The 456,902-nt window shown below is 67.2% G+C and carries 405 protein-coding genes, 2 tRNA genes, 9 pseudogenes and 2 riboswitches (1 of these 418 running past the window's edge); of the genes and pseudogenes, 231 read left to right on the plus strand and 185 right to left on the minus strand.

Annotation, left to right across the window (positions count from 1 at the left end; genetic code table 11):
• Window positions 1-104 precede the first annotated feature (104 nt).
• Genes AC3A6P_RS00005 through iolC form a run of 8 tightly spaced genes read right to left on the minus strand, consistent with a single transcriptional unit; the run spans window position 105 to window position 9,097 of the window.
• Window positions 105-1,607 (minus strand): CoA-acylating methylmalonate-semialdehyde dehydrogenase, encoded by a 1,503-nt coding sequence (locus tag AC3A6P_RS00005; protein WP_487686781.1) that lies wholly within the window; start codon window positions 1,605-1,607, stop codon window positions 105-107.
• Between the two features lie 8 nt (window positions 1,608-1,615).
• Window positions 1,616-2,491, minus strand: coding sequence for a sugar phosphate isomerase/epimerase family protein (locus AC3A6P_RS00010; protein WP_487686784.1), 876 nt, complete (start codon window positions 2,489-2,491; stop codon window positions 1,616-1,618).
• Between the two features lie 2 nt (window positions 2,492-2,493).
• The gene (locus AC3A6P_RS00015; RefSeq protein ID WP_487686786.1) at window positions 2,494-3,498 is read right to left on the minus strand and encodes a Gfo/Idh/MocA family protein; all 1,005 of its coding nucleotides are present in this window, start codon (window positions 3,496-3,498) and stop codon (window positions 2,494-2,496) included.
• Window positions 3,499-3,511: 13 nt separating this feature from the next.
• Window positions 3,512-4,414, minus strand: coding sequence for a sugar phosphate isomerase/epimerase family protein (locus AC3A6P_RS00020; protein ID WP_487686789.1), 903 nt, complete (start codon window positions 4,412-4,414; stop codon window positions 3,512-3,514).
• A 13-nt stretch (window positions 4,415-4,427) separates the two neighbouring features.
• Window positions 4,428-6,377: a 3D-(3,5/4)-trihydroxycyclohexane-1,2-dione acylhydrolase (decyclizing) gene (iolD, locus tag AC3A6P_RS00025; RefSeq protein WP_487686791.1), complete on the minus strand. Its 1,950-nt coding sequence runs from the start codon at window positions 6,375-6,377 to the stop codon at window positions 4,428-4,430.
• Window positions 6,378-6,380: 3 nt separating this feature from the next.
• Window positions 6,381-7,244, minus strand: a complete 864-nt coding sequence (iolB, locus tag AC3A6P_RS00030) for a 5-deoxy-glucuronate isomerase (RefSeq protein ID WP_487686794.1) — start codon at window positions 7,242-7,244, stop codon at window positions 6,381-6,383.
• Between the two features lie 4 nt (window positions 7,245-7,248).
• Window positions 7,249-8,133 (minus strand): Cgl0159 family (beta/alpha)8-fold protein, encoded by an 885-nt coding sequence (locus AC3A6P_RS00035; protein ID WP_487686797.1) that lies wholly within the window; start codon window positions 8,131-8,133, stop codon window positions 7,249-7,251.
• On the minus strand, window positions 8,126-9,097 hold the full coding sequence (gene iolC / locus AC3A6P_RS00040; RefSeq protein ID WP_487686799.1) for a 5-dehydro-2-deoxygluconokinase: 972 nt from the start codon (window positions 9,095-9,097) through the stop codon (window positions 8,126-8,128). Before iolC ends, AC3A6P_RS00035 begins: the two co-directional genes overlap by 8 nt.
• A gap of 262 nt (window positions 9,098-9,359) precedes the next feature.
• Here iolC and AC3A6P_RS00045 point away from each other — a divergent pair, with 262 nt between their 5' ends.
• Window positions 9,360-10,097, plus strand: a complete 738-nt coding sequence (locus AC3A6P_RS00045; RefSeq protein ID WP_487686802.1) for a GntR family transcriptional regulator — start codon at window positions 9,360-9,362, stop codon at window positions 10,095-10,097.
• Here AC3A6P_RS00045 and AC3A6P_RS00050 read toward each other — a convergent pair.
• Window positions 10,067-11,101: a LacI family DNA-binding transcriptional regulator gene (locus AC3A6P_RS00050; RefSeq protein WP_487688067.1), complete on the minus strand. Its 1,035-nt coding sequence runs from the start codon at window positions 11,099-11,101 to the stop codon at window positions 10,067-10,069. The two genes, AC3A6P_RS00045 and AC3A6P_RS00050, sit on opposite strands and share 31 nt — an antisense overlap.
• 532 nt (window positions 11,102-11,633) lie before the next feature.
• Between AC3A6P_RS00050 and AC3A6P_RS00055 the strand changes: the two genes are divergently transcribed.
• The 4 genes from AC3A6P_RS00055 (at window position 11,634) to AC3A6P_RS00070 (ending at window position 15,260) form a co-directional block, all read left to right on the plus strand.
• A complete protein-coding gene (locus tag AC3A6P_RS00055; protein ID WP_487686804.1) occupies window positions 11,634-12,638 on the plus strand; it encodes a substrate-binding domain-containing protein in 1,005 nt (334 codons plus the stop codon).
• Entirely contained in the window at window positions 12,638-13,696 is a 1,059-nt protein-coding gene (locus tag AC3A6P_RS00060; RefSeq protein ID WP_487686807.1) for an ABC transporter permease, read from the plus strand. The genes AC3A6P_RS00055 and AC3A6P_RS00060 overlap by 1 nt, the downstream gene beginning before the upstream one ends.
• A 10-nt stretch (window positions 13,697-13,706) precedes the next feature.
• Window positions 13,707-14,525: an ATP-binding cassette domain-containing protein gene (locus AC3A6P_RS00065; protein ID WP_487686810.1), complete on the plus strand. Its 819-nt coding sequence runs from the start codon at window positions 13,707-13,709 to the stop codon at window positions 14,523-14,525.
• Window positions 14,526-14,720: 195 nt separating this feature from the next.
• Window positions 14,721-15,260, plus strand: coding sequence for an SRPBCC family protein (locus AC3A6P_RS00070; protein ID WP_487686812.1), 540 nt, complete (start codon window positions 14,721-14,723; stop codon window positions 15,258-15,260).
• 60 nt (window positions 15,261-15,320) lie between these two features.
• On the opposite strand, the gene AC3A6P_RS00075 is transcribed toward AC3A6P_RS00070, so the two are convergent.
• Together AC3A6P_RS00075 and AC3A6P_RS00080 are read right to left on the minus strand one after the other, a co-directional pair.
• The gene (locus tag AC3A6P_RS00075; protein WP_487686815.1) at window positions 15,321-16,097 is read right to left on the minus strand and encodes a TIM barrel protein; all 777 of its coding nucleotides are present in this window, start codon (window positions 16,095-16,097) and stop codon (window positions 15,321-15,323) included.
• Window positions 16,094-17,062 (minus strand): Gfo/Idh/MocA family oxidoreductase, encoded by a 969-nt coding sequence (locus AC3A6P_RS00080; protein WP_487686817.1) that lies wholly within the window; start codon window positions 17,060-17,062, stop codon window positions 16,094-16,096. Before AC3A6P_RS00080 ends, AC3A6P_RS00075 begins: the two co-directional genes overlap by 4 nt.
• A 98-nt stretch (window positions 17,063-17,160) precedes the next feature.
• On the opposite strand from AC3A6P_RS00080, the gene AC3A6P_RS00085 reads away from it, so the two are divergent.
• On the plus strand, window positions 17,161-18,144 hold the full coding sequence (locus AC3A6P_RS00085; protein WP_487686820.1) for a LacI family DNA-binding transcriptional regulator: 984 nt from the start codon (window positions 17,161-17,163) through the stop codon (window positions 18,142-18,144).
• 18 nt (window positions 18,145-18,162) lie between these two features.
• On the opposite strand, the gene AC3A6P_RS00090 is transcribed toward AC3A6P_RS00085, so the two are convergent.
• The 4 genes from AC3A6P_RS00090 to AC3A6P_RS00105 are packed head-to-tail and all read right to left on the minus strand — an operon-like array spanning window position 18,163 to window position 22,143.
• A complete protein-coding gene (locus AC3A6P_RS00090; protein WP_487686822.1) occupies window positions 18,163-19,140 on the minus strand; it encodes a Gfo/Idh/MocA family protein in 978 nt (325 codons plus the stop codon).
• Window positions 19,137-19,997, minus strand: coding sequence for a sugar phosphate isomerase/epimerase family protein (locus AC3A6P_RS00095; protein WP_487686825.1), 861 nt, complete (start codon window positions 19,995-19,997; stop codon window positions 19,137-19,139). The genes AC3A6P_RS00090 and AC3A6P_RS00095 overlap by 4 nt, the downstream gene beginning before the upstream one ends.
• Window positions 19,994-20,998, minus strand: a complete 1,005-nt coding sequence (locus tag AC3A6P_RS00100; protein ID WP_487686827.1) for a Gfo/Idh/MocA family protein — start codon at window positions 20,996-20,998, stop codon at window positions 19,994-19,996. The genes AC3A6P_RS00095 and AC3A6P_RS00100 overlap by 4 nt, the downstream gene beginning before the upstream one ends.
• Window positions 20,995-22,143 carry a phytanoyl-CoA dioxygenase family protein gene (locus AC3A6P_RS00105; protein WP_487686830.1) on the minus strand — a complete coding sequence of 383 codons (1,149 nt, stop codon included), beginning with the start codon at window positions 22,141-22,143 and terminating at the stop codon, window positions 20,995-20,997. Before AC3A6P_RS00105 ends, AC3A6P_RS00100 begins: the two co-directional genes overlap by 4 nt.
• A 140-nt stretch (window positions 22,144-22,283) precedes the next feature.
• On the opposite strand from AC3A6P_RS00105, the gene AC3A6P_RS00110 reads away from it, so the two are divergent.
• From AC3A6P_RS00110 to AC3A6P_RS00130, 5 genes and pseudogenes are all read left to right on the plus strand, one after another.
• The gene (locus AC3A6P_RS00110) at window positions 22,284-23,288 is read left to right on the plus strand and encodes a LacI family DNA-binding transcriptional regulator (RefSeq protein ID WP_487686832.1); all 1,005 of its coding nucleotides are present in this window, start codon (window positions 22,284-22,286) and stop codon (window positions 23,286-23,288) included.
• Window positions 23,289-23,637: 349 nt separating this feature from the next.
• A complete protein-coding gene (locus tag AC3A6P_RS00115) occupies window positions 23,638-25,584 on the plus strand; it encodes a 2-oxoacid:acceptor oxidoreductase subunit alpha (protein WP_487686834.1) in 1,947 nt (648 codons plus the stop codon).
• Window positions 25,581-26,672 carry a 2-oxoacid:ferredoxin oxidoreductase subunit beta gene (locus tag AC3A6P_RS00120; protein ID WP_487686837.1) on the plus strand — a complete coding sequence of 364 codons (1,092 nt, stop codon included), beginning with the start codon at window positions 25,581-25,583 and terminating at the stop codon, window positions 26,670-26,672. The genes AC3A6P_RS00115 and AC3A6P_RS00120 overlap by 4 nt, the downstream gene beginning before the upstream one ends.
• A gap of 10 nt (window positions 26,673-26,682) precedes the next feature.
• On the plus strand, window positions 26,683-27,246 hold the full coding sequence (gene mobA / locus AC3A6P_RS00125; protein WP_487686840.1) for a molybdenum cofactor guanylyltransferase: 564 nt from the start codon (window positions 26,683-26,685) through the stop codon (window positions 27,244-27,246).
• Window positions 27,247-28,378: 1,132 nt separating this feature from the next.
• A pseudogene (locus AC3A6P_RS00130) lies at window positions 28,379-28,612 on the plus strand (transglycosylase family protein); the annotation flags it as partial.
• Between the two features lie 83 nt (window positions 28,613-28,695).
• Here AC3A6P_RS00130 and AC3A6P_RS00135 read toward each other — a convergent pair.
• The gene (locus AC3A6P_RS00135) at window positions 28,696-29,844 is read right to left on the minus strand and encodes an FAD-dependent oxidoreductase (RefSeq protein WP_487686842.1); all 1,149 of its coding nucleotides are present in this window, start codon (window positions 29,842-29,844) and stop codon (window positions 28,696-28,698) included.
• A 139-nt stretch (window positions 29,845-29,983) separates the two neighbouring features.
• Between AC3A6P_RS00135 and AC3A6P_RS00140 the strand changes: the two genes are divergently transcribed.
• The 3 genes from AC3A6P_RS00140 to AC3A6P_RS00150 are packed head-to-tail and all read left to right on the plus strand — an operon-like array spanning window position 29,984 to window position 32,473.
• Entirely contained in the window at window positions 29,984-30,523 is a 540-nt protein-coding gene (locus tag AC3A6P_RS00140) for a dimethylamine monooxygenase subunit DmmA family protein (RefSeq protein WP_487686845.1), read from the plus strand.
• Window positions 30,520-31,455 (plus strand): PDR/VanB family oxidoreductase, encoded by a 936-nt coding sequence (locus AC3A6P_RS00145; RefSeq protein ID WP_487686847.1) that lies wholly within the window; start codon window positions 30,520-30,522, stop codon window positions 31,453-31,455. Before AC3A6P_RS00140 ends, AC3A6P_RS00145 begins: the two co-directional genes overlap by 4 nt.
• Window positions 31,456-31,489: 34 nt before the next feature.
• The gene (locus AC3A6P_RS00150; protein ID WP_487688069.1) at window positions 31,490-32,473 is read left to right on the plus strand and encodes a heme-dependent oxidative N-demethylase family protein; all 984 of its coding nucleotides are present in this window, start codon (window positions 31,490-31,492) and stop codon (window positions 32,471-32,473) included.
• Between the two features lie 71 nt (window positions 32,474-32,544).
• Here AC3A6P_RS00150 and AC3A6P_RS00155 read toward each other — a convergent pair whose 3' ends face one another.
• Both AC3A6P_RS00155 and AC3A6P_RS00160 read right to left on the minus strand, forming a co-directional pair.
• Entirely contained in the window at window positions 32,545-32,763 is a 219-nt protein-coding gene (locus AC3A6P_RS00155; RefSeq protein ID WP_487686850.1) for a hypothetical protein, read from the minus strand.
• Window positions 32,764-34,101 (minus strand): ammonium transporter, encoded by a 1,338-nt coding sequence (locus tag AC3A6P_RS00160; RefSeq protein ID WP_487686853.1) that lies wholly within the window; start codon window positions 34,099-34,101, stop codon window positions 32,764-32,766. It abuts the gene before it with no gap.
• Between the two features lie 370 nt (window positions 34,102-34,471).
• On the opposite strand from AC3A6P_RS00160, the gene glnT reads away from it, so the two are divergent.
• Genes glnT through AC3A6P_RS00185 form a run of 5 tightly spaced genes read left to right on the plus strand, consistent with a single transcriptional unit; the run spans window position 34,472 to window position 39,943 of the window.
• On the plus strand, window positions 34,472-35,800 hold the full coding sequence (glnT, locus tag AC3A6P_RS00165) for a type III glutamate--ammonia ligase (RefSeq protein ID WP_487686857.1): 1,329 nt from the start codon (window positions 34,472-34,474) through the stop codon (window positions 35,798-35,800).
• 28 nt (window positions 35,801-35,828) lie between these two features.
• Window positions 35,829-36,728 (plus strand): class II glutamine amidotransferase domain-containing protein, encoded by a 900-nt coding sequence (locus AC3A6P_RS00170; protein ID WP_487686860.1) that lies wholly within the window; start codon window positions 35,829-35,831, stop codon window positions 36,726-36,728.
• Window positions 36,716-37,402 carry a protein glxC gene (locus AC3A6P_RS00175; protein WP_487686863.1) on the plus strand — a complete coding sequence of 229 codons (687 nt, stop codon included), beginning with the start codon at window positions 36,716-36,718 and terminating at the stop codon, window positions 37,400-37,402. Before AC3A6P_RS00170 ends, AC3A6P_RS00175 begins: the two co-directional genes overlap by 13 nt.
• 35 nt (window positions 37,403-37,437) lie before the next feature.
• Entirely contained in the window at window positions 37,438-38,763 is a 1,326-nt protein-coding gene (locus AC3A6P_RS00180; protein ID WP_487686866.1) for an FMN-binding glutamate synthase family protein, read from the plus strand.
• The gene (locus AC3A6P_RS00185; RefSeq protein WP_487686869.1) at window positions 38,756-39,943 is read left to right on the plus strand and encodes an NAD(P)/FAD-dependent oxidoreductase; all 1,188 of its coding nucleotides are present in this window, start codon (window positions 38,756-38,758) and stop codon (window positions 39,941-39,943) included. The genes AC3A6P_RS00180 and AC3A6P_RS00185 overlap by 8 nt, the downstream gene beginning before the upstream one ends.
• 6 nt (window positions 39,944-39,949) lie before the next feature.
• Here the strand turns inward: AC3A6P_RS00185 and AC3A6P_RS00190 are convergent, their stop codons facing one another.
• The gene (locus tag AC3A6P_RS00190; protein ID WP_487686871.1) at window positions 39,950-40,420 is read right to left on the minus strand and encodes a MarR family winged helix-turn-helix transcriptional regulator; all 471 of its coding nucleotides are present in this window, start codon (window positions 40,418-40,420) and stop codon (window positions 39,950-39,952) included.
• A gap of 96 nt (window positions 40,421-40,516) precedes the next feature.
• Here AC3A6P_RS00190 and AC3A6P_RS00195 point away from each other — a divergent pair, with 96 nt between their 5' ends.
• The 17 genes from AC3A6P_RS00195 (at window position 40,517) to proB (ending at window position 62,020) form a co-directional block, all read left to right on the plus strand.
• Window positions 40,517-41,590, plus strand: a complete 1,074-nt coding sequence (locus AC3A6P_RS00195) for an LLM class flavin-dependent oxidoreductase (RefSeq protein ID WP_487686874.1) — start codon at window positions 40,517-40,519, stop codon at window positions 41,588-41,590.
• Complete coding sequence (locus tag AC3A6P_RS00200) at window positions 41,587-42,966, plus strand: DUF2252 domain-containing protein (RefSeq protein WP_487686876.1); 1,380 nt, start codon at window positions 41,587-41,589, stop codon at window positions 42,964-42,966. The genes AC3A6P_RS00195 and AC3A6P_RS00200 overlap by 4 nt, the downstream gene beginning before the upstream one ends.
• A 26-nt stretch (window positions 42,967-42,992) precedes the next feature.
• Entirely contained in the window at window positions 42,993-43,640 is a 648-nt protein-coding gene (locus AC3A6P_RS00205; protein WP_487686879.1) for a helix-turn-helix domain-containing protein, read from the plus strand.
• Window positions 43,641-43,758: 118 nt separating this feature from the next.
• Window positions 43,759-45,171 carry an ethanolamine ammonia-lyase subunit EutB gene (locus AC3A6P_RS00210; protein ID WP_487686882.1) on the plus strand — a complete coding sequence of 471 codons (1,413 nt, stop codon included), beginning with the start codon at window positions 43,759-43,761 and terminating at the stop codon, window positions 45,169-45,171.
• Window positions 45,168-45,983, plus strand: a complete 816-nt coding sequence (gene eutC, locus AC3A6P_RS00215) for an ethanolamine ammonia-lyase subunit EutC (protein ID WP_487686885.1) — start codon at window positions 45,168-45,170, stop codon at window positions 45,981-45,983. The genes AC3A6P_RS00210 and eutC overlap by 4 nt, the downstream gene beginning before the upstream one ends.
• A gap of 28 nt (window positions 45,984-46,011) precedes the next feature.
• On the plus strand, window positions 46,012-47,979 hold the full coding sequence (locus AC3A6P_RS00220) for a S9 family peptidase (RefSeq protein ID WP_487686889.1): 1,968 nt from the start codon (window positions 46,012-46,014) through the stop codon (window positions 47,977-47,979).
• Between the two features lie 100 nt (window positions 47,980-48,079).
• Window positions 48,080-49,339 (plus strand): saccharopine dehydrogenase family protein, encoded by a 1,260-nt coding sequence (locus AC3A6P_RS00225; RefSeq protein WP_487686892.1) that lies wholly within the window; start codon window positions 48,080-48,082, stop codon window positions 49,337-49,339.
• A 90-nt stretch (window positions 49,340-49,429) separates the two neighbouring features.
• Window positions 49,430-50,020, plus strand: a complete 591-nt coding sequence (locus AC3A6P_RS00230; RefSeq protein ID WP_487686894.1) for a DUF937 domain-containing protein — start codon at window positions 49,430-49,432, stop codon at window positions 50,018-50,020.
• Between the two features lie 113 nt (window positions 50,021-50,133).
• Window positions 50,134-52,785 carry a valine--tRNA ligase gene (locus AC3A6P_RS00235; protein ID WP_487686896.1) on the plus strand — a complete coding sequence of 884 codons (2,652 nt, stop codon included), beginning with the start codon at window positions 50,134-50,136 and terminating at the stop codon, window positions 52,783-52,785.
• 68 nt (window positions 52,786-52,853) lie between these two features.
• A complete protein-coding gene (gene folC, locus AC3A6P_RS00240) occupies window positions 52,854-54,269 on the plus strand; it encodes a bifunctional tetrahydrofolate synthase/dihydrofolate synthase (RefSeq protein ID WP_487688071.1) in 1,416 nt (471 codons plus the stop codon).
• Between the two features lie 53 nt (window positions 54,270-54,322).
• Entirely contained in the window at window positions 54,323-54,661 is a 339-nt protein-coding gene (locus AC3A6P_RS00245) for a DUF4233 domain-containing protein (protein WP_487688074.1), read from the plus strand.
• A 58-nt stretch (window positions 54,662-54,719) separates the two neighbouring features.
• A complete protein-coding gene (gene ndk, locus AC3A6P_RS00250; RefSeq protein ID WP_487686899.1) occupies window positions 54,720-55,130 on the plus strand; it encodes a nucleoside-diphosphate kinase in 411 nt (136 codons plus the stop codon).
• 339 nt (window positions 55,131-55,469) lie between these two features.
• Entirely contained in the window at window positions 55,470-58,604 is a 3,135-nt protein-coding gene (gene rne, locus AC3A6P_RS00255) for a ribonuclease E (RefSeq protein ID WP_487688076.1), read from the plus strand.
• Between the two features lie 185 nt (window positions 58,605-58,789).
• The gene (gene rplU / locus AC3A6P_RS00260; RefSeq protein ID WP_487686902.1) at window positions 58,790-59,101 is read left to right on the plus strand and encodes a 50S ribosomal protein L21; all 312 of its coding nucleotides are present in this window, start codon (window positions 58,790-58,792) and stop codon (window positions 59,099-59,101) included.
• 14 nt (window positions 59,102-59,115) lie between these two features.
• Window positions 59,116-59,373 carry a 50S ribosomal protein L27 gene (gene rpmA / locus AC3A6P_RS00265; protein ID WP_487686905.1) on the plus strand — a complete coding sequence of 86 codons (258 nt, stop codon included), beginning with the start codon at window positions 59,116-59,118 and terminating at the stop codon, window positions 59,371-59,373.
• Window positions 59,374-59,471: 98 nt separating this feature from the next.
• Complete coding sequence (obgE, locus tag AC3A6P_RS00270; RefSeq protein WP_487686907.1) at window positions 59,472-60,923, plus strand: GTPase ObgE; 1,452 nt, start codon at window positions 59,472-59,474, stop codon at window positions 60,921-60,923.
• Window positions 60,920-62,020 carry a glutamate 5-kinase gene (proB, locus tag AC3A6P_RS00275; RefSeq protein ID WP_487686909.1) on the plus strand — a complete coding sequence of 367 codons (1,101 nt, stop codon included), beginning with the start codon at window positions 60,920-60,922 and terminating at the stop codon, window positions 62,018-62,020. Before obgE ends, proB begins: the two co-directional genes overlap by 4 nt.
• Before the next feature lie 89 nt (window positions 62,021-62,109).
• Here proB and AC3A6P_RS00280 read toward each other — a convergent pair whose 3' ends face one another.
• A complete protein-coding gene (locus tag AC3A6P_RS00280; protein WP_487686911.1) occupies window positions 62,110-62,739 on the minus strand; it encodes a TetR/AcrR family transcriptional regulator in 630 nt (209 codons plus the stop codon).
• Between the two features lie 66 nt (window positions 62,740-62,805).
• Between AC3A6P_RS00280 and AC3A6P_RS00285 the strand changes: the two genes are divergently transcribed.
• The gene (locus AC3A6P_RS00285; protein ID WP_487686913.1) at window positions 62,806-64,083 is read left to right on the plus strand and encodes a cytochrome P450; all 1,278 of its coding nucleotides are present in this window, start codon (window positions 62,806-62,808) and stop codon (window positions 64,081-64,083) included.
• 28 nt (window positions 64,084-64,111) lie between these two features.
• Here AC3A6P_RS00285 and AC3A6P_RS00290 read toward each other — a convergent pair whose 3' ends face one another.
• From AC3A6P_RS00290 to AC3A6P_RS00305, 4 genes are read right to left on the minus strand one after another with little or no spacing between them, the layout of a single operon-like run.
• Window positions 64,112-64,945, minus strand: coding sequence for an NAD-dependent protein deacetylase (locus AC3A6P_RS00290; RefSeq protein ID WP_487686915.1), 834 nt, complete (start codon window positions 64,943-64,945; stop codon window positions 64,112-64,114).
• A gap of 17 nt (window positions 64,946-64,962) precedes the next feature.
• The gene (locus AC3A6P_RS00295) at window positions 64,963-65,502 is read right to left on the minus strand and encodes a cysteine hydrolase family protein (RefSeq protein ID WP_487686917.1); all 540 of its coding nucleotides are present in this window, start codon (window positions 65,500-65,502) and stop codon (window positions 64,963-64,965) included.
• A 17-nt stretch (window positions 65,503-65,519) separates the two neighbouring features.
• Window positions 65,520-66,989: a serine/threonine-protein kinase gene (locus AC3A6P_RS00300; protein ID WP_487686919.1), complete on the minus strand. Its 1,470-nt coding sequence runs from the start codon at window positions 66,987-66,989 to the stop codon at window positions 65,520-65,522.
• Window positions 66,982-68,109, minus strand: coding sequence for a BTAD domain-containing putative transcriptional regulator (locus AC3A6P_RS00305; RefSeq protein WP_487686922.1), 1,128 nt, complete (start codon window positions 68,107-68,109; stop codon window positions 66,982-66,984). The genes AC3A6P_RS00300 and AC3A6P_RS00305 overlap by 8 nt, the downstream gene beginning before the upstream one ends.
• A gap of 174 nt (window positions 68,110-68,283) precedes the next feature.
• Between AC3A6P_RS00305 and AC3A6P_RS00310 the strand changes: the two genes are divergently transcribed.
• Window positions 68,284-70,326 carry an NAD(+) synthase gene (locus AC3A6P_RS00310; protein WP_487686924.1) on the plus strand — a complete coding sequence of 681 codons (2,043 nt, stop codon included), beginning with the start codon at window positions 68,284-68,286 and terminating at the stop codon, window positions 70,324-70,326.
• Window positions 70,327-70,448: 122 nt separating this feature from the next.
• On the plus strand, window positions 70,449-71,789 hold the full coding sequence (locus AC3A6P_RS00315) for a TrpB-like pyridoxal phosphate-dependent enzyme (protein WP_487686927.1): 1,341 nt from the start codon (window positions 70,449-70,451) through the stop codon (window positions 71,787-71,789).
• Window positions 71,790-71,868: 79 nt separating this feature from the next.
• Here the strand turns inward: AC3A6P_RS00315 and AC3A6P_RS00320 are convergent, their stop codons facing one another.
• The 3 genes from AC3A6P_RS00320 to AC3A6P_RS00330 are packed head-to-tail and all read right to left on the minus strand — an operon-like array spanning window position 71,869 to window position 74,191.
• Window positions 71,869-72,684 carry an enoyl-CoA hydratase/isomerase family protein gene (locus tag AC3A6P_RS00320; RefSeq protein WP_487686929.1) on the minus strand — a complete coding sequence of 272 codons (816 nt, stop codon included), beginning with the start codon at window positions 72,682-72,684 and terminating at the stop codon, window positions 71,869-71,871.
• A gap of 32 nt (window positions 72,685-72,716) precedes the next feature.
• Window positions 72,717-73,574 carry a ribokinase gene (locus AC3A6P_RS00325; RefSeq protein WP_487686932.1) on the minus strand — a complete coding sequence of 286 codons (858 nt, stop codon included), beginning with the start codon at window positions 73,572-73,574 and terminating at the stop codon, window positions 72,717-72,719.
• Complete coding sequence (locus AC3A6P_RS00330; protein ID WP_487686934.1) at window positions 73,571-74,191, minus strand: maleylpyruvate isomerase N-terminal domain-containing protein; 621 nt, start codon at window positions 74,189-74,191, stop codon at window positions 73,571-73,573. The genes AC3A6P_RS00325 and AC3A6P_RS00330 overlap by 4 nt, the downstream gene beginning before the upstream one ends.
• A 79-nt stretch (window positions 74,192-74,270) precedes the next feature.
• Between AC3A6P_RS00330 and AC3A6P_RS00335 the strand changes: the two genes are divergently transcribed.
• The 8 genes from AC3A6P_RS00335 (at window position 74,271) to AC3A6P_RS00370 (ending at window position 81,247) form a co-directional block, all read left to right on the plus strand.
• On the plus strand, window positions 74,271-75,518 hold the full coding sequence (locus AC3A6P_RS00335) for a glutamate-5-semialdehyde dehydrogenase (protein WP_487686937.1): 1,248 nt from the start codon (window positions 74,271-74,273) through the stop codon (window positions 75,516-75,518).
• Window positions 75,519-75,526: 8 nt separating this feature from the next.
• Window positions 75,527-76,402, plus strand: coding sequence for an AAA family ATPase (locus AC3A6P_RS00340; RefSeq protein ID WP_487686939.1), 876 nt, complete (start codon window positions 75,527-75,529; stop codon window positions 76,400-76,402).
• The gene (locus AC3A6P_RS00345; RefSeq protein WP_487686941.1) at window positions 76,402-77,847 is read left to right on the plus strand and encodes a vWA domain-containing protein; all 1,446 of its coding nucleotides are present in this window, start codon (window positions 76,402-76,404) and stop codon (window positions 77,845-77,847) included. The genes AC3A6P_RS00340 and AC3A6P_RS00345 overlap by 1 nt, the downstream gene beginning before the upstream one ends.
• Before the next feature lie 121 nt (window positions 77,848-77,968).
• Window positions 77,969-78,616: a nicotinate-nucleotide adenylyltransferase gene (gene nadD, locus AC3A6P_RS00350; protein WP_487688078.1), complete on the plus strand. Its 648-nt coding sequence runs from the start codon at window positions 77,969-77,971 to the stop codon at window positions 78,614-78,616.
• Window positions 78,613-79,002, plus strand: a complete 390-nt coding sequence (gene rsfS, locus AC3A6P_RS00355; protein ID WP_487686943.1) for a ribosome silencing factor — start codon at window positions 78,613-78,615, stop codon at window positions 79,000-79,002. The genes nadD and rsfS overlap by 4 nt, the downstream gene beginning before the upstream one ends.
• On the plus strand, window positions 78,999-79,694 hold the full coding sequence (gene gpgP / locus AC3A6P_RS00360; RefSeq protein WP_487686945.1) for a glucosyl-3-phosphoglycerate phosphatase: 696 nt from the start codon (window positions 78,999-79,001) through the stop codon (window positions 79,692-79,694). The genes rsfS and gpgP overlap by 4 nt, the downstream gene beginning before the upstream one ends.
• The gene (octT, locus tag AC3A6P_RS00365) at window positions 79,684-80,421 is read left to right on the plus strand and encodes a diglucosylglycerate octanoyltransferase (protein ID WP_487686947.1); all 738 of its coding nucleotides are present in this window, start codon (window positions 79,684-79,686) and stop codon (window positions 80,419-80,421) included. Before gpgP ends, octT begins: the two co-directional genes overlap by 11 nt.
• Before the next feature lies 1 nt (window position 80,422).
• Complete coding sequence (locus AC3A6P_RS00370; RefSeq protein ID WP_487686950.1) at window positions 80,423-81,247, plus strand: DegV family protein; 825 nt, start codon at window positions 80,423-80,425, stop codon at window positions 81,245-81,247.
• A 34-nt stretch (window positions 81,248-81,281) separates the two neighbouring features.
• On the opposite strand, the gene AC3A6P_RS00375 is transcribed toward AC3A6P_RS00370, so the two are convergent.
• Entirely contained in the window at window positions 81,282-82,340 is a 1,059-nt protein-coding gene (locus tag AC3A6P_RS00375) for an NAD(P)H-dependent amine dehydrogenase family protein (protein WP_487686952.1), read from the minus strand.
• A gap of 168 nt (window positions 82,341-82,508) precedes the next feature.
• Between AC3A6P_RS00375 and AC3A6P_RS00380 the strand changes: the two genes are divergently transcribed.
• The 5 genes from AC3A6P_RS00380 to AC3A6P_RS00400 all read left to right on the plus strand — a co-directional run bounded on the left by AC3A6P_RS00380 (window position 82,509) and on the right by AC3A6P_RS00400 (window position 88,855).
• A complete protein-coding gene (locus AC3A6P_RS00380) occupies window positions 82,509-83,333 on the plus strand; it encodes a ComEA family DNA-binding protein (protein WP_487686954.1) in 825 nt (274 codons plus the stop codon).
• On the plus strand, window positions 83,330-84,880 hold the full coding sequence (locus AC3A6P_RS00385; protein ID WP_487686957.1) for a ComEC/Rec2 family competence protein: 1,551 nt from the start codon (window positions 83,330-83,332) through the stop codon (window positions 84,878-84,880). Before AC3A6P_RS00380 ends, AC3A6P_RS00385 begins: the two co-directional genes overlap by 4 nt.
• Window positions 84,881-84,897: 17 nt before the next feature.
• Entirely contained in the window at window positions 84,898-85,848 is a 951-nt protein-coding gene (gene holA / locus AC3A6P_RS00390; RefSeq protein ID WP_487688080.1) for a DNA polymerase III subunit delta, read from the plus strand.
• Between the two features lie 104 nt (window positions 85,849-85,952).
• Window positions 85,953-88,583, plus strand: coding sequence for a LuxR C-terminal-related transcriptional regulator (locus tag AC3A6P_RS00395; protein WP_487686960.1), 2,631 nt, complete (start codon window positions 85,953-85,955; stop codon window positions 88,581-88,583).
• Window positions 88,584-88,660: 77 nt separating this feature from the next.
• A complete protein-coding gene (locus AC3A6P_RS00400) occupies window positions 88,661-88,855 on the plus strand; it encodes a hypothetical protein (RefSeq protein WP_487686963.1) in 195 nt (64 codons plus the stop codon).
• A gap of 11 nt (window positions 88,856-88,866) precedes the next feature.
• Here the strand turns inward: AC3A6P_RS00400 and rpsT are convergent, their stop codons facing one another.
• On the minus strand, window positions 88,867-89,127 hold the full coding sequence (gene rpsT, locus AC3A6P_RS00405) for a 30S ribosomal protein S20 (RefSeq protein ID WP_487686966.1): 261 nt from the start codon (window positions 89,125-89,127) through the stop codon (window positions 88,867-88,869).
• 297 nt (window positions 89,128-89,424) lie between these two features.
• Between rpsT and AC3A6P_RS00410 the strand changes: the two genes are divergently transcribed.
• The 4 genes from AC3A6P_RS00410 (at window position 89,425) to AC3A6P_RS00425 (ending at window position 93,199) form a co-directional block, all read left to right on the plus strand.
• Window positions 89,425-91,014, plus strand: a complete 1,590-nt coding sequence (locus AC3A6P_RS00410; RefSeq protein WP_487688083.1) for a circularly permuted type 2 ATP-grasp protein — start codon at window positions 89,425-89,427, stop codon at window positions 91,012-91,014.
• Window positions 91,014-91,994: an alpha-E domain-containing protein gene (locus AC3A6P_RS00415; RefSeq protein ID WP_487686968.1), complete on the plus strand. Its 981-nt coding sequence runs from the start codon at window positions 91,014-91,016 to the stop codon at window positions 91,992-91,994. Before AC3A6P_RS00410 ends, AC3A6P_RS00415 begins: the two co-directional genes overlap by 1 nt.
• Window positions 91,995-92,023: 29 nt before the next feature.
• Entirely contained in the window at window positions 92,024-92,863 is an 840-nt protein-coding gene (locus AC3A6P_RS00420) for a transglutaminase family protein (RefSeq protein WP_487686970.1), read from the plus strand.
• 132 nt (window positions 92,864-92,995) lie between these two features.
• Entirely contained in the window at window positions 92,996-93,199 is a 204-nt protein-coding gene (locus AC3A6P_RS00425; RefSeq protein WP_487686973.1) for a cold-shock protein, read from the plus strand.
• Window positions 93,200-93,265: 66 nt separating this feature from the next.
• Here the strand turns inward: AC3A6P_RS00425 and AC3A6P_RS00430 are convergent, their stop codons facing one another.
• From AC3A6P_RS00430 to AC3A6P_RS00440, 3 genes and pseudogenes are all read right to left on the minus strand, one after another.
• Entirely contained in the window at window positions 93,266-93,781 is a 516-nt protein-coding gene (locus AC3A6P_RS00430; protein WP_487686976.1) for a DUF5994 family protein, read from the minus strand.
• A 279-nt stretch (window positions 93,782-94,060) separates the two neighbouring features.
• A pseudogene (locus AC3A6P_RS00435) lies at window positions 94,061-94,904 on the minus strand (ribonuclease Z).
• Window positions 94,905-94,949: 45 nt separating this feature from the next.
• On the minus strand, window positions 94,950-95,942 hold the full coding sequence (locus AC3A6P_RS00440) for an aldo/keto reductase (RefSeq protein ID WP_487686978.1): 993 nt from the start codon (window positions 95,940-95,942) through the stop codon (window positions 94,950-94,952).
• A 144-nt stretch (window positions 95,943-96,086) separates the two neighbouring features.
• Between AC3A6P_RS00440 and AC3A6P_RS00445 the strand changes: the two genes are divergently transcribed.
• Window positions 96,087-96,515, plus strand: a complete 429-nt coding sequence (locus AC3A6P_RS00445) for a CBS domain-containing protein (RefSeq protein ID WP_487686981.1) — start codon at window positions 96,087-96,089, stop codon at window positions 96,513-96,515.
• 61 nt (window positions 96,516-96,576) lie between these two features.
• On the opposite strand, the gene AC3A6P_RS00450 is transcribed toward AC3A6P_RS00445, so the two are convergent.
• Complete coding sequence (locus AC3A6P_RS00450; protein ID WP_487686983.1) at window positions 96,577-97,215, minus strand: type II toxin-antitoxin system PemK/MazF family toxin; 639 nt, start codon at window positions 97,213-97,215, stop codon at window positions 96,577-96,579.
• A 116-nt stretch (window positions 97,216-97,331) separates the two neighbouring features.
• On the opposite strand from AC3A6P_RS00450, the gene lepA reads away from it, so the two are divergent.
• Together lepA and AC3A6P_RS00460 are read left to right on the plus strand one after the other, a co-directional pair.
• A complete protein-coding gene (lepA, locus tag AC3A6P_RS00455; protein WP_487688086.1) occupies window positions 97,332-99,191 on the plus strand; it encodes a translation elongation factor 4 in 1,860 nt (619 codons plus the stop codon).
• Window positions 99,192-99,193: 2 nt separating this feature from the next.
• Window positions 99,194-99,874: a sensor domain-containing protein gene (locus AC3A6P_RS00460; RefSeq protein WP_487686985.1), complete on the plus strand. Its 681-nt coding sequence runs from the start codon at window positions 99,194-99,196 to the stop codon at window positions 99,872-99,874.
• A gap of 29 nt (window positions 99,875-99,903) precedes the next feature.
• On the opposite strand, the gene AC3A6P_RS00465 is transcribed toward AC3A6P_RS00460, so the two are convergent.
• The gene (locus AC3A6P_RS00465) at window positions 99,904-100,299 is read right to left on the minus strand and encodes an antibiotic biosynthesis monooxygenase family protein (RefSeq protein WP_487686987.1); all 396 of its coding nucleotides are present in this window, start codon (window positions 100,297-100,299) and stop codon (window positions 99,904-99,906) included.
• Between the two features lie 222 nt (window positions 100,300-100,521).
• On the opposite strand from AC3A6P_RS00465, the gene AC3A6P_RS00470 reads away from it, so the two are divergent.
• The 5 genes from AC3A6P_RS00470 (at window position 100,522) to AC3A6P_RS00490 (ending at window position 106,111) form a co-directional block, all read left to right on the plus strand.
• Complete coding sequence (locus AC3A6P_RS00470) at window positions 100,522-100,773, plus strand: hypothetical protein (protein WP_487686989.1); 252 nt, start codon at window positions 100,522-100,524, stop codon at window positions 100,771-100,773.
• A 63-nt stretch (window positions 100,774-100,836) separates the two neighbouring features.
• Complete coding sequence (locus AC3A6P_RS00475; RefSeq protein ID WP_487686991.1) at window positions 100,837-102,069, plus strand: acyl-CoA dehydrogenase family protein; 1,233 nt, start codon at window positions 100,837-100,839, stop codon at window positions 102,067-102,069.
• Window positions 102,066-103,457: an NtaA/DmoA family FMN-dependent monooxygenase gene (locus tag AC3A6P_RS00480; RefSeq protein WP_487686993.1), complete on the plus strand. Its 1,392-nt coding sequence runs from the start codon at window positions 102,066-102,068 to the stop codon at window positions 103,455-103,457. The genes AC3A6P_RS00475 and AC3A6P_RS00480 overlap by 4 nt, the downstream gene beginning before the upstream one ends.
• Before the next feature lie 123 nt (window positions 103,458-103,580).
• Window positions 103,581-105,143, plus strand: coding sequence for an APC family permease (locus AC3A6P_RS00485; RefSeq protein WP_487686995.1), 1,563 nt, complete (start codon window positions 103,581-103,583; stop codon window positions 105,141-105,143).
• Entirely contained in the window at window positions 105,140-106,111 is a 972-nt protein-coding gene (locus AC3A6P_RS00490; protein ID WP_487686998.1) for a GNAT family N-acetyltransferase, read from the plus strand. The genes AC3A6P_RS00485 and AC3A6P_RS00490 overlap by 4 nt, the downstream gene beginning before the upstream one ends.
• Before the next feature lie 118 nt (window positions 106,112-106,229).
• Here the strand turns inward: AC3A6P_RS00490 and AC3A6P_RS00495 are convergent, their stop codons facing one another.
• The 3 genes from AC3A6P_RS00495 to AC3A6P_RS00505 are packed head-to-tail and all read right to left on the minus strand — an operon-like array spanning window position 106,230 to window position 109,898.
• The gene (locus tag AC3A6P_RS00495) at window positions 106,230-108,245 is read right to left on the minus strand and encodes a glycoside hydrolase family 15 protein (RefSeq protein WP_487687000.1); all 2,016 of its coding nucleotides are present in this window, start codon (window positions 108,243-108,245) and stop codon (window positions 106,230-106,232) included.
• Between the two features lie 34 nt (window positions 108,246-108,279).
• Entirely contained in the window at window positions 108,280-109,734 is a 1,455-nt protein-coding gene (locus AC3A6P_RS00500; RefSeq protein WP_487687002.1) for a cytosine permease, read from the minus strand.
• Window positions 109,734-109,898 (minus strand): hypothetical protein, encoded by a 165-nt coding sequence (locus AC3A6P_RS00505; protein ID WP_487687005.1) that lies wholly within the window; start codon window positions 109,896-109,898, stop codon window positions 109,734-109,736. Before AC3A6P_RS00505 ends, AC3A6P_RS00500 begins: the two co-directional genes overlap by 1 nt.
• A 126-nt stretch (window positions 109,899-110,024) precedes the next feature.
• Here AC3A6P_RS00505 and AC3A6P_RS00510 point away from each other — a divergent pair, with 126 nt between their 5' ends.
• From AC3A6P_RS00510 to AC3A6P_RS00530, 5 genes are all read left to right on the plus strand, one after another.
• Window positions 110,025-111,422, plus strand: a complete 1,398-nt coding sequence (locus tag AC3A6P_RS00510) for a flavin monoamine oxidase family protein (protein ID WP_487687008.1) — start codon at window positions 110,025-110,027, stop codon at window positions 111,420-111,422.
• Between the two features lie 8 nt (window positions 111,423-111,430).
• Entirely contained in the window at window positions 111,431-113,479 is a 2,049-nt protein-coding gene (locus AC3A6P_RS00515) for an acetate--CoA ligase family protein (protein WP_487687011.1), read from the plus strand.
• Window positions 113,476-114,285, plus strand: a complete 810-nt coding sequence (locus AC3A6P_RS00520) for an SDR family oxidoreductase (protein WP_487687014.1) — start codon at window positions 113,476-113,478, stop codon at window positions 114,283-114,285. Before AC3A6P_RS00515 ends, AC3A6P_RS00520 begins: the two co-directional genes overlap by 4 nt.
• 37 nt (window positions 114,286-114,322) lie before the next feature.
• On the plus strand, window positions 114,323-115,486 hold the full coding sequence (locus AC3A6P_RS00525; RefSeq protein WP_487687017.1) for an acyl-CoA dehydrogenase family protein: 1,164 nt from the start codon (window positions 114,323-114,325) through the stop codon (window positions 115,484-115,486).
• 75 nt (window positions 115,487-115,561) lie between these two features.
• Window positions 115,562-116,155: a TetR/AcrR family transcriptional regulator gene (locus AC3A6P_RS00530; RefSeq protein ID WP_487687019.1), complete on the plus strand. Its 594-nt coding sequence runs from the start codon at window positions 115,562-115,564 to the stop codon at window positions 116,153-116,155.
• Here AC3A6P_RS00530 and AC3A6P_RS00535 read toward each other — a convergent pair whose 3' ends face one another.
• On the minus strand, window positions 116,156-117,403 hold the full coding sequence (locus tag AC3A6P_RS00535) for an FAD-dependent oxidoreductase (protein ID WP_487687021.1): 1,248 nt from the start codon (window positions 117,401-117,403) through the stop codon (window positions 116,156-116,158).
• 35 nt (window positions 117,404-117,438) lie between these two features.
• Here AC3A6P_RS00535 and AC3A6P_RS00540 point away from each other — a divergent pair, with 35 nt between their 5' ends.
• From AC3A6P_RS00540 to AC3A6P_RS00560, 5 genes are all read left to right on the plus strand, one after another.
• Entirely contained in the window at window positions 117,439-117,642 is a 204-nt protein-coding gene (locus AC3A6P_RS00540) for a hypothetical protein (protein WP_487687024.1), read from the plus strand.
• A gap of 417 nt (window positions 117,643-118,059) precedes the next feature.
• Window positions 118,060-119,037 carry a sulfate ABC transporter substrate-binding protein gene (locus tag AC3A6P_RS00545; protein WP_487688089.1) on the plus strand — a complete coding sequence of 326 codons (978 nt, stop codon included), beginning with the start codon at window positions 118,060-118,062 and terminating at the stop codon, window positions 119,035-119,037.
• A complete protein-coding gene (cysT, locus tag AC3A6P_RS00550) occupies window positions 119,034-119,909 on the plus strand; it encodes a sulfate ABC transporter permease subunit CysT (RefSeq protein ID WP_487687027.1) in 876 nt (291 codons plus the stop codon). Before AC3A6P_RS00545 ends, cysT begins: the two co-directional genes overlap by 4 nt.
• The gene (gene cysW, locus AC3A6P_RS00555) at window positions 119,906-120,718 is read left to right on the plus strand and encodes a sulfate ABC transporter permease subunit CysW (protein ID WP_487687030.1); all 813 of its coding nucleotides are present in this window, start codon (window positions 119,906-119,908) and stop codon (window positions 120,716-120,718) included. The genes cysT and cysW overlap by 4 nt, the downstream gene beginning before the upstream one ends.
• Window positions 120,719-120,726: 8 nt before the next feature.
• Window positions 120,727-121,779, plus strand: coding sequence for a sulfate/molybdate ABC transporter ATP-binding protein (locus tag AC3A6P_RS00560; protein WP_487687033.1), 1,053 nt, complete (start codon window positions 120,727-120,729; stop codon window positions 121,777-121,779).
• A 4-nt stretch (window positions 121,780-121,783) separates the two neighbouring features.
• Here AC3A6P_RS00560 and AC3A6P_RS00565 read toward each other — a convergent pair whose 3' ends face one another.
• Window positions 121,784-122,719: a sterol desaturase family protein gene (locus AC3A6P_RS00565; RefSeq protein WP_487687035.1), complete on the minus strand. Its 936-nt coding sequence runs from the start codon at window positions 122,717-122,719 to the stop codon at window positions 121,784-121,786.
• 2 nt (window positions 122,720-122,721) lie between these two features.
• Entirely contained in the window at window positions 122,722-123,357 is a 636-nt protein-coding gene (locus AC3A6P_RS00570; RefSeq protein ID WP_487687036.1) for a TetR/AcrR family transcriptional regulator, read from the minus strand.
• Window positions 123,358-123,586: 229 nt separating this feature from the next.
• On the opposite strand from AC3A6P_RS00570, the gene AC3A6P_RS00575 reads away from it, so the two are divergent.
• Window positions 123,587-124,663, plus strand: coding sequence for a class I SAM-dependent methyltransferase (locus AC3A6P_RS00575; RefSeq protein WP_487687039.1), 1,077 nt, complete (start codon window positions 123,587-123,589; stop codon window positions 124,661-124,663).
• A gap of 6 nt (window positions 124,664-124,669) precedes the next feature.
• Here AC3A6P_RS00575 and AC3A6P_RS00580 read toward each other — a convergent pair whose 3' ends face one another.
• The 4 genes from AC3A6P_RS00580 to AC3A6P_RS00595 all read right to left on the minus strand — a co-directional run bounded on the left by AC3A6P_RS00580 (window position 124,670) and on the right by AC3A6P_RS00595 (window position 128,063).
• Window positions 124,670-125,425, minus strand: coding sequence for a sirohydrochlorin chelatase (locus tag AC3A6P_RS00580; RefSeq protein ID WP_487687042.1), 756 nt, complete (start codon window positions 125,423-125,425; stop codon window positions 124,670-124,672).
• Complete coding sequence (locus tag AC3A6P_RS00585; RefSeq protein WP_487687045.1) at window positions 125,422-126,135, minus strand: phosphoadenylyl-sulfate reductase; 714 nt, start codon at window positions 126,133-126,135, stop codon at window positions 125,422-125,424. The genes AC3A6P_RS00580 and AC3A6P_RS00585 overlap by 4 nt, the downstream gene beginning before the upstream one ends.
• Window positions 126,136-126,162: 27 nt before the next feature.
• Complete coding sequence (locus AC3A6P_RS00590; protein ID WP_487687047.1) at window positions 126,163-127,848, minus strand: nitrite/sulfite reductase; 1,686 nt, start codon at window positions 127,846-127,848, stop codon at window positions 126,163-126,165.
• Window positions 127,849-127,967: 119 nt separating this feature from the next.
• Complete coding sequence (locus AC3A6P_RS00595) at window positions 127,968-128,063, minus strand: Ms4527A family Cys-rich leader peptide (RefSeq protein ID WP_487687050.1); 96 nt, start codon at window positions 128,061-128,063, stop codon at window positions 127,968-127,970.
• Between the two features lie 102 nt (window positions 128,064-128,165).
• Between AC3A6P_RS00595 and hemW the strand changes: the two genes are divergently transcribed.
• Window positions 128,166-129,338, plus strand: coding sequence for a radical SAM family heme chaperone HemW (hemW, locus tag AC3A6P_RS00600; RefSeq protein ID WP_487687053.1), 1,173 nt, complete (start codon window positions 128,166-128,168; stop codon window positions 129,336-129,338).
• A 51-nt stretch (window positions 129,339-129,389) separates the two neighbouring features.
• Here the strand turns inward: hemW and AC3A6P_RS00605 are convergent, their stop codons facing one another.
• A complete protein-coding gene (locus AC3A6P_RS00605; protein WP_487687056.1) occupies window positions 129,390-130,106 on the minus strand; it encodes an SDR family oxidoreductase in 717 nt (238 codons plus the stop codon).
• Window positions 130,107-130,232: 126 nt separating this feature from the next.
• Between AC3A6P_RS00605 and AC3A6P_RS00610 the strand changes: the two genes are divergently transcribed.
• Together AC3A6P_RS00610 and AC3A6P_RS00615 are read left to right on the plus strand one after the other, a co-directional pair.
• Window positions 130,233-131,054 carry a helix-turn-helix transcriptional regulator gene (locus tag AC3A6P_RS00610; RefSeq protein WP_487687058.1) on the plus strand — a complete coding sequence of 274 codons (822 nt, stop codon included), beginning with the start codon at window positions 130,233-130,235 and terminating at the stop codon, window positions 131,052-131,054.
• A gap of 128 nt (window positions 131,055-131,182) precedes the next feature.
• Window positions 131,183-136,276, plus strand: a complete 5,094-nt coding sequence (locus AC3A6P_RS00615) for a type I polyketide synthase (RefSeq protein WP_487687060.1) — start codon at window positions 131,183-131,185, stop codon at window positions 136,274-136,276.
• A 34-nt stretch (window positions 136,277-136,310) separates the two neighbouring features.
• On the opposite strand, the gene AC3A6P_RS00620 is transcribed toward AC3A6P_RS00615, so the two are convergent.
• The gene (locus AC3A6P_RS00620; RefSeq protein WP_487687062.1) at window positions 136,311-138,041 is read right to left on the minus strand and encodes a (2,3-dihydroxybenzoyl)adenylate synthase; all 1,731 of its coding nucleotides are present in this window, start codon (window positions 138,039-138,041) and stop codon (window positions 136,311-136,313) included.
• A gap of 101 nt (window positions 138,042-138,142) precedes the next feature.
• Between AC3A6P_RS00620 and AC3A6P_RS00625 the strand changes: the two genes are divergently transcribed.
• Genes AC3A6P_RS00625 through AC3A6P_RS00660 form a run of 8 tightly spaced genes read left to right on the plus strand, consistent with a single transcriptional unit; the run spans window position 138,143 to window position 157,880 of the window.
• A complete protein-coding gene (locus AC3A6P_RS00625) occupies window positions 138,143-141,646 on the plus strand; it encodes a non-ribosomal peptide synthetase (protein WP_487687064.1) in 3,504 nt (1,167 codons plus the stop codon).
• Complete coding sequence (locus tag AC3A6P_RS00630; RefSeq protein WP_487687066.1) at window positions 141,643-142,374, plus strand: thioesterase II family protein; 732 nt, start codon at window positions 141,643-141,645, stop codon at window positions 142,372-142,374. Before AC3A6P_RS00625 ends, AC3A6P_RS00630 begins: the two co-directional genes overlap by 4 nt.
• Complete coding sequence (locus tag AC3A6P_RS00635) at window positions 142,374-143,708, plus strand: beta-ketoacyl [acyl carrier protein] synthase domain-containing protein (RefSeq protein ID WP_487687068.1); 1,335 nt, start codon at window positions 142,374-142,376, stop codon at window positions 143,706-143,708. The genes AC3A6P_RS00630 and AC3A6P_RS00635 overlap by 1 nt, the downstream gene beginning before the upstream one ends.
• Window positions 143,708-146,698: a mycobactin polyketide synthase MbtD gene (gene mbtD, locus AC3A6P_RS00640; RefSeq protein WP_487687071.1), complete on the plus strand. Its 2,991-nt coding sequence runs from the start codon at window positions 143,708-143,710 to the stop codon at window positions 146,696-146,698. Before AC3A6P_RS00635 ends, mbtD begins: the two co-directional genes overlap by 1 nt.
• Window positions 146,695-151,920 (plus strand): amino acid adenylation domain-containing protein, encoded by a 5,226-nt coding sequence (locus tag AC3A6P_RS00645; RefSeq protein ID WP_487687074.1) that lies wholly within the window; start codon window positions 146,695-146,697, stop codon window positions 151,918-151,920. The genes mbtD and AC3A6P_RS00645 overlap by 4 nt, the downstream gene beginning before the upstream one ends.
• Window positions 151,921-151,949: 29 nt before the next feature.
• Window positions 151,950-156,389 (plus strand): amino acid adenylation domain-containing protein, encoded by a 4,440-nt coding sequence (locus tag AC3A6P_RS00650; protein WP_487688091.1) that lies wholly within the window; start codon window positions 151,950-151,952, stop codon window positions 156,387-156,389.
• Window positions 156,386-157,690 (plus strand): NADPH-dependent L-lysine N(6)-monooxygenase MbtG, encoded by a 1,305-nt coding sequence (gene mbtG, locus AC3A6P_RS00655; protein WP_487687076.1) that lies wholly within the window; start codon window positions 156,386-156,388, stop codon window positions 157,688-157,690. The genes AC3A6P_RS00650 and mbtG overlap by 4 nt, the downstream gene beginning before the upstream one ends.
• Window positions 157,668-157,880 carry an MbtH family protein gene (locus AC3A6P_RS00660; protein WP_487687079.1) on the plus strand — a complete coding sequence of 71 codons (213 nt, stop codon included), beginning with the start codon at window positions 157,668-157,670 and terminating at the stop codon, window positions 157,878-157,880. The genes mbtG and AC3A6P_RS00660 overlap by 23 nt, the downstream gene beginning before the upstream one ends.
• A gap of 15 nt (window positions 157,881-157,895) precedes the next feature.
• Here the strand turns inward: AC3A6P_RS00660 and AC3A6P_RS00665 are convergent, their stop codons facing one another.
• Window positions 157,896-159,005: a DUF1214 domain-containing protein gene (locus AC3A6P_RS00665; protein ID WP_487687082.1), complete on the minus strand. Its 1,110-nt coding sequence runs from the start codon at window positions 159,003-159,005 to the stop codon at window positions 157,896-157,898.
• Window positions 159,006-159,066: 61 nt separating this feature from the next.
• Here AC3A6P_RS00665 and AC3A6P_RS00670 point away from each other — a divergent pair, with 61 nt between their 5' ends.
• Window positions 159,067-160,314: a sulfotransferase family protein gene (locus tag AC3A6P_RS00670; RefSeq protein WP_487687085.1), complete on the plus strand. Its 1,248-nt coding sequence runs from the start codon at window positions 159,067-159,069 to the stop codon at window positions 160,312-160,314.
• Between the two features lie 3 nt (window positions 160,315-160,317).
• Here AC3A6P_RS00670 and AC3A6P_RS00675 read toward each other — a convergent pair whose 3' ends face one another.
• Together AC3A6P_RS00675 and AC3A6P_RS00680 are read right to left on the minus strand one after the other, a co-directional pair.
• Window positions 160,318-160,764: an STAS domain-containing protein gene (locus AC3A6P_RS00675; RefSeq protein WP_487687087.1), complete on the minus strand. Its 447-nt coding sequence runs from the start codon at window positions 160,762-160,764 to the stop codon at window positions 160,318-160,320.
• A 558-nt stretch (window positions 160,765-161,322) separates the two neighbouring features.
• Window positions 161,323-161,949 (minus strand): TIGR03086 family metal-binding protein, encoded by a 627-nt coding sequence (locus AC3A6P_RS00680; protein WP_487687090.1) that lies wholly within the window; start codon window positions 161,947-161,949, stop codon window positions 161,323-161,325.
• A 51-nt stretch (window positions 161,950-162,000) separates the two neighbouring features.
• Between AC3A6P_RS00680 and AC3A6P_RS00685 the strand changes: the two genes are divergently transcribed.
• Both AC3A6P_RS00685 and AC3A6P_RS00690 read left to right on the plus strand, forming a co-directional pair.
• Window positions 162,001-162,432 (plus strand): MarR family winged helix-turn-helix transcriptional regulator, encoded by a 432-nt coding sequence (locus AC3A6P_RS00685; RefSeq protein ID WP_487687092.1) that lies wholly within the window; start codon window positions 162,001-162,003, stop codon window positions 162,430-162,432.
• Between the two features lie 29 nt (window positions 162,433-162,461).
• On the plus strand, window positions 162,462-163,277 hold the full coding sequence (locus AC3A6P_RS00690; protein ID WP_487687094.1) for a GntR family transcriptional regulator: 816 nt from the start codon (window positions 162,462-162,464) through the stop codon (window positions 163,275-163,277).
• Window positions 163,278-163,282: 5 nt separating this feature from the next.
• Here AC3A6P_RS00690 and AC3A6P_RS00695 read toward each other — a convergent pair whose 3' ends face one another.
• Together AC3A6P_RS00695 and AC3A6P_RS00700 are read right to left on the minus strand one after the other, a co-directional pair.
• A complete protein-coding gene (locus AC3A6P_RS00695; protein WP_487687096.1) occupies window positions 163,283-164,041 on the minus strand; it encodes a maleylpyruvate isomerase family mycothiol-dependent enzyme in 759 nt (252 codons plus the stop codon).
• 32 nt (window positions 164,042-164,073) lie between these two features.
• Complete coding sequence (locus tag AC3A6P_RS00700) at window positions 164,074-164,772, minus strand: HAD family hydrolase (protein ID WP_487687098.1); 699 nt, start codon at window positions 164,770-164,772, stop codon at window positions 164,074-164,076.
• A 91-nt stretch (window positions 164,773-164,863) separates the two neighbouring features.
• On the opposite strand from AC3A6P_RS00700, the gene AC3A6P_RS00705 reads away from it, so the two are divergent.
• The 3 genes from AC3A6P_RS00705 to AC3A6P_RS00715 all read left to right on the plus strand — a co-directional run bounded on the left by AC3A6P_RS00705 (window position 164,864) and on the right by AC3A6P_RS00715 (window position 170,745).
• Entirely contained in the window at window positions 164,864-167,275 is a 2,412-nt protein-coding gene (locus AC3A6P_RS00705; protein ID WP_487687101.1) for a GcvT family protein, read from the plus strand.
• Window positions 167,276-167,361: 86 nt separating this feature from the next.
• Window positions 167,362-168,282: a phosphotransferase gene (locus AC3A6P_RS00710; RefSeq protein WP_487687104.1), complete on the plus strand. Its 921-nt coding sequence runs from the start codon at window positions 167,362-167,364 to the stop codon at window positions 168,280-168,282.
• Between the two features lie 9 nt (window positions 168,283-168,291).
• Window positions 168,292-170,745 carry a GcvT family protein gene (locus tag AC3A6P_RS00715; RefSeq protein WP_487687106.1) on the plus strand — a complete coding sequence of 818 codons (2,454 nt, stop codon included), beginning with the start codon at window positions 168,292-168,294 and terminating at the stop codon, window positions 170,743-170,745.
• Window positions 170,746-170,930: 185 nt separating this feature from the next.
• Here AC3A6P_RS00715 and AC3A6P_RS00720 read toward each other — a convergent pair whose 3' ends face one another.
• On the minus strand, window positions 170,931-171,245 hold the full coding sequence (locus tag AC3A6P_RS00720) for a type II toxin-antitoxin system VapB family antitoxin (RefSeq protein WP_487687109.1): 315 nt from the start codon (window positions 171,243-171,245) through the stop codon (window positions 170,931-170,933).
• A gap of 195 nt (window positions 171,246-171,440) precedes the next feature.
• Here AC3A6P_RS00720 and hrcA point away from each other — a divergent pair, with 195 nt between their 5' ends.
• The 8 genes from hrcA to era all read left to right on the plus strand — a co-directional run bounded on the left by hrcA (window position 171,441) and on the right by era (window position 178,708).
• Window positions 171,441-172,484 (plus strand): heat-inducible transcriptional repressor HrcA, encoded by a 1,044-nt coding sequence (gene hrcA / locus AC3A6P_RS00725; RefSeq protein WP_487687112.1) that lies wholly within the window; start codon window positions 171,441-171,443, stop codon window positions 172,482-172,484.
• Between the two features lie 75 nt (window positions 172,485-172,559).
• A complete protein-coding gene (dnaJ, locus tag AC3A6P_RS00730) occupies window positions 172,560-173,708 on the plus strand; it encodes a molecular chaperone DnaJ (protein WP_487687114.1) in 1,149 nt (382 codons plus the stop codon).
• A gap of 15 nt (window positions 173,709-173,723) precedes the next feature.
• Window positions 173,724-174,455, plus strand: coding sequence for a 16S rRNA (uracil(1498)-N(3))-methyltransferase (locus AC3A6P_RS00735; protein ID WP_487687118.1), 732 nt, complete (start codon window positions 173,724-173,726; stop codon window positions 174,453-174,455).
• A 92-nt stretch (window positions 174,456-174,547) separates the two neighbouring features.
• Window positions 174,548-175,573 (plus strand): PhoH family protein, encoded by a 1,026-nt coding sequence (locus AC3A6P_RS00740; RefSeq protein WP_487687121.1) that lies wholly within the window; start codon window positions 174,548-174,550, stop codon window positions 175,571-175,573.
• A 63-nt stretch (window positions 175,574-175,636) separates the two neighbouring features.
• Complete coding sequence (gene ybeY / locus AC3A6P_RS00745; RefSeq protein WP_487687123.1) at window positions 175,637-176,173, plus strand: rRNA maturation RNase YbeY; 537 nt, start codon at window positions 175,637-175,639, stop codon at window positions 176,171-176,173.
• A complete protein-coding gene (locus AC3A6P_RS00750; RefSeq protein WP_487687126.1) occupies window positions 176,170-177,474 on the plus strand; it encodes a hemolysin family protein in 1,305 nt (434 codons plus the stop codon). The genes ybeY and AC3A6P_RS00750 overlap by 4 nt, the downstream gene beginning before the upstream one ends.
• Window positions 177,467-177,784 carry a cytidine deaminase gene (locus tag AC3A6P_RS00755; RefSeq protein ID WP_487687129.1) on the plus strand — a complete coding sequence of 106 codons (318 nt, stop codon included), beginning with the start codon at window positions 177,467-177,469 and terminating at the stop codon, window positions 177,782-177,784. Before AC3A6P_RS00750 ends, AC3A6P_RS00755 begins: the two co-directional genes overlap by 8 nt.
• A 21-nt stretch (window positions 177,785-177,805) precedes the next feature.
• On the plus strand, window positions 177,806-178,708 hold the full coding sequence (era, locus tag AC3A6P_RS00760) for a GTPase Era (protein ID WP_487687131.1): 903 nt from the start codon (window positions 177,806-177,808) through the stop codon (window positions 178,706-178,708).
• On the opposite strand, the gene AC3A6P_RS00765 is transcribed toward era, so the two are convergent.
• From AC3A6P_RS00765 to AC3A6P_RS00775, 3 genes are all read right to left on the minus strand, one after another.
• Window positions 178,705-179,337 carry an MmpS family transport accessory protein gene (locus AC3A6P_RS00765; protein ID WP_487687133.1) on the minus strand — a complete coding sequence of 211 codons (633 nt, stop codon included), beginning with the start codon at window positions 179,335-179,337 and terminating at the stop codon, window positions 178,705-178,707. The two genes, era and AC3A6P_RS00765, sit on opposite strands and share 4 nt — an antisense overlap.
• 125 nt (window positions 179,338-179,462) lie before the next feature.
• Window positions 179,463-180,008, minus strand: a complete 546-nt coding sequence (locus tag AC3A6P_RS00770; protein WP_487687136.1) for a CAP domain-containing protein — start codon at window positions 180,006-180,008, stop codon at window positions 179,463-179,465.
• A 21-nt stretch (window positions 180,009-180,029) separates the two neighbouring features.
• Window positions 180,030-181,487, minus strand: coding sequence for an amidase (locus AC3A6P_RS00775; RefSeq protein WP_487687139.1), 1,458 nt, complete (start codon window positions 181,485-181,487; stop codon window positions 180,030-180,032).
• 61 nt (window positions 181,488-181,548) lie between these two features.
• Here AC3A6P_RS00775 and recO point away from each other — a divergent pair, with 61 nt between their 5' ends.
• The 3 genes from recO to AC3A6P_RS00790 are packed head-to-tail and all read left to right on the plus strand — an operon-like array spanning window position 181,549 to window position 183,675.
• Window positions 181,549-182,394 carry a DNA repair protein RecO gene (gene recO / locus AC3A6P_RS00780; RefSeq protein WP_487687141.1) on the plus strand — a complete coding sequence of 282 codons (846 nt, stop codon included), beginning with the start codon at window positions 181,549-181,551 and terminating at the stop codon, window positions 182,392-182,394.
• The gene (locus AC3A6P_RS00785; RefSeq protein WP_487687143.1) at window positions 182,339-183,223 is read left to right on the plus strand and encodes a decaprenyl diphosphate synthase; all 885 of its coding nucleotides are present in this window, start codon (window positions 182,339-182,341) and stop codon (window positions 183,221-183,223) included. The genes recO and AC3A6P_RS00785 overlap by 56 nt, the downstream gene beginning before the upstream one ends.
• Window positions 183,223-183,675, plus strand: a complete 453-nt coding sequence (locus tag AC3A6P_RS00790; RefSeq protein WP_487687146.1) for a hypothetical protein — start codon at window positions 183,223-183,225, stop codon at window positions 183,673-183,675. The genes AC3A6P_RS00785 and AC3A6P_RS00790 overlap by 1 nt, the downstream gene beginning before the upstream one ends.
• On the opposite strand, the gene AC3A6P_RS00795 is transcribed toward AC3A6P_RS00790, so the two are convergent.
• The gene (locus tag AC3A6P_RS00795; protein ID WP_487687148.1) at window positions 183,668-184,069 is read right to left on the minus strand and encodes a Fur family transcriptional regulator; all 402 of its coding nucleotides are present in this window, start codon (window positions 184,067-184,069) and stop codon (window positions 183,668-183,670) included. The genes AC3A6P_RS00790 and AC3A6P_RS00795 overlap by 8 nt on opposite strands.
• Window positions 184,066-184,419: an ArsR/SmtB family transcription factor gene (locus AC3A6P_RS00800; protein ID WP_487688094.1), complete on the minus strand. Its 354-nt coding sequence runs from the start codon at window positions 184,417-184,419 to the stop codon at window positions 184,066-184,068. Before AC3A6P_RS00800 ends, AC3A6P_RS00795 begins: the two co-directional genes overlap by 4 nt.
• A gap of 174 nt (window positions 184,420-184,593) precedes the next feature.
• Here AC3A6P_RS00800 and AC3A6P_RS00805 point away from each other — a divergent pair, with 174 nt between their 5' ends.
• Window positions 184,594-185,976 carry a glycine--tRNA ligase gene (locus AC3A6P_RS00805; protein ID WP_487687150.1) on the plus strand — a complete coding sequence of 461 codons (1,383 nt, stop codon included), beginning with the start codon at window positions 184,594-184,596 and terminating at the stop codon, window positions 185,974-185,976.
• 32 nt (window positions 185,977-186,008) lie between these two features.
• Here the strand turns inward: AC3A6P_RS00805 and AC3A6P_RS00810 are convergent, their stop codons facing one another.
• The gene (locus AC3A6P_RS00810) at window positions 186,009-188,036 is read right to left on the minus strand and encodes a TPM domain-containing protein (RefSeq protein ID WP_487687153.1); all 2,028 of its coding nucleotides are present in this window, start codon (window positions 188,034-188,036) and stop codon (window positions 186,009-186,011) included.
• A gap of 70 nt (window positions 188,037-188,106) precedes the next feature.
• On the opposite strand from AC3A6P_RS00810, the gene AC3A6P_RS00815 reads away from it, so the two are divergent.
• From AC3A6P_RS00815 to AC3A6P_RS00825, 3 genes are all read left to right on the plus strand, one after another.
• On the plus strand, window positions 188,107-189,381 hold the full coding sequence (locus tag AC3A6P_RS00815) for a deoxyguanosinetriphosphate triphosphohydrolase (protein ID WP_487687155.1): 1,275 nt from the start codon (window positions 188,107-188,109) through the stop codon (window positions 189,379-189,381).
• A 4-nt stretch (window positions 189,382-189,385) separates the two neighbouring features.
• Window positions 189,386-191,278, plus strand: coding sequence for a DNA primase (dnaG, locus tag AC3A6P_RS00820; RefSeq protein ID WP_487687157.1), 1,893 nt, complete (start codon window positions 189,386-189,388; stop codon window positions 191,276-191,278).
• A 66-nt stretch (window positions 191,279-191,344) separates the two neighbouring features.
• Complete coding sequence (locus AC3A6P_RS00825; RefSeq protein ID WP_487687160.1) at window positions 191,345-191,674, plus strand: DUF7155 family protein; 330 nt, start codon at window positions 191,345-191,347, stop codon at window positions 191,672-191,674.
• Here AC3A6P_RS00825 and AC3A6P_RS00830 read toward each other — a convergent pair whose 3' ends face one another.
• On the minus strand, window positions 191,675-191,914 hold the full coding sequence (locus tag AC3A6P_RS00830) for a hypothetical protein (protein ID WP_487688096.1): 240 nt from the start codon (window positions 191,912-191,914) through the stop codon (window positions 191,675-191,677). It lies immediately after the preceding gene.
• A 217-nt stretch (window positions 191,915-192,131) separates the two neighbouring features.
• Here AC3A6P_RS00830 and AC3A6P_RS00835 point away from each other — a divergent pair, with 217 nt between their 5' ends.
• Window positions 192,132-192,458 carry a hypothetical protein gene (locus AC3A6P_RS00835; protein ID WP_487687163.1) on the plus strand — a complete coding sequence of 109 codons (327 nt, stop codon included), beginning with the start codon at window positions 192,132-192,134 and terminating at the stop codon, window positions 192,456-192,458.
• An 11-nt stretch (window positions 192,459-192,469) separates the two neighbouring features.
• Here the strand turns inward: AC3A6P_RS00835 and AC3A6P_RS00840 are convergent.
• Window positions 192,470-192,542 (minus strand) — tRNA-Asn (locus AC3A6P_RS00840).
• 319 nt (window positions 192,543-192,861) lie between these two features.
• Here AC3A6P_RS00840 and AC3A6P_RS00845 point away from each other — a divergent pair.
• Window positions 192,862-193,080, plus strand: a complete 219-nt coding sequence (locus tag AC3A6P_RS00845; RefSeq protein ID WP_487687165.1) for an LppP/LprE family lipoprotein — start codon at window positions 192,862-192,864, stop codon at window positions 193,078-193,080.
• Between the two features lie 129 nt (window positions 193,081-193,209).
• Here AC3A6P_RS00845 and AC3A6P_RS00850 read toward each other — a convergent pair whose 3' ends face one another.
• The 4 genes from AC3A6P_RS00850 to AC3A6P_RS00865 all read right to left on the minus strand — a co-directional run bounded on the left by AC3A6P_RS00850 (window position 193,210) and on the right by AC3A6P_RS00865 (window position 196,756).
• A complete protein-coding gene (locus AC3A6P_RS00850) occupies window positions 193,210-193,479 on the minus strand; it encodes a cytochrome C oxidase subunit IV family protein (RefSeq protein WP_487687168.1) in 270 nt (89 codons plus the stop codon).
• Window positions 193,479-194,051, minus strand: a complete 573-nt coding sequence (locus tag AC3A6P_RS00855; RefSeq protein WP_487687170.1) for a cytochrome c oxidase subunit 3 — start codon at window positions 194,049-194,051, stop codon at window positions 193,479-193,481. The genes AC3A6P_RS00850 and AC3A6P_RS00855 overlap by 1 nt, the downstream gene beginning before the upstream one ends.
• Window positions 194,048-194,725: a hypothetical protein gene (locus AC3A6P_RS00860; RefSeq protein ID WP_487688099.1), complete on the minus strand. Its 678-nt coding sequence runs from the start codon at window positions 194,723-194,725 to the stop codon at window positions 194,048-194,050. Before AC3A6P_RS00860 ends, AC3A6P_RS00855 begins: the two co-directional genes overlap by 4 nt.
• A gap of 96 nt (window positions 194,726-194,821) precedes the next feature.
• Window positions 194,822-196,756 (minus strand): acyl-CoA dehydrogenase family protein, encoded by a 1,935-nt coding sequence (locus tag AC3A6P_RS00865; protein ID WP_487687173.1) that lies wholly within the window; start codon window positions 196,754-196,756, stop codon window positions 194,822-194,824.
• A 102-nt stretch (window positions 196,757-196,858) separates the two neighbouring features.
• On the opposite strand from AC3A6P_RS00865, the gene AC3A6P_RS00870 reads away from it, so the two are divergent.
• The 3 genes from AC3A6P_RS00870 to AC3A6P_RS00880 all read left to right on the plus strand — a co-directional run bounded on the left by AC3A6P_RS00870 (window position 196,859) and on the right by AC3A6P_RS00880 (window position 199,172).
• A complete protein-coding gene (locus tag AC3A6P_RS00870) occupies window positions 196,859-197,572 on the plus strand; it encodes a VIT1/CCC1 transporter family protein (protein ID WP_487687176.1) in 714 nt (237 codons plus the stop codon).
• Between the two features lie 30 nt (window positions 197,573-197,602).
• A complete protein-coding gene (locus AC3A6P_RS00875; protein ID WP_487687177.1) occupies window positions 197,603-198,664 on the plus strand; it encodes an esterase-like activity of phytase family protein in 1,062 nt (353 codons plus the stop codon).
• 187 nt (window positions 198,665-198,851) lie between these two features.
• Window positions 198,852-199,172, plus strand: a complete 321-nt coding sequence (locus tag AC3A6P_RS00880; protein ID WP_487687179.1) for a hypothetical protein — start codon at window positions 198,852-198,854, stop codon at window positions 199,170-199,172.
• Between the two features lie 137 nt (window positions 199,173-199,309).
• Here the strand turns inward: AC3A6P_RS00880 and AC3A6P_RS00885 are convergent.
• Together AC3A6P_RS00885 and AC3A6P_RS00890 are read right to left on the minus strand one after the other, a co-directional pair.
• Window positions 199,310-200,508: pseudogene (locus tag AC3A6P_RS00885) on the minus strand (MFS transporter).
• Window positions 200,509-200,569: 61 nt separating this feature from the next.
• Window positions 200,570-201,019, minus strand: coding sequence for a MarR family winged helix-turn-helix transcriptional regulator (locus tag AC3A6P_RS00890; protein WP_487687181.1), 450 nt, complete (start codon window positions 201,017-201,019; stop codon window positions 200,570-200,572).
• 64 nt (window positions 201,020-201,083) lie between these two features.
• Between AC3A6P_RS00890 and AC3A6P_RS00895 the strand changes: the two genes are divergently transcribed.
• The 5 genes from AC3A6P_RS00895 to AC3A6P_RS00915 all read left to right on the plus strand — a co-directional run bounded on the left by AC3A6P_RS00895 (window position 201,084) and on the right by AC3A6P_RS00915 (window position 207,162).
• A complete protein-coding gene (locus AC3A6P_RS00895) occupies window positions 201,084-203,126 on the plus strand; it encodes a DUF2232 domain-containing protein (RefSeq protein WP_487687184.1) in 2,043 nt (680 codons plus the stop codon).
• Window positions 203,123-203,965 carry an energy-coupling factor transporter transmembrane component T family protein gene (locus AC3A6P_RS00900; RefSeq protein WP_487687186.1) on the plus strand — a complete coding sequence of 281 codons (843 nt, stop codon included), beginning with the start codon at window positions 203,123-203,125 and terminating at the stop codon, window positions 203,963-203,965. The genes AC3A6P_RS00895 and AC3A6P_RS00900 overlap by 4 nt, the downstream gene beginning before the upstream one ends.
• 148 nt (window positions 203,966-204,113) lie before the next feature.
• Window positions 204,114-205,325 (plus strand): phosphotransferase, encoded by a 1,212-nt coding sequence (locus AC3A6P_RS00905; protein ID WP_487687189.1) that lies wholly within the window; start codon window positions 204,114-204,116, stop codon window positions 205,323-205,325.
• Between the two features lie 41 nt (window positions 205,326-205,366).
• Window positions 205,367-205,627, plus strand: a complete 261-nt coding sequence (locus tag AC3A6P_RS00910; protein ID WP_487687191.1) for a hypothetical protein — start codon at window positions 205,367-205,369, stop codon at window positions 205,625-205,627.
• A gap of 80 nt (window positions 205,628-205,707) precedes the next feature.
• Window positions 205,708-207,162, plus strand: coding sequence for a peptide MFS transporter (locus tag AC3A6P_RS00915; protein ID WP_487687194.1), 1,455 nt, complete (start codon window positions 205,708-205,710; stop codon window positions 207,160-207,162).
• Window positions 207,163-207,166: 4 nt separating this feature from the next.
• On the opposite strand, the gene AC3A6P_RS00920 is transcribed toward AC3A6P_RS00915, so the two are convergent.
• Genes AC3A6P_RS00920 through AC3A6P_RS00930 form a run of 3 tightly spaced genes read right to left on the minus strand, consistent with a single transcriptional unit; the run spans window position 207,167 to window position 210,444 of the window.
• A complete protein-coding gene (locus tag AC3A6P_RS00920) occupies window positions 207,167-207,853 on the minus strand; it encodes an LpqN/LpqT family lipoprotein (protein WP_487687196.1) in 687 nt (228 codons plus the stop codon).
• Window positions 207,854-207,883: 30 nt separating this feature from the next.
• The gene (locus tag AC3A6P_RS00925; protein ID WP_487687198.1) at window positions 207,884-209,317 is read right to left on the minus strand and encodes an APC family permease; all 1,434 of its coding nucleotides are present in this window, start codon (window positions 209,315-209,317) and stop codon (window positions 207,884-207,886) included.
• A 29-nt stretch (window positions 209,318-209,346) separates the two neighbouring features.
• Window positions 209,347-210,444, minus strand: a complete 1,098-nt coding sequence (locus tag AC3A6P_RS00930; protein WP_487687200.1) for an alcohol dehydrogenase catalytic domain-containing protein — start codon at window positions 210,442-210,444, stop codon at window positions 209,347-209,349.
• A 118-nt stretch (window positions 210,445-210,562) separates the two neighbouring features.
• On the opposite strand from AC3A6P_RS00930, the gene AC3A6P_RS00935 reads away from it, so the two are divergent.
• The gene (locus tag AC3A6P_RS00935; RefSeq protein WP_487687203.1) at window positions 210,563-211,993 is read left to right on the plus strand and encodes a PucR family transcriptional regulator; all 1,431 of its coding nucleotides are present in this window, start codon (window positions 210,563-210,565) and stop codon (window positions 211,991-211,993) included.
• On the opposite strand, the gene AC3A6P_RS00940 is transcribed toward AC3A6P_RS00935, so the two are convergent.
• From AC3A6P_RS00940 to AC3A6P_RS00950, 3 genes are all read right to left on the minus strand, one after another.
• The gene (locus AC3A6P_RS00940) at window positions 211,986-213,665 is read right to left on the minus strand and encodes an alpha-amylase family protein (RefSeq protein WP_487687205.1); all 1,680 of its coding nucleotides are present in this window, start codon (window positions 213,663-213,665) and stop codon (window positions 211,986-211,988) included. The genes AC3A6P_RS00935 and AC3A6P_RS00940 overlap by 8 nt on opposite strands.
• On the minus strand, window positions 213,662-214,642 hold the full coding sequence (locus AC3A6P_RS00945) for a TIGR03885 family FMN-dependent LLM class oxidoreductase (RefSeq protein ID WP_487687208.1): 981 nt from the start codon (window positions 214,640-214,642) through the stop codon (window positions 213,662-213,664). The genes AC3A6P_RS00940 and AC3A6P_RS00945 overlap by 4 nt, the downstream gene beginning before the upstream one ends.
• Before the next feature lie 66 nt (window positions 214,643-214,708).
• Window positions 214,709-215,185 (minus strand): hypothetical protein, encoded by a 477-nt coding sequence (locus AC3A6P_RS00950; protein ID WP_487687211.1) that lies wholly within the window; start codon window positions 215,183-215,185, stop codon window positions 214,709-214,711.
• 87 nt (window positions 215,186-215,272) lie between these two features.
• Here AC3A6P_RS00950 and AC3A6P_RS00955 point away from each other — a divergent pair, with 87 nt between their 5' ends.
• From AC3A6P_RS00955 to AC3A6P_RS00970, 4 genes are all read left to right on the plus strand, one after another.
• Window positions 215,273-216,787, plus strand: coding sequence for a TldD/PmbA family protein (locus AC3A6P_RS00955; protein ID WP_487687213.1), 1,515 nt, complete (start codon window positions 215,273-215,275; stop codon window positions 216,785-216,787).
• Entirely contained in the window at window positions 216,787-218,160 is a 1,374-nt protein-coding gene (locus AC3A6P_RS00960) for a metallopeptidase TldD-related protein (protein WP_487687216.1), read from the plus strand. The genes AC3A6P_RS00955 and AC3A6P_RS00960 overlap by 1 nt, the downstream gene beginning before the upstream one ends.
• Before the next feature lie 122 nt (window positions 218,161-218,282).
• Window positions 218,283-218,756 (plus strand): hypothetical protein, encoded by a 474-nt coding sequence (locus tag AC3A6P_RS00965; RefSeq protein ID WP_487687218.1) that lies wholly within the window; start codon window positions 218,283-218,285, stop codon window positions 218,754-218,756.
• 51 nt (window positions 218,757-218,807) lie between these two features.
• Complete coding sequence (locus AC3A6P_RS00970; RefSeq protein ID WP_487687221.1) at window positions 218,808-219,626, plus strand: carboxymuconolactone decarboxylase family protein; 819 nt, start codon at window positions 218,808-218,810, stop codon at window positions 219,624-219,626.
• Here the strand turns inward: AC3A6P_RS00970 and AC3A6P_RS00975 are convergent.
• Window positions 219,605-220,801, minus strand: a complete 1,197-nt coding sequence (locus tag AC3A6P_RS00975) for a serine hydrolase domain-containing protein (RefSeq protein ID WP_487688101.1) — start codon at window positions 220,799-220,801, stop codon at window positions 219,605-219,607. The genes AC3A6P_RS00970 and AC3A6P_RS00975 overlap by 22 nt on opposite strands.
• 235 nt (window positions 220,802-221,036) lie before the next feature.
• Between AC3A6P_RS00975 and AC3A6P_RS00980 the strand changes: the two genes are divergently transcribed.
• Both AC3A6P_RS00980 and AC3A6P_RS00985 read left to right on the plus strand, forming a co-directional pair.
• On the plus strand, window positions 221,037-223,061 hold the full coding sequence (locus AC3A6P_RS00980; RefSeq protein WP_487687223.1) for a glycoside hydrolase family 183 protein: 2,025 nt from the start codon (window positions 221,037-221,039) through the stop codon (window positions 223,059-223,061).
• A gap of 31 nt (window positions 223,062-223,092) precedes the next feature.
• Complete coding sequence (locus AC3A6P_RS00985; protein ID WP_487687226.1) at window positions 223,093-223,542, plus strand: hypothetical protein; 450 nt, start codon at window positions 223,093-223,095, stop codon at window positions 223,540-223,542.
• Here AC3A6P_RS00985 and AC3A6P_RS00990 read toward each other — a convergent pair.
• The gene (locus AC3A6P_RS00990; protein WP_487687229.1) at window positions 223,511-224,041 is read right to left on the minus strand and encodes a YceI family protein; all 531 of its coding nucleotides are present in this window, start codon (window positions 224,039-224,041) and stop codon (window positions 223,511-223,513) included. The two genes, AC3A6P_RS00985 and AC3A6P_RS00990, sit on opposite strands and share 32 nt — an antisense overlap.
• Before the next feature lie 5 nt (window positions 224,042-224,046).
• Entirely contained in the window at window positions 224,047-224,682 is a 636-nt protein-coding gene (locus AC3A6P_RS00995) for a TetR/AcrR family transcriptional regulator (RefSeq protein ID WP_487687232.1), read from the minus strand.
• Between the two features lie 75 nt (window positions 224,683-224,757).
• On the opposite strand from AC3A6P_RS00995, the gene AC3A6P_RS01000 reads away from it, so the two are divergent.
• The 6 genes from AC3A6P_RS01000 (at window position 224,758) to AC3A6P_RS01025 (ending at window position 233,776) form a co-directional block, all read left to right on the plus strand.
• A complete protein-coding gene (locus AC3A6P_RS01000; RefSeq protein WP_487687234.1) occupies window positions 224,758-226,053 on the plus strand; it encodes an FAD-dependent oxidoreductase in 1,296 nt (431 codons plus the stop codon).
• A complete protein-coding gene (locus AC3A6P_RS01005) occupies window positions 226,050-226,808 on the plus strand; it encodes an SDR family oxidoreductase (RefSeq protein ID WP_487687237.1) in 759 nt (252 codons plus the stop codon). The genes AC3A6P_RS01000 and AC3A6P_RS01005 overlap by 4 nt, the downstream gene beginning before the upstream one ends.
• Window positions 226,809-226,946: 138 nt before the next feature.
• The gene (locus AC3A6P_RS01010; protein WP_487687239.1) at window positions 226,947-229,754 is read left to right on the plus strand and encodes a helix-turn-helix transcriptional regulator; all 2,808 of its coding nucleotides are present in this window, start codon (window positions 226,947-226,949) and stop codon (window positions 229,752-229,754) included.
• A gap of 75 nt (window positions 229,755-229,829) precedes the next feature.
• On the plus strand, window positions 229,830-232,610 hold the full coding sequence (locus AC3A6P_RS01015; protein ID WP_487687242.1) for a helix-turn-helix transcriptional regulator: 2,781 nt from the start codon (window positions 229,830-229,832) through the stop codon (window positions 232,608-232,610).
• A gap of 150 nt (window positions 232,611-232,760) precedes the next feature.
• Window positions 232,761-233,357: a sigma-70 family RNA polymerase sigma factor gene (locus AC3A6P_RS01020; protein WP_487687245.1), complete on the plus strand. Its 597-nt coding sequence runs from the start codon at window positions 232,761-232,763 to the stop codon at window positions 233,355-233,357.
• A gap of 14 nt (window positions 233,358-233,371) precedes the next feature.
• Window positions 233,372-233,776 carry a cupin domain-containing protein gene (locus tag AC3A6P_RS01025; RefSeq protein WP_487687248.1) on the plus strand — a complete coding sequence of 135 codons (405 nt, stop codon included), beginning with the start codon at window positions 233,372-233,374 and terminating at the stop codon, window positions 233,774-233,776.
• Here AC3A6P_RS01025 and AC3A6P_RS01030 read toward each other — a convergent pair.
• From AC3A6P_RS01030 to AC3A6P_RS01050, 5 genes are all read right to left on the minus strand, one after another.
• Window positions 233,773-234,498 (minus strand): hydroxypyruvate isomerase family protein, encoded by a 726-nt coding sequence (locus tag AC3A6P_RS01030; RefSeq protein ID WP_487687251.1) that lies wholly within the window; start codon window positions 234,496-234,498, stop codon window positions 233,773-233,775. The genes AC3A6P_RS01025 and AC3A6P_RS01030 overlap by 4 nt on opposite strands.
• Before the next feature lie 66 nt (window positions 234,499-234,564).
• The gene (locus AC3A6P_RS01035; protein WP_487687254.1) at window positions 234,565-235,335 is read right to left on the minus strand and encodes an N-acyl homoserine lactonase family protein; all 771 of its coding nucleotides are present in this window, start codon (window positions 235,333-235,335) and stop codon (window positions 234,565-234,567) included.
• A complete protein-coding gene (locus tag AC3A6P_RS01040; protein ID WP_487687257.1) occupies window positions 235,332-236,654 on the minus strand; it encodes a bile acid:sodium symporter family protein in 1,323 nt (440 codons plus the stop codon). The genes AC3A6P_RS01035 and AC3A6P_RS01040 overlap by 4 nt, the downstream gene beginning before the upstream one ends.
• Before the next feature lie 32 nt (window positions 236,655-236,686).
• A complete protein-coding gene (locus tag AC3A6P_RS01045; RefSeq protein WP_487687259.1) occupies window positions 236,687-238,132 on the minus strand; it encodes a GntT/GntP/DsdX family permease in 1,446 nt (481 codons plus the stop codon).
• Window positions 238,129-239,208, minus strand: coding sequence for an isocitrate/isopropylmalate dehydrogenase family protein (locus tag AC3A6P_RS01050; RefSeq protein ID WP_487687261.1), 1,080 nt, complete (start codon window positions 239,206-239,208; stop codon window positions 238,129-238,131). The genes AC3A6P_RS01045 and AC3A6P_RS01050 overlap by 4 nt, the downstream gene beginning before the upstream one ends.
• A gap of 277 nt (window positions 239,209-239,485) precedes the next feature.
• Between AC3A6P_RS01050 and AC3A6P_RS01055 the strand changes: the two genes are divergently transcribed.
• From AC3A6P_RS01055 to AC3A6P_RS01080, 6 genes are all read left to right on the plus strand, one after another.
• A complete protein-coding gene (locus tag AC3A6P_RS01055) occupies window positions 239,486-240,289 on the plus strand; it encodes an IclR family transcriptional regulator (RefSeq protein ID WP_487687263.1) in 804 nt (267 codons plus the stop codon).
• Window positions 240,286-241,998, plus strand: coding sequence for an IlvD/Edd family dehydratase (locus AC3A6P_RS01060; RefSeq protein ID WP_487687266.1), 1,713 nt, complete (start codon window positions 240,286-240,288; stop codon window positions 241,996-241,998). Before AC3A6P_RS01055 ends, AC3A6P_RS01060 begins: the two co-directional genes overlap by 4 nt.
• Window positions 241,985-242,710 carry an SDR family oxidoreductase gene (locus tag AC3A6P_RS01065; RefSeq protein WP_487687269.1) on the plus strand — a complete coding sequence of 242 codons (726 nt, stop codon included), beginning with the start codon at window positions 241,985-241,987 and terminating at the stop codon, window positions 242,708-242,710. The genes AC3A6P_RS01060 and AC3A6P_RS01065 overlap by 14 nt, the downstream gene beginning before the upstream one ends.
• Window positions 242,711-242,734: 24 nt before the next feature.
• On the plus strand, window positions 242,735-243,670 hold the full coding sequence (locus AC3A6P_RS01070; protein ID WP_487687271.1) for an acetaldehyde dehydrogenase (acetylating): 936 nt from the start codon (window positions 242,735-242,737) through the stop codon (window positions 243,668-243,670).
• On the plus strand, window positions 243,670-244,680 hold the full coding sequence (dmpG, locus tag AC3A6P_RS01075) for a 4-hydroxy-2-oxovalerate aldolase (protein ID WP_487687273.1): 1,011 nt from the start codon (window positions 243,670-243,672) through the stop codon (window positions 244,678-244,680). Before AC3A6P_RS01070 ends, dmpG begins: the two co-directional genes overlap by 1 nt.
• A gap of 78 nt (window positions 244,681-244,758) precedes the next feature.
• Window positions 244,759-245,484: an SDR family oxidoreductase gene (locus AC3A6P_RS01080; RefSeq protein WP_487687275.1), complete on the plus strand. Its 726-nt coding sequence runs from the start codon at window positions 244,759-244,761 to the stop codon at window positions 245,482-245,484.
• Between the two features lies 1 nt (window position 245,485).
• On the opposite strand, the gene AC3A6P_RS01085 is transcribed toward AC3A6P_RS01080, so the two are convergent.
• From AC3A6P_RS01085 to AC3A6P_RS01095, 3 genes are all read right to left on the minus strand, one after another.
• Window positions 245,486-246,370 carry an extracellular catalytic domain type 1 short-chain-length polyhydroxyalkanoate depolymerase gene (locus tag AC3A6P_RS01085; protein WP_487688104.1) on the minus strand — a complete coding sequence of 295 codons (885 nt, stop codon included), beginning with the start codon at window positions 246,368-246,370 and terminating at the stop codon, window positions 245,486-245,488.
• A 135-nt stretch (window positions 246,371-246,505) separates the two neighbouring features.
• A complete protein-coding gene (locus tag AC3A6P_RS01090) occupies window positions 246,506-247,534 on the minus strand; it encodes a threonine aldolase family protein (RefSeq protein WP_487687277.1) in 1,029 nt (342 codons plus the stop codon).
• Between the two features lie 30 nt (window positions 247,535-247,564).
• The gene (locus AC3A6P_RS01095; protein WP_487687280.1) at window positions 247,565-248,791 is read right to left on the minus strand and encodes a serine/threonine-protein kinase; all 1,227 of its coding nucleotides are present in this window, start codon (window positions 248,789-248,791) and stop codon (window positions 247,565-247,567) included.
• Between the two features lie 137 nt (window positions 248,792-248,928).
• On the opposite strand from AC3A6P_RS01095, the gene AC3A6P_RS01100 reads away from it, so the two are divergent.
• Entirely contained in the window at window positions 248,929-249,156 is a 228-nt protein-coding gene (locus AC3A6P_RS01100) for a hypothetical protein (RefSeq protein WP_487687283.1), read from the plus strand.
• Between the two features lie 21 nt (window positions 249,157-249,177).
• Here the strand turns inward: AC3A6P_RS01100 and AC3A6P_RS01105 are convergent, their stop codons facing one another.
• The 3 genes from AC3A6P_RS01105 to AC3A6P_RS01115 form a co-directional block, all read right to left on the minus strand.
• Window positions 249,178-250,014, minus strand: coding sequence for a universal stress protein (locus tag AC3A6P_RS01105; RefSeq protein WP_487687286.1), 837 nt, complete (start codon window positions 250,012-250,014; stop codon window positions 249,178-249,180).
• 122 nt (window positions 250,015-250,136) lie between these two features.
• Window positions 250,137-251,213 carry a GGDEF domain-containing protein gene (locus tag AC3A6P_RS01110; RefSeq protein WP_487687288.1) on the minus strand — a complete coding sequence of 359 codons (1,077 nt, stop codon included), beginning with the start codon at window positions 251,211-251,213 and terminating at the stop codon, window positions 250,137-250,139.
• Window positions 251,214-251,497: 284 nt separating this feature from the next.
• Window positions 251,498-252,850: a bifunctional folylpolyglutamate synthase/dihydrofolate synthase gene (locus AC3A6P_RS01115; RefSeq protein WP_487687291.1), complete on the minus strand. Its 1,353-nt coding sequence runs from the start codon at window positions 252,848-252,850 to the stop codon at window positions 251,498-251,500.
• Window positions 252,851-252,925: 75 nt separating this feature from the next.
• On the opposite strand from AC3A6P_RS01115, the pseudogene pabB reads away from it, so the two are divergent.
• From pabB to AC3A6P_RS01130, 3 genes and pseudogenes are all read left to right on the plus strand, one after another.
• A pseudogene (pabB, locus tag AC3A6P_RS01120) lies at window positions 252,926-255,006 on the plus strand (aminodeoxychorismate synthase component I).
• 87 nt (window positions 255,007-255,093) lie between these two features.
• Entirely contained in the window at window positions 255,094-256,179 is a 1,086-nt protein-coding gene (locus AC3A6P_RS01125) for an S-(hydroxymethyl)mycothiol dehydrogenase (RefSeq protein WP_487687294.1), read from the plus strand.
• Entirely contained in the window at window positions 256,176-256,802 is a 627-nt protein-coding gene (locus AC3A6P_RS01130; RefSeq protein ID WP_487687296.1) for an MBL fold metallo-hydrolase, read from the plus strand. Before AC3A6P_RS01125 ends, AC3A6P_RS01130 begins: the two co-directional genes overlap by 4 nt.
• 82 nt (window positions 256,803-256,884) lie before the next feature.
• Here AC3A6P_RS01130 and AC3A6P_RS01135 read toward each other — a convergent pair whose 3' ends face one another.
• Window positions 256,885-257,826, minus strand: coding sequence for a LysR family transcriptional regulator (locus tag AC3A6P_RS01135; protein ID WP_487687298.1), 942 nt, complete (start codon window positions 257,824-257,826; stop codon window positions 256,885-256,887).
• A 132-nt stretch (window positions 257,827-257,958) separates the two neighbouring features.
• On the opposite strand from AC3A6P_RS01135, the gene AC3A6P_RS01140 reads away from it, so the two are divergent.
• Window positions 257,959-260,262, plus strand: a complete 2,304-nt coding sequence (locus AC3A6P_RS01140) for an FdhF/YdeP family oxidoreductase (RefSeq protein ID WP_487688106.1) — start codon at window positions 257,959-257,961, stop codon at window positions 260,260-260,262.
• Window positions 260,263-260,275: 13 nt separating this feature from the next.
• Window positions 260,276-261,106 (plus strand): formate dehydrogenase accessory sulfurtransferase FdhD, encoded by an 831-nt coding sequence (gene fdhD / locus AC3A6P_RS01145; protein ID WP_487687300.1) that lies wholly within the window; start codon window positions 260,276-260,278, stop codon window positions 261,104-261,106.
• On the opposite strand, the gene folP is transcribed toward fdhD, so the two are convergent.
• Genes folP through glyA form a run of 6 tightly spaced genes read right to left on the minus strand, consistent with a single transcriptional unit; the run spans window position 261,090 to window position 268,209 of the window.
• Complete coding sequence (folP, locus tag AC3A6P_RS01150) at window positions 261,090-261,947, minus strand: dihydropteroate synthase (protein ID WP_487688108.1); 858 nt, start codon at window positions 261,945-261,947, stop codon at window positions 261,090-261,092. The genes fdhD and folP overlap by 17 nt on opposite strands.
• On the minus strand, window positions 261,935-262,552 hold the full coding sequence (locus AC3A6P_RS01155) for a sarcosine oxidase subunit gamma (RefSeq protein ID WP_487687304.1): 618 nt from the start codon (window positions 262,550-262,552) through the stop codon (window positions 261,935-261,937). The genes folP and AC3A6P_RS01155 overlap by 13 nt, the downstream gene beginning before the upstream one ends.
• Window positions 262,545-265,361: a glycine cleavage T C-terminal barrel domain-containing protein gene (locus AC3A6P_RS01160; RefSeq protein WP_487687307.1), complete on the minus strand. Its 2,817-nt coding sequence runs from the start codon at window positions 265,359-265,361 to the stop codon at window positions 262,545-262,547. The genes AC3A6P_RS01155 and AC3A6P_RS01160 overlap by 8 nt, the downstream gene beginning before the upstream one ends.
• Window positions 265,361-265,636, minus strand: a complete 276-nt coding sequence (locus AC3A6P_RS01165) for a sarcosine oxidase subunit delta (RefSeq protein ID WP_487687310.1) — start codon at window positions 265,634-265,636, stop codon at window positions 265,361-265,363. The genes AC3A6P_RS01160 and AC3A6P_RS01165 overlap by 1 nt, the downstream gene beginning before the upstream one ends.
• Window positions 265,637-265,645: 9 nt before the next feature.
• On the minus strand, window positions 265,646-266,875 hold the full coding sequence (locus tag AC3A6P_RS01170) for a sarcosine oxidase subunit beta family protein (RefSeq protein WP_487687314.1): 1,230 nt from the start codon (window positions 266,873-266,875) through the stop codon (window positions 265,646-265,648).
• On the minus strand, window positions 266,872-268,209 hold the full coding sequence (gene glyA, locus AC3A6P_RS01175; RefSeq protein WP_487687317.1) for a serine hydroxymethyltransferase: 1,338 nt from the start codon (window positions 268,207-268,209) through the stop codon (window positions 266,872-266,874). Before glyA ends, AC3A6P_RS01170 begins: the two co-directional genes overlap by 4 nt.
• A 110-nt stretch (window positions 268,210-268,319) precedes the next feature.
• Here glyA and AC3A6P_RS01180 point away from each other — a divergent pair, with 110 nt between their 5' ends.
• The gene (locus tag AC3A6P_RS01180) at window positions 268,320-268,988 is read left to right on the plus strand and encodes a GntR family transcriptional regulator (RefSeq protein ID WP_487687320.1); all 669 of its coding nucleotides are present in this window, start codon (window positions 268,320-268,322) and stop codon (window positions 268,986-268,988) included.
• Between the two features lie 98 nt (window positions 268,989-269,086).
• Entirely contained in the window at window positions 269,087-269,761 is a 675-nt protein-coding gene (locus AC3A6P_RS01185) for a GntR family transcriptional regulator (protein ID WP_487687322.1), read from the plus strand.
• Between the two features lie 235 nt (window positions 269,762-269,996).
• Here AC3A6P_RS01185 and purU read toward each other — a convergent pair whose 3' ends face one another.
• The 4 genes from purU to AC3A6P_RS01205 are packed head-to-tail and all read right to left on the minus strand — an operon-like array spanning window position 269,997 to window position 274,787.
• A complete protein-coding gene (gene purU, locus AC3A6P_RS01190; protein WP_487687325.1) occupies window positions 269,997-270,845 on the minus strand; it encodes a formyltetrahydrofolate deformylase in 849 nt (282 codons plus the stop codon).
• Window positions 270,842-271,717, minus strand: coding sequence for a bifunctional 5,10-methylenetetrahydrofolate dehydrogenase/5,10-methenyltetrahydrofolate cyclohydrolase (locus AC3A6P_RS01195; protein ID WP_487687328.1), 876 nt, complete (start codon window positions 271,715-271,717; stop codon window positions 270,842-270,844). The genes purU and AC3A6P_RS01195 overlap by 4 nt, the downstream gene beginning before the upstream one ends.
• Window positions 271,714-272,331 carry a cyclodeaminase/cyclohydrolase family protein gene (locus tag AC3A6P_RS01200; RefSeq protein WP_487687331.1) on the minus strand — a complete coding sequence of 206 codons (618 nt, stop codon included), beginning with the start codon at window positions 272,329-272,331 and terminating at the stop codon, window positions 271,714-271,716. Before AC3A6P_RS01200 ends, AC3A6P_RS01195 begins: the two co-directional genes overlap by 4 nt.
• Window positions 272,328-274,787 (minus strand): GcvT family protein, encoded by a 2,460-nt coding sequence (locus AC3A6P_RS01205; RefSeq protein WP_487687333.1) that lies wholly within the window; start codon window positions 274,785-274,787, stop codon window positions 272,328-272,330. The genes AC3A6P_RS01200 and AC3A6P_RS01205 overlap by 4 nt, the downstream gene beginning before the upstream one ends.
• A 561-nt stretch (window positions 274,788-275,348) precedes the next feature.
• Here AC3A6P_RS01205 and AC3A6P_RS01210 point away from each other — a divergent pair.
• From AC3A6P_RS01210 to AC3A6P_RS01230, 5 genes are all read left to right on the plus strand, one after another.
• Window positions 275,349-276,911, plus strand: a complete 1,563-nt coding sequence (locus AC3A6P_RS01210; RefSeq protein ID WP_487688111.1) for a BCCT family transporter — start codon at window positions 275,349-275,351, stop codon at window positions 276,909-276,911.
• A 317-nt stretch (window positions 276,912-277,228) separates the two neighbouring features.
• Window positions 277,229-277,588: a bifunctional 3-phenylpropionate/cinnamic acid dioxygenase ferredoxin subunit gene (locus AC3A6P_RS01215; protein ID WP_487688113.1), complete on the plus strand. Its 360-nt coding sequence runs from the start codon at window positions 277,229-277,231 to the stop codon at window positions 277,586-277,588.
• Window positions 277,588-278,757: an NAD(P)/FAD-dependent oxidoreductase gene (locus AC3A6P_RS01220; protein WP_487687335.1), complete on the plus strand. Its 1,170-nt coding sequence runs from the start codon at window positions 277,588-277,590 to the stop codon at window positions 278,755-278,757. The genes AC3A6P_RS01215 and AC3A6P_RS01220 overlap by 1 nt, the downstream gene beginning before the upstream one ends.
• 48 nt (window positions 278,758-278,805) lie before the next feature.
• Window positions 278,806-279,936, plus strand: a complete 1,131-nt coding sequence (locus AC3A6P_RS01225; protein ID WP_487687338.1) for an aromatic ring-hydroxylating oxygenase subunit alpha — start codon at window positions 278,806-278,808, stop codon at window positions 279,934-279,936.
• Window positions 279,937-280,333: 397 nt separating this feature from the next.
• Window positions 280,334-280,954 carry a hypothetical protein gene (locus AC3A6P_RS01230; protein ID WP_487687339.1) on the plus strand — a complete coding sequence of 207 codons (621 nt, stop codon included), beginning with the start codon at window positions 280,334-280,336 and terminating at the stop codon, window positions 280,952-280,954.
• 123 nt (window positions 280,955-281,077) lie between these two features.
• Here AC3A6P_RS01230 and AC3A6P_RS01235 read toward each other — a convergent pair whose 3' ends face one another.
• The 4 genes from AC3A6P_RS01235 to AC3A6P_RS01250 form a co-directional block, all read right to left on the minus strand.
• Window positions 281,078-282,463, minus strand: a complete 1,386-nt coding sequence (locus AC3A6P_RS01235; protein WP_487687342.1) for an L-serine ammonia-lyase — start codon at window positions 282,461-282,463, stop codon at window positions 281,078-281,080.
• Between the two features lie 85 nt (window positions 282,464-282,548).
• The gene (locus AC3A6P_RS01240; protein WP_487687345.1) at window positions 282,549-282,899 is read right to left on the minus strand and encodes a hypothetical protein; all 351 of its coding nucleotides are present in this window, start codon (window positions 282,897-282,899) and stop codon (window positions 282,549-282,551) included.
• Window positions 282,861-282,952, minus strand: a riboswitch (glycine riboswitch). It overlaps the preceding gene by 39 nt.
• Window position 282,953: 1 nt before the next feature.
• Window positions 282,954-283,045: riboswitch (glycine riboswitch) on the minus strand.
• Between the two features lie 50 nt (window positions 283,046-283,095).
• Window positions 283,096-283,608, minus strand: a complete 513-nt coding sequence (locus AC3A6P_RS01245; protein WP_487687348.1) for a hypothetical protein — start codon at window positions 283,606-283,608, stop codon at window positions 283,096-283,098.
• 118 nt (window positions 283,609-283,726) lie between these two features.
• The gene (locus tag AC3A6P_RS01250; RefSeq protein ID WP_487687350.1) at window positions 283,727-284,296 is read right to left on the minus strand and encodes a TetR family transcriptional regulator; all 570 of its coding nucleotides are present in this window, start codon (window positions 284,294-284,296) and stop codon (window positions 283,727-283,729) included.
• A gap of 158 nt (window positions 284,297-284,454) precedes the next feature.
• On the opposite strand from AC3A6P_RS01250, the gene AC3A6P_RS01255 reads away from it, so the two are divergent.
• The 3 genes from AC3A6P_RS01255 (at window position 284,455) to AC3A6P_RS01265 (ending at window position 287,184) form a co-directional block, all read left to right on the plus strand.
• Complete coding sequence (locus AC3A6P_RS01255; RefSeq protein ID WP_487687353.1) at window positions 284,455-285,525, plus strand: DmpA family aminopeptidase; 1,071 nt, start codon at window positions 284,455-284,457, stop codon at window positions 285,523-285,525.
• Complete coding sequence (locus AC3A6P_RS01260; protein ID WP_487687356.1) at window positions 285,525-286,946, plus strand: APC family permease; 1,422 nt, start codon at window positions 285,525-285,527, stop codon at window positions 286,944-286,946. The genes AC3A6P_RS01255 and AC3A6P_RS01260 overlap by 1 nt, the downstream gene beginning before the upstream one ends.
• Window positions 286,947-287,110: 164 nt before the next feature.
• Window positions 287,111-287,184, plus strand: a tRNA-Ile gene (locus tag AC3A6P_RS01265).
• Between the two features lie 205 nt (window positions 287,185-287,389).
• Here AC3A6P_RS01265 and AC3A6P_RS01270 read toward each other — a convergent pair.
• From AC3A6P_RS01270 to AC3A6P_RS01300, 7 genes are all read right to left on the minus strand, one after another.
• Window positions 287,390-287,761 (minus strand): DUF6319 family protein, encoded by a 372-nt coding sequence (locus AC3A6P_RS01270; protein WP_487687358.1) that lies wholly within the window; start codon window positions 287,759-287,761, stop codon window positions 287,390-287,392.
• A gap of 85 nt (window positions 287,762-287,846) precedes the next feature.
• On the minus strand, window positions 287,847-288,611 hold the full coding sequence (locus tag AC3A6P_RS01275) for an HpcH/HpaI aldolase family protein (RefSeq protein WP_487687361.1): 765 nt from the start codon (window positions 288,609-288,611) through the stop codon (window positions 287,847-287,849).
• A gap of 7 nt (window positions 288,612-288,618) precedes the next feature.
• On the minus strand, window positions 288,619-289,575 hold the full coding sequence (locus AC3A6P_RS01280) for an aldo/keto reductase (protein ID WP_487687363.1): 957 nt from the start codon (window positions 289,573-289,575) through the stop codon (window positions 288,619-288,621).
• Complete coding sequence (locus AC3A6P_RS01285) at window positions 289,575-290,420, minus strand: ATP-binding cassette domain-containing protein (protein ID WP_487687366.1); 846 nt, start codon at window positions 290,418-290,420, stop codon at window positions 289,575-289,577. Before AC3A6P_RS01285 ends, AC3A6P_RS01280 begins: the two co-directional genes overlap by 1 nt.
• Window positions 290,417-291,229 carry an ABC transporter ATP-binding protein gene (locus AC3A6P_RS01290; protein WP_487687368.1) on the minus strand — a complete coding sequence of 271 codons (813 nt, stop codon included), beginning with the start codon at window positions 291,227-291,229 and terminating at the stop codon, window positions 290,417-290,419. Before AC3A6P_RS01290 ends, AC3A6P_RS01285 begins: the two co-directional genes overlap by 4 nt.
• Window position 291,230: 1 nt before the next feature.
• Window positions 291,231-292,181 carry an ABC transporter permease gene (locus AC3A6P_RS01295; RefSeq protein WP_487687371.1) on the minus strand — a complete coding sequence of 317 codons (951 nt, stop codon included), beginning with the start codon at window positions 292,179-292,181 and terminating at the stop codon, window positions 291,231-291,233.
• Window positions 292,178-293,197, minus strand: a complete 1,020-nt coding sequence (locus tag AC3A6P_RS01300; RefSeq protein WP_487687373.1) for an ABC transporter permease — start codon at window positions 293,195-293,197, stop codon at window positions 292,178-292,180. The genes AC3A6P_RS01295 and AC3A6P_RS01300 overlap by 4 nt, the downstream gene beginning before the upstream one ends.
• Window positions 293,198-293,462: 265 nt before the next feature.
• Here AC3A6P_RS01300 and AC3A6P_RS01305 point away from each other — a divergent pair, with 265 nt between their 5' ends.
• From AC3A6P_RS01305 to AC3A6P_RS01335, 7 genes are all read left to right on the plus strand, one after another.
• Window positions 293,463-295,046, plus strand: coding sequence for an ABC transporter substrate-binding protein (locus tag AC3A6P_RS01305; protein WP_487687375.1), 1,584 nt, complete (start codon window positions 293,463-293,465; stop codon window positions 295,044-295,046).
• Window positions 295,043-296,251, plus strand: coding sequence for a sialidase family protein (locus tag AC3A6P_RS01310; RefSeq protein ID WP_487687378.1), 1,209 nt, complete (start codon window positions 295,043-295,045; stop codon window positions 296,249-296,251). The genes AC3A6P_RS01305 and AC3A6P_RS01310 overlap by 4 nt, the downstream gene beginning before the upstream one ends.
• The gene (locus AC3A6P_RS01315; protein WP_487687380.1) at window positions 296,248-296,928 is read left to right on the plus strand and encodes an SDR family NAD(P)-dependent oxidoreductase; all 681 of its coding nucleotides are present in this window, start codon (window positions 296,248-296,250) and stop codon (window positions 296,926-296,928) included. The genes AC3A6P_RS01310 and AC3A6P_RS01315 overlap by 4 nt, the downstream gene beginning before the upstream one ends.
• A gap of 10 nt (window positions 296,929-296,938) precedes the next feature.
• Window positions 296,939-299,140, plus strand: coding sequence for a 4-hydroxythreonine-4-phosphate dehydrogenase PdxA (pdxA, locus tag AC3A6P_RS01320; RefSeq protein WP_487687383.1), 2,202 nt, complete (start codon window positions 296,939-296,941; stop codon window positions 299,138-299,140).
• Between the two features lie 9 nt (window positions 299,141-299,149).
• On the plus strand, window positions 299,150-299,953 hold the full coding sequence (locus AC3A6P_RS01325) for a DeoR/GlpR family DNA-binding transcription regulator (RefSeq protein ID WP_487687386.1): 804 nt from the start codon (window positions 299,150-299,152) through the stop codon (window positions 299,951-299,953).
• Window positions 299,954-300,141: 188 nt separating this feature from the next.
• Window positions 300,142-300,702, plus strand: a complete 561-nt coding sequence (locus AC3A6P_RS01330; protein ID WP_487687388.1) for an Rv1733c family protein — start codon at window positions 300,142-300,144, stop codon at window positions 300,700-300,702.
• 84 nt (window positions 300,703-300,786) lie between these two features.
• A complete protein-coding gene (locus AC3A6P_RS01335) occupies window positions 300,787-301,221 on the plus strand; it encodes a carboxymuconolactone decarboxylase family protein (protein WP_487687390.1) in 435 nt (144 codons plus the stop codon).
• A gap of 13 nt (window positions 301,222-301,234) precedes the next feature.
• On the opposite strand, the gene AC3A6P_RS01340 is transcribed toward AC3A6P_RS01335, so the two are convergent.
• Complete coding sequence (locus AC3A6P_RS01340) at window positions 301,235-301,825, minus strand: SDR family NAD(P)-dependent oxidoreductase (RefSeq protein WP_487687392.1); 591 nt, start codon at window positions 301,823-301,825, stop codon at window positions 301,235-301,237.
• Between the two features lie 183 nt (window positions 301,826-302,008).
• Here AC3A6P_RS01340 and AC3A6P_RS01345 point away from each other — a divergent pair, with 183 nt between their 5' ends.
• Window positions 302,009-304,750, plus strand: a complete 2,742-nt coding sequence (locus tag AC3A6P_RS01345; RefSeq protein WP_487687395.1) for a helix-turn-helix transcriptional regulator — start codon at window positions 302,009-302,011, stop codon at window positions 304,748-304,750.
• Here the strand turns inward: AC3A6P_RS01345 and AC3A6P_RS01350 are convergent.
• The 7 genes from AC3A6P_RS01350 to AC3A6P_RS01380 all read right to left on the minus strand — a co-directional run bounded on the left by AC3A6P_RS01350 (window position 304,747) and on the right by AC3A6P_RS01380 (window position 310,530).
• Window positions 304,747-306,162 (minus strand): ATP-binding protein, encoded by a 1,416-nt coding sequence (locus tag AC3A6P_RS01350; RefSeq protein WP_487688116.1) that lies wholly within the window; start codon window positions 306,160-306,162, stop codon window positions 304,747-304,749. The two genes, AC3A6P_RS01345 and AC3A6P_RS01350, sit on opposite strands and share 4 nt — an antisense overlap.
• Window positions 306,163-306,238: 76 nt before the next feature.
• Window positions 306,239-306,892, minus strand: coding sequence for a nitroreductase (locus AC3A6P_RS01355; RefSeq protein ID WP_487687398.1), 654 nt, complete (start codon window positions 306,890-306,892; stop codon window positions 306,239-306,241).
• Window positions 306,893-306,899: 7 nt separating this feature from the next.
• Window positions 306,900-307,622: an SDR family NAD(P)-dependent oxidoreductase gene (locus AC3A6P_RS01360; protein WP_487687401.1), complete on the minus strand. Its 723-nt coding sequence runs from the start codon at window positions 307,620-307,622 to the stop codon at window positions 306,900-306,902.
• Complete coding sequence (locus tag AC3A6P_RS01365; RefSeq protein ID WP_487687404.1) at window positions 307,619-308,359, minus strand: SDR family oxidoreductase; 741 nt, start codon at window positions 308,357-308,359, stop codon at window positions 307,619-307,621. Before AC3A6P_RS01365 ends, AC3A6P_RS01360 begins: the two co-directional genes overlap by 4 nt.
• Window positions 308,356-308,760, minus strand: coding sequence for a cupin domain-containing protein (locus tag AC3A6P_RS01370; protein ID WP_487688119.1), 405 nt, complete (start codon window positions 308,758-308,760; stop codon window positions 308,356-308,358). The genes AC3A6P_RS01365 and AC3A6P_RS01370 overlap by 4 nt, the downstream gene beginning before the upstream one ends.
• Window positions 308,761-308,764: 4 nt before the next feature.
• A complete protein-coding gene (locus tag AC3A6P_RS01375) occupies window positions 308,765-309,928 on the minus strand; it encodes an NAD(P)/FAD-dependent oxidoreductase (RefSeq protein WP_487687407.1) in 1,164 nt (387 codons plus the stop codon).
• A gap of 8 nt (window positions 309,929-309,936) precedes the next feature.
• Window positions 309,937-310,530: an FAD-dependent oxidoreductase gene (locus AC3A6P_RS01380; RefSeq protein WP_487687410.1), complete on the minus strand. Its 594-nt coding sequence runs from the start codon at window positions 310,528-310,530 to the stop codon at window positions 309,937-309,939.
• Window positions 310,531-310,992: 462 nt separating this feature from the next.
• Between AC3A6P_RS01380 and AC3A6P_RS01385 the strand changes: the two genes are divergently transcribed.
• Both AC3A6P_RS01385 and AC3A6P_RS01390 read left to right on the plus strand, forming a co-directional pair.
• Entirely contained in the window at window positions 310,993-313,281 is a 2,289-nt protein-coding gene (locus tag AC3A6P_RS01385) for a TPR repeat domain-containing protein (protein ID WP_487687412.1), read from the plus strand.
• Between the two features lie 814 nt (window positions 313,282-314,095).
• Complete coding sequence (locus AC3A6P_RS01390) at window positions 314,096-314,416, plus strand: WXG100 family type VII secretion target (protein WP_487687414.1); 321 nt, start codon at window positions 314,096-314,098, stop codon at window positions 314,414-314,416.
• Window positions 314,417-314,545: 129 nt separating this feature from the next.
• On the opposite strand, the gene AC3A6P_RS01395 is transcribed toward AC3A6P_RS01390, so the two are convergent.
• The 6 genes from AC3A6P_RS01395 to AC3A6P_RS01420 are packed head-to-tail and all read right to left on the minus strand — an operon-like array spanning window position 314,546 to window position 319,719.
• Window positions 314,546-315,433, minus strand: coding sequence for an alpha/beta fold hydrolase (locus tag AC3A6P_RS01395; RefSeq protein WP_487687416.1), 888 nt, complete (start codon window positions 315,431-315,433; stop codon window positions 314,546-314,548).
• An 18-nt stretch (window positions 315,434-315,451) separates the two neighbouring features.
• Window positions 315,452-316,939: an amidohydrolase family protein gene (locus tag AC3A6P_RS01400; protein WP_487687419.1), complete on the minus strand. Its 1,488-nt coding sequence runs from the start codon at window positions 316,937-316,939 to the stop codon at window positions 315,452-315,454.
• Window positions 316,936-317,508, minus strand: a complete 573-nt coding sequence (locus AC3A6P_RS01405; protein WP_487687421.1) for an NADPH-dependent FMN reductase — start codon at window positions 317,506-317,508, stop codon at window positions 316,936-316,938. The genes AC3A6P_RS01400 and AC3A6P_RS01405 overlap by 4 nt, the downstream gene beginning before the upstream one ends.
• A gap of 3 nt (window positions 317,509-317,511) precedes the next feature.
• Window positions 317,512-317,916: a cupin domain-containing protein gene (locus AC3A6P_RS01410; protein ID WP_487687424.1), complete on the minus strand. Its 405-nt coding sequence runs from the start codon at window positions 317,914-317,916 to the stop codon at window positions 317,512-317,514.
• Window positions 317,917-317,935: 19 nt separating this feature from the next.
• Window positions 317,936-318,853 (minus strand): VOC family protein, encoded by a 918-nt coding sequence (locus AC3A6P_RS01415; protein WP_487687426.1) that lies wholly within the window; start codon window positions 318,851-318,853, stop codon window positions 317,936-317,938.
• A complete protein-coding gene (locus tag AC3A6P_RS01420; RefSeq protein ID WP_487687429.1) occupies window positions 318,850-319,719 on the minus strand; it encodes a fumarylacetoacetate hydrolase family protein in 870 nt (289 codons plus the stop codon). Before AC3A6P_RS01420 ends, AC3A6P_RS01415 begins: the two co-directional genes overlap by 4 nt.
• Window positions 319,720-319,897: 178 nt before the next feature.
• Between AC3A6P_RS01420 and AC3A6P_RS01425 the strand changes: the two genes are divergently transcribed.
• Window positions 319,898-320,599 carry a GntR family transcriptional regulator gene (locus AC3A6P_RS01425; RefSeq protein WP_487687431.1) on the plus strand — a complete coding sequence of 234 codons (702 nt, stop codon included), beginning with the start codon at window positions 319,898-319,900 and terminating at the stop codon, window positions 320,597-320,599.
• Between the two features lie 19 nt (window positions 320,600-320,618).
• Here AC3A6P_RS01425 and AC3A6P_RS01430 read toward each other — a convergent pair whose 3' ends face one another.
• Genes AC3A6P_RS01430 through AC3A6P_RS01445 form a run of 4 tightly spaced genes read right to left on the minus strand, consistent with a single transcriptional unit; the run spans window position 320,619 to window position 325,084 of the window.
• Complete coding sequence (locus AC3A6P_RS01430) at window positions 320,619-322,013, minus strand: amidohydrolase family protein (protein WP_487687433.1); 1,395 nt, start codon at window positions 322,011-322,013, stop codon at window positions 320,619-320,621.
• A gap of 16 nt (window positions 322,014-322,029) precedes the next feature.
• Window positions 322,030-323,064 carry an ABC transporter permease gene (locus tag AC3A6P_RS01435; protein WP_487687435.1) on the minus strand — a complete coding sequence of 345 codons (1,035 nt, stop codon included), beginning with the start codon at window positions 323,062-323,064 and terminating at the stop codon, window positions 322,030-322,032.
• Entirely contained in the window at window positions 323,061-324,623 is a 1,563-nt protein-coding gene (locus tag AC3A6P_RS01440) for a sugar ABC transporter ATP-binding protein (protein WP_487687438.1), read from the minus strand. Before AC3A6P_RS01440 ends, AC3A6P_RS01435 begins: the two co-directional genes overlap by 4 nt.
• Window positions 324,620-325,084, minus strand: a complete 465-nt coding sequence (locus AC3A6P_RS01445; protein WP_487687441.1) for a cupin domain-containing protein — start codon at window positions 325,082-325,084, stop codon at window positions 324,620-324,622. Before AC3A6P_RS01445 ends, AC3A6P_RS01440 begins: the two co-directional genes overlap by 4 nt.
• 194 nt (window positions 325,085-325,278) lie before the next feature.
• On the opposite strand from AC3A6P_RS01445, the gene AC3A6P_RS01450 reads away from it, so the two are divergent.
• Window positions 325,279-326,442 carry a sugar ABC transporter substrate-binding protein gene (locus AC3A6P_RS01450; RefSeq protein WP_487687444.1) on the plus strand — a complete coding sequence of 388 codons (1,164 nt, stop codon included), beginning with the start codon at window positions 325,279-325,281 and terminating at the stop codon, window positions 326,440-326,442.
• Between the two features lie 43 nt (window positions 326,443-326,485).
• On the opposite strand, the gene AC3A6P_RS01455 is transcribed toward AC3A6P_RS01450, so the two are convergent.
• On the minus strand, window positions 326,486-327,511 hold the full coding sequence (locus AC3A6P_RS01455; RefSeq protein ID WP_487687447.1) for a ketopantoate reductase family protein: 1,026 nt from the start codon (window positions 327,509-327,511) through the stop codon (window positions 326,486-326,488).
• 217 nt (window positions 327,512-327,728) lie between these two features.
• On the opposite strand from AC3A6P_RS01455, the gene AC3A6P_RS01460 reads away from it, so the two are divergent.
• Window positions 327,729-328,394, plus strand: a complete 666-nt coding sequence (locus AC3A6P_RS01460) for a GntR family transcriptional regulator (RefSeq protein ID WP_487687449.1) — start codon at window positions 327,729-327,731, stop codon at window positions 328,392-328,394.
• 15 nt (window positions 328,395-328,409) lie between these two features.
• Here the strand turns inward: AC3A6P_RS01460 and AC3A6P_RS01465 are convergent, their stop codons facing one another.
• Window positions 328,410-328,583, minus strand: coding sequence for a helix-turn-helix domain-containing protein (locus AC3A6P_RS01465; protein ID WP_487687452.1), 174 nt, complete (start codon window positions 328,581-328,583; stop codon window positions 328,410-328,412).
• A gap of 168 nt (window positions 328,584-328,751) precedes the next feature.
• Between AC3A6P_RS01465 and AC3A6P_RS01470 the strand changes: the two genes are divergently transcribed.
• Both AC3A6P_RS01470 and AC3A6P_RS01475 read left to right on the plus strand, forming a co-directional pair.
• Window positions 328,752-329,411, plus strand: coding sequence for a DUF3159 domain-containing protein (locus AC3A6P_RS01470; RefSeq protein WP_487687454.1), 660 nt, complete (start codon window positions 328,752-328,754; stop codon window positions 329,409-329,411).
• The gene (locus AC3A6P_RS01475) at window positions 329,408-330,040 is read left to right on the plus strand and encodes a class I SAM-dependent methyltransferase (RefSeq protein WP_487687455.1); all 633 of its coding nucleotides are present in this window, start codon (window positions 329,408-329,410) and stop codon (window positions 330,038-330,040) included. Before AC3A6P_RS01470 ends, AC3A6P_RS01475 begins: the two co-directional genes overlap by 4 nt.
• A gap of 171 nt (window positions 330,041-330,211) precedes the next feature.
• On the opposite strand, the gene AC3A6P_RS01480 is transcribed toward AC3A6P_RS01475, so the two are convergent.
• A complete protein-coding gene (locus AC3A6P_RS01480; RefSeq protein WP_487687457.1) occupies window positions 330,212-331,378 on the minus strand; it encodes a cupin domain-containing protein in 1,167 nt (388 codons plus the stop codon).
• A 5-nt stretch (window positions 331,379-331,383) separates the two neighbouring features.
• The gene (locus tag AC3A6P_RS01485) at window positions 331,384-333,039 is read right to left on the minus strand and encodes an alpha-keto acid decarboxylase family protein (RefSeq protein ID WP_487687459.1); all 1,656 of its coding nucleotides are present in this window, start codon (window positions 333,037-333,039) and stop codon (window positions 331,384-331,386) included.
• 87 nt (window positions 333,040-333,126) lie between these two features.
• On the opposite strand from AC3A6P_RS01485, the gene AC3A6P_RS01490 reads away from it, so the two are divergent.
• The 4 genes from AC3A6P_RS01490 to AC3A6P_RS01505 all read left to right on the plus strand — a co-directional run bounded on the left by AC3A6P_RS01490 (window position 333,127) and on the right by AC3A6P_RS01505 (window position 337,084).
• Complete coding sequence (locus AC3A6P_RS01490) at window positions 333,127-333,549, plus strand: hypothetical protein (protein WP_487687461.1); 423 nt, start codon at window positions 333,127-333,129, stop codon at window positions 333,547-333,549.
• 457 nt (window positions 333,550-334,006) lie between these two features.
• Entirely contained in the window at window positions 334,007-334,186 is a 180-nt protein-coding gene (locus tag AC3A6P_RS01495) for a hypothetical protein (RefSeq protein WP_487687463.1), read from the plus strand.
• A gap of 848 nt (window positions 334,187-335,034) precedes the next feature.
• On the plus strand, window positions 335,035-336,693 hold the full coding sequence (locus tag AC3A6P_RS01500) for a TNT domain-containing protein (protein WP_487687466.1): 1,659 nt from the start codon (window positions 335,035-335,037) through the stop codon (window positions 336,691-336,693).
• Between the two features lie 58 nt (window positions 336,694-336,751).
• Window positions 336,752-337,084: an Imm63 family immunity protein gene (locus AC3A6P_RS01505; RefSeq protein WP_487688122.1), complete on the plus strand. Its 333-nt coding sequence runs from the start codon at window positions 336,752-336,754 to the stop codon at window positions 337,082-337,084.
• A gap of 378 nt (window positions 337,085-337,462) precedes the next feature.
• On the opposite strand, the gene AC3A6P_RS01510 is transcribed toward AC3A6P_RS01505, so the two are convergent.
• The 3 genes from AC3A6P_RS01510 to AC3A6P_RS01520 form a co-directional block, all read right to left on the minus strand.
• On the minus strand, window positions 337,463-337,675 hold the full coding sequence (locus tag AC3A6P_RS01510; RefSeq protein ID WP_487687468.1) for a hypothetical protein: 213 nt from the start codon (window positions 337,673-337,675) through the stop codon (window positions 337,463-337,465).
• A gap of 189 nt (window positions 337,676-337,864) precedes the next feature.
• The gene (locus tag AC3A6P_RS01515) at window positions 337,865-338,008 is read right to left on the minus strand and encodes a hypothetical protein (RefSeq protein ID WP_487687471.1); all 144 of its coding nucleotides are present in this window, start codon (window positions 338,006-338,008) and stop codon (window positions 337,865-337,867) included.
• Between the two features lie 92 nt (window positions 338,009-338,100).
• Window positions 338,101-338,844 (minus strand): GAF domain-containing protein, encoded by a 744-nt coding sequence (locus AC3A6P_RS01520; protein ID WP_487687474.1) that lies wholly within the window; start codon window positions 338,842-338,844, stop codon window positions 338,101-338,103.
• A 116-nt stretch (window positions 338,845-338,960) separates the two neighbouring features.
• Between AC3A6P_RS01520 and AC3A6P_RS01525 the strand changes: the two are divergent.
• A pseudogene (locus AC3A6P_RS01525) lies at window positions 338,961-339,311 on the plus strand (GntR family transcriptional regulator); the annotation flags it as partial.
• A 345-nt stretch (window positions 339,312-339,656) separates the two neighbouring features.
• Window positions 339,657-339,871 (plus strand): annotated as a pseudogene (locus tag AC3A6P_RS01530) (nuclease); the annotation flags it as partial.
• Between the two features lie 110 nt (window positions 339,872-339,981).
• Here the strand turns inward: AC3A6P_RS01530 and AC3A6P_RS01535 are convergent.
• From AC3A6P_RS01535 to AC3A6P_RS01555, 5 genes are read right to left on the minus strand one after another with little or no spacing between them, the layout of a single operon-like run.
• The gene (locus AC3A6P_RS01535) at window positions 339,982-340,860 is read right to left on the minus strand and encodes a DUF2306 domain-containing protein (protein WP_487687477.1); all 879 of its coding nucleotides are present in this window, start codon (window positions 340,858-340,860) and stop codon (window positions 339,982-339,984) included.
• 11 nt (window positions 340,861-340,871) lie between these two features.
• Window positions 340,872-342,713 carry a xanthine dehydrogenase family protein molybdopterin-binding subunit gene (locus tag AC3A6P_RS01540; protein WP_487687480.1) on the minus strand — a complete coding sequence of 614 codons (1,842 nt, stop codon included), beginning with the start codon at window positions 342,711-342,713 and terminating at the stop codon, window positions 340,872-340,874.
• Entirely contained in the window at window positions 342,710-343,063 is a 354-nt protein-coding gene (locus AC3A6P_RS01545) for a hypothetical protein (protein WP_487687481.1), read from the minus strand. Before AC3A6P_RS01545 ends, AC3A6P_RS01540 begins: the two co-directional genes overlap by 4 nt.
• Complete coding sequence (locus AC3A6P_RS01550; RefSeq protein WP_487687484.1) at window positions 343,060-344,031, minus strand: FAD binding domain-containing protein; 972 nt, start codon at window positions 344,029-344,031, stop codon at window positions 343,060-343,062. Before AC3A6P_RS01550 ends, AC3A6P_RS01545 begins: the two co-directional genes overlap by 4 nt.
• Before the next feature lies 1 nt (window position 344,032).
• On the minus strand, window positions 344,033-344,686 hold the full coding sequence (locus AC3A6P_RS01555) for a (2Fe-2S)-binding protein (RefSeq protein WP_487687486.1): 654 nt from the start codon (window positions 344,684-344,686) through the stop codon (window positions 344,033-344,035).
• Window positions 344,687-344,906: 220 nt separating this feature from the next.
• On the opposite strand from AC3A6P_RS01555, the gene AC3A6P_RS01560 reads away from it, so the two are divergent.
• From AC3A6P_RS01560 to AC3A6P_RS01580, 5 genes and pseudogenes are all read left to right on the plus strand, one after another.
• Window positions 344,907-345,200 carry a DUF1330 domain-containing protein gene (locus AC3A6P_RS01560; RefSeq protein ID WP_487687488.1) on the plus strand — a complete coding sequence of 98 codons (294 nt, stop codon included), beginning with the start codon at window positions 344,907-344,909 and terminating at the stop codon, window positions 345,198-345,200.
• 194 nt (window positions 345,201-345,394) lie between these two features.
• Window positions 345,395-345,775 carry a hypothetical protein gene (locus AC3A6P_RS01565; protein WP_487687490.1) on the plus strand — a complete coding sequence of 127 codons (381 nt, stop codon included), beginning with the start codon at window positions 345,395-345,397 and terminating at the stop codon, window positions 345,773-345,775.
• Window positions 345,772-345,969 (plus strand): annotated as a pseudogene (locus tag AC3A6P_RS01570) (hypothetical protein); the annotation flags it as partial. The gene AC3A6P_RS01565 and the pseudogene AC3A6P_RS01570, both read left to right, overlap by 4 nt.
• Before the next feature lie 16 nt (window positions 345,970-345,985).
• Entirely contained in the window at window positions 345,986-346,426 is a 441-nt protein-coding gene (locus tag AC3A6P_RS01575) for a hypothetical protein (RefSeq protein WP_487688165.1), read from the plus strand.
• Window positions 346,423-346,905 carry a hypothetical protein gene (locus tag AC3A6P_RS01580; RefSeq protein ID WP_487687493.1) on the plus strand — a complete coding sequence of 161 codons (483 nt, stop codon included), beginning with the start codon at window positions 346,423-346,425 and terminating at the stop codon, window positions 346,903-346,905. The genes AC3A6P_RS01575 and AC3A6P_RS01580 overlap by 4 nt, the downstream gene beginning before the upstream one ends.
• 402 nt (window positions 346,906-347,307) lie before the next feature.
• On the opposite strand, the gene AC3A6P_RS01585 is transcribed toward AC3A6P_RS01580, so the two are convergent.
• Window positions 347,308-347,766 (minus strand): winged helix-turn-helix transcriptional regulator, encoded by a 459-nt coding sequence (locus AC3A6P_RS01585; protein ID WP_487687495.1) that lies wholly within the window; start codon window positions 347,764-347,766, stop codon window positions 347,308-347,310.
• 105 nt (window positions 347,767-347,871) lie between these two features.
• Here AC3A6P_RS01585 and AC3A6P_RS01590 point away from each other — a divergent pair, with 105 nt between their 5' ends.
• From AC3A6P_RS01590 to AC3A6P_RS01605, 4 genes are read left to right on the plus strand one after another with little or no spacing between them, the layout of a single operon-like run.
• Window positions 347,872-348,780: a nitrilase family protein gene (locus AC3A6P_RS01590; RefSeq protein WP_487687496.1), complete on the plus strand. Its 909-nt coding sequence runs from the start codon at window positions 347,872-347,874 to the stop codon at window positions 348,778-348,780.
• 5 nt (window positions 348,781-348,785) lie between these two features.
• A complete protein-coding gene (locus AC3A6P_RS01595; protein WP_487687498.1) occupies window positions 348,786-349,964 on the plus strand; it encodes a hypothetical protein in 1,179 nt (392 codons plus the stop codon).
• Window positions 349,961-351,307 (plus strand): amidase, encoded by a 1,347-nt coding sequence (locus AC3A6P_RS01600; protein ID WP_487687500.1) that lies wholly within the window; start codon window positions 349,961-349,963, stop codon window positions 351,305-351,307. Before AC3A6P_RS01595 ends, AC3A6P_RS01600 begins: the two co-directional genes overlap by 4 nt.
• 2 nt (window positions 351,308-351,309) lie before the next feature.
• Window positions 351,310-351,708: a tautomerase gene (locus tag AC3A6P_RS01605; RefSeq protein ID WP_487687502.1), complete on the plus strand. Its 399-nt coding sequence runs from the start codon at window positions 351,310-351,312 to the stop codon at window positions 351,706-351,708.
• A 111-nt stretch (window positions 351,709-351,819) separates the two neighbouring features.
• Here the strand turns inward: AC3A6P_RS01605 and AC3A6P_RS01610 are convergent, their stop codons facing one another.
• On the minus strand, window positions 351,820-352,842 hold the full coding sequence (locus AC3A6P_RS01610; protein ID WP_487687505.1) for a LacI family DNA-binding transcriptional regulator: 1,023 nt from the start codon (window positions 352,840-352,842) through the stop codon (window positions 351,820-351,822).
• 108 nt (window positions 352,843-352,950) lie between these two features.
• On the opposite strand from AC3A6P_RS01610, the gene AC3A6P_RS01615 reads away from it, so the two are divergent.
• The 3 genes from AC3A6P_RS01615 to AC3A6P_RS01625 are packed head-to-tail and all read left to right on the plus strand — an operon-like array spanning window position 352,951 to window position 355,755.
• Window positions 352,951-353,160 (plus strand): hypothetical protein, encoded by a 210-nt coding sequence (locus tag AC3A6P_RS01615; protein WP_487687508.1) that lies wholly within the window; start codon window positions 352,951-352,953, stop codon window positions 353,158-353,160.
• Window position 353,161: 1 nt separating this feature from the next.
• Window positions 353,162-354,652 carry a sodium:solute symporter family protein gene (locus AC3A6P_RS01620; RefSeq protein WP_487687511.1) on the plus strand — a complete coding sequence of 497 codons (1,491 nt, stop codon included), beginning with the start codon at window positions 353,162-353,164 and terminating at the stop codon, window positions 354,650-354,652.
• A complete protein-coding gene (locus AC3A6P_RS01625) occupies window positions 354,649-355,755 on the plus strand; it encodes a class II histone deacetylase (protein WP_487687513.1) in 1,107 nt (368 codons plus the stop codon). The genes AC3A6P_RS01620 and AC3A6P_RS01625 overlap by 4 nt, the downstream gene beginning before the upstream one ends.
• 7 nt (window positions 355,756-355,762) lie before the next feature.
• Here AC3A6P_RS01625 and AC3A6P_RS01630 read toward each other — a convergent pair whose 3' ends face one another.
• A complete protein-coding gene (locus tag AC3A6P_RS01630; RefSeq protein ID WP_487687515.1) occupies window positions 355,763-356,083 on the minus strand; it encodes a hypothetical protein in 321 nt (106 codons plus the stop codon).
• A gap of 141 nt (window positions 356,084-356,224) precedes the next feature.
• Window positions 356,225-357,784, minus strand: coding sequence for an AMP-binding protein (locus AC3A6P_RS01635; RefSeq protein WP_487687517.1), 1,560 nt, complete (start codon window positions 357,782-357,784; stop codon window positions 356,225-356,227).
• Between the two features lie 731 nt (window positions 357,785-358,515).
• On the opposite strand from AC3A6P_RS01635, the gene AC3A6P_RS01640 reads away from it, so the two are divergent.
• Entirely contained in the window at window positions 358,516-360,855 is a 2,340-nt protein-coding gene (locus tag AC3A6P_RS01640) for a transketolase-like TK C-terminal-containing protein (protein ID WP_487687520.1), read from the plus strand.
• A gap of 1 nt (window position 360,856) precedes the next feature.
• On the plus strand, window positions 360,857-361,948 hold the full coding sequence (locus AC3A6P_RS01645; RefSeq protein ID WP_487687522.1) for a 2-oxo acid dehydrogenase subunit E2: 1,092 nt from the start codon (window positions 360,857-360,859) through the stop codon (window positions 361,946-361,948).
• A 38-nt stretch (window positions 361,949-361,986) separates the two neighbouring features.
• Here AC3A6P_RS01645 and AC3A6P_RS01650 read toward each other — a convergent pair whose 3' ends face one another.
• Window positions 361,987-362,613, minus strand: a complete 627-nt coding sequence (locus tag AC3A6P_RS01650; RefSeq protein ID WP_487687525.1) for a TetR/AcrR family transcriptional regulator — start codon at window positions 362,611-362,613, stop codon at window positions 361,987-361,989.
• A gap of 482 nt (window positions 362,614-363,095) precedes the next feature.
• Here AC3A6P_RS01650 and AC3A6P_RS01655 point away from each other — a divergent pair, with 482 nt between their 5' ends.
• On the plus strand, window positions 363,096-365,009 hold the full coding sequence (locus AC3A6P_RS01655; RefSeq protein WP_487687527.1) for an AMP-dependent synthetase/ligase: 1,914 nt from the start codon (window positions 363,096-363,098) through the stop codon (window positions 365,007-365,009).
• A 58-nt stretch (window positions 365,010-365,067) separates the two neighbouring features.
• Here AC3A6P_RS01655 and AC3A6P_RS01660 read toward each other — a convergent pair whose 3' ends face one another.
• The 7 genes from AC3A6P_RS01660 to AC3A6P_RS01690 form a co-directional block, all read right to left on the minus strand.
• Window positions 365,068-366,564, minus strand: a complete 1,497-nt coding sequence (locus tag AC3A6P_RS01660; protein WP_487687529.1) for an MmgE/PrpD family protein — start codon at window positions 366,562-366,564, stop codon at window positions 365,068-365,070.
• Window positions 366,548-367,072, minus strand: coding sequence for a flavin reductase family protein (locus tag AC3A6P_RS01665; RefSeq protein WP_487687532.1), 525 nt, complete (start codon window positions 367,070-367,072; stop codon window positions 366,548-366,550). The genes AC3A6P_RS01660 and AC3A6P_RS01665 overlap by 17 nt, the downstream gene beginning before the upstream one ends.
• Before the next feature lie 68 nt (window positions 367,073-367,140).
• Window positions 367,141-367,911, minus strand: a complete 771-nt coding sequence (locus tag AC3A6P_RS01670) for a creatininase family protein (RefSeq protein ID WP_487687535.1) — start codon at window positions 367,909-367,911, stop codon at window positions 367,141-367,143.
• On the minus strand, window positions 367,904-369,805 hold the full coding sequence (locus AC3A6P_RS01675; RefSeq protein WP_487687538.1) for an AMP-dependent synthetase/ligase: 1,902 nt from the start codon (window positions 369,803-369,805) through the stop codon (window positions 367,904-367,906). Before AC3A6P_RS01675 ends, AC3A6P_RS01670 begins: the two co-directional genes overlap by 8 nt.
• Window positions 369,806-369,847: 42 nt before the next feature.
• Entirely contained in the window at window positions 369,848-370,654 is an 807-nt protein-coding gene (locus AC3A6P_RS01680; protein ID WP_487687541.1) for an enoyl-CoA hydratase/isomerase family protein, read from the minus strand.
• Window positions 370,651-371,508: an enoyl-CoA hydratase-related protein gene (locus tag AC3A6P_RS01685; protein WP_487687542.1), complete on the minus strand. Its 858-nt coding sequence runs from the start codon at window positions 371,506-371,508 to the stop codon at window positions 370,651-370,653. The genes AC3A6P_RS01680 and AC3A6P_RS01685 overlap by 4 nt, the downstream gene beginning before the upstream one ends.
• Window positions 371,508-372,722 (minus strand): LLM class flavin-dependent oxidoreductase, encoded by a 1,215-nt coding sequence (locus tag AC3A6P_RS01690; RefSeq protein WP_487688125.1) that lies wholly within the window; start codon window positions 372,720-372,722, stop codon window positions 371,508-371,510. Before AC3A6P_RS01690 ends, AC3A6P_RS01685 begins: the two co-directional genes overlap by 1 nt.
• Window positions 372,723-373,024: 302 nt before the next feature.
• Between AC3A6P_RS01690 and AC3A6P_RS01695 the strand changes: the two genes are divergently transcribed.
• Entirely contained in the window at window positions 373,025-373,663 is a 639-nt protein-coding gene (locus tag AC3A6P_RS01695) for a TetR/AcrR family transcriptional regulator (RefSeq protein ID WP_487687545.1), read from the plus strand.
• Window positions 373,664-373,835: 172 nt separating this feature from the next.
• Window positions 373,836-374,597, plus strand: coding sequence for an SDR family NAD(P)-dependent oxidoreductase (locus tag AC3A6P_RS01700; RefSeq protein ID WP_487687548.1), 762 nt, complete (start codon window positions 373,836-373,838; stop codon window positions 374,595-374,597).
• A 48-nt stretch (window positions 374,598-374,645) separates the two neighbouring features.
• Here AC3A6P_RS01700 and AC3A6P_RS01705 read toward each other — a convergent pair whose 3' ends face one another.
• The 3 genes from AC3A6P_RS01705 to AC3A6P_RS01715 form a co-directional block, all read right to left on the minus strand.
• Window positions 374,646-376,082 (minus strand): MFS transporter, encoded by a 1,437-nt coding sequence (locus AC3A6P_RS01705; protein ID WP_487687551.1) that lies wholly within the window; start codon window positions 376,080-376,082, stop codon window positions 374,646-374,648.
• A 624-nt stretch (window positions 376,083-376,706) separates the two neighbouring features.
• Window positions 376,707-377,525 (minus strand): SDR family oxidoreductase, encoded by an 819-nt coding sequence (locus AC3A6P_RS01710; protein WP_487687554.1) that lies wholly within the window; start codon window positions 377,523-377,525, stop codon window positions 376,707-376,709.
• Window positions 377,526-377,594: 69 nt separating this feature from the next.
• A complete protein-coding gene (locus tag AC3A6P_RS01715) occupies window positions 377,595-378,464 on the minus strand; it encodes a TetR-type transcription factor C-terminal domain-containing protein (protein WP_487687556.1) in 870 nt (289 codons plus the stop codon).
• 114 nt (window positions 378,465-378,578) lie between these two features.
• Between AC3A6P_RS01715 and AC3A6P_RS01720 the strand changes: the two genes are divergently transcribed.
• The 3 genes from AC3A6P_RS01720 (at window position 378,579) to AC3A6P_RS01730 (ending at window position 381,233) form a co-directional block, all read left to right on the plus strand.
• Complete coding sequence (locus AC3A6P_RS01720) at window positions 378,579-379,754, plus strand: acyl-CoA dehydrogenase family protein (protein WP_487687558.1); 1,176 nt, start codon at window positions 378,579-378,581, stop codon at window positions 379,752-379,754.
• The gene (locus AC3A6P_RS01725) at window positions 379,751-380,791 is read left to right on the plus strand and encodes a phosphotransferase family protein (protein ID WP_487687561.1); all 1,041 of its coding nucleotides are present in this window, start codon (window positions 379,751-379,753) and stop codon (window positions 380,789-380,791) included. The genes AC3A6P_RS01720 and AC3A6P_RS01725 overlap by 4 nt, the downstream gene beginning before the upstream one ends.
• A gap of 148 nt (window positions 380,792-380,939) precedes the next feature.
• Window positions 380,940-381,233 carry a DUF1330 domain-containing protein gene (locus tag AC3A6P_RS01730; protein WP_487687563.1) on the plus strand — a complete coding sequence of 98 codons (294 nt, stop codon included), beginning with the start codon at window positions 380,940-380,942 and terminating at the stop codon, window positions 381,231-381,233.
• On the opposite strand, the gene AC3A6P_RS01735 is transcribed toward AC3A6P_RS01730, so the two are convergent.
• Together AC3A6P_RS01735 and AC3A6P_RS01740 are read right to left on the minus strand one after the other, a co-directional pair.
• Window positions 381,230-381,922 (minus strand): helix-turn-helix domain-containing protein, encoded by a 693-nt coding sequence (locus AC3A6P_RS01735; RefSeq protein ID WP_487687566.1) that lies wholly within the window; start codon window positions 381,920-381,922, stop codon window positions 381,230-381,232. The genes AC3A6P_RS01730 and AC3A6P_RS01735 overlap by 4 nt on opposite strands.
• Window positions 381,913-383,019: a substrate-binding domain-containing protein gene (locus AC3A6P_RS01740; protein WP_487687568.1), complete on the minus strand. Its 1,107-nt coding sequence runs from the start codon at window positions 383,017-383,019 to the stop codon at window positions 381,913-381,915. Before AC3A6P_RS01740 ends, AC3A6P_RS01735 begins: the two co-directional genes overlap by 10 nt.
• Before the next feature lie 247 nt (window positions 383,020-383,266).
• On the opposite strand from AC3A6P_RS01740, the gene AC3A6P_RS01745 reads away from it, so the two are divergent.
• The 5 genes from AC3A6P_RS01745 (at window position 383,267) to AC3A6P_RS01765 (ending at window position 388,801) form a co-directional block, all read left to right on the plus strand.
• Window positions 383,267-384,328 carry an autoinducer 2 ABC transporter substrate-binding protein gene (locus AC3A6P_RS01745; RefSeq protein WP_487687570.1) on the plus strand — a complete coding sequence of 354 codons (1,062 nt, stop codon included), beginning with the start codon at window positions 383,267-383,269 and terminating at the stop codon, window positions 384,326-384,328.
• Between the two features lie 66 nt (window positions 384,329-384,394).
• Entirely contained in the window at window positions 384,395-385,906 is a 1,512-nt protein-coding gene (locus tag AC3A6P_RS01750; protein ID WP_487687571.1) for a sugar ABC transporter ATP-binding protein, read from the plus strand.
• Window positions 385,903-386,925, plus strand: coding sequence for an ABC transporter permease (locus AC3A6P_RS01755; RefSeq protein WP_487687573.1), 1,023 nt, complete (start codon window positions 385,903-385,905; stop codon window positions 386,923-386,925). Before AC3A6P_RS01750 ends, AC3A6P_RS01755 begins: the two co-directional genes overlap by 4 nt.
• Window positions 386,922-388,007 carry an ABC transporter permease gene (locus AC3A6P_RS01760; RefSeq protein WP_487687575.1) on the plus strand — a complete coding sequence of 362 codons (1,086 nt, stop codon included), beginning with the start codon at window positions 386,922-386,924 and terminating at the stop codon, window positions 388,005-388,007. The genes AC3A6P_RS01755 and AC3A6P_RS01760 overlap by 4 nt, the downstream gene beginning before the upstream one ends.
• A gap of 26 nt (window positions 388,008-388,033) precedes the next feature.
• Window positions 388,034-388,801, plus strand: a complete 768-nt coding sequence (locus AC3A6P_RS01765; protein ID WP_487687577.1) for an SDR family oxidoreductase — start codon at window positions 388,034-388,036, stop codon at window positions 388,799-388,801.
• Window positions 388,802-388,804: 3 nt separating this feature from the next.
• Here the strand turns inward: AC3A6P_RS01765 and AC3A6P_RS01770 are convergent, their stop codons facing one another.
• The 4 genes from AC3A6P_RS01770 to AC3A6P_RS01785 all read right to left on the minus strand — a co-directional run bounded on the left by AC3A6P_RS01770 (window position 388,805) and on the right by AC3A6P_RS01785 (window position 392,489).
• Entirely contained in the window at window positions 388,805-389,428 is a 624-nt protein-coding gene (locus AC3A6P_RS01770) for a hypothetical protein (RefSeq protein WP_487687580.1), read from the minus strand.
• 223 nt (window positions 389,429-389,651) lie between these two features.
• The gene (locus AC3A6P_RS01775) at window positions 389,652-390,509 is read right to left on the minus strand and encodes a universal stress protein (RefSeq protein ID WP_487687582.1); all 858 of its coding nucleotides are present in this window, start codon (window positions 390,507-390,509) and stop codon (window positions 389,652-389,654) included.
• Between the two features lie 18 nt (window positions 390,510-390,527).
• A complete protein-coding gene (locus tag AC3A6P_RS01780; RefSeq protein ID WP_487687584.1) occupies window positions 390,528-391,406 on the minus strand; it encodes a universal stress protein in 879 nt (292 codons plus the stop codon).
• Between the two features lie 84 nt (window positions 391,407-391,490).
• Window positions 391,491-392,489: a zinc-binding alcohol dehydrogenase family protein gene (locus tag AC3A6P_RS01785; RefSeq protein ID WP_487687586.1), complete on the minus strand. Its 999-nt coding sequence runs from the start codon at window positions 392,487-392,489 to the stop codon at window positions 391,491-391,493.
• Window positions 392,490-392,610: 121 nt separating this feature from the next.
• Here AC3A6P_RS01785 and AC3A6P_RS01790 point away from each other — a divergent pair.
• Both AC3A6P_RS01790 and AC3A6P_RS01795 read left to right on the plus strand, forming a co-directional pair.
• A pseudogene (locus AC3A6P_RS01790) lies at window positions 392,611-392,835 on the plus strand (HD domain-containing protein); the annotation flags it as partial.
• Window positions 392,836-392,865: 30 nt separating this feature from the next.
• Window positions 392,866-394,629, plus strand: a complete 1,764-nt coding sequence (locus AC3A6P_RS01795; protein ID WP_487687589.1) for a metallophosphoesterase family protein — start codon at window positions 392,866-392,868, stop codon at window positions 394,627-394,629.
• 160 nt (window positions 394,630-394,789) lie between these two features.
• On the opposite strand, the gene AC3A6P_RS01800 is transcribed toward AC3A6P_RS01795, so the two are convergent.
• Entirely contained in the window at window positions 394,790-395,896 is a 1,107-nt protein-coding gene (locus AC3A6P_RS01800; RefSeq protein ID WP_487687591.1) for an acyl-CoA dehydrogenase family protein, read from the minus strand.
• Window positions 395,897-395,913: 17 nt separating this feature from the next.
• Window positions 395,914-397,071, minus strand: coding sequence for an acyl-CoA dehydrogenase family protein (locus AC3A6P_RS01805; protein ID WP_487687594.1), 1,158 nt, complete (start codon window positions 397,069-397,071; stop codon window positions 395,914-395,916).
• 203 nt (window positions 397,072-397,274) lie between these two features.
• On the opposite strand from AC3A6P_RS01805, the gene AC3A6P_RS01810 reads away from it, so the two are divergent.
• Window positions 397,275-398,222 carry a methylenetetrahydrofolate reductase gene (locus tag AC3A6P_RS01810; RefSeq protein ID WP_487688127.1) on the plus strand — a complete coding sequence of 316 codons (948 nt, stop codon included), beginning with the start codon at window positions 397,275-397,277 and terminating at the stop codon, window positions 398,220-398,222.
• The gene (locus AC3A6P_RS01815; protein ID WP_487687596.1) at window positions 398,219-398,974 is read left to right on the plus strand and encodes a class I SAM-dependent methyltransferase; all 756 of its coding nucleotides are present in this window, start codon (window positions 398,219-398,221) and stop codon (window positions 398,972-398,974) included. The genes AC3A6P_RS01810 and AC3A6P_RS01815 overlap by 4 nt, the downstream gene beginning before the upstream one ends.
• Before the next feature lie 46 nt (window positions 398,975-399,020).
• Here the strand turns inward: AC3A6P_RS01815 and AC3A6P_RS01820 are convergent, their stop codons facing one another.
• The gene (locus tag AC3A6P_RS01820; RefSeq protein ID WP_487687598.1) at window positions 399,021-403,817 is read right to left on the minus strand and encodes an Ig-like domain-containing protein; all 4,797 of its coding nucleotides are present in this window, start codon (window positions 403,815-403,817) and stop codon (window positions 399,021-399,023) included.
• A 64-nt stretch (window positions 403,818-403,881) separates the two neighbouring features.
• On the opposite strand from AC3A6P_RS01820, the gene AC3A6P_RS01825 reads away from it, so the two are divergent.
• The gene (locus AC3A6P_RS01825) at window positions 403,882-404,190 is read left to right on the plus strand and encodes a hypothetical protein (RefSeq protein ID WP_487687600.1); all 309 of its coding nucleotides are present in this window, start codon (window positions 403,882-403,884) and stop codon (window positions 404,188-404,190) included.
• 482 nt (window positions 404,191-404,672) lie between these two features.
• Here AC3A6P_RS01825 and AC3A6P_RS01830 read toward each other — a convergent pair whose 3' ends face one another.
• On the minus strand, window positions 404,673-405,347 hold the full coding sequence (locus AC3A6P_RS01830) for a LuxR C-terminal-related transcriptional regulator (protein WP_487687602.1): 675 nt from the start codon (window positions 405,345-405,347) through the stop codon (window positions 404,673-404,675).
• A gap of 439 nt (window positions 405,348-405,786) precedes the next feature.
• On the opposite strand from AC3A6P_RS01830, the gene AC3A6P_RS01835 reads away from it, so the two are divergent.
• Window positions 405,787-408,051: a sensor histidine kinase gene (locus AC3A6P_RS01835; RefSeq protein WP_487687605.1), complete on the plus strand. Its 2,265-nt coding sequence runs from the start codon at window positions 405,787-405,789 to the stop codon at window positions 408,049-408,051.
• A gap of 47 nt (window positions 408,052-408,098) precedes the next feature.
• Here the strand turns inward: AC3A6P_RS01835 and AC3A6P_RS01840 are convergent, their stop codons facing one another.
• The 3 genes from AC3A6P_RS01840 to AC3A6P_RS01850 are packed head-to-tail and all read right to left on the minus strand — an operon-like array spanning window position 408,099 to window position 410,515.
• Window positions 408,099-409,757: an SLC13 family permease gene (locus AC3A6P_RS01840; protein WP_487687607.1), complete on the minus strand. Its 1,659-nt coding sequence runs from the start codon at window positions 409,755-409,757 to the stop codon at window positions 408,099-408,101.
• Between the two features lie 9 nt (window positions 409,758-409,766).
• Entirely contained in the window at window positions 409,767-410,099 is a 333-nt protein-coding gene (locus AC3A6P_RS01845) for a hypothetical protein (protein ID WP_487687609.1), read from the minus strand.
• The gene (locus AC3A6P_RS01850; protein WP_487687611.1) at window positions 410,096-410,515 is read right to left on the minus strand and encodes a helix-turn-helix domain-containing protein; all 420 of its coding nucleotides are present in this window, start codon (window positions 410,513-410,515) and stop codon (window positions 410,096-410,098) included. The genes AC3A6P_RS01845 and AC3A6P_RS01850 overlap by 4 nt, the downstream gene beginning before the upstream one ends.
• A gap of 184 nt (window positions 410,516-410,699) precedes the next feature.
• On the opposite strand from AC3A6P_RS01850, the gene AC3A6P_RS01855 reads away from it, so the two are divergent.
• The 5 genes from AC3A6P_RS01855 to AC3A6P_RS01875 all read left to right on the plus strand — a co-directional run bounded on the left by AC3A6P_RS01855 (window position 410,700) and on the right by AC3A6P_RS01875 (window position 414,595).
• On the plus strand, window positions 410,700-411,350 hold the full coding sequence (locus AC3A6P_RS01855; protein WP_487687614.1) for a sigma-70 family RNA polymerase sigma factor: 651 nt from the start codon (window positions 410,700-410,702) through the stop codon (window positions 411,348-411,350).
• A 17-nt stretch (window positions 411,351-411,367) separates the two neighbouring features.
• Window positions 411,368-412,453 (plus strand): aldo/keto reductase, encoded by a 1,086-nt coding sequence (locus AC3A6P_RS01860; RefSeq protein ID WP_487687617.1) that lies wholly within the window; start codon window positions 411,368-411,370, stop codon window positions 412,451-412,453.
• 25 nt (window positions 412,454-412,478) lie between these two features.
• Window positions 412,479-413,147, plus strand: a complete 669-nt coding sequence (locus AC3A6P_RS01865; RefSeq protein WP_487687619.1) for an SIMPL domain-containing protein — start codon at window positions 412,479-412,481, stop codon at window positions 413,145-413,147.
• A gap of 146 nt (window positions 413,148-413,293) precedes the next feature.
• Window positions 413,294-414,118, plus strand: a complete 825-nt coding sequence (locus AC3A6P_RS01870; protein ID WP_487688130.1) for a DUF4344 domain-containing metallopeptidase — start codon at window positions 413,294-413,296, stop codon at window positions 414,116-414,118.
• Window positions 414,119-414,250: 132 nt separating this feature from the next.
• Window positions 414,251-414,595: a hypothetical protein gene (locus AC3A6P_RS01875; RefSeq protein ID WP_487687621.1), complete on the plus strand. Its 345-nt coding sequence runs from the start codon at window positions 414,251-414,253 to the stop codon at window positions 414,593-414,595.
• Between the two features lie 3 nt (window positions 414,596-414,598).
• Here AC3A6P_RS01875 and AC3A6P_RS01880 read toward each other — a convergent pair whose 3' ends face one another.
• From AC3A6P_RS01880 to AC3A6P_RS01890, 3 genes are read right to left on the minus strand one after another with little or no spacing between them, the layout of a single operon-like run.
• Window positions 414,599-417,970 (minus strand): ATP-binding protein, encoded by a 3,372-nt coding sequence (locus AC3A6P_RS01880; protein ID WP_487687624.1) that lies wholly within the window; start codon window positions 417,968-417,970, stop codon window positions 414,599-414,601.
• Window positions 417,963-418,670: a DUF4194 domain-containing protein gene (locus tag AC3A6P_RS01885; protein ID WP_487687626.1), complete on the minus strand. Its 708-nt coding sequence runs from the start codon at window positions 418,668-418,670 to the stop codon at window positions 417,963-417,965. Before AC3A6P_RS01885 ends, AC3A6P_RS01880 begins: the two co-directional genes overlap by 8 nt.
• Window positions 418,667-420,175, minus strand: coding sequence for a DUF3375 domain-containing protein (locus tag AC3A6P_RS01890; protein ID WP_487687629.1), 1,509 nt, complete (start codon window positions 420,173-420,175; stop codon window positions 418,667-418,669). The genes AC3A6P_RS01885 and AC3A6P_RS01890 overlap by 4 nt, the downstream gene beginning before the upstream one ends.
• Here AC3A6P_RS01890 and AC3A6P_RS01895 point away from each other — a divergent pair.
• Both AC3A6P_RS01895 and AC3A6P_RS01900 read left to right on the plus strand, forming a co-directional pair.
• Window positions 420,174-420,314 carry a hypothetical protein gene (locus tag AC3A6P_RS01895; RefSeq protein WP_487687631.1) on the plus strand — a complete coding sequence of 47 codons (141 nt, stop codon included), beginning with the start codon at window positions 420,174-420,176 and terminating at the stop codon, window positions 420,312-420,314. The genes AC3A6P_RS01890 and AC3A6P_RS01895 overlap by 2 nt on opposite strands.
• A gap of 334 nt (window positions 420,315-420,648) precedes the next feature.
• On the plus strand, window positions 420,649-420,954 hold the full coding sequence (locus AC3A6P_RS01900) for a hypothetical protein (RefSeq protein WP_487687634.1): 306 nt from the start codon (window positions 420,649-420,651) through the stop codon (window positions 420,952-420,954).
• 56 nt (window positions 420,955-421,010) lie between these two features.
• Here AC3A6P_RS01900 and AC3A6P_RS01905 read toward each other — a convergent pair whose 3' ends face one another.
• Together AC3A6P_RS01905 and AC3A6P_RS01910 are read right to left on the minus strand one after the other, a co-directional pair.
• Window positions 421,011-421,145, minus strand: coding sequence for a hypothetical protein (locus tag AC3A6P_RS01905; protein WP_487687637.1), 135 nt, complete (start codon window positions 421,143-421,145; stop codon window positions 421,011-421,013).
• Between the two features lie 164 nt (window positions 421,146-421,309).
• Window positions 421,310-422,128: a mycofactocin-coupled SDR family oxidoreductase gene (locus AC3A6P_RS01910; RefSeq protein WP_487687639.1), complete on the minus strand. Its 819-nt coding sequence runs from the start codon at window positions 422,126-422,128 to the stop codon at window positions 421,310-421,312.
• 258 nt (window positions 422,129-422,386) lie between these two features.
• On the opposite strand from AC3A6P_RS01910, the gene AC3A6P_RS01915 reads away from it, so the two are divergent.
• The 4 genes from AC3A6P_RS01915 (at window position 422,387) to AC3A6P_RS01930 (ending at window position 425,544) form a co-directional block, all read left to right on the plus strand.
• Window positions 422,387-422,710, plus strand: coding sequence for a hypothetical protein (locus tag AC3A6P_RS01915; protein ID WP_487687642.1), 324 nt, complete (start codon window positions 422,387-422,389; stop codon window positions 422,708-422,710).
• A 194-nt stretch (window positions 422,711-422,904) separates the two neighbouring features.
• The gene (locus AC3A6P_RS01920; protein ID WP_487687644.1) at window positions 422,905-424,125 is read left to right on the plus strand and encodes a TetR/AcrR family transcriptional regulator; all 1,221 of its coding nucleotides are present in this window, start codon (window positions 422,905-422,907) and stop codon (window positions 424,123-424,125) included.
• Window positions 424,126-424,160: 35 nt separating this feature from the next.
• Complete coding sequence (locus AC3A6P_RS01925) at window positions 424,161-425,105, plus strand: antibiotic biosynthesis monooxygenase (RefSeq protein ID WP_487687647.1); 945 nt, start codon at window positions 424,161-424,163, stop codon at window positions 425,103-425,105.
• A 133-nt stretch (window positions 425,106-425,238) separates the two neighbouring features.
• Window positions 425,239-425,544: a hypothetical protein gene (locus AC3A6P_RS01930; RefSeq protein WP_487687649.1), complete on the plus strand. Its 306-nt coding sequence runs from the start codon at window positions 425,239-425,241 to the stop codon at window positions 425,542-425,544.
• 54 nt (window positions 425,545-425,598) lie between these two features.
• On the opposite strand, the gene AC3A6P_RS01935 is transcribed toward AC3A6P_RS01930, so the two are convergent.
• Window positions 425,599-426,336 carry an SDR family NAD(P)-dependent oxidoreductase gene (locus AC3A6P_RS01935; RefSeq protein WP_487687652.1) on the minus strand — a complete coding sequence of 246 codons (738 nt, stop codon included), beginning with the start codon at window positions 426,334-426,336 and terminating at the stop codon, window positions 425,599-425,601.
• Between the two features lie 11 nt (window positions 426,337-426,347).
• Window positions 426,348-427,361, minus strand: a complete 1,014-nt coding sequence (locus AC3A6P_RS01940) for an acetamidase/formamidase family protein (RefSeq protein ID WP_487687654.1) — start codon at window positions 427,359-427,361, stop codon at window positions 426,348-426,350.
• Between the two features lie 108 nt (window positions 427,362-427,469).
• Here AC3A6P_RS01940 and AC3A6P_RS01945 point away from each other — a divergent pair.
• The 4 genes and pseudogenes from AC3A6P_RS01945 to AC3A6P_RS01960 form a co-directional block, all read left to right on the plus strand.
• Window positions 427,470-428,579, plus strand: a pseudogene (locus AC3A6P_RS01945) (LLM class flavin-dependent oxidoreductase); the annotation flags it as partial.
• 33 nt (window positions 428,580-428,612) lie between these two features.
• Window positions 428,613-429,767, plus strand: a complete 1,155-nt coding sequence (locus AC3A6P_RS01950) for a sulfotransferase family protein (RefSeq protein WP_487688133.1) — start codon at window positions 428,613-428,615, stop codon at window positions 429,765-429,767.
• Between the two features lies 1 nt (window position 429,768).
• Window positions 429,769-430,539 (plus strand): sugar phosphate isomerase/epimerase family protein, encoded by a 771-nt coding sequence (locus AC3A6P_RS01955; protein WP_487687657.1) that lies wholly within the window; start codon window positions 429,769-429,771, stop codon window positions 430,537-430,539.
• On the plus strand, window positions 430,539-431,765 hold the full coding sequence (locus AC3A6P_RS01960) for a DUF1214 domain-containing protein (RefSeq protein ID WP_487687659.1): 1,227 nt from the start codon (window positions 430,539-430,541) through the stop codon (window positions 431,763-431,765). The genes AC3A6P_RS01955 and AC3A6P_RS01960 overlap by 1 nt, the downstream gene beginning before the upstream one ends.
• On the opposite strand, the gene AC3A6P_RS01965 is transcribed toward AC3A6P_RS01960, so the two are convergent.
• The 3 genes from AC3A6P_RS01965 to AC3A6P_RS01975 all read right to left on the minus strand — a co-directional run bounded on the left by AC3A6P_RS01965 (window position 431,762) and on the right by AC3A6P_RS01975 (window position 434,821).
• On the minus strand, window positions 431,762-432,973 hold the full coding sequence (locus AC3A6P_RS01965; protein WP_487687662.1) for an acyl-CoA dehydrogenase family protein: 1,212 nt from the start codon (window positions 432,971-432,973) through the stop codon (window positions 431,762-431,764). The genes AC3A6P_RS01960 and AC3A6P_RS01965 overlap by 4 nt on opposite strands.
• Before the next feature lie 21 nt (window positions 432,974-432,994).
• Window positions 432,995-434,338, minus strand: coding sequence for an FAD-dependent oxidoreductase (locus AC3A6P_RS01970; RefSeq protein ID WP_487687664.1), 1,344 nt, complete (start codon window positions 434,336-434,338; stop codon window positions 432,995-432,997).
• 150 nt (window positions 434,339-434,488) lie between these two features.
• Entirely contained in the window at window positions 434,489-434,821 is a 333-nt protein-coding gene (locus tag AC3A6P_RS01975; protein ID WP_487687666.1) for a hypothetical protein, read from the minus strand.
• Window positions 434,822-435,029: 208 nt separating this feature from the next.
• Here AC3A6P_RS01975 and AC3A6P_RS01980 point away from each other — a divergent pair, with 208 nt between their 5' ends.
• Both AC3A6P_RS01980 and AC3A6P_RS01985 read left to right on the plus strand, forming a co-directional pair.
• Complete coding sequence (locus AC3A6P_RS01980; RefSeq protein ID WP_487687668.1) at window positions 435,030-436,583, plus strand: FAD-dependent oxidoreductase; 1,554 nt, start codon at window positions 435,030-435,032, stop codon at window positions 436,581-436,583.
• Window positions 436,580-436,909 carry a 4Fe-4S binding protein gene (locus tag AC3A6P_RS01985; RefSeq protein ID WP_487688135.1) on the plus strand — a complete coding sequence of 110 codons (330 nt, stop codon included), beginning with the start codon at window positions 436,580-436,582 and terminating at the stop codon, window positions 436,907-436,909. The genes AC3A6P_RS01980 and AC3A6P_RS01985 overlap by 4 nt, the downstream gene beginning before the upstream one ends.
• Before the next feature lie 11 nt (window positions 436,910-436,920).
• Here AC3A6P_RS01985 and AC3A6P_RS01990 read toward each other — a convergent pair whose 3' ends face one another.
• From AC3A6P_RS01990 to AC3A6P_RS02000, 3 genes are all read right to left on the minus strand, one after another.
• Window positions 436,921-437,133: a hypothetical protein gene (locus tag AC3A6P_RS01990; RefSeq protein ID WP_487687671.1), complete on the minus strand. Its 213-nt coding sequence runs from the start codon at window positions 437,131-437,133 to the stop codon at window positions 436,921-436,923.
• 77 nt (window positions 437,134-437,210) lie between these two features.
• A complete protein-coding gene (locus AC3A6P_RS01995; protein WP_487687673.1) occupies window positions 437,211-438,500 on the minus strand; it encodes an MFS transporter in 1,290 nt (429 codons plus the stop codon).
• Window positions 438,497-439,330 (minus strand): sulfurtransferase, encoded by an 834-nt coding sequence (locus AC3A6P_RS02000; RefSeq protein WP_487687675.1) that lies wholly within the window; start codon window positions 439,328-439,330, stop codon window positions 438,497-438,499. The genes AC3A6P_RS01995 and AC3A6P_RS02000 overlap by 4 nt, the downstream gene beginning before the upstream one ends.
• Window positions 439,331-439,619: 289 nt before the next feature.
• On the opposite strand from AC3A6P_RS02000, the gene AC3A6P_RS02005 reads away from it, so the two are divergent.
• From AC3A6P_RS02005 to AC3A6P_RS02050, 10 genes are all read left to right on the plus strand, one after another.
• Window positions 439,620-440,468: a sulfurtransferase gene (locus tag AC3A6P_RS02005; protein ID WP_487687677.1), complete on the plus strand. Its 849-nt coding sequence runs from the start codon at window positions 439,620-439,622 to the stop codon at window positions 440,466-440,468.
• Window positions 440,469-440,487: 19 nt separating this feature from the next.
• A complete protein-coding gene (locus tag AC3A6P_RS02010) occupies window positions 440,488-441,864 on the plus strand; it encodes an NtaA/DmoA family FMN-dependent monooxygenase (RefSeq protein ID WP_487687679.1) in 1,377 nt (458 codons plus the stop codon).
• 19 nt (window positions 441,865-441,883) lie between these two features.
• Window positions 441,884-442,927, plus strand: coding sequence for an ABC transporter permease (locus tag AC3A6P_RS02015; RefSeq protein ID WP_487687681.1), 1,044 nt, complete (start codon window positions 441,884-441,886; stop codon window positions 442,925-442,927).
• Window position 442,928: 1 nt separating this feature from the next.
• The gene (locus AC3A6P_RS02020; RefSeq protein WP_487687684.1) at window positions 442,929-443,789 is read left to right on the plus strand and encodes an ABC transporter permease; all 861 of its coding nucleotides are present in this window, start codon (window positions 442,929-442,931) and stop codon (window positions 443,787-443,789) included.
• Window positions 443,786-445,435: a dipeptide ABC transporter ATP-binding protein gene (locus tag AC3A6P_RS02025; RefSeq protein ID WP_487687686.1), complete on the plus strand. Its 1,650-nt coding sequence runs from the start codon at window positions 443,786-443,788 to the stop codon at window positions 445,433-445,435. The genes AC3A6P_RS02020 and AC3A6P_RS02025 overlap by 4 nt, the downstream gene beginning before the upstream one ends.
• Before the next feature lie 79 nt (window positions 445,436-445,514).
• On the plus strand, window positions 445,515-447,167 hold the full coding sequence (locus AC3A6P_RS02030) for an ABC transporter substrate-binding protein (RefSeq protein WP_487687688.1): 1,653 nt from the start codon (window positions 445,515-445,517) through the stop codon (window positions 447,165-447,167).
• A 3-nt stretch (window positions 447,168-447,170) separates the two neighbouring features.
• Entirely contained in the window at window positions 447,171-448,121 is a 951-nt protein-coding gene (locus AC3A6P_RS02035) for an LLM class flavin-dependent oxidoreductase (protein ID WP_487687690.1), read from the plus strand.
• Entirely contained in the window at window positions 448,105-449,445 is a 1,341-nt protein-coding gene (locus AC3A6P_RS02040; protein ID WP_487687692.1) for an NtaA/DmoA family FMN-dependent monooxygenase, read from the plus strand. Before AC3A6P_RS02035 ends, AC3A6P_RS02040 begins: the two co-directional genes overlap by 17 nt.
• Complete coding sequence (locus AC3A6P_RS02045; RefSeq protein WP_487687696.1) at window positions 449,442-450,740, plus strand: NtaA/DmoA family FMN-dependent monooxygenase; 1,299 nt, start codon at window positions 449,442-449,444, stop codon at window positions 450,738-450,740. Before AC3A6P_RS02040 ends, AC3A6P_RS02045 begins: the two co-directional genes overlap by 4 nt.
• The gene (locus tag AC3A6P_RS02050; RefSeq protein WP_487687699.1) at window positions 450,737-452,116 is read left to right on the plus strand and encodes an aminotransferase class I/II-fold pyridoxal phosphate-dependent enzyme; all 1,380 of its coding nucleotides are present in this window, start codon (window positions 450,737-450,739) and stop codon (window positions 452,114-452,116) included. Before AC3A6P_RS02045 ends, AC3A6P_RS02050 begins: the two co-directional genes overlap by 4 nt.
• A gap of 7 nt (window positions 452,117-452,123) precedes the next feature.
• Here the strand turns inward: AC3A6P_RS02050 and AC3A6P_RS02055 are convergent, their stop codons facing one another.
• The 6 genes in view from AC3A6P_RS02055 to AC3A6P_RS02080 are tightly spaced (at most 47 nt apart) and all read right to left on the minus strand, a layout consistent with a single transcriptional unit that may run on beyond the window.
• Window positions 452,124-453,341: an acetyl-CoA C-acetyltransferase gene (locus AC3A6P_RS02055; RefSeq protein ID WP_487687702.1), complete on the minus strand. Its 1,218-nt coding sequence runs from the start codon at window positions 453,339-453,341 to the stop codon at window positions 452,124-452,126.
• 17 nt (window positions 453,342-453,358) lie between these two features.
• Complete coding sequence (locus AC3A6P_RS02060) at window positions 453,359-453,802, minus strand: MaoC family dehydratase (RefSeq protein ID WP_487687704.1); 444 nt, start codon at window positions 453,800-453,802, stop codon at window positions 453,359-453,361.
• Entirely contained in the window at window positions 453,799-454,527 is a 729-nt protein-coding gene (locus AC3A6P_RS02065; RefSeq protein WP_487687707.1) for an SDR family NAD(P)-dependent oxidoreductase, read from the minus strand. Before AC3A6P_RS02065 ends, AC3A6P_RS02060 begins: the two co-directional genes overlap by 4 nt.
• Window positions 454,524-454,916 carry an acyl-CoA thioesterase gene (locus AC3A6P_RS02070; RefSeq protein ID WP_487687710.1) on the minus strand — a complete coding sequence of 131 codons (393 nt, stop codon included), beginning with the start codon at window positions 454,914-454,916 and terminating at the stop codon, window positions 454,524-454,526. The genes AC3A6P_RS02065 and AC3A6P_RS02070 overlap by 4 nt, the downstream gene beginning before the upstream one ends.
• An 8-nt stretch (window positions 454,917-454,924) precedes the next feature.
• Window positions 454,925-456,250 (minus strand): SLC13 family permease, encoded by a 1,326-nt coding sequence (locus AC3A6P_RS02075; protein WP_487687713.1) that lies wholly within the window; start codon window positions 456,248-456,250, stop codon window positions 454,925-454,927.
• Window positions 456,251-456,297: 47 nt separating this feature from the next.
• A protein-coding gene (locus AC3A6P_RS02080; RefSeq protein ID WP_487687716.1) for an enoyl-CoA hydratase-related protein crosses the window boundary here: on the minus strand, window positions 456,298-456,902 show its 3' portion. It continues 175 nt past the right edge of the window; the window shows 605 of its 780 coding nt (coding positions 176-780); its start codon lies beyond the right edge, outside the window — the gene reads right to left on this strand; its stop codon occupies window positions 456,298-456,300.

Here is a 456,902-nt window from a genome sequence, read left to right on the forward strand (position 1 = left end):
CACGCCGACAAACACCTCAACCACACCCACGACAAACCCCTCCAGGCAGTCGCCGCTTGACATAGGAGCAATGCTCGCTCGGCCTAGACAGCGTGGGTGGTGCGTCAGTTGGTGGGGAAGCCCAGGTTGATGCCGCCGTGTGACGGGTCGAGCCAGCGCTGGGTGATGGCCTTCTGGCGGGTGAAGAAGTGCACGCCGTCCATACCGTGGGCGTGGCTGTCGCCGAACAGCGAGGCCTTCCAGCCGCCGAAGCTGTAATAGGCCATCGGCACCGGGATCGGGACGTTGATGCCGACCATGCCCACCTGCACCTCGTTCTGGAAGCGCCGGGCCGCGCCGCCGTCGTTGGTGAAGATGGCGGTGCCGTTGCCGTAGGGGTTGGAATTCACCAACTCCAGCGCCTCGTCATAGGTTTCGACGCGCACCACCGACAGGACGGGCCCGAAGATCTCGTCGGTGTAGACACTCATCTGCGGGGTCACGTTGTCCAGCAGGGTGGGGCCGAGCCAGAAGCCATCCGAGAGACCGGAGCCGCCGCCGTCGATCTCGACGTTGCGTCCGTCGACGACCACCTTGGCGCCGTCGGCTTCACCGGCGTCGATGTAGGAGGCCACCTTGTCGCGGTGGGCCTTGGTGACCAGCGGACCCATGTCCGAGTTCTTGGTGCCATCACCGATTTTCAGCGGTGTGGTGCGCTCGGCGATCTTGGCCACCAGGTCGTCGGCGATGGGGCCGACGGCCACGGCCGCGGAGATGGCCATGCAGCGCTCACCTGCGGAGCCGAAGCCGGCGTTGATCATGGCGTCGGCCGCCAGGTCCAGGTCGGCATCCGGCAGGATGATGGCGTGGTTCTTCGCCCCGCCCAGCGCCTGGACCCGCTTGTCGTGGGCGGTGCCGGTGGCGTAGACGTACTTGGCGATGGGGGTGGACCCGACAAACGACACCGACTTCACCGTGGGGTTGGTCAGCAGTTCGTCGACGGCGGTCTTGTCGCCCTGCAGGACGTTGAACACCCCGGCGGGCAGGCCGGCCTCGGTCCACAACTGAGCGATCCACAGCGCGGCCGACGGGTCCTTCTCCGACGGCTTGAGCACGACGGTGTTACCTGTCGCGATGGCGATGGGGAAGAACCACATGGGCACCATGGCCGGGAAGTTGAAGGGCGAGATGATGCCGACGACGCCCAGGGGCTGGCGCACCGAGTAGACGTCGACCTTGGTGGAGGCGTTCTCGGTGAACCCACCCTTGAGCAGATGCGGTATCCCGCAGGCGAATTCGACGACTTCCTGGCCACGCGACACTTCGCCGAGGGCGTCGGAGAGCACTTTGCCGTGCTCGCTGGTGATGATGGCTGCCAGTTCGTCCTTGCGTTCGTTGAGCAGTTCCCGGAAACGGAACAGCACCTGGGTGCGTTTGGCCAGCGAGGTGTCCCGCCAAGCGGGGAAGGCCGCAGCGGCGGCGTCGATGACCGCGCGGGCATCGTCGACCGAGGCCAGCGCAACCTCCCCGGTGACGGCACCGGTGGCGGGGTTGGTCACCGGCGCGGTGGCACCGGAGGACCCGGTGAAGATCTTGTTGTCGGACCAGTGGGAGATGGTGGTAGGCATAGCAGTTCTCACTTCGTGTGCTTGTTCACGTAATCGGTCATCGTCGCCAGTTGATAGCGCGAGACCTCCTGGGCGTTCTCGTCTTCGGCAAAGACCGACGAGACCATCACGGTGTCGGGGCGGTTGTAGAAATCGATTTCGGCCAGGGCGCTGAAGAACTCGTCCCAGTCGACGTCACCGTCACCTATCTTGAGGTGCTGGTGCACCCGAACGGGATTGCCCGGCGGGTTGGTGATGTACCGCAGGCCGTGGGAGCGGTGGTGGTCCATGCTGTCGGCGACGTGCACCAACCGCAACTTGTTGCCCGCCTTGCGGATGATCTCTGCCATGTTCCCACCCATGTGGAAGCTGTGGCACGCCACGTACACCATGCCGATGTTGGGGGAATTGACCCCGCGGATGATGCGCAGCGCTTCGAGTCCGTCCTCGACGAAATCGTCGGGGTGCGGGTCGATCCGAACGTCGATGCCTTCCCGCTCGAAGATCGGCACCAGGTCCTCCATGGACCGGAAGAACGCGCGTTCGGATTCCTCGGCCCGCTCGGGGCGGCCGGAGAACTCGGTGTTGATGACGTTGACGCCGAGGTCGACGGTGATCTGGATGACGCGTTTCCAGTTGCGCACCGCCGCTTCCCGGGCGTCCTCATCCGGGCCGGACCACCGCAGCACCGGCAGTACCGAGGCGATACCGACTCCGGCGTCGTCACACGCCTTGCGGAACTTGGCCACCAGTTCGTCATCGGCACGCGGGTGGTTGAAGAACGGGATGAAATCCCGGTGCGGTGTCAGCTGCAGGTACTCGTAGCCCAATTCGGCCACCAGCCGCGGGAATTCGAGCAGATCATGGTCATGGTGGAACGGGGTGGGGTCCAGGGCGATCTTCATGGTCACACCCGCTCGGCCAGCTCGACCTGCTCTGCCTTGCCGGACTGCAGCGATTTCACGCCGGCCTCACAGACGGCGGTGGAGGCGTAACCGTCCCACGCCGAAGGTCCGTCGACGTTCACTCCGCTGCGCACGGCGTCCACCCACCGCTGAACCTCGGTGTCGTAGGCCTGACCGAAACGTTCCCGGAAGCCGGGGGTGATGGTGCCACCCCAGTGCCCCGGAGCGCTCTTGCGCACCAGGCCGACATCCAGGCCGATCATCGCGCTGCCCTGCTCGCCCACCACCTCGGTGCGCACCTCGTAGGCGACACCGGTGGTGACGAACACCTCGACATCGACGTGCTTGCCACTCTCGGTGGTGAACACGGCGATCTGCGGGTCCTGCAGGCCCTGCGGGGCTTTCGAATTCGCGGACGGCTTGATGATCTGGACCGACGTGATCTCCTCACCCAACAGGAAGCGGGTGACGTCGACCTCGTGCACCAGCGAGTCCCGCACGATCATCGAGCTGTCGAAGTTCGGCGGCACGGCCGGGTTGCGGTGCACGCAGTGCATCACCAGCGGTGTACCGAGTTCGCCACCCTCGATGAGCGTCTTCAGTTGCGCGTACTCGTGATCGAACCGGCGCATGAATCCGACCTGGATCAACTGCACCCCCAGTTCGGCCTCCCGGCGGACGATCTCGAGGGAGCTGGCGACGTCGGTGGTCAGCGGCTTCTCGCACAGCACCGGCTTGCGGTGCTCCAGGCAGGCCAGCAGTTGTTTCTCGTGCGTGGGGCCCGGTGTGGCCAGCAGCACGGCGTCGACGTCCGGGTCGGCGATGGCGTCCAAGGGGTCGGCCACGGCGCGGCAGCCGGGGATCTCGGCGGCGATCTGCTCGGCCTTCTCGGTGAAGTAGTCGTTGACGACCGCGACCCGGGCGCCGCTGATCTTCGAGGTGATCCGGGCCACGTGGTCAGCACCCATCATGCCGACGCCCAGAACGGCGATTCGCAAGTCAGACATGGCTTTTCTCTTCCTAGAATGTGACCGACGGGATGCCGCAGGAACCCAGGTACTTCTGGGTGCGCTGGGCGATGGGCAGGGGAGCGTCGACGTCGCAGGGGTACATGTCCTGCTCGACGATGGCGAACACATCGATGCCGAGCTTCTCGATCTCGGCGAGCAACGGCGGCATCTCGGGGATACCGCGCGGCGGCTCGGTCATGGCGCCCAGCTTGACGGCCTCACCGAACGGTAGGTCCTCGGCTTCGACCTTGGCGCGCACCTCGGGGTCGACCTGCTTGAGGTGCAGGTAGCCGATGCGCTCCGGGGCCCGGCGGATGATCGCGATGTTGTCGCCGCCGCAGTAGGAGATGTGACCGGTGTCCAGGCACAGGTTGACGAACTCGCCGTCGGTCCCGTCGAGGAAGCGGTAGACGTTCTCCTCGGTATCGACGTGGCTGTCGGCGTGCGGGTGGTATTGCGCACGCACACCGTACTGTTCGAACATCGCCTTGCCCAGGTCGTTCATCCCCTGGGTCTTCTTGCGCCACTGCTCGGGCGTCAGGTTGCGGTCTTCGAGCACCGCACCGGTGGACGGATCCCGCCACATCTCGGGGATGACGACAACATGCTTGCCGCCGACGGCCGCGGTCAGCTTCGCGACATCCTCGATCTGCTTCCACACCGCCGACCAGGAATCATTCTGGTGTAGGTGCTCGAAAACCGTTCCGGCCGAGAGCTTCAGGTTGCGCGCGCCCAGCTCGTCGAGCAACTGCTGGGGGTCGGTGGGCAGGTAGCCGTACGGGCCGAGTTCGATCCACTGGTATCCGGAGGCCGCCACCTCGTCCAGGAAGCGGGTGTAGGGGGTCTGCTGCGGGTCATCGGGGAACCAGACGCCCCAGGAGTCGGGCGCGGACCCTACGAGAATTGTGCTCACTTTGTTTCCCTAGTTAGCGGTCGGACGGGTTGATCAGGGGACGCTGTACTTTCTTCCAGTCCGCGTACCGCTGGTAGGCGGACTGGGTGGACTCCAGCGAGGACACCTCGCTGACCGGCACGTCCCACCACGAGTGGCTGTCCGGGGCGAAGATCATCGGATCGGTTTCCACATAGATCACAGTGACCGTGTCGGCGGCTTTGGCGACTTTCATCGCGTCGGCGAACTCCGCGGCGGTGGCGACCTTGATGACATCGGCGCCCAGGCTGGCGGCGTTGGCGGCCAGGTCCACGGGAAGGTGCCCGCCGTCGAGCCGGCCGCCTTCACCGCGGTACTGGTAGGACGTACCGAAACGCTGCGAGCCGACGGACTCGGAAAGCCCACCGATGGAGGCGAATCCATGGTTCTGCACCAGCACCGGGATCACCTTGACGCCCTCTTGTACGGCGGTGACGATCTCGGTGGCCATCATCAGGTACGACCCGTCGCCGACCATGATGAACACGTCGCGGTCGGGGGCGCCCATCCGCACACCGATGCCGCCGGCGATCTCGTAACCCATGCAGGAGAAGCCGTATTCGACGTGGTAGCCCTTGCGGTCGCGGGTGCGCCACAACTTGTGCAGGTCACCGGGCATCGACCCGGCCGCGCACACCACGACGTCACGAGGATCGGACAGCGTGTTCACCAGACCGATGACCTGGTTCTGGTTCAGCTGCACCCCGTCGGTGGTGGCATACACACTCGAAACGGTGTCCTCCCATTCCGCGGCCAGTTCTGCGACCCGCGAACGGTAGTCAGCCGGCACCGCGTAGTCACCCAACGCAGTACCGAGGGCTTCCAGCGCCTCACGGGCATCAGAGACGACGCTGAGACCGCCCTGTTTCACCGAATCCAGCGATGCCACGTTGATGTTGACGAAGCGGACATCCGGGTTGTTGAAGGCGGTGCGCGACGCGGAGGTGAAATCGCTGTAGCGGGTGCCGATCCCGATCACCACGTCGGCGTCCGAGGCCAGTGCGTTGGCGGCGGTGGTGCCGGTGGAACCGATGGCACCCACCGACTGCGGATGGTCGTAGCGCAGCGAACCCTTGCCGGCCTGGCTCTCACCGACCGGGATGCCGGTCTGCTCGCAGAACGCCGCCAGGGCGTCGGTGGCGTCGGAGTAGATGACGCCGCCTCCGGCGACGATCAGCGGCTTGGCGGCAGTGCGGATGATCTCCGCGGCGCGGGCGATCACCGACCGCTCCGGGAGCGGGCGCGCGACATGCCAGGTGCGCTCGGCGAACAGCGACACGGGCCAGTCGTGGGCCTCGGCCTGCACGTCCTGCGGGATCGCGACCGTGGCGGTACCGGTCTCTACGGGATCGGTGAGCACCCGCATGGCGCCCAGCAGCGCGGCGGGCAACTGTTCGGGCCGCCACACCCGGTCGAAATAGCGTGACAACGGCTTGAACGCATCGTTGACCGTCACATCACCCGACGACGGCAGCTCCAGCTCCTGCAGCACCGGAGCGCTGACCCGGGTGGCGAAAGTGTCTGCCGGCAGGAGCAATACGGGCAACCGGTTGATGGTGGCCAGTGCGGCGCCGGTGAGCATGTTGGTGGAGCCCGGGCCGACGCTGGCGGTGACCGCCCAGGCCTGCAGCCGGTCCTTCTGCCGGGCGTAGGCCACCGCGGTGTGGACCATGGCCTGCTCGTTGCGGCCCAGCACGTACTTCAGGCCGGGCTCGCGCCCGGCATTCACGGCTTCGACTTCGTCCTGCAGCAGCGCCTGACCCAACCCCGCGACATTGCCGTGGCCGAAGATGCCGAAGCAGCCGGCGAAGAACTTGCTGCGCTGCCCGTCGCGTTCGACGTACTGGTTGGCCAGGAACCTGACCGTCGCCTGCGCGACGGTCAGGCGGACCGTCTCTTCGTCGTCGACGAGCTTGTCGATCGACTTGGGTGCGGTGGAAACCATGTGTCAGGCTCCTCGGGGGTTGTGAAGGGGCAGCCGCGGGTCGATGTCCTGGCCGTCCCAGGTGCCGCGCAGCCAGGTGTGCTCGGGGTCGTCGACGATCTTCCAGGCGCGCTCGTCGCCCGGTCCGGCCATGACGTTGAGGTAGTACATGTGGTACCCCGGGGCGGCCACCGACGGGCCGTGGTACCCGTGCGGCACCAGGACGACGTCGCCGGTACGCACCTCTTCGAGCACCTCGATGGGGCGGTCGGGGGTGCCGTACACCCGGTGATAGCCGAACCCGCGTGAATTGTCCGGTCCCGCAGCGATTTCGAAGTAGTAGATCTCTTCCAGAGCCGTTTGGGTCGGGGTGTTCTCGTCGTGCTTGTGGGCGGGGTAACTGGACCAGTTGCCACCCGGGGTGATCACCTCGCACGCGATCAACGAGTCGGCTTCGAAGGTGTCCGCGGTGCCGAAGTTGTGCACCTGACGGCTGCAGTTGCCCGCGCCGCGCAGTTCCAGGGACACGTCGGCGGCCGCCACCCGGCGGTTCGGGAACGAGCGTTTGGCCCGGGCCCCGCAGATGGCGAACCGGCCGTCACCGGAGAGCGTGTACTCCTGCTCGATACCCAGGTACACCATGTCGGACGGGCCGTCGAACACCGATGCGCGCGGTGACAATTCGAAGGTCGTCCCGTCGCAGGTGACCGAGCCGCCGCCGGCCAGCGGCAGGATCATCACCTCGGTGTCACCGGTGCGCAACTGCAGGTCCGCGCCGAGTTCGACGACCTGTAGCGAGGATTCGGTCCAGCCGGCCGATTCCGGCGTGACGTCGACGGTGTACGGCGACTGGGCACTACCGGAAGGGATGTAGAGCTTGCTGTGCATCGGGTCACCGCACCATCGCAACGGCGGTCGCCACCGCGGAGCTGACATCGTCGTCGGGGGGATACAGCAGCGTCCGGCCGACGATCAGCCCGCGCACCGACGGCAGCGCCAAGGCCTTCTCCCAGCTGGCGAACGCTTCGTCGGGGTCGGTCGGGTCGCCGCCGAGCAGCAGGGTCGGCAGCGTCGTGGCCTCCATCACCCGGTCCATCTCGTCGACCACGGGCAGCTTCATCCAGGTGTACGCCGAGGACGACCCGAGGCCCTGGCCGATGTGGATGGACTTGATGACGGCATCGGGGGACAGGTCGTTGCGGACCTTGCCCTCGATGCGGCTGGACATGAACGGCTCGACCATGGCGATGAGTCCGTGTGCGGTGAGTTCGTCGATCGCCTGGGCGCAGGCCGCCATGGTGGCCACCGTGCCAGGGTCGTCGAGATCGATGCGGCACAGCATCTTTCCGCCGTTCATGTGGGCGGCGGCCGTGGAAGCGGCGGTGGCGCCGGTCATCCGGTCGTCGAGCTCGAAGGACGAGCCGGCCAGCCCGCCGCGGTTGAAGGACGAGAACACCACCTTGTCGTCGAGCGCCCCGAGCAGCACCAGGTCGTCGAGAATGTCCGAGGTGGCCAGCACGCCGTCGACACCGGGATCGGCCAGCGCCGCGCGCAGCCGGTCCAGCAGATCGGTGCGGCTGTTCATCGCGGTGGGCCGCGAGCCGACGGCCAGCGCGCCGCGGGCGGGGTGATCGGCGGCCACGATCATCAGCCGGCCGTTGCCCCGGGTGGCCGGGCGGGTGGTGCGGTTGTCCCAGGCGCGGGCGACGGCGCCCGGGTCGGAGGCGCGCAGATCGGTGATCTGCGCGTAGTCACGACATAGGGCTTGGCTAGACATTGACGGCCTCCACTGCGGTCTGTTCGGCGAGGGCCGCCACCTCGGCGGCTGTGGGCATAGCGGTCGAGCATTCGAGCCGCGAGGCGACAATGGCGCCGGCGGCGTTGGCGTACCGAAGGGTCTTCTCCAACGACCAGTTGTTCAACAGGCCGTGAACGAGGCTGCCGCCGAAGGCGTCTCCGGCGCCCAGCCCGTTCACCACGTCGACCTCGTTGGGTGCGACGGTGACCGAGCTGTGCCGGGTCTTGCCCAGCACGCCGCGCGGTCCCTGCTTGACGATGGCCAGTTCCACCCCGAGGTCCAGCAGCGCCTCGGCGGCCTTGTGCGGGTTGGATTCGCCCACGGCGATCTCGCATTCTTCCCGGTTGCCGACGGCGACGGTGACCTGGGTCAGTGCACGCTGCACCTGCTCGGTGGCGGCGGCCGGCGAGTCCCAGAACATGGGCCGGTAGTCGAGGTCCAGCACGGTCAGGGGAGCCCGCTCCCTCGCCGACCATGCTGCGAAATGCGCGGCGCGACTGGGCTCTTCGGACAACCCGGTGACGGTCGACCAGTACAGCCGGGCGTTGCGGATGGCGTCCAGATCGAGTTCGTCGGCGGTGATCTGCAGATCCGGTGCCGACGGCTTGCGGTAGAAGTACAGCGGAAAATGGTCCGGGGGGAAGATCTCACAGAACGTCACCGGCGTCGGGTACTCGCCATGGGTGGTGACGAAGCGGTTGTCCACTCCGAGGCGGGCCAGCTCGGCGCGGACGAAGCGGCCGAAGGGGTCATCGCCGGCGCCCGAGATCAGGGCAGCGCGGTTGCCCAGGCGAGCCGCCGCCACGGCGACGTTCGCTGCGCTGCCACCAAGGAACTTGCCGAAGGATTCCACGTCTTCGAGGCCGACGCCGATCTGCAGGGGGTACACGTCGACGCCGCTGCGCCCGATGGCAAGGACATCAAAGGGTTCGGCAAGGCTCACAATCGACTCCGAATCGGTAGTGCGTGTTGTTTGTTCACATGTGCGGGGTGAAGCGGGGGCCACTCAGGGCCCGGCCCGGGCCGAGCATCTCCTCGGTCGAGTCGAGGAGAGCAGCCAGCCCGGTGTTGATGTCGACTGTGCTCCCGATCACCCGGCTGTGTCAAGACTTTGTTCGGACATTCTTACTTTCGGTCATATCGCGGTAGTCTGTCTCACACTGCCAGCGAACTGCTGATGCCGGCGACCAAGGATCGGAGCAAGGGTGACCACGACGTTGTCCGTCGAACTCGACCGTTCGAGCCCTGTGCCGCTGTACTTCCAGGTAGCTCAGGTCTTCGAGAAGGCCATCCTGGATGGACAACTCAAACCCGGGGACCGGTTCGAGAACGAGCTGGCGCTGGCCTCGCGTCTCAATCTTTCTCGCCCCACGACGCGGCGGGCAATTCAGGAGCTCGTGGACAAAGGTCTGCTGGTGCGCAAACGAGGTGTCGGGACCCAGGTGGTCCAGACTCCGGTGCACCGGCCGGTGGAGCTGACGAGCTTGTTCGACGACCTGGCCAGGGCGGGCCAGGAGCCCGCCACACGGGTGCTCGAGTACCGGGTGGGCCCGGTGTCGGAAGAGATTGCCGCACACCTGAACCTGGCGCCCGACGCCGAGGTCGTGACGATGCGCCGACTGCGAAGCTCGGGTGGACAACCGCTGGCCCTGATGACCAATCACCTGCCCGCGGCGTTGGCTCCGGATCAGGACGAACTCGAAAAGGCGGGCCTGTACCAGGCCCTTCGTTCGCGGGGCGTGCACATCCGGCTGGCCCGCCAGCGGATCGGGGCCAAGGCCGCCGATCGTGACGAGGCGAGGCTGCTCGACGAGAAGCCCAAGGCGCCGCTGCTGGTGATGACCCGTACGGCGTTCGACGACTCCGGTCGGATAGTCGAGTACGGCAGCCACGTGTACCGGGCGTCGCGTTACTACTTCGACACCACCCTCGTCGACCGCTGAGCCCGGGGTCTCGTGGTCCGTGGTGCCCCGGTGGTACCGCGCACCACCAGGGTGGGCTCTGACACGTCGTCGGTGCTCGTGGTGGCGGTCTGTTCCAGCATCGCGACCGCTGAGCGCACCGCATGCCGGGCCAGGGTCGGGGCGTCCTGGTGCACCGTGGTCAAGTCGATACGGGGATTGTCCGACAGCCGCGAGTCATCGAAGCCGATGAGCGAGAGCTGTTCGGGGACGGCCACTCCCGAGCGGGTGAAGACGTCGAGCAGGCCGAGTGCGCACCGGTCGTTGCCGGCGAGCACCGCGGTGGGCAGCTCGCCGGCGGCCAGCAACTTCCGTGCTGCGGCGGCACCGGCCTCCTCGTTGTGGGCGCCGGGGATGACGCGGGTGTGGTCGGCCAATCCGTGAGCTCGCATCGCCGCCCGGTAGGCGCGGCGCCGGTCCGCCGAGCCCGGGTCGGTACCGCCGTCGACATGCCAGATGGCCCGGTGTCCGAGTTCGACCAGGTAGTCGACCGCCTGCCGGATTCCGGTGGCGTCGTCGGTACGCACGGTGGCCAAACCGGGGTGCCCGCCGTCGTGGGGGAGGCGCCGGCCGACCACCACCACCGGTACCCGCTGTGACAACGTCCGCAGGTAGTCGACACCGGAGTTCGGGCCGAGCAGGATCAGTGCACCGCAGCGGTGGCTGATCAGCGCGTTGATCGGGACCGATTCCTCGCGGTCGGCGAGGTTGGCCGACAGCAGCACCTCGTAACCGAGGGCTTCGGCGGCCGGGTAGATGCCGGTGACCAGTTCGGCTTCGAACAGTTGCCGGACGTCGACCAGCACACCGAGGGTGCGGCTGCGGCCTCTGGCCAGGAGCCGGGCGGCCGAATCCGGCCGGTAGCCAAGCTCTTCGGCGGCGGCCAGCACCCTCAGCCGGGTGTCGTCACTGGCGCCGGGCTTACCGTCGAGCACAAACGACACCAATGTCCTGGACACTCCGGCCCGCGCGGCGACATCCGCCATGGTCGGAGGTCGCCCGGTACGCCGGTTGGCGGCTGCCTGGGCCACTGCGCCCCTTCCCTGACGGTTGACACCACACATTGCTGCACTCATCGTAGACCTAACGCGCGTTAGATCCACCGAGATCTCACATTTCCGCGAACGGGATATCGCCTGCCCGCCGGAGTGTTCGAGGCTGCGCTGACGCCCGGATCCGGCCCGGAAATCGGCCGTGGGCGCAGACTCGATTGCCGATACGCCGCGCTGGGCGCCGTGGTGATCAGGCGCCTGTCGGGGTGCGTGAGAACCTTTGCTTATGGACGCAGTGGTGTTGGGTTCGCCTGTGTAGCAATCGAAGTGAGGAGTGGGCACGCGGCGCCCCCTTTGCCCGCCCGGGGTGGTTCGCCAGGTCCTGAGGCCCCCGTATTTGACTTGCAGTCCTAATGTCAGAACAAAGTCTTGACTTCTGCTTGTGATGCGTATTACATCTTCAGTTAGTGCGTGATCTACGACCGGCCGGCCCGGCCGCGTCGAGCGTCATCAACGAGGAGAATCCATGAAGTTGCAGGAAGGCCCGCAGCGCCGCTGGGTCAAGTTCGCAGGTGTCGCGGCCACTGTGACCCTGTTGGCCGCTTGCTCGAGCACCGGCGGCAAGCCGGAGGAGGCCGGCGGCGACGGTGCCGGTGGCGGCTCGGTGGACACCCCGCGCGTCACCATCGCGATGATCACGCACGAGGTTCCCGGCGACTCGTTCTGGGACCTGGTGCGCAAGGGCGCCGAGACGGCTGCCCAGAAGGACAACGTCGAACTGCGCTACTCCAACGATCCCGAGGCACCCAACCAGGCGAACCTGGTGCAGACGGCGATCGACAGCGGTGTCGCCGGTATCGCCGTCACCTTGGCCAAGCCGGAGGCCATGCAGCCCGCCATCAAGGCCGCGGTGGCGAAGAACATCCCGGTGGTGGCCTTCAATTCCGGCCTGGACTCGTGGTCGGCGATGGGCGTCAAGGAGTACTTCGGTCAGGATGAGTTCATCGCCGGTCAGGAAGCGGGCAAACGACTGGCCTCCGAAGGCGCCACCAAGGCCATCTGCGTCATCCAGGAACAGGGCCACGTCGGCCTCGAGGGCCGTTGCGCCGGTGTGAAGAACACCTTCCCGGCCACCGAGGTCCTCAACGTCAATGGCAAGGACATGCCGTCGGTGGAATCGACCATCACCGCCAAGCTGCAACAGGATCCGGCCATCAACGCGGTGTTGACCCTCGGCGCTCCCTTCGCGCTGACCGCCGTGCAGTCGGTGAAGAACGCCGGTAGCTCGGCCAAGGTCTCCACGTTCGACACCAACTCGGCCCTGGTCGACGCGATCAACGCCGGTGACGTGCAGTGGGCCGTGGACCAGCAGCCGTACCTGCAGGGCTACCTGGCCGTCGACTCGCTGTGGCTCTACCTCAACAACGGCAACGTGATCGGTGGAAACCAGGCGACGCTGACCGGCCCGTCGTTCATCGACAAGTCGAACATCGAAGCCGTCGCCGAGTATGCAAAGAACGGAACCCGATAATGACCACCCAGGCTGACCTCGACCTCGGCTCCCACAAGGTCGTCCACGACGAACGCGTCAAAGAACAGAACCGGTTGCAGCGGTTGCTGATTCGTCCGGAAATGGGTGCCCTCGTCGGCGCGGTGGGCATCTTCATCTTCTTCGCGATCGTCGCGGCGCCGTTCCGGACGCCGGAGGCGCTGGCCACGGTGCTCTACGCCAGCTCCACCATCGGCATCATGGCGGTGGGTGTCGGCCTACTGATGATCGGCGGGGAATTCGACCTGTCCGCCGGCGTCGCGGTGACCACGAGTTCCCTTGCGGCATCGATGCTTGCGTTCAACCTGCACCTCAACCTGTGGGTGGGTGCACTGCTGGCCCTGGTGGTGTCGCTGGCAATCGGTTTCTTCAACGGCTACATGGTGATGAAGACCAAGATCCCGTCGTTCCTGATCACCCTGAGCTCGTTCCTGATGCTCACCGGTATCAATCTGGCCGTCACCAAACTGATCGCCGGACAGGTCGCCACCCCCAGTGTGTCCGACATGGCCGGTTTCGAATCCGGGCGAACGGTGTTCGCGTCCTCGATCACCATCGGCAGTGTGTCGATCCGGGTCACGGTGCTGTGGTGGATCCTGTTCGCCGTCATCGCCACCTATGTACTGTTCAAGACCCGCGTCGGTAACTGGATCTTCGCCGTCGGTGGCAACCAGGACAGTGCGCGCGCCGTCGGTGTGCCGGTGAACAAGGTCAAGATCGGCCTGTTCATGCTCGTCGGGTTCTGCGCGTGGTTCGTCGGCATGCATCTGCTGTTCGCGTTCAACACGATCCAGTCGGGCCAGGGCATCGGCAACGAGTTCCTCTACATCATCGCCGCGGTGATCGGTGGCTGCCTCTTGACCGGTGGCTACGGCACGGCGATCGGAACTCTGATCGGCGCGTTCATCTTCGGCATGACCAACCAGGGCATCGTCTACGCGGGCTGGAACCCGGACTGGTTCAAGTTCTTCCTCGGCGGCATGCTGCTGTTTGCGGTGATCGCCAACAATGCCTTCCGCAACTACGCGGCGAAGCGATAGGGGATCGACCATGAGTACTGCTGCAGAAGCTCCGATCGACTCGTCGCCGTCGGACGGGTTCACCCCGCTGGTCGAGTTGAGGAACGTCGGCAAGAGCTACGGCAACATCATCGCCCTCAAGGACATCAACCTGCGGGTGGGTGCCGGACAGGTGACCGGCGTGCTGGGGGACAACGGCGCCGGCAAGTCCACGCTGATCAAGATCATCGCCGGATTGCACAAGCCGACCGAGGGCGAGCTGCTGGTCGACGGGGAGCCCACCACGTTCGACTCGCCCAAGGACGCGCTCAACAAGGGCATTGCCACGGTGTACCAGGATCTCGCGGTGGTGTCCCTGATGCCGGTGTGGCGGAATTTCTTCCTCGGACAGGAGTTGCGGAAGAAGGGGTTCCCGCGGTCGCTCGACACCAACGGAATGCGGGCCACCACGATCTCCGAATTACAGAAGATGGGTATCGACCTGCCCGACGTCGATGCTCCGATCGGTTCGCTGTCAGGTGGTCAACGTCAGTGTGTCGCGATCGCCCGGGCAATCTTCTTCGGTGCGCGGGTGCTGATCCTCGACGAGCCCACCGCTGCGCTGGGGGTCAAGCAGTCCGGGATGGTGCTGCGCTACATCACCGCAGCCAAGGAGCAGGGTTTCGGCGTGATCTTCATCACCCACAACCCGCATCACGCGCACATGGTCGGTGATCATTTTGTGCTCCTCAACCGCGGCCGGCAAAAGCTTGATTGCACCTATGACGAGATCACGCTCGAACACCTCACCCAAGAGATGGCTGGTGGCAACGAATTGGAGGCCCTGACACACGAACTCGGCCGCCGCTGACGCGCGGTCGGTCAGGTCACTTTCACGGCGGCGCCGGAAGTGCGTTCGGCTCATACAGATTGCGGGCCAGCACTCCCGGCGCCGCCGCATGTGTCCCACTCTTGGGAAGCGCTTGCTCTTTTCTCAGGAAATTCATGTCCTAGCTGGCCTATTCCGCACGGTTTGTTTGCCCCGTTTGCGGGTAATCTCCGATGCATGGTCACAGTCGTCAATGTGGACGCGGGGCCGACCACCGTCGCCAGGCGAGTAGAGGTCGCCGCTTCCGCAGCCGAGATCTTCGCGTTCATCGCGAATCCGCGCCAACTGCACAAGTTGGATGTCAGCGGAACGATGCGCGAAGTTCCCGTGCTCGGGCCGGATCGGCTCTCGGTGGGCGACAGTTTCACCGTCGGCGTGCAGAAGGCGGGTATCCCGTATCAGGCGACGTCCACCGTCACGTCCCTGGAAGATGACAGGTTCATCGAGTGGGAAGATGCCTACGGCCGCAAGTGGCGGTGGGAACTCGCGGAGACGTCGGCAGGTACCACCGAGGTCACCGAGTCCATGGATTTCGGTGCGGCCGTCACCCCTTTGTTCGATCAGATGACCGGCGACAACGACAACCACGCCACGGCCATCACCCAGAGCTTGCACCAACTCGCGTCGCGGTTCGCGCATCATCGCGGGCCGAATGCCATCCGCCCCGAGGTCTGCTACGCGCGCTGGAGTAGCCCCAACCTGAAGGCGGCAAGTTAGCCAACACACCAGAGAAGCGGGCGCTGCGGCGCCCGCTTCTCGGTTTTTTCAGTGTTGGCGTTACAGCGTGAAGGCCGCCCGGAATGCCTCCAGGGCGACGACGCTGTCGCCGGCGGCGAACGCCTCCAGGCCTACCGGTCCGCGATATCCGCTGCTGTCGAGTGCCTGTGCCACCGCACGGTAGTTGATCTCGCCGGTGCCCGGTTCGCACCGCCCGGGCACGTCCGCCACCTGGATCTCGCCGATCGCCGCACCCGCACGGCGCACGAGCTCGATCAGATTCCCCTCGCCGATCTGAGCGTGGTACAGGTCCAGCATCATCTTGACGTTCGGGTGCCCGACGGACTCCACCAGGGCGAGGGTGTCCTTGGCTCGGGCCAGGGGCACGCCGGGATGATCGACGATGGTGTTCAGGTTCTCGATGCAGAAGGTGACACCGGCGTCGGCGCCCAACTCGCCCAGCTCGGCCAGGCCGCGCTGCGCCGAGAACCACATCTGCCCGTCGGCGCGGTACTTCGGCCGGGCGGCCTGCCCGTCGACCAGCTCGCCGGGATGAACCACCAATCGTGGAACGCCAAGGACCGCAGCCGCTTTGACGGCCTCCTGCGCGGTGCGCACCACCTCGTCGGCGCCGTCTGGATCGTGGAGGTCGCCGTGAAGGTAGCCCGTCATCGAGGAAAACCGGGCCCCTGTCGCGGCCAACGCGTCGAGGTCCTTATCGTGGAAGCTCCAGAGTTCGACGCTGAAACCCAGATCATGGATGCGACGCACCCGCTCGAGAAGGGGCAGGTCGGTGAAGACCATCTCGGCGCAGACGGCCAATTCGAACGGGCTCATGCCTGCACCGCCGCGGCCAGAGTGACGGGGGCGCCGGTGCGCACGGATTCCGCTGCGGCCAAAGCGATTTCCAGCGCCACACGGGCATCGTGTCCGGTAACCGAGGCGGCCGCGCCGGTGCGGATGCTCTGCACCAGGTGTGCGAACTGGGCGACGTAGGCGTCGGCGAACAACTCGGTGTTCTGCCTGCCGGCCTGCTCGGGAGCCCGGCCGGCCAGCACCACGCCACCGGAGCCGAACACCTCGCCGCGCACGTCGTAGCCGTAGACAGCCTGGAAGCTGGCCTCGGCGACACCGAAAGCCCCGTTGTCGAAGCGCAATTGGACCACCGAGGTATCCAGGAACCCGGCCTCGGCGAGCTGCGGGTGGATCAGCGCGGCTGCCTGGGCGTAGACCTCGGTGACGCGGGACACGGGATTGAGCCAGCACAACGTGTCGAAATCGTGGATCAGTGTTTCGTTGAAGATGGTCCACGGTTTGACGCGCGCGGCCACCTCCGCGGAGATGCCCGGGTCGCGGGTCAGTGACCGCAGCAGCTGCGGGGTGCCGATCGATCCGGTGACGACGGCCTGGTGTGCGGCCGCGAAGTCGGCGGCGAAGCGGCGGTTGAAACCGACCTGCAGAATCACTCCGGCGGCCTCGGCCGCCGCGATGGCGCGGTCGGCATCGTCGAGGGTCAGCGCCATCGGTTTCTCGCAGAACACATGCTTGCCGGCCTGTGCGGCCGCCACCACGAGATCGGTGTGGGTGGTCGCGGGGGAGCTGATGGCCACCACCTCGACGTCCGCGTCGTCGATCAGCTCAAGCGGGTCGGCGTAGGCGCGTGGGGCGCCGATCGCTTGCGCTGCTTCGAGATTCGGGTCGGCGACCGCCACCAGAGTGGCCTCGGGAACCCGGTGGGCCAGTGATTCGGCGTGGAAGCGGCCGATCCAGCCGGTGCCGATGAGGCCGAAACGAAGGGACATGTTCTCTCCGAGTAACTAGAACGTTCTAGGGCATAGTAAGTAAAGCCGCGGCGCAGGGGTTCGTCAAGAAGTGAGCTAGAACGTTCTAGAATGCCGGTATGCAAGCCCGCCCCACCCTGGCCGACGTGGCCGAACGCGCCGGGGTTTCGCGTGCCCTGGTCTCGATCGTCATGCGTGATGCCCCTGGGGCCAGTGACGCCACCCGCGCCCGGGTGAGGCAGGCCGCCGAGGAGATCGGTTACCGGCCGGATCCGCGGGCCCGGTTGCTGCGCGCCCAGCGCACCCGACTGCTCGGCGTGGTGTTCACCGCCGGCCAGGAGTTTCACGCGGGCCTGGTCGACGGGGTGTACCGGGCCGCCGAACAGCACGGCTATGACGTCGTACTGAGCTGTGTGACACCGCATCACAGTGAACGACAGGCGGTCCACACCCTGTTGGACTACCGCTGCGAGGCGCTGATCCTGATCGGTAGTGCGCTGCCGGTACGTGAACTCGGGCAACTCGATACGGGCCTACCCGTGGTGGTGATCGCGCGCAAGCTCCGAGGCGTCGATGCGGTCCGCAGCGACGACGCCTACGGAGCGGCGCTGGCCGTCACCCATCTCCGAGAGCTCGGGCATCGCGCGATCACACATCTCAGTGGCGGGCGGGCGCCCGGCGCCGCCGAACGCCGCAACGGGTTCCGCAAGACCGGTGCCGCCGCGCAGGTCCACACCAGCATCGTCGAGGGCGGGCTCACCGAACGAGACGGTGCCGCGGCCGCGGTCGAGTTGTTGAAGTCGGCGCTGCCCACCGCGCTGTTCGCCTTCAACGACCGCTGTGCCCTCGGTGCCGTCGACGTGTTGATCCGGGCCGGCGTGCGGGTACCGGAGGAGGTGTCCGTCGTGGGGTTCGACGACAGTCCGCTGGCCGGCTTGGCGCATGTCGACCTGACCACCGTCGGTCAGGACGCGGCCGGTCTGGCCGCACAGGCGGTGTCGAGGGCCGTCGCGCGCATCGATGCACCGGAGACTGCCGTCGCCGATACGGTGTGCCAGCCGCGGCTGGTGGTCAGGGGATCCACGGCCGCACCACGACGGTGAAACTCCGCAGGTCAAAACTCAGCGCGGCTCCAGGCCGGCGGCCCGGTACGCGTCGTCGATCAGCGCCATGTTGGCCACGGCATCGGCCGAATCGATCGGCAGCTCGGCACCCTGCTGCACGTGTGCGGCGAACGCCTCCAGCTGATAGGTGTACGACGGGCGAGTGCCCAGCCGTTCGACGCGCATGCCCTCAGAGGTGGTCAGCGTCAACCGGTCATCGCTGTAGGACTGGATGAAGTTGTGCACCAACGCACTTCCCGCAGTGCCGTCGATCCGCAGCGTGAAGCGGTAGGCATCCGACACCATCGTGTGGCTGGCGCTGCCGGTCACCCCGTCCGGGAATCGCAGCTCGACATCGCAGCTGGCGTCCACGCCCGGGGTGCGCTGCACCGCGGATGCGCGCGTCACCTCCGGAGCGCCACCGGCCAGCGCGCCGACCCGGCGCATGATGTGCAGGCCGTAGCAGCCCAGGTCCATCAGCGCACCACCGGCCAGTTCCAGCGACCACCGCGGATCACCCGCCGACGGTTCCGGCATGGTCATCAGCACCTCGACATGGCGCAGCTGTCCCAGCGTGCCGTCACCGGCCAACTCGAAGGCCCGCCGCACCACGGGATGGAACAGGTAGTGGAAACCCTCCATCACCGTCACGCCGGCCGCATCGGCGGCGGCAGCCACCTCGGCCGCTTCGATCCTGTTGCGCGCGTAGGGCTTTTCTGTGAGCACCGGCTTCCCCGCGGTGACGGCCGCGAGGTTCCACGGCGCGTGCAGCGCGTTGGCCAGCGGGTTGTAGATCACGTCGACTTCAGGGTCGGAGATCACCTCGGCGTAGGAGCCGAGCACCCGCTCGACGCCGTACTTGTCGGCGAAGACCTCCGCGCGGTCGCGGTCGCGCGCCGCCACCGCGACGAGCCGGTGCCCGAGATCAGCAGCGGGGCCGACGATGGCGTTCTCGGCGATGCGGGATGCACCGAGGACTCCGATCCGCAAGGTCATCCCGAGATGCCCTGCAGGAAACGCACACTCGTCACGACGTCGGCCAGTGCGCCGGCACCGTCAGACGCTTCCCGCAGGATGTTGTCCTGTTCCATGACATACCAGCCGGTGTAACCGCCGTCTTCGAGCGTCTTGACGATGCCGGCGATGTCGACGTCACCAGCGCCCAGGGGAACGTACATGCCGGCGGCGACGGCCTGGGTGTAGGTGAGCTCACCTTGTTGCACCTTGCGGGCCAGTGCGGCGTCGACGTCTTTGAGGTGAGCATGTTCGATGCGGTCGGGCACCTGCTGCGTCAGCGCCAGCGGATCGGTGCCGCCGATCAGAAGATGCCCGGTGTCCAGACACAGCGGGATCGACGACCCGGCCAGCACCCGGTCGACGTCGGCGCGGGTTTCCACCATGGTCCCGACATGGGGGTGCAGCACCGCCTTCACGCCGCGGGCGGCGGCGAGCCCGGCCAGCCGGTCGAGGTTGGCCAACAACGTGGCCCATTGCGAGTCGTCCAGAACCGGACGGTCGTCGTAACCGTCGGCCCCCGTCGAGGCGGCCAGCACCACCACATCGGCGTGCGCGGCCACCAGCGACTCCAGCGGCCCGGCCAGATCGCCGGCCGGGTCGTGGCCGGCGTCGTGCAGCAGCACCGGGACGAACCCACCCACGCAGGACAGGCCGAAGCCGTCGAGGAACGCCGTCAGTTCACCGGTGTCCGACGGCAGGAACCCGTCTGGCCCCAGTTCCGTGGCGGTCAGCCCGGCCTGGCGCATCTCCGTCATCACCCGGTCACGGTCCAGCTGGTACCCCCAGCCGGGAACTTCGCACACGCCCCAGGAGATCGGCGCACCTGCGATCTTCACTTGCGAACCTCCTCGATACGCACCGGCGCACCCCGGCGCAGCGACTCGGTGGCGGCTTCGGCGATCCACGCCACCTCGACGGCATCAGCAACCGTCGCACCCCGGATCGGGCCGCCGTTGACCACCTGGACGAACCCGCTCAGCTCGGTGCGGAATGCCTCGGTGAAGCGGTCCATGAAGAAGTGGTGTGGCTGGCCGGTGGGGAAATCGATTGCCGGGTCGGTGTTCTGAACGGGCACACCCTGATCCCAGCCGGCGACCACGGTGTCGTCGAACCCGTGTACCTCGAGGCGGCAGTCATACCCACGGCCGTTGTACCGGGCGGCCGACACCACACCGAGCGCACCCCCATCGAAGCGGACGACGATCGCGGCGGTGTCGACGTCGCCGTATTCGGTGAACAGAGGGTCGCCCTGGACGCTTCCGGTGGCGTACACCTCGACGGCCTCCTGACCGGTGATCCAGCGCAGCACGTCGAAATCGTGCACCGCACAGTCCCGGAAGATGCCACCGGATCCCTTGATGTAGTCCATCGCCGGGGGAGCGGGATCCATGGTGGTGCTGCGGACGGTGTGCAGTGTGCCGAGTGCGCCGCTGTCCACCTTGACCTTGGCCGCCGCGAACGCGGCATCGAAGCGGCGCTGGTAGCCGATCTGCACCGGTACGCCGGAGCGGGCGATCACCTCCGCCACGCGGGCGCTGTCGGCGGCGGTGGAGGCGACCGGCTTCTCGCAGAACGTCGGCAGGCCGCGTTCCACGGCGGCCAGCGTCAACTCGGCGTGCGCGGGGGTGGCCGCGGCCACCACCACGCCGTCGATGCCCGAGGACAACAGCGCCTCCACCGACTCCACCGGCCGGGCGCCGTACTTGTCGGCCACCTGCTTGACGATCTCGGTGCGCTCGTCGGTGATGACGAGCTCGTCTACCTCAGGCAGTCCGGTCAGGGTCTCGGTGTGGAAGGCCCCGATGCGGCCGAGGCCGATGAGTCCGAGGGTGGTCATGGGATTCTCCGTTCATTGTGCGCACGAAGGGCGGCGTCGAGTTGGTCGAGGGTGGATTGGTGTGCCAGCGCGTCGAGTACGACGTCGACTTGGCTGGGCGGGGCAAGGCTGCCGAGGGGTTGGTCGCGGTCGAGGTTGGTGGGAAAGGCGTAGCCCTCGGCGGTGGCGACCACGGTGTTGAGGACGTCGCGGCCCGCGGCGTGCATGGTCAGCAGCGCCGGATACACCGCTCGCACCATGGCGGTGCGGTCCAGCGATTCCATGGCGCGGCCGAATGGCGAGGACACCTGCAGCAGATTTGCCATCCGCTTGATGTCACTCGACTTGTTCTGTCCCGCACCGTGGTACAGCGCGGGGTTGAAGAACACCGCGTCGCCCTTGGACAGCGGCGTCTGCACGTGGTGCGCCGCGAAGAAGTCGATGAATTCCGGGCGGTAGAACGCGATGTACCCGGCCGCGAACTGGTGAGAGTACGGAAGCAGCATGGTGGGTCCGCTCTCCACCGGCATATCGTTGTGCGCCACCGCGCCCTGCAGCGTCAGCGCCGGTGACAACCGGTGCAGGTGAGCGGGATAGGCCGCGAGCTGGTCGGCGTTGACGAAGCCGAGGTGGTAGTCGCGGTGCGGAACCTGCGCAGCGCCACCGGGATTGACGACATTCACCTGCGAGGTCACCTGGTAGCGCGGCCCCAGCCAGGCCTGGCAGATCAGGGCGAGCGCGTCGTTGGCGTAGTAGTCGGCGAACACCTCCGGCGATTGCAGCGCGAGCTTCTGCGCGGCATTCCACACCCGATCGTTGGCGCCGGGCTTGCCGAAGTGGTCACCGGCGGCGGTCCCCTCGGCGCGCTGGCGGGCGATCAACTGCTCGAAGGCGGCGCTGGCGCGGTCGATGACGCCGGTGTCGAAGGCGTTCTCGAAGATCACCACGCCGGGCCCGTCGGTGAGCGCGCGGACCAGCTCGGACTGCAATACCCGACGATCGGCGTCAGCGAACGACCCGGCGCGGTAGACGAGCACGTTGCCGCGGACGTCGTACGCGTGCGGGTAGTCGCCGAGATCGGTGGTGCGAAGCACTTGGGCACGGAAGTCGTCGAGGCTGCAGTCGGCGTCCTCGATCCACGCACCGGTGCGGACGGGGGTGTGCATGACGAGAAGTCTTGCTGTGCGATGGGACACAATCAACACCAAGAACCCATCAAAAAACCCTCAGCGCTTAGAGTGATTTCGGCGCGCTGGTAACCGCTGAGCGGTTACCAGCGCGCCCAAATCCCACAGAGGAGCAAGTGATGGCGCACCGGTACAAGGTTCGCGAGATCGCGCAGCAGTGCGGGCTCAGCGAGGCCACCGTCGACCGGGTGCTCAACGACCGGCCCGGGGTCCGGGAGAACACCCGCGCCGAGGTGCAGCAGGCGATCGCCGATCTGGACAAACAGCGGGCACAGCTGCGGCTGAACGGCCGGCGCTTCCTGATCGACGTGGTGATGCAGACGCCCACCCGGTTCTCCGATGCGTTCCGCGCCGCGGTGGAGGCCGAACTGCCGTCTTTCGCGCCGGCGATGCTGCGGGCCCGCTTCCATCTGTGGGAGAGCGGCGCGACGGCAGCCACCGTGGATCAGCTGGCCCGGCTCCGGGGCAGCCATGGCGTCATCCTCAAGGCGCCCGACGAACCGGAGGTCGCCGAGGCGGTCGATCAACTGGTCGCCGCCGGCACCCCGGTGGTGACCTATACAACCGATGTGCCGGGCAGCTCGCGATGCGGTTACGTCGGTATCGACAACCACGCCGCGGGCGTCACGGCGGCGTACCTGATCAGGCAGTGGTTGGGTACCGCGGGTGGCTCGGTCCTCATCACCCTGTCCCGGAACGTCTTCCGCGGGGAAGGGGAGCGCGAGGTCGGGTTCCGTTCCGGCCTGCGGGGTGCCGGCCTGGAAGTCGTGGACGTCACCGACAGTGACGGTATCGACGCCACCAACGAACGCTTGGTGCTCGAGGCGCTGCACCGGCATCCGGGTATCGAGGCGGTGTACTCGGTGGGCGGCGGCAACACCGCGACCGTCGCGGCGTTCGAGAAGATGGGCCGCGCCTGCAAGGTGTTCGTGGCCCACGATCTGGACGCCGACAACCGACGCTTGTTGCGGGAAGGGCGCATTTCGGTGGTCCTGCACAACGACCTGCGCGCCGACGCGCGCTTGGCGTTACGGGCCATCCTCTCGGAGCGGGGCGCGCTGCCCACCGAACCGGTGCGGGCGGTACCGGTTCAAATCGTGACTCCCTATAACGTTCCGGGCTGATACTGTAACGCTGAGCAGTCGCTCAGCATCGAATTGGAACAAGTTACTGACGCGTACGCTGCCGTTCTTAGATTTTCGGCGCCAGCAACAGTGACGAAAACCACAATTTTGTCTCAGTTCGTTCGGCCACAGTGTCGTGAACTGGGCAGACGGTGGCGCTGCAGCGGCGTGTCGAGTGGCCCCGCCGTGAAGCGTTGCCTAAGGAAAGTGCAATAATCGGTACTACGAGTGACATCAAACTCTGATGGGTGAAAACCCGACGGTGCGTTCCTTCGGACAGCGCCGGGGTACGCCCTATCAGGAGTCGCAGCAGTACTCACATTTTGTTCACCGGCGAAAGGCGAAAGACGTGGGTCCGACCGACAACGGAACCAAGTCGCACCCTCGGGAAAAACTGGAGAAGGTGGTCATCCGCTTCGCGGGTGACTCCGGCGACGGTATGCAGCTCACGGGCGACCGTTTCACTTCCGAGGCCGCGCTCTTCGGCAACGACCTGGCTACTCAGCCCAACTATCCGGCTGAGATCCGGGCGCCACAGGGCACGCTGCCGGGTGTCTCGTCGTTCCAGATCCAGATCGCCGATTACGACATCCTGACCGCCGGCGACCGGCCCGATGTTCTTGTCGCCATGAACCCGGCGGCGCTGAAGGCCAACATCGGCGACCTGCCGCGCGGCGGCCTGGTGATCGCCAACTCCGACGAGTTCACCAAGCGCAACCTCGCCAAGGTCGGCTACGACGCCAACCCGCTGGAGAACGACGAACTCTCCGACTACAACGTCCAGGCCGTCGCGATGACGTCGTTGACCTTGGGCGCTGTCGAGGCCATCGGCGCCTCCAAGAAGGACGGCCAGCGCGCCAAGAACATGTTCGCGCTCGGGTTGCTGTCCTGGATGTACGGCAGGCCCATCGAGACCAGCGAGACCTTCATCCGGGAGAAGTTCGCCCGCAAGCCCGATGTCGCCGAAGCCAACGTGCTGGCGCTCAAGGCCGGCTGGAACTACGGCGAGACCACCGAGGCCTTCGCCACCACCTATGAGGTGTCCCCGGCCAAGCTCAAGTCGGGTGAGTACCGCCAGATCTCCGGCAACACCGCGCTGGCCTACGGTCTGGTGGCCGCCGGGCACCTGGCCGACCTGCAGGTGATGCTGGGCAGCTATCCGATCACCCCGGCGTCGGACATCCTGCACGAGCTGTCCAAGCACAAGAACTTCAACGTCCTGACCTTCCAGGCCGAGGACGAGATCGCCGGCATCGGATCGGCCATCGGCGCGTCCTACGGCGGCGCACTGGGTGTCACCACCACCTCCGGCCCCGGCATCTCGCTGAAGTCCGAGGCCATCGGCCTGGCGGTGATGACCGAGCTGCCGCTGGTGATCATCGACGTCCAGCGCGGCGGCCCGTCCACCGGTCTGCCCACCAAGACCGAACAGGCCGACCTGCTGCAGGCCATGTTCGGCCGTAACGGCGAATCGCCGGTCGCGGTCTTGGCGCCGCGCTCCCCGTCGGACTGCTTCGACATCGCCGTGGAAGCGGTGCGGATCGCCATCAAGTACCACACCCCGGTGATCGTGCTGTCCGATGGCGCCATCGCCAACGGCAGTGAGCCGTGGCGCATCCCCGACATCGCGAGCTACCCGAAGATCGCGCACGCTTTCGTCGCGGAGGGTGAGCCGTTCCAGCCGTACGCCCGTGATCCGCAGACGCTGGCCCGCCAGTTCGCCATCCCGGGCACCCCGGGTCTGGAGCACCGTATCGGTGGTCTGGAGTCGGCCAACGGTTCGGGCAACATCTCCTACGACCCCGCCAACCACGATCTGATGGTGCGCCTGCGGCAGGAGAAGATCGCCGGCATCGAGGTACCCGATCTGCAGGTCGACGACCCCACCGGCGACGCCGAACTGCTGCTGCTGGGCTGGGGCAGCTCCTACGGTCCCATCGGCGAGGCGTGCCGTCGCGCCCGGCGCAAGGGCATCAAGGTGGCGCACGCTCACCTGCAGTACCTCAACCCGTTCCCGGCCAACCTCGAAGAGGTGCTGCGGCGGTACCCCAAGGTCGTGGCGCCCGAGATGAACCTCGGTCAGCTGGCGTTGCTGCTGCGCGGCCGATTCCTGGTCGACGTGCAGTCGGTGACGAAGGTGCAGGGCATGGCGTTCCTGGCCGACGAACTCGAAGGGGTCATCGATTCCGCACTCGACGGAACGCTGGCCGAGAAGGAAAGTGACAAGGCCAAACTCGCTCGACTGGCCGCTGTCATCCAAGAGCCGGCCGCGACTGGTGTAGGAGCAGACTCATGACTGACCTGATGGGAAGCCTCAACGGCCTCGATCTGGGCCTGACGCCCGGGCTGTCCAAGACCAGCGGCGTCCCCACCACCGACACGCCGATGAAGGGCAAGGACTTCACCAGCGACCAGGAGGTGCGCTGGTGCCCCGGGTGCGGTGACTACGTCATCCTCAACACCATTCGCAACTTCCTGCCGGAGCTCGGGCTGCGGCGCGAGAACATGGTGTTCGTCAGTGGCATCGGCTGCTCCAGCCGGTTCCCGTACTACCTGGAGACCTACGGTCTGCACTCCATCCACGGCCGCGCGCCGTCGATCGCGACCGGCCTGTCGCTGGCTCGCGACGATCTGTCGGTCTGGGTGGTCACCGGTGACGGTGACGCGCTGTCCATCGGTGGTAACCACCTGATCCACGCGCTGCGCCGCAACATGAACATCACGATCCTGCTGTTCAACAACCGGATCTACGGCCTGACCAAGGGGCAGTACTCGCCGACGTCGGAGGTCGGCAAGGTCACCAAGTCGACGCCCATGGGCTCGCTGGACCACCCGTTCAACCCGGTGTCGCTGGCCCTGGGTGCCGAGGCCACCTTCGTCGGACGCGCCTTGGACTCCGACCGCGCCGGGCTCACCGAGGTGTTGCGGGCAGCCGCCGAACACCGTGGCGCCGCCCTGGTGGAGATCCTGCAGGACTGCCCGATCTTCAACGACGGTTCCTTCGACCTGCTGCGCAAGGAAGGCGCCGAGGAGCGCGTCATCCGCGTGAAGCCGGGTGAACCCGTGACCTTCGGTGCCAACGACGAATACTGCGTGGTGCGCAGCGGGTTCGGGCTCGAAGTGGCCAAGACCGCAGACGTCGCGGGCGAGGAGATCGTGGTCCACGACCCGTCGCTCAACGACCCGTCGTACTCCTTTGCGTTGTCACGCCTGAGCGATCAGAACCTCGAGCACACCGTGATGGGGATTTTCCGTCAGGTGCAGCGGCCGACGTACAACGACGCCGCGCGTCACCAGGTGGCCACCGCACGGGAGACCATCCCGCACGACACCGCCGCACTTCAGTCGCTGCTTCGGGGCCGCGACACCTGGACCGTCGACTAATCTGAGGCGCATGTCCCCTCCGCTGGCCGGTGTCGTGCTGGCGGGTGGGGCGTCGCGGCGGATGGGGCGCGACAAGGCCACCGTCATCTTCGACGGACCCGGCGGACCGAAGCCGATGGTCGAATACGTGGTGGCGACGCTGTCCGCGCGCTGCGACCCGGTGTTCGTCATCGCCGCGCCCGGTCAGGCGCTGCCGGAGCTGCCTGCGACGGTGTTGCGAGACGAGGTGCGCGGTGTCGGTCCGCTGCTGGCCACGGGTCGCGGTCTGCGCGCGGCCGCGGACGCAGGTGCCGAGCGGGCTTTTGTGTGTGCGGTGGACATGCCGCTGATGACCGTCGAGTTGATCGACGAGCTGGCAAGCCACACCGGTGCCGACGTGATCCTGCCCTGGGACGGGCGGGACCACTACCTGGCCGGTATCTACCAGACCGGCTTGTCTGACCGCATCGAAGGGTTGATCGCCGCGGGGGAGCGCAGCATGCGCGCGCTGGTCGACACTGTGAACACCCAGCGCATCGTGCTGCCGGAACAGCCGGCACTCGCAAATATCAATACTGCGGCTGACCTGCACTGAATGTGCACAGCAAATCCTCACCTGTCGGCACAATTTAGTTAAACCCCCTGATCATGTTTCGCCCCGTAACAACGGGGGCCTGGGGTGTCGCGGCGCCGGTCGCGTGAGAAAGCATGTGCAGCAACCGATTTGGCCGAATCGGACCCTATCTGTGGTTCATTCACCCGCGTTCCGGCAAAGTTAGCTGGAATCGCGGAGTTTCTGGCTTCGAAAATGGCATCTCCATGATTTCCGGTGCGCGTTCGACCGTATCGGCGCAAGCCTGTCGTTGCCGTCTGCGTCGAGGCTGGGCATCACATCAATAATGTTCTGTCACAGCAGTTTCAGACCTCGGTACGCATCGGCACGGTTCAAAGCCGCTTCATCGGTGCAGACCCATCCGGGATTCCAGGGTGAGTCTCGCTAACCGTCAGTGATATACGTAAAGTCCTGTACAGCAGTGTCTTTCGGGTAAATCGGCGTCACTATCCGAACAGCGGCGAGGTGACTGTCCTAGCAAAACCGTTGCTCGCGATGGCTTTCCGGTTGGGAGGGACCCAACGTCCACTTGCGTCACAGCGGTAACAACAACCAATTTGTCGCTGGCGCAAGAGCTTTGAAACCAGGCACAATCTGTGGCGTGGTTCACAAAAAGGACGTGAGATAGGTCACTTTCGAAATGAATCCATTCCGATCGGGTACAGCGGGCAATTGCTGCGATGACCTGCACAGACTCTTCTAAGGTTTTGCCGTGATCTGTCCGTTATCAAACTGAGATAAGCGCGTCGGCGATGTGACTACCGGTCGATCTCCCCGTACGGTCCATTTTGTCCCGAAAGGGAGCTGACAATTTCACATAACCACGAAACCTGCGTGTGAGTGGGAGTGGCGGGGTCGAAACCAGGCCCAGCCTCCGTCGAGCAGAAGCCGGCGGGCCGATGATGCCTCCCCTGTCATGTCTGACCGAGACGGCATGACCCGATGAGCCGCGGTCCTCACGAGACCAGCACACCCACCTGATGGTGGGTGTGGCAATGGCGCGCGCGTGGCGAAAGGAACGATGTTGTACAACCTCCGCAAGAAGCTCACCATGGCTGTGATCGGTGGGGCGCTGGTTGCGGCCCCGATGGCACTCAGCGCGGGCACCGCCAACGCGGACAGCGTGAACTGGGATGCCGTGGCAGCCTGCGAGTCTGGCGGTAACTGGTCGATCAACACCGGAAACGGCTACTACGGTGGCCTGCAGTTCACCATGGGTACCTGGCAGTCCAACGGCGGCAACGGCTCGCCGCACACTGCCACCCGCGAGGAGCAGATCCGCGTCGCGGAGAACGTGCTGCAGAGCCAGGGCATCGGCGCATGGCCGGTGTGCGGCGGCCGCGGCTAGTACGCGATCGGAACAACCTGACGAGTCGACGGTGCCGGGCGTTCTGCCCGGCACCGTCGGCGTCTTTTTTTCACGGTGTGATTTCAATGAGGCAGCCGAAACGCCGACCGTGCGGCGACGGCGCTCAGATGCCGGGTCAGGACCGGTTCGGGCACCAGTGCCGAGGCCCGGCTGGCCAGCGCACTCAAGACCGCCGGTCGCAGGTTGACGATCCTGCCGATGGTGGCGGATTCCCGCACCAGCGGCGCGGTGCGACGCTTGCGCACTGCGGCGAAGGCCGCGAAGGCCGTCGGGACATCAGCTGACCCGCTCACCAGGTGCGCCAGGACGGCAGCGTCTTCCAGCGCCTGGCAGCCACCCTGGCCCAGATGCGGGCGCATCGGGTGGGCCGCGTCACCCACGATCACGATCGGCCCGCGCGCCCATTGCCGTGCCGGTGCGCGGTCATACAGGTCGTTGCGCAACACAGCGCCGGCCTCGGTGGCAGCGAGGATCGAGGGAACCGGATCCGCCCACCCGCGGAATTTCTCCCGCAGATAGGCCAGCTCGCCGCCGGGGGAGCGCTGTCCCTCCGGGGCGCGTTCCGTGGCGAACCAATACGTCAGCTCGTCTCCCAGCGGCACATGTCCCACCTCCGCACCCGGCGCCAACGTCTCGCCTGCCAGGGCGGGGTCCAAAGAGTAGGTGGCGATACCGCGCCACGCGGTGTAACCGGCGTAACGATTCGCCAGGCCGCCGTTGAGGTGCCGCGCCACCACCGAATGAGTGCCATCGGCGCCGATCACCGCCTCGGCGTGGACGTCGGTGTTGTCCGCCAGCGTCAGCCGCACCCCGTCGGCGGTGGCGAGCACTCCGGTGACGGCCATGCCGTAACGAACGGTGCCCGCCGTCAGTGCTCCGGCGAGAATGTCGCGCAACGCTGCTCGTTGCACCACGACGAGCGGCTCGCCCAGCGCCTTCACCAGGCGCTCGGGCGACGGGCGGCGTAACCACGAGCCGTCGTGCCACCTCATCGCTCCGGCGGTGATCCGGCCCCCTGCCGCTCGCACGGCGTCGCCGAGCCCGATCTCGTCGAGTGCCGCCAACGCGTTGGGCCAGATGCTGATGCCCGCCCCGAGCGAGGTGTCCTGTCGTTCTTCGATCACCGTCACGCGGTATCCGCGGCGCTGAAGTGCTGCTGCGGTGGCCAATCCGGCGATCCCCGCACCCACGACGACGAACTGTTCGCTCACGGGTAGAACGTACCGACGCCGCAATTCGTCAAGCGGTGGAGACGTCGGATTCACACCGACGAAACGCAGCGATGATTTCCTGACAGGGAACAAGGTCTACCGCTGTTATATCCACCCCGTATCCGTGACGGAAGGGCCGATGAAACCCGATCTGGAACTGACCAGCGTGCCGGCCTGGGCCGCCACCGTTCAAAAACCCGAAGCCGACCTGACCGGACGATACTGGTCGCTGGTCAGCTTCGGTCCCGACGCCGAAGTGGTGGTGGCCGACTGGACCACGCAGATCACCGCACACCGTCCCGACGCCGGCCTCACCGTGCACACCTTGGCGGTCGACGCCGACGCCGCCGCCGCGGACGCGGTCTCCGCGGACCTCGCCGAGGCGTTGGTCGGGTGGCGGCTGATGGTGGCCGGCCCCGCCGATGTCTGCCTGCGACTACGCGCGCATGCCTTGAGGTGCGGCGTCGCCGATGACGAGATGGTGGTGGCCAGCACCACGGTGCAGGCCCGCGACGTGATCTGTGTGCACTGCAGCACGCGCACCCGGACCGATGTGGCCATGGAAGGGGTTGTGCCGTGCGTCGGCTGCGGACGTAATCTGCTTGTTTACTACCATGTTTCACGCTTGAAGGGCGCTCACCTGGGTTTCATGGTGGACGCCGAATCGGTGGCCTCATGAGCACTCTCGAACTCGTGGTCCGCGCCATCGACGATGGTGTTCCCGGGGTCCGCACCGTGACCCTGGCGCGTCCCGACGGCGCGGTGCTGCCGTCGTTCACCCCGGGTAGCCACATTGTCATCGAGTGCGGGAACACCGCCAACGCGTACTCCCTCACCTCGGACAGCGTGGCGCCGCGTGAGTATGTCGTGTCTGTCTTGGAATGTCCCACCGGTGCAGGCGGTTCCCGCTGGATCCACCACGAACTGGCGGTCGGGGACAGCGTCGTCACCCGCCCGCCCCGTAGTGCCTTTGCGCCGGTGCTGCGCGCTCGCCGGCATCTGCTGATCGCCGCCGGCATCGGGATCACGCCGATGATCTCGCACCTGCGCAGTGCTCAACGGTGGGGCCGGGAGGTGCAGGTGCTGTACCTGCACCGCGAGGGCCGGGGCGCCTACGTCGAGGAGGTGAAATCCTTGACCGACGACGCGCAGATGTACACCGAGCGCGCCTCGTTCCTGACCGATCTGAGGCCGGCGCTCGCCTCGCAGCCGTTCGGTGCGCATCTGTACGTGTGCGGCCCCGCGTCGTTCATGGACGATGTGGTGTCCGCGGCGGCGGCGCTGGGGTGGCCGCCCAGCCGGATTCACCTGGAACGCTTCGGCATCGACGCTCTTGACCCCGGAGAACCGTTCGAAGTGGTGGTCTCCGGTACCGGCGAGGCGTTTGTCGTCGACTCGGGTGTTTCACTGCTGGAAGCGCTCGAAGCGCGCGGCCATGACATCCCCAACCTGTGCCGGCAGGGAGTGTGCGGTGAGTGCCGCGTGCCGGTGTCCAGCGGCGAGATCCTGCATCGCGACCTGTATCTCAGCGACGCTGACAAAGCGGCCTGCGACTCGATGATGAGTTGTGTGTCGCGAGCCGCCGGTGGCCGCATTGAACTGTCCCTGTGATCGGAGGAACCTGCACGTGACCGTCCTGCCCGAGCTGATCTCCGCGCCGGATCTGGTGCGCACCTTCCCTTTTCCGTTCCCTGCCGAAACCTACCGGTACAGCACCAACGTCGAGCCCGCAGGTAGTGCCGTCGTGACCCCAGCCGGTCAGTGGGGCGCGCGGGTGATCGACATCGACAGCGAATACGAACACGAGCTCGCCGAACGGTCGCGCATTCTCGCGAGCGACCCCAGTCGCTACGCGGTGCTGCCACACATGCGGACCGCGTGCTGGGACGTCATGCTGGCCATGATGACGGAGATGGCCACGGCGTATCCGGAGTCGATGTCGCTGACACACGACGGCACCACCTGGCACTGGCAGAACCGCAGGCTGGGCATCGACGTCCGGTTCGTGGTGGGTGATGAGTCGACATTGCCCGCTGAACCGTTGGCGTACATCGCTTCTCAGGTTCAAGAGGACATCGTGCTGCTCGATCAGCGTGACGGTGACCTGTTCGGCGACGCCGGCGTGGTGACCTTCGCCGCGGACTGGTCGTTCGGGTTCGACGTGGGGATGACGTTCCTGGAGATTCACGGCCCGGTACCGCGGTTGCGCGAAACCGGTGTGATCACCCGGGCGCGGGAGTTCCTGATGCGCTTGCAACCCAACGAGACCTACCGTCGCACCAATTGGTCGATGACGATCGGGCGACGGCTCGACGTCTCGACCGAGCTGTATCACGAATGGGGCCCGGATCGTCCGATGGTGGGCACCGTCGACGACGAGACCTTCGGGCGGCTGGTGCATCTGCGGGTCGAAGTGCAGCACCTCATTCGGCTGCCGGAGTCGGGAGCCATCTGTTTCCTGATCCGCACGTACATGCTGCCGTTGGCGGATCTGGCGACGTTCGAGCCCTGGCGCGAGCGCGCCGCGATGGTGCTGGCCGAGCTGCCGGACGACATGGCCGACTACAAGGGGATCATCTCCTACCGCGATCGTGCGGTGCAGTGGCTGCGCTCCCGCGGGCCCAGCTAGATTCTGTGGGCCAGTGAGAAGGGCCGGTCACCTTGCGGTGACCGGCCCTTTCCTGTTGAGCGGCAGCAGAATCAGTAGACGGGCGGTTCGCCTTCGGCGGCGGGACCCGCCTCGATCGGCTTGTGCTCGATGATCGCTTTGTAGGCGTGGTTCTCGTGCTGGATCATGCGGACGAAGAACCCGATGAAGAGCACAACGGCGAGGATGAAGAAGATCCACACACCGAGAGAGTTACCGCCGAACGTGAAGACCGGGCCGAGTTCGTCGTAGCTGTCGATGGGACTGAACATTTATTTCACCCCCTCACCGGCTCCGAGCACCGCGGTGCCACTGCTGGGCTTCATGGTGGTGACGGGGATGCCCTCGGGGTACGGGGTGGCCGGAACCTCGGTGAGGTCCAGACCCTGCAGTTCGACCTCCGGTGGGATGCGTAGCAGGCCCGCCTTTTTCAGCACCAGTGAGACGAGATACGTCGGAAGGAAGCCCAGTATCGCGAACACCGCTGCGCCGACGGCCTGGCCCCAGAACGAGATCGACGGATTTCCGTCGGTGTTGGGGTAGCCGGCCAAGAAGACGCCTGCCATCAACACCGAGTACAGGCCGATACCGCCGTGGACGGTGACCGCACCCACCACATCGTCGATCTTGAAGCGCTCGATCAACTTGCCGATGAACGGGATCAGCGCGCCTGCCACCAGGGCGATGACGAACGCCAGGGCGGGGTGGTAGAGGTCCATGCCGGAGGCGATACCGATGATTCCGGCGAGGCCGCCGGAGATGGTCCAGAACGGCTCACCGCGGGAGGTGATGTACGTGCCGATGATGCCGCCGGCAAGGCCCATCAGGGCGTTGAAGGCGAAGGCGGACAACGTGGTCGGGCTGCCGTAGATGGTGGCGTAGCCCGTACCGCTGTAGATCACGCAGCCCATCAGGAAACCGAAGAAGCCGGCGAAGATCAGCATCAGGCCGAGCATGGTGAGCGGCAGGTTGTGCGGGCGGATGGTGACAGCGGTGCCGTCGGGCGCGAACCGGCCGATGCGCGGGCCGAGGTTGATCAGGATGCCCAGGGTGGCGAAGCCCGCGATCATGTGGACGCAGCCGGCGGCGCCGACGTCGTGGAAGCCGAGCTGGGTGAGCATCCAGCCTGCGCCGTGCCAGCCCCAGGCCGCGCCGATGATCCAGACAACCGACCCGACGAGGACGGTCAGGATCAGGAAGGCGCTGGTGCGGATACGTTCCAGGACGGCGCCGGACATGATCGATCCGGTGGTCGCGGCGAACAGGGCAAAGGCACCCCAGAAGATACCGCTGGCGGAGTCGGCCGTATTGGGGCCCATGTTGTCGCTCCACGGCAGCGCTGCCTTGGCGGCATCGGTCATCTCGATGAAGCCGCTCGGCATGGCGTTGTAGAGGAACCAGCCGACAAAAAAGAAGGAAGCGATGATGGTCGCCAATGCCAACAGGTTCTTCATGGCCGTCGCGAGCACGTTCTTGGAGCGCGACGCACCGACCTCGTAAGCGAGGAAGCCGGCGTGGATGAGCATCATGACCGCGATGGACATCCAGTAAAAGAACTCATTGTTGACCGCAGCCATGGTCGTCAATGCGTCCTCGACTTCTGGTGTCAAGGGAAACCTCCACGTCTAGGCGAACGGCTGTGGTTTCTCCACAGTGTTCGGGGGGTACTGCGGGTTTACGAGGCTTGACGCTAGCTGTGGGTGTGTGTCCCGGCGGTCACTGCGCGTTAATTTGCGGTGAAGTCCTCGGTCGGCGTTGAGTCCGGCCCCCGCTGCTCTCGGATCATGTTCGGCCCGAACGACTTCGCGCCGCGGGCGTTCCCGTCGAGCCGAGACCGCCGTGGCCATGACCTCCGACCTGTGCCGCGAGACCGAATGCTCACGGGGACGACACGTGCCTGCAACAAACCCGTGTTTACCTTTGGTGTACATTATCCACTGTGAAGAAACTCCCCTAGACATCAGAGAAGAGGCGTGCGAGATGGCAGCTCCCACGGACCTGGCGCAGGCAGCGAAAGACAGCAACACCCGTTTTCTCCTCGCGCTGTTCGTCGATCTGCGCGGCAAGCCCTGCGCCAAGCTCGTACCGGTCGAGGCCGTCGATCAACTGGTCAACGAGGGCGTCGGGTTCGCCGGCTACGCCGTGGGCGCCATGGGGCAGGAACCCAAAGACCCTGACCTGATGGCCATTCCGGACCCCGCCTCGTTCACCCCGATCCCGTTCATCAAAGAGGGTCTGGCGATCGTGCACTGCGATCCGCATGTCGAAGGCAAGCCGTGGCCGTTCGCGCCGCGCGTCATCTTGAAGTCGATGCTGCAGCGCGCCGGCGACAGCGATCTCGAGGCCTTCGTGGGCGCCGAGGTGGAGTACTTCCTTCTCCGCCGCGACGCCGACGGAACACTGAAGACCGCCGACCCCGGGGACAACGCGGATCAACCGTGTTACGACGCTCGCGGCGTCACCCGGATGTTCGACCACCTTGCCGGCATCTCCTCGGCGATGAACTCGTTGGGCTGGGGCAACTACGCCAACGACCACGAGGACGGCAACGGGCAGTTCGAGCAGAACTTCACTTACTCCGACGCCCTGACCACCGCAGACCGCGTGATCACCCTGCGTTATCTGCTGACCATGCTCGCCGAGCAGCGCGGCATGATCGCCACCTTCATGGGCAAGCCGTTCAGTGACCGCACCGGCAGCGGGATGCACATGCACCTGTCGTTGCGCAGCAAGGGCGAAGCGGTCTTTCCCGCGTCTGCTGACGCGCCAGACACCCGGGGGCTGGGCCTTTCACCGGTGGCCTACAACTTCCTGGGCGGCATCCTCGAACATGCCTGCGCGCTGCAGGCGGTCGTCGCACCCACCGTGAACGCCTACAAACGCACCGGCGCGATCTCGACCACCTCCGGAGCCAGTTGGGCGCCGCGCACGCCGACCTACGGCGGTAACGACCGCACCCACTATGTCCGCGTGCCCGACGATCAGCGCATCGAACTGCGCGGCCCGGACGGCTCGGCCAACCCGTACCTGGCCATCGCTGCTGCCCTGGGTGCCGGTCTGGACGGCATCAAGCGCAACCTGGATCCGGGTGAGCCGGGTGCCTCGACCACCGAACGGCTGCAACCACTTCCGTTGACCCTGCTGCACGCGGTCGAAGCGCTGGAGGCCGACGATGTGGTGATGAGTGCGCTCGACGGGGCCGGTGAGGGTGTCGGCGCGTACTTCGCGAACCTCAAACGAGACGAGTTCTTCACCTGGCACCGCGAAGTGACCCCATGGGAGATCGAGCGGTACCTGCAAGCGTTCTGAACAGTTTGTTCCAGAAGGAGAAAATCTGATGTGCGGAATCGTGGGGTTGCATCTGCGCAACCCCGAGCTCTACCCCCGGCTCGGTGAGCTGCTCACCGGGATGCTGTGTGAGATGGGGGAGCGCGGCTCGGACTCAGCCGGGGTGGCGGTCTACGGCGACCCCACGTGGTCGCCGGCCGGACACAGTACGGTGTCGCTGCTCGAAGTCGATGCGGCCGAGGCGGATTCGCTGGCCGAGACCCTCACCCACGCATTGGCGGTCCCGGTGACGGTGCTGCCGCTGGCGGACACCCTGGTGGTGCACGCGTCGGTGAGCACCGACGCGCTGCTCGCGGCGTGCAAGGCCGCTGTCCCGACCGCGCTGGTCGCCGGCTTCGGCCAGGATGTCGCCGTGCTCAAGGGCGTCGGGCATCCGCGCGAACTCGCACAGCGCTACGGCCTGGCGCAGGCACAGGGCTGGCAGGGCGTCGGGCACACCCGGATGGCCACCGAGTCGGCCGTCAACGCCGCGGGATGTCATCCGTACGCCGTGGGCCCGGATCAATGCCTGGTGCACAACGGTTCCTTCGCCAACCACGCCACCATCCGGCGCGAACTGCGCGCCGACGGTGTGCAGTTCGACAGCGAGAACGACACCGAGGTGGGTGCCCGCTACGTCGCACACCAGCTGGCCTCCGGCGCCGACGTCGAATTGGCGCTGAAGAAGTTGTGCGCTGAGTTCGACGGCTTCTACACACTTCTGGTGTCCAATTCCGACTCCTTTGCGGTGGTGCGCGACGCGATCGCCTGCAAGCCCGCCGTCGTCGCCGAAACCGACGACTGGGTGGCCATGGCGTCGGAGTACCGCGCCCTGGTGGGGTTACCCGGCATCGATCAGGCGCATCTGTTCGAACCCGAACCCGAGGTGGTGTACGCATGGAGTCGCTGACTTCCGAAACGATCTTCGACATCGCGCAGACCAGCGTGCGAGATGTCAACGCCGCCTTGCACGACGACGGTGTGGAGGGCTCGTTCGCGATACTGAACCCCGCCGGCGCGCACAACCTGGCCGTGGGAATCGACGCTCCCATCCAGGTACGGGTGGCCGGCCACGTCGGCTACTACGCGGCGGGCATGAACAAACATGCCGACGTCACCATCGAGGGCAATGCCGGAGTGGGCGTCGCCGAGAACATGATGAGCGGCACCGTCGTCGTCAAAGGCAACGCCTCACAGTCGGCGGGCGCCACGGCCCACGGTGGCCTGCTGGTCATCGAGGGTGACGCCGCGGCTCGCTGCGGTATCTCGATGAAGGGTGTCAACATCGTCGTCGGTGGCAACGCCGGGCACATGAGCGCCTTCATGGCCCAGAGCGGCACCCTGGTGATCCGCGGCGATGTCGGTGACGCGCTGGGTGATTCGCTCTACGAGGCGCGCATCTACGTCCGCGGCGACGTCGCCTCGCTGGGCGCGGACTGCGTGGCCAAGACCATGAACGAGGACCATCACGCCGAGTTGGCCGCCCTGCTGAAAGAAGCCGGGTTCGACGACGACACCAGCACGTACACCCGGTACGGGTCGGCCCGTTCGCTGTATCACTTCCACTCCGACAACACGTACTGACAACCCGTACCGACCTCTCGAGGAGAACCACCGGCATGAGTCATGACGCCCGCGTGCAACGCGGTCTGCGCGAATCCGCCACGTTCGATCGCGCCACCATCGCCGACATCCAGCGGGCCGCCGCCACCGGTGTCTACGACATCCGTGGGTGGGGCGCCAAGCGGCGGTTGCCGCATCTCGACGACCTGGCCTTCCTGGGCGCCAGCATGTCCCGCTACCCGCTGGAAGGGTACCGGGAACGCTGCGACACCGATGTGGTGCTCGGCAGCCGGCATGCCAAACACCCTCTGCACCTGAGCATTCCGGTCACCATCGCGGGAATGAGCTTCGGCTCGTTGTCCGCGAACGCCAAGGAGGCCCTGGGCCGTGGCGCCAGCGAGGCGGGCACCTCCACCACCACCGGTGACGGCGGCATGACGCCGGAGGAGCGCGGGCAGAGCAAGAACCTGGTGTACCAGTACCTGCCCAGCCGGTACGGGATGAACCCGGACGACCTGCGCAAGGCCGACGCCATCGAGATCGTGCTCGGACAGGGCGCCAAGCCCGGTGGCGGCGGAATGCTGTTGGGGCAGAAGATCACCGAGCGCGTGGCGAAGATGCGCGATCTGCCGGAAGGCATCGATCAGCGCAGCGCCTGCCGGCATCCCGACTGGACCGGACCCGACGACCTGACCATCAAGATCGCCGAACTCCGGGAGCTCACCGACTGGGAGAAGCCCATCTACGTCAAGATGGGCGCCTCCCGGACGTACTACGACGTCAAGCTGGCCGTACACGCCGGCGCCGATGTCGTCGTCGTCGACGGGATGCAGGGCGGTACCGCCGCCACGCAGGACGTGTTCATCGAGCACGTCGGCATCCCGACACTGGCGGCCATTCCGCAGGCCGTACAAGCTCTACAGGAACTGGGCGTCCACCGTGAGGTGCAGTTGATCGTCTCCGGTGGCATCCGCAGCGGCGCCGACGTGGCCAAGGCGCTGGCGCTGGGTGCCGATGCGGTGGCCATCGGCACCGCAGCACTGATCGCGTTGGGCGACAACGACCCCCGCTACAACGATGAGTACGAGGCGCTGGGAAGTGCGGCCGGCTACTACGACGACTTCCAGGACGGCCGGGACCCCGCGGGCATCACCACCCAGGACCCGGAACTGTCCGCACGGCTCGATCCCGTCGAGGCCGGCCGCCGGTTGGCCAACTACCTGCGGGTGATCACCATGGAGGCGCAGACCATCGCCCGCGCCTGCGGGAAATCGCATGTGCAACATCTCGAACCGGAGGATCTGGTGGCGCTGACCATCGAAGCCGCCGCCATGGCGCGTATCCCGCTGGCCGGCACGAACTGGATTCCCGGTCATGCCTGAGGTCATCATCATCGGCGGTGGGCTCGAAGGCGCCGCCACCGCGTGGGCGCTGGCGCGCCGCGGGGTCACCGATGTCCTGGTTCTGGAGCGCTCGACCGTCGGTTCCGGTATGACGGGTAAGTCCAGCGGCATCGTGCGCTGCCACTACGGCGTCAGCTCGCTGGCTGCGATGAGCCAGTACGGGCTGGAGGTCTTCGAGGCCGCCGACGAATATTTCGGCCAGCCCATCGGATTCCACAGCACGGGCTACGTCGTGGGCGTGGGCGAGGGTGACGTCGACGCCCTCGACGCCAACCTGGCCGCGCAGCGTGCGGTCGGAGTGCAGACCGAGCGGATCGATCATGCGCAGGTCGCCGAACTTTGGCCCACGGCGTATCTCGATGACTTCGCCGGCTTCGCCTATGAACCGCGTGGCGGCTACGGCGACGCCTATATGACCGCGCAGGCGTTCGCCGTCACCGCGCGCGCGGCGGGGGTCAAGATCCGCCAGAGCGCGCCCGTCGCCGAGGTGGTGGTGGACGGCGACCGCGTGCGCGGCGTCCGGTTGCGCGACGGCGAGTTCATCGCCTGCGGCACCGTGGTGCTGGCCACCGGTGCGTGGTCGTCGTCGTTTCTGGCCGCACTGGACATCGACCTGCCGATCACGGTGGTGCGTGAGCAGATCGTGATGCTCAAGCCGCCGGCCGATGCGGGTGATGTCACCACGCTGCCGGTGTTCTCGGATCTGGTGTCGCTGCAGTACGTCCGCCCCGATGTGGGCGGTGAGATCCTGTTCGGCAACAGCGATCTGGCGACCGTCGAAACCGCTGACCCCGATGCCTACAGCAACCGGGCCGACAGTGACTTCCTGGAGAGCATCGTCGAGAAGCTGTCGCACCGGTTTCCGGGCCTGGCCGACGGCGCCGTCGCGTCGACCTACGCCGGATGCTACGACGTCACACCGGACTTCAACCCGGTGATGTCTCGTACTCCGATCGACGGGCTGGTGCTGGCCGTCGGTTTCAGCGGCCACGGGTTCAAGATCGCACCCGCGGTGGGGCGTCTGGTGGCCGACCTGGTGGTCGACGGAGTGAGCAGCGACCCGCGGATCCCGGAATCGGATTTCCGCCTGTCGCGGTTCGCCGAGGGGCAGAAGCTGACCAGCCCGCACCCGTATTCGGGAGCCGGACAGCTGCGCTAGTCGGGGTCACGGGTGGAGGCCCAGGTGGTGGCGCATGGCCGTCGCGGCCTCGCCGAGCTGGGCGAGTTGCTCGGGTGTGAAGGCATCGACGAACACTTCTTTGATCGCCTTGAGGTGAGGCACGGTGCTGGCGCGGAATGCGCGCGCGCCCTCGTCGGTGAGGACGACGCGTGCGCCGCGGGCGTCCTCCGCACAGGGTTCGCGGCGTACCAGTCCTCGCTTTTCCATGCGGCCGAGTTGGCCGGACAGGCGGCTACGTTCCCACTCGATGTGTGCGGCGAGTTCCGATGACCGCAATGTCTGCCCGGTCGCCTCGGTGAGCGCGAGAAGTACCCGGTAATCCCCGCTCGACAGGTGGGAGTCCTGGTGCAGCCGGGCCTCGATGCGCGCGCGGACGATCTCGAAAGTCTCGATGTGTGCCCGCCAGACGGCGAGTTCTTCCTTCGTGGGCAGTCGTCGACCCGTCGCAGCGTCCATCAGGCCTCCCGAGTAGTTGACATATGAATCATGCCGGGCATGATTCATATGTCAACTATTTACACGTCAACTACATGTGGCGGAGGACGGCACGAGATGGACGTTTCGCAGATCGAGTTCGGTATCGACAGCTTCGGCGACCGGCCCCGCGACGACACGGGGCAGGTCATGTCGCAGGCGCAGGCGATCCGCGCGGCGGTCAGCGAGGCGATCCTGGCCGACCAGATCGGCATCGATGTGGTGGCGCTGGGCGAGCACCACCGGCCGGAATACGCGATCTCGAGCCCGGAAACGGTGTTGGCGGGAATCGCCACCGCCACAAAGCGCATTCGGCTCGCCTCGGGGGTGACGGTGCTGTCCTCCGACGACCCGGTGCGCGTGTTCCAACGTTTCGCCACCGTCGATGCGTTGTCCAACGGCCGGGCCGACGTGATCCTCGGGCGAGGCTCCTTCACCGAGTCGTTCCCACTGTTCGGGTACGACCTCGCCGACTACGACGTGCTCTTCGAGGAGAAGATCGACCTGTTCCACCGCCTCCTGGACGAGAAACCGGTGACGTGGGAGGGCACCACCCGGGCCGCGCTGCGCGACGCGGACGTGTACCCGAAGACAGAATCCGGGCGTCTCAAGACCTATGTGGGAGTTGGTGGTTCACCGCAGTCGGTGGTTCGCACCGCCCAGTACGGGTTCCGGCTCATGCTCGCCATCATCGGCGGTGCGCCTGATCGCTTCGTCCCCTACATCGACCTGTACCGGCGGGCGTGTCAGGAACTCGGCACCACCGCATACCCGGTGGGGATGCACTCGCCCGGCTTCGTGGCCGCCACGGACGACGAAGCCGAGGAGCTGTTCTACCCCGGGTACCGGGAGATCCGCGACCGGATCGGCGCGCTGCGCGGCTGGCCGCCGATCACCCGGCAGGAGTTCGACTCCGAGGTGAAACACGGCTCGCTGTACGTCGGTTCGGTCGAGACGGTCGCCACCAAGATCGCCCGCGCCATCCGGGTGCTGGATGTGGGCCGGTTCGACATGATCTATTCGTCCGCGGGGACCGTCTCGGCCAGTGCGCGGCTGCGTTCGGTCGAGCTCTACGGCAGCCAGGTCATTCCCCGGGTCCGCGAGCTCCTGGCCGAGCAGTCCGAGCGGCTCCGAGAGGGGCGAAGCGCATGAGCCACCACCCGACCCCACGTGTGCGCGCCTCCGCTGTCGCCGCCGCTGACGCCCGCGACGGTCGTCGTGCGCGCAAGCAGGCACCGCGCCGGGCCGCGGCGCTCTGGGATGCGGGCGCCCGTCAGATGAGTGCCCTCGACCGGCTGCGCGCCCAAGAGGCCGTGCGCGACCCCGCGCTCCTGCCGTTGCGGTACGCACGGATGGCGTCCTCACCATGGACCTACCTGCGCGGCGCCGCCGCGGTGATGGCGGCCGATCTTGCTGCGGCGCCGCACTCGGGGTTGACGGTGCAGATGTGCGGTGACGCGCACATTCTGAATTTCGGGCTCTGGGCCTCTCCGGAGCGCCAACTCCTCTTTGACGCCCGTGATTTCGACGAGACCCTTCCCGGGCCTTTCGAGTGGGATCTGAAGCGGCTCGTCACCAGCATCTACGTGCTGGCGGACGCCGAACGGCTGCCGGCCGGATGCGGCGAGGATTCCGCGTCCTCGGCGATCGAGGGTTACTGCACCTCGATGCGTCGCTACGCCCAGATGGGAGAGCTGGACATCTGGTACGACCGGATCACTGCCGACGTACCGCTGAAGGGGCTGGCCTCGGAGTTCGCCGCAGCTGCGTGCCGAGACATCGAAAAGCAGTCACGCAAGCGCACCCACCATGGGGTGGCTCGGCAGCTCGTCTCCGAGGAGAACGGTCAACGCCGCATCAGTCTGGATCCGATGAAGCGTATCGACGAGGGGATGAGCCACGAGGAGCGGGTGCGTGCCTACGAGCAGGTCTACGACACCTACCTCGCCTCGATCCCAGCGCACTTGCGTCGACTCGTCGAGCGGTTCCGACGTGTCGATTCCGTGCGGCAGATCGTGGGCGTGGGCAGCGTCGGGATGCGGGTCTGGCTGCACCTGCTGGAAGGCGACAGCGGCAGGCAACCGGTGTTCTCACAAGCGAAGCAGGCCACCGCATCGGTCTACGAAGAGTTCCTCGGGCCCAGTGAATTCGAGAATCACGGTGAAAGGGTGGTCGTCGGGCAACGCCTCATGCAGACGGCCAGCGACATCTTCCTCGGCCATATGCGCGTCGACGGGAACGACTACTACGTGCGCCAGTTCCGGGACATGAAGGTCATCCCCGATGGGAAGCAGATCTCCGGCTATCTGCCCCAGTTCGCCGCCGCGTGCGGGCACGCCCTGGCGAAGTCGCACGCCCGCAGCGGGCACCCCGATGCGATTGCCGGGTACATCGGCAAGGGGGAGGCGTTCGCCGACGGTATCCGCCGGTATGCCCGCGCCTACGCCGAGCAGACGCGCGCTGATCACGCCGATCTGCGCACCGCGATCGCAAACAGGGAACTCGAGGCCGCCGAACAAGGGTGGTAGCGCTGCGCACGGTAGCGTCTCCTGACATGACCGATGATCCACTGCTGCGAAACCGGGCGGGTAGCGCGGGGGAGCGCGTCCCGTCGGAGCCGCTCCTGGGCGCCGGGCTCGAAGGCGCGATCGCCCGCAACGTCCGGGCGCTGCGAACCCAGAGTGGTCTGTCGGTGTCGGAGATGGCCGACCGCGTGGGCATCTCCAAGGCCATGATGTCGAAGATCGAGAACGCCCAGACCTCCTGCAGCCTGGCCACTTTGGCGCGGCTGGCGGCGGGTCTGGACGTTCCGGTCACGTCGTTGTTCCGTGGGGTGGACGCCGAGCGCGCGGCGGTGTTCACCGCGGCCGGCACCGGACCGCAGATCGCCCGCAACGGCACGCAGGTGGGCCATCACTACGAGCTGCTCGGCGCGTTGCGCGGCCAGCACAAGCGGCTGGAGTCGCTGCTGGTGACGCTGACCACCGAAAGCGAGACCTATCCGCTGTTCCAGCATCCCGGGACCGAGTTCATCTACCAACTCGAAGGGGTGATGGAGTACGGCCACGGCGCCTCGGTGTACCGGCTCGAGCCCGGCGATTCGCTGCAGTTCGACGGCGAGGGCGCGCACGGCCCCACCGCCCTGATCACCCTGCCGATCCGCTTCCTGTCCGTCATCGCCTTCCCGGACACCACCCCCTGACCCGCCGGCGCTGTACGTCCCAGCGCGCCGCCGAGATCCACAAAGGGGTCAGGGGGTTGAAACGCCCGCGAAACGGTGGAGTAACCGGGCGAGCGACGACGCCGGGCAGGCTGGGTCGGTGACCATCCGCCGCCACACACTCGCCGGCCATACCTACACCTTCGACAGCCTGGTGGAGGTGATGGCCAAGGCCTCGCCGCCGCGGTCCGGGGATCAGCTGGCCGGTTGCGCGGCCGCCACCGACGCCGAACGCGCCGCTGCCCGCTACGTCCTGGCCGACATTGCGCTCACCGACTTCCTCACCGAGGTCGTGGTGCCGTATGAGACCGACGAGGTGACCCGGCTGATCATCGACACCCACGACCGCGAGGCGTTCGCGCCGGTGGCGTCGCTGACCGTCGGAGAGCTCCGAGACTGGTTGCTGCGCATGGTGATCGACCCTGACGGGCCTGCGACGGTCACCGCGCTGGCACCGGGGCTGACGCCGGAGATGGTGGCTGCGGTCAGCAAGCTGATGCGCAACCAGGACCTGATCGCGGTGGCTCGGTTGCCGTTGGTGACAGCGGCTTTTCGGTCCACCATCGGGCTGCCGGGCCGCCTCGCGAGCCGGCTGCAACCCAACCATCCCACCGACAATCCGCAGGGTGTGGCCGCCGCGACGCTCGACGGGCTGCTGATGGGCAGCGGTGATGCCGTGATCGGGATCAATCCGGCCACCGATTCCCCGCGGGCGGTCTCCGAGCTGCTGCGTCTGCTCGATGACATCAGATCGCGTTACGACATACCCACCCAGTCGTGTGTGCTCACCCACGTCACCACCACCATCGAGCTCATCGAGCGCGGCGCACCGGTGGACCTGGTGTTCCAGTCCGTCGCCGGAACCGAAGCCACCAACAAGGGGTTCGGTATCACCATCGACCTTCTGCGCGAAGGCATGGAAGCCGGGCGCTCGCTGCAACGCGGGTCCGTGGGCGACAACGTGATGTACCTCGAAACCGGTCAGGGCTCGGCCCTGTCCGCCGGCGGGCATCTCGGTGTCGAGGGCGCTGCGGTGGACCAGCAGACCCTCGAAGCCCGCGCCTACGCCGTGGCCCGGGCCGTCGAGCCCCTGCTGGTGAACACCGTGGTGGGCTTCATCGGGCCCGAATACCTCTACGACGGAAAGCAGATCATCCGCGCCGGGCTGGAGGACAACTTCTGCGGCCGGCTGCTCGGGCTGCCGATGGGCGTCGACGTCTGCTACACCAACCACGCCGAAGCCGACGGTGACGATATGGACATCCTGCTGACCTCGCTGGCGGCGGCGGGTACCGCTTTCGTCATCGCCGTGCCCGGGGCCGACGACATCATGCTCGGTTACCAGAGTCTGTCGTTCCACGACGTGCTGTACGCACGGCGAACCCTCGGGCTGCGTCCGGCGCCGGAGTTCGAGGAATGGCTTGCCGCACAGGACATGATCGGCGCCGACGGGCTGATCCGGCCGCTGGAGGCCAGCGCGTCGTCGCTGCGGGCATTGGCGGCCAGCGCATGAGCGCCACCGCCGAGCGAGGAGCGAGGGCGCGAGGGACGAGCGGCGGAGCGGATCGCGTATCCAGCACGGAACGTGCCCTGTGGGATCGGCTGCGGGCGCACACCCGCTCCCGGATCGGGCTGGGACGCGCCGGTGACGCGCTGGACACCACCGCCGTCCTCGATCTGACCGCCGCACACGCCGCGGCGCGCGACGCCGTGCACTCGGCCATCGACGCCGAGGCTTTGGCCGGCGAGCTCGCCGGACTCGGCGTGGGCGAGGTTCCGGTGGTGCGCAGCCTGGCCCCGGACCGGTCGACCTATCTGCGCCGTCCCGACCTGGGCCGCCGGCCCGAAGACCTGACCGGGTTGAGCCGCTCCGCCCCCGATGTGGCGATCGTGGTGTGCGACGGGCTGTCCGCACGCGCCGTCACCGACCACGCCGTGCCCATGGTGGCCGCCCTGGTGGCGGCGCTGCCGGCGGCCACGGTGGCTGCCGTCGTGGCGACACAAGCGCGGGTGGCGCTCGGCGACCACGTGGCTTCGGCGCTGAATGCCGACGCGGTGGTGGTGCTCATCGGGGAGCGGCCCGGGCTCTCGGTGGCCGACAGCCTGGGCGCGTACCTGACCTACCGCCCGCGCCCCGGGATGGCCGACTCCGACCGCAACTGCGTGTCCAACATCCATTCACACGGACTGGGCTACCGCCGGGCGGCGGAGATCATCGTCGCGCTGCTGGGGGGTGCGAAGGCGTTGGGCCGCTCCGGGGTGGATCTCAAAGACACCTCCGAAGACGTGCTGACCGCGGCCCAGCAGGTGGCCGAACTGCGCTGAGACCGCCGGGTTGTGTTACTGGTTGTCCATGGGAGTGACCCCGTTCGACGACCTCGATGACTACCTCACCCTGCCGCGCGTGACGGGCCTGGCGGCCAGTGCCGACGGCACCCGGGTGGCGATCACCGTGGCAGAGCTCAACCCCAAGAAGACGGAATTCCGTACGGCGCTGTGGGAACTGGACCCCGCCGGCACGGCGCCGGCGCGGCGGCTGACCCGCGGGGTCAAAGGTGAATCGGCGCCGGCCTTCACCTGTGACAACGACCTGCTGTTCGTCGCGGTGCGGGCCGAGGAAGACGACGACACGCCGCCGGCCGCGCTGTGGCGACTCCCCGTCGGCGGCGGTGAGGCCGAACGACTGCTGCAGCTGCCCGGCGGCGTCGATGCGGTGCGCACGGCCCGCGCGGCGCACCGCACCGTCGTCACGGCGGCGTTGTTACCGTCGGCCGCCGACCTGGACGACGAACGACGTCTGCGTGCACTGCGCAAGGATTCGAAGGTGAGTGCGATCCTGCACACCGGCTACCCCGTCCGGCACTGGGACGCCGACCTCGGGCCGCAGGAACCCCATCTTCTCGATGCCGACGACTCCCGCGACCTCACACCGCTACCGGGAAATGCCCTGCGGGACAGCAGCTTCGACATCAGTCCCGACGGCACCTTCATCGTGGCGACGTGGCGGGTACCCGGCCCGGGCGCCTCGCTGCGCAGTGTCCTGGTGCGCATCGACGTTGCCACCGGTGACCGCAGCATCATCGCCGACGACGCCGGAGCCGATCTCGAGTCGCCGGTCATCTCACCGGACGGCACGCAGGTGGCCTTCACCAGGGAGACCGTCTCCACGCCCCACGAGGCTCCCCGAATCACGCTGTGCCGCATGCTTTTCGACGGCGACATCGAGGCCGTCGCGCCGGACTGGGATCGCTGGCCCGTCACGGTCGCCTGGGCGGCGGACAGTTCGGCGCTCATCGTGGTCGCCGACGACCACGGCCGCAGTCCCGTCTTCCGGGTAGGCCTCGACGGCCACGTGCACCGGCTGACCTCCGACGACTTCGCCTACACCAATGTGGTGGCCACCGCGGCCGGTGTGTTCGCGCTGCGCAGTGGGTACGCCGCCCCGCCCCACCCGGTCCGCATCGACGGCGACGGCACCGTCACCGTGCTTGCCGGCGTGGACCTGCCTGCCCTACCAGGCGAGCTGACCGAGATCGACGCCACCACCGAGGACGGCCGCACCGTGCGCTCCTGGCTGGTGCTCCCGGACTCGTCGGGCCCGGCCCCGCTGCTGCTGTGGATTCACGGTGGTCCGCTGGGCAGTTGGAACGCGTGGTCGTGGCGGTGGAACCCGTGGCTGCTCGCGGCCCGGGGATACGCGGTGTTGCTCCCGGACCCGGCGCTGTCCACCGGCTACGGCCAGGACTTCATCCAACTGGGATGGGGTGCCTGGGGCGGCCCGCCGTTCACGGATCTGATGGCCGCCACCGATGCGGCCTGCGCAGACCCCCGGATCGATGCCTCGCGGACCGCGGCCATGGGTGGCTCGTTCGGGGGTTACATGGCCAACTGGGTGGCCGGCCACACCGACCGGTTCGCCGCGATCGTCACGCACGCCAGCCTGTGGGCCCTGGATCAGTTCGGCGCCACCACCGACTCGTCGTACTACTGGTTGCGGGAGATGACGCCGGCGATGGCCGCCGCGAACTCCCCGCACCGATTCGTCGACCGGATCACCACCCCGATGTTGGTGATCCACGGCGACAAGGACTACCGCGTGCCGATCGGGGAGGCGCTGCGGCTGTGGTTCGAACTGCTCACCGCTTCCGGCCTGCCCGCCGACGAGCACGGCCAATCGCCGCACCGGTTCCTGTACTTCCCGTCGGAGAACCACTGGGTGCTCTCTCCGCAGCACGCCAAGCTCTGGTACCAGGTGGTGATCGCGTTCCTGGCCGAACACGTACTGGGGGAGCGGGTGGAGTTGCCGGACACCTTGGGTTGACAGCCCCGGCGAGCGCACGCCGTTGTACGCGACACGCCGCAGATTTTTGTACGGACACGCGCGCTCGCCGAGGTAAGCAACCGACCGGTAGGTTGGGATCATGACCGCAGCGGAGCGCGAATTCGACATCGTGGTGTACGGGGCGACCGGGTTCGTCGGAAAACTCACCGCTCTCTACCTGGCCAAGGCGGGCGGCGACGCGCGGATCGCGCTCGCCGGGCGCTCCCCGGACAAACTCCTGGCAGTGCGCGAATCGCTGGGTCCCGATGCGCAGACCTGGCCACTGATCACCGCCGATGCGTCACAGCCGTCGACCCTCAACGCGATGGCCGCCCGCACCCGGGTGGTCATCACCACGGTGGGGCCCTACACCAAGTACGGGCTCCCGCTCGTCGCGGCCTGCGCGGCGGCCGGTACCGACTACGCCGACCTGACCGGCGAGACGATGTTCATCCGCGACAGCATCGACCACTATCACAAGGAAGCCGCCGACACCGGTGCCCGGATCGTGCACTCCTGCGGATTCGATTCGGTCCCCTCGGATCTCAACGTCTACGCGCTGTACAAGCAGGCGCAGGCCGACGGCGCCGGGGAGCTGCTCGACACCACCTTGGTGGTGCGGCGCTTCGCCGGCGGACTGTCCGGTGGCACCATCGCCTCCATGCTCGAGGTGATGCGCACCTCCAGCGCCGACCCGGCCAAGCGCACGGCGATGGCCGACCCGTACACACTGACCACCGACCGTGCCGCCGAACCGGAGCTCGGTCCCCAAGCCGACATCGGGTGGCGCAAAGGGGCGCAGATCGCTCCGGAGCTGTCCGCCATCTGGACCGGCGCCTTCGTGATGGGTCCGCCCAACGCCCGAATCGTGCGACGCAGCAATGCCCTGCTGGAATGGGCGTACGGCAAAAGATTCCAGTACAGCGAGAGCATGAGCATGGGGTCCTCGCCGCTGGCGCCCGTCGCCGCCGCCGTCGGTACGGCCACCAATGCGGCAGTGCTGGCCCTGGGCAGCCGCTACTTCGACAAACTGCCCGGCCGGCTGATCGAACGCATTGTCCCGGCGCCGGGCACCGGTCCCAGCGAGAGCACCCGCGAACGCGGGCACTACACCGTCGAGACCTACACCACCACCACGTCGGGGGCGCGCTACCGCACCACCATGTCCCAGCTCGGCGACCCCGGGTACAAAGCCACCGCCGTGCTGCTCGGGGAGTGCGGGCTTGCGTTGGCACTGCATCGCGACACCTTGTCGGATCTGCGTGGCGTGCTGACCCCGGCCGCCGCCATGGGCGACGCGTTGCTGGACCTGTTGCCCGCCGCCGAGGGCGTGACGCTGGAGACGACCCGGCTGAACTGAGAGCAGCTCTGCCGAACCGGTCCGATGACCGCGCGCGCCGACTAACGTCCGCACCAGTGGCCCACCCCCCAGCGCAGAAGGCGGAACGTCATGGCCGGACTCGATGATCTCTACAACCAGATCCCCGTCGCCGAGATCGCCGACAGGCTCGGCGCCGACCAGGGGGAGGTCACCACGGCGGTCAGAGCGCTGGTTCCGACGCTCGTGGGCAGTCTGCAACACAACGCCAACGACGACGCCACCGCCAGCCAGATCCAGTCCGCGGCGCAGAAGCACGCCGCGGCAGGGCTGCTCGACGGCGGCGTGCGTGTCGACGACGTCGACCAGGCCGACGGCGACAAGATCGTCGCGAAGATCTTCGGCGGCAACAACAGCTCGAACGTCAGCGGGCAGCTGGCCTCTGCGTTGGCGCCCGCCGGGGCGGGCAGCAGCGATCTGATCCAGAAACTGCTGCCCATCCTGGCGCCCATCGTGCTGGCCTATATCGGCAAACAATTCTCCGGCGGCGGTTCCTCCGGTGGCATCGGCGACATCCTGGGCAGCGTCCTGGGCGGCGGTCGTGCTCCCGGTGGTCAGGCCGACAACCCGCTGGGCGGGATTCTCGGCGAGGTGCTCGGCGGCGGCAAGGGCGGCGGCGGACTCGGCGATCTTCTGGGCGGGCTCCTGGGTGGGAAGAGGTAGATAGAGACCGGACCGGCCACTGTGAGCGGGGGGGTCCGCCTGTTGTCCGGCCCGACGCACCACGCTCTGCACCCGCGGCGCTGCAGGCATGCCCGGCTCCCTAGAATTGACCGGTGACTGCCAGCTCCCATGCCGATGCCGCTGCCTCCCGGGCCCAAGACCTACCCAAGTCCTGGGATCCCTCAGCGGTAGAAAGCGAGTTGTACGAGGGCTGGGTCAAGGCCGGTTACTTCACCGCCGACCCGTCCAGCGACAAGCCGCCCTACTCCATCGTGCTGCCACCGCCCAACGTCACCGGCAGCCTGCACATGGGCCATGCCCTGGACCACACCATCATGGACGCGCTGACCCGCCGTCGCCGGATGCAGGGCTATGAGGTGCTGTGGCTGCCCGGCATGGACCACGCGGGTATCGCCACCCAGAGCGTGGTGGAAAAGCAGCTCGCCGTCGACGGCAAGACCAAAGAGGACTTCGGTCGCGAACTGTTCATCGACAAGGTGTGGGACTGGAAGCACGACTCCGGCGGCACCATCGGCGGCCAGATGCGCAGCCTCGGCGACGGGGTGGACTGGAGCCGCGACCGGTTCACCATGGACGAGGGCCTGTCCCGCGCCGTGCGCACCATCTTCAAACGGCTCTACGACGCCGGCCTGATCTACCAGGCCGAGCGGCTGGTGAACTGGTCGCCGGTGCTGCAGACCGCCATCAGCGATCTCGAGGTCAAATACGAAGACGTCGACGGTGAACTGGTGTCGTTCCGCTACGGCTCCATGAACGACGACGAACCGCACATCGTGGTGGCCACCACCCGGATGGAGACCATGCTCGGTGACACCGCGGTAGCGGTGCACCCCGACGACGACCGCTACCGCGCGCTGGTGGGCCAGACCCTGCCGCACCCGTTCCTGGACCGGCAGATCCTGATTGTCGCCGACGCGCATGTGGACCCCGAATTCGGTACCGGCGCAGTCAAAGTCACTCCTGCCCACGATCCGAACGACTTCGAGATCGGTATGCGCCACAGCCTGCCGATGCCGACGATGATGGACAAGACCGGCCGCATCGCCGACACCGGCACGCAGTTCGACGGAATGGACCGCTTCGAAGCGCGGGTGGCCGTGCGCGAGGCGCTGGCCGAGCAGGGTCGCATCGTCGCCGAGAAGCGCCCCTACCAACACAGCGTCGGGCATTCCGAGCGCAGCGGCGAGCCCATCGAACCGCGGCTGAGCCTGCAGTGGTGGGTCAAGGTCGAGTCGCTGGCCAAAGCCTCCGGTGATGCGGTCCGCAACGGCGACACCGTGATTCACCCGGCCAGCTTGGAACCGCGATGGTTCGCCTGGGTGGACAACATGCACGACTGGTGCATCTCGCGGCAGCTGTGGTGGGGGCACCGCATCCCGATCTGGCACGGACCCGACGGCCAGAAGGTGTGCCTCGGTCCCGACGAGACCCCGCCCGAGGGCTGGGAGCAGGACCCCGACGTGCTGGACACCTGGTTCTCCTCGGCGTTGTGGCCGTTCTCCACCATGGGCTGGCCGGACCGCACCCCGGAGCTCGAGAAGTTCTACCCCACCTCGGTTTTGGTCACCGGCTACGACATCCTGTTCTTCTGGGTGGCGCGCATGATGATGTTCGGCACGTTCGTCGCCGGCGATGAGGCCATCCCCGCGAACTCGGTGCCGTTCGAGAATGTCTTCTTGCACGGCCTGATCCGCGACGAGTTCGGCCGCAAGATGAGCAAGTCCAAGGGCAACGGCATCGACCCGCTGGACTGGGTGCAGATGTTCGGCGCGGACGCGCTGCGCTTCACGCTGGCCCGCGGCGCCAGCCCCGGTGGCGACCTGTCCATCGGTGAGGACCACGCGCGCGCGTCGCGCAACTTCGCCACCAAGGTGTTCAACGCGACCCGCTTCGCCTTGATGAACGGTGCCGAACCGGCACCCCTGCCGGACGCCTCGGCACTCACCGACGCCGACAAGTGGATCCTGGGACGCCTCGAAGAGGTTCGTGCCGAAGCGGATTCGGCCTTCGAGAGCTACGAGTTCAGCCGGGCGTGTGAAGCGCTGTACCACTTCGCCTGGGACGAATTCTGTGACTGGTATGTCGAGCTGGCCAAAGTGCAACTGGGGCAGGGACTTTCCCACACGACGGCCGTGCTGGCCGCAGTGCTCGACACCCTGCTCAAGTTGCTGCACCCGGTGATGCCGTTCGTCACCGAGACGCTGTGGAAGGCGCTCACCGGAGGTGAGTCGCTGGTGATCGCCGAGTGGCCGCAGCCGTCGGGGGTGGTGCTGGATCAGGCTGCCGCCGGGCGGGTTGCCGACCTGCAGAAACTGGTCACCGAGGTGCGCCGGTTCCGCAGCGACCAGGGTCTGGCGGACCGGCAGCGGGTGCCCGCGCGGCTGTCCGGAATCGACGGGGCCGGCCTCGGTGAGCACATCGGTGCCACCACGTCGCTGGCCTGGCTGACCGAGCCGGCCGAGGGCTTCACCCCGTCGGCCTCGATCGAGGTTCGCCTCGCCGGGGGCACCGTCCAGGTCGAGCTCGACACGTCCGGCACCGTGGACGTCGCGGCCGAGCGCCGGCGTCTGGAGAAGGATCTGGCCGCCGCGCAGAAGGAATTGGCGGGCACCACCGCAAAACTGGGCAACGAGGCGTTCCTGGCCAAAGCGCCCGAAGCCGTCGTCGCCAAGATCCGGGACCGGCAGCAACTCGCGGGCGAAGAGGTGGACCGGATCACCGCACGCCTGGCCGGATTGGTATGAGCGAGAACGACTTTCCCACTGAGGACCCTGGTTTCCCGGATGATGTGGACGCCATCACCCCGGAGGCCATCATCGAGCCGAGCCCCGATGAGGTGGCCGCGCTGCTGCAGGTCGAGCATCTGCTCGGCCAGCGGTGGCCGGAGACCAAGATCGAGCCCAGCACGGCGCGCATCGCGGCGCTGATGGAACTGCTCGGCTCGCCGCAGCGGAACTACCCGAGCATCCACATCGCCGGCACCAACGGCAAGACGTCGGTGGCGCGGATGATCGACGCGCTCATCACCGCCCTGCATCAACGCACCGGCCGCACCACCAGCCCGCACCTGCAGTCGGCCGTCGAACGGATCTCCCTCGACGGCAAGCCGATCAGCCCGGCCAAGTATGTCGAGACCTACCGGGAGATCGAGCCTTTCGTCGAACTCGTCGACCAGCAGTCGCATGCGGCGGGTGGGCCGTCGATGAGCAAGTTCGAGGTCGTAACCGCCATGGCGTTCGCGGCGTTCGCCGACGCGCCGGTGGACGTGGCGATCATCGAGGTCGGGCTCGGCGGCCGGTGGGACGCCACCAACATCGTCGATGCACCCGTCGCGGTGATCACCCCCATCGGGATGGACCACATGGACTATCTCGGCAACGACATCGCCACCATCGCGGGGGAGAAGGCCGGCATCATCCGCAAGGTCGAGGCCGACGAGGTACTGCCCGAGGGTGTGGACCCGAGCATGGTGGCCATCGTCGCCCAGCAGGTACCCGAAGCCATGGAGGTGATTCTGGCGCAAGCAGTTCAAGCCGATGCTGCGGTGGCGCGCGAGGGTTCGGAGTTCGCGCTGCTGTCCCGTCAGGTGGCCATCGGGGGACAACTGCTGGAACTGCAGGGTCTCGGCGGTGTCTACCCCGAGGTGTTCCTGCCGCTGCACGGTGAACACCAGGCCCACAACGCCGTCGTCGCACTGGCCGCGGTCGAGGCGTTCTTCGGTGCGGGGGCATCGCGCCAGCTCGACATCGACGCGGTGCGAGCCGGTTTTGCGGCCGTCTCGAGCCCGGGCCGGCTCGAGCGGTTGCGCAATGCGCCGACGGTGTTCATCGACGCCGCGCACAACCCGGCCGGCGCGGCGGCGCTGGCCCGCACCCTGGCCGAGGAGTTCGACTTCCGCTTCCTTGTCGGTGTCATCTCGGTGATGGCCGACAAGGACGTGCCCGGGATCCTGGAAGCGCTCGAGCCGGTGTTCGATCAGCTGGTGGTCACCCACAACGGGTCTTCGCGGGCACTGGAGATCGACGCGTTGGCCCTGCTGGCCGAGGAACGTTTCGGTGCCGACCGGGTGATCACCGCGGCCACGCTCGTCGATGCCGTGGAGACGGCCACCGCCCTGGTCGAGGAAGCCGGCGAGGAGGGCGGGGTGTCCGGTAATGGAATCGTCATCACCGGCTCGGTGGTCACCGCGGGCGCGGCGCGCACGCTGTTCGGTAAGGACCCGCAGTGACTGACAAACCCCAGCCGACGCCGCCGGATCCCTGGAAGAGCTTCCGCGGCGTGATGGCGGGCACGCTGATCCTGGAAGCCATCGTGGTGCTGTTGGCTTTGCCGGTGGTGAGCGCTGTGGGCGGTGGACTCAACGCGTTCTCGATGACCTATCTGGTGGGCTTCGCGCTGTTCCTGGTGCTGTTGTCGGGCATGCAGGGCAGGCCCTGGGCCATCTGGGTGAACACGGGTGTGCAACTGCTGCTGATCGCCGGTTGGGTGGTCTATCCCGGCGTGGGATTCGTCGGCCTGGTCTTCGCGATCGTGTGGGGCCTGATCGTCTATCTGCGGGCCGAGGTGCTGCGCCGTCAGCGCCGCGGATTGCTACCCGGCCAGCAGCGCACATCGGACTGAAACTGGCCTCTGACCAGGCGATACTGCGATTTGGCTTCCGTTCGGTACGCTGTGCGCCGTGACTGAGCGGACTTTGGCCCTGATCAAGCCCGATGGCGTCGAGCGGCAACTGATCGGAGAGATCATCAGCCGGATCGAGCGGAAGGGCCTGTCGATCGCAGCGTTGGAGTTGAAGAACGTCAGCGACGAGCTGGCCCGCGCTCACTATGCCGAGCACGAAGACAAGCCGTTCTTCGGCTCGCTGCTGGAATTCATCACCTCCGGACCTGTGGTCGCCGCGGTTCTCGAAGGCCCGCGGGCCATTGCTGCGTTCCGTCAGCTGGCCGGTGGCACCGATCCGGTGGAGAAGGCCACCCCGGGCACCATCCGCGGTGACCTGGGTCTGGAAACCCAGTTCAACCTGGTGCACGGGTCGGATTCCCCGGAGTCCGCGGAGCGCGAGATCGCGCTCTGGTTCCCCTCGAACTGACCCGGGTCGAAGGCCGACCGACCCCAGTCTGGTCGGATCCACTACTCGGGTATGGGATACTGGGTGCGGGTGTGCGTCGTCAGACCGGCGGCAATCACCCGGATGAAGACTTAGACGTGCGCGACCACCGCTATCCGCGATGCGGCGCCGACCGTCCCAGCCATCATTCAACCCAGGCACCGGGTGGGTTCGCTGAGCTTGTACACAACGAGCCGCCCGGGGCGAGACCACAACAAGTTCGGTGAAGCCAGCCGAGCCCATAGCCGAAGTCCTCGCGCGGCCGCGTCGCATCGACGCGCCCGGGGGCTTGAAGGAGAGTACGTGGACGACGATGCCAAAATCCAAGACCACACTGACAGCAGCACCGCTGCCAACAGCGACGGCGAGAACAGCACGCCGGCGGCACCGCCGGATCTCCCCGAACGCCTGAGAGTCCACTCGCTGGCCCGAGTTCTCGGCACCACCAGCAGGCGCGTTCTGGAGGCGCTGGCCGACCTCGACGGGCGCTCCCGCAGCGCGCACTCGAGCGTCGACCGCACCGACGCGGTGAAGGTGCGCGATGTGCTGGCTGCGGCGGCTGCAGAGAGCGCACCCGCGCCAGAGCCGGTTGCCGCGCCGCCGGCACCGGTGGTCGCCGAACCCGAGACAGCTGAGCCGGTGGCCGCCGAACCCGAAGAGGCGCCGGTCGCCGAAGAGCCCGCTGACGTCCCGGTGGTCGAGGTCCAGGTCGCAGAGGCCGAGGTCCACGTGGCCGAAGCCGACGACCCCGGTATCGATCCCGCAGCCGCACCTGACGGTGAACCCGAGTCGCGACTGCTCATCGAGTTGCCGCCCCCGGCGCCGGAGCCCAGCGATGACACCCCGGTGGCGGACTATCTGCCTCTGTTCGTCGCCCCCCAGCCGGTGCAGGAACGCCCCGCCGGCCGGCGCGAGGAGCGCGACACTTCCGACGACATCGATGACGTCGAGGACAGTGACGACGGCGACGACACCGACGACGAGCAGGCCGAGAAACCGGCCAACCGCCGGCGCCGGCGGGGACGGCGCGGCCGTGGCCGCGGCCGGGGCGGCGAATCCGGCGCCGACGGCGAGGACGACGGCCCCGACGACACCGTCACCGACGACAAGACCGACAAAGACAAGGCCGAGCCCTCCGACGAGGACGAGTCCTCCGAGGACGAAGGCGACGACGACGAAGGCGGCGCCGGCGAGGCGTCCAGCCGCCGGCGGCGCAGGCGGCGCAGGCGCAAGTCGGGCACCGGCGACGACGGCGAGCCCGTCTCACCCGATGACCCCCCGAACACCGTCGTCCACGAGCGCGCCCCGCGCAGCAAGGCCGAGAAGGCTGACAAGTCCAACGAGATCCAGGGCATCAGCGGGTCCACCCGGCTCGAGGCCAAACGGCAGCGCCGCCGCGACGGGCGTGACGCCGGCCGTCGCCGGCCCCCGATCCTTTCCGAAGCCGAGTTCCTCGCGCGGCGCGAAGCCGTCGAGCGCGTCATGGTGGTTCGCGACAAAGTGCGTGTCGAACCGCCGCACGCCGGAGCCCGCTACACCCAGATCGCGGTTCTCGAAGACGGAGTGGTCGTCGAGCACTTCGTCACTTCGGCGGCATCTGCCTCCCTGGTCGGCAACATCTACCTCGGCATCGTGCAGAACGTGCTGCCCTCGATGGAAGCCGCGTTCGTCGACATCGGTCGCGGCCGCAACGGGGTGCTGTACGCCGGTGAAGTCAACTGGGAGGCCGCCGGACTCGGCGGTGCCCAACGCAAGATCGAGCAGGCCCTCAAACCGGGTGACTACGTGGTGGTCCAGGTCAGCAAGGACCCCGTGGGACACAAGGGTGCCCGGCTGACCACGCAGGTCTCGCTGGCCGGCCGCTATCTGGTCTACGTGCCCGGGGCGTCGTCGACCGGGATCAGCCGCAAGCTGCCCGACACCGAACGCCAGCGGCTCAAGGAGATCCTGCGCGAGGTGGTGCCCGCCGACGCCGGCGTCATCATCCGGACCGCCTCCGAGGGCGTCAAAGAAGAGGACATCCGCGGCGACGTCACCCGCCTGCAGGAACGCTGGAACCAGATCGACGCCAAGGCCGCCGAGACCAAGAAGAAGGCCGCCGGTGCCGCAGTGGCGCTCTACGAGGAACCCGACGTCCTGGTCAAGGTGATCCGCGACCTGTTCAACGAGGACTTCTCCGGGCTGATCGTCTCCGGTGACAACGCGTGGAAGACCATCAACGACTACGTCGAATCGGTGGCCCCTGAACTCGTCGCCAAGCTGACCAAATACGACGCGGCCGACAACGGCGGCCCCGATGTCTTCGCCGTGCACCGCATCGACGAGCAGCTCACCAAGGCGATGGACCGCAAGGTATGGCTGCCGTCGGGCGGAACCCTGGTGATCGACCGCACCGAGGCCATGACCGTCGTCGACGTCAACACCGGCAAGTTCACCGGCGCCGGGGGCAACCTCGAGCAGACCGTCACGAAGAACAACCTCGAGGCCGCCGAGGAGATCGTGCGGCAGCTGCGGTTGCGCGATATCGGCGGCATCGTGGTGATCGACTTCATCGACATGGTGCTCGAGTCCAACCGTGATCTGGTGTTGCGCCGCCTCACCGAAGCCCTGGCCCGTGACCGTACCCGGCACCAGGTTTCCGAGGTCACCTCGCTGGGTCTGGTGCAATTGACCCGGAAGAAGCTCGGTACCGGCCTGATCGAAGCGTTCTCCACCTCCTGCCCGCATTGCGGGGGCCGCGGCATCGTGCTGCACGCCGACCCGGTCGACTCGGCAGCGCCTGCGCCCGCCCGCAAGGCCGAGGCCGGTGGCGGGAACAGGCGCAGCAAGCGTTCCGGCAAGAAGGGCAAAGCGGACGAGCCGATCGTCGAGGCGCCGGTGGCGCGGGTTCCCGCGCACGCTCACGGCGATCATCCGATGTTCAAGGCGATGGCTGCCGCCAACGGCAAGCACGAAGACGATGACGCCGATGACACCGAGTCGAGCGAGGACACCTTCGACGAGGAGAAGGTGCACGACGCGGTCGGCGAGGAACAGACCGAGGAGCGGGTGTCCGAGGATGACCTCGACGACGACTTCGACGAATCCGATTCCGAGGACTCTGACGACGAGGACTCCGACGACGAGGACTCTGACGACGAGGACATCGAGCTCGACGAGGACGACGAGGCGGATGTCGACGACGAGGACATCGATCTCGAGGACGACGAGGAAGACGAAGACTCGGACGAGGACGACTCGGATGACGACGACTCGGATGACGACGACGACTCGGACGAGGACGACTCGGACGACGACTCCGATGACGACGAAGACTCGGATGACGACGACGAGGACGAGTCCGACGAGGATGACTCGGAGGAGGACGAACCCGAACCCGTTGTCGAGGTGATCGAGCCCACCAGGCCGCGTCGTCGCCGCGCTGCGGCACGTCCGGCCGGGCCCCCGACCGCCTGAGGTTTGCGGGAGCGGCGCAGGCGGTTTGACCCGTAACGCGCTGCTCACGTAACCTTGAGCAGTTGTCACGAGACTGACGTCCGTGATTGTGAGTGAGTCGCGAGAGCTGACTCGGCTCACGAACCCAAGACCTGCGCACGCACCTTCGGGTAGTGCGCGCCCGTAAGCGATGAGTTAGGACCACGATGGCGACGTACGCAATCGTCAAGACCGGCGGCAAGCAGTACAAGGTCGCCGTCGGTGACATAGTCAAGGTCGAGAAGTTGGAGATCGAGGCCGGCGGTTCCGTCACGCTGCCCGTGGCGCTCGTCGTCGACGGAGCCAATGTCACCACCGACGCCAAGGCGCTGGAGAAGGTCGCCGTCACCGGTGAGGTGCTCGAGCACACCAAGGGGCCCAAGATCCGCATCCACAAGTTCAAGAACAAGACCGGCTACCACAAGCGGCAGGGGCACCGTCAGCAGCTGACGGTCCTCAAGGTCACCGGCATCAAGTAAGACGGGAGCAGCACATGGCACACAAGAAGGGCGCTTCCAGCTCACGCAACGGTCGTGACTCAGCCGCACAGCGGCTCGGCGTCAAGCGTTTCGGTGGTCAGGTCGTCAACGCGGGCGAAATCATCGTCCGTCAGCGCGGCACCCACTTCCATCCCGGCACCAACGTCGGCCGTGGTGGCGATGACACGCTGTTCGCGCTGGCGGCCGGCGCCGTCCAGTTCGGCGTGAAGCGCGGTCGCAAGACCGTCAACATCGTTCCGGCTGACGCCTGATTTTCCGAGGACCACGCCTGCGATAGTGAAGCTGCTGCGAGTTCTCGGTAGGGATTGAACACTCGCACCAGCTTCACACTTCACAGGAAGGTCGTCCGATGCCCCGGTTCGTCGACCGCGTTGTCATTCACACCCGCGCGGGATCCGGCGGTAACGGTTGCGCTTCGGTGCACCGGGAGAAGTTCAAGCCTCTCGGTGGACCCGACGGCGGCAACGGCGGACGCGGCGGCAGCATCGTGCTGGTCGTCGATCCTCAGGTCCACACACTGCTGGACTTCCACTTTCATCCTCACGTTGTCGCGCCCTCCGGAAAGCAGGGTGCGGGCAGCAATCGTGACGGCGCCGCGGGCAACGACCTGGAAGTCAAAGTGCCCGATGGCACGGTCGTCCTCGACGAGCAAGGCCGGTTGCTGGCCGATCTCGTCGGCCCCGGCACCCGCTTCGAAGCCGCCGCCGGCGGACGCGGCGGTCTCGGTAACGCGGCCTTGGCTTCTCGCGCACGCAAGGCACCTGGCTTCGCCCTCCTCGGTGAGAAAGGCGAAGAGCGTGATCTGACGCTCGAGCTCAAGACCGTCGCCGACGTCGGGCTGGTCGGTTTCCCGTCGGCGGGTAAATCGTCGCTGGTGTCGGCCATCTCGGCGGCCAAGCCGAAGATCGCCGACTACCCGTTCACCACGCTGGCGCCGAACCTCGGCGTGGTCTCCGCGGGTGAGCACACCTTCACCGTCGCCGATGTCCCCGGTCTGATCCCCGGCGCCTCCGAAGGCCGTGGTCTCGGCCTGGACTTCCTGCGGCACATCGAGCGCTGCGCGGTGCTGGTGCACGTGGTCGACTGCGCCACGCTGGAACCCGGGCGCGACCCGATCTCCGATATCGACGCACTCGAGGCCGAGCTTGCGGCGTATCAGCCGACGCTGCAGGGTGATTCGACCCTCGGCGACCTCGCCGAACGGCCCCGCGCCGTGGTGCTCAACAAGATCGATGTACCGGAAGCCAAAGAGCTCGCCGATTTCGTTCGCGACGAGATCGCCGAACGCGGCTGGCCGGTGTTCGAAGTGTCGACGGTGGCGCGGATCGGCTTGCGCCAGTTGACCTTTGCGCTGTGGGACATGGTGGCGGCCTATCGGGCTGCGCAACCGGTGCTGGCCCCTCGACGGCCGGTCATCCGGCCGATCCCGGTGGACGAGAAATCGTTCTCGGTGCAGCCGGACGGCCAGGGTGGATTCGTCGTACGCGGTGTGCGTCCCGAGCGGTGGATCTCGCAGACCAACTTCGACAACGACGAAGCCGTCGGCTATCTGGGCGACCGGCTGGCGCGCCTCGGTGTCGAAGACGAGTTGCTCAAGCTCGGCGCTCGCGCCGGCTGCGCGGTGACCATCGGCGACATGACCTTCGATTGGGAACCGCAGACACCGGCGGGTGTGGACGTGGTGCCCACCGGCCGCGGCACCGACATTCGTCTCGAGCGCAGTGACCGCGTGGGGGCCGACGAGCGCAAGGCGGCACGGAAGGCGCGCAGGGAACACAGCGACCCCGGCGACGACCAGTGAGTGTGCACCGCGACGCCGTCCGGACCGCACGCAGCATCGTCGTCAAGATCGGCACCACCGCTCTGACCACCCCCACCGGGGTTTTCGACGCGAGCCGGCTGCAGTACCTGGTCGACGCCATCGAGCGGCGGATGAAGGCCGGGTCAGATGTGGTGATCGTGTCTTCGGGCGCCATCGCGGCCGGCATCGAACCACTCGGATTGCCGCGCAGGCCAACGGATCTGGCCACCAAGCAGGCCGCCGCCAGCGTCGGTCAGGTGGCCCTGGTCAATTCGTGGAGTGCGGCGTTTCACCGCTATGACCGCACCGTCGGGCAGGTCCTGCTCACCGCGCACGACATCTCGATGAGGGTGCAGCACACCAACGCCCAGCGGACGCTGGATCGACTGCGCTCGCTGCACGCCGTGGCGATCGTCAACGAGAACGACACCGTGGCCACCAACGAAATCCGATTCGGTGACAACGACAGGCTCTCGGCCCTGGTGGCGCACCTGGTGGGCGCCGACGCGCTGGTGCTGCTGTCCGATATCGACGGTCTCTACGATTCCGACCCCCGCAAATCCGATGCGCGGTTCATCCCCGAGGTGTCGGGTCCCGATGATCTGGACGGTGTGACCGCCGGGCGCGGCAGCCATCTGGGCACCGGGGGAATGGCCTCGAAACTGTCGTCGGCTCTGCTGGCGGCCGACGCCGGGGTGCCGGTGTTGTTGGCCGCGGCCGCCAACGCCGCGGAGGCCCTGTCGGATGCGTCGGTGGGGACGGTGTTCGCGCCGCGGCCCACCCGGATGTCGGCGCGCCGGTTCTGGGTGCGTTATGCCGCCGAGGCTGCGGGCAGTCTCTCGCTGGATGCCGGCGCGGTGCGGGCTGTGCTGCAGCATCGCCGCTCCCTGCTGCCCGCCGGGATCACCGCGTTGTCGGGCCGCTTCTTCGGCGGCGACGTGGTCGAATTGAAAGGCCCCGGCGGTGAGGTGGTGGCGCGTGGTGTGGTCGCCTACGACGCCACGGAGTTGTCGACGATGATGGGTCGCTCCACCTCGGAGTTGCCCGTCGAGATGCGCCGCCCCGCAGTCCACGCCGACGACCTAGTGGCCGTCTGATCTGCCCTGCCCTGCTCCGCTCTGCTCCTGGGCGCGAGCGCGCGTGTCTGTACGCGACACTCCGAGCCGCTGCGTACAAAGACGCGCGCTCACGCCGAGGTGAGATACAGCGAGGCCCAGATGATCTGGGTGATGGCCTCGACGAGCCGGCCGTCGTAGTCCTCGGACCGACCGGGCAGGTTCTGCTGACAGGTGCGCTCGACCATCCAGGTCAGTGAGCTCGCCGTCGCCTCCGCCGGCAGGTCCTGCCGGATGGTCCCGGCGGTTTGGCCGTCCTCGATCACCTGGGTCACCTGCCCGGCGATCGCGGTAAGCAGCTCTCGATAGGTATTCGACACCTGCGCGTCGTAGCCGGCCATCTCGCTGAGCGCGACCAACAACGGCTGGTGGCGACGGTAACCGGCGACGATCCCGGTGATGGCGGCACGGACGTCGGCCGGGTCGCGCCGCGCGGCCACACCCCACCATCGTTGGGCGCTGTCGGCGAGCTCGCCCAACACCTGGCCGGCCAGCCGGCGCAGCAGGTGGCCCTTGTCCTCGAAGTAGATGTAGAAGCTGGCCCGGGAGATGCCGGCCTCGGTGGCCAGCCGGTCGACGCTGAGCTCGGTGAAGCTGGCGCCTTCGTTCATCAGGCGGTCCGTGGCCGCCAGCAGGTCGCGTTCGATCTGCTCGCGCCGCTCCTGCCGCTTGGCCTGCGGCTTACGGGTCACCGACGGCATGCCCGGAAGCGTACCCAAGCCGCGCACGTATTGACTAGGCACACTGTCTAGACCTATCGTCACGGCATGACTGTGCCCTCGATCACACCCGAGTCGGTTCGCTCCTACGACCCGATCGATCTGTCTTCCCGTACGTTCTGGTCCACCACCGCCGCCGACCGGGAGCTCTCCTTCGCCGAGCTGCGGGCGCAGCGGCCCGTGAGCTGGCATCCGCCGGTGCAGGACGCGCTCATGCACGACCCGTCCGACCGCGGCTACTGGGCGGTGACCAGGCATGCCGACATCGTGGCCGTCAGCCGCAACAGTGAGGTGTTCCTGTCCGGCAAAGGCGTGCTGTTCGAGAACATCCCGGAAGAACTGCTGGAGGCGTCGCAGTCCTTTCTGGCGATGGATGCACCGCGCCACACCATGATCCGCAAGGTGGTGCACGCGGCGTTCACACCGCGGCAGGTGCGCCGCATCGAGGACTCGATCAAGGCCAACGCGGCGGCGATCGTCGGCGAACTCGCCAGTGCCGGAAGCGGTGTCGACTTCGTAGAACACTGCGCCAAAGAACTGCCGATACGCACCCTGTCCGACATGGTGGGCATCCCCGAATCCGAACGTCAGCGCGTCGCCCGGGCCGCCGACGCACTGGTGTCGTGGGCCGACCCGGTGTACCTGGCCGGCCGCAACCCGCTGGAGGTACTGCTGGAGAACCAGATGTACCTGCATCAGGTGGCCGGAGAACTGGCGGCGCAGCGGCGCGCCGACCCCGGCGATGACCTGATCAGCAGCCTGGTGCACGCCGAGGTGGACGGCGATTCCCTCACCGATGCCGAGGTGTCGGCGTTCTTCGTGCTACTGGCCGTTGCCGGCAACGACACCACCCGCCAGACCACCAGCCACGCGCTCAAAGCACTCACTGACTTCGAGGATCAGCGGGCCTGGCTGTTGGAGGATCTCGACGCCCGCATCGGCGGTGCCGTCGAGGAGTTCATCCGCTGGGCCAGCCCGGTCATGACGTTCCGCCGCACGGCTGCAACGGATTTCGAGCTCGGCGGCCAGACGGTGCGGGCGGGGGAGAAGGTGGTGATGTTCTATCCGGCGGGAAACTGGGACACCGAGGTGTTCGACGATCCGGGCCGGCTGCAGCTCGGCCGCCACCCGAACCCGCATCTGGGTTTCGGCGGAGGCGGCAGGCACTTCTGCCTCGGCGCACACGTCGCCCGGGCGCAGCTGCGGGCCTTGTTCACCGAACTGCTGGGCACGCTGCCCACCATCACCGCCGGTGAACCCGCATTTGTGCCCGGCAACTTCGTCCACGCCATCCGCACGATGCCGGCGATTTGGGCGCGCGCGTAACCGCTCAGCGGTTACGCGCGCGCCCAAATCACACGGAGACGGCCGGGGACAGCTCGTCGAGCAGCAGCACCAACATCTCCGAGCAGCCGTTGTCGACCTTGACGTCGGCCAGGTCGTCGCCGCGGGTGGGCCCGCGATTGATGACGGCCACCGGCATGCCGTGAGCAGCGGCGTGCCGGACGAATCGGTACCCGGAAAAGACGGTCAGCGACGACCCCGCGACCAGTAGCACGTCGGCGTCGTCGACCAACGAATACGCCTGCGCCACACGGTCCTTGGGCACACTCTCGCCGAAGTAGACGATGTCGGGTTTGAGCATCCCCGAACACCGCGGACAGTCCAGGTACCGGAATTCGTCGGTGTCGGTCACCGTCGCGTCGGCGTCCGGGGCCACCGCGATGCCACCGAGCCGCTCGGCACGCTCGACGAATCCGGGGTTGAGTGCTTCCAGCTCATCGGCCAGCTCGGCGCGCGTCATGGTGTAGCCGCAGGCCAGGCACACCACCTGGGCGTAGGTGCCGTGCAGATTCACCACAGTGCGGCTGCCGGCCTTGGTGTGCAGCAGGTCGACGTTCTGGGTGATCAGGCCGGTGACCACCCCGGCGCGTTCCAGTGCCGCCAGCGCCCGGTGACCCGCATTGGGCATGGTGTCGTCCATGTGGCGCCAGCCCACGTGATTGCGGGCCCAATACCGTTGCCGAAACGCCGGATCGGAGGTGAACTGGCGGATGGTCATCGGATTGCTCGGCGGGGAGTCCGGCCCGCGGTAGTCCGGGATGCCCGAATCGGTGGACATACCGGCGCCGGTGAGCACGGCCACCCGCCGGCGGGTCAGCAGGGCGACGAGCTCAGGTGCTTCCACTCCATCGAGAATAAGCGTCACTTCAGGCAGTGCGCCGCATCGACCAACTCTGCGCGCATATTGCTCTCCATCATCTTCAGCGCGGCCCGCCCCAGCTCGGCGTCGATGTGCGCGACACAATCCTGTGCCACCACCAACTCGAAGTGCCGGACATACGCGTCCAGGGCGCTGTAGAGGATGCACTGCTCGGTGACCTGACCAGTGAGGATCACCCGGTGGACGCCCAGCTGGGTCAGCAGGTACCCCAGCGAGGTGGCGTAGAACGCGCTGTGGCGCACCTTCATCAGGAAGCGGCAGTCATCGCTGGGGACGATGGGCCGCACCAGGTCGGGACGGGCGCCTTCGAGTGCTGCAGACACGAGGCCGGCGTGATCCGCGGTGAAGTCGCCGTAGTTGTCGTTGACGTAGATCAGATCGGCGTCGTCACTGCGCCGGGTCTCGGCGATCAGCGCGGCGATCGGGTCGACGATGGGTTCGACGTTCGGGATCAGCTTCTCGGCGTCGGGGTGCTCATAGGCGTTGAGCATGTCGATGACGAGGACAGCAGTTTCGGCCATGCCGGGTCTTTACCCGGTTATACGTAGTCCACCCACCACTGATGCAACTCGGCGAGATCACTGCCTTGGGCGATGCCCAGCATCAGGTCGGAGCTCTTGGTCCACATGATGTCGGGCGTGCCCTCGTAGGTTCCGCAGGCCACCCAGCCCTCCACCTGATCGGGGGTGGAGTCGTAATCCCAGGTGCCCGGGGAGTCGGCGCCGCCGGGGCACTGCTGCAGGGTGTCCTCGTCATTGCTCTGCCGGAACGCCTCGTCGAGCGCCTCCACCGTGGGAAACAGTGAGTAGGTCGCGGTGGCGGGCCCACCCGGGTTGGTGTTCTGCCCGCACTCGACGGTCGCCAGCGCACCGGAGACCGGCGGTCGCAGGGGTTCGCAGGATGCGTACCCGGACGGCACCACCCCCAGCAGACGGCGCAGGGCGGGGGAGACCGTCGCGTGGGGTGGCACGCGCACTTCGGTCCTGGGGACCGAGGTGACCGTCCGGGTGATCGTCTGGGTGGCCATCATCGCGCTCGCGGGCTCCCGCAAGGTCCAGGTGGTCACCACCGCGGCCACCAGCACCGCGACCCCGGCCAGGGCGCCGGCCACCGCCCAGCCGCGCCTCTTGGGGCGCACCACGGGCTGCTGGGGCGCGGTCATCGTGAACATCCCGTCGGTGACCCCGGCCGCGTGTGCCGCCGCGCGCGCCAACTCGCCGGCGGTGGCGAACCGGTCGCCGGGTTGTTTGGCCATGCCGCGCGCCACCACCGCATCGAGTGCCGGCGGCAGGCCGGGCAGCAGTGCGCTGGGCCGCGGTGGGGGTTCCATCAGATGGGAGGTGATGAGCACGCTCACGCTGTCGGCGCGGAACGGCTTGGTGCCGGTCAGACATTCGAACAGCACGCAGGCCAGCGCATAGACGTCGGCTTGGTAGGTCACCTCCGCGCTGGTGAAGCGTTCCGGTGCCATGTAGGCGAATGTGCCGATGGCCGTGCCCTGTTCGGTGAGCGTGTCATCGGTGGCCCCGTGAGCGATGCCGAAATCCACCAGATAGGCGAAATCATCGGCGGTGACGAGGATGTTCTCGGGTTTCACGTCGCGGTGGGTCACGCCTGCGGCATGCGCGGCGTCCAGGGCCGAGGCGATCTGCCGCACGATCGCCACCGCACGCGCCGGTGGCATCGGCCCGTCCCGGTTCAGCACCGAACGCAGGTCGACGCCGTCGATGAGGCGCATGTCGACGTACAACTGGCCGTCGACTTCACCGAAGTCGTGTATCGGAACCACATGCGGCTCTTGGAGTTTGCCCGCAGAACGCGCCTCCCGCTCGAGTCGCTTGCGGAACGTGTCGTTGTGCGAGAGTTCGGCGGGCAGCAGCTTCAAGGCCACCGTGCGGTCCTTCACGGTGTCATGAGCCTGGTAAACCTCACCCATTCCGCCACGACCGATCAGGCGGGTCAGCTGATAGGGACCCACCCGCGAGCCCACCCGCGTCGCGTCACTCATAGCCGACGCCCAGGCGGAAGGTGAACGTGTAGTCGCAGATCCGGATCAGGTCACCGTCGGCCAGGGTGGCACTGCCGCGCACCCGTGTGTGCTGGACCTCGATCCCGTTGGCCGAGCGCAGATCACTGAGCACATAACTGGTCCCGGTGTCGATCACCGCGGCGTGGTGGCGGCTCACCAGAGCGCTGGACAACACGATGTCGTTGTCGTCGAGCCGGCCGATCCGGGTCGCGACGGCGCGTAACGGGTACTGCCGTCCCGACGGGTCCTCCAGATACGCTGCCACGGATTCCGCCGACACGGCAGTGCGCTGCTCGAGTCGGGTCACGCTACCCACTGCGGCGGTCGTGGCCGCGCCCTTGGCGTCCAGGGGTTCCTGACGCAGGATCTTCTGGTGCAGCGCCCGCAGGGACGGGCCGGGATCGATGCCCAGCTCATCGGCCAGGGCGCTCTTGAGCCGCCCGTAGGTCTCGAGCGCGTCGCTTTGCCGCTCGGTGAGGTAGTAGGCGCTGATCAGCTGGGCCCACAGCGGTTCCCGGTACGGATGCTCGGCGGTCAGGGTCTCCAGGTCGGCGATCACGTCGCGGGCCCGCCCGCACACGATCTCGGCCTCGGCGAAAGCGGTGGCGGCCACCAGGCGGTCCTCGGTCAGTGCGGTGGCCAGCCCGTCGACGAAGCCAAAATCCTGCAGGTCTTCGAGCACGGGCCCACGCCACTCAGCCAGCGCCGCGGCCAGGTGCCGGCTGGCCAGGCTGAACTCCCCGGCCGCCGCCGCGCGTACGCCGGCGGCTTTCTCAGCGGCGAATCTGCCCAGGTCGAGTGCGGTCTCGGCGATGGTGAGCCGGTAGCCGGGCGGCGCGCTGGCCAGCGCGGCGTCCTCGGTCGGCAGCAGCTTGCGCAGATTGGACACATAGGAGTGCAGGCTCGCCCGCGCACCGGACGGGGGGTCATCCGGCCAGGCCGCGGCCAGCAGCGACTCGACCGCCACGGGCCGATTGCGGTTCATCAGCAACATCGCGAGCACCGCTCGCTGCTTGGGGGTGCCCAGCGCGACCGGGGTGCCGTCGAGGGTGATCTGCAGCGGGCCGAGCACACCGAACTGCGCAGATCTGCCCGTCATCACGCGTGTCCGTGTCCTTTGCCGTCGCCGCCGCTGTGCCCCCTGATTGTGCCGTGTGGCCGCGGCCGATGAGCGAACCGGGCGTGGATTTCGTCGCTGCGTGGGCGCGAGATCGCCGGAATCGCCGGATCGGTGGCCATACTTCGGGGCACGGCGGGGAACAATGACACGGTGATGGACTTCTACAGCGCCTACCACCACGGATTCGTTCGGGTCGCCGCCTGCACCCTGCACACCACGATCGCCGACCCAGGCACCAACGCCGAGGCGGTGCTGCAGACCGCACGCGAATGCCACGACGATGGCGTCGGGCTCGCCGTGTTCCCCGAACTCACCCTGACGGGATACTCCATCGAGGACATCCTCTTGCAGGACACGCTGCTCGACGTGGTGGAAGACGCGCTGCGCGACGTCATCGCCGCGTCCGCCGACCTGCTGCCGGTACTGGTGGTGGGTGCACCCCTGCGCTACCGACACCGGATCTACAACTGCGCGGTGGTGATTCACCGTGGCGCCGTGCTCGGTGTGGCGCCGAAGTCCTATCTGCCGACCTACCGCGAGTTCTACGAACGACGACAGATCGCCCCGGGCGACGACATCCGCGGCGAGATCACCTTCAGCGGAGTGACGGCGCCGTTCGGTCCGGACCTGCTGTTCGACGCCTCCGATGTGCCCGGCTTCGTCCTGCACGTCGAAGTGTGTGAGGACATGTGGGTCCCGGTTCCGCCCAGCGCGCAGGCAGCGTTGGCGGGCGCCACCGTGCTGGCCAACCTGTCCGGCAGCCCGATCACCATCGGCCGCGCCGATGACCGCAAGCTACTGGCCCGCTCGGCATCCTCACGCTGTCTGTCCGCCTACGTCTACGCGGCGGCCGGTGAGGGCGAGTCCACCACCGACCTGGCGTGGGACGGCCAGACCATGATCTACGAGAACGGGGTGCTGCTCGCGGAATCGGAGCGTTTCCCGAAAGGGGCGCAGCGCAGCGTCGCCGACGTCGACGTCGATCTGCTGGTCGCGGAGCGGTTGCGGATGGGCACCTTCGACGACAACCGGCGCCACCATGCGGCGTCGGTGGACGGGTTCCGGCGCATCGAGTTCACCCTCGACCCGCCGGCCGGCGACATCGGCCTCAAACGCAGTATCGAGCGTTTCCCGTTCGTACCGTCGGATGCCGCACGCCTGCAACAGGATTGCTACGAGGCCTACAACATCCAGGTGTCCGGACTGGAACAGCGACTGCGGGCGCTGAACTACCCGAAGGTGGTCATCGGCGTCTCCGGCGGGCTGGACTCCACCCACGCGTTGATCGTCGCCGCCAGGGCGATGGACCGCGAGGGGCGGCCGCGCAGCGACATCCTGGCCTTCACCCTGCCCGGATTCGCCACCGGCGACCGCACCAAAGGCAACGCGATCGCGTTGAGCAACGCGCTGGGGGTGACGTTCGAGGAGATCGACATCCGCGACACCGCCAAGCTGATGCTCACCGAGATGGGGCATCCGTTCGGCCGCGGTGAGAAGGTCTACGACGTCACCTTCGAGAACGTGCAGGCCGGGTTGCGCACCGACTACCTGTTCCGGATGGCCAACCAGCGTGGCGGCATCGTGCTGGGCACCGGTGACCTGTCCGAGCTGGCGCTGGGCTGGTCCACCTACGGGGTGGGCGATCAGATGTCGCATTACAACGTCAACGGCGGCGTCCCGAAGACGTTGATCCAGCATCTCATTCGCTGGGTCATCTCATCGGGTCAGTTCGACGACGACGTCGACCGGGTCCTGCAGTCGGTGCTCGACACCGAGATCAGCCCCGAGCTGGTGCCCGTCGGCGAGGACGAGGAGATCCAGAGCAGCGAAAGCAAAGTCGGACCGTATGTGCTGCAGGACTTTTCGCTGTTCCAGGTGCTGCGGTACGGGTTCCGGCCGTCGAAGGTGGCGTTCCTGGCCTGGCATGCCTGGCATGACGCCGAACTCGGCCACTGGCCGCTGGGGTATCCGCTGGACAAGCGGCCGCAATTCTCGCTGTCCGAGATCCGGCACTGGATGCAGGTGTTCGTGCAGCGGTTCTATTCCTTCAGCCAGTTCAAGCGGTCGGCGCTGCCCAACGGGCCGAAAGTCTCTGCCGGGGGCGCGCTCTCACCGCGCGGCGACTGGCGGGCCCCGTCGGACATGTCGGCCCGCATCTGGCTCGACGAGATCGAACGCGAGGTACCCGCCGAGTAAGCGGGCCGGCCCGATGTTTTGGGCCGGTCGACGAGCCCGAGGGACGAGGGGGAGAGAGGGCCGGCCCCGTGTTCGGGACCCGCTAGGCTGGCGCGGTCCCCGGGAACGAAAGGTCATTCGGTATGAGTGAGCAGGTCCGCTATGTGTTGGATGAGTCGGAACTGCCGACCCATTGGTACAACATCGTCGCCGACCTCCCCACGCCGCCGCCTCCGCCTCTGCACCCCGGCACCCACGAACCGGTCGGACCCGATGATCTCGCGGCGCTGTTCCCGCCGGAGCTGATCGCCCAGGAGGTCAGCGCCGAGCGCTACATCGAGATCCCGGAACCGGTGCGCCAGGTCTACCGGCAGTACCGGCCGTCCCCGCTGGTGCGCGCCCGCCAGTGGGAGAAGGCGCTGGGCACCCAGGCCCGCATCTACTACAAGTACGAGGGTGTCTCGCCGGCCGGCTCGCACAAGACCAATACCTCTGTGCCGCAGGTGTATTACAACGCCCTGCACGGCACCACCCGGCTCACCACCGAAACCGGGGCCGGGCAGTGGGGCACCGCACTGGCGTATGCCTGCGCGCTGTTCGGGCTCGAGTGTGAGGTGTGGCAGGTCGGTGCGTCCTTCGACGGCAAGCCGCAGCGGCGCACCCTGATCGAGGTGTTCGGCGGCACGGTGCACCGGTCACCGAGCCGGCTCACCGAGTTCGGCCGCACCCTGGCCCAGGACCATCCCGGCTCGCTCGGCATCGCCATCTCCGAGGCCGTCGAGGTCGCCGCCCAGGATGAGGCCACCAAGTACGCGCTGGGGTCGGTGCTCAACCATGTCCTGCTGCACCAGACCGTCATCGGCGAGGAGGCCCTCAAGCAGCTGGCCCTGGCCGGCGAGTCCGGCGCCGATCTGGTGATCGGCTGCGCCGGGGGCGGTTCCAACCTGGCCGGGCTGACGTTCCCGTTCCTGCGCGAGAAGCTGGCAGGCACGCAGTCGCCCCGGCTGCTGGCGGTCGAGCCCGCGTCGTGCCCGTCGTTGACGCGCGGTGAATACCGTTACGACTTCGGCGACACCGGCGGCATGACCCCGCTGATGAAGATGTACACCCTGGGCCACGACTTCGTGCCCTCGCCGATTCATGCCGGCGGGCTGCGCTATCACGCGATGGCGCCGCTGGTGTCGCATGTGGTGGCCGAGGGCCTGCTCGAGGCCGTCGCGTTGCCGCAGAGTGAATGCTTCGACACGGCAATGCAATTCGCCCGGACCGAGGGCATCGTGCCGGCTCCGGAGTCGGCGCATGCGCTGGCGCAGGCGCGGCGGGCGGCCGCAGAGGGCGGCGAGCAGGTGATCGTGATAGGCCTGTCCGGGCACGGCCTGCTGGAACTCGGCGCCTACGACGCCTACCTCTCCGGTGGGCTCTCCGATGATCCGCTGTCCGAGGATGCGCTGCAGACGGCGCTGGCCGGCGTTGTGCAGCTGTGATGGGTGAGAACGCCGAGCTTGCGCCCAGGGCTGTTGCGGCGCGCGTTCAGCAGCCCGCAGTGCAATCTCGAGAACTCATTTAGAGCCGGCCGTCCACCCGCAGCTGAGGATGCACCCACTCCGGGGAACGCCGGGCCTTGAACGCCCGGAATCCCTCGACGGCTTCGTCGCCGCTGTAGCTGGCCTTCATCCCGATGCGGTCGAACAGGCCCATGTAGTTGTCCAGGCTCGACTTCACCACCGACCGGGCCTTCGGGGCGGTGCGACAGCACTGCGCCAGGACTTCGCGGGCGGCCGATGGCAGGTCGTCGTGCGCCACCACGCGCGCCACCATGCCCCAGTCGACGGCTTCGTGCGCGTCGAGGGTGCGGCCGGTGAACATCAGGTCGCGGGTGCGCACGGGCCCGATCATCCGCGCCAGCATCTGGCTGTAGTAGGTATCGGCGATTCCTCGGTACAGCTCCGGCACCCGGAACGTGGCGCGGTCGCTGACCACCGCCATATCGCTGCACATCGCGATCTGCAGACCGCCGCCCTGACACAGCCCGTTGACCGCCGACACCACCGGTTTCACCGACTGCCGCAGCGTTTCGAACGGAGTGACGTCCATGGACAACGCCGAACCGAAAGTCAGCCAGTTGTCCGAGCCGTCTCCGCCGCCGAGGTCGCCGCCGGGGGCGAACACGTCGCCGGTGCCGGTGATCAGCAGCCCCGCCAGGCTGTCGTCGGCTTCCACCAGCCCCACGGCGTAACGGATCCCGAAGTACATCGCCGGGGTCATCGCGTTGCGGGCCTGCGGCCGGTCGAGGGTGACGACGGCGAACGGTCCCTCGCGTTCGAAGCGCAGGTATTCGGTGCCCAGCCAATCGCCTTCAGGAGGTCGCGGGGTGCTCATGAGTGCTGACTATAACCACAACGGTATGGGTTTCAGTCGCGCGCCAGCGCATCCTCGATGGTCTCGTCATTCGGCGCGCAATCACCGGCGCCGGGTACCAACGTCGCCAACGCGCCCGCCGCGCAGGCCCGCCGCAGAGCGTGATAGCGGTCCGCCAGCCAGCCCGCCGCCAGCACCCCGGCGAATACATCACCCGCGCCGGTGGTGTCGACCGCTTCGACCGCCGGCGCCGGCACTTCGAACTCCTGGTCCTCGCCGATGTAGGTGGCACCACGCCCGCCACGGGTGATCACCAGATGGGCAACGGGCCACTGCCAGTGCTGGTACTCGGATTCGTTGACGATCACCACATCGGTGGCCGCGGCCAGTTCGGCCAGTCCATGCGGGTCGGCTCCGGCAGGTGAGGCATTGACGACCACCGTTGCGCCCGCGGCCTTGGCCACCCGTGCCGCCACCAGCGCCGTGGGCAACGGGATCTCGAGCTGCAGCAGCACGATATCGGCGTCGGCGACCAGGTCGCGCAGGTGGGGCGAGTCCAGTGTCAGATGACCGTTGGTACCCGGGGCCACGACGATCATGTTCTCGCCGTCGGCGTCGACGACGATGGCGGCCGTTCCGCTGGGGCCCGGCAATGTGACCACACCCTCGAGCCCAACGTCGTTGGCGGCCAGGTGCTCTCGTAGGTGCTCGCCGTTGGCGTCCGGGCCGATCGCGGCGATCAACTGCACCTCGGCCCCGGCGCGCGACGCTGCGATGGCCTGATTACCGCCCTTGCCGCCGGGCACCAACCGCACTCCCGAGCCCAACACCGTCTCCCCGGGCCGGGGCAAGGCGGCCACGTCGAACACCACGTCCATGTTGACGCTGCCGACCACGGTCAAGCGGCTCATGCCGTCACCGAGAAGGGTTGCGGCAACGGGGCCCGGCCGGTCAGCGCGCGCAACACGACCTCCCCGTGACCCATCGCCACCGCGATCCGCGCGCCCAGCGACGCGGAAACCCGCAAGGCCTCACCCGGTGGGGCGAAGTCCAGCCCGGTGGCATCAGCGATGTCGAAACCATGCACGGTCAGCTCGAAGATGCGCGTCGGTAGGTAGGCGAACAACCGCATACCCGCGCCCCCCAGGACCGCGATGAGCTCGTCCCCACGTCCGTCGAGTTTCCGCAGAGCCTCGGCCACCATCGCGTCGACCGCGTCGGCCGGCTGCTGTCCCAAGCCGGCGCCGGCCTGGCGACCCCGCTCCAGGACCGCCGCCCCCTCGGCCGCCGCGACGTCGGCCGCCATCCGGTAGTACTCCTCGGGCCCATCGATGTCGACCTGCTCAGCGGGTGAATCGAGGTAGGTGATGACGGTGGCCAGTGACCGCGAGGTGTGGCCGACCAGGGCGCGCAGATCCCATTCGCCCAACCCCGGGCCGTCGAACCGGTCAACAGGAATCCGGCGCACCTGATCGGCGAAGCTCCGGGCTGCGGAAGCGTAGGCGGCAACCACATCCTCTTGGTTCATGCCGACAGAATCTACCGCCGCATCGCCCCCTGCCGGGGTGCGGTCGGCCAATCCGTGTCCGGCCCGATAAGCTGGGCTAATGAGTCTGGAGGCACCGACGCTCACAGGACTGCGCGACACCGTGCACGACGCCGCCAAACACGCCCGCGTAGCGGCCCGCGTGCTGGGCACGCTGTCCACCGTGGCCAAGGATCGGGCACTGCACGCCGCCGCCGATGCGGTGCTGGCCAACAGCGCGGCGATCATCGCCGCCAACGCCCAGGATCTCGATGCCGCCCGAGCTGCCGGAACCGCCGCCGCGATGCTGGACCGGCTGGCCCTCAACCCGCAGCGCATCGACGGTATCGCCGCGGGTCTGCGCCAGGTGGCGGGGCTACCCGATCCGGTCGGTGAGGTGCTGCGCGGACGTACCCTGCCCAACGGGCTGCGGTTACGCCAGCAGCGGGTGCCGCTCGGTGTGGTGGGCATCGTCTACGAAGGCCGCCCGAATGTCACCGTCGACGCCTTCGGCCTGACCCTCAAGAGCGGCAATGCTGTTCTGCTGCGCGGTAGTTCGTCGGCAGCGCACTCCAACGCCGCGCTGGTGTCGGTGCTACGGGAGGCGCTGGTCGGAGAAGGGTTACCCGCCGATGCGGTGCAGCTGCTGCCCAGCGAGGACCGCGCCTCGGTCACCCATCTGATCCAGGCCAGGGGCCTGGTCGACGTGGTGATCCCGCGCGGCGGGGCGGGCCTGATCAACGCCGTGGTGCGCGACGCGCTGGTACCCACCATCGAAACCGGGGTCGGCAACTGCCACGTCTTCGTGCACGGGGCAGCGGATCTCGATGTGGCAGAACGCATTCTGCTCAACGCCAAGACCCGCCGGCCGAGTGTGTGCAATGCCGCCGAAACCCTGTTGGTGGACTCCGCGGTCGCCGGACACGCCCTGCCCCGGCTGGTGAGTGCGTTGCAGAACGCTGGTGTGACCATCCACGCCGACCCCTCCGAGGAAGAGCTGCGCGCGGAGTTCCTGTCGATGGACATCGCCGTCGCCGTCGTCGACGGGGTGGACGGGGCGATCGCGCACATCAATGAATACGGCACCGGGCACACCGAAGCCATCGTCACCACTGATCTTGCTGCGGCGCAACGGTTCACCGATCAGGTGGACGCCGCCGCGGTGATGGTCAACGCGTCGACGTCGTTCACCGACGGTGAGCAGTTCGGGTTCGGCGCCGAGATCGGTATCTCCACCCAGAAGTTGCACGCCCGTGGCCCGATGGGCCTGCCCGAACTGACCTCGACCAAGTGGATCGTCTGGGGAGACGGACAGATCCGACCCGCCTAGGAGCCTCATTGAGTACACCCGCTCGTTCCGTCCCGCTGTTCGCCGATATCGACGACGTGGCCCGGAAGCTGGCCGAAACCGGCTACCTGCCCGACACCGCCACCGCCACGGCGGTGTTCCTCGCCGACCGGCTGGGCAAACCGCTGCTGGTGGAGGGGCCCGCGGGTGTCGGCAAGACCGAATTGGCCCGCGCGGTAGCACAATCCACGGGCGCGGAGCTGGTGCGGTTGCAATGTTACGAGGGGGTCGACGAGGCCCGGGCGCTCTACGAGTGGAACCACGCCAAGCAGATCCTGCGCATCCAATCCGGATCGGGCGACTGGGATCAGACTCGTGACGACGTGTTCAGCGAGGAGTTCCTGCTGTCGCGGCCGCTGCTGACGGCCATCCGGCGCACCGACCCGACGGTGCTGCTGATCGACGAAACCGACAAGGCCGACATCGAGATCGAAGGCCTGCTGCTCGAGGTGCTCTCCGACTTCGCCGTCACCGTCCCCGAACTGGGCACCATCACGGCCGAGCGCAAACCCTTCGTCGTGCTGACCTCGAACGCCACCCGCGAACTGTCCGAAGCGCTCAAGCGTCGCTGCCTGTTCCTGCACATCGATTTCCCCGACCCCGACCTGGAACGGCGCATCCTGCTGTCCCGGGTGCCCGAACTGCCCGAGAAGATGGCCGAGGAACTGGTGCGCATCATCGGGGTGCTGCGTGGGATGCAGCTCAAAAAGGTGCCCTCGGTCGCCGAGACCATTGACTGGGGCCGCACGGTGCTGGCGCTGGGCATGGACACCATCGACGACGCCACCATTGCCGCCACCCTCGGTGTGGTCCTGAAACACCAGTCCGATCAGCAGAAGGCCTCCGGGGAACTGAGACTGAACTGATGGCCGCCCGACGAATCAGCCCACCACAGCCCCTGGCGCCCCACGGGCTGCCGGGCCACCTCGTCGATTTCGTCGAGGCGCTGCGCAGATCGGGTATCGCCGTCGGGCCGTCGGAGACCGTCGACGCCGGCCAGGTGCTGGCCACCCTCGGCCTGGGCGACCGGGAGGTGCTGCGCGAAGGTCTGGCGTGCGCGGTGCTGCGGCGGGCGGATCACCGCGAGACCTATGACGCCATGTTCGACCTGTGGTGGCCGGCGGCGCTGGGGGACCGGACGGTGGTGGAGCCCGAGGACGGGTCAGCGGACACCCCTCCGCAACTGCCGCCCGAGGACGTCGAGGCCATGCGCGGCATGCTGCTGGAGTTGCTCAACAACAACGAGGACCTGGCCAACCTGGATCAACGACTGGCGGCGATGATCGCCCAGATCGTCGAGGCCTACGGCAAGTACAACTCCAGCCGCGGACCGTCGTACTCGTCGTATCAGACCCTGCGGGCGATGGCCCTGGACGAGCTGGAGGGCAAGCTGCTGGCCGGTCTGCTGGCCGGCTACGGCGAACAGCCCACGCCGTCGCAGGAGGAGATCGCCAAATCTCTTGCTGCACAGCGCATCAACCAGATCCGCAAGATGGTGGAGTCCGAGACCAAACGGCGTACGGCCGAGCAGCTCGGTCGTGACCACGTGCAGATGTACGGTATCCCGCAGCTCAGCGAGAACGTCGAGTTCCTGCGCGCCTCGGGCGACCAGTTGCGCTCGATGCGCCGGGTCGTGGCACCCCTGGCCCGCACCCTGGCCACCCGGCTGGCCGCCAAGCGCCGCCGTCACCGCGCCGGACAGATCGATCTGCGCAAGACGCTGCGCAAGTCGATGTCCACCGGCGGCGTGCCCATCGATGTGGTGTTGCGCAAGCCCCGCCCCGCCCGCCCGGAACTGGTGGTGCTGTGCGACGTCTCCGGGTCGGTGGCCGGGTTCAGCCACTTCACCCTGCTGCTGGTGCATGCTCTTCGTCAGCAGTTCTCCCGCGTGCGCGTCTTCGCCTTCATCGACACCACCGACGAAGTGACCCACATGTTCGGTCCCGAAGCCGACCTGGCCATCGCCGTGCAGCGCATCACCCGCGAAGCGGGGGTGTACACCCGGGACGGACACAGCGACTACGGCCACGCCTTCAGCTCCTTCACCGAGCAGTTCCCGAATGTGCTCTCCCCGCGCAGCTCGCTGCTCGTCCTGGGCGACGGCCGCACCAACTACCGCAATCCCGCCACCGACATCCTGGCGCACATGGTGTCGGCGTCGCGGCACGCGCACTGGCTCAATCCCGAGCCCAGGCACCTGTGGGGCAGTGGCGACTCGGCGGTCCCGCGCTACGAAGAGGTCATCACCATGCACGAGTGCCGCTCGGCCAAACAGCTCGCCTCGGTGATCGACCAGCTCCTGCCGGTGTGACCTTGCGCCGAAACTCACGTGTGGGCCCTTTTGTCCGAGTAGCCGCCGGCAAAACGTCGGTCTCGGCACCGTCGACGCTGCCGTAAGCTGCCTATTCGTGACTCGACGCAGGCTGGGTGTGATGGGTGGGACGTTCGATCCCATCCACAACGGTCACCTGGTGGCCGCCAGCGAGGTGGCCGACCTGTTCGGCCTCGACGAGGTGGTGTTCGTCCCCACCGGTCAGCCCTGGCAGAAGGCCGGCCGCCACGTCACCCCCGCTGAGGACCGCTACCTGATGACCGTGATCGCGACGGCGTCCAACCCCCGGTTCTCGGTCAGCCGCGTCGACATCGACCGCGGCGGCAAGACCTATACCAAGGACACCCTGCGTGACCTCCAGGCCCTCAACCCCGACACCGACCTGTACTTCATCACCGGCGCCGATGCGCTGGCATCGATCCTGTCCTGGCAGAACTGGGAAGATCTGTTCTCGATGGCCCGCTTCGTCGGAGTGAGCCGCCCCGGTTTCGAACTGGACGGCAAACACATCGAGGCGGCCCGTTCGGAGCTGCCCTCCGATGCCCTGTCACTGGTCGAGATTCCCGCGCTGGCGATCTCGTCGACCGACTGCCGGGACCGCGCCGAGCGGTCCCGCCCGATCTGGTACCTGGTGCCCGACGGGGTGGTGCAGTACGTGTCCAAGCGTGACCTGTACCGGGATCCCACGCAACAGCCCACCGCACACGGCCGCAGCCTGGCCAAGACGACGAATCAGGAGATTTCGTGACCGCCTCCGACGAAGCCCTCGCGATGGCAGAGGTCGCCGCCCGAGCCGCGGCGGCCAAGATCGCCGAAGACGTCATCGTGATCGACGTGTCCGGGCAGCTGGTGATCACCGACTGCTTCGTCATCGCCTCCGGCTCCAACGACCGTCAGGTCAACGCCATCGTCGACGAGGTGGAAGAAAAGATGCGCCTGGCCGGGTACAAGCCTGCCCGTCGCGAGGGTACCCGGGAAGGACGCTGGGTGCTGCTGGACTACGTCGACATCGTGGTGCACGTGCAGCACCGCGACGAGCGGGACTTCTACGCCCTGGACCGGCTCTGGAAGGACTGCCCGGTGATCCCGGTGAACCTCGACGACGTGGCCGTCGATGCCGAGGGCGGCCAATGAGCACCCCCGCACGGCGCATCCGCCGGCTGGTGATGCTGCGCCACGGTCAGACCGAATGGAACGCAGGCAGCCGCATGCAAGGCCAGATCGACACCGATCTGACCGACCTGGGTCGCACACAGGCGGTAGCCGCGGCGGAGGTGCTGGCCAAACGGCAGCCGCTGCTGATCGTGTCGTCGGATCTGCGTCGCGCCTTCGACACCGCCGCGGCACTGGGGGAGCGCACCGGACTGGCCGTCGGTGTGGACACCAGGCTGCGGGAGACTCATCTCGGTGACTGGCAAGGGCTCAACCACCTCGAAGTGGACGCCATGGCGCCGGGTGCCCGGCTGGCGTGGCGCGATGACGCGCGCTGGGCTCCCCACGGCGGAGAAAGCCGGGTCGACGTCGCCGCCCGCAGCCTGCCGGTGGTCACCGAACTCGTTGCCACTCAGCCGGACTGGGGCTCCGAAGCCGACGGTACCGATGCCGACCGGCCGGTGGTGCTGGTGGCCCACGGTGGTCTGATCGCCGCGTTGACGGCCGCGGTGCTCGACATCCCGGTGGACAACTGGCCGATCCTCGGTGGCATGGGCAACGCGAGTTGGGTTCAGCTGTCCGGGCATTCGGCCTTCGAGGCGGCACCCGAGGACGTCAGGTGGCGACTCGACGTGTGGAACGCCTCGGCGCAGGTCGCCAATGATGTCCTCTGACCGGCAGCCCACGCTGCTGGTCTTCGCCGACTCGCTGGCCTATTACGGCCCGACCGGCGGTCTGCCCTCCGATGATCCCAGGATCTGGCCCAATCTTGTTGCCGATGCCCTGGGTTGGCGGCTGGAGCTGATCGGCCGGATCGGCTGGACGTGCCGCGATGTCTGGTGGGCGGCCACCCAGGACCCGCGCTCCTGGGCGGCGCTGCCGCAGGCGGGTGCGGTGATCTTCGCCACCGGCGGCATGGATTCGCTGCCCTCACCGTTGCCGACCGCGTTGCGGGAACTGATCCGCTACGTGCGCCCGCCGTGGTTGCGGCGCTGGGTGCGCGACGGCTACGGCTGGGTGCAGCCCCGACTGTCGCCGTACGCGCGGGCCGCGCTGCCGCCCGCGCTGTCGGTCGAGTATCTCGAGATGACCCGCGGCGCCATCGATTTCAATCGGCCCGGTATACCGATGGTGGCCTCGTTGCCGAGTGTGCACATCGCCGAGACCTACGGTAGGGCCCATCACGGCCGTTCCGGCACCGTCGCCGCGCTCACCGCATGGGCCGGCGAGCACGACATTCCGCTGGTCGATCTCAAAGACGCTGTGGCCGAGCACATCTTCGCGGGACGAGGCAACCCGGACGGGATCCACTGGAACTTCGAAGGGCACCGTGCCGTCGCCGACCTGATGCTCGAGGCGCTGGCCGCGGCAGGTGTCGCCGCCCCGCAGTCCGGCAGGTGAGATGACCGTCATCATCGTCACCGACTCCTCGGCGCGGATTCCCCGGGAGCTGGTCGAAGCCAACGACATTCGAGTGGTGCCCCTGCACATCCTGGTCGACGAACAGGACCTGCGTGACGGGGTGGACGAGGTACCGGACGACGTCCACGACCACGCGGCTTCCACGGCGGGGGCGACGCCGGCCGAGCTGCGTGCCGCCTACTCGCGCGCGTGGGAGGACAGCGGCGGGGACGGGGTGCTGGCGGTGCACATCTCGGCAGCATTGTCGAGCACCGTCACCGCCGCTGCACAGGCTGCCGCGGAGTTCGGCGGACGCGTTCGGGTGATCGATTCACGTTCTGCGGCAATGGGTATCGGCTTTGTCGCGCTGGCGGCGGCGCGCACCGCGGCCACCGGTGCAGACCTCGATGCGGTGGGGGTGGCCGCCGAGTCGGCGGTACGCCAGAGCCACGGGTTCATCGTGGTGCACCGGCTGGACAATCTGCGCCGCAGCGGACGTATCGGTGGTGCCGCGGCGTGGCTGGGCACCGCGTTGTCGCTCAAACCGCTGCTGCGCATCGACGACGGCAAACTCGTTCTGGCGCAACGGGTCCGCACTGCGTCCAAGGCCGTGATGGCGATGCAGGACCGGGTGTGCGAGCTGGTGGGCGAGCACACGGCCTCGATCGCCGTCCATCACGTGGCCGACCCCGCGGCCGCCGACGAGCTGGCCGCCGCCCTGCAGTCGCGGCTGCCGGCCTGCGAGGCGCCGATCGTCACCGACCTCGGCCCGGTGCTGGCATTGCATGTCGGCGCAGGCGCGCTGGCCGTCGTCGTGTCTTTGTGAATTGCGGAGTTCGGAAGCCGCTGAACTCCCCGAATCACGAAAAGAAGCGGCCTGTGACCGGGGGTAGGTCCTTGAGCGTGACGATGCCCGGCTTGGCGGCGACGACGGCGGGCACCGCGTTGGTCACCGGCATCGCGGTGTAGATCATCCCCAGGCCCATGAAACCTGGTTCGCTCCAGCCCTTGGGTGGCAGGCAGTGCAGGACCGTACGCATGTTCGGCACCCCGAAGACCTGGATGACGTGACCGTGCTCCAGCGGTTTGGGCGGGGTGACGTGCTCGCCCATGGTCCAGTTGAACCCGACGCTGACCACATTGCGCTCGCCGACCCACCCACGGTGATAGCCGTACACCGACCCGACCGTGCCGGCCGGGATCTTCATGAACCCCAGATCCGTATCACCGGTGGCGGCGGTGAACTGCACGTCGAAGGTCATCCGGTCCAGCTCGGCTCCGATCGCGTCGGCCATCATGGCTGCCGACTCGGCGAACACCTCACTTTCCCGGCGCACACTCTCGGCCAGGTCCGGGGTGTCGGGGTCCTGGCCGAAACCCATGGCCGACTGGGTGCCCGCCGACTCGTAGGTGGAGCAGTCCACCGATTCCGTGATGCGGATCTCGTCGACGCGCTCGCAGGAACCCGACAGCACCATCCCCACCATGTTCGTCATACCCGGGTGGGCGCCGTTACCGAAAATGGTCGATTTGCCTGTCTCGCACGCAGTCAGAATGCGGTCGAGGTCGGCGGGCGTCTGTTTTCCGCCGGTGATCCACGCCGCGCTGGTGCACACGTTGACCCCGTTCTCCAGCAGGGCCACCAACTCGTCGATGCTGGGCCACAGCGGGTTGTAGCAGCACGCGTCGGCGCCCAGAGCCAGCAGCGCGTCGATGTCGTTGGTGGCCAGCACACCCGTGGGCTCGGGCCAGCCGGCCAGGTCGGCGGCGTCGCGGCCCACTTTCTCCTCGCCATGGGCGTACACGCCGGCCAACTCCATGTCGGGGCGGCCGATGATCGCATGCAGCGACCGTCGGCCGATGTTCCCGGTGGTCCACTGGATCACTCGCAGCGGGCGTCGGCTTGGCGTGGCGTTCATCGGCACTCCCGGTAGTAGACAGTTCTGAGAGTATGTACTCACCTGCCACCGGGCCGGGCCGTAACCGCGGACGAGACTCATCCACAGTCCGCCGCCCATCCACAGGAGGCCCGGGTGCACCGCCGCGACCACGCCGATCGGTCCGCCACCGGTCCTAGCGTCGGGCACATGCCGACTGAACTCGCCACCGACAGACTGCACCGCCGCCTCGGTGAGGGCCCCGACGCACCCGGTGCGGAGGCCCCTGCCGCCGACGACCCCCATGACCTGGTGCCGCGCTGGCTGCCCGACGCCAACGGCAACCGCCCAGGGTGGTGGGAAACGGTGCGCGCGGACCCCGGTCGCGCCGGCGCGCTCGCGCTCGGTGCGGTGGCCGCGGTGGCGGTGCTGATCACCGTGTTCACGCTCATCCGCGACGAGCCGGCACCGGTGTCGTCGGCGAATCTGCCTGCGGTGGAGATGGTGTCGTCGGCCAGTCCGCGGCCGGAGCAGGCGCCGCAGTCGCAGCAACCGGTGGTGGTCAGTGTGGTGGGTCTGGTGCACAAACCCGGTCTGGTCACCCTGGCGGCGGGCGCGCGCGTCGCCGATGCGCTCGACGCTGCCGGAGGTGTCACCGACGGAGCCGACACCATCGGTCTCAACATGGCCAGGCGTGTCGCCGACGGTGAACAGGTGATCGTCGGCATCGCACCGGTGCCCGGGCAGCGTGCCGCGCTGGCCAGTTCGGTGGCCCCCGGTGCGGCTGGGGCCGCCGCGCCGGGCGAGACACCGGCGGCCGCGGAGGCTGCGACGGCGGCGACGGCACCGGTCGACCTCAACACGGCCACCGCCGAGCAGTTGGACACGCTGCCCGGCATCGGACCGGTCACCGCCGCGGCCATCGTCGCCTGGCGCGACGAGCACGGATCCTTCGGCAGCGTCGAGCAACTCAGCGAAGTCGACGGTATCGGGCCGGCCCGGCTGGACAAGCTGCGAGACCTCGTGCAGGTGTGAGCGCCGCGGAACCGGCCCGCTACGACCTGCGGTTGGTGCCCGCCGCGGTGACCGCCTGGGCCGTCACCGCGGCAGCCATCCTCTGGCAGGCCGGTGTGCTGCTCACCGTGGGCTGCGCGGCGGTGGCCGCAGGGTGCATGCTCACGCGCCGGCGCACCGGGTTGCGCGCCGTGACAACGGTGGTGCTGGCTGCCGCCGCGGTGGGCATCGGATTCGGTACTGCTGTCACGTTGCGCGACAACGCGATCCGCGACAGTCCCGTGGTGCAGAGTATCGGCCGCGAGGCCGACGTCACGGTGCTGGTCACCGAGAGTCCGCGGTCGCTCGGCAGCGGGCGGCTGCTGATCCGGGCCGACCTGCGGTTGCTCGCGGACCGCGAAACACGGGGCAGGGTGCTCGTTTTCGCCTCGGCGCACCGATTCGGCGCGGTCACCGCCGGACAGTCGATCCGGTTCCGGACACGCATCGGACCGCCGACCCGACGCGACCTGACCATTGCGGTCCTGACCGCCTCGGGTCGCCCGACCATCGGTGAGGCCACCGCGGTACAGCGTGGCGCCCAGTACCTGCGGACCCGCCTCGCCGAGCTGGCCCGCACCGTCCTACCCGCAGATCAGGCGGCTTTGCTGCCGGCGCTGGTGCTCGGCGACACCTCCACGTTGCCGCCGTCGACCGTCAATGACTTCCGGGCCGCCGGCCTGACACACCTGACGGCGGTCTCGGGCGCCAACGTCACCATCGTCTGCGGCGCGGTCCTGCTGTGTGCGGCGATCGTGGGCCCACGCATCGCGGTGGCACTGGCGGCGGTGGTGTTGGTCGCCTTCGTGGTGGTGGTGCAGCCGACGCCCAGCGTGCTGCGGGCCGCCGTGATGGGCGCCATCACGCTGCTGGCCATCGTGTCGGCGCGGCGCAGGCAAGCCATCCCGGCGTTGTCGGCCACCGTCATCGGCTTGCTCGCGGTGGCTCCGCACCTGGCCGTCGACGTCGGCTTCGCGCTGTCGGTGGCGGCGACGGCGGCTCTGGTGGTCCTGGCGCCGGCCTGGTCGCGCCGCCTGGTGGCCCGCGGCTGGCCGAAACCCCTGGCCGACGCGGTGTGTGTGGCGCTGGCGGCGCACCTGGTCACCGCGCCGCTGATCGCCGGGGTGTCCGGCAATCTCAGCGTGATCGGTGTCGTGGCCAACGTGCTCGTGGCTCCCGTGATCGCGCCGATCACCGTTCTGGGTACCGCCGCCGCGGCCATGTGTGCGGTGCTACCTGCCGGTGCGGCACTGCTGATCCGGTTCACCGGGCCGGAGTTGTGGTGGTTGCTGCTGGTGGCGCAGACGGCGGCCGACGTGCCGAACGCGGCGGTTCCGGTGCCCTCCGGGGTCGGTGGGGCCGTGGGTTTGGCGGCGGCCTCCCTCGCGGCAGCGCTGCTGTGGCGCCGGCGGGTGTTCCGGCTCGTGGCGGCCGGGGCGCTGGTGTGCCTGCTCGCATGGATGGCGTCGGGCTGCCTCACCGGCCACGTTGCCGCGGTGTCGGCAGGTCGTGACACCATCATCGGGTGAGCCAACAGGTCCAAGGACTGCATCTGATCCTGGGCGAGGAAGAGCTGCTCGTCGAGCGTGCTGTCATGTCGGTCTTCAGCCAGGCACGTGACCTCGCCGGCACCCGCGACGTGCCGGTGGACCGGCTGCGCGCCGGTGAGGTGAGCACCAGTGAGCTCGCCGAGTTGCTCAGTCCGTCGCTGTTCGCCGAAGAGCGAGTAGTAGTCCTGGAGTCGGCGGCCGAAGCCGGCAAAGATGCCGCGGCCATGATCGCCGACGCGGCGGCCGAGCTGCCCGAGGGCACCATGCTGGTGGTGGTGCACACCGGCGGTGGGCGGGCCAAGGCGCTGGCGGGCCAGCTGAAGGACCTCGGGGCACAGGTGCACCCCTGCCCGAAGATCACCAAGGCCAGTGAGCGCGCCGATTTCGTCCGCGCCGAGTTCCGTTCGCTGCGGATCAAGGTCAACGACGACACGGTCACCGCTCTCATCGATGCCGTCGGATTCGATGTGCGGGAACTGGCATCTGCCTGTTCACAACTGGTCGCAGACACCGACGGGCGTGTCGACGCTGCTGCCGTACGGCGGTACCACAGTGGCAAAGCCGAGGTGAAAGGCTTTGACATCGCCGACAAGGCGGTGGTCGGCGACGTGGAGGGCGCGGCCGAAGCGTTGCGGTGGGCGATGATGAGCGGCGAACCGCGGGTGGTGCTGGCCGATGCCCTGGCCGAAGCGGTGCACACCATCGCCAGGATCGCGCCGCTGTCGGGCGACCCGTACCGCCTTGCGTCGGAGGTGGGATTGCCCCCGTGGCGGGTGCAGAAGGCGCAGAAGCAGTCCCGCCGGTGGTCCCGCGACGGTGTCGCGACAGCTATCCGGGTGGTCGCCGCGCTCAACGCTGATGTCAAGGGCGCGGCGGCCGACGCCGATTATGCGCTGGAGACAGCGGTGCGGCAGGTCGCCGAGATCGCGGCGGCCGGGCGCCATTGATGTCGTGACCCGCTAACCGCGCAACGGCTTGAAGTCATACTGCCAGCAAGTATTTGGTGGTCTAACAGTTCCAGTTGCTCGTTTGAGCGAATAAACTCCGCTGAGTGGGGAGCGGCTCGCCGCTGGTCGGGCGAACTGAAGAAATTGCCGAGATCTCGAGGGCGATAGCCGGATCGGGTGGACTCGTGCTGGCCGGCGCGGCGGGCGTGGGTAAGACCCGGTTGGCCCGCGAGGCGCTGGCGGTCGCCCGCCGAAGCGGACGACCCACCCGATGGGTAGTGGCCACCGGCTCGTCGAACACCGTGCCGCTGGGGGCTTTTGCCGAATTCGCCAGTAGCTTCGGTCGGGACCCGGTGCGGTGGGTCCAGGACGTGATCGATGCCTTGACCGCGGGATCCGCCCCGATGGCCACCGTGGTCGGCGTGGACGATGCGCATCTGCTCGACGATCTGTCCGCGCTGGTGGTCTACCAATTGGTGCGGCGCCGACTGGCCGCCGTGGTGCTCACGGTGCGCACCGGGCTCGGCGCCACCACCGCCGAAGCCATCACGTCGCTGTGGAAAGACGAATCGCTGGTCCGTATCGACCTGCAGCCGTTGTCGGCAGACGAGACCGCGGTGCTGGTGGCCGCCGCCCTCGGCGGTGACGTCGAACCGGCCAGCGCACAACGGTTTTGGCGCTACACCCGCGGCAACGTCCTCTACCTGCGGCAGCTCATCGCCGATGAGTTCGCCTCGGGCCGTGTCACGCAGCGGTCAGGTTTGTGGGTGTGGGACGGGCATCCCAGTTTCTCGCCGTCACTGCTGGAACTCATCGAAGCCAATATCGGCAGGCAGGAGCAGGCGGTCGTCGACGTGCTCGATCTGCTGGCGGTCGCCGAGTCGCTGGAGCTCGGCGTCCTGGAGCGGTTGGTGCCCACCGGGGTAATCGAAGCCGCCGAAGCCAGGGGAGTGATCTGCGTGGACACCGGCGGCGGCTCGGCGACGGTCCGGCCGTCGCACCCGATTTTCGGTGAGGCCCGTCGGTCCCGGCTCGGCACCGTCAGGTTGCGGTCGCTGCGAGGCCGGGTGGCGGTGGCGCTCGGTGAGCGCGGCGAAGCCTCACCGCAGCACAGCGTTCGGCGCGCTGTGCTGATGCTGGGGTCGGATCAGGCGCCCGATCCCGCGGTGTTGGTCGAGGCCGCCCAGGCGGCGATGTCGCTGCTGAATCCTGGTCTGGCAGTGAGTCTCACCGAAAGCGCGGTCCGTCACGGCGGTGGCCGGGCGGCGCAGCTGGCCTACGGGACGGCGTTGGCGTCGCTGCTGAGAATCGACAGTGCTGAGCAGGTGTTACGCCACCTTGCAGACACCTCGACCGACGCCGAAGAACTGACCCGGGTGGCGGTGGTGCGGGCCGCAGGACTGGCCTGGAGTGCCGGTCAAGCCGGCGCTGCGGCCCGGGTGCTCGCCGACGCCGAAACTCACGCCACCGACGCCGGCTTGATGGATTCAATTCTGGCTCTGCGGGTTTCGGTGCACGCAGGTAGCGGTCAGCCGCACCGGGCCGTCGCGGTGGCCGATCGGCTGAACCTCGATGCACTCGACGCGGCGGGCCGGATGCTGTTGGCCTGGGGATTGTCGGCTGCCCTGGGCGAGGCCGGCCGGCTGGACCGGCTGGCTTCGGCGGCTGCCGACGGATACGCCGTGGCCCGCACCGCAGCCGAAGCGTCACATCTGCGGTTCGGTTTGGGCATCCTGCACGTCCACAGCCTCAATCTGGCGGGCTGCATCCCCGAGGCCATGGAGATCGCCGAAGGTCTGCGGCGGGAGTCGCATGACGCCGATTCGGTTCGGCCCATGACGGCGACGGTGATGGGGCAGGCGGCACTGCACGCCGGGGAGCTCGGACAAGCGCAGCGGTATCTGCGGGAGGCTGCGTCGTCGGGAGTCGACGCGGGTGGCGGCCTGGGCGCATTGCTGGGGGTGTGCCTGGCCCGCGCGCTGGCGATGACCGGCGCCCGCGACGACGCGCAGGCTGCACTGGCGAAAGTGCCTGCCTTCCAGGACTTTGCGTTGTGGGAGGCGGAACGCCTGCTGACCGCCGCGTGGGTGCACGCGGTCAGCGGTGTGGTGAGCAAGGCCGCAGCGGTGGCACGGGAGTCGGCGCGTGGACTGTCCGGTCAAGGCCGGTACGGCGCGGAGGTGCTGGCCCTGCAGTACGCGACCCAGTTCGGCGACCGGACCGCCGCCGCGCGTCTGGCCGAATTGACCGGACTGGTTCAGGGTCCCCGGGTGATCACTGCCGCATTGCATGCCCGCGGTCTGCGCGACCGCGACGCCGACGCCCTGCTGGAGGCGGCGCGCCGTTACGAAGAATTCGGGGATCGGGTCGCCGCCGCCGACGCGGCCGCACAAGCCGCGGTGGCGCTGCGGGAAAAGGGACTGGCGGGATCTGCGATGACGGCGGCCGCGGTGGCGCGGCGTCTCGCCGACGCGTGTGGTTCGGTGACGCCGGCCGTGCGGGCGGCCGCGATGCCGAACCCGTTCACCCAGCGACAGCGGGAAATCATCGCCTTGGCGGCCGCCGGCCTGACCAACCGGCAGATCGCCGCCCGGTTGGTGATGTCGGTTCGCACGGTCGAGGGGCATCTGTTCCGGGCGTCGCAACGCGCCGGCGTGAGTACCCGCGACGAACTGATCGCGCTGTTGGAAGGGCGACTGGACCCCAGGCCGGCAGCGCAGCGCGCGACGGGGTGACGCGACCGTCGTAGGTATGGGTAGTGGGGTAGTGGGCTACCCCTGGCGCTCGATGCGTGGACGCGCATCGTGAAAGAGTGACTGACGATCGTCGACGCCGAGACGACGCACTGGATCGGCTTCCGTTGCCGTATTCGACGGCGCTGCGGTTACGCGACGCCGGAATCGATCCGGAGTTGATCGCCGAGTGTGTGGGCGTCGAACAAGAATCGCTGCCGGCGCTGATCAGGATCGCTGAGGCGAAACTGGCCGCAGCCGGCTACCCGGGCTGAGGCCCGCGGGCTCAGAGCTTGTTGAGCGCGAGCGCCAGAGCCGACTTCTTGTTGGCGGCCTGGTTCTTGTGGATGACGCCCTTGCTGGCAGCCTTGTCGAGCTGACGGCTGGTCTTGACCAGCAGTTCGCCGGCCTTTTCCTTGTCGCCTGCGTCGACGGCTTCCCGGAACCCGCGGACAGCCGTGCGAAGCGAGGACTTCACCGACTGGTTGCGCAGTCGGGCGCGCTCGTTGGTACGGATGCGCTTTTCCTGCGACTTGATGTTGGCCACGCGTGAGTTCCTTCGTACTTTCTGAGCTGATGGTTCTGGCTACCCGGTACGGGCGCCAGCGCGCCCGGCGGCGGGCAGCGACTGTTCAGGCTACCAGCGGGCAGCCGATCTCCCAAAGTCGAGTGTACTAACCTGCCGAAACGCCGATCCTGGTGCAGCATGTGACAGGTGAGTCTTCGAACCTTGCCCAGCGAGACCGGTCGCCAGTCGCGCGCGAGCGCGCAGGCGGCGAAAAAGCACCAGCAGATCTTCGATGGCTACAACAAACGCGGGTCCTACGACCAGGCCTTCGACGAGATGTTCGACGCGCAGGGCAACGTTCGCGGACCGTACAAAGGCATCTACGCCGAGCTGGCGCCCTCCGACGCCTCCGAGCTCGCCGCCCGCTCCGAGGCCCTCGGCCGTGCCTTCATCGACCAGGGCATCACCTTCTCGCTGTCCGGGCAGGAGCGGCCCTTCCCTCTGGACCTGGTGCCGAGAGTGATCTCCGCCGCCGAGTGGTCGCGGCTGGAGAAGGGGATCACCCAGCGGGTCAAGGCGCTGGAGATGTACCTCGACGACATCTACGGCGACCAGGAGATCTTGCGTGACGGGGTGATCCCGCGTCGGCTCATCACCTCGTGTGAGCACTTCCACCGGGAAGCGGCGGGCATCGTCCCGCCCAACGGGGTGCGCATCCACGTCGCCGGTATCGACCTGGTGCGCGACGCCCAGGGCACCTTCCGGGTGCTGGAGGACAACCTGCGCTCACCGTCGGGTGTCTCCTACGTGATGGAGAACCGCCGCACCATGGCGCGGGTGTTCCCCAACCTGTTCGCCAGCCACCGGGTGCGGGCGGTGGGTGACTACTCCTCGCATCTGCTGCGCGCGCTGCGCAATGCCGCGGCCACCAACGAGGCCGACCCGACCGTGGTGGTGCTGACCCCGGGGGTCTACAACTCGGCGTACTTCGAGCATTCGCTGCTGGCGCGGCAGATGGGCGTCGAACTCGTCGAGGGCCGCGACCTGTTCTGCCGCGACAACACCGTCTACATGCGCACCACCGAGGGCGAGCGCCAGGTCGACGTCATCTACCGGCGTATCGACGACGATTTCCTGGACCCGATGCACTTCCGGCCCGACTCGGTGCTGGGTGTCGCCGGCGTGCTCAACGCCGCCCGCGCCGGCAACGTCGTGATCTCCAGCGCCGTCGGCAACGGGGTCGGTGACGACAAGCTGGTGTACACCTACGTGCCGACCATCGTGGAGTACTACCTGGGTGAGAAGCCGCTCCTGGCCAACGTCGACACGTTCCGCTGCTGGCTCGACGACGAACGTGAAGAGGTCCTCGACCGGATCGACGAGCTGGTCATCAAGCCGGTGGAGGGCTCCGGCGGCTACGGCATCGTCTTCGGTCCGGACGCCTCCGAGAAGGAGTTGGCGGCGATCTCGAAGAAGGTTCGCGCCGACCCGCGCGGCTGGATCGCCCAGCCGGTGGTCCAGCTCTCGACGGTGCCGACGCAGATCGACGACAAGCTGGCACCCCGGCATGTCGACCTTCGTCCGTTCGCCGTCAACGACGGAAACAACGTCTGGGTGCTGCCCGGGGGACTGACCAGGGTCGCGCTGCCCGACGGCTCACTGGTGGTGAACTCCAGTCAGGGCGGCGGCTCGAAGGACACCTGGGTGCTGGCGTCGCGGACCTCGGTGGCCGACCGGGAACTCGGCGCCGCCGAGGTGGTGCGAGCGCTGCCCAAGGCGCCGAAATCTGCTCCCGAGCGCAACGGTGACAGCAGCAGTTCCACCCAGCAGCAGCAACAGCAGCAGGCCCGGGTGACCCGCCAGTCCCCAGGCCAGCAGGGGCAGCAACAGCAACAACAACAGCAGCAGCAGGCGGTGATGTACTGATGTTGGCACGCAACGCCGAATCGCTGTACTGGATCGGCCGTTACGTCGAGCGGGCCGATGACACCGCCCGGATCCTCGACGTCACGGTGCACCAGTTGCTCGAAGATTCCAGTGTCGACCCTGACCACGCCTCGCGGGTGTTGCTGCGGGTGCTGGGCATGAAACCTCCGGAGGAAGCACTCGACGTCTGGTCGCTGACCGACCTGGTGGCGTTCAGCCGGGACACCGACGGCGGCTGCTCCATTGTCGAATCGATCTCGGCGGCGCGCGAAAACGCCCGTGGCGCGCGGGAAGTCACCTCCACGGAGATGTGGGAGTGCCTCAACACCACCTACAACGCGCTCGGGGAGCGCGAACGTGCCGCCAAGAGACTCGGCCCGCATGAATTCCTCGGTTATGTCGAGAACCGCGCCGCGATGTTCGCCGGGCTGGCCGACTCGACCCTGTCGCGTGACGACGGCTACCGGTTCATGGTGCTGGGCCGCGCGATCGAGCGGGTCGACATGACCGTGCGTATGCTGCTGGCCCGGGTCGGTGACAGTGCGTCCTCGCCGGCGTGGGTGACGGTGCTGCGCTCGGCCGGCGCGCACGACACCTACCTGCGTACCTACCGAGGGGTGCTCGACGCGGGACGCGTCGTCGAATTCATGCTTCTGGACCGGCTTTTCCCGCGCTCGGTGTTCTACTCGCTGCGGGTGGCCGAGCACAGCCTCGACGAGTTGCTCAACCGCCCGCACAACCGGCTGGGAGCCACCGCCGAGGCCCAGCGGCTGCTCGGCCGGGCGCGCAGCGAGTTGGAGTTCCTGCGGCCGGGCCTGCTGCTGGAATCCTTGGAGCAGCGGTTGGCCAATCTGCAGAAGACCTGCTTCGACGTCGGAGAAGCGTTGGCGCTGCAGTACTTCCATTCCGCGCCGTGGGTCGCATGGACCGACGCGGGACGCAACGGTTCGTTGGCAATAGAGGTAGGCGAGATCGACTGATGAGCGCCTGGTCGAAGAGGGGAGTTTAAATGTGGCGGATGCGGGTGGTGCACGCGACGGGGTACGCCTACAAGTCGCCGGTCACCGCGTCGTTCAATGAGGCCCGGCTGACTCCGCGATCGGATTCGCGACAGAACGTCATCCTCAACCGGGTGGAGACGGTTCCGGCCACCAGGTCCTACCGGTATGTCGACTACTTCGGCACCGCTGTGACGGCGTTCGATCTGCATGCGCCGCACACCGAGTTGGAGGTCACCGCATCGTCGGTGGTCGAGACCGACAAGTCCGAACCGCCCGAAACCGAGGTGAGTTGGGACGACCTGGCCTCCGAAGCCGTCATCGACCGGTTCGACGAATACCTGACTCCCACGCACTACACCCCGGCGAGCAAGCGTATCGAGCGTGTCGGCAGGCGGATCGCGAAGTACCACGAGCCCACCGAAGCGGTCATCGAGGCCGCGCGGTGGGTGCAGGGGGAGCTGAAGTATGTACCGGGAACCACCGGCGTGCATTCATCGGGGCTCGATGCGCTGCGTGAGGGCAAGGGGGTGTGCCAGGACTTTGCCCACCTGACTCTGATTCTGTTGCGTGGCATGGGAATTCCGGCCCGATACGTATCCGGGTATCTGCACCCCAAACCGAAGGCCAAGGTGGGTGACACCATCGACGGCCAGAGCCACGCGTGGCTGCAGGCCTGGACCGGCGGCTGGTGGAACTACGACCCCACCAACGATGCCCACATCAACGAGCAGTACATCAGTGTCGGTGTCGGCCGCGACTATGCAGACGTGACGCCATTGAAGGGCATCTACTCCGGCGAAGGGTCCACCGATCTCGATGTCATCGTGGAAATCACCCGGCTCGCGTAGCCTTACTGCACCCTCATTGCCCGGGCGCCGAATTCTGAAATAAACTAGAAGATTTCGCGTCGGCGCCTCAACAGTGTTACCGTTGGGAGCCGCTGTGATTGGTGCAGCGACTTTGATGAGAGAAGTAAGTAAATGGCACAGGGAACTGTGAAATGGTTCAACGGCGAAAAGGGCTTCGGCTTCATCGCTCCCGACGGCGGCGCGCCTGACGTCTTCGTCCACTACTCCGAGATCCGCGGTAATGGGTTCCGGACGCTGGAGGAGAATGCGCGCGTCGAATTCGAGGTCGAGCAGGGAGCCAAGGGTCCTCAGGCAGTGGGAGTCACCGCAGTCTGATCGACCGGACATTCAGGAGGCTGGTGCGGCACTGCCGCACCAGCCTTTTGTGTTTGGTGCCCACGGTCAGGGTGTCTGATTGCCCTGAGGCGCAACGATATCCGCGCTCTGTGCGGGGGGACTCCAGGAGTATTTCGCGCCTTCGATCCGGGCGTGTTCGAGCACGTGGTTCGCGATCTCGAGCAGCTTGGTGTCGGCTGGAACGACGCTGACCGGTTTCTCGGCGGCCCGGCGCAGCACTAGCAGCCCGAGCGGCGGAGACGTCATGTGCGGAACGACAAGCAGTCTCACACAGGCGGTGCGTCCTGCTATCAGCATCACGCGCGGGGGCCGGGCTACCTTGTCCGCCGTCGCCGGCGTGGGTCTGACGAGAGTTTCGAAATCTCGCGGTCCTTCGGTGACCGACCAGTTGATCTCGATTTCGACGATCTCGCCGATCAAGTGCTGAAGCTTCTCGATGAGCTGCGGCAGCTCCGTGGCCACCGACGCGGTATGAGGCCACCACGCGCCGTCGATGCCATTGCCCGGGCGACCCGCGAGAGAGAGTCTGACCGGCCTCGCCAAGCGACGGGAGCCGGTCAATCCAGTCAGGGTGCCCGCGTATCGGACGATGCGTCGTGCCGAGTGTGATCCGAGAAGACGGGCGCCTGCACTCGTTCTTGCGAAGTGGGGCTGTGCTGCGTCTCGGCCTGCTCGGGGTGCGAGAACAGGTCAGATGAATCCATGGGATGTGTCCTTCGAAGCGTTGGGGAAGTGACTGTGGCCGATCCGGAACCGGCGAGCGCGCGGACTCGATACGCCGCGTCTACACAGTGCCACCGCCTGATCCCAGCGTACGCCGTCGCCTCGGCGCCCCGGCGGTCACCCGCGGGTGTGTCCTTCGATCTGCACGGTGTGTAGATCATCACCCAGCTCGATCCGCCCGTCGAACTCCGTCGCCGCCAGGTCCCGCCACTGCTGCTCCTGCCCGGGAACCAGGGCGGGCACGTAGTGGGTCAGAATCAAGGTGCCCACCCCGGCGCGCGCCGCCGTGGCGGCGGCCTGCTCCACCGATGAGTGGTAGTCCACGATGTCCCTGACCGCTGCAGTGGCACCCGGGCCAGATCTCGGCGAATCACCGTGTGTACCAGCGCATCCGCGCCCGCAGTCAGTTCATCGAGTCCCGGGCAGGGCACGGTGTCCCCGGCCAGCACCACCGCGGCGCCGCCGGCGTCCACCCGGAATCCGATGGTCGGCTCGACCGGACGGTGATCGGTGGGACCTGCGGTGATGCGCACACCATCGGCGTCCCACACCACGCCGCCGGTGTACTCCTGGACCTTCAGTGGTGGCGGCGCGGTCAGGTCGGCGTGGTGGGCGATGCGGTAGCCGATGTCGAATCCGAACGCCTTGAGCGTGGCCTCGACCACCTCGGCGGTGCCGGGGGGTCCGATGATCGGCAGCGGCGCGGGATCCGGTGTGAACGTGGTGACCCACCGCGTGATGATGACGTCGCCCAACTCCGCGATGTGATCGGAGTGCAGGTGAGTCAGCAGCAGGGCGGTGATCGTATTGGCGCCCAGGCCCGCTGCGGTGAGCCGCTGCAGGACGCCGCGGCCGCAGTCCACCAAGAGGCCTGCCCGCCGGTGCGGACCAGCGTCGACGGCCCGGCCCGGTGGGCGTCCGGAATAGGCGAACCCGTCCCCAGCAGCGTCACCTCGATCATGGCCCATACCTAACCGCACGGGGCGGGTCGGTGCCGCCGGATTCGCTACTCGCGTCCCGCCGAGATCCAGGACAGATCCCCGAAGCGCTCGCCCGCGACGTGTTGCCCTGCGGCGTCGAGTGCGCGGAGCTGCCCGGCGGAAAGCTGCACCGACAGGGACGCGGCGTTCTCGTCGACGCGGGCCGCCCGGCGGGTACCGGGAATCGGCACCGACGCGATTCCGAGGGCGTCGGCTCGGTAGCGCAACCACGCCAGCGCCACCTGGGCGGCGGTGGCGCCGACCTCCTGTGCCACCGCCGATATCGCGTCGACGACACTGAGGTTGGCTTCGAGCGCGTCACCGGAGAACCGGGGAAGTGCGCCCCGGAAGGCGCCCAAATCGCTTGCAGAGCGCACGGTTCCGGTGAGGAAACCGCGGCCCAGAGGGGAGTACGGAACGAACCCGACGCCGAGTTCGACCGCCGCCGGCACCACATTGGCCTCGACGTCGCGGCTCCACAGTGACCACTCGCTCTGCACCGCGGCGATCGGATGCACGGCCACGGCGGCGCGCAACTCATCGGCGGTCACCTCCGAAAGGCCGAGGTGGCGAACTTTGCCTGCGGTCACCAATTCGCCCATCGCGCCGACGGTTTCCTCGATGGGCACTGAAAGGTCCCGCCGATGCATGTAGTAGAGATCCACGACATCGGTGCCCAGCCGGCTGAGGCTCTCGTCGATGGCCTGCCGGACGTAGGCGGCGTCGCCGCGGGAACCGCGATCGCCGGTGGCCGGGTTCCCGGTGATGCCGAACTTGGTGGCCAACACCACCTCGTCGCGGCGTGTCGCGAGCAGCGTCGCGATGAGCCTCTCGTTGTCGCCGCCGCCGTAGACATTCGCGGTGTCGATGAACGTGACGCCGATGTCGAGGCAGTGATTCAAGGTCGCCAGCGAGTCGGCGTCGTCGACCTGTCCGTACACCGGTGTCAGCGCCATCGCGCCGAAGCCCAGCGCACTCACGGTCAGCTGGTCACCGAGCGTCACGGTGTCGATCGTCATGGGTGAGATCCCTTCGTATCGGCGGCAGAGGTACACAAGGCGCAAGTTCGTGCTGCAGTCAACTATTCCGGCGTACAGCGTCTTCACAGTCGCACGTCGGAGGCTTAGCCTGGTGTGACGTAGATCACCGACGGGGAGGTGTCCATGCGCATTGCCGACGTGCTGCGGGCCAAAGGGGACACGGTGGCCACCATCACCCCACAAACCTCGGTGGGGGGATTGCTGAACGAGCTCGCGCTGCACAACATCGGGGCCATGGTGGTGGTCTCACCGGAGGGCGTCCTCGGAATCGTTTCCGAGCGCGACATCGTGCGCAAGTTGCACGAAGTGGGTGCGGACCTGCTCCGGCGCCCGGTCTCGGACATCATGACCACCACGGTGGCCACCTGCGCGCCGGGTGATTCCGTCGACAGCCTGAGCGCGTTGATGACCCGCAACCGGGTTCGTCACGTACCGGTCATGGACGGCGGCCGGCTGGCCGGCATCGTCAGCATCGGGGATGTGGTGAAAACGAGGATGGAAGAACTGGAAGCCGAGCAGGAGCAACTGCAGGCCTACATCACCCAGGGCTGAAACCCGTCGGGATTTCGGCGCGCTGGTAACCGCTGAGCGGTTACCAGCGCGCCCAAATCGCTCAAGACCAGGAGTACTCGGCGCGCAGCCGCGCGGCCACCAGGTCGAAGGTGGCGCGTTCGACGATGGCGCCTTCGCGCCGGATGCCCTCCTCGGGCACGTCGAGCACCCGGTCGAGGCGCACCCAGCTGGGCCGGCCCTCGTGATCCCACGGCCCGGTGCCGATACCGATCCAGTCCGGATCGTCGGAGTGGTAGTGCTGGCTGGACAGCATCAGGCCGAGCAGGGTCTGCCGGTCCCGTCCGACCACGAGCACCGGCCGGTCTTTGCCGCGGGATGGGTCGTCCTCGAACACCACCCAGGTCCACACGATCTCGCCCGGGTCGGCGCGACCGTCGAGATCCGGGGAGTAGACGATCTTGCGGGCCCGGGCAGCGGTGGGCACCACGTTGTTGGTGACGGGGCGGCCTGCGGGGATGGCTGCCCGCTTCTCCGCGGCCCGCTGTTCTGCGGCGTTGGCTGCGAGCACCTCGATGCCGACCTTGAGGCCGTGCGCCAGGCCTCGCTGCAGCCCCTGCTGGATGTTGCGTTGAACCGACTGCGGGTTCTGCAGCTGCTTGATGATTTTCGGTGCCTCGTTGAACACCACATTCTCGGCGGCTCTGAGAACCTGCTGGAACGACCTCCACTGTGTCGCCATGACAAGCAGCATAGGTGAGGTTCCTTGCCACGATTGGGTCGTGACGGCCGCCTCTCGATACTCTGGACACGCCTAACCGGGCGTTTTGAGGGCAAGCACGACCCAGTATGTAGGAGATTCCCATCAGCAGTTTCGCCGACAAGACCTTCACCGCCCCGGCGCAGATCCGCAACTTCAGCATCATCGCCCACATCGACCACGGGAAATCGACGCTGGCGGACCGGATGCTGCAGCTCACGGGTGTCGTCGACGAGCGCTCGATGCGTGCCCAGTACCTGGACCGGATGGACATCGAGCGTGAGCGCGGTATCACCATCAAGGCGCAGAACGTGCGGCTGCCGTGGACGGTCTCAGACGACGAGGGGGCGACGCCCTACGTCCTGCACCTGATCGACACCCCCGGCCACGTCGACTTCACCTATGAGGTGTCGCGCGCACTGGAAGCCTGCGAGGGCGCGGTGCTGCTGGTCGACGCCGCCCAGGGGATCGAGGCGCAGACCCTGGCCAACCTGTACCTGGCCCTGGATCGTGACCTCACGATCATCCCGGTGCTCAACAAGATCGACCTGCCGGCCGCCGACCCGGACCGCTACGCCGGGGAGATCGCGCACATCATCGGCTGCGAACCCAGCGACGTCCTGCGGGTGTCCGGCAAGACCGGCGAAGGTGTCGCCGAGTTGCTCGACGCGGTGGTGCGGCAGGTGCCCGCCCCGCAGGGTGATCCCGACGCCCCGGCGCGGGCCATGATCTTCGACTCCGTGTACGACATCTACCGCGGCGTGGTCACCTACGTGCGTGTGGTCGACGGCAAGATCGTCCCGCGCGAGCGCATCAAGATGATGTCCACCGGCGCTCACCACGAGCTGCTCGAGGTCGGCATCGTCTCACCCGAACCCAAAGCCACCGCGGGGCTCGGCGTCGGCGAGGTGGGTTACCTCATCACCGGTGTGAAGGACGTCCGGCAGTCGAAGGTCGGCGACACCGTGACCACGGCCCGCCACGGCGCCACCGAAGCGCTCACGGGTTACCGCGAGCCGAAGCCGATGGTCTACTCGGGTCTGTATCCCGTCGACGGCTCCGACTACCCGAACCTGCGTGAGGCGCTGGACAAGCTGCAGCTCAACGACGCGGCCCTGACCTATGAGCCGGAGACCTCCGTCGCGCTCGGGTTCGGGTTCCGCTGCGGCTTCCTGGGTCTGCTGCACATGGAGATCACCCGCGAGCGCCTCGAGCGGGAGTTCGACCTGGACCTGATCTCCACCTCACCCAACGTCGTCTACCGGGTCGTCGCCGAAGACAACACCGAGCGCATCGTCACCAACCCGTCGGACTGGCCGGAAGGCAAGATCCGCGAGGTGCACGAGCCGGTGGTCAAGACGACGATCATCGCGCCCAGCGAGTTCATCGGCACCATCATGGAGCTGTGCCAGTCGCGCCGCGGTGAGCTCGGCGGTATGGACTACCTGTCTCCGGAGCGGGTGGAGCTGCGCTACACCATGCCGCTGGGCGAGATCATCTTCGACTTCTTCGACTCACTGAAGTCGCGCACCCGCGGCTACGCCAGCCTGGACTACGAGGAGGCCGGCGAGCAGGAAGCCGAGCTGGTCAAGGTCGACATCCTGTTGCAGGGTGAAGCCGTCGACGCGTTCAGTGCCATCGTGCACAAGGACGGTGCGTCCGAGTACGGCAACAAGATGACCACCAAGCTCAAAGAGCTGATCCCGCGGCAGCAGTTCGAGGTGCCGGTGCAGGCGGCCATCGGGTCGAAGATCATTGCCCGTGAGAACATTCGCGCCATCCGCAAGGACGTGCTGTCCAAGTGCTACGGCGGTGACATCACCCGTAAGCGCAAGCTGCTGGAGAAGCAGAAGGAAGGCAAGAAGCGCATGAAGACCATCGGCAGGGTCGACGTGCCGCAAGAGGCCTTCGTCGCCGCGTTGTCCACCGACTCGTCTGCCGACAAGGGCAAGAAGTAGCGATGCGCCGTTCACGGCTGTTGCTGTCACTGATCGCGGCCGCCGTCACTGCCTCCGGTTGCACCAATGTCGTTGCAGGGCAACCGCAGCCAGCCGACGCTGCGGGTCCGGACGGGCCCCGTTCGGGAGACTTGGCATCGACGTTGCTCAGCGCCGAAGAGGTCAACTCGATCATGGGCGCAGAGGACATGGAGGTGGTGGAGTCGGGCGAGACCATGCTCGACCACAGTGCCGAGGTGTCCGACCCCGCCTGTCTGGGCGCGTTGTACAACGCCGAAGAGCTGGTCTACGAGGACAGCGGGTGGACCGACGTCGTCGATGAGGTGCTCACGCAGCGCCAGGACAACGCCGATCAGTGGGTGGAGCAGACCGCGGTTCGGTTTCCCGGCGGCGAGCAGGCCTCGTCGTTCTACGAGACGTCGAAGAGCCAGTGGCAGGAGTGCGTCGACCGGGAAGTCTCGGTGTTCGACGGCGAGTACGTCGTCACCTGGGCCTTCGAGGCGATGACCGTGTCCGACACCATGATCAGCCAATCGGCACGACAGCTCGACAGCGGCGGATGGACCTGTCAGCACGCCATGTCGGCGGTCTCGGATGTCGTGGTGGAAGCCTCCGCGTGCACCATGACCCCCAACGACGAGGCTGTCACCATCGTCGAGGCGCTGGTCAAGAACACCGGCTGAGGCCGGTTTTACAGGTCGATAGCCCGGCGCTACTGCACCACGATGGCATCCAGCTGACGCGCCCAGTCCGGGTACTTGGCCAGCTTCGCCTGATGAAGGGCGAAGACCCGGGCACCGGTCTCGGGATCACCGTCGTCGGAGAACCTGACCGCCGACAGTGACGCCACGTTCGGCAGGATCACGTCGTCACCCGAAATGTGCACGGGGTCATGCATGTATCTCTCCAACGACTCCAGGTCCGGAATCGCGACCACGTAGCCGATGGTGCGGCCGGTGGGGTCGGTGAAGTCGGGTCCGACACTCGAGAACGCCGCCCACGGCAAAGCAGCGGTACGGCGAAGGGCGGCCAGGGTCTGTTCGCGTTGTCCGGCGGTGAGTCCGTCGACGAGCGTCAGCTTCAACACGTTGATGATCACAACAGGCACAACCGGTGTGTGCGACGTCCGTGTTCCGGCGACCGTCATTGTGCCCAGCGTGATTCTTACTCACCCGGCTCCCTGAGGCTCGCGGGCCACGCCGCTGAACAGCGCGATCGCCTGCGCGGTGGTTCCCGGCGGGACTCCTTGGGCAGTTCGGCGGAGTTGGTGCCGCCGTGCCCGGCTTAGCCTTCGTTCCAGACAGCCGGTCAGTGAGCGGAGGTGGTGCCGATGTCCCCGTTGATCGACGTGCATTCCCTGGGGCAGGTCACGTTCGCCGACGACTTCGGCGGCGCGATGACCGTCGACAGTGACCTCGGCACCGACGGGCGCTGGCCGTGGGTTCTCGCGATCCTGGGTGCCGCGCTGGTGGCGCTGGGAGCGGTGGCGTTCAGCCCCCACAGTGACGAGGGTGTGGACCGGGCGCCGTGTGCGCAGACGGTGTGTGCGCCCGCACCGGGCGGCCAACCGCCGACCCGGTGAGTGCCCGAATCCCCTTTGCATCGCGCCACATTCGGCGAGAAGACCGGTTCGAGAGGCCAATCCATGAACGCCACAGCCGCGGCGGTGTACGCCGGCGCAGACGCCGCTTGGGCGCATGACGCCCGCCTGGTGCGGGACAAGCTGAGAGTGTCCGCCGCGCAGCGGGACAGGTCGCGCAAGGATCCCGTCGAGGAGATCGGCTGGCTGCGGGACGCGGGTCTGCTCGGCATCTTCATCCCCGTCGAGCACGGGGGCGGCGGAGCATCCTGGACCCAGGTCGCCGAGGTGGTCCGCACCATCGCCGAAGCCGACTCGTCGATAGCGCACGTGCTGCTCTACCACTACTTCGGCAGCCTCGCCGGCACCCGGGGTGAAAACGGTTCCCTCGGAGCGGGCCGAGCGCGGCGCATCGCCGCCGGCAATCTTTTCCACGGCACCATCGCTCAGGCTGCCTATCCGCCGTTGATCCTGGCCACCCAGACATCAGATGGTTTCCGCCTCAACGGCTCCAAACCGTTCACCAGCGGTGCGGGCCTCGGTGATGTCCTCGTGGTGTGGTCGGTCTTCGACACCGGCACCACGCTGGACGGTCAGGACGTCTCGGGGCAGCTCGCGACATTCCATGTCGAGGGAACCGCGGCCGGACTGTCTTTCGGCGGCGACTGGGACAACCTCGGTCAACGACTGACCGTGAGTGGAACCGCCACGTTGACCGACGTCGCAGTGGCAGCCGACGACCTGATCGGATACGGCTACGGAGCGGTCGAGACCACCGCCTCGGATCACCTCGACGTACTGCTGATGTACGCCGGATTCGCCAACATCTTCACCGGTCTGGCGGTCGGCGCCCTGACCGAAGCCGCCGAGTACACGCGGGAGCGCTCGCGACCGTGGGTGGAATCCGGGTACCGAAGTGCCACCGAGGACCCGTTGACCCAGGAGAGGTACGGCCACTTCTGGACGCAGGTGCAGTCTGCCGATGCACTCACGTCTCGGGCGAATGCCGCCGTCGATGCCGTGCGTGACCAAGGCGGCCAGCTGTCGTGGTCGCAACGGGCCGAGGCCGTCACGCTGATCAATGCGGCCCGGGTGCATGCCAGCGAGGTCGCCTTGACCGTATCGAGTCGGCTGTTCGAGGTCACCGGCGCCAGGTCCTCCGCGACGGCGGTGGGTCTGGACCGGTTCTGGCGCAATGCCAGAACCCTGAGCCTTCACGACCCCTTGCCCCACAAGCAGGTGCAGATCGGGGCCTACCTGCTCAACGGCACCGAACCGGCCCCCGGCTTCTACTCGTGACCACCGCAGCCGAGAAGCCGCTGGTACTCGCGGCGTTCACGATGTCGACCGTCTCGCACGGCAACTACGGCCTGTGGCGGCATCCGCAGGACCAGACGCATCGCTACACCGACGTGCGCTACTGGGTGGAGCTGGCGCAGCTGCTCGAGGCCGGCGGGTTCGACCTGCTATTCATCGCCGATGCCGTGGGGCAGCTCGACGTCTTCGGCGGGGATGCGAATGCCGCGCTGACCCGCGCGGTGCAGACACCCGTCACCGATCCGCTGCTGGCGGTGTCGGCCATGGCCGCGGCCACCCAGCGGCTGGGCTTCGGGATCACCGTCTCGACGACCTATGAAGCGCCGTATCTGCTGGCCCGGAAGTTCAGCACCCTGGACCACCTGACGGACGGCCGGATCGGCTGGAACATCGTGACGTCCCTCCTGGACAGCGCGGCCCGCAACATCCTGGGCCGTGAACGCCAGATCCCGCATGACGAGCGGTATGCGATGGCACAGGAGTTCCTGGAGGTCACCTACAAACTGTGGGAGGGTTCCTGGGAGGCGGACGCCGTGGTCAGGGACCGGCGCACCGGGGTGTACACCCACGCCGACAAGGTTCATCCGATCGGTCACGAGGGGCGCTATTTCAGCGTGCCCGGCGCCCATCTGGTGGAACCGTCACCCCAACGCACACCCGTGCTGTTCCAGGCCGGGACGTCCCCCGCGGGGCGCGCCTTCGCCGCGCGTAACGCCGAACTCGTCTTCGCCAGCGATCACCGCCCGGATGTACTGCGTGACAACATCATCGACATTCGCCGCCAAGCCGTCGGTCACGGCCGCGATCCCGGGTCAATCAAGTTCCTCACGTCGGTCGAGGTGGTGGTGGACGAGACCGATGCGGCTGCACACGCCAAGGCCGCCGAACTCGCGGCGCACCACGATCTCGAAGCGGGGCTGGTCTTGTTGTCGGCGCTCAGTGGAGTCGACTGGTCCGGTCACGGGGTGGACCAGCCCATCGACGAGTTCGACACCGACGCCAGCCGGTCGATTCTGGCCGCGGTATCCGACCCCACCGCACGAAAACGAATCACCCTGCGCGACTATGTCGGGGGACTGGGCGGATTCGGGGGCGGCCTGTTCGTGGGCAGTGCGCGGACGGTGGCCGACGAGCTGGAACGCTACGCCGAGCGCACCGGGGTGGACGGATTCAACTTCACCTATCACGTGACCCCGGGAAGTTTCGCCGACATCGCCGAGCACCTGATCCCCGAGTTGCGCCGGCGGGGCAGGGTGCTGCCCCGCCACGGGCGGACCACCCTGCGCGAGCACCTGTTCCCCGGCGGCGGCGCGGTGTTGCCGGCGGACCATCCCGGTTCCGGGTTCCGGAAAAGAATCTTGTCGATTTGATCGCTCGCGCCGGTGTCAATTTCTGCGGCACTGTTATCGCGAGATCAACACCGCGTTAATCGTCTGTGGCTCAACCTGTTCGGGCACACAGCGCGGTTTCGCACGGCCCGAGAGGCGCATCCCATGCCCGAATCCACCAACACCACCGGCGCATCGCCACTGTCATTGTCCGGGCGGACACTCACCTCCGCCGACACGATCGGGTTGCAGCGTGAAGCGCTGGGGCACTGGGGTGTGTTCGCCCAGGGATTGGCTGCGGCAGCCCCCAGCGTCGCCGTGGCCGTGGTGCCGTTCTCACTGTTCGTCGCGGCGGGCAAAGGCGCCGCATGGGCGGTGCTGGTGGGTCTGGCGATCGCCGTACTGATCGCCGTCACCATCAGCTTCCAGGCCAAACGCACGGTTTCGCCTGGCTCGCTGGGCACCTACACCGGTAACGGACTCGGGCCGGGGTTCGCTTACGCGGCCGGCTTCAGCCTGCTGCTGGGCTATATCGGCTTCGCCACCACCGGCACGCTGGGCGGCGTGCTCTACCTGGACTCGTTCCTCTCGTCGATCGGACTGGGATCACACGCGGTCTGGTACCGCCTGCTGCTGGTCCTCGTCGTTGTCGCGTTGGCGATCTACCTGCCCTACCGGGGAGTGGCACTGGCCGCCAAGTACGAGTTGGCGTTCGAGTTGGTGGCCATCGGTTCGATCCTGGTGATCATCGTCGGCTCCTACGTCAGCTACGGGTTCCGAATCGACTGGGAACAATGGAATCCGGCACACCTCGGCACCAGCGCCACCTTCATCGCGGCGGTGTCGGCCGTCGGCTCCTACGCCGGGTTCGAAAGCGTGGCCTCACTGGGTGCCGAAGCAAAAGACGCGCACCGCAGTATCTCTCGTTCACTGATCCGGGTGGTTCTGCTCCTGGGTGTGCTCTACGTCTTCGCCACCTATCCGCAGATCCTGCACTTCGGAGAGATCGACGGCGATAAGGCAGTACTGCCGCAACTCGCCGACACCGTGGGAGTCTCCTGGGTCAATCAAGTGGTCAGCGGAGCCGTCGCCATCGCTTTCATCGTCTTCGTCACCGCCGTCACCACCGCCGCCGCGCGGTCGTTGTTCACCTTCGCCCACGAGGGAGCGCTACCCGCGGTGTTCACGAAAGTTCATGCCCGGCACCGCACTCCGTGGGTGGGGATCGTGTTCGTCGGCGCGCTGGCGTTGGTGTTCTCGGTGGTCGCGACCTTCAGTTCGGCCGGCCGCCTGGTCTTCGACGTCTACGGCGGCTACGTCGCGACATGGGGCTTCCTGATCGCATATTTCCTGGTGGTGATCGCCACCCCGATCTGGCTCCGTAAGATCAACGCGCTCAACCCGGTTCGCCTGGCGGTGTCGGTGGCCGCCGCTCTGGCGCTGGGCTACGTGATCGTCAGCAACGTCTATCCGGTCCCTGACTTCCCCTTCAACATCCTGCCCTTCATCTACGCCGGGCTGCTGGTGGCCGGGCTCGCCTGGTACTGGTACCTCAAGGCGGCGCGACCGGACGTGGCCGCGCGGGTCGGCACCATCCAGACCCTCTCCGACGCTGAGCAGCAGCGTCTGGCCGACGAGGGCATCGTGGAGGTCCTCGAACAGCAGGCCGCAGCCGCAGAGGGCGACGACGATCCGGAGACCCGGCGCGACAAGGAGCCCGTCGCATGACGCTCGCCCAGCGAAAAGACCTGGCGTGGACGCACGACGTGGGCACACCTCGCGATCACCCGGCGGTCGCCGACTTCCTGGCCACCACGAACGGACTGGGCGGACGGAAGTTCAGCGCCGATTCCCGGGACATCGCCGAACAATTCGAGTCGGCGCTTCCCGGTGCGGTGACCGTTGTGCGCGACGACTCCGACCGGGTCCGGGGTTATGCGGCGGTACACCGGCCGCACGGGGCGGAGGTCATCGCAGACTTCGTGTTCGATCCGGCCACCCCGCCCAGGCTGGTCGACGAGGTGGTGCATGCGGCTGTGCACCGCTTCCGCCGAGAGGCCGCGCCCGCAGCGGGAACGTTCCTGCGGGTGTTCATCGGTGACACCCAGCGCCAGGCCATCGACGCGCTGCTGCGGCAGGGTGCCTACCGGGAGGCGCAGTTCATCCGCACCCGCAAACCGCTCGACGAGGAGAGCCCGGCGTTACTCGAGGCGGCCGCCATCGAAGGGCTCGAGGTGCTGGGGTGGCCGGAGGTCATCGAACGCGGCCTGTCCGAACAGGTGCGGCGCCTGCAGTTCGACACGTTCGCAGAGCATTTCGGCAACATGTCCAAGACTCCGGAAGCGTGGCAGCACCACCTGCACAGCAGGTCGTTCGCACCCGATTTCAGTGTCGCGACGGTTGACCAGTCGGGTGAGGTGGTGGGTTACGTGCTGGGGTCGGTGTACACCGCCGGCGCCGCACCGGGGGAGGAGCGGAGCGCCCACACCGATTACATCGGCGTGCGCCGTGACCACCGGCGCCGCGGTATCGCGGAGTTGTTGCTGCGCAAGATCTGGCTGGCGGCGCTACGCCGTGGGCTGACGGTCGCCTCGCTGGGCACCGACATCAACAACAGCAGTAAGGCGCACGAGCTTTATGCACGCCTGGGCTACGTTGCCGTCGAACATGATTCGGCTTACCGGATCGACGGCTAGGAGACGTGCGCGGCTGTCAGCGAGCTGAACACCCGCGCAGCACCCCCGCGGCGCGAGCGCGCGTGTCTGTACGCCACGCCTCGGCGTGCCGCGTACAGACACGCGCGCTCGGCGGGGATCACATGGGGGCGTTGGCCGGCTGGAAGGCGCCGGAGGCGTCGGCCTCCTCTTCGGCGCGGATGACGTGCACGACGGCGTTGATCAACGCCAGATGGGTGAACGCCTGCGGGAAGTTGCCCAGATGCCTGCCGGTACGCGGCTCGATCTCCTCGGCGTACAGATGCAGCGGACTGGCGAACCCCAGCAGCCGCTCACACAGATGCCTGGCACGGTGGATCTCGCCGATCTCCACCAACGCCGACACCAGCCAGAACGAGCAGATGGTGAAGGCGCCCTCTTCGCCGGTCAACCCGTCGTCGGTCTCTTCGACGCGGTACCGCAACACCAGGCCGTCCTCGGTGAGCTCGTCGGCGATCGCCATCACCGTCGCCCGGATCCGCGGATCGTCGGACGGCAGGAACCGGGTCAGCACCGCCAGCAGCAGGGACGCATCGAGGGCGGGGTCGCCGTAGCGCTGGGTCAGCACCCCGCGCTCGTCCACCCCCTTCTCGAGGATGTCGGCCTTGATCTCCTCGGCGATGGCGCGCCACTGCTGGGCGTAACTCTTCTCGCCTTCGAGGTCGGCCAGCTTGGAGCCGCGATCCAGGGCCACCCAGCACATGATCTTGCTGGAGGTGAAGTGCTGCGGCTCGCCGCGCACCTCCCAGATGCCGCGGTCGGGTTCCTTCCAGTGCTTGATGGCCTCTTCGACCTGCTCCTTGAGCACCGGCCACAGGGTTTCGGGGATCTGCTCTCGCGATTTGGTGTGCAGATACACCGAGTCCAGCATGGTGCCCCAGATGTCGTGCTGCATCTGGCTGTAGGCGCCGTTGCCGATGCGCACCGGCCGCGCGTTGTCGTAGCCGGACAGGTGCAGCAGCTCGTCTTCTTCGAGACTGCGTTCCCCGCCGACGCCGTACATCACCTGCAGCGGGTGGCGTTCGCCGTTGTTGGCGCCCGACACGTCGGCGATGAACGCGAAGAAGTCATCGGCCTCGCGGTCCAGCCCCAGGGTGTAGAGGCCCCACAGCGCGAATGTCGAGTCGCGCACCCAGGCGTAGCGGTAGTCCCAGTTGCGTTCACCCTGCGGAGTCTCCGGCAGCGACGTGGTGCTGGCCGCCAGCAGCGCACCCGTCGGTGAGTACGTCAGCCCCTTCAGGGTCAGGGCGCTGCGCTGCAGGTAGGACCGCCACGGGTGGTCGGGGAAATCGCCGATGTTGATCCACTGCCGCCACATCTCGCTGGTCTGCCACATCTTGTTGGCGGCTTCCTCGTATGTCTGCGGCGCGGGATGTCCCGACCAGGACAGCGCGACGAAGACGTTGTCCCCCTCGGTCAGCCGGGTCCGCGCGCGGGCTTCGTGGCCTTCCAGGCCCAGGCGCAGGTTGGTGGTCAGCCGCAGCGTCGGGTGCGCGTCGGGATCGCGGCTGGCCCGGGCGATCGCCTCGCCGTAGGCCGGGCCGGAGTACTCCCACTTGGCGGGAATGCGGTGATAGTCGAAGGACGGCTCGCAGCTCATCACCAGCTCGACGGTGCCGCTGACGCAGCGGACGGTGCGCAGCAGGATGTGCTCGGCGTCCCAGTCCATCGGCGTGCGGCGGTGGGTGCGCGAGCGCCGCTCGAGGTCATGCCAGGGCCCCTGGACCAGCGCTTCGCGCACGATCACCCAGCCGGTGTGCGTCTGCCAGGTGGTCTCCAGGATGAGGCTGCCGGGCAGGTACCGCCGGGCCGACGGCACCGAGACCCCGTAGGGCGCGAGCCGAAAGTGCCCGGCGCCGCGGTCCAGGATCGCGCCGAACACGCTGGGCGAGTCGGGCCGCGGCACGCACAGCCACTCGATCGATCCGGCAGAGGAGACCAGGCAGGTGGTTTCGCAGTCGGACAAGAACCCGTAGTCGGCGATCGGCGGGAACGGATTGCGCAGCGCCCCGACCGGTGCATAGGGCACCGGGGCGGTGACGGTGAACGGGGCGGGGTCGGCGTGTGGGCGCACGCCGTCCGCTGCGTTGTCTCCGGTCTCGATGTCGAGGGTCATGCCGCCCATCATCGTTTGCAGACGCGGTCGGCGTCTACTTGTGCCGCAGGTGCGTCACATTCGGGTAGCCGCCCAGCCCGAGCCTCTGCACCACCACCTTGGTCAGGACATAGTGTGTGACCCCCGCTACCAGGAAGGCCGGTAGCGACGCCGTGGTGTACCGGAAGAGTTCGGACGGTTCGTACGAAACCGGGTCCAGCAGAAGCGAATACGTGACCGCACCCGCCGCCACCGCTGCGAAGGCGACCAGGTTCACTCCCTTCCAATAGCCGTAGGCCGATTGGTTCGGGGCAAGGAACAGGTCGCGGACGCTGAGTTGCCGGCGACGCAGGATGCAGTAGTCGACGATCTGCACCGCGCAGAGCGGGGCCAGCACAATCGCTCCCCAGGACAGGAAGCGACCGTAGTTGTCGTAGACGGCGGCAGGGAAGAACACCAGGATCGCCGCGGGGACCAGGATGGCGGCGATGAGCCACGGCCAGGCAGCCAGCCGGAACAGCCGGCCGCCGCCACCTTTGAGGGCGACCATCGACGCGTAGCCCTGCGACAGGATGGCGGTGATGTTGGCCAGGCAGACGATGACCAGGGCCACGACGCCGAGACCGACGCCGGCCAGCGGGATGAACCACTCCGTCGGTTCCTCGACCTGGAGCGACAGTGCGGCGACGGCGCCGACCGCGGCCGCCACCACGGACGCACCGAACACGCCGACCCAGTTCGGCCAGAAGGCGGCGCGCGAACTCCTGGTCAGGCGGGCCAGGTTCCCGAGGTTGGGCCACCACGCGAAGCCCCCGGCGATGCTCAGCTCCACCGCCAGGACGAAGCTCAGGTGCGGGTCGTCGCTGACGCCGCCCAAGGGTGCCAGCGACGCGAGCTCCGACCAGGTGTGATGGGTGAAGACGACCACGATGATGCCGACGAGAATCACCAGAAGCATCGGTGCCAGCACCCGGCAGACCGCTTCCACCGACACCGGTCCACGGGCCAGGATCAACGCCGACACCGTGATGGCGGTCAGCGCGAGCAGGCTCGCCGCGGCGCCGGTCTGCGACAGCTCGATACCGAAGACCTGGTTGGCCACCACCACGAGGCCGTGGCCGAACATGATCGCCAGCACCGCGGACCACGCCGCCGCGAGAACCGTCGACACGGCGATCATCACCACCCGCGCGCCCGTCTCCCCGAAGGTGCACCGCAGGCCGACGAACTGTTCGATGCCGTACTTGACCGACGGCATGCACGGCGCCAGCGCCACCGCCAGCACGCTGAGGCCGTACCCGATGGTGATGGTGGCGATGGCCGCCACGATGCCGACGTAGTACGCGACGGCCGCGCCCTGCAGGAACGCCCAGGTGGCGATTGCGAGGCCGATGTTCACCGACGAGTGCTGCCAGAAACCCCAGATGCGTTCGTGGGGGAGAAGCGGCAGATCGGTGAGGGTCGCGTCGGGGCTGCCGTCCCGGGCGGTGGTCTGTGTGGTGTCGGTCATCAGTACGCCCACCACAGCAGTGCAGCGATCGTGACAGCCAGCACGCTCACCGTGAGGACGAGATCCCGAAGGGGCAGGTCGGGGACGGTGACGGCGCCTGCGCTGCCGCTCTCCATCAGAGTCAGCCGGTCCTCGAGCTGCTGCTCGAATGAAGGGTTTTCCACGTCGCCTCATTTCTGATTGGCGGGCCAGTTTAGAAAGTGTGTGTCTGGCGCCACAGCCTGTCAAGCCCCGACTCGAGTTCACAATTCATTCTTGACTGGCGGGCCAATTAACTACAGACTGAGCCCATGAGCATCGACGATTCCGGGCGGCGGCCGTTGCCCGAGGCGGCGGCAACAGTGGTGGTCGGCGCCGGTTACGCCGGTCTGTCCGCGGCGCTTGCCTTGCACGACAACGGTATTGACGTGGTGGTGTTGGAGGGTTCCGACCGGGTGGGTGGCCGGGTCCTCTCCGAGCGCCTCGACCAGATGTCGGGAATCGTCATCGACCACGGCGGCCAGTGGGTCGGACCCACACAGACCCGCCTGCTCGCCGCCGCACAGCGGTTCGGGTGCACCACCTTTCCGACCCACAACACCGGCGACCACCTCGAGCTGTGGACCGACGGGGTGTGCCGGCCCTTCCGCGGCGCCGGCCCCGTGGACGGTCACGGTGTCGCCGAATACGAGGCCGCGACCGCAGACATCGATGCGATGGCGGCGACGATCGACCCGGAGAATCCGATCGCCACTGCGGCGATCGCCGCCTGGGACGGCCAGACGGTGCAGTCCTACCTGGACGCCGCCGTGCCCAACGGCCACGCCCGGACACGTTTGGCGCTGGCGGTCCAGGGCGTGTGGACTGTCGAACCGCGCGACATCTCGCTGTTCCACTTCCTGTTCTACGTGGCCTCCGCCGGCGGGTTCGACCAATTGATGGAGACCGAGGGCTGCGCGCAGGAGCGGCGGTTCACCGCCGGCGCACAAGCGGTACCGCTGGCCATCGCCGCCCACCTCGGCGACCGGGTTCACACCTGCGCGCCGGTGCGCCACATCAGCGTCCTCGACGACGGGGGCGTACTCGTCGACACCGCGCGAGGACAGGTGCGGGCGCAACGTGTCGTCGTGGCCGCATCACCGGGAGCGGCGGTGCGGATCCAGTTCAGTCCGCAGCTGCCGCAGGCCCGCAACCGCTGGATGGAACGCAGCCCGATGGGCGACGTCGCCAAGATCCACACCGTCTACGACACCCCGTTCTGGCGCGCATCCGGCTTCTCCGGCGAGGCGACCGTGTACGGAGAGCACTCGGTGGGCGTGGTGTTCGACAACTCTCCCGAAGACGGCCGCCTCGGGGTGCTGGTGTCCTTCATCTACGCCGACCGCCAACAACGCTGGTCCCGACTCTCGCAGGAGCAGCGCCGGGCCGACGTCCTGGCAACACTGGGCGCCCTGTTCGGCGAGCAGGCGACCACACCGCGGTACTACACCGAGAAGAACTGGCCCGAGGATCCGTGGGCGCACGGGGGATACGCTGCCAACCCCGCGCCCGGACTGTGGTTGGAGCACAGTACAACTGGCTGGCGAACGGCCTGCGGACCCATTCACTGGGCCGGCACCGAGACCTCAGCGGTGTGGAACGGCTACATCGACGGTGCCATCGCCTCCGGACACCGCGCCGCCGCCGAGATCGCGGCGGCCCTGCAGTGACCGCCGTCGTGAGTTCGCCGACGGCACGGCAGGACCTGCGTGTGTTCAGTGACCCGTCGTCGGTCGCCGTCGTCGGGGCCTCCGAAGACCCCGCCAAGTGGGGTTACTGGCTGGCCTCCGGCGCGCTCGCCGGGGCCCACCGCCGCACCGTCCACCTGGTCAACCGCCGCGCGACCTCGGTCCTCGGCCAACCCTGTGCGGCCAGCATTTCCGAGCTCCCGGACGCTCCCGAGCTGGTGGCGCTGTGTGTGCCCGCAGGCCATGTCGACGACGCGGTGGACGCCGCTCTCGAACGCGGCACCCGCGGTTTCCTCGGCATCACCTCCGGCATCGCCGACGACGCCGCGCTGGCCGCCCGCATCACCGCCGCCGGTGCACGCTTGATCGGTACCAACAGCCTCGGCATCTACGACGCCACCAATGAACTCAGGTTGATGTGGGGCGCGCCGACGCCCGGGCCGCTGGCGGTCGTCTCGCAGAGCGGACAGCTGGGTTCGGAGCTGGTGGCGATCGGCCGCAGGTACGGCCTCGGGGTGTCGCGCTTCGTCTCCATCGGTAATCAATCCGACGTCACCGCAACCGAAGTGCTCGCGGACCTGGCCGCCCACGACGGCACCGAGGTGATCGCCCTGTATCTGGAGAGTTTCGCCGGTGGGGTGGCGCTGTTCGACACGCTGGCCCAGTTGCGTGCATCGGGTAAACCCACCGTGCTGCTGACGGTGGGCGCCAGCAGCGCCAGCGCGCGGCTGGCCCAGACCCACACCGGATCACTCACCGCGCCACTCGATGTCGTCGACGCCGCCTGCCGCGCCGCCGGTGTCGTGCGGGTCGCCACCCCCACCGAACTCGTCGACGTGGCACGCGGCTTCCTCGGCGTGACACCGTCTCGCGGTCGCCGGATCGCCATCGTGGGGGACAGCGGCGGACAGAGCGGGATCGCGGCCGATGTGGCGGCGGCCGCCGGACTCACGGTGCCGCGATTCTCGAACGCGCTGTCCGAACGGCTTGCCGCGCAACTGCCCTCAGGAGCCGCGTGCACCAACCCGGTGGACCTCGCCGGAGCCGGAGAACAGGACCTGCGCAACTATGCCCGTGTCGTCGAGCAGGTCGGAGGCGCAGGCGAGGTGGATGCAGTGGTGTTGACGGGGTACTTCGGCTGCTACGGGCAGGACACCCCCGCCCTGGCCGAGGCCGAGGTGGCCGTGGCCGAGAGTCTGGGCGCGGCAGACGTGCCCGTCGTCGTCCACACCATGGCCCCGGATTCGGCTGCCGCACAGGCACTCTGGCGCAGCAGTGTGCCGGCCTACGGCAGCATAGAAGCGGTCATGCAGGTGCTCTCGGCACTGGCTGCCGCCGTGCCGACCCCCAGGGCCGCAACCGAACCCGGCGCTGCAACCACTGCGCCCCAGCCCGGATACTGGTCCGCCCGCGCCTGGCTCGGCGCCGCCGGGATCGGTTTCCCGAGGGGAGCCGCAGTGCGCGACGCGGCCGAGTTGGCCGCCGCAGCCGCGGACCTGCGGGGGCCGCTGGTGCTCAAGGCCGGCTGGCTGGAACACAAGAGCGAGGCCGGCGGGGTGCGCACCCACCTGGCGGACTGGACGCAGATCTCGGCGGCCTTCGATGCCATGCACGCCCGCCTCGGCGACGGCGAGTACGTCCTCGAGGAACAGGACCGGCGGCCGGACGCCGTCGAAGTGCTGGTGGCCGCCCGCCGCGATCCCGACCTGGGCGCGGTGGTGGTGGTCGGCGCCGGTGGCACCGAAACCGAGGTGCACCGCGACATCAGGATGGAGTGCGCACCGGTGTCCCGCGACACCGCCACCGCCATGCTCGAAGCGTTGCGTATCGCGCCGCTGCTGCACGGCTGGCGGGGCCGTGCGCCGGTGGACATACCCGCGCTCGCCGGGGTGATCGTCACGGTGTCACGCCTCATCGCGGCGAATCCCGACATCGCCGAGATCGAACTCAACCCCGTCCGCGCCACCGCCACCGGCGCGCTGGCCGTCGACGCGCTGATCCTGACCCGTTGCACCACAACCGAAGAGGCGAAACGATGACAACCCCCACCCTTCCCGACCTCTCGACCGAGTTCTCCGGCCGCGTCGCGCTGGTCACCGGCGGCGGTTCCGGCATCGGCCGTGCCATCGCGCAACGCTGGGCGCTGGCCGGCGGTCTGGTCGCCGTGCTCGGCAGACGCAAGGACGCTCTCGAGAAGACCGCCGCCCTGATCGACAGCGCCGGTGGGCACGCCGAGACGCTGGTCTGCGATGTGCGCGATCACGAGGGGGTGGCCGCCGCCGTGGACGGGCTGGTCGACCGGCATGGGCGGCTGGACGCACTGGTCAACAACGCCGCAGGCAACTTCGTGGTGCCCTCGGAGCAGCTGTCGCCGGGCGGCTGGAAAGCGGTGACCGACATCGTGCTCAACGGTTCGTATTACTGCACCCATGCCGCGGCGCAGCACATGCTGGCCCGCGGCAGCGGTTCCATCCTCAACATCATCGCCAGCTATGCCTGGCACGGGCATCCCGGCACGGTGCACAGCGCCGCGGCCAAGGGCGGTGTGGTCGCGATGACGCGCACCCTGGCCGTGGAGTGGGGCGGCCGTGGGGTGCGGGTGAACTGTCTGGCACCCGGACCGACCGAGACCGCCGGTGCCGGCGCGGCGCTGTGGGGCAGTGCCGATGCTCGTCGCGACGTGCTCGCCAGCGTCCCGGCCAACCGGTTCGCCGCGCCGGCCGAGATCGCCGAATCCGCGGCCTACCTGCTCAGCGATCGTGCCGGCTACGTCACCGGCGAAGTGCTGGTCGCCGACGGCGGCCAATGGCTGGGCAAGTCCGTCTACACCGACTCGCGCCGCTGAAAACCCAGTCTTCCAACCTCATTCGAAGGAGAACCCCATGACCGTCACCACCAACATCGCGGCCTGGCCGCTGTCCGATGAGCAGAAGCAGATCATCGAACTGTGCCGCGAATTCGCCGCCAAGGAGATCCGCCCCCGCGGGCGTGAAGTGGACGAGGCCGACACGGTGACCCCGGTGGACATCTTCGCCAAGGCCGCGGCCGTCGGTATCACCGACTTCATGATTCCCGAGGAATACGGCGGTGGCGGTTTCACCGATGTCTTCACCCAGTGCCTGGTGCAGGAAGAACTGTGCTGGGGCGACCCGGGTATCGGAAACCTGGTGTGCTCCAACGGCTTCTTCGCCGACCCGATTTTGGTGCTGGGTACCGAGGAGCAGAAGAAGCGCTGGCTGACACCGCTGACCGGGCCCCACGCGACGATGACCGCGCTGGCCACCACCGAACCGGAATCGGGTTCGGATGCCGCGTCGATCTCCACCACGGCCACCCGCGTCGACGGCGGCTACCGCATCACCGGACAGAAGGCCTGGATCTCCAATGCCGGGGCCGCCGACTCCTACGTGATCTTCGCCAAGACCGACACCACCAAACGCTCGGGTGGTATCTCGGCGTTCCTGGTGGCCAAGGACACCGAAGGGCTGAGCTTCGGCGAACCGATGAAGAAGATGGGGCAGCGGGCCATCGTGTGTCGCGAGATCTTCCTCGACGGGGTGTTCGTCCCCGAAGAAGACCGCCTCGGCGACGAGGGACGGGGCTTCTACGGACTGATGGGAACCTTCGACATCTCGCGGGTGGTGCTCGGTGCGGCGGCGGTGGGCGCGGCCCGCGCGGCGTATGAGTACGCACTCGACTACGCCAAGACCCGCAAGCAGTTCGGCGTGCCGATCATCGACCACCAGGCGGTCGCGTTCCGGCTGGCCGACATGGCCACCCGGATCGAGGCGGCGCGCCTGTTGGTGCTGCACGCCGCGCGCCTCATCGACAGCGGGGTGCCGGCGCGCGGAATCGCCGCGATGGCGAAGCTGACCGCCTCCGAGACGGCGATGTTCGTCACGCACGGCGCGGTCCAGACCCTCGGCGGGTGGGGGTACTCCCGCGAGTACCCGGTCGAGCAGTGGATGCGCGACGCCAAACTCGAGGAGATCGAGGAAGGCACCTCGGACATCATGCGGTTGGTGATCTCGCGCAATCTGGGCTGACATCTGATCGGGCCGCCAGTTATCTGACTTGTACGATCGGGAGGTCTGAGCTGTCCGGACTACTCGGAGGAACCGATGCCGCGCCCCAGTGTGGAAGCCGAGCGTCGGCCGCAGATCCTCGCCGCGGCATGCGAAGTCATCGCCACGGCGGGGATCCCCGCCTTGCGCCTCGCCGACGTCGCGCGCGAGGCCGGGGTCAGTTCGGGCACGGTGCACTACTACTTCGAGACCAAAAAAGAAGTCATCACCGCGGCGTTCGAGTTCAACCTGACCGACTCGTTGGCGCGCCGTCAGGAACTGCTCACCTCGGGCAAGGACAGCCTGGCGATCCTGCACGACCTGGTGGAGTCGTACCTACCCAACGACGAACTCTCGGTACGGGCGTGGAAGGTGTGGCTGGCGCTGTGGGCCGAAGGCAGCCGCGATCCGGTGCTGCAGGAGATCAACGACCGGCTCTACGGTCAGTGGCGTGATGTCGTCGCCGGGGTGATCCGCGACGTTCAGGCCGCCGGTCTGGCCCGGGCCGCCGACCCCGGGCTACAGGCCAACATGCTGATCGGGATGCTCGACGGGCTGGCCGTCCAGGTGGTGCTGGGCTCACCGAACATGTCGCTGGAGGCGATGCGGCAGACCTGCAAGACCTTCATCAGCGAGGTCATCGCCCCGTGATCAGCGCCTCGCGAAGTCCGGTGCGTGCTCCGGGAGCGGACCGATGGCCACCCCGTAGGCGGCGACGCGGGTCAGGACCGGGTACCGGTTCGCCAGGCGGAGGGCTCGCGGCGCCTCACCTGCGGCAGGCGCGCCGGTGACAGGTCCGGTGAAGGCCCGCGCGATCACGTTGTCGTGCACGAACCGCTGCACGCGCTGGATCACCGCCGCAGGCAGCCAGCGCCGCGCCTGCACCGCGGCCAGGTGACGGGTGGACACCGCGCCGGTGCGCAGCGGCGCCGCCAGCAGACGGGCGGCGGCCACCGCGTCGGCGACGGCCAGGTTGATGCCGACGCCACCGACCGGCGACATGGCGTGGGCGGCGTCGCCGAGGAACAGGATCCCCTCGCCGTACCACTTGCGTAGCCGATTCAATTGCACGTCAAGTAGTTTCACGTCGTCGAACGACTGGAGCTGATCCACCCGGTCGGCCAGCCAGGGCACCAGGGCCGCGACGCGCCGGCGAAGCGAATCGATGCCCTCGGCCCGCATCGCGGCATCGGAACCCTTCTTGATCAGGTAGGCGATCTGGAAGTAGTCGCCCCGGTCGATCAGCGCGACGGCCTGGCCGCTCTCGAACCTGCCGTTGAGCCCGCTGGGATCATCGTGGTGGCGCGGTAACCGGAACCACCAGACGTCCATGGGTGCGCCGAAACTGCGCGGGGTGAAACCGGTGGCGGCCCTCAGGGTGGAGGCGCGCCCGTCGCACCCGACCGTCAGCGCGGCCCGCATCTGGCGCTCGTGGCCGTCGGCGTCGCGGTAACGCACCCCGGTGACCCTGGCGCCCTCGTACCGGGGTCCGAGCACTTCGGTGTTGCGAAGAAGCCGGAACGACGGTTCCCGGGCGGCCGCCGTGGCAAGCATCTCCAGGAAATCCCACTGCGGCACCAGGGCGATGTGCTGGTGCGGACCGGGCAGGTGCGCCAGGCTCAGGGACAGCGTGGTGCCCTGCACCGCCAGGTTCACCCCGGAGATCAGCCGGTGCGGCACCGCCGCGAACGCCGACGCCAAGCCGAGTTCGTCGAGCAGGCGCAGCGTGCTGGCATGCACCGTGTCCCCGCGGAAGTCGCGCAGGAAGTCGGGGTGCTTCTCCATGACGGTGACGTCGACCCCGGCCCGGGCCAGCAGCAGACCGAGCATCACACCGGCCGGGCCGCCGCCGGCGACCAGACAGGTGGTGGATTCGTCACCGGTTTCGGCCGTTCCCACGCGTTGATCGTAGGGTGGGATGCGATGCAGGGACGGTGTCTTTGATGGATGGGTTACTCAGTTGGTGGGACGGCGTCGAGCTGTGGCTCTCCGGCCTCGACTTCGTTCTGCAGACGGTCGTGGTGATGCCGGTGGTGCTGTTGCTCGCCTACGCCATCGCGGTGTTGCTGGACGCCCTGCTGGGCAACGGGGTTCGATTGCTGCATCGGCTGCGCGGGGGAGAGGACGGACAGCGGTGAACGGCATGCCTCGCTCGCGCGTGACATTGATCCTGGTCATTCTCGTGGTGCTTGTTGTCGTCATGTGGTTCGTCACCCGGTAACCAGCACATTGCCGACGGTGGTGGTCGGCGGAAACTCTGCTACTCTTCCGGCCATGCGCGCGGCGTCCGGGGGCAACAGAGGTGGCCAGATGCTGGCTTCCTCCGTCCAGGGACACTGCGCCGTTGTTGATGTTTGTTGTTGTCGCTGACCCTTGCCCGCCTGCGGTTTGGAGTCGGTGACGGACTGCGCATAGCGCCATCATCTGAGCCCTCATCCTTTCCGCCGTGGCGGGTACCGATCCCGTACTCCGCCCTGGAAAGGTCCTCCATGCCGAACATTCTGACGTCTCCGAAGCGCTGGCGGGCGGCCGCTGCGCTCGCCGTGACCGCATCGATGCTCGCTGCCTGCGGTGGCGGCGGATCCAGTGACGTCGCGGGTGAAGAGGGCGGCGCCACCGACGCCGAGACCACCCTCACCCTGGTGGCCTACGCGGTGCCGGAGCCGGGCTGGAGCAAGATCATCCCGGCGTTCGCCGCCACCGAAGAAGGCAAGGGCATCGCCGTCACCACCTCCTACGGCGCCTCCGGTGATCAGTCCCGCGCTGTGGTCGACGGCAAGCCCGCCGATATCGTCAACTTCTCCGTCGAACCCGACGTCACCCGCCTGGTGAAGGCCGACAAGGTGGCCGCGGACTGGAATGCCGACGCCACCAAGGGACTCCCGTTCGGCTCGGTGGTTTCGCTCGTGGTCCGTGAGGGCAACCCGAAGAACATCCGCGACTGGGACGATCTGCTGCAGCCTGGCGTCGAGGTGGTGACCCCGAGCCCGCTCAGTTCTGGCTCCGCGAAGTGGAATCTGCTGGCGCCGTATGCCGCCAAGAGCAACGGCGGCCAAGACCCGCAGGCCGGAATCGACTTCGTGAACAAGCTGGTGTCCGAGCACGTGAAGACGCGCCCCGGCTCCGGTCGTGAGGCCACCGACGTCTTCCTGCAGGGCACCGGCGACGTGCTGCTCAGCTACGAGAACGAGGCCATCTACGTGGAGCGGCAGGGCAAGCCCGTCGAACACGTCAACCCGCCGCAGACGTTCAAGATCGAGAATCCGGTGGCCGTGGTGTCCACCAGCGCCCACCTGGAGCAGGCCAACGCGCTGAAGAACTTCCTGTACACCCCCGAGGGGCAGAAGATCTGGGCCGAGGCCGGTTTCCGTCCGGTCGATCCCGCGGTGGCCGAGGAGTTCGCCGCCGACTTCCCGACCCCGGAGAAGCTGTGGACCATCGCCGACCTGGGGGGCTGGGGTGAAGTCGACCCGGCGCTGTTCGACAAGGACAACGGCACCATCACCAAGATCTACAAGCAGGCCACTGGATGACGCAGAGCGTCTCGGCGGCGGTGCGGCCCGAGCCAGGCGGTGACGCCGGCCCGGGCCGGGCCGCCGCCCGGCTGGGGCGCCGGCACGGCAGTACGTCGCTGCGGGTCGGGGCGGCGACGCTGTGGCTGTCGGTGATCGTGCTGCTGCCGCTGGCCGCGATCCTGTGGCAGTCCGCCAAAGGTGGGTGGACGGCGTTCTGGGAGGCGGTCACCTCGCCCGCGGCGCTGCGGTCGTTCGAGGTCACCCTGACGGTGTCGATCGGCGTCACCGTCATCAACGGCGTGTTCGGGCTCTTGGTCGCGTGGGTGCTGACCCGCGACGACTTCCCCGGCAAGCGCCTGGTCGATGCCGTGATCGACCTGCCGTTCGCGCTGCCGACGATCGTCGCCAGTCTGGTGATGCTGGCGTTGTACGGCCCGGCCAGCCCCGTGGGGCTGCATCTGCAACACACCAAGTGGGGTATCGGGGTGGCGCTGCTGTTCGTGACGCTGCCGTTTGTGGTGCGGTCGGTGCAGCCGGTGCTGCTCGAACTCGACCGGGAGGTCGAAGAGGCGGCGGCGTCGTTGGGTGCCAACAACCTGACCATCTTGACCAGGGTGATCCTGCCCGCGCTGCTGCCGTCGCTGCTCTCGGGCGCCGGACTGGCGTTCTCCCGCGCTATCGGGGAGTTCGGTTCCGTCGTGCTCATCGGCGGCGCGGTGCCGGGCGAGACCGAGGTGTCGTCGCAGTGGATCCGCACCCTGATCGAGAACGACGACCGCAGCGGCGCCGCGGCCATCTCGATCGTGCTGCTGGCGATCTCGTTCATCGTGCTGTTCATCCTGCGGGCCCTCGGCTCGCGCGCGGCCCGGCGCGAGGAGCAGGCGCGATGACGCTCTCGCCCAGAATTCGTTATCTGCTGCGCTTCATCGCGCTGGCCTACATCGGCATCCTGGTGATCATCCCGGTGGGGTTGATCCTGTGGCGCACGCTGGCCCCGGGTGTCGGCGAATTCGTCGCGTCCATCAGCACACCGGCGGCCATCTCTGCGCTGCAGCTGTCGCTGCTGGTCGTGGCCATCGTGGTGCCGCTGAACGTGCTGTTCGGCGTACCCACGGCGCTGGTGCTGGCGCGCAACAAGTTTCGTGGCAAGAGCGCGCTGCAGGCGGTCATCGACCTGCCGTTCGCGGTGTCTCCCGTGGTGGTCGGTGTCGCGTTGATCCTGTTGTGGGGATCGGCCGGGTTGTTCGGATTCGTCGAGAACGACTTCGGGTGGAAGATCATCTTCAGCTTCCCCGGGATCGTGCTGGCCAGCATCTTCGTCACCGTGCCATTCGTGATCCGCGAAGTCGAACCGGTGCTGCACGAACTGGGCACCGATCAGGAAGAAGCCTCGGCCACGCTCGGCGCGCAGTGGTGGCAGACCTTCTGGCGGATCACGCTGCCGTCGATCCGGTGGGGTCTCACCTACGGCATCGTCTTGACCATCGCCCGCACCCTCGGCGAGTTCGGTGCCGTGATCATGGTGTCGTCCAACCTGCCGGGACAGTCGCAGACGATGACCCTGCTGGTGGCCGACCGTTACAACCGCGCCAACGAGTACGGCGCCTATGCCATTTCGACCCTGCTGATGGCTGTTGCGGTGCTGGTGTTGGTGGTGCAGGTCGTCCTCGACGCCCGCCGCGCCAAGATCGAGAAGTAGGAGATCTCATGACGAACGCGATCACCGTCGCCGGTGCCAACAAGCATTACGGCGACTTCGCGGCCCTGGACAACGTGGACTTCGTGGTGCCGGCCGGCTCACTGACCGCCTTGCTGGGTCCCAGCGGTTCCGGTAAGTCCACCCTGTTGCGCGCCATCGCGGGGCTGGACGAACCCGATACCGGATCCATCACGATCAACGGCCGTGATGTGACCCGCGTGCCACCGCAGAGACGCGGCATCGGATTCGTGTTCCAGCACTATGCCGCGTTCAAGCATCTGAGTGTCCGCGACAACGTGGCGTTCGGGTTGAAGATCCGCAAGCGGCCCAAGGCCGAGATCAAGGACAAGGTCGACAACCTGCTCGAGGTGGTGGGACTCGCCGGGTTCCAGAACCGTTACCCCAACCAGCTTTCCGGCGGCCAGCGCCAGCGCATGGCCCTGGCTCGCGCACTCGCCGTCGACCCCGAAGTACTGCTTCTCGACGAACCCTTCGGCGCGTTGGACGCCAAGGTGCGCGAGGATCTGCGCACCTGGCTGCGCCGGTTGCACGACGAGGTGCACGTGACGACGGTGCTGGTGACCCACGACCAGGCCGAGGCGCTCGATGTGGCCGACCGCATCGCGGTGCTCAACAAAGGGCGCATCGAGCAGGTCGGTTCACCCACCGAGGTCTACGACCAGCCGGCCAACGCTTTCGTCATGTCCTTCCTGGGCACGGTGTCCTCGCTCAACGGAATCCTGGTGCGCCCGCACGACATCCGGGTGGGGCGCAATCCCGAGATGTCGATCGCGGCCGGTGACGGCACCGCGGAGTCCACGGGTGTCACCAAAGCCACCATCAACCGGGTGGTCGTGCTGGGCTTCGAGGTCCGGGTGGAGCTCACCAGCGCCACCACGGGGACCCCGTTCACCGCACAGATCACCCGCGGTGACGCCGAGGCGCTCGGTCTGCGCGAGGGTGACACCGTCTACGTGCGGGCCACCCGGGTGCCCCCCATCGCGGGCAGCCTTCAGGTGCCGAAGGCCGATAAGGCCGACGAGGAACTCAGCAACGCCTGACGGCTCAGCGACTCTCGTTGCCCACCAGGGTGGGTGCCGGTTCGGCGTGTGGTGCTGTCTCCGCCCAGCCGGGCGGTTGCAGCAGGTAGCCGATCCGGCCCCGCCACGTCTTGGCGCGTCCGACGTCGCGCACCATGGCGACGAATTCCGCGAAGTTGATCTTGACCGGATTGTAGGTGTCGATGTTGTGCGTCAATCCGTAACGGATGGTCTCCACCTCGTCGGCGTAGCTGCGGAAGATCCGATCCCAGAGGATGAGGATGCCGCCGTAGTTCTTGTCCAGGTAGGGATTGTTGGCGCCGTGGTGCACGCGGTGATGTGACGGCGTGTTGAAGATGTACTCGATTGCGCGCGGCAGTGTTCCGATGCGTTCGGTGTGCAGCGGGAACTGGTACAGCAGCACGACGGCCTGGCTCAGGAAGATCATCCACACCGGGATACCGGCCAGTGCCATGGGGATGTAGACCACCGAGGTGAGGAACCGCCCGGGAATCAGCCACGGCAGCCGCACCGCGGTCGACATGTTGAAGTGCCGGCTCGAGTGATGCACGCTGTGCGCCGCCCAGAACAGCCGGACCCGATGCTGCATCCGGTGTTCGGCGTAGTACGCCAGATCGGCCCCCACGATCGCGAGCACCCACACCCACCAGTCCGACGCGGACAACGCCCACGGCGCGAAGGCGGCCGCCAGCAACACGATGGGCAGCTCGATGAAGTCCTCCACCAGATTCGCCACCCGGCCCAGCCCGTAGACCGACAAGCTGGCGAAGGTGTCACGGGTGGAGAAGCCGATCTTGTTCCGCGGCTGGGCATCTCGGCCCTCGCGACGGTCCCGGCGCCGTTCCAGGCGATCGCCCAGCAATTCGATGCCCAGCAGCAGGAGAAACGCGGGGATCGCGTACAGCCCGATGTTCCCGATCCACGCGGTGTTGGCCTCCACGGTCAGTTGTTCCCTTTCTTCGGCATCCCGGCGATCTGGCGGCGCAGCGCGCGGCCGAACATCTCCTGATTGACGCGCTCGGGGTCGATACGCCGTTGGCGGATCAGACCGCTGAACATCGCCAGCGTGGTGGTGGCGAATTCGTCGACGTCGACGCTGTCGTCAACGTCGTTGCGCGCCAGCATGTCTGCCAGGATGCCGCGGATCGCCGCCAGTGTGGTGGCCGTCGAGTTGGCCTCGATCTGCATGAGTTCGGGGTTGCGCACCGCGTGCAGCCAGAACTCCGTGCGCAGGACGGCGACGTCGATGTCCTTGTCGGCGATGGCGATCAGCATCTCGCCCAGCGCCTGCAACGGATCGGCGGACTGGGCGCGTGACGACTCGATGATGTGCGCGACTTCGCCCATCTGGTTGACGGCACGGTCGGTCATCAACGCCGAGAACAACTCCTCCTTGTTGGCGAAGTTCGAGTACACCGCGCCGACGGAGAACCCGGCTGCCTCGGCGACCTCGTCCACCGACGCGGCGGCGTAGCCCTTGCGGGCGAACACCGACGCGGCGGCGTCCAACAGCCTGCGTCGCGTCAGTTCCTTGCTCTCCGCGCGGGTCAAGCGACGCGGCTTCTGATTGCGATCCATATTCAGATAGTAGCTGTTATTTGAATTCGTAGCACTATCGGTTCACGAAAGGGGTGTCACGAGTGGTGATCGCGAGGTTGTATCCAAGGCGCACAGACTTTTTCGGGAACTGCGAACTCGAACTCGCGACCCGCTCCAGCGGCGTAACTTCGAGTCGATCGGTGCGGCCGACGACGGTTCCGTCCTGTGACCGACCGGCCCCGGTCGCGACTGGGAAAGGACACTCGAGATGGACACCACAAGCACCGCCGCCGTCAACGAGGATCAGCTGATGGCGTTTGTCATGCGCGCCGTGGAAGAAGCCGGCGCTGCCCTGAACTGCGCGTTGGTCGTGATGGGGGACCGGCTCGGCTACTACACGTCGCTGGCCGGCCATGGTCCCAGCACACCGTCGGAACTGGCCGAACGCACGGCCACCGACGAGCACTACACCCGGGAGTGGCTCAACGCACAGGCGGCAGGTGGTTTCGTCGAATACGACCCGGCGTCGGAACGCTATTTTCTGCGGCCGGAGCAGGCAGTGGCGCTGGCCGATGAGAGCAGCCCGGCATTCGTGGTGGGACTGTTCCAGACCGCGCACGGAACCGCCCGCGACGCCACCAAGGTCTTCGACGCCGCCGCAACCGGAGGTGGCGTGCACTGGGGTGATCACAACTCCGACGTCCACGTGGGGTGTGAGCGCTTCTTCCGGCCCACCTACGCCGCACACCTGGTCGCCGACTGGCTCCCGGCGCTCGAGGGTGTGACGGCCAAGCTCGACCGCGGTGCCCGGGTGGCGGACGTCGGCTGTGGGCACGGCGCGTCCACCATCCTGATGGCGCAGTCATTCCCGCGCTCGGAGTTCACCGGTACCGACGTTCACGAGGGCTCGATCGTCACCGCCAGGGAACGGGCCCGGCAGGCGAACGCCGGGGCGCGCATGCACTTCGAATGCGCGCCGGCGGACGCGTTTTCCGGCGGCCCCTTCGATCTGGTCACGATGTTCGACTGCCTGCACGACATGGGGGATCCGGTGGGAGTCGCCCGGCACGTGCGTTCGGTCATCGACGACGACGGCACCTGGATGATCGTCGAACCGGCCGCCGGCGACCGGGTCGAGGACAACTTCACCCCGGTTGGACGCGCCTACTACGGATTCTCGACGTTGTTGTGCACACCGTCGTCGCTGGCTCAGCCGGTTGGGTTGGCGCTCGGCACGCAGGCCGGTCCGTCCCGCATTCGTGACGTCGTGACCAGTGCCGGCTTCACCCGGTTCCGGGAGGCGGCCCGGACCCCGTTCAACATCGTGTTCGAGGTGCGGCCCTAGCTCGCCTCAGGCGGCGACGAGCTTCGCGGCCACGGCGTCGTCGTAGCGATCCAGTACGGTGGCCGCCACCAGATTGTGCGAGCCCAGCGGCTCGCACATCGAAATCTGTTGCCGGGCAGCGAAAGCCGCCACCCGATCGGTGATCTTGCCGTGCGCCAGGAACCACGGTGCGATGACGACGCGGGAGGCGCCACGCTCGCGCAGCTCGGCGACGGAGTCCGGGAGGTTCGCATAGGGCCCGGTGGCGAAGGCGGTTTGTGTTCCGGCCCAACGGGTTCCGCGAGCCAGCGCCGCAGCCACCGTCGCGGTGCGGGCGTTGGCGGCCGGCTTCGAGGAACCGACCGCCACCAGCACCACACCGAGGCCCTCGTCGTCGGCCGACACCCCGGACTCGGCCAGCCGGTGCCGCAGCACCGTCAACAGCGCGGGGTCTTCGCCCAGCGTGTCGGCCTGCTGGACGTAGCGGCCCGACTCGGCGACCACCGCCGGGATGTCGACACGCGCGTGATAGGCCGACGCCAACAGAAACGGTGTCACCACCGCATCGCCGGTCTCGGCCAACACCTCACCCAAGCTCGGTGCGGTCCGTTCCAGGAATGCCGCGCGCACGTCGAGCCACGGGCGCAGCCGCCGGATCCGGCCCGCCACGGCATACGTCACCGCCGCCGACCGCGGGTCGACGCTGCCGTGCGCGGTCAGGATGAGGCCGGGCGGGGTGGCGGGAGAGGGCCCGGGCGGGGTGGTGGGGAAATACGCCGTCACGAAGCGTGCAGCCCGCACTCCGTCTTGGCCAGCCCCTGCCAGCGCCCGCTGCGCGGGTCGGCGCCGGGCTCGGGCTTGGCCGTGCACGGGAAGCAACCAATCGACGGGTAACCCTCGTCGACGAGGGGGTTGACCAGCACGCCGTTGGTGGTGATGTAGTCCTGCATGTCATCGTCCGACCATGCCGCAATCGGGTTGATCTTCACCAGCTTGAACGCTTCATCGAAGCTGATCAGCGGCGCGTTCGCCCGGGTGGGGGCCTCGACCCGGCGGATACCGGTCACCCAGGCCGTGTAGCCGCGCAGCGCTTTCGACAGCGGCTCGACCTTGCGCATCCGGCAGCACGCGCCCGGGTCGCGGGCGAACAGGTCCTTGCCCAGCAGCGCATCCTGTTGCGCGACGGTGTTCTCCGGCGCGACGTTGACGATGTGCACGTCATACACCGATTCGACCGCGTCGCGGGTGCCGATGGTCTCGGCGAAGTGGTAGCCGGTGTCCAGGAACAGGATGTCCACCCCCGGGCGCACCTTGGCGGCCATCTCGACCAGCACGGCGTCCTGCATGTTGGAGGCGACGACGTAGTTGCCGCCGAAGTGCTCGTCGGTCCAGCGGAGCAACTCCTCGGCACTGGCGCCGTCCAGTTCGGCAGCGCCACGGGCGGCCAGCTCCCGCAGGTCCGTCTCCGTCAAACGACTCACCTCAACAGTCATCGTTCATCACCTTCGTCCCAACACGCATCAGCGCAGATCGGCTTCGTCGGCTCGCAGAGCCCACTTCGCGAAACGCTCTCCGGTCTCGCGTTGTTTCACGAAATTGCGCACAACCCGGTCGATGTAGTCACCGAGTTCGTCACTGGTGACCTTGTGCTGGCGCAGTTTGCGACCGAATCCGCTGTCCAGGCCCAGGCTGCCACCCAGGTGCACCTGAAAACCCTCGACCTGGCCACCGTTGCCGTCGTCGACCATCTGGCCCTTGAAGCCGATATCGGCGATCTGGATGCGTGCGCACGAGTTGGGGCAGCCGTTGATGTTGACCGTCACCGGCACGTCGAGCTGCGCGTTGATGTCCTCGAGCCGCTTCTCCAGCTCGGGCACCAGGCTCTGGGACCGCTTCCGGGTCTCGGCGAAGCTGAGCTTGCAGAACTCGATGCCGGTGCAGGCCATCAGGTTGCGCCGCCAGTTCGACGGATCCGACGGCAGGCCCAGCTCGTCGAGGCCGGCCCGCAGCTCAGCGAGCTTGTCATCGGGCACATCCAGCACGATGAGCTTCTGGTAGGGGGTGAACCGGACCCGGTTGGAGCCGGCTGCCTCGGCCAGGTCGGCGACCTTGGTCAGGATCGTGCCGGACACCCGGCCGGCGATCGGCGCGACGCCGACGGCGTTGAGGCCGTTCTTGAGTTTCTGTACACCCACGTGGTCGATCGGGCGCAGCACCGGTTCGGGTGCCGGGCCGTCGATCAGCGGGCGCTTGAGGTACTCCGTCTCGAGAACCTCACGGAACTTCTCGATACCCCAGTCCTTGATGAGGAACTTCAGCCGCGCCTTGGCCCGCAGCCGCCGGTAGCCGTAGTCACGGAAGACGCTGACCACGCCCTCCCACACATCGGGCACCTCGTCCAGGGGCACCCACGCGCCGACGCGCTGGCCCAGCATGGGGTTGGTGGACAGGCCGCCGCCGACCCAGAGGTCGAAGCCGGGGCCGTGCTCGGGGTGGTTGACGCCGATGAACGCGACGTCATTGACCTCGTGCACCACGTCCTGCAGACCCGAGATCGCGGTCTTGAACTTGCGCGGCAGGTTGGAGTACTCCTTCTTGCCGATGTAGCGCTTGACGATCTCGTGCACCGCGGGGGTGCCGTCGATGATCTCGTCGAGCGACTCACCGGCCAGGGGCGAGCCCAGCACGACGCGGGGGCAGTCGCCGCACGCCTCGGTGGTCTGCAACCCCACCTCGTCGAGCCGGCGCCAGATCTCCGGCATGTTCTCGACCTGGATCCAGTGGTACTGCACGTTCTCGCGGTCCGACAGATCGGCGGTGTCGCGGGCGAACTCGGTGGAGATGCCGCCGAGGGTGCGCAACGCGGCCGTCGTCAGGGCGCCGCCATCGGAACGCACCCGCAGCATGAAGTACTCGTCCTCGAGCATGTCGGTGTTGTCGTCACCGGTCCAGGTGCCGTCGTACCCGGGCTTACGCTGGGTGTAGAGCCCCCACCAGCGGAACCGGCCGCGCAGGTCGCCCTTGTCGATGCTGTGGAAGCCGCCCTTGGCGTAGATGTTCTCGATCCGGGCGCGGACGTTGAGCGGATTGTCGTCCTTCTTGGACTGCTCATTGGGATTGAGCGGCTCGCGGTACCCGAGGGCCCACTGCCCCTCGCCGCGGGGGCGCTTGACCTTCGCCGGGCGCTTCGTGGGTGTTTCTGTCATTGTGTGCTCCTTGTCGGGAGCCGGCGACCGCTGCACATACCACCGGTGGGCTGAACCGGCGGCGCAGATCCGGCGGCCAGCTGTTTTGTCTCGGGGGCAGGCTGGGGCAGATCAGGCCGTCAAGGCAGACAGCAACAGCTACACACACGCTTGAAATCGACATGCCGCCGAGCGACGAGGGCGACTCGAAGCTGGGGCAGGCGTGCGGCGATCACCGGGCCATTCTGCCACGCCGTTCCCGCAGGTCCCAATCAGGCCAGATTTCGGCTCACCCTGAGTGAAATCGGTGTCGCGCGGACTCTGGGAGACTGGACGCCATGACAGCCGGCATCGCTTCGCGCGAGATCCCCGATCTCGGAATGACGCAGGGCGGGGCGTTCGGCATCTACATTCATGTGCCGTTCTGCGCCACCCGCTGCGGATACTGCGATTTCAACACCTACACCCCAGGTGAACTGGGGGGAGCCAATCCCGACGGCTGGTTGGCGGCGGTGCGGCGGGAGCTGCGGCTGGCCGCCGAACGGCTCCCGGGGCCCGCGGTCGACACCGTCTTCGTCGGCGGCGGCACCCCGTCGCTGCTCGGAGGGTCCGGGCTTTCCGCGGTGCTCGACGCGGTCCGCGAGTCGTTCGTCCTGGCTCCCGACGCCGAGGTCACCACCGAAGCCAACCCGGAGTCCACCTCGCCGGACTTCTTCGCCGCCATCCGGGCCGCCGGCTACACCCGGGTGTCGCTGGGCATGCAGTCCGCCGTGGCGCACGTCCTGCGGTTCCTGGACCGCACACATTCCCCGGGCCGGGCGGTGGCCGCGGCGTCCGAGGCGTTGGCCGCGGGTTTCGAGCATGTCAACCTCGACCTCATCTACGGCACGCCGGGGGAGTCCGACGACGACCTGAGGCGTTCCGTCGAAGCGGTGCTCGGTGCCGGCGTCGACCACATATCGGCCTACGCCTTGGTGGTCGAGGACGGCACCGCGCTGGCGCGACGCGTGCGTCGCGGCGAGATGGCGGGCGTCGACGACGATGTGCTGGCCGCCCGCTACGAACTGCTCGACGGCATGGTCCGCGACGCCGGCTTCGACTGGTACGAGGTGTCCAATTGGAGCCGCCCCGGAGGCGAGTGCCGGCACAATCTGGGCTACTGGGGCGGCGGCCAGTGGTGGGGCGCCGGCCCGGGTGCGCACGGCTTCATCGGCGCCACCCGGTTCTGGAATGCCAAGCACCCCAACACTTATGCCGCCGAGCTCGAGCAGGGTCAGCTGCCCATCGCCGGCTTCGAAGTGCTGGCCGCCGAGGACCGGCATGTCGAGGACGTGCTGCTGGGCATCCGGCTGCGCGACGGGCTGGCCCTCGATCAGCTGCGGCCTGCCGAGCGCGAGCGGGTGGACGCGGTGCAGGCCCAAGGTCTGGTGACCGTGGTTGCCGGCCGGCTGGTGCTCACCGACCGCGGCCGTCTGCTCGCCGACGGCGTGGTGCGCTCGCTTCTCGAGTGATTTGGGCGCGCTCGTAACCGCTCAGCGGTTACGAGCGCGCCCAAATCACCCTCACCGTTGGGCGGCCGGCCGGATGATGATCTCGTTGACGTCGACGTCCGCGGGCGTGCCGACGGCGTAGGCCACGGCATCGGCAATGGCCTCGGGTGCGATGGCGTTGCGGCGGTACTCCGCCATGGCCGCCTGGGCCACCGGATCGCTGATGGTGTCGGCCAGCTCACTGGTCACCACGCCGGGTGACACGGTGGTCACCCGCAGCCACGGCGGGGACTCCAGCCGCAGACCTTCGGTGATCGCCCACGCCGCGAACTTGGTGCCGCTGTAGACGGCGTACGTCGGGCCCACCTCGTGGGCGCCCACCGAGGCGATGGTCACCACATGGCCGCGCTCCTGGCGCGTGAACTGCGGCAAGGCCGCCGCGATACCGTGCAGCAACCCGCGGATGTTCACGTCGATCATCTGGTCCCACTCGTCGACCAGACCCGCATCCAGCCGCGACAGCGGCATCACCCCGGCGTTGGCCACCAGCACATCGAGACGCCCGTGCCGGGACACGATCTCGTCGACCGCGCGCTGCACGGCGCCACGGTCGGTGACGTCCAGCTCGTATGGCTCGATGGTGCCGGACTGCCCGGCGGCCAGGTCACGCAGCCGGTCGATCCTGCGGGCCGCCGCGATCACCGTGGCGCCGTCGGCGGCCATCCTGCCCGCGATGGCCCGGCCGATGCCGCTGCTGGCCCCGGTCACCAGGACCACTGAGTTCTCCATGTCGTTCTCCTCTCCAGGTGTGTCGTCCTCCACTGTCGGGCCCGGACCGGTGCGGCACGAGGACGCAGTGTTCCTGGGTGCGCCAGACCCAGGTTCGCGGCCACACCGCTCACTACCATCGCGAATGTGGCAACAGGAGAACTCGGCGATTACCTGCGGGCCCGCCGTGCGCAGGTGACGCCCCATGACGTCGAGCTGCCCAGCTACGGGCAACGGCGCGTCGCCGGCCTGCGCCGCGAAGAGGTGGCGCTGCTGGCCGGGTTGAGCGTCGACTACTACACCCGCCTCGAACAAGGCCGGGAACGGCGTCCGTCACCGGCGGTGGTGGACGCGCTGGCCGGGGCGCTGCGCCTGCCCGAAGACGGCCGCCAGCACCTGTTCCGCCTCGCCGGGCTGAGCCCGCGGCAGCTCAGCGGGTCCACCACCCGCGTCGACCCGGCGCTGCTGCAGCTGATGAGCATGTGGCCGCACAACCCGGCGCTGGTGTACAGCCGCGCCTACGACGTGCTGGCCGCCAACGCGATCGCCGACGCGATGTTCGGGCAGTGGGCGCACTCGAAGAACCTGATGCACGTGGTGTTCACCGAACCGACTGCGCGCAGCTTCTACGCCGAATGGCAGACGGTGGCCCGGGATGCGGTCGCCGGGTTCCGGCACGGTTACGGCCAGGCGCCGGGCGACCCGCGGATCCGCGCGGTGCTCACCGAGCTGCTGGAGGCCAGTCCCGACTTCGCCGAGATCTGGACCCGCCACGACGCGCGGGGAAAAACCGCACAGGCCAAGCGTTTTCGTCACCCCGAGGTAGGGGAGATGACGTTGACCATGCAGACCTTCGATGTGCGGTCGAGTCCGGGCCAGGAACTGGTGGTCTATCACGCCGAACCCGGATCGCCCAGCAGCGATGCGTTGACGTTGCTGGGCGCGCTGGCCGCCGACGTGTCCAGCTGAGCGGCTGACGCGGATCACAGTCGGGTAGCCGGCCTGTGAACCGGCTGTGTATGTCACGATTACCCGCATGCACGTGTACTTAGGCAAGCCTACCCAGACTCCCGTGAGAGGCCACGGGACCGCCTGACGTGACACCACACCGCACCCCGGGCGACGCCCCCGAACCGATCGCCATTGTCGGCATCGGCTGCAGGCTGGCGGGCGACGTCACCACCCCTGCCGAGTTCTGGTCGTTTCTCCTGGCCGGCGGAAGCGCGGTCCGGGAGATCCCCGCCGAGCGCTGGGCGCCCTATCTGCGCCGGGACCCACGCAACGCCGCGGTGCTCAAGGAGACCACGCCCTGGGGAACCTTCCTCGACGATCTGCCCGCCTTCGACGCCGAGTTCTTCGGGGTGTCACCGCGGGAAGCCGAGCTGATGGATCCCCAACAGCGCCTCGCCGTCGAAGTTTGCTGGGAAGCGCTCGAACACGCCGGCGTGCCGCCACGCTCGGTCGCGGGCAGCGACACCGCCGTGCTGATGGGCGTCAACTCCGACGACTACGGCAAGCTCATCATGGAAGACCTGCCGGGGATCGAGGCCTGGAGCGGTATCGGGACGTCACTGTGCGGGGTCGCCAACCGGGTGTCCCATCTCCTCGACCTGCGCGGACCCAGCGTGGCTCTCGACGCGGCGTGCGCGGCCTCCCTGGTCGCGGTGCACCAGGCCTGTCAGTTGCTGCGCGACGGCGAGACCTCGCTGGCGCTGGCCGGGGGTGTCAGCGCGCTGATCGGGCCCGGCCTCACCCGGGTGCTCGACGTGGCCGGGGCCACCGCCCCCGACGGCCGTTGCAAGACCTTCGACGCCTCGGCCGACGGCTACGGCCGTGGCGAGGGCGCCGCCGTGGTGGTGCTCAAACGCCTGGCCGACGCCCAGCGCGACGGCGACCGGGTGCTGGCAGTGGTCCGCGGGGGAGCGGTGGCCCAGGACGGGCGCACCGTCGGCATCATGTCTCCCAACGGCGACGCCCAAGCCGATCTGTTCCGCCGCGCCTGCGAGGTGGCGCACGTACCGCCGGGCAGTGTCGATTTCATCGAGGCGCACGGCACCGGCACTCCCACCGGCGACCCGGTGGAACTCAACGCGCTCGCCGCGGTCTACGGGGCTGCCCGCCCGCCGGAAGACCCGTGCGCGGTCGGTTCGGTCAAACCGAACACCGGCCACCTCGAAGGTGGTGCGGGTGTGGTCGGCCTGATCAAGGCCGCACTGGCCCTGCACCACGAAGCCATCCCGCCCACGGCGGGGATCCGCACGCTCACCCCGGCCGTCGACTGGGCCACCAGCGGGCTGCGGGTGCCCACCACGGCGCAGCCCTGGGCCCGCCGCGCCGGCGCACCGCGGCGGGCGGCGGTGTGCAGCTACGGCTACGGCGGCACCATCGCCCATGTACTGCTGGAAGAGGCGCCGCCGTCGGCGCCCCTGGAAACCGTCAAAGCCCTTGCACCTGCGGTGGTTCCGCTGTCCGCCCGGTCGCAGAGCCGGCTGGTGCGGCAAGCCGAGGTGCTGGCGTCGCACCTGACGGATCAGCCGGTCGCGCAGATCGCCACCACGCAGTGGAACCGGCGCTCCCACGAACCGGTCCGGGCCGCGGTCGTCGCCGACGACACCGCCGATCTGGTAGCCGGGCTCAGCGCGCTGGCCGCCGGCGACCGTGACCCCCGCGTGCTGACCGGGACGGTGGTCGACAACGCCGAGAACGGTGCGGTGTGGGTGTTCTCCGGGCACGGATCGCATTGGGCGGGAATGGGTTCCGAGCTCCTGGACACCGAGCCCCGCTTCGCCGAGGTCATCGATGCCGTCGCCCCGGTGTTCCGTGCCGAACTGGGCTTCTCGCCGCGCGAGGCGCTGCGCACCGGTGACCTCGGCGGCACCGACCGGGTGCAGGCCCTCACCTTCGCCATGCAGGTCGGGCTCGCCGCGGTACTGCGTGAGCGGGGCGCACGGCCGGCCGCCGTGATCGGGCATTCGGTCGGCGAGGTCGCCGCCTGCGTGGTGTCCGGCGTGCTGAGCCTCGAGGAAGGCGCCCACGTGGCCTGCTACCGGGCCCGCGGATTCCGTGCCGTGATGGGCCAGGGCGCCATGGCGCTGGTGCGGCTGCCGTTCGCCGAGGCCGAGCAGCGGCTGGCTGCCCACCCCGACGTGGTGGCCGCCATCAGCTCCTCCCCGGAGTCCACGGTGATCTCCGGTGCCGCCGCCGCCGTCGACCAGGTGTGCACGCAGCTGACCGATCAGGGGATCATGGTGCGCCGGGTGGCCACCGATGTGGCGTTCCACAGCCCGGCAATGGATGCGCTGACCGGCGAATTGGCCCGTCTCACAGCGTCATTGCCGCGATCGCGGGACGCGGTGGTCCCGCTCTACACCACGGCTTTGTCCGATCCGCGGTCGACGGCCCCGCGCGGCCCCGACTACTGGGTGGTGAATCTGCGGGGCCGGGTCCGGTTCGCCGAAGCCGTCACCGCGGCGGCCGACGACGGGCACCGCCTGTTCCTCGAGGTGTCCGCCCACCCTGTGGTGTCACACTCCGTGGTCGAAACGCTGACCCAGCTGGGTATCGCCGAACCGGCCGTCATTCCGGTGCTCCGCCGCGACCAGCCGCAGACACGGGCGCTGTCGGCCGCGGTGGCGGCGCTGTACTGCCACGGCGCGCCGGTGAACGCCCCCGGGCACGCCTGGGCACCCGACCTCCCGGGCACCCAGTGGCAGCACCGGAACTTCTGGCGCACCCCGACACCACCGCCCGGTGGCCGCGGCGTCCACGACATCGGCAGCCACACGCTGCTCGGCGGCCCGCTGGACGTGACGGGCGCCGTCCCGGCCCGGGTCTGGCAGACACGGGTGGACATGGACACCCGGCCGTATCCGGGTGATCACCCCGTGCAGGGCACCGAGATCGTTCCTGCCGCAGTGCTTCTGAACACCTTTCTGGCTGCCGCCGGTACCGATCTGGTGGACGTACGGCTGCGCACCCCGGTGGCCCCGGGTCGCGCCCGCGACGTCCAGGTGGTGCTGCAGGACCGGGCGTTGAGCCTGTCGACCCGACTCCTCGACGACGACGGGGGTTGGCTGACGCATTGCACCGCGGCCACCGCGGCCCCCGACCTTGCGGCGATACCCGGCGTGGCACCCCGGTGCCCGGAGTCGTTGCCGCCCAACCATGTGGTGTACACCCTGGCCGGGCTGGGCGTCGCGGCCATGGGATTCGGTTGGGAGATACTGGATCTGCGCCGCGGTGACGGTGAACTGTTGGCCCGGGTGTCCGCCGAGGACGACGGCTCGGTGCCGTCCAGTTGGGCGGGTCTGCTCGATGCCGCGACATCGGCGGCGTCGACGGTGTTCTCCGGTCCGTCCGAGGGCCTTCCCCGGCTGCGGATGCCCGCGCGCATCGACCGCGTGCACGTGCGGGGGAATGCGCCATCGGTCGCGATGATCCACGTGCGGCGCCGCCCCGGCACCACCACCACCGATGTCACGATCAGTGATGCAACGGGTGCGGCGCTGGTGTGGCTGGACGGCATGACGTTCGAGGAACTGGAGAATCCAGCCGGTCCCGACACCGGCCGTCTTCTGCATGAGTTGGTGTGGAACGCAGTCGATTTCGACGATGACCGCCGGCCCGACGAAGTGGTCCTGGTCGGCGGCGACGCCGGCACGCTGGCGGTGGTGGTACCCGACCTGGCAGCGGATGCCGTGCCGTACCGGGTGGTGACCGAACCGGAGCAGGTGCCCACCGGCCTCGCCCGTGGTGCAGTGGTGCTGGTGCTGCCGCGGGCCGATGACACCCCCGAGGCCTCGGTGGAGTTGGTGCGCCGGACCTTGACGGGTCTGCATGTGGCCGGCAGCCAGGCGCGGTTGTGGGTGTTGACCCAGCGGGTGCACGAAGGCCACAACGTGACCCATGCCCCGCTGTTCGGGCTGGCGCGGGTGGCCGCCGCCGAACATCCTCGGCTGTTCGGTGGTGTGCTGGATCTGGCGGATGCCCGAATCCCGTTCAGCGCCTTGGCGTCACTGTCGGGTAATGGCGTGGTGGTGATGCGCGACGGGGTTGCCCGGGCAGCGAAACTGGAGTTCGCGACCCCCGGCGACGGGGAGCCGCTGAGCTGCTCACCGGGCGGCACCTATGTGATCACCGGCGGCACCGGGGCACTGGGCCTGCGGTTGGCGCAGCGACTTGCCGACCTCGGCGCGCGGCGGCTGCTGCTGTTGTCGCGGTCGGGCATACCCGAGCGCGGCGCCTGGCCCGACCTTGCCGACAACGACGCCGTCCGGACGGTGACGGCCCTCGAGGACCGCGGGGTGTCGGTGCACGTCGCCGCCGTCGACATCGGCGCACCCGGGGCCGCCGACGCGGTGCGGGCAGCACTGCGTGATCTGCCCCCGGTGCGCGGTGTCGTCCACGCCGCAGGCGTCGAGGCCGGCGCGCTGCTGGTCGACACCACCGCAGGTGATTTCGCCGCGACCATGCGCCCCAAGGTCGACGGCGCGCTGGCCCTGCACCAGGTGTTCGCCCCCGGACAGTTGGACTGGATGGTGCTGTTCTCCTCGTGCGGCTACCTGCCCGGCTTCCCCGGTCAGGGCGCCTACGCCAGCGCCAACGCGTTCCTGGACACCTTCGCCCAGCACCGCCGCAACCTCGGGGACCGCACCACCAGCGTCGCGTGGACGGCGTGGCGCGGACTGGGCATGGGCTCGACCTCCGGCTTCATCGCCGCCCAGCTCGAGGCGTTCGGTATGGACACCGTCGGAGCCGACGACGCTCTGCGGGCGCTGGATGCCGCGATCCGGGCCGACCGCGCGCATCTGGTGGTGTTACCGGTGTTGCCCGCAGCGGCGTCGGTGCCGATGCTCGCCGCTGTCGCCCCAACCGCCGAACCCGACACCGCGGCGCCCGCCGGCGCGGTGGGCCCCGGTGAGGTCGACACCGCGGTGTGGGCGGCCCAGCAGGTGCTGGCGGCGGTGGCCGGCGAGCTCGGCCTGCCCGAGGACGGTGTCGATCCGAGGATGCCGCTGGTGGAGATCGGGGTGGACTCGATCATGACCGTGGCGGTCCGGCGTCAGCTGGAGAAGCAGACCGGCCTCGCGCTGCCGCCCACCCTGCTGTGGGAGCACCCGACCGCGGCGGCCGTCACCGCACGTATCGTCGAGCTGTTGGACGGGGCCGACCAGCCTGCGGCCGTTTCCTGAAACCACGAGTCCCATGGGTTGGGAGGGCCGCCGCTCAGCCCAGCAGCTGCGTGATCAGCCTCGGTTTGTCCACCTTGCCCACGGCGGTCTTGGGCAGCGACGGCAGCGGCACCAGCACATCCGGCCGCGCGTGTGCCGACACCCCCCGCTCGTCCAGGTAGGCGTTCAGCTCGGCCAGTGTGATCGGCGCTCCACTGAAAACCACTGCCGCGCAGATCTTCTCGCTCAAGTACTCATCCGGTAGCGGTACGGCGGCGGCAAATACGATCTTCGGGTGGGTATGCAGATGGTCTTCGAGGTCGGTCGCCGAGACCGTCTCGCCGCCTCGGTGGATGACGTCCTTGAGGCGCCCCACGACTTCGACGTAACCCGCCTTCGGTCCGTCGGCGAAGACGCGCACCCGGTCGCCGGATCGGTAGAAGCCGTCCGGGGTGAACGACCGGGCGTTGGCATCGTCGGCCCGGTAGTAGCCATTGATGGTGTACGGCCCGCGCACCAGCAACTCGCCGTCCTGTCCGGCAGGCACCGGGGCACCGGTCTCGTCGACCACCCGCATCTCGTCCATCGGGCTCATGGGCCGGCCCTGGGTGTGCAGCACCACCTCACGCGGGTCGCCCACGTAGGTGAAGTTCAGCATGCCCTCGGCCATCCCGAAGATCTGCGACAAGCCGGGGGTCAGCCCGTCGAGGATGTACTCGGCCTCCTGCGGCGACATCCGGGAGCCACCCACCTGCACCCACCGCAGCGAGGTCGGCAGCACCGGTTCCCACTCGCAGGCCTGCGTCCACACCTTGGCCAGCGCGTTCACCAGCCCGGTCACGGTCACCTGGTGTTCGTCGATCAGGGCGAACGCGGCCTCCGGGCTGGGGTCGGCGGTGAACACCGTCTTGGCGCCGACGGACATGGAGCCGAGCAGGCCCGGGCAGGCCAAAGGGAAATTGTGCCCGGCCGGCAGCACCACCAGGTAGGTGTCCGCCTCCGTCATCTCGCAGGCCCGTGCGCAGGCGCGCGTGTTGTAGAGGTAGTCGTCATGGGTGCGCGCGATCAGCTTCGGCAGGCCGGTGGTCCCTCCGGAAACCAGCAACAGCGCGGGCAGTGACGGGTCGACGGGTGCACGCGGCGGGGCCGGCGGCCCGCTGAACTCGGTCAGGGACGACCACGAGATGAACCCGCCCGCCCCTTGCCCCGATTGCGGGTTGCTCTCAGCCCCCTGGTTCCTCGGGCGTTTCGTCACCCCGGAGTCGATGATGACGTGCCGCAGGCCGGCGTGGTCGGCAACCAGCTGGGCGGCCATCCCGCGGTAGTCGAATGCCTTCGTACTGTCGGCGATCACCACGCCGACTGCGCCGCTGAGTTCGGCGAAATGTCCCATCTCGGCGAGGCGATGCCCGGGCAGGCACATCACCGGCACCACGCCGGCCCGCAGCAAGCCGAACAGCGCCACCGCGAACTGGCAGGTATTGGGCAGCTGCAGCAGCATCCGGTCGCCGGGGACGACGCCCAGCGCGGCGATACCGGCGGCGATCCGGTCGGCCACGGCATCCAACTCAGCGAATGTGTAGCTGCTGTCGACGTCGACGATCGCAGTTCGCTGGGGCCACCTGGCGGCCCCGTCGCGCAGGATCGAGTCCAGCGGTTCGCCGGTCCACAAACCCGCCTGCCGGTACTGCTCGGCCCGGTCGGCGGGGAAGGGCACAAACCCGCGGATCAGGTCCGCGAAGTGGTCCGGCTCTCCGGTCTGCTGACGCTCGAATGCCGTGCTCATCGCTCGGTTTGGCCCCTCTGGGTAGGAGTGTTCGGTCACCCGAATATAAGGTAGCGTCTTCGAAGTTAGGGCAGCCTGTACTAATTGTCGGAGGTAGTGAAGTGGGTGTTGCTGCGACGGGTGCAGACACCGTTCGTGACGAGGTGGCAGAACTCCTCGGCATCAGCTCCGACGCCCTCGACCCGCACGCCGACCTGATCGCCTCCGGCCTGGATTCCATCCGCATGATGGCGCTGTCCGGGCGCTGGCGTAAGCAGGGAATCGACGTCGGATTCGCGGCGCTCGCCGAGAATCCCACTGTTGCGGCATGGATCGATCTGGTCACCGAACGCACCGCGCCGGCAACGTCGAAGGTGGTTGCGGGCGACGTCGGGCGGGAACCGGACGACCCCGCCGAGCCGTTCCCGCTCGCCCCGATCCAGCACGCGCTGTGGGTGGGCCGCAACACCGATCAGGAACTCGGTGGGGTGGCCGCCCACCTGTACGTCGAATTCGACGGCGCCGGTGTCGATCCCGACCGGCTGCGCGTCGCCGCCAAGGCGCTGTCCGATCGGCACCCGATGCTGCGGGTGCAGATCCTGCCCGACGGCACCCAGCGCATCACCGACCGCACCCTGGTGCCGAAGATCACCGACCTGCGCCACCTGGACGCCGCGGCGGCCGACGACCAACTCGAGCTCATCCGCGATCAGAAGAGTCACCAGATCCTCGACGGCGAGGTCCTCGAACTCGCGCTCACCCTGCTGCCCGGCGACCGCACCCGCGTGCACGTCGACCTGGACATGCAAGCCGCCGATGCGGTGAGCTACCGCAATTTCATGGCCGACCTCGCAGTGCTCTACAAGGGTGACGAGCTGCCGGCGCTGGGATACACCTACCGCCAGTATCGGTCGGCGTTCACCGCCCAACACCCGGCGCCCACCGAAGAAGACAAGCGGTGGTGGGCCGAGCGCATCCCGGAGTTGCCCGAGCCGCCCGCCCCGCCGCTGGTGCCGCCGTCGGAGCAGGTCAATCCGCGCCGCAACACCCGGCGTCACCACTTCTTCGACGCCGCGGCCAAGGCGGCGCTGTTCGCCGCCGCACAGCGCCGCGGCATCACCCCGGCCATGGCGGTGGCCGCGTCCTATGCCGGTGTCCTGCGGCGCTGGTCCACCAACTCCCACTTCATGCTGAACCTGCCGATGTTCGGGCGCGAGCCGTACCACCCGGACGTCGACAAGCTGGTCGGTGACTTCACCTCGTCGCTGATGCTCGACATCGACCTGACCGGCACCAGCACCGCGGCCGAACGCGCACAGGTGGTCCAGGACAGCCTGCACACCACCGCCCGGCACTCCAGCTATTCCGGTTTGTCGGTGCTGCGTGACCTCACCCGACACCGCGGTACCCAGGTGTTGGCGCCGTTCGTGTTCACCAGCGCGCTCGGCCTCGGCGACCTGTTCGCCGGGGACGTCACCGAACAGTTCGGCACCCCGGTGTGGCACATCTCGCAGGGTCCGCAGGTGCTGCTCGACGCGCAGATCACGCCGTTCGACGGTGGTCTGCTGCTCAACTGGGACGTGCGCGAGGAAGCCTTCCGGCCCGGCGTCATCGACGCGATGTTCGCCTATCACCTGGCCGAGATCAACCGTCTCGCCGCCGACGACGCCGCCTGGGACCTTCCCGACCCGCCCTCGGTACCCGCCGGCCAGCAGCAGATCCGCGACCAGCTCAACGGTGTCACCACCGCCCCGAGCGGAGATGCGTTGCCCGACGGTTTCTTCCGCTGCGCGGCCACCCATCCCGACGCGCCCGCGGTCTTCAGCAGCCTCGGTGACTTCACCTACGCGCAGCTGCGTGAGCAGGCGCTGGCGGTGACGGCCACACTGCGAGCGCGCGGTGTGGGGGCCGGTGACGTGGTGGCCGTGATGGGACCCAAGAACGCCGAGCAGATTCCGGCGTTGCTGGGCATCACCGCCGCCGGCGCGGCGTACCTCCCGATCGGGGTGGACCAGCCCGCCGACCGCGCCCACCGGATCCTGCAGACCGCCGGTGTGCACTCGGTCCTGGTGTGCGGCAATCGGGTTGACCCCATTCCGGTTCCCGCGCTGACGGTGGCCGACGCCATCCAGGAGGGCCTGGCGACGGCCGCCGGAACCGAGGCGCCTCGCGTCGACCCGAAGACACTGGCCTACATACTCTTCACCTCCGGCTCCACCGGAGAACCCAAGGGCGTCGAGGTCACTCACGACGCGGCGATGAACACCGTCGAGTTCATCAACCGCCACTTCGGCATCGGGCCCGGGGACCGCAATCTGGCGTTGTCCACGCTCGAAGGCGACCTGTCGGTGCTCGACATCTTCGGGATGCTTCGCGCGGGCGCCTCGATCGTGGTGGTGGACGAGGACGACCGCCGCAATCCCGACGCCTGGGCGCAGTTGATCGCCGATCACCGGGTGACCGTCCTGCATTTCATGCCGGGGTGGCTGGAGATGCTGACCAAGGTCGGCCACGGCAAGCTGGGTTCGGTTCGTGTGGTACCCACCGGCGGTGACTGGGTGCGCCCCGAGCTGATCCGGGTGTTGCGCGCCGAGGCACCCGGTGTGCGTGCCGCCGGCCTGGGCGGTGCCACCGAGACCGCGACGCACAACACCATCTGCGAACCCGCCGAGCTGCCGGGGGACTGGTCGTCGATCCCGCTGGGCCTGCCGTTGCCGAACAATGCCTGCCGCGTGGTGGCCGCGGACGGAACAGACTGCCCCGATTGGGTTCCCGGTGAGTTCTGGGTGTCGGGACGCGGCATCGCGCTCGGCTACCGCGGGCGCCCGGACCTGACCGCGGAACGTTTTGTCGAACACCGCGGCCGCATCTGGTACCGCACCGGCGACCTGGTGCGGTATCGGCCCGACGGCGCACTGGAATTCGTCGGCCGCGCGGACCACCGGGTCAAGGTCAGCGGTTACCGGGTCGAACTCGGTGAGGTCGAGGGCGCGTTCAACCGCATCGATGGTGTCGACGGCGCCGTGGCCGCTGTGCTGCCCGTCCCGGGTGACCGCGACGGTCAACAGCAACTCGCCGCCATCGTGCGCGTCACCGATACCGCGCTCACCGTCGAACGGCTCCGCGCCGAAGTGGCGGGATTCGTTCCCCCGCACATGGTTCCGACCTACATATCACTGGTGGAGGCCATCCCCTTCACCGCGGGCGGCAAGATCGACCGCACCGCGGTCGCTGCGATTCTCGAGCGGAGCTCGGCTGAACTGGGCTCCGCCGAGGCAGCCGCGTTCACCGCTCCGTCGACGACGCTGGAACGCGCGCTGGCTCGTATCGTGTCCGAGGTTCTCGGCGCAGACGGCATCGGCGTCGACGACGACTTCTTCGGCCGCGGTGGGGATTCGGTGCTGGCAACACAGACCGTGGCGCGCGTGCGGGAGTGGCTCGACGCGCCGCACGTCGCGGTGTCGGACATCTTCGCCGCCCGCACCGTCGCCGCTCTGGCGCGGCTCCTGATCGACCACGAGAAGGACAGCACGCGCCTGGAGGGCGTGGCCGAGCTCTACCTCGAAGTCACCCAGATGGACAGCGCGGAGGTCTTGACGGCACTCGACTCCACGCCGGCGTCATGACGAATCAGCTCGGGTTCACACCGTGGATCAAGCGTTTCCCGGGAAGCGCGGACCGTTCGGTGATCGTCTTCCCGCACGCCGGTGGCGCGGCCGCGGCCTACCGGACGTTCGCGTCGGCGGTGGCCGCCGGTGGGGCGGACACCTACATCGTGCAGTACCCGCAGCGCGCCGACCGGCTGGCCCACCCCGCGCCGGACACCATCGAGGAACTGGCCGCCGAGTTGGTCGACGCCGGTGACTGGTCCACCGTCGGTGAGCTCCGGTTGTTCGGTCACTGTATGGGTGCGCTGGTGGCCTTCGAATTCGCCCGCATCGCCGGGGAACGGGGGATCCCCGTGACCCACCTGTGGGCGTCGGCAAGCCAGGCACCGTCCGCGGTCGCCGCTTCGGCGCGCGTTCCCACCACCGATCGCGAGCTGCTGGCCGACATGGTGGCTCTCGGCGGCACCGACCCCCGGCTGTTGGCCGACGAGGATTTCATCGACCTGTTGCTGCCGTCGGTGCGCGCCGACTACGCGGCGTGGAATCGCTACACCCGCGACACCACGGTGACCGTCAGCGCCGACATCCACGCGCTGGGCGGCGCCGCCGACCGCCGCGTCGACGCAGACTCCTTGCGGCAGTGGGAAATCCACACCACCGGCGCCTTCAGCTTCGAACTGTTCGACGGGGGCCATTTCTACCTCAACGACCACAGCGACACCCTGGTTCGGCAGGTGAATGCCTGATGCCGGCCGGCGCCGCCCACGATGCCCGCGTTCCGGGGTCCGATGAGGACCCCATCGTGATCGTGGGCATGGCGCTGGAAGCTCCCGGTGGCGTGGACTCCGCCGACACCTACTGGGAACTGCTGTCCGATCAACGCGAGGCGCTGGGCCCGTTTCCCACCGACCGCGGCTGGTCACTGCGTGACCTGTTCGACGGCTCCCGGCGCGACGGCTTCAAACGTATCCATGACATGGGCGGATTCCTCTGCGACGCCGCGGTATTCGATCCCGAGTTCTTCGGCATCTCACCGCGCGAAGCGATTGCCATGGACCCGCAGCAACGGGTGGCGTTGCGACTGGCCTGGCGAGCGCTGGAGAACAGTGGCATCAACCCCGACGACCTCGCCGGCCATGACGTCGGTTGTTTTGTGGGCGCCTCGACGCTGGAATACGGCCCGCCACTGTCGGAGTTCTCCCATCACAGCGGACACCTGATCACCGGAACCTCTCTCGGTGTCATCTCGGGCCGCATCGCCTACACCCTGGATCTGGCCGGCCCCGCGATGACCGTCGACACCTCGTGCTCGTCGGCGCTGGCGGCGTTTCACACCGCGGTGCAGGCGGTACGAAGCGGGGACTGCGATCTCGCGATCACCGGTGGCGTCGCGGTGATGGGCAGCCCCGGCTACTTCGTCGAATTCTCGAAGCAGCACGCGCTGTCCGATGACGGCCACTGCCGGCCCTACAGCGCACACGCCAGTGGCACGGTGTGGGCCGAAGGAGCCGGGATGTTCGTTGTGCAGCGCAGGTCCCGCGCGCTCGCCGACGGCCGAGTGGTGCTGGCCGAAGTCCGCGCCAGCGGCGTCAACCAGGACGGCCGCACGACGGGGCTGACCGCACCGAGTGAGTCGGCGCAAGCCAGATTGTTCCGCCGCACTCTGCAACGCGCGGGCCTGCAGCCCGAGGACGTCGGCATGCTGGAAGGGCACGGCACCGGCACCCGGCTCGGTGACCGAACCGAGCTGCATTCGCTGGTCCAGACCTACGGGACCACCGCGCCGGGCCGTGGTGCACTGCTCGGATCGGTGAAATCCAACCTCGGGCACGCCCAGGCCGCTGCCGGGGCGCTGGGGCTGGCCAAAGTGCTGGTGGCCGCCGAGCACGCCACGGTGCCACCCACGTTGCACGCCGACGAGCCGAGCCGTGAGATCGACTGGGAAGCGCAGGGTTTGCGGCTGGCGGAGAAGTTGACGCCGTGGCCGGCGATCGACGGCCGCCGCACCGCGGCGGTGTCCGCCTTCGGGATGAGCGGTACCAACACCCACGTGATCGTGTCGATGCCGGAAGCGGTCTGATGACGTACGACCAGTGGCCGGACGGGCGCGTACCCGTGCTGCTCAGCGCGCATGCCGAGGACCTCCTGCGGGACGACGCGCGGGCCATCGCGCGGTACCTGGACCAGACGCCCGCGGTGGCCTCGGTGGCCGCCGTGGCGGCGCATCTGGCGCGCACCCGCCGGATTCGACGGTACCGCACGGTGATTCGTGCCGCGGATATCGACGAGCTGGCGCTGGGGTTGCACGCCGTGGTCCAGGGACACCACCACCTTCTGGCCGCCGCGTCGGCTCGGGGTGCGGCCACCCGCACCGCGTTCGTGTTCCCCGGCCAGGGCGGCCAGTACCCGGGGATGGGCGCCGACGCCTACCGGGAGCTGCCGGTCTACCGGGCGGAGGTCGACGCCTGCGCGGCGGCGTTCCCCTCGGCCGGCTTCGCCTCCCCGGTGCCCTACCTCCTCACGCGCGCCGACCCGGACGTGTTCTCCGAGATCGAAGTCCAGGGCGCTCAGTTCCTGCACGCCGTCGCTCTGGCGGCGGTGTGGCGATCCTGCGGTGTGGTACCGGATCTCACCGTCGGGCACAGTCTCGGCGAGGTGGCCGCGGCCTACCTGGCCGAGACGATGACCCTCGAAGACGCCGTCGCGGTTCTCGGCGCCCGCGCCGGCGTGGTCGAGCTGCTGCCCGGCGACTACGCGGTCGCCGCACTGGGGCTGCCCGAAGCCGCCGCGCATGACCTGATCGCCGAGACCCCCGGCTGGCTGGAACTCTCGGTGATCAACGCCTCGGCGTCGGTGGCCGTATCGGGTGACCGCGCCGCTGTCACGGCTGCCGTCGACACCGTTCACGCGCGGGGCCAGCTGGCGCGCGAGATCACCGTGAACTTCCCGGTGCACACCAGCGTGCTGGAACCGTTGCGGGCAGGAGTGCAGCAGGCGTTGCCCGACGGGAGCTTCGCCGACAGCGCCGTGCAGTTCGTCGGATCGGTGACAGGCGACGTGGTGGCCGGAGGCACCGAATTCAGCGAATACTGGTACCGCAACCTGCGCAACACCGTCCGCTTCGACCTTGCGGTCGACACGGCGATCCGTTGTGGGGCAACACAGTTTATCGAGATTTCGAACCACCCTGCGCTACTGCACGCCATCGAGGACCGGATCGAACACGCCGGACTGGCACCGGGTTCGGCACTGCTGGTCGGGACGGGGGAGCGCACATCGGCACTGGCCGGGCGGCTTGCCGAGAACATCGCCACCGTGGCGGTCTCCGATCCCGGCTACCGCTGGCGGGACCGGCACGCAGAACCCGGACTACCCGTACTGCGGAACTTCCCGAACGCACCGATGCGCCCGACGCCCATGTGGGCGCAGCCGGACCCGCTGCCCGCGCGGCCCCGGGTCACCATCGCCGCCGAGGAGTGGCTCCCCACACGAGTCTTCACACCGAAGGCGGTGCGCAGGGTCGCGGTGGTCCAGCTCGGTGAGACGGGCCGGCTCGGTGAGCGTGTCGTCGCCGCGGTCGGCACCCACGGGCTCGCGGTCACAGTGCCCCTCGCCGAGGCCGATCTGGTGATCGCTGTCGCCCCGCTGCTGGACGACCCGGACGCGGTGCCGTCGGCCGCCGGGCTGGCGGCGGCGGTCGGCACCGGGCTGTTCGATTACCTCGGCGACCTCGGAGCCGAATGCCGCGATGTCTGGTTGCTGAGCGCGGGCGGTGAACAGTGCGCCCCGGGTGACCCGCTGCCGTTGCCGGCGCAGGCCGCGCTGGCCGCCATGCACCGCAGCCTGGCCTTCGAACATCCCGACCAGAACTTCCACCACTTGGACCTGCCGGCAGGCGATTTCGACGGCTGGCTGGTGGCCGTCGACGCGCTGCTCGCCGGTGGTGGCGACCTGGCGGTGCGCGCCTGCGAGACCGGCACCGTGCTGTACCGGCGGGAGCTCCACGACGCCGCCGATTCGCAGGCGTACACGCCGCCCGCATGGACGCTGCCCTCGGTGCTGGAGAATGTGGTGATCACCGGAGGTGCCGGCGCCATCGGGATGCACTACGCGCGATACCTGGCCGCGCACGGCGCGAAGCGGATCGTGCTGCTGAGCCGGCGCAACGCCGATCCGGCCACGCTGGCCGAGTTGGCGCACCGGCACGGCGTCGACATCGTCTCACCGCGTTGCGACATCACCGACCGTGACCGGCTGGCCGCCGTCGCCGCCGACTTCGCCGGAGACGGCGCCTCGCTGCTCATCCACGCCGCGGGCACGGCCGGCTGGGACACCCGCGATCAGTTCACCGCGGCCGCGGTGGGGGACACGCTGTCCGCCAAGGTCACCGGGCTGGCCACCGTCACAGATGTGTGGCCGCTACGCGACGATGCCCGAATCGTGTTGTGTTCCTCGGTGATCGGCGCCTGGGGTGGCAAAGGCACCGCCGCGTACGCGGCCGCGAACCGGATGCTCGACGTGCAAGCGGCCCAGCTGCGCGGACAGGGCCGGCGCTGCGTCGCCGTCCGGTGGGGGCTGTGGCAGCACAGCGGCATCGTCGACGCGGCCGAGACGGTTCGCGTGCAGCGCGCCGGACTGCTTGCCATGGCTCCGGAGCTGGCCATCGAAGCCAGCCTTTACGATCACCCGGTCGATCCGCTGATCTTCGACGCCGATCCGGACCGGTTGTCACGGTTCCTCGGTACCCCGGACGCCGAGGAACCGGTTGTCGCTGCGTCGCAGCGTCGCGCGACCACCGCTACCGATCCCGGCGACGTGGTGCGGGCCGAACTCGCGGCCGTTCTCGACGTCGCCGACCCGGCGACGCTCGACCTGGACGCCTCGCTGTTCGATCTGGGCGTGGACTCGCTGCTCGCCCTCGATCTGCGCAAACGCATGAAACGACGTACCGGCCAGACGGTTTCACTGGCCATCCTGCTGGGCGGTGTCACCGGCAGCGAGCTGATCACCACGCTTGCCGCGGCCGCACCGCCCGCAGACCCAGAAAGCGCACAGAAGGTGGATACGTGACTGACACCCACACCGCAGGCCGGATCGATGAACAGCGGCTGGAACTGCTGCGGCGCAAGCTCGCCGAGCGCGGGCTGCGGGCCGAGCCGGGGGCGCCGGCCGCGGCACCGCCTGCCGGCACGCTGTCGGAGGGCCAGCTGCGGATGTGGTTCACCCACGCCGCCGACCCCAGCGGCGCGCTGCTCAACGTGTGCCTGTCGTACCGGATCACCGGCGATGTCGACGTGTCCCGGCTGCACCAGGCAGTCGACGCGGTGGCACGCCGCCACAGCGTGTTACGCACCACCTACACCCCGGATGAGAACGGCGAACCGCACGCCCGGGTGCATGCCGGCCTGCGGCCGGGGTGGGCCGAACACGATCTCTCGGATCTGGCCGAACATGCCCGCAAACTGCGACTGGAGGTACTGGCGCAGCGGGAGTTCGCCGCGCCGTTCGATCTGACCGCCGACTCGCCGCTGCGGATCACGGTGGCCCGCGTCAGCGACGACGAACTGGTGATGCTGCTGGTGGCACATCACATCGCCTGGGATGACGGTTCCTGGGAGGTGTTCTTCGCCGACCTCACCGCTGCCTACACCGGCGCAGATCTCGGCGAGGAGCCGCCGCACGTCGTGCGTGACGACAGCGCCGCCGCGGAAGCGGACGCCGAGTACTGGCGGCGGGTGATGGTGAACATGCCCGAGCCGCTGGAGCTTCCGGGCCCGTCGGGGTCCGCGGTACCGAGTAGCTGGCGGTCGGCGCGCAGTACCGTACGACTCACCGGGGACACCGCTGCGCGGGTCGCCGAACTCGCCCGCACAAACGACACCACACCCTATGCGGTGCTGCTGGCGGTGTTCGGCGCCCTGGTGCACCGCTACACCCACGCCGACGACTTCCTGGTGGTCACCCCGGTGCTCAACCGCGACGCCACCACCGAACATGTCATCGGCTACCACGGCAACACCGTCGCGATGCGGCTGCGCCCCCGGGCCACCATGACGTTCCGGGATCTGCTGACGCAGACCAGCGAGACCGCGCTCGGGGCGTTCGCGCACCAGCGGGTGGGCCTGGACCGGATGGTGCGCGAACTCAATCCCGACCGACGCCACGGGGCTGAGCGGATGACGCGCGTGAGTTTCGGTTTCCGCGGTCCTGACCGGTTCGGCTTCACCCCACCCGGCGTGCACTGTGAACGTGCCGAGCTGCGAGCACATCTCACTCAACTGCCGCTGGGCTTCATGGTCGAATTCGATGACAGTGCGATCATGATCGAGGTCGAGCACCTGGTCGAGATCATCGATTCCGGTCTGGCGGCACAGATGCTCGACCACTTCGCTGTGCTGCTGGAGGCGGTGCTGGCGGAGCCGGACACCGCCTTGTCGCGGCTGCAGTACATGACACCGGCGGAGGCCGACTGGCTGCGCACGGTGTCCTACGGCGAGGTGTTCGAAACGCCGGCCAAGACGCTCGCCGAACTGGTGGAGGAGCAGGTGGCGCGCACGCCGGAAGCGGTGGCGATGGCCTACGAGGGCCGCTACCACACCTACCGCGAGGTCAACGAGGCCGCCAACAAGGTGGCGCACTGGCTGATCGCCCAGGGCATCGGCGCCGAGGACAGGGTGGCGGTGCTGCTGGACAAATCACCCGAGCTCGTCATCACCGCGCTGGGGGTGGCCAAGGCGGGTGCGGTGTACCTGCCCGTCGACCCCACCTATCCCGAGGATCGGCTGACATTCATCCTCGGCGACTGTGACGCCAAACTGGTACTGCGGGAAGCGGTTCGCGAGGCAGCCTCTTACCCGGGCACCAACCCGACCGACGCCGACCGGGTGCGGCCGGTGACACCGGAGAACACCGCGTACCTCATCTACACCTCCGGCTCCACCGGTCTGCCCAAGGGTGTTCCGGTGCCGCACCGCCCCATCGCCGAGTACTTCGTGTGGTTCAAGGGCGAGTACCATGCCGGCGAGAACGACCGCCTGCTCCAGGTGGCCTCACCGAGCTTCGACGTGTCGATCGCCGAGGTGTTCGGCACCCTGGCGATGGGTTCGCGGTTGGTCATCCACAAACCGGACGGTCTGCGCGATATCGGGTATCTGACCGATCTGCTGCGTAACGAGGGCATCACCGCCATGCACTTCGTGCCGTCACTGCTGGGACTGTTCCTGTCGCTGCCAGGGGTGAACGAATGGCGCACCCTGCAGCGGGTGCCCATCGGCGGCGAACCCCTGCCCGGCGAGGTGGCCGACAAGTTCCACGCCACATTCGACGCCCTGTTGCACAACTTCTACGGGCCCACCGAAACCGTGGTCAACGCAAGCCGTTTCAAGGTCGAAGGCAAGCAGGGCACCCGCATCGTGCCCATCGGCACCCCCAAGATCAACACCCAGTTGCACATCCTCGACGATGCGCTGCAGCCAGTTCCCGTCGGCGTGATCGGCGAGATCTACATCGGCGGAACCCATGTCGCCCACGGTTATCACCGGCGGCCGGGGCTCACCGCCGAACGCTTCATCGCCGACCCCTTCACGCCGGGGGCGCGGATGTACCGGTCGGGTGACCTGGCGCGGCGCAACGCCGACGGCGACATCGAGTTCGTCGGCCGCGCCGACGAACAGGTCAAGATCCGGGGCTTCCGCATCGAGTTGGGGGACGTCGCGGCCGCCATCTCCGTCGAACCCACCGTCGGACAGGCCGTCGTCGTGGTCAGTGATCTGCCGCAGCTGGGCAAGAGTCTGGTCGGATATCTGACGCCGGTCAGCGGCGAGGGGCCGGGTTCGGTGGACGTCGACCGCATCCGGGCCCGGGTCGCCGCGGCGTTGCCGGAGTACATGGTGCCCGCCGGCTACGTGGTGCTCGACGAGATCCCGATCACCGCGCACGGCAAGATCGACCGCAAGGCGCTGCCCGAGCCCGAGATCATCGCGGCCACCGAGTTCCGCGAGCCCGGCACCGATACCGAACGTGGCCTCGCGCAACTGTTCTCCGAACTCCTCGGCCGCGACCGGGTAGGTGCCGACGACTCGTTCTTCGACCTGGGCGGGCATTCACTGTTGGCCACCAAGCTCGTCGCCGCCGTGCGCGCACAGTTCGGCGTGGAGGTCGGGGTCCGCGAGATCTTCGAGCTCGCCACGGTGTCCGCTTTGGCGGAGCACATCGACGCTGCCGCCGCCGGCGAATCTGCCCCCGCCAGGCCCAGGCTCGTTTCCACCCCTCATGACGGCCCCGCCCCGCTGTCGGCGTCGCAGCTGCGGAGCTGGTTCGCCTACCAGATCGACGGCCCCACCCCGGTGAACAACATCCCGTTCGCCGCGGAGCTGCACGGGCCCGTCGACACCGAAGCGCTGGCCGCGGCCGTCGGCGACGTGGTCGACCGCCACGAGATCCTGCGCACCAGCTACCGCGAAATCGGCGGTGTCCCATACCAGATCATCGCCCCACACGCCGATGTCGAGGTGCGTCGACTGCAGGGGGACGGCGACGACTGGCTGCGCGCCGAATTGGACCGTGAACGCAAGCAGATCTTCGATCTCGAGCACGGGTTACCCATCCGGGCGGCGGTACTGGCCACCCCGGACAAGCATGTGCTCTCGCTGGTGCTGCACCACATCGCCGGTGATCACTGGTCGGCGACCGTCCTGTTCACCGACCTGCTGACCGCCTACCGCGCACGGCGGACCGGGGAGCACCCCTCCTGGGCGCCGCTGCCGGTGCAGTACGCCGATTACGGCGCCTGGCAGGCCGAGTTGTTCACCGACGACGCCGGCGTGATGGGCCCGCAGCGCGAGTACTGGAAGCAGACCCTGGCCGGTCTTCCCGAGGAGACCGGGCTGCGCCACGACTTCCCGCGTCCGCCGGTGCCCAGCGGCGCCGGTGATTCCGTCGAGATCAACATCGACGCGGCCACCCGCGACAAGCTGGCCGCGATCGGCCGTGAACTAGGCGTCACCGAGTTCATGGTGCTGCAAGCTGCGGTGGCGGTGGTGTTGCACAAAGCCGGTGGCGGCCCGGACGTGGCGATCGGTACCCCGGTGGCCGGCCGCAGCGAGGCCGAACTGGACCAGCTGATCGGGTTCTTCGTCAACTTCGTCGTGCTGCGCAATGATCTGAGTGGAAACCCCACGGTGCGTGAGGTTCTCACCCGGGCCCGCGAGATGGCTCTGGCGGCCTACGCCAACCAGGACCTGCCGTTCGATCAGGTGGTGGACGCGGTGAGCCCGTCGCGGTCGCTGTCGCGTAACCCGGTGTTCCAGGTGGTGGTGCACGTCCGTGAGCAGTTGCCGGCCGGACGGGTGGTGGACACCTCGCCGGAGGGCGAGACCACCTTCACCGCGCTGGAGCCGCCGTTCGACCTGGCACAGGCCGATCTGTCGCTGAACTTCTACGCCACCCCCGGGGCAAGCGAGGACGGCTACCGCGGTCACATCATCTACCGTCCCGAGTTGTACCGCCGCGACACCGTGCAGCGGCTCTCGGAATGGCTCGGCCGGGTGCTGACGGCGTTCGGTGACCATCCCGACCGCACGCTGGCCCAGATCGAGCTCACCGACGCCGACGAGAAGCGGCGCATCGCGGATTTCGGTGAAGGTCTGGTGCTCGTCCTGGACGACGATCTGAACCTCGCGCCGATCGGCGTCGTCGGTGACGTCTATGTCGGGGGTGGTCCACTGGCCGATGCCCAGTGGACCTCGCCGGCCCGGACGGCAACACGTCTGGTTCCCAATGCGGTTGGCGGGCAACCCGGCTCGCGGGTCCACCGCAGCGGTGACCGGGCCCGGTGGACGGCGGACGGCCGGCTGGAGTTCGTCGACCACATCGGGCACCGGGCCGACCCACCCACCTCGGCACCTGTTGCCGTGCCGGCCGAACCACCCGGCACCGACACCGAACGGGCGCTGGCCGGGCTGCTGACCGAAGCGCTGGCAGTCAGCGGCGACATCAGCCGTCACGACGACTTCTTCACACTCGGCGGCGACAGCATCCTCGCGGTGCAGATCGCTTCGCGCGCCAAGGAAACCGGGCTGCCGCTGACCGCGCGCATGGTGTTCGAACACCCGGTGCTGGCGGATCTGGCCGCCGCGGTGGAAGCCAGAGCCGCCGAAGCCCACGACACCGCCGAACCCGACGATGTGCACCATGCGCCGATGAGCGCATCCGGTCTGTCCGCCGACGAACTCGCCGAATTGGCGGCGTCCTGGTCGACCGCGCCGTTGTCGAACACGGATTCGGGCACGTGAGCGCGGCCGAACCGGCCATTGAAGATGTGATGGCGTTGAGCCCGCTGCAACAGGGGCTCTACTCGCTGGCGGCGCTGACTGCCGGTGAGTCGCAGGAGGACCCGTACATCATCGCGATGGCGGCTGATGTCACCGGGGCACTGGATGTGGTGTTGTTGCGCGACTGCACCGCCGCCATGCTGGCGCGGCACCCCAATCTGCGGGCGAGCTTCTTCCGCGGGAACCTGAGCCGGCCCGTCCAGGTGGTGCCGACGCGGGTCGACGTGCCGTGGCGACACCTGACCGCCGATGCGGACGAGGTGGCGGCGCTGGAAGCCGAAGAGCGTCGGCGGCCATTCGCCCTCGAGAACGGCCCGCTGATCCGGTTCCTTCTCATCGAGGTGCCCGGCTCGCACTGGCGGATGGTGGTCACCGCGCACCACATCGTCATCGACGGCTGGTCGCTGCCGCTGTTCGTCGGCGAGTTGATCACGCTGTACCGCTCCGGCGGCGACGTCACCGCGTTGCCGCCCTCGCCGCGGCCCTACCGTGACTACATCGGCTGGCTGGCCGGCCGTGACCCGGAAGCCAGCAGGGCGCTGTGGCGTCAACACCTCAAAGGTGTGGACGGTCCCACCTTGCTGACACCGGCTCTGACCGCCACGCAGCCTCCCGCCGGGCGGCCCGCGCGCACCGAGGTACGGTTGGACCGCGACGCCACCACCGTCCTGGCCGCGGCGGCCCGCGGGTTCGGCGTCACCGTCAACACCGTGGTCCAGATGGCCTGGGCGACAATTCTTTCCGGGATGACCGACCGCGATGACGTCATCTTCGGTGTGACGGTCTCGGGGCGGCCGGGCGAGCTCACCGGCGTGGAAGCCATGGTCGGGTTGTTCATCAACACCGTCCCGCTGCGGGTGCGGCTGGACCCGCGCGCGCCCGCCGGCCGGCAGGCCCTGGCGTTACAGCGGGACGCGGCGGTGCTGCGTGACCACAGCTACCTCGGGCACTCGGAGCTGCGTGCGCTGGCCGGGGTGGGGGAGCTGTTCGACACCCTGCTGGTCTACGAGAACTTCCCGCCCGGAGGGATCGTCGGGACCGCCGAGTTCACCGCGGGCGCAGCCACTTTCCGGCCGGCTGCGTTGGAGAGCCTCTCGCATTTCCCGGTCACCATCGCCGCACACCTCACCGACGGGGAGCTGACGGTGTTCGTCGAAATCCTCGACGGCGCCCTGGGTCCGATGCCGGCCCATGACATGGGCAGGCGCCTGCTCGCGACGGCGCAGAACCTGATCGACGGGTGGGAGCGCCCGCTGCGCGAGGTCAGCATCCTGCTGCCGGATGAGGCTGCCCGCGCCACCCGCGGCCGACCCGTCACCCACCAGCCGGCCGGCATACCCCGGAGGTTCACCGAAATCGCGCTGGCGCAACCGGATTCGACCGCCATGACGTGGTGCGACGGTGCCATGACCTACCGCGAGCTCGACGAGGCCGCCGACCGGGTGGCGGCGGGGCTCGCCGCACGTGGTGTGGGGGCCGAGACACCGGTGGCCGTCAACCTGCCCCGCGGCCCGGAATACGTGGTCACGATGTTCGGTGTACTCAAGGCCGGCGGGGTGGTGGTGCCGCTCGAACCCGGCATGCCGGGCGAGCGTATCGCCGACATCCTGGACCAAACCGGCCCCGTGGTACTGGTGGACCCGAACGTCTACCGCGAGCTGATCTCGTCGACAGCACCGCATCACCCCGTCCCGGCGGTCCACCCCGATCAAGCGGCCTACGTGGTCTTCACCTCGGGGACCACCGGCCGGCCCAAAGGTGTCATCGGCACCCACCGGGCCGTGCTGGCCTATGCGGCAGACCATGCCGACCACGTGTTACGGCCGGCGGCAGCACGATTGGGCCGGGCCCTGCGGATCGCGCACGCGTGGTCGTTCACGTTCGACGCGGCCTGGCAGCCGTTGGCCGCACTCCTCGACGGGCACGCCGTGCACATCGTCGGCGACGACGCCCAACGCGACGCCGAGGCGCTGGTGGCGATCATCGACCGCTTCGGACTCGACATGATCGACACCACTCCGTCGATGTTCGCGCAGCTGAAGAGTTTCGGGTTGCTCACCGATGTTCGGCTGGCGGTGCTGGCTCTGGGCGGCGAGGCCGTCGGCATCCCGGCGTGGCGGCAGATCACCGCCGAATGTGCCCGCACCGGGATGGCCGCGTTCAACTGCTACGGCCCCACCGAGACCACGGTGGAGGCGGTGGTCGCCGCGATCGATCACCACGGCTCACCATCGATCGGCTATCCCACCGCTCCCACCTCGGCGCACATCCTGGACTCCTGGCTGCGGCCGGTGCCCGACGGCGTGGCCGGCGAACTGTATCTCTCCGGGGCTCAGCTGACGCGGGGTTACCTCAACCGCCCCGGCGACACCGCGGCGCGTTTCGTCGCTGACCCTTCCCGCCCGGGGGGACGCATGTACCGCACCGGGGATGTGGTGCGCCGGGGGCCGGACGGCGGGCTGCAATTCCTCGGCCGTTCCGACGATCAGGTCAAGATCCGCGGATTCCGCGTCGAGCCCGGTGAGATCGCCGCGGTGCTGTTGCAGCATCCCGGGGTGCACAGCGCCCACGTCGCGGTCCGCCGGCACGGCGGCGGACACCGGTTGACGGCGTACGTCGCCGCCGACGACATCTCCGCCTCCGACCTGCGGGCCCGGCTGCTGGCCCGGCTACCGCGGTACATGGTTCCCCACCACATCGTGCTCATCGACGAACTACCGCTGACGGGCAACGGCAAGGTCGACGAAGCCGCCCTGCCCGCAGCCGGTCTCGACGACCAGGCGTTCAGTGCGCCGCAGACCCCGACCGAGTCGGCGTTGGCGGAGCTGCTGTGCGAGGTGCTGGAGTCCGCGCACCTGGACGTCACCTCCGAGTTCCTGGAGATGGGCCTGGACAGCATCGCCGCACTGTCGCTGGTGCAGGCCGCGCGCAAACGCGGAATCGAGCTGCGCGCCCGACTGATGCTGGAGTGCAGCACCATTCGCGAGCTCGCCGCCGCGATCGACAGCGGTGTCGGCAGCGCGCAGCCGGCGGCGGTCGAGGCGGAGCGGTTCGGTGAGGTGCACCCGGCACCCATCGTGGCGTGGATGTACGAGGCGGGTGGGTTCCGGCGGTTCACCCAGAACCTGCTGATCGCGCTGCCGCCGACGATGAGTGCGCAGCGTCTCGAGGAAGTGCTGCAGGCCCTGCTCGACCGCCACGACATGCTGCGGTCCGTGCTGGTCACCGACGACGACGGGCACCACCTGCTGACCCGCGCTCCCGGAGCCGTCCGGGCCCGCGACATCCTGTCCGCGGCCGAAGGCCCGGCCGCAACGCAGCTGACCGCCGAAACCGTGGAGGCGCTCGAGCGCATCGACCCGGCCGCGGGCACCATGGTGCAGGCGGTACGGTTCGGCGGTTCGGCGCCGACGCTGCTGATGTGTGTGCATCATCTGGCCACCGATGTGGTGTCGTGGTACGTGATCCTGGCTGACCTGGCGCAGATCGCCGCCGAGCTGGACGCCGGGACGGTGCCTGCGCTGGAGGCCGAGTACACCACCTATCGCGAATACGGCCGGATCCTGCAGCAACGCAGCGACTCCGACGAGGTCACCGGTCAGCGCCGGTACTGGCTCGATGTGCTGGCCGGTCCGGACCCGCTGCTGGGCAGCAGGGCGCCGGACCCGGCCGTCGACACCTGGGCGTCGCTTCGCCAGCACAACCTCATCACCGGTGTCGAGGAAACCCGCGCGCTCCTGGGCAAACTCGATGCCGCAGGAGTGGAGCTGCGTGACTTCCTGCTCTCCGCCCTCACTGTCACGATCACCTCGTGGCGGGTGGCCCGGGGTGAGCCGGCTTGCGCGGGTGCGCTGGTCGCGCTGGAAGGCCACGGCCGCGAAGACACATTGCTGGGCGAGGCGGTGGACACCTCGGCGACGGTCGGCTGGTTCACCTCGGTGTTCCCCGTACGGCTGGGCGCCGACGAACGGCCCGTCGACACCGAGCTCGCACGCCGGGACCCGCCGCGGGCCCGCGCCCTGATCCGATCGGTGGCCGAAAGCGTTGCCGCCGTGCCCAATCGTGGTCTCGACTACGGTGTGCTGCGATATCACCGCCGCGATCCCGACCTGCTGGCCGCTCCGCAGCCGCAGGTGGAGTTCAACTACATGGGCCGGTTCGACCTGAGCTCCGACGGGGCGGGGGAGCAGGGCACGCCCTGGTCCCTGGTCACCGATCCAGAACTCAATCAACAGCTCCCCACATCGTCGGAGCCGGATCTGCCCCTGCGCTACACCTTCGACGTCATCGCGGTCGTGACGCCGACCGCGTCGGGGCCACACCTGCTGACCAGCTGGCGCTGGAGTGATCGGCTGTCCACCGCAGAGGAGATCGATCAGTTGTCCACCCTGTGGCATACGGCCATCACCGTTCTCGGAGAAGCACTGTGACCGGCACACTTGCCATCATCGGCGCCGGTGCGAAAGCAGTGGCGGTAGCGGCCAAGGCGGCGGAGATGCGGGCCATGGGCGTCGATGCGCCCGATGTGGTGGCCGTCGAGCGGACAGCGGTGGCGGCCAACTGGCAGGCCAGCGGAGGGTGGACCGACGGCGAGCACCGCCTGGGGACCAGCCCGGAGAAGGACGTCGGCTTCCCGTACCGGTCAGCGGTGGTGCCGCGACGCAATGCCGAACTCGACGAGCGGATGACCCGGCACAGCTGGCAGTCCTATCTGATCGGCACCGGACAGTTCGCCGAATGGATCGACCGCGGCCGGCCCGCACCCACCCACCGGCGCTGGAGCCAGTACCTGCGCTGGGTGGCCGACGCGGTGGGCATGGCGGTGGTACGCGGTGAGGTGGAAAGCCTTGCGGTGCGCGAGGGTCCGGCCGGCCGGCGGTGGGCGCTGCACACGCGCGAGACGACGGTGCACGCGGACGCTGTGATGGTCACCGGTCCCGGGCAGGCCGAACGTTCCATCCTGCCGGGCAATCCCCGGGTGCTGTCCATTGCGCAGTTCTGGCATCGCGCCTCCGAACACGACCGGATCACCGCCGAGCGGGTGGCCGTGATCGGGGGCGGCGAGACCGCCGCGTCGATGCTGAACGAGCTTTTCCGGCACCGGGTTTCGTCGGTCACCGTCATCTCACCGCAGGTCACCTTGTTCACCCGCGGGGAGAGTTACTTCGAGAACGCGCTGTTCTCCAACCCCACCGGCTGGACCCAGCTGACGGCGGCCGAGCGCCGTGACGCGATGGCGCGCACCGACCGCGGCGTGTTCTCCTCGCGGGTGCAGGACGCGCTGCTCGCCGACGACCGGATCCGGCACCTGCGTGGCCGCGTCGCACACGCGGTGGGCCGCGACAACCAGATCCGGCTCACACTGTCCACCAACCGCGGCGGTGAGCACGTCGAGACCGTGCACGGATTCGATCTCGTGATCGACGGGTCCGGTGCCGACGCACTGTGGTTCACCCAGTTGTTCAGCCAGGACACCCTGGACCTGTTGGAGCTCGGTCTGGGGGGTCCGCTGACCGGTGAACGCCTGCAGGAGTCCATCGGCTATGACCTGGCCGTCGCCGAGGTGACACCGAAACTCTTCCTGCCCAATCTGTCCGGGCTGAACCAGGGCCCCGGGTTCCCCAACCTCAGCTGCCTGGGTCTGCTGTCCGACCGAGTGCTCGGTGCCGATCTCGGCGTCGAGCCCCACCACACCCCGAGGAGCATCAATGAGCAGCAATCCGTTCGATGACGAGTTCGGCACCTTCTACGTCCTGATCAACGACGAAGAGCAGCACAGCCTGTGGCCGACGTTCGCCGATGTGCCGGCGGGCTGGAAGATCGTGTTCGGCGAGGCAGGCCGGGCCGAATGCCTGGCCTACGTCGAGCAGAACTGGACCGACATGCGTCCCAAGAGCCTGCGCGACTCGCTGAGCTCATAGGCCCCCTCGCGTCGCTCAGGTCACCCTGGTCGGCGCGTCCTCGACAGCCACCAACTGCACCTGCGGGCGGTCGGGCAGCGCGTCGACGAGGAACCACCGGAAGGCCAGATTGCCTCGCGGATAATCCAGGGTGGTCACCGAATTCGGGTGTGCGGTCAGCCCACGGGAGACGACGATGGTCACGGTCCCGTCTGAGTTCGGCACTGCGCTGTGATTGTTCACCGAGCTGCGGGCGTCGTCGGCGCTGTGCGCGGCCATGAACTGGTTCCACACCACCAGGTTCCAGAACCGGCACTGCGGCGGGCGGTGGGTGATCACCAGAGCCTCGGCGTCGTCGAGCACAAAACTGCCGTAGGAGTAGCAGGCGTCGCGTGCCGACCAGCCGAAGTTCGCGTCGAGTACCTGGTAGGGCGCCGCGAATTCGTTGGCGGCGTTGTTGATCTGGTGTCCCAGGCGGTGCTCGTCGTCCACCCGGGCTCCGACGGTCAACGGCAGTATCGCGAACATGGTCCGCATCCAGGCCGCCGTCGCGCGCAGCTTGGCGGCGGTCTCGGCGTCGCCGTGGCGGATCGGGTCGGGTTCGTCGAGGGCGTCGATGCGCCAGCTCACCGGGCGTCCCGTCCGCGGGTCAGCCTGGTAGTCACGAGTCATCAACACCGCGGCATCCGGCAGGGGCCCGATGTCGAAGGAGAAGTCGCCGTCGGCGCGCAGGTCGAGCTCGCTGTCGCGCCACAGGCCCACCACCCGGTCCGACCAGGCGCCGGGGGTGGGCTCGTTGTAGGCGGTCAGCGAGAAGTACACGCTGTCACCGGAATTGCCGCTGATCCGGTAACGCCGTTTCTCGTCGATGGGGCACAGCAGGTAATAGGCGTCGGTGTTGTCGCCGCCCCAGCGGCGGTCGCGTCGATACGGTGTGTTGACCTCGACGAACGTCGGTCTGCTGGGTTCGGCGAACAGGTAGGTGTCGAAGGCCACGCCCAACGTGGTGGCCAGCATGCGGTATCCGTCGGCGATGTGCCGATCGTCGGTGACTGCTCGGTCACCCGCGATGAACGCGCGGTCCAGCTCACCCAGTGTGCTCAGGAGGTCCCGCCACGCCGCGGTGGACTGGTGCTCGGTTGTCATGCCCGCTTCCTCTCGCCGATTCTGCCCGGCCATTACGTGTCACACTGTAACGTATCGGAGTATGACCGACGTCACACCGGCCGTTGTCGAGCTCGATGACCTGTCCTGGCCACGTTTCGGGGCTGAGGCACAGGCACTGCGCGCGGTGATGGCGGCCATGGCGCCAGACTGCCCACTGGACTCAGAAGCGCTGCACGCCAGAGCCATTGCCGAAACCGGTCTGGCCGACTTCGGCGCCGGTGACTATCGCGAGCGCCTCGAGGTGCTTCTGGCCGCGATCCGGGAGATCGCCGGACTCGACGACGCGGGCATCGTGAACTTCCACGCGCAACTGCTGCAGATGCTGAAGAACCGGCTGCTGCTGACCGACCTGTTGACCCGGCACCCCGAGATCCACGACATCGAACTGCTACCGCCCGTCGTGATCGCCGGGCTCCCGCGATCCGGCACCACCCACCTGCACAACCTGCTGGCCGCCAGCGGAACCTTTCGGACCCTGCCGTACTGGGAGAGTTGTGAACCGGTGCCGTTGCCGTGCGAAGTGGGTGTGGAACCGGACCCGCGGCTGGCCCGAATGCACAGCGCCACCGCGGTGGTGGACCTGATGATGCCGCACTTCGCGCTCATGCACGAGATGACCTTCGATCATGTGCACGAGGAGATCCAGCTGCTGGCAAACGACTTCTCCACCATGCTCTTCGAGACGCTCGGCGACGTACCGCGTTGGCGTGACCACTATCTGGCCCACGATCAGACATCGTCGTACGGGTTCCTCGCGACGCAGCTCAAGGTGTTGCAGTTCCTGCGCGGTGGGCGTCGGTGGCTGCTCAAATCGCCGCAACACCTCGAGCAGCTGCCCACTCTGGAGCGGGTGTTCCCCGGCGTGGTCGTGGTCTGCACCCATCGGGATCCCGTGCCGGTGGCATTGTCGATGATCGCCATGCTGACGTACTCCGCGCGCATGCACCGCGCGCCGGTGCCCGTCGCCGACATCGCCGCATCGTGGGTGGACCGACTTGAGTTGATGCTCGACACGTTGGTGCGCGACCGCGACGTCATCGCAGCCGATCAGTCGATCGACATCCGCTTCGACGAATTCATGAGCGACGAAATGGCGGTGGCTCACCGCGTTTTCGCGTTGACGGGGGAGAGTCTCGGCGACGACGGCCGCGCTGCCCTCAGCGATTATCTACAGACGCATCAGCGGGGGCGGTTGGGGCGCGTGCACACCTCATGCGAGATGTTGGGTCTCGACGAAGGGCAGCTGCGTCGACGCTTCGCCCGCTACACGCAGCGATTCCTGACGTAGCCGCTAGCCGACCGAGACGGTGCGCATGCGGCGGCGTGCCAACTGATTGAGTCGTGCGATCGCTGCCTCGTAGTCGACGGCCAGCGGCAGTTCGCCGGCCGGATCGCAGATCGACAGGAGGCGGCGCACCGGCGGACTGCCCAGCAGCATCCAGTCCACGTCGCTGCGGGTGCAGTGCACGCTGATGTAGAACAGCGCGGTGAAACCCTGGCTGCCGAAGAAGTCGACAGCGCGCAGGTCGAGAAGCATCTGGCTGGAGGTGGCGGTGTGGCGCTCGACGTAGCTGCCCAGTGAGCGCCCGTTGAAGGCGTCGACTTCCCCCGTGACCGTGATTTCCGAGCGGACCGGACTGCGCCGGTGAACCGCGAAGGTCGCTCCTCCGCACTGGGTGGTTTGTTCGGCTGATGTTGGATCCGGTCGGTACAGCCGAGTGGTGCCGGAACCGGGCATGACGCCCCCTGCCTGTATTGGTGCCTGTATCGAATCGGACGCGTGCGTTCGATTCGCTGGATCGGCGACAACTTTCGTCGCCCCGGGAATTCATTCAGTCAGCGGCTGTGACCTCAACCTGCGGACAAGGCTACTGCGGAATCCGTACTGGGTACAACGACTTCAAGAAACCCTCATAAACCGCATGTGAACTGTGGATTTCATCCCATCGCGGGGCTGATGACCGCCGGTATCAGTTGTCAGATGCGGGTTTGTCAACTGATTACTCTGTATTCCAGGCAACGACGGATGATATCGACTGCCCTAGCTGACGGTCGCTGTGGAGTTCGTCGTCCGCCGCGGTGTCCCGGTGGCTTTCGCTGGAGACATCGACAGCAAACGGAGGCATCGCCGTCGCCTGCGCTCACACCTGCGGCGCAACCGAAGTGTCGACACGTCAGCACAGTGGCGGCGCGTATTGACGCGGGTGTAGACGCCGATCGGCGGAAAACCGTGTTGTCCAATCGTTTTCAGTTCCTGGCCGCGCGCGTACGGTGCGCCGCACGCCTCGTCCTGCAGTCACGGCGCCGAAGAGCACCGCTGCTGAGCCCACTCGGGGTTGCGGCCCAGGTGGCGCAGCACCCGGTCGAGTTTGGTTGCACTGGCTCCGGTGACGGCGCGTGCGAAGGGCGACTCATCACGGTCGCGGCCGTCGCCGTCCGGGACGGCCAGGGCAAGGGGTTCCACGGCGTCGATGACCTCGTCGGGAAGGGCGTAGGCCACGCCGAGCGACTGCGCGACGTCCCATCCGTGGACCACGTAGTCGACGAAGTGGAAACCGATGGCGACGGCGCCGGGGAAGACGGCGTGCGGTCCGAACTCGGCGAGGGCGAACGGCGCGTCCAGCACCGCGTTGTCGGCGAATGCGGTCAGTACGTCACGCGCCGCGTCGGCATAGGTGGTGCCGGGGTTGGTGGCAATCGCATCCCTGACGGCTTCGGCGCGCCATACTGCGGGGTCGTCCCCCAATCCCCGTGCGGCCGCCGCGAATCCGCGGTGCTGGGCGGTCATGTGGGTGAGCAGGTCGGCCAGAGTCCAATGGGCGCACGGCGTCGCAGCGCCGAGATCGGCGACCGAAACGGAGTTGACGAGGGTGACGGTGTTGGACACCGCACGGTGATGAAGGGCTCGAATATCGGTATGCATATGCCTATCGTATGCGTCTGCGTATTATCTGGCAACGCTTAACATATGCCGATGCCATCGAAGCCCCGGCGCGACGACCTCGCCGCGATGCTGCATCCGTTGCTCAGAGACCTCGTGGCGGCCGAGCTCCCGATCCTCGCCGCCCACGACCTGAGCATGTGGGGGTACGCGGTGCTCAGCGCACTGGACAGGTCGCCGGTGCGCACCCAGGCCGCTTTGGCCGACGCCATCGGCGCCGACAAGACGAGGATCATCGCCACGCTCGACGAGCTGCAACGGCGAGGTCATATCGAACGACGTCCCGACCCCGACGACCGGCGGGTCCGCCTGCTCGAGATCACGCCGGCCGGTCGCGCCGCCAAAGATGCGGTGCAGTCCGACATCCAGCGCGCCGAAGAGGTACGGCTCGCGGCGTTGACCGCCGAGGAACGCCGGGTTTTTCTTCGTGCACTTGCCCGGTTGAGCCGAGCAGAAACCCAGTGACTGCGGTGCCGGGCCGTAGCATCGACGCTGTGCGCGCGCTGACCATGGAGGACCCGGTGCTGGCGGACCGCCCGGACCTGGCCGGCGCCGGTGACCTGCCCGCGCACATGCGCATCGGGTACTGGCTGGAGCGGTTGATCGTCTCCCGCGCGCTGGCGCCGGGCGACAAGCTGCCCTCCGAGATCGAGATCGCCCACGCGCTCGGTGTCAGCCGCATGACGCTGCGCCAGGCGCTCAGCTCGATCGAGGCCAAGGGGCTCATCGATCGCCGGCGCGGGCGATTCGGTGGAAACTTCGTCGCGGCGCCGCGGTTCGAGTTCGACCATGCCGGACTGCCCGGCTTCACCGAACAGATGCGCCGGATCCAGGTGGAAGCGGGTGCGCACGTGCTGCGCGCCACCACCCGGCGCGCGGCCGCCGACGTGCGCCGGCAGCTGGGCCTCAAGCGTGGCGACCAGGTGCACGAGGTGCTCCGCGCCCGCTCGGCCAACGGCGAGCCAATTGTGCTGGAGGAAACCTACTTTCCGGCGACGGTGTTTCCCGGCCTGCTGTCTGCGACACTCACCGGCTCCCTGTATGCGGTGATGCGCGAGTATGGCGCGGCGCCGTGCACCGCCGACGAGCACATCGAGGCCACTCCGGCCGGGGAACAGCACGCGGAGATCCTGCATGTGGATCCCGGCTTCCCGCTGTTGCTGATCACCCGCACCTCCTACACGGAAAGTGGTGTGCCCGTCGAGTTCTCGCGCGACTACCACCGGTCCGACCGGAGCCGGATCCGGATCAAGTCGCGGGTCGACAGTGACACCGAAAGCCGGGTCGACACCTTCCCGGCGTCATCGTGACCCGGCTACTGCATACCCTCGGTCAGCAGCGCGTCCAGCGTCACCGATTCACCTGACACGGTCACCGACCCGCCGCGCCGCCACGCCCACAACGCCAGGTCCGCCGCGGGCGCGCTGACGGAAACGGCGGGCTCGCCCGACTGGGCGCGAACCGCGCGCGGCACCTCCGAGCCGTCCCGGGCCCGCCACGAGCCCACCTCGACGAGCCAGCGCCGACCGGTGTCGGAGGCGACGAATTCGACCACCTCATCGGGCCGGTAGCTCGCACCGTCGGGCAGCCATCCCCACATGACGTCCACCGCGTGGTCCACCGCACCGGCGGCGACGTCGGCGTCCAACGGCGTGACGGGTAGGGCCGCCGTCAGTTCGGCGTCGATGCGGTGCATGGTCGCCTCATAGGTCTGCATGCGTCGGGTGAACCCCACGCTCTGATCGGGCGGCCACCACGACCAGCACGCTTCGGCGTCCTCGCGCGACGCGAGTTGGGCCAGCAGTGCCGAGGTGGCCTGTTCGCGGAGGGCGAGGATGTCGGGGACGGTTTCCGGGCGTGCCGGTTTGGCCGCCTCGACGTCGGCCACGCCGTCCGTGGACAGCACTCGGCGGGACAGGATCTGCGACCAGAAGAAGTGCACCTCGGTCAGATGCCACAACAGATCAAGGGCTGACCAGTCCGGACAGGTGGGGCACGGTCGGGCCGGGTCGGCCGCTGCGAGAGCCTCGGCGAAGCGGGCGGACTCGGTGTCGATGATCCGGAGGCGGTCCATGCCTCCAGCATGCAGGCCGGCCCGCGCGTTTTCTAGGCCGATGCACGACCCGACAAGGCGCCGGCGACCAGGTCGGGGGACAGTCGTTCCACGATCACCGGGGCGACATCGTGCAGCGCCGGGGTGGGATCGGCGCTGACTGCGACACAGTGCATTCCGGCGGCCAGCGCTGCCTGCACCCCGGGGACAGAGTCCTCGAACACCAGGATGTCGCCGGGGTCGCGCTGCAACAGCCCCGCCGCCGTCAGGTAGCCCTCGGGGTGTGGCTTGCCGTTCTCGACGTCTTCCTCGGCGATCAGGACCGGGATCAGCGCCCCGGCCGGGCTGTGCGCCAGCACCGCCAGCACGTCGTCACGCTGCGCACCCGTCACGATGGCGACCGGAATGCCTTGTGCGTCAAGGAGTTCCACCAGTGCCACGGCGGCACCGGTGATGGGGTTGTTTCCGGCAACCCGCTGCTTGTAGCGGTCGTGTCGCAGTCGCAGGAGATCATCGACGTCCGGTGCGGCCGAGCCGCCGTGCCTGCGCACCGCGAACTCGATGATCTCGCGGTCGGACTTGCCCAGCAGCTCGCTGCGATAGTCGTCGGTTGTCATCGCCCACCCGAGATGGGTACGGAACAGCTCGCCGAAGATGTCGAACAGGATCGGCTCGTCATCGGACAGGGTGCCGTTGAAGTCGAAGATCACTGCCGGTGAGGCGGCGCGAGCCCACTGTTGGATGACATCCACGCGACCGAGCCAACCATCCGCCCGAGCTGCGGTCAATGGTCTAGTCTTTTAACATCAGGTCACGGGTTGTTCTCGGCGAAAGTTGACCACCATGGCCCTTCCCGGGCGCAGTGAAATCGTCGTCGTCGGTGGCGGAGTCGTCGGCGTCAGCGTCGCCTACCACCTGGCCCGGCGCGGCAAGACCGATGTCACCGTCCTGGAACGCCGCGCCCTGACCGAGGGAAGCACCTGGCACGCCGCGGGTCTCGTCGGCCAGCTTCGGAGCAGCTCCAGCCTCACCCAGCTGATGCAGAAGAGCGTGCAGACCTACCAGGGGTTGGAGGCCGTCACCGGATACCCCACCGGTTGGCACGGTGTCGGCGGGCTGCGGGTGGCGTCCAGCCCCCAGCGCTGGGAGGAGCTCCAGCGGGTCTACACCCAGGGCAAGAGCTACGGCTTCGACATCCACCTCGTCGACGCCGCCGAAGCCCGGCGAATTTTCCCGCTGCTCAACACCGCCGGCGTCTACGGCGCCACCTGGACACCCACCGACGGCTACGTCGATCCCAGTCAGCTGACCCACTCGTTCGCCGCCGGTGCGCGGGCGGCGGGGGTACGGATCGTCCAGCAGTGCCGAGTCGACGGGGTGGAACGACACGGGCGCAGGGTCACCGCGCTGCTGACCGATCAGGGGCGCATCGAATGCGACGTGATGGTCAACGCCACCGGCATGTGGGGCGCCGAAACCGCGAAGCTCGCCGGCGTGAACGTCGCGGTCAACGCCGTGGAGCACCAGTACGTCGTCACCGAGAAGGCTGCCGGCCTGCCCGCCGATCTGCCGACGTTCCGCGATCCCGACGCCCGCTTCTACCTCAAGCCCGAAGCGGGCGCACTGGTGATCGGCGGCTGGGAACAAGGCACCAGGGCATGCTGGCGCACGATCCCACGTGACCTAGGCCCCGAGTTGTTCCCGCCGAATCTCGATCGCTTCGAGGGCATCGCCGAAGGTGCGGCCAACCGGCTGCCCGCTTTCGCCGATATGGGCATCCACACCTGGGTCAACGGACCCATCCCGTTCTCGCCGGACGCCGAGCCGCTCATGGGCCTCACCGAGGACATCGACAACCTCTTTCACTGCTGCGGCTTCTCCGCCGGTATCGCCGCGGCCGGCGGTGCCGGCGACGCCATGGCGAACTGGATCGTCGACGGTGATCCGGGCCTGGATCTGTGGCCCTTCGACGTGCGCCGCTTCGGCGTGCCGCACAACGTGCCGGCCGTGCTCGACCTGGCCTCCGTGCAGGCGTACGGGCACTACTACGAGATCGCCTTCCCCAATCGTGCCGGCCACCCGCCGCGCGGGCAACGCCGCAGCGCGGTTCATGACCGTCTGCGCGATCGCGGGGCCGTGTTCGGCGCCAAGTTCGGTTTCGAGCGCGCCCTGTGGTTTGCGCCGGGAACCGTTGACGCGGAGGAGATTCCGACGTTCGGGCGGAGCAACGCCTGGGGCTTCGTGGCCGCCGAACACCACGCAGTGCGCACCGCGGTCGGCATCGTCGACCAGAGTTCGTTCTCCAAGTTCGACATCAGCGGAGCGGGTGCGCTGGCGTTGCTTCAACGAGTCGCCGGCGCGGACATGGACACCGCCGTCGGCAAAGTCACCTACACCCAGTTGCTCAACGTGCGCGGCGGTATCGAGGCCGACGTGACGATCACCCGGCTGGCTCCCGAACGGTTCTACCTGGTCACCGGTAGCGGTTTCGGGCGCCACGACGTCACGTTCCTGCTGCAGCACGCCCCCACGGACGGCTCGGTGGTGATCGCCGATGTCACCTCCGCCTTGGGGGTGCTCAACGTCTGCGGGCCTCTGTCCCGCGAGGTGGTGTCGGCCCTGAGCGCTGACGATTTCTCCGCCGCCGGCTTCGGCTACATGACGGCCCGGCAGACCGATCTCGGCTGGGCTCCGGTGCTGGCCCTGCGTACCACCTATGTCGGCGAGCTCGGCTGGGAGTTCCACATCCCGGCCGAGTACGTGCCCGACCTCTACGACAAGATTCTGGAAGCCGGTGCGGCCCTGGGTATTCGCGATGTCGGCTACCGTGCGGTGGAGACCCTGCGGCTGGAGAAGCAGTATCTGGCGTGGGCCACCGACATGCGGTCGGACAACAATCCGTTCGAGGTGGGGCTCGGCGCACGGGTGCACCTCGACAAGCCCGAGTTGCTGGCCGGCCCGGCGTTGCGGGTGATCGCCGATTGCGGCCCGGCCCGACGGCTGCACTGGTTCCGCACCGGGGCCGACGTGACGATGCACGGCGGCGAGATGCTGGTGCACCCGCAGACCGACACCCGGGTGACCGTGCGCAGCGCCGGATATGGCCACACCGTTGGTGCCACGGTGTTTTCGGCCTATCTGCCTGCCGGTGTCACCGGTACGGAGTTCGAGGTGGAAATCATGAATGTGCGCCACCCCGCGGCCAGGCTGTCGGCGCCCCTGTACGACCCGGCGGGGGAGCGTGTACGGACGTGACGCAGTGGTTACATGAATGTCTAGACCTTTGGCACGCAGCCGGTCTACTCTGAGGTGGACCATTCGCCGGCTGCGAGGAAGTCCGCATGTCGTTCCTGTCCACCGAGGGTGAGATCAACGCCCTGTTCGACCAGATTCCCGCGTTGACCGGTCCACGCCAGATCGAAGAACTCTCCGGGGGTCTGACCAATCTGAACTTCAAGGTCACCACCGCCAATGGCCGCTTCGTGGCGCGTTGCGCCGACACCGAGCGCAACCTGCTCGAGATCGACCGCGACGCCGAGTACTTCAACACCTGCGCCGCCGAAAAGGCCGGGGTGGGGGCACCGGTCATCGACTACCTGCCCGAACTCGGCGTGTTGTTGCTCGGCTTCGTCGACGGCACGACGCTGACCAATGACGACTTCCAGCGGCCGGGGGTGGTGGCCAAGGCCGCGCGCAGCTGTCGCGCCCTGCATGCCGGCCCCCGTTTCAAGGGCGACTTCGACATGTTCGAGCGGCAGCCCGCCTACCTGAAAACGGTGCAGGAGAACGGCTTCAAGTTACCGGCCGACTACCTGCGCTACGCCGACAAGTTCGCCGACATCGGCGCCGCTCTGCGGGCCACGGATCAGACCACGGTCCCCTGTAACAACGACCTGTTGGCCGCCAACTTCATCGAGGACGGCGACACCGTGTGGTTGATCGACTACGAGTACTCCGGCAACAATGACCCCTGCTTCGAGCTCGGCAACATCTGGAGCGAATGCGCGCTGACGCTGGATCAGCTCGATGAACTCGTCACCGTCTATTACGGTCGCCGGCTGCGGCACAAGATCGCCAGGGCCCGGCTGCAGGGGATCGTCGCCAAATACGGCTGGACACTGTGGGGTTGCATCCAGAATGCTTCGTGCCCCATCGATTACGACTTCTGGGGCTGGGCGATGGAACGCTACGAACCCGCCGTCGAGGAGTTCAACGGGCCCGATTTCACCCGCTTGCTCAGCGACGTCACCGAATCCGACTGAAAGGTTGCCATGGCCCGCAACACCCTGCCCGACCGTGCCCACGTCGTCATCATCGGCGGCGGTGTGATCGGCACCAGCGTGGCCTACCACCTCACCAAACTCGGCTACACCGACGTGGTGCTGCTCGAACAGGGGCAGCTGTCGTCGGGCACCACCTGGCATGCCGCCGGCCTGGTCGGTCAGTTGCGCGCCTCCGAAAGCGCGACGCGCATCGTGCAGTACTCCACGCAGCTGTACGCGGAACTGGAGGCCGAAACCGGGCTGTCGGCGGGCTACAAGCAGTGCGGGGGTGTCACGGTCGCACGCACCGAAGACCGGATGATCCAGTTGCGCCGCACCGTCGCCAACGCCGCTGCCTACGGCATGGAATGTGAACTGCTCACCCCGGAGCAGGCGCTGGAGCACTACCCGGTGATCCGGATCGACGACCTGGTGGGCGCCATCTGGCTGCCCGGCGACGGCAAGGCCAACCCCACCGATCTGACGATGGCGCTGGCCAAGGGGGCGCGTAACCGCGGTACACGGGTATTCGAAAAGACCCGTGTCACAGCCATACTCACCGAATCGGGGCGCGTCACCGGGGTGTGCACCGACGCCGGCGATATCGAGGCCGAGATCGTCGTCAACTGCGCCGGGCAGTGGGCCAAACAGGTGGGCGCGATGGCCGGGGTCAACGTGCCGCTGCATTCCGCCGAGCACTTCTACGTCGTCAGCGAGCAGATCGACGGGGTGCACCCCGACCTGCCGATCCTGCGCGACCCCGACGGCTACACCTACTTCAAAGAAGAGGTGGGCGGATTGGTCATCGGCGGGTTCGAACCCGAGGCCAAACCCTGGGTGTCGCCCGACAAGATCCCGTACCCGTTCGAATTCCAACTGCTGGAAGAGGACTGGGAACACTTCGAGATCCTGATGAACAACGCGCTGCTGCGCATCCCGGCGCTGGAACAGACCGGTATCAAGAAGTTCTACAACGGACCCGAGAGCTTCACCCCGGACAACCAGTTCATCCTCGGTGAGGCGCCCGAGTGTGCCAACTTCTTTGTCGGCGCCGGATTCAACTCCGTGGGCATCGCCACCGCGGGCGGTGCCGGGCGCGCCCTGGCGGAGTGGATCGCGGACGGCGCCCCCAGCGGCGATATGACGGGTGTGGACATCCGGCGCTTCGCCCCGTTCAATGGCAACAACCGGTGGCTGCACGACAGAGTGGCCGAGATTCTCGGCCTGCACTACGAAGTGCCCTGGCCCAACCGGGAAATGACCACCGCGCGACCTTTCCGTCGTTCACCGGTGCATCATCTGCTGCAGGACGCCGGCGCCAACTTCGGCAGCAAGATGGGCTGGGAGCGCGCCAACTTCTTCGCCCCCGCCGGCGAGCAGCCGATCATCGACTACACCTGGGGCAAACCCAACTGGTTGCCGTGGTCGGCCGCCGAACAGACCGCCACCCGGGAAGCCGTCACGGTGTTCGATCAGACGTCGTTCTCGAAGTACCTGATGGTCGGCCCGGACGCCGAGGCGGCGCTGCAGTGGCTGTGCACCGCCGACATCGGCGGCGAGATCGGGCGCGCCGTGTACACGGGCATGCTCAACGCAGGCGGCACCTACGAATCCGATGTGACCGTGACCCGCACCGGCACACAGGAATTCCTGATCGTCTCCAGCGCGGCCACCACCGAGCGCGACAAGGACCACATACGGAAGAACCTGCCCGCAGGGTCGAACGCCACGCTCGTCGACGTCACCTCCGCGTACGCGGTGTTCGGGGTGATGGGCCCCCGCTCACGCGATCTGCTGTCGGTGTTGACCGACGCCGATCTCTCCGATGCGGCGTTCCCGTTCGGGGCAAGTCGACAGATCGCACTCGGATATGCCACGGTGCGGGCCACCCGCATCACCTACGTCGGCGAATTGGGTTGGGAGCTCTACATTCCCGCCGAGTTCGCCGTCGGTGTGTACGAGGATCTGCTGGCCGCCGGTGCGCAGTTCGGCGTCGGTCGCGGGGGCTACTACGCCATCGACTCCCTGCGCCTGGAGAAGGGTTACCGGGCCTTCGGCCGGGAGCTGACTCCCAGTGAAAATCCCGTCGAGGCCGGCCTGCTGTTCGCCTGCAAGCTCGAGACCGACATCGACTTCCTGGGCCGCGCGGCGCTGGAGAAAGCCAAAACCGAGGGGCCTCGCAAGAAACTGGTGAGCTTCGCGGTCGACGATCCGGCGGCGATGTTGTGGGGTGGTGAGCTGATCCTGCGCGACGGTGCCGCGGCCGGCCAGGTGACGTCGGCGGCGTGGGGGGAGACCGTCGGCGGCAGTGTCGGCCTGGCGTATGTCCGCAACGGCGGTGCGGTGATCGACGCGGCCTGGGTGAACTCGGGCAGCTACCACGTCAACGTCGGCGGCACGCTCTACCCGGTCTCGGTGTCACTCAAGCCGCTCTACGACCCGGCCAACGCCCGCACCCGCTGACCCCCCAACCGCGAGCGAGCGTGTCTGTCCGGCCTCGCTCGGCGTGTCGCGTACAAATGCGTGCGCTGGTGGCACGGTCCAGGGCCGGCGCCACCACGTGTCGAGGTGCGTGAGCGCACGCGTTTGTACGGCCACGCCCGCGTGTTGTGTACAGACACGCGCGCTCGCCGGAAAGGGAAAGGGGGTCAGGCGGTGGACGGCGCCAGCAGGTCCATGTCGAACACCCGCGCGTGCAGCACCGTGCGGTTTCGCAATGCGGCGCGCACCGCGCGATGCAGACCGTCTTCGAGGTAGACGATGCCCTTCCACTTGACCGCGTGGGGGAACAGGTCGCCGTAGAAGGTCGAATCTTCCGACAGCAGCCGATCGAGAGCGAGCACGGTGGTGGTGGTGACCAACTCGTCGAGGCGGATCTGGCGCGGCGGGATCTGCGACCAGTCGCGATAGGACAACCCATGCTCGGGATAAGGCTTGCCCTCCCGGACGCCCTTGAAGATCATCGGCGGAACATTCCTAGCGTGTCGGCCCCCCGACGTGACCCCCCGATCATTTCGGCCATTGGAAAAGGCTAGTCGTTACAGCGCGGAATGCCACCGATACGTCGACTTGTGCCGCCACAACACCGCCACGGCAGCATCAGTGCTGTATAACGCCGTAAAATGGGCTGGCTCGGACGATCCAGGAGGTGCAACAGTATGAGCAGTGCCGATGACCGCCGCTTTGCGGTGTTGCAGGCCATCGTCGCCGACTTCGTGTCCACCAAGGAGCCGATCGGTTCCAAGACCCTGGTAGAACGTCACAATCTCGGCGTATCCAGCGCCACTGTGCGCAATGACATGGCGGTGCTCGAGGCTGAGGGATACATCACGCAGCCGCATACCAGCTCCGGCCGGGTGCCCACCGAGAAGGGCTACCGCGAATTCGTCGACCGCATCGACAACGTCAAGCCCATGTCGGCGTCCGAACGTCGGGCCATCCTGACGTTCCTGGAATCGGGAGTTGACCTCGACGACGTGCTGCGCCGCGCGGTGCGGTTGTTGGCGCAGCTCACCCGTCAGGTCGCTGTCGTGCAGTACCCCACCTTGTCCACGTCGACGGTGCGCCATCTCGAAGTGGTGGCGCTGTCCCCGGCGCGGCTTCTGCTGGTGGTCATCACCGATTCGGGCCGCGTGGACCAGCGCATCGTCGAGCTGGGCAACGCCATCGACGACCACCAGCTGTCCCAGCTGCGTGAGATGCTCGGCGGAGCGCTCGACGGCAAGAAGCTGGCCGCCGCCTCGGTGGCGGTCGCCGACCTGGCCAGCCAGCTCGACGGCTCGGGAGGCCTCGGGGACGCCGTCGGCCGGTCGGCCACGGTGCTGCTCGAAACGCTCGTCGAGCACACCGAGGAGCGGCTGCTGATGGGTGGCACCGCCAACCTGACCCGTAACACCGCGGATTTCGGTGGCTCGCTGCGATCGGTGCTCGAGGCGCTCGAGGAGCAGGTGGTGGTACTCAAGCTGCTCGCCGCCCAACAGCAGGCCGGCAAGGTGACGGTCCGCATCGGTCACGAGGCCCAGGTCGCTTCGGGAGCCGAGCAGATGGCGGGCACGTCGGTGGTGTCCACGACATACGGCACAATGGACAAGGTCTATGGCGGTATGGGCGTCCTCGGGCCCACCCGGATGGACTATCCGGGCACCATCTCCAGTGTTGCGGCGGTCGCCTTGTACATCGGTGAGGTCTTGGGCGCCCGCTAGTGGGAGCACGACGCGCCCGACCGCAAGGCTGGATTCTCGACAAGGCTGGATTTTCGACAAGGAAGTGTGAACAGCGTGGCACGTGATTACTACGGTCTGCTCGGCGTGAGCAAAGGCGCGAGCGATTCGGAGATCAAGCGTGCGTACCGCAAGCTCGCCCGTGAGCTGCATCCGGACGTCAATCCTGATGAAGCCGCTCAAGTCCGGTTCCAGGAGATCTCCGTCGCCTACGAGGTGCTGTCCGATCCGGAAAAGCGCCGCATCGTCGATCTCGGCGGTGACCCGATGGAGAACGCCGCGGCCGGTGCCGGGAACGGTTTCGGCGGTTTCGGCGGGCTGGGCGACGTCTTCGAGGCGTTCTTCGGGGCCGGCACCACCTCGCGCGGCCCGGTGGGCCGGGTGCGGCCGGGCTCGGATTCGCTGCTGCGGATGCGACTCGATCTCACCGAGTGCGCCACCGGCGTGACCAAACAGGTCACCGTCGACACCGCCGTGTTGTGCGACCTGTGCAAGGGCAAGGGCACCAACGGCGACTCCACCCCGGTGTCCTGCGATACCTGCGGTGGCCGCGGCGAAGTGCAGAGTGTGCAGCGCTCGCTGCTCGGCCAGGTCATGACCTCACGGCCGTGTCCCACCTGCCGCGGGGTCGGGGAGGTCATCCCCGATCCGTGCCATCGCTGCGGTGGTGACGGCCGGGTGCGCGCCCGCCGCGAGATCAGCGTCAAGATCCCCGCCGGTGTCGGTGACGGCATGCGGGTGCGGCTGGCCGCGCAAGGCGAGGTGGGCCCGGGTGGCGGACCCGCCGGTGATCTGTACGTGGAGGTCCACGAGGAGCAGCACGACATCTTCGTCCGGGACGGTGATGACCTGCACTTCACCATCGACGTGCCGATGGTCGACGCCGCGTTGGGCACCACCGTGACCGTCGACGCCATCCTCGACGGCCTCACCGAGATCACCATCCCGCCGGGCACCCAACCCGGTTCGATCACCACCCTGCGCGGGCACGGCATGCCGCACCTGCGCTCGGGCGTGCGCGGCGACCTGCACGGTCACATCAACGTCGTGGTGCCGGCCAAGCTGGATCACCGTGACGCCGAGCTACTGCGCGACCTGAAGAAGAACCGCTCCCGCGACGTGGCCGAGGTCAAGTCCACCCATGCCTCCGCGGCGCACAACGGCGGCATCTTCAGCCGGCTGCGTGAGACGTTCTCGGGTCGTTGAGCAAGTCGCTGACTGTTGTCTGACCCGCTGTTTTTCATCGACCGCGTTCCCGAGGTCGGGCAGCTGGCCACCGTCGACGGCGACGAAGGCTTTCATGCCGCCAGCGTGCGCCGGCTCCGGGTCGGAGAACGTGTTGTCCTGGGCGACGGCGCCGGCACGGTGGCGGACTGCGTCGTCGACCACGTGGAGAAGCGGGGCCTGCAGGCCCGCGTGATCGATCGGCGTGACGTGGTGGCGCCCGTCCCTCCCGTCACCGTCGTGCAAGCCATCCCCAAGGCCGAACGTTCCGAACTGGCCGTCGAATTGGCCACCGAGGCCGGCGCCGACCGCTTCCTGGCCTGGCAGGCGTCGCGCTGCGTCGCCCGCTGGGACGGCCCGAAAGCCGACAAGGGTTTGCGGCGCTGGCGCGCGGTGGCGCGGTCGGCGGCCCGGCAGTCCCGGCGGGCGTTCATCCCCGACGTGTCAGGGGTGGCCTCGACCGCCGACGTGCTGGCCTGTGTTTCCACCGGGTTGACCCTCGTTCTGCATGAATCCGCCACCGTTGCGTTGACGGACGTCGGTGTGGGACAGGCAGAGTCGATCACCCTCGTGGTGGGTCCGGAGGGCGGTATCGCCGACGACGAGGTGGCCGCGCTGATCGGTGCCGGCGCGCACGCGGTGCGGCTGGGCCCGACGGTGCTCCGGACCTCGACTGCGGCCGCCGTTGCGCTGGGCGCGCTGGGGGTACTCACCCCGCGGTGGGCCTGAGTTATCCATTGGGCCGTAACAGTTGACAAAGGTAGACTGAAGTGTCCGAACCGACAGCAGTACGTGTGTAGAAAGCAGGCTCGAAACTCCACGTGACGCCCCGCGAGACGAACGCTGGCACCACGGATGACACCGTGAGAAGCAGCATCAATGTTCCGCCTGACCTCGTGGTGGGCCTGCTCGGCTCCGCTGACGAGAATCTGCGCGCACTCGAACGCTCTCTGGCCGCCGACCTCCATGTCCGCGGCAACGCCATCACCCTGTCCGGTGATCCGGCTGACGTCGCCCTGGCTGAACGCGTCGTCACCGAGTTGCTGGCGGTGGTGGCCAGCGGCCAGCCGCTGACGCAGGACTCGATCCGTCACAGCATCTCCATGGTGACCGGGTCTGACGACGCGTCACCGGCTGAGGTGCTGACGCTGGACATCCTGTCGCGGCGCGGCAAGACCATCCGGCCCAAGACGCTCAACCAGAAGCGTTACGTCGACGCCATCGACAACCACACCATCGTCTTCGGCATCGGGCCCGCCGGCACCGGCAAGACCTACCTCGCGATGGCCAAGGCCGTCAACGCGCTCAAGACCAAGCAGGTCAACCGGATCATCTTGACCCGGCCCGCGGTGGAAGCCGGTGAACGCCTTGGCTTTCTACCCGGCACGCTCAGCGAGAAGATCGACCCGTATCTGCGTCCGCTGTACGACGCGCTGCACGACATGATGGATCCGGAGGCCATTCCGAAGCTGATGGCCGCCGGGGTCATCGAGGTGGCGCCGCTGGCATACATGCGTGGCCGCTCGCTCAATGATGCATTCATCATCCTGGACGAGGCGCAGAACACCACCGCCGAACAGATGAAGATGTTCCTGACCCGGCTCGGTTTCGGGTCGAAGATGGTTGTCACCGGCGACACCTCACAGATCGATCTGCCCGGTGGAGCACGCTCCGGTCTGCGCGCCGCGGTGGACATCCTCGACGGCATCGATGACATCAACGTCTCCGAGCTCACCAGCGCCGACGTGGTACGGCACCGGCTGGTGTCCGAGATCGTCGACGCCTACGCCCGCTCCGAGGAGCCGAGCAGTATGAACCGGGCGCAGCGCCGGTCGGGGCGACGGTGACGCGATGAGTCTCCAGCAGCAGGTAGCGAGTGCGCCGGGGACGAGCGCGGGAGCGGATTGCGCATGAGTATCGAGGTTTCCAACGAATCGGGGATGGACGTCTCCGAAGAAGAGTTGATCAGCGTCGCGCGGTTCGCGATCGGCAAGATGAACGTCAGTCCGGGTGCGGAACTGTCGATGGTGCTGCTCGACACCGCCGCCATGGCCGACCTGCACATGCGGTGGATGGACCTGCCCGGCCCCACCGACGTCATGAGCTTCCCCATGGATGAGCTCGAACCCGGTGGCCGCCCCGACGCCGCCGAGCCGGGCCCGTCGATGCTCGGCGACATCGTGCTGTGCCCGCAGTTCGCCGCCGATCAGGCCAAGGCTGCCGGGCATCCGCTCGAACACGAACTGGCGCTGCTCACCGTTCACGGTGTGTTGCATCTGCTCGGATACGACCATGCGGAGCCCGACGAGGAGAAAGAGATGTTCGCCTTGCAGCGTCAGCTGCTCGATGATTGGTATGCCGATCAGGAGCAGCTCTACCGGCGCAGCGTCCAGGCGGAGCGAGACCGCAGACTGCTCGACAAGTCGAGGGCTTACGACGAATCGTGACAGGTATAGCACCGCTGCTCCTGGCTATTGCCCTCATCCTGCTCGGTGGTCTACTCGCGGCGATCGATGCGGCCATCAGCACCGTCTCCCTGGCCCGGGTCGAGGAGCTGGTTCGCGACGAACGTCCCGGCGCGGTCCGGCTGAACAAGGTCATCGCCGAACGCCCCAAGTACATCAACCTGGTGGTGTTGCTCCGGATCGCCTGCGAAGTCACCGCCACCGCACTGCTGGTCGCCTTCCTGGAGGACTTCTGGGGACTGAACTGGGGTCTTCTGGCCGCGGCCGCCATCATGGTGGTGGTCAGCTTCGTCGCGATCGGCGTCGGTCCCCGCACCTTGGGCAGGCAGAACGCCTACTCGATCGCCTTGGGTGCTGCCGTTCCGCTGCAAGCGATTTCGATTCTGCTGGCACCCATCAGCCGGCTGCTGATCCTGCTCGGTAATGCGCTGACACCGGGACGCGGTTTCCGAAATGGACCTTTCGCGTCGGAAATAGAGTTGCGCGAGGTCGTCGACCTGGCGCAGCAGAGCGGCGTGGTGGCCGACGACGAGCGGCGGATGATCCAGTCGGTGTTCGAACTCGGCGACACCCCGGCCCGCGAAGTCATGGTGCCGCGCACCGAGATGGTCTGGATCGAATCGGACAAGACCGCCGGCCAAGCGACCTCGTTGGCGGTGCGCAGCGGGCATTCCCGCATCCCGGTGATCGGCGAGAACGTCGATGACGTGGTGGGTGTCGTCTACCTCAAGGATCTGATTGAGCGCACCTACTATTCGAGCAACGGCGGCCGCGACACCAAGGTGTCCGACGTGATGCGCGCGCCGGTGTTCGTGCCGGACTCCAAACCACTGGACGCCCTGTTGCGGGAGATGCAGCGCGACCGCAAACACATGGCCCTGCTGGTCGACGAATACGGCGCGATCGCCGGTCTGGTCACCATCGAGGACGTGCTCGAGGAGATCGTCGGCGAGATCGCCGACGAGTACGACACCGACGAAGTCGCGCCCATCGAGGACCTCGGCGAGAAGAATTTCCGGCTGTCCTCGCGGCTGCCGATCGAGGATCTCGGTGAGCTCTACGATGTCGAGTTCGACGACGACCTCGACGTCGACACCGTGGGCGGGTTGCTGGCGCTGGAGCTGGGCCGGGTGCCGCTGCCGGGTGCCGAGGTGGTGTCGCACGGCCTGCGGCTTCGCGCCGAAGGCGGCCATGACCATCGCGGCCGGGTCCGGGTCGGTACGGTGCTCGTCAGCCCCACCGAGCCCGACCCCGAAGAGGAAGAGTCGCACCACGATGACTGAGCTGGACCCCGAGGACGCCAAACTGGTGACGCTGGCGCGCGGCGCCATGGGCCGGGCCGAGGCCGGTTCTGGGGCGGCGGTGCGTGACCTCGACGGGCGCACCTATGCCGGGGCCCCGGTACGGCTGGCGGCTCTGGAGTTGAGCGCGCTGCAGGCGGCGGTGGCCGCGGCGGTGTCCAGCGGTGCCACGGGTTTGGAGGCCGCCGTGCTGGTGGCCGGCGACACGCAGGACCCAGGAGTGGCGGCGGTCCGGGAGTTGTCGGGCGACGCTTCGATCATCGTGACCGACCGCGCGGGAACACCCCAATGAACCGCGAAAGGGTTGGACCTGATGAGTGAGTTCCGTTCCGGCTTCGTCTGTTTCGTCGGCCGGCCCAACACCGGCAAGTCGACGCTGACGAATGCGCTCGTCGGCGCCAAGGTGGCCATCACCTCCAACCGGCCTCAGACCACCCGGCACACCATCCGCGGCATTGTGCACCGGGAGAACTTCCAGATCGTGCTCGTCGACACTCCTGGGTTGCACCGGCCGCGCACGCTGCTGGGACAGCGGCTCAACGACCTGGTGAAGGACACCTACTCCGAGGTCGACGTCATCGGCTTCTGCATCCCGGCCGACGAAGGCATCGGCCCGGGCGACCGCTGGATCTTCGACCAGATCTGCGCTGTCGCACCCAAGACCACACTCATCGTCGTCGTCACCAAGATCGACAAGGTACCCAAGGAGAAGGTCGCCGCTCAGCTCCTGGCCGTGCAGGAAGCGTTCGGCGACAAGGCCGCCGAGATCGTGCCCGTGTCGGCCACCAAGGGTGACCAGGTGGACGTCCTCACCGACGTACTCGTCTCGCATCTCGAGCCGGGGCCGGCGTTCTACCCCGACGGCGAACTCACCGACGAGCCCGAGGAAGTGCTGATGGCCGAGCTCATCCGCGAAGCCGCCCTGGAAGGCGTGCGCGACGAACTGCCGCACTCACTGGCCGTCGTCATCGATGAGGTCGAACAGCGGGAAGGCCGCGACGACCTGATCGACGTGCATGCCATCCTCTACGTCGAACGCGACAGCCAGAAGGGCATCGTCATCGGCAAGGGCGGTGCCCGGCTCCGGGAAGTCGGCACGGCCGCCCGCACCCAGATCGAAAAGCTCTTGGGCACCAAGGTCTTCCTCGACCTGCGGGTCAAAGTCGCCAAGAACTGGCAACGCGACCCGAAACAGCTTGGCAGACTGGGCTTCTAACGCGTCCAGATGCAGTGCGCACTGCCGCCCGGCGGTTGTGACGCCACCACCACATCGTCGATCCGGATTTCACACCCGGCCGTGCCGTTGCCGACGGCCACCACCTGAAGCATGTCCTCACCCGGGTCGAGAGGCTGGGTTCGCGAGAACGGCAACTGCACGTCGTAGAACCGATCCGGCGACGGATCGATGTCCACGGTCATCGCCTTCCCGCTGCCGGTGACCAGGAATGTCACGGTGCTGCCCTGCGGCGCGGCAGGTACATTGCGCTGGAAGTTCGACTGCGCCGCGGCGTTGGCGTCCCACATCTGCTGGCGGAAAGCCGTTGGCACACAGATGGCGTCGCCGTCGAAGGCCTCGCGCCAGACGAACCCCTGTGAGCAGGACAGCGGCCCCGACCCGGCCAACGGATCCTTGTTGGATCCCGGGTTGGCGTTCTGCGTGGCCACCTGATCGCGCACGGCGGGTGTCACGCACACGGTGTCACCGGGGCGCGCCTCGCGCCACACGAGTCCCTGGATGCAGGTGTCCGGGCCGTACGGCAGCGGTTCGGCCGCTGCCGGCGTCACGCTCGATCCGACGATGAGCGCGGCCATGGTCAACACAGGCGCGGCGTACTTGATGGTCATGGGGCCTCCCCGGAACGCGCGCGTCGAGTCGGCGCACTGTGAGCAGGACGCTAATGACCCTGCGGGGGAGGAGGAATCGGGTGTTTCCCTACCGTTTCCGCGATTCGCCGTTGAGTGTGACCTGGCTACGGAGTCCAGCCCGGCACATTGCCGAACTCGCGGCCGGGGGCCGGTACCGGCGCTCCGCCGTCACCCTTGCCGTAGACGGCGACCACAACCGTGCGGTCGATCAGGTTCTCCGACCAGACGCCGATGTCCACGTTGGCGCAGTCGTGCATGATCGCGTGGTAGTCGGGGCGGTACCACCACTGGTTGAGGATCTCGACCCCGCTGATCGCCAGTGCGGGGTTGATCGCCACTGTTTCGGCCACCTCGCCGTTGTAGCCGGCGTTGCGGGCGCGATCGGCCACCGTGGTGCCGTCGGAGCCGATGTCTCCGTTGAGGGCCCGGTTGTGCAGGACGTCATTGGTGTGCCATTGGGCAGCCAGGCGCAGCTTGGGGTTGATCTTGATGTTGGTGCTGCAGCCGGCCTGGTGCTGGGCGGTGTAGACGTTGGCCACCACGCTGTCGTTGAGGCGCCGATTGTCGGCCTGGGCGGCGGGTGAGCTGATCAGCGAGGCGCCGGCAACCGCGAGGACAGGCAGGACGACGGCAGCACGCATCGCAGTCATGGCAGGTGACCTTACGGGGTCTCAGCCGGCATCGGCAGGGGAATACCCGGCGTCCCTGGTGTGCGGGGTGTTCCACCACACCTCGGGGTGGTGTGTCGACCAGCCGGTCACCGCTTCGAGCTGAGCTGCCAGGGACACCAGCAACGGCTCACTGTCGGCGGGGCCCATCAGTTGTACGCCGATCGGCAAGCCGGTCGAGGTGAACCCCGCGGGAACGCTGATTGCGGGCCAGCCCAGGACATTCCACGGCCAGCATCCCGGGCAGGCGGCGATCATGGCCTTGTCGGTGGCCAGCCCCGACAACTTGTCGAACAGGTGCACCGGCAGCGGCGGCAGCGCGGTGGTGGGCGCCACCACCACGTCGACGGTCTCGAAGATCGCACCCACCCGTTGCTGCGTGCGGGTCTCGTTGGCGCGCGCCTTGCGCAGCACCTGTTCCGACAGCAGCCGTCCCATCCGCAGGTTCGCCGAGGTGCGCCGGTCGAGTTCCACGCCGTCGCCCATCCGGTCGGCCCAGTCCAGCAGGCCTGAGGTGGATCGCGCCAGGAAGTTCCACGACAGCCGCAACCCGTAGTCCGGGCTGCCGTCCAGCACGGTGTGGCCGAGATCGGTCATGTGGTCGGCGACGGACCGCAGGGCGCGGTGGATCTCCGGATGCAGACGGGCGCGGAAGCCGGTGAACGGAAACCGCGTCGAGATCGCGATGCGCAGTTGGCCCGGGCCGCGGGCAACCGCCTCGGACAACGAGACCGGCGCGGGTTTGTGCAGATCGCCGGGCACATTGCCCGACACCGCGTCCAGCACCAGCGCGGCGTCGGCGATGGTGTGGGCCAGCACGCCGTTGACGGTGATCCCGTTGAAGGCTTCGGCCAGCGGCCAGGTGGAGATGCGGCCGCGCTGCGGTTTGATGCCGACGAGGTTGGTCCAGGCCGCCGGGATGCGGACGCTGCCCGCGCCGTCGGAGCCGATGGCCGCTGCCACCAGACCGGCCGCCACCGCCGCGGCGCTGCCCCCCGAGGAGCCGCCGGGGGTGTGCTTGCGGTCCCACGGGTTGCGGGTGTGCCCGAACCCGGGTCCGCTGGTGAACGGCCACTGGCCGAACTCGCAGGTGTTGGTCTTGCCCACGATCACCGCACCGGCTGCGCGCAGCCGTCGCACCACTTCCGCGTCGGCGGTGGCCGGCAGCACCCGCCCGGAGGTGCCGAAGAAGGTCGGTACCCCGGCGACGTCGACGTCGTCCTTGACGGCGATCGGGATGCCCAGCAGGGGTGCGGTGTCACCGGCGCGGCGCCGTTCGTCGGCGGCGGCGGCCTCGGCGAGCGCCGAAGTGGTCAATACCGTCCGGAACGCGTTGAGGGTCGACTGGCTGGCGGTGATCGCGTGCAGCGAACGCCGCACCAGGTCATCAGCGTTCACCGAGCCGCTGGCCAGCTGGTACAGCTGGTCACCGACGGTGGGGAATCGGTCCGACGAACGCATCACGAGGAGACTATCGGCGCGCGTCCCCTTTGATGTCTCATGGCAATGAGAAACTGATTCGATGCGGTTGTATCGGGATCGAGCGGTGGTGCTGCGCCAGCACAAGCTCGGCGAAGCCGACCGCATCGTCACCTTGCTGACCCGCGATCACGGGCTGATCCGTGCCGTCGCCAAGGGGGTGCGTCGCACCCGCAGCAAGTTCGGTGCCCGGCTGGAACCGTTCACCCACGTCGACGTGCAGTTGCACCCGGGCCGCAACCTCGACATCGTCACCCAGGTGGTGGCCCTGGATGCGTTCGCCTCCGACATCGTGGGCGACTACGGCCGCTACACCACCGCTTGCGCCATCCTCGAGACCGCCGAACGCCTCGCCGGTGAAGAGCGCGCCCCGATGCCTCCGCTGCAGAAGCTGACCGTCGGTGCGCTGCGGGCGCTGGCCGACGGCACCCGGTCGCGGGAGCTGGTGCTCGACGCCTATCTGCTGAGGGCCATGGGCATTGCCGGGTGGGCACCCGCGCTCACCGAATGCGCCCGCTGCGCCACACCCGGGCCGCACCGGGCGTTCCATGTGGCCGCCGGGGGAAGTGTGTGTCTGCACTGCCGCCCGGCCGGGGCCAGCACACCGCCGCAGGGTGTCATCGATCTGATGTCGGCGCTGCACGACGGCGATTGGGAACACGCCGAAGCGTCACCGTCGTCGTACCGCAGTCAGGCCAGCGGCTTGGTGGCTGCGCATCTGCAGTGGCACCTGGAGCGTCAGCTACGGACTCTGCCCCTGGTGGAGCGGGCCTACCGGCCTGATCGCACAGTCGCTGATAGCCGGGTCATGCTGGTCGGGCAGGATATCCCTCATGGCTTTGAAACGGGAAGGGAAGATCAGCTACCCCCAGCTGCCTCCAGCGCCTGACGACTATCCGGTGTTCCCGGACACTTCGACGTGGCCGGTCGTCTTCCCGCAACTGCCGCCCAAGACCAACGGCCGGTTCTCCCGGCCGCCTCAGCACACCTCGAAAGCCTCGGCTCCCCAGATCCCCGCGGGCCAGGTGCCCAACCACGTCGCCGTCGTGATGGACGGCAACGGGCGTTGGGCCACCCAGCGCGGGCTGGGCCGCACCGAGGGGCACAAGATGGGCGAGGCGGTGCTGATCGACATCACCTGCGGGGCCATCGAGATCGGGATCAAACACCTGACGGTGTATGCGTTTTCCACCGAGAACTGGAAGCGCAGCACCGAGGAGGTGCGCTTCCTGATGGGGTTCAACCGCGAGGTGGTGCGCCGTCGCCGGGAGAACCTCGACGCCATGGGGGTGAACATGCGCTGGGTCGGCTCGCGGCCGCGGATGTGGAGCAGCGTCATCAAGGAGTTCGACATCGCCGAGCAGATGACGGTCGGCAACGACGTCATCACCGTGAACTACTGCGTGAACTACGGCGGTCGCACCGAGATCGTGGAAGCCACCCGCCAGCTCGCGCAGGAGGCCGTTGACGGCCGGATCAACCCGTCACGCATCAGCGAAGCCGCGTTCGCCAAACATCTGCACCGCGCCGACATCCCCGATGTCGACCTGTTCATCCGGACGTCGGGGGAGCAGCGCGCGTCGAACTTCCTGCTCTGGCAGGCCGCGTACGCCGAGTTCGTGTTCCAGGACAAGTTGTGGCCGGATTACGACCGTCGCGATCTGTGGGCGGCCTGCGAGGAGTTCGTGTCGCGCAACCGGCGCTTCGGCAGGGCCTGATGCCCGACCTCGTGCAGCGTTTGTCGAGCGCCCTGGCCGAGGTGCTGACCGTCGTCGAGGAATCCGACGGCGCATTGACCGTCAGCCAACCGGGGCTGGTGGCCTCGCTGCGGGTGGTGACGATCGCCGAAGGCCTGGAGATGGTGTCGCTGACGCAGCCGCTGGCCTGGGATCTGCCGCTGAACGCCAAGGTTCGCGAGAAGGTGGCCCAGCAGGCCAGCAAGACGCTGTTGGGCACGGTGGCGCTGGTCGAGAAGGTTGAACAAGGGCCGGACGTCGCGGCCAATGGTTCGACGGCGAAGTCGTCGACCCGGAGGTCGACGGCGAAAAAATCCGCAGATGTGTTGCTGCGCTACAACTTTCCGGGTGCCGGTCTGTCCGATGAGGCGTTGCGGACCTTGATCCTGATGGTGCTGGCCGCCGGGGCCGACGTGCGTGAGGCGCTCAGCTAGACCCGCATGCGGTGCAGGTGCCGAAGATCTCGACGGTGTGGCTGACGTCGGTGAAGCCGTGGTCGGCGGCCACCGCCGCGGCCCACGATTCGACCTCGGGTCCCTCGACCTCGACGGTGGCCCCGCAGTCGCGGCACACCAGGTGGTGATGGTGGTGGGTCGAGCAGCGGCGGTACACGGCCTCGCCGTTGTCCGTGCGCAGCGTGTCCACCTGATTGGCCGTCGACATGGCTTGCAGCGTGCGATACACCGTGGTCAACCCGATGTTCTCGCCGCGGCGGCGCAGTTCGTCGTGGAGTTCCTGCGCGGATTTGAACTCCTCGAGGCTGTCCAGCAGTTCGGTGATGGCCGCGCGTTGTTTGGTGGCCCGGGTGCGGACTTCGGTGTTGGTCATTGGTGAGCCTCTCCGGCGTGGGCCACCGCGTCCAGCACGATATGGGCGAGGTGGTGGTCGACGAGGCGGTACATCACCTCACGGCCGGCGCGTTCTCCGGCGACGACGCCGGCGGCCTTCAGGATCCGCAGGTGCTGGCTGACCAGAGGTTGGGGCACGCCGAGGGCGTCGACGAGTTCGTGCACGCAACGCGCGGACTCATTGAGCTGCAACACGATTGCGATCCGGACCGGCGCGGCCAGGGCCCTCAGAATCTCGCCGGCGCCGTCGAGGATCTCGCGCGGCGGCAAGGTCGGATGAGTGGCGGTGCCGTGTTGGTGTTCGAACTCGCCAAGGGTTTGGTCGTACATCCCGGTGGACACTTCCGCGGCACCTCCCATAATGGAAATCGTTTCCACTACCACTCTTACATGCGTGATCGTGCATGTCAAAGGTTGGCCGTGTTCAGCGGGTCGCAGACACGGTGAGCGCCTGAACTACTCTGGTCGGGTTGCGTCCCACCAACACAGGAGTACTCGAGCATCGTGGCGTCCGTCATCGACACCATCGCCAACCTGGCCAAGCGTCGCGGTCTGGTCTACCAGTCCGGCGAGATCTACGGCGGCACGAAGTCGGCCTGGGATTACGGTCCGCTGGGCGTCGAGCTCAAGGAGAACATCAAGAAGCAGTGGTGGCGCTCCGTGGTCACAAGCCGCGACGACGTCGTGGGCCTGGACAGCGCGATCATCCTGCCGCGCCAGGTCTGGGTGGCCTCCGGTCACGTCGACGTCTTCAACGATCCGCTGGTGGAGTGCCAGAACTGCCACAAGCGGCACCGGCAGGACCACCTTCAGGAGGCCTACGCCCTCAAAAAGGGTGGGGAGCCCGACGACGTCCCCATGAGCGAGATCGTCTGCCCCGACTGCGGCACCAAGGGCCGGTGGACCGAGCCGCGTGACTTCAACATGATGCTCAAGACCTACCTCGGCCCCATCGAGTCCGAGGAAGGCCTGCACTATCTGCGCCCGGAGACCGCCCAGGGCATCTTCGTCAACTTCGCCAACGTGGTCACCACGTCGCGCAAGAAGCCGCCGTTCGGTATCGGCCAGATCGGCAAGAGCTTCCGCAACGAGATCACCCCGGGCAACTTCATCTTCCGCACCCGCGAGTTCGAGCAGATGGAGATGGAGTTCTTCGTCGAGCCGTCCACCGCGGCCGAATGGCACAAGTACTGGATCGACACCCGCCTGCAGTGGTACGTCGACCTGGGCATCAACCGCGACAATCTGCGCCTGTACGACCATCCCAAGGAAAAGCTCTCGCACTACTCCGACGGCACCGTCGACATCGAGTACAAGTTCGGTTTCGCCGGCAACCCGTGGGGTGAACTCGAAGGCATCGCCAACCGCACCAACTTCGACTTGTCCACGCACTCAAAGCATTCCGGCGTCGACCTGTCGTTCTACGACCAGGCCAACGACACCCGCTACGTGCCTTATGTCATCGAACCCGCGGCAGGTCTCACCCGGTCGCTGATGGCGTTCCTGGTGGACTCCTACCACGAGGACGAGGCGCCCAATGCCAAGGGCGGCGTCGACAAACGCACCGTGCTGAAGCTCGACCCGCGGCTGGCTCCGGTCAAGGCCGCGGTGCTGCCACTGTCGCGGCATGCCGACCTGTCACCCAAGGCCCGCGATCTGGCGGCCGAGCTGCGCAAGTCCTGGAACATCGAGTTCGACGACGCCGGGGCGATCGGTCGCCGCTACCGCCGCCAGGACGAGATCGGCACCCCGTTCTGCGTGACGCTGGACTTCGATTCGCTCGAGGACCAGGCCGTCACCATCCGGGAACGTGATGCCATGACCCAGGAGCGGGTGGCGATCGACAAGGTGAGCGACTACCTGGCGGTGCGACTCAAAGGCTGCTGACCTTCTGCCCAGTCACCCGCTCGGCGAAGAAATCAGAACCGCCCGCCGCCACCGGAGTAGCTGCGACTCGACGATCGTGACGAGCCGCCGAACGACGACGGCCGGCCGATGCTGCGGCCGCCGCTGAACCCGCCACCCCAGCTGCCCCCGCGTCGGGAACCGCCGGAGAAGCCGCCGTTGAGCACGCTGCCGATGAGGATTCCGCCGATCACCGCACCCAGATCGCCGCTGTTGTTGCCGTACTGACCGCTGTAGTGCACCTGGGCGCTCTGCACATCGTTGTTGGCCAGCGATTGCGCTTGTGCGGCAAGGGCTGCCGCGCCGTTGGCGTGTGCGATGGCCTCCGCGGGCGCGTTCTTCTGCTTGGCCTCGGCGGCCTCGAGTTGTCGACTGGCTTCCGAGAGCCGGGTGCGGGCCTCCGGGCCGATGCTGCCACGGCGGGTGTCGATGAAATCCGAGACCGCTTTGACCCGCGACCGCGCGGTGAACAGCGACTGCTCCAGGATCCGGGCCTGCTTCTCGGCTTCCTGACGCTGTTCGGCCACGGCGGCCAGCAGAGCATCGAGGTCGGCATCAGCCTTGGTCAAGGCGGTGAAAGAGCCCAACGGGTCGCTCGAGCCCGAGGTGTGGGCCTCGGCCACCGCGGCGACGGCGGCGTCGCGCGCCGCGGCCAACTCGTCGGCGCGCGGCGTGCCGTCCTGGCGCAATTGCGCCGCGGCCTGGTCGATACCCGACTGGATGTCGGCGATCGCGGCGGGCAATCCGTTGATCGCCCGATTGATGTCGGTGCCCGCGCTGTCGATGGCATCGAGCAGCGTTTGCGCCTGCCCGAGTGCCGACTCGGCGGCATGGATGTCGTCGATCAACCCGATCTGATCGCCCGCCGGTCGCGCGACCAAGGCGCGAGCGCTGGTGATGTGCTGATCGGCGAAGCCCAACCGCTGCCGGGCCTCTTGGATGTTGCCCGCCACCGCGGCCAGCGCCGTCGTCGAAAACTGCCCGTTCAACCGCGTCAGCGTGACGCCTGCCGGTTCCAGCCGCGCGGTCAGCGCCACCATCTGCTGAGTCAGGGCGTCGAGGCGCGACGGTGCGTTGATCAGGAGGTTGCGCAGTTGTTCGAAGGCGTCGCTCTGGGTCTCCAGCTGACGGTCGGCCCGGGCCGCGGCCACCACCACCCGGGTCAGCAGATCGCGGCGCTGCAGTGGTGATTCGGGGATCGCGTCATCGAGGGTCTGGCGGACGTTGAAGGCCTGCGCCAAGGTGGTTTTCGCGTTCTCCAGGGCTTTGCGGAACGGTTCGGTCTCAGCCGTGCCGAATTCCTCGACGGCCAAGGCAAGCTCGCCTTCGCTGGTCCGCACGGCGTTGTCCACGTCGACCACGATCGCCTTGGACAGCTCGTCGAGCGCTTCGATGGGCACCGACGCCAGGGCGTTGGGGTCGGTGGCATCCACCCGCTGGGCCGCCTCGAACTCGGCCGCTCGGCGCTTGGACCTGCGGCGTCGTCCCCACACCCAGAGGGCCAGCGCCAGCAGCACGATCACACCGAACACCGTCACGAAACCCACCCAGGACACCCCGGAGTTCGACGCGGGCGGGTCGGCGTTGAGCCCGTCGGCCGCGCCGATCGCGGCTTGTGCCCAGTCGTCGTCACGCAGCGCGGGTTCGATGACGTTGCGGCGCACGTCGTCGGAGCGCCCGGCCACGCCGGCCGGCGCGGTCGACGGCACCTGGAACGCGAATTCCCGGTCTTCGATCGCCACCGCCAGCAGTGCGTCGTCGTCACCGAAGCCGCTGAGCCGCATGGTGTTCTGTGCCCAGTCGACGCCGTTCTGACCGTCGAACGACTCGACGAACACGACGAACAGCTGCACTCTTTTCTCGTCGTAGAGCCGGTCGAGTGCCGACTGCACCTCATCGCGGTCCGAACCCGACAGCGCCCCGGCGTTGTCGGTCACCTGGGTGGGCAGCCGGAACGGCGGTTCGGCGGCAACCACGGGGGCGGCGAGCAGTCCGGCGGTCAAGGCCACCAGGAGCAGGCTGAGCAGGCGGGGGATGCGCATGCCCGTCAATCTAGTGCCGCTGTGAGTGGCTGTCCGTGACCTCGGCGCCCTCCTGGCAGACTGTGCCCCGGTGAGTACGACAGTGAAAGACCATTACAGCGCGTTCGACCGTGAACGTCAGGTGCCAGAAGCACCGAAGAGCGCAGCGGTGCCGGGAACCAACACCGAGCACCGCAGTGACTTCGCGCGCGACCGCGCCCGGGTGCTGCACTGTGTCGCGTTCCGTCGGCTCGCCGACAAGACCCAGGTGGTGGGTCCGCGGGAGAGTGAAACCCCGCGTACCCGGCTGACGCACTCGCTGGAGGTCGCCCAGATCGGCCGCGGTATGGCGATCGGGCTGGGCTGCGACCCGGACCTGGTGGACCTCGCCGGCCTGGCGCACGACATCGGCCATCCGCCGTACGGGCACAACGGTGAGCGGGCCCTCGACGACATCGCCAAGATCTTCGGGGGTTTCGAGGGCAACGCGCAGAACTTCCGGATCTTGACCCGTCTGGAACCCAAAGTCCTTGACGGCCAGGGCCGTTCGGCTGGATTGAATCTGACCAGGGCGGCGCTGGACGCGGTGACCAAGTACCCGTGGCGGCGCTCGGCCGAGCGCAAGAAGTTCGGTTTCTATGACGACGACGGCGCCGGCGCCGATTGGGTCCGCACCGGAGCGCCGGTGGACCGTCCGTGCCTGGAAGCCCAGGTGATGGACTGGGCCGATGACGTCGCCTATTCCGTGCACGATGTCGAAGACGGTGTGATCTCCGGACGCATCGATCTGCGGGTGCTCGCCGACCCCGATGCCGCCGCCTCCCTGGCCCGCCTCGGTGCGCAGGCGTTTCCAGGAGTCGTGCACGACGATCTGTTTGAGGCCGCGCAGCGCCTGTCCCAACTCCCGGTGGTGGCCGCGGTCGGAAAGTACGACGGCACCCTGGCGGCGTCGGTGGCGCTCAAACGCCTGACCAGCGAACTCGTCGGCCGGTTCGCCAACGCGGCGATCACCGAGACCCGCGCTGTTGCCGGTGGGGGCCCGGTGCTCCGTTTCAACGCCGACCTGGCGGTGCCGGCCCCGGTGCGGGCCGAAGTGGCGGTGCTGAAGATCCTCGCGCTGCAGTTCATCATGTCCGACCACGTGCACCTGGGCATCCAGGCCGACCAGCGCACCCGGATTCACGAGGTGGCGCTGCTGCTGTGGGCGCAGGCGCCGGGCAGCCTGGACCCCCAGTTCGCTCCCGAGTTCGTTGCCGCCGAGGACGACGGAGCCCGGCTGCGGGTGGTGATCGACCAGATCGCCTCCTATACCGAGTCCCGGCTGGAACGCGTGCATGAAGCGCGTTCGCCTCGACCTCTAGACTGAACCGATGGCCGGGCGGATTTCTGATCGCGATATCGCGGCCATTCGTGAACAAACCCGCATCGAGGACCTCGTCGGTGATTACGTGCAGCTGCGCCGCGCCGGAGCGGACTCGCTGAAAGGGCTGTGCCCGTTCCACGACGAGAAATCGCCGTCGTTCCACGTGCGCCCCAACCACGGCCATTTTCACTGCTTCGGCTGTGGCGAGGGCGGCGACGTCTACGCCTTCCTGCAGAAGATCGAGCACATCAGCTTCGTCGAGGCCGTCGAGCTGCTGGCCGACCGCATCAACTACACCGTCACCTACACCGGGGCCTCGACCACCAACGTCCAGCGCGACAGGGGCAGCCGCAGCCGGTTGATCGCCGCCAACGCCGCGGCCGCCGAGTTCTACGCCGAGCAGTTGGAGACCCCCGAGGCCGCGACGGCCCGGCAGTATCTGACCGAACGCAATTTTGATGCCGCCGCCGCGCGGCTCTTCGGCTGCGGGTACGCGCCGTCCGGCTGGGACACCCTGACAAAGCACCTGTTGCGCAAAGGGTTCGAGTATAAGGAGCTCGAGGCCGCGGGCTTGTCGCGCGAGGGAAAGCGCGGCCCCATGGACCGGTTCCACCGCCGGCTGTTGTGGCCGATCCGCGGCTCGTCAGGCGAGGTCATCGGCTTCGGTGCGCGCCGGTTGTTCGACGACGACCAGAACCAGGCCAAGTACGTCAACACCCCCGAGACCACCCTGTACAAGAAGTCGAACGTGCTGTTCGGCATCGACCAGGCCAAACGCGATATCGCCCGTGGCCATCAGGCCGTCGTGGTGGAGGGTTACACCGATGTCATGGCCATGCACCTGGCCGGCGTGACGACTGCGGTGGCCTCGTGCGGCACCGCGTTCGGCGACGAGCACCTTTCCATGCTGCGTCGACTCATGATGGACGACAAGTTCTTTCGCGGCGAACTCATCTACGTTTTCGACGGCGATGCCGCGGGTCGGGCCGCGGCGCTGAAAGCCTTTGAGGGCGAGCAGAATCTGGCCGGGCAGTCCTTCGTGGCTGTCGCCGCCGACGGGATGGATCCGTGCGATCTGCGGCTCAAGCAGGGCGACACCGCGTTGCGGGACCTGGTGGCGCGACGAACTCCGTTGTTCGAGTTCGCCATTCGCACCGCGCTGGCCGAATCCGATCTCGACACCGCCGAGGGCCGGGTGGCGGCGTTGCGCCGTTGTGTTCCGATGGTGGCCAAGATCAAGGACCCCACGTTGCGCGACGAGTACGCCAGGCAGCTGGCCGGCTGGGTCGGCTGGGACGACGTGCCCCAGGTGATCCGGCGGGTGCGCGAGCAGGCGAAGGATCCGCGGGCCCGGGCCGATACCAGGCGGGCCGCGCCGGTGCGCAAAGCTCCGGTGGCCAGCCGGCCGGACCCTCGCGACCCGACGTTGTGGCCGCAGCGCGAAGCCCTCAAATCGGCGTTGCAGTATCCGGCGCTGGCCGGGCCGGTGTTCGACTCGCTGACCGTCGAGAGCTTCACCCATCCCGGCTACGCGGCGGTGCGCACCTCCATCGAGGCTGCGGGCGGGACCGCGACCAGTGCCGGTGGCGCGCAATGGATCGACCAGGTGCGCCAGCAGTCCGCCTCGCCGGCGGTCGCCGCGTTGATCAACGAGCTGAGTGTGGAAGCGGTGCAGGTCACCGACGAGGAGAAACTGCCGCGCTACATCTCCAGCGTTCTCGCCCGCCTGCAGGAAGTGTGGATCGGCAGGCAGATCGCCGAGGTGAAGTCCAAACTGCAACGCATGTCGCCGGTGGACCAGGGCGATGAATACCACGCCCTGTTCGGCGACTTGGTGGCCATGGAGGCCTACCGGCGCAGCCTCTTGCAGCAGGCAAGTGGGGAAGACCTGACTGCGTGAGTGGTGTTCTCGGGTTAGGCTTCGCAGGAGGCCGGGGAAGCTGATCGTCGAGCGAAAGGCACATTGATGGGATCCACGCGACGCATGGTGGTTGTCGGCGCATTTGCTGCGGCCGCGGTCGCAGCACCCCTCTACGCGGCGTTGAGCACCCCGGAGCCCACGAGCACCGAGGCCAAATGCCTGGCGTGGCTCGGCTCCAAGGGTGACGGCCAGTGCATCGGCAATTCGCTCGGCAGCCAGTCGCCCACCCTCAACGGCGCAGGCTTGAGCCCCACCAGCCCCGGACCGGCCATGGGCGGTATCGGTGTGGGAACCCCGGGTGTCGGCATCGGTAACGGTGGCTTCTACACCTCGCCGCTGTTGCCGGGCACCTCGGTCAACATCCCGCTGGGCTGATCAGAGCTTCCGTTCGGGTTCGATCACCGAGGTCTTGTCATCGATCTCGGTGAGTTTCACCAACGCCGGGTCAGGGGAGACCTGCTCGGCGATCTTGCGCCGTCCGGCGTCCAATGCCGCCTTGGCCGCGGGGTGCCCGGTCACCGCCCGGTAGGTTCCGGCGATCTGTTCGTAGCGGCGACGGCCGGCCTTGGCGCCCAGCACATAGCCGACTCCCAGTACGGCGATCATGCGGATCACTGCGCTGCCTCCCGAGTTCTCGAATGTTGTTGACCATCCTGCCTCATCGGCGGGCGGGGCATCCGGCAGCGGTAGGCCGGGACTGGCGGCCGCATCCGTCACTGGTTGCTCATCTGACGCATTGCTCGATGGCCGCACTTCACGTCGGTGAGCGAGACGTAGGAGAATTTGCTGGTTCTGCCACCGGGCGGTGGCACCGCGCCCTATGCTCGGGCGCATGTGGGGAACATCGTTCAAGAGCGCCAAGTTCGGTGGCGCCGCTGTGGCGGCGGTGATGCTGTGGGGGCTGTCGGGAGCGCCGGCGGCAGCCGAACCGGACCCGCTGGTGCCGCAGCCGCCGCTGTGGTGCCCGGGCAATCCGCCGGGGGCCATCTCGGCGTCGGGGTATGGCGGCTACTGCGAAGGTAAGAGTTTCCCGGACGGCACCCGCCTCAACGCGTACGCCATCGGCATGTTCTGGCAGCCGATGCGCTGCATCGTTCCGAACGGGTCGATGACGCCGCCGCTGGCGCCGCCCGGAGGGTGCGGGGGTTTGTTCGGCTAGGCAAAGAAAAGCTCCCCCGGATGGACTCGAACCATCAACCGCCCGATTAACAGTCGGGAGCTCTGCCAATTGAGCTACAGGGGATTGGCGAAGACAGACTCTAGCGTACGAAGCCTGTCGACCGATAATCGCCAGGTCGCGGTGGTTTTTCCTCTGGACGTTCGCGCGGTTCACCCCGGTGTGACGCGGCTGCACAGGCTCGCAGCCGTCGGCGATCCGTGGCCTCTGGCGGGGTGCGGGTTCAGTCCGCCCGAGGCGCCACGTGCCGCCACAGCGGCAGCATGCGGCGCCGCCGACGGCCCCGGCGCGGAGGCGGTCCAGCGAGCGGTCGCCGGCCTACCGGCGGCGCAGTGGGTGGAATCGGGCCGCGGTCACGCCGCTGACTGTCGTCTGCAGTGTTCGGGTGGCCCAGAAGGGCGCCACCGCGGCGACGCCCGGGAAGGTGTTGTTCCTCGACCACAACACGCCGCTGGGCACGCCGACGCCGGACCCCACGCCCTACGTCACCGCCGTGCCGTCGGGATCGCACACCGTGACGGTGCAATACCAGTGGCTGGCCGGCAGTGGACCCGAGCCCGAACCCCTAATCGTCGGTGGGATCCGGCGTTGCGTCGTCGGGTAGCGGCAGTCCGTCGGCGCCGGGGGTGGCGGGGGCGGACACGATTTCGTCCTTTTCGTCAGCCGTTACATTTTCGTCTGGAGTTGTCATGCACACGAGATACCCCGCTTGGTCCGGGACCTAACAACCCGCCTAGGTCCACAGATACAGTCCCGACAGCACGGCCCACAGCGCCACGCAGTACAGCTCGAACGCCATGCGCAGGGGCACTGGTGCACGGCGCAGTTCCATGAAGTCCAGGCCCACCAGCCGGATCTTCGCGGCCGCGATGGCCAGCACCACCACCGCGATCCTCGACCCGGTGCCGTGGTCGGCGCCCACCAGCCAGGACGCCAGCGTCGCTGCGATCAGCAGCAGCCAGCTCAGCCCCGCGCGGTTGGCCACCAATCCGAGGACCTTCATCAGCTCACCAGGTACAGCAGCGGGAACAGCACGATCCACAAGAGGTCCACCAGATGCCAGAAGCAGGCCCCGCCTTCGATCAGCGCCATCCGGGTGCTGCTCACCTCCGACACGCGCGCCTGGCCCAACAGCGCCACCAAGACCCCGATGCCGACGCAGACGTGCAACAGGTGCAGCCCGGTCAAGATAAAGTAGTACAGGTAGAAATCGCTGGCACCCGGGCCGTGGCCCGCCGCGCCCAGCGACACGTATTCGTACACCTTCAGCGCCACGAACAGCACACCGGAACCGATCGCGGCGCTCACCGCTCGGGTTGCAAGACCGCCTGAGCCGGACCGTAATGCGCCGAGGTACACCACCACGCACAGCGAACTGGTCAGCAGCACCAACGTGTTGATCAGCCCCACGCCCAGCTGCAGGGTCCGCCGCCCTTGGTCGAAAAGTTCAGGGGCCGAGGCTCTTTCGACCAGAAAGGTGCCGAAGAACACCGCGAACACCAGCATGTCCCCGAACAGGAAGACCCACGTGCCCTGCTCGCCCGGTATGCGGCGGCGCGGCGCAGCGACGGTCACGAGACGGCGGCCAGTGCCGATTCCTGTTCGGAGCGCTGCTGGGCGGTGATTCCGTGTAGCAGCACATAAGTGGTGGTGAACATCCACAGCGTCAACGCCAGACCGGGGAGGTAGAAGGCGAATACGCCGTGCCAGGCCAGGGGTCCGTCGTTGAATACCACCACCACGCACCCGGGAAGTGACAGCATCGCCACCCACAGATTGAAGTAGCCGTACCAGCGCGGGAACGTCGGTGGGTCCCCGGTGTCGCAGAACGAGGCCGCGGCCAACGTGAGGTTCTGCACCACGATGGTGCCGACGATGCCGATGAACATCAACCAGAACACGTCGTTGAGCGCGAGGGTGATCTCGGCGGGGCGGGTCTCGGGCCGGAACGCGGCGGCGGCCATGATGAGGAACGGAAACAGTAGCGCCGGAACGAAAATGGTGGCCGCGAACAGCTGGGTCAGCGACAGCATGCCCCACTGGCCTTCGGCGCGGCGGATGCGCAGCACGATCGTCGCGAGGAAGGGCAGCGCGATCACCGCGGTCAGAATGCAGCCGGCGACCCCGAGCCGCACCAGGATCTTGTTGTCGACGTAGAAGCCGGCGATCTCGTCGGCCGAGGCGGTGGGCGACAGCGGTGGGAACATCCCGGCCAGCCCGGAGAAACAGGTGCCGTAGAGCACCAGCATGACGGTCCCGCACCACGCGCCGACGCGCTGCAACCTCAGCTCCACGGCGCCGACGCTACTGCGCCGGGTCTTCGCTTATGGCAATTTTGTCAAAACTCAGGCGGGGATGACACCGGGTTCCGACGGGTGCACGTCGGAGCCCAACATCTCGGCGTAGCGCAACTGTGCGGGGATGCCGAAACCGTCCACCAGCAGCTCGGCAAACGGACGCAGCTTGCGGCAGCGGTCGTTGATGCCGCGGGTGACGGCTTTGGCGCGCTCGATGGACAGGAAGCGGTGCTCGACGAACCACGCCTTGTCGTCTTCGATGACGCTCAGGGCGTACAGATCACACACCAGGCCGAGGACCTCGCGGGCCTTTTCGTCCTCGCACGCCTCGATACCGGCGACGAAGGCCTCCAGGATGATCCGGTCGATGTGAGCGGTGGCGGCATGCAGCACATGGTCCTGCACCGAGTTGAACGCATCGAAAGCCGACATCTCCTTGGACTTGCCCTGCAGCCGGCGCGCCACCGAAGCGATCATGTACTCCTCGCGGTCCTCGAACATCTTGACCTGGGTACCGCGGTTGAAGAGGCTGCCTTCTTCCTCGTTGTCCTGCCGGGTATCGAGGATGGTCTGCATGATCGTCTCGGCGGCGGTGCGTTTGAGGACCCGCTCACCGGCGAAGTTGGCCGCAAAGCGCACCCATTCCACCGGGCTCATGCCCTTGATGTCGTCGGCGTAGGCGGTCAGCAGCTCCTTGGCCACCAGCTGGGTCAGCACGTGGTTGTCACCCTCGAATGTGGTGAACACGTCGGTGTCGGCTTTGAGTGCGATCAGGCGGTTGTCGGCGAGATACCCTGCGCCGCCGCAGGCTTCGCGGGCTTCTTGGATCGCCTTGGTGGCGTGCCAGGTGTTGGCGGCTTTGAGACCGGCCGCGCGCGACTCCAGTTCGCGCTGTTCCTCGGCGTCGGGATTGTCGGCGGTCTGCAGTTCGTGGCACTTGGCCACGAGCTCGTTCTGGGCGAATTGCAGCGCGTAGGACTTCGCGATCAACGGGAACAACCGGCGCTGGTGCACCAGGTAGTCCATGATTAGCACCTCGTCTCCGTCGGGTGCCTGGAATTGCTTGCGCTGCAGGGCATATCGGGTAGCGATGTCCAGAGCCACGCGGGCGGCGGCGCCGGCACTGCCGCCCACTGTCACCCGGCCACGGATCAACGTGCCCAGCATCGTGAAGAACCGTCGGTTCGGGTTCTTGATCGAGGACGTGTACGTGCCGTCCGCGGCGACGTCGGCGTACTTGTTCAGCAGGTTCTCCCGGGGAATCCGCACATGGTCGAACATGATGCGGCCGTTGTCGACGCCGGGCAGCCCGCCCTTGTAGTGGCAGTCCGAGGTGGTGATGCCCGGCAGGTCGTTGCCGTCGTCGTCGCGCAGCGGCACCACGAAACAGTGCACGCCATGGTTGGTGCCGCCGGTGATCAGCTGTGCGAAAACGGCTGCCACCCGCGCGGTCTCGGCGGCGCCGCCGATGTAGTCCTTGCGCGAAGACGGGGTGGGGGAGTTGATGATGAACTCCTCGGTCCCCGGGTCGTAGCTGGCAGTGGTCTCGATGGACTGCACGTCGCTGCCGTGACCGGTCTCGGTCATGGCGAAGCACCCGAGCAACTCGAGATCGATGAGCTTCTTGACATACGCCTCGTGGTGGCGTTCGGTGCCCAGATTCTCGATGGCCCCGCCGAACAGCCCCCACTGCACCCCGGCTTTGACCATCAGCGACAAGTCACTCATCGCGAGCATCTCGATGCGGGTGACGGCGGCGCCGACGTCACCGTTGCCGCCGTGCTCCTTCTTGAAGCCGTCCTCGGCTGCGCCGTGGGCCGCCATGATCCGCATCTGCTCGGCCACCTTGGTCCGCGCGATCACCGTGTTCGGGGTGTAGTGCGGTTTGAAGACTTCACCCGACAGTTCGGTGCGCATGTCGTTCTTCACGTCGCGCCAGCGGCCGTCGAGGGCGTTCCGGAGATGCTCGGCAATCGTCGTCATTACTGAACGGTAACCCGCCGTCGGCCTGCGCAAACTGTGATGTGGTAAACCCAGGGCAGCCTGAATGGATCCAGCCACGAGCCGATGGCGTTAGATGACGGCATGTCCGAACGGATCCGCCTGCCTCACGAGTACGACCACCGGCATTCCGATGTCAGCGGCGGCTGGTTGCGGGCCGCCACCTTCGGGGCGATGGACGGCCTGGTGTCCAACACGGCGCTGATCGCCGGGGTGGCTGCCGGCGCCAGCGCCGACGCGGTGGTGTTGTCGGGTGTGGCGGGGTTGTTGGCGGGATCCTTCTCGATGGCGCTGGGGGAGTACACCTCGGTGACGACGGCCAACGAGCAGATCGATTCCGAGGTCAAGGTCGAAAAGCGTGCGTTCCGGGCCAACCCGCGCGGCGAGAAAGCCGAACTGGTGCACATGCTGATGCAGATGGGCATGACCGAACCCACCGCCACGCAGGCCACCGAGGAACTGCACCGCGACGAGACGCGGGCGGTGAACTTCCACCTGGTGCAAGAACTCGGAGTCGATCCGTCCGAGAAGCCGTCGCCCTGGGTGGCGGCCGGCTCGTCGTTCGTCATGTTCGCCCTCGGCGCGCTCATCCCGCTCATCCCGTTTCTGCTCGGCTTCCAGTCGCTGTGGTGGGGATTGGCGTGTGGCGGCGTCGGCCTGTTGGTGGTCGGCGGGCTGGCAGCCCGGTTCACGCGCCGGCCGTGGTACTGGTCGAGCCTGCGGCAGTTGTGCTTCGGCGGCCTTGCCATCGCGGCCACCTATGTGGTCGGGCACCTCATTGGCGTCGCTGTTGCCTGATGTTCACCGGGCTGGCCTAGCTTCACCGGAGTGCACAACCGCATCCTGCCGCTCGCCGCTGCCGCCCTACTGGTCGCGTCACCCATAGCCGTCGCTCGTGCCGAAGGTCCGGCGCTGACCTATCTGGGCAAGGTGGAGCTGCCGGCAGCGACCGTGTACGACGGCACACTGGTGGGCGGGTTGTCCGGAATCAGCTACAACCCCGACGATCAGCTGTACTACATCGTCAGCGACGACAAGTCCGAGCACAATCCGGCCCGGTTCTACACCGCGCGAATTGCCCTGTCCGACAGTGGTATCGCCCACCCGCAGATCGTGGGGACCACGGCTTTTCAGGGGCTGGCTGCTGACGCGCCCCCGGACCCGGAGGGCATCGCCGTGGACCCGGCCCGCCACCGGCTGTATTGGTCGAGTGAGGGGGCCCGCGATGTCGATGGTGGGCTGCTGCTGAGTCCGCGAGTGCGGATCTCGGGGTTCGGCGGCAACCCGCTGGGCGAGTTCGAGCTGCTGCCGGGGATGCGGGTGTCACCTGATGAACAGGGGCCCCGCGAGAACCGCGCCCTCGAAGGGCTGACGCTGACACCGGACGGGGGCTCGGTCTTCGCGGCGATGGAGGGTCCCGTCTTCGCCGACGGCGCCCTGCCTGACGAGAGCGCAGGCGCGTTGACCCGGGTCACGCGCTTCGACGCTCAAACAAACGCGGCAACAGGGCAATTCGCGTACCCGCTCGACGCGGTGAGTGCGGGCCCGGGTGGCGACAACGGACTGTCGGATCTGCTGGCGCTCGACGACGGCACCTTCCTGGTGCTCGAACGGGGCTTCGGTACCCACAGTGAGGTGCGGATCTATCACGCGGCCATCGGTGAGGCCGAGGATGTACTGCATCGGCCCAGCCTGCTGGGTGCGCCGGTGCGGCCCATGACCAAGACGTTGCTGGCGGACCTGGCCACCATCGACGGCCTCGATCCAGACAACGTGGAGGGACTCACGCTCGGGCCGCTACTTCCGAGCGGGCGCCGGTCGCTGGTGTTGGTCAGCGATGACAACTTCAGCGACACCCAGGTGACGCAGTTCCTGTTGTTCGCGCTCTGATCTGTCTTCTCGATGTGTCGCCGCAAGGCGGGGCCGGCGGGTAGTTGCTGCCACCGGCCGCACAATTGCTGCCAACGGAAATCAAAGCGCTGAGCTGCGGGTTCTACCTGTCAGAGCACCACGAACCGCGACCCACAGACCTCTCTGCGAGCCACGATTCGCACATCTTTCACAGAGAGAGAAGACCATGAAGAAGTTCGGATTCGCGACCATCGCCGCCACCGCTCTGACCGCCGGGTTCCTGGGCCTGGCCGCTCCCGCGGTCGCCGCCCCCACCGGTGCGGGCAATGCCCAAGACACCATCTCCTCGCTGGAGGCGCAGGGGTACAAGGTGATCGTCAACCGCTTGGGCAACGCCCCGCTCAACGAGGCCAACGTCGTCTCCGTCGGTGAGGGGCCCAGCTTCGTCCACCCGACATCGGGCCTGCGGCTGCGTGACAACTACACCGACCACGACCACAACTTCGGGTCGGAGAAGGTGCAGTCGGTGTACGTCACCGTGCGCTAGGTCCAATGCCAAGAGCCGCACCCCGTTCGGGTGCGGCTCTTGGCATTCGAGGCTGAACTCAGACTGGCCGATACCCGCAGAACCGTTGACCGGACTCTGGGTGGAATCGATCATCCGAGATGGCCGAAGTGCAGGACTCAGCTTGCGTCGGCCAGCGCCTCGTCCTGAGCCAGCTCCTCAGTGGTCTCCGGCTCGTCGATCCCCGGCAACCACCGCCTGGCCACGAACAACACCACCGCGCCCAGCAGTACCGCACCTGCACCCACCCAGTACGGCAGGTGGACGCTGACCTGTTCGCCCAGCACGCCGGCCAGCCACGGGGCCAGGGCGGCGCCGGCGAACCGCACGAAACTGTAAGCGGCCGAAGCAACTCCGCGTTCGACGGGCGCGGCCTTCATCACGGTCTCGGTGATCAGAGTGTTGTTCACACCGATCCACAGACCGGCGACGATGACGCAGACCGCCAGCACCACTTTGTCGGAGGTGAACACCGCCATGACCGCCAGCGTCGCCGTCATCAGCAGCAGGTTGACGATCAACACCGGCACGGTGCCGAAGCGGTGTTGCAGCCGCGGCGCGGCCACCACCGAGGTGAAGGCCAGCGCCAGGCCCCAGCCGAAGAAGATCAGCCCGATGCCGTGCGCGTCCATGTCGAGCGGAAACGGTGTGAAGGCCAGCAGTGTGAAAAAGCCGAAGTTGTACAGCAGCGCGGTGATCGCGACACCGAGCAGACCGCGATGGCGCAGCGCGCGGAACGGGTCCAGCAGTGACGTCGCGCGCGCCGCCCGCGGGGTGGCGGGCAACAGGAAGGCGGTCACCAGCACCGCGACCGCCATCAGCGCCGAGACGCCGAAGAACGGCCCGCGCCAGGAGAGGGAACCGAGCACACCGCCGACCAGGGGCCCGATCGCGATGCCCAGACCGAGCGCCGCCTCATAGAGGATGATGGCCTGCGCCACCGACCCGCGTGCCGAACTGACGATGGTGGCGAGCGCGGTCGCGACGAACAACGCGTTGCCCAGTCCCCACAGTGCGCGCCAGCCGACGATCTCCGTGACGGTCTCGGACATCCCCGCCAGCCCGGCACCGGCGATGATGATCACCAGCCGAGCAGCAGGGTGCGTTTGGGTCCGATCCGCGAGGAGACCACCCCGGTGATGAGCATGGCGACACCCATCACCGCCATGTAGCTGGTGAACAGCAGCGACACCTGTGACGGCGTGGCATCCAGATTGTCGGCGATCGGTTTGAGGATGGGGTCGACGAGGCCGATCCCCATGAAGGCCACCACGGACGCGAATGCCACGGCCCAAACCGCTTTGGGCTGACGCCACATATAGATTTCCTATCTATTAGGGCGCACGAAGGTACCCGAGCTCCGTGCGCCGGCTTACTGACTAACTGTTCTGTGCGTTCTGCAACATCCGCCGCATGACGCCGACGGCGGTCCCGAGCGCGCTTCGCTCCTCGGGGGTCAGCTGCCCCAGTAGGGGATCGATGACGGCCGCGCGGTCGATGCGGGCCTGCGCCAGTACGTCGACGCCCTTGTCGGTGATGCGGATCAGCACCGCGCGCGCGTCACCGGGATCGGCGGTGCGTGTCACCAGTCCGGCATCTTCGAGGCGGCGGACCTGGGTGGTCATCGTCGGCTGTGAGCAGTGGTCGAGCTCGGCGAGATCGGAGATGCGGGCCTCGCCGCGATCCTCGATGGTCGACAGCAGGCGCGCCTGCGCCCAGGGCAGGGGGAGTTGGGTGCGCTGGGTCGCCAGCCGATTGAGCCGCGCGACAACACTGAGTAAGTCGGCGCCCAGGCCGGTAGTGTCGGAAGCGGCGCTGGCAGACGTCATGAAACACAGGTTACATAGGAATGCTATGTATTTCAATCTGTGGACTGACTGGCAGAATCGAAGAATGACCTCGAGCCCAGCGGCCACTGTGCCGAAAACGGCCCGGTCATTGCGCCCCGCGGAAACCGCTCAAGCCGCTGTCATGGCCGCGCTGTGCGCCGCCACGGCGATCATCGCCGTCGTCGTCCCGTTCGCCGCCGCGCTCTCGCTGCTGGGGACCGTGCCCATGGCCCTGTTGGCCTACCGCTACCGCATCCGAGTCCTGATCGCGGCCACCGTCGCCGCCGGCCTGATCGCGTTCCTGATCGCCGGCCTCGGTGGCTTCATGACCGTCGCCAACTGCGCCTACATCGGCGGGCTCACCGGTATCGTCCGGCGTCGCGGCCGGGGGACACCCACGGTGGTGTTCACCTCGTTCCTGGCCGGCCTGGTGTTCGGCTTCGTCATCGTCGGCGCGCTGCTGGTCCTGTCTCGCCTGCGGCACCTCATCTTCGCGTCCATGACCGCCAACGTGGACGGCACCGCCACGATCCTGGCCCGCATCCCCGCACTGGAACAGACCTCGCAGGACCTCAAGGACTTCTTCCAGCTGGCACTGAGTTACTGGCCGTTCCTGATGATCGGCTACGCGGTCTTCGCGATCATGAGCGTCTCGCTGCTCGGCTGGTGGGCGGTGTCGAAGGTGTTGCACCGGCTGCGCGGAATTCCTGATGTCCACAAGCTGGATCTCGCCGAGGAGACCGAACCGGCCGGGCCGGTCCCGGTGCAGCTGCGAGACGTCTCTTTTCGCTACCCGAACGCCGCACATGACGCGCTGTCGCCGGTGTCGTTGGACATCGCCGTCGGCGAGCACGTCGCCATCACCGGCGCCAACGGCTCCGGGAAAACCACGTTGATGCTGCTGCTCGCCGGTCGCGAACCCACCTCGGGAACCGTCGACCGGGCCGGCGGAGTCGGACTGGGCAAGCTCGGCGGCACCGCGGTGATCATGCAGCACCCAGAGAGCCAGGTACTCGGCACCCGCGTCGCCGACGACGTGGTGTGGGGGCTGCCGCCTGGCACCAAGACCGACGTCGACGGCCTGCTCGACGAGGTGGGCCTGGCCGGATTCAACGAGCGCGACACCGGCGGACTGTCCGGCGGCGAGCTGCAACGCCTGGCCGTCGCGGGGGCGCTGGCGCGTCGGCCGTCGCTGTTGATCGCCGACGAGGTCACCAGCATGGTGGACCAGGCCGGCCGTGAGGCGCTGCTGGATGTGCTGTCCGGACTGACCGAACGCCACGAGATGTCGCTGGTGCACATCACGCATTACAACAACGAGGCCGACAGCGCCGACCGCGCCGTCAACCTCAGCGCCTCGCTGGACAACACCGCGATGGTCGAGACCGCCGCCGCGCCGGCCGCGACCGTCGAGAACGGGCATCAGCCCTCCGGCACCCCGGTGCTCGAACTCGACCGGGTGAGCCACGAATACGGCACCGGCACCCCCTGGGCCAAACCCGCACTGCAGGACATCAGCTTCGCCGTCCACGAGGGTGACGGGGTGCTGATCCACGGCGGCAACGGCTCCGGTAAGTCGACGCTGGCCTGGATCATGGCCGGGCTGGCCGTCCCCACCGTGGGCACCGCACTGGTCGGCGGCAAACCCGCCCACGAACAGGTGGGCGCGGTGGCCTTGGCCTTCCAGGCGGCGCGGCTGCAGCTCATGCGCGCCCGCGTGGACCTCGAGGTGGCTTCGGCCGCCGGCTTCGAGCACACCGATCAACGCCGGGTGCATCAAGCGCTCAAGGCTGTCGGCCTGGACGCGTCTCTGGCGCGGCGGCGCACCGACCAGCTCTCCGGTGGTCAGATGCGGCGAGTGGTGCTCGCCGGTCTGCTGGCCCGCAAGCCCAAGGCGTTGATCCTCGACGAGCCGCTGGCCGGTCTGGATGCCGAGAGTCAGGCCGGGCTGCTGCGTCTGCTGACCGATCTGCGACGGAATTCTGGGCTGACGGTGATGGTGATCTCGCACGACTTCGTGGGTCTGGAAGAGCTGTGCCCGCGGATCCTGCATCTGCGCGACGGCGTGATGGAGCCGGCGGCGACGACGGCCGGGGGGATGACGTGACGGCACCACCGCGTAACCAGACTCCACGGCCGGTCGTGCTGCTGCGACCGGTTCCCGGCGACTCCGTGATCCATCGGCTGTGGGCCGGCACCAAGCTGCTCGTGGTGTTCGTGTTCGGCGTGCTGATGACGTTCTATCCGGGCTGGGTGCCCATCGCGCTGGTGGCTGTACTGGTGTGGGTGGCCGCCCGGCTGGCGCACATCCCGCGCGGCGTGCTGCCGTCGATCCCGGTGTGGCTGTGGATTTTCCTGTTCTTCGGTGCGCTCACCGCATCCTTTGCCGGTGGGACGCCCGAATTCGTCGTCGGGTCGGTGACCATCGGCCTGGGCGGGTTGCTGAACTTCCTGCGCATCACCGCGCTGTCGATCGTGTTGCTCGGTCTCGGCGCCATGGTGTCGTGGACGACGAACGTCTCCGATATTGCGCCCGCGGTGGCCACGTTGGGCAAGCCGTTGCGCAAGCTGCGGATCCCGGTCGACGAATGGGCGGTGACGCTGGCGCTGGCGCTGCGGTCCTTCCCGATGCTGATCGACGAGTTCCGGGTGCTGTTCGCGGCGCGCAAGTTGCGGCCCCGGCCGCTGCTGAAGACCCGCAAGGAGCGGCGTCGCCGCTGGGCGATCGAGCTGATCGATCTGCTGGCCGCGGCCATCACCGTGACATTGCGTCGCGGCGACGAGATGGGTGATGCCATCGCCGCCCGTGGTGGCACCGGGCAGATCTCGGCCGCCGAATCCAAACCCGCCAAACGGGACTGGATCGCCATGGCCATCGTCGCCGTGGTGTGTGCCCTGGCCCTGGTCGCCGAACTCACCGTCCTGGGCACCAGCTCCGCGCGCTGAAAAGCCGACAGCCTCGCCCAGTGTGGACTTGTGGCACGCGCAAGCTCGCCGAACGTGGATCAACTCCACACTCGTCAAACGCCCGGCATGAGAGTGCTCTCACCCACATCTCATTGCCACCACCCGCAGCGTCGCCACGCTCGTCGGCATGCCACTGCCCGCGCTCGACCTGCTGCTCGGACCTCAGGCCGCCGCCATCCTCGAGGCCGCCGTCGGTGAATACGACGCCGGCCTGACCGCCCTGCGGATCGCCGACGCTCACGTCGCGCCCAGCGGTGGTGTGCGGGTGCGCTACGTCGGCGACGTCCGCCGCGCCGACGGCAACATGCGCCGGGAGACCCTGGTCGCCGCCACCGGTGACCGCATCCCACCCGGGGCGGCCGTCCTGGCCGGCAACGTCGACGGCACCCCCGTCGAAGTCGGGGTCTGGCGCTGGCCGCAGGACCCCGCCCTGCCCGGGCTCGCCATGGCCGGCGACCCTGCGCGACTGGCCGAACTGCTCGGGGTCCAAGGCCCCGTGGGGATCACCGTCCGCGGCTACCGCCCGGGCCAACGCGCCGTCCTCGAAGCCACCGACGGCAGTTCGCGCTGGTTCGTCAAGGTCGTCGCGCCGTCGGCCGTCGCCGACCTGCACCACCGGCACACCGTCCTCGGCGCGGTGCTGCCGGTGCCGCCGATCGTGGCCTCCCACTGCGACGGCCTGATCGTCCTGCCCGAAGCACCCGGCACGCTGCTGCGCGCCCTACTGACCCGCGACGGCCTCGACGGCACCAGATTGCCCGCGCCGTCGACGTTGCAACACGCCCTCGACACCTTGCCCACCGCATTGCTGAAGCTGCCGCCGCGACCGACCCACCTGCACCGCGTCACCCACTCGGCGCGTGTCCTGAAGCTCACCGCCGATGTCGACGTCCGCGAGATGGTGGACGAAATGCATTCGGCCGCAACTGCATCAGCCACCCAACCGGTGCACGGGGATTTCCACGACGGTCAACTCCTCGTCGCCGACGGCGGGCTCAGCGCGCTGATCGACGTCGACACCGCCGGACCCGGTGAACGCGCCGACGAGTGGGCCACACTGCTCGGCCACCTGTCGGTGTCGGGTCTGCAGAACCCCCGCGCGCGCTACTACGGCACCGCGGTGCTGGCCCACGCGGAACGTCAGACGGATCCCGCTGACCTGCACCTTCGTACGGCCGCAGTGGTCCTGGGCCTGGCCACCGGGCCGTTTCGCGCCCAGCGGCCGAGCTGGCGGGAACGCACTGCGGCGCGCATCGAGCTCGCCCAGCAGTGGATCAGCCGCATGAGAGATCACTCATCGTCGCCTCCCGCCAGACTCATCTGCACCGGCGATTCTTGATGTGTACGAAGCCAAAACCCCTACCGCACAAGGAGAGACACATGAATCGCCCCGCCACCTGGAAGGTCGTCACCGTCGGCGCCGCCCTGACCGGCCTGGGCATCGTCGGCGCCGGTGCCGCCGGCGCGGCCACCGCGCCGGCCCCGGTACCCGCGAGCATCGAAGCGTCGCTGAACTGGGCACCCGAACTCGGCAACGTCGCCGCCCTCGGCGATGACTGGACCGAGACCTACTGGGACGAGGACTGGAACGCCGGCCACCGCTGGGCCGACGACTGGACCGAGACCTACTGGGACGACTGATCAGCCTCGGTCGCCCCGGGACGGCATCCCGGGGCGACCCACTGTTGGCCGAACGCCCCCGATGGTGGGAATGTGGACCAATGGCAGTCCACGAACAAGACACCCAGCGCACACTGTTCGGCCATCCGATCGGATTGACCAACCTGTTCGGCGTCGAGCTCTGGGAGCGCTTCTCGTTCTATGGGATGCTGACCATCCTCGGCTACTACCTCTACTACTCGGTCACCGACGGTGGCCTCGGGCTCGAGCAGAGCACCGCCACGGGGATCGTCGGCGCCTACGGCGGCCTGGTGTACCTGTCGACGGTGCTGGGCGGCTGGATCGCCGACCGGGTGCTCGGCATGGAACGCACGGTGTTCTACGGGGGTGTGGTGGTCATGGCCGGCCACATCGCGCTGGCACTGATCCCCGGCCTGACCGGCGTCGGCGTCGGATTGGTGCTCGTGGCACTGGGCTCCGGCGCGCTCAAGGCCAACGCCTCCTCCTTGCTGGGCACCCTGTACGCCAAACGCGACCCCCGCGCCGACGGTGGTTTCACCCTGTTCTACCTCGGTATCAACCTGGGTGCCTTCGTCGGCCCGCTCATCACCGGGCTGCTGCAGACCCGGGTCGGCTTCCACTGGGGCTTCGGCGCGGCCGCGGTCGGCATGGCCCTGGGCTTGGCCCAGTACGTGGCGTTCCGGCGCAACCTCGGCGAGCACGGCCGCCACGTGCCGAACCCATTGCCGCGCAACGCTATCGGCAAGACCGCGGGTGTGATGGTCGCCGGTCTGGTGGTCATCGGCGTCGTCATCGCGCTGGGCTGGGTCACACTGGCCAACCTGTCCCAGGTGACCACCGGCGTCATCATCGTCGCCTCCATCGCGTATTTCGCCATCCTGCTGACGAATTCGCGCGTCACCACGGAGGAGCGGGTGCGGGTGCGGGCATTCATCCCGTTGTTCATCGCCAACGCCGTCTTCTGGTCACTGTTCCAGCAGATCTTCACCGTGCTGGCGGTGTACTCCGACGAGCGGATGAACTGGTCGATCTTCGGATGGACGGCGCCGTCGAACTGGATCGGCTCCATCGAGCCCATCTGGATCATCGCGCTCTCACCGCTGTTCGCGGTCATGTGGACCAAGCTCGGCAACCGGGCTCCCACCACGCCGCGCAAGTTCGCCTACGGCGTCATCGGAATGGGCTTGGCTTTCCTGTGTTTCGTGCCGCTGGCCGGAACCGAGGGACGTTCGGTGCCCGCGCTGGTCGTCTTCGTCATCCTGGGCGTGTTCGCGGTCTCCGAACTGCTGCTCTCACCCATCGGGTTGTCGGTCACCACCAAGCTGGCTCCGGAAGTCTTCCGCGCGCAGATGATGGCGCTGTACTTCTTCTCCGTCGGCATCGGCACGTCGATGTCCGGTGTGCTGGCGGGGTACTACGACCCGACCAACGAATTCGCCTACTTCGGCATCCTCGGACTCGTCGCCGTCGCGGTGGGCATCGTGGTGTTCGCGATCGCGCCCTGGATCAGCCGCCACATGGAGGGCGTGCACTGACCCTCTAAGGCCTGATCACGGTGTTGTTGTCGAGTTCCGCGGTCGCCGACACCAACGCCTGTGCATCGTCCTGCGGTCCCTCCGCACGGACCTGGAGCACGTAGGACCCGGCGGGCGAGGTAATGAGCGACGTCTTCTGTGCGATGAGGGTCTGGACGCCGTTCTTCACATACATCCCGCCGACCTGGTGGGCCTCCAGGCCGCCCAGGGCGCCCCGTCCACCGTCGCCCAGCGGCTGATAGCCCGGCAGGTTGCGCAGTTCGCCGTCGGCGTGGTCGAAGATGTCCTGGATCGGCACCTCTTTGCTGAGCTTGACCAGCGTGGCCTGGATGATCGGCGGGTTGGCGGGGTCGGCGGCCTGGGTGAGCATCACGGCCCAGAAGGAATCGCCGGGAACGTCGATGGCGGTCTCCCAGCCGGCCGGGGTGGGCAGCTCGATCGTCGGTGCGCCTCCCTCGGCCGGTCGCGCCGGTGTCTCGGTGACGCCGATGGACGCCAGGTAGTCGGTGAGCGTCAGCGACGGTGCCGGGGTGGGGGGCGCGGTGGTCAGCGGCGGGACCGATGAGGTGCTGGCCGGGGCGGCGGACGAGGTGCTCGCGGCCGATTCGTCAGCGGAGCCATCGGAGCTGCACCCGGCGAGCCCCACCGCGACCACGGCGACAGCAGCGCAGGCGATCATCTGAACGTTCACGGCGACCAGCTTAGGTGCCCGGAACAGGGCTCAGCCGACCCCTTCCATCGCGTCGGTCTCGGTGCTACCGATTCGCGCGATGACCTCCGGGCGGGTTCTCGCCTGGTAGGAAAACCAGGCGAGTGCGGCGATCATCGTGATCAGGAACAGGTACGGGATGACGTTGAGCGGGAACGCGGGCACCGGCCACACATTGGCGAAGAACACGTAGGCCATTGCCACGACGGCGACCACCGCGCACACCCACACGAGGGTGTTGGGCATCTTCTCGCGCCGGGTGTAGACGACGCAGGCGATCGCGACCAACGCATACGCCACCATGTAGCCGTAGGTCCCGTAGGTGTCCACCCACACCACGATGTTCATCGGGTCGACCCCGAGCAGCAGCAGGATGATGTCGAGCACGATCGCGGCCGGGCCGGCGATGAGCAGGACGCGGTGCGGGGTCAGGTGCGCGTCGTGGGTGCGGCCGAAGCGCTCGGCGACCATGCCTTCCTTGCCCATCACGTAGACGATCCGGCCCACCACGTTCAGTGGCGCGACGACGACGGCGAAGAACGATGCGCCCACACCGAAGGTGAGGATGGGTGCGAACCAGGTGGGCATGCCGATCTGGGTGGCGATGTCCTCCAGCGGGCTGGCGCTGTCGGCCAGACCTTCACCGAGGACGGCGATCTGGGTGTAGGCCGCGAACACGTACAGCACGCCCACCGTGACCGCGCTCCACATGATGGCGCGGGGGATCGCGGTGTACGGATTCTTGGCCTCGCGGCCCAGCGCATCCGCCGAGGAGAAGCCGACGAATCCCAGGATGCCCAGCACCATTCCGGCCGCGACACCTTGCAGCGGCAGACCGTCGAAGCTGAACTGAGCGGGATCCCAGGCGGCCGGGCCGGCCCACACCAGCGCGAGCACCAGCAGGATGATGATGATCGTCACCGACACGAGCTCGAGCACCAGCGACACCCGCGCCGAGAGCCGGATCCCGCGGATGGTGAAAAGTGTTGCCAGCCCGCCCAACACGATGGCCAGCAGGATGCGCCAGCCCACGCCGTCGGCCGGCACGCCCAGCAGGATCAGGAACTGGTTGACGTAGGCGACGGCGCCGCCCAGCGAACCGGCGGCGATACCCCAGCAGCCCACCAGCAGCGCGATACCGGCCAGGTAGGCCCCCAGTGGCCCCAGGCCTTTGGCGACGTAGGTGTAGAGCGACCCGGCCGAGGCGTGCCGGCGGGCGAACACCGTCACGCAGTACCCCACCGACAGGATCACCAGCGTGGCGAGAATGAAGGAGTACACGGTGCCGTTACCGGCGCCGAGATAGATCGCGGCGGCGGTGAAGGCGATGACCGCGCTCGGGGCGATGTTGGCGATTGCCTGGGCGGCCAGTTCGGGGCCGCTCATGACGCCGCGGCGCAGGCCCGCGTCTACGGCGACGCCGGTGTCGGTGCTGGGGGAGGACATGCTCGGTCTTTCGTCGGTGAGAGGGTGGTTCAGGGGATGAGCAGGGTGCGCAGCGCTTCGCCGGACTCGAGATCTGCGAATGCTTCGGCGGCTTCGGCGAGCGGGCGGCGCGCCGAGATCAGCGGGTCGAGCTTGAGTTGGCCGTCCATGTAACGGTCCACCAGGGCGGGGATGTCGATCGACGGTCGCACGGAACCGTAGTTGGAGCCGAGAATGCGTTGGTCGGCCTCGGCCAGCACCAGCGGTTCGAAAGAGGCTTTCGCGCCGGTGGGGGGCAGGCCCACGATCACTGCGGCACCGCCGAGTCCGAGCATGCGGATGGCCTGTTCGGTGGTGGAGGTGCGGCCGATGGCGTCGAAGGCGTAATCGACGCCGTCCGGGATCAGCTCGAACAGCTGATCCACGACGTCGCCCTTGGGCGCGTCGATGCGGTCGGTGGCACCGAACTGCAGCGCCAGTTGCGTCTTGTCAGGCAGCACGTCGATGGCGACGATGCGTTCGGCGCCGGCCAGCTTGGCACCCTGGATGACGTTGAGTCCCACACCGCCGCAACCGATCACGGCGACGGTGGAACCCGGCACGACGGCTGCTGTGTTGGTGACGGCCCCTACGCCGGTGGCCACCGCGCACCCGACGACGGCGACGATGTCCAGTGGCGCGTCGTCGCGAACCTTCACCGCGCCGGAGGCGGGCACCACCACTTCCTCGGCGAACGACGAGACACCGAGGTAGTGGTGCAGTGGCTCACCGTCTTTGGACAGCCGGGACGTGCCGTCGAACAACACGCCTTTCGGGGCGACCAGCGTGGCAACCTTCTGGCAGCGGGCCTCGTGACCCGACCGGCAGTAGCGGCATTCGCCGCACGGCGGCACCCAGCTCAGCACCACGTGATCGCCGACCGCCAGCGAGGTGACGCCCTCGCCGAGTTCGACCACGACACCGCTGCCTTCGTGGCCCATGATCAGCGGTGCCGGGGCATCCCATTCACCGCGCTTGACGTGCAGATCGGAGTGGCAGACACCAGCGGCGGCGATCTTGACCCGCACTTCCCCGGCCTTCGGCGGGGCGAGCTGGATGTCGGCGATCTCGATGGGCGTCTCCGGATCGCGGTAGACGACGCCTTTCATGGGGCTCCTCTGGTCTGACGTCTGGGGCCGGCTGATCGTAGGTCCGTGAGGGCGGCCACGTCACTGTGAAAATGTGTGGATCGGGCAGGTGTTTTTCGACATCTCGTACACTCGTGCGGTGGCGCGGGATCTCGGTTCGATTGCTCAGGTTCTCGGCGGAGACCTCCAGCTGAGCGACAGTTTCACCGTCTCCACACCGGTGGATGCGGTGGTGCGGCTCGCCGATTTCGCGGTCGTCGGGCACCGGTCATACGCCACGTTGGTGGTCGGTCCGCCCGACGAGCTGGAGGCGGCACTGGACGCCGGCGATCAGCGGTCGGTGGCGTTGGGCGCTGCGGTACTGGTTACCGGCGCGGGTCACGAGGGCCTGGCCACCCGTGATCTCTGCGCCATCCTCACCACGGAGTCCAGCCACCTACTGCTCCACGCCCGACTGGTGGCGCTGCTGGCCTCCGACCAGGCCGCCGAGGACCGCCTGGTCACCACCGGCACCAAGGTGCTCACCCAGGTTGCCCGCCGCGGGGGTGCGGAAGCGGTGGTCGCCGAACTGGCGCACCGAATCGACGGGTGGGCGGTGCTGCTCGACGCGCACGGCCAGGTGATCACCACCGCGGCGGCGGGTGGTCTGCATGTGAAAGACGCTGTGGCAGTGGCATTCAACCGTCCGGTCCGGGTGCGTCATCCCGGGCTGCAGGTGCACCCCGTCGGCTCAGGGGAAGACCTCAGTGCGTACCTGGTCGTCTCGTCGCGTGACCACTCCACCAGCTACAGCCGTGATCTGGCGTCCCAGGCCGCCGCGCTGCTGGACCTCAAACTGCGCAGCCACGATCACTCGGTCACCGAACGGTTGGGGCGGGAGGTCATGGTGAACACGCTGCTCGCCGGTGGGCCGTCGGCGTCGGCACTGCTGCGCCGGTGGGGGGTGCACGAGTCGTCGCTGACGGCGTTCGTGCTGACCGCGCGCTCGAAATCGGTTGACCTGGAACGACTCGTGGTGCGGTGGTTCGATGAACTGGGGGCCGTCCACGTGATGACCGAAGACCACGGCCGGATCATCGGCTTCATCCGCAACGACAGCGTGGACGACTTGGTGTTCCGCGCAGACAGTTTCACCGATGAGGCGCGGATGGCACTGCGCCTGGGGCTGGGATCACCGGCGCCCACTGACGCTCTGGCCCGCAGTGCCGCCGAGGCCCGGCAGGCGCATGAGGTCGCCGTCGCCGACGCCCGCACCGCCGTGTTCTACCGGGCCATGCCCACGGTCGCCTATGTCCTCGACCGACTCGATGGGGTGGACGGCAATCGGCTTGCGGGCGTGCTCGATCCGCTGCGGGACGACGACGGCGCGCACGGTGAGCTGGCCCGCACGTTGAAGACCTATCTCTCCGAGCACGGCGTCTGGGGGATCACCGCCCAGAAGCTGGGTGTGCATCGCCAGACGTTGACCAATCGCATCCGCCGCATCGAGGAGCTCACCGACCTGTCCATGTCGAACCCCGATGACCGCGCGGCCGCATGGCTGGCACTGCGTGCGCTGGAGATCAGATGATGGGCGGTTCACCCGGGCGCAGCAGCCGCAGCCACCGGTAACCGTAGGGGTCCAGTTGCATCTCGGCGCGGCCCTGCGCGTCGAGTTCGTATTCGGTGCGGCCGTCGAGCAGGTCGACGAGTTTGGAGCCCGACGGGGCGTCGTCGAGCTGCAACGGCACCAGGGAGCCCTCGGCGCCGAAGTTGTGCAGCCCGACCATGGCCCACCCCGACGGCTCACGGCACACATGGGCCAGCACCGCGCGGTTGGGTTGCTTGAGCACCTCGACGACCGACCAGCCGATCTCGGGTTGTTGGCGGTAGGTGTAGATCAGATCGCGGATGAACCACCAGAACGAGCTGTGGTCGTGGCGCTGTGCGGCGGCATTCACCCGGTCGGGGCCGTACAGACCGTCGGGCAACGGGCGCGGCAGCCGGCGCTTGGCGGCGGTGGAGAAGCCGCCGTTGGTGTCACCGGTCCACTGCATCGGGGTGCGGACTGCGAAACGTCCTTCCACATCCAGGTTTTCGGCCATGCCGATCTCCTCGCCGTAGAACAGCACCGGGGTGCCCGGTAACGAGAAGGCCAGCGAGTACACCATCCGCATGCGGCGCTCGTCACCGCCGAGCATGGACGGCAGCCGGCGGCGCAGACCCCGATTGTAGAGTTGCATGTCCGGCTCGGGACCGAACGCGTCGAACACCTCCTGGCGCTCGGAATCGCTGAGCTTGTCCAACGTCAGCTCGTCGTGGTTGCGCACGAAGTTGGCCCACTGGCTGGTGATGTCGAGTGCGGGCCGCTGCCGCAACGCCTTGGCCAGCGGCCGGGCATCGCCCCGGGCCAGTGAGAGATAGATGTGCTGCATCCCGATGAAGTCGAACTGCATGTTCAGACCGTCGCCGTCCGGCCCGCCGAAGAAGGCCTTCTGGTCCTTGTAGGGCACGTTGACTTCACCGAGCAGGACAGCATCCCCGATGCGCCGGGTCACGAAATTGCGGACGTCGCCCAGGTATTCGAAGGGGTCGAACGCACCCGGGTCGCCGGGCGCGCCGTCGCGGGCGAACAGGAACGGCACGGCGTCCACCCGGAACCCGGATACTCCGAGTTGCAGCCAGAATCCGAGGGTCCGCGAAATCTCCTCCTGCACGCGGGGATTGGCGATGTTCAGGTCGGGCTGGTGTTTGTAGAAGTGGTGCAGGTAGTACTCGTTGGTCTTGGGGTCGAGTTCCCAGAGGCTGTTCTCCTGATCGGGGAAGACGACGTCCTTGGACGTGTCGGGCGGTTCGGTGTCGGTCCACACGTAGTAGTCGCGATACGGGTCGTCCTTGCTGCGGCGGGCCGATTTGAACCAGGGATGGGCATCGGAGGTGTGGTTCATCACGAAGTCGACGATCACCCGGATGCCGTTGGCGCGGGCGGTGCGCACCAGTTCGACGAAATCGCCGAGGTTGCCCATTTTCGGGTCGACGCCGAAGAAGTCGGTGATGTCGTAGCCGTCGTCCTTGCGGGCGGTCGGATAGAACGGCATCAGCCACAGACAGGTGATGCCCAGATCGGCCAGGTATTCGATACGTTCGGTCATTCCGCGGATATCGCCGCAGCCGTCGCCGTCCCAGTCGTAGAACGTTTCGATGTCGGCGCAGTACAGCACCGCGTTCTTCCACCACAGGTCACCGGTGTCGATTTTCCTCATGCGGGCACCGCCGGCGCGGTCGGCGACAGCTGCGGCAGCACGTGTGCACCGAAGGCGTCGATGTAGGCGGCCTGCTGTTGGCCGACGAAGTGCAAATACAGTTCGTCCCAACCCTGTTCGAGGTATTCGTGCAGCCAGGCCGCGTGCTGACCGAGGTCGCTGGAGACCCGCACCGACTTGTGCATCTGTTCGGGCGCGACGGTCTCGCCGATGACGTCGAATGCCTCGACGGTCTCGATGTCCCAGGACACCGGCGGGCCGACGACGTTGTTGCGCCACTGATCGTGGGCGATCGCCAGCGCCTCGTCGTCGGTGGGCGCCCAGCTCAGGTGGATCTGCAGCCGCGCGGGTCCGCGGCCGCCGGCCCCACGGTAGGCGTCGAGCACCTTCTGCAGGTTCTCGGCGGGCTGGTTCACGGTGATCAGCGCGTCCGCCCAGGCCGCATGCCGGGCCGCCGTGGCCGGCGATACGGCCGGACCCACCAGGTCGGGCACGGTGTCGGGCAGTGTCCACAGCTTGGCCCGGTTGACGTGGATCAGGCCGTCATGGCTGACTTCCTCACCTTTGAGGAGCCGGCGGATGACGTCGACGCACTCGATCAGGCGCTGATCGCGAACCTCTTTCCGGGGCCACACTTCGCCGTTGATCCGCTCGTTGGACGCTTCGCCTGATCCCAGCGCCGCCCAGAACCGGCCCGGGAACATCTGTGCCAGCGTCGCGATCGCCTGCGCGATGATCGCGGGGTGGTAGCGCTGGCCCGGCGCGTTGACCACGCCGAAGGGCAGGTTCGTCGTCGCCAGCGCAGCGCCCAGGAACGACCACGCGAACCCCGACTCGTTCTGCCGTTCGCTCCACGGACTGAAGTGATCGCTCGACATGCCCGCGGTGAAGCCGGCCTGCTCGGCGTGCTGGACGTCGCGAAGCAGCTGCGCGGGGGCGATCTGCTCGTGCGAGCAGTGGAATCCGATGACCGTCATGGGATCCACATACCCACTCCACCGGCCGGACTTACGTGCCCGTCAGCTCACGCCGGAAACCGCGGCCTAGTAACACTCCCCGGCGTGCACCTGGAAGCACTCTGGGCACATCTTGTCCCGGGTCGGCTCGGGAACCGGGGTGCGCGTCGGTTTGGTGGACTGTTTCGGCTTGGCGGCCCGCGGCCGGCTGGGCGCCGGCGCCGCTCGGGTGGCGTCGGGGTTGATCGCCAGGAGCCGCTGCAGGCGCTCCTCTGCGTAGCTACGCAGCGCCGGCGACACCTCCCGGCTCAGCAGCTCCCGGTAGGCCGCGGCGTTGGTGGCGGCCGCGGCGCGGCTGGCCGGGATGGTGCCGACCAGCAGGTGCTGCAGGCTCTTCATGTACGCCTCGACGTCGGCGGCGTTCTTGCGATGCTTCGCCGCGATCTGCTCCAACGTCGAACCCTGCTCGATGCTGCGCAGCACCTCGCCGTGGTTGAAGCTGGGATCGCTGGCGTGCAGTAGTCGCTCGATCTCGTCGCGCAGCCCGGGGGTCAGCGCGCTCATGACGGGTGCCCGTTCCTTTTCCATCGATGTCCAGTATCCGCGCCCGTGGGGGTGTCGGAGAAACCCGGGCCGCTACCGTGGGAACCCGTGAGTGCTCGCTCCGTAGACCCCGATTTCCTGGCCCTGCCCCGCCAGGCGCTTGCCGACGCCGCCCTCAGTGCGGCCGTCGAAGCCGGTGCCAGCTACGCTGACCTGCGGATTCACCGCATCACCAACGAACACATCCAACTGCGCGACGGTGAGCTGGAAAGCTCGGTGGAGACCCGGGAGATCGGTCTGGCGGTCCGGGTGATCGTCAACGGCACCTGGGGTTTCGCCTCCCACGCCGAACTGTCCACGGATATCGCCGCCGACACCGCCCGCCGGGCCGTGTCGGTGGCCACCGCGCTGGAACCGTTGAACGCCGAGCGCATCGAATTGGCGGCCGAACCCGTCTACGTCGACGCCACCTGGGTGTCGAGCTATCGCGTGGATCCGTTCGACGTGCCCACCCCGGACAAGATCGCGCTTCTGAGCGACTATTCGGGCCGGCTGTTCGCCGCCGATGGAGTGGATCACGTGTCGGCCGGGGTCAGTGCGGCCAAGGAGCAGACCTTCTACGCCGACACGTTCGGCTCGTCGATCACCCAGCAGCGGGTGCGGGTGATGCCGATGTTCGAGGCCACCGCGGTGGACGCATCGGTGGGCTCGTTCGAGTCGATGGGCACCCTGGCTCCGCCGTACGGGCGCGGTTGGGAGGTGCTCTCCGGCGACGACGTGTGGAACTGGACCGACGAACTCGCGCAGCTGCCGACGCTGCTGGCCGAGAAGGTCAAGGCGCCGTCGGTGACGCCCGGCCCGACCGACCTGGTGATCGACCCGTCGAACCTGTGGCTGACGATTCACGAATCCATCGGCCACGCAACCGAATACGACCGGGCCATCGGCTACGAGGCCGCCTACGCCGGTACCTCGTTCGCCACCCCGGACAAGCTCGGAACCATGCGGTACGGCTCGCCGGTGATGAACGTGACGGCCGACCGCACCGTCGAGCACGGCCTGGCCAGCATCGGCTATGACGACGAGGGGGTGCAGGCGCAGAGCTGGGACCTGGTGCGCGACGGCATCTTCGTGGGCTACCAGCTGGACCGGGTGTTCGCGCCGCGGCTCGGGCAGTTGCGTTCCAACGGCTGCTCGTATGCCGATTCCCCGCACCACGTGCCGATCCAGCGGATGGCCAACGTGTCGCTGCAGCCGGCCGCCGACGACATCTCGACGGCCGACCTGATCTCCCGGGTGTCCGACGGCATCTACATCGTCGGGGACAAGTCCTGGTCAATCGACATGCAGCGCTACAACTTCCAGTTCACCGGCCAGCGCTTCTACCGGATCCGCGACGGCAGACTCGATGGTCAACTGCGCGATGTCGCCTACCAGGCCACCACCACCGATTTCTGGAACTCGATGGAAGCCGTGGGCGGTCCCTCGACCTGGGTGCTCGGCGGTGCGTTCAACTGCGGCAAGGCGCAGCCCGGTCAGGTCGCCGCCGTCAGCCATGGTTGCCCGTCGGCATTGTTCCGTGGCGTGAACGTGCTCAACACCCGAGTAGAGGGAGGGCGCTGATGATTCCCGCACCCATGGTGGTCGAGATCGCCCTGGCCGCCGCCAGCCAGGGCAGCGGCTCCGACGAGACGATCGTGCTCGTCACCGACACCACCGATGCCTCACTGCGCTGGGCCGGCAACTCGATGACCACCAACGGTGTGTCCATCAGTCGCGACACCACCGTCATTTCCATTGTCCGCCAAGGCGATACCGCACACGTCGGTTCGGTGCAGTCCAGCGACGTGGACCCCGAGACCATTCCGGTGCTGGTCACCGCGGCGCAGCTGGCGGCGCGCTCGGCCCCCGAGGCGCGCGACGGCTTCCCGCTGCTGACCGACACATCGACGCCCGAGGACTGGGACCACCCGTCGCCGGGAACCGGTGCCGAGGTGTTCGGTTCGGTGGCCCGCTCGTTGGCGGCCGGGTTTGCCGGTGCTGATCAGCTCTACGGGTTCGCCCATCACATCGTGTCGACGACGTGGCTGGCCACCTCCACCGGTGTGCGGCGCCGCTTCACCCAGCCCACCGGCACGGTCGAGATCAACGCCAAACGAGGCGGCGCCAGCGCCTGGGCGGGAGTCAGCACGCCATGGTTCGTCGACGTGCCCACCGATCAGCTACTCGAAGACCTGTCGATGCGGCTCGGATGGGCTTCCCGCACAGTCGAACTGCCCGCCGGGCGGTACGAGACCATCATGCCGCCGTCGACGGTGGCCGACATGATGATCTACCTGGGCTGGTCGATGGATGGCCGCGGCGCCCAGGAGGGCCGCACCGCGCTGTCGGCGCCCGGCGGTGGCACCCGGGTGGGGGAGCGGCTCACCGACCTGCCGTTGACGCTGTACTCCGATCCCGTCGAGCCGGGCCAGGAATGCGCGCCGTTCGTGCACACCGGCAGCTCGTCGGAACGGATGTCGGTGTTCGACAACGGTCTGGTGATCCCGCGGGTGGACTGGATCCGGGACGGTGTGATCAACGCACTGGCTTATCCACGGGCCGCTGCCGCCGAATTCGACGCCCCGGTGGCCGTTCCCGCGACGAACATGATGATGACCGGCGGGTCGGCCGAGCTGGCCGACCTGGTGGCCTCCACCGAACGCGGGTTGCTCCTGACCACCTTCTGGTACATGCGCGAGGTCGACCCCACCACCCTGTTGCTGACCGGACTCACCCGTGACGGTGTGTATCTGGTCGAGGACGGCGAGATCACGGCCGCGGTGAACAACTTCCGCTTCAACGAGAGTCCGCTTGATCTGCTGCGCCGTGCCACCGAGGCCGGGGTGGCCGAGCCGACGCTGCCGCGTGAATGGGGCGATTGGGCCACCCGCGCCACCATGCCGAGCCTGCGCATCCCCGATTTCCACATGTCCTCGGTCAGCCAAGCCCAGTAACGCCGAGCGCGCGTGTCTGTACGCCAACACGCCGCAGAATCTGTACAAAGGCGAGCGCTCGGCGCGTTTCCTGCCTGGCGCATCGGGTATCCCCGACTTCACCAGAGTCCAGGGAGGGACCGATGAATACACGTGTGAGGACGGGCTTTGCCCTGTTCACCGGCGCAGCGGCCATGACGCTGCTGGTCGGCTGCGGAGGCAGCGACTCCGGCGAGGAGACCACCACCAGCGAAACCACCGAGACCACCAGCGAAACCACCACCACCACCACCACGACGCCCACCACGACTGCACCCGCCACCACAGGCACCGAGGCACCTGCGGGCACCGGCGAACCCACCGGCGGCGCCGGCAGCGTCCCGGGTGGCCCGACCGGCGGCGGTGGTCCTGAGGGTGGCGGCGGCAGCGTGCCGGGTGGCCCGACCGGCGGCGGTGGTCCTGAGGGCGGCGGCGGCAGCATCCCCGGTGGCCCCACGGGCGGCGGTGGTCCTGAGGGCGGCGGCGGCACCATTCCCGGTGTCGGCGGCGGCAGCGGCGGTCCCGAAGGCGGCGGCGGCTGCGTCGGCGACGTCTGTGTGACCGTCCCGGCCCCGTAACCCGACCCAAAACACTGACACAGCAGCCCGGTCGGAGGCAGTGTGTGAGGCGTGCTCACTCGTCTCACGGCACTGTCGCCCGCCGGGCTTGCTCATGTCAACGCCGCGGTGCGCCAGACCTGCGCGTCCACGCTGGGCCTGACGCCGCTACCCGCGGATGCCGAGCCGGAAGCGCATCCCGATGTGCTGGCATTCGCCGAGCAGTTCAGTACCGACGTCGCCGCACTCACCCCCGAACAGCGGTCAGCGTTCCTGGCGGCCACCGGTGACGCGGCATTCGCCGTGGTGGCGCTGATCTTCATCGCCGACTACGTGCCCCGGGTGCTCCGTGCCAAGGCGGCGCTGAGGCTGGACTCCACCGTGGGCAGCACGGAATGGGATCGCGATACCGATCCCGGTGACCTGCTGCTGAACCACTTCGCGCCGACGGTGGCGCGGATGCGCGCGCTTGATCCCGTGACGACGGAGATCGTGCGGTTGCGAGGCGCTGCCCAACACAATTGCCGGCTGTGCCGGTCCCTGCGCGACGGCGACGCACTCGAGGGCGGCGGATCCGAACCCCTGTACGACGACATCGCGCACTACGAAACGTCGAACCTGTTGACCGACAGGCACAAAGCAGCCCTTCGTTACGTCGATGCCCTGATCTGGACGCCGGCACACATTCCCGAGCAGACGGCCGACGCAGTGCGCGCTCATTTCCGCGACGACGAAGCCGACGAATTGACCCCGGACGTGATGCGCAATGCGTGCAACAAGATTGCGGTGGCGTTCGGCGCCGACGCGCCTCGCGTACAACAGGGAACCGAGCGCTACACCATCGGCGCGGACGGCCATCCCGTCTACGGTCAGAAATCCAGTTCGGTGTAGATCTGCCGCAAGACCTCGGGCAGCAACGCGTTGGCGGTGGTCCGGCCGTCGGGGGACAGGGTCAGGTTGGTCCAGATCACCAGCGTCACATCGTTGTTCGGGTCGTGGCCCATGAACGAGTTGAAGCCGGGTAGCTCGCCGCCGTGGTAGTACATTCCCGCCTGCGGTCCGAATTGCTGGTAGGTGATGCCGTACCCGTACTGTTGCCCGCCCACGGCGTCAGGGTCCTCGGGTAGCAGGCTGTCGAGCCACTGCTGTTGTGACTGCGGTCCGAACACCCCGCCGGACACCAGCTCCCGGATCCACACAGCCAGATCCTCCGCGGTCGCGATGGCCCCACCCGCGGCGGTGGCATACGACGGGTTCTGGTGGGTGTAGTCGACCGGTCGCAGCGTCCCGGCGTGCGCGGCAGCCTGCACATCAGCGGGATAGTCGGCGTCCACCAACGCATAGGAGGAACCGCCGTACATATAGCCGTGCGAGTAGGGCGCCGGCATTCCGGTGTCGGTGGGGGCCGGCAGCAGTGTCTGCCGAAGACCGAGCGGGTCGAACAGTCGCTGCTGGAACTGCGCCGACAGGGGCTGCCCGCCGGCCTTTTCGGCCACCAGCCCCAGCAACGCGTAGTTGGTGTTGCTGTAGTCGTACCGCGCACCCGGGGGGAACAACGGTGGGTGGGCGTAGCCGAGAACCAAAATCTCCTGCGGGGTCCACACTTTCGCCGGGTCGGCATCGAGCGCTGCCGCCAGGTCAGGGGCGTTGGTGTAGCCGTACAGACCGCTGCGCATGGTCAGCAGCTGCTGCAACGTGATGTTCTCACCGTTGGGAACCCCCGGCACATACGCCGACACCGGGTCGCCGAGCGCCAGCTTGCCGTCCTGGGCCAGCAACAGGATCACGGCCGCCGTCATGGTCTTGGTGTTCGAGGCGATCCGGAAGTGTGTGGTGGTCTGCGGTGGCGCCGCGACGCCCAACTCGGTGGTGCCCGCGGCCGCGGTGTAGGAGCCCTGCGGTGTCTGCACCAACACCAGCGCACCCGGAATCAGCATCTCGCGGGCGGCGGTCTCGACGACAGCCTGCAGACGCGCGGGGTCGATGGGCTGCAGTGCCGATGACGGCTCCGCGGCAGCGGTCGGGTTGGCCACCAGCACCGCCGCACACGCTGCGGTGGTCAGCATCCGTACGCGCAACCGCGTCCACGTCATCAGCGTCGCCTCCCGGAGTCGAGCTGTGGGCCGAAGTGTATCGCCGGGCTGCGTGCGGTAACGCCGATTGGCGCAGACGCGATAGTTGGCTGAAACGCCAGCACGATCTTGTCCTTGGTGTCATCCTGATGCCGCTCTCTTCGTAAGCCCGGGGTGTTCGATCCGAGAGTCATTGGTCACTGACGGGGCGTTCCTTCGAGGGGGAGTCATGCGCGCAGCGGTACACATCGGTCGGGTGGGCGGGCTGGCCGTCGCACTGGGAGTCGGGCTGGCGGTGGTCACGGGCGCGGGGGTAGCAGCCGCCGACACCACGGACACCGATTCGGACACCACCACCACACGAACGTCGGATTACTCGACGAAGAACAAACGCGCGGAGGCGCGAGGGTCCTCGGAATCCACGGCGAAGCCGACCCCGAGTGACGACGACAAGACCACCGGGGACGAGACCACCGACGACAAGACCACCGACGACGAGCCCCCCGAGGACGAGGCGCCCGAGGACGACGCCCCTGAGAACGAGGCCCCTGAGAACGAGGCCCCTGAGAACGAGGCCCCTGAGAACGAGGCCCCTGAGAACGAGGCCCCTGACGACGTGGCCCCCCGGGACGACGCCCCCGCGGACGACGCCGGCGCGGCAAGCGGGGCGACGCGCTACTCCTCTGATACCAGGTCGCGTCCTGCGGTCACAAAGACGACGCCCGCTCCCGAGCCGGAAACAGTTGTCCAACAGGACGAGCCGGTTCGCGAGCTCACACCAGAGCTCGCCCCGGTGATCGCGCCGCCCATCGAGGCCACCTACACCAAGGTCCTCACACCATGGCTCGGGCAGGTGCGCACCGCCACCCTTCAAACAGTCGCTGCACCAACACTTTCCGAGCCCCAGGTGCTCACCGGTGTGGCCCTCGACACCCCGGTGCGGACGCCGGCTCCGCAGCAGTCGTCGCTGCTGTTGACGTTGCTCACCCTCGGTGCCCGCCGGGAAACCCAAGCGCGCACGTTGGCCACCGCCACCCCTGTTGCCGCGGCAGCCGTCACAGTCCCGGTCACCACCCGGGTCGGCTGGCTCACCGGCGCGGGCAGCATCAACGACACCGTGAGGCGGTTCGGCATCGCCGGCACCGACGTCGGCGTCATGTGGGACAACGGCATCACCAGGGACAACCCGGCCACCACCATCGTCGAGCAGCGCCAGGTTCTCATCGCCTTCGGCGACACGTTCAGCGGGGCCGGGATGTCCGGCGTGTGGCGCAACAATGTCCTGCTGCGCAGCGCCGACAACGTGCTGGCCAACGGCCTGTACGTGCCCAATGGGATCATCCACGATCCGGGCGCCTACAGCGGCTCGCCGATGACCAACCCGAACTTCTCGAGGGAGATCATCGGCAAGTACGGCTATGCCGTCGGTTCGGAGGTGACGATCATTCCGACCGCTGCCATCGCGGTGCCCGGCGCCGGCGCCAACGGGGCGACGCGGCAGTACGTCAACTTCATGTCGGTGCGGTCGTGGGATACGCCGGGCCGCTGGACCACCAACTACTCGGGCATCATCTGGTCCGACGACAACGGCCAGAACTGGACCGTGGTGCCGGCCTCGAGCATCAGGCCCGCAGCAAGTGGGCGTTCAACGCGGCCCTTCATCAACGGCAACCAGAACTTTCAGCAGGGCGCCTACGTCAAACCTCCCGCCGGCTCGGCCGATGCCGCGGCGGGTTGGGTGTACTCGTACGGCACGCCCGCCGGCCGTGGCGGCACGATCTACGTGTCGCGGGTCAACGACAAGCAGATCCTGGATCAGACCAAGTACGAGTACTGGAACGGCACCAGCTGGGTGAAGAACAACCCGGCGGCGGCCAAGCCCATCCTGCCCGGCACCACGACCACCAGCTTCTTCGGCCTGATCAAGAACACGACGTACCCGACGGCCGGGGAGATGTCGGTGCAATACAACCCCTACCTGAAGAAGTACGTGATGCTCTACACCGACAGCGGTGACAACGTGGTGATGCGCACCTCGTCGACACCGCAAGGCAGCTGGTCGACGCCGAAGACGATGGTCACGTCGTCGCAATACCCGGGGCTCTACGCGCCGATGATCCACCCGTGGTCGGGTTCGACGTTGCTCAAGAAAGAGGACGGCACGGCCGAGGATCCGCAGATGCTGTACTGGAATCTGTCGCAGTGGAACGAGTACAACGTGGCGTTGATGCGGACCGACCTGAGCCGCGTGTAACGCCGCGCCGCGACGCGACGATAGGAACGACATGAAGCGTGTGGCAGCAGTGGCAGTCACGGTGGCGGCGTTGACGGTGGCGCCGGTGGCCTCGGCGGCGCCGCAGCCCGGCAGCGCGTGCCCGGCCCCGGAGGCGTTGACCAAGCTGCCCGATCGGACGGTGCTGACCTGTTCCGGTGGTACCTGGACGCCGTATTCCGGGCCCTATCCGAACAGCGGCACCTGGGTCAGCGACCAGGCCGGTATCACTCTGCACGGCCAGGGGCTGCGCAATCCCGAGATCATGTCCGGCGCATGGACCGCGACGCCGCTGGATGCCGCCGCGGCGTGCGGCGTGCGCCAGGCTTCGGTGGTGGCCGCCGGCGAGGTCGGCCCCGAGCAGATCACCACGGGCGAGCCCGGGCAGAGACTCGACTTCGAGGTGCTGCCAGTGGTTTTCAACATCACCCTCAGTGGGGATTGTCTGTGGCAGAAGCGTTGAACACCACCGTCACCAGGTCGGCCACCCGCAGTGAGCCCATCATCATCGAATACGGCTTGACCCCGAAGTCGGACTGACGCACCTGCGAGCGGCTCGACACCTCACAGCCGTCCACTTCGACGTCCACGACGTGCTCGCGGCGCCGGCCGCGGATCTCCAATTCGCCGGTGATCCGGTATCCGGGGTCGGTCGGTTCGATCGCGGTGGAGGTGAACCGAACGGTCGGAAAGCGGTTCGCGGACAACGTTTTGAGCGCATTCGACCGCGCGACGACGCGTTCCGGGGGAGTCAGCGGTGTGACCCCACCTTCGCCGCTTTCCACCGTCAGGGAACCCACGTCGGCGGTCAGGCCGAGTGTCGACGGCATTTCGCCGTCCCAGTCCACCGAGGCGCGCCAGGACTCGATCGCGAGGGTCAGGCGGTGGCCCATTCGGGCGGCCACGCCGTCGACGCCGGTCAGCACGTGCAGGGTTCCCGTGCTGCTGTCGAAGTTCGTCATCCGCGTCACCGTACCTGCGCGATCCCGTCGAGAATGAGCTCTATGCCGGCCAGGAACTGCTCGCGGTCGTCGTGCTCCCGCAGCTGCGCTGAGACCCGGTGCACGAATGGATACTCGTCGGGGTCGCGTTCGGCCCATTGTGCGGCAAGGGTGGCCAGGAACGTCGACCGATCGGTGACACCGATGAGAAGCCTTGCGCCTGCGGCGTATTGTGCCGCCAGGCCCATGATGTAACTCAGCAGCGCCGACGCTGAATCGAATTGTGCGCGTTGCGGAACGCCGAGCGACTCGAGCTGGGAACCGATACCTTCGAAAATCCATACGATCGCGGGCTGCCAGGGTTCGCGTGAAAGCTGAGTGCCCACCCACGGGTGCGCGTCGATCGCATCGAACACCCCAGAGGCGATTGCCCGGATTCTCGCCCGCGGCTCCGGATCGCCGGGGACGTCGCCGGCGATGACGGCCTCCGTGGCCGCTGCCAGGAGTTCGTCCTTGTTGGCCACGTGCCAATAGAGCGCCCCGCTGCCGGTCGCCAGGCGAGCGGCGAGCGCGCGGAACGTCAGGGCGGATTCTCCCTCGGTGTCGAGGATGTCGATCGCCGCGGCGATGATGCGGTCCTTGGTGAGCGGCGCCTTGGCCATGGGTTCATCTTGACACGACTGGAACATTGTTCCAAGATCGGTGTCTGGAACGCCGTTCCAGAGAAAGGGTGCGCCATGGCAACGAAAGTGACGATCGTGGGTGCCGGCCTGGCCGGCCTCACTCTGGCACGCGTTCTCCACCTTGGCGGCATCTCGTGCACCGTCTACGACGCGGACGCTTCGCCACAGGCGCGCACCCAAGGTGGGCAACTCGATATCCACCAGCACAACGGCCAGGTCGCGCTGGCGGCGGCCGGTCTCACACAACAGTTTCGAGCCATCATCCACCAGGGCGCCGAGGCAACCCGGGTCCTGGACCCACGCGGTAATACGCTGCTCGAGGAACCGGATGACGGAACCGGGCGGCGTCCGGAAGTGCTCCGCGGCGATCTGCGGGACATCCTGCTCGACTCGCTACCGGCAGGCACGGTGCAGTGGGGCAAGAAGCTCACCCGGGTGACGACCCTCGGCGGCGGGCAGTACGAGCTGACCTTCGCAGACGGTTCGTCAGAGCGCAGCGCCAGTCTGGTGGGCGCCGACGGCGCCTGGTCGCGGGTGCGCCCGCTGCTGACCCGCGCGACTCCGCAGTACGTCGGCACCACGTTCGTCGAGACCTACCTGTACGACGTCGACGTGCGCCACCCCGCGGCGGCGCGTGCGGTCGGCGCCGGGGCCATGTACGCACTCACGCCGGGACGAGGCATCGTCGCCCACCGCGAGGCGGGCAACGTGGTGCACACCTACGTGCAGTTGAACTGTCCGGAGGACTTCGACATCGCATCCGTCGCAGACGAATTCCAGGGCTGGGCCCCGGAGCTCACCGCGCTCATCACTGACAGTGACACTGCGCCGGTGACGCGCAGGATCTACGCCTGCCCAGACGGCTACCCGTGGGTCGGGACGCCGGGGGTGACGCTGGTGGGCGACGCGGCGCACCTGATGCCACCGGCCGGCGAGGGGCCAACCTGGCGATGCTCGACGGCGCCGAACTGGGACAGGCGATCGCCGCGAACCCCGACGACATCGATACCGCCTTCGCCGCGTACGAATCGGCGATGTTCGAGCGCAGCGAGGCCGAGGCCGCCGACGCCCAGCAGACAATCGATGCCTGCTTCGGGGACCGCGCACCGCTCGGACTCATCGAGATGCTCACCGGTCAGATCGCGAACCGCCGGTGACGAGCGCAGCGCGACCGTACAGTTTCCCTGTGTGGTCATCTCCTGGCATCGGCCAGAAGCCGCGCCCGGCACGAGGGTCATCCCCGGACGCGATTTCCGCCACCGGGATGAATCGCCGACCAGTCATCCGTTTCGGCGTTCAGAGGCAGTGAGCACACGGCCTCCGGTATGCGAACAGGAGAGCCCATCATGAAAATCGTCGTCATCGGCGGAACCGGCCGGATCGGATCCAAGGTGGTGCAGGGCTTGACCGAACACGGTCACGTCGCCGTCGCCGCCGCGCCGTCCACCGGCGTCAACGCCCTCACCGGCGAAGGGCTGGCCGATGTGCTGGCCGGCGCCGATGTGGTGGTCGACGTCACCAACTCACCGTCCTTCGAAGAAGCCGACGCACAGGAGTTCTTCCACACCTCGACAACCAACCTCCTGGCCGGGGAAGTCAACGCCGGGGTCAAGCATCACGTCGCGTTGTCAGTGGTCGGCACCGAGCTGCTTGCTCGCGAAAGTGGTTATTTCCGAGCCAAACTGGCGCAGGAGGCGCTGATCGCCGACGGTCCGGTGCCCTACACGATCGTGCGGGCCACCCAGTTCTTCGAATTCTTGACCGTGATCGCGGATTCGGCCACCGTCGACGGGACGGTGCGGCTGCCTGCCGCGCTCATCCAGCCGATGGCCACCACCGATGTCGCCGAGGCCGTCGCCATCGCCGCTGTCGGCAATCCCGTCAACGGCATCGCCGAAGTCGGTGGGCCAGAACAGTTCCGGTTGCCGGACTTGATCCGCACGGCACTCACCGCGCGCGGCGACAATCGTGACGTGGTAGCCGATCCGCAGGCGCGCTACTGGGGGGTTGCCATCGACGAGCGCACCCTGGTTCCCGGTGAGGGGGCGACGCTGTTCGACATCCGGTTCGAGGACTGGATCCTCGAGGCCGCCGCCACAAGTTGAAGCGCCCGCAACGGTCCGGCCGGCTCGTTTCTCACGGCCGGACCGCCGTGGGACGGCAGAGCAGACGACTGCGACCGCGCTACCATCCATGCGGGCCGGACCGGCTACCCGGAAACGATCGGACACGGTGGAGCGGTGATGTCGAGCGTGAGGCGGAAACGGTCTCTGCACGGCCGCGCCGCCGAAATCGACACCTTACGGCGGCTGGTCTCCTCGGTGCGCGGCGGCCGGTCTCAGGTGTTGGTGCTCCGCGGCGAAGCCGGTGTCGGAAAATCCGCACTGCTGGCCCACGTCACCGAGACGGCCTCGGCCTTCCGCATCATTGCGGTATCCGGCGTGGAATCCGATATGGAACTCGCCTACGCCGGCCTGCAACAGCTGTGCGCGCCACTGCTGGCTCACCTGGACGAGCTGCCGCCACCGCAACACGAAGCCCTGCGGGTGGCATTCGGCCAAGGCGTCGGGCCCACACCCGACCGGTTCCTGGTCGGGCTGGCGGTGCTGAGCCTGCTGGCCGCCGCCGCAGCCGAGCAGCCGCTGTTGTGTGTCATCGACGACGCGCAGTGGCTCGACCAAGTGTCGGTGCAGACGTTGGGTTTCGTGGCCCGCCGACTGATGGCCGAGCAGGTGGCGCTGGTCTTCGGAGTGCGCGACACCGGGACCGATGTGCTGGCCGGCCTTCCCGAACTGCGGGTGACGGGGCTACCCGACGCCGAGGCCCGCGAGCTGTTGGAAACGGTGATGGTCGGCGGTATCGACCCGGGTGTCCGCGACCGTGTGGTCGCCGAGACCCGCGGCAACCCTCTGGCCCTGCTCGAAGCGCCGCGCACGGTCTCGGCTTCGGAACTGGCAGGCGGATTCTGGAATGCCGGCGCTCAGAACTCGCCGGGGCGCATCGAAGAGAGCTTCGTGCGCCGGATCCAGGCTCTGCCCGACGCCACCCGGATGCTGCTGCTCGTCGCGGCGGCCGAACCCGTGGGCGACGCTGCGCTGTTCCTGCGTGCGGCGGCCCGGCTCGGTATCGCGGTGGACGCCCTGGCCCCCGCCGAGGCCGCGGGCGTCATCGAGTTCGGCACCCGCATGCGCTTCTATCACCCGCTCATGCGCTCGGCGGCCTACCGCGCCGCCGATCTCACCGACCGGCGCACCGTCCACCGGGCGCTCGCCGAGGCCACCGACGCTGAGGCGGACCCTGACCGCCGAGCCTGGCATGCGGCCAATGCCGCGGCCGGCGCCGACGAATCGGTGGCCGAGGAGCTCGAGGCCTCCGCCGGGCGGGCACAGAGTCGCGGTGGGATCGCGGCTGCCGCAGCGTTTTTGGAGCGCGCGACGGTCCTCACGGCAGATCCGGCCCTGCGGGGCAGCCGGGCGCTGGCGGCAGCACTGGCCAAACGAGACGCGGCAGCGCCGGCCGCCGCCTACGAACTTCTCGGAGTCGCCGAAAAGGCACCCCTGTCCGACCTCGAACGTGCGCGGGCAGCAAGACTGCGCGCGCAGATGGAGTTCGTCCGCAGCCGGGCCGGCGAAACCGGGGCCCGGCCGGTCGGAGGCACCGCGTCCGCGCTTCTGGCCGCAGCCGGTCTTCTCGAGCACCTCGACGACTTCGCCGCCCACGAGACGTATATGGAGGCATTTGCGGCACTCATGTACGCCGGCCGCCTCGGCGCCGCGGGTGCGCTGGAACAGGCCGCCGCAGCGGCGCGATCGGCGGTCCGGCGGGCACCGGAGCGGCCGCGTTCGGTGGACTTGCTGCTCGAGGGGATGCTCGAACGCATCACCGGCGGCGTACCGGCCGGCTCCGGTCCGCTTCGCGTCGCACTGGCGGCCATGGTGGAGCTGGCGCGGGTGGACGAGATGCAGGTGCGGCGGTGGATGGTGCCGGCATTCCCGGTTGTGCAGGAGTCCGCGGCACACGAACTGTGGGACGACACCATCGTGGCTGCGCTGTCTGCTGCCGTAGTGCGTCAGGCGCGCAGCGCAGGGGTGCTGGCCGGCCTGCCGCAGGCATTGATGTACCGCGCCGGCGATCACCTGTTGGCGGGTGAATTCAGCTCTGCGGCAACGCTCATCGAGGAAGCGTCGTCGATCACCGAAGCCACGGGCAGCCACGGCCCGGTGCGCTACTACGCGCTGCTACTGGCGGCCTGGCGCGGCGACCCGGCCGAGGCCACCACCAGAATCGAGGCGGCCGCTGCGGACGGGGCGGCCCGCGGGGAGGGCCGCCTGCTGAGTTTCACCGGTTACGCCGGCGCTGTCCTCTACAACGGGCTCGGTCGCTTCGAAGAAGCCGCGGCATGTGCGCGGGACGCCTGCGGGTACGAGGATCTCGGCTTCTACGGGTGGGCGCTGCTCGAACTGGTGGAAGCGGCCGTGCAGACCGGGGACAAGGTGTCGGCCACCGACGCCGTGCGCCGGCTCGAAGATCGCGCCGGTGCCAGCGGAACCGACTGGGGCCTGGGTGGACTCGCCGGGGCGCGGGCGCAGCTGGCCGCCCTCCTGGGTGAGCGCGACCGCGCGGAGGTGCTGTTCGTCGAGGCCCACGAACGGCTGGCGCGCACCCGCGTCGTCAGTCATCTGGCCCGAACCCGGCTGAACTACGGCGAGTGGCTGCTGCGAGTCGACAGGCGTGGTGAGGCGCGTCGGGAGTTGACCGGAGCCCATGAGACATTCAGCCGGATGGGCGCGCAGGCGTTCGCCGACCGCGCGCGGCGTGCGCTGCTCGCCGCGGGGGAGAAGGTCCGCAAACAGCCCATCGGTACCGGCGACGAACTGACCGCGCAAGAGGCGCAGATCGCCCGGCTGGCGGCAGACGGCCTGACCAATCCCGAGATCGGGGCGCAGCTGTTCATCAGCGCGCACACCGTGGACTGGCACCTGCGCAAGGTGTTCGTCAAACTCGGGATCAGCTCGCGTCGGCAACTGCGCACCGTATCCTGGGCCAGCTAAAATTCGGTGCGATCGGACCGCCCGCGGGGCCGGCGAAAGCCGTTGAGGTTCACTGGACACAGACGCGGTGGTGCAATGTCGGGCGAGGACCCTGGGCGATCATTACGTGGTCGCACCGCCGAATGTGCGGCACTGCAGGAGCTGATCTCCACCACCCGGTCGGGCACCTCTGGTGTGCTGGTGCTGCGCGGCGAGGCCGGCGCCGGGAAAACCGCGCTGCTCGATTACACCGGTGAGCTGGCGACCGGTCTGCGCTGCCTGCAGGTGGCCGGAGTGGAATCCGATATGGAGCTGGCCTTCGCCGGATTGCAGCAACTGTGCGCGCCGCTGATGAGACACCTTGACGCGCTGCCGGTTCCACAACGGCAGGCGCTCGCCGTGGCGTTCGGTCTCGACGTCGGGCCGGCCCCCGACCGGTTCCTGGTGGGGCTGGCCGTGCTGAGTCTGCTGTCCGCCGGCGCAGAGGAACGGCCCCTGCTGTGCGTGATCGACGACGCCCAGTGGCTCGATCAGGTGTCGCTGCAGACGCTGGGTTTTGTTGCGCGGCGTCTGCTGGCCGAGCCGGTCGCGTTGCTGTTCGCGGCTCGCGATCACGGGGCGCAAGTGTTGTCGGGTCTGCCGGAGATCACCCTGGGCGGACTGCCCGACGGCGACGCCCGTGAGCTGCTGGACTCGGTGATCGTCGGCGGTATCGACCCAGGGGTGCGTGATCGCATCATCGCCGAGACCCGAGGCAACCCGCTCGCACTGCTCGAGGTACCCCGCAACGTCTCGGCAGCCGAACTCGCCGGTGGCTTCTGGCCCACCGGAGCGCGCCCGTCGACGGGGCAGGTCGAGGAGAGTTTCGTGCGGCGCATCGAGGCGTTGCCGGCCGCCACCCGCACGTTGCTGGTGGCTGCGGCGGCCGAACCGCTCGGTGATGGCGCGCTGTTCCTGCGTGTTGCCGCCCGACTCGGCATTCCGGTTGCCGCCCTCGCCCCCGCGGAGGAGGGCGGCGTCCTCGACTTCGGGACCCGGGTGCGGTTCCGGCATCCGCTGATGCGCTCGGCGGCCTACCGGGCCGCCGCGCTGAGCGAACGTCGGGAGATCCACCGGGTTCTGGCCGACGTGACGGATCCGGAGACCGATCCGGATCGCCGGGCCTGGCACGCCGCCAGCGCCGCGGCCGGCCCGGACGACGCGGTGGCCGCCGAGCTGGAGGATTCGGCTGCCCGGGCGTTCCGCAGGGGCGGGGTGGCGGCCGCGGCCGCCTTTCTGGAACGCGCCACCGTCTTGACCGCGGATCCGGGCTTGCGTGGGTCCCGGGCCATCGCCGCGGCGCACGCGAAACGAGAGGCGGCGTCACCCGAGGCCGCCTACGAACTGCTCGCGATCGCCGAACTGGCGCCCCTGTCGAAAGTGCAGCAGGCGCAGGTCTTCCGGATGCGCGCACAGATGGAGTTCGTCAGCAGCCGCAGCGGGGTCGCCGGCGCGCCCCGCACCATCGATGCTGCCGCGCAACTGTTTCGGGCTGCCCAGGGCCTGGAGACCCTCGATGACGAGCTGGCCCGCGATACCTACGTCGAGGCGCTCACCGCCGCCATGTATGCGGGTCGCCTGGGGGATCCGGCCCGGTTGGGTGAGATCGCCGAAGCGGGCCGCGCCGCGGTCAGGGGGGTTGCGGAGTTGCGCCGTCCGATCGACTTCCTGCTGAGCGGTCTGACCAGCCGTCTCCTCGACGGCCCGGGTGCGGGTTCGGAGCATCTGCGGGTGGCGTTGGAACTGTGGAACACCCAGGTGCACAGCGATGGTCCGGTGGTGCACTGGCCGTTCCCGATTGCGCAGGAGTCCGCCGCGCACGAGATGTGGGACGACGCGGTCCTTCAGCAGATCGCTACCGAGATGGTGCGCCGGGCCCGTGACACCGGGGCGCTGGCGGTCCTTCCGCCGGCGCTGGCGTACCGCGCGGGGGTGCACGTCTACACCGGTGAATTGGCCACGGCCGCAACGCTGATCGACGAGGCCAACACCATCACCGCGTCGACGGGCAACAGTCCGGTGAAGTATCACTCGTTGACGTTGGCGGCCTGGCGTGGAGACCCCGTCGACGCGGCCGCGGTCATCGAGGCGGCGGCAGCGGACGCCAAGGCCCGAGGGGAGGGCCGGTTGTTCGGCCTCACCCGCTACACCGCGGCGGTGTTGTTCAACGGTCTGGGTCGTTATGACGAGGCCCTGGCCGCAGCGCGCGAGTGCTGCGAATACGAGGATCTCGGTTTCTTCAGCTGGTGCCTCTACGAACTCATCGAGGCGGCGGCCCACCTCGGTGACCTCGATGCCGCCGGGCCGGCCCTGCAGCATCTTCAGCAGCGCGCCGGCGCCAGCGGTACCGACTGGGGGCTGGGTGCCGTGGCGAGTGCGCAGGCCTTGCTGGCGTCCAATGAGGACGCCGACGCCTTGTTCGTCGAAGCCCTCGAGCGTCTCCAGCGCGCCGACATCCCGCCGCAGATCGCGCGCACCCACCTGACCTACGGCGAGTGGTTACGCCGGGTCAACCGCCGCAACGACGCCCGCACGCATCTGAGCGAGGCGCACGAGATGTGGAGCACCATGGGCGCGCAGGCGTTCGCCGACCGGGCGCGCCGCGAGCTGATCGCCACGGGTGAAAAGGTGCGGAAGAAGACCGTGAGCTCCGGGAATCAGCTGACGGCGCAGGAGTCACAGATCGCCCGGCTGGCCGCCGACGGGCTGACCAATCAGGAGATCGGCGCGCAGCTGTTCATCAGCACGCACACCGTCGAGTGGCATCTGCGGAAGGTCTTCGTCAAGCTCGGCATCACCTCGCGCCGTCAGCTCCGCACTGCCACGTGGTCCGGCTGATCCAGGGCTGACTACGGGGCCCGCCCGCGGACTACGCACTACGGACTCGTGACCACGTACGGGCAAGGGTCCCCTCACCGGCCTCTCCGACCAGTCTGATATCAGCAGCCCACGACGGGCTCCCTGAAACATCACCTGGGAGGACTGATCATGACCATCGCCGCCGTCCCCGGCGACACCGAACACGACAGCGAAGCCAAGGCGCGCTTCGTCGCCGATATGTGGCAGCACGTTGACCAGCTGTCCCGAAAGGCACGGGCGCTGACCCGCAACGACGCCGACGCCGAGGATCTGCTGCAGGAAACGATGCTGCACGCCTACACCGGCTTCCACACCTTCACCGACGGCACCAACCTGAAGGCCTGGCTGTACCGGATCATGCACAACCAGTGGGTCAACGCCTACCGCTGGAGGGAACGCCGCCCCGCGGAACTGCTGTCGGGCGAGATCACCGACCAGGCCATCGCCGAGTCCGGGTCGCACGCCTGCGCCGGTCTGCTGTCGGCGGAGGCCGAGGTTCTCGGTGCCTTACCGGACAACGAAATTCGGGCGGCCATGGAGGCGCTGTCCGAGGGTTTCCGGATGGTCATCTACTACGCCGACATCGAGGGATACACCTATGCCGAAACCGCCGCGCTGATGAGCATCCCGATCGGCACCGTGATGTCGCGGGTCTCGCGCGCCAGGATTCAACTGCGCCGGCTCCTGGCTCAGTACGACCGCACCATGGCCGATCTCGCGGCCTGAGAGAGGAGACCCCGATGAACAGCGACTACGGCGACGACTGGAAGACGGCGGTGACCGTCGTGCAGCAGGCGCATCCGCCCGCCATCGCTGCGGATGCCGAAGCGATGACCGTGGTGATCGAGTATCCGCCGGGCAGCCGCGGTACGCCGCCGCACCGGCACCCCAGCGGCCCCGCGTTCGGCATCGTGCTGGAAGGCGAGATGCTCTTCGAGCTGGAAGGACAACCACCCCGCGTCGTCCGTGCGGGCGAAGCGTTCTGGGAACCCGGGGGTGATGTCATCCACTACCAGGACGGCAACAACCGCGACGACATCCGCACCCGGTTCGCGGTGACGATGTTCTGCGTACCCGGGCAACCCATGCTGGTGCTCGTCGAGGACGACGAGCTGGCGGCCCGCGCCCATCTGCGTGTGAGCTAGCGGCTCGGAATGTACTCCAGCGCCACCTCGCCGCCATATCCCAACTCCCGCAGCAGCGTCAGGTGCCGGTCGATGTCCAGCGTGCCGGTGCCCGGCTCGTGCCGGCCGGGGAAGTCGGCGACCTGGACGTGGACGATGCGGTCGGCGTGTGTGCGCAACACCGCGTTGATGTCCTCGCCGTTGGCGGCGAAGTGGTACAGGTCGGCGAGCAGCCCGACCCTGCCGTCCACCTTCTCGATGATGGCGACGGCCTGAGCCGCCGTGGTGACCGGGTAGCCGGCGATTCCGCTCATCGGCTCCAGCATCGGCAGGGCGCCCGCCGGCCGCAGCCGGGCGCAGGCCAGTGCCAGGTTCTCCAGCGCCAGGTCCGGATCGCTGCCGTCAGGTAACCCGTACGGCGCATTGCAGAGCCGGATCCCCAGCTGGTCGACGATGCCGGCCACCACGTCGCAGTGATCGCGGAACTCCGCGGCGCGGTGTGGATGCGACAGGATGCCGCGCTCGCCGGCACCCGCGTCGCCCAGGGTGAAGTTCATCGCGACCAACTGCGCACCACAGTCGCGCACGGAGTCGACGAATCGTCGTACCTCGGTGTCCGAGGGCACCGAAGAGTCGAAGGGCCACCAGGATTCGATCCGCTGGAAGCCGTCGGCGACGGCCGCCGCGGGCCGGTCCAGCACCGGGCGGTCGCCGTACAGCATGGTGACGTTGGCAACGAACACATCCGTCCTTCCTGCGATTTCGGCGCGCTGGTAACCGCTCAGCGGTTACCAGCGCGCCGAAATCGCTCATGCTATCCGGGCGATGATCCCATCCTCGACGGGGAAGCGGCGCATCACCTCGGGGTCATGGCCGGGAATCACCTCGGCGCCGGCGCTGCGCTGACGCAGCCACTTCAGCCCGGTGTACATGTCGGGCAGGCTGGAGGCGATGTGGAAGGGGCGTTCCTTCTCGAACTCCTCGTACATGTGCGACGCATCCGAGGCCAGCAGCACCGGACGCCCGGAGTTGTGCACCTCCACCACGATCTGGCCCGGGGTGTGCCCGGTGACCTCACGGAACGAGATGCCGGGAAGCGCCGGATCCTCCTCGGGCACCAGGGTCAGCCGTTGGTCGGCCTGCGCCTTGCGCACCAGGTCCACCTCGTCGGCCTCCACCGCGGTGCAGAAGATCGGCTGTTCGGCGATCTCGCCGGTCCAGAAATCGAACTCCAGTCCACCGGTGATGATCTGGCTCTGCGGGAACAGGTCCAGGTTGCCGATGTGGTCGTAATGGAAGTGCGTCAGGACCACATGCGAGACGTCGGCGGGGTCGACGCCGGCGTGGCGCAGCGCCTCGGGCACCGGGGTCACCAGCTCGCGGCGTCGCCGCTGCGCCACCTCGGGCCGGAAACCGGTGTCCACCACGATGGTTCGCGCAGCGTTGCGCACCACCCAGAAGAAGTAGTCGATCTGCACCGGTTCGTCGTCTTCGCGGTAGACGTCGAACGAGTGGTAGATCTTGTGCTTGCTGGTGTGCCACACGCCGTAACGGACGGCCAGCACTTCGTAGTCACTCAAACTGTCTTCTCCGTCTCCACGGCGGTTTCCTCGACGTCGTTCTCCGAACCGGCCGGTGGGCGCCGGGACCAGTAGTTGGCCAGCAGCGAGCCGGTGATGTTGCCCAGCGGGCTGAACACCGCGGCGGCCAGGCCGGCGGTGCCCACCATGCCCATTCCGGCGGCCAAACCTGTTGCCATACCGCCGTTCTGCATCCCGACCTCGAAGGTGACCGACCGGGAGTCGCGCTGGTTGAGACCGGACAGCCGGCTGCCCCAGTAGCCGAACACGTAGCCGGTGACGTTGTGGATGATGCCGACCACCAGCAGCACCAGGCCGACGTCGAGCAACGCGTCGCGACCCGCCGCGGTGGTGATGGTGTTGTAGTACATGATCCCGAACATCGACGCGTACGGCATCCAGGTCTCGATCACCGGCAGCGGCCCGGTGACCGCCAGATGGTAGAGGCGAGCCAGGGCGATGGCCGCGGCGACGTAGCACAGCGACTGGAACACCCCCAGCCACATCGGAGACAGATGGGTGGCAGCCAGATTCCACACCCCGAGCAGCAGGGCGATCAGCCACATCCCGGACAGGGCGGCGGCGACGTCGACCTTGCGGATGGCGGCGGGTGCGGCGGTGCGCAGATAGTCCACCAGCAGGGCGGCGGCCACCGGCACCAGCGTGATGCGGATGACGTCGAACATCATGGCGATGAAGCTGACGTCGACGATGCGGCCGCCGAACACCTTCATCAGGAACGGGGTCATCAGCGGCGACAGGATGGTCGACATGGCCGTGATGGTCACGGCAAGAGCGATGTTCGCCTTGGCCAGCAGGCTCATCACGTTGGAGGCCAGCCCTGAGGACACGCAGCCGTAGAGGATCACGCCCAGGCCGATCTCCGGGGGCAGGTTCGCGAACATCACCAGCACCACCGCGGCGATCGGCATCACCGTGTAGTGGCCGATCAACCCGACCAGGACACCGCGAGGATGACGGGCCACCCCGCGGAAGTCCGACAGCCGCATTTGAGTGGCCATCCCGAACATCACCAGCTGGATGACGGTGGTCATCAGGAACTTGCCGCTGAGATTCACCCCGCCCCAACTGCGGAAGGCCTGCGGGAACACCAGCGCGGCCACCACGCAGGCGATGATCCACCCGGTGTACTGGTAGCTCTTCAGCGCGTTGACCGCGCCGATGCCGATGGCTGCGCCGAACACAGCAACCAGCACGGCGGGCTGCCAGATACCCGCCGTGCCGACCGCGAGGCCGACGATGAACACCACGACTGCCAGTCCCGACAGGACCAGGCATCCTTTCCGTACCGCTACCACAAGCGTCTCCGTTTCTTGAAAGGTGTTGCGCGTCAGACGATCGCGCCGAGGATGAACACGCCGATCCCGGCCACCACCGACACCACACAGTCCATGACGGTCCAGGTCCGAAAGGTGTCCTTGACGCTGAGGTTGAGGAACTCCTTGACCATCCAGAATCCGGCGTCGTTGACGTGCGACATGAACCGGGACCCGGCACCGATGGCCAGCGCCATCAACGCGGCCTGATTGGGGGACATCCCCGCGGCCAGCGGCGCCAGCAGGCCCGCGGTGGTGACGATCGCGACGGTGCCGGAACCGACGGCGATGCGGATCATCGCGGCCAGCAGCCAGCCCAAAACCAGCATCGGCAGCCCGAGCCCGTGGGCCAGGTCGGCGATCACATCGCCGACGCCGGTGCTCACCAGGGTCTGCTTGAAACCGCCACCGGCGCCGACGATCAGGATGATGCCGGCCACCAGCGGCAGCCCGGAACCCATCACGCTGCCGACCTTGTTCTTGCCCATGCCGGTGGCCAGCCCGAAGGTGAACATCGCCAGGACACAGCCGGCGAACAGCGCCACCGTGGGCTCGCCGATCAGCTCGGCCGCATGCCGTAACGAATCACCCTCCGGCAGAACCATTTCCGCAATGGCGCGTACCAGCATGAGGAACACCGGAAGCAGCATCGTGACCAGCGTGGCAGTGGTGCCGGGAGTCTTGAGTGTGGGTTTGGGCGGTGCGAGGGTCGACGTGCCACCGCCCCCCGACGGCTCGGGGTCGTTCTTCGCGGGAGGCGTGTCGGTGCCGAACATCAGGGTTTTGACGTCGGGGGAGGTCACCCACTTGCTCAGGATGTTACCCAGCAGCGGGCCGCCGAGAATCACGGTCGGGATGGCGACGATGATCCCGAACAGCAGCGTCTTGCCCAGGTCGGCGTCGAACGCCGAGACCGCCAGCAGCGGCCCGGGGTGTGGTGGCAGGAAGCCGTTGAGCAGTGACAAAGAGGCCAGGGCGGGCATCGCCACCTTCAGCAGCGGCAGACCGGTGCGCCGCACCACCAGCACGATGATCGGGAACAGCAGCACCAGAGCCACTTCGAAGAACAGCGGCAGCCCGATCAGAAACGCGATCCCGGCCATCGCCCAGGGGATCCACCGCGGTGGGACCGCGTGGACGAAACGATCCACCAGTGCCGTCGCCGCACCCGAGACGTTGAGCAGCTGTCCGAGCATCGCGCCCAACGCGATCAACAGCCCGGCGTCGCTGATGGTGCCCCCGAGGCCGTCGGCGAAGGCCTCGATCGTGGTGCCGGCGCCGAGTCCGGAGGTGATGCCCAGGAACGCGGCGCCGACGATCAGCGCGATCAGCGGGTGCAGCTTCGCCCAGGCGATCAGCACGATGATCAGGACGACGCTGCCGATGGTCAGGCCCAGCAGCAGGTCGTCACCGACGGTTGCGGTGGGATCCTCCTCGGCCGCCAGCAGCATCAGGTTCATGCGGGCACTACCTGGGCGATCTCAGCGGCGACGGCGTCACCGAAGGCCGAACAACTCAGCGTGCCACCGAGATCGGTGGTCAGCTTGCCTGCGGACATGGTGGACACGACGGCGTTCTCGATGACTCCGGCGGCGGTGCGGAGTGCATCGTCGTCGTGGCGTTCGGCCAGCCAGTCGAGCATCATCCGGGCCGAGACGATGGTGGCCACCGGGTTGGCCTTGTCCTGGCCGGCGATGTCGGGGGCCGAGCCGTGCGCAGGCTGGAACATGGCGTGGTCGTCACCGATGTCGCCCGACGGGGCCAGCCCCAGCCCGCCCACCAGGGCAGCGGCCAAATCGGAGATGATGTCACCGAACATGTTCTCGGTGACCAGCACGTCGTAGTCTTGCGGGCGCAGCACCAGGTTCATGGTGAACGAATCCACCAGTGCGTGATTGGTTTTCACGTCCGGGTAGTCCGCGGCCACACCGTCGAAGACACGGCGGAAGAACTCCAGCGAGCGAAAGATGTTCGCCTTGTCCACGCACGTCACCAGTTGTCTGCCACCCCGACTGCGCGCCAGGCTCAGGGCGTAACGGCTGATCCGCTCGGTGCCCTTGCGGGTGACCACCATGGTGTCGGCATAGACGTCGTCGCCCACCTGGGCGCCGCCGCCGAACGAGGCGAACAGCCCTTCGGTGCTCTCGCGGACAGTGACGACATCGACGTGCAGACCGTCGTGCAGGCCGCGCGAACCGGGATAGGTCTTGATGGGGCGGACTCCGGCGTACAGGTCAAATGTCTTGCGCGCGTTGACGATGAAGTGGCCTTGTACCTCGGTACCGTCGGGCATCCGGATATCCGGGTGCCCCATCGATCCCATCAGGATCGCGTCGGCCCGGCGCATCGCGTCCCAGGTGCTGGCCGGGGCCACCTCGAGAGTGCGTGCGTAGTAGTCGGCGCCGCCGTCGAGGTAGTCGAGACTGAAATCGACGCCGGGCACGGCGCCGGACACCGCGTCGAGGACTTTGATTGCCTGATCGACGATCTCGGGCCCGATGCCGTCGCCGCGAAGAACTGCAATGTTGTAGGTCACCGATGTTTCCCGTTCTGGGCGCAAGTGCCCGCTTGGTGATGGGTCGGGGTTCATTGCGCGAAAGCTGGCACAGATGCCTGTTTCGCATACCAACGTCATATGTCGCATGCCGAACTCTTGATTCGACTCGGCATACGATAAAGTGATCCGCATCTCAACGTCAAGCGTCTCGGTAAACCGGGCTCACCGCCGAGTTCTTGAGCATTGACAGCGTTTGATCGCGTGGTTTAACTTGAAAATGCGAAGCAATGGTTCGCAATCCGAATCTAGGAGAACGATGACGGATCTTGATGCGGCCGACGGAGCCCAATCCGCACGGCGCGACCGTGAGGTGGCTTCGGTGTCCAACGCGATGCGCCTGATCGAGGCGCTCGGGCGGGTGGACGCCTCCGGGATCACCGAACTCGCCCGCGAACTGGAGTTGTCCAAACCTGCGGTCGACCGGCTGCTGAGCACCCTGATGAGCGGCGGCTATGTCGAGCACGTCGCCGAAGGTCGCAAGTACCGGCTCACCATGAAGCTTGTCGCCGTGGCCAATTCGATCAAGGACCGCACCGGTCTGCTCGATCTGGCCCGGCCCAAGCTGCTCGAACTGGCCGACATGTTCCATGAGACGGTCAACCTCGGCACGCTGCATCGCGGATCGATCGTCTATGCCGACAGCATCGCTTCGCGGCAGATGTTCCGGATCGAGCCCATGCCGGGTTCGGAGATTCCCGCCTACTGCACCGCGATGGGCAAGGTGGTGCTGGCCAACTCGCCGGCCGACGAACTCGAGCAGTATCTGCGGGACTACCGGCCGGTGCCTTACACCCGGTTCACCGCGACCACGGCGGGCGAGCTGCGCGAACGTATCGAGAAGGCGCGCGTCGACGGATTCGCGGTTGATGACGGCGAACTCGTCGAAGAGGTGTGCTGTGTCGCCGCGCCGGTGCTGGACCCGCGGGGCCAGGCGGTCGCTGCCATCTCGATCACCACCATCCGCAGCACTTTCGCCCGCTCCGGTGACCAGATGGCCAAGGCTGTGGTGGAAGCCGCACGGCAGGTCAGCGAAGCGCTCGCCCTGGCGGATTCCCGGTGAGCCGCTCCCAGAGCTGGTTCGGCGGTCTCGACAAGACCGGGTTCTTCCATCGCTCCGGCATCAAGGCCATGGGTGTGCCGAACCGGATGTTCGACGGCAGGCCCGTCATCGGCATCTGCAACACCTGGTCACAGCTGACGCCGTGCAACGCGCATTTCCGGGAACTGGCCGAACACGTGGCCCGCGGGGTGTACGAGGCGGGTGGCTTCCCGCTGGAGTTCCCGGTGACCTCCATGGGCGAGACTTTGATGCGGCCGTCGACCATGCTGTACCGCAACCTCGTCAGCATGGATGTCGAAGAAACGTTGCGCGCCAACCCACTTGACGGGGTGGTGCTGCTCTGCGGCTGCGACAAGACCACTCCGGCGCTGCTGATGGGCGCGGCCAGCGTCGACCTGCCGACCATCGTGCTCTCCGGCGGGCCCACCCTGCCCGGCCGGCGCCGCGGCGTGCCGCTGCCCTCGGGCACCGGCACCTACGCCATGTACGACCAGGTGCGCGCCGGGACCATGAGCACCGACGAGTTCGTCGAGGCCGAAGCCTGCATGTGGCGCTCCAATGGACACTGCAACACCATGGGTACCGCCTCCACCATGGCCTCGCTGGTCGAAGCGATGGGATTGGCGCTGCCCGACAACGCCGCCATCCCCGCGGTCGACGCCCGCCGCAAGGTGCTGGCCCAAGACACCGGCGTGCGCGCGGTCGAACTGGTCCGCGAGAACGTCGCCATGTCGCAGATCCTCACCCGTGAGGCGTTCGAGAACGCCATTCGTGTCAACGCCGCCATCGGCGGTTCCACCAATGCCGTGGTGCACCTGCTGGCGTTGGCCGGGCGCATCGAAGTGCCCTTGAGTCTGGACGATTTCGACACCGTGGCCGCAGGCACCCCGTTGATCGTGGACCTGTTGCCGTCGGGTAAGTACCTGATGGACGAGTTCTTCGACGCCGGCGGCCTGCCCATCGTGATCAACGAACTCGGTGACCTGCTGCACCGCGACGCACTGACCGTCACCGGAAAGACGTTGGGCGCCAACGTCGAGAACCGGACGGCGTGGGGATCGCCCGCCATCCGCACGGTGGACGATCCGCTGCAGCATGATGCCGGCATCGCGGTGCTGCACGGCAATCTCGCACCCAGCGGCGCCATCATCAAACCGTCTGCGGCCACCGCCGAGCTGCTGACCCACCGCGGCACCGCCAAGGTGTTCGAGGACATCGACGACTTGAAGGCCCGCATCGACCATCCCGACCTGGCGGTCGACAAGGATTCGGTGCTGGTACTCAAAGGCGCTGGGCCGAAAGGTTATCCGGGGATGCCCGAGATGGGGAACCTGCCCATCCCGGCGAAACTGTTGCGCGAGGGCGTCACCGACATGGTGCGCATCTCCGATGCCCGGATGAGCGGCACCGCCTTCGGCGCCGTCGTCTTGCACGTGGCTCCCGAAGCGGCGGCCGGTGGACCGTTGGCCTACGTCCAAGACGGAGACGTCATCGAGTTGGACGTCCCGTCGCGACGGCTGCATCTCGACGTGACCGACGAGGAACTGGCCCGCCGTCGCGAGATCGCGCAACTGGCCGGTGGCACCAAACAGGTCGAAGGTGGCTACCTGCAGATGTATCTGGAGCACGTCACCCAGGCCGACACCGGCGCCGACTTCGACTTCCTGCGCGGCAAGCGCGGGGCGGGGGTGCCGCGTGCCAGCCATTGACCGGGTCGCGGTGGTCACCGGCGGCGGCAGCGGTATCGGCCGCGCCGCGGGTCTGGCGCTGGCGGGCAGCGGACACCGGGTGGTGTTCTGCGGCCGCACCGTCGAAACCCTCAAGGCGAGTGCGGAACTCGCCGGATCCGGAGAGGTGCTCGAACTCGACGTCACCGACGAGGAAGCCGTCGACCACACATTCACCCGGCTGGACCGCATCGACGTGCTGGTGAACTCCGCCGGGGTATTCGGAGCGCAGAAGCCCATCGCGGACACCACCCTGGCCGACTGGTCGCAGACCATGACCGTCAACGTCACCGGCTCGTTCCTGTGCGCCAGAGCGGCGATGAACCGGATGGAAACACACGGTGGCGGGCGGATCATCAACATCGGGTCGTTGTCGGCGCAGGTGCCCCGCCCGGGAGCCACGCCCTATACCGCCAGCAAGTTCGCCATCACCGGCCTCACCCGGGCGCTGGCACTGGAAGGCCGCTCCCGGAACATCGCGGTGGGTCAGATCGACATCGGCAACGCCGCCACCGACATGATCTCCGGTTTCGATGAGGCCTTGCAGCCGGACGGCTCGCGTAAGCGCGAACCGAAGATCGATGTGCGCCACGTCGGTTCCACCATCGCCCATATCGCCTCGCTGCCAACTGATGTCAGCGTTCCGTTCCTCACCATCATGGCCACCGGCATGCCCTTCCTCGGGCGTGGCTGAGACAACCATTAGGAGTTGCGTTCTATGACAACAAAAATCGCGATCATCGGTTCCGGCAACATCGGCACGGACCTGCTGATCAAGTGCCTGCGCGGATATTCGCGGCTCAAACCGGTGGCGATGGTGGGCATCGACCCGGACTCCGACGGCCTGGCCCGGGCGCGCCGGCTGGGTGTGCCCACCACCGACAAAGGGGTGGCCGGGCTGATCGCCATGCCCGAGTTCGACAGCGTCGACATCGTTCTGGACGCCACGTCGGCCCGGGCGCACATCGCCAACGCCGAAGCGCTGGCCCCCTACGGTAAGCAGCTGCTGGACCTGACACCGGCCGCGATCGGCCCGTATGTGGTGCCCGTGGTGAATCTCGAAGCGCACCTGGGGGAGAAGAACCTCAATATGGTGACCTGCGGGGGACAGGCCACCATCCCCATCGTGCATGCCATCTCGCGCATCACCCCCGTCCCGTACGCCGAGATCGTGGCGTCCATCGCGTCTCGTTCGGCGGGGCCCGGTACCCGGGCCAACGTCGACGAGTTCACCGAGACCACGTCGAAGGCCATCGAAGAGGTGGGTGGTGCCCGTCGCGGCAAGGCGGTCATCATCCTCAACCCCGCCGAACCGCCGATGCTGATGCGCGACACCGTGATGGCCATCGTCGAAGAGCCGAAATTCGATCTGATCACCGCCTCGGTGATCGAGATGGTGGAGCAGGTGGCCAAATATGTGCCGGGTTACCGGCTCAAGCAGGACGTGCTGATCACCCCGGTGCCGGCGGATGAACCACTGCGCACACTGTTCGAAGCGCAACCGCGCGACCGGTGGAAGGTGTCGGTGTTCCTGGAAGTCGAGGGCGCCGCGCACTATCTGCCCGCCTACGCCGGCAACCTCGACATCATGACCTCGGCAGCCTTGGAAGTGGCCAGCCGGATCTCGCAGGACAAGCTGAGCGGAGTCGCGTGATGGCAACCAAGATTTTTGTCCAAGATGTGACGCTGCGCGACGGCATGCACGCCATCCGGCACCGCATCGGCATCGACCCGCTGGTGAAAATCGCTGCCGCGCTTGATGCCGCCGGGGTCGACGGTATCGAGATCGCCCACGGGGACGGGCTCGCGGCGTCCACCCTGACCTACGGGCCGGCCAGCCACACCGACGACGAGTGGATCGCCGAAGTGGCCGCCGTGGTCAAGAACGCCCGGCTGACGACACTGCTGCTACCCGGTATCGGCACCATCGGCGACCTGGAGCGGGCCTACGATCTCGGCGCCCGGTCGGTGCGGGTGGCCACCCACTGCACCGAAGCCGACGTGGCACCGCAGCACATCGCCCGCGCCCGCGAGCTGGGCATGGACGTCTCCGGCTTCCTGATGATGTCGCACTACCTGGAGCCCGATCAGCTGGCCACCCAGGCCAAGATCATGGAAGACGCCGGCGCGCACTGCGTCTACGTCACCGACTCGGCAGGCCGGCTGACGATGGACGGCGTGCGCGCGCGGGTGCGCGCCTACCGCAAGGTGCTCAAACCGGAGACCGAGATCGGTATCCACGCCCACGAGAACCTGTCGCTGTCGGTGGCGAACTCGGTGGTCGCCGTCGAGGAGGGTGTCTACCGTGTGGACGCGTCCCTGGCCGGGCACGGTGCCGGGGCGGGGAACTGTCCCATCGAACCGTTCATCGCGGTGGCCAATCTGCTTGGCTGGGAGCACAACTGCGATCTGTTCGCGTTGGAGGACGCGGCCGACGACTTGGTGCGACCCCTCCAGGACCGGCCCATACGGGTCGATCGCGACACCTTGACCCTCGGGTACGCCGGGGTGTACTCCAGCTTCCTGCGCCACGCCGAGAAGGCCTCGAAAGACTACAACGTCGACATGCGCGATCTGCTGGTCGAGGTGGGCAAGCGCGGCCTGATCGGCGGCCAGGAGGACATGATCGTCGACGTGGCGCTCACCATGGCCGCCGCCTCCTGACCTCTGGGGATTTCGGCGCGCTGGTAACCGCTCAGCGGTTACCAGCGCGCCGAAATCGCAAGACGGTACCGTGAACCGGTGGCACAGCAGATATCGGTGATCACCGGCGGCGGTAGCGGTATCGGCCGTGCCGCCGGTCTGGCCCTGGCCGCCGCCGGCCATCACGTGGTGTTCTGCGGTCGCACCCTCGAAAGTCTGCAGGGCAGTGTGCAACTCGCGGGCTGCGGTGAAGCGCTGGTGCTCGACGTCACCGACGAGGGTGCCGTCGATACGGCTCTGGGAAGGTTGGAGCGTATCGATGTGCTGGTGAACTCCGCCGGGGTGTTCGGGTCACAGCAACCGATCACGCAGACCTCGCTGCAGGCCTGGTCGGAGGTCATGACGGTGAACGTCACCGGATCGTTTCTCTGCGCCAGGGCGGCGATGCGGGTCATGCAGAACCAGGATCCGCGTGGGGGCCGGATCATCAACATCGGTTCGGTGTCGGGTCAGGTACCGCGACCGGAGGCCACGCCCTATACCGCCAGCAAGTTCGCCATCAACGGCCTGACCCGTGCGCTGGCGCTGGAGGGCCGCAGCACCGGCATCGCCGTCGGTCAGATCGACATCGGCAACGCCGCGACGGCCATGACAACCGGTTTCGACGGGGCGTTGCAACCCGACGGATCCCGGAGGCCGGAGCCGAAATTCGATGTGCGCCACGTCGGTTCAACCATCGCGCACATCGCGGGCCTACCGCTGGATGTCAGTGTGCCGTTCCTGACCATCATGGCGACGGAGATGCCGCTGCTGGGGCGGGGCTGACTCAGCGCCAGTGCGAGGCGAAGAAGTTCCCCGAGTCCACCGACGCGTCGAATGCCCGGGTGGTGGGCCCGACCTGCTGCACCGAGAGCACGGTCGGCGCACCGGGCCAGGTGTGGCCGCCACCGTCGACGCGGGTGAACACCACCTCGGTGCCGTCGGCGCAGCCCGAACTCGAGCGGAACGCGCGCATGCCGTCGCCGGCGTCGGGTAGCGGCACCTCGGTGGGGGCGCCGCACCCGTTTAGGCTGCGCCACAGATCCGTCATCGCCTGCGCGGGCACCACGGTGCTGCCGCCGCCGCGGCCCAGCATGGGCCCGCCGTTGAACGGCACGATCGGGTCGGCGGTGCCGTGGGTGGCCATGACGGCGACGGGTTCCGACGGCGCGCACGCCATGTTGGTGCCCAGAGTGCCGTCGACCGGCGCCACGGCGGCAAACAGGTCGGCCCGCTCGCAGGCCAGCCGGTTGGCCATGAACGCACCGGCCGACAAGCCTGTGGCGTACACCCGGTTGGGGTCGACGCCGAACTCAGCCACCAGCTTGGTCACCAGGGCGGAGATGAAGCCCACGTCGTCGACGCGCTGCCGGTCGGGCACCGAGGCGCCGCGCCCGTCGGCCCAGCTGAAGTCGATCCCGTCCGGGTAGGCCACCACGAATCCGTGCGCGTCGGCGATCGCGTCGTAATGCGTCAGCGCCTGGTGCGACGCTCCGGTGTTACCCGCGGAATGCAGGTTGATCACCAGGCCGTTGGCCGGGCCCGGCGGTACATGCAGGGTGTAGGTGCGGGGAATCCCGCCGAAGTCGAAGTGCGCCGTGGGCACTGAGCCGAAGACCGGCTCCGCGTGGGCGGGTGACACCGTGGTCAGAGCCGCGACAATACCGAGCATGGCCGCCAGTGCTCGCGCACTGCCGGCGACCGAGATGTGTTCCAAAGCATTCCCCCGCTGTGGTTGCCGTGCGTGGTGAGACGCTAACGTCCGTGACCGGCGTCCCGTGGAGTTTCGGCGGAACACCGCCCGGTGTTACGCCTCGTCGATCAGCCGCAGTACGGCGTCCACGTCGGCCTCGGTGGTGGCCCAGGAGCACACAAAACGGTAGACCGGGCGCAGGACGTCGGGGGCGTGGATGGCATACCGCGCCGCGACCCGGGCATGGGTGTCGGCGTCGAGGACGACGAACACTTCATTGGCCTCGACGGGCGCGCCGAGTTGCCGGCCACGCTGGGTGAAGCCGGTGCTCAGGCGGGCGGCCATGGTGTTGGCGTGGGCGGCGAGGTCGAGCCACAGGTTGTCGGTGAACAGCGCCGTGAACTGCGCGGAGACGAAGCGGTGCTTGCTGGGCAGGTGACCGATCTGCTTCTGCACGAAGTGGATTCCGTCGAACAGCTCCGGCCGGCGCACCAGGATGGCATCACCGAACAGCAGGCCGTTCTTGGTGCCGCCGACAGTCACGATGTCGGCGTCGCCGATGGCGTCCAGCGGTGAGACTCCCAGTGCGGCAACAGCATTGGCGATCCGTGCGCCGTCGACGTGCACCAGCAGACCCTGCGTGTGGGCTTCGTCGACGAATTCCTTGATGGCCGCCGCGGTCCACAGGCGACCGTTCTCGGTGGACTGCGTGATGGTCACCACCGCGGGCTGCGAATGATGCACCGGCCCGCGGCGCACGGCGGCCCTGCCCAGCTCTGACGGATCGATGAGGCCGTCCGCGCTGGGCAGCACCGTCAGCATGGCGCCGGACAGCCGTACCGGCCCGCCCGCCTCGTCCACCAGCGAATGCGCGATATCGCTGCACAGGATGCTGTGCCACGGCCGTGTCGCGGCAGCCAGCGCGATGACGTTGGCGCCGGTTCCGGTGAGCGCGAACACGACCTCGGCGTCGGGGGAGTCGAACGCGTCCTTGATCAGGTCGGAGGCCTGCTGGGTCAGCGCGTCGTCGCCGTAGGACATGGCGCTGCCGTGGTTGGCGGCGACGACGGCATCGAGGACGGTGGGGTGCGCCGGTGCGGCGTTGTCCGAGGCGAAAGCGGTGGAGACGGTCACTGTCGCCATGATGTCACGCCGCACGGTGACCCTCGATGGTCAGTTGTTGCCGTTGCCGTTGCCGCGGCCGTTGCTCTTCTTCTCGCCCTTGCCGTTGCCCGGGTTCTTCTTCTGGTCGCTCTTGCCGTTGCCGGGGTCGACCTGCGGTTGCACCGCTACCGGTACGGCTTCAGGGATAAGGGTCTCGGCGGTGACGGGCGCGGGCGGCACCGTGGCCACGGGTGCGGGGGCAGGCGCCACCGGGGTGCTCAGGCCGGCCGTTTCTGAGGCCGGCGCCGCGGGCAGCGGCTCGGTGGCGTACGCCAGGGATGCCACGACGAACGCGGCCAGGATCCCGGCGGCGGCCAACCCCCGCCGCGCGTTCCTGGTGACGCTGCGGCGCGCGGGGACCGCCGTGGGGTGCTCGAGCATCTGAGTCGCGGGGCGACGGGGAAGGGCCACCGCCTGCAGGGCCCGCCCGTCACCGGCCAACGCGGCCCGCATCTGGGTGGCGCTCGTGAAACGGTTTCCGGGCGCGCGTGCCAGCGCGCCGTCGATGGTGGCGGCCAGGTGCGAATCGATGTCGGGTCGCAACGAGGCGATCGGTGGGGGCGGCGCGTCCAGGATGGCCCGGGCCAGTGCCAGCGGGTTCTCCTCGGGGTAGGCGTGCCGGCCCGCGAGCGCCTCGTAGCCCACCAGACCCACCGCGTACAGATCGTCGGCCACCGAAGCCGGTGCGCCAGAGACCCGTTCGGGACTCATGTAGGCCATGGTCCCGATGATCTGCCCGGTGCGGGTATGCGCGGCCCCGCCCGTCTTGGCGATACCGAAATCGGCCACCTGCACCCTGTCGCCGGAGGAGGAGATCAGCAGGTTGCCGGGTTTGATGTCGCGGTGCAGGATTCCCGCCCCGTGCGCGGCTTCCAGGGCCGACAGCACGTCGTCGAGCATCGACCTGACTGCCTCGGGCCGCATCGGGCCCTGGTCGAACACCTCCGCCAGCGTCGTGCCGGGGAGGCGCTCCATCACGATGAACGGGGTGCCGCGGTGTTCGCCGTAGTCGTACACCGCCACGATGTTCGGATGGCACAGCGCGGCCGCGGCCCGCGCCTCGTCTTCGAAACGGCGCCGCACCGACTCCTGGGATTGCAGCGAGGTGTGCAGGACTTTGACCGCCACCGGGCGACCGAGCCGGGCGTCCCAGCCGTCGAAGACTTCCGCCATGCCCCCGCAGCCCAGTAGGTCGTGCAGTTCATAGCGGTCGGCGAGCAGGTCATGGCCGTACACGCCGAGTTGATAACCAGGATCCGGGCCGGCTAAACGAAGCTCGACTAGCCACCCGCTGGTAACGCCATGGGAACCGGACGCGACAATGTCGGTGACCGATCAACAATCGCGGGGTGCGAAGGAAGAGGAGTCGGAGAGTGTTCGTCAGGAAAATTGCCGCCGCAGCAGCGGTTGCTGTCGGGCTGGGCGCCGCTTCCGCGGTGCTCGGGGCGGGGCAGGCCGCTGCCGACAAAGACGGGTACTGGGTTCCCGTGCCGCCGCCGGGCCATATCGGGCAGATCGTGCACATTCCACCCGGCCACCTCGGCCAGATCGTGGGGGTACCGCCGGGGCAGTGGAACAAGGTGCCCAACGTCTGGCGCTGAGTTGGCGACGACGCCGGCGGATCACAACCGCCGGCGGCTGTCGGCGATCAACACCGAGCAATCGCTGTTGTTCAGCGCGGCACATCCTTTCGGGCCCAGCAGCTGGCCTACACCGGCGCGGTTGTGACCACCGATCACCATGAGCTGTATCTGCGCAACATTTCCGGCGAGGTAGTCGATCGGGTTCCCCCGCACGGTCACCGTACTGACATCGAGGCCGGGATGCTGCCAACGCCACCGCGCCACCAGGCGCTCCAAAGTGGCGTTTGCCCACCGGTTGCCCTCGGCCGCGGTGTGGTCGCCGGGGTGCCACGCCGACAGCACGCGTAGCGGGACCTGCCGCAGAACCGCCTCCTCGACACCGAGTCGCAGTGCGTCGACGCTTTCGGCTGACTCGTCCATCGCGACGACAACACACCCGGTGTCGGAGGTCTTGCGCACCACGGTCACCGGGCACAGCGCCTGCGCTGCCACGGACGCGGCAGTGGAGCCCACGTGCCCGTCGTCGAAGTGATGCAGTCCGACGGCGCCGACGCAGATCATCCGCGCCCAGTGCGACGCCTTGACCAGCGCAGCGACCGGGGTCTGTGGTACGACGTGCGCCTGGACTTCGGGCGGTGGATCATGGGTGGCCTGCACCACGCTGCGCGCGTGGCGCAGAGCTGTTTCGGCAATCGAGCGCCGACCGGCATCCTCGTCGTCCCGCGGCAGGGCGTAGATCAGGTGCAGTGGAACGTGAAGCTCGGCCGCTTCGTCGGCGGCCCACAGCGCTGCGCTCAATGCCGCACGAGATCCATCGATTCCGACCACAACGGGTGCCGTCATCATCACCACCGCCAATTCGTCTCCGTGCTTCATTCTCGAACGTGCACGGGGGTGGATGACAGTGCCATAGGTCCTCGGTTGAGGGTCCATGGCCTGTGACGGGGCAATCGGCCTTCGACGAGTTCAGGGGGCAGACGGCAGTACAGAGGTGCGGCTCACGAGATGATGCGCGCCTTCTTCTCCTCGTACATCAATTCGTCTGCGCGCGTCAACAATTCGTCCACGGTGCTGGCGTCCGCCGGCGTCACCAGCATCACCCCGATGCTGGCCGACAGACGGTAGGGGCGTACCTCGGCCTCGTTGAACAGCCGAATTGCGTCGACCAACTGCTCCTTGAGTGACGCCGGGGTGGCCGTGGGGTCGGTGACCAGTACACAGAACTCGTCGCCACCCATCCGGGCCAGCACATCTGACCGGCCGAGCGTGCTGGCCAGCACCCGCGCGACGTCGGCGATCAGTGCGTCACCGACCATGTGACCTTTGCCGTCGTTGACGAGTTTGAGGCCGTCGACGTCGATGAAGGCCAGGATGCAGTTGCGGCCGTCGCGACGCGCTGCGGCCAGGCCCGGCTCGGCCAGATGGTAGAAGCCGCGGCGGTTGTTGATGCCGGTGAGGACATCGGTGACCGAGACCTGGCGGATCTCCTCGTTGGCGCGTTCCAATTCGGCGGTGCGATCACGGACCCGCTGTTCCAGCTCGGCATAGACCTGCACGTTCTCCATGGCGATGGACGTCGCATCTGCCAGCGCCTGCAGCAGGGTGACCTCCTGCTCCGACGGCTGATGTTCGTGGGCCCAGTAGTTGCCGATCGCGCCCACGGGGTCGAGTTTGCGAATCGGGACCATCACCAGGCTCTTGACGAAGGTGGGACGGTACGCGGCGTGCGGAATCCGGTTGTCCAGATAGATGTCCGGAATGACGGCGGCTTCCCGGTTGAGCATGGCCCATCCGCTGATGCAGACCTCCATGGGGAAGCGGTTGCCCTTCCACAGCGGGGCGATCGCGTCCTCGTCGGCGTAATAGCACTTGCCGTTGTCGCGCAGGACGAAGGTGGCGCCGTCGCAACCGGTGAGTTCACGGGCGGCGGTGCGGACGATGCGCTGAACGGTGTCGAGGTTGCGGGCCATCGAGAGTTCCTGGACCGCCCGCAGCAGGCGCTCCATACCGCGGATGTAGTCGATATCGCGGAACGGTTCTGACCACGGATCAACCGGCAAGCTCTCGGCGGTCAATGTCCCATACCTCCGTGCAACACCACATCACATGACAGCGGCTGCCGAGGCAGTTACCGAATGCTAGCCGATCGCAGGAAAACCTGACGGATTGCATGCATCTTTGCCGGGAACAACAGGATCAGCGCCCAGGAAGGGACGCGGCTCGCAGCCCGAAGGCGGTGACGTTGGGGTGTCAGGAGGGCGGATCGACGGCGCGTCGCGCAGCTTGTGGTGTGCTCTGATTCCGGCGCACCCGTCGACGGCCACCGGCAGCAGGCAGCCGAGCCGCCCGACGCCGACGGTCACGGGCACGGGGTCCGCGCATCCCGCAGCGCCGCGTCGGCCGCGGCAAGGTGGAGAAACGACCCCGTGACCACGATCGGTCCGGAGTCTGCGGTGGTCAGCGCATACTGCACGGCCGCCGCGGGGTCGTCGACGGCCACCGCAGAGATGCCGCGGGCGCGGGCAGCTTCGAAGACGTGTTGGGCCGGCACGGACGGCGCCGCCGGCCCGGCGCCGTCATCGGGAAGCCGGGTGGCGATCACCCGGCCCGCGAGCGGGGCGATGGTGGCCAGCATGGACTGCAGGTCTTTGTCGGCTCTGGCGGCGAGCACCCAGGTGGCGCGGGCGCGGGGGTACATGGCGCGCACCGTGTCGGTGAGCGCGACGAGTTTGACATTGTTGTGTGCCCCGTCGAGTATCACGTCGCGTCCAGCAACGCGGTGACGCTCGAATCTGCCGGGCAGCCGCGCGTACGCCAGACCGGTCCGCACCGCCGCGCCGTCGAGGGCCCATCCATCGCGTAGCGCGAGGTGCCGTGCCGCCCGGATGGCCAGGACGGCGTTGACTCCTTGATGGCGGCCCTGCAGCCCGAGCCGGAAATCCTGATCGCCGGTGTGCAGCACCGTGCCGGAAAGGTCTGCTGTGCAACAGATTTCGCGCGGGTCGACGGTGTCTACGATGCACCGACGGGTCCGTGCCGTCGCGGACATGGTGTTCCGGACGCTGGCCTGGTGGTGACGCAACACGATGCCGTGCCCGTCCGTGGTCAGAATTCCTGCCTTGTGGCCGGCGATTTCGGCGACGGTTTCTCCCAGCAGGTGCGTGTGGTCCAAGCCGATCCGGCCTATCACAGCCAGCTTGTCCGGCCTGGTGATGGCGTTCGTGGCGTCCCACCGGCCTCCGATTCCGGTCTCGATCACGGCGTAGTCCAGCCCACTCGTGGCGAACGTCGTGAAGGCCACCGCATTGAGCGCTTCGAAGAAGGTCGGTGTGCCGAGCGGACTTGCCTGCAGCCGCTCGACAACGGGGCGCAATCTGTTGACGGCATCGACGAAGAACTCCACCGGAACCGGTCGCCCACCGATCTGGACCCGTTCGAGGATCGATCGCACGTGCGGGGAGAGATGGGTGCCCACCCGGAAACCGTGAGCATCGAGGATCGCGGCGACGAATGCGCTGACCGATCCCTTTCCCGCGGTACCCGCGATGTGAACGGTGCGGACGGCATTCTGCGGTGACCCGAGGAGGCCGAACAGTTCGACGGCGCGCGCGAGGCCCACCTGCTTGGAACCGCGGGGCAGGCCGTAGAGATAGTGCGTCGCGGCATCGAGGTCGATCGTGGCCGGGAAGATGCCCGCGAGAACTGCAGTCATGAACCCATCGTAATATATCAGTCAACAAAAGATTGGTATATTAAGCCCGACCCGAGTGAGAGGGCGGTCGTCGACATGGTGCAGACGCTGCTGATCGACAATTACGACTCCTTCACCTACAACCTGGCCGCGCTGCTGACCGAGGTGAACGGCAGGCCGCCGGTCGTGGTGACCAACGACGCGGCTTGGGGCAGCCTGGATCTCGGCGCCGTCGACAACATCGTCATCTCACCGGGGCCCGGCGATCCCACCGTGCCCGCCGATTTCGGTATCTCCGCGCGGGCGATCGCCGCCTCCGGTCTGCCGGTTCTCGGTGTCTGCCTCGGGCATCAGGGTCTGTGTGCGGAGTTCGGGGCGCGGGTGGTGCGCGCCCCGCAACCGGTGCATGGGCGGGTGTCGCGGATTCGGCACACCGGCCGCGATCTGTTCGAAGGGCTGCCGTCGCCGATGTCGGTGGTGCGCTACCACTCACTGATCGCCGTCGATCTGCCGGAGGAACTGGAGGTCCTGGCGCGCACCGACGAGGGGCTGGTGATGGCGGTGCGTCATCGGCGCCGCCCGCTGTGGGGAGTGCAGTTCCACCCCGAATCGATAGCCTCCGACCACGGCGCGGCGATCATGCGCAACTTCCGTGCTCTCGGTGACCCTGTCCGTCGGCCCAAAGGTGTTGCCGTACCGAGGCAGACCAATCCTGTGTCGGGCCGACGGCAGGCCGGCTACGCCGTGGATCATCGCCGCATACCGCACCTTCCTGATGCGCCCTCGCTCTACCGGCGCCTGTTCGCCGGGCGTCCCGGCGCGTTCTGGCTCGACGGCCGTGCGGCCGAGCCGGGCGAGCGGTTCACCATCATGGGAGACGCGACGGGACCCCTGGCGGAATACCTGACCTATGACGTCGACGCGCGGCAGGTGCACGTCGACTCGGCGCGTGGACACCAAACACAGTCCGTCACATCGCTTTTCGACTATCTCGAAGTGCAGCTGACGAGTCGGGCGATACCGCCGGATGCGGCGCTGCCGTGCCCCTTCCGGCTCGGTTATGTCGGTTACCTGGGCTACGAACTCAAAGCGGAGTCGGGCGGTGGCCGCAGGCACCGCTCGCCGCATCCCGACGGTGCGCTTGTTTTCGCCGACCGGGCTGTGGTGATCGATCATGACCGAGGCTGCAGTTATCTCCTCGCGTTGCGCCTCGCCGGCGACACGCCACCTCACTGGTGGCTGGACCAGACGGCCGCGGTCCTGCGTTCCGTCGCCGCCGACGACGTGTCCACCGCCGCTCCGGCTGTCAGCAGCGCACCGCTGGACATCTCGGTCGACGCCGGCGTGCATCGGGCCCGGGTCGAAGAGTGCCTCGACCTCATCGGGCAGGGGCAGACCTACGAGGTGTGTCTGACCACCACAGCGCGGATCGACCGTGACATCGACGCCGTCGCGACGTTCGAGCGAGCGTGCGTGACCAATCCGGCGCCGTACGCCGCGCTGTTGCAGTTCGCGGGACTGTCGGTGGTCAGCGCCTCTCCGGAGCGGTTCCTGCGGGTAGGGGACAACCGGGTGGCGGAGTCCAAGCCGATCAAGGGCACCAGGCCCCGAGGGTCAACGCCGGAGGCCGACTTGCTGTTGCGGAACACATTGCACGGCAGCGAGAAAGACCGTGCGGAGAACCTGATGATCGTGGACCTGGTGCGCAATGACCTGACTCGGGTGTGTGTGCCGGAGTCGGTACATGTGCCCTCGCTTTTCGGTGTGGAGTCCTACCCGTTCGTTCATCAGCTGGTCTCCACCGTGCGTGGCACGCTGCGCGAGGATGTCCATCCGTGGACGCCGTCCGGGCGCTGTTTCCCGCCGGGTCGATGACGGGTGCACCCAAGGTCCGCACCATGGACATCCTGGATCGCCTGGAAGGCCGGGCCCGCGGAGTGTATTCCGGTGCGCTGGGCTATCTTTCGCTCTCGGGCGCCATCGATCTGTCCGTGGTGATCCGCACGGTCGTCGCCGCAGGCGGCAGCATCGAGATCGGCATCGGAGGCGCCATCACCGCGTTGTCGGACCCGGCTGAGGAGTATGCGGAGATCCTGCTCAAGGCCGCGTCCTGGCGAAACACGCTCGCCGCGCCTGCGCCGGTGGGTGTGCGAGCCGGGGTTTCAGTCGACAATTGATATACTAGACACGCTCAAACTGATATAGCACAATTGTGTCCTGTTGCCGACCGCACGCTGAATCGTCCACAAGCCAAGGAGATTTCCATGCCACAACAGGTTCGCGGTGTCATCGCCCGCTCGAAGGGTGCCCCCGTCGAGGTCACGACGATCACGATTCCAGATCCCGGGCCGGGTGACGTGGTGGTGCGCATCCAGGCTTGCGGGGTGTGCCACACCGACCTGACCTACCGGGACGGCGGCATCAACGACGAGTACCCCTTCCTGCTCGGACACGAGGCCGCGGGCATCGTCGAGGAAGTCGGCGCCGGCGTCGGCTCGGTCGCCGTGGGCGATTTCGTGATCCTCAACTGGCGGGCGGTGTGCGGGCGGTGCCGGGCATGCAAACGCGGACGTCCGCAATACTGCTTCGACACCCACAATGCCGGGCAGAAGATGACGCTGGAGGACGGCACCGAGCTGACCCCGGCGCTGGGTATCGGCGCGTTCGCCGAGAAAACCCTTGTCCACGAGGGGCAGTGCACCAAGGTCGACCCAGACGCCGATCCGGCCGTGGTCGGGCTGCTCGGGTGTGGTGTGATGGCCGGTCTCGGTGCCGCCGTCAACACCGGCAACGTGTCGCGCGGAGACTCGGTGGCGGTGATCGGCTGCGGTGGTGTGGGTGACGCGGCCATCATGGGAGCGCGGCTGGCGGGGGCGGGCACCATCATCGCGATCGACCGTGACCCGCGAAAGTTGCAGTGGGCCACCGAACTCGGTGCCACCCACACCGTGAACGCGGCCGAAGCCGACACGGTGGCCGCCGTCCAGGAACTCACCGGCGGGTTCGGCGCCGACGTCGTGATCGACGCGGTGGGCCGGCCGGAAACCTGGCGTCAGGCTTTTTATGCGCGTGATCTGGCCGGCACCGTGGTGCTGGTGGGCGTGCCGACCCCCGATATGAAACTCGAGATGCCGCTGGTCGACTTCTTCGCCCGCGGCGGGTCGTTGAAGTCGTCGTGGTACGGGGATTGCCTGCCCGAACGCGACTTCCCGACGCTGGTGGACCTGTACCGGCAGGGGCGGTTGCCGCTCGAGCGGTTCGTGTCGGAGCGGATCAAACTCGACGAGATCGAAGACGCCTTCCACACCATGCACGAGGGCAAGGTGTTGCGCTCGGTGGTCGTCCTGTGACATCACAGATCCAGCGCGTGGTGACCTCTGGGACGTTCGAACTCGACGGCGGGTCCTGGGACGTCGACAACAACATCTGGATCGTCGGCGACGACTCCGATGTCGTCGTCTTCGATGCCGCCCACACCGCGCAACCGATCATCGACGCCGTGGGTGGTCGCAATGTGGTCGCGGTGGTGTGCACCCACGGCCACAACGACCACATCACCGTCGCGCCGGAACTCGGTGCCGCGCTCGACGCCCCGGTGCTCCTGCACCCGGCCGACGCGGTGTTGTGGCAGATGACCCACGCAGGCAACGATTTTCGTGCCATCGAAGACGGTGCCTCGCTGAAGGCGGGCAACCTGGAGCTGGTTGGTCTGCACACCCCGGGACATTCACCGGGCTCGGTGTGCTGGTTCGCTCCCGAGTTGAAAGCGGTGTTCTCCGGGGACACCCTGTTCCAGGGTGGTCCGGGGGCCACCGGGCGATCGTTCTCCGATTTCCCCACCATCCTGGAGTCCATCAAGAACCGGCTGGGCACCTTGCCGGCCGATACGGTGGTGTACACCGGCCACGGTGACTCCACCACGATCGGGGACGAGATCGTGAACTACGACGACTGGGTCGCCCGCGGCCACTGACGAGGCGCTGCGAGGAACGAGCGGCGCCGAGGAAGGGGCCCAGAGGCAGAAGCCACTGACAAGGCGCTGCGAGCACAACCCATTAGCCGGTTCCCAACAGGCGGTGCAGCACCGCATCGAGGGCCGCCGACATACCGGAGTCTGCGGCCGCGGCGTGCACCGCGTCCGCCACTGGCGACTCGGGTTCTCGCGCCAGCGTGATGACCCCGACGGTGGGCCCGGTGCGGTGCTCGCTGATGGGACGCACCGCCATGCCCGCCGGCACGCCGAATGCGTAGAGCCACGCGTGCGATGCGATGGTCGCCAGCTGCGCGCTGCTCAGGTGTGCGTAGATGGCGCCCACTGTGTCGGCTTCCACCACCGGGGTGAACCGCACCGCCGCAGCGGCCATGTGTGCGTCGATGATCCTGCGGTTACGCATCTCGGAGGTCAACGCACACAGGGGGAGCGTGGCCGCCTGCGCCCAGGTGAGGCTCGGCTGCGCCATGACGGGGTTGTCCTCGGGGGCCAGGACGACGTAGCTCTCCTGATACAGCACGGTCTGCCGGCAGCCCGGTGGTGTCTCGGTGTCGAGGTAGGTCAGCCCGGCATCGATCTCGAAGTCCGCCAGCCGCCGCGCGATCTCCCGCGAGGACAACGCCTCCACGCGCACCGTCGCCGTCGGGTGCACCTGCAGCAGACGCGTGGACAGCAGCGGAATCGCGGGAACCGAGGTCGGAATCGCGGCGATCCGCGCTGTCATGGTCAGCCGTCCGCGCATGCGTTCGACGTCGGCCAGCAGTTCGTCGCGCTCGGCGATGATCCGATGAGCCCAGGTGAGAACCCGCGCACCTTCGGCGGTGAAACCCTCGAACCGGTGTCCGCGCAGCACAATCGGAACACCGAGCTCACGTTCGAGACGGCGGATGGCCACCGACAGGGTGGGCTGGCTGATGTGGCAGGCGGCAGCGGCGCGGCCGAAGTGCCGTTCGCGGGCCAGCGCCACGAGGTACTCCAACTGCACGATCTGAACGTCGGCGGCCATGGCGTCGCTCCTTGATAGATATCAACTATCGAAGCATCTGGAAACGTCATGACCAAACCGTTGCCGGCTATTCGGCGGGCCCGTACGGTCAGGGTTTCCGATCCATCTGCAGAGGATGCACGCGTGCCCAGCATCGACAATGACAGCAGGTACCTCTTCGACGAAGGTGACGCCCAGATCACCCATGAGAAGAGTTACGCCGCAGGCGTTCCCGCCGTCATGGTGTCGCTGCGGCGCGGTGTCGAGCAGATGGGAGTGGTGCGCACCGCCCGCACCTTGGCCAAACTCAACCAGCGGAACGGCTTCGACTGCCCGGGATGTGCCTGGCCGGAGACACCGGGCCACCGCAAGCACGCCGAGTTCTGCGAGAACGGCGCCAAGGCGGTGGCCGAGGAAGCCACCACCCGGCGCGTGACACCGGAGTTCTTCGCACGTCACTCGGTGGCCGACCTGCTGGAACACACCGAGTATTGGCTGGGCCAACAGGGCAGGCTCACCCATCCCATGGTGCTGCGCCCGGGTGCCACCCACTATCAACCCATCGAGTGGGATCAGGCCTTCGCGCTGATCGCCGAGGAGTTGCGCGCACTCGGCACCCCGGATGCCGCGGCCTTCTACACATCGGGGCGCACCTCCAACGAAGCCGCATTCCTCTACCAGCTGCTGATTCGGAGCTTCGGCACCAACAACATGCCGGATTGCTCGAACATGTGCCACGAGTCCTCCGGCACCGCGCTGGTGGAGAGCATCGGCATCGGCAAGGGCTCGGTGTCGGTGACCGATCTCGAGGACGCCGACCTGATCCTCATCGCCGGGCAGAACCCGGGCACCAATCATCCGCGGATGCTGTCGGTTCTGGAGAAGGCGAAAGCCAACGGGGCCAGGGTGATCGCCATCAACCCGCTGCCGGAGGCGGGCCTGCTGCGATTCAAGGACCCGCAGAAGGTCCACGGCGTGATCGGCGATGGGGTGGGCATCGCCGACGACTTCCTGCAGATCCGTTCCGGCGGCGATCAGGCGTTGTTCCAGGGTCTGGCGAAACTGCTGTTCGACGCCGAGGACCGCCGCCCGGGCAGTGTGCTCGACCACGACTTCATCGACCGGCACTGCGCGGGATTCGACGCTTACGCCGCGCACATCCGTGCCGTCGATCTGGACACCGTGCTGGCGGCCACCGGCCTGACCCGAGCCGAACTCGACACCACCGCCCAGGCGCTGGTGGACTCGAAGAAGACCATCATCTGCTGGGCCATGGGTCTGACCCAGCAGACCCATGGGGTGGCGACCATTCAGGACGCCACGAATCTTCTTCTGCTGCAGGGCATGATCGGCAAGCCCGGCGCGGGGGTGTGCCCGGTGCGTGGGCACTCCAACGTCCAGGGTGACCGGACGATGGGTATCTGGGAGAAGATGCCGGAGCCGTTCCTGGCGGCTCTGGACACCGAGTTCGGCATCACCAGCCCGCGCCGGCACGGCTATGACGCCGTTGACGCCATCCGGGCCATGCGTGACGGGCGGGTCTCGGTGTTCATGGCGATGGGCGGCAACTTCGTCTCGGCCACCCCTGACACGGAGGTCACCGAGGCCGCGCTGCGCAACTGCTCCTTGACCGTGCAGGTGTCGACGAAGCTGAACCGCTCGCATCTGGTGACTGGGCGCACCGCGCTGATCCTGCCGTCCCTGGGCCGCACCGACAAAGACGTGATCGACGGCCGCAAACAGGTTGTCACCGTCGAGGATTCGATGTCGGTGGTGCACCTGTCCCGCGGTGGGCTCACGCCGCCGAGTCCGCAGGTGCGCAGTGAGGTCGCCATCGTGTGCGGGCTCGCCGGGAAGTTGTTCGGTGCGGCTCATTCGGTGCCGTGGTCGGAGTTCGCATCCGATTACGACCGGATCAGGGACTCCATCGCACGGGTGGTGCCGGGATTCACCGACTTCAATCGGCGCGTGCGCGAACCCGACGGCTTTGTGCTGCCGCACCCACCGCGCGATGAGCGGGCGTTCACGACGTCGACGGGTAGGGCGAATTTTGTGGTCAACCAACTGCACTGGTTGCCGATACCCGAAGGCAGACTGATCCTGCAGACCATGCGCAGCCACGATCAGTACAACACCACCATCTATGGGCTCGACGACCGCTACCGCGGGGTCAACGGCGCGCGCCGAGTGGTGTTGTGCCATCCCGACGACATCGCCGCCGGTGGCTTCGTCGACGGCGAGCGGGTGGACCTGGTGTCGGAATGGCCGCTCGACGGTGGCGCCGTCGAGGAGCGGCGCGCCGAGGACTTCCGGTTGGTGGCCTACCCGACCCCGCGTGGCAACGCCGCAGCCTACTACCCGGAAACCAATCCGCTGATTCCCCTGGACCATACCGCGCGCAGGTCGAACACGCCGGTGTCCAAAGCCATCACGATCCGTCTCGAGCGCCGCCGATGAAGCGAGGGCGCTGATGGGACGGGTCACCGCCCGCACCCGCGTCACCCGGATCACCGCCGAGCGCAGCGTCCATCGCCCCGACACGCTGGCCGTCGAGGAACCGCTGGAGATCAGGGTGGCCGGCCGGCCCCTGGCGGTGACCATGCGCACGCCAGGATCGGATATCGAACTGGCACAGGGGTTTCTGCTCACCGAGGGGTTCATCGCCGACCGTTCGGACATCGCCGCCGTGCGTTACTGCAACAGCCGCGGCGCGGACGGCGCCAACACCTACAACGTCCTCGACATCGATCTCGCCGCAGGGGTGGCACTGCCCGAGACCGGTGTCGAACGCAACTTCTACACCACTTCCTCGTGCGGCGTGTGCGGCAAGGCCTCACTCGATGCCATTGCCCAGCGCACGCGGCACAGCCCCGCCGACGACACCGTCGGCGTCCGCACGCAGGTGCTGACGAGTTTGCCCGACACCTTGCGCGCGGCGCAGAAAGTCTTCGACAGCACCGGAGGCCTGCACGCCGCCGGGTTGTTCACCGCGGACGGTGCACTGCTGACCGTGCGTGAGGACGTCGGCCGGCACAACGCGGTGGACAAGGTGGTCGGCTGGGCTGTCGAACAGCAGCGAATCCCGTTGTCCGGCACGGTCCTGATGGTCAGCGGGCGCGCCTCGTTCGAGCTGGTGCAGAAGGCCGTGATGGCGGGCGTCCCGGTGCTGGCGGCCGTGTCGGCGCCGTCCTCGCTGGCCGTCGACCTCGCCCAGGACAGTGGTCTGACGCTCGTCGGCTTTCTCCGGGGCGCCAGCATGAACGTCTACAGCAGGCCGGACCGGATCACCGGGCTGGGCTGACCGCCCGGAGTACCGCCACCGCATCCACGGTGGCCGCCACATCGTGCACCCGCAGGATCGTCGCGCCGCGCTGGGCGGCCAGCAGTGCCGCCGCCACCGAGGCCGCACACCGGTCGGCCACGCCACGGCCGGTGAGGGCACCCAACATGCCTTTGCGGGACAGCCCGGCCATGATCGGCAATCCCATGGGCGCCGTGTCAGCCAGGCCATCCAGCAGCGCCAGGTTGTGCTTCAACGTCTTGCCGAAACCGAAACCGGGATCGACCACCAGGTGGTCCCGGGGGATGCCGGCCACGCAACAGGCCGCGACGCGGTCGAGCAGGAATCCGCGTACCTCGGCCACCACATCGCCGTAGGCCGGTGCGTCCTGCATGGTGGCCGGCTCACCCTGCATGTGCATCAGGCACACCGGAACCTGCAGCGCTGCCGCGGTTTCCAGCGCACCAGGGATCTGCAATGCCCGAACGTCGTTGATCATCACCGCACCGGCGGCGACGGCCGCACGCATCACCTCGGGCCGCGAGGTGTCCACCGAGACGGGTACCGAAGCCACCCGTGCCAGGGCCGCCACCACCGGGATCACCCGCCGCAGCTCCTCGGCCACCGATGGCGGCGACGCGCCGGGCCGGGTGGACTCCCCGCCCACATCCAGCAGATCGGCGCCCTCGGCGACGAGCTGCATACCGTGCGCGACAGCGGCCACCGCGTCGCGGCCGCCGTCGGAGAACGAATCCGGTGTCACGTTGACGATGCCGCACACCAACGGTGCGCGACCGGCCAGTCGGGCGACCAGCCGGTCGCGCACACCGGGGGAGTAGGCGAGCGCCGTCATCGGGGCCAGGACACGCCGAACTCTTCAGCCGCGTCGGTCAGCCATTCGGCGACGTACCGGGCGAACGACGATCTGGCGAGGATCTGGTAGTCGGTCCCGTTGTCGTTCAACGGGATCAAGACCACCGCGGCCAGTCCGAGCATCGTCTGCGCGGCCATACCGGTCCGGAACACCGAGGAATGCAGGTCCAGTGAGCACCCCTTGGCGAGGACGTTGCGGGCATCGGCGCCCTGCAGCCGCAGGGTGGTGCGCTGGGCGGAGACATCCACCGCGGCGCCGCCGTGCTCGGAAATCGACTGCTGCAGTGCGGCTTCGAGCACCTCGCCGGAACACTCGGTGGAGCACACCAGCCATTCCTCGGGCCCGAACCAGATGGCGCTGGTGTCACCCGCGGTCGTCACCGTGGACGGCGCCTGTGGCAGGGCGGGCAACCCGAGGACGTCGGCCGCCGCCGTGGCGGCGTCGCCGGCCGGGTCGAGCCACAGATCGACCATGGCCACGTAGGGTTCTTCGGTGACGCGCGCCGAGGCCGGCAGCGTCGCGAATCGGGATTCGTAGCCCTGCAACGGGCTTCGGCGTACCAACGGACGGGGCGGGTTCAGGGTTTCAGCCATCTCGGCGTGCTCCTTCGGGATCGACGAGGACGGTGCCGGTGACTTCCACCGGCACCAAGGTGCCGTCCACGGGGACGTGCAGGGTGTCGCCGATACGGGCGTGACCCCCCTTGACCAGTGCCAACGCGAACGGTCGGCCCAATTCGGCACTGCGGTAGCTCGACGTCACGTGCCCCAGCATCGGCACCGGTGGCGGCGGGAGCACGCCGTCGGCGACGAACTCCACGATCTGCGCGCCCTCGGGCAGCACGGTGTCGGCGTCGGTGGGCAGAAGTCCGACGAACTGCTTGCGCAGCGGATTCAGGTTCTCGCTGCGGGTGAACGAGCGCTTGCCCACGAAGTCGGGTTTCTTCTTCGACACCGCCCAGCTCATGCCCAGGTCCTGGGGTGTGACGGTGCCGTCGGTGTCCTGCCCGATGATCGGATAGCCCTTCTCGGCGCGCAACACGTGCATGGTCTCGGTGCCGTACGGGGTGATGCCGTGCCGCTGGCCGGCCTCGATGAGCCGTTCCCACACCGCGGTGGCGTACCACCCCATGACGTTGACTTCGTACGCCAGCTCGCCGGAGAAGCTGACCCGGCCGATGCGCACGTGCACCCCGTCCAGTGCGGTGTCCCGCCAGGCCATGAACGGGAACGCGTCATTGCTGACATCGAGATCACCGAACACCGCACCGATCACGTCACGGGACTTGGGGCCCACCACCGGGAAGGTGTGCCACTGTTCGGTCACCGAGGTCAACCTCACCCGAAGATGGGGCCACTCGGTCTGCAGCCATTCCTCCATCCAGTCCAGGATGTGGGCGGCGCCACCGGTGGTGGTGAAGACCTGGTAGCGGTTGTCGGCCAGGCGCATCACCGTGCCGTCGTCGATCACCATGCCGTCCACTCCGCACATGACGCCGTAGCGCACCATGCCGACCTTCAGGGTGCTCATCATGTTCGTGTAGAGCAGATCCAGGAAGGTCCCGGCGTCGGGACCCTGCACGTCGATCTTGCCCAGGGTCGAGCCGTCGAGAATGCCGACACCGGTTCGTACTGCGGCACATTCGCGCAGTACCGCGTCATCCATGCTCTCGCCGGGCAGCGGATAGTAACGGGGCCGCTTCCACTGGCCCACGTCCTCGAACACCGCGCCGCGGGTCACGTGCCAGTCATGCACGGCGGTCACCCGCTCGGGGTCGAACATCCGGCCGCGATCGCGGCCTGCCAGCGCGGCGAACGCCACCGGCGTGTAGGGCGGTCGGAAGGTGGTCACGCCGAGGCTGTCCATCGGCACACCGAGCAACTCGGAGGTGATACCCGAAGCCACCACGCCCGAGGTCTTGCCCTGGTCGTGTGCGGTGCCGATGGTGGTGTAGCGCTTGATGTGCTCCATCGAACGCATCCCCGCGCCCACTGCACGCGCCAGGTCGGCCACGGTGGCGTCGCGCTGCAGGTCGACGAACTGGCGTTCGGTGCCGCCCGCATCGGGCACCTGCCACAGCACGACGCCCGGCGCCGGGATACGCACCGGATCAGATTCCGCGACAAGCTGATTGGGAACGATACCGAGCACGGCCGCGACGGCCTCCCGTCCGTTGCGCACACATCCCGGAAGGTCGAACACCCCGGCCGCGGACCCGGCCACGCTCACACCCTCGAGCGGTTCGCCGGGCACGAACGCACCCAGCGCGTCGTCGTAGCGCAGCTTTCCGCGGGCCTGGCTGAACAGGTGAACCGCGGGATTCCAGCCGCCGCTGACCAGCAGCACATCGCAGGCCACGCTCTTGCCTGCAACCACGGCATGGGTGATGCGGTGCTCGCCGAGCGTGCCGCTGACGGTGGCGCCGGCGTAGATGGCGATGTCGCGGATCGCCGCATCGGCCAGCAGGTCCGTCGAAACCTCTTCTCGGGCATCGACAATCGCGTTGACCGTGATGCCGGCGTCGTGCAGCTCGAACGCTGCTGTGTACGCCGAGTCGTTGGTGGTGAACACCACGGCCTGCTCGCCGACCTTGACGCCGTAGCGGTGCAGGAAGGTGCGGGCAGCGCCCGCGAGCATGATGCCGGGCCGGTCGTTGTCGGTGAACACCACCGGCCGTTCGTGGGCGCCGGTGGCGACCACGACGTGTCCGGCGCGGATCCGCCAGACCCGCTGCCTGCTGACCGCCGCGGGTGCGTCGACGCCCAGATGGTCGGTGCGGCGCTCCAAAGCCAGCACGAAGCCGTCGTCGTAATGTCCGAACGCGGTGGTGCGCTGCAGGTGCAGCACATCACGGTGGCCCTGCAGTTCGGCCACCACGTCGGCTACCCAGTCGAGCGCGGGCCGGCCGCCGATGGTGTCGGTGCTGCCGAGCAGGGAACCGCCCGGTTCACTCTGCTCGTCGATCAGCACCACCCGGGCCCCGGAGCGGGCGGCGGTCAGCGCCGCCGCGAGTCCGGCCGGCCCCGACCCCACCACCAGGACGTCGGTGTGCACGTGGGTGGCGTCGTAGCGGGCGGTGTCGGCGATGGCGGCCAGGCGGCCCTGCCCCGGAATGCCCCGCGCGGCCAGCCCGTCGAACAGCTCGACGGTGGTGGCGAGCAGCATCGGCTCCGGGAACGGGTGCTCCATCTGGACCAGGCCGCCGGTGTCCTCGGCCCAGGCGGCGGTGAAACCGCGGGGCCGTCCCAGCTTGATGCTCGTGGTGACCTGGTGGATTCCGTTGGCCAACAACGCCGATGCCAGCGTGTCGCCGGCGTGGCCGGTCAGTTCGCGGTCGTTGAAGGTGAAGGTGTAGGTGGTGTCGCGGTCGATGCGGCCACCCTCAGCGGTGCGGAAGTTCATCAGATCGTCGGCTTCTGCTCGTCGAGGCGGTAGACGCGCTCGAATCGGTAGGTGGCGGTGTCACGGACGGCGTTGAACCAGCGGCGGCAACCCGCGCTGTGACTCCACCGCTCGGCGAAGCGCCCCTTGGGGTTCTTGCGGAAGAACACGTAGTGCGCCCATTCCTCGTCGTTCAGCGCATACGGGTCCTCGGGGTAAGCGACGTGTGCCTCGCCGCCATAATGGAATTCGGTTTCCTCGCGCGGCCCGCACCACGGGCATTCGATGAGTTGCATCTGATTCTCCTAGTGTGCGACGCCGGCGGCACCGTGTTCGTCGACCAGCGCGCCGGTGACAAAGCGGTCGAGGCTGAACGGGGCGATGAACTCGTGTGGCCGGTCGTGGGCGATGGTGTCGGCCAGACACCAGCCGATCCCGGGGGTGGCCTTGAAACCGCCGGTGCCCCAACCCGCATTGAGGTACAGGTTCTCGTACGGGGTGCGCCCGACGATCGGTGAGGCGTCGGGGCAGACGTCGACGATCCCGGCCCAGGTGCGCAGCAGGTGCGCGCGGGCGAAGATCGGGAACAGCTCCACTGCTGCGGCCATCTGGCGTTCGATGATGTGGAACGCCCCGCGCTGGCCGTACCCGTTGTAGGAGTCGACGCCGGCGCCCATCACCAGCTCGCCCTTGTGGGCCTGAGAGACGTAGACGTGCACGGCATTCGACATCACGACCGTCGGGTGCACCGGCTCGAGCAGTTCGGAGACCAGTGCTTGCAGCGGGTGGCTCTGCAGGGGTGTGCGGATACCCAGCATGTCGGTGAGGGTGGAGGTGTGCCCGGCCGCGCAGAGGGCGACCTGCCCGGCGGCGATGTCGCCGCGGGTGGTGCGCACACCGGTCACCCGGTCACCGTCGGTGGTGAAGCCGGTGACTTCGCAGTTCTGGATGATGTCGATACCCGCTTCGTCGGCGCGCCGGGCGAAACCCCACGCCACGTAGTCGTGTTTGGCGATACCGGCCCGCGGCTGATACGTCGCACCCAGCACCGGGTAACGAATGTCGCTGGAGACGTTGACGATCGGGCACAGCTTCTTGACCTCGTCGGGGTCCACCCACCGCGCGTCGATACCGTTGAGCTTGTTGGCCTCGACCCGCCGCACGCTGTCGCGGACGTCCTGCAGGCTGTGGGCGAGGTTCAACACACCGCGCTGGCTGAAGAGGATCGGATACTCGAGGTCCTCTTCGAGGCCTTCCCACAATTTCAGGGCATGCTCGTAGATCAGGGCGCTCTCGTCCCACAGGTAGTTCGAGCGGATCAAGGTGGTGTTGCGCGCCATGTTGCCGCCGGCCAGCCAACCACGTTCCAGTACAGCGACATTGGTGATCCCGTGGTTCTTGGCCAGGTAGTGGGCCGTGGCCAGGCCGTGCCCGCCGCCGCCGACGATCACCACGTCATAGGACTTCTTCGGCTCGGGGGTGCGCCACAAGAAGTCGGGGTGGTCGGGAAGGTGTGCTCCGGGTGGTGTCTTCACAGTGCCATCTCCTTCGAAGAGGCCGACTTCAGGCTCGGGTACAGCGGGAAGCGGCGGGCCAGCTCGGTCACCCGGTCGCGCAGTGCGCTCAGCGCGGCGTCGTCGGCCTCGGGTCGCAGCGCATGGCTGATGACGTCGGCCACTTCACCGAACGCCTCGAGGTCCAGGCCGCGGGTGGCCAGCGCCGCGGTGCCGATCCGCACACCGGAGCTGATCATCGGCGGGCGTGGATCGAACGGAACGGCGTTGCGGTTGACCGTGATTCCCACCTGGTGCAGCCGGTCCTCGGCCTGTTTGCCGTCGAGTTCGGAGTTGCGCAGATCAACCAGGACCAGGTGCACGTCGGTGCCCCCGGAAACCACGCTGATGCCGGCGGCGCGAGAGTCGGCCTGCAGCAGCCGCTCGGCCAGGATCCGGGCGCCGTCGAGGGTGCGCTGCTGGCGTTCCTTGAAGGCGGGCTCGGCGGCGAGTTTGAACGACACCGCCTTGGCGGCGATGACGTGCTCCAGCGGGCCGCCCTGCTGGCCGGGGAACACCGAGGAGTTGAACTTCTTGGCCAGGGCTTCGTCGTTGGTCAAGATGATGCCGCCGCGCGGGCCGCCGAGGGTCTTGTGGGTGGTCGAGGTGACGACGTGAGCGTGGGGGACCGGTGACGGGTGCAGCCCGGCGGCCACCAGGCCGGCGAAGTGGGCCATGTCCACCATCAGGTAGGCGCCCACCGCGTCGGCGATGCGGCGGAATTCGGCGAAGTCGAGCTGGCGCGGGTAGGCCGACCAGCCGGCCATGATCAGTTTGGGCTTGCGTTCGTGGGCCAGGCGTTCGACCTCGGCCATGTCGACCAGGTGGGTGTCCTCGGTGACGTGGTAGGCGGCGACGTCATAGAGCTTGCCGGAGAAGTTGAGTTTCATCCCGTGGGTCAGGTGTCCGCCGTGCGGCAACGCCAGGCCCAGGATGGTGTCGCCGGGTGACAACAGCGCAGCCATCGCCGACGCATTGGCTTGAGCCCCCGAATGTGGTTGCACATTGGCATATTTGGCGCCGAAAAGGCTGGTGAGCCGATCGATGGCGAGTTGCTCGATGACGTCGACGTGCTCGCAGCCGCCGTAGTAGCGGCGTCCCGGATACCCCTCGGCGTACTTGTTGGTCAGGACCGATCCCTGGGCCTGCATCACCGCCAGCGGGGCGAAATTCTCGCTGGCGATCATCTCCAGCGTGTTCTCCTGGCGGGCCAGTTCGGCGGCGATGGCACTGTGCACCGCGGGATCGAGGTCGGCCAGTGACTCCCCGAGTATCGGGTTGGCCCCGCGGTCGAGAGCGGCGGTGTGGAGGGTCATGTATGCCTTCCTGAAATTCCAGATCGACGGAACTAATATATCAATGTGCGATTAGGATAAGATCACACGGCGACCACGTCAATGGGTGGTTCGGGAAGGGGCAGGCGACGATGACCGTGACGGATCTGATCAACGGTGCCGAGGCCGGCGCGGAGAGCAACGCCGACCGGGCGTACGAGGTCACCCGAGAACGCTTGGTGCTGCTCGACATTCGCCCGGGTGAACCCATCAACGACGAGCAGATCGCCGACGAACTCGGTCTCGGCCGGACGCCGGTGCGCGAGGCGCTCAAACGGCTCGAGCGGGAACGCCTGGTCATCGCCTATCCGCGCCGCGGCACGTTCGCCGCGGCCGTCGACATGACCGATCTGGCGGACATCTCCGAAATCCGCAAACAACTCGAACCCACCGCCGCGGCGCGCGCCGCCCGGTCGGCGACCCCCGCCGCGCGGGCGCGGCTGGCGCACCTCATCGACATCATCGCCGCGATCGACGACGCCGACAGCCCGCGCGACGTCCTGCGGCGCGACGTGCATGTGCACCGCGCGATCTACGAGGCCTCGGGGAACCCGCATCTGGAGCGGATCCTGATCAGTCTCGACGGCCACGCCACCCGCATCTGGTGTCTGTTCCTGGACCGGTTGCCTGATGTGGCCGGCCACGTCCGGGAGCACACCGCGCTGCTGGAGGCCATCATCGCCGGTGACGCCGAGCGTGCCGCGGAGTTGACGCTGCGCCACGTGACCGGATTCGAGAGGGCCATCCGGGCGTTGCTCTGAGCGCCTCGCCGGCAAACCTGCGAGGTGTTGTGCGCTCCGGGGCGCATACTGATATATCATCGTCGTGACACGTGTCCACGGTGGAAGGAATCTGGGTCGTGAGCGTTCCGGGCATAGAGATCTTCGACACCGATTCCGACGGTATGTCCTTCGCCGATCGCGCCTACATCGCGATCCGAGACAAGCTCATCATGCTCGACATCCGGCCCAATGAGGCGATCGTCGAAAGCGAGTTGGCCACCCAACTGCAATTCGGACGCACTCCGGTGCGCGAAGCCCTCAAGCGGCTCGAAGCCGATCGCCTGGTTGTCTCCTACCCCCGCCGCGGCACCTTTGCCACCGGCGTGGATGTTGCTGACCTGCGCCACATTTCGCAGATCCGGGTGAACCTCGAGCCTGTCGCCGCCCGTACCGCCGCCGAATCCGCGTCCCCGGAGATCCGCAAGCACCTGCTGGAGCTGGCTGATCAGACCGGTGCGCTCGATGTCGCCCACATCGACCGTCACGAACTGATGCGGTGGGACCTCAGCGTGCACCGCGCCATTTACCGGGCCGCCGGCAATCCGCATCTCGAGGACGTCCTGGTGCGCTACGACAACCTGGCCACCCGGATCTTCTGCCTGTTCCTGGATCGCCTGCCCACCGTGGCCAGCCACGTGGGTGAGCACACCAATCTCTTGCGGACCATCGCCAGTGGTGACGGGGACGCCGCGGCCGACATCGCCCGCGATCACGTCATCGGCTTCGAGGAGTCGGTGCGCGCGGTCGTCTGATGTGATCGAGTGTCACTGTGTGGCGGGTTTTGACGCGATTTCCCGCCATACAGTGACACTCGCTTGCTGATGGGGTTCAGCCGCACACCCGAAACCGGGCGGCCCTCATGGAGTGAGGGCCGCCCGATTCGGACCTTCCCACGGCTGCCGCTCAGCCAGGGCTGCTCCTGAGCTGTCGCCGCTCTCCCTCGGCGGTGCATCCGTGTGCGGGGGAAGGTCGCGCGGGGGTGATGTCCTAGCTGAAGACGACGGTGCGGTGCCCGTGCAACAGCACGCGGTTCTCACAGTGCCAGCGCACCGCCCGCGACAGTGCCAGCGCTTCGGCGTCCTGCCCCACGGTGGCCAGCCGGTGCGGGTCATAGGAGTGGTCGATGCGGATGACTTCCTGCTCGATGATCGGACCTTCATCCAGATCGGGTGTCACGTAATGGGCGGTGGCACCCACCTGCTTGACGCCGCGATCGTAGGCCTGGTGATACGGCTTGGCGCCCTTGAAGCCGGGCAGGAATGAGTGATGGATGTTGATGGCACGGCCCTTGAGTGCCTGGCAGGCGTCGTCGGACAGCACCTGCATGTAGCGCGCCAGCACCACCAGGTCGGCCCGGTATTCATCGACGAGGGCCAACAGTTCGGCTTCGGCCTCGGGCTTGGTGGCCGGCGTCACCGGAATGTGTACGAAGGGCAGGCCCGCCGCCTCGGCCATCGGCCGAAGCACCTCGTGGTTGGACACCACGGCCACCAGGTCCCCACCGAGTGTGCCTGCGCGCCAACGGAAGATGAGGTCGTTGAGGCAGTGACCCATCTTCGAGACCATCACCACCACCCGGGGCAGGCTGTCATCGTCGATGCGGAACGCCATGTCGAATCCTGATGCGACGGTGTCGAATTGCTCGGTCAACTGGGCCGCGTCGGTGTCGTCGGCGCAGAGGAAGCGGGTGCGCAGGAAAAAGGCCTTGCTGCCGGTGTCGTCGAATTGCTGGTGTTCGGCGATGTCGCAGCGCCGGGAGAACAGGAAGGAGCTCACGGCGTGGACGATGCCGGGCCGCTGCGGGCAGCTCAGGGTCAGGGTGAAGTGCTGGGTCATGAGGTCTCCTGGAGTACTGACAAGCGAGTGGTGAGAGTGGTTGCGGCCGTGACGGTGTTGGCGAGCAGCAAGGCGGTGGTCACCGGCCCCACGCCGCCCGGGACCGGCGTCAACCCGCCGGCACGTCCGTCGACGGAATCGGCGTCGACGTCACCGAGCAGTCGGCCGTCGTCGGTGGCGGTGGTTCCGACGTCGATCACCATGGCGCCCTCGGCGATGTGGTGATCGGTGACCAGCCCTGGGATCCCGACGGCGACCACCACGATGTCGGCGGCCCGGGTGCTGACGGCCAGGTCCGCGGTGTGCCGGTGGCACAGTGTGACGGTGGCGTCGCGTTGCACCAGCATGTTGGCCACGGGGGTACCGACCACGATGGAGCGGCCCACCACGGTGACGTTGCGAGCGCGCAGTTCGATGCCGTGATGATCGAGCAGTGTCATCACCGCCTGCGCGGTGGCCGGCGCGAAGCACGGTTGCTGTGCCAGCAGGCGGCCGAGGCTGACCGGGTTGGCGCCGTCGATGTCCTTCTCCGGTGCGATGGCGTCACGTAGCGCCGCCAGGTGGGTGCCGACGGGCAACGGCGTCTGCAGGATGATGCCGTGGAGGTCCGGGTCGTGGCTTAGCGCGGTCAGCGAGGCGAAGAGATCGGCATCGGTGGCGGCCGGGCCCAGATCCACGATCTCGCAGGCGATTCGGGCCTTCTGGGCGGCCCCCGCGATGGACCGCACGTACCACGCGGTCGATTCGTCGCCGGTGGCCATGACGACGGCAAGCTTGGGCTGGATGCCGAGACGGGCCAGGTCGGCGGCGCGGTCGCTGACCTCCGCGCGGATACTCGCCGAGAGCTGTTTGCCGTCGAGAACTCTGGTCATGCGGTGAGGGCCTTTCGGACGCGGGCGGTGATGTCGTCGGCGCGTGAGGTCAGACTGTCGACCACGGAGATCCGGTCCAGCAGTGACTCGCGAGTGCCGGGCTCGGCGATGCTGGGCAGGTTGATCTCGACGTTGACCCGGGCGGTGGTCGCGGCGGCGCGGGCGGCATCGGCGGCCGCGGCGACATCGCTGATCACATTGCGGTTGGCCACGGGAAGCAGTTCCTCGGCCTGGCTGAGCACGGCGGCGGCTGCCTCGGCGACCTCGACCGGCACGGCCGCGGCGTAGGTCGCTGCCGAGCTGATGGCCGCCGCCCTGGCTTCGGCTTCCTCTGCCGTGGATTTGGGCAGCTTGTAGGACGCGATGACGCCGTTGAATGCCGTCATGTCGTCGTCCATCAACCGAAGTGCCTGCGTGCGTAGGGCATCGGCGTTCGCGCAGATCGTGGTCACCAGCTCCTGGTGCTCGGCGTACTTCGGTCCGCTGGTGTACCTGGCCACCATGCTCACCAGTGCCGCTGCCTGCGCGAGGTGCAGTGCCGCCGCCGCGCCGCCGCCGGGGGCGGGCACCTTGGCGGCCAGGGACTCGAGATAGTCGACAACGGTGTCGGTCATGACCGGATCTTCTTCATCTCGGGATCCACCAATGGTTCTGCGGCCACGGTCGCGGTGACGCGGCGGTCGAAGTACTGGATCTCCACTTGTGCACCCACGCCGGCGCCCGCGGGCAGCCAGGCGTAGGCGATCGGAGTGCCCACGGTGTGCCCGAAAGCCGCGCTCGTGACGTAGCCGACCGGTTCGCCGTCGAGGAACACCGGCTCGGAGCCCTGGACCACGGTCCGTCCGTCGTCGATGGTGAGGCAGGCCAGCTTCTTGCTGACCGTCTCAGCGGAGATGCCGTCCAGCGCGTCGCGTCCGATGAAGCCGTCCTTCTGCAACCGCACCGCGAAGCCGAGACCCGCTTCATAGGGGTTGTGCTCGGTCGTCATGTCGGTGCCCCACGCGCGGTAGCCCTTCTCCAGGCGCAGGCTGTTGAACGCGGCGCGGCCGGCGGCGATGACACCGTGGCGCTGCCCTTCGGCCCACAGTGCATCCCACAGGCGCAGGCCGTGTTCGGCGGTGGTGTAGAGCTCCCAGCCGAGCTCGCCGACGTAGGACAGCCGCATGGCGGTGACGGGGACGCCGGCGATGCGGACCTGCGTGGACCGGAAGTACTTGAAGGACTCATTGCTGAAGTCGTCGCGGCTCAGCGCCGTGACCAGATCGCGTGCTCGCGGACCCCACAGCCCGATGCAGCAGGTGCCGCCGGTGATGTCGCGGATGGTGACGCTGCCGTCGGCGGGCGCCTTCCGGCGGAAGTGGTCCAGATCGAGGTTGCCGTTGGCGCCCACCTGGAAGAGGTCGTCGGCCAGCCGGGCAACGGTGAGATCGCTTCGGATGCCGCCGGTTCCGTCAAGTGCCAGGGTGTAGGTCACCGAGCCGACGGACTTGTCCATCTTGCCGGTGGTGAGGCGTTCCAGCAGCGCCAGCGCGCCGGGCCCGGAGATTTCGAGCCGCTTGAGCGGGGTCATGTCGTACATCGCGACCGCGGTGCGGGTCTTCCAGGCCTCGGCGGCGGCGATGGGGGAGTGGAACTTGGCCGCCCAGTCGTCGCGGGCAGGGGGCTGCCACTCTTCTGGAAGTTGTTCCAGCAGTGCGGCGTTGGCCTCGAACCAGTGCGGCCGCTCCCAGCCGTGGCTCTCCAGGAACATCGCCCCGAGTTCCTTCTGCCTGGTGTGGAACGGGCTGACCCGCAGATCCCGCGGTGTCTCGCGCGGCTGCAGCGGATGCAGGATGTCGTAGATCTCGACGAAGTTCTGCTGGGAGGTGGTGCTGACGAAATCGGGATCCAGCTCCACCTCCTCGAAGCGGTGGACGTCGCAGCCGTGCAGCTCGATCTCGGAGCGGCCGTCGGTCAGCAGCTGAGCGACGGCACGGGCCACGCCGGCGGAGTGGGTCACCCACACCGCTTCGGCGATCCAGAAGTTCGCCACGTCGGGGGACTCGCCGATCAGCGGTCCACCGTCGGGAGTGAAGGAGAAGATGCCGTTGAAACCCTCAGCGACAGTGGCGGTTTCCAGGCAGGGCAGCATCTTCTTGCACTGCTCCCACGCCGGGGCGAAGTCCTCTTCGGTGAACGCCAGCATCGAGGGCATGTTGTCAGCGGTGATCTTGCCGGCGGGCAGCGCACGGACATCGACGGGCATGGGCCGGTGGGCGTAGGAGCCGATGCCGAGGCGGTCGACATGCTCACGGAAGTACAGATCCTGATCCTGATGGCGCAGGATCGGGAAGCCGGCCTCGGTCGACTCGCTGTTGCGGCCGGCGAGTTCGGGGATCAGGTTGGTCTTGGCGTACTGATGTGCCAACGGCAGCAGGGGCACGTCCATGCCGATCAGCTCGCCGAGGGCGGCACCCCAGAAGCCGCCGCAGGAGATCACGTAGTCGGCGGGGATCACCCCACCCGAGGTGGCCACCCCGGTGACCTTGCCGCCGCTGTGCTCGATGCCCAGGACCGTTGTCGAGCCTTGGAACACCGCGCCACGGCTCTGCGCGCGGCGGGCCAGCGCGACGACAGCACGCGACGCTTTGGCCAATCCGTCTGTCTCCACATACAAGCCGCCCAGGATGCGCTTGGGGTCAAGGAGCTGATGCACCTTGGCGCACTCTTCCGGATCGATCACCCGAGCCTCGACGCCCCATGAGGTGGCCCAGCCCTGCCGGCGGTGCAGCTCGGCCAACCGGGCTTCGGTGGTCGCGACCTCCAGGCCGCCGACCTGGTTGAAACACCACTGGCCGTCGACGTCCAGCGACAGGAACTTCTCGACGGTGTAGCTGGCGAACGCGGTCATCGTCTTCGAGGGGGTGGTCTGGAACACCAGTCCGGGAGCGTGCGAGGTCGAACCGCCGGTCAGGGGCAGCGGCCCTTGATCAACGACGGTGACGTCGTCCCATCCACGGGCGGTGAGCTCGTCGGCCAGGTTGGTGCCGACGATGCCGGCACCGATGATCACTACACGCGGTGATGCCATGCCTTGGTTCTCCTAGCTGGGGTGGTCGAGCGACTCGTAGAGCCCGGGGGCCGGGGCGGCCGAGAGTGGAACTCCATGATTCGGATATTGATCGACAGCTGATATATCAAAGCTACGATGCGGACGGTGGTGCGGTCAACCCTTTGGTTCTCTTTGTGCAACTGATGCGCTATCTGAGACAAAAACGCCGCCGTCATGGCGTTACGCCAGGATTTCGTTCCTGTGAAAGTTCTGTCTAGCAGTCGCGTATCAGATTGACGCGGTCTAATATATCAGCGAGATTGTGATCTGCGTCTCGTGGCGCACCCGCAATCCAGGTGTCGCGCAGGCCGGCGAGAGGAAGTACTGCCCGCGTTGCACCCTGCCACCGCCGATCCGGACACGAACCCCTCACACCGTGCCCGCGCCGGCCTCCACTCAGCCCGCAGTCGGACCACCGGTCCACCCGATTCAACGCAGGCGTTCACGCCTCAGGAGTCTGAAGTGACAGCACAACACGAGAAGACAACAAAAACCGACGTCCTCACGCCCTTCGAAGCCACGCCCAATGCCAGTTGCAGCGTGGAACCGGAGTCGGCGGACGTTCCCCTTCACTCACAACGCCCGAGGACCGACTGGCTGGTCTTCGGTGTCACCGCCGCGATCGTCATCGCCATCCTGGCCTGGGGTCTGATCGCCTCCGACGGTTTCAACGCCACCATGTCCTCGATCCTGAACTGGGTGGTGGGCAACCTCGGTTGGCTCTTCATCCTGTCGGCCACCGGCTTCGTCCTGTTCGCAATATGGCTGGCGGTGAGCCGATACGGCCGGATCCCTTTGGGCAAGGACGGCGAGAAACCGGAGTTCCACACCGTCAGCTGGATCGCGATGATGTTCAGCGCCGGTATGGGGATCGGCCTCATCTTCTGGGGCGTCACCGAGCCCCTGACCCATTTCGTCAATCCACCACCGGGACTTGCTGATTCGGCAGCCGGGACGGCGCTGGCCACCGCGCTGTTCCACTGGGGTTTCCACCCCTGGTCGATGTACGCCGTGGTCGGTCTGTCCATCGCCTACGGCACGTACCGGATGGGGCGGCGCCAGCTCATCAGCTCGGCATTCACCCCGCTGTTCGGGCGTAAGCGCGTCGAGGGTCCGATAGGCAAGGTCATCGACATTCTCGCGATCTTCGCCACCATGTTCGGTACTGCCGCCTCGCTCGGTCTGGGCGCACTGCAGATCGGTTCCGGCATCGAGGTTCTGGGCTGGGTCGGTCACGCGGGCACGCTGCTGCTCGTCGGGGTCGTCGCTCTGCTGACGCTGGCATTCGTGGCCTCCGCGGTGTCCGGCATCTCCCGCGGAATCCAGTGGCTGTCCAACATCAACATGGTGCTGGCGCTGACGCTGGCCGTGTTCGTGTTCGTTGCCGGCCCGACGGTGTTGATCCTCGATCTGCTGCCGACCGCACTCGGTGACTACGCCGCCAACCTGGCGTCGATGTCGGCACGGTCCGCGGCTGCCGGCGCCGAAACCAAGACCTGGCTGTCGTCGTGGACCATCTTCTACTGGGCGTGGTGGATCTCCTGGACCCCCTTCGTCGGGATGTTCCTGGCCCGGATCAGCCGGGGCCGCACCATCCGGCAGTTCGTCATCGGTGTCATCCTCATCCCCACCACGGTGAGCCTGCTGTGGTTCGTGGTGTTCGGCGGCTCGGGGATCGGCCAGCAGCGTGACGGCATCGATCTCTACGGCACCGGTGAGCCGGAGTCGACACTGTTCGGCATGCTCGGCAACCTGCCTCTGGCAGCCCTGTCGTCGCTGCTGGTGATGGCGCTGGTGGCCATCTTCTTCGTGTCGGGCGCCGACGCGGCGTCGATGGTCATGGGAACGCTGTCACAACGGGGCTGTCTGCATCCCACCCGGTGGGCCGTGGCGTTCTGGGGCTTGAGCACCGGCGCGGTGGCCGTGCTGATGCTGTGGGCCGGCGGGAATGACGCCCTCAACGGTCTGCAGACCATGACGATCATCGTGGCCGCACCGTTCGTGGTGGTGATGATCGGGATGTGTGTGTCGTTTTATCTCGACATCAAACGCGACCCGCTTGTCACCGACCTGCCGCGCAAGCACTTGATCAAGAAGCAGTAGTGATTCGAAAGGGGCGGCGCGAGCCCGGGCCGCCCCTTTCGCCGCGTTTTCCGGCAAAGTCAACACATGTCAATAGCTCGACTGTTACGCCGCGGTTTCCGAGTTGCTGACTGCCCATTTATCGCGTTCAATCCCAGGTGATCGTTTGCCCCACGAAGCGTGAAATTTGTATTCAACGACATCGCCACGCAAATTGATTTCCCCGGCAAAGTGACCTTTTTCACCACTTGACAGGGTTTATGACTGCCACCACACTGTTGCGTAATACGAGTCTGTTGCGCAGCACGCACCACAACCTTCAATTGAAAGGTCCGCAGATGCTCGAGATCTGTCCTCTGGCCGACCTGCCGCCCGGAGAAGCCCGTCGCGTGCCCACCGAGCCGCCGATTGCCGTGTTCCACACCGAGGACGGCGAGGTGTTCGCCATCGACGACACCTGCTCGCACCAGGACGCGTCGCTGGCCGATGGCTGGGTGGAGGGGTGCGAGGTCGAATGCCCCTTGCACGCCTCGCGTTTTGACCTCCGTACCGGTGCCGTGGATGCGCCGCCGGCCAAGCTGCCCGTGCGCACCCACACTGTCGAGATCCAGGACGGCGTCATCCATGTCGAACTCAGCACCGACAAGCCGAACCTGCCGCCGGATATCCGCGCCCGGCTCGGTGAGGGAGTCAAGTGATGAAGCACGTCGCCATCGTCGGTGCCTCACTTGCCGGTCTCTCGGCTGCGCGCGCCTTGCGCACGCAAGGTTTCGAAGGTCGCCTCTCGGTGATCGGTGAGGAGGCGCGCCGCCCGTACGACCGGCCGCCGCTGTCCAAGGAGTTCCTGGCTGGGTCCCTGAGCGAGGCCGACCTCGCGCTGGAGGCCGACGACGACGATCTGCAGGCCGACTGGATACTCGGTTCCGCTGCCGTCGGACTCGACTGCCGTTCCGGGGCAATCGAACTGGCTGATGGTTCGCGCATCACCGCCGACGGCGTGGTGCTGGCGACCGGGTCCCGCGCGCGGCGCTGGCCGGGTACCGAGGCGCTCGCCGGTGTGCACGTGGTGCGCACCATCGACGACGCCATCGCCCTGCGCGCCGATCTCCAGGCCGGCGCGCGCCTGGTGGTCATCGGTGCCGGTTTCATCGGCGCCGAAGTCGCCTCGACCGCCCGCAAGCTCGGTATGGAGGTCACCGTCGTCGAGGCCGCGCCGGCTCCGTTGGCGGTGCAGCTCGGCGAGCAACTGGGCGGTGTGATCGCCGGCGCCCACGCACATCACGGCACCACACTGGTGTGCGGTGTCGGGGTGTCCCGCCTCGTCGGCGTCGACCGGGTGACCGGTGTCGAACTCGCCGACGGACGCACCCTGCCGGCCGACGTGGTGGTGGTGGGCATCGGTGGTATCCCCAACATCGAGTGGCTGCAAGGTAGTGGACTGGAGCTCGGCAACGGTGTCGTCTGCGGCGCCGGCGGCGAGACCGCCATCCCCAACGTGGTGGCCGTCGGCGACTGCGCCGCGTGGTATGACCCGTCGGTCGGTGCCGTGCACCGTGTCGAACACTGGACCGGTGCGCTCGAGCGGCCCGCGATCGCGGTGTCCGCGTTGCTCGCCGGGGGAGCGCACCAGGGGGCGGCGGCCAAGGCCCCGTACTTCTGGTCCGACCAGTACGGCGCCCGCATCCAGTTCGCCGGTATAGCCCGGCCCGGTGATGTCGTCACCATCGAAGAAGGCGACTGCGAAACACGTTGCTTTGTTGCCACTTACCGCCGCGACGGCCGGCTGGTCGCCGTTCTCGCGGTGGATCAGCCTCGCCTGTTCAACCGGTTGCGTCGCCAGATCGCGGCCACACCGGCACCCGTCTGACCTATTGCATCAGCCCCCCACCAGCAAACCCCTAGGAGCCATACGCAAATGACCACCGCTGCAGCCCCGAGCCTGCCGGAGAGCCTCATCTCCACCCTGCCCGGGCACTACTACACCGATGCGGGAGTCTTCTCCCTGGAGCAGGAGAAGATCTTCGAGGCGATGTGGTTCTGCGTGGTCCGGTCGGCGGACCTCGACAAGCCCGGCGCGTTCAAGACCGTGCAGGTGGGTCGCGAGAGCGTACTGGTGACCCGGTCACGCAAGGGCGACATCCGCGCCTTCTACAACGTGTGCCGCCACCGCGGTGCCCGGTTGTGCACCGAAGAATCCGGTGAGGTCAAGCGCGCGTTCCAATGCCCTTACCATGCTTGGACTTACGATCTGGACGGCAAGCTGATCGCGGCGCCGAACCTGACCAAGATGCCCGATATCGACCGCACCGATTTCGGCCTGGCCAAGATCCAGGTGCGCGAGTGGCTGGGCTATGTGTGGGTGTGCCTGGCCGACGAACCGCCGTCGTTCGAGGACACCGTGATGCAGGAGATCGTCGAACGGCTCGGCGATGTGGAATCCATCGACCACTACAACATCGCGGATTTAAGCCTGGGTCGGCGCATCGTCTATGACGTGAAGGCCAACTGGAAGCTCATCATCGAGAACTTCATGGAGTGCTACCACTGCGCCACCATCCACCCCGAGCTCACCGAGGTGTTGCCGGAGTTCGCCGACGGCTACGCCGCGCAGTACTACGTTGGTCACGGCGCTGAATTCGGCGAGGACGTCAAGGGATTCACCGTCGACGGGTCCGAAGGACTGGACCCGATCCCCGGCGTCACCGAAGATCAGGATCGTCGCTACTACGCCATCACCGTGCGTCCGCAGGTGTTCGTCAACCTGGTACCCGACCATGTGATCGTGCACCGGATGTTCCCACTGGCCGCTGACCACACTGTCGTCGAGTGCGACTGGCTGTACCTGCCGCATGTGGTCGAACAGGGCCGCGACGTGAGCCGGTCGGTGGAACTGTTCCACCGGGTCAACCAGCAGGACTTCGACGCCTGCGAGCGTTGCCAGCCGGCGATGGATTCGCGCACCTACCGTAATGGCGGTGTGCTGGTGCCCAGCGAGCACCACATCGGCGCCTTCCACGACTGGCTGAAGGCCAAGATCGCCCACTGAGTCACCTGACACGGCAACGGCTCCGGTTGAAAACCGGAGCCGTTGCTTTTGGGTTGTGTCAGTTCAGAACTGGCGGGCTCTGACTTGAACTCCACCTCGACCGGAGGACTCGTGCGTTCAACCGACGGGCGTTCTCGATTTCTGCCGGCGCGGCATTGGGTTCGGACCAGATGTTCGTGTTCTCCGTCGCTCTACGAATCTCTTCTCGATCTGCGTCTGGATCCTGCACGAATCGTTGGCTGTCAATCATTCGTAACCCGTTCTCTCGTGGACGGACCCCCGCAGCGCTACGAACAGCCGAGTCGGAGGTCGCGAGAAGCGGACTATCCCAGCTTCGAATTCCCCGACGAGCCCACGTCCGCATAGGAGGCGGTGGAAAGGAGGTAGTGCCCTACTCATGAGATCGGCCGACACGCAGAGCAGTGTCGATTTGTCAGTCACAGCAGCATGCAAACTGGAGGAGGAAGCAATGGCCGACGAAAAGCTCGAGATCGGCGATGAGGCTGCATCAGCGCTTGCGGTGGGACCGCGGCTACGGGTGGGGCCCGGCACCAATGTCCCGTTGCGACTCCGAACATCGGCGGTCGAAGAGTACGAAACCACTCATGGTGATGCCCTGGGTAGTCCGCGCGAACTCACCCCGGCAGCCGCCGTGGCGACGCCCCGCGCCGTCACCGCAGTTCGATTCACGAACTCGACCGGCAGGTCTATCTCTGTTGCCTACGGCCGCGCTCGACACGAATGCCAGGCAGAGTGTGGTGATCCGTGGGAAGTTCTGGGTTGGATCAACCTCGCGAGCGGGCAAAGTGCAGACCGCGCCAACCCTACGGGCACCCGTTGGTACTACTACTTCGCCCAAGACGGTTCAGGAACCAAATGGGACGGGAATTTCCCAGCGCAGGTTGTCCAGCGTGCGTTTGCTCGTTGCTGGTGTATAGGTTCGACGGACTCATTCACCGTTGGGATGGACGAAGTGGATCTCGTCGCCTTTCCTGGTGGTGTTGAGTTTACGCCCTGACCGGCGGTCGCCAGGGTGTCAATTCTGGTCCTCGTTCGGCACGCTGGTGCTTGGTACGAGGCCAATGCCCTCTTACCGAAGCGCGGTTGCTTTTGGGTTGTGGGGTTCAGAATTGGCGGCGCGTCAGCACTCGATGAAGTTCACCGGCACATTGACGGCCAGGCCGCCGGTGCTGGTCTCCTTGTACTTGGAGCTCATGTCCGCGCCGGTGGTGCGCATGGTCTCGATCACCTGGTCGAGGCTCACCCGGTGGGTGCCGTCGCCGCGCAGCGCCATGCGTGCGGCGTTGATGGCTTTGCCCGCTGAGATGGCGTTGCGCTCGATGCAGGGAATCTGGACCAGGCCCTCGATCGGATCACAGGTCAGGCCGAGGCTGTGCTCCATGGCGATTTCCGCGGCGTTCTCCACCTGTTCGGGTGTGCCGCCCAGGATTTCGGCCAGGCCCGCCGCCGCCATCGATGCCGCCGAGCCCACCTCGCCCTGGCAGCCGACCTCGGCCCCGGAGATGGACGCACGTTCCTTGTAGAGCGAGCCGATGGCGCCGGCGGCGAGCAGGAAGCGCACCGTGGTCTCGTCGCTGTCCTTCCTGCCCGCGGGGGTGTAGTGCATGGCGTAGTGCAGCACCGCCGGGACGATACCGGCCGCGCCGTTGGTGGGCGCGGTGACGATGCGCCCGCCGGAGGCGTTCTCCTCGTTGACGGCCAGTGCTACCAGGTTCACCCAGTCCTCGGCGAACTCCGGAAGCCGTTGCGGGTCTTCCTCGCTGAGGCGTTCATACCAGTCCTTGGCGCGGCGGCGGACCCGCAGTGCGCCCGGCAGCAAGCCGTCGCGGGCGATACCGCGTTGTTCGCATTCCACCATCACGTCGCGGATGTGCAGCAGCCGCCGGCGGATCTCGGCCTCACTTCTGCTGGCGCTTTCGATCTCGAGCATCAGCTCGCTGACGCTGCAACGCTTTTGGTGGCACAGTTCCAGCAGCTCCTTGGCCGAGCCGAAACCGTGTGCCGACGTGGCTGCGACGGTGGCGGGTTCGCGGCTCTCGGCCTCGGTGACGACGAACCCGCCGCCCACCGAGAAGTACGTCTCCCGGTGCAGTTCGGTGCCACCGGGCCCCAGCGCGGTGATGGTCATCCCGTTGGGGTGGAACGGCAACATGGTCAGCGGCCGGAGAATGAAATCACCCTCGGTGAGCGCGATTTCGCGGGCCCCGCCGAAGTTGATCCGGCCGGTGGCGCGCATGGCGTCGACCCGGCGCTCCATCTGCTCGGTACTGATCTCTTCCGGCAGAAGTCCTTCCAGCCCCAGCAGGACAGCGGTCATGGTGCCGTGACCCGCTCCGGTGGCGGCCAGCGAGCCGTACAGGTCGACACGGATGTCCCGGACGTCGTCGAAGGCGCCGAGGGTGTGCAGATCGGAGAGGAACCGCGCGGCGGCGCGCATGGGTCCCACGGTGTGCGAACTCGATGGGCCGATGCCAATCGAGAACAGCTCGAACACACTGATCGTCATGCGGTCACCGTCCTCGGCTTGTTGATCGACAGTTGATATATCAATGCTGAGTCCACGGTAGGCCAGCTGGGCGTGATGGTCAAGGTCACTGCCTCCGGGCGAGCGCGGCGACGGCCGAGACGACGAGCGCACGGTCAGCCCGGGTCAGCTGCGTGATCCGGTCGCCGTGCGCAGCGACGAGGGCGCGGAACTGCGCGTCGACGCCGGCCGGCGTCGTGCCGAATTCGAGGAAGGTGACGTCGTCGGGAGGACCTCCGTACGGCGTCCATGCCATTGCGAACTCCAGCAGTTGACGGTCATAGCTGTCCAGCGACGTGCATCTGGGTGTGGACAAGGTCGGTGTCGACAAGGCGGCCCCCGGTTCGGTCGCCTCGGCAGGTGCCGTGGCGATGTGGAACTCCCCGCTCTGTCCTGATACCTGAGAGATCTGGCGCACTCAGCGCCGTACACCTTCGGTCAGGCAATTCGGATTGCCTGTCTCCAGAGTTGCCTTCGCGCAACGGTACTGGGGCCTGAGAGATTCCCGGGGAGGATGTTGCTCCTTCGGCGCCTCGGTGTTCGAGGTTCTCCCGCCACGCGTCAACGGCTTTTCAATTGTGACGGGGGTAACGTACCGGGCTGCGCCGGCTTTGTCACGGGACGGGACCCACATCCGAGTGGCGACCCGGTAGGCGGGCCGCGTGTCGCTGCCCCGGGCCAGGGCCGCGGCGGGCGGCGAGCATGTCGGTGACGGCGCCGGTGACGAACGCATAGATCGCCTTGTGCAACACATCGATGAGAAGTTCTTTGCGCGGCCAGGTCTGTGGTGGCGCGCCGACACCTGTGGCGTTCTCCAGGATTTGGTCATTGGTAAGCCGCACCACGGCGAATTTCGCCGACGCCAGTGGGCCGCGTAACCCGACCTCCGACATGACCGCCCGCAGCACCCCGAGCAGGATGCCCTGCCCGTAATGCATGGCCCAGTTCCGCACCAGCGGCTGCTGCCCGGGTTGTTCGGACATCCCGGTGAGGCGCTCGAGCGTGCGGGCAGGCACATGCGAGTTCGGCCGGCCCGTGATCCGCTGCTCGAGCTTTTCCCCGACCGTCATCACCGCCACCCCGGCCGCACCGGCGACGAGGCCTTCCCCCACAGCGTTTCTCAGCATGGCGCGCGGGTACCCGGGCGCGATCCCACCAAACGATCGGCACTCATGACTGCGGAACCCCGGTAGAGCAGTCGGTGCTCAGCGGGGCGCTACTGGGCGTGGCGGGGCGACGCCGGCCTCACACTGTGTCGGGCAGCTTGGTCCCGGTCGCCAACTCCGCGTACTGGCGCATCAGCCGCAGGGCGGTGCTGCGGCTGATCTCGGGGTCGCGCGCCACGATGCGGTAGCCGAAGTAGTCCTCCATCGACATCAGCGTCATCCCGATGTCGCGGGCAGGGGAGCGGAGCGTGAATGCCCCGGCCTCGGCGCCGTCGTTGAGGAGGTCGGTGTAGAGGTCCACCTGCCGGTGGTAGATGCCCTGGACGTCCCGGCGCTGGTCGAGTTCGAACCCGGCCGCCAGCACGGCGCGCCAGATCGCTCGCCACTCGGCGTCCTCGGGTCCGCTCGGCAGTCCCGCGGCGATGGTCAGCGCCAGTTGGTGGTGGATGTCGCGGGCGCGGCGACCGAGTTCGAGCCGCTCGTCGAAGAACCGGACGTCGGAGCGCAGCGCCAGCTCACTGAGCAGCTGGGGCATGTCCTTGAAGTAGTAGCGCACCGCGTTGGTGGTCAGCCCCAGTTCGGCGGCGACGTCGGCGAGCTTGAGCGTGGCCAGGTCGTAGCGCTCGATCAGGGCGATCGCTGCGTCCATGATTTCGGCACGTCGCTCTACCTGCCGGTTCGGCCTCGCCACTGCTGGGCTCCTCTCGCGGATTCGGACCAATTTTGCCGTTCCTGTTGCGTGACTGCTCACCCGGGCGCATAGTTCTTTTCCAATTAGGAAAATAACTCTTGAACGAAGAGAAAACCATGCGTGCCAGAGATCTCGGCGTGGTCATCGGTGAACATCCAACCGGACCGTACAACGCCATCACCGACGTGGGGGGTGTCCGGGTCGGACACACCACCGTGCAGGGCGACGGAATCAACACCGGCGTCACCGTCGTCATCCCGCATTACGACATCTGGACCGAACCGGTATTTGCCGGTTCGCACCGTCTCAACGGCAGCGGCGAGCTGACCGGCCTGGAGTGGATCCGGGAGTCCGGCGAGCTCACCACCGCCATCGGCCTGACCAACACCCACAGCGTCGGCGTGGTGCGCGACGAGTTGGTGGCCGAGCAGGTGCGGGTTCGCGGTGACGGCGTGTACTGGTCGCTGCCGGTGGTGGGGGAGACCTACGACGGACTCCTCAACGACATCAACGGCTTCCATGTCCGGCCGGAGCATGTGCGCGCCGCGCTGGCGTCGGCATCGGGCGGCGCGGTGGCCGAAGGCAATGTCGGCGGCGGCACCGGCATGATCTGCCACGGCTTCAAAGGTGGCATCGGCACCGCCTCGCGCACCTTCGGCGACTACACCGTGGGCGTCCTCGTGCAGGCCAACCACGGCCGGCGCGAACGCCTGCAGATCAACGGTGTACCCGTCGGCGCCCGGATCGGCGCCGAACAGGTGCCGCTGCCCGATTACCCGGCCCGGTTCGAGCCGGGATCGGGGTCGATCATCGTCATCGTCGCCACCGACGCCCCGCTGTTGCCCCATCAGTGCCAGCGGCTGGCGCAGCGCGCATCGCTGGCCGTCGGTCGCGTCGGCGGCACAGGCGAGCAGTACAGCGGCGATCTGATGCTGGCGTTCTCCACCGGTAACCGCGGCATCCCGCCCTACGCCTGGGACGAAGACGTCGCGGTCGCCCAGCGCGAGGTCCCCGTGCGAATGGTGGTTCCGCAGTTGATGACCCGACTGTTCGACCTGACCATCGAGGCCACCGAAGAAGCGATCGTCAACACCCTCGTCGCTGCTGAAACCCTGACCGGCCACCGCGGATACACCGCGCACGCCATCGACCACACCCTGCTCACCGCACTATTTCAGGAGAACTGATGAACGCACCCACCCAGACCGAAGGGCGGCGCCTCACCGGGCATCTCGGCCCCATCGGCATCGTCTTCATGGTCGTGGCCGCGGCCGCCCCGCTGACGGTGATCGGCGGCAACATGCCGCTGGCCATGGGGCTGGGCAATGGCGCCGGCGCCCCCGTCGGCTTCGCCATCGCCGCGCTGGTGCTGCTGGTGTTCTCCGTCGGGTTCGTGACGATGACGCCCTACGTGCCCGAAGCCGGGGCCTTCTTCTCCTACGTCACCGTCGGGCTCGGCGAACGGATGGGTAAGGGCGTCGCGGTGGTGGCGCTGATCGCGTACACCGCCATCCAGATCGGCATCTACGGCTACATCGGCTGGGCCATCAGCGATACGGTCGCCTTCTACAACGGACCCGTAATCCCTTGGCCGGTCTACTCTTTCGTGATCCTCGCGATCGTCGCCGTACTCGGTTACCGGCACATCGAACTGAGCGCCAAGGTGCTCGGCGTGGCACTGGCGCTCGAGATCGGCATCGTCGTGGTGCTCGACCTGGTGATGGTGGCCAACCCGGGCCCGTCCGGCATCACCTTCGCCTCCTTCGATCCGGCCGTGTTCACCCAGGGCACCATCGGCATCGCCATCCTGTTCGCCCTCACCGGGTTCATCGGCTTCGAAGCCACCGCGGTGTTCCGAGACGAGGCGCGTGACCCCGAGCGCACCATCCCGATTGCCACCTACGCCGCCGTCATCATCATCGGCCTGTTCTACGCCATCACCGTGTGGGCGTTCGTGGTCGCGATCGGGCCCGACAACGTGACGGCCGTGGCGAATCAGACCCTCGACGGCGAGGGCAACATGCTGCTGGACACCACTGCCTCGATGCTGGGGACCATCGGCCGCGACATCGTGAACGTGCTGCTGCTGACCAGCCTGTTCGCCTGCGTGCTGTCGTTCCACAACGTGATCGCGCGGTATCAGTTCGTGCTGGCGCGCAAGGGCCTGTTCCCGCAGCGGCTGGCCGCGGTGCACGAGTCACATGACTCGCCGGCGTTCTCGTCGCTGGTGCAGACCGTGACGGCGGCCATCATCGTCGGGATCCTCGCGGTGCTGGGTATCGACCCGCTGGTCGGCGTATTCGGCTCGATGGCCGGCGTGGCCACCGTCGGCATGGTGATCCTGATGCTCACCACCTCGATCGCGGTGCTGGCGTTCTTCCTGCGTAACCGGGACCGGGTGTCCGGCGTGTTCCAGACGCGCATCGCGCCCGCCGTGGCCGTGCTCGGCTTGCTGGGCAGCCTGTGGCTGGTGCTGTCGAACTTCACGCTCGTCACCGGTGGCAGCGTCACTCTGAGCACCATCCTGGCGGCCATTCCGTTCGTCGGGCTGGTGGTCGGTGCGCTGGCGTGGAAGCCTTCGACGTCGATATCTACCCGCGTGAACTGACTCTGGTTTGAGACTGCGGTGACGCCGGTGTTTGGCGGGGTCACGTCCGGACGTGGCCGCAGTATCAATCAGACGCATCGAGGTCAACGGCGGCGCGCCTCGCGGATCCGTTTGGCAGGGCTGCGTGGCCGCGTGCGAAGATAGCGGCCGCGCAGACGCGCCACGGGGCGGTAGCTCAGTTGGTTAGAGCCGGGGACTCATAATCCCTTGGTCGCGGGTTCGAGCCCCGCCCGCCCTACAAAGGCCGTGTATTGCTTCGGTTGATGCTGGTCGTTTCTGTTTCGGGTGATGCCTGACAGTTGTGTCGGTTGATCCTTGACACTCCCTTGATGAGGGAGCTGAGCGTGGCCAGGCAGCGGGTTCGAGCCCCGCCCGCCCTACAACCTGGTGGCGCGAGGTCCGAGTCATGCTCGACGCCGACGGGCGTGCAGTTTCCACAAGCCTCAGTCCAAATCCGCCAGTACCCTGCGCGCCGCTTCGAGCTCGGCCTCCAATGCCGCGACCTTCGCGGCCTGTTGCGAGCGTGCCTCTTCGATCACGGCATCGATCGGGGTGGAGAGGTCTTCGTGCAGTTCCCTGGCCGCGCGGGACACGGCGGACGCAGCGACGGCGACGTTGCGGGCCAGGTAGGTGGAACCCTGCTTCAGTTCGGCATGCCATTCACCGTCGGCGGAGCCGGTGACGGTCAGGGTCAGCTCGATGGTCTTGGCTTTCCTGCCGGCGCCCCGTTTGGCAGGGGTCTTCGTCGGAGTCTCCTCAGCGACTGGTGCGGTGGGCGCTGCCTCTGCTGCCGGGGTGTCTACAGTGATCGTCACGGCGTACCTCTCGTCGAAGATGGCCCGCGATGAGCGGGACCGGCGGACGACAGCCATTAGAACACACGTTCGACACCGGGTGGGCTCAACCCCCCGTCGCTGCTTTGAGGTGCGCGGCGGCCGCGAGTTTCAGATGGGTGAGGTCTGAGGCCACCGACGCGAACGTGAAACCGTCGGCCAGTCGGCGAGCGGCCGTCGCACCGTCAGGGGTGTGGATACCGGCCGCGATCCCTGCCGCTGCCGCCGCCTCGCTGACGCGCCGCAGTGCGGATTCGAACTCGTCATCGACAGCGGGATCCTGCGGATGTGTCCCGCCGACAGCGAGGCGCAGATCTGACGGGCCGACGTACACGCCGGCCAGACCCGTTGTCCGACAGATGCTCTCGACGTTCTCCAGACCCTGGGGAGTTTCGATCATGGCCAACACCACGGTGTCGGCGTCGGCGACAGCGGGCGTGGGGCCGATGCGCAACTGTGAGCGCATCGGCCCGTAGGAACGAATCCCGTTGGGCGGGTAGGTCGCTGCATTGACTGCCGCGGCGGCTTCGGCGGCAGTGTTGACCAAGGGCACGATGACACCGGCCGCACCGGCGTCGAGCGCACGCCCAATGGGGGTGGGGTGGTTGGCCTCGATACGGATCAGGCCCACAGGGCCGTGGGCGGCGTCGATAGCCGTCAGACCCGCGACCATGCCCGAGTAGCCGATGAGGCCGTGCTGCATGTCGAGGGCGATGTAGTCATATCCGACGTGGGCCAGCCACTCGGTCGAGACGGGGGAGTCGAGCACCGACCAGTAACCGATCAGGCGTTCGCGGCGACGCAGCCGTTCGGCGAATTCGCTTGCAGTCATGGGCTTCCTAGCGGTTGTAGTTGGGCATGGCGCCGCGCAGGCCGACGCCGATGTCGTCACACTGGGCAACGAGTTCGTCGTCGAGTGGTCCGGCGTTGATGGCGGCGATGTTGTTCTCCAGATGGCTGACCTTGGAGCCGCCGAGCAGAATCGGCCCGGCGACCGGCTTGCTGACCAGCCACCGCAGTGCCAACTCGGTCATCGGGAGGCCGGCCTTGTCGGCCAGGGTGCTCAGCTGCGCGATCGCGTCGAACACCGCTGCGTTCCAGTACCTCTGCTTGTACATCGACGCCAGCCGGGAGTCGCCGAACCGACCTTCGGCGGGGTCGGCGTCAAGAGAGTGCCTGCCGGTGAGGAGCCCGCCTCCCAGCGGGTTGTACACCATGGTGATCAGGCCGGTGACGGCGGCGAACTCGGCGTATTCGTCTTCGATGCGGCGGGCCAGGAGGTTGTAGACCTGCTGGGCCACCAGAGGCCGGGGCGCCCCGACTTCGTCAGCAAGGTGGTTGATCTCGGCGATCTGCCAGGCCGCGTAGTTGGACACTCCGAGGGCACCGATCTTGCCTTCCTCCACCAACTGGGCCACGGTGCTCAACGTGTCGCGCAAGGGTGTGGCGCGGTCAGGCTGGTGCAGATAGAACAGGTCGACGCGCTCGATACCGAGGCGGCGCAGGCTGCCTTCCACGCTGGCACGCAGGCCGAAAGGCGACAGTGGTGCATTGCCGTCGGCATCGGGATGCGGAATCCCGGCTTTGGTGGCGATGGTGACATCGTCGCGGCGACCACGCAGCACCTGAGCGAGGATTTTCTCTGATTCACCCCCGGCGTAGCCGTTGGCGGTGTCGATATGGGTGATGCCGGCGGCCAACGCGGCATCGACCATCTTCCCGGCATCGGCGGCCGCCACGGTGTCACCAAACGTCATGGTGCCCAGCGCGGGGCGGGTGAAGTCGAGATCGGGCATCAGGCTGCTCCTTGCACGGCGGTGTGGGTGGTGGTCATGCGTGCGACGACGTTGCGCGGTTTGATTCCGACCATGGTCGTGGGATCCAGCGCCGCTGCTCGCAGCGCGATGGTGTAGGGCTCGCGTGGATGGGCGAGAACCTCTGCGGTGGAGCCGGATTCGACGATACCGCCCGATCGCATGACGACGATGGTGTCGCTGATCTCGCGTACCACCCCTAGGTTGTGGGAGATGAACACATACGTCAGCCCGGTCTCGCGTTTGATGTCGCGCAGCAGGTCGAGCACCTGCGCCTGCACGGACACATCGAGCGCGCTGGTGGCTTCGTCGCACACCAGCAGGTCGGGTTCGCTGGCCAGTGCACGCGCGATCCCGATCCGTTGGCGCTGGCCACCGGAGAACTCGGCCGGCTTACGCCGCAGTGCGCTGGTGGGCAGCCCCACCTGATCGATGAGTTGGGCGGCGCGGGCCTCGCGGTCACGCCGGCTCCGGACACCGCGCAGACGAAGCGGTTCGCCGACGATGTCCACCGCGTTCAGGTGCGGGTCCAACGATCCGTACGGGTCTTGGAACACCATCTGGATGCGCGAGCGGAAAGGCCGCAGCTTTCGTTCCGAGAGCCCGGCGATGTCCACGCCGTCAAAGCAGATCCGGCCCGACGAGGGCCGCACCAGCCGCACGATCGCTTTGGCCAGTGTGGACTTCCCGCAACCGGATTCGCCGACGACGGCCAGGCATGAGCCTTGCTCGACGCTCAGGCTCACCGTGTCGAGTGCCCGGAACACCCCGCCGGGAACGGGGTATTCGACCACCAGGTCTTCGATACTCAACAAGGGTTCGGTCATGCCGGTACCTCCATGCCGGGCCGGGCGTCCAGCCGGGGAACTGCGTCGAGGAGTCGTTTCGAGTAAGCGGTCTGCGGGTTGCCCAGCAGTGCCTCAGCGTTGCCGCCTTCGACGAAGCGGCCGTCTTTCATGACGTAGATCTGATCGGACATCAAACGCGCCACTCCGAGGTCGTGGGTGATCAGCAGCATGGCCACACCGGTGCGTTCCTGGAGTTCGAGCAGCAAGTCCAGGATGCTGGCCTGCACGGTGACATCCAGTGCACTGGTGGGTTCGTCGGCCACGATCAGCTCGGGTCCGGCTGCCAGCGCGGCGGCGATCAGGACACGTTGCAGCATGCCACCGGACAGTTGGTGTGGGTACTTCGAGAGCTGTTCGGCGGGGCGCGGAATGTGTACCTGGTCAAGCAGTTCCACCGCGCGAGTGCGCTGCGCCGCGCGGCCGGTGACGCCGCTGTGGCGGATCGCGTCGCGCAGCTGGGAACCGATGGTGTGCACGGGGCTCAACGCCGTCATGGGGTCCTGGGGGATCAGGGCGATGTGCCGGCCGCGGACCTTTTTCAGCGCCGCGTCCTTGCCCAGGATGTCGATGTCCTTGAACTGGGCGCGGCCTGACATCACGGCGAGATCCGGGGGGAGCAGCCCCAGCACGCCCATGGCGGTGGTCGATTTGCCCGAGCCGGATTCCCCGATGATCGTCACGGTCTCACCGGAGCCGATGCAGAACGTCACCCCGTCGACGGCGCGGATGACACCGGCCGCGGTGATCAGTTCGATCTGCAACTCGTCGATGCGCAGCAGATTACCCATCTCATTTGTCCTTCCGGCGCAACGTGAACAACTTCAGCAGGCCGATCCTGGGGCCTCCGGCGCGGTCGCGGAGTCCGTCGCCGAGCAGATTGACACCGACCACCAGTAGGGCGATCACCAGGCCCGGCAGCGTGACCAGCCACCATGAGGTGGTGACGTAGTCCTGGCCGTCGGAGATGATGCGGCCCCACGTGGCAAACGGGCGCTGCGGGCCGGCACCCAGGTAGCTCAGGGCGCTTTCCAGCAGCACGGCCTGCGCCAACAGCAGCAACACCACCAGCGAGACCTGCTTGACGATGTTGGGCACGATGTGGCGGGTCAGGATGGCGGTATGTCCCAGGCCCAGTACGTGCGCCGCCGCGATATACGGTTTCTCCCGTTCCACCAGTGTCAAAGATCTTGTGAGCCGGGCGATCTCGGGCCACTGGGCGATGGCGATGACGAAGGTGATGACGGGGATCGACGGACCGAACAGCGCGACCACCAGCAGCAGCATCATCAGCAGCGGCAAGGAGAGCTGTGCTTCGAGCAGGCGGCTGACGACCGTGTCGATCCAGCCGCCGCGGTAGCCGGCCACCGCGCCCAGGGTCAGGCCGATCACCCCGGACACCAGCACGGCCAGTATGCCGATCGTCAGCGACACCTGACCGCCGTAGAGGACGCGGGCCAGCAGGTCGCGGCCCAGTTGATCGGTGCCGAACAGGTGGCCGTCGGTCAGCGGGGGAAGCCGTCGCGCGGCGAGGTTGGTGGCATCGGGGGAGGGCAGCGGGAGAACCCGCGCCAAGGCCACCGGCGCGACGACGAGCAGGACGGCGATGGTGCCCACCCAGATCTTGACCCGGCTGTCGCGGTGACGGCGGGTGGCGCCGGCGCGGGCGATGTCACGGGCGGTGACCGCCGAGGGGCGGGGCTGCGCCGGCGGGTCGATGACAGTGGTTGCGGGAGTAGTCATTTGCCGCGTGCCTTTCCGAGCCGGACGCGCGGGTCCAGCAGTGGGTAACAGAGGTCGACCAGCAGCTGGACCAGGATGGCCAGCACCGCCGTCACCAGGACGGTGGCCTGGATGAGGGGGTAGTCGCGGGTCTCCAGTGCGCGGACCACCAGCGAGCCGACGCCGGGCCACGCGAACACCACCTCGACGACCACGACACCGTTGAGCATCGAGGCGAAGCGGGTTCCCAACGCGGTGAGCACCGGGATGGCGGAGTTGCGCAACGAGTATCGCCAGATCAGCTCGGTTTCCGACACACCGCGCGAGCGGCCGACGGTGATGTAGGGAGACAAGAACGCGCCGACCATCTCGCGTCGCACCATTCGGGAGATGAGCGCGACTTGCAGGACGGCGATGGTCACGGTCGGCAGGATCAGGCTGGACCAGGTGGTGAATCCGGCCGGCGGGAGCACCGGGAACAGCACGGCGAACACCGTGATGAGCATGAGGCCGGTCCAGAAGTCCGGCATGGACTGCCCGGCGATGGTGACGGCGTTGGCGGCCAGTTCACGACGGCTGTCGGCGCGCCGGGCCATCCACACCCCGAGCGGAATGGCCACCAGGGTGGTCAGCAGGATCGCCGAGACCGCCAAGGTGATCGTGTAGGGCAGCCGGGACAGCACCACGTCGAAAGCCGGGGCCTGGAACGAATACGACGTGCCCAGATCCAGGTGCAGAAGACCCTGCAGGTACTTGAGGTACTGGACGAACACGGATTCGTCCAAGCCCATGTCGGTGCGAATCCGGGCCAGATCCTCCGAGCTGGCCAGCGGCCCGGCCAGCGAGTAGGCCGGGTCGCCGGGGGCCATGCGGATCAGCACGAAGACGGTGGTCAGTGTGAGGAAAACCGTCAGCAGGCTCTGGCCGAGCCGACGCAGGATGTAACGCGGCATCGGCCCCAGCAGTCGGCTGAGTGCACCTCGTGGTGCGGTGCCGGCCGTCGACGCCGGCATGGGTGCAAGAAGCTGGTCGGCCACGTCAGTCACCGACCTCGAGGAATACCTGTGCGGTCATCGTCGACCCTTCTGATCTGCGGCGGCGACCTGTGGTCGGAGCCAGAAAGCGACGGGGTTGTCGTCTAAATCACAATGACACCAATGCGCGTAATACGCAAGGTGTGGCACGCATATTGCGTGTTGTGCGCAGAAGGGCTAGGGTTCGGTGTGGCACCAGTCACAAGCGCGGGACCGCCGAGCGCGGCGCATCCCCGACTGCGGCACCCCTCAAACTCGGAGGTCGACGATGACCGAGTCGCTACTCGATCGACGCTTTTCCCGCAGGTCGATGCTGCGTTCCAGCATGCTGTTCGGCGCCGGACTGGCGCTGGCCCCGGCCATTGCGTCGTGTGCGACACCGACCGGCCGACCGGGACCCGATGCGGTAAGCCTGGGTCTGAACCGGGCGCTGAACACGTTGGACAACAAGCTGTTGCAGTACGACGCGGCGCTCACGGTTCAGCGCGCAGTGCGGCAGGCGCTCACCGAGATCGATTCGAACCTCAAACCTCAACTGGTGCTCGCCGACCAGTTCCGCCTGGTGGAGCCGACGCGCTGGTTTGTACACCTGCGGCCCGGCATCCGGTACTCCGACGGCAGTGCCGTGCAGGTGCAGGATGTGGCGACGGCGTTGTCGATGTACTCCCAGGTCGACGGGTCCTTTGTCGGGGGGTTTTTCCCCGAGTGGCCCACCGTCGAACCGATCGACCAGACCAGCTTCTTCCTCAACACCGTTCGACCGGTGCCGGTACTCGACTACCTGATGTCGAACATCCTCATCACCCCTGCGGCGGCCAACAAACCCGAAGACCTCTCCGACGGAGTGGGTACGGGCCCCTACATCGTCACCGCATCCGACCGCGGGTCGGGCACATATTCGTTGGCGCGCAACGAAAACTATTGGAGCGCAGCCCCGCACGTGGAGTCGGTGCAGGTACGGTTCATGCCCGACGAGTCCAGCCGGGTGGTGGCCCTGCGCAGCGGTGAACTCGATGTCATCGATTCGATCACCCCGGATTCCACCGATCAGATCGAGGGCCTGGCCGGGGTGGCCGTCCAGCACGCCGACGGGGTGCGTCTCAACCAGCTGTTCTACAACTTCCGCAAGCCTCCGGGCCATCCGCTGGCCGACGCCCGGGTGCGCCGCGCCCTGACGTACGCCATCGACGGGCAGTCCCTGGTCGACAACGTGATGCAGGGCTCGGCCACCGCGTCGCGTGGCGTCATCCCGCTGAGTCTGGCCGGCGCCATCGAAACCGGCACCTACACCTACGATCCCGACCGCACCAAGGCCGAGCTGAGGTCCCTGGGCATCAACGATCTGCGCGTCAAGATCATCTGGGAGAGCGGCGAATTCGCCGCGGACACCGACATCATGGAGTCGGTGCTGCAGATGCTCTCGGCCGCCGGTGTCGGCGCCACGCTGCAGCAGTTCGAGCCCGGCGGCGACATCGCGCAGTGGCGTCAGGGCAAAGCCGGCGACTGGGACATCCTGGGCAACGGATATCCGAGCCCCACCGGTCTGGCTCTGACCATCATGCAGGGCATGTACGCCGGAACACCTGAGAAAGAAGAAACCCGCGACACCTATCACGGGTACCAATTCCCCGAGATCACCGCCATCATCACCCAGGCCTCGGAAGAGGTGGAGCCCGCCCGCCGTGATGCACTGCTGGCCGATGCCCAGCGCCGCATCTGGGACACCTGCCCCATGCTGTGGTCCTTCGTCCCCAAGGCGGTGCTCGGACGGCGCACCCGTATCGACGGAATCAACCTGCGGCCCACCAACTCCTACGATCTGGCCGCAGTGACCCTGAACGGAAACTCATGACCACCACCGCCGATACCGCCACCCTCCACGCCGACGGCGTGCTGCGGCCCCACCATCAGCACGGCCGCCGGGAGACGTTGCTACCGCCGCCGCACATCCAGAACCACGCCGCCAACCTCACAGTGCTTCCCGACGGCGCCCTGGCCTGCGTGTGGTTCTCCGGCACCCAGGAGGGTGTCGCCGACATCAGCGTGTGGTTCTCCCGGCTGGACGCAGGAGCGGACACCTGGACCGCACCCGTGCAGCTGTCCCACGACGACACCCGCTCCGAACAGAACCCCGTGTTGTACGTCCATGGTGACAACGAGGTGTGGTTGTTGTGGACCTCGCAGCACGCCGGCAATCAGGACACCGCACGGGTACAGCGGCGTATCTCCTCTGACGGCGGGCGCACGTGGGGCGACGTGCACACGCTGATTCCCGCCACCGACGCCGCCGGGGTGTTCATCCGTCAGCCACCGGTCGCACTGCCCGGTGGCCGTCTGCTGCTGCCGATCTTCTACTGCGTCCGAATTCCTGGCGAGAAGTGGGCAGGCAACCGTGATTACAGCGCGGTGATGATCTCCGATGACGGTGGCCACACGTGGAGTGAAGTCGAGGTGCCCGACAGCATCGGCTGCGTGCACATGAACATCGGGCGGCTCTCCGACGGCACCCTGGTCGCGTTGTTCCGCAGCCGCTGGGCCGACTCGATCTACCGCAGCGTCTCCACCGATGACGGGCAGAGCTGGTCGGTGCCGCAGCCCACCGAGCTGCCCAACAACAACTCCTCCATCCAGTTCGTGGTGCTCCCGGATGATCGACTGGCCCTGGTGTTCAACGAATCCAGTGCCGCCGACGCCACCGCGCGGCGGGTATCGCTCTACGACGAGATCGACGACGACGGGATCGCCGACAACCCCGCGCCGGCCCCCGCCCCGGTGGCGACCAGCACCGCCGAACGCACCGCATTCTGGGGAGCGCCACGGGCGCCGATGACACTGGCGGTCTCCGCTGACGGCGGCCTGACCTGGCCGGTGCGACGAAACATCGAAGAAGGTGACGGGTACTGCCTGTCCAACAACTCCCGCGACGCCCTGAACCGGGAGTTGTCCTACCCCTCCATCTGCACCGACGGCGGCACCCTGCACGTCGCGTTCACCCGGTACCGCCAGGCCATCGAACACGTTGCTCTCGAGAGTGACTGGGTGAGTGCAGCCACATGACGGCCCAGCGCGCGATCGTCACCGGCGCCAGCTCCGGAATCGGGGCGGCGATCGTGACGCGGCTGCTCGCCGGTGGCTGGGAGGTCACCGGCCTGAGTCGACGCCGGCCGGACATCGAGGACACCCGATTCACCTGGCTGCGCGCCGACATGACGGATTTCGAGGCACTGGAAACCGAACTGCGCCAGCTGGACTCGGTGGATGCACTGGTTCATGCGGCCGGTCTGCAATTCAGCGCACCGCTGGGCCACCTCGACACCGCACACAGCGCCCAGATGTGGCGGGTGCACGTGGGAGCCGCTGAGGTGCTGGCCAACACGCTGGCGCCGAAGATCCGCGATGGCGGGCGCATCATTCTGCTCGGCAGCCGAACCATGACCGGCAGCGCAGGCAAGAGTCAGTACGCCGCCACCAAATCCGCCCTGGCCGGGATGGCCCGGTCCTGGGCTGCCGAACTGGTTCAGCGTGGGGTGACGGTCAACGTGGTGGCTCCCGGACCTACGGACACCCCGATGCTGATGGATCCCAACCGGACTCACACCCCACCCAAGACACCGCCGATGGGCCGTCTGATCGACGCCGATGAAGTGGCCGGACTAGTGGGGTTCCTGATGAGCCCCGACGCCCGCAGCATCACCGGCCAGGTCATCACCCAGTGCGCGGGGATGTCGCTGTGAGGACGGCACTGTGAGCCTCGACCTCTCCATCTTCGCCGACGACCTCTCCGGTGCCGCCGAGACGGCGGCGGCGTTCCTGGACCGGGACGTCGACCTGGTACTGGAACTCGATGCCGGACAATCGCTTCGGCGCGGTGTCACCGTGACCGACCTCAACAGCCGGACCATGCCGGTGGCGGACGCCGATCGTGTGCTGCGCACCGCATTGAGTGCCGTCAGCCCCGGGCGGATGGTGATGCACAAGATCGATTCGCTGCTGCGCGGCCACGTCGGCGCCGCCGTCGACACCCTCGCCGAACGAGGTCCGGTGATCGTGGCCGCCGGCCTGCCCGCCCTGGGACGGCAGATCCGCGGCGGTGTGCTGTACGTCGGTGACGTTGCGCTGCACCACACCGACCTCTGGCACCTGGAACCGCAACCAGCCCCACCCACCGTGGCCGACCTCATCAGCCATCCGGCTGCGGTGTGCGCCTCGCCGCGTGACGCGGCAACCGCTGTGGCGGCGGGCGAGGTGGCGATCTGCGATATCGCCGACGATTCCGATCTGGACCTCGTGGTGGCTGTCGCACAATCCATCCCGGGGGTTCAGCTGGTCGGTGCCTCGGCCTTGGCCGCTGCGCTTGCCCGCACGCAACCGGTGGTCGCCGCGGCGCGCAGCGCCCCCGCGGGCTCTGCCACGGTGTTGACCGTGGTGGGTACCGCCGCACCGAATGCGCCTTCGCAAGTCGAGGCACTCATCGCCGGCGGCGCCGCTCACGTCGCTGTCGATGCCGACCGGCTGCTGGCCGGCACGGCGGACATCACCGCTGTGACAAACGCGTTGAGGGCACATCGCAATGTCGTCCTGACGATCAGCGGGTCAGTTACGGCGCTGCATCAGCGCGCGCTGTCCACGGCGATGGGCGGCTTCATCGCCGAGGTGGACCGCCACTCGAGGCAACGGCCTGATCTGGTGCTCACCGGTGGGGAAACCGCTCGGGCCGTCATCGACGCCCTGGCCGTCAGCGCCTTGCGCCTCGCCGGCGTCGTCCACCACGGCGCCGTCGTCAGTATCGCCCCGGATGGACGGCGCATCGTCACCCGTCCGGGCAGCTTCGGTGACCGCGCCAGCCTCGCCGAGATCACCGCACACCTGGCACCGACGCCAGGGCCCGAATCAGACACCACACCTCAGGAGAGTTCCGCCATGACACCCCAACCCGGCCCCGAAGCACGGCCCATCGTCGCCATCACCATGGGTGACGGCGCCGGAATCGGCCCCGAAGTCATCGTCCCCGCACTGCTCGACGACGCCACTCTGAACCGGTGCATCCCCGTCGTCATCGGCGATGCCAAGCGGCTGGCGCAGGCCGCCGAGATCCTGGGCATCCGCTGCGACATCGTGACCGTCGACTCCGTCGCCGACGCGCATCCCGCACCCGGCCGGATCAACGTCATCGATCTCGACCTGCTGCCCGCGGATCTGCCGTGGGGCGAGCTGTCCGCGGTCGCCGGGCATGCCGCCTACGAGTACATCCGCGTCGCCGCCGAACTCGCCGTCCGCGGTGAGGTCCAGGCGATCTGCACCGCACCCCTGAACAAGGAAGCGCTGCACGCCGCGGGCCACATCTATCCCGGCCACACCGAACTGCTCGCCGACCTGACCGGCACCGAAGAGGTATCGATGATGCTGTCGACGCCTAAACTCAAGGTCATCCACGTGACCACACACATCGGTTTGATCGACGCGGTGGCCAAGATCGAGCCGGGGCTGGTGGAACGCACCGTGCGCCGCGGTCACGAGGCCCTGGTGCGCGCGGGTAACCCCCATCCCAAGATCGGCTTGTGCGGCATCAACCCGCATGCCGGCGAGGGCGGATTGTTCGGCTACGGAGAAGAGGACGCCAAGATCGTTCCCGCGGTACAGGCGTTGGTGGCCGACGGCATCGACGCGCACGGCCCGTTGCCCGCCGACACGGCCTTCTTCCTGGCGGGCCGGGGCGACTACGACCTGATCGTGGCGATGTACCACGATCAGGGACACGGTCCGGTCAAGGTGCTCGGGATCGAAGCCGGCGTCAACATCACCGTCGGACTTCCGGTGATCCGCACCTCGGTGGATCACGGCACAGCCTTCGATATCGCCGGTAAAGGGATAGCCGAAGCAGGTAGCATGATCGAGGCTCTTCGTCAGGCGACCGAACTGGCAACCAGCACAACTGTTCTCAAATAGGAGAAGTTGATGCCCCCACGGGGTTCCAAAGCGCGGCGCGCCGAGATCGTCAGACTGGCGCGTTCCACCGGACTGGCCAGCGTCGAGGAACTCTCCACTCAGTTCGGGGTCACGGCATCCACCATTCGGCGGGATCTGAGTCTGCTCACCGATCAGGGACTGATTGCGCGCACGTACGGTGGCGCCATCGCCTTGAAGCGTCACCCGGAATCATCGTTGCGCCAACGCGCGCAGCAGGGCTTCGACGCCAAGCACGCGATTGCGCGGTGGGCCGCCCGGCAGGTGCAGCCGGGAGAGACCATCCTGCTGGATGCCGGAACCACCGTCGGAGCCATGGGGGAGTACCTCGGTCGGGTCCGTGACCTGACGGTGTTCACCGCGGGACTGACCGCGCTGGAAGCGCTGGCCGACGCCAACGCCGTCCGGGTGGAGTGCATCGGCGGCACACTGCGGCATCTCAGTCAGGGGTTCGTGGGGCCACTGGCCGAGGCCACACTCGAGCGGCTGACGTTCGACCGCGCGTTCCTGGGGGCCGATGCCGTCACCGCCGAGTTCGGGATCTGCGAGGCAGAACTGGAGCAGACGCGGCTCAAAGAACTGATGATGCAACGGGCGTCGGAGCTCTACATACTGGCGCATGCAGACAAACTGGGGCGCAGGCCGTTTCACGCCTGGGCGCCCATTCCGGCCGGCACCACGCTGGTCACCGACAGCGCGGCCACCGACGAGCAGATCAAGGCCTTCGAGAAGGCGGACGTCACTGTCGTTCGGGTCAGCGAGCTCTCGGAGACTTCCGACCTCAGCGCGGGGTGAGCGCGCCGGCGCGATGACCGCAGCACCGGAGGGTACCGGGGCTCGAAGGGCAGCCGCGTCAACATCATTCGCCCGGATGAGTTGGCGCTTTTTGCATACATGCCGAAGTCATGAGCTCGGCCTCTGTTGCAATCCGGCAAGTGCTGGCAGGCTGAAGGTGCACGACCGCGGTCACTTCGGAGGCTGCCATGGACGCCGTCGACCACAACGTCAGGAACGTGTGGTTGTCGCGGGCCTTGGGACACAACCCACTGGTGCGTTGCAGCGATCGAGTGGAAGCAGCGCTGGCCGCCGTGGTGGCTGCCGTGCTGCTGTTCCTGATCCCGGTGGCGTGCGCGGTGGGCACCGAGGTGCACGAGACCAAGGCCCGCGCCCTCACCGAGTACATGGCGACACACCGTCAGGTCAGCGCCCAGGTGATCGCCGAGAGTGTGGGGCCGGCGGATCTCTACACACCGGGCGCGGTCACCCGGGTGCAGTGGACCGACGGAGGGCGTATCCGCACCGATGCCATGTTCTCGCGGGAGTGGCACGAAGTCGGTGACGCGCTGGGCATCTGGGTGGATCAGCGCGGCGAGCGGACACCGCCGCCACCTGAGTCTGCGGTTCCCGCCGCGGTGACCGCGGCGATGTCGGTCTGGGTGGGCGCGGCGGCGGTGGCCGCGACCCTGCTCGGGGTGTTGCGTGTGTGGCTGGACCGACGGCGGTACGCGGTCTGGGAGCAGGAATACCAATTACTGGTCGGGTGACCCGGGGCGGGTCACATAGTGGTGCGCTGTCTCGTCAATACGGGTGCGGGCCGCCCCGGCCCGGCTGACTGATTGGAGAACACCATGGCCACCCGCACGTTGCTGAGCACCGCGATCCCCGAGGCGTACAAGACGATGTTGGCCCTCGACGAGCAGGTGACGCAGGCAGCCGAGGCCGTGGGAATCCCCAAACTCACGCTGGACTTGCTGAGGATCCGGGCCTCGCAGATCAACGGTTGCGCGTTCTGTTTACGGATGCACACCCGCGACGCCCTGGCCGGCGGGGAGACCGCGGATCGGCTGGCGGTGCTGTCGGCGTGGCGGGAGACGCAGTACTTCTCGGATGCCGAGCGGGCGGCGCTGGCGATCGCCGAGGAGATCACCCTCATCGCCGACCGCACCGCCGTGGACACCGACGCGGTGACCTCCGAGCAGGCCGCGGCGCTGCGGTGGGCCGCCGTCGTCATCAACGCGTTCAACCGGGTGGCGATCAGCAGCCACTACGTCGTCAAGCCGTGAGCCGTGCAGGCCGTCACACGATGCTTGCCCCGCCGTCGACGTGCAGGGTGGCGCCGGTGATGAAGCTCGCCCGCGGTGAGGCGAGAAACAGGACGGCCTCGGCGATTTCGGCGGGTTCGGCGGCGCGTCCCAGCGGAACGGACGTGTCGGCGGGCCCGGTCACGACCCTGTTGACCCTGATGCCGTTGGAACCGAATTCCGCGGCCCAGGTGCGGGTCAGCGCGGCGCCGGCATCGGTCTCCCCCGACGAGACGTGGACGATCGACCCCCCACTGTGGCGGATCATGCACGGCGCGACGGCGGCCACCAGGAAGTACAGACCGGCCAACGTATCGAGGTCCGCCAGGGCGGCGTTGTTGACCAAGATGTCGACGGGCATCTGTCTGGCGAGGTGGTCGACGGATTCCAGGTCGGCCAGGTTTGCGGTGATGAAGCTGGCGCCGGGACCGAGCGCGTTGACGGCCACCCGTCCGGCGTCAGCGTCCCGGCCGCTGACGATGACGTGGGCACCGGCGCGCCGCAGTAACCGTGCGATGGAAACCCCCGGTTCGGAGGTGCCCTCGGTGACCAGGGCCGTGCTCCCCGACAGTTCCGGAGCGCTCATCACCGGCCCTCCCTCCGCTGCACTGCGACCACACTGGCAGTCGCGCCAGGCGGCAGGGACCACGGAAAACCCGTAGTCCCCGGGTAGCCCTGCATCCGCCGGGCCGACGTGACAGGATTTGCCGGTACCGCGGCCAGGGACGATGGCCGCATCCGGCGTTCCAGACAGGTGGGCAGCTCGATCGTGACGGCGATCCACGACCGAAGCAACGCGGTGTTGCCCGGCCGCGGCGTCGAATGCCAGACGCTTCGGGAGATGGTGGACGCTCTCCGATCCGGCCGGAGCGAGGTGCTGGTGCTGCTCGGGGAGGCCGGCATCGGCAAGACGGCGCTGCTGACATATCTGCGGGAATTTGCGGGGGACTGCGCTGTGCTGAGCGCGGTCGGCGTGGAATCCGACATGGAGTTGGCGTTCGCCGGGTTGCAGCAGCTGTGCGCGCCGGTGATGGATCTCCGATCGGGCCTACCGCAACCGCAGCGCGAGGCGTTGGAGCGGGCCTTCGGGCTCCGCGATACCGGAACCGCGCCGAACCGGTTCCTGGTGGGGTTGGCGGTGCTCGGACTGCTCGCCGCTGCCGCTGCCGAACGGCCGGTGCTGTGCGTGGTGGACGATGTGCAGTGGCTGGATCAGGTGTCGGCGCAGACGCTGTTCTTCGTGGCGCGCCGTCTGCAGGCCGAGTCGGTCGGGTTGGCGTTCGCGTTGCGCACACCGATCGAGGGCACCGCGGGCTTGCCGACCCTGGCTGTGGGTGGCCTCGACGACGGTTACGCGCGCAAGTTGTTGGAATCAGCGTTCCCGGAGTTGTTGGACGCGGCGGTACTCGACCGGATCGTGGCCGAAGCACGGGGAAACCCGTTGGCGCTGTTGGAGACTCCGAAGGACAGCACGTCCATCCACACCGAGACCGTCAGCGCCGGCATCGAGGAGCATTACCGCGCCCTGATCGCCGACCTGCCCGACGACACCCGGATGCTCCTGCTCGTCGCTGCGGCCGAGCCCGTCGGGGACCCCGCCCTGCTGTCGCGTGCGTTGGCGCATCTGGATCTCAAACCCGCGGCGATGACGCCCGCGCATGACCTCGGTTTGATCGCCGTCGACACCCGCGTGCAGTTCCATCACCCGGTGGCGCGTTCGGTGGCCTACCGCTCGGCCACCGCCGAGCAGCGGCGGCTTGCGCACGCCGCGCTGGCGGCGGTGACCGACCCCGCTGTCGACCCGGACCGGCGGGCCTGGCATCGCGCCCTGGCCGCGGATTCCCTCGACGAGCAGGTGGCAGGAGACCTGGAAAACTCCGCCGGGCGGGCGCTGCAGCGGGGCGGAACCGCCTCGGCCGCAGCATTTCTGACACGTGCGGTGGAGTTGACTCCCGACCCGTCGATCCGTACCGGCCGCGCACTGGCCGCTGCCGAGGCGCACCGCGAGATCGCGTCCTTCGACAGCGCCCGTCGCCTTCTGGCCACCGCGGACCTGGGGCCGCTGACCGATCTGCAACGGGCCCGCTCCGCGCAGCTGCGGACTCGGCTGGCGTTCGCCTCAGCGCGCGCCGGCGGTGATGCCGACACGCTCGTCGTCGCCGTCTCCGAGTTCACCGCGGTGGCAAAGCAACTGGAGGCCCTCGACAGCACGCTGGCCACCGAGGCCTACCTGGAGGCGCTGAGCGCGGCGATGTACGTCGGGCGCATCGGCGAGCGCCTGGCCACCGATGTTGCCGTGACCGCTCGGTCCGCGCTGGCGACGATGCAGCCGAAGACCCCGCTGGACCTGGTGACCCATGCGCTGGCCGCGCGGTTGGCGGTGGGTGCTGTGGAGGCGATGCCCGCCATGCGCCGCGCCCTGGACGCACTCAAGGAAGCCACGGTCGACGGGTCGGGGTGGTTCTGGCGGGCGTTCCCCCTGGTCCACGACTGCTTGATCCACGAGACATGGGATGACGGCTGGCATGACATCGCGGCGCATGCGGTGCGGCTGGCCACCGACAGCGGCGCCCTGGCGCTGCTGCCGTCGGCGCTGTTGTCGCGGGCCGGCGCCTCCGTCGAGCGCGGTGAACTGGCAACGGCGAGTGCCCTTGTCGCCGAAGCCAACGATCTGTCGATCGCCATCGACTACGCGCCGTTGAAGTACCACCGCATCGTCGTGGCGGCCTGGCGCGGCGACGAACCCGAGGTCACCCGATTGGCGACGGCTGCCCTGGCCTCCGGCCGGGCCCGTGGTGAGGGGCGGGTGATCGGGCTGGCGCATTACGCCACCGCGGTGCTCAACGTCGGGTTGGGCCGCTACGGCGACGCGCTGGCGGCCGCGCGCAGCGCCGCCGAGTACGACGATCTCGGGTTCTACCCGGAGGTGTTGTCCGAGATGGTGGAGGCGGGCGTGCGCGGCGAGCACACCGCCCTTGCCGCGCAGGCCTTCGACCGGCTGCGGGACCGTACGCTGGCGTCCGGCACACCACGTGCGCTCGGCTCGCTGGCCCGGTCACAGGCGCTGCTCAGCAGCGGTGACGAAGCTGAAGCCCGGTACCGGGAGGCGATCGGGCACTTCGACCGAACCGGGCTGCGGATCCAGGTCGCTCGCAGCCACCTGCTCTACGGGGAATGGTTGCGCCGCAACGGTCCTGCCACCGTCGCACGTGAGCCGTTGCGGATAGCCCACCAAGAGTTCGTCCAAATGGGTTCGGTGGCGTTCGCCGAACGGACGCGCCGCGAACTGCAGGCCGCCGGCCAGAAGACCCGTAAGCAGCCGACCAGAGCCGGTGACCAGCTGAGCCCGCAGGAACGCCAGATCGCCGAACTGGCGGGCCAGGGTCTGACCAACCAGGAGATCGGCGGCCAGCTGTTCATCAGTGCGCACACCGTGGAGTGGCATCTGCGGAAGGTGTTCACGAAGTTGGGGATTCGGTCGCGGCGGGAGCTACGGCAGAAGTTCCCCTAACTGCCCGGGGCAGGCGCTTCCAGCGGCAGGCACACGATGAACCGGGTGTCGCCCGGTGTGGACTGCACCGAGATGTGGCCGCGGTGCCGGTCGACGACGATGCGCCACGCCAGGTCCAGACCCAGCCCGGGGCCCTCACCCACCGGCTTCGTGGTGAAGAACGGGTTGAAGATGCGACCGATGAGGTCGTCGGAAATGCCGGGTCCGTCGTCGCAGATTTCCACGCGGATCATCGAGTCGCCTTCGCGTCTGGTGCGCACCGTCAGTGTGCCGTGACCGTTCATCGCGTAGAGAGCGTTGTCGATCAAGTTGGTCCACACCTGGTTGAGATCGGCCGGGTAGCAATGTAGTTCGGGCAGCGACTGGTCGAGGTCCTTGACCAGTGTGACGGGTTTGCCGACCATGGCGACCCTGTCACCGAACATCAGCACGGTGCTGCGCAGCATCTCGTGGATGTCGATGCACTGGTAGGGTCCGCGGTCCATCTGGGAGTAGGGCTTGGCGCCGTTGACCAGTGCCGCGATGCGGTTGCCGGCCTCGGCGATCTCCCGGATCCGCAGGTCGATGTCGATGAGCTGTTTGAGCCAGTTCACGGCACACTCCAGCGACGCCGGTCCGACGGCCGCGGCGACGCGGTTCAGCCAGCCGATATCCAGACCCGCCTCCACCAATGTCGAGGCGTAGCGCCAACTGTCGTTGATGCCGTGTTCGGTGAACCACTGCTCGATCGCGTCCTCGCGATCTGCGGCCTCCAGCGGCGACAGTGTTGATGCCGGCATGGCTACGGCAATCTCGGCCTGAAGGCCCAGCAAGGTCGGCAGGGCGTCCGGAGTGGCAGTGGCGAGCACACCGAGGTCGCGATGCGACTCGGCCAAACTGTCGCGGAGGTCGGCGACCGCGCGCACGGTGGCCGCGGCAGGGTTGTTGAGCTGATGGGTGAGCCCGGCGGTGATGGTGGCCAGCGCGTGCTGCTTCTCCTGTAGGCCCAGGAGCTGACGCTGGCGCAGCCCGCCGATCGCGGTGCTTTCGAGCAGATGCACTGCGACGGGCCACACCGTCTGCATGAACCGCGTGAAGAAGTCGGCTTCCACCACGAACAACCGCGATGGGCGCGTCACCCGCACCGTGACGTCGTAGACGGCGCCCCAGCCCGAGATCGCGCCGAAGTAGAAACCTCGTTCCGATGTTCGGTGCAGTTCCACGTCGTGGTCCCCGGAGCGCTTGGTCATCACCACATCGCCACCGTCGAGCAACACGTAAAACGACTGTGCCGGCTCACCTTCCCGGCACACCGGTCCTGCCGGCACGGTGGTGATGGTGCCGTTCCCGGCGAGGGCGTCGAGTTGCTCATCGGTGAGGAACTCGAAGATGAACACCGTACGCAGTTCGACCTTGAGGCTCTGCGCCGCCACCCGCGGCGCAGGGTCGAGGAGTTCGCGCCACGCTGCCATGGGTTGGCCGGTGGTCAGCGGAGTCTGGCTGTCCATGTCAGTCGTCGAGGAAAACGACGTTGTCGGTCACCGGGTTGCGCGGTGTCTCGATGCTGTTGGCCGCAAAACTCGGGTCGGCGTAACCGATGCAGATACCGCACAGCACGGTGAGGTCGTCGGGGATGTCAAGCTGTTGGCGCACCACGTCCGGGTAGAGGGCGGTGGAGACCTGCACACAGCTGTCGAGGCCACGTTCGGTCAGCGCCAGCAGCAGCGTCTGCAGGAACATCCCCACGCCGATGGCGTCGGGGAGACCGAGATCGCGATGCATGCAGACGATGCCGGCCACCGGGGCGTGGAAGAAGTCCCAGTTGCGTAGCTGCGCGTTCCAGCGGCCCTCGTCGTCGTCGCGGGCTATGCCCATCGCGCCGTACAGCAGGGCGCCCAGCTGGCGGCGTAGGTGGCTGTGCGATTCTGGCAGACCGAGAGTCGGCGGCGGAGTGGTGCGCACCTGCGCTGCCAACGCCGCGCCCAGGCGCTCCCGTCGAGCGCCGGACGCCAGGAACAGCCGCCACGGTTGCACATTGGAGTTCGAGGGTGCGCGCATGGCCAGCGTCAGCGCCTCCTGCAGCAGTTCCTCTGGTACGGGTTTGTCCGGCAGGAACATTCGCGAGGAATGACGCCGAAGGACCACGTCGTCGAAGTCCACCATTCTCCTTTCAGACGGCGGTGCCGCCGCCGTCGACATGCAGAGTGGTACCGGTGATGAAACTGGCGCGCGGGGAGGCCAGAAAGTAGATCGCTTCGGCGATCTCCGCGGGATCCGCCGTCCGCCCGAGCGGCAGTGCCCGGCCGAGTTCGTCGTTGGTGTCACCCCATTCGGCCGCGACGCCCTCGGTGGCGGTCGGACCCGGCGCGACGTTGTTGACCCGGATGTTGTGGGCGCCGAATTCGACCGCCCAGGTGCGGGTCAACTGCTCGACCGCAGCTTTGGACGCGCTGTACACCGAGGCGCCGGGAACACCCTTGGAGGCCACCATGGAGGTGACGTTGACGATGGCCCCGCCACCGCGACGGATCATGGTGGGTACCGTCGCGGCCACCAGGAAGTAGAGGCCGCGCACATTGGTGGCGAAGGTGTGCCCGAACTCGTTCTCGTCCTGGTCGACGGTCAGGCTGGCCGGGAAGCGTGCCGCGTTGTTGACCAGGATGTCGAGCGCGTGCTCGCGGGCCAGCCGCTCCACTCCGGCCGAGTCGGCCATGTCCACGGCGACGAACTGTGCCGTCGGTCCGAGGGCGTCGCGAGCCTGTTGTCCGCGTTGAGGATTGCGCCCGGTGATGATCACCGAGGCGCCCGCGACCACCAGCCGGCGGGCCGTCGCAAAGCCGATGCCGGCGGTGCCGCCGGTGACCAGTGCGGTACGGCCGGCCAGCTCATTCATCGGTCCAGCCACTCCGCGAGCCGGGTGGTGCCCAATTCGGCGCCGTCGCCGGTGACCAGACTGTTCTGGGTCACGGGGACACCGAAGTAGGTGGCCTGCGGATCGACGACGACGGGCAGGTCCTTGCCCTGAGCGGTGAAGATGGCGCGCGCCAGGTCGGCGAATGACATCTTCTCCGGCCCACCGAAATTCAGCACATCGTTGCGCGGTGCTTCGGTGGCGACACGGGCGACCACCCCGGCGACCTCGGCGGCCGAGACCGGCTGGATCAACGCGTCGGGGGCGTGTACTTCACCGTCGACCACCAGTGATCCGGCGATGCCCTCGGTGAACTCGTGGAACTGGGTGGCCCGCACGATGGTGTAGGGCACGCCGGAGTTGGCCACCAGTTCTTCCTGGAGATGTTTGCCGCGCAGATAGCCGTCGGCCTCGATGCTGCCGACACCGACGATGGACAACAGCACATAGTTCTGCACGCCGGCCTTCTTGGCTTCTGCGAGCAAGGTGGTGGCCGAGCCGGTGAAGAAGTCCACAGCGGGGCCGGGTTCCATACTGGGGGAGTTGAGGACGTCGACAACGGCGTCGGCACCGGCGAACGCGGCCGCCACCCCCTCGCCGCTGACCGCATCCACGCCGGAGGACCGCGATGCTGCGTTGATGGCATGTCCTGCGGCGGTCAGCAATTCGACGACCTGCGCGCCGATCTGGCCGGTGGCGCCTACCACGGTGATCTTCATCCTTCTTGTCCCTTCTGGAAGCGGCGGTCTTTGCGTTGCTCGAGTTCTGCGTCGTCGACGAGGACGAACATGTCGACGCCCGGTTGACAGAGCATGGTCACCAGGAACCGCAGCGGGATGTCGTCGCGGTTGTTGCCGTCGGAGTAGTGGATGACGTCGCCGCCGGGCTCCCAGAACGCTTCACCGGCCTTGATGACCCGCGGCGCTTCACCTTCCAACTCGAAGAGCATCTCGCCCTCGAGGACGTAGCCGAAACACGGCCCGCCGGGGTGCCGGTGCGGCGGGGCGCCTTTGTCGCCGGGGCCCCATTCGATGATCGCGGTCATCGCGTCGGCACCCTCGGGAATGTGGGGTGGATTGACCGACTGGATGACGGTCATCGCCTTCACCAGCTTGTCCATGACGTCAGACACCGACTGTTCCTCTCTTCAGATTCTTCTGGCGTTTACCGCCTTTGGGCCAGAAGTAGCTGCCCGGCTTGCGGGCCTCCTTGGCCAGGAACGACAGCGTGCCCTTGCACACCGACTCCTTGATGGACGCCGCGAGGCGGCCGCCGATGTGCAGCGGCAGCGCTTCATCATTGAAATGCGACATCTGGATGGTGCCGGCGTGACGGCCCAGGCTGATGCACTGACCCACCGAGGCTGGGTTCAGGTTTTTGGGCTCTCTGCCGTCGAGGCGCGCCAGGATGGTGTCAGCGGCGTGGGATGCCAGCGGCATGGCGAGCTGGCAGCTCATCCGCAATGGGACACCCGACGGTGAGGCCGCATCGCCGGCGGCGATGATCGAGGGATGGTCGAGGCTGGTGAGGGTCTCGTCGGTGAGTAGCCGGCCGAGCCGGTCGACGCGCAGGCCGCTGTCGGCAGCCAGGGTGGGGACACCGAAGCCGGCGGTCCACACGGTGGCCGCGCTCGGCAGTTCGGTGCCGTCGCGCAATGTGATTCGATCCTTGTCGACGCGGGTGACGGTGGCGTTGTCCAGCACGGTGACGCCGAGCTTGTCGAGGTGTTTGGCCACCGACTTGCGGCCGCCGTTGGCCAGTGAAGGGCCCAGTGCGCCGGTCACCAGGGTGACGGTGCGGCCTGCTTCCGCGAATTCGGAGGCGGCCTCGATCCCGGTCAAACCACCGCCGACCACCACGATCGGTGCCTGCAGCGGGACATCCTTCAGCCGTTCCGTCAGGCGCTGTGCGGCTTCCAATTCGCCGAGCGGAAAGGCAAACTCGCGGGCGCCCGCCACGGTGGCGGGTACGGCTGCGGTGCTGCCGACGGCGTAGACCAGGTAGTCGTAGTCCAGGGTCGCGCCCGATGTGAGGAGTAGTTTCTTGGTGCCGGCGTCGATGCGGTCGGCGCTGTCGACCACCAGCTTGGCGCGGTCGGTCAGGATCGTCGAGTAGTCGGCGACGGCGTCATCGTTGCCGGCGACCAACTGATGCAGCCGGATTCGCTCGACGAAGGTGGGGCGCGGATTGACCAGGGTGATGTCGATGTCGGGGCGCTGGCTCAGCCGGTTGGCGGCCAGGACGCCGGCGTATCCGCCGCCGACGACCACGATCTTCGTTGTTCGCATGTTGCCTCCTATGCGCTATTGCTGAAGTGGCCGGCCTTGGCGAGCAGTGCGTCGGCGGAGTCGGCGGGTGGGTAGATCCACTGGGTGTTGATGGCCAGTTCGGTGGCGATCTCGAGGCCGGTGAAGCTGGCGCCCACCACAACCGCGGTGTACTGGCCCTCGTTGGCGAGGTGGGGGAGTCGGTGCAGGTGGGCATCCAGTGCGGTGGCGGCGTCGAGGGTGTCGATGTCGAAGGCGTGCGCAGAGCCGGGGAAGGCGGGCCGGTTGAGTTGGCTGCCAGTGGCCAGCACCAGCCGGTCATAAGTTGCGGTGACGAGTGCGCCGTCGTGCCCCCGGGCGGTGACGATCTGGGCGGCGACGTCAATGGATTCGACCCGGGCGTTGATGCGGTTGACGCCGATGGGGCCCAGCAGGCTGTCCGGGCTGATCTGCATCTTGTCGGGATTGCGCTCGTACAGTCGCGGGCGGACCACCCTGTCGTCGCCGGCGCTGATCAGCCGCACGCGGAGGTCGTCCTCACTCACCGAGCGGGCCAGGCGAACCGCGCCCGCTGCACTCCACACCCCGGCGAAGCCGCCGCCGAGTACCACTACGTCCTTCATGCCTACGACGATGGCACCTAGCCGCGTGGTCAGGGACCACGGAAAACCCGTAGTCCTTGGTGCGTGGGGCAGGGGCGCAGGCGGCTGTCGGGTCACCCCTGGAATCGGACTGCTGATGCGGTCGCGCGAGCAGCTCAGTCACACCCGTCAATTCCTTACCCGAATTTTCCAGCACCTCTTGCCCGCCTCTGTGCGACACCACTGCGACAAGCGGGGTTGTCGCACCGAAGTCGCACAGAGGCGGGCTAACTCGGTAATTCGTCAGCCAGTGGTGTGCCCGTCTCGGGGACACCTTCACCGACTTGAGTAGGCCAACACCCACACCGCGATCTCCCGCCGAATATCGATCACATCCGGGGGCCTAAAGACCACGGAAACTTCGGCCCGTGGCGCTGACTACCGACCTTCTGCGTGCTGAGGTAAGTTGCCGACGGTAGCCAGCAAACGGGGGTGGCGGTGGGTATGTCGTTGGCGGATCTCGACCGCTGGGATCCCAACGCTATCGAGACGGTGCTCTCGGCTGCCACCGACAACTCGGCGGCCACCCGCATGACGTCCGAGCAGCTGGGCCGGGTCATCGACGCGATCCCGTGGGAGGGTGAAGCCTACGACGCTGCCCGCGCGGCCAACACCGACCTCCGACGCGACCTCAACCTGCACGCCGCCGAACTCGATGCCGTGGCCGAAGCCGCCAAAGCCGCCGAAACGGCGATCCGCTCCATCAAGTCCGACTGGCAACACCTGCAGCAGGAGGCCGCCGCAGTCGGTATGACCATCGACGCAGCATCGGGAACTGTCACTTACGTCCAGTCGAGTGATCCCGAGGAAGCGGAGATCCAAGAGGAGAACTACCGGATCATCTGCGCCGAGATCGAACGGCTGTTGAGCCGGGCGGACCAGGCGGACGAGACACTGGCGTTGGCGATCGAGGGCGCCGACGGCAGCAAGACGGCTGACGAGATCACCCAGGAACTCAACGAGCAGTGGGTGACCACCGAGGACGCTGAAGGCATTGTGCACGACGCGCTGGCCGGTGACACAGACGCGGCGGGCCGGGTGAACGGGGTCCTGGACACCATCACCGCCGAGCAGCAGGCCGGTCAGGTGCCGCTCACGGCCGAGCAGGCGGCGGTGGTCAGTCAATTGCAGGCGCAGCAGCACGGTATGTCGGTCGAGGCGCTGCAGACCGCCGAGGGGCGACTTGGTGCCGAGCGGGACATGATCGGCAACTCGTGGCAGCTGATGAGCAATCCGAAAGTCGAGTTCCCGAAGACGGAGCTCAAGCCGGGAGCCAAAACCGATTTCGACACCAGCACCCGGGGCGGCTTCGATCAGTTGCCTGCGAGTGTGCAGGAACCGCTGCGTCAGACCACCTGGGTGGACGGTGAACTGGAGACGGCCCAGGATCTGAGTGTGATCGCCGGGATCGTGGACAACGGCGACAGCCGGTTCCAGAGCGGCACCGACGTCGACCGCGGGATCATGGGCCGTGCCACCGATCTGATGAAGGTGTCAGCGTTCGACCAGCAGTTGGGGGGATTGAACGGCCCGCCCGGGCTGACCCGACAATTGGCGAATCCGTTGGCCGAGCAGCTGTTCGCCGCAGGTAACGCCGACCATGTGGTGAACCACGAGTTGGTGACCAACGTGCAGAACGCGCTGCTTCCCAGCATGGAGCCGGGCGAGTTCGTGCAATACGCCACCGCTAACCACTGGGCCGACGACGGCGAAGCGATCTCCGGGGTGTTCGACTGGACCGGCAGCGCAACAGGTTCCGAGGCGCAGATCGCCGGCCAAACCGCGCAGGCGTATTCGAGCTACCTGGGCGAGAATGCGCCGCGGTTACTGGATATGTCGGGTCATCACACGCTGGGCGAGATCAACCCGAAGTTGGTCCAGGGCTTCGCCGAAGGTCTGTCGCCCTATGTCGCGAACATCGCCGGCGAGCAGAACGAGTTGTCGGCGTTCTTCTCGACACCCGATACCGCCGGCGCTCTGGGCGATGACACCATGCCCGTGGCCAAGGGCATCTTCTCGGTGCTCAATACCGACCCCGATGCGGCGCGGATGTTCAACGGGAAAGCCTACGAGGAGATTCTGCGCGATCAGAACGCGTACGCCCAAGGTATCGCCAACAACATGCCTGATGCTGTTCTGCGCGATGCCAACATGCAGGAGGCAAACGTTCTTAGAGCCTTGGTGGACGTCGGCACCAACAATGCACTGGAAGCGAAAGGCGTCAACGCGGACGTTCGTGCCGCAGAGGCCTATGCATCCAAGTCGGCTGCTTATGACATCGCGGTCAAAACGCTCGCCGCCGGTGCTGACCTCACACCCGGTGGGCCCGCCGCCGCCTTCGGTGTCGATGCCGTGGGGTCAGCGCTGAAAACCGACATCATCGGTCAGGCACCAACGCCGACCACGCAGCACGCACCGCTTCCAGACATGACCGAAGCCGATTCGCATCGAGCGGTGCTCAATGGTCTGCAAGCGAATGGCGTAGAGATCACCCTCCCCCCGTATTTCGTCGAACCTGGTGAAGGTGGATCTTCCGGACGCATCCGGTCTTTCGACGAGTACGAGAGCGTTGCGAAGTCGTTCAGCATCGGCGAGCCCAAGTACAACGAAGAACTTCAGCTCGCAATCGTGAAGGTAGTTGGTAGTGAACATGTTTCGCTGATCGGATCAGACAGCGAATACTATGATCAAGTTACCAAGAACCCGCAACCTTGGGCACCGCCAAAGTCATGATTCGAGAATTTACGATGCGAATAGCCTTATTGCTGCTGGTGGCGACGGTTCTATCCTCGTGTGCGCAGGAAGTTTCGGGTCAGCCGAACCGGGTTACACCTGTCGAGCCCTGGACGGGCGTCATGGCGGACGTCAATGCGGTGTGGAGCGCTGAACCTGGCACTGATTTGCTGTCCAACCCGGCTGTGGTAGTCCGTGCGTTCGTCGAATCTCACGCTCTAGCAACCGCAATGGGCACCATTGATGCGGTCTACCCAGGATTCACTCGTGCGGTGGCTCGACCAGCAGAGCCCGAGGACGACCCTGACAGTGCTTGGCCCGGCGCAGACCGCCCGCTCCCGTACCCGCTGGTCGGAACGGAGCGGCTCCACATCCTGCGGGTCGATACGGTGGGTCGCGCAGTCACCGCCATAGTGTGCTCGTACGGCGGATACACCAACGGTTACGATCTCGGGAACGGCAAGTACGGACCGTATCCAGGGGTCGCCGGAGACGACGGCGTCGTCGCGATGCAGATAAGCATGATGTCACCCGAGGTTCCGTCAGCACCCTTGCCGCCGCAACAGGGCCAGGAAAGGGCTCCGAAGGCAGACGTTTTCGGTGGCTGGCGTATCAATTCGCGCCGATTGGACCTCAACAGATTTCAGCCAGAATGGCCAACTGCGCTGGATGACATTCAAGCGTGCCGGGAACGGGCCCCAGACCCGCTGCAGCGACGCGAGTTTCTCAGTCGGGGCGAACACCCACGGTCCGACTATCCGACCCTCCCGGCCTACCCGGGCTGGCCGGCCGCACCACCATCCTGAGGAGCAGCATGCCGAAACGTCTCTCAGTTGACCCGCATGCAATGAACCAGGCCGCCACGACCGTCACCGGCAGCGGTGATGACTTGTCCACCAGCCACACGGCGGCAAGCTCACGCATTTCGTCCGCCACCTTCGGTTGGGCGGGGCGCTCTGCGGACGCGCTGACCACTCGAACCGCTCGATGGGATTCCCGCAACAAGGTGTTGGTGGCTCGGATAGAGGACCACGCCAACAATATTCGGATCAGCGCCGCTGAGTTCGCGGAGGCGGACGAGAAGCACGGAGAGACGTTGCGTGACGTGGCGTCCGGGCTGTTGAACTCGGAGTAAGCCGGGTCGTCAACGGTAGCGCTCGCGAATCGCGATCATCCGTCGTCTGCGTGCGCACACCAGGCACGCGGCCTGCCCCACGTGAGGCCGTGACGGCGGCACGTCGTGCGTGGCGGCGAGCCGAGGCGACTACCGCAGAAACTCTATTATCGCCGCAGACGTCTCGGTGGGACTCTCCTCGGCATTGAAGTGGCCGCCGGAAACTTCGACGCCGGTGATCTGCGGAACAAGTGTGCGTCGCCAGATCTCGGTCGGCTTCTCGGGTGCCCGGCCCAGGAAGGCCTCACCCCAGATCACCATTGTGGGACAGTCGATCACGGCGCCGCGGGCCAGATCGGCTCGGTCGAGCTCGGGGTCGATACGGGCGCCGGCGCGGTAGTCTTCGCAGTAGGCATGAATGTGCGCGCGGTCAGCCCAATCCCGTCGGTATGTCGCCAGCACGTCAGCATCGAAGTCGTTCAAAGTCCCCGACATGGTGTGCTCTGCCAGCAACCGGTCCAGTGCGGCCCGTGTCATCGACTCCTCCGCCGCAGCGCCTTCCTGCGCGAAAGTCCGCCAGTGTGGTGTGAATTCGGGATCATCGGCCATGCGGTCCCAGATGAGCGACGCCGGATAATTGTCCATCAGCACCAGGTTTTCCACGGCGGCGGGGGCGTCGAGCGCCATGCGGTAACCGACCAGTGCACCGCGATCGTGCCCGATCACCGAGAAGCGTGGGTACCCAAGCCCGGACATGAACGCCACCACCTCGGCGGCCATCCTGCGCTTGGAGTAGTCGTGGTGCGCACTGTCGCCGCGGGGCGCCTCGGACTGACCGTAACCCTTCAGATCGAGACACACCACCCGATGGGTCGAGGCCAGCGCGGGTGCCACCCGGTGCCAGCACAGGTGAGACTGCGGAAAGCCGTGCAGCAGAACCACCGGTGGACCGTCCTGCGGCCCGCCGACGCGAGCGAACAGTTTCACGCCGTCGGCGTCGGCGAAGACGGAGTCGAATTCGGGAAAGTGATCAGTCACGTGAGTTGCTTTCTCTGCTCAGGGGTTCGGAACTGCGAGTGATTCCAGGCGGGTGGCTTCCTGCGTTCCGTCGACGTGGGCGCGCAGTGACTGCTCGGACGCAGAGGAGAACGACGGTGGCGCCAGCGGATCCAGCCGCCATCCGACCGCGGCGGCGATCCGGTCGCGCGACTCCTCGATCTCGGCAGTCAACGACGGTAGGTCGACATTGATCATCTCCCCGGCCCACTTGCGGGGACGACCCGAGACAAAGACCGAATCCACTGTGGCGCTGTCGATGCCTTGCACGACGGTGCCCACGGCGTTGTTGAAGGGCAGGTTGGACAACGCGTTCGCGCGAAGGAGCAGGACGTCGGCCTGGAAGCCGGGCGCAATGCAGCCGGCCACGCCGCCGAGACCTACATGCAGGGCTCCATTGACCGTCGCCATCTCCAGGACCTCGCGACTCGTCATGATCGGCGGCAGGTCTTCCTCGCCGTGGAAGCGTCGGGTGGCCAGCATCATCCGTTGGGTGGCCATGGTGGCACGCATCTGGGTGAACATGTCGCCGGCCAGTGTGACCTCGACGTCGGTGCTGAGGCTGGGGGCCAAGCCCAGGTCACGGCACCGCTGCGTCGGGGGGACACCAGTCGCGATGCCGATGTGCTGGTCCGAGGTGGTGGCCAGAGTGACGCTGACGCCCTGATCGACGATCGCCTGCCACACATCATCGCTGAGGTCGGTGCAGTGGATCAGAGTCACATCTGGTCCCAACGCCCCCACCTGAGCAAGGTCGTAGAGCTCATCGGAGGCGCGGGGGCCGAGTACTCCGTCGAAGGTGATGGCCAGCCCGGCCTCGCGCGCATGGGCCAGGAGGCGGTCGGTCGGCCAGACGCGTTTGATGTCCAGGCCCATCCGCAGGGTGACCAGACCACGCTCACTCGAGCAGTAGGCGTCCCGCAGTCGGGCCAGATCGTGCGGCCAGTGCTCCTCCCACTCACCGGCGTTCGGGGCCGCGGACGCGTGCACCACCCGGGCGCCGGCCCGTGCATACGCCTCGAACACCGCGTCGCAGTGCGCGCGGCTGCGCGAATTGTGGGAGAAGTCCAGCAGAGTGGTGATGCCGCTGTTGAGCGCGCTGAGCACGCTGACCTGAGTGCCGATCCGCATGTCGTTCGGGGTGTAGTGCAGTGCCATCCCACCGTGGATGCTGGCGACGTAGGAGTCGAGGTCGGCGTCGGCGATCAGTCGTCGAAACGCTGTCTGCCAGGCGTGTCGATGGGCGTCGACCAGGCCGGGGGACAGGATGAACCCGGTGCAGTCGATGGTCACGGCGCCGGCCGTTCGAGGGTCTGAGGCAAGGTTTTCGGCGACGGCGACGATGGCGCCGTCCTGCACCAGGACCTCGCCGCTCGACAGGTCCGGCACGGCCGGATTCATGGTGAGCACGGTGGCGTGCCTGAACCACAGTGTGCTGGCCCCCAGGACCCGCTTCAGCTCGCCTGCTCGACCCGCCGCGGCCTTCATGGAGACACTCGCAGGCTCGAGAGCGCGTGACTGACCCGGGCCAGTTCATCGAGCAGCTGTCCTGCGGCTGCTGTCATTGCGTCCGTGGCCTGGAACCGGTCGTCGTCGATGAGGGTCTGGACGAAGGGGATGTACACCGCTTCGAAGATCGGCGTCATCTTCAGCGTGGTCACCACCTGCTTGAGCATCTGCACGGCGCGGGCGGCACCGCCCGCGCCACCGTAACCGACGAAACCCACTGCCTTGTCGTTCCATTCGCGGTACAGGTGGTCCAGTGCGTTCTTCACCGGTGCGGTGTAGCCGTAGTTGTACTCCGGGGTGACGATCACGAACGCGTCGGCCGCGTCGATCGTCTCACTGAACCGACGGGTGAGCTCCTGGGTGTACTGGCCGAGCCGGGGATGGTGGGGCTCGCTGAGCATCGGTAGGCCCCATTCGAGCAGATCCACCACCGTGACGTCGAAGGCACCATGGGCGGTGGCGATGTCACGGAACCAGGCCGCGACGGGTGCGCCGGCGCGGCCGGGCCGGGTGCTGCCGACGATGATGTGCAGCCGGATCGCGCTCATGGCTCACACCTCGGTCAGCGCGACGGGAGCCAGGTCCACATCGACATGCTGGGATCCCTGCCCGTCGTAGCTCTGTGCGAAGCAGAACGCGCGGAACACCGTGTCCCCGTCGTTGAGCAGCATGTGCGGGGTGTTGGGTGGGGTGTAGATGAGTTCACCCACCTCGATGCGTTTGGCTTCGTCGGCTACCTGCATCACCCCGGAACCGTCGAGAACGAACCAATATTCGTGAGTGGGGTGATGGTGCGCTTTGAGTGCGGCGCCGGGCTGCACCTCGAACACCGACACCAGCCCCAGATATGTGCCGTCGGTCAGATGCTGGAACTCTTCCTTCTCGATCAGGTAGGTGGACGCAGCAGTGCCCTGATGCTCGGCGACGGCTTGCTTGGAGATCGACCAGGTATGCATTCGAAGGTGGTCCTTTCGGTTACGAGTGGGTGCCGACCATGAGATCGGCGAGGTCTTCGGGGGCCAGGAACGACGGAGGAGGCGGCGGCCCCCAGCTGAACAGTCCTTTGGCGCCTTCGAGCACTTCGGGGGTCCAGATCTCGTCGTCGGGAATGCAATCCATGTCGGAGTAGTACTCGGAGAAATTGCCCGCAGGGTCTTTGAGGTACCAGAAGAAATTCGAGCCGGCGTGGTGGCGTCCCAGGCCCCAGACGTGGCGTTCGGGATTACCGTCGAGCATGGTTTTGGCGCCGCGGCCGATCTCGTCGATATCATCGACCTGCCACGACGTGTGGTGCAGAAAACTGACTGGCATCTGTAGCAGCATCACGTTGTGATGGTCCACCGAGCACCGCAGGAATACCCCCTGTTGCCCCACGGCGTCGCTGACTTTGAAGCCCAGACCGTCGGTGAAGAATCGCCGGGTGGCGGTCATGTCGGTGGACCCGACGACGGCGTGGCCCAGTTTCTTCGGTTGCACCGGTCCCTCACGCAGAATGCCGGGTGCGCGGTCGCCGACGCGGTCGTAGCGACCGGGGCCGTTGTAGCTGGTCGCGGGCACCGGCGTCTGCACCAGGCGCGGCATCACCTCGACGCTCACCCGGATGTCGGTCACCGGTTCAACGGAGGCGACGCCGGCGCCGGTGGCGGCAGTCAGGAACCCCTCGCTGGTCAGGCTCTGGGTGATGGCAGCGACGTCGTCGAGGTCGTCACAGCCGACGACCATGGCAACCAGGCGGCGGCGAGCACTTGCCACGATACGGAGTTGCCGTCCACCCTCGACGGTGGAGAACACCCCGTCGCCCTCGTGGCGGAGCCCGAAATCACAGTAGTAGGAGATGGTTTCGGCAACATTGGGAACACCCATGGTGATCTGGGCCAGCCGGTGCAGACTCATGCTGCGTTCTCCCCAGGAGTCGCTGCGGAGACGAACCTCTGTCGGATCTCGCCGATACCTTCCACCCAGGAGACGAGCTCGTCGCCCTCTTGTAGGTACACCTGAGGGTTGCGACCCAAGCCCACGCCGGCCGGGGTGCCGGTGAAAATCAGGTCGCCGGGGTACAGCTTCACTATCCGTGAGAGCTTGGAGACCAGTGCCGGCACGCTGAACACCAGATCCTTGGTGCGTCCGCGCTGCATCTCGGTGCCGTTGATCGAGCAGCCCAACTCGAGGTCGTCAGGGTCGGAGAACTCGCTGACGGGCACCACCCACGGACCGATCGGGCCGAATCCGGGAAACGACTTCCCGAGGCTGAATTGTGGTGCGGGACCAGCGGACTGGGTGCGGCGCTCGGAGATGTCCTGTCCGACCGTCAGTCCGGCGATGTGGGACCAGGCGTCGGATTCGGCGATGTCGGTGCCTTCGCGGCCGATCACCGCGACGAGTTCGACTTCCCAGTCGGTGTTGCCGTCGTCGGGCAGTGTGACAGCGCAATGCGGACCGGCCAGGCACGAGACGAACTTGGTGAACACGGTCGGCTGATCGGGTACGGCGAAGCCGGATTCCGAGGCGTGATCGCTGTAGTTCAAACCGATGGCAAAGATCTGGCGGGGCGTCGGTACCGGTGCGCTGAGCCGTGCGGTGTCGACCATGTTGCTGGGGGTGATGTCCACTGTCGCAGCCCATTCCAGAAACTCGTCCCACCGGTCGTACACCGCGGTGGGGTCAGGGCCGAAACGTCCGGCGGAGCCCTCGGCGACGTCCAGGTAGGCGCCATCGTTCCCGATCAGAATGAGCCGCCCGTCGAGATTGCCGACCTTCATATACTGCGCTCCTCACTGTGACGGCGGTTACGGTGTCCATCAGACTCCGTTCGATTCGACATGTCAAGTTACTTTCGAACATTTGTGGATAGTTCGAAGGATTTCGCTGATGCGGCCGTGGGTACCCGCGCTGCGGTAGCATTCGATATCTCTTCGAATGTTCGAAATTGAGGGTGTGATGGCGGGTAAATCGACAGGCCAAGAGCGAGTGCATGCGCAGATGCGCGCCGACATCCTCGGCGGCCGCTTCCACCCGGGACAGCGCCTGCGCTTCGCCACGCTGTGTGAGGACTATGGCGCCAGCGTGGGAGTGATTCGGGAGGCGATGTCGCGGCTGGCCGAACAGGGGCTGGTGACCGGCGCCGCGCAGCTCGGTTTCAAAGTGGTCTCGATCTCCCATGACGACCTCGTCCAGCTGACCCAGGCGCGTGTCTGCGTCGAGGTGTATGCATTGCGGATGGCGATCGCGGACGGCGATTTGGCTTGGGAGTCAGAGCTTTTGGCCTCGCATCACGCCCTGGAGCGCACGCCCATGCTGGCGGCCGGAGAGCCGCCGCACCTCAATGACGCGTGGTGTGCGGCCCACGCGGGTTTTCACGCCAATCTGCTCAGCGGCAGCGGTAACACCCGGTTGTGCTCCATCGCGGCCAACCTGCGCGACTCGGCCGAGATCTACCGGCGCTGGTCGGTCAGCGAGGTGCGCGGACCCGCCCGCGACATCGCCGCCGAGCACCGTGCGATTCTCGAGGCGACGCTCGAGCGGGACGCGGACCGGGCGGCGGCGCTGCTTCAGGAGCACTTTGAACTCACCACCGCTCTGCTGCTGGAGTCCGATCTCGTCGAAAATCCCGGCGAGACTTCATTGCCGACCGGGACGTAGAAGTCGTCCCGATCGAGATTCACCAGCCGTGTCCGGCAGGCAGCTCCGGTGCCGGCGTCGGGATGAACGTGCCGTCCGGCTGCCGGGTCTGCTCGGCCAGGCGTCGCTTCGTCCGATTCAACGCCTGCAGTTGACGCGGCCAGGCGTCGGCGAGCAGTGTTCCGCCGCGCTTCACCAGAGTGCCCGCCACCATCACGGTGTCGATATCGGCCGCCGACGACTGGGTGATCACCGCTGCCTCGGGAAAGTCCTCGACCCATCCGGCCATGTCCGGGCTGGTAGCGCGGAACAGCACCAGATCGGCGTCCTTGCCGACCTCGATGCTGCCGATGCGATCCTGAAGACCAAGCGCTTTCGCGCCGTTGATGGTGGCCCATTCGAGAGCTTCCCGCGATGTCACCGACAGCGACGCGGGATTCTCGCCGCGCGAGAGCTCCTCGGCGGCGTCGGCCAGGCAGGCTGTCTGCATGCCAAGGCGCGCCTGCCCGATGATCCCGCCCCCGCAGCAACCCACCGAATCAACACCGAGTGTCGGGGCCAGGCCGAACTGCCGCTGCTTGCGCAGAGTCGGCTCGCCCAGTGCCATCCCGATCTCCACTTCCACCCCCGCGCAGATGGCCGCGCCGCGATCACGCACGAGCTGATACTCGCGGTCGGTGCTGGTGTTGCCGTGCACGAACACCGTGTCTGCGCCGAGCAGGCCGGCATCCTCGAGCATCTGGATCTCACCCACGCCGTTGCGCACGGCATTGCTGTGCAATGTCAGCTGCGCCCCGTGCTCGCGTGCGAGCCGGAACTGCTGGGCGACCACGTCTATCGGAGCCATGAACAGTTCAACCGGGGCGACGCCGAGCCGGACCAGTGACTTGCCGGGCGCCAGTATCCCGTCGTCGAGCTGGGTGAGAATCGCGCGGTACTGCTCGGTCTCGGAGAACACCCGGGGGGCCAGCGGCGCCTGGCCCATCCCGAGGGCGTAGACACCGCGAACACCAGCATCAACCATCGCCTGGGCGCCGGCGAAGGCGTGGTCGGGAGTATTGACGTTGTGTTCATAGCCCAACACCGTCGTCACCCCGTTGTTGAGGCATTCGAGACTGCCTGCGTAGGTGGCCGCGTAGGTGTCTTCGGCCGTCACGAACGGAGCGATGTGCAATCGGATCCCGATCATGTACTGCAGCGTCGACCAGTCGGCGAAGATGCCGCGCACAGCGGTCTGCCACAGGTGGCGGTGGGTGTCGACGAATCCGGGGGTGAGAATGCAACCCCGAGCATCGATTTCGGTGGCATCACCGGCGTCGAGACCCCTGCCGACAGCAGTGATCCGGTCTTCCTCGACCAGGACATCGGTATCGGCGAGGTTGCCCAGCGCGGGGTTCATGGTGACGACACAACCGTGTCGGAAGACGATCTTCATCGATGTCCCTTTCTGATCAGGAGCCCATGACGGCGACGCCGGTGCGGCGGCGACGGAACACTGCGGACAGGCCGACGGCAACGATGACGGCCAGGCCGTTGAACACGTCGGTGATCCAGGGCTGCACGCCCATCAGGGACAGCCCGCTGATCGTGGTCCCGACGAAGAAGAGGCCGACCAGGGCGCCGACCAGGTTGTAGGTGCCGGGCCGAATGGTGGTGGCGCCCAGAAACACTGCGGCCAGCGCGGGCAGCATGAACCCGATGCCCCCGACCTGGGGGTTGCCGTTGCCCTGGCTGGCGATCTGAAGAATCCCCGCGACACCGGCCAGGAAGCCGGCTCCCACGAAACTGGCCAGTACCACGCGCCGGGTCGGAAGACCGGTGAGGCCTGCTGCCTTCTCGTTGGAGCCGACGGCGGCGAAGTAGCGGCCCAGCGTGGAGTGCTCCAGAAGGACCAGGACAGCGGCGCCGATGAGCACCATGATCACGAACAGCACCGGGATGCCGAGGAACAGCTGATTGCTCAGCCCGGTCAAGGTCGGTGACAGTCCCGTGCTGATCGGGATGCCGCCGGTGTAGGCCTGCACGATCCCGGCGATCACGGTGGAGGTGCCCAGTGTGGTGATGATCGAGTTGATACCCAGGTAGGACACCAGCATGCCGTTGATGAATCCGATGGTGCTGCCGAGGAGCACCGAGAGCACCATCGCCACGAACACATTCACACCGAAGTGCGACATCGCGCCAGCGACGGCGATGGAGCAGAAGCCGACGTTGGCTCCCACCGAGATGTCGAAGCGGCCGGTGACCAACGGAAGGATGAGCGCCATCGCGACCACCGCGAGCACCGATCCCGAGATGGCGATACTGCGGAAGTTGGCGGCGGTCGGGAAGATGTCCGGCCGCAGAGCGGTGAACACGGCGATGGCGCCGATGAACAGCGCGACGAGGCCGAACCGCTCCGTCAGGTCGGCCGCGGCCGATTTCTCCTTGGTGTCCGCCAGGCTCGGAGCCGGAGTGGCCGTGGTGGGGGTGTCGAGCGTGCTCATGACTGGAGTTCCTTTGCTGAGAAGACCTTTTCGGTGAGAAGGCTGCTGTCGATATCGGGTCCGCTGACTTCCCCGGTGATACGCCCGCCGCTGAGGATGAGAACGCGGTCGGACATGTCGGCCAGTTCCTCGAAGTCGGAGCTGACCAGGATCGCTGCGGCGCCCTCGGCTACGGCGTCGGTGATCAGTCGGTAGGCATCGGCGCGGGCACCGACGTCGACGCCCTGGGTGGGTTCGTCGAGCAGCAGAACCGCGGGACGGCGGCGCATCCACCGCGCCAGGACCACCTTCTGTTGGTTGCCGCCCGACAGGGAGGACATCAGCGCTGAGTCGCCGGCGGTCTTGACGCCGTAGGCCTGGATGGACTCCGCCGCGGCTCGGCGTTCGCGGCTGCGGCGCAGGATTCCGGCGCTACTGAACCTGGTGACGTCGGCGGCCGACAGGTTCTCGCGCACCGACAGGTCCAGGAAGGCGGCGTCGGTCTCCCGGTGCTCGGGGATGTAGGCGATGCCCGACTCCATCGCGGCGCGCACCGATCCGATGCCGACGCGGCGCTCGCCCACGGTGATGGTGCCGCTGGTGGCCGGATTCATGCCGAACAGGCACTGCAGCAGTTCGCTGCGTCCGGCGCCGAGCAGTCCGGCGATGCCCAGGATCTCACCCGCACGCAAGGTGAATGAGACATCCTGTATTCCAAGAGCATTCAGATGCTCGAGACGGAGTGCCACCGGCGCGTCCGAGGTGGCTCCGGGGGTGTCGGGGTACATCGCGTCGAGTGATCGGCCGACGATCAGGGACACCAGTTCTGGTTCGGTGAGTCCGGCGGTCGACCGGGTGATGACGTGCGCGCCGTCGCGCAGCACGGTGATGTCGTCGCAGACGTCGAGAACCTCGTCGAGGCGGTGGCTGATGTAGATGACGGCCACGCCGGTGGCGGTGATGGTGCGCATGGCATCGAGCAGGATGGTGACCTCATGCCGGGGGAGGGCAGCGGTGGGTTCGTCCAGGACGACGGCAGCGATCTGGCTGCGGCCCTCCACGTGGTCCTGCAGGGCGCGGGCGATGGCCACCATGGTCTGGTCGGCCAGCCGCAGCTGCTCCATTTTCGTGTCGGGGGTGGCGTCGATCTCGAAGTGATCGAGCAGGCGCTGGGCCCGGTCGCGCAGCGCGCCCCGGCGCACGATCCCGAGCCGGGCCGGGAACTCGTCGCCCAGTGCGATGTTGTCGGCCACGCTCAGGTCGGGAAAGATCCCCGGGTTCTGGTGCACGAACCGCAGGCCTGCGGTGCGGGCCCAGGCAGCGCCGAGCTGGTCGGTCGCGATCCGGGTTCCGTTGACCTCGACGGTGCCGCCCGCGTCGGCGGACTGTACCCCGGCGATGCTCTTGACCAGGGTGCTCTTGCCGCACCCGTTGCCGCCGACCAGGCCGTGCACGGAGCCGCGCTGCACGTCGAAACTGACTCCCTTGAGCGCTTTTCCGCCGGGGTAGGTCTTCTGCAGGTTACGGATGCTGATGGCCGGTGTCTCAGGGTGGGCGGCCGGCACGGCGGGCGCGCTCACAGGGCGACGTCGTACTGTTGCGCCAACCGGGCGGCGAGCTCGGGGGACTGGCTGATTTTCCACTCGGCGGCCAGCTGCGGGGCCTGGGCCAGGGCATCACGGGCGGTGAGGTCACCCATCGACATGAAGTAGTGCTCGAAGTCGCCGGGCGAGGTGATTTCCAGGATCTCGACGTCCTCGTCGGTGGCATTCCACACCGAGTGGACCAGGCCGCGGGGGCGCACGGCGATCTCGCCGGGCCCGACGGTCCATTCCCGATCGCCGACGAGGACGCCGAGATGACCCCGCACCACGATCGCGACCTGGTCTTCGTTCTCGTGGGTATGCGGAAGCATCAGCACCGCGGGCGGAATGATCTGTCGCACAACGCTGTACGCGTCGGCCACCTGATCGGCGAGTACTTCGAAGGTGGTGGGCAGCTTGCCGACCATGACGTGCTGACCGAGCGATGGCGCCGGCATGGGTGTTCCTCTCTGGCGGCTGATGAGTTCACGAATTCTTCGTGACGCGGACCACACGATGCTATACGGTGTCGAACACGTGCGGAAGATTCGAAAAAAATTAATCTAGTCGAAAATACGAGTCTGATCGGACGGGGAGCCGCGTGGTGTGGACACGCGGCGAAATCCACCTCACAGCGCAAGGAGATGAGCACATGGTGGGCAACGGCATGATCCCGGTGCGCCGGGCAACCACGGCTGGCGTCGTCGCTTTGGCGGGTGTCGCGATGCTGCTGGGTGCGTGTACGACGATCTCGGACGGACCCCAGATCGCCACCGACCTCACCGCGGAGCAGCGCGAGATCCTGCAATCCGGATACGACGGCGATTCGTTGCAGCAGCCGACCGCTGAAGGGCCGGCGGCCCAGCGTGGGAAGCGGGTGTGGGCGGTGTCCTGCGGGGAGGCCTACCAAGCCTGCTCGCAGTTGTCGGCGGGCTTCGTCGAGGCGGGTGCCCAGTTGGGTTGGGACGTCAATCTGGTTGACGGGAAGGCGGACCCGTCAGTGGCCACCGGCCTGATCCGGCAGGCGGTGGCCGCCGATGTCGACGGTATCGCCGTGTTCAGTTACGACTGTCCAGGGGTCAAGAGTGGCCTGGAAGCCGCCCGCGCCGCCCGCATCCCCGTCGTGCAGTTCACCTCGATCGACTGTGATGACGAGGCCTTCGGCGCCGGTCAGGCGCTCTACACCGCTGGGCTCAACGTCATGGGCTCCACGCAGATCAAGGACTACTACCTGAAGTGGGGTGCTGCCCGGGCCGACTACGTGGCAGCGCTGATGGGCGGTGAAGGCAAGTTGCTCCAGATCGCCAACACCGATCAGCGAACCCAGCAGTACTCGAACCAAGGCTTTCGGGAGCAGTTCGCCAAGGCGTGCCCGGACTGCGACCTGGTAGAGGTGCCGTTCACCTTCGCCCAGGTTCCCCGCGAGGCCACCGCCAAGTGGAGCTCCGCGTTGATGCAGAACCCGGATGCCACCGCCGTGTCCACCGGGATCGATTCATTGATGGGGCTGGGGCTGCAGTCGGCGTTGAGACAGGCCAACTTCGGCGGCATCGTTGCCGGCGGGGAGGGGTTGAACCTCGATCTGGTGCGCGAAGGGACCCAGAGCACCGAGACGGTCATCCCGTACGCCCTTGCGTCTTGGGGTCTGGCGAACACGCTGAACCGGATTTTCGCCGGTGAGGACCCCGCGGCACTGCCCACCGAGGGTGGCGGCTGGCAGTTCATCGACAAGGACCACAATCTGCCGGCGCAAGGGCAGCCCTGGGAACCGCCGTTCGACTTCCGGGCGGCCTACATCACCATGTGGAACGGCTGACAGAACCGGTGCCCCAGCGGAAGCGCTGGGGCACCGGCGCTTTTCAGTGCAGTAGTGCCAGCAGGGCGGCCGCGTTGTCCGACCCCGGGCGCAGTGTTCCGTTCTCCACCTGTTCGGCCATGTTCACCACCGCAGCATTGACCGGTGCGGCGCCACCAAGCCTGTGCTGTTCGGCCACGATGTGGCCGTTCAGCTCATGGACTTCACTGCGCCGGCCCTTGCGCCAGTCCTGCAGCACCGTGGTCAATTGCCCCTCGATCGAGAAGTCGTCATGCACCACCGCGAGCAGGGTTTCGGCGAAATGCTCCGGCGTCGTCACATCCTCGGTCGCCATGCCGATGATCGGCAGCAACTGGTGCCCCAACTGAAGGCAGGTGCGCACAGCCTCGTTGCCGGCCTCGATCATCACGTCCTTCATCCGGGGTACTCGCACCGCCTCCATGACCGTCATGTCCAACACGGCCGAAGTCACCAGCTCGGTGCAGTTGGCGATCAGCTTCATCCATTTAGAGGACACGATGTCCTCGGACACCTCCACCCGGCCGGCATGGCGGAGGATATCGGCGATGTCAGGGGCGCGGCGGTGCGCCATCGGATCGGTCCCGCCGACGGCGAACCACGACATCTCCCTGCTGGTATCGCGTTGCACTACACCAGGTTCGAACATGGTGGAGGCCACTTCGATGACGCTGCCGAGAGTGCGATGGCTACCGAGGACATCGCTGATGTCGTTCATCGTCATACCGTTCTGGATGCCGACCACCACACCGTCAGCGGCCAGCACCGGCTTGATCAGCTCGCACGCCCAACGGGTGTCGTAGGCCTTGACCATCAGCAACACCACATCGAAAGGCCGGCGCATCTGCGCGACCTCGCACAGATGCCGCACACGAACCTCGGTGATCTCCGTGCTGCCGGCGATGTCGATGCGAACGCCATTGCGGCGCATGGCGTCAACGTGGTCAGGCCATTGCTCGATGAAGGTGACGTCGAGTCCGGCCCTGGTGAGGTCCGCTCCCACCGAGGCGCCGTTGGCGCCGGTACCCAGAACGGCAATGTGTGTGGTCACGTCGATCCCTTCAGTGCATATTCGAATAACGCAACTTTATTCGAAATTTTAGCAGAGTGGAGGGAACATCAAGGGTCGCCACGGTTTGCGGCGCGCGCGAGGGCGGCGGAGTGAGCCCTCGGGTAGTTGGCTCCTGGCTCATGTTCGAAAATGTCTTGATCTACGAAAATTTTCCTGGTTCACGATGGTGGGCACGGCGGTGGTCTACGCTGCCCTCGTGGCCGAAGCAAAGACTCGCGCGAGCACCGAAGAGGTGCACGATCGACTGCGCGCCGACATCCTGGCCGGCGTGTTCAAACCCGGCGAGAAACTGCGGTTCTCGCCCCTTGGTATCGAATACGCGGCCAGCATCGGAGTCTTGCGGGAGGCCCTGACCCGACTCGCCGAACAGGGGCTCGTGGTGTCCGAGCCTCGCATCGGTTTCACCGTCAAGCCGCTGACGCGCGACGATCTCGATGACCTGACCACAGTTCGCATCGACATCGAAAGCATTGCGCTGCAACGGGCGATCGTCACCGGGGACATGGCGTGGGAGTCGGCCTTGGTGGCCGCGCATCACACGCTGGAGCGAACACCGATGATGACTGAGGGCAAGCCGGTGCGGGTCTCCGATGCGTGGGAGCGGGTGCACGCGAACTTCCACCGCGCGCTGGTGGCCGGCTGCGGCAGCCCGCGGCTCATTGCGATCGCCGAGACGCTGCGCAATTCCTCTGAGCTGTATCGGCGTTGGTCGCAACCGCTGGACAAGAATCGGGATGTGGCCGCCGAGCATCGGGCAATTCTCGACGCGACGCTGGACCGTGACGCTGACCGGGCCGTGGCGTCACTGTGTGCGCACTACGAGCGGACTGCCGAGATTCTCCGGGCGGCGCTGACGGCCTGAGGCCGGCGTCGGCAACTACTTGTACAGTGTGACCTTGTTGGCCCCGGCCGCCGCGGCCACACGTTCGAAAGTGACTGCGCGCAGGCCTTCGTCGTAGAGAAGGCGGGCCGCGGCGTCGAGCACCGCCTGCCGCACCTCGGATGCCGGGCGCCGACCCCGGCCCGGTCGAGTGCTGTTCTGGACCACCATCGTCTTCCACTCGCTGTGCCCGCGGATACGAACGACGAGTATTCAACGCTGGCAGGGACCGCCGATCCTCGGATGACAGCGTCCTGGCGAGGTGGCGCATTCGGCGTCATGGTTGATGGAATGAACGAAGGCAAGCGAGGTCTGCGGGCAGGATTGCACAGGGCCCGAATGAGATTGGTGGACGTGATCACCACGCCGGACGCGTCGGTCCTCGACGTGCTCGGGGGATGGCGTGGCCTGGTCGATGCGCTGGGCCCCAATGTGGTTTTCCTGGTGGTGTATCTCGCGACGACGGACATCGTGTGGGCGACGGTCTCGGCCTTGGCGGTGTGTGTAGTCCTGACACTGGTGCGTGCGACCGCGTGGCAGCCGGTCGGGCCGGCGGTCGGCGGCATGATCCTGGTGGCGCTGTCCGGGCTGATGGCGGTGGCCACCGGAAACGACGGCGATTTCTTCTTGATCGACCTCATCCAGACCGGTGTTTTCAGCGTCATTCTCCTGACGTCCATCCTGATTCGGCGGCCACTGCTCGGCGTCATGCTGGCTCCGGTGCTCGCCGACGGTGCCACCTGGCGCATCAACCCCATCCTGCTCCGCGCCTACAGCTGGGCCACCGCCGTCTGGGCCGTTGCTGCGGCCATCCGCACCGTGTCGAAGATTCCGTTCTACCTCGAGGGCAACCTGCTCGGACTCGGTGTCGTCGACATGCTCACCGGGATTCCGCTCGCCGTGGTGACCACCTACTACCAGCTCCGCATCCTGCGCGGCGCATACGCCCGGCAGCGTGCCGCGACAGCTCCGAAACCCCTTGAGAGGCAACTGCTGTGACCACCACTCTTCCGGCCCGCCAGTGCGGCGCGGACACGTCGGCGTTCATCCGGGCAGCCTTACGTAACCCTGCGCGGATCGGTGCTGTGACGCCGAGCTCGCCGCACCTGGCCGACGAACTCGCCTCCGTCGTTTCTCCACACGCAGCGCCGGTGATCGTCGAACTTGGCCCGGGCACGGGCGTGGTGAGTGCGGCCATCGCCGCCAAGCTGTCCGGGGGCGGCAGGCACCTGGCGGTGGAGTTGGATCCGTCGCTGGCCTGGCATGTGGCCCGGCAGCATCCCGAGGTGGAGGTAATCAACGGTGATGCACGTGAGCTCGTCGGACTGCTGGCCTCCCGCGGCGTCGGCCGAGCGACCTCGGTGGTCAGTGGATTGCCCTGGTCGCTGTTCGACGCCGCAAGCCAGCGGCTGATTCTGCGCCAGGTGGTGGAGATCCTGGGTGCCGACGGGGTGTTCACCACGTTCGCCTACGTCCATGCAGCACCGCTGCGCGGGGCCCGCGCCTTCCGCCGCCTCCTCGGGGAGATGTTCGACGACGTCGAAGTCAGCCGCGTGGTGTGGCGCAACATGCCACCCGCCTTCACCTACCGGTGCAGAAGCGCGTCGGCGGTCGGTTCCGCGAGCTGATGATCGCACGCACGGTGAGCCCCCGCTGCTGCAACGCCTGTATCACACCGTTCCAACTCGACGTGTCCGCCCACGCGCCGTGCACCAGCACGACATTGGGCTGCGGCGGTTCTGCGGCCGCCGGTGGCGGCCAGATCAGCAGGACGCCGAGGAGTGCGGCGGCCAGACGCCTCATCGGGCCGGCATGATCAGCGGCTTGTCCCGACGCAGCGCGTCGAGGGCGCCGCGGTCGAGGTTGAGCGTGGCGCCGACGACGGCCGCCGGTGTCAGGCCCAGCCATTGGTTCGCGGAGACGTCGGCGAAGCGGTCGCTGCGGAACAGTTCGAGCATCTGGACCGGTTCGTCGCCGACGTTCTCGAAATAGTGGCCCATGGCACTGGGCACGTAACCGACGTCGCCGGCGTAGTAGTCGAAGGTCCGCGCCTTGCCGCTCGAGCCGAAGACCGTCATCCGGGCGTGACCGGACAGCCAGTACTGCCATTCGTCGTGGTCGGGGTGCCAGTGCATCTCGCGCAGCGCGCCGGGCTGCAGCTCCACCCAGGCAGCGGCGATGGTCGAGGCGGACGGGAAGTTACGCGAGTCGGTGATCCGCACACTGCCGCCGGGAACCTCGATCGGGTCCTGAGCGAGCATGCGATGGCTCATGCGTTCCGCGGTGCCCGCAGGCGAGGTGACCGCCGCGATGTCGTCGACCAGGGCTCCGGGCACGTCGCCGGGGAAGATGTAGCGCGAGTGCTCGATGTCGCCGGCTTTCGGGATGTTGTCGAATGCCGACGCCGGTACGCCGAAGTTCTTCGCCAGCACATGTTTCGGGGTGTGTGCGAACCAGTCGGTGAGCAGGAAGGTCTCGTTCTCGGAGAAGTTGCCGTCGTCGAAGACGAGCAGGAATTCACAGTCCTCCAGCGCTTGGATCGAGTGCGGGAACCCGGCGCGGAAGTTCCACAGGTCGCCGCGGCCGATGTCGTCGATGAAGTTGCGGCCCTGCGGGTCGATGGCCGCGATGCGGGCGCTGCCGGCGATCATGAACGCCCATTCGGCCTCCCGGTGCCAGTGCAGCTCGCGATAGGCGCCGGCCTTGAGCCGCATGTTGACCCCGGCCAAGGTGGTGGCAACGGGCAGTTCCCGCATCGTCGTCTCCCGCGCCCAGCCGCCGTTGAGCAGCCGGTTGTGCGAGGCGGCGAAGGACCACTTCAGGTTGGGCATGCTGCCGGAGTCGGTGTCGGGGGCTCCGGGGTTCTGCAGCCCGATGGGTACGTTGTCCGGACCGAGGACGGTGGCCCCGTCCTCACCGTCGATGGTGGGAACCGCGTTGTGGGCGTTCACGTCGATGGTTGTCATGCTGACTACTCCTCGCCGTAGAGCGTCTTGATGTCGTCGTGCAGGCGATTCGCCAGCGGCGGTGCCTCATAGGGGTCGGTGATGACCTCGATGTAGGCGGCGCGATCGCCCTCGCTTGCCGTGGCGAGGGCGGCGTCCACCTCTCCCAACGTGGTGACCCGCGCGGTGAACCAGCCGTCGCACCCCAGCGCATGGGGCAGTGCGGAGTAGTTCCACGGCGCGAGGTCGTTGTACGCGATGGCGGGGTCGCTGCAGAGCAGCCGCTCGATCAGGTAGCCGGAGTTGTTCAGCACGAAGATGATCGGCTGCAGTCCGCGCCGGTGGAACTGGCTGACCTCTTGGGCGGTCAGTTGGTGGGACCCCTCACCGGTGATCAGCACGACCCGCTGATCGGGTGCAGCCACGGCGGCGCCGAATGCTGCGGGGGTGGCCCAGCCGATGGCGCCCCAGAGGGTCTGGTTGTAGAAGCGTGCTCCCGGCGGCAACTGGGTGAACGCCAAACCCATGGAGCTGGTGCCGGTTTCGGCGACCACGATGTCCCCGGCCTTGATGAACTCGGCCCACCTGGGGTACAGCGTGTCGGCGGTGATGGGTTGCGCACCGGATCCGGTGAGGTCACCCAGGCCGCCGGGTTTGATACCGGGGAGCGTCCGGGGTCCCACGGTGCGGCCGGCGAGTTCACCCAACAGGTCGGTCAGTTCCACGTTCTGGAACACCCGGCCGCCGACCTGGGTGCGGTGCAGGCCGATGTCGATGGTGCGGGCGGGGTCCAGGTGGGCGGTGAAGGCTCCGGTGTTGAAGTCGGTCTGCCTGGTGCCGATGGTGACGACGACGTCGCAGTTCTCGACGAACTCCCGGACCGTCTCCTCCATCAATCGGCCGTCGTACATGCCGAGATAGTGCGGGTGGTCCTCGTCGATCACCGATTTGTCGGCGAACATCGTCGCAAACGGCAAGCCGGTGTTCTCCAGGAAATCGACTGTCAGCTTGCCGATTCCGAGTCGGTCGATCAGCAGACCGGGCAGCGCACACGCTGTCGGGGCCGCGTCGAGCGCGGCGACGACGGCGTCGGCTGCGGCGGTCAAGGCATCCGGGTCACTGGCCGGCGGTGTCAGACGCGCCGACGAGGCGAGGACGGGCTTGTTGACGACATCGGCGGGGAAAGCCAGGTAGACCGGGCGCCGGTGATACAGCGCTTCGGCGATCAGGCGCTCGGTTTCGGCGACGGCGTTGGCGGGGGTGAGGATGGCGCTCGCGCACACCACGGTGTCGGCCATGGTGCGGAACAGGTCGAATTCGCCGTTGCCCAGTGTGTGGTGGACCAGCGCGCGGTTGTGTTGGGTGGCCAGGTTCGGCATACCCGTCAGGTGGAACACCGGCAGGTTCTCGGCGTAGGCGCCCGCCACCGCGCTGATGGCGCTGAGCTCCCCGACACCGTAGGTGGTGCTCACCGCACCGACGCCCCGGATGCGGGCATAGCCGTCGGCGGCGTAGGCGGCGTTCAGTTCATTACAACAGCCCACCCAGTTGATGTCCGGATGTCCGACGATGGCGTCCTGCGCCGGGAACGCGAAATCGCCTGGGACGCCGAAGATGTCGGTGATGCCCAGGTCGTGTAACCGGCCGAGGACGTACTCGATGACGGTGGGTGGCGTGGTCATGGGTGAGAGCCTTTCAGCGGACTCGGGCGAGTGCACCCGTGGAAACCACGGGTGTGTAGCGGCCACGGGGGGCGTGCAATGGCTGACATGACAATGAGATCGAGCGGGCAAAGCTGGTCGTTGGACATCGCGCTGTTCCAGGGCGGATTCGACGCGCTGCATCCGGCGGGCAAGGGCACGCTGGAGCAACTGGGCCACGACCACACCGACTTCGACAAGGTGTTCGCTCTGGTGCAGAGCGGCGCGATGTTGCCGAAGGCGTGGGCCGCCATCGCCGCGCAGGCCGAGCAACGTGCCCAACACCACGGGGCTCACGGTTTCGCCCGGACGGCGTCGGATCTGTATCTGCGGGCCGCGGTGATGTACGGGCGGGCGCAGTATTCGATCTTCGACGCCGCCGATGCCCGGAAGGCGAAGCTGCCAGCGCGACGCGGTTGGTGGCGTCATGCCAGCGCGGATCGGCAGTCCCTGCCTGGGCTTCGGACAGGTAGCCGTCCAGTGCGCGTCTGAGATGAGGTGCGGCCGCTGCGTGGCCCTGCGTGAGGTGCACGATCAGCCCGTCCAGCAGGAGGTCGACCGCCCTCGGGGGTTGTGATGCCGGTGGGGCGAGGGCGGCGGCTTTTGCGATCTCGGGTGCACTGGCGGGGGAGTCGGTGGCGCACCGCCCCACCAGGATCGCCGCGGTGACGGCCTGAAGGTACGTTTCGCGGGCCAGCTCGGGTGCGGTGCGGCTCAGCCGTTCAGCCGCTGAGCGCAGGAGGCCCGGCGCGTCGATCCCGCGGCTGGTGCTGTAAGCCGCTCTGGCGCGCACCAGATCTGCTTGCGCTCTGAGGAATTCGTCATCGGTGGCGTCGGCGGTGGCCAGCAGCTCGGGGATGGCCTGCGGTAAGCCGGCGTCGAGTTTCGCGCGTGCAGCAGCGAGAGCCCTGGTGGCCCTCACCTGCGGGTCAGAGGTCATGGCGGCGGAGTGGGCAAGGAACGCAGCGGCGGCCGCGATGCCACCACGGGCCTGGGCGCGCTGGGCGGACCCTTCGAGTTCGTCGGCCACGCCGTCATCGCGTCCGCTGACCGCCTGGGCACGGTGCCACGCGCGGTGATCCTCAGCGGATTCCTGGGTGATGACGGCCGCCAAAGCCGCGTGTGCTGAGCGTCTTTCGGCTGGGGGGACGTGCAGGTAGACCGCCGAGCGGATGAGGGGGTGCCGGAAGCGGAGGCCATGCTCAACGGTGATCAGGCCCGCCGCCTCCGCGGGCGCGACGGCCGATTCGAAGTCGATGCCTTGGTGTTCGGCTGCCGCGAGCAACCAGTCGTGTCGACCGGCGGGCTCGGCGGCGTAGTTGGCTCAACTGGCGTTCGTTGAGCTCGTTGAAGGCGTCCCCATCGAAGAGCTCCCGCTGCTGCCGGACCGCGCCCCGGCCAGCAGCGAGTCCACGACGTCGCGTTCAGCGCGACGTCCGACCAATGCAGAGGTGGACACCCAGCTCACGTCCGCCATAGTTGCATCGATCACCGGTACGGACATGTGCAATCGGCCCTCCCGGTCGGGACATCGCGGAGCGCCCCTCAGTCAAACAATCCCCGTGCATTGGTGCACCAGGGATAACCCCGGGTTAGGGGGCACGATGGATTCGCCGCTGTTGTGACTTGGTGGCAGCCGGTGACCCGCCTTTCAGGACGCATTCGCCAGTTTGGACCGGGTAACTACCGCCCTCGTCGATTTGCTGCTAAGCGTGTTTCTGGCAGAAAGGACGGGGAGGGGATCGCTGTGTGGCTGAAAGCGATAATCGATCCTCTCATGGCCTCAGGCCCGGCGGTCACGGTTCGCAGTGGCAGCGTTGACAACGGCACTCCTCACCAGGTCGAGGGAGCATGCCGATGGTACTCACGTTTCACGGCGAAGCGTTTCGCTCAAGGCAAGAGCGCATGCGCGTCGTGTTCGAAAACCCTGAGCGGCAGTCAGTTGCAACTGCCGCCCAGACGTAGTGGCTGAGTGCTATGGCTTTGACGATTGCCGACATCGAGCGTTGGGACGCGGGTGACGTCCGCGAGGTGTTCCACGCTGCCACCAGCCGCGCCCAAGCGGTGCAGGACGCGTCCGACGGCCTGGCGACGCTTCCCGCATTCACCACATGGGGCGGTGAAGCGGCGGAAGCGGCGAAAGAAGCGATCGGGAAGACCCGTGCGGACCTCGATGCGCACGGTAGAGAGGCTCTGGGAGTCGCGAATGCCGCCCGCAGCGCGGCCGATGAGATCGAACGTATCAAGTCAGCCTTGTCGACCCTGAAGGCGGACGCCGCTGCTCTTGGTATGGAGATCGACCCTGTTTCAGGTCGTGTGGTTGCAGGTGCTGGCTTCACTGGTAGTCCGATGGAGCTGCTGCTCAAACAGGGCCAGCTTCAGCCGAGGGTTGACAAGCTGATCGGCGAGGCGAACCTGGTTGATGTCGCGCTTGCCAATGCCATCGACATGGCGGGCGGTTCCACTCCGATTCACGCGCCTTATCGCGTCGACAGTCCGGACCTAGACGATTTCCTGGGGTCGCTTACAGGCGATGAAGACGGCAACGTCCCAGGCGAACGCAGCACCTCCGCCAGTCAGTCCTCCGCCGGTGCAGTGCCTCCGGGAACCGAGGTCCCTTCAAACCACTCTCTTGAGCCATCTACCCTGGCAGAATCGTCGGGGCAGGACGCACCGGCCGCACTGCCGATTCCGCTGAACCCTCGAGCCGTCGACGAGTTCAAGTCTGTCGCAAGGGAAGTCATGAAACGCGACGGCGTCCCTGCGGATCAGATCGAGCGACGGCTGAACGACATTGTCATGCACGCGCAACAGCCACTGCCTGACGTCAAAGCACCTGAGCCAGGCGGCATGCCTGCTCCTGGCTTCGGTGAGGGCTTCGGTGACCGCTGGTTCGCAACAGAACAATTGTTGCGGGACCTAACCGGACAAGAAGGGGTGAACGCGCTCAAAGAGTCGTGGAAGGGCCTTGTACAAGGCATTAACGAAACGGTCACCGATCCTGTCGGCACCGCTATAGGGGAGGTCCAGAACGCGCTGGACTCGCCCAGTGCCGCCTACTACCTGGGTGAGAAAACTTTCGACGTCGGAGCCTCAGCAGCGACGCTGCCGTTCGGTGGTGAATTCGCTGCGGTACGGGCTGGGCTCCCTGCCGAACTCGTTACTCCCGGCGGCGCACCCGCCGCCGTTCTGCGGGGCTGGGAGCCTACAGGCGGAATGCCGGCAGCAGAATTTGAGTCCTTGTTCGGCACTCCCGAGTCGCGGATCTGGCCGGGGAACAATGGGTTTCCGACCGATTACCATCCTCAGCCTGCTCAGCTGCCGGAGGGAACCATCATCGACAGATTCGGATCCGAGTATGGCCGTTACCTCGCTCCAGACGGCACTCCGTTCGCGGACCGTGCCCTGACCCCAGAGTCGGTAGGAGGGGAGTACAACCGGTATCTGGTTACAGGACAACCGCTTCCGCCCGGTTGGCAGATTCTGGAAGGCCCTGTTGAGCCCTGGTTTGGACAAACCCCTGCGCCGACTTCCACGCAGTACATGATTGTAGGTCCGGACGGGGTGAAGGTTAGCGTCGAGGAGCTGGTCGACAGGGGTATTCTCGACAGGTATGGGCCGCCCCTTGGACGATAAATCGAGCGAGCTTCAGATCGAATTGGATAGGTTGGCCGAGAAACTTGATGCTCGCCCCATGGCCGTCGGTTTGCGGACGAATGATGGTCTCAATATCTTCTTCACCGATGATGGGAACTACCATTACTCGTTTTACGAGCGCGGTCAGATCAGCTTCGACCAAGTTGGCAATCTCGACGACGTTCTGTACTGGTACTGCAAGGGCGTCGTCAGGAACCGAGCTGCTGCGCAGGTGGGGGACCGCGCGGAGCGCTTCAAATACGAGTACGAACTACTGAGTGGATTCGATCCTGAGTGGGCTAAGCGGCGAGTGCGTGAGCTGGCGAGGACTTTTCGAGATGGTCAGCCCCAGGATCTTGCTCTTCTCCCGGATATCGGCGAACCCCTCTGACGCCCGAGGGTGGTTCCGCGGCAGCGGTTCTGCGCCTTGAACGTCCGAAGTGTTGCAGTGCATGGTTCAGACTCTTGAATACGCCTCACGAGGCACGCCGGCACTGACTCGGGTGAGCACTTCGGTGGCGTCAGATCACACGTCGCTGTCACGGCGGCGCATGTTGTGCGGTCGTTCGTCACCAGTGCGCGGCCTCCTGATCGAAGTGACCGCGCTGATAGTCGGCCTGATCTTGATGGCGCTATTCATCTTTGGTTCGTGCCGGTACTTCAAGCGGATCCGGACGGCCGGGCTGACCCGCTGGTTGAACCCTTCTGGACAACGGATATGCCACCGTCGAGCCCGCGGCCGCTGGATTCCGACGAACCGCCACGCTGACTACGACTCGCAGCCCGTGCCGTTGCGGTCGCTATCGAGTTTGTAGATGTCGGTGCCGACGACGGTGACGGGCCCCTGGACGTAGGCCGGGCCGTTACCGCTGCCGCCGGCGCAGTCGACGTCGCTCGCGATCGGCACGCACGCGCCGGAGTAGTTCGGGTCGCACGACGAGCCGGGCTCGGCGTTCGCTGGCGCGGCAGGGAGCAGTGCCACAGCGCAACCAATTGCCAGCATCGTAAATTTTTTCACGGCGACAGATCGTAACGGAGGATGGCGAATAACCCGAAAGAACCGCGGACATTTCGTTTTATGAAGCAACCTCGCGAAGCTTGGCGCTCAGTGTTACCGGCTTACTCGGAAGCCGTCGATGATCCCATCGCTCTGTCGTCCGTGGCGGGAAGATCAGCGTGTGCGGCGCTGATCTCGATGCATGTCCTCGACGACTTCGGCACGCAGCCGCTCGCGGGCATCGTTGAAATACCCGGACGGATTCGACACCATGCGTTCGGCGCGGTCGTCTGGCTTCGGGGTGATCTGGACAGCCATGCTCGGACTCCTCTCACGGCAGAGGTTTTACTCTACGTCGTGTTTGCCCAGAATCTAGGGCACAGCACCGACATGTTGCCGTTGAGCTGCGGTTATATGCCTGCGTCCAGCGATGCCGCCAGCAATCCGGCAAACACCCTGATCAGGTCGACGTCGCCGCGGTCGAAATCGTTGGCCACCGCAGAGTCGACGGTGAGCATCCCGAAAGCGATATCGCCCGCGACCACAGGGACGGAGATGAAGGACAGGTAGTCCCGATCGCGAGACGCCCAGCCCGGCGGAGGGTCCGTCCGGACGTCGCGGCACAGCCAGTGCGTGTCATCCTCGACGATCCGTATCGCGGCCTCTCCATCAGGGGTGCCTTCGGTGAAGACCGAGCGACTGGAGCCGGGCCGCCCTTGATGGTTCGACGTGGGGCGCAGCTGTTTCGGGGGGCCGTCGACGAACTCGAAGAAGAAGCTGCGGGTGGCGTTGGTGGTGCCGACGACCTGGTGCGCAGCCGCGATGATCAGCGACATGATCTCCGCCCGGATCGGTTCCTGGGCCCGCTTGCCGGTGGCGAGCGAGAGTTCGCCGAGCTTGCGCACCACTGGGTCCAGCCCTGAGTTGAGCTCGAGCCGGCTTTGGGTGCGCGCGTCGACTTCGGAGCGCTTGGCTCGCCACGCGCCGGACGCCGGTGCCAGTGCCGCGACCATGACGGCAGCGATCTGCCCGGCCAGCCACCACCCGTGAATGGAGCCGGTGCCGTCCTTGGTGAACTGCGAGCAGACAACCGAACTGGCGGCCGCCAAAACCGCGACTGTGATGAAGGTGTAGTCCCACCGGTCGTACCTCACGCGGGGAGATTAGGCGGCCCCTCCGACACCACATGCGTATTGTGTCGCCTCACACGCAAGCAAAGGGGAGCCGTGGCGAACGCACATGAACCGGGGGCGCGGTCTCGCACGTCTACGTCCACCTACGTGGACGTATCGTCGACGGGGCCATCCCGCCGCGCACCAAGATCAACATCGAACACGTCGCGCGCGAGCTCGAGCTGTCGGAGACCCCCGTTCGTGAGGCCCGGCAGAAGCTCGAGGCCGATGGGCTGCTGGACTACCAGCCCGGACGCGGGTACACCACCACGCTGGTACTCGACGCCGCCGGCCTGGACGCGCTGTTCGAACTGCGGTTCCTGATCGAGCCGTGGGCCACGCGCGTGGTGGCCGTCGACCGGGTGAGCAATCCGGGCACCCGGCTTAAGGCCGAGTTGAGAGGTTTGAGCAGGCTGCCGCCAGTGGGGGAGAGCTGCGCCAGGTGGTGATGGTGCACGACAGCGCGTTTCACTCACTCATTCTCGGCGCGACCGGAAACCCGGTGGTGCCAGGTTTTAGAACAAGGCCAGGTGCACCTGCACCTGTTCCGGCAGTTCCCGGTCGATGACTCCCGATCACCCTGGCAAGGCGGCAGTAACGAGAACGCCAACGGGCTGCTACGTGACTGCTTCCCCAAGGGCGTCACCCTCGCCAATCATTCGCTGGGGCACCTGAGGGCATCGAACACGAAACTCAACAACCGGTTCCGCATGGTCCTGCAAGCCCTTTGTCCCGCCGATCTATTCGCGGTCCTGCTAGCCTCACCGGGTCCGTCGGTGTTGCGACGTTGATTAGAATCCGCCTTCTACGGTCATGTGCTCGGGTTCAAGGGATTGGAGCGGCGTTGCTGGTCCTCGTGGTCGACGACTCGAGCAAGTTCGAACGGTCGCGGGAGCGGCTCTACGTCGGATTGTTCCGCGCGCGTGACCAACTCGTCGTTTGCGGGGATCCGGAGTTCATCCGCGAGGTGGGGGGCGCGGACCTGGCGCGACGGTTGACGGCGGTGTGAGCCTCGTCTTCACATGCTGGCGCGTTTCGGGCGGCGGCCGTTCGGTGACGTCCGCCCCGGCGTGAACGGCCCAGACGTACCGAGAAGCCCGAGGCGGTCTGCCGGGACTGCTACCAGGCCCACCCTGGCGAATTGCCTGTGACAACGTAGGTTCGCGTTGGCCGCCAGGAACCCCTACAACCGCTGCAGCTGGATGTATGCCCACCGCCGACCACCGCTACGGATACCAGCAGCGCTGCCACCGCCGCACCACGCAGCGCCACTGAACTGTCGGTCCGTCGTGCCCGCAGGTACAGCTCGGCGATCACCAGGTTGGGCAGGTAGAAGAAGAAGTCCATGGTGTAGTCGAACCAACCACGGAAATCGCCTGTGCGGCCGTCGAAGTCGACCAGCGCGGACAGCCCGTACTCCATCCGGTAGAGCCGGGATGCGATCACCAACGCGAACAGTCGCACCGCCCAGGCGCGGTGGTGGTCGAAGTCCCGGGCACGCGCGTAGCGGATGGCCTGCACCGCCGAGAGGATCATCAACAACCCGTACAGGCCGAAGCCGATGTCCATCACGATGCCGCCGACGGTGCGCTGCAGCACGATGAAGCCCAGACCCCCGACCGCCGTCAGGACGGCGGTGGCCACATACAGCCGTCCGACCCACCGGTGCACCACCGGCCACCGGGTGCGGATCACCGGGATCAGCTGCACGCAGCCCAGCACCATCACCACCGCCCCGGTGACGAAGTGCAGCCCGATCGAGCCGCTGGCACCCGGGTTCTCCGGCGAGTACAGACCCGGCAAGAAACCGCCGTTCCACTGCTGCAGGTCGCCGTCGAACAGTCGGGCGATGTAGGTCAATGCGATGTAGAGGACGAACTGCAGGCCACTGACACACAACAGCGTCACCAGTACGGCGCCCAACCACCGGTTGGCCGCACCGAGAGCACCCCCGCCGCGGGCGACGGCAGGCTCGTCCGAAGTCCTAAGTGTCGTCAACACAGCACCTTTCAGCGCAGCAGATCTTCGGGATGGATAGGCAGATCATGAACACGGATGCCGGTGGCATTGAACACCGCGTTGCCGATGGCCGCGGCCGAGCCGACGGTGCCGAGCTCACCGACGCCGCGCGCGCCGACCTCGCTGAAGTCGGGGTCATCGCCGTCGAGGCACACCGCATCGATGAACGGCACGTCGGCATTGACGGGAACCACGTAGTCGGCCAGGTTGGCCGCCGCCATGCGCCCGTTCGGTTCGATCGGGTTGGCTTCCAGCAGTGCGTGTCCGATGCCGAAGATCACCCCACCCACCACCTGACTGCGGGCGGTCTTCGCGTTGATCACCCGCCCGATGTCCACCACGGTGGTGAACCGGCTGACGCGGGTCTCACCGGTGAACGTGTTGACCCGCACCTCGCAGAAATGCGCACCGAAGCCGTGGGCGGCATACGGGACCATGATGTTCTCGTCGGCGTGGGTGGCCTCGATCTCCGAGCGGCCCAGCCCACGGAGCAGATCGGCGAACGGGATGTCCCCACCCGCTGTTCGCAGCATGCCGGCGTCGTAGGTCACCGGTGTGCCGGATTCGGCCAGCGGCGAATTGGGGTCGGTGCCGGCCGCCTCGACCAACTGGGCGATGGCGGCGCGGGCCGCGGTACGGGCGGTCGGGGCCAGGCTGCCGGTGGCGCGGGAGCCGACAGCGCCGGCCCCCGGCGGCAAGGCGGTGTCACCTACTTCGACCACCACACGGTCCATCGGCAGGCCGAGCGCATCGGCGACGACGATCGCCAGGGCGGTCGCCGAACCCGTGCCGATGTCCATCGTGCCCGACTGCGCCAGCACGGTGCCGTCGTCGCGGAAACGCACCCGCACCGCGTTCTCGGCCCGACCGGAAGCCGGGTAGATCGCGGTGGCCATGCCCATCCCGACCAGCCACTGGCCGTCCCGGTTGGTCGCCGGCGTGGCGGAGCGACGGTCCCAGCCGAACCGGGCGGCGCCCACGCGGTAACACTCGTCGAGCCTCTTGCTGGTCCACCGACGATCGGTCCCGGGCACCACCGTCGCATAGTTGCGCAGCCGCAACTCCACCGGATCGACACCGGTAGCAGCGGCCAGTTCGTCCATCGCCGTCTCGATCGCGAACGCGCCCGGTGCCTCGTTGGGTGCGCGCATCGCCCAGGTGGGCGGGATGTCCAAGGTGACCTGACGTTGGTCGACGTGCAGATTGGGCGTGCGGTACAGCACGGCGCTGGTCTCGGCAGCCGTGCGCATGGGCCAGCCACCCACCGCCGGATGTGCGGAGTCCGACTCGTGACTGACAGCGTTCAGGGTCCCGTCGGCACTGGCCCCCAACCGTATCCGTTGCCGCACCGCCGAGCGGTGCCCGACCACGCTGAACACCTGGGTTCGGTTGAGAGTGAGCCGGATCGGGCGGTTCAGCTGCCGTGCGGCTGCGGCGGCCAGCACGGCGTCCGACCACGGCAGTACCCGGCTACCGAATCCGCCTCCCACATAGGTGGAGATCACCCGCAGCTGATCCGGTCGGATCCCGAGCGCGCCCGTCAGACCGACCACGGCGCGGCCGGGGAACTGGGTGCCGGTGTATATGGTCAGCTGGTCACCGTTCCAGACCGCCAGGGAGGCATGGGGTTCCATGGCCGCGGCGTGCTGGGCCTGCTGGCTGACGGTGATGTCAACGGTGACGGCACTGTCCTGCAGTGCGGTGTCGATGCTGCTGACCCCCGGCGCCAGCACCGTGGTTCTGCCCGCGACCTCGGCTGGCATGGTGACACCGGGCCCGGCATCGGCCAGTGACGTTCTGGGCGTGCGTTCTTCGTAGGAGGCGCTGATCATGCCGCGGCGTCGCGGGCATGCTCGAAGGTGTCTGCCACCACCACGCCGATGGCCTGGCCGCGGAACCGGACGTCCTGATCCTGCAGCGGGCGGTAGTTCTCACCCAGCCCGCTCGCGTCGGCGGGTTCCAACCGCAGGGGAGCGAACGGGGTGTACACCGCCACGACACCGGGTGCCGCAGCGGCGGCATCGGTGTCCATGGCGGTGATCCGGCCCAGGCCGGCGGTGGAGGTCACCAGGACCGCGTGTGCCATGCCCGGTTCCTGGTAGTCCGCGGGATAGCGGGCCACGCCGGTGGTCTTGACGCGGCCGTCGACCCGGGAGATGTTGGCGCCCAACGGGGTCGTCATGAGGTCTCCGTGATGTCGGTCAGGGCGCGGGCGATGGCGCGGCGTAGCAGAGCGGGTTTGAAAGCGTTGTTGGTCAACGGCCGGGCATCGGTGGCGGCTGCAGAGGCTGCCGCGGTGAAGGTGTCCAGTTTCGCGGGCCGATTCACCAGTAGCTCCTCGACCTCGGGTAACCGCCACGGCACCGTGGCCACCCCGCCGGCCGCCACCCGGGCCCGGGTGATCGTGCGCCCGCGCAGGGTGACGGCGGCGGCTACCGACGTCAGCGCGAACTCATAGGACTGCCGGTCGCGGACTTTGAGATAACCGCTGCGGGTGCCCGCGGGAAGCGGGGGAACGGTGATGGCCGTGATGAGTTCCCCAGGCGCCAGGTCATTCTCAACCTCTGGGGTGTTCTGCGGCTGCCGGTAGAACTGCTCGAGGGCGACGGTGCGTTCGCCATCGGCGTTGTTGATCTGCACCGAGGCCTCCGCGGCGATCAGTGCCACGGCCAGATCACTGGCGTGGGTGGCCGCGCAGGCGTCACTGGTGCCCAGCACCGCGTGCATGCGGTTGTACCCGGTGACCGCCGGGCAGCCGGAACCGGGATTGCGCTTGTTGCAGGGCATCGACGGATCGCGGAAATAACTGCATCGGGTGCGCTGCAACAGATTTCCACCCATACTGGCCATGTTGCGCAACTGCGGGGAGGCGCTGAGTTCCAGTGCCCGGCTGATCAGGGTGTAGTCGCTGCGTACCGCGGGATGCTCGGCCACATCGGTCATCCGCTCGAGCGCGCCGATGCGCAGACCGGTGCCATCGACGGTGATACCGGTCAACGGCAGGCTGTTGATGTCGACCACCTGCTCAGGCGTCAGCACTTCGAGCTTCATCAGATCCACCAAGGTGGTTCCACCGGCGAGGAAGGTGGCGCCGGTGCGGCTGGTGGCCGCGGACACCGAATCCGCGACAGCGTAGGTGTAGGGGCGCATGTCAGGCCATCCGATCGCGTGCGGTCTTGACAGCTTCGACGATGAACGGATAAGCGCTGCACCTACAGATGTTGCCCGACATGTGTTCCCGGATCTGCTCGTCGGACTCGGTGCGTCCGTCCTCGATCACCGCCACGGCGGACATGATCTGCCCTGGGGTGCAGAACCCGCACTGCATGGCGTCGTTGTCGATGAACGCCTGCTGGACGGGATGCAGTTCTTCGCCATTGGCGAGGCCCTCGATGGTGGTGACCGCGCGGGTGTGCACGGTGGGTGCCAGCGTCAGGCAGGACAGCACCCGGCGCCCGTCGACGTGCACCGTGCAGGCGCCGCACTGACCGTGGTCACAACCCTTCTTGGTGCCGGTCAGCCCGATCTGGTCGCGGAGCGCATCGAGCAGAGTGGTGCGGGGATCGAGGGCGAGGGTGTGCTCGGTGCCGTTGACCATCAGCACCGTGGAGATGAGGTCGGGGTCGACGTCGGTGCCCGCGGCGTCGTCACCCAAGCGGGAAACCACCACGGCGACGCCGGCTGTCGCGGCCACCGCGGTGCCGGAGTAGGCGATGAAGCGGCGGCGTGATACTCCAAAGGGCAGCACCGACATTCGGGTTGGGGGTTCGGCCTCGGTGGTGGTATCAGAGCCGTCGTATGGCATCATTTCTCCGTCGTCCTCGCAGGTCGGTGGGGGGTTGACACCACAGTGGCAGCGGTTTCGGGGGCTATTCAGGGATTGGTTATCCCGGTATCGCGGATCCACGCCTGAGCTCTTGAGGGTCGATGTGCACACCGGAACCCGACAGCGTGCGGACACTATGACCGCAAAGATGTGGTGTGCGCGGCCGGTAAACTGACCGCACCGACACGAAGGGACATCGATGGCCACGGCGTACTGGATCGCGATCTACAAGTCGATCTCCGATCCGCAGCGGCACAAACAGTACGCCGAGATCGCCGGTCCCGCGATCGCCGCCGCCGGTGGCGAGTTCCTGGCTCGCAGTGCGGAATTCACGTCGCTGTATCCCGATTCGGCCGTCCGCATCGTGCTCATCCAGTTCCCCAGCCATGAGGCCGCGCTGAACTGCTACAAGAGCGATGACTACCAGCGGGCCTGTGCGGTGCTCGGTGACGCGGTGGAGCGGGAAGTACGCATCGTCGACGCTCTGGACTGAGCGCGGCTAGCGCGACCTTCCCGGTGTGGAGTCGTCCTCCACAAAGATCGTCACGCCGATCGCGATGAAGGCCAAGAGCGCCCACTTGGCCAGCGTCAGCCACATGCCGGGTGCCACCTTCGCGTTTGCAGAATCGCCACAGCTCTGAGAGTAGACCCGGGTGACTGGCCGACTATGCCGGTTTGCTGCTATGCATGGATCCGGAGGATTGTGGACAGCTGAGCTGCGATCGAGCACCAGCCGGGGAAGGCGGACACACGGGCAAGAATCTGAACGCAGGTATCGAAGCGCTCTATGCCACTGCGGTCGAGGTCGACGGGCATGCCGAAGCCTTCCTGACCGGCCATTCCCAGTCCGACGGGCGCATCGAATCTGCCGAAACGGGCCTCAAAGGTGTCTCCGCGCGGGCGCTGGACCTCAAGGCGACGAGCTGGCGTCAGCGAACCGCGGTGCTGGGTGGAGCCGTTGCTGGGCACGCCGAGGCGCTGCGGGCCAGCGGCGGCGAGTTCACCGACATGGAGGAGCGGCACGCCGCCGCCCTCGACCGTCTTCGGCCCCAGGAACCCACCCCATGACCGTGTCGTTTGCCGACATCGACGAATGGAGCGTGGTGTCCATTCGGGAAGTTCATCGCGCTGCGGCGGTGCGCGCACGCGCCTCGCGGGATGCGGCGCAGGGGCTCAACGCCCTGGCGATCTTCGAGACGTGGGAGGGCGAGACGGCGGACGCGGCTCGGGAAGCGATCGCGAGCACCGGCAAGGACCTCGACATGGACGCCGGCGGAGATGGATCAACTCACCGGCCCGTCGTCCGGTATGCAGGAGGTCGCCGAACCGAACTGGCCCGGAATGGAGGCCGAGCCAATCGCTCATCTCCAGGAGGCGTATCGACTGCGCATAACAGGTCAGAGCTTCGACGGCTCGGCCGAGCACGTGCGCTGGATACAAGAAAACGGCAGGTGGTACCAGGCCAACTGGGTCGACTACCAATTCGAAGCCGAGCATCTGACCAACCTCGCAACCGAGCAGGATCTCGCAGGACTGTCCCTGCCGGTCGTCGGGCTCGGGGAATGGGAGCCGATTACCATCCAGGAAATCCACAACGCGGCCGCCCACAATCCGCGTCTGACGATGTACATCCCCGATATCTGTGGGCCCACCATCGCAATCGGTGCCGATGAATCGTCCATCACCCCGGGACTTCCGACCGCCTCGGTGCCCAAATGAGGTCTCGCACAACCGCGTTGTGGATCGCGGCGGCAGTGGTGGCGGTGGTTGTCGTCGCGGTCACGCTGGTCGTCAAGCGCGGCGACGACTCCGAGGCGACCACAGACTGCGGCGTCGTCAGCTCGTTGTTCGCGCAGTGGAACGACACCGTGGGTACGGCGGAGGCGGCGATCACCAGCGGCAAAGAAGGCCGGGAGGGCACTCTCGACCTCGCGGACGCCGAATCCTCAATGGCCACCACCATCCGGGAGTCACAAGGTGACGTCGACTCAACGGACATAAGGGGCTACCTCGACCAATGGGCCTCTGGCGCAGAGCAAATCGCGCAGAGCCGTCGAGATCAGGTGAATGATCCGAACCGGAGTATCACCGATCCAGCGCCTCGCGGATACGTCGAAGGTTCGCTGTCGACCCAGACGGCCATCGCGAGCTTGGTCGAGGCGTGCCCGGAGGCTCGGCAGCCGAATCGCAGCGCCTGAAACGAGCCGACGTGGCTGACGACGACCCGGTGCCTGTGATGCGCGGCGTCGCGGCTGTCCGTTCTCCGATCGAGCTCGACGGAGACGTCGGAGCACTCGATCTGACCTTCACTGCATTTGAGGAAGGCGCGCGGACAAACGCCAAAAAGAGACCGAAAGCCGAAACTTCTGTGGTCTTCGGAACCACCGCACGAGTTCGGGATCCGGGGAAGCGTGTCGGCTTCGGCTGTCGCAAGGCGGCCGGGAAGGTTTCGTCATCGTGGACGCGGGTGTCCCTGCCGCCGGTGGGTGGAGTTTCGTCATACCGCCGGAGCGATCTCGGCGGGGGAGTTGCCGCAGGAGAGCCCGTCGATGGTGCCGCAGAGCCGGCATTGAAGGCGTGCCGTGATACAGCCCTCAAGCTCAGTCCGACACTGCACCCACCTTCTGCACGTACGCGCCGTCGGGGCCTAGCGGCTGCCCGTCTGCGTCAACAAGTTGCAGCCGCGAGACCAGCCGGTCGGTGTCCTTCTCCCTAAGCTCCGAGTGCCGTTCGTCCTCGGCGAAGAGGTGGTCTTCGCCCCATTGGCGAAGCGCGACGACGATGTGGAAAAGCTCTTTGCCGCGGTCGGTGAGCACGTACTCGCTGTAGGCGCTCCCGTCAGTGGCCGCTTGCATCTGCAGGATCCCGTGCGCAGTCAGGGACCGCAGGCGATCGGTCAGAATGTTCTTGGCCACGCCGAGGCTGCGTTGCAACGCTCCGAAACGGTGAATGCCGTCGAACACGTCGCGGATGATCAGCAGCGACCAACGATCACCGATCACGCTCACCGTGCGCCCCACGGGGCACTCGCCGGTCTCGAACGCGTCGTGTGACGCCATCTGACACCACCCTTTCAAGATTCTTCGAGATTCTGGTTGCGATTCTAGACCACTTCTTCTACCGTCCTATCTGGTTGCAAAATGCAACCGGATAGGGGAATCGTAATGGCGCAGATCGCTGACAGCACCGACAACCGGGTCAGCCCGGTGAAGGTCGCAGTTGTGCAGTTCGAACCGAAGGTTGGCGTCGAGAACCTCCAGCGAAACGCTGACGCGGTGACCGAGAGAATCGGGCGGGCCGCTGACAACGGTGCCGGCCTGATTGTCCTGCCCGAATTGGCCACCACGGGTTACGTTTTCAACACCCGCGAAGAGGCCTTCGCCCACGCGGAATCCGTGCCCGACGGCCCGACGGTCGAGCTGCTGTCCCGACTCGCCCGCGAGCGCGACCTGTACCTGGTCGCCTGCGTTGCTGAACGCGACGGTGACAGGTTGTTCGACACGGCCGTCCTCGTCGGGCCGTCGGGCTATATCGGTCGCTACCGCAAGACCCACCTGTGGAACACGGAAAAACTGTGGTTCACACCGGGGAATGAGGGCTACGTCGTCTTCGATACGCCGATCGGGAGAATCGGGCTGCTGGTCTGCTGGGACATCTGGTTCCCGGAAACGGCGCGGATCGTTGCGCAGATGGGGGCCGACATCATCTGCATCCCCACCGGATGGGTGTGGACGCCGCCGCCGCTGTACGACGCCAGTGGCGTGTGCATGGCCGCGCACCTGACGATCACCGCCGCCCACGTGAACAACGTTTTCATCGCGACGGCCGATCGTATCGGCCAGGAGCGGGGAGCCGGATTCATGGGCAACTCGCTGATTGCCGGCACCAACGGATGGCCGATCGATCGCATCGCAGGCCCGGACGAAGACACCATCATCTACGCCGACGTCGATCTGACGGCCTCGCGCACCGCACCAATCTGGAACCAGCTCAACGATCTCCACCGCGACCGACGTACAGATCTGTACGACCAATTGCTGGGCTACCGCGGCGCTGCGCCGCTCCCTCGGTGACCACCGTGACGACTCCCATCGCGTCGTCCCGCACCCGCGCCGCACACACCCGCACCCGGAAACTGCAGATACCCGCATTCGTACTGTCGAGTGCCGCGCTGATCGCGGCCGCCGTATGGACCGCGAGTGCTCCTCAGTGGCGCGGTAATCCGCTTGATGTGCCGTCATTTGTCGGATGGACCCTGCAGTCGATCTCGGAACCCCAGTTCTCGGTCGTCACCTATGCGGGAGTGGGCCTACTTGTCGGCGGCTGGTTCGGCCACATCGCACACACGCGGCGATGGAGAATCCAAGGGTTCACTCAAGCCTGCGGCACCGGACTCTGGCCGGCAGTCACCGTCGCGGCGGTGGTGAGCCTGGTGCTCAGCAACCTGATCTGGGGATGGACGCTCGCGGAGGGGCTTTGGCAGCCGCTGTTTATACCCATAGCTTCCATCGCCCCCGCGGTCGTCGTCACTTATGGGCCGACGACAAAGGTTGTCGCCACCGCAGCGGGGCTGGGGGCGATCATCGCTCCACCGCTTGCGTTGGTGCTGGTGAATCTGGTGTGTGCGCCCCTTGCCCTCCCGCCGGTGATCGGCGTGACTGGCGCCATGGCACTTGCGGCCCTACCGGCATTCCTGCTGTGTAGTCATCTCCCGTGGATGCCGTCTCCGTGGGCATGGCGCACCGCCGACTCGCCCGATTCACCCAGCGGCCAAGCCCGGTATGGCACGCTCTGGACCCTGCGGCGAGCCTTGGCGGACTTTTCCGAGGCGCAGTTCTTCGGAAGCGAATGGGCGGGCGCCGGGGTGATCGCGGGCGCCGTGGTCGCTTGGCTCACCGTTCCGAGCGTGGTGGCCTACGGGACAGGATTGCTGCTCCCTATCCTCGCTGCTCAGGTTGTTACGGCCCTGATCGCCGTGGTGGTGTGGCGTGGGCGGTGGAAGCGCGACGGCTTCTATCCCACTTTTGTCCCGATCGTGTCTGTGGCCCCGGCTGCCGTGCTCAGCCTCGGATGGAACCCCGTCGCCATCCTTGCCGCTGTTGTCCTCGGTGCGCTGCTCGGGCCGCCCCTCGCCGCGCGCATCTCACACCGGGCCCCGCAATGGTGCCATCCCTACCTCGGCAATGTTGCCTCCATGGCCATCACCACACTTGTTGTCGTACCGCCGCTTTCACTCATCGCAAATGGAGTGCTGTGAACTTCCCGCTGTCATCCGCAATTCGCTTGGGCGCGGCGCTACGGGCCGGCCAGATCTCATCGGTGGGAGTCACCGACGACGCCCTGCAACGCATCCACGAAACGGACCCGGAGTTGGGTGCCTTCGTGTTGGTCGACGACGACGGAGCCCACGAGGCCGCCGTGATCGCGGACCGAGAATTCACCGCCGGTATCGATCACGGCCCGCTGCAGGGCATTCCGGTCGCCGTCAAAGATCTGTTCGACATGGCCGGACTCCCGACCACGTGTGGGTCGGACTCCTCGTTCGGAACGGCCCGGGCCGAAACCGATGCCGAGGTCATCGGCGACCTCCGTCGCTCAGGAGCCGTGATCGTGGGAAAGACTGTGCTCCACGAGTTCGCATTCGGCGCGACGGGCGACAGATCAGCGCATGGGGCCTCGCGGAACCCGCATGACCACCTGCGTGTGTCCGGCGGAAGCAGCGGAGGCAGTGCCGTCGCTGTTGCTTCGCGCATGGTCCCGCTGAGCTTGGGGACCGATACCGCCGGCTCGGTGCGCGTCCCGGCGGCGCTGTGCGGAATCATCGGCTTCAAGCCGGCGTTCGACGTGCTCTCCGCCAAGGGCGTTCATCCCCTGGCGCCGAGTCTCGATCACGTGGGTCTGTTCGGGAGCACGGTCGCCGACACGCAGATCTTCTACGAGACCCTGTGCGGCACAACGCTGACGGCTACCGGGCCGCTCCACCGCATCGGTTGGATCGATCCCGACGCCATTGCCCCCACCGACACGGCGATCACCACATCGGTGCGCAACCTCATCAACAACGCCGGTATCAGCATGGCAGAAGCCACATCCACAGTCAGCGATCACCGACCAGGAGAGCTGTTTTCGATCTTCACCGCGCTGCAGGCGAGGGAGGCCTATGAGGTCCATCGTGATCACCTCGACGCCGACGAGCATCTGATCGACCCCGGAGTGGTCGCCCGCCTCCGAGTGGGCCAGAACGTGTCCGGCAGCGCGTATGCGGACGCGCAGCGAGCACGGGAACGTTTCCGGACGGCGGTCGAACTCGCCCTCGATGAGTTCGGCGTGCTGGCACTTCCCACCACCCCCATCACCGCGCCGCTACTGCATCAGACAACAACAGAGATCGGCGGGGCGCACGTCGATACCCGCGCCGCGTTGCTGTCACTCACCAGCCCGTGGAATCTGACGGGCAGCCCCGCGGTCAGCATTCCGGGAGGGGCCATCGAAGGCCTGCCCTTCGGCGTGCAGCTGATCGCCAGTCGTGGCAATGAGGCGACCCTGTTCGCCACTGCATCCTTGATCGAAAGCGCCTCCGCAGACCCGAAAGGAAGATAGCGATGCCCTCCATCCAGATTGATCTGCCCCTCGAGGTCGCCCCAGACGTCAAGCGCGATTTGGCCCGCAATGTCGGGGCCATTTACGCCACCACGATGCAGGTCAACGCGGATCTGCTGACCGTGTCGATTCATGACCTGGGCGAGGGGAGCGTGTGGCGGTGCCATGAAGATGGTGAGCCCACACCGTCTGCTCTGGTCATGTGCGATATCCGTCGCGGACGTCCAGTCGAGACCAGAGCATCACTGGCACAACAACTCATCGACCTCCTGGTCGAAACACTCGACTTGAGCCGAACCTGGCTCAAGGTCGAGTTCACGCAGCACACCGGCGACGAGATGTACCACCCCCACCTGAACGGGTTCAACAAGGACTGGGATGGCAGTGAACGTGACGACTAGTCACGCACCGGGGTGAAATCACGCCCAGATTTATGGTTGTCGCGAAAAAGTCGCACAGACGCGGGCACTCGCACCCATGGTTCCAAAGCGGATGCGCTTCGCCCTCAGTTGTCACGCCGACAACGACTCCCAAGACTCCCCGGTCTGTTCACCGGCTTTCCGGATGCTGACCTTCTCGAACCGGTTGAGGTAGGGCCGCGACTCACCGGCGGTCACCGCAGCCAGCAGGTTGACCGCTTCCCGCCCGAAGGTCCACGGCGCGAGATCCACCGCCGTGATCCGCTGATTCCCCAATTCCGTTGTGGGATCACTACTCAACGAGGCCAGACCGAACTCGGGGCCGACGTGCCTGCCCAGCGACTGCAGGATGCCGATGGACCGCCCTGCGAAGCTCTGCGGCGCGCAGACCAGGGCGTCGACGTCCGAGGGAGCGACGGCTGACCGCACCGCCGCACCCAGCTCCTCCAACGTCGCACCCAGCGGGCAGTCGAAGGCGGACGGCTCCACCGAATGCGCTGCGCACCAGTCCAGATAGCTCTGCCTCACATCGTCGGCCCAGGACGAGTAGAACTGCCGATCCGATCCAACGAAAGCCGGCCTGCGGTAGCCACTTTGGCGTAAGTGGTCGAGAACGAGGCGGGCCAGGTCGCTGTGCGGGGCTTCGATCACCGCCGACACCGCATCGGCCAATGCCTCCGGTGGCCGACCGGCCGTCACCATCGGGATGCCGGCGTCGACAAGACGCTCGAGCATCGGATCGCCCGGCAGGGGATCGACCGCCAGCACGCCGTCGACCTGAAAGTGCCGCGGCCCCACATCGGCATCACGGGCGAACAGTGTCAGATCGGCGTCGTGCTCGGCCGACCCGTGCGCCGCGCCGAACGCGAACTCCATGTAGAAGTTGAAGTTCCTCGCGATCGGCGGGATGTAGATCCCGAACGCGCCGACGCTGCGACCGCGCAACTGGCGGGCGGCACGGTTGGTCACGTAGCCGAGCTCGCGGGCGGCGGCGGCCACCCTCGCCGCGGTGGCCGGTGACACCCGGCCGCCGCCGTGCAACGCGTCGGAGACCGTCGTCTTCGACAGCCCGACATGCTGGGCGATCTCCACGATCGTCACCCGTCGCGCTGCCATGCGGCCATCGTAACCAGCTCGTAAATTGCCGCTCACCCCTTGACAAGCCCCCGGGTGTGGCACGAGTCTCAACTGTGCCGGAACGTTCCGGCATGAATGGAGACGCTGATGCCCACCGAGGCCCCACGCCCCGCGAAACGCAGAAACGCGACCATCGTGGTCGCCCTTGCCGTCCTGAACTTCGTGATCCTGCTGTTCCCGCCGCTGACGTGGTACCTCGGCCAGAACGGGGTGTGGTTCTTCCTCATCACCGGGTTGATCGGCGTGATTTCGCTGCTGATCATGTACCGCGCCGACAGTTCAGCCGGGGAGGACTGACATGGAGATCCTCATCGGCTACGGCGGCGTCGCGGTCTTCCTCATCGTGCTATTGGTTGTCCTGCAACGCACCAAAGGCAGCGCCGACTTCAGCGAATATGCCACGGCCGGGCGGTCTTTCGGCCCCATGTTCTCGGCCATGGCGTTTGTCAACACCTGGTTGCCCGGCACGATTTTCATCGCTTTCGCCGGCTACGCCGCCAGCGCGGGCGCCATCGGCTTCTACTTCGTGGCGTACTCGATTCTGGCCGTAGTGCTGATGTTCCTGCTGGCCAAGCCGGTGCACGAATGGGGCCGCCGTTTCGACCTGCGCACCCAGGCCGACCTGCTGGGCCTGCGCTACGGCTCCACCGCGGTGCGGGTGATCGCCGCCATCATCGGTGTCATCGCCTCGTTCCCCTGGATAGTGCTCGGCATGCAGTCGCTGACCCTGGTGTTCGAATATCTGTCCTTCGGCGCGGTGCCGGCGGCGGGGGCGGCGTTCATCGGCATCGGCGTCCTGGTGGCGCGGCAATGGTGGACGGTGCGCCTGGGTGCCCGCGGCCTGGTCATCAGCGACTTCGTGCAGGGCATCGTCGCCTACCTGTTCGGCACCGTGCTGATCCTCGGCCTGCTCACCTGGCTGCTGACCAACGGCCACGGCTTCGGCGAGGTCGACCCCGCGTTCTTCACCCTGCCCGGGCCCGGCAGCGTCGACGGCCCGCTGTATCTCTTCTCGCTGATCGCCACGGGCGCACTCGGCGGGTGGTGCTGGCCGGACATCTTCGTGCGGCTGTTCGCCTCCAACAGCACCCACACCATCAAACGCGCCGCGGTGATGGCCTCACCGCTGTTGCTGATCTTCGGTTCCTCGCTGTGCCTGTTGGCCATGGCTGCCTCGACGTATCCCGGCGTGGCCGACGCCCCCGACGAAGTGTGGTTCCTGACGGCCTCGATCGGCGGGCCAATCATCTTGACGCTGGCCGGGGTGTGCGTGCTCGCGGCGACCATGGGCAATGTCGGGGCGAACCTGCAAGCCCTGGGGGCGCAGATCGCCAACGACGTGGTGGGCGTGGCCCGCGGTACCCGCGTCGAGGATCCCCGCTGGGGCAAGGTCTCCGTCGGAGTGTTGACGCTGCTGGCCGGTGCGGTCGCGGTGGCGACGACGGACGCGCTGTCGGCGGGCATGGTGGCGCTGGCGCAGGTGTCGTATCAGGGCATCGTGCAGTTGGCGCCGACGGTGTTCCTCGGGATCTTCTGGCGCCGCGGCAATGCCGCTGCCGCAGCCGCAGCGATGGTCCTCGGCTTCGGCACGGCCTGTGTGCTGCAGGTGATGTACCCGATCGCCATTCCGGTGCTCGGCGGCATGACCTCCGGGGTGGCCGCCCTGGCCGTCAACTTCGTCGTCTACATCGCCGTGTCGTACGCCATGCCGTCGAGCGCCGACGAAAAGCGGCGCGTCGATGAGCTTTTCGATTCCCTGCAGGCTTCCGACAAGGTGGGTGTCCAGTGACTTCTCAACGACGCACCGGCTACATCTGGCATGAACGCTACGCCTGGCATGACACCGGCACCCACGTCGGCATCTTCCCGGCCGGCGGCTTCAACCAGCCGCACATGACCTTCGAGAGCGCCGAGTCGAAATCCCGGATGGCCGGGCTGGTCGAGGTCTCGGGGATGATCGACGAACTGGTCCGGGTCAAACCGCGTATGGCATCACGTGAGGATCTGCTGCGGGTGCACGACGCCGACTACATCGACCGCATCGAACGCGAGAGCGCTGACCGTGGCGGCGACGGGGGAGACGGCTTCACCCCGTTCGGGCCCGGGTCCTACGACATCGCCCGCCTGGCGGCCGGAGGCACCATCGCCGCCGCGGAGGCCGTCCTCACCGGCGCCGCAGACAATGCCTACGCGTTGGTGCGCCCACCCGGCCACCACGCCCGCCGCGACACCGGTATGGGCTTCTGTATCTTCAGCAACGTCTGTGTCGCAATCGAATACGTGCGTGCGCACCTCGGCGTGCAGCGCGTCGCGATCGTCGACTACGACGTCCACCACGGCAACGGCGCCGAATCCATCTACTGGGACGACCCCGATGTCCTGACCATCTCTCTGCACCAGGACCGGCTGTTCCCGCAGGACACCGGAGCCGTCACCGACACCGGCGTCGGCACCAACATCAACGTCCCCCTGCCGGCCGGCTCCGGCAACGGCGCCTACCTGGCGACGATCGAACGAGTCGCCGTCCCGGCCGTGACGGCGTTCCGGCCCGACATCATCTTCGTCTCCAGCGGATTCGACCCCAGCCCCGTCGACCCGCTCGGCTGCATGACCGTCACCTCGGGTGGCTTCAAGGACATGGCCGCGCTTCTGGTCGCACTGGCCGAGGACGTGTGCGGCGGCAAGATCGTCTTCTCCCACGAAGGCGGCTATTCGCCGGTGCACGTGCCGTTCTGCGGGCTGGCGGTGCTGGAAGCGTTGACCGGGCACGAGACTGGAGTGACCGACCCGTTCGGCCAGAGTTTCGATGCCTCGCCCGCGCACCTCCTGCAGCCGTGGCAGGACGCGGTGATCGCGCAGGCGGCCTTGATCGCCGACGCGTTGCGGCTCTAGGGACTCATCAGCGCATATCGCGACTGAGGCTACCGGGTCGGAGGGGCTCCGGCGACGAGGTCGATGGCCCCTGCCGTAGTCGCGAGAGCACCGGCGCATACTCGTCCTCGCGCCGGGAGATGCGGCACCACAGGTGCAGTCGGTCGAGTATCGAGGGCGCAAGTGCAACCTGGCCACGCACAGCGACGTGAAGAAGGCGGTGAATTGCTGCCGAGTGGTGCGCGCTGCCCAGGTTCATGTACACCAGGGCGCGCTCCTCGACGGTCAGATGCGGGTTCAGAGCATCGGCGAGGTCCCACGCAATCTGGTGCTCAGTCGTTGTGACCATGGTGAGGTACCTTCTGTCGCGGCACTGCGCGTCGTGACGGTGACGTCCCAGTCTCGGTCGGACGGTCCGGCCTCGGGCCTGCCGACGAATTGTCATGCCTGCGAACGGCAACCGGTCGTGAGGGCCGGATCGTTGCGAAGTTCACTGGACGCGCTTGTCCTGACCTTGCCAGGCGCGTTCGCGGAGCAGGTACTTCTGTGTTTTCCCGGTGGAGGTTTTTGGTAGCTCACCGAATATCACGTGCTTGGGTGCCTTGAACCGCGCGATGGTGGCTCGGACGTGATCGATGATGTCCTCGGCGGTCGCTTCACAGCCAGGTTTGAGTGCGACGTGGGCGGCCGGTACTTCGCCCCACTGGGCGTCCGGTACCGCGATCACCGCAACTTCCAGGACGGCAGGGTGCTCCATGATCGCTTGCTCGACCTCCACCGAGGCGATGTTCTCTCCGCCGGAAATGATGACGTCTTTACTGCGATCGCGCAGTTCGATGTATCCGTCGGGATGGCGCACGCCCAGGTCGCCGGTTCTGAACCAGCCGTCGGGGGCCGACGCTTCGGTGGCTGCCGGGTCATGCAGATATCCGAGCATCACGTTGTTCCCGCGCAGCGCGATCTCGCCGGTGCTCACGCCGTCAGAGGGCACGTCGGTGCCGTCGTCGGCGAGCACACGAATTTCGCAGGAGATCATGTTCGCCACGCCCTGACGCGCTTTGATCTTTGCGCGCGCTTCCAGATCGAGTTCGTCCCACTCCGGGCGCCAATCGCAGATGGCCGCCGGTCCGTAGGTTTCGGTCAGCCCGTACAGATGCGTGACGTCGAATCCGAGTGCCGACATCCGGCGCAGGATCGCCGGCGAGGGCGGCGCACCGCCGGTCGCTATCCGAACGGGTGTGCCCTCGATGGTGTCGGCCTCGGGCGCGTGGGCGAGCATGGACAGCACCGTCGGGGCGCCGTTGAGGTGGGTCACCCCCTGCTGTCGGATCAGTCGCCAGATTTCCGAGGGGTCGACCTTGCGCAAGCACACATGTGTCGCGGCCGCTGCTGTGACTGCCCAAGGGAAACACCACCCGTTGCAGTGGAACATCGGAAGGGTCCAGAGGTAGACCGCCGATGGGGACAGACCGGTATGCCCGACCATCGCCAACGCTTGAAGGTAGGCGCCTCGGTGAGAGTACATCACTCCCTTGGGTTTTCCCGTTGTCCCCGAGGTGTAGTTCACTGACAACAGGGCCAGCTCGTCGGTGGGCGTGCGGCGCAGCGGGGAGGCCGCCGACAACATCTGCTCGTAGTCACCGTGTGGATCGTCGTCAGCCTGCACCAGGATCGGCGGAGCGCTCATCTGCGCCCGCACCTGCTCGACGACGTCCGCGAAGACAGGATCGTAGATCAGCACGGACGCCTCTGAATGACCCAACATGTAGGCAATCTCGGGTGCCGAGAGGCGGGTGTTGAGGGCGATCAGGGGTGAACCGGACCAGGGCACACCGAAATGCGACTCCAGCAGAACATGCGAGTTGGGTGCCAGTACGGCGACCGGCCGTCCCGACGACAGCTGCGCCAGCCCACCGGCCAGCTTCGCCGACCGTTGGTGCAGTTGTTCGTAGGTCCACCTCTGCTCACCGTCCACCACCGCCAGACGGTCCCCATGACAGCTGGCCGCGCGATCGAGGTATGCGGTGGGCGTCAACGGTTCGTAACTCATCGACGCTCGTTGCGCTGAGTGCCCATTGGCGTTCATCGCGGCGTCCCTCCTCGGGGTCGAATTCTCTTGGGACCGGCTACCGAAAGTGCAGGCGCAGTGAACTTCTTCGACTCCTCGTTGTCCTCTGATGGCATGAGCCCGTATCGGGGGAGGAGTGCCACTCAGTCAACACCGTTGTGAACCTGTCGCACAATGGGTGTCCCCGACATCGCGCATTCTGCCCAGTGCAACTGCGCATCCGGCGCACCCGGTGGGCAAATCGCCCAACTCCCGGTGCGGGGAATGAGGCCGTCGAGCACCCCAGCCCGTGGACTTCGATCACTTCGGGATTTTTCTCGAGGGTGTCGGCGATCTGGGGGAGCTTGCGCTGAGTCACCCGGGTTCACGACGAGAGCAGCGAGCGGGTAACGCTGAGCGCCTTGATGATCCTGGCATCGATCGCGTCGACGCGCGGTCTGTTGGTCACAATGCCCAGCCCGATGAGCTTCGCGCAACCGATGGTGAGCAGATTGCATCTCAGAAGGGCCGCCTCTTGCGCACAGAGGGGGCTGGTGGTCCACTGACGGTGGTCTTTTGCACATGCGGACCGGTACCTCGGGTGGCAACACTCCACCACGCCGTCGGGGCGCCCTCACCCAGGGAACCCTCGCCACAACGCGGTCGCAGACTCATGATCTGAGTCCAGTGCAGCTGTTCCTGTCACACACGACGCTCACTGACAAGGATGCCCAATGCCCGGCAACGCCGCAGTGCACAGCACTGCCCACCATGTCGACACTCCCCACATTGCGCTGCACGAGATCGAGCAGCGGGTGTTGTGGTTGTCCACGGCGATCATTCACCATGCCAACCGAATTCGCCCCAACACCAGTGGCTTGAAGGTTGGCGGCCACCAAGCGTCCAGTGCTTCCATGGTGTCGATCATGACCTCCCTGTGGTTCGATCAGTTGCAGCCTGGCGACCGGGTTTCGGTCAAACCGCACGCCTCACCGGTCTTGCACGGCATCAACTACCTCATCGGTGAACTCGATGCGTCGTATCTGCCCCGCCTTCGTGAGTTCGGCGGACTGCAGTCCTATCCGAGCCGTACCAAAGACCCGGATCCGGTCGACTACTCAACCGGATCGGTGGGAATCGGTGCCACCGCGCCGATCTGGGGTGCGATCGCGCGCCGTTATGTCGACACCCAGATCAGCGCCGTCGGCACGGGGCGGCAGTATTCGCTGGTTGGCGATGCCGAACTGGATGAAGGCGCGGTCTGGGAGGCGATCCTCGACCCTGCGGTGGCAGACCTTGGCGAAATCGTCTGGATCATCGACCTGAATCGGCAGTCGCTGGACCGGGTGGTGCCGAACATCGCCGCCGGACGATTGGAAGCCATGTTCACCGCAGCGGGTTGGCAGGTGATCACGGTGAAGTTCGGCTCCTTGCTGGAATCGCTGTTCACCCGTCCGGGTGGTGCCGCCCTGCGCACTCGGATCCTCGATATGACCAATCCCGAGTACCAACGCCTCTTGCGTTGCGCGGCAGAAGAACTCCGCCAACGACTGCCGGGTTCGGGCCCTGACGCGCCGGTGATCGCGGCGCTGGTGGCCGAGCTGGATGATGCAGAACTACTCCAGGCGATACGCAATCTCGGCGGCCACGATCTTTCAGCGCTACGTGCGGCGTACGCGCAGATCGACGACACCCGCCCGACGGCCATCATCGCGTACACCATCAAGGGGCGTGGGCTGCCCACTCAGGGGCATCCACAGAATCACTCCTCGTTGCTCACGACGGAGCAGTACGAGCAGCTGGCCACGGAGCTGGGGATCGACGTCGACGATCCCTGGCCACGATTCGACCCGGGCACCGCCGCCGGCCAGCTCTGCACGCAGACGGCGCAGCGCCTCAAACGCGAACCGGTGCAGCTGATGAGCCCACCGCCCATACCGGGAGATCTGGGGCGCACCCCGTCGGGTACGGCGACCACTCAGGCCGCGCTCGGTCGCGCGCTGCTCGATCTGAGCCGCCAAGCTCCGGAAGCAGCCAAACGGGTGGTGACCGTCAGCCCCGATGTCAGCTCGACGACGAACCTGGCCGGTTGGCTGAACAAGGTCGGCGTCTGGTCACCGAGCGAGCGGCGCAACTGGTTCGACGACGACCCCGAGACCATCATGCACTGGCGGGAGAAGCCGACCGGACAACACATGGAACTCGGCATCGCGGAAACCAATCTCGTCGGGCTCATGGGCGAGCTCGGCGCGACGTGGAGCCGATGGGGACAGCCGTTGCTACCCATCGGCGTGATGTATGACCCGTTCGTCGAGCGTGCGCTGGAACCGTGGTCGTACGGGATCTATGCCGGCGGACAATCGATTCTGGTCGGCACCCCGTCCGGCGTCACGTTGGCCGCTGAAGGCGGTGCCCACCAGTCGATCAAGACGCCTTCCATCGGTTTCGAGCAGCCCGGCTGTGTCAGTTACGAGCCGGCCTTCGCCATCGATGTCGAATGGACACTGCTGTCGTGTATCGGACGCCTCGGCCGTCCCGACGGCACATCGGCCTACATCCGGTTGTCCACGCGGCCGGTGGACCAGTTGCTGGCCGCCGTGCCCGTCGACTCCGCCGGACGGGAGCGGCGCCGCCGCCACGTCCTGGCCGGGGGTTACGTGCTGCGCAGGGCCGCCAGCCCCGGGTTGACGCTGGTCGGGATGGGCGCGGTGATGACCGAGACGCTGGCCGCCGCCGAGCGCCTGACGCAGTACGGCGTCGACGCCGATGTCGTCTGCGTCAGCAGTCCGGGACTCTTGTTCGAGGCGCTGCGGGCCCGACAGGGACGTGGCGACGGGCCTACCTGGATTCTGGATCAGCTCTTCCCGGCCGGCCGCGCTGCACCGCTGCTCAGCGTCCTCGACGGTCACCCGCACACCTTGGCGTTCCTTCCGGCCATCAACGGTGTACCGGGAACTCAGTTGGGGGTGAGTCGGTTCGGTCAGGTCGGCTCCCTGGAAGACGTGTATCGCTATCACGGCATCGACACCGACAGCATTGTCGGTGCAGCACTCGATCTCGTGGGAAAGGTCTGACATGACTGCGGCAGAAAACGCAATCGCCGTGCCACTGCCCAGCCTGGGCGAGGCCGTCACCGAGGCGACGATCACGCGCTGGCTCAAGGCGGTGGGTGATTCCGTGGAGTTCGACGAACCACTATTCGAAGTCTCCACCGACAAGGTGGACACCGAGATCCCGGCTCCGGCCGCCGGTGTCCTGGTCGAGGTCATCGAACCCGAGGACGCCGTGGTGGCGGTGGGCGCCGTCGTCGCGAGGCTCGGGGTCGCCGCACCGGCGAGCCCCAGTCCGGAGGCGCCGGCACCACCTCTTCCCGAATCCGAATCCTCGTCGGCGCCGGCCGCTGTGGACACGGCGATCACCACCCCTGCGTGCCCGACGCCGACAGCGCAGACAGACACCGGCGGTGAGGGTGACCGGGTGGAGAAACTGCCGCGGATTCGCCGGACGATCGCGCGCCGAATGGTCGAATCACTGCAAACCGCGGCCCAATTGACCACTGTCGTCGAAGCGGACCTGACCATGATCGCCGCCCGTCGCGCAATGATGAAACAGGAGTTCTTCGAACACACCGGCTCCCGGCTGTCGTACCTGCCGTTCATTGTGGTGGCTGCGGTGGACGCGCTGGCCGAGCATCCCATCATCAACGCAACGGTCAACGCCGACTGTTCTGAGGTGACCTACCACGGTTCGGTGCACCTGGGAGTGGCGGTGGACAGCCCCAAGGGGCTGATGGTGCCGGTGATCCGCGATGCTCAGGACAAGAACGTCGTCGAGACGGGCGCAGCCATTGCGGCCGCAGCCGCGGCCGTGCGTGACGGTTCGATACGGCCCGACGACATGAGCGGTGGCACGTTCACGATTACCAACACCGGCAGCCGCGGCGCGCTGTTCGACACTCCCATCATCAACCAGCCCCAGTCTGCAATTCTCGGGATCGGTGCTGCCACCGAACGTCTGGTACCCGAGCGGGACAGCGACGGTGCACTGCTGATCCGCACCCGGACCATGGCGTATCTGTCGCTGACATACGACCATCGACTCGTCGACGGTGCCGATGCGGCCCGCTACCTGACCGCGGTCCGTGTACGGCTGGAGCAGCGGCCGTGAGCCAGCCGTACTTCGTTTCGCTTCCGATATAGCCTGGACTACGTTGGCGGCTGGGTGGACGCCGTCAGCGCGTTGTAAGCCGCGGTGGACATCGTGGTGACGATCGTTTCGTGGTCGAGGCCCTTGTGCAGTGTCGCAGCGGCATTCAGCATCGAGAAGACCGTCTGGGTCAGGAGGCGTACCGCTGGATCGGACAAGTCCGGGCGAAGCCTCGTCACCACCGAAATCCATTCCTCGGCATAGAGATTCATGGACCGGCGAATGCGACGTCGGTCGGTCTCGGGAAAGGAGTGCTCGTTCTTGAGGAAGATGAGCGGAGTCGGCGGCCCCTCCAAGACGCTCCGAATGTGGAAGTCCACCATGGCCATCAGCGTCGCGTGCGGGTCGGTATCTGCTTCGGCGGCCTTTCGAGCGAACTCGTGGAGTGACCCGATCGGGTCCTCCACGACGGCGATGAGCAGTGCCTGTTTGTTCTGGAAGTGGCGATAGAGACCGGGAGCAGAGATACCTGCCTTGGCGCACAGCATTTCTACTGTGACCGAGTCGTAGGGGTGCTCGATGAACAGATCCGCCGCCACCTTCAGCAGCAACTCTCGCCGAGAGCCGTTCGCGCGAGGCGCCTTGACTCGGGGTCGGTCTTCAGTCATGACGATCACGATATCCACTGCAGGTGCCGGAAGAGACGGTGCGGGTCGGCATCGCCCATGAGATCAACATGTCGGAGAGCAGGGTAATCAGCGTTAAAGGCGCCGCTCGAGATCCATCGTGGGAAGAGGGGAACCCCGCTGGCGGCCGTTGCCACCCGCTTACGCCTGAACAGCTGTTATACCGTTCCAGGCCAGCACCAGCTATTGCTCCGGATTGACGATTGACAAAGCGCATCCAGCCACTCTAGGTTAATCAATGTTCACATTGCAGGTTTTTTTACGCCCGCAGTCCGCCGATTGCCGGCGAGCCCGTCGTGACCGAGTCCATGATCCCGAAGTTCGGAATGCCTCCGCAGTGCGACCGGCATTCCGGGGCCAGCGGACGGAGATTCGCAGTGAGGCGAACGCCCCTCGGGCCGTGAGAAAGCCGGCGGATAATGACAGATGACTGTGCGGTTCTCCGGCGGTGAACTGGACAACTCTACTGAGGAACTGGACTGATGGGTAATGATGCCGCGGCGATGCCGTCGGGTGCTGAGATCAGTGACGGGGGGCCGGTGCTGTCATCCTTGACCGGTTTCGAGGCCGTCGATCGGACTTTTCCGCAGATGCTGTGCGAACGTGCCAGATCGGAGCCGGACACCGTCGCATTTCAGAGCTGGTCGGCCGGTGTGATTCGTCAAACCACCTGGCGCGACTATCTCGACGAAGTACGTGAGGTGGCGCTGGGCTTGCACCGGCGGGGCATCACACCGGGTGACCGCGTGGCAATTCTGTCCGGAACCCGATACGAGTGGGTGGTCGCGGCGCAGGCAATCCTCAGCGTCGGGGGCATTCCGGTGGGTGTGCACCAGACCAGCTCCCTCTCGGAGGTCCGGCACGTCCTGGCGAACAGCAGGGCCACGGCGATGATCGTCGAAACGGCCGACGATGCGGAGAAACTGGCGGCTCTGACCCCTGAGCTTCCGCATCTGCGGGCGGCCATCGGGCTCGACGTACGCCCGTCCGGCCTGGCGGGAGACGCCACAGCAGAGACGTGGGAGGAACTGCGGGCCAATGGCCGACAGCAGGCTGCCGCGGATCCCACGCTCTTCGAAGGCCTGGTCGACGCGGGTGACATCGATCAACCCGCAGGCCTGTTCTACACCTCGGGATCAACGGGTGCGCCCAAAGGTGTCACGCACACCCACCGGACGATCCAGTACTCAGTGCTCGGCTTCGCCATGTCCTATCCCGACCTGGGACGCACCCGTCACGATCTCGTGGGCTTCCTCGGGTTGTCGCACGTGGCACCGGCTCTCATCGCTGTCTACACGCCCATCATGACCCGACTGGTCATCACCCACTGCAGCATCGACGAACGCCTCGACGCTCTGATCGGTGTACGGCCGACGGCGGTGCTGTGGCCACCGCGAATGCACGAAAAGCTCGCCGCTGAGGCGCTGGAGGCGCTGTCGGAGTCGGGGACGGTGTTCCAGCTGGGCTACCGCGCGGCGATGGGCGTTGCACGCGCGGTCAGTGCTCGGCGCTGGCAGGGCCGTGTTGTGCCCTGGTACCTCGCGGCAGCGAGCGCGCTCAGCCGCAAGGTCGTGTTCGTGCCGCTGTTGGCCAAGGTGGGCATGGATCGCATCCAGGTGACCTGGACGGCATCGGGAAGCATGACCCCAGACGTGGCCGCTCTGTGGCACATGTGGGGTCTTGACCTCCGCGAGCTCTTCGGCACCACTGAAACGTGCGGTTCGGTTCTGGCACAATGGGATCGGTCGTTTCCTGAACCGGGCACCATCGGCAAGTGCCTGCCGGATCCCCGTTGGGCTCTGAGAGTTTCCGAACAAGGCGAGCTGCAGCTGCGCAGCCCCTCTCTGTTCGTGGGGTACTGGGAGAACCCCGAGGCATCCTCGGCGGCCATGTCGGACGGCTGGTACTGCACCGGCGATCTGGTCGAGCTGGCCCCCGACGGCGAGGTGAAGATCATCGGCCGGTTGAAAGATGTCCTCAAGACCAGCGGGGGCAAGATGGTGAACCCGCAGCCGATCGAGTTGCGCCTCAAGGCCAGTCCTCTCATCGACGAGGCGATCGTGGTGGGCGACGGACGAAAGTATCTGTCAGTACTGCTGAGTCTGAGCCGAGACGCTGGAGAGCTGACGGCAGGGCAACGCGACGACGCAGTGACCGCTTGGCTCAGCGAGGTCAACGCCGAGTTTGCGCGGCCCTATCAGTTGAAGAAGTACCGTGTGCTACCGCGAGAGTTGTCGATCGCGGCCGGCGAACTCACCGCCAAAGGCACCATCCGGCGGGCGGCCATCCTCGCAGCGTTCGGCGACCTCGTCGACGAGATGTATCACGCGGACGATCTCGAAGCGATTGCCCGGGAGGCGCGTTACGCCAAGCCCAGCCGGCGCCGCAGCCGCTGACGCTGACGCTGACGTGCCGCGGGGTCAGTTGACCCAGCGCCACGCTGCGATCTGCTCGCTACCGGTAGATCCCGTAAGTGGTGGGTGCTTCGTCCAGGATTCGCTTGTCCACCAGTGGGTTCAGCATGCCCAGCGCACCTCGCTTGAGGTCGCTCAGACACGTCACGACGTCCAGGAATCGCTGTTGCTCACGCCGGTCGATCACCCCGTCGGCGAGCTCGGTGAACTTCGCCACGTAGTCCTTACGCCCGAACGGATGGGCACCCTCCGGGTGTGCATCCGCCAGGGCAAGCTCATCATCGATCACTTCGCCGCTGCGCATGGTGATTTCAGCCCGGATGCCGAAGGCCGCCTCAGCGGGATCAGCCGATTGGTGGCCGGAGCCTTCGGCCGTGGAAATCTTGTGCCACAGCTCGATGGTGTCGGGGCGGTGCGCACGTTCTGGCGCATAAGACCGTTCATGATGCCAGGCGCCGTCCTGCAGTGCGACAGCGAACAGGTACATGACGGAGTTGCTCAGGGCGTTTCGCGGTGCGTCTGGGTTGAACTTCTGGGGATCGCCCGAGCCGGTGCCCATCAGAACATGGGTGTGGTGACTGGTGTGCAGGACAATGGACTCGATCTCGCTGACGTGGCTGATCCGTTCCCGCATCCGGAGAGCCAGGTCGATCGGAGCCTGGCCGAAGTAGCCGGCGGAATGCTCTCTGGGGTAGCTGTCCACGATGGCCCGCTTGGGTTCACCTACATCGGGTAGGACCACGTTGTCGATATGCTGGAAACCGGTGTGTAGCCGATCATCCACGCCGTTCTCAGCTTCGCCTATCGGGGTTGGCGAAACATCACCACGCATCGCGCGGTCGACAGCTTCGATCGCCAGTTTGCCGGTGTAGGCGGATGTGTGGAACTGCCAGCCGGAGTGCGACGGGCCAGAAGACCGGCGGGGGACGGCGGTCAGGTGCGCGGCGTGACCGATGGCGGCATAGATGGTTTCGGGGGGCAACTGCAGCATGGTGCCCAGACCTGCGGCCAGGGATGGACCCAGATGCGCGCCGTGATCGATTGTGGTGTTGTGCACAGCCATTCCCCTGGCCAGGCTGATCTGCACTTCATACGCGGTGGCAATGCCGCGAATCAGATCGGTACCACGAAGTCCGGTTTGTTGGGCTACGGCCACCAGGGCGGGGATGTTGCCACCGGGATGTGCGTGGTGGCCGGCGAAGAAGGCGTCGTGGAACTCGAGATCGTGAACGGCCACACCATTGGCGAAGGCCGCCCACTCAGGTGAGAAGCTTCCTTCGATCCCGAAAAGTGCGGCTCCCGGCGTGTTTCGATGTGCGCGGGCCTGAGCGCGTGCGACCGCCACAAGGTGCCGACCCACCGAAGCGGCCGATATGGCGGCGTTGTCGATGATGCGATTGATCACCATGGCGTGGGTCTCGGCCGGAATCGCAACGGGGTCGGCGGCGACTTCGGCGATCTTCCATGCCAGATTGTGCTCGGTCATGTCGGCGGCGCTGCTGCGACCGCGAACACTCCGGTCACTTGTGGTGGTCATCAGCGAGCATGGTTCGGAAACGGCTGTCGTGGAAGATCAGTGGCGAGACGGTGTCGTCTTCGGCGGCGCTGATGACTTCCAGCAGGACGACCTCGTGATCACCTGCCGTGATCGATGAACTTATCCTGCAGTCGAGCCATGCTGCTGCGTCCGCGAGAAAAACTCCCGACGAGTCGCTGGCAAACCATGTGAGCCCGGCGAAGCGATCGCCGTTCTTGGCCGCGAGCTGTCGAGACAACTCGGCGTGCCCTTCGGCGAGTACGGAGATCCCGAGATTTCCGTCTCGGGACAGCTGGGGCCACGTTGTCGATGTGTGTTGCACGCAGATCGACACCAGCGCGGGGTCCATCGACACCGGGGTGAATGACGTGGCGACGATGCCCACCGGTTGTCCATCGCGTAACGCGCAAATCGCGGCTACGCCAGTCGGGTAGCGGCCGTAGAGCCTGCGCAGTCGTGACATGTCGTGGGTGAGGTCACCGGAGCTGACCTGGCTGAGGGTTTTCATCTTTCCTCTTCTTGGGAGTGAACGCAGGTTGGTGTGCTGAGGAAACCGTCCTGGCGTCGGGGACGAACCTAGGCGCCCCGGCTTCGGACGTAGTCGACGATCAGCCCGGTGACCGAGTCGAGGCACGTTGTGCCGATAGCGGTATTCGCTCCGAGGGGGTTACCGAGAATCCCGTTGGGCGAGAACACCTTGAGGCCTTCAACAAACACCCGGGCGAGAAAGGCGTCATCGGTGTCGACTGAATAGCCCGGTTCCAGCCTGTCGGAGCGCACCCGCTCGGGATGCAACACGAGCATGACCGACGTCTCCGCGATATCCGCATGTCCGCCGACGTTAGCGCCGAGGCCGGATGCCTCAGCGGCGTCACGCCATGCTCCCAGGATCGCTTCGCTGCTGGGGAAGACGATCACCGTCAGCGGTGCCAATCTGGCGGCCAGGCGTGCCTCGAAGTCACGCATCACCGGGTAGTTCCCGATGTGCGCGGAGAACAGGACGAGCGTGTCGAAGCCCGACTCCGCCAGGTGAGCTCCGTAATCCTCGCACACGGCTTCCAGAGTCGACGGTCGCAGTGACAGGGTGCCCGGGAAACCGAGGTGATGAGGGGAGTATCCGACTCGGACCGTCGGTAGTACCAGCGCATCCCCGAGTGCACGGGCAAGGCGAACGGCGAGTTCGTCGGCATGGTCGGCGTCCATCGACAGCGGCAGGTGAGGGCCGTGCTGTTCGACGGCCCCCAGCGGCAGGATCGCCGTGCGTGAACCACCCGCGACTGCGGCCGCCACCTCGTCGCTGGTCATCCGCTCGATCCGCACCTCGTCCGCCGAATCTGAGTCACCCATGGCCGTGCCGGGACAGGCGAGCGTGACCCGAGATCTGATCTTGTTCGTGACCTTCATACATCTCATCGATGAGGTCGGCGAACGAGGCGAGGATGTTGCCGCGTCTGATGGTCGCTTTGAGCGTGAGCTCGCCCAAGTCAGCCGACAGAGCGCGCGGTAGGATCCGAAAGTTCTTCAGCTGCAGGGGTCGAGCCAGTTCCGAGTTGACCTCCGCGATCCAGGCGTCGAGAGCCGCATGCCGCTCCTGCGCAGGCATCGCCTTCGCTTCCTCGCTCACACTCAACAAGGCCGTCAGATACTTGCGGCCCTCACCCACCACGATCGCCTCGTCCACCAGTGGGCTTGCCTTCAGTCGCACCTCGATGGGCTGCGGGCTGACAGATTTCCCGCCGCTCGTCTTCAGAACGTCCTTGATGCGGCCGATGATGGTGACGTCTCCGTCGGGTGCGATTTCGACGAGGTCGCCACTGCCGTACCAGCCGTCATCCAGGGCAGTTTCGGTGGCTGCGGGGTCACGCCAGTAACCGGTGAAAAGACAAGGACCCTTCACCTGGAACTCGCCTTCCTTGCTGATCCGGACGGACCACCGAGGATCGGGCAGAGATCTGCCGACGGTGCCGGCAGGGAACGAGGTTCGGCCCCATTGCACCAGAACGGGACCGCAAGTTTCCGTCGTGCCGTACATCTCGCGCAAGTCCACACCCCACATCTGCCACAGCGCCGCAAGCTCGGGCGTCATCGCCCCCGATGAGGTCCAGCTGACATCGATTCGTTGCATCCCGCACGTAGCCCGTAGCGGCAGGAAGACCGTTCGCAGGCCGAGTCGATAGAGCGCATCCAGATACCGCGGAAGCCGTTCTCCGCTCCGTCGTCGAGCCCAGACGGCGCGGGCAATCGTCATGGCCACCGCGTACCGCGCTCGAAACAGCGGCCCGGATATCGCCAGCTCCTCGAGGAGCTCGCCGGCCAACTTCTCGTACATGCGCGGTGGCCACACGATAGCGGTGGGGCGGACGTTCTTGAGTGCGGGCAGCCGCTGTTCCATGGTGCAGAAGGTCACGACCAACTTCGTCATGATCGGCACGAACACGTTCACCAGCGCTGGAGCAACATGTGAGAGTCCCAGGAACGCAACGGAATCATGGGGCACGCGTCCGATCTCCGGGTAGGCCATCGCGAACCCGAGCACCGAGTACTGCAGCGTGCGATGGGTGTGTACCACCCCTTTGGGATCTCCGGTGGACCCCGACGTCCAGAACAGGACCGCGGGATGGTCAACCTCGCCCCGTTCGGCGAGAGTGCCGAACAGATCCGGCTCGGCGGCCGCGCGAGCGCGCCCCGACTTCTGCAAAGACCGCCAATCCGCGGCCCGTACGGATTCCGGGAGCTCGGTCGGCACGGTGTCGATGCCGACCGCTATCCGAAGGTGAGGCGTGTTCGAAGCAATCGCGGCGAGCTTGCGTAGATCTGAGTCGGTCTCCACGAAGATGGCTGTCGCCTCGCTGATCTCGAGCACTCGTGCCAGCTCGGGCGCTGAACTGGTCGGGTACACGCCGACGAGGATCGCGTCGAGGCTGTGGATCGCCAGAGCGGCGACGACCCATTCGCGACGGGTCGAGGACATGATTGCGACTCGATCACCCGCCCCGACACCGAACTCGTGAAGTCCGATCGCGACCTGCTGGACTTCGTGGAGGTATTCGCCCCACGTCGTCGGACGGGCGATGCCGTCCTGGAAGGAGGCGAACGCGACTGCGTCGGGTTCACGCGCAGCCCGATCGACCAACATCTGACTGAACGTTCGCGGCGACGCCTCGAAGTTCTGGATACTCTGCAGGACAGGAATAGTGCCGGCGCTGCCGTCACTGGTCGTGCCCGTGCTGGACGCCTTCATTACCACCATCGTCTGCCTTCGTCCTCGGCGAGATTGATTCTGTTAACCATGTGTCAGTGAGGGGCGGGCCGAGACTTTGTCCCGATTCCAGCCGGCGCGCAGTCCCGCGGCGACGGGATCTTCGAAGTAGGCTTTCGCGGCGCTGATCGTGTTGGCCAATGAATGCTCATCTCGCCCGCCGTCGGGATCGTTGATGCTTCGTTTCAGTGCCCGGTAAAGGACCGGTGCCTTTGCGGCGGCGCTGCGGGCTGTCTCGATGGCCGAATCAAGCAGTGTGGCGGGATCCTCGAGGCGTTCCACCAACCCGATACCGAGGGCCTCTTCGGCGGAGAACAAGTTGCCCGACAACACCATGGATCGCACGGCGCGGGCACCGAGGATGCGTACAGCCCGCTGCAGACCCTTGTCCGCCGGTAGAAGGCCGTGGTTGATCTCCGGAAAGCCGAACTTGGCGTGCGGGGTCGCCAGGACAGCATCGGCAAAAAGCGCCAATTCCATTCCGCCCCCGACACAGTGCCCGTTGACCGCCGCGATGAGTGGCCGAGGGAACTGATCCATGGCGACGAGGAGCGCGTGAAAGTCACGCATTCGCGCCTCGATCTCCGCGGGCCCGGTGCCCTCCAACTCCTTGATGTCTCCGCCGGCGGTGAAGAACCGTTCACCTGCACCGGTGAGGACCACCGGTGCAGGTGCATCGTGGGCTGCCAGTTCGGTGAAGAACGTGCCCAGGCCAACAATGAGGGCGCGGTCCAACGCATTCGCGGGCGGCCGATCCATGGTGAGGACCACGACACCGCCGTGGTCAGCCCATGTCGCCCCCGGGATCCGAGACAGGGACAACTCGGTCATGCTTGGTTGGCTGGTTCCGGGGCCGGTGCAGGTTGATTGCCGTGAGCGGAGGGAAAACGCGTTGGGCGCTTCTCCCGGAACGCCTGTCGTGCCTCGAGATAGTCGGCGCCCGCGAAGTTCAGAGTCTCCAATGCGGCGGAGAGCTCCTGTTGCGGAAGGGCATTGGTGAGCCAACCGGTGTTCAATGACCGCTTGGTCCACTGGATGGCCCGCTGCGAACCCATCGCCAGGTCATCGGCGATCGACAGGGCGCGCTCGAGCACCTTGTCTTTGGGCTCCACGAGACTGACCAGCCCGATGCGTTCGGCTTCGATTCCGGTCAGCCGGGCGGAGGTGAGCTGGTAGTACTTGGCTTTGGCCATGCCGACGAGCAGCGGCCAGATCAACGACGAGTGGTCGCCGGCGACCACGCCGACGCGGGTGTGCCCGTCCATGAGAACAGCGTCCTCGGCGGCGATGCTGATGTCGGCCAACAACCCCAGTGACAGACCCCAGCCGACGGCGGGACCGTTGATCGCCGAGATGACCGGCTTGTCCATGCTCAACGTGGCCATGATGCGCCGGCGTTCGGTCTCCATGAGCACGATCGCATCCTCCAGCGATGGATCGGGTTGTGCGACATCCATACCCGTGCAGAACCCGCGACCGGCGCCGGTGACCACCAGCACTCGCGTCTGCGGGTCGCGGTCGGCGTCGATCAGCAGGTCACCCATCATCTCGAACATCGGCATGGTCAGCGCGTTGAGGTGCTCAGGCCTGTTGAGGGTGATCAACAGAACCCCGTTGGGTTTGCGCTCGATCAGGAACTCTTTGGGATAACGCGAGAAGATGTCATCGCCGTTGAGGGTGCTCATCAGGCCTCACCCGCACCCGTGCCGACGCCACTGATTGCTGGCTGCTTCTGATTCATCTTCTCCTCGAATGCCTCTCGTTCGGCGTAATGGGCAGGACGGGCAGCGCGGATGTCGGCCAGGATGGCTTCCGGGGTACGCGCTACGCCACGCGGATTCTTGAACTTGGGGATCACGTACTTGCCGAAGAGCTCGATCGACTTCATCAGCTCTTTGTGCGGCAGGCCGTCGATGCGCATGACCAGAGAGTCGACACCGAGATCGGCGAAACGCTGGACCTGGGCGATGCAGTCATCGGGATCGCCGACGATGAAGCCGGACGAATCTTCGAACATGTACTGTTCGTCGCTGAAGTCCAGATGCTTCACCGCGCCCATGTACTGGTAATCGCTGGAGAGCTTCGACAGCCGTTCATAGGCGTCAGTGGACAAGCCGACCGTTTCTTTCAGGCCGCGCGCCCAGGTGCGGGCTTCCTCTCGGGTTTCCGCGCAGTGCATGCCTCCGCCGATCGCCACGAGCCGTTCGGCCTGCAGCGGATAGGTGTGCGTCGCCGAAGCCAGCGCCTCGTCGTAGAGGCGGATCATGTTCTCGACGAAATCGAAGCCCAGGTAGAAGCCACCTACGATCGCCCCGACGCCCAGTTCGGCTGCAGCTCGGACAGATTCGGGACTTCCGGTCGCCATGTGGATTGGGGGATAGGGCGTTTGGATGCTTCTGGGCACAAGGCTGCGGGGCGGGATCTTGTAGTGTTCACCGACGAAGGAGAAGACGTCATCGTGCAGTGCGCGGCGGATCACTTCGATGCCTTCGAGCTGCTGCGACTTGTTCTCGGCAGGCGAGACCTCGAACGCGCGCAAGGCAAGCGTGGTGTTGCCCCGCCCGACGCCCAGCTCCACCCGACCGTGAGACAGCAGGTCCTGGGTGGCGAGCCGCTCGGCGACACGGATGGCATGGTTGATCCGCGTCGGAAGCAAAGTGACCAGGTGGACGAACCGGATTCTGCTGGTCAGTGCCATCAGATACGGGTACAGAACCTCAGGTGCCGAGGTGGTGGCGGTGCCGATGGCCAGGTGCTGTTCCGAGGTGCCGAACGCATCGAATCCCACCTCCTCGGCCAGCAACACTTCGTCGATCAGTTCGCGGTAACGGTGCTCGTACGAGGCGCCAGGGGCTGTCTCGCCCTCGCTCATGAATATGAATCTCACGGTCTTCGTCATCTCCTTCACGATGTGAATGAGTATTAACGTAAGACTAGTCACAGAGGCTGTCAAGACGTGGCGCGAAGAGGATCCCAATAGCGCTGGTAAAAAACACATTTGGGTATGCGCTCCGCGTCTCCGTCACGCTGCCGCGGCTTGGTTCGGATGTTAATGATCTCCCGGGTGCCGGTTACCGGCATTACTGCGCGGCCGGCGAGAAAATGGCCGTTCACCAGCAACAAGTCGTCCGTGCCTCCCTCTGCGACGCGGTATCGTCGTTGTGGCAGTGTGAATGTGATACCCGGGTAGGGTGAGCACCTATGGCATCGTCGGCAGCGTCCACGAAAGGGAAGGCTGCGCCCATGCAGGTCGGTGAACCGCAGTCTCGTGGCTCGCGACGGAAGCTGCTTCTCGATGCCGCCGCCGACCTGTTCCTGCACCATCCCTATGACTTGGTCACGGTCGGTATGGTTGCCACCGCGGCGGGGATCTCCGGACCGGGGCTGTACCGCCATTTCCAGAGCAAGCAGGCGCTGCTCATCGCGGTGGTCGAGGAGGGCCTGCAGGAGCTTCACAGGTTCGCCCAGGGTGCCGCCGACGTAGAACCCGACCCACGCGCCGCGCTCGAGGCGATGGTCGATTTCCATGTCAGATCCGTGGTGGCCGATCCGCCGAGGACGCTGATATTCCTGAAGAACGAGCATGCCCTTCCCGAATCCGATCGCCGGCGGATTCGGCGGGAGATGAACATGTATGCGCAGGAATGGGTTTCGATGGTTCTTCGGCTTCGGCCGGATCTCTCTGAGCCGCAGGTGCGACTGCTGACGCAGGCGGTGTTCTCGATGCTGAACTCGGTGGCCACCCTCAACAAAGGTCTGGACCAGGAAGAGATCGTCGCGACGATGACAACTGCGGCGATTCAGGCGCTCACGTCCCAGCGATCGAACTCATCGGGCTAGCTGACGGCAGGCCGAATCCATCCTGATCCGCGCAGTGATCGAAGTTGCAGTGCAACGGGGGATTTCGGCCATGAAGTGGTTATGCTTGTCGCCGACATCTGCGCGCACTCGACCCGCTGTGAGCCGAATGGGGCAACGAGTGCACCAAACCGGACAACCAAGAGGAGCCACCGTGAGCGTTCTCGACCTGTTCAGACTCGACGGCAAAGCCGTCATCGTCACCGGTGCGTCCTCCGGCCTCGGGGTAGCGTTCGCGCAGGCCTTCGCTGAAGCCGGCGCCGACGTCGCACTTGGTGCGCGTCGTATCGAAAAGCTATCGGACACTGCGGAATTGGTATCCGCGGTCGGGAGAAGGGCTTTACCGGTGTGTACCGACGTCGCCGACCCGGCTTCCTGTCAGGCGCTGGTGGACGCGACCGTTGCCGAGTTCGGCAAGGTCGATGTACTGATCAACAACGCCGGCGTGGGCACCGCGGTGCCCGCCATGAAGGAGACCCCTGACGAGTTCCGCCGCGTGCTCGACGTCAATCTGCACGGGTCCTACTGGATGGCGCAAGCCTGCGGTCGCGTCATGCAAGCCGGTTCCTCGGTGATCAACATCGCCAGTGTCCTCGGCATCACCACTGCGGGCCTTCCTCAGGCGGCGTACGCGTCCTCGAAGGCGGGAGTGATCGGATTGACCCGAGATCTTGCCCAGCAGTGGGGATCTCGTAAGGGAATCCGCGTCAACGCATTGGCTCCGGGCTTCTTTCGATCGGAGATGACCGACTCCTACAAGCCGGGCTACCTCGATGCGCAGATGCCGCGGGTGATTCTCGGCCGAACCGGCGAGCCAGTCGAGCTGGCCGCGACCGCCGTCTGGTTGGCCTCGGCTGCGGGCGCTTTCGTCACCGGGCAGACGCTCGCGGTGGACGGTGGTTTGACCATCACCTGAAATTGTCTATCAGCCCCGGATTCATCCGGGGCTGATAGACAACAGCCGTTACAGGGGGGAGGGTTTCGGAGAGCGGACCGCCAAAACGAGCCCCAGAACAACAACGGCGATCACACCGGAAAGCCCCCACGCAATCGCAAACCCGCTCCACGGTGGAGGCGTGCCCACAGCAGCTCCGTCGACAGTCAAGACAGCGCCGGACACCTGGGCGCCCACCGTCCCCGCAACCGCCTGGATGGCGAAATTGAGGCCGTTGAACTCGGTCACCTTGTCCGCAGGGACGCCGCTGACCACCAGGTTCAGCGATTGGGTCATCGACACCGAGATGCCGAAGTTGATCAGCAGGGAGACGACGACGATGATCACGATGCTGCCCCGGTGCCCGGCCGCGAGCATCAGAGCAGCGCCGCCCAGGATCGAGATGGGGGCCAGTGCTGACGCGACGCGAGAGCCGAGTCTCCGGTCGAGTACGGAGATCAAGGGGGCGGACAACCCGATCATCATCGCGGAGACCAGGATGACGGAGGTGACGGTTGCCGTTTCGCCCAAGCCGTAGCCGGTGGACGCGGGAAGCTGTATCTGGATGGGCACACTGATCAGAAACGCGTTGATGCAGTAGCCGGCCAGGAACATCAGGCCCGTTGCGGCGACCACGGTGAAGCTGCGCATGAGCCGCAGATCGATCAGCGGATCGACGACGGTGAGTTCGGTCCGGGCGAAGAGTGCGAACGCTGCCAGTCCAGCGGCGAAGAGCAGCAGCAGTTTCGGTGACAGCCAGCCCCAGCTGGGGGCGAAGGTCAGTGCCAGGAGTATGCATGCCAGACCGAGCGCCAGCAGGACGCTGCCGACGGCATCGATGCCTGGTCGCGGCCCATCGGATCTCAGCGAACGCGGAACGAAGAACCACACCGCGACCATGCACGCGGTGAGCGCGATGAACGGAACCCAGAACAGCCATCGGTAGGAGAGGTGGTCGGCGATCGGCCCGGCAATCATGGTCCCGGCTGCCGTGCTGCCGAAGATCGCACCGACCAGAATGCCGTTCGCGGACTTTGTCCGAACTTCGTTCTGAGTGTCCCGGATGATCCCGATAGCCAGCGGTACCGTACTCAGGCCGACGCCCTGCAACAGTTGGCCGACGATGAGCATCTCGATGGACACTGACAGGGCGGACATCAGCGTCCCGATCGACACGATCGCCAGCACTCCGAGAAGCGCCCGGCGCTTGTCCCAGACTTCGCCGAGTCGGCTCACTATGGGCGCCGCGATGGTCCCCGTCAACAGCACGCCTGTGATCACCCAGGAGATCGTCGACCCGGGGACTTGGAATTGTTCCTGCAAGATCGGCAGTGCCGGTGGTGTCACCGACTCGTTGAGGCCCTTGAACGCGGCAACGCATCCGATTACTGCAGCCAGAATTGCGCCTGCGCGTGCGCGCTGGTCAGCGGATGTAACACGCGAGTCATGGGAATTGCGCAGTGACATAGTGCTGCTCCTTTCTCAATCACGGTCGGATTGGCCAGGTCTGGGCTGTCGAGACGACCTGGGAAATGGTGGTTCCTCTGAACTGTTGAGGGATTGTCGATCCTGCGGTCCGGGCCGATCCCGGTGCGATACCAACAGGCGGATTCGTCACGACGAAGTCGGTCGGCCGCTTCAGGTGTCTGTGTCCTTGGCCTCCTGTGCTCACGGATCCTTCGTTGGGTCTGGTTGGCCGCTCGTTGTCGCCCGAACCGTGACTCATGGCATACGAGGCAATGCGCGCTGCCACGCCACGGCATGCCAGCAGGAGCGCTGACCGGGCGTCGACCGATCGGCTGCTACAGCTGATCCGCGTTGGAGTGTGACTGCGCATTAACGTAAGACCCGAGTGTGATGTTGTCAACAGTATGGTCACGTGCTAGCTGAGCGTCCGTGTGGCGACCAGGTTCTCTGGTTGTCCAACAGCGGTTTCTGGTTTTCTGCCGCTCTGCGCACGCGCAATATTCCAACCCAGCCTCAAGTCGCGCCGGTTCCCGAAATGTTAATACCTGTTAACAGCGACCGCGCTCTGGTCTCAGCGCCCGATGGTCAGCTATCTGCGCCCAAGCCCTGGGCAGACGCCCTGCGTCATCGAGCGGAGTTTCGAGCGTTCCCGTGCAGGGCCCGCCCGTAACGCCGCATCCCGCTGATCCAGCGGTCGTAATCGGTTCCCTTGCCCCGGTACATGTCCAATACCTCCGGGTGCGGCAGCACCATGAACGTGTCATTGCGCACCCCGTCGAGGACGGCGGCTGCGACATCCTCTGCCGAGAGCACCGCACCTGCGGTGGTGATCGAGTTGGCCGCCACTTGGGCGGTGGGGTCCTCGGACTCGGTGATGGCACTGAGCAGCGGTGTGGCCACACCCATCGGGCAGACCACCGTCACACGGATGCCGTTGTCGCCGTGGGTGATCGCGAGCCACTCGGCGAAGCCGACTGCCGCATGCTTGGACACCGCGTAGCCCGCCGCGCCGATCTGGGTCAGCAGCCCGGCAGCCGAAGCCACCGACACGAAATGACCGCTGCCCCGGGATGTCCACTCCGGCAGAAGTGCATCGGCGGCCCGAATGTGTGCGCGCAGATTGACGTCCAACACCTGGTCCCAATCGTCATCGCCACCCAGCCCGGGTGCGCCGATGATTCCGGCATTGGCGACGAAGATGTCGACCGGGCCAAATGTCGACCTGGCAAGGTCTAGCAGAGCCCCGATACCGTCGGCCGATACTGCGTCGGCGCCCGCGCCGACCGCTCGATCACCGATATCCGCCGCGGTCCGTGCCGCCGCCTGCGCGTCGATGTCTCCGGCGACCACTGAAGCCCCGGCAGCGGCGAACGCCGCGGCAAGCGCACGACCGATCCCCGCGCCTGCGCCGGTGATGACGACAACGCTGCCTTCGATCTGCATGACGCAGTGTCTACCAGGACATCTCAGCCTCGCGTGCCAAGGGGCCGTCGGCAACGGCGCGCCATGGCGTCAACGCCGGCTGCCCAGAGGGTTTCGGTCGGGGGCCACCCCGATCATGCGCAATGCCAGCGTGGAGTACTCCTGGGCAATATCAGCTGCTGAGGTGGGCCCCGAGGTGTCAAACCACTGGGGCAGCGAGGTGCACATGGTCACGACGGCGCGGGCGGTCTCCAGGGGCCTCGCGCAGTGCGCCGACCCCTCGGCGACCGCGGCGCGGATCTGGCCGTCGATGAGATGTTGAACACGGCTGCGACGTAATGATATTCGCGATCGCTCCGGCTCCTCGAGGCTGCGCATCTCACTGGAACCGATGAAGGCCAGATCGGCGCGCAACGTGTGGAACAGGGCCAGTGCCTCGACCTGGAGCCGAAGGCGGGTCAAGGGGTCGTTCCCGTCATCGGTTGCTGCGCTGGTTCGCCATTCGACCTCGTCCATCGTCAGGTCGAGAATGGTGACGAGCATCAGCTGCTTGCTGGGGTAATAGTGGTAGACGCCGGCCAGACTCATCCCCGCGCGGTGGGCGACGGCGCGCATGGTGGACCCGTGATAGCCCGTCTCGACGAAGGTCGCGATTGCCGCGGCGGTGACCGCGTCGAGGTCCAATGGGGTGAAGGTTCGCCAATCTGTGCTGGAGACGGCGGCACTGGGGCGATCGGTGGTCGGGATCGACTTGGTTTGCAGTAGGTCAACCGTTGTCATGCCGAAAATATCGGCGTATTGCTGCAGCCGCGTCAGTGAGAGCCCGGTGGTTCCGTTTTCCACCGCGCACACCGTGGCCGCACTGACTCCGAGCCGCTGCGCCAGCGCCCGCATGGACCACCCCCGCTCGGTGCGCAAGAAGCGAATTCTCTCAGCGGCACGGTCACCCTCAGAAATCACGTGTTCAGATTAACTGAACGACAGATACGGTCTTGAACTGCAGTGTTAGGAGACGAGCCGATCGCACGATCTATGGTCACCCGATCTTCCGAGTCAAGTAGAGGAGGGCGAGTGATGACCTTGGACGAGCTGCTCACACGCACCCGCGCGTTCGTCGACACCGAAGTGCTACCTGTCGAAGACGAGTACGACGGTGACATCGAGGCCGCCGGAGGCGACGCGCTTCGCGTCCGGCTGCAGGAATCAGCCCGTGCCGCTGGAGTATTCGCACCGCAAGCACCGGTTGACTGCGGTGGCCTCGGCCTCGGAATGGTGGCGCGTGCTGCGGTCTTCGAGGAGGCGGGCTACGCGCTGTTCGGTCCCATGGCCACCGGCATCGCCGCGCCGGATGAAGGCAACATCCACCTGCTGGACGCGGTGGCCACCGAGGCGCAGCGAGCGCAGTACCTGCAGCCGCTGGCCCGCGGCGAGGTGCGCTCGGCCTTCGCCATGACCGAGCCCGCACCTGGTGCCGGCAGTGATCCCACGGCTCTGAATACCCGTGCCACAAAGGTCGACGGGGGCTGGATCATCAACGGCCGCAAGTGGTTCATCACCGGAGCCGATGGTGCCGGGTTTTTCATCACCATGGCCAGGACCAGCGGAGAGCCGGGAGAGTCAGGCGGGGCGACGATGTTCCTGATGCCTGCGACCACTGAGGGGCTCCGCGTCGTGCGGCACCTGGGCACCGTCGACAAGTCGATGATCGGTGGTCACTGCGAAATCGTGTTCACCGATGCGTTCGTGCCCGATGCGGAGGTGCTCGGCGGGGTCGACGAGGGATTCCGGTACGCCCAGGTGCGGTTGGGGCCGGCGCGGATGACACATGTGATGCGGTGGACCGGTGCGGCCCGACGCGCACACGAAGTGTCAGTCCGTCACGTGACAGGACGCAACGCCTTCGGTGCGCGGCTCGCTGATCAGGGGATGATCCAGCAGATGATCGCCGACAACGAGATCGACCTGGCGGCCACCCGCGCGCTGCTGCTGGTGGCCTGCCGGGAACTCGACGCTGGGCAGCGAGCCTCGGCCAGCACCTCGATCGCCAAGACGTTCGCTGCTGAAGCGCTGCACCGCGTGGTCGACCGCGCTATGCAAATGTGCGGCGGGCTCGGGGTCTCCACCGAGCTGCCGGTGGCGCGCATCGCCCGCGAGATCAGGCCGTTCCGTATCTACGACGGTCCCTCTGAGGTACATCGCTGGTCGCTTGCCAAGCGTGCCATTCGGATGATCGCCGAGACCCCGCGATGACAGCCGGACACACTCTGACGTCTGGGGACCTGAACGCTGTTGCGGCCCGGATGCACCAGGCCGGTGAATCGCCGGCCGGACCGTTGTCGGCAACGCCGCTGACCGGAGGCCGGTCCAACCTGACGTATCGCCTCGACGACGGATACTCGAGCTGGGTGCTGCGCACACCGCCGCGACAGGGCCGTACTCCGTCCGCACACGACGTCGCACGCGAGTTCGCCGTCACACGCGCGCTCGTGGGTACCGACGTACCGGTTGCGCACCCGGTCCTGCTTTGCGAGGACGAGTCCGTTCTCGGGGTGCCTTTCCTGCTCAGCCGATTTACACCAGGGGTCTCGGTGCAATCCCGCACAGATATCGACAAGCTGGACGGCGACACGGTTTCCGAGGTGGTTGGTGCTCTGCTCGACGCACTGGCGGCCTTGCACTCGGTTGACCACACCGCCGTCGGACTCGCCGACTTCGGGCGGCCCGCCGGATACGCCCAGCGGCAGATCAGGCGCTGGACACGACAATGGACCCACGTCGGCGATCCGGACCTCACCCCGTTGGCCGAGGAACTGTCGAACCGCTTGGCGAGCAACGATTTCAAGCAAGAGCTCACCGGCATCGTGCACGGCGACTACCGGATCGACAACACTCTGATCGGATTCGGCGAAGGCAGTTGCGCCGTCCGCATCAACGCCATCGTCGACTGGGAGCTGTCCACCATCGGTGATCCCATCGCCGACGTGGCGATGATGTGTGTGTACCGACATCCGGCGCTGGATCTGGTGCTCGGTTTGTCCAGCGCCTGGACCAGTCCCGAGTTGCCCGGAGCCGATGACCTCGCCGCCGCCTACGAGAGCTCGAGTGGGCGACCCTTGCGGCAGTGGGATGCCCACATGGCACTGGGGTACTTCAAGCTGGCGGTCATCGCAGCCGGCATCGACCATCGGTACCGCGCCGGGGCCGCGCACGGAGCCGGTTTCGAGAAGGCTGCCACGGCGGTGCAGCCTCTGCTGGAGGCGGGCTTGGAGAGGTTTGCCTCGGGCTGAAACTCGAGCATGACGTCCGCGGGCGTTGACTACACGACGAGTATCCACAAGACGCCGGACAACAGGTGTTTGTGCACGTCGAATGCTCGGGAATCTGGGCACAAATGCCACAGCGGGTTGGGGTGTTGAGCCGTTACCGTCTTCGATCATGGCCATGGCTTACTGGATTGCGATCTACCACTCGATCTCCGATCTCAGCAGGCACGCGCAGTACGCCCGGATCGCCGGGCCGGCCATCACCGCGGCAGGCGGCCGATTCCTGGCTCGCAGCAGCGAATTCACGTCCCTGTACCCCGATTCTGCCGTGCGTGTGGTGCTCATCGAGTTCCCCAGCCATGAGGCTGCTCTGGACACCTACCACAGCGACGAGTATCAGCGCGCGTGCACCGTGCTGGGCGACGCCGTGGAGCGAGACATTCGCATCGTCACCGCGCTCGACTAGTAGTCATTGGCAGCCGCGTGCAGGGCCCGCGCCGCCTTGCGCGTCGTCGGTTCGGGCCACCGGTCGGGTACGTGCAGCACGAGTGCGTACCGGGTGCCGGCCACCGAACAGGCCAGTTGGCGTCCCAGCGGTGGCGACGTCAACTCGTAGACTTTGCGTTTCCGTGAGGGTCGTAGCTGCAGGCAGCGCGCCACGTCGTCGTCGGCCAGACCCAGGTGCGCGGCCGCGGTCGAAACCGCCTCCAGAGCTTCGTCCGCCGACATCGACGACAAGATGGCGGCGGCTCCCGCACACGCGGCCGCTCCCACCCGTTGGCCGGGGCGCGGCGTCAGTGGCAGCGGCAACCTGCCCAGATGCACGTCGACGAACACCACCTGGTTGCCGAACAGCCGCACCAGCGAGATGGTGTGCCCGTCGAGATCCGGTGTCGCGCAGGCCCGGAACAGACTGTGGGCCACCGCGTCAGGATCGGACAGCGAAGACCAGCGCCCACCGGCGTGCAGACCGTCGGCTCCGCGGGCGAGGAAGCCGACGTCCTCGAGTGTGCCGAGCAGATCGGAGACCGAACTCTTCGGCAGCCCGAGCATCGCGATCAGCGCCGCGGGCGTGCGGGCAGTCCCCGCCGAGACGGCATCGAGGACACGGACACCGCGGTGCACAGCGGGGGTGCGTGGTCCGTCTATCCCCATGGTTCGTACTCCGCGGCGTTGTGCACATCGATCAACCGCGGTGTGATGGCGCGGGAGGGCCGGGCGACGCGCGCACCGCTGTGCAGCGCGATGCCGATGTCCACCGCGGCCCGCACCAGGGCGGGAGGATCCTGTGTCGCGGTGGCGATGATCGGCCCGCCGGCGCGGATCTCCTCCACGGCGTTGCGCGCGCCGTCGACGCCGACGATCGGCACATGAAGTCGGCGACCCCGCAGCACTTGTGAGATGCCGATGGCGATCTGGTCGTTGGCGGCGAAGAAACCGTCGATCCCGGCATGGGCCGTCAGGATCTCTTCGGCGGCGTGTTGCCCTGAGCCGGAATCCAATTCGCCGTAACTTGTTGCGGCCACCTCCAGGTCGGGGTGCGGGGAGATGGCGGCCAGGAAGCCCGCGATACGGTCTGAGTTGGCCGTGATGGGGATGCCGCCCACCACAGCGACGCGTCCGCGCCCGCCCAACGCACTCGCCAACGCGGAGCCAGCGAGGAAACCGGCCTTGGTGTTGTCGGTCGCGACCACCGCATCGGCGCCGCTGACCGCCGAGCCGATGGCCACCACCGGGATGCGGGCAGCCCGGGCGCGGGCGCACGCGCCCTCGAGACCCTCGGAGGCCACCGGCTCGATGAGGATGAGATCCAAACCGGCATCGACGAATTCGAGGATCTGCCGGGATTGATTCGCCCTGTCCTCCTTGGCCTTCTCCACGTGCAGGCGCGCGCCGAGCCGGTTGGCTTCGGTGTGCAGCGCCCCGATTTCGGCGAGGAAGAAGCTCTCGTCCACCGGGTAGCTGAAGCCGATGTCATGGATCGGCCAGCTCTGCGCCCGTGCACTCGAGGCCAGCTCGAAGACACGCGAGCCCAGGGCGTACGTGCCGTCGACACCGCGGGAGAGCAGCAGTTCGTCGGCCAGCGCGTGACAGATCCCCATCACGCTGCTCTTGGGGAAGCCGGTGGCGTCGGTCAACTCGGCAAGCGACATCGGCCGGCCCGCGTCACTGACGGATTGGAGGACGGCAGCCGCACGCGTCAAGGCGGGGACGCGTCCGCCGCGCGCCGACGACTCGTGTGCCACCGCCATTCGAGGAAGCGTAGTGGATTTGTTGCCTTCGACAACTGCAACTTTCGACTGCCCACACGGCGAGGAGTTATTGACAAGCTCACGACGGGGTGCTTACTGTGTGTTTCATCACTCGACGCCGAGTTCGATATATGAAACGCGTGCGGCGAGTGTTCGCCTGCCCGGGTAGGTCTCGGGCGAGGTGCATGTAGTCCACGTCGACGCGGCGTGGGCGCGTGATTCTCAGCCCGGGCCGAAGGATGAATCGATGGCGATTTCCCAACGTGTTGTCGGAGTCATCAGCGTGGCGTTGACCATGGCGATGATCACCGGCGGATGTACCAAGAAGAACGAAGAGGCCGCTCCGGCAACCACCGGCGGCGCCAGCGCCGAACAGGGTGAAGGGGCGTCCGGCGAAGCGATCAAGGTCGCCTTCGTACCGAAGCTGCAGGGTTCGCCCTACTTCGAGGCCATGGACTCCGGTGCCAAGAAGGCGGCGGCCGACCTCGGCAATATCGAATGGCTGTACCAGGGCCCGACCTCGGCCGACGCCGCCGCCCAGGCGCAGATCGTCCGGTCGTTCATCCAGCAGAACGTCGACGTGCTGGTGGTAGCGCCCAATGATCCTGATTCCATGGCGCCGTTGATGAAGGAGGCCCAGGACGCCGGCATCAACGTGATGACCGCCGACACCGACGCGCCCAACTCGGTGCGTGAGGCGTTCGTCAATCAGGCCACCGCCGAAGGCATCGGCACCAAGACGGCCGAGACGCTGATGCAGGCGATGGGCGGAAAAGGCAAGTGGGCCATCGTGTCCTGCGGTGAGACCGCCGAGAATCTGAACTCGTGGATCGAGGTCGAGCGGGCCTACGTGCAGGAGAAGTACCCGGAGGCCGAGCTGGTCGACGTGGTGTACTCCGGTGAGGATCAGGCCCGGGGCACCCAGATGTCCACCGACCTGATGAGCGCCCACCCCGACCTCAAGGGCCTGCTCGGGCAGTGCACCACCTCGGCCGTCGGCGTGGCGCAGGCGGTCAAGGACGCCGGCAAGATCGGTCAGGTCTTCACCGTCGGCGTCGGCACCCCGAAGTCGATGGCGCCGTACCTGGAAGACGGGTCCTCCTCGGGCTCGATCCTGTGGAACGTCGAGAACCTCGGCTACCTGACCGTGTGGGCCGGCCAGCAGGTGGCCAGCGGCACCCCGTTCCAGCCTGAGAACAAGGTCAGCGACGACATCACCGGTGTGAAATGGGACGAGGCCACCAAGACCCTGGTCCTCGGTGAACCCCTGCTGATCACCACCGAGAACGTCGGCGACTTCGACTACTGATCCACTTCGGTTGGGCGGCGCGCGGAAACGCGCGTCGCCCAATTGATCTCAACCTTTGGAGAGTTCATGGCGCAGCAGCCTCGACTGACCCTCACCGGGGTGGTCAAGAGCTACGGCGCGGTCAAGGCCATCAGGCACGCCGACTTCGAGCTCCAGCCCGGGCAGGTGCACGCGCTGGTGGGGGAGAACGGCGCCGGGAAATCCACACTCATCAAGATCATCTCCGGTGCCACCGCACCCGACGCGGGTGCGGTGACCTACAACGGTGAACCGGTGTCCATCACCTCCACCGTCGACGCCATCAACCTCGGCATCGCCACGGTGTACCAGGAGCCGCAGCTGTTCAGTGAGCTCACCGTCGCCGAGAACATCTTCATGGGTCGCGAGATCGTCACCCGCGGACGCGTCGACTGGGCCGCGCAGAACGACCAAGTGGTCACCCTGCTCGAATCCCTGGACCTGCCCGCCAAACTCGCGACGGCCACCGTCGGCAGCCTGTCGGTGGCCACCCAGCAGCAGGTGTCGATCGCCAAGGCGCTGGCAGGCGATGCCGGAGTCCTGATCCTCGATGAGCCGTCGGCCATCCTGACCGACGCCGAAATCGAAGTCCTGTTCGGCATCATCCGTCGCCTGGCCGCCGACGGCGTGGCCATCATCTACATCTCGCACCGCCTCGACGAGGTGGTCAAGATCGCTGATCAGGTCACCGTCATGCGTGACGGCGCCACCATCGGCACCTATCCCATCGCGGACATGACCGTGCGGCGCATCGCTGAACTGATGGTGGGAGAGGCGCTTTCGGAGCAGACCGGGCACCGAACCAAGCCCAAGGGTGAACCCGTCCTCGAACTGAAGTCCCTGGCGCGCGCGGGGTCCTTCCAGGACGTCAGCCTGGAACTGCGCTCCGGGGAGATCCTCGGCCTCTACGGTTTGGTCGGCTCCGGTGTCGCCGAGATCGCCGAGTGCATCCACGGACTGGCGAAAACCAGCGGCGGCGAGATCGTGGTCGAGGGCCGCTCCGTGGCTCCGCGCTCACCGCGAGAAGCTGCAAAGGCCGGGATCGCGCTGCTGCCCGCCAATCGCAAGACCGAGGGCATGTTCTCGTTCCAGTCCATCGCGTTCAACGTCTCGATCGGCCACCTCCAACGGCTTTCGTTCGGACGGGCCTTCGTCGACCGGCGTCGCGAACGCAGCGTGGTCAAGGACCTGATGAAGCGCCTCGCCGTCCGCGCTTCCGACGAAAATCAAGCCGTCGGAACTCTTTCCGGCGGCAATGCACAGAAGGTGATGCTGGCCCGCCAGCTCGTCGAGCGGCCCAAACTGCTGCTGCTGGGCGAACCCACCCAGGGTGTCGACATCGGAGCCAAAGAGGAGATCCACCGCATCATCGCCGATCTCGCCGACAACGGCACCGCCGTCCTGGTCGTCACCTCTGATCTCCAGGAAGCACTGCGGATCGCCGACCGGCTACTGGTGGTGCGGGCCGGCACCATCACCGCGGAGTTCGGTCCCGACGCCCGGCAGGCCGACGTGCTGGCCGCCGCGGCGGGGGACCGGGAAGGATCGGCGACGGCATGAGCACCACGCTGGACCCCAACGCCGCGCCCACCGCGGCCCCGATCAAGACACGCGGCCGGGTGCTGCCCTCGCCGGTGACGCCGGCCGAGATCGCGCTGATCGCCGTCCTGGTCGTGCTGTGGATCGCGCTGGCGTTCGCGACGCCCGCGTTCCTCAGTGCGGGCTCGATCATCCCGCTGCTGGTCGAGGTGGCGCCCGTCGCGCTGATCGGCATCGGCATGACGTTCATCATCATCACCGGCGGCATCGACGTCTCCGTCGGCGGCGCCATCATGGTGTGCTCGGTGATCACCGCCAAACTGATGCGCGACCAGGGCCTGCCCGTGTGGGGGTGTCTGGCGGTGGCGCTCGGCACCGGAGCGGTGCTCGGCCTGGTCAACGGCGCCCTCATCGCCTACGGGCGGGTGCACGCCATCATCATCACCTTCGGCACCGCGAACCTCTTTCTCTTCTTGGGGCTGCAGATTTTCGGTTCCACCCCGGTCGCCGGGATGCCCAACACGCTGGCGTGGTTCGGCCGCGGTATCGAAGGCCGGACGCTGGGGGTGCCCAACAGTTTCGCAATCACGGTGATCCTGGCCGCTATCGCCTGGTGGTACTTGCGGCACACCCCCGGCGGGCGGCACTTCTTCGCCGTCGGTGGTGATCCGGTGGCGGCGCGCCTGGCCGGCATCCGCGTGCAGCGCCGCATCCTGATCGCCTACGTCGTCACCGGGCTGCTGATCGGGCTGGCGTCCATCTTCACCCTGGCGAAGGGCACCTCCAATCTGGACCAGTCGGTGGGCTCGGGCCAGGAACTGGCGGTGATCGCCGCGGTGGTGATCGGTGGCACGTCGATCATGGGTGGACGCGGCTCGGTGCTGGGCACCCTGCTCGGCGCGCTGCTGGTGCAGACCGTCAAATCCGGTGTCACACAGCTCGGTTGGCCCTCGCAATTGTCCGACCTGTTCGTCGGCATCTTCATCATCGTCGCCGTCGGAACCGATCTGCTCCGCCGACGTGCCAGGAGGGACCTGTGACCGCCGATACCGCAGCGCCGCCCGCCGCTCCGAAGCCGGACCGGCGCAGCACCGCCGACCGGATCCTCGAGGCCGTCCTGACGCAGCGGATCGTGCTGCTGGGCATCCTCATCGTGATCGTCGTCGGATGGCTGATGTACCTGAGCACCGCCGGATACCTGTCCGGCGACTACGACTTCGACTACATGTCGGCGGTACTGATCGACGCCGTGCCCTTGGCGATGCTGGCCTTCGCGCAGCTGGTCGTCATCGTGTCCGGCCGCGGCGGTATCGACCTGTCGGTGGGCGCCATGGTGTCGCTGGTCGGCATGATCTTCGGCTTCGCCTACGGCCAGTGGGGCTGGCCGCTGCTGCCCGCGGTGCTGCTGGCCGTGGCCGTCGGCGCGCTGCTGGGCGCCATCAACGGATTCCTGGTGGCCTACATCGGCTTTCCCGCATTGATCGCCACGCTGGCCACCTACTACGGCTACAAGTCCATCGCGATGGTGATCAACGACCAGAAGCCGATCAACAGCCCGCAGATCCAGGACCTGTACTCGCTGACCAGCTCGGTCGAAGTCCCGGTCATCGGTGCCTACATCCCCGACGTGCCGCTGGGGGTGTTCACCTTCCTGATCCCGGTGCTGCTGGTGCTGTGGCTGGCGCTGGGCCGCGGCACCTACGGGCGGCGGCTTTACGCCGTCGGCACCAACGACGTGGCGGCGCGCTGGGCCGGCGTCGACGTCGCAGCCACCCGAATGCGCGCCTACGTCACTTCGGGGGTGCTGTCCGGGCTGGTGGCGGTTTACATCACCGCCCAGTTCGCCTCGGCCCGCCCCGATGCGGGCACGGCGGGCAACGGGCTGGCACTGCCGGCGATCACCATCGCCGTGCTGGGCGGTGTCGCGATCACCGGCGGCATCGGACGTATCGCCGGTGTACTGCTGGCCACGCTGCTGATCGTGTGGCTCAACGCGGGCATCATCTTGTACTTCGAGGGCAACACGGGAACGCAGTTCCAGCTGCTCGCCCTGGGCGTCGTCCTGATCCTGGCCGCCCTGCTCAACGGGTTGACCACCCGAAGGTTCCGCGGCGGCGACTGAGCCGTCCGCAATACAACGGAGGAATAGTGACTGTTCTTGATGCCTTCTCGCTGGCCGGGAAGCGCGCCCTGGTGACCGGTGGCAACCGTGGCCTCGGCTTCGCCTTCGTGCGGGGCCTGGCCGAGGCGGGCGCCGACGTCGTGTTCGTCTCCCGCGACGTCGACCGCAACGCCGCCGCCCTCGCCGAACTGGCCGACGAAGGCCTGCGGGTGCAGGCCTTCGAGGTGGACGTGACCGCCACCGACGGGCCCACCGCCGCCATCGACGGTGCCGTCGAACGACTGGGTGGGCTGGACCTGCTGCTCAACAACGCGGGCCTGGCCATCCACCAGGCCGCCCTTGAAATCTCCGATGAGGACTGGGATCTGGTGTTCGACGTGAACACCCGGTCACTGTGGCGGCTCAGCCAGCGGGCCGGTGCCTACATGAAGGATCACGGCGGCGGCAACATCCTCAACATCGGGTCCATCAGCTCGATCATCGTCAACCGCCCGCAGTTCCAGGCCTCCTACAACGCGTCGAAAGCCGCGGTGCACCAGCTGACGAAGTCGCTGGCCGCCGAATGGGCGCCCTACAACATCCGGGTCAACGCACTGGCACCCGGTTACGTCAAGACCGAGATGGCGCCGGTGGACCGGCCGGAGTTCCGCCAGCACTGGATCGAGGACGCACCGATGAAGCGTTACGCCCTGCCGGAGGAGATCGCGCCGACCGTGGTGTACATGGCCTCCGACGCCTCGGCCTTCATGACGGGCTCGGTGGTTGTCATCGACGGCGGTTACACCGTCTACTAGTTTTCAGACCAATTCGGGCACCCGCAGCTGGGCGATGCACACCTCGAAGTCGTGCTCGTCGATGATGTCGGCGCCGGCGTTGCGTGTGGTCTCGGACTTGATCTGCTCGATCCTCTCCCGATTCCGTTCGATGGCGTCGGTGCTGTCGTAGACCACCGAGGACACGCCTCGACCGGATTCCCGGTCCACCATGACGCTGACGCTGCACAGTCCGTCGAGTTCTTCGAGCGCGGGCAGGGCCGAGGATTTGAACATCTGAATGCCGGCGTCGATCTGTGCGGGGTCGACGCGGACCCACGTCACGCGGGCGCAGGCCCCCGCGGCGATATCGTGCTCGCGGTGCAGCACTTCGATCTCCCAGTGATCGAGCTGGGGACGGTCGCCGCCGAGCATCTCGATGGCCTGATCGCGGAGGCTCTGTACGGCGTCGGTGGTGGCGCGCATGGCCTCTTCGGACTCCCAGGCAGACGTCACGATGCAACGTCCGCTGGACCGGTCGGCCAGCATCGAGAGCCCGACGTAGCCGTCGTACTGGGCCAGCGCCGGCATGATGACTTCACGGACGTGGCTGATGCCGGCCTCGAGACGTGAGGGGTCTGCTGTGGTTGCGGTTGTGCGGGTGAACATGTCCGCCTCCTGTGAGAACCGGGCAGCGTCCCGACGGCGCTGCCGCCGCAATTCATGCTCCTCCGTCGGCATGGCGAGGGCAATGCTTTCCCGTTGGGCGACTGCGTTTTTCGAGTTGAATTGAATGCGTGGTGTCGCACGAATGTCGCACAGACGCGGGCAATCGCAGCCATGGTTGCGCCGTGGAACAGTTGGGGCAGCTGTGACTCCTGCGCCGGGCGAACTACTTCCGCACCACGATCACCGGCCGCTGCGCCGCCTGCACCACCGCGCCGCTGACCGAGCCCAGCAGTGCACCGACCACCGCGCCGCGGCCGTGGTTACCGACGACGATCAGCTGCGCGGACTCCGAGTGCGCCAGCAACTCCCGGGCCGGCTGATCACGCACCACCACCCGCCGCACAACGACCTCGGGGTGGCGTTCCTCGAAGGGCGCCAACTGTGCGGCCAGCTCCAGATCGATCTGGGGCTGCGTCGCCTCCCAGTCGAGCCCCGGCAGCTCGTAGGCGCCCGGCGACCACCAGGCATGCAGCACAACAAGTTCCACCCCGCGGCGGGCCGCTTCCTCGAACGCCACCGATGTCACCTGCTCCGACGAGGACGACCCGTCGAAGCCCAGCAGCACCGGGCCGTCCGCAGCCGCGTACTCCTCGTGGATGACCGCCACCGGACAATGCGATCGGTGCAACAGCGCCATGCTCACCGAACCCAACACCGCCCGGGCTATCGCGCCACGGCCATTGCTGCCGACCACCACCAGTTCGGCGTCCCGGGACTGTTCGATCAACGCCGGCGCCGGTCCTTCGAGCACCACCTCCGTGGTGATCGGTACCGCATCGCCGATGAGTTCGGCGGCCAGCTTCTGCGCGTCGCGCAGGATCTTCTCGCTGTCTTCGCGCTGCCACTCGAGGATCGCCGCCGGCAGCACACCGGCGGACGACCACGTGGCCACCGGGCCCGGAACCGCCGCGCAGACCAACGCCAGCGGCGCCTGCCGCAGCACTGCCTCGGCCACCGCCCACCGCAGCGCGGCGGTGGAGCACGGCGAGCCATCAACGCCTACAACGATTCCGGTTCCCATGACTCCCGTTTCTAGCACCTAGGACTGTCGCGCCACCAGCACCGGCACCTTCGCGCCGTTGACCACCGCCGAACTCACCGAACCCAACAGCATGCCGGCGAACCCACCACGGCCGTGGCTACCGACCACCACCAACTGCGCGCGTTCGGCCTGCAACAGCAATTGCGGGGCTGGGCGGTCGAAGACCACCACCCGTTCCACCGGCACATCGGGATAGCGTTCCTGCCACCCGGCCAGCCGCTCGGCCAACACCTCACATTCGGCTTGATGCAGCGGCGCGAAGTCGAACCCGGGGAAGTCGAGCACTCCGGCGTCGCTCCAGGCGTGGACGGCGATCAGGTCGACGCCACGGCGCGAGGCTTCGTCGAACGCCATCGCCACGGCCCGGTCGGAAACGGGTGAACCGTCGACACCGACCACCACCGGGGCGCCCGTCCGGTGCTCCTCGCCATGGATGACCGTCACCGGGCAATGCGAATGATGCACCAGCGCCGAACTCACCGACCCCAGCAACGTGCGCCCGAAAGCACCCAGGCCGCGGCAGCCGACCACAAGCATCGACGCGTCCTTGGTCAGGTCGATGAGCGTGGAAACGACAGGGCCGGTGACCATTTCGGCGTCGATGTCGACGGCGCCCGCATCGCGGGCCACCTGCTCGGCGTTCTGCAGGATCTCGCGGCCGCGGGTGGTCTGCCATTCGGAGAACCCGGGCATTGCCAGCGGCTCCGACCACGCCATCATCACCTGCGGTGAAACCACGTGTACCAATTTCAGTGGCGCGCTGTGCAACGCCGCTTCGCGGGCGGCCCACCCGATCGCCGCGGTCGACGGCGGCGATCCGTCCGCTGCGACCAGAACACCGCGGTGCGTTTCCCACATTCGCTCTGAAGCAGACATTTTCTGTCCCTTCCGCCGATGGGATCGAACACCTTCAGGGTAAGCGCGGCAACGGCGTCGTACAGGTGCCTTTGGTCCCGAAACTCAGGGCACCAGTACCGCGGCCCCCGCCAACCGGCCGGCGCTCAGGTCCTGCAGCGCGATATCCGCACGATCCAGACGGTAGTGCGGATGGGTGATCTCGATGTGATGCCGCCCGGCGAAGTCCAGGAAGGCACGCGCGTCGGCGCGGGTGTTCGACGTGACCGAGCGCACCTGCCGCTCCTGGAACAAGTGGCGCTGATAGTTCAGAACAGGGATGTCGCTGAGGTGGATGCCGGCGACAGCAAGGGTGCCGCCGCGGTCCAGGGCTTCGAGTGCGACGGGCACCAGGTCACCGACCGGTGCGAAAAGGATGGCCGCATCCAGTGGCACCGGCGCTCGATCGTAGGCGCCCTGCACCGACACCGCGCCCAGTGCGGTGGCCAGTTCCTGCGCGTGCCGGCCGCGGGTCATCACATGCACCTCGGCGCCCTGGGCCACCGCGACCTGCGCCGTGATGTGCGCGCTGCCGCCGAACCCGTAGATGCCCAGTCGCCCGCCCGCCGGCAGGTCGGCCCGCAGCAGTGAGCGGTAGCCGATGATCCCCGCGCACAGCAGCGGAGCGAGCTCGGTGTCGGAGTATCCGGTGGGCAGTGCGTGCACGTACGCCGCTGGCGCCGAGACGAATTCGGCGTAGCCGCCGTCGGCGTCCCACCCGGTGTAGCGCGATTCCGGACACAGGTTCTCGTCGCCGCGCACACAGTATCGGCACTGCCCGCAGGTATGCCGCAGCCACGCGACGCCGACACGATCACCGACGTCGACCCCGGTGACGTTCGGGCCGAGGGCCACCACTTCGCCGACCACTTCATGTCCGGGAGTGACGTGGGGCCGGTGCACGGGCAGATCACCTTCGGTGACATGCAAGTCGGTACGGCACACCCCGCAGGCGAGCACCCTGATGAGGACCTCACCGTCCCCGGGTTCCGGCACCTCGCTGGTCACCCACTCCAAGGGCCGGGTGTTGATGGGCCCCGGTGTGCGTACCCGCCACGCTTTCATGGCGTCAGTGTCCCTTAGCGGTAGAGCGTGCGCCCGAGTTCGCGGCCCTTTGTCGTCGGCCGACAGCTGGCGGTCAAGCCGACGATGCCGTCCAACGAGGCGAACCGCAACCGGTACGTGCATCGGCCGCGAAGCCCTGTCGCAGCACGAACTCGATGCCGTGACGGCGGCCCACCCTCGTCCGGACTTCAAACGACGCATCCTGCACGCCTTCACCGAGGGGGTAAAGCACCGTCCGGCAAGCACATTCGGTACCGTCAACGCCGATGTCCCGGCGCACTTCGACCCCGGCTTCGTCCGCGCGGATTTCGTCGAGATCATCCGAGGCAACGGTTGGGCCGAGTAACGCCGTTCACCCATCGGCTGGACTCCGTCCATGCCCGTGTCAGAGAGTGGGGCCATGCGCTGCTCGCTGATCGTCGTCTGGGTCGCCGTGCTGACCGCCGCCTTCGGCGTCACGCCTTCACGTGCCGAGGAGCCGCTGGCGCTGCTGACCGATCCGTTCCAGCAGCGCCCGCATCCCGACTCCACCGAGATCGCCTGGTTCACCGAGTTCCGCGGCGACGCCCATTACGTTCTGGTGGGAGAGGGCGTGGCGGCGCTGTCCGACGGCGAGCTGCCGGACCTGCTCGCGCGGGGGAGCGCCGAGGGGGTGCGGGTGCTGCCCGCGGTGACGGCGAAGTTGTCGCAGGTGGCCGAGGACGCCCAGTCCGAGCTGCCCGCTGACCGTAAACCGTTGACGGGTATCAGGGCGCGCGACGTGTATCGCCACCACGCCGTCGTGACCGTGCCGACCGGTATCCGGGAGCCCTACCGCGTGGTGAGCACCCGCGGGGGCGCGCTGGCGGTATCCGGAACATTCAAGGTGCGTGGGCCGTTGGCGCCGGGGGAGGCGGCGGTGATCATGCTGACCTCGGATCACCAGTTGATGGTCAACACCCCGGCCAATCTGGAGTGGGCGGCGCGCACCATCACCGAGCAGCTGGGCCCGATCGATGCGGTGTTCATGCCCGGCGATCTGATCAATGTGCCCGACCGCGCCTCGGAGTGGTTCGACGATCAGCGTGGCTCGGCATTCTTCCCGGGCATGCAGGGTCGCGGCGGCCGTGAAGCCAGCGACGGCGTGGTGTACCGCGGCGGCCAGATCCTGCAGAACGCACCGATTTTCCCGGCGATCGGCAACCACGAAGTGCAGGGCCGCCGCGACGGGCACACCTCGCTGACCGATTCCTTCTACAACCCGGTACCGCGTGCGGTGGCCCCAGATGGGTTCAACACCACCACCTATGAGGAGATCTTCTCGCTGCCCGGCACGGGGCGCTACTACGCCACCACCGTGGGCGACATCCGGCTCGTCACCCTGTTCGCGACGCGAATCTGGCGCTCCGACAAAGCCGATGCCGACCCGGCCGCCCGCACATCGACCACGCGGTACCAGGAATCGCGCGACGGTCTCGACGACCCGTTGGCACAAGGCCACGGCGAGTTCATCTTCGAGGACCTCAGCGTCGGCTCACCACAGTACGACTGGCTGCAGAGCGAGCTGAATTCCCCGGAGTTCCGCAACGCCAAGTACACCGTGGTGATGCTGCACGAAGGCCCCCAGAGCCTGGGTGAGAACGCCACCCCGGCCTTCGCGCACCCGCAGCGCATCGAGGAACGCGACGGCAACGGCGAACTCATCGGGATCCGCTACGACTACCCGGCCGCGGAGGACATCCTGCTGCGGGACATCACTCCACTGCTGGAGAGCGCCGGCACCGATCTGGTGCTCAACGGCCACAATCATCTGTGGAACCGCTTCGTCTCACCGGCCGGCGTCAACTACCTCGAGGCGTCGAACACCGGCAACAGCTACGGCGCGTTCCTACCCGTCTCAGGGGCGAGCCGCCCCATCCCACCGCCACCCTGGAATCCCGACAACTATCTGGCGCAGGGTAATTCGGGTGGGCTGGCGCCGGTAGTGCCCAGCATCGCATCGCGGCTCAACGCCGACGGGGTGCCGGAGCCCTACATCGCCGACAACAACCTCATCGTGTTCCAGGCGCTGCACACGGGCACCGGCACCATCACCAGCTGGTATGTCGACATGGCCAACACCGCCGCCGGAGCGGTGAAGTTCGACGAGTTCACCTTGTGATGAAGCCATCCCTCGCCCAGCCGAGAATTGTGTTGCCGCGAGGCTCACGTGGGGGCCGTGGATCCGCTAGATCGCTCCGAGGTTGTGACGACCGCAGGGTGGCGCGGCGGGACCAAGTCCGCAGTTGCCCGCGTCTGTGCGACTCGCCAGCGACAGAACCCTAAAGCGATGCGATCTCGTACTCGCCGATCTGCTTGGTCAGCACATGGAGCTGATCTTCCGCCGACCCGAGGGTGTGGTTGATGGCGGTGAGCCGGGCCGCGTAGTGCGCCACCGGGTACTCCGCCGTCACCCCGATACCGCCGTGCAGCTGGATGGCTTCCTGGCTGATGTGCCGGCCGGAGCGGGCGATCTGCAGCTTGGCGCGGGCGGCGATGGTCGGCGACAGCACGCCGTCGGCGATGGACATCGCGGCATAAAGATTCATGCTGCGGGCCAGCTCCAGCGAGACATACATATCGGCGGCGCGCTGCGTCAACGTCTGGAACGTGTTGAGCGTGACGCCGAACTGTTTGCGACTCTTCAGGTAATCCGACGTCAGCCGCAGCGACTCTTCCATCGCGCCCAGGGCCTCGGCGCACAACGCCGATTGGATGCGGATGAGCGCGCGCTCGACGGCCGCCGTCGCATCCTCGGGGGAGCCCAGCGCCACGGCGGGGGAGCGCTCCAGGTCGATCTGCGCGCCGCGCTGACCGTCGAAGGTCCGATAGCCCTGCTTGGTCACGTTGTCACCGTTGACCAGGAACAGCCCGGTGCCGCCGTCCGGCAGTGCGGCGGTGACCACCAACTTGTCGGCGGTGTCACCAGCCAGCACCGGATTCTTGCGGCCGGTCAACACCCACGCGTCACCGTCACGCTCGGCCGTCGTCGCGACCGTCGGCGTCGACCCGCGCATACCGGGCTCGAAATGCGCGAACGCCAACAACAACCGGCCCTCGGCCACCTCGTCCAGCAGCTGCTTGTGCTCGTCGCTGCCGACCTCGGCGATCACCGCGCCCGGCCCCAGCGCGGCGTGCAGCACCGGCTCGGGCGCCAGCCGGCGACCCACCTCGGTGAGCACCAACATGATCTCGATCTGACCGGACTCGTCGGGGTCGAAGCCCAGACCGAGGATGCCGGTGTCGGCCAGCTGGCCCCACACCTCGCGGCTCCAGCCCAGATCGGTGTCGATCACCTTGTTGCGGCGCTCGGCGTCATAGCTGTGGGCCAGCAGGTCGCGGGTGGTGTCACGCAGCAATTCCTGCTCGTCGCTGAGTTGAAAGTCCATTGTCTTGAGGCCCTATCTCACAGTCCGAGGATGGTCGAAGCGATGATGGTGCGCTGCACCTCGTTGCTGCCGCCGTAGATCGACGTCTTGCGATAGTTCAGGTAGTGCGGCGCGCTGGCCTGCGCCCACTCCGGTGACGCGATGGCCGCGGCCTCGAACGGCAGCGCGTCCGGCCCCGCCACCTCCACCATCAGCTCCGTGGTGGCCTGCTGCAGCTGGCTGCCGCGCAGCTTCAGCACCGACGATGCCGGGTTGGGCTGTCCGTCCTTCGAGCTCGACGCCACCCGCATCTGGGTGAGTTCGAGTGCCAACAGGTCGTTTTCGACCTCGGCGAGGCGGGCGGCGAACAGCGGGTCTTCGACGAGGCCGGTGGCGGACGCACGTTTCTTCACCTCACCCAGAGCCACCTTGGTGGCGCCGATGCGGGCGATGCCGGTGCGCTCGTTGCCCAGCAGGAACTTCGCATACGTCCAGCCCTGGTTCTCTTCACCGACGAGCTGATCGGCGGGCACCCGGACATCCTCGAAGAACACCTCGTTGACTTCGAAGCTGCCGTCGATGAGCTTGATCGGGCGCATGGTGATGCCCGGGGTGTCGAGGTCGATCAGCAGGAACGAGATGCCGGCCTGGCGCTTGGGCGCCTGGGGGTTGGTGCGGACCAGACAGAAGATCCAGTCGGCGTACTGGCCGAGTGTGGTCCAGGTCTTCTGTCCGTTGACCACATAGGTGTCGCCGTCGCGGATCGCGGTGGTGCGCAGCGAAGCGAGGTCGGACCCGGCCTCGGGCTCGGAGAAGCCCTGGCACCAGAAGATGTCGAGGGCGGCCGTCGGCGGCAGGAAGCGTTCCTTGATCTCCTGGCTGCCGAACTCGGCGATCACCGGGCCGACCATCTTGGCGTTGAACGTCAACGGCTCCGGGACACTGGCCAGCTGCATCTCATCGAGCCAGATCTGGTGCTGCGTGGGGGTCCAGTCCTTGCCGCCCCACTCGACCGGCCAGTTCGGCACGGCGATGCCGTGTTCGTGCAGGATCTTGTGGCTGTCCACGATGTCGTCTTTGCTCAGGTGTCCGCCGAGGCGGGTGCGTTCCCGCATGTCCTCGGGGAATTTGGTGGTGTAGATGGTGCGAAGCTCGTCGCGGAAGGCGGCTTCCTCCGGGGTCAACGCCAGCTGCATGTGCTGCCTCCGTGCTCGGTGTTGGGGCGATCTTAGACCGATGTTGAATACAGGCTAGCCGACCGGTTGGTTGGGGAGTCTGAGGGCCCGTCTCCGGGTCGTGCCGCCGCCTCTTGCGGTTACCCACCAACACAGTGGGTAGACCCCTGTATCGCCGGCACCGCGGAAAGGGGAGGGCAGTGGGGGTGGACTGCCCGAAGCGGATGGAGTTCGGGCCGTGTGGTGGCGTACGCCCCGACGGTTCCTGCGAGATGCGTCCCGGACCGTGCGCATTCCCCGACATCGTGCCGTGGTCCGGGCCGGTGGCCGCCGCCGCTCCGACGGCCGCGCCGCTGGTACTCACCGACTTCAGCTGCGTTCCGTTCGACCCCGCCGACTTGGCGGCCACCGCCGAGGTGCTGGCTCTGTCCTGTGACGCCGTGCTGGTGGGCGAGCACCAGAACCGCCCAGACTTTCCGCCCACCCTTGCCGGGCGGATGCTTCGCGACAGCGGCGTCACCCCGTGGATCACGTTGTCGTGTCGCGACCGCAACCGCATCGTCCTCGAGCAGGAGCTGCGGGGTTTGAAGCAACTCGGTGTGCAGACGGTGTTCTGCGTGACCGGCGATGGGCGTGGCTATGACGTACGCCCGGACGTCACCCAGACCTTCGACCTCGACGGGCCCCGGCTGCTGTCGTTGGCCGCATCGCTGGGGATGACAGCGGCAGCGCCCGAGACGCTGACCGCCCCGCCGGTGCAGGGCCGCCCGGCGCGGTTGGTGCAGAAGCAGGCCGCAGGGGCGCGCATGGCGGTGCTGAACCACGTGCCGTACCCCGCTCAGGTGGAGGTGTTCATGAAACAGGCTCGGGCGTGGGGGCTTTCGATACCGGTGCTGGCCGCGGTCGCCGTGTTCACCGACCCGGTGTCGGCGGCGGTGCTCCAAGGGCTTCCCGGGCTCGAACTCGATCAGGAGGTAGTTGCCCGGGTGGTCGATGCGCAGGATTCCGTGGAAGCCGGTATCGAGGCGGCCGTCGCCGAGGCGCGGGCGCTGTTGGCGATCGAGGGAATCGAAGGGGTGAACCTCTCAGGCTCAGCATCGGGCGCCGGCACCCGTGTTGGTGCGCAGATCAAAGCCGAGGTCGGTCGTCGGATCAGGGCGGAGTTCGCATGAGTGAGGCGATGGAGGCGGAGTTCAGCACCGTCGCCGAGTGGACGGCCGAGGTGGCACGCGATCTCGGGCCGTCCTTTCACATTCCCGCGGGCTGCCGGGGCAGCGGCAGCCCCGCCGCGTTGGACTGGCTGATCGAGCGTCTCGAGCTGGCCCCGGGGGAGAGCCTGCTCGACAGCGGTGCCGGTGTCGGCGGGCCGGCTGCTTATGCGGTGCAACAGCGCTCGGTACGCCCGACGCTGCTCGAGCCGGAGGAAGGTGCGTGCCGGGCAGCGCGCGCTCTGTTCGGGTATCCGGTGGTGCAGGCCAGCGCGACAGACGTACCGTTCGAGGACGAGATCTTCGATGCGGCATGGTCTTTGGGGGTGATGTGCACGGTGGACGATCAGCTGACGTTCCTGACCGAGCTGCGCCGGGTGGTGCGTCCGCCCGGGCGCATCGGGTTGCTCGTGTTCATGGCGCAGACCCCGAACCCCTCCGGTCAGCCCGAGGGAAACAACTTCCCGACCCGGGACTCGCTGACCGAGCTGATCGACCGCAGCGGGCTGCGCACCACGCACTGGCTCAGCACCGCCGATCTGCCTGCCATCCCGGACGAGTGGCAGGACAAGATCGACACCGTGACAAAGGAACTCGAGGCACGGCATCACGGCGAGCGCGCCTGGCAGCTGGCCGAACGTCAGAGCAAGCTCATCGGTGGCCTACTCGAGGACGGGAAGGTCACCGGAGAATTGCTGGTGCTGCGGCGGGCTTGACGGATGGAAGTTCGGCAACCTGCGCGATGGCGTTTGCACTGCGAAATCAGAAGCTCCGGGTGGTCATCCCGATGTACAGCTCACCCTCGAATGACTTGATCTTGTTCTTCACGGTCTGCCATTTCGGATCCCATTCAAAGTTCTTGGTAGCTGTTTCATAGTTCGCCCTGTCGTGTTTGTTTCCCGCGTAGTGGGTGTCTGGAGTCAAATAGACACGACCATTGGCCACGTTGTCCCTGAACGCCGAATCATCCTTGATGAAACCATTATTGGCGGTGCCGTCCATGGGGTCGTTGATGTGAATGGCCTGGTAGCGAGAATTTGTCTTCTTGAAGACGGGCGAAGCGTAGGTGACGATGACGGTGACCTTGTTCTTGTGGGCTCCGCTTTCTGCGTAATTCTGCGCTATCATCCCGCCTTTGCTGTACCCGACGATCATGATCTCGGCGGGATTGTGGACTTGCACTGCGGCGTTGATCGCGTGGTTCACCGCGGAGGGAATCTGTCCGAAGTTGCGTAACCCGAGCATCTCCGTGAATGAATTGGGGTCCTTCAGCAGGTCGCCGGTCATGCCTGAGATGTAGACAACGACCCGTTTCTCGCCATTCGACTTCTTGATCACCTCGTAGCTGACGGTGTCGTGTGTCCCGGGTATCCGAGAAAGAAGATCAGTTGTCTTCATCGAATGAACCGGTGTCACGCGAGTGACTACTGCGCCGGTTTTCGGCGGGGTGGTCGGTACCGCTGACACACCGCGGTATGCGAGGGAATCCCAGTTCGGGTTCCCGGGCAGCATCGCACTGGCTGCTCGTCCCTCGGCGCCGGCGGGCAAGGCGACCGTGGCTCCCGGCCGCACCAAGACCGCGCCTTCCGCAGGCCTGTTGGGATTGGAGCCGTAGACCACGAGCACGTCTTGAGAGTAGTTGTTCTTGTAGATGAGCCGGCCCTGCGCGTCTCGCGAGAATCCTCGAGATGTGTATCCGGAGCTGGCGACCAGGGCGGCAAGTTCCTGGTCACTCAAGACCGGGAAGTCGAACGTCATTCCCCGCATCGACGCGATGGTGGCCGTGTATGTGAATCGGCCGGTCGGATCAGCGGCGAAGAAAGGCTGCAAATAGGCGTCGTTGACGGTGCGAGTGGTCCTAGACGTGGCCGCGGCCAGTGAGATGGTACGGGCCGCCGTGCGCGCAGAGACAACGAGTCCCTCAACGTGGTTCGTCTCTGCGCCCTGGACTAGATGCAGTGCGGTAGTGGTTGAGCCGTTGCTTTCGGTATTGATGACCGTCTGATGGACAGCGCCGTCTGGGCCGAAAACAACTGCACCGAAAGGGTTTCCAGAGATCTGGCCACCGTATTGATAAAACCCGTTGGAATCGACAACGAATACCTGGGTGGAAGCCGTCTGAGCAACAGAGTCGAACGAGCCGACGCTCACGTAGGCTTTGCCATCGGGGCCAATGGCCACCGCGCCGCCAGGTGAACCGGCGATCGCAGGAGTGCTGATGCCGTCGGCGGTGACAACAGCCACGACTGTTTGGTAGTCGCCGGTGAGCGGATTCTGCGAAGTGATTACTTGGTAGACAGTTCCATCGGGTCCTGGTACCAACGAGCTCGGCTCCCACGCACCGCCCTGCGGGCTGCCGGGATATCCGTCGATTTCGTGTACGGCGTTGCCTGCCGCAGAAACAACGACAATGTAGGTGGTGTCGTTGTCGGCGTTGTACGCAGTCTGGAAGGCAACTCCATCTCCGGCGACCGCAGTGCCGATCGGCTGTCCCACCGCACCGGTGCCGTAGAGCAGCCCAGTCGATGACAGTGCGGCCACCAGGGTGACGAGTTGTCCGTCGCCGCCGCGGAACTCGCCGTACGTGGTGAGGTAGACGAGGCCATCTGGCCCGGCGACCAAAGGGATGAACGACCCATTGGCGTCGGTCGGTGTGCCCGAGATGTTCTCGACCACCACGGTCAAACCCGACTCATCGACCACGGCGACCGTCGTGGTCGGCGCAGCCGTGCCGTCACCCAGGTCAACGACTGTCTGGTAGACGGTCCCATCGGCAGCTACGACCGGACCGCCCACGGGCAGACCAGAAAGGGAATTCGGTAGTGCCTGTAGTCCGGTCTCGGTGAGAACGGCGACGACGGCCGTGAACGTCGCATCCCCGCTATCAGGGTCGAGCGTGACGTCGACGATCGTCTGATACACCGTGCCGTCATTCCCGATCACAACAGGGCCGCCGGCCAACCCCGGGGTGGCGTGCGATGTCAGGCCATCAGCGGTCAGAATCGACACGGTGACCACGGGGTCGGCGCCGCCGTCCAGCGTGCCGGTGGTTGTCAGGTACAGGGTTCCATCTGCGCCCTTCACCGGCCCGTGCGGCGTGCCGAATGCTGGCGAACCGGGGTATCCGGCGATGGTGTGCCGGGTGACACCGCCGGCGGCCGTGATCGCCACGACTGTTGTGGTGTACTCACCCGTCGCCGCATCCCTCGCGTAGACGATCTGAAATGCAGCGTTGCCCGAACCAACGACGATCGGCCCGGCCGATCGACCCGATAGGAACCCGGTGAATGTTTGGCCGCCGGAGGGCGTCACGACCAGTACGCCGGTCTGCTGCTCGCCGGTGGAGGGGTCTGTGAGTTGCAGGGTTTGGTAGGCCGCGTCGCCGACGAGGACAAGTGCACCGACGGGTTCTCCCGGCGCGTTCACGGATCGTATTGACCCGTCGCGATTGATCACCGTGATCGTCGTGGTCGCGGAATTCCCGGTCTCGTCGTAACGCGTTGTCGATTTGTAGATGACGTCAGTTCCCACAACAATCCCACCGACGACGGGTTGTCCAGAGATGGGATCACCGGACAGTGACGGCTCTGTCTGTTCGATCGGCCGAGGCGAGACAATCGCGATCGCGCCTCCAGTGGGAGTCACGTACGGGACGTAGATGTTGCCGTTTGCGGCAATGGTCACGTCGGACGGGCTTGCGTTGTAACCCAGCGTCACCGCCTGGACGACCCGGCCGTCACGATCGAGCTCCACCACGCGGCTGTCAGAAAAGTCGGTGACAAAGATTGCACCATTGTCGCCAACGGCGATTGCCCAGGGCTCGCCGTCGACTTCCAAGATGTTGGCGGTCGTGCCATCGGCACGCACGATCTTGACGACGCCGAACTGCGGTTTCGTGAGGTAGAGCAATCCATCTCGGCCCAAAGCCAGACCGGCGATTCCCGAGTCGTCACCTGCCGAGAGCGACCCGGTCTCGATCACCTCCGCGACTGTGCCGTCCGGGTTGTAGACCGTCACCGCGTCGCTGTTCCAGTTGGCGACGAAGACCCGGCCGTCCCCGTTCACGGCCAACGCGCTGGCGGGAGCTTCCGTTGCCACGAACAGGGACACCGAATAGTCGTCTGGTTCGATCACGACGATCACTCCATGACCGGTCTCGGTGTTCAGCTCATCCAGCGTGGCACCTGCCTCGCCGCTGACGAACACACGACCGTCTGGTCCGATCGCCACGTCGTAGGCAGTGAAGTACTCGTACGGTACAGCAGTGCTCAAATCAATTGTCTTGGAATATGTTCCGTCGGCGTTGAGGACAACCAGCTCTCCAGCCCGATCGTCGACGATGTAGGTGGTGAAGTAGATGCGGCCGTCGCCGCCAACTGCCAAGCCCTGGTTGCCCCACGACTGCTGCTCGCTTCCGTCGAGGCGTTCTACCCAGTAGTGGACGGCTGGGCGGATCGGAGCGATGACCTCCACCAAGACCGCCGGTGCTTCACCGTCGCTCACGCTTATGGTGAAGCTGAGGTTGTCCACCCCCGGTGAGGCCCAGGCTTCCAACCGAGCTGCTGGCGTCGGGGTGAATTTCCAGGTGCCGGTCTCTTGATCGATGACCAGTGTTCCCTTGGCCGGGTCGATGACGGTGGCGGCAGCAAAATCCAGATCATCGCCGTCAGGATCAGTCACGTTGAGAGTGCCGGTCACCTCACCGGTGGTGGTATTGACGGTGTAGCTGAACGGCGGCGTGCCGGGCCTGGGAGAGCGGTTGCCCGGCAGTACAGGCACCAGCACCAGGCTCAGGGCGGTGGTGGTGGGACCGAGAATGCCGAGGGCACCAAGGATTCCGTAGGTGTGCGGGGGATTGCCGATACGGTCATCAACGGTCACGACGAAGCTGTCGGTGCCGCCGGTCAGTGCATACGCGGGGTGGGGGGTGTAGGTGAAGTTGCCTTCAGCGTCGACGACCACGGTGCCGTGCGCGGCGTCGGTGCTGACGATGTAGGTGATCGGATCACCCTCGTAGTCAACGGCATTGATTCTGCCGGTGATGACGCCGGTAACCGGGTCCCGGCCGGAGATGGTGGTGGTCGCGACGGGCCGCTGGTTGTTCCAGGTGTACATGTTCTGGCGGACTGCCAACCACAGCGCTTCGACGAAGGAGGGGACCGGCAATGCCGGAATGGGTAGATTGGCCGCCAGCGGGCCCAGGCCGATCCACGTGAGGGCATCGGTCACGATGCTGTTGACCGTGATCGGTGCCGGAGCCTCTGCGGCGGTGGTGTCGACGGTGGTCCGGGCAGTGGCATCGGTATTGACGACAGAGGTGGTGGCCGCCAGCGGCTGGACAAGTTCCGGGTCGATGGTGGCCGCCTCGGCGGTCGGGCTGTCCTCGACAAGGGTGGTGATGACCCCGGCGGTTTCTTCTTCCCCGGGCTCGGTGACCTGCTCGTCGACCCTCACCTCAGTGGCCGGCGCTTCGTCGTCGCGCCCTGAGGTCGTGGAGACCCGCAGGGTCTCGTCCTGGCTGTCGTCGACGTCAACCTCGTCGACCACTATCTCGGCCACCTCGTCCTCGTCCTCGGTCTCGACCTCGTCGACACCCTCGTCCTCGGACTCGGCGTCCTCTGCGGTGGCGTTCCCGGAATCATTCTCAGCGCCGGAGGAATCCGCGTCGCGGGTGTCGCTACCCGGGGTGGTACTCGCGTCGCCTGCCGGGGGCGAGCCGGCGTCCGAGGACGATTCCGATGTTGCCGAGGCGGTGCTGCTTCCCGAATCGGTGTCGTCGGCATGCGCGACGGCGGTGCCGTTGGCCAGCGCCATGCCCACACCCACAGCGACCGCGCTGGCGCCAAGCCAGGCATACGGCTGGCGCCGCGGTTTGGCCCGGTGTGCACCGCGCTTCCGCCGTGCCGAGCCGTTGCTGCCTTTACCCGCGTGATGCACACCCGCCATGAGTCCCACCCTGATGTCGCGCACGCATTGACGCGTACGAAAGTTTGCTATCGCAGAAGGTATACATCACGAGGCGGTGTTGTGGAGGTCTGAATCGGCGTGCAGTGGCGTGTCGGGAGAAGATCATCCGATTGGGCGACAAGGACATTGAGTGCGACAGCCGACGCTGCGATAGGTCGTGTCATACGTTCGGATGACTGTCGGCGAATTAGCCCGCGGCGAGCCGAGACTGTGTTAAGGGCAGCGAACCAAAGCGACGCGCCCGTCGGCTCCCCCTTGCTCCGACGAACGCGCCGCCTCAGCCTGTCCGCGTTCAGCGGACACCAGGCGCACATCCCGGTCCGGGTGAATGTGCGCCTGAAACTGTCACCGCGCAGCTGTGCGGTGCAGTCCCGAGACTAGAGGCCGTCATGGGCAAAGGCAAAGGTCACGGCGCAAATTGGGACGTTCGTATGACACGTTCGGGCGTCACAGTTCGTTGAGGCTGAGGATGCCGTCCTCGACGGCCCGAGCCAGCAGGGCCGATTTCGTGGGCGCGGGTCGGCCCACCGCCGCGTACTTGGCCCGCGCACGCTGCAGATGCGTGCGGACCGTGGTGGGGGCGATGTAGAGCCGCTTGCCCACCAACTCCTTGCTCTCGGTCTGGAACCATGCCCGCAGCACTTCCTTCTCGCGCTCGGAGAGTTTGATCCGGCCGGAGGTACGGTCGTTGACCAGGGCCTTCGCCATCCGCGGGCCGGTGTACGGGGTGCCGGAACCGGCCGCGTGGATGGCCTCGATGAGGTGCAGCCGGCCCTCGGACTTCACCAGGTAGGTGACGGCACCCAGTTCGAGGCTGGTGAGGATGATCTCGTCGGCCGTCAGGTGCGAATAGATGATGACGCGCTGACCTGACTCGCAGAGCTTGCGCAGCGTGGCGAAGTCGGGCCGGTTGCCGTCGATTTGCAGGTCGAGCAGAACGACGTCGACCTGATTCGGGATGTCGGGAAAACGGGCCAGGAACTCGTTGGGGTGCAGAAAGTTGCCGACGAGCTCGATCGGCGGTTCGGCCCTGGCGCACCACGCCTCGACCCCGGCGTGGACGACGTCGTGATCATCGATGATCGCGACTGTGACAGGGCGGGCAGCCCCCTCGTCGTGCATGTACTGGACCCCCAACCCCGCTGCGGATTCCGCAAACTACTTTGACCAAGCGGAACTAATTTAATCGCATGGTCGCCAAGCCGCGACTACTACTCCCATTACCCACATAAGGATCTTCCGACTCGTGGTTCACATCACCGCGGATTCGTTCACATCGAAGGTCCCGTGACTCCGGCCCCATGGGGTTGCATGCTCGTCCCCGCAGTTGCAGGGGGGTCACTCAGATGCGCGTCGGTGTGAATTGAATTCAAATTCTGCAGTGGTTCTAACGGGCGTTCAAGCAGAGGGCCTCGGTCGCCGGCCGATTGTGGTGAGACAAATGGACGCGTGTTCACTCATGCGCTACGCACCCCCAATCGCGGGCTGGGGCCGCTACAGCAAATTGACGCCAATTGTCGGTTATGGTCGCCGTGTGGGTCGGGGGGCTTGGGTGCGAGCGATGGTTCGTCGGGCCCGCAGCGCGGCCGGGAGCCCGACGACGGCATCTGCCGACGACGTGTCCCAGCGACAGCTGATGCGGCGGGCGGCGACGGTGGGCCTGCTCATGCGCCACACGGTGAACCTGCTGGTCGTGGTCATCGCCCTGCTCGACCCGCAGTCGGTGGCGCAGCGACCGGCGCAAGCGCTGCTGATCGCGCTCGGCCTTTGGTCGGGGTACCGGTTGGCGACGCGATCGCACCACCCGCTGTGCACCGGCATCGACCTGCTGTTCGTGTTGGCGCTGTGCGCCGCGATGCCGTACCTGCTGCAGGATCCGCTGTTCCACTCATACAACACCGCTCCGCAGGCCATCGCCGGGACCGCAGTCGTGAGCTTCTCGGTGTCGGTGCCGGCAAGGGCCAGTCTGCCGATGTCGATGGCGATCGCGACCATCTACGCCTACGGTGGGGCCACGGTGGCCGGATGGAACCACCTCGGTGACATCACCGCGCTGTATTACTTTGCGCTGCAATGGGTCACGGCGGCGCTGATCAGGGCGATGCTGCTGCGCGTCGCCGTGGAAGTGGACCGGGTTCGCGCCGAACGACAGAGCGCCGAACTCAACCAGCAAGTCACCGAGGCGGTTCGGGAAGCCGAACGAGAACAACTGGCCCTGCTGCACGACACCGCCGCCTCCACGCTGTTGATGGTGGGCCAGGGTGCGGCGATGCCGCCGGCTCGACTTGCCGCACAGGCGAACCGGGATCTGGAGCTGCTGCGTGACGGACCCTGGGTGCCACCGCCCCAGCGCCTCGAGCTGGTGTCTGCGCTGCATCAGGCCGCCCAGCATCTGGACACCCCGGTGGTCATCGAGGGCACACCCGAGGTCTGGCTGCGCGGCGACCTCGCCACCGCAGTGGTATCCGCCGCTCGTGAGGCGATGAACAACGTCGACCGGCATGCCCGGGCGACCGCCCTCACCATCACCGTCGACCCCGACCTGGTGACCCTCCGCGACAACGGAATCGGCTTCGATGTGCACCAGCCACGCACCGGACACGGCATCGCCGATTCGATTGTCGGACGGATGAAACGCGCCGGCGGCAGCGCCGCCATTTCCTCCACCCCGGGAGCGGGCACCGTCACCCGGCTGTCGTGGTCCACCGAGCAGACCGCCGCTGCGGCCGCAGAGCCCGCCGATCCGGATCGGCTCATCGACCGGGTGCGCTTGCGCTACGGATTGGCGCTGACGGCATACGCGATCGCCAACCTCGTCGCATCGGCGCCTTACGTGCTGGAGCACTCGGCACACCCGAGCCTCGAGATCTGCCTGTTTCTGGCCGCGGCCGCCGCTGCGCTGGCCGCGCTGCCCGGGCTGCTCTGGAAGCGGTGGGTGATGTTGTGGCCGGCTACCGTGACACTACTGATCGTCGTGGTGCTGCAATCATTGATCGTCGACGTCAACGGCATTGGCGGGCAGGCTCACTGGGTGCAGAACGCCATCGGCTGGTGCGTGCTGCCCACCGCGCTGGCGCTTCCCACTCGCGCCGGTGCGTCCATCCTGGTCTTCTACTGGACGGTCGGCGCCGCGGTGCAACTGGCGCGCAGCCCCGATGCCGAGGCGTTGGTGAACGTGGGGTTGGGGACAGCGAGCATCCTGGCGGTGCAGCTGTTCGCCCTGGTGTTCAACGGCCTGATGCGGGAGGCGGCGCTGGACGCGCACGCTGAAACCCAGGCGCATCAACGTCTTCGGCGCCGTGAACGGGTGGCCCAGGCGCTACGCGCCGAGTATCAACGTCGGTACGCCAAACTGGTCGACAACGTGGTGCCGTTGCTGCGGCAACTCAGTGCGACCGGGGAGGTGGACGAGCGGCTGCAGCGACGGGCCCGCGCCGAATCACGCCGATTACGGGCACTTTTCGATCAGGCGGCCGCTTTCGACAACCCGTTGATGCAGAATTTGCGGCCACTGATCGACAACGCCGAAGCACGCAACGTCGACGTGGTGGTGGAGGTTGCCGGCGATCTGCCTGATCTCGGTGCCGGCGCCATCGCTGCGCTGACGACACCGCTGGCGGTGGTCCTGGAGCAGGACATGACCTCCGTGCGGCTGGTGGTGACCGCCGAGCCCGACGAGGTGACCGTCAGCGTGGTGTGTCACGGCACCGGCGCCGACGCGCTCTCGGGGTTCACCGATGCGGTGGACGTGGTCAGCGACGGCCCCACGCTGTGGGTCCTGATCCGGCACCGATTCAAAACGGAGGCCGCCGATGCCACCACCTGAACCGCCCGCTGACAGGTGGGGCATTCAGCGGGGAAGATGTTGAGGCGCTATCCCAGCAGCGCCCAGCCGACTCCGAACACCGTCAGCAACGACACCAATGTGAGCGGCACCCCGAACCGGAAGAACGTCGCGGTGCTGTAGCCGCCGGGCTTCATCACCATCAGGTTCGACTGGTGGCTGAACGGATTGAGGAACGTGAACGAGATGCACGTGCCGATCAACGTCAACAACAGCACCGGGTCCAGCCCCGCGGACGCGGCCACCGTCAGCGCCACCGGCGTCAGGATCGCGGCGGCCGCGGCATTGGTCACGATGTTGGTCAGCAGCGTGGTGCCGAGCGCGATCACCAACACCACCAGCGCGGTGCTGCCACTGGACAGGTGCAGGACGGCGGCGGCGATATGGTCGCCGAGACCGCTCTCCACCACGATGGTGCCCAGCCCGATGGAACCGGCGATGATCGCCAGGATGTTCCAGTTGAGGGCACGCACCGCGGAACGCGGCGTCAGCACCTGCGTCACCACCATCAGCACCGCGCCGGTGGCAGCGATCAACTCGATGGGCGCCAGTTCGAGTGCCGCCGCGCCGATGACGGCCAGCAGGATGGCCAGCGCAGTCCAGGTCTTGCTGGTCTGAGGGGCCTTTCCCGCCACCTTCTGCCAGAGCCCCACCAGCGGGTGGTCGGCCAGGACATCGCTGGATCGTGTTGTCACCAGGCACATCTCGCCGGCGTGGGCGGGGGTGTCACGCAGCAGCTCGGTGGTCTGGGCGGCAATCACCTGGATGTCGTCATGCTCTTCGAGTTCCCGGATGGTGGCCTGCTCCTCGGTGGCGATGGACACCGCGAACAGGTCCTGGCGGGACTGGCCGAAGCGCGGACTGCCCCACAGCATCCGCACACCGGCCTCGGTGGCGCGGTAGACGAGGACATCACCGTCTTCGATGGGTTGATCGTGGTCGACGTGCGCGCCCCAACGTTGGATCTCGATGAGCTCGAAATCGGGTGTGGTGTGAACGCCCATCCTGGCTGCGGTGTTGCCGATCAGGTTGGCCCGCCCCGACACCGGAATCTCAGCGCGCCAAGACAACTCCCGCTCGGAATCTGCCGAGCGTCCCCGCAACATGATCGGAGCGGTGACCAACAGCACCAGCCACCCCACGATTGCCACCGGCACCGCGATCGGCACCCAGGAGAACATGGACAACTCCACCCCGGCGGGTGCGGCCAGGCCGGCAATGAGCAGGTTGGAGCTGGTGCCGATGAGCGTTGCCGAACCGGCCAGTGTGGTGGCATGTGCGATGGGCAGCAGCACACTGCGTGCCGGTACACCGGACTGCTGCTCGAGCTCCTTGGCGGCCGGGATCAGCATGGCCACGATGGGGGTGGTGTTGATCAGGGCCGAAACGAAGCCCACCGGCGGGATCAGCCGGGCCAGCGCCTGCGTCGATGTCGACACCCCGTTGAGCAGCCGGTACATCACCCGGGACACCACGCCGGTATAGAGGACGCCCTTGGCGATCACCAGCATGGCCGCGATGGTGATGACGCCGCCGTTGCTCAGACCCGCGAAAAGCTCGGCGGGCGTGGCGATGCCCACCAGCCCGGCCGTCACCAGCGCACACAACAACGCCAGCACCGCCGGCACGGTACCCATCGTCATCACCACGAGCGTGATGATCACGATCACCGCCGCAACAATTGCCATGGGGAAGAATTATGTTGCGTCCTCGTGCAGGTAACGACCAACCACGTCGGCCTGTCGGCGCAGTTGTTGCGCCGCAGCCCGTTGAGCCACGGCGTCGTAACCGTCGGCGTCGGCCAGGTAGTCCCGCACATGCCCGGCCAGGATGTCACGCACGTCGGTGGCCGTGAGCACCCGTCGTGGAACCTCGGTGTCGGTGAGGCCTGTGGTATCGACACTTTCGGCGTTGTCGATGGCGGCGATCGCGGTGCGCAGCGCCGCAACGGCATCGGTGTCACGGCTCTTCATGGCAGACATGAGGTCGGTGCGGAGTGCGTCGCGCAGAGTGTGGGCATCGAAACTCACGGCGCTCCCTCTGAAACCAGGGCGCTGATCATTGCGAGGATGCCGGCGGCGTCGTCGGGGTGGCCCACGATGATCACCTTCAGGCTGCGCTGGGATTCGTCGTAGGCGGTGTGCACAGTCAGGTGCCGGCGACCCGCGGGATCGCTGTTGGCCGATGCCACCACAAGGGTGGACACCCGGTCCATCAGTGCCCGGCCGATGTCGCTGATCTGCACGATGGTGGTGACCTCCACCCGGGGCGCGGGTTCAGGCTCGGTGTCCCCGGTGAAGGCGCGCAGGTCCTGTTCAGAGATGCGGTACTGCTTGCCGATTCGGACCGCAGGCAGCCGTCCGTCGCGCACATAGCCGCGGACGGTGCGCACGTGCAGGCCGAGTAACTCGGCTACCTCGTCGGGGGAGTACACGAGAGTGAACATACCCTATCGCTCCCTGAGGCGGCACCGATAGGGAATGATGCGTAATGGCCAATCGGCGGCTGCGGCCACGGCGTACCTGCTACCCGGTAGTCGGGATTGGGGATAGCAATGCAGACCAGTGTCCCCTGATCGGACGAACATTGTCTCCAACAGCGACCGTGAGAAGCCGGGCAGAGGAGCAACGATGACGCACCATCTCGACTCGAAGGATCGCCGGCTGGCCCCGGTGACCTCCCTCAACAGTGACACCGCGCTGAAAGCGCGTTTCGAGCGCGACGCGGTTCCGTTGGTGGACCAACTCTACGGAGGTGCGCTGCGCATGACCCGCAGCCATGCCGACGCCGAGGATCTGTTGCAGGAGACCATGATCAACGCTCTGGTCGGGTTCCACCGCTTCCGCGAAGGCACCCACCTGCTGGCATGGCTGTACCGGATCATGACCAACACCTACATCAGCGGCTACCGCAAGAAGCGAGTGCGGCCGGCGGAGTATGCGACCGACGAGATCACCGACTGGCAGCTGGCTTCGGAGGCCGATCATTCGTCCACCGGCCTGCGTTCTGCTGAAGTCGAAGCGCTGGAGGCCCTGCCCGACAACGAGATTGCCGCAGCTCTGCAGGCGCTGCCGGGGGACTTCCGGATGGCGGTGTACTACGCCGACGTGGAGGGATTCACCTACCGGGAGATCGCCCAGATCATGGGCACACCGGTCGGCACGGTGATGTCGCGGCTGCACCGCGGCCGGCGTCAACTCCGGGAGCTGCTGGCTGAGGTCGCCCGTGACCGTGGTTATCTTCGCGGCCCGCTGGTGGCTTCCGAAGCCCTGGCGTCCTGACATCCGAGGGGGACACCATGTCTGCATATCGCCTCGTCGGCCGCTCGGGATTGCGGATCTTCCCGCTGTCGCTCGGCACGATGACATTCGGAACGGGGTGGGGCTGGGGCGCCGACGGCGACGAATCCCGCCGGATCTTCGACGTCTACGTCGAGCGGGGCGGGAACCTGATCGACACGGCCGTCAACTACACCGACGGCGAGTCCGAGCGACTGGTCGGGAAACTGATTGCGCCGCACCGGGACCGGTTGGTTCTGTCGACGAAGTACACCATGTCGCGGCGGGCCGGTGACCCCAACGCGGGAGGCAATCACCGGCTCAACATGATCCGCTCGGTCGAGACCAGCCTGCGTCAGCTCGACACCGACCGTATCGACCTGCTGTATGTACACGCCTGGGACTTCACCACCTCGCCGGAGGAAGTGATGCGCGGCCTCGATGACCTGGTTCGCAGCGGCAAAGTGGTGTACGTGGGTGTCTCGGACACCCCGGCCTGGCGCATCGCCCAGATGCAGACGCTGGCGCTGCTGCGCGGCTGGGAGCCGCTGGTGGCGTTGCAGATCGAGTACAGCCTGGTGCAACGCTCGGTCGAGCACGAGTTGATCCCGATGGGTATCGAACTGGGCCTCGGTGTCATGCCCTGGTCGCCGCTGGGTGGGGGAGTGCTCACCGGTAAGTACGGCCGGGCCGACCTGGACCAGCAGGGCTCGCCTCCGGCCGCCGGTAGCCGCACCGGCGTCATCGCGGCCAGCGGAAACATGACCCAGCGCGCACTCGACATCGCCGACGTGGTGGGTACCGTCGCGCACGAGATCGGCGTCACCCCAGCGCAAGTGGCGCTGGCCTGGGTGCTGCACAAGCCCGGTGTGGTGTCACCGGTCATCGGTGCCCGCACCTTCACCCAGGCCGAACAGAATCTCGACGCACTGCACATCGTCCTCGACGACGAGCAAATCAGCCGCCTGGATGCGGCCAGTGATCCCGGCGCGATCTTCCCCACGGTGTTCCTGCGCAAGCCGATGACACATCAGCTCGTTTTCGGCGGCGTCGAGGTGGACACCAGCCGTCCGCAGGCAAAATCGCCCATCCCGCAGGCTGTCTGAACCCGGGCCGGATACCGTTGCCGTCATGGCGACTGACATCACCGTGCGGGGCAGCTTCTCGGCGTTCCAGCCACCCGAGCGCGGGACGGTGCACGCGACCATCTCCTATGAGGGCCCGCAGATGCAACCGGTCTACGAGCGGGTGGCACGTGACCTCGAGACGGTGCGCGATTCGGTGGCCGGGCTGCTCGACGGGCCCGTCACATGGTGGTCAGCCGGACAGCTACGCACCTCGTCGACCCGGCCGTGGAACAGTGACGGTAAGCAGCTGCCGCTGGTGCACCGCGCCAGCGTCACCGTGGACGTGAAGTTCCGCGACTTTCTCGAATTGTCGCGCTGGGTCGGCCAACACATCGCCGGCGCCGAGGGCTTCCGAGTGTCCAGCGTGGAGTGGGCGCTGACCGAAGTGCGCCGCGACGAGCTGCGCCGGGAGGCGCGTCGCCGCGCCGTGCTGGATGCCGCCGACAGGGCTCAGCAGTATTCCGACGCCCTCGGCCTCGGTGCCGTGCGCCCCGTTGCCATCGCTGATGCCGGCATGCTGGGCGCGCACCTGCGTCCGGACACCGGCGGCGGCGCTCCGTTCGCCCGCGCGGCGGCCCTGCGAGCCGGTGGTGGCGCCGAAGTGGAGTTCGTACCGGAGGACATCGAGGTGTCAGCCGCGGTGGATGCGCGCTTCGTCGTCGGGGCTGTCTGACCGACACGCGTGCCCAGCAGTGGCGGTTTGGTGTTTGCTGCAGTATCTTCCAGGGCGTCAATACATGGACTCATGCAGAGGTTCTTTCTGCCGGAGGAAGGATCATCGTGGTGCGTGCTGGTTTGGTTCCACTGTTTGCGGTGGCGATGTTGATGGCGGGGTGCGGCGCCTCCGACGACGCGGCCGCACCGTCGGGTGAATCGGAGTCGGCCACCGCGACCACCGAAAACGCCGCAGCTGCGGAGGAATTCGCTGACCAGGGCGAGATGATCGCCACCTACGAGGATGCGACGACACCCGAGGCGATCCGCGGCCGCCAGATCTACCAAGACGGCAAGATGCTCGAGGACATGGCCGCCGGTGCCAGCGAGCTGTTGAAGCTGCCCTACGACATCCCGCTGGTGGGCCAGCAGTGCGACGAACCCAATGCCTGGTGGAGCCCGTCGGAGCAGAAGATGACCATGTGCTACGAGTATGTCGACTTCGCCGAGAGCATGTTCCTGGACGCCGGTGACTCCGATACCGACGCGCTCGACTCCGCGGTGAATGCCACCTACGCGACCTTCTTCCACGAGATGGGGCACATGGTCATCGACATCTATGACCTGCCGACCACCGGCCGGGAAGAGGATGTGGCCGATCAGCTCTCGGCCTTCATGCTGTTGATGCCCGGTGACGACGATCAGCTCGATCCCGAATCGGTGTCGATCCTGCGCGACAACGCCCGGTTCTTCGAAGCCTTCTCCGCCTACGGCGAACTGGACGAATCGGCATTCGCCGATGAGCACTCGCTCGACCAGACCCGCATGTACAACCTGCTGTGCTGGGCGTACGGCGCTGACCCCGACATGAACAGCGACCTGGTGGAGAACGATCTGTTGCCCGAAGAACGGGCCGGCCGGTGCGCAGATGAGTTCGATCGCATGAGTTACGCCTGGGCCAGCCTGCTGGGGCCCTACGTCAAGGAGTGACCGTACGGCGCTTGGTGAATTCAACAGGGTGAATCGGCCCCGGCGATCCTGCCGGGGGCGCACGTCAGCGATTCACGAGACGAGTAGTGCCGTACCCGAGCCGTTGTCACGGGAATGCGCGAAAGTGGTCATATGCCAATGCGCTGGCTTCGGGGCACCGTCATCATGCCACTGTGTGCGCCGTGCGCTACCGCGATGATGGTGATCGATGTGCGCGACACGTCACTGGTCGACGGGGTGTCTCCGGTGATCGCGGTCAGCAGTTTCCCGGACACCGTGGTGATGCCCGGCCACCGCCATCACTTCGCGATGGAGGCACCGGAAGTGCCGCCGACGCATTGCCTTTCGCTCGGCTGCCACATCGACCTCAGCGGTGAAGGGGTGCTGACCCGCGGCGATCTGCTGTGCGCCGAGCCGGTACCGGTGGCCCCGGTGGGCGACGTCGACACCCTGGTGGTCCAAGTGGTCACCGTCTGACAGTCACACCGTGGCCGGCACCTTCGCCGTGCTCATCTCCTGCCGCAGGGCGGTGAAGTCGGAGATGGTCTTGGTGGCCACGGTGGCGACGGGCCGCGCATTGCGACCGGTGGCCTCCTTCTTCGACACCATCACCACACTGTCGATGTAGGGCTGGATGGTGGTGGCGTTCTGCACCGTGGCGACGATGACCAACTGGAAACCGAACTTCCGGAACGCCTGCAGGGCCTGCTGGGCGAACTGCGGGTCGGACTTCGAGAACGCCTCGTCGAGCATGAGTTGGGCGAAAACCGGTTTGTTGGCATCGTCTTCTCTGGCGTCTCCCGGCGCCGCGAGGTTGAAGCTCAAGGCGCCCGCCAGGCAGAACGCCATCAGCTTCTCCTGCTCACCGCCGGAGTTGTCACCCGCGTTGCTGTGCGTGCGGATCAATTCTTCGCTGCGCACATCCCATTCGGCGCAGTCGAAGGTGAACCGGTTACGCACATCGAGCGCGTCACGGGTCCACACCCTGTCCTCGGGCGCCGTCGAGGCCAACCGGTTGCGCAACCGCAGGATATCGGCGTACTGGTCCAGAATCGCCTGCTTGTCACCCAATCCGACCTCGGCGATCCGGCGGGAGATGGCGCGGACGATCTCGGTCAGCTCGGACACCGCCGTCAGGGTGCGTGGGGTGGCGCGCAGCGTCAACCGGGTGCCGCGATTGAATTCGACCGACCCCAAACCGGTGTTGACCCGCGCGATCTGATCGCTGATCCGGCGGGCCTCCTGCTCGGCCACCCGGTGCAGAGTCAGGATCGCATCCGGTGCCTGCTCGGTGACCAGACGCATCATCAGTTCGTACGCCTCGGGCAGCTCCCGCTCGTCGATGTGCCGGCACAACGCCACGTAATCGTGCACCCGCTCATCGAACACATCGCTGTCATTGGGAATCGCGTCGGGGAACGCGGTGTCGAATGTGTTCAGGATGCGGGCGAGTTCATCGTAGGAACGCCTGCGGCTCTCGCGCAGCTGCTCCCGTTCACGCCGGATGGTGTTGAACACCGCCTCGCGGTGCGGCTCGGGATTGAGCAGCTCCAGCGGCACCGGCACATCATTGGCGTACCGGTGCAGCAGTTCGGTCAACGGTTCCGACACGAACGCGGGCGCCAGGCGCTCGGACAGCTCCAACAACCGGGTCCGCCTACCGTCGAGATCGTCGCGACGGGTCTGGATGGCACCCCGGCGCGTCATCAACGTCTGGATCTCCGACCAGCATTCCTCTGCGCGGGCCGACAGCGCCTCGATATCGGGATGGTCGGCCAGCAGGATCTCGAACTGCTCACGCAACCGGTCCGCGTGTTTGTCGGCGGTCTCGGTGTCGATGTGGTTCCACTGCGGGAACTGCTCGCAGATGGCCTTGCACGCCGCGGCGCGGTCACGCATGCGCTGACGCTGAGCGGCGATGTCATCAGCAGCACGCCGGGCCTGCTGATACGCGTCCTCCGCGGCAGCGAGGTCGACGGTCAGCGCGTCGATCTTGGCGCGCACGTCACCCTGGTAGATGTACTCGGCCTGCTTGAGCGGGCGCCGGTCATCCTTGATCGCCAGGCGGTCGGAGTCCTTGTACAGACCGGTGTCGGTGACCGCACGGCGGAAGCGGGAGAACACATCCGGGGTGTCGACGCACACGTGGTCGCCGGCGGCGGCCACCACGTCGGCGGCCTCGGCGGCGCACGGGTGCGTCGGATCGACCACGAACAGCTTGCCGGCCAACGTGTTCGGCTCGGCGTCCACCGGTGCCTTGCCGACCAGGCTGGCGCGCACATGGTGCAGTTGCAATCGGCCCCGCATGTTCGTCTCGTTGACGAAGCGCAGCACGGCGGCATAATGCGAGTCGGGTACCAGCAGACGCAGCCCGACGCCGCGCAACACCTTCTCCACCGCGACGCGCCAGCGGCTGTGCTCGGGGCGCAGATCCATCAGCTCGGCGATGTAGGGAAGCTCGCCGGGATCGATTCCGACTGCGGCGCAGATGTGTTCACGCATGGTGGTCGCCGACTCGGGTAGTGCGGAGCCGACGTGCTCCACCCGCTTGAGCTCCTTGGCGGCGTCATCGCGCGCCATCCGCGCGACCTTCTGCGTGTACTCGGCGTCGGTGGATGCTTCACGGCCGCGGTCGAGTTTGGCCAGCAGTTCCGTGGCCTGCGTGGTGAGCTCTTCGCGCAGATTCCAGAACTCGTCTGCGCTGTCGGGGATGTCGAGATTCTGGGCGGTGACCAGCGCTTCGTAGGCCGCACGGCGGCGTGAGACCTCCTCGGCCTGCGCCTCGGCCGCGGCCACCTGCGACTGCAGCGGCCCGATACTGGCGCTGGATCCGCTGATCTGGGCGTTGAGCGAATCTGCCTCGGCCTTGGCCAGATTGAGTGAGCGCGTGACATCTTCGTACTCGTTGCCGAGCTGGTCGATGGTGTTGTCCAGCGACTCGATCTGCGCGGGGCACTGGGCCAGCCGGACGTGATCGGTGTAGGCGCGCACCATCGGCTGGTCGACGAGGTCGATGATGCCCAGATCGGAGGACTCCGAGGCGTAGCGCTGCTGGATCTTCTCGATATCGCCGAGGATCTTGCGTTTGCGCTGCGCGACGGCCAGCAGTTCACGTGCTTCGACCAGCGGGTCGATCTGCTTGAGTGCCTCGGGCAGCCGGGACAGGCTCTCCGGTTCGTCGAGCATGAACTCACGGACGAACTGCTCGAGCCCGCCAACGCTTTTCAGTGACTTGGCCTTGCCGAGCAGCTGCTGGGCCGCGTCGGAGGCGCGGATGCCGATGGTGGCGTACAGCTGGGCCAGGTACTGCGACTCCACTTTGGTGGAGAACCGCCAGTTGTCGTCCTTGAAGACGCCGGTGTCGAATCTGCCTGAGGCCCAGCGGTTACAGACATCTTCGATGTCGCGGTCGTCGTCGGCGAGCACGAACCGGCTCGACGAATCCGAGCGCGACTCGCCGGTGAGCCACTTGAGCACCAGGCCGGTGACCGTGCGGCCGGTGTTGCTGGAGTACGTGACGGCGATGGCCGACCAGGCGGTGCCGTCGCCGCGCAGGTACATCACCTTGCTGGTGCCGCCGTCGCTGCGCTGACCCCAGGCGCCCCGGACGTACTTGTCGACGGTGCGCCGGCCCGCGCTGGAGCCGGCGGCGGAGTTGTCGCCCGAGGCGTTGAAGTTACGGCGGTTGAACGGCAGGAAGCCCAGCGAGATCGCGTCCAGCAGTGAGGATTTGCCGCTGCCCGAGGCACCGGCGATCAGCGCGCCGCCCGCGCTGAACGGGATGGAGTGATACCCGTCGAACACACCCCAGTTGATGACCTGCAGGCGGGACAGATGGAACTGCTCAGGCATCCAGCGCTACTTCCTCTGTTTGGGGGGTGCCGCCACCCAGCAGCAGTTCGAACTGCTGCTGCAATTCGGTGATCACCGAGGCCGTCATGATGGCCGTGATGACGGGGCTGACGGTGTAGCTGTCCTCGTCGTCGCGGCTGCGCCGCAGGATCTCCAGCCCGGTCAGGCGCGCTATGGCGGCGTCGATGCGGGCGGTGAAGGTCACGGTGTCGCGGTCGACGTCGTTGAGCACCCCGGAGAACAGCCCGTGCACTTCATCACGGCTGATCAGCACGCTGCTGTCGCCGGAGGCGCGCATCATCTGGGCCAGGTGCAGCGCCAGGATGGAGTCGTAGGTGCCCAGCGGTTCGCGGCGCAAGAGCTTGGCGCCCTTGGCGGATTCGTAACGGGCCTGCTCGACGAACGCGACTCCGTCGTCTCCACCGGCACCTTGCACCAGGCGCAGCAGCAGATCCAGTTCGGACAACCGCACCGTGAGATCTCTGCGGTACTCCACCACCCAGCTGTAGAGGTCGCGGTCGGCTTCGGCGCTGATGTACCGGCGGGTCAGAAGCTGTTGCAGCGCCCAGCATGCCCGGTCCGGCAGTTCGCTGACGTCACCTTCGAACCGGGGCCGTTTCTGGTGGGGGGTGCGGGTGTTCTGGTCGACGTGGGGGAGGGCGGAAAACCCCTCGTAGTCGGGAGTGGACTGCTCGGTCACTGGGCGGCTCCCTGCAGGCTGGAGATCGGTTCGGTGAACATCAGGCGGGGGACTTCCATCTCGCGGTCGCGGCCGTCGAGGGATTGGAAGCGCACTTTCTCAACGGGGTGAGTCGATGCTGTGGTGTTGGTGTCCGCTTGTTTGAGCGCCCACGACCAGAGCACGATGACGTGTCCGAGGTAAGCCGAATCCAGCATCTCGACCGCATCGGGCAGCGACAGCGGTCCCGACGCGATGGCGGCGTTGATCATCTCCGACATCGCCGGCGCGTCGACCTGGGTGGTCAGTGCGGCGAAGCTGGCCAGGTCGACCTCGCCCTCGGCGGCTTGCGCGGGTTTGGGATTCGACAGGTCGCCGATCCGGAAGCTCAGTGCGCCAACGGAACTGATGGCGTGCCGGGCGAGCGGGAGTTCGATGTCGAGCCGCGAGTCCGTCAACGAGGACTTGAGCAGATTGCGGGCGGCGCCGATCGCCTCGTTGAGCTGACGGGCGACGCCCCGGCTCTGCTCGAGGGTGCCGTAGGCGGTGAACCGTTTGACGCGCTGCGCGCAGCGCTGCTGGATGCGTTCCACCTCGTCGATCTGATGTCCGACGAGTTCGAAGAAGCCGGCCATGACCTTGCGCAGCTGCGGGTCCAGCGCCGGGAGTGCCTCGGCGACCGCGGCGACGTCGGCTTCGAACTCGGCGCGCTGGTCGGGATCGTTGATCATCCGCAGGAACGCCCGGTGTGAGTCGCGGCCCTGCGAGTCCCAGGCTTGCTGGTAGTCGGCGTACATGCGCCGCTGCCGGTCCCGGTATGCGACATTGCTGTCGATCGGTTCATCGAGTGCGGCGGTGGCCTGTTCGATCATCGTGCCGTACTGGCCGATATCGGTGATCAGCCGCTCCATCTGCAGGGCGATGGCGCGGGCCTCGTCGTAGGAGTCGGTGAGGTCGGGTTCCGGGCGGTCGCTGTCGAGGCCCCGTTCCAGGGCGTCGAGCTCCTGGCGCAGGGCGTCGATCTCGGCCTCGATGCTCTTGCGCACCCGTGCGGGATCGTTGCCCACCCGCAGCGCCACCTGCTTGAGCCGCGCGGCGATGCCGTTGATGGACCCGCCGGTGGCGATGGTGTCCTGCCGGCGCATGCCGCGAAGGAAGTCCAGCGCGCGGCGTGCTTCCTGGGTGAGGTAGCAGAGATTGCGCTCGTGACCGGATCGGGTGTCGGCAATGCGATGCAACCAACCCTGGCTGGCCCAGGACTTGATGAGGCTCAGCCCGGACTGACCGTCCGATTCCTGAAGACTGTTGAGGTCCTGTTCCAAGGCGACGACGAGCTCGGTTTCCGGAACCACGCCGCTGCTGAGGTGGCGGTCCATCAGTGTGGCGTAGATGCCGAGGTTGTTGGTGGCGAGCAGGCGGACGGTGGGCGAGCTCTGGATGTCGCGGTTGAGGTCGAGCAGGTCGACAGCCGACAGCTCAGCGTTGACGTCCACCTGTGTGCACCTCCGGGCGTCCTGAGCGGTCATGGAACCGTCCAAGATAGGCGACTTCGCGGCGGCGATGCTCCGCTGGGGCGGCGTGTTGGGGACAAGTCTCGGTGTGTTGGCGCTGGGCTCGGAACAGGCGTTACTGGCGTCACTCGAGGCCCAGCAGCCCCACTGGTAGCCGGGTACGCGGGGTCGCCGGTGCCCGGCTCTGCGCGACTCTTCAGCGACGTTGGAAACGCCAGGGCGGCGGTGTCCGGGGGCGCCGGTATGGCTTTGCCCTGTAAGCGCCGAAGCGGGAATAACTAGGCGCATGAGCAGCAACCGCAGGCGCCGTGACGTGTTGTACAGACTAAATACTGCCAACCACCGTTCAATTCCTGCCAACGGAAATCAACCGGTTGAACTGCGGGTTTCAACCATCAGATCGGACAGAACCCCTCACTGAACCGATTGACCCGCGACTCACACGAGCCACGATGCGACCACAACGAATCAACGAGAGAAGCAGGATCATGAAGAAGCTCGGATTTGCCACCATCGCCGCCACCGCATTGACCGCAGGCGCCCTCGGACTGGCCGCCCCGGCACTGGCTGCCCCCACCGGTGCAGGCAATGCGCAGGACACCATCTCCTCGCTGCAGGACCAGGGTTACAAGGTGGTGGTCAACCGCCAGTCCACCGCTCCGCTGAGTGAAGCCACCGTCGTCTCCGTCGGCGAGGGCCCGGCCTTCACCCACAGTGTGTCCGGCGCCAACAGCGACGACGACAAGCTGTACGGCCCGGTGACCACGCGGACCGTCTACGTCAACGTGAAGTAAGCCGAGATCGGTCGAAGAGGCGCCTCCGCGGAGGCGCCTCTTTTGTCGATGGGCGGTCAGCGCTTGCGGTTGTTGGAGATGATCTCGATGCCGGAGGTCGGGGCATTCTTGTCCCGCTTGTCGGCGCGCTTTTCCTTCAAGGACTTTCCCGACTTCTTGGACATGCTCGAGCGGGGAGATTTGTCTGACATCGCCGACCCCTTGATTGGGGGCCTGGGTGGTCCCGATCTCCCGAGCATACGCGCAGCGCGGGTTGATGCGGTTCCAGTGAGCGGATGACGTTCACCCGCAGCCGATCCTCCTGTGCGGCCCATCGAACGATCCAGTCCCGAAAACCCCGGCGCCAGTCGGGAATTCACTCCAGTCCGTTGGCGAGCACCATCGACTCGCCCGTCATGACCCGCCCGTGCGCGGACACGAGGTACAGCACGGCGTTGGCGACGTCCTCGGGTTCCAGCAGTCCGGGCCGCGGCCTGCCCTTGGCGAACATCTCCTCGACATCCGCGCGGCTCGGGTGGTCCAGATCGGGGCGGATCATCCGGTAGGTCCCCGGGTTGTGGATCATCGGCGTGCTGACACCAGCGGGCAGCACCGCGTTGACCGTGATGCCGTGGTCGGCTACCTCCCAGGCGACCGACTTCACCAGCGCGACCACCCCGGCCTTGGCGGCGGCATAGTGCCCGGAGTTGCGGGCCCCGGTGTTGGCGACGATCGACGACGTGGCCACCAGAGCGCCCGCCTGCCGTTCGATCATGTGAGGCAGCACCGCCCGGAAGGTGTTGAAGACACCGGTGAGGTTGACGTCGATCATCGTCTGCCAGCGCCGCGCGGACATCTCGGCAACGGGTGCGCTGCTGGCGATACCCGCATTCGCGATGGCGATGTCGAGATGGCCGAACTGGTCGACCGCCCGGTTCGCGAGGTCGACCAGCGCGTCGAGGTCACGGACGTCGGCGACGACGGCCAGACAGCGACGGCCCAGCGCTGTGACGGCCTGCTCGGTCTGCGCGAGATCAGCTGGGGTGGGGAGGTCGTAATCCACCTCGGCGACGGGCGCGGCCAGATCGCACAGCACGATATCGGCGCCCTCCCGCGCAAGCGTGAGTGCGTGCGCCCGGCCCTGCCCGCGGGCACCGCCGGTGATCAATGCGACCTTGCCTTCGAGTGCACCCATCTCGTCTCCTTTCCTTCTTGATGGGTAGACCCGTCTGTGGCGCGGAACTCATCGTCACCGTTGCTGGTCAACGTCGCGCGCGGTAGCCCGCCGCGGCGGCCGCCGCGCACTTCCTGCCAGTGAACGGTCAATTTCTGCCAGTGGAATTAAACCGCTGATCTGCTGGTTTACACCATCAGAGCACCACGAACCGCGAGCCACAGACCCTCTCTGGGACCCACGATTCGAACCCCAACGAATCAAGAGAGAAGAACCATCATGACCAAGTTTGGATTTGCCACCGCCATTGCCACCGCCGCCACCGCCGCGTTCTTGGGGCTGGCCGCGCCCGCGCTGGCCGCCCCCACCGGCGCCGGCAACGCCCAGGACACCATCTCCTCACTGCAGGACCAGGGGTACAAGGTGATTGTCAACCGGCTGTCCAACGCCCCGCTGAGCGAAGCCAGCGTCGTCTCTGTCGGTGAAGGCGCCACCTTCAGCCACACCAACCCCAACAACGGTAACGAAGGCGGCTACGGCCCCAACGCCGACAACCAGTTCGCCCCGCAGAACACCAAGACTGTCTACGTCAACGTCCGCTAGAGCAGTCCACCGAAGAAGGCACCCCGAGTGGGGTGCCTTTTTGGTGTGCACCGCGCAGGATGTCGCCGACGTCAGCTCCGCGCACGCCTGTGAGGTCTTCGAACCACGATGCCCCATGTCGCGAAGGTCGCACGCACTGACCCCGACAGTTCCTGCGGGCCAGCATGTTTCGCAACCGGCGATAAGGTGAACCGATGTCCAGCGCAACCCCTGTGACCCCGGAGCGGCGCAGGCGACCCAAAGATCGCAAGGCGCAGATCGCCCGGACCTCGGCCGAAGCGTTCAGCGAGCTGGGGTATCACGGCGTCAGCATGGAGGACATCGCCGGCCGGGTGGGCGTGACGGCGGCGTCGCTGTACCGGCATTACGCGGGCAAGTACGACCTGTTCCGGGCGGCGGTCCTGGGGATGGGCGAACAACTCCTCGAGGTCACCACCTTTCTGGACGACGAATCCGCCGACGCCGAGGCGAACTGGGAGCGCGCCGTCACGACGCTGACCGACTCGGCCGTCAAGAACCGCAACAGCGGCGGTCTGTACCGCTGGGAACACCGCTACCTGGAGCGCGTCGACCAGGACGTGCTCGACGCACAGCTGAGACTGGTCAACCGGCGACTGCAACGGCCGCTGTCGGTGCTGCGCCCCGAACTGACGGGCCGGCACCGGACCATCCTGGCGGCGGCGGTGCTCAGCGCCGTCGGCAGCATCACCGACCACCATGCGAGGCTGGCCACCGACCGGATCCACGCGACGCTGGCGCGCATCGCCCGCGACCTCCGTGACACCCACCTGCCCACACCGCCGCCGCCGGCCGGCGCACCCCGGCGCCGCACCGTCGGGGCCGCCGCAGGGGAGTACGAGCAGATTTTGCATGCCGCCCTGCTGCTGTTCAACGAACGCGGCTACCGGGAGACCGGCGTCGATGACATCGCCGCTGCGGTGGACATGTCGGCGCCGAGTATCTATCGCTTCTTCCCGAGCAAGGGGGCGATTCTGGCGGCGGTGTTCCGCCGGGGCGCGGACCGGGTGTCCGGCGACGTCGCCGACGTCCTGGCCACCGCCGCCGACCCGCGAGAAGCCGTCGCCGGCCTGGTGGACACCTATGTGCGGCGCTCGATCGCCAACCCGGAACTGGCCTACGTCTACTACGCCGAGCGCGCCAGCGTGCCCGCCGAGGACCGGGTGGTGATCCACAACATGCAGCGCGCCACCGTGGAGGCCTGGTCCAGCCAGGTCGCCGCGGCCAGGCCTGAATTCGCCCCCGACGAAGCACGTTTCGCCGTCCAGGCGGGTTTTGCGCTGACGGTCGACGTCGGGCGGGTGCTGCAGCGTGACGACACGGGCTCGGCCCGGGCGATCATCCGGCATCTGATGCTGACCGTCCTACTGGGCGATGCCACGCTGGGCGGCCGCTGACCGGGTGAGCCCGGTTGGTGGTCTATGAATGAGCGATGTCCACTGACCTGTCCGCCACCGGTGTCGTGCTGCTCCATCCCGCCCCGGCGGAGCGGGTGCAATCCTGGCTCGAGCGGGTGCAGGAGGCGGCATCGGCGTTTCCGGGTTTCGAAGCGATCCGGCTGGCCCGCCGCGGCGGCAATCTGGCCAGCGCTGCGGCCATCACCTTCGACACCACCGAACATCTGAACGCGTGGCTGGACTCGGCGGCGCATGAGACGGCATTCAGTGACGCGAATGATCAAGGTGTGCTTGGCAAATCGTCGGTGCTGCTGGTGGGTGACGCATACCGCCTGCCGCCGGGCACCGCGGTGTTCCGCCACGATGTGATCCCCGGCCGGACCGGCGAGTTCATGGCCGCCGAGCAGGAGATCGCCGCGGCCACCGCGAGCCTGCCCGGGTTCGACTTCCTGATCCTGTTGCCACCGTTACCGGGCCGCAACCAGTGGATGTCGATCCTGAGCTTTCACACCGATGACCAGCTGTCGACATGGCTGGCCTCCGACGAACGGGCGCAGCGCGTGCCGCATCTGCGGGCACACCTGACAAAGGACTTCACCGTCGACGCGCCGTTCGGTTCGATCCTGCGCGTGCAGGACGGACGCCCGCGGGTCACGCCGAAATGGCGGACGGCGATGTTGATCGTGCTGGTGCTCTATCCCACCGCGATGACTGTGACCCGGTTCATCGCACCGCTCTGGGTGCAACTCGGCGCACACCCGTGGCTGTCGACCTGGCTGACCCAGGTGGTGTGCGTCGCCGCGATGACGTATGCCCTGATGCCGTTCGCCACGCGGGCGTTCGCTCGTTGGCTCGACCCGGTGGCGGGGTCGTCGCTGCGGGTTTCGGTGGCCGGTGCGCTGGTGGTGTTCGCCGTGTACGGCGTGTGGTTGACGCTGTTCGCGACGGTGCCGGGGCTGCAGCTGCCGATCCACCCGTGATGTGGCGCGCGTCACGCGTGAATTTTGCTCTCGCGGAATTAAATTGGTTAACGGCGGGTTAACTCCATTGACCGGGATGGCGAGAGCGCCGGCCGATCGACGATGTGAGTAAACAGAGAGAAGCACGATACAAATGAACAAGTTCGGAATCGCCACCCTTGCCGCCACCGCCGCGACCGCCGGATTCGTCGGCCTTGCCGCCCCGGCCCTGGCCGCGCCTAGCGCCACCACCAACGCGCAGGCCACCATCTCCTCGCTCGAAGCGCAGGGTTACCACGTCGTGGTCAACCGTCTGTCCGAGCGTTCACTGGAGGAGGCCAACGTGGTCTCCGTGGGGAAGGGCGCGACCTTCACCCACACCGTGAGCGGCGCCAACAATGACGACGACAAACAGTTCGGCCCCGTCAGCACGACGACCGTCTACGTCGACGTCCGCTGATCTGAAGCCCGAGTCAAGGGGGCGTCCCAGCCGGGGCGCCCCCTTTTCGCGTTTCTAGAGCTGCACACCCCGGGTCAAGGCGCCGTCGACCAACAGATTGGTGCCGGTGATGAAACTGGCCGCCGGGCTGGACAGGAACACCACGCCGTTGGCGACTTCCTGCGGGGTGGCCATCCGGCCGGTCGGGTTGAGTCCCAGTGCGGTGGCGAACAATTCGGGGTTGTTCTCCTCGATCGAGGGCCACACCCCGCCCGGGAAGTAGGTGTTGCCGGGGCTGACCGTGTTCGCACGCACCCCTTTGCCGGCCAGTTGGTAGGCCAACCCCTGCGTGTAGTGGATGATGGCGGCTTTGAAGGTGCCGTAGGGCCCGGCCGCGAAATCGATCTCGCGGCCCGACACGCTGGAGATGGTGACGATGGACCCGGCGCCGGACTCCAGCAGGTACGGCAGCGCCGCATCCACCAGGCCGACGGTGCCCATCAGGTCGACCTCGAAGCTGGCGCGCCAGTTCTCCGGGTTCTCCGGGATCGCCAGCGCGCTGACGTTGGCCACCACACCGTCGATACCGCCGAGTGCCTCCGCGCTCGCAGTGACCCATGACGAAAGTGCCTCGGTGTCACCGACATCCACCGCGGTACCCAGCGCCGACGGTACTTCCAGACTCTTGTCCACCGTGCGTGCGCAGTAAGCCACCGCGGCGCCTTCTGCCAGAAGTCCTTCGACGATCGCGCGGCCGATGCCGCGGGTGCCGCCGGTGACCAGGAAACGCTTACCCGCCAATCCGAGATCCATGATGCCCTTCTTCAGTAGTTGATGCTGCCCAGTGCTGCTGCGGCCGAACGAAGTTCAGCGTGGATGCCGCCGTACGCCGGGGCGGGCGGCAGCAGTCGCTTGTCGATTTTGGTGACGGCGCTGTAGTTGGTGTCGACCACGTTGGCGATCGGCACCTGCGAGATCTGCGTCAGGAGTTGGTAGGCGTCGAGCCGATCCAAGCCGTAGAGCTCGCCCAGCCACGTGATCATTTCCACCTGGCCGGCCCGCCACGCCTCTTCCAGGGGTCGTCCCGAACCGATGCACATCAGATGGGTGTCGGTCTCCAACCGCGGCCAGGCCGGGCCGGCGCCCTTGATCAGTTCGACGATGGCAGTGACGTGCATGGCGCCTTCGACCGCGGTGCCGCATGACTCGCCCTCGCCCTGTCGGTAGTGCCCGTCGCCGAGGGAGAACAGCGCGCCGGGCACGTTGACTCCGAGGTAGCAGGTGGCGCCCGCCGCCATCTCCGGGGTGTCCATGTTGCCGCCGAAGGAGTCGGGGACCAGCGAGCTGCGCACTTCACGGCGCCCCGGTGCCACGCCGACAGTGCCGAGCATGGGGTTGGCCGGCAGGGTGATGTTGAAATCGCTGGCCTGTGCTGCGAACGCGAGAGAATCTGTGGCCGAATCGTATTCGTAGATCCAGGTGCGTTCCGGCAGCGCCGGCTGCAGTGTGGGACTGGCCGGGACGCTGGTCAGCCCGCCGAAGAACGGGATCAACGTCGAAGCGCCCCAGGTGCGGGCCGGCGTCAGATCCACCAGGTGCACCGCCAGGGTGTCGCCGGGTTCGGCGCCCTCGATGTAGAACGGGCCGGTCTGGGGGTTGAGGTCCTCGGTGTCCAACGCCACGCTGGCGACGTCATCCCGGCTGGTGATCCGTCCGCCGTAGGCGTCCTCGGTCCACAACGTCAGCACGGTCCCCGGTTTGATGCGCAACACCGGTTGCGCACCGCCGAAGGTATAGGCCAACTGGTCAACGGTGGGGATGAAGGTGACGTGCTCCATGGCTCCATCCTGGTGGGTGGGGCCTTTTGTCGCAGGGTTAGTCGCAGTGTTGTCGGCGATCCGGGTGTGTGGCTACCCGATCCTCCTTATGCTGAGCGAGTGCACAACATGGACCTGGTGCAGCCCGCCGCTTTCCTGCGAACCACGCTTCCGCTGGGCCTCGACGCGCTCGGGCAGTACGACTCCGGTCGCTACCACTCCATCTGGATGCCGGACCACATGGTCAGCTTCTGGCCGGATTCGATCTGGACCCCGGAGTTCACCGATCTGGCCACCGTGTCCCCGTCACCGCACCGCCATCTCGACGGGCTGGCTGTCGCGGCGGCCGCGGCTGTCCTGACCACCCGCACCCCACTGGCGTCGTGTGTGGTGGACACCGTGCGCCGCCACCCCGCGACGCTCGCCCAGACCGCGCTGACGTTGGGCCACCTCTCGCGCGGCCGGTTCATTCTCGGTCTCGGTTCGGGTGAGCTCGAGAACACCGTGCCCTACGGCTTCGACTTCGCCCGGCCCGTCAGCAGATTCGAGGAATCCCTCCGCGTCATCAAGGCGCTGTGGCACGGCGAAGGTCCGGTGGACTTCCGCGGCGAGTTCTACCGGCTGGACCACGCCCGGCTGGACACCGAACCCTTCGGTGGCGTGGTACCGCCGATCTGGATCGGCGCCGCCGGGCCCCGGATGCTCGACATCGCCGGGCGGCACGCCGATGGGTGGTGGCCCATGGGCGCCTACACTCCGGAGGACTACGCCGCCAAACTGGCTGTCGTGCGCGCATCCGCGCAGCGAGCGGGCCGGGACCCGTCCGCCATCGTGCCCGCGTTGACCCAGATCTGCCTGATCGGCGACGACGCGGAAGTGGCCGCCATGCTGGAAGCACCTCTGGTCAAGTCCATCATCCTGATGCTCACCGCGGAAGACCTGCGCCGATTCGGATATCGCCACCCGATGGGGGAGCGCTGGCGCGGCATCCAGGATTTCGACCCCGTGGCACTCTCGCGCGAGCGAATCCTCGACTTCTGCGCCGAGGTGGACACGCAAGCCATCCGTGATGTCTTTCCGTGCGGCTCACCCACCGACGTTGCGCGCCGGGTCACCGAATTCGCCGACGCCGGTATGCGCGTGTTCAAGCTGATGGATTACGGCGGCATGGCCGGGCTGCAATACGGCGCCCGCTCGGCAGCCAAAGTCGTTGAGACCGAAGACGAGGTGAGACGCCTACTCACATCACGATCGACCCGGTGGCCCGAAACCCTGATCGCGGCGGACCTACTGGCCGAGGCGCAGCGTGCGACCGGGCTCAGCGACTGGGGCGACGACACGCTACCGGCCCGGTTCGGGCTGGCCGTCGACCATCTCAACGGACTGGCGATGGGCCCTGACGGTAGAAGACGGGCGGCCGGCGTGTGCCACTGGCTGTTGACCTCGCGGCTGGAGTTCCTCGAAGACCGGCGGCGCCATCCGGTGGGCGAGGAGGTCATCGAGGCGCCGATGTTCGTGACGGGTGAACCTCGTTCGGGCACAACGCTGATGCATGCGCTGATGTCGGTGGACCCCGACGCCCGAGCATTGCGGTTCTGGGAGGTGATGTATCCGTCACCGCCGCCGGGCCTGGCGCCCGACGACGATCCCCGTCGCGACCGCGCCGACGCGGACTGGCGGGAGATCAACACCACGCTGCCCCGGTGGCTTCATTCGCATCCGTACAACGACATGCTCGGAGACGGGTTGCCGGAGGACGAGCGGACCTGGGCCTTCGACTTCCGCGTCATGACGCCGACGGCGTGGTGGCGGGTGCCCATGCAGAGCCTCACCATGGGCCTACCGACGGATCCGGCGGCGCAGTACCGCCTGCACAAGGCCATGTTGCAGCAGTTCCAGCACGCGCGGCCGCCGAAGTACTGGGTGCTGAAGGGTTTCCACGGGTTCCGGCTCGCGGCGTTCTTCGCCACCTACCCCGACGCCACCCTGGTGTGGTTGCACCGGGATCCGGTGCAGGTGGCCGCCTCACGCACCATGATGATGGCCGACATCGCCGCGGGCATGGTGGGGGACATCGACCTGAAGGCCGAGGCCAAGCTGCACCTGGAGATGACGCGGGCCAGTATCGCCAACACGATGTCGAATCCGCTGACCGATGACCCCCGCATCCACCATGTGCGGTACGGGGACTTCATCGCTGACCCCATCGCCACGGTCCGCGGTTTCTACGCGTTCTCCGGTCGGGAGCTCACTACGTCCGCCGAGCAGGCCATGCGCCGGTACCTCGCCGAGAACAAGGGCGACCGGCACGGCAAATTCCACTACTCGACCGCGGTACTGACCGATATCGGTGAGGACCTCGACGCGCTGCATGAGGAATTCCGGCCGTTCAGGGAACGGTTCGGCGTCGAGATCGAACAACGGTGACATGCATCCCCGGCTGAGCCTGCACCAGGTCGCGTTCGCCGGTGACACCCCGGACGCGTTCGTCGAGCACTGTCACACCCTGGATGTACCCATGACGCTGGTGACGTCCCTTCTCGCCGGCCCCCTCATGACGGGCGCCCGGGTGCACACCCTCAACCACCCGTTCGCCAGGGATCTCGGGAGCGCCGGCGACGCTGCGACGCAAGAGCTCTGCGCGGCAATCGAACTCGCCGCCGGTATGGGCGCCACTGCCGTCTACCTGATCACCGGCGGCCGTGGCGCCCTCAGTTGGGAAGAGGCCGCGGCCCGCTTCACCGAGCTGGTGGCACCGTGCCGCACCGCCGCACAGGAACGCGGAATCACACTGCTGGTGGAGAACGCGTCGGCGTTCAACGCCGATATCCACTTCACCCATACCCTCGCCGACACCATCAGATTGGCCGAGATGGCCGGTATCGGCGTCTGCATCGACCTGCACGCCTGCTGGGTGGAAGCGGGACTGCCGGCATTGTTCACCCGTGCCGCACCGATGACCGGGCTGGTGCAGGTCAGCGATTACGTGCTCGGTGATCGCTGTGCCCCGTGCCGGGCTGTCCCCGGAGACGGCGGGATCCCGCTCGAACGGCTCCTCGGGGACGTGCTCGCCGCTGGGTACGACGGTGTGTTCGACCTGGAACTGGTGGGTCCACGAATCGAGGCTGAGGGCGCCGCCCACGCCACCACGCGCGGCTTGGCCGCGGTCAGCAGGGTGCTCGAAAGGCTCGGCGTCTGATGGCATTCGGTGACGGCACTGCCGACCAGCCGCTACGCGATGCATGGTCGGCCTTCTGTCGGCAGCTCGAGCAAGCCGGCGACGCGGTGTTCAAAGACGCCAACCCGGCCGGTCCGCTGCCGCGCGCCGACGCCATGCGATTCCTGGTGCAGAACCTCGGACAGGCCTTCGATCTGGCCCTGGAGACCAAGGACCCGGCGTACCCGCAGATCCACCCGTTCGTCACGCCCACCCGCAAGCTCGGCGGCGACGTCGCCGACTTCACCTACCGGCAAGCCTGGATCGACGGCCGTCACACCTACCGGATCAGCGGCATCCGGGGCACTGCGCGTTGGCTCAACATCACCGTGCAGGGCGCCCGGCCGGAGACCATCCCGGGCACCGACTGGCCGTCGCTGCACGAACCCTTCGGTGACATCCCGGAATGCAACATCTTCGGACATCAACTGGTGACCGATGCCGACGGCCGCTTCGAGCTGTACATCGGCGGCGCGCGGCGCAGCGAGAACTGGCTCCCCACCACGGCGTCGTCGCGGAAGGTGTTCATCCGCGAAGCTTTTGATGCGTGGGGCGAGACCCCGACCCGGCTGAGCATCGAGCGGGTCGGGATGGACCGCCCGCCCGCGCCGCCCTCCCCGCAGCGGATGATCGATGCGATGGCGTGGGCCGGTGATTTCCTCACCGGCGCGATGCGGGACTGGCCGGAGCACTCCTGGCGCTACTCGAACGGCGTCGTCGACCCGGAGTGCCTGAACCGGTTCCCGACCGGGCGCACCGAAGCGAACGCACACCGCGGGCGGATGGCCGCCCATCTGGTGTGGCACGTGGAACCTGACGAGGCGCTGGTGGTGGAGATGGACAACCACGACGGGTTCTGGATTTTCGGCATGGGTGGAGTGTTCGGGGGCAGCCTCGACTACCTGCACCGGGCGGTCAGCTACACCCCGGCGCGGACATACGCGGACAGCGACGGCGTGGTTCGTCTGGTGATGGCGCACGACGACCCGGGCGTACACAACTGGCTTGACACGCAAGGCTTCTCAGACGGCAATCTGACCTACCGCAACCTGATGAGCAGTCATGCCGCGACGTTCCGCACCCGGCTGGTGGCACGGTGCGACCTCGACGACGTGCTGCCGCCGGACACCGCGCGGGTGTCTGCGGCCGACCGGGCGGCCCAACTGCAATGCCGCTACCGCAGCGTCAAACTGCGGTACGGCATCTAGCGGATGGCCAGGCCCGTCAGCGCCCGCGAGATCACCACGCGCTGGATCTCGCTGGTGCCCTCGAAGATGGTGAAGATCTTGGCGTCACGGTGCATGCGTTCCACCGGATAGTCGCGGGTGTAGCCGTTGCCGCCGAGGATCTGGATGGCCTCATCGGTGACGTACACCGCGGTCTCGCTGGCCACCAGCTTGGCCATCGACCCCTCGGCTGCATCGAAGGCGACGTTGTTGCGCGCCATCCAGCCGGCCCGCCACACCAGCAGTCGGGCGGCGTCGATACGGCTCTTCATATCGGCCAGCTTGAACGCGACGGCCTGGAACTCGCCGATCTTGCGACCGAATTGCTCACGCTGGCAGGCGTATTCGAGCGCGTACTCGTAGGCGGCGCGCGCGACGCCGATGGCCATGGCGCCCACCGTGGGCCGGGTGCGTTCAAAGGTCTTCATCGCGGCCTGCCCGCCGGCGGAGGCACCGGACTTCACCCGGGCGATGCGCTGCTCGAACTTCTCCCGCCCGCCCAGGATCAGGTCCTCGGACAGGCGCACGTTGTCGAGCACCACCTCGGCGGTGTGCGAGGCGCGGATGCCGTGCTTCTTGAACTTCTGTCCCTGGCTCAGGCCGGGGGTGTCGGGCGGGATGATGAACGTCGCCTGGCCGCGCGACCCGAGCTCCGGGTACACCGAGGCCACCACGATGTGGACGTTGGCGATCCCACCGTTGGTGGCCCACGTCTTGGTGCCGTTGAGCACCCACTCATTGCTGGCCTGCTCGAAACGCGCGCGGGTGCGGATGGCGCCCACATCGGAGCCGGCGTCGGGTTCCGACGAGCAGAACGCGCCGAGCTTGGGCTCTTCGGGGGTGCCGAACATCGGCTGCAACCACTGCCCGAGCTGCTCCGGGGTGCCGTTGCCGGCCAGCGCCGCAGCCGCCAGCCCGGTGCCCAGGATCGACAGCGCGATCCCGGCGTCACCCCAGAACAACTCCTCGAACACCGTCAGCATGCCCAGGCCGGACTCCTCGACGGCCTGCTGGGCGAACAGGTCGGGGGAGTACAACCCGATCTTGGCGGCCTCCTGGATGACGGGCCACGGCGTCTCCTCACGTTCATCCCATTCCGCGGCGGCCGGGCGCACGACTTCGGCGGCGAATTCGTGCACCCAGTCACGCACCGCGATCACGTCATCACTGAGTTCAAGTGAGAAGGACATGGGGCGAGACTACTGCGCCGTTCACGCCACCCTGCCGGCGCGCACCATGTCCTCGCGGGGCACCACCTTGACGCGCTCACGCCCGCTCGATTCACCCAGCGACATCTCGTGGGCATCCAGGCGTTCCCACTCCTGCCAGGTGGTGTAGTCGACGCCGTTGCTCTCGAGGTGATCCAGGATCGCATCCGGCTGGGAGATCTCCGGTGGGCGGAGGCCGGGCAGGTCGGCCAGCAGGCTCGAGATCGTTTCGGCCGCATCGGATTTGGTGTGCCCGATCAAGCCGATGGGACCCCGCTTGATCCAGCCCGTCACGTACGTGGCGTTCATCTCCACGCCGTCCATCTCGAGCACCCGGCCGGCGGAGTTGGGCACCACACCCTCGAAATGGTCAAACGGCAGATCGGCCAGGTGCGACGACAGGTAGCCGACCGCGCGGTACACCGCGTCCACCGGCCAGTCGACGTACTCGCCGGTGCCGCGGACGGTGCCGTCGCCGATGAGTTCGGTGCGCTCGGTACGCAGGCCCTCGACCCGGTCGGTGCCCAGGATCGCCACCGGCGCCTGGCACAGGTGCAGATGGATGCGGTGCGGGGCGCCCGTCGGCTCCTTCTCCATGTACTTGAGCATGGTGTCGACCACCAGGCGGGTCGACTTGCTGGTGTTGATGGCCTGCTGACTGGCCTCGTCGATCTCGAAGCCCTCGGGGTGCACGATGACGTCGACGCTGGGGGAGTGCGACAGCTCGCGGAACTCCATGGGCGTGAACTTGATCTGCGCGGGGCCGCGCCGGGCGAAGACGTGGATGTCGGTGGCCTGGTTGAGCTTCAGGCCCTGATATACGTTGTCGGGGATCTCGGTGGTGAGCTGCTCGTCGGCCGGTTTCGCCAGCACGCGGGCGATGTCGAGGGCGACGTTGCCGGCTCCCAGCACCGCGACCTGCTTGGCGTCCAGGGGCCAGTCCCGTGGCACGTCGGGATGCCCGTCATACCAGGAGACGAAGTCCGCGGCGCCGTAGCTGCCCGGCAGGTCGATGCCGGGGATGTCGAGGGCCCGGTCGGCGCGGGCGCCGGTGGAGAAGATCACCGCGTCGTAGTGCCGGCGCAGGTCGGAGAGCTTGAGGTCGCTGCCGTAGTGGACGTTGCCGATGAAGCGGATCTCGTCGCGGGACAGCACCCGGCGCAGGGCTTTGATGATCTCCTTGATGCGGGGATGGTCGGGTGCGACCCCGTAGCGCACCAGTCCGTAGGGAGCCGGCAGCCGGTCGAAGATGTCGACTCTGGCCGCCTCGTACTCCTTGGTGAGGATGTCGGCGGCATAGATGCCGGCCGGGCCCGCGCCGATGACCGCCACACGGATCTTCCGCATACGCCTTCCCTTCTATTAGGTAAGCCAAGCCTAAGTAGATGGGGGAAGGTTTCAAGACCTACGAACGAGATCCGCCTCACACCGATTCTGCTGCGGAACTCTGTCTCAATGCGAAAAAGCGCCCCGTAGGGCGCTTTCCGTGGGTCTGCGTCAGCGGACGTTGACGTAAACGGTCTTCGTGTTCTGCGGAGCGTAGGTGTTGTCGGCGTTGGGGCCGTAGCCGCCCTCGTTGCTGTTGTTGGGGTTGCTGTGGCTGAACGTGGGGCCCTGGCCGACGGAGACGACGTTGGCCTCTGCCAGCGGCGCTGTGGAGAGCCGGTTGACGATGACCTTGTAGCCCTGGTCCTGCAGGCTCGAGATGGTGTCCTGGGCGTTGCCGGCACCGGTGGGGGCGGCCATCGCAGGGGCCACAGCTCCGAAAAGGCTCAGCACGCCGGCGGTGGCGGCGGTGGCGATGGCGGTGGCGAATCCGAACTTGGTCATTTCTCTGCTTCTCTCTGGATCGTTGTGGTGTTCGGATCGGGGCGGGAGGGGTTTCTCGTTCCGGTCTGACTGCTACAACCCGCAGGTCAAGGCAAAGATTTCCGTTGGCAGAGATTGAACGACAGCTGGCAGGAACCGATCGGTATTAAGAATCTCGACGATTGCATCGATGGTGTTCGGGGCCGTCCGCGGGCAAGCTGGCGCCGCTATGACCACACCAGATGCCGAGCACCTCTCGACGGACGTTCTGGTGATCGGCGGCGGTCCGGCCGGGACGTGGGCGGCGATCAGAGCCGCCGAAGCCGGCGTTGACGTCGTCCTCGCCGACAAGGGCTACACCGGTTCCAGTGGAGCCACCGCCTCCGCGGGCACCGGACTGTGGTACGTCGAACCCGATCAGCGGGAGTCCGCGATAGCCAGCCGCGAGAAGGTGGGCGCCGGGTTGACCGAGCGCGGCTGGATGCAGCGTGTTCTCGACGAAACCTATTCGCGGATGGACGAACTCGCCCGCGTGCAGCGTTACCCCTTTCCGGTCGACGACAAGGGTCGTGTGATCGTCGACGACCTCCAGGGCCCGGAATACATGCGCAGGCAACGGTTACGGGTGCAGCGCCTGGGCGTGCGCATCCTCGATCACACCCCCGCGTTGCGACTGCTGCTGGACGACGCGGGAGTGGTCTCCGGCGCGCTGGCGGTGCAACGCGCATCCGGGCGCACCGTGCGTATCGAGGCGGCGGCGGTGGTGCTCGCCACCGGTGGATGCGCGTTCCAGTCCAAGACCCTGGGCTGTGACGTCGATACCGGCGACGGGGCGCTGATGGCGGTCGAAGCCGGCGCGGTGCTGTCTGGGATGGAGTTCTCCAACGCCTACGCGATTGCGCCGAAAGGCACTGCGGTCACCAAGAACGCCTTCTACAACTGGGCGACGTTCTACCGCGCCGACGGTTCGGTGTTCGACGTGCCGCGCTCCAAGGACCGTACGCTGATGGCGACGGTGATGCTCCAGGAGCCCGTGCTGGCCTGCATCGACAAGGCGTCTCCGGCCGTGCAGGCGCAGATGCGGTTGGCGCAACCGAACTTCTTCCTCTCGTTCGACCGGTTGGGCATCAACCCGTTCACCGAGCACTTCGAGATCACGCTGGTGACCGAAGGCACCATCCGCGGCACCGGGGGAGTGCGGATTGCTGGAAACGACTGCGCCACAGATGTTCCCGGTCTGTATGCCGCCGGTGACACCGCGACCAGGGAACTGATCGCCGGCGCCTGGACCGGCGGCGGTGCGCACAATGCGTCCTGGGCGGCGTGCTCGGGCGGCTGGGCCGGGGAAGGTGCGGCCGCGTTCGCGGCGTCGCGGGGACGGCCGTCGGCCCGGCTGCGTGCGGTGGGTGAGCCGGGTGCTGTCGGCTACCGGGACGTGGTGGCCGAGGTCCGCCGTCAGGTGCTGCCGTACGAGATCAATTACCTGCGACATGCGTCGCGTCTCGAGCCCGCGCTGCGCGTGCTGCACGAGGTCTGGGCTCGGCGCGGTGAACCGGCCACCGGTGAAGAGCAGTTCCGGGCGCGGGAAGCCGCCGCCATGCTGGCCCATGCCCGCTGGATGTATCACGCTGCGCTGCAGCGCACCGAGAGCCGCGGCATGCACCGGCGCTTCGACTACACCGAACTGGACCCGGGCCAGCAGCACCGGCTGATCACCGGCGGGTTGGACGAACTGTGGAGTCGTCCTGAGCCCGAATGGCTTTCGGAAGGCCGGGCGGCGTGATCGAGATCGTCTCCGGTGATCGGTGCATCGCCTGCGACAAGTGCATCGATGTGTGCCCCACCCGCGTGTTCGACCGCGGCGCTGACGGCGTGCCCGTGATCGCCCGCCATGACAGCTGCCAGACCTGCTTCCAATGTGAGGCGTACTGCCCGACCGACGCGCTGTTCGTGGCGCCGATCCTGGAGCCGGCCCCCGAAGACTCGCCGTTCCGCGATCTCGATCACGTCATCGAAACCGGGCTGTTGGGCTCGTACCGCGCCGCGTTGGGCTGGGGTAAGGGCCGCACCCTGGGCGCTCGGGTGGCCATCCAGCCCGAGATGCCGTGACCGATCTCGAGCTACCAACCTGCTACTTGGATCTTTAAGCTTTTCTCGCCAACAACCTCGGGAACTGCACCCGAGCTGGGATGACCGAAGTTCGGATGCAGTCGTGTCGGGCGAATCTGCCGCATCTCCAGAGATATTGCCCAGCCGCGGAGCATTAGCGCCAATCCAACGGCACCAATGAAGATGACGACATCATCGACGAGATAGAGCACTTCGGCAAACATCAGTGACCGCCGAGATCGACGTTTTGCCGTATTCTGCTCGCACTTTCGGGCCCGTGTGTCGGTTTGGGCGGGTGCGATCAGGGTTCGGGGTGGTCGCGGTCGTAGTGCGCGAACGTCGGGACGCGGCGGGCCAACAGCCAGATGACGAGCAGCATCGCCAGACCGCCGGCGACCAGCGGGCTCCAGACCACGAGCATGCTGGCCACCGCGCCGGTCACCACATCGCCGACGCGTGGACCGCCGGTGACGATGATGGAGAAGATGCTCTGCACCCGGCCGCGCAGTTCGTCGGGCACCGCCGCCTGCAGGATCGCCCCGCGGAAGATCGCCGACACGCCGTCGGCGGCCCCCGCGACGGCCAGCACCGCTGCCAGCGCCACGATCGCCACGATATGCGTGCCGTCGACGGGCCACAGCAGTGCCAGCAGCAGCACCACACCGGCGGCGGCGATGGACGCTGCGTAGATGTAGGAGACCACCAGGATCGCGAATCCTTGGCGCCGCACCGATCCCGTCCACCCGGAGAACAGCGCGCTGAGCATCGCCCCGGCGGCGAACGCGGCCGAGAGCACTCCGACGGTGGTGACACCGCCGCCAAGGGTGACGGCACCGAGAGCCGGATACAGCACACGTGGCTGGGCCAGTGCCATGGCCACCAGGTCCACGGTCAGCGCGAAACGAATGTTGTTGGCTCGCCGCAGATATGCCAAGCCGTCGCGCACGGCCCGTAACGCACCGATGCCTCGCGCCTCGGCCAGCGGCCGCAGCGCCGGCAACGTCCACACCCCCAGGAAGGCCGCGGTGTGCAGCACGGTGTCCACCAGGTAGGCGGCCTGGAAGCCGCCGATGCCGACTGCGGCGGCACCGAGCAGCGGGCCCACCGTGGCCATCAGGCCCATGTTGATGCCGTTGAGCGCCCCGGCCGCCGGCAGCAGCTCACGCGGCAGCAGCCGGGGAATGATGGCGCGACGGGTGATCCCGCCGACGGTGTTGGCCACCGAATTGACCGTGGCGGCGGCGTACAGCAGCCACAGCGAGGTGCCGTCGAGCCAGGCGTGCACGGTCAGCACGATGATGGCCACCCACGAGATGACCGAGGCGATCATCGCCACCCACCGGCGATCGAAGCGGTCAGCCAGCGTGCCGCCGTACAGACCCATGATCACGATGGGGCCCAGGGCGATACCGGCGATGAGCGACACCGCGAACGTCGACGACGTGAGGGCGTACACCTGCAGCGCGACGGTGACCACCGTCATCTCCTGGCCGATGCTGCCCAGTGTGGTGCCGAACCACAGGCGCCCGAAGGCGCGGCTGCGCCGGAACGGGGTCAGATCCAGCAAGAAGGTGCGTGCCGGGGCACTCACTGCTCTAGCACGCGGGCGGGATCAGCTGTCCACTCCGAGGCCGAGCCCACATACAGGCGCGCGCGGATGTCGAGCAGGGTGAGGACGAACACTTCAAGGGCCGCCGAGACGCCGGTGCCGCAATAGGCGGCGGGTTCACTGTCCACGCCGACACCCAGACGGCTGAACTGTTGTCTCAGTTCGTCCTCGGGAAGGAAAAAGCCTGCGCTGTCGAAGGATCCGGCCGCCGGAGCGCTCCGCGCTCCCGGAATGTGCCCGGCCGACGGATCCTGTGGGTTGGAGAACTTGGCGGCAGGGCGCGCGTCGAGCAGGACGCCGCGGTCCGCGAACGCCGGCACCTCGTCGACCAACACCACCGGCAGCCCACCTGGCTCGATCACAAAATCGGACTCCGGGCGCAGTGCGGGGTCGCCGGTCTGCAACTCACCGCCGTGGTGTGTCCAGCCGTCGAGGCCCCCGTCGAGCAGTCGCACCGACTGCACGCCCGCCCAGCGCAACAGCCACCACGCGCGTGCCGGGGCGGGAGACCTGGTGGCCCCGTAGACGACCACCGGGGTGGTCTTCTCGATTCCCCAGCGACGCACCGTTTTCTGGAACTCCTCGGCACCGGGAAGGGGCCGCTTGCCGTTGCTGCCGGTGCTCGCCCCGGCCAGGTCGGCGTCCAGGTCGACGAAGACGGCGCCGGGGATGTGGCCGTCCGCGTAGGCCTGCGGGTCGGCGGCATCGCCGGACTGGCGGGCATCGAGTACCACCACGTCGGCGCCCTGGGTCAACTCCTGCCGCAACGTTGCTGGGCTGACCAGGTTGGACCGCCGGGCTGCCTCGCCCATATGTTCTCCTCAAACCTCGCAGGTGTCACAGAATGTGCCACGAACAATGTGTCGTAACACAATCGGCCAAACCTGCCACGACAAAAAATTCGGGTGATGCGAAGTCGTCCGTGACCGCTCGCGTGACGATGAAACATCATGTCACCGCCCGAAATTAGCAGCTCTCGAGCGCATCGCTGACTAATAAACTCACGTGTGAATAAATCTAGACACGTGTCGTCGGCGCCAATAATGTTCTTTGTAACACCAGTTATGTATCAAACATGGCTTGTAACAAAAGGATTGTTGAATGCCGTTGATCACGCGCGGGGTTGTCTCCGTCGAAGAGATCGTCGAGGATTTGCAGAATCCGCACCTGGCGGTCATCGAGGTGTACGCCACCCGGCCCGAGCGGGCGCTGATACCCGGTGCGCAGGCGGTGTTCTGGAAGGACCTGGCCTGGCATCCGCTGGAGCGGGAGCTGGCGAGCGGCGAACTGTTGTCGCAGCGTCTGTTCGAACTCGGTGCGGGCGAGGGGTCCCGGATCGTGCTCGCCGGGGAGCCCACCCAGTTCGCGGCCTATGTGCTGTGGACCCTGCGGGTGCGCGGATACACCGATATCGCCTACCTCGACGGGGGAATCGAAGCGTGGAAAGCGGCGGGTGCGCCCACGAGCGAGCAGCGCAGTGTCGAGCGGCAGCCGGCCACCGCGCCGCTGGCCGTGCCGGTGCCCACCCCCGAGCAGGAGCGGTTGCGGATCGGTCGCGACGACGTGCGCGCCCTGCTCGACGACGATGAGGTGGTTCTGCTGGACTACCGCACCCCGCAGGAGTACGCCGGCGAAAGGGTCAGCGGCCCAACCGCTCCGATCGACCACGGGGCGGAGCGGCATGGCCGCATCCCGGGTGCGAAACCGCTGTTCTTCCGGGAACTGCTCGACGAGCACGGCCGGCTCAAACCGAAAGACGAACTGGAACGACTGGTCTCGGGCACCGTTGACGGCGACCCCCGCCTGATCATCAACTACTGCCGCCTGTCACACCGCTCCACCCTGGGGTGGATCGCGCTCAGCGAGGTGCTCGGCTACGACAACGTCCGCGTCTACGACGGCTCCTGGACCGAGTGGGGCAGCATCGTCGGCTTCCCCATCGAGAAATAACAGCGAGATAGGTCTTTTCATGACTCGTAAGTCGATCACCCTCAACCTCAACCTGATTCCCGGTGGGGTGTTCCCCGGGGCCTGGCGGGCCGGCACCGGAGACGCCCACCAGTACAGCAGTCTCGAGCACTACATCGAGGTCGCCAAGATCGCCGAGCGCGGCAAGTTCGACGCCGTGTTCCTGGCCGACACCCCGGTGTGGCGCTACCGCGGTGAATACCGGCCCTTCCGTGGGCTGGACCCCACCCTGGCGTTCGCCGCGATCGCCCAGCACACCAGCCACATCGGGCTGGTGGCCACCGGTTCGAGCTCGTACAACTCGGCCTACAACCTGGCCCGGCGCATCTCCACGCTGGATCACATCTCCGGCGGCCGCGCGGCCTGGAACATCGTCGCCACCAACGGTGACGACGTCGCCCGCAACTTCGGTCGCGAGCACGGCCTCGATCACGACGAGAGATACAAGCGGGCCCACGAATTCGTGGCCGCCGTGCGCGCACTGTGGGACGGCTGGGCCGACGACGCCTGGGTGGCCGACCGGGAGACCGGCACCTACGTGGAGGAAAGCCGCATCCGGGCAGTGGATTTCACCGGTGAGTACGTCAACACCGCGGGTCCGTTGCCGCTGCCGCGCTCACCGCAGGGACATCCGGTGCTGGTGCAGGCCGGGTCCTCACCCGACGGGATCGGGCTGGCCTCACGTTTTGCCGATGCCGTCTACACCGTGCAGTCCACCATCGAGAGCGCGATCGCGTTCCGCAACACGGTGCGAGAGCAGGCCAAGGGCTGGGGACGTGACCCCGAGACCATCCGGGTGCTGCCGGGTCTGATCACGTTGGTGGCCCCCACCGAAGCCGAGGCGCGGGAACGCGAGATCGAGCTGCGCGAGCTGCACACCGAAAAGTTCGCCATCAACGCGCTGGCGCTGCAGATCGGCGTGCCGGTGGACGCGTTGGAACTGGACAAGGAACTTCCATGGGACCTGGTTCCCGCCGACGGCGAACTGGGCGCGCAGGGTGGGCATTTCGCCGCGCTGATCAACACCGCGCGGCGCGAGAAGTACACCGTCAAGCAGATCCTGGCTCGCCAGGGCGGCGGCCTGACCCATGTGACGGCCATCGGATCGCCCGAGCAGGTGGCCGACCAGATCGAAACCTGGGTCAACGCCGGCGCCTCCGACGGCTTCAACATCATGAGCGCGCAACTGCCCGACGTCGCCACGGCGTTCGTCGACCATGTGGTGCCACTGCTGCAGCGCAAGGGCATCTTCCGCACCGAGTACCCGGGCACCACACTGCGCGACACCCTCGGGTTGGAGCGCCCGGGTGACGGGTTCGAAGACTATGTGGCGCCGTCGGCACCTCGGCATAAAGTAGGGGAGGCCGCGTTCGGCTGATCGCCGTACGCATTTCACCATGACGATCCTCGAGTCCTCGAAGAGCGACCTGCCCGCCAGCGGCGCTGACGTCGTAGGGCCCCCGAAACCCGGGCGCCCCTCGGCGAACCGGCATGACGGCCGATGGGCCGGCGTCGCCTTCCAGGCACGCTACATCGGCGAGAAGATCGTCGCCGCGGTGGTGGTGTTGTGGCTGGCCGCCTCGGCGGCCTTCCTGGCGGTGCACTTCTCCCCGGGGGACCCGGTGACCCTGCTGATGGGCGAATTCGACACCCCGGAACTGCGCGCCGCCATCGAAGCGCAGTGGGGGCTGGACAAGTCGCTGCCGGTCCAGTACTTCGACTTCCTCACCCGGCTGGTGCAGGGCGACTTCGGAATGTCCTACGTGCAACGCCAACCGGTGGCCGACATCCTGTTCAGCCACCGGCTGGTGGCCAGCGCGCAGCTGACCACCGCCGCCACCCTGATCGCCGTCACCGTCGCGCTGGTGGTGTCCGTGGTGACCGCGGGCCGGCGCGGAATCGCCACCCGGATCACCTATCTCGGGGAGCTCACCTTCGCGTCCATCCCCACGTTCTGGCTGGGCATCGTGTTCATCACCGTGCTGTCCTTCCAGCTGGGGTTGCTGCCCGTGGTCGGTGGCAGCACGCTGGAGAACCTCATCCTGCCCAGCCTCACTCTCGGACTGCCACTGGCCGCGGTGCTGTCCCAGGTGCTGCGCGAAGGCATCGAGAAATCACTCGAACAGCCCTACGCCGTCACCGCTTTGGCGCGCGGTATCTCGCCCTGGCAGCTGAAACTGCGGCACGGGCTGCGGCACGCCCTCATCCCGGCGGCCACCCTGGCGGGCTGGTCGGTGGGAGGCATGCTCACCGGCACCGTGATCGTCGAGCAGGTGTTCGGCCGGCCCGGTATCGGACAGGCCACGGTCGTCGCGGTGACCCGACAGGACGTTCCCACGGTGCTGGGCATCACCCTGCTGGCCGTCGCGCTGTACGTGGCCGTCAACACCATCGTCGACATCCTCTACCTGTGGATCGACCCCAGATTGCGGGTGCGCTGACATGGCAACAACTCTCGCCTTCCCGGGCCGTTCCCTGTCCTCGGGGCTGACCAGCTTCCGCAACACCGGGGTGCTGGTGGCCGCGGCGATCCTGGTGCTGCTGGTGGTGGCCGTGGTGTTCCCCGGCCTCTACACCAGCCGCGACCCGTTGGCCAGCGACATGGCCAACGCACTGGCCGCCCCCAGTTTCGAGCACATCTTCGGCACCGACCACCTGGGCCGCGATGTGTGGTCTCGGGTGGTGCACGGCGCGCGGTACTCCATCCTGATCGGGGTGGCCTCCACCGCGCTCGGTGTGGTGCTCGGTGTGCTGTTCGGGCTGATCGCCGGCGTGGCACACCGCCGCGTGGACGAAGCCATCTCACGGATCTTCGACGCCGTGGGCGCGTTCCCCGATCTGCTGTTCGCGCTGATGCTGATCACCCTCACCGGGCCGGGCACCGGAAATGTCATCGCGGCCATCGCCATTGCGTCGGCGCCACGCTACGGCCGCGTGGTGCGGGCCGAAACCCTGCGGGTCCGCGAATCCGACTACGTGGCGCAGTCGCGGCTGGCCATCGCGTCCGCGGTCACCCGCACCGTGCGCCACGTGCTGCCCAATGCGCTGGGCACCGTCCCAGTGCTCGCGACGCTGGGGGTGGGGACAGCGATCATCGGCGCAGCCGGGCTGAGCTTCCTGGGCTTCGGTCCCACCCCGCCGCTACCGGAATGGGGAGCGATGCTCTCCGATGCCCGCCAAGATCTGCGGATCGCCTGGTGGGTGGGCTTCTTCCCGGGCCTGTTCATCACCGTCACCGTGATCAGCGTGTCCATCGTGGGCCGCAACCTGCAGCGTCGCTTCGAGAGGAGGGCCACGGCATGACCCTCGCCTCCGACGTCGCAGCGCCCCCGGAAGGCCACACCGGCGACGTCCTGGTGGACATCAAGGGCCTCACCGTGTCCTTCGACAGTGTGCGCGCCGACGACGGCACCGCATTACCGGTGGTCAGCGATGTCGACCTCACCATCCGCCGCGGCCGCATCCTGGCCATCGTCGGCGAGTCCGGCTCCGGCAAATCCGTTACCGCGCGCACCCTCGTCGGCCTGGCCGGTGCCGGAAGCCAGGTCACGGCAACCACATTCGACATCCTGGGCACCGACACCCGCGGCTACGGCGAGAAGGACTGGCGCAAGGTCCGCGGCGCACAGATCGGATTCGTCCTCCAGGACGCGCTGACTTCACTGGACCCGCTGCGCACCGTGCAGGCCGAAGTCGCCGAGGCGCTGCGGCTACCCCGTAAGCAGCGGGTCGCCGCGGTCGAAGAACTGCTGGACTCGGTGGGCATCCCGGAGCCGTCGTATCGCCGGCGCAACTATCCGCATCAACTCTCCGGCGGATTGCGCCAGCGCGCGCTGATCGCCTCGGCGCTGGCGGGGCGGCCCGACGTGCTGGTGGCCGACGAGCCCACCACGGCGCTGGACGTCACCGTGCAGGCGCGGATCCTGGCACTGCTGCGCACCCTGGCCGACGACGGCCGCGGTGTGCTGCTGATCAGTCACGACCTGGCGGTGGTGTCGAGGGTGGCCGACGACGTGGTGGTGATGCACAACGGCCGGGTGGTCGAACACGGCTCGGTGGCCGAGGTGATCCACCAGCCCACCCATGACTACACCCGCAAGCTGGTGGCGGCGGTGCCGGGTAAAGACACCCGGGGGCGCCGGCTCAGCGATCTGGAAGCCCCTGCGCTGCCGGACTTTTCGCCCGGTTCCGAGGTGGTGGCCGATGTCAGCCAGGTGGGCAAGTTCTACCGGCAGGGCCGACGCCAGCAGTTCACCGCCGCCGCGGATGTGACATTCTCGATCCACCGCGGCGAAATCGTGGGCCTGGTCGGGGAGTCCGGTTCGGGCAAGTCGACGGTGGCACGCATCGTGACCGGACTGCTGCCACCCGACGCGGGCCATGTCGAGATCGACGGCCGCCGCTGGACCGGTAAGCGCGGTCACCAACCCCCGCGACTCGGTGCCGTTCAATTGGTGGCGCAGGATTCCGTCGGCTCCTTCGATCCGCGCTATACAGTGCGTGAGATCATCGCCGAGACAGTGGCTCTGGGGCACCGCGGCAAGACCGAACGTGACAGCCGCATCCGGGAACTGCTGGACCTGGTGCACCTGCCCGCCGCCGTCGTCGACCGGCATCCACGCTCGCTGTCGGGTGGCCAGCGCCAACGGGTGTCGATCGCCCGGGCGCTGGGTTCGGATCCGGAACTGCTGGTGTGCGACGAAGCGGTGTCCGCGCTCGATGTGTCCATTCAGGCGCAGATCCTGGATCTGCTGCTGGAGATCCGCGCCGACCGAAACACCGCTCTGCTGTTCATCTCCCACGACATCGGGGTGGTGCACCACGTCGCCGACCGGGTGCTGGTGATGCACCGCGGCCGGGTGGTCGAAGAGGGCACCGCCGACGAGGTGTTCGACAACCCCCGCGACGAGTACACCCAGACGCTTCTACAAGCAGTACCCACGCTCTAGCCCAACCCAGCGATTTCGGCGCGCTGGTAACCGCTCAGCGGTTACCAGCGCGCCGAAATCCCAAGAAAGGACCGAAGAAGTGACAAGAAGACGATCGCTGGCCGTGCGGCTGGCGGCGCTGGCCGGCGCGGCGATGCTGGCTTTGACCGCCTGCGGCAGCGACTCCGGCGGCGGCGAAAGCAGCGGCGAACCCGTGCGCGGCGGCGTCCTGACCGTGGCGCAGGCCGATTACCCCGAAGAGGGGATGAACCCGCAGGTGCGCGGCTGCTGCTCGGAGGTGCAGGTGATGCGCAACGTCTACGACAGCCTGGTCGCCATCGACTACGACGAGTCGATCCACCCGTGGCTGGCCGAGAGCTGGGAGCGCTCCGAGGACGGCTTGACCTACACCTTCAAGCTCAAGCAGGGCGTGAAGTTCAGCGACGGCGAGCCGTTCAACGCCGCGGCGGTCAAGGCGAACTTCGACAAGATCATCAACGACGAGGAGTACGCGCCGTCGGTGAAATCCAGCACGTTCCAAACGCTGGCCGCCACCGAAGTCGTCGACGAATACACCGTGCGCACAGTGCTTTCCGAGCCCACCGCGAACTGGCTGAACACCCTGGCATCGCTGCAGGGCGGCCAGATCTCGCCGAAGTCGCTGGAGAACCCCGACGCGGCCGCCGGTGGCGTCGGCATCGCCGGCACCGGCCCGTTCATCCTCGACGAGGTGGTGGAAGGGTCCGAGCTGCGGTTCAAGCGCAACGAGGACTACAACTGGCCCTCGGCACTGGCCAAACACGAGGGTCCGGCCTACCTCGACGAGCTGGTGGTCAAGATCGTGCCCGAGCCCAATGTGCGGGCCGGCCTGCTGACCTCGGGTGAGGTCGACGGCATCGCTCAGGTGGCGCCGGCCGATATCGCGACCTTCGACGGTGTGGAGGGATTCCAGTTCGAGTGGAAGCCGTCGAACGTCTCGCCCTACTCGCTGTACTTCAACGTCACCGGTGACAACACCAAGGATGTCCGCGTCCGACGCGCACTGCGCGAGGCCGTTGACCTCAACCCGATCATCGACACGGTGCTGCAGGGCAGCTCCGATCGTGCCTGGAGCATCGTCGGCCCGCAGAGCCCGTTCTACGATCCGCAGTTCGAAAACGCCTACGGCGGCAACGTCGAAGAAGCCAACAAGCTGCTCGACGAGGCCGGCTGGACCGGTCCCCGGGACAGCGAGGGATACCGCACCAACGCGGAGGGTCAGCGCCTGACCATCCGGCTGATCGCCACCGAGCCCAAACCGCCGCTGTCGACGGTGCTCGAGGCCTACCAGGCCGAGGCGCGCACCAACGCCGGTATCGACGTCGACCTGCAGTTCCGTGACGAAGGCACCGTCGACGTGGTGCGCGAGACCAACACCTACGAGGCCTTCCCTCGCGCGGTCGGTGGTGTCGACATCGGCGTGGTGCTGGAGAAGATCTACGAGACCGGCGGCGCCATCAACGGCCCGAAGCTGGAGGACCCGCAGGTCGACGGCTGGCTGGCGGATGGCCGGACCGCGCTCGATGACGACGCACGCAAGGCCGCGTACAACAACGTCGCGCAGTACGCGCTGATCGATCAGGTGACGACGCTGCCGCTGTACACCGAGCGTTACAACGCGGCGGCATCCAGTGCGGTGCACGAGATCGAGCGGTGGCTGGACCCGCCGCGCGGGATGACGAACTTCTGGGCCTACGACACCTGGAAGTCCTGAGTTGTGAGCAAGGTGCCGGATTTCGGGATCTTCTTTCGCCTCAACGACACCGAGGCCGACCCGGTACGCCAGTACCATGACGGGCTCGACCTCATAGTCCATGCCGAGGAGCTCGGACTCTCGACAGCGTGGATCACCTCGCACCACTTCCGTTCCGACAAGGGCACCATCGCCTCGCCGCTGGTGTTCCTGGCGGCGGCGAGCCAGCGCACGAGCCGGATCCGGCTCGGCGCGGGCGTCGTCGTCATCACCCTGGAGAACCCGATCCGGGTGGCCGAGGACGCGGTGATCGCCGATGCGCTCTCGGGTGGGCGGTTGCAGCTGGGACTCGGTTCGGGACTGGAGGATTGGGCGTTCGGACCGTTCGGGGTGGACTGGGACAACCGGCTGCAGGTGTACTCCGACAAGGTGGCCACCCTCCGGCGGGTGCTCGACGGCGACGACCTCGGCGGCGGCCGCCGGCTCTACCCGCCGGCGGGAGAGCTGCGGCAGCGGTTGTGGCGGGTGGCCAGTGACCCGACCCACGCCGCCGAGATCGGGGCCATCGGCGACAACCTGTTGTTGAGGTCGTCGAAAGCGCTGGACTACGAGGGCAATCTGCGCCGGCACAGCGAAGCGATCGACGGATTCCGCGAGCACGCCGACCCGCAGCAACGCATCGCTGCCTCGCGCACCGTGATCACCGCCGAGACCACCGCGCAGGCACGTGCCCTGGCGGGGGAGCGGGCCATCGAACTGCACCGCAAGAACGGTAACGGCGATGCCTGGTACGGCGACCCGGACCTGGTGCGCACCGCGCTGCGCAACGACCCGGAGCTGGACCTGGTGGACGAAGTGCTGTTGCAGGTCGCGCCAGCGAAACTGACCTTGGCGCAATGGAAAGCCAGCCTGTCGTTGACCGTCTCCGAGGTCTTGGAGCCGTTGCGGGAGGTCGCGCATGCCGCGTCAGCCTGACGAGGGTCTGATCCTCAACCTGAACCTGCTGCCCGGTGGGACCGCCAAAGGCTCGTGGCGACTCGACAGCCATGACCCGTCCTGGTTCGTCACGCATCACCACTACGTGGAACTCGCGCAGATCGCCGAGCGCGGCAAACTGCAGGCGGTGTTCCTGGCCGACACCCCGGCCTTCGACGGCGCCTACTGGCACCACCCGTGGCGGGCACTGACCCCGTTCATCGCGTTGACCGCGGTCGCCGGGGCGACGAGCCGGATCGGCCTGATCGGCACCGCCTCGACGTCCTACAACGACCCGTACAACCTGGCCCGCCAGGTGTCGTCGCTGGACCTGGTGAGCGACGGCCGGGCGGCGTGGAACTACGTCGTGACCGCGGGAGACAAAGCGGCGCGCAACTTCTCGGCGCCGAATGCTCTGGCGAAAGCGGACCGGTACGCCCGGGCCAATGAGTTCGTCGACGCGGTGGTGGCGCTGTGGGAAGCGTGGGAGCCGGATCCGATTGCCGGTGACCGGGCCACCGGCGACTACCTGCGTCCCGGGGCGCTGCGCCCCGCGGCGTTCGCCGGGGAACGGATCCAGGTGGCCGGCGAGCCGCTGGTGCCGCCGTCGCCGCAGGGCCGCCCGCTGCTGGTGCAGGCGGGCGCCTCCGAACACGGCATCGCGCTGGCCGCTCGCACCGCCGATGCGGTCTACACCCACCAGACCGAACTGGGTGACGGCGTGACGTACCGGAATCTGTTGCGCAACAGGGCGGCCGAGGCAGGTCGTGATCCGGACACCATGAAGGTGCTGCCCGGTTTCTTCGTCGTCATCGGTGACACCGAAGAGAACGCCCGGGCCCGGCAGCGCGAACTGGATGAGGCCACCCCGGACGCCACCCGGGTGTCGTTCTTCGCCCGCCAGCTCGGGATCCCGGCGGACGCGTTGCACATCGACCGCCAGCTTCCGTTCGATCTGCTGGCCAAGGCCGAGATCAGCCGCACCGCGGCCAGCGAGCTCGACGGACTGCTGGACCGGGCCGCGCGCGACAACCTCACGTTGCGTGAGGTCTTCCGGTTGCGCCGCAACGGAACTCAGCACGTCTCGGTGATCGGTACCCCCGAGCAGGTGGCCGACACCATCACCGACTGGTACCTCGCCGAAGCCGCCGACGGGTTCAACCTGCACATGGCCAGCTCGCCGAGTGTGCTGATCGATTTCGTCGACCACGTGGTGCCGCTGCTGCAGGCCCGCGGTGTGTTCCACACCGACTATCAGGGCACCACCTTGCGTCAGCACTACGGACTGGCGCCGCACCGCCTAGGGTCCGGGGCGCTCGCGTGAGCACCGACCGGACGCTGCGTTTCGTCGTCTCCGGCGAGCACGCGTTCGGGCCCATCGCACGCTGGCGCGACGCCGACGTCGACCCGTCCGACATCAGTGACCTCGAGCAGCACGTCGCCTACGCCCGCTGGGCCGAAGCCGCCGGTTTCGGTGCGCTGTTCTACGCCGATTTCCTCGGCTTCGACCCGGTGCGGCACCAGACGCCGCGTCTGCCGTTCGACCCGCTGTCACTGACCGCGGCCCTGGCGGCGCGCACCCGTGACATCGGGTTCATCGCCACCGCCTCGACGAGTTTCCACGAGCCCTACAACCTGGCCCGCACCCTCGCATCGCTGCAGCGGCTGTCCGGTGACCGGGTGGCGTGGAACGTCGTGACATCGTTCACCGGTGAGGCCAACTTCGGCGCGGAGACGCTGCCGGACCCCGCGACACGCTACGCCCGGGCGCAGGAGTTCCTGGACGTCACCCGCGCGTTGTGGTCGAGCTTCCCCGCGGAGGCGATCGTCGACGACAAAGCCGCCGGGGTGTACGTCGACACCGCCCAGGTGACGCCGGTTGACCACTCCGGGCGGTTCTTCTCCGTGCGGGGCCCGCTGGATGTGCCGGGGTTGGCCTCGCGGCCGGTGCTGGTGCAAGCAGGTGCCTCCGACGAGGGAGTGGCTTTCGCCGCGCGCAACGCCGACGTGGTGTTCGTCGCCGCGCCGGATTTCGAGCATGCGCTCGCCTTCGGCACCCGCCTGCGGAAGGCGGCCGCCGACGAGGGGCGCGGGCCGGGAGAGGTGTTGGTGTTCCCCGGGTTTCGCGCGTTTCTGGGTGCCGACGTCGCGGCGGCGCGCAAGGCCCGCGGTGCGCGGGTGACCCCGGATGTGCTGGACAAGGCGCGCCGCGCCGTGGTGCGCGAGTCACCTGGATTCCGATTCACCGAGCTGCCGTTGGACGAGCCCATCCCGGTGACGCATCTGCCGTCTGCCGAGGAACTGCAGGCGTCGCACCGGCGCCGCAGCCGCGCGCAGATCTACCTGCGCTGGGCCTCGGAGCCGGGTGTCACCCTGCGGGACGTGTTGGAACGGGTGGCGCTGGAGCACGGTCACTTCGCCATGACGGCCACCCCCGCCGCGGTGGCCGACGAACTGGAGCGGTGGTTCGTCGCCGGGGCGGCCGACGGATTCATGATCAACTACGGGTCGGGGATCGCCGAATTCGCCGACACTGTGCTGCCGCTGCTGCAGGCGCGGGGGTTGTGGGAGCCGCCGGCAACGCGGGACCTGCGTAGCCGATTGGGCCTGCCGCAATGACGGGGGTCAGATGGGCCGGCGCCCCGGCATCGATGCCGGGTGTGCAAGTGGATGCCGAGTGGCTGGCGCAGCGCCTGCCGGGGAGTACCGCCAAGGCACTCGGCCGCGGCCTGACTGCGTTGATCGATGCCGGTGAGCTGACGCCCGGGGCGCAGCTGCCCACCATCCGCGACTTCGCCCGCGCCGCCGGGGTGAGTCCCGGCACCGTGATGTCTGCCTGGAGCGGGGTCCGTGACACCGGCAGGCTGCAGACCCGCCGCCGCGGTGGGACCGTGGTGGCGGATCTGCGCACTCCGGCCCGGGCGCTCGACTGGTCGGAGATCGAGATGTCCACGGTGACACCGGATCCCGCGCTGCAGCCAGACCTGGCCGCGGCGCTGGTGGAGGCGCTGGCCACCCCGGATCTTCACGCCGCCGAACGGGCCTACATCTCCCCGCGGCTGTTACGCAGCGTGGCGGCCAGCTGGCCGTTCGAACCGCAGGCGTGGAACTGCGTGGGCGGCGGCACCGAAGCGGTGGTGCTCGCGACGGCCGCGGCCGCCGCGGGGGGCCGGGTGGCCGTGGAGGAGCCCGTCAGCCCCGGCTACCTGGACATCCTGCGTGGACTCGGTATCGAACCCGTCGGCGTGCGCGCCGACGAGGAAGGCCCGACCGTCGCCTCCGTCACCGCCGCACTGGCCTCGGGCGTCACCGCCCTGGTGCTGCAACCCAGCGGCGCCTACGCCGTCCACGGCGCGCTCACCGAGGCCCGGGCGGCGGATCTGGCCGCGCTGATCGCCGACCGCGCGCCGCGGACCTGGATCGTCGAGGACGACAGTGCCGGCCCGCTGACCGAACACGAGCCCGCGACCCTGGGTGGTCATCTGCCGGCCCAGGTGTTGCGAGTCCGTAGTTACTGCAAGGCATTCGGCATCGATCTGCGGACCGCGGTGCTGGGCGGCAGCGCCGAGCTGGTGGAGCGCACCATCCGGTTGCGCAGCTTCGGGATGGCCTCCAACAGCCGGATCCTGCAGAACGCGCTGGCGGCGCTGATCGACGACGAGGAGACCGCGGCAGCGATGTACCGCACCCGGATCACCTACCGCAGGCGACGCCAATCCGCGCTGGAGGCCTTCGCGCGGGCCGGGCTGACCGCGACGGCCAGCGCCGAAGGATTCGTGATCTGGGTCCGGGTGCCGGACGAGACGTCGGCGTTGGTGAACCTGGCCCGCCAGGGTCTGGTGGTGGCGGCCGGGTCCACGTCGTTCGTGACCCCGCCCGGCGGGTTGTTGCGGGTGTCGGTGTTGCAGTTACCCGATAACCCCGGCCGCCTCGACGAGCTCGCGATGGCGGTGCAGGCCGCGGTGCACTCCGCGGAGCGGGAGTACTTCGACTGAGGCGACCCTAGGCCAGACGCTCCAGGATCATCGCCATCCCCTGGCCACCACCGACACACATCGTCTCCAGCCCGAAGTGGCCGTCGTGGGCGGTGAGGTTGTTCAGCAGCGACGTGGCGATCCGCGCACCGGTCATGCCGAACGGATGGCCCAGCGCGATGGCCCCGCCCGACACGTTGACCTTCTCCTCGTCGAGTCCCAGCGCACGCACCGAGGCGATCACCTGGACCGCGAATGCCTCGTTGATCTCGAACAGGTCGATATCGGAAGCGGACATACCCGTCATCGCCAGGACACGGCGCGTCGACTCGATCGGCCCGAGACCCATGATCTCTGGTGACAGCCCTGTGACCGAGGTGGCCACGATGCGCGCCAGTGGCTGCAGACCGAGGTCGCGGGCCCGCTGCTGCGACATGATCACCAACGCGGCCGCACCGTCGTTGAGCGGGCACGCATTGCCGGCCGTCACGGTTCCGGCCGGCCGGAAAACCGGCTTCAGCTGGCTGATCTTCTCCATGGTGGTGCCCGGGCGCGGACCGTCATCGGTGCAGACAACCGTGCCGTCAGGCAGTGTGACTGCGGTGATCTCCCGCTCGAAATGCCCTGAGGCGATGGCCGACTCGGCACGATTCTGGCTCCGGACCGCCCAGAGATCCTGCTCCTGCCGCGAAATCCCGGTCAGCTGCGCGACGTTCTCCGCCGTCTGGCCCATGGAGATGTACGCGTCGGGGAGCAGACCGTCCTCGCGCGGATCGCGCCAGACGCCCTCACCGCGTGCAAGGAGTTCCGTGCGCTGCTGGGCCGCGTCGTACAGCGGGTTCTGAGTGCCTGGCAGGGAATCGGATTCGCCCTTGTCGAATCGCGAGATGGTCTCGACCCCCGCCGCCACGAAGGTCTCGCCCTCGCCCGACTTGATGGCATGGAACGCCATCCGGATGGTCTGCAGTGACGAGGCGCAGTACCGGGTGATCGTCGTTCCTGGAATGTGGTCGTATCCCAGCTGGATGGCGACGTTACGGCCGAGATTGAACCCCTGTTCGCCGCCGGGCTGGCCGCAGCCGAGGAGGATGTCCTCCACGGTCGCGGGATCGACTTCGGGCACCGCGTCGAGCGCGGCCTGCACCATCTGGGCGGCCAGGTCATCCGGGCGCATGGCCGCCAACGAGCCTTTCACCGCTCTGCCGATGGGGGACCGGGCTGCCGATACGATCACGGCTTCGGGCATATGGGTCTCCTCGAGATCTAAGGGCGGACGCCGACCATGAACCGGTCGGTTCCCGATTGCAGCGTCTCCTGGTTCTGGTTGCTCAAGGTCACGTCTACCGTGACGATCCCCGACGCCGGCCGGGATCTCGACCGTCGGACCTCGGCCACCACGAAACGAGCCTGGACAGAGTCACCCGGGTAGGCGGGCGCTTGCATGCGGCGCTCGACCGCCAGATAGGCCTCGATCTGCCAGTCGTCCATACCCGGGCACTTCAGGCCACTGGTGATCGACAGCATCAGCATCCCGTGGGCGATGCAGCGCTGGTAGTCGGTGTTGGTCCGGACCCATTGCTCGTCGACATGCAGTGGGTTGAAGTCACCGGAAAGTTCGGCGAACCGGTCGATGTCCGCACGTTCGACGGTACGGATCTCGGAAAGGTATTCCGCACCGAGCCGGATGTCGTCCAGGTAGACGGTCACAGGTGGGTCTCCCCGCCGTTGACCTCAACCACGGTGGCGTTGACGTAGGAGGCCGCATCCGAGAGCAGGAACTCGACCACCGCGGCGACTTCGTCGGGCTCGCCGATCCGGCCTGCCAACGTCAGCTCTTCCCACGTCTCGAGCACCGTCTGCGGTACCGCCGCGGTCATCGGTGTGCGGATGGCTCCGGGAGCCACTGCGTTGCAACGAATTCCGTATTTCGCCTGTTCGATCGCGACCGTCTTGGTGAGCCCGACGATCGCAGCCTTGGCCGGCGAGTAGTTGGACTGGCCAAACACGCCGTGGCGACCGGAGGACGACACGTTGACGATGCTCGCGCCGGGGGTCTTGCGGAGTTCGGGAATGCACGCGCGACTACCCAACCAGGACCCCTTCACGTGGACGTCCAGCACCTGGTCGAAGTGCTCCTCGGGCATCGACAACATGGACTTGTCGCGGGTGATGCCCGCGTTGTTGACCAGTCCCCGCAGTGGACCCCACTCGCCGGTCGCCGCGACCAGGGTCGCCCAGCTGTCGGCGGAGGTGACGTCCAGTGCGAAGCCGCGGACCGCCGGCCGACCGGAGCCAGCACCCAACTGTGCCGAGAAGCTGTGCGCTGCATCAGCATTCACGTCGGCGCACACCACCTGGTGTCCGGCGTGCTGGAGTCGGCGCACGATGGCGGCGCCGATCCCCGACGCCCCGCCGGTGACGATGTAGGTCATGTGTTGTCTCCTGTCAGTGCGCGGCGTTCCGTGGGGGAGATCGGGCGCTTGGCCGCCGCCTGGATGTCCCACATCACGATCGTGGACGTGGATTCCGTGACGAGGGCACTGCTCGCCGCTGCGAAAGCCTGCTCCGAGATCGTCACGCTGCTGGTTCCCACGCGCACGGCGGTGAAGTGCACCGCCAGGGCGTCGTCCTGTCTCTGTAACGGGCGCCGGTAGTCCAATTCGATTCTCGCGAGCACGTACGAGTCCGGTTCACCCACACCGAGACTGGACAACCATCGGGTTCTCGCCTCGTCCAGCATCGTGAGGATGGTCGCGTGGTACACATGGCCGAGATGGTCGAGGTCGCGCCAGCGCAGCGGGATCGAAAAACGTTCGCTCACAGTGCAGCTCACAGGTAACTGGGGAGGACGAACAGCGCGACGGTGATCAGTGGCCCGACAACGGTCATCGTCAGACCCCATCTGAGCAGCACCCGGGTTACCCGCGGGCGGGCGTCGTCACTGCTGGTTGCCACCGCAAGAGCTCCGGACGTGGAGAACGGCATCGAGTCGACGATGGTTGCCGACACCGCCAGGGCGCTGATCACACCGGCGCCGGAAATGCTGCCCTGAGCCACGAGCGGCAGCGCCAACGGGATCACCACGGGGAGCAGGGCGGTGGTAGATGCGAAGGCCGAGATCAACGCACCCACGAAACAGAGGGTGAAGACGGCGGCTAGCGGCCATGGAATGCTGCTGGCGAGCTCGCCCAGACTCTCCATGGCGCCCATGCGCTGCAGCACTGCGACGTAGGTGACGATCCCGCCCACCAACAGAATGGTCGACCAGTCGATGTCCTCCAGCGCTGCCTTGCCGTCGTCGGGAAACATCAGTGACACCGTGATGGCGAGTGCCAGGGCGATCACGCCGATGTTGATGGCGAACCCGAACAACGGCATGCCGACCACAAGACAGAGCAGCACGATGAACGCCGCCATGGTCGCTCGTTGTGCAGGGGTGGTCGCAGTACGCACCGCCGTGGTGGTCCGGGCCGACACCGCCACCGCGGTCTCCGGGGCGCCGAGGCCGGTTCCTCCGTCCGGATCGGGGAGTGCCGACGACGAACCGGCCCCGCCGGGGCCGCTGTGCTGCCGGAACAGGATCTGTGCCACGACCTGTAGACCGACCAGGATGGCCAGCGTGACACCGAACTGCAGGTAGGGGTTGAGGTCGACCCCACCCTGCTCGCCGATGCTGACCGTCAGGATGCCGTAGAGGCTGGTGGGCGCAAAGCACCCGGCCAGGGAGCCGTTGATGGCGCCCAAGGCCATGATCACGGGGTCACGGCCGTCCTGTTCCGCCAGCACCATTGCGACGGGGATGACCACCATCGCGGCCAGAGGGTTGCCCATGGCGGCGATGACCAGGGCCAGGACGAACATGAACCACGGCAGCAACGCCTTTCGGGACCCGATACGACGAACCGTGTTGTCCACCAAACGGTCCAGCGTGCCGTTGGCGCGCGCGACGGCGAGCAGGTAGGTCATGCCGAGCAGGATCAACATGAGGTCCACCGGCCAGCCGCGCATGATCTCGGAGACCGATTCGGCGCCGAGGGTCAGGCCGACGCCCAAGGCGCCGGCGAGGGCGATCGCGCCGACGTGGACGTGTCTGACACTGCCGACGGCGAAAACCACGAGCAGGATGCACAGGGCGGTGATCTGGGTAGCTGTCATTTCGGATACTCCAGCGAACAGGGATGGGGGACGTTGTGCGGGTGGTGCTAACGGCCCTCCCACTGGGGTGCCCGCTTCTCCAGGAATGCGGACACCGCTTCGCGGGAGTCTCGAGACAGGTAGCTGTCGATCACCAACTGACTGTTGTCGGTGACCGCGCTACGCCGGTACAACATGGAGCGCTTGGTGTAGGACAGTGTCAGTGGCGCAAGCTCCGCCATCTCCTCGGCGATGCGCAGACCCAGGTCGCTGAGCCCATCTGAGGTCGCAGAGGTGGCGACCACTGCTCCCGCTCGCACCAGGTCATCGGTGGTGAGCAACGTTGCTCGCATGATCATCGCCCGGGTCAGTGGTGCGCCCAGGAGGTCGGCCAACCGGACGAGGTTGGTGGTGGACAGACAGTTGCCCACGGTGCGGGCGATCGGGAATCCGAAGCGTACATCCGGGCCGGCCACCACGATGTCGCTGCAGGCCGCCAGGAGGGCGCCCTGGCCGATCACCGCGCCGTCGATGCAGGCGACCACCGGCACCCGCAGGTTCTCGATCGCCGTCAGCGTCTCCTCGGCGGCATCTTCGGTGTGGCGGACATCGTGGCCGGTGGTGAGGTCCTTGAATTCCGCGATGTCGTTACCGGCCATGAACGCCGGTTTAC

Source organism: Mycobacterium sp. Soil_C_30 (assembly GCF_057656995.1).

What these genes read in the sequence shown, in the direction of transcription:
- AC3A6P_RS01330 (WP_487687388.1), top strand. Translation starts at nt 300,142, where the DNA reads ATGGACGCCGTCGACCACAACGTCAGGAACGTGTGGTTGTCGCGGGCC.
- AC3A6P_RS01935 (WP_487687652.1), bottom strand. Translation starts at nt 426,336, where the DNA reads ATGGATCTCGGATTGGCGGGTAAGCGTTTCCTGGTCACCGGCGGCACC.
- AC3A6P_RS01730 (WP_487687563.1), top strand. Translation starts at nt 380,940, where the DNA reads ATGGCCATGGCTTACTGGATTGCGATCTACCACTCGATCTCCGATCTC.
- AC3A6P_RS01380 (WP_487687410.1), bottom strand. Translation starts at nt 310,530, where the DNA reads ATGAAGGACGTAGTGGTACTCGGCGGCGGCTTCGCCGGGGTGTGGAGT.
- AC3A6P_RS02015 (WP_487687681.1), top strand. Translation starts at nt 441,884, where the DNA reads ATGACGATCCTCGAGTCCTCGAAGAGCGACCTGCCCGCCAGCGGCGCT.
- AC3A6P_RS01920 (WP_487687644.1), top strand. Translation starts at nt 422,905, where the DNA reads ATGTCCAGCGCAACCCCTGTGACCCCGGAGCGGCGCAGGCGACCCAAA.
- AC3A6P_RS00905 (WP_487687189.1), top strand. Translation starts at nt 204,114, where the DNA reads ATGCCACTGCCCGCGCTCGACCTGCTGCTCGGACCTCAGGCCGCCGCC.
- AC3A6P_RS01255 (WP_487687353.1), top strand. Translation starts at nt 284,455, where the DNA reads ATGCGTGCCAGAGATCTCGGCGTGGTCATCGGTGAACATCCAACCGGA.
- AC3A6P_RS00145 (WP_487686847.1), top strand. Translation starts at nt 30,520, where the DNA reads ATGAGCACTCTCGAACTCGTGGTCCGCGCCATCGACGATGGTGTTCCC.
- AC3A6P_RS00590 (WP_487687047.1), bottom strand. Translation starts at nt 127,848, where the DNA reads ATGACAGAAACACCCACGAAGCGCCCGGCGAAGGTCAAGCGCCCCCGC.
- AC3A6P_RS00010 (WP_487686784.1), bottom strand. Translation starts at nt 2,491, where the DNA reads ATGAAGATCGCCCTGGACCCCACCCCGTTCCACCATGACCATGATCTG.
- AC3A6P_RS00510 (WP_487687008.1), top strand. Translation starts at nt 110,025, where the DNA reads ATGAGCATCGACGATTCCGGGCGGCGGCCGTTGCCCGAGGCGGCGGCA.
- AC3A6P_RS00925 (WP_487687198.1), bottom strand. Translation starts at nt 209,317, where the DNA reads ATGTCCTCCCCCAGCACCGACACCGGCGTCGCCGTAGACGCGGGCCTG.
- AC3A6P_RS00560 (WP_487687033.1), top strand. Translation starts at nt 120,727, where the DNA reads ATGACGAACGCGATCACCGTCGCCGGTGCCAACAAGCATTACGGCGAC.
- AC3A6P_RS01590 (WP_487687496.1), top strand. Translation starts at nt 347,872, where the DNA reads ATGGCGCAGATCGCTGACAGCACCGACAACCGGGTCAGCCCGGTGAAG.
- AC3A6P_RS01975 (WP_487687666.1), bottom strand. Translation starts at nt 434,821, where the DNA reads ATGACCAAGTTCGGATTCGCCACCGCCATCGCCACCGCCGCCACCGCC.
- AC3A6P_RS01415 (WP_487687426.1), bottom strand. Translation starts at nt 318,853, where the DNA reads ATGAGTCTGCACCGGCTGGCCCAGATCACCATGGGTGTTCCCAATGTT.
- AC3A6P_RS00995 (WP_487687232.1), bottom strand. Translation starts at nt 224,682, where the DNA reads ATGGCCAAGGCGCCGCTCACCAAGGACCGCATCATCGCCGCGGCGATC.
- AC3A6P_RS01180 (WP_487687320.1), top strand. Translation starts at nt 268,320, where the DNA reads ATGACCGTGACGGATCTGATCAACGGTGCCGAGGCCGGCGCGGAGAGC.
- AC3A6P_RS00825 (WP_487687160.1), top strand. Translation starts at nt 191,345, where the DNA reads ATGGGATCCACGCGACGCATGGTGGTTGTCGGCGCATTTGCTGCGGCC.
- octT (WP_487686947.1), top strand. Translation starts at nt 79,684, where the DNA reads ATGTCCTCTGACCGGCAGCCCACGCTGCTGGTCTTCGCCGACTCGCTG.
- AC3A6P_RS01545 (WP_487687481.1), bottom strand. Translation starts at nt 343,063, where the DNA reads ATGACGACCCCGTTGGGCGCCAACATCTCCCGGGTCGACGGCCGCGTC.
- AC3A6P_RS00620 (WP_487687062.1), bottom strand. Translation starts at nt 138,041, where the DNA reads ATGAGCACGGCATTCGAGCGTCAGCAGACCGGAGAGCCGGACCACTTC.
- AC3A6P_RS01695 (WP_487687545.1), top strand. Translation starts at nt 373,025, where the DNA reads ATGGCATCGTCGGCAGCGTCCACGAAAGGGAAGGCTGCGCCCATGCAG.
- AC3A6P_RS01895 (WP_487687631.1), top strand. Translation starts at nt 420,174, where the DNA reads ATGGAACCGTCCAAGATAGGCGACTTCGCGGCGGCGATGCTCCGCTGG.
- AC3A6P_RS01585 (WP_487687495.1), bottom strand. Translation starts at nt 347,766, where the DNA reads ATGGCGTCACACGACGCGTTCGAGACCGGCGAGTGCCCCGTGGGGCGC.
- AC3A6P_RS00575 (WP_487687039.1), top strand. Translation starts at nt 123,587, where the DNA reads ATGGACACCACAAGCACCGCCGCCGTCAACGAGGATCAGCTGATGGCG.
- AC3A6P_RS01930 (WP_487687649.1), top strand. Translation starts at nt 425,239, where the DNA reads ATGAACAAGTTCGGAATCGCCACCCTTGCCGCCACCGCCGCGACCGCC.
- AC3A6P_RS01735 (WP_487687566.1), bottom strand. Translation starts at nt 381,922, where the DNA reads ATGGGGATAGACGGACCACGCACCCCCGCTGTGCACCGCGGTGTCCGT.
- AC3A6P_RS01305 (WP_487687375.1), top strand. Translation starts at nt 293,463, where the DNA reads ATGACCGAGTCGCTACTCGATCGACGCTTTTCCCGCAGGTCGATGCTG.
- AC3A6P_RS01965 (WP_487687662.1), bottom strand. Translation starts at nt 432,973, where the DNA reads ATGTCCTTCTCACTTGAACTCAGTGATGACGTGATCGCGGTGCGTGAC.
- AC3A6P_RS00770 (WP_487687136.1), bottom strand. Translation starts at nt 180,008, where the DNA reads ATGACTGCGATGCGTGCTGCCGTCGTCCTGCCTGTCCTCGCGGTTGCC.
- AC3A6P_RS01285 (WP_487687366.1), bottom strand. Translation starts at nt 290,420, where the DNA reads ATGACCGAACCCTTGTTGAGTATCGAAGACCTGGTGGTCGAATACCCC.
- AC3A6P_RS01835 (WP_487687605.1), top strand. Translation starts at nt 405,787, where the DNA reads ATGGTTCGTCGGGCCCGCAGCGCGGCCGGGAGCCCGACGACGGCATCT.
- AC3A6P_RS01605 (WP_487687502.1), top strand. Translation starts at nt 351,310, where the DNA reads ATGCCCTCCATCCAGATTGATCTGCCCCTCGAGGTCGCCCCAGACGTC.
- AC3A6P_RS01295 (WP_487687371.1), bottom strand. Translation starts at nt 292,181, where the DNA reads ATGACTACTCCCGCAACCACTGTCATCGACCCGCCGGCGCAGCCCCGC.
- AC3A6P_RS01665 (WP_487687532.1), bottom strand. Translation starts at nt 367,072, where the DNA reads ATGAAAACCCTCAGCCAGGTCAGCTCCGGTGACCTCACCCACGACATG.
- AC3A6P_RS01405 (WP_487687421.1), bottom strand. Translation starts at nt 317,508, where the DNA reads ATGAGCGCGATCCGGCTGCACATCATCGTCGGCAGCACCCGGCCCGGC.
- AC3A6P_RS00140 (WP_487686845.1), top strand. Translation starts at nt 29,984, where the DNA reads ATGAAACCCGATCTGGAACTGACCAGCGTGCCGGCCTGGGCCGCCACC.
- AC3A6P_RS00680 (WP_487687090.1), bottom strand. Translation starts at nt 161,949, where the DNA reads ATGCATACCGATATTCGAGCCCTTCATCACCGTGCGGTGTCCAACACC.
- rplU (WP_487686902.1), top strand. Translation starts at nt 58,790, where the DNA reads ATGGCGACGTACGCAATCGTCAAGACCGGCGGCAAGCAGTACAAGGTC.
- AC3A6P_RS01205 (WP_487687333.1), bottom strand. Translation starts at nt 274,787, where the DNA reads ATGGCATCACCGCGTGTAGTGATCATCGGTGCCGGCATCGTCGGCACC.
- AC3A6P_RS01575 (WP_487688165.1), top strand. Translation starts at nt 345,986, where the DNA reads ATGGATCAACTCACCGGCCCGTCGTCCGGTATGCAGGAGGTCGCCGAA.
- AC3A6P_RS00950 (WP_487687211.1), bottom strand. Translation starts at nt 215,185, where the DNA reads ATGAGCGCGCTGACCCCCGGGCTGCGCGACGAGATCGAGCGACTACTG.
- AC3A6P_RS01880 (WP_487687624.1), bottom strand. Translation starts at nt 417,970, where the DNA reads ATGCCTGAGCAGTTCCATCTGTCCCGCCTGCAGGTCATCAACTGGGGT.
- AC3A6P_RS00960 (WP_487687216.1), top strand. Translation starts at nt 216,787, where the DNA reads ATGATTCCCGCACCCATGGTGGTCGAGATCGCCCTGGCCGCCGCCAGC.
- AC3A6P_RS02075 (WP_487687713.1), bottom strand. Translation starts at nt 456,250, where the DNA reads ATGACAGCTACCCAGATCACCGCCCTGTGCATCCTGCTCGTGGTTTTC.
- AC3A6P_RS00085 (WP_487686820.1), top strand. Translation starts at nt 17,161, where the DNA reads ATGCAAGCCCGCCCCACCCTGGCCGACGTGGCCGAACGCGCCGGGGTT.
- AC3A6P_RS01780 (WP_487687584.1), bottom strand. Translation starts at nt 391,406, where the DNA reads ATGTCTGCTTCAGAGCGAATGTGGGAAACGCACCGCGGTGTTCTGGTC.
- AC3A6P_RS01390 (WP_487687414.1), top strand. Translation starts at nt 314,096, where the DNA reads ATGCCGAAACGTCTCTCAGTTGACCCGCATGCAATGAACCAGGCCGCC.
- AC3A6P_RS00460 (WP_487686985.1), top strand. Translation starts at nt 99,194, where the DNA reads ATGCGCCGTTCACGGCTGTTGCTGTCACTGATCGCGGCCGCCGTCACT.
- dnaG (WP_487687157.1), top strand. Translation starts at nt 189,386, where the DNA reads ATGGCCGGGCGGATTTCTGATCGCGATATCGCGGCCATTCGTGAACAA.
- AC3A6P_RS01580 (WP_487687493.1), top strand. Translation starts at nt 346,423, where the DNA reads ATGAGGTCTCGCACAACCGCGTTGTGGATCGCGGCGGCAGTGGTGGCG.
- AC3A6P_RS01610 (WP_487687505.1), bottom strand. Translation starts at nt 352,842, where the DNA reads ATGGCAGCGCGACGGGTGACGATCGTGGAGATCGCCCAGCATGTCGGG.
- AC3A6P_RS00230 (WP_487686894.1), top strand. Translation starts at nt 49,430, where the DNA reads ATGGCCGGACTCGATGATCTCTACAACCAGATCCCCGTCGCCGAGATC.
- AC3A6P_RS01755 (WP_487687573.1), top strand. Translation starts at nt 385,903, where the DNA reads ATGAGCACCACGCTGGACCCCAACGCCGCGCCCACCGCGGCCCCGATC.
- AC3A6P_RS01155 (WP_487687304.1), bottom strand. Translation starts at nt 262,552, where the DNA reads ATGGCTGAAACCCTGAACCCGCCCCGTCCGTTGGTACGCCGAAGCCCG.
- AC3A6P_RS01810 (WP_487688127.1), top strand. Translation starts at nt 397,275, where the DNA reads ATGGAGTTCGGGCCGTGTGGTGGCGTACGCCCCGACGGTTCCTGCGAG.
- AC3A6P_RS00660 (WP_487687079.1), top strand. Translation starts at nt 157,668, where the DNA reads ATGAGCAGCAATCCGTTCGATGACGAGTTCGGCACCTTCTACGTCCTG.
- AC3A6P_RS00585 (WP_487687045.1), bottom strand. Translation starts at nt 126,135, where the DNA reads ATGACTGTTGAGGTGAGTCGTTTGACGGAGACGGACCTGCGGGAGCTG.
- AC3A6P_RS01745 (WP_487687570.1), top strand. Translation starts at nt 383,267, where the DNA reads ATGGCGATTTCCCAACGTGTTGTCGGAGTCATCAGCGTGGCGTTGACC.
- AC3A6P_RS01215 (WP_487688113.1), top strand. Translation starts at nt 277,229, where the DNA reads ATGCTCGAGATCTGTCCTCTGGCCGACCTGCCGCCCGGAGAAGCCCGT.
- AC3A6P_RS00785 (WP_487687143.1), top strand. Translation starts at nt 182,339, where the DNA reads ATGGCTTTGAAACGGGAAGGGAAGATCAGCTACCCCCAGCTGCCTCCA.
- AC3A6P_RS01375 (WP_487687407.1), bottom strand. Translation starts at nt 309,928, where the DNA reads ATGCGAACAACGAAGATCGTGGTCGTCGGCGGCGGATACGCCGGCGTC.
- AC3A6P_RS01025 (WP_487687248.1), top strand. Translation starts at nt 233,372, where the DNA reads ATGAACAGCGACTACGGCGACGACTGGAAGACGGCGGTGACCGTCGTG.
- AC3A6P_RS00520 (WP_487687014.1), top strand. Translation starts at nt 113,476, where the DNA reads ATGACAACCCCCACCCTTCCCGACCTCTCGACCGAGTTCTCCGGCCGC.
- AC3A6P_RS00530 (WP_487687019.1), top strand. Translation starts at nt 115,562, where the DNA reads ATGCCGCGCCCCAGTGTGGAAGCCGAGCGTCGGCCGCAGATCCTCGCC.
- AC3A6P_RS01425 (WP_487687431.1), top strand. Translation starts at nt 319,898, where the DNA reads ATGGCGGGTAAATCGACAGGCCAAGAGCGAGTGCATGCGCAGATGCGC.
- AC3A6P_RS01865 (WP_487687619.1), top strand. Translation starts at nt 412,479, where the DNA reads ATGGCGACTGACATCACCGTGCGGGGCAGCTTCTCGGCGTTCCAGCCA.
- hemW (WP_487687053.1), top strand. Translation starts at nt 128,166, where the DNA reads ATGACAGCCGGCATCGCTTCGCGCGAGATCCCCGATCTCGGAATGACG.
- AC3A6P_RS00345 (WP_487686941.1), top strand. Translation starts at nt 76,402, where the DNA reads ATGGCCGCCCGACGAATCAGCCCACCACAGCCCCTGGCGCCCCACGGG.
- hrcA (WP_487687112.1), top strand. Translation starts at nt 171,441, where the DNA reads ATGAGCAGTGCCGATGACCGCCGCTTTGCGGTGTTGCAGGCCATCGTC.
- AC3A6P_RS00525 (WP_487687017.1), top strand. Translation starts at nt 114,323, where the DNA reads ATGACCGTCACCACCAACATCGCGGCCTGGCCGCTGTCCGATGAGCAG.
- AC3A6P_RS00410 (WP_487688083.1), top strand. Translation starts at nt 89,425, where the DNA reads ATGTTCGACGCGCAGGGCAACGTTCGCGGACCGTACAAAGGCATCTAC.
- AC3A6P_RS00695 (WP_487687096.1), bottom strand. Translation starts at nt 164,041, where the DNA reads ATGGACCGCCTCCGGATCATCGACACCGAGTCCGCCCGCTTCGCCGAG.
- AC3A6P_RS01485 (WP_487687459.1), bottom strand. Translation starts at nt 333,039, where the DNA reads ATGACCACGCCACCCACCGTCATCGAGTACGTCCTCGGCCGGTTACAC.
- AC3A6P_RS00485 (WP_487686995.1), top strand. Translation starts at nt 103,581, where the DNA reads ATGCCCGAATCCACCAACACCACCGGCGCATCGCCACTGTCATTGTCC.
- AC3A6P_RS00965 (WP_487687218.1), top strand. Translation starts at nt 218,283, where the DNA reads ATGAATACACGTGTGAGGACGGGCTTTGCCCTGTTCACCGGCGCAGCG.
- AC3A6P_RS00790 (WP_487687146.1), top strand. Translation starts at nt 183,223, where the DNA reads ATGCCCGACCTCGTGCAGCGTTTGTCGAGCGCCCTGGCCGAGGTGCTG.
- AC3A6P_RS00945 (WP_487687208.1), bottom strand. Translation starts at nt 214,642, where the DNA reads ATGACGGTCATCGGATTCCACTGCTCGCACGAGCAGATCGCCCCCGCG.
- AC3A6P_RS01480 (WP_487687457.1), bottom strand. Translation starts at nt 331,378, where the DNA reads ATGACAACCATCGACGTGAACGCCCACAACGCGGTTCCCACCATCGAC.
- AC3A6P_RS00895 (WP_487687184.1), top strand. Translation starts at nt 201,084, where the DNA reads ATGACCTCGAGCCCAGCGGCCACTGTGCCGAAAACGGCCCGGTCATTG.
- AC3A6P_RS01805 (WP_487687594.1), bottom strand. Translation starts at nt 397,071, where the DNA reads ATGCAGCTGGCGTTGACCCCGGAGGAAGCCGCCTTCCGCGACGAGCTT.
- AC3A6P_RS00500 (WP_487687002.1), bottom strand. Translation starts at nt 109,734, where the DNA reads ATGACCGACACCACACAGACCACCGCCCGGGACGGCAGCCCCGACGCG.
- AC3A6P_RS00860 (WP_487688099.1), bottom strand. Translation starts at nt 194,725, where the DNA reads ATGCTGGTGCTCTACGGCACCTGTTTCTCCGGGCTGGCCGGGATGTTC.
- AC3A6P_RS01235 (WP_487687342.1), bottom strand. Translation starts at nt 282,463, where the DNA reads ATGACGATCAGTGTGTTCGAGCTGTTCTCGATTGGCATCGGCCCATCG.
- AC3A6P_RS01325 (WP_487687386.1), top strand. Translation starts at nt 299,150, where the DNA reads ATGCCCCCACGGGGTTCCAAAGCGCGGCGCGCCGAGATCGTCAGACTG.
- era (WP_487687131.1), top strand. Translation starts at nt 177,806, where the DNA reads ATGAGTGAGTTCCGTTCCGGCTTCGTCTGTTTCGTCGGCCGGCCCAAC.
- AC3A6P_RS00715 (WP_487687106.1), top strand. Translation starts at nt 168,292, where the DNA reads ATGGCCCGCAACACCCTGCCCGACCGTGCCCACGTCGTCATCATCGGC.
- AC3A6P_RS01555 (WP_487687486.1), bottom strand. Translation starts at nt 344,686, where the DNA reads ATGCCATACGACGGCTCTGATACCACCACCGAGGCCGAACCCCCAACC.
- AC3A6P_RS00930 (WP_487687200.1), bottom strand. Translation starts at nt 210,444, where the DNA reads ATGAAAGGCGTCGTCTACCGCGATCCGGAGACGCCCATCGAGATCGCC.
- AC3A6P_RS00445 (WP_487686981.1), top strand. Translation starts at nt 96,087, where the DNA reads ATGCGCATTGCCGACGTGCTGCGGGCCAAAGGGGACACGGTGGCCACC.
- AC3A6P_RS00975 (WP_487688101.1), bottom strand. Translation starts at nt 220,801, where the DNA reads ATGCTGACCACCGCAGCGTGTGCGGCGGTGCTGGTGGCCAACCCGACC.
- glnT (WP_487686857.1), top strand. Translation starts at nt 34,472, where the DNA reads ATGGCAGCTCCCACGGACCTGGCGCAGGCAGCGAAAGACAGCAACACC.
- AC3A6P_RS00015 (WP_487686786.1), bottom strand. Translation starts at nt 3,498, where the DNA reads ATGTCTGACTTGCGAATCGCCGTTCTGGGCGTCGGCATGATGGGTGCT.
- AC3A6P_RS01565 (WP_487687490.1), top strand. Translation starts at nt 345,395, where the DNA reads ATGGATCCGGAGGATTGTGGACAGCTGAGCTGCGATCGAGCACCAGCC.
- AC3A6P_RS00075 (WP_487686815.1), bottom strand. Translation starts at nt 16,097, where the DNA reads ATGAGCCCGTTCGAATTGGCCGTCTGCGCCGAGATGGTCTTCACCGAC.
- AC3A6P_RS01055 (WP_487687263.1), top strand. Translation starts at nt 239,486, where the DNA reads ATGACGGATCTTGATGCGGCCGACGGAGCCCAATCCGCACGGCGCGAC.
- AC3A6P_RS01635 (WP_487687517.1), bottom strand. Translation starts at nt 357,784, where the DNA reads ATGAGTTACGAACCGTTGACGCCCACCGCATACCTCGATCGCGCGGCC.
- AC3A6P_RS01725 (WP_487687561.1), top strand. Translation starts at nt 379,751, where the DNA reads ATGACAGCCGGACACACTCTGACGTCTGGGGACCTGAACGCTGTTGCG.
- AC3A6P_RS02050 (WP_487687699.1), top strand. Translation starts at nt 450,737, where the DNA reads ATGACGGGGGTCAGATGGGCCGGCGCCCCGGCATCGATGCCGGGTGTG.
- AC3A6P_RS00605 (WP_487687056.1), bottom strand. Translation starts at nt 130,106, where the DNA reads ATGGAGAACTCAGTGGTCCTGGTGACCGGGGCCAGCAGCGGCATCGGC.
- AC3A6P_RS01225 (WP_487687338.1), top strand. Translation starts at nt 278,806, where the DNA reads ATGACCACCGCTGCAGCCCCGAGCCTGCCGGAGAGCCTCATCTCCACC.
- AC3A6P_RS00070 (WP_487686812.1), top strand. Translation starts at nt 14,721, where the DNA reads ATGGTCACAGTCGTCAATGTGGACGCGGGGCCGACCACCGTCGCCAGG.
- AC3A6P_RS01830 (WP_487687602.1), bottom strand. Translation starts at nt 405,347, where the DNA reads ATGCACGACGAGGGGGCTGCCCGCCCTGTCACAGTCGCGATCATCGAT.
- AC3A6P_RS01855 (WP_487687614.1), top strand. Translation starts at nt 410,700, where the DNA reads ATGACGCACCATCTCGACTCGAAGGATCGCCGGCTGGCCCCGGTGACC.
- AC3A6P_RS00170 (WP_487686860.1), top strand. Translation starts at nt 35,829, where the DNA reads ATGTGCGGAATCGTGGGGTTGCATCTGCGCAACCCCGAGCTCTACCCC.
- AC3A6P_RS01785 (WP_487687586.1), bottom strand. Translation starts at nt 392,489, where the DNA reads ATGAAAGCGTGGCGGGTACGCACACCGGGGCCCATCAACACCCGGCCC.
- cysW (WP_487687030.1), top strand. Translation starts at nt 119,906, where the DNA reads ATGACGCTCTCGCCCAGAATTCGTTATCTGCTGCGCTTCATCGCGCTG.
- AC3A6P_RS01640 (WP_487687520.1), top strand. Translation starts at nt 358,516, where the DNA reads ATGCCCGGCAACGCCGCAGTGCACAGCACTGCCCACCATGTCGACACT.
- iolB (WP_487686794.1), bottom strand. Translation starts at nt 7,244, where the DNA reads ATGCACAGCAAGCTCTACATCCCTTCCGGTAGTGCCCAGTCGCCGTAC.
- mbtD (WP_487687071.1), top strand. Translation starts at nt 143,708, where the DNA reads ATGACGTACGACCAGTGGCCGGACGGGCGCGTACCCGTGCTGCTCAGC.
- AC3A6P_RS01890 (WP_487687629.1), bottom strand. Translation starts at nt 420,175, where the DNA reads ATGACCGCTCAGGACGCCCGGAGGTGCACACAGGTGGACGTCAACGCT.
- AC3A6P_RS01960 (WP_487687659.1), top strand. Translation starts at nt 430,539, where the DNA reads ATGGCATTCGGTGACGGCACTGCCGACCAGCCGCTACGCGATGCATGG.
- AC3A6P_RS00490 (WP_487686998.1), top strand. Translation starts at nt 105,140, where the DNA reads ATGACGCTCGCCCAGCGAAAAGACCTGGCGTGGACGCACGACGTGGGC.
- AC3A6P_RS00990 (WP_487687229.1), bottom strand. Translation starts at nt 224,041, where the DNA reads ATGACGAACTTCGACAGCAGCACGGGAACCCTGCACGTGCTGACCGGC.
- AC3A6P_RS01105 (WP_487687286.1), bottom strand. Translation starts at nt 250,014, where the DNA reads ATGAAGCACGGAGACGAATTGGCGGTGGTGATGATGACGGCACCCGTT.
- AC3A6P_RS00675 (WP_487687087.1), bottom strand. Translation starts at nt 160,764, where the DNA reads ATGCCCGGTTCCGGCACCACTCGGCTGTACCGACCGGATCCAACATCA.
- AC3A6P_RS01355 (WP_487687398.1), bottom strand. Translation starts at nt 306,892, where the DNA reads ATGGTGGACTTCGACGACGTGGTCCTTCGGCGTCATTCCTCGCGAATG.
- AC3A6P_RS00330 (WP_487686934.1), bottom strand. Translation starts at nt 74,191, where the DNA reads ATGAACCAAGAGGATGTGGTTGCCGCCTACGCTTCCGCAGCCCGGAGC.
- AC3A6P_RS00305 (WP_487686922.1), bottom strand. Translation starts at nt 68,109, where the DNA reads ATGACGGGCAGATCTGCGCAGTTCGGTGTGCTCGGCCCGCTGCAGATC.
- AC3A6P_RS00300 (WP_487686919.1), bottom strand. Translation starts at nt 66,989, where the DNA reads ATGAGTGACGCGACGCGGGTGGGCTCGCGGGTGGGTCCCTATCAGCTG.
- AC3A6P_RS01465 (WP_487687452.1), bottom strand. Translation starts at nt 328,583, where the DNA reads ATGGTGGTCCAGAACAGCACTCGACCGGGCCGGGGTCGGCGCCCGGCA.
- AC3A6P_RS01690 (WP_487688125.1), bottom strand. Translation starts at nt 372,722, where the DNA reads ATGACGAAGACCGTGAGATTCATATTCATGAGCGAGGGCGAGACAGCC.
- AC3A6P_RS00650 (WP_487688091.1), top strand. Translation starts at nt 151,950, where the DNA reads ATGGCGTTGAGCCCGCTGCAACAGGGGCTCTACTCGCTGGCGGCGCTG.
- AC3A6P_RS01740 (WP_487687568.1), bottom strand. Translation starts at nt 383,019, where the DNA reads ATGGCGGTGGCACACGAGTCGTCGGCGCGCGGCGGACGCGTCCCCGCC.
- AC3A6P_RS01980 (WP_487687668.1), top strand. Translation starts at nt 435,030, where the DNA reads ATGACCACACCAGATGCCGAGCACCTCTCGACGGACGTTCTGGTGATC.
- AC3A6P_RS01085 (WP_487688104.1), bottom strand. Translation starts at nt 246,370, where the DNA reads ATGCTCGGTATTGTCGCGGCTCTGACCACGGTGTCACCCGCCCACGCG.
- AC3A6P_RS00370 (WP_487686950.1), top strand. Translation starts at nt 80,423, where the DNA reads ATGACCGTCATCATCGTCACCGACTCCTCGGCGCGGATTCCCCGGGAG.
- AC3A6P_RS00795 (WP_487687148.1), bottom strand. Translation starts at nt 184,069, where the DNA reads ATGACCAACACCGAAGTCCGCACCCGGGCCACCAAACAACGCGCGGCC.
- AC3A6P_RS00710 (WP_487687104.1), top strand. Translation starts at nt 167,362, where the DNA reads ATGTCGTTCCTGTCCACCGAGGGTGAGATCAACGCCCTGTTCGACCAG.
- AC3A6P_RS00155 (WP_487686850.1), bottom strand. Translation starts at nt 32,763, where the DNA reads ATGTTCAGTCCCATCGACAGCTACGACGAACTCGGCCCGGTCTTCACG.
- AC3A6P_RS00685 (WP_487687092.1), top strand. Translation starts at nt 162,001, where the DNA reads ATGCCATCGAAGCCCCGGCGCGACGACCTCGCCGCGATGCTGCATCCG.
- AC3A6P_RS00055 (WP_487686804.1), top strand. Translation starts at nt 11,634, where the DNA reads ATGAAGTTGCAGGAAGGCCCGCAGCGCCGCTGGGTCAAGTTCGCAGGT.
- AC3A6P_RS00545 (WP_487688089.1), top strand. Translation starts at nt 118,060, where the DNA reads ATGCTCGCTGCCTGCGGTGGCGGCGGATCCAGTGACGTCGCGGGTGAA.
- AC3A6P_RS01220 (WP_487687335.1), top strand. Translation starts at nt 277,588, where the DNA reads ATGAAGCACGTCGCCATCGTCGGTGCCTCACTTGCCGGTCTCTCGGCT.
- AC3A6P_RS00060 (WP_487686807.1), top strand. Translation starts at nt 12,638, where the DNA reads ATGACCACCCAGGCTGACCTCGACCTCGGCTCCCACAAGGTCGTCCAC.
- AC3A6P_RS01870 (WP_487688130.1), top strand. Translation starts at nt 413,294, where the DNA reads ATGTTGATGGCGGGGTGCGGCGCCTCCGACGACGCGGCCGCACCGTCG.
- AC3A6P_RS00310 (WP_487686924.1), top strand. Translation starts at nt 68,284, where the DNA reads ATGGACTTCTACAGCGCCTACCACCACGGATTCGTTCGGGTCGCCGCC.
- AC3A6P_RS01655 (WP_487687527.1), top strand. Translation starts at nt 363,096, where the DNA reads ATGGGTAATGATGCCGCGGCGATGCCGTCGGGTGCTGAGATCAGTGAC.
- AC3A6P_RS00865 (WP_487687173.1), bottom strand. Translation starts at nt 196,756, where the DNA reads ATGACGACGATTGCCGAGCATCTCCGGAACGCCCTCGACGGCCGCTGG.
- AC3A6P_RS01365 (WP_487687404.1), bottom strand. Translation starts at nt 308,359, where the DNA reads ATGAAGATCACCGTGGTAGGCGCCACCGGCCAGATCGGCGCGCAGGTC.
- AC3A6P_RS00220 (WP_487686889.1), top strand. Translation starts at nt 46,012, where the DNA reads ATGGGAGTGACCCCGTTCGACGACCTCGATGACTACCTCACCCTGCCG.
- AC3A6P_RS00420 (WP_487686970.1), top strand. Translation starts at nt 92,024, where the DNA reads ATGTGGCGGATGCGGGTGGTGCACGCGACGGGGTACGCCTACAAGTCG.
- AC3A6P_RS01970 (WP_487687664.1), bottom strand. Translation starts at nt 434,338, where the DNA reads ATGCGGAAGATCCGTGTGGCGGTCATCGGCGCGGGCCCGGCCGGCATC.
- AC3A6P_RS01860 (WP_487687617.1), top strand. Translation starts at nt 411,368, where the DNA reads ATGTCTGCATATCGCCTCGTCGGCCGCTCGGGATTGCGGATCTTCCCG.
- AC3A6P_RS01370 (WP_487688119.1), bottom strand. Translation starts at nt 308,760, where the DNA reads ATGGACAAGCTGGTGAAGGCGATGACCGTCATCCAGTCGGTCAATCCA.
- AC3A6P_RS00190 (WP_487686871.1), bottom strand. Translation starts at nt 40,420, where the DNA reads ATGGACGCTGCGACGGGTCGACGACTGCCCACGAAGGAAGAACTCGCC.
- AC3A6P_RS01410 (WP_487687424.1), bottom strand. Translation starts at nt 317,916, where the DNA reads ATGCATACCTGGTCGATCTCCAAGCAAGCCGTCGCCGAGCATCAGGGC.
- AC3A6P_RS00065 (WP_487686810.1), top strand. Translation starts at nt 13,707, where the DNA reads ATGAGTACTGCTGCAGAAGCTCCGATCGACTCGTCGCCGTCGGACGGG.
- recO (WP_487687141.1), top strand. Translation starts at nt 181,549, where the DNA reads ATGCGGTTGTATCGGGATCGAGCGGTGGTGCTGCGCCAGCACAAGCTC.
- AC3A6P_RS00635 (WP_487687068.1), top strand. Translation starts at nt 142,374, where the DNA reads ATGCCGGCCGGCGCCGCCCACGATGCCCGCGTTCCGGGGTCCGATGAG.
- AC3A6P_RS01515 (WP_487687471.1), bottom strand. Translation starts at nt 338,008, where the DNA reads ATGGCTGTCCAGATCACCCCGAAGCCAGACGACCGCGCCGAACGCATG.
- AC3A6P_RS01115 (WP_487687291.1), bottom strand. Translation starts at nt 252,850, where the DNA reads ATGACTGCAGTTCTCGCGGGCATCTTCCCGGCCACGATCGACCTCGAT.
- AC3A6P_RS02040 (WP_487687692.1), top strand. Translation starts at nt 448,105, where the DNA reads ATGCCGCGTCAGCCTGACGAGGGTCTGATCCTCAACCTGAACCTGCTG.
- AC3A6P_RS00910 (WP_487687191.1), top strand. Translation starts at nt 205,367, where the DNA reads ATGAATCGCCCCGCCACCTGGAAGGTCGTCACCGTCGGCGCCGCCCTG.
- AC3A6P_RS01470 (WP_487687454.1), top strand. Translation starts at nt 328,752, where the DNA reads ATGAGATTGGTGGACGTGATCACCACGCCGGACGCGTCGGTCCTCGAC.
- rpmA (WP_487686905.1), top strand. Translation starts at nt 59,116, where the DNA reads ATGGCACACAAGAAGGGCGCTTCCAGCTCACGCAACGGTCGTGACTCA.
- AC3A6P_RS00665 (WP_487687082.1), bottom strand. Translation starts at nt 159,005, where the DNA reads ATGACAACCGAGCACCAGTCCACCGCGGCGTGGCGGGACCTCCTGAGC.
- AC3A6P_RS00755 (WP_487687129.1), top strand. Translation starts at nt 177,467, where the DNA reads ATGACTGAGCTGGACCCCGAGGACGCCAAACTGGTGACGCTGGCGCGC.
- AC3A6P_RS00765 (WP_487687133.1), bottom strand. Translation starts at nt 179,337, where the DNA reads ATGACCATCAAGTACGCCGCGCCTGTGTTGACCATGGCCGCGCTCATC.
- AC3A6P_RS01280 (WP_487687363.1), bottom strand. Translation starts at nt 289,575, where the DNA reads ATGCCCGATCTCGACTTCACCCGCCCCGCGCTGGGCACCATGACGTTT.
- AC3A6P_RS01675 (WP_487687538.1), bottom strand. Translation starts at nt 369,805, where the DNA reads ATGAAGGCGTCCAGCACGGGCACGACCAGTGACGGCAGCGCCGGCACT.
- AC3A6P_RS00880 (WP_487687179.1), top strand. Translation starts at nt 198,852, where the DNA reads ATGAAGAAGTTCGGATTCGCGACCATCGCCGCCACCGCTCTGACCGCC.
- AC3A6P_RS00205 (WP_487686879.1), top strand. Translation starts at nt 42,993, where the DNA reads ATGACCGATGATCCACTGCTGCGAAACCGGGCGGGTAGCGCGGGGGAG.
- AC3A6P_RS00005 (WP_487686781.1), bottom strand. Translation starts at nt 1,607, where the DNA reads ATGCCTACCACCATCTCCCACTGGTCCGACAACAAGATCTTCACCGGG.
- purU (WP_487687325.1), bottom strand. Translation starts at nt 270,845, where the DNA reads ATGACCCAGCACTTCACCCTGACCCTGAGCTGCCCGCAGCGGCCCGGC.
- AC3A6P_RS01020 (WP_487687245.1), top strand. Translation starts at nt 232,761, where the DNA reads ATGACCATCGCCGCCGTCCCCGGCGACACCGAACACGACAGCGAAGCC.
- AC3A6P_RS00375 (WP_487686952.1), bottom strand. Translation starts at nt 82,340, where the DNA reads ATGAACGCCACGCCAAGCCGACGCCCGCTGCGAGTGATCCAGTGGACC.
- AC3A6P_RS00185 (WP_487686869.1), top strand. Translation starts at nt 38,756, where the DNA reads ATGCCTGAGGTCATCATCATCGGCGGTGGGCTCGAAGGCGCCGCCACC.
- AC3A6P_RS01540 (WP_487687480.1), bottom strand. Translation starts at nt 342,713, where the DNA reads ATGATCAGCGCCTCCTACGAAGAACGCACGCCCAGAACGTCACTGGCC.
- AC3A6P_RS00285 (WP_487686913.1), top strand. Translation starts at nt 62,806, where the DNA reads ATGACTGTGCCCTCGATCACACCCGAGTCGGTTCGCTCCTACGACCCG.
- AC3A6P_RS00110 (WP_487686832.1), top strand. Translation starts at nt 22,284, where the DNA reads ATGGCGCACCGGTACAAGGTTCGCGAGATCGCGCAGCAGTGCGGGCTC.
- AC3A6P_RS01160 (WP_487687307.1), bottom strand. Translation starts at nt 265,361, where the DNA reads ATGAACTTCCGCACCGCTGAGGGTGGCCGCATCGACCGCGACACCACC.
- AC3A6P_RS01680 (WP_487687541.1), bottom strand. Translation starts at nt 370,654, where the DNA reads ATGACCGAGTTGTCCCTGTCTCGGATCCCGGGGGCGACATGGGCTGAC.
- AC3A6P_RS01630 (WP_487687515.1), bottom strand. Translation starts at nt 356,083, where the DNA reads ATGGTCACAACGACTGAGCACCAGATTGCGTGGGACCTCGCCGATGCT.
- AC3A6P_RS01385 (WP_487687412.1), top strand. Translation starts at nt 310,993, where the DNA reads ATGTCGTTGGCGGATCTCGACCGCTGGGATCCCAACGCTATCGAGACG.
- AC3A6P_RS00090 (WP_487686822.1), bottom strand. Translation starts at nt 19,140, where the DNA reads ATGACCTTGCGGATCGGAGTCCTCGGTGCATCCCGCATCGCCGAGAAC.
- AC3A6P_RS01940 (WP_487687654.1), bottom strand. Translation starts at nt 427,361, where the DNA reads ATGGAGCACGTCACCTTCATCCCCACCGTTGACCAGTTGGCCTATACC.
- AC3A6P_RS00295 (WP_487686917.1), bottom strand. Translation starts at nt 65,502, where the DNA reads ATGGCCGAAACTGCTGTCCTCGTCATCGACATGCTCAACGCCTATGAG.
- glyA (WP_487687317.1), bottom strand. Translation starts at nt 268,209, where the DNA reads ATGACCCTCCACACCGCCGCTCTCGACCGCGGGGCCAACCCGATACTC.
- AC3A6P_RS00705 (WP_487687101.1), top strand. Translation starts at nt 164,864, where the DNA reads ATGGCCCTTCCCGGGCGCAGTGAAATCGTCGTCGTCGGTGGCGGAGTC.
- AC3A6P_RS00195 (WP_487686874.1), top strand. Translation starts at nt 40,517, where the DNA reads ATGGACGTTTCGCAGATCGAGTTCGGTATCGACAGCTTCGGCGACCGG.
- AC3A6P_RS00670 (WP_487687085.1), top strand. Translation starts at nt 159,067, where the DNA reads ATGACCGACGTCACACCGGCCGTTGTCGAGCTCGATGACCTGTCCTGG.
- AC3A6P_RS02065 (WP_487687707.1), bottom strand. Translation starts at nt 454,527, where the DNA reads ATGACCTACATCGTCACCGGCGGGGCGTCGGGGATCGGCGCCGCCATC.
- AC3A6P_RS00100 (WP_487686827.1), bottom strand. Translation starts at nt 20,998, where the DNA reads ATGACCACCCTCGGACTCATCGGCCTCGGCCGCATCGGGGCCTTCCAC.
- AC3A6P_RS01335 (WP_487687390.1), top strand. Translation starts at nt 300,787, where the DNA reads ATGGCCACCCGCACGTTGCTGAGCACCGCGATCCCCGAGGCGTACAAG.
- AC3A6P_RS01165 (WP_487687310.1), bottom strand. Translation starts at nt 265,636, where the DNA reads ATGCAACTCATCGAATGCCCGTGGTGCGGGCCGCGCGAGGAAACCGAA.
- AC3A6P_RS01685 (WP_487687542.1), bottom strand. Translation starts at nt 371,508, where the DNA reads ATGAGCACCCTCAACGGCGATGACATCTTCTCGCGTTATCCCAAAGAG.
- AC3A6P_RS00800 (WP_487688094.1), bottom strand. Translation starts at nt 184,419, where the DNA reads ATGTACGACCAAACCCTTGGCGAGTTCGAACACCAACACGGCACCGCC.
- AC3A6P_RS00470 (WP_487686989.1), top strand. Translation starts at nt 100,522, where the DNA reads ATGTCCCCGTTGATCGACGTGCATTCCCTGGGGCAGGTCACGTTCGCC.
- AC3A6P_RS01005 (WP_487687237.1), top strand. Translation starts at nt 226,050, where the DNA reads ATGAAAATCGTCGTCATCGGCGGAACCGGCCGGATCGGATCCAAGGTG.
- gpgP (WP_487686945.1), top strand. Translation starts at nt 78,999, where the DNA reads ATGAGCACCCCCGCACGGCGCATCCGCCGGCTGGTGATGCTGCGCCAC.
- AC3A6P_RS01670 (WP_487687535.1), bottom strand. Translation starts at nt 367,911, where the DNA reads ATGGGTGACTCAGATTCGGCGGACGAGGTGCGGATCGAGCGGATGACC.
- AC3A6P_RS01710 (WP_487687554.1), bottom strand. Translation starts at nt 377,525, where the DNA reads ATGCAGATCGAAGGCAGCGTTGTCGTCATCACCGGCGCAGGCGCGGGG.
- AC3A6P_RS02000 (WP_487687675.1), bottom strand. Translation starts at nt 439,330, where the DNA reads ATGGGCGAGGCAGCCCGGCGGTCCAACCTGGTCAGCCCAGCAACGTTG.
- AC3A6P_RS00120 (WP_487686837.1), top strand. Translation starts at nt 25,581, where the DNA reads ATGACTGACCTGATGGGAAGCCTCAACGGCCTCGATCTGGGCCTGACG.
- AC3A6P_RS00940 (WP_487687205.1), bottom strand. Translation starts at nt 213,665, where the DNA reads ATGAGGAAAATCGACACCGGTGACCTGTGGTGGAAGAACGCGGTGCTG.
- obgE (WP_487686907.1), top strand. Translation starts at nt 59,472, where the DNA reads ATGCCCCGGTTCGTCGACCGCGTTGTCATTCACACCCGCGCGGGATCC.
- AC3A6P_RS00570 (WP_487687036.1), bottom strand. Translation starts at nt 123,357, where the DNA reads ATGGATCGCAATCAGAAGCCGCGTCGCTTGACCCGCGCGGAGAGCAAG.
- AC3A6P_RS01910 (WP_487687639.1), bottom strand. Translation starts at nt 422,128, where the DNA reads ATGGGTGCACTCGAAGGCAAGGTCGCATTGATCACCGGCGGTGCCCGC.
- AC3A6P_RS00810 (WP_487687153.1), bottom strand. Translation starts at nt 188,036, where the DNA reads ATGCGCATCCCCCGCCTGCTCAGCCTGCTCCTGGTGGCCTTGACCGCC.
- AC3A6P_RS02020 (WP_487687684.1), top strand. Translation starts at nt 442,929, where the DNA reads ATGGCAACAACTCTCGCCTTCCCGGGCCGTTCCCTGTCCTCGGGGCTG.
- iolD (WP_487686791.1), bottom strand. Translation starts at nt 6,377, where the DNA reads ATGGTTTCCACCGCACCCAAGTCGATCGACAAGCTCGTCGACGACGAA.
- AC3A6P_RS00200 (WP_487686876.1), top strand. Translation starts at nt 41,587, where the DNA reads ATGAGCCACCACCCGACCCCACGTGTGCGCGCCTCCGCTGTCGCCGCC.
- AC3A6P_RS00175 (WP_487686863.1), top strand. Translation starts at nt 36,716, where the DNA reads ATGGAGTCGCTGACTTCCGAAACGATCTTCGACATCGCGCAGACCAGC.
- AC3A6P_RS01400 (WP_487687419.1), bottom strand. Translation starts at nt 316,939, where the DNA reads ATGAAGGCCGCGGCGGGTCGAGCAGGCGAGCTGAAGCGGGTCCTGGGG.
- AC3A6P_RS01645 (WP_487687522.1), top strand. Translation starts at nt 360,857, where the DNA reads ATGACTGCGGCAGAAAACGCAATCGCCGTGCCACTGCCCAGCCTGGGC.
- AC3A6P_RS01015 (WP_487687242.1), top strand. Translation starts at nt 229,830, where the DNA reads ATGTCGGGCGAGGACCCTGGGCGATCATTACGTGGTCGCACCGCCGAA.
- AC3A6P_RS00315 (WP_487686927.1), top strand. Translation starts at nt 70,449, where the DNA reads ATGAGTGAGCAGGTCCGCTATGTGTTGGATGAGTCGGAACTGCCGACC.
- AC3A6P_RS00850 (WP_487687168.1), bottom strand. Translation starts at nt 193,479, where the DNA reads ATGAAGGTCCTCGGATTGGTGGCCAACCGCGCGGGGCTGAGCTGGCTG.
- AC3A6P_RS00080 (WP_487686817.1), bottom strand. Translation starts at nt 17,062, where the DNA reads ATGTCCCTTCGTTTCGGCCTCATCGGCACCGGCTGGATCGGCCGCTTC.
- AC3A6P_RS01290 (WP_487687368.1), bottom strand. Translation starts at nt 291,229, where the DNA reads ATGGGTAATCTGCTGCGCATCGACGAGTTGCAGATCGAACTGATCACC.
- AC3A6P_RS01955 (WP_487687657.1), top strand. Translation starts at nt 429,769, where the DNA reads ATGCATCCCCGGCTGAGCCTGCACCAGGTCGCGTTCGCCGGTGACACC.
- AC3A6P_RS01905 (WP_487687637.1), bottom strand. Translation starts at nt 421,145, where the DNA reads ATGTCAGACAAATCTCCCCGCTCGAGCATGTCCAAGAAGTCGGGAAAG.
- AC3A6P_RS01230 (WP_487687339.1), top strand. Translation starts at nt 280,334, where the DNA reads ATGAGATCGGCCGACACGCAGAGCAGTGTCGATTTGTCAGTCACAGCA.
- AC3A6P_RS01260 (WP_487687356.1), top strand. Translation starts at nt 285,525, where the DNA reads ATGAACGCACCCACCCAGACCGAAGGGCGGCGCCTCACCGGGCATCTC.
- AC3A6P_RS02055 (WP_487687702.1), bottom strand. Translation starts at nt 453,341, where the DNA reads ATGCCCGAAGCCGTGATCGTATCGGCAGCCCGGTCCCCCATCGGCAGA.
- AC3A6P_RS01550 (WP_487687484.1), bottom strand. Translation starts at nt 344,031, where the DNA reads ATGCGCCCCTACACCTACGCTGTCGCGGATTCGGTGTCCGCGGCCACC.
- AC3A6P_RS00835 (WP_487687163.1), top strand. Translation starts at nt 192,132, where the DNA reads ATGTGGGGAACATCGTTCAAGAGCGCCAAGTTCGGTGGCGCCGCTGTG.
- AC3A6P_RS01200 (WP_487687331.1), bottom strand. Translation starts at nt 272,331, where the DNA reads ATGACCGACACCGTTGTCGACTATCTCGAGTCCCTGGCCGCCAAGGTG.
- AC3A6P_RS01125 (WP_487687294.1), top strand. Translation starts at nt 255,094, where the DNA reads ATGCCACAACAGGTTCGCGGTGTCATCGCCCGCTCGAAGGGTGCCCCC.
- AC3A6P_RS00035 (WP_487686797.1), bottom strand. Translation starts at nt 8,133, where the DNA reads ATGTCTAGCCAAGCCCTATGTCGTGACTACGCGCAGATCACCGATCTG.
- AC3A6P_RS02025 (WP_487687686.1), top strand. Translation starts at nt 443,786, where the DNA reads ATGACCCTCGCCTCCGACGTCGCAGCGCCCCCGGAAGGCCACACCGGC.
- AC3A6P_RS00425 (WP_487686973.1), top strand. Translation starts at nt 92,996, where the DNA reads ATGGCACAGGGAACTGTGAAATGGTTCAACGGCGAAAAGGGCTTCGGC.
- AC3A6P_RS00475 (WP_487686991.1), top strand. Translation starts at nt 100,837, where the DNA reads ATGAACGCCACAGCCGCGGCGGTGTACGCCGGCGCAGACGCCGCTTGG.
- AC3A6P_RS01925 (WP_487687647.1), top strand. Translation starts at nt 424,161, where the DNA reads ATGTCCACTGACCTGTCCGCCACCGGTGTCGTGCTGCTCCATCCCGCC.
- AC3A6P_RS00050 (WP_487688067.1), bottom strand. Translation starts at nt 11,101, where the DNA reads ATGGCGGATGTCGCCGCGCGGGCCGGAGTGTCCAGGACATTGGTGTCG.
- AC3A6P_RS01560 (WP_487687488.1), top strand. Translation starts at nt 344,907, where the DNA reads ATGGCCACGGCGTACTGGATCGCGATCTACAAGTCGATCTCCGATCCG.
- AC3A6P_RS00105 (WP_487686830.1), bottom strand. Translation starts at nt 22,143, where the DNA reads ATGCACACCCCCGTCCGCACCGGTGCGTGGATCGAGGACGCCGACTGC.
- AC3A6P_RS01000 (WP_487687234.1), top strand. Translation starts at nt 224,758, where the DNA reads ATGGCAACGAAAGTGACGATCGTGGGTGCCGGCCTGGCCGGCCTCACT.
- AC3A6P_RS00775 (WP_487687139.1), bottom strand. Translation starts at nt 181,487, where the DNA reads ATGCGTTCGTCGGACCGATTCCCCACCGTCGGTGACCAGCTGTACCAG.
- AC3A6P_RS00440 (WP_487686978.1), bottom strand. Translation starts at nt 95,942, where the DNA reads ATGACGATCGACACCGTGACGCTCGGTGACCAGCTGACCGTGAGTGCG.
- AC3A6P_RS01615 (WP_487687508.1), top strand. Translation starts at nt 352,951, where the DNA reads ATGCCCACCGAGGCCCCACGCCCCGCGAAACGCAGAAACGCGACCATC.
- AC3A6P_RS00450 (WP_487686983.1), bottom strand. Translation starts at nt 97,215, where the DNA reads ATGGCGACACAGTGGAGGTCGTTCCAGCAGGTTCTCAGAGCCGCCGAG.
- AC3A6P_RS00380 (WP_487686954.1), top strand. Translation starts at nt 82,509, where the DNA reads ATGCCGACTGAACTCGCCACCGACAGACTGCACCGCCGCCTCGGTGAG.
- AC3A6P_RS01275 (WP_487687361.1), bottom strand. Translation starts at nt 288,611, where the DNA reads ATGACTGCAAGCGAATTCGCCGAACGGCTGCGTCGCCGCGAACGCCTG.
- AC3A6P_RS01090 (WP_487687277.1), bottom strand. Translation starts at nt 247,534, where the DNA reads ATGGCGACAGTGACCGTCTCCACCGCTTTCGCCTCGGACAACGCCGCA.
- AC3A6P_RS01195 (WP_487687328.1), bottom strand. Translation starts at nt 271,717, where the DNA reads ATGACCAGAGTTCTCGACGGCAAACAGCTCTCGGCGAGTATCCGCGCG.
- AC3A6P_RS01775 (WP_487687582.1), bottom strand. Translation starts at nt 390,509, where the DNA reads ATGGGAACCGGAATCGTTGTAGGCGTTGATGGCTCGCCGTGCTCCACC.
- AC3A6P_RS01340 (WP_487687392.1), bottom strand. Translation starts at nt 301,825, where the DNA reads ATGAGCGCTCCGGAACTGTCGGGGAGCACGGCCCTGGTCACCGAGGGC.
- AC3A6P_RS00415 (WP_487686968.1), top strand. Translation starts at nt 91,014, where the DNA reads ATGTTGGCACGCAACGCCGAATCGCTGTACTGGATCGGCCGTTACGTC.
- AC3A6P_RS01450 (WP_487687444.1), top strand. Translation starts at nt 325,279, where the DNA reads ATGGTGGGCAACGGCATGATCCCGGTGCGCCGGGCAACCACGGCTGGC.
- AC3A6P_RS01660 (WP_487687529.1), bottom strand. Translation starts at nt 366,564, where the DNA reads ATGACCACCACAAGTGACCGGAGTGTTCGCGGTCGCAGCAGCGCCGCC.
- AC3A6P_RS00495 (WP_487687000.1), bottom strand. Translation starts at nt 108,245, where the DNA reads ATGACCCTCGACATCGAGACCGGAGACAACGCAGCGGACGGCGTGCGC.
- AC3A6P_RS00720 (WP_487687109.1), bottom strand. Translation starts at nt 171,245, where the DNA reads ATGATCTTCAAGGGCGTCCGGGAGGGCAAGCCTTATCCCGAGCATGGG.
- AC3A6P_RS01070 (WP_487687271.1), top strand. Translation starts at nt 242,735, where the DNA reads ATGACAACAAAAATCGCGATCATCGGTTCCGGCAACATCGGCACGGAC.
- AC3A6P_RS01505 (WP_487688122.1), top strand. Translation starts at nt 336,752, where the DNA reads ATGGCCGTCGGTTTGCGGACGAATGATGGTCTCAATATCTTCTTCACC.
- nadD (WP_487688078.1), top strand. Translation starts at nt 77,969, where the DNA reads ATGGGTGGGACGTTCGATCCCATCCACAACGGTCACCTGGTGGCCGCC.
- AC3A6P_RS00320 (WP_487686929.1), bottom strand. Translation starts at nt 72,684, where the DNA reads ATGAGCACCCCGCGACCTCCTGAAGGCGATTGGCTGGGCACCGAATAC.
- AC3A6P_RS01245 (WP_487687348.1), bottom strand. Translation starts at nt 283,608, where the DNA reads ATGCTGAGAAACGCTGTGGGGGAAGGCCTCGTCGCCGGTGCGGCCGGG.
- AC3A6P_RS01435 (WP_487687435.1), bottom strand. Translation starts at nt 323,064, where the DNA reads ATGAGCACGCTCGACACCCCCACCACGGCCACTCCGGCTCCGAGCCTG.
- AC3A6P_RS00870 (WP_487687176.1), top strand. Translation starts at nt 196,859, where the DNA reads ATGTCCGAACGGATCCGCCTGCCTCACGAGTACGACCACCGGCATTCC.
- dmpG (WP_487687273.1), top strand. Translation starts at nt 243,670, where the DNA reads ATGGCAACCAAGATTTTTGTCCAAGATGTGACGCTGCGCGACGGCATG.
- AC3A6P_RS01795 (WP_487687589.1), top strand. Translation starts at nt 392,866, where the DNA reads ATGCCCGTGTCAGAGAGTGGGGCCATGCGCTGCTCGCTGATCGTCGTC.
- AC3A6P_RS00180 (WP_487686866.1), top strand. Translation starts at nt 37,438, where the DNA reads ATGAGTCATGACGCCCGCGTGCAACGCGGTCTGCGCGAATCCGCCACG.
- cysT (WP_487687027.1), top strand. Translation starts at nt 119,034, where the DNA reads ATGACGCAGAGCGTCTCGGCGGCGGTGCGGCCCGAGCCAGGCGGTGAC.
- AC3A6P_RS01360 (WP_487687401.1), bottom strand. Translation starts at nt 307,622, where the DNA reads ATGAATGAGCTGGCCGGCCGTACCGCACTGGTCACCGGCGGCACCGCC.
- mobA (WP_487686840.1), top strand. Translation starts at nt 26,683, where the DNA reads ATGTCCCCTCCGCTGGCCGGTGTCGTGCTGGCGGGTGGGGCGTCGCGG.
- AC3A6P_RS00890 (WP_487687181.1), bottom strand. Translation starts at nt 201,019, where the DNA reads ATGACGTCTGCCAGCGCCGCTTCCGACACTACCGGCCTGGGCGCCGAC.
- AC3A6P_RS00225 (WP_487686892.1), top strand. Translation starts at nt 48,080, where the DNA reads ATGACCGCAGCGGAGCGCGAATTCGACATCGTGGTGTACGGGGCGACC.
- AC3A6P_RS01315 (WP_487687380.1), top strand. Translation starts at nt 296,248, where the DNA reads ATGACGGCCCAGCGCGCGATCGTCACCGGCGCCAGCTCCGGAATCGGG.
- AC3A6P_RS01445 (WP_487687441.1), bottom strand. Translation starts at nt 325,084, where the DNA reads ATGCCGGCGCCATCGCTCGGTCAGCACGTCATGGTCGGCAAGCTGCCC.
- AC3A6P_RS01875 (WP_487687621.1), top strand. Translation starts at nt 414,251, where the DNA reads ATGCCAATGCGCTGGCTTCGGGGCACCGTCATCATGCCACTGTGTGCG.
- AC3A6P_RS01915 (WP_487687642.1), top strand. Translation starts at nt 422,387, where the DNA reads ATGACCAAGTTTGGATTTGCCACCGCCATTGCCACCGCCGCCACCGCC.
- AC3A6P_RS02010 (WP_487687679.1), top strand. Translation starts at nt 440,488, where the DNA reads ATGACTCGTAAGTCGATCACCCTCAACCTCAACCTGATTCCCGGTGGG.
- AC3A6P_RS01430 (WP_487687433.1), bottom strand. Translation starts at nt 322,013, where the DNA reads ATGAAGATCGTCTTCCGACACGGTTGTGTCGTCACCATGAACCCCGCG.
- AC3A6P_RS00280 (WP_487686911.1), bottom strand. Translation starts at nt 62,739, where the DNA reads ATGCCGTCGGTGACCCGTAAGCCGCAGGCCAAGCGGCAGGAGCGGCGC.
- AC3A6P_RS01135 (WP_487687298.1), bottom strand. Translation starts at nt 257,826, where the DNA reads ATGGCCGCCGACGTTCAGATCGTGCAGTTGGAGTACCTCGTGGCGCTG.
- eutC (WP_487686885.1), top strand. Translation starts at nt 45,168, where the DNA reads ATGAGCGCCACCGCCGAGCGAGGAGCGAGGGCGCGAGGGACGAGCGGC.
- AC3A6P_RS01705 (WP_487687551.1), bottom strand. Translation starts at nt 376,082, where the DNA reads ATGTCACTGCGCAATTCCCATGACTCGCGTGTTACATCCGCTGACCAG.
- AC3A6P_RS00915 (WP_487687194.1), top strand. Translation starts at nt 205,708, where the DNA reads ATGGCAGTCCACGAACAAGACACCCAGCGCACACTGTTCGGCCATCCG.
- AC3A6P_RS00985 (WP_487687226.1), top strand. Translation starts at nt 223,093, where the DNA reads ATGAAGCGTGTGGCAGCAGTGGCAGTCACGGTGGCGGCGTTGACGGTG.
- AC3A6P_RS01990 (WP_487687671.1), bottom strand. Translation starts at nt 437,133, where the DNA reads ATGTTTGCCGAAGTGCTCTATCTCGTCGATGATGTCGTCATCTTCATT.
- AC3A6P_RS01010 (WP_487687239.1), top strand. Translation starts at nt 226,947, where the DNA reads ATGTCGAGCGTGAGGCGGAAACGGTCTCTGCACGGCCGCGCCGCCGAA.
- AC3A6P_RS01800 (WP_487687591.1), bottom strand. Translation starts at nt 395,896, where the DNA reads ATGGACTTTCAACTCAGCGACGAGCAGGAATTGCTGCGTGACACCACC.
- fdhD (WP_487687300.1), top strand. Translation starts at nt 260,276, where the DNA reads ATGGGACGGGTCACCGCCCGCACCCGCGTCACCCGGATCACCGCCGAG.
- ybeY (WP_487687123.1), top strand. Translation starts at nt 175,637, where the DNA reads ATGAGTATCGAGGTTTCCAACGAATCGGGGATGGACGTCTCCGAAGAA.
- AC3A6P_RS01750 (WP_487687571.1), top strand. Translation starts at nt 384,395, where the DNA reads ATGGCGCAGCAGCCTCGACTGACCCTCACCGGGGTGGTCAAGAGCTAC.
- AC3A6P_RS00335 (WP_487686937.1), top strand. Translation starts at nt 74,271, where the DNA reads ATGAGTCTGGAGGCACCGACGCTCACAGGACTGCGCGACACCGTGCAC.
- AC3A6P_RS01770 (WP_487687580.1), bottom strand. Translation starts at nt 389,428, where the DNA reads ATGTTCACCCGCACAACCGCAACCACAGCAGACCCCTCACGTCTCGAG.
- AC3A6P_RS01045 (WP_487687259.1), bottom strand. Translation starts at nt 238,132, where the DNA reads ATGAACCTGATGCTGCTGGCGGCCGAGGAGGATCCCACCGCAACCGTC.
- AC3A6P_RS01250 (WP_487687350.1), bottom strand. Translation starts at nt 284,296, where the DNA reads ATGGACGCAGCGATCGCCCTGATCGAGCGCTACGACCTGGCCACGCTC.
- AC3A6P_RS01815 (WP_487687596.1), top strand. Translation starts at nt 398,219, where the DNA reads ATGAGTGAGGCGATGGAGGCGGAGTTCAGCACCGTCGCCGAGTGGACG.
- AC3A6P_RS00245 (WP_487688074.1), top strand. Translation starts at nt 54,323, where the DNA reads ATGGCGGGCACGCTGATCCTGGAAGCCATCGTGGTGCTGTTGGCTTTG.
- AC3A6P_RS01490 (WP_487687461.1), top strand. Translation starts at nt 333,127, where the DNA reads ATGACAATGAGATCGAGCGGGCAAAGCTGGTCGTTGGACATCGCGCTG.
- AC3A6P_RS01310 (WP_487687378.1), top strand. Translation starts at nt 295,043, where the DNA reads ATGACCACCACCGCCGATACCGCCACCCTCCACGCCGACGGCGTGCTG.
- AC3A6P_RS02005 (WP_487687677.1), top strand. Translation starts at nt 439,620, where the DNA reads ATGCCGTTGATCACGCGCGGGGTTGTCTCCGTCGAAGAGATCGTCGAG.
- AC3A6P_RS00980 (WP_487687223.1), top strand. Translation starts at nt 221,037, where the DNA reads ATGCGCGCAGCGGTACACATCGGTCGGGTGGGCGGGCTGGCCGTCGCA.
- AC3A6P_RS01840 (WP_487687607.1), bottom strand. Translation starts at nt 409,757, where the DNA reads ATGGCAATTGTTGCGGCGGTGATCGTGATCATCACGCTCGTGGTGATG.
- AC3A6P_RS00325 (WP_487686932.1), bottom strand. Translation starts at nt 73,574, where the DNA reads ATGAGCCGCTTGACCGTGGTCGGCAGCGTCAACATGGACGTGGTGTTC.
- AC3A6P_RS01500 (WP_487687466.1), top strand. Translation starts at nt 335,035, where the DNA reads ATGGCTTTGACGATTGCCGACATCGAGCGTTGGGACGCGGGTGACGTC.
- AC3A6P_RS00630 (WP_487687066.1), top strand. Translation starts at nt 141,643, where the DNA reads ATGACGAATCAGCTCGGGTTCACACCGTGGATCAAGCGTTTCCCGGGA.
- AC3A6P_RS01850 (WP_487687611.1), bottom strand. Translation starts at nt 410,515, where the DNA reads ATGTTCACTCTCGTGTACTCCCCCGACGAGGTAGCCGAGTTACTCGGC.
- AC3A6P_RS01900 (WP_487687634.1), top strand. Translation starts at nt 420,649, where the DNA reads ATGAAGAAGCTCGGATTTGCCACCATCGCCGCCACCGCATTGACCGCA.
- AC3A6P_RS01720 (WP_487687558.1), top strand. Translation starts at nt 378,579, where the DNA reads ATGACCTTGGACGAGCTGCTCACACGCACCCGCGCGTTCGTCGACACC.
- AC3A6P_RS01620 (WP_487687511.1), top strand. Translation starts at nt 353,162, where the DNA reads ATGGAGATCCTCATCGGCTACGGCGGCGTCGCGGTCTTCCTCATCGTG.
- AC3A6P_RS01420 (WP_487687429.1), bottom strand. Translation starts at nt 319,719, where the DNA reads ATGAAGGTCGGCAATCTCGACGGGCGGCTCATTCTGATCGGGAACGAT.